430 protein-coding genes, 18 tRNA genes, 2 other RNA genes and 2 pseudogenes (2 of these 452 running past the window's edge) are annotated in these 451,466 nt (G+C 68.9%); 138 read left to right on the forward strand and 314 right to left on the reverse strand.

Annotation, left to right across the window (positions count from 1 at the left end):
* Both QNO11_RS06590 and polA read right to left on the reverse strand, forming a co-directional pair.
* Positions 1 to 433 carry the beginning of a DUF885 domain-containing protein gene (locus QNO11_RS06590; protein WP_257509864.1) on the reverse strand. It extends 1,241 nt beyond the left edge of the window, so only the first 433 of its 1,674 coding nucleotides appear in the window; its start codon is at positions 431 to 433; its stop codon lies beyond the left edge, outside the window.
* Positions 434 to 480: 47 nt separating this feature from the next.
* Positions 481 to 3,120, reverse strand: a complete 2,640-nt coding sequence (gene polA / locus QNO11_RS06595; RefSeq protein WP_257509863.1) for a DNA polymerase I — start codon at positions 3,118 to 3,120, stop codon at positions 481 to 483.
* 48 nt (positions 3,121 to 3,168) lie between these two features.
* On the opposite strand from polA, the gene QNO11_RS06600 reads away from it, so the two are divergent.
* Positions 3,169 to 3,591, forward strand: a complete 423-nt coding sequence (locus QNO11_RS06600) for a hotdog fold thioesterase (protein WP_257509862.1) — start codon at positions 3,169 to 3,171, stop codon at positions 3,589 to 3,591.
* A 95-nt stretch (positions 3,592 to 3,686) separates the two neighbouring features.
* On the opposite strand, the gene QNO11_RS06605 is transcribed toward QNO11_RS06600, so the two are convergent.
* Positions 3,687 to 4,274 carry an ANTAR domain-containing response regulator gene (locus tag QNO11_RS06605; RefSeq protein ID WP_257493765.1) on the reverse strand — a complete coding sequence of 196 codons (588 nt, stop codon included), beginning with the start codon at positions 4,272 to 4,274 and terminating at the stop codon, positions 3,687 to 3,689.
* 87 nt (positions 4,275 to 4,361) lie between these two features.
* On the opposite strand from QNO11_RS06605, the gene QNO11_RS06610 reads away from it, so the two are divergent.
* A tRNA-Leu gene (locus QNO11_RS06610) sits at positions 4,362 to 4,445 on the forward strand.
* Positions 4,446 to 4,499: 54 nt separating this feature from the next.
* Here QNO11_RS06610 and pyk read toward each other — a convergent pair.
* The 42 genes from pyk to rpsD form a co-directional block, all read right to left on the reverse strand.
* Positions 4,500 to 5,948, reverse strand: coding sequence for a pyruvate kinase (gene pyk / locus QNO11_RS06615; RefSeq protein WP_257509861.1), 1,449 nt, complete (start codon positions 5,946 to 5,948; stop codon positions 4,500 to 4,502).
* A 55-nt stretch (positions 5,949 to 6,003) separates the two neighbouring features.
* Complete coding sequence (locus QNO11_RS06620) at positions 6,004 to 7,467, reverse strand: glutamate synthase subunit beta (RefSeq protein ID WP_257509860.1); 1,464 nt, start codon at positions 7,465 to 7,467, stop codon at positions 6,004 to 6,006.
* Positions 7,460 to 12,037 (reverse strand): glutamate synthase large subunit, encoded by a 4,578-nt coding sequence (gene gltB / locus QNO11_RS06625; protein WP_257509859.1) that lies wholly within the window; start codon positions 12,035 to 12,037, stop codon positions 7,460 to 7,462. Before gltB ends, QNO11_RS06620 begins: the two co-directional genes overlap by 8 nt.
* A gap of 52 nt (positions 12,038 to 12,089) precedes the next feature.
* On the reverse strand, positions 12,090 to 13,061 hold the full coding sequence (lgt, locus tag QNO11_RS06630) for a prolipoprotein diacylglyceryl transferase (RefSeq protein WP_257509858.1): 972 nt from the start codon (positions 13,059 to 13,061) through the stop codon (positions 12,090 to 12,092).
* 53 nt (positions 13,062 to 13,114) lie between these two features.
* The gene (gene trpA / locus QNO11_RS06635) at positions 13,115 to 13,903 is read right to left on the reverse strand and encodes a tryptophan synthase subunit alpha (RefSeq protein WP_257509857.1); all 789 of its coding nucleotides are present in this window, start codon (positions 13,901 to 13,903) and stop codon (positions 13,115 to 13,117) included.
* Entirely contained in the window at positions 13,900 to 15,162 is a 1,263-nt protein-coding gene (gene trpB, locus QNO11_RS06640; RefSeq protein ID WP_257509856.1) for a tryptophan synthase subunit beta, read from the reverse strand. The genes trpA and trpB overlap by 4 nt, the downstream gene beginning before the upstream one ends.
* Positions 15,159 to 15,935, reverse strand: coding sequence for an indole-3-glycerol phosphate synthase TrpC (gene trpC, locus QNO11_RS06645; protein WP_257509855.1), 777 nt, complete (start codon positions 15,933 to 15,935; stop codon positions 15,159 to 15,161). The genes trpB and trpC overlap by 4 nt, the downstream gene beginning before the upstream one ends.
* Before the next feature lie 2 nt (positions 15,936 to 15,937).
* Positions 15,938 to 16,168 carry a DUF6704 family protein gene (locus QNO11_RS06650; protein ID WP_257509854.1) on the reverse strand — a complete coding sequence of 77 codons (231 nt, stop codon included), beginning with the start codon at positions 16,166 to 16,168 and terminating at the stop codon, positions 15,938 to 15,940.
* A gap of 56 nt (positions 16,169 to 16,224) precedes the next feature.
* A complete protein-coding gene (locus tag QNO11_RS06655; RefSeq protein WP_257509853.1) occupies positions 16,225 to 16,815 on the reverse strand; it encodes a Trp biosynthesis-associated membrane protein in 591 nt (196 codons plus the stop codon).
* A complete protein-coding gene (gene hisI, locus QNO11_RS06660) occupies positions 16,812 to 17,168 on the reverse strand; it encodes a phosphoribosyl-AMP cyclohydrolase (RefSeq protein WP_257509852.1) in 357 nt (118 codons plus the stop codon). Before hisI ends, QNO11_RS06655 begins: the two co-directional genes overlap by 4 nt.
* Positions 17,165 to 17,944, reverse strand: a complete 780-nt coding sequence (gene hisF / locus QNO11_RS06665) for an imidazole glycerol phosphate synthase subunit HisF (protein ID WP_257509851.1) — start codon at positions 17,942 to 17,944, stop codon at positions 17,165 to 17,167. Before hisF ends, hisI begins: the two co-directional genes overlap by 4 nt.
* On the reverse strand, positions 17,944 to 18,786 hold the full coding sequence (hisG, locus tag QNO11_RS06670) for an ATP phosphoribosyltransferase (protein ID WP_257509850.1): 843 nt from the start codon (positions 18,784 to 18,786) through the stop codon (positions 17,944 to 17,946). Before hisG ends, hisF begins: the two co-directional genes overlap by 1 nt.
* Before the next feature lie 43 nt (positions 18,787 to 18,829).
* Positions 18,830 to 19,093 (reverse strand): phosphoribosyl-ATP diphosphatase, encoded by a 264-nt coding sequence (locus tag QNO11_RS06675; RefSeq protein WP_257509849.1) that lies wholly within the window; start codon positions 19,091 to 19,093, stop codon positions 18,830 to 18,832.
* Positions 19,094 to 19,109: 16 nt separating this feature from the next.
* Positions 19,110 to 19,787 carry a ribulose-phosphate 3-epimerase gene (rpe, locus tag QNO11_RS06680; RefSeq protein ID WP_257509848.1) on the reverse strand — a complete coding sequence of 226 codons (678 nt, stop codon included), beginning with the start codon at positions 19,785 to 19,787 and terminating at the stop codon, positions 19,110 to 19,112.
* A 24-nt stretch (positions 19,788 to 19,811) separates the two neighbouring features.
* Positions 19,812 to 21,182, reverse strand: a complete 1,371-nt coding sequence (locus QNO11_RS06685) for an RsmB/NOP family class I SAM-dependent RNA methyltransferase (protein ID WP_257509847.1) — start codon at positions 21,180 to 21,182, stop codon at positions 19,812 to 19,814.
* Positions 21,179 to 22,099 (reverse strand): methionyl-tRNA formyltransferase, encoded by a 921-nt coding sequence (gene fmt, locus QNO11_RS06690; RefSeq protein ID WP_257509846.1) that lies wholly within the window; start codon positions 22,097 to 22,099, stop codon positions 21,179 to 21,181. The genes QNO11_RS06685 and fmt overlap by 4 nt, the downstream gene beginning before the upstream one ends.
* 9 nt (positions 22,100 to 22,108) lie before the next feature.
* On the reverse strand, positions 22,109 to 24,085 hold the full coding sequence (locus QNO11_RS06695; RefSeq protein ID WP_257509845.1) for a primosomal protein N' family DNA-binding protein: 1,977 nt from the start codon (positions 24,083 to 24,085) through the stop codon (positions 22,109 to 22,111).
* A gap of 20 nt (positions 24,086 to 24,105) precedes the next feature.
* Positions 24,106 to 25,299 carry a methionine adenosyltransferase gene (gene metK / locus QNO11_RS06700; RefSeq protein WP_257509844.1) on the reverse strand — a complete coding sequence of 398 codons (1,194 nt, stop codon included), beginning with the start codon at positions 25,297 to 25,299 and terminating at the stop codon, positions 24,106 to 24,108.
* Between the two features lie 104 nt (positions 25,300 to 25,403).
* On the reverse strand, positions 25,404 to 25,658 hold the full coding sequence (gene rpoZ, locus QNO11_RS06705; RefSeq protein WP_257509843.1) for a DNA-directed RNA polymerase subunit omega: 255 nt from the start codon (positions 25,656 to 25,658) through the stop codon (positions 25,404 to 25,406).
* Between the two features lie 280 nt (positions 25,659 to 25,938).
* Complete coding sequence (gmk, locus tag QNO11_RS06710; protein WP_257509842.1) at positions 25,939 to 26,835, reverse strand: guanylate kinase; 897 nt, start codon at positions 26,833 to 26,835, stop codon at positions 25,939 to 25,941.
* On the reverse strand, positions 26,828 to 27,670 hold the full coding sequence (gene pyrF / locus QNO11_RS06715; RefSeq protein ID WP_257509841.1) for an orotidine-5'-phosphate decarboxylase: 843 nt from the start codon (positions 27,668 to 27,670) through the stop codon (positions 26,828 to 26,830). The genes gmk and pyrF overlap by 8 nt, the downstream gene beginning before the upstream one ends.
* Positions 27,667 to 30,951, reverse strand: a complete 3,285-nt coding sequence (carB, locus tag QNO11_RS06720; RefSeq protein ID WP_257509840.1) for a carbamoyl-phosphate synthase large subunit — start codon at positions 30,949 to 30,951, stop codon at positions 27,667 to 27,669. Before carB ends, pyrF begins: the two co-directional genes overlap by 4 nt.
* Positions 30,944 to 32,095, reverse strand: a complete 1,152-nt coding sequence (gene carA, locus QNO11_RS06725; RefSeq protein ID WP_257509839.1) for a glutamine-hydrolyzing carbamoyl-phosphate synthase small subunit — start codon at positions 32,093 to 32,095, stop codon at positions 30,944 to 30,946. Before carA ends, carB begins: the two co-directional genes overlap by 8 nt.
* Positions 32,092 to 32,616 (reverse strand): PH-like domain-containing protein, encoded by a 525-nt coding sequence (locus QNO11_RS06730; RefSeq protein ID WP_257509838.1) that lies wholly within the window; start codon positions 32,614 to 32,616, stop codon positions 32,092 to 32,094. Before QNO11_RS06730 ends, carA begins: the two co-directional genes overlap by 4 nt.
* Entirely contained in the window at positions 32,613 to 33,935 is a 1,323-nt protein-coding gene (locus QNO11_RS06735) for a dihydroorotase (RefSeq protein WP_257509837.1), read from the reverse strand. The genes QNO11_RS06730 and QNO11_RS06735 overlap by 4 nt, the downstream gene beginning before the upstream one ends.
* Positions 33,932 to 34,897 carry an aspartate carbamoyltransferase catalytic subunit gene (locus QNO11_RS06740; protein ID WP_257509836.1) on the reverse strand — a complete coding sequence of 322 codons (966 nt, stop codon included), beginning with the start codon at positions 34,895 to 34,897 and terminating at the stop codon, positions 33,932 to 33,934. The genes QNO11_RS06735 and QNO11_RS06740 overlap by 4 nt, the downstream gene beginning before the upstream one ends.
* Entirely contained in the window at positions 34,894 to 35,424 is a 531-nt protein-coding gene (gene pyrR, locus QNO11_RS06745) for a bifunctional pyr operon transcriptional regulator/uracil phosphoribosyltransferase PyrR (protein WP_257509835.1), read from the reverse strand. The genes QNO11_RS06740 and pyrR overlap by 4 nt, the downstream gene beginning before the upstream one ends.
* Before the next feature lie 71 nt (positions 35,425 to 35,495).
* On the reverse strand, positions 35,496 to 37,073 hold the full coding sequence (locus QNO11_RS06750) for a Rieske 2Fe-2S domain-containing protein (RefSeq protein ID WP_257509834.1): 1,578 nt from the start codon (positions 37,071 to 37,073) through the stop codon (positions 35,496 to 35,498).
* 79 nt (positions 37,074 to 37,152) lie between these two features.
* Positions 37,153 to 40,101, reverse strand: a complete 2,949-nt coding sequence (locus QNO11_RS06755; protein ID WP_257509833.1) for a DEAD/DEAH box helicase — start codon at positions 40,099 to 40,101, stop codon at positions 37,153 to 37,155.
* 69 nt (positions 40,102 to 40,170) lie between these two features.
* Positions 40,171 to 40,581, reverse strand: coding sequence for a transcription antitermination factor NusB (nusB, locus tag QNO11_RS06760; protein WP_257509832.1), 411 nt, complete (start codon positions 40,579 to 40,581; stop codon positions 40,171 to 40,173).
* Positions 40,582 to 40,594: 13 nt separating this feature from the next.
* Positions 40,595 to 41,155 (reverse strand): elongation factor P, encoded by a 561-nt coding sequence (gene efp / locus QNO11_RS06765; protein ID WP_257509831.1) that lies wholly within the window; start codon positions 41,153 to 41,155, stop codon positions 40,595 to 40,597.
* An 86-nt stretch (positions 41,156 to 41,241) separates the two neighbouring features.
* A complete protein-coding gene (gene aroQ, locus QNO11_RS06770; RefSeq protein ID WP_257509830.1) occupies positions 41,242 to 41,706 on the reverse strand; it encodes a type II 3-dehydroquinate dehydratase in 465 nt (154 codons plus the stop codon).
* A gap of 102 nt (positions 41,707 to 41,808) precedes the next feature.
* Positions 41,809 to 42,375, reverse strand: a complete 567-nt coding sequence (locus QNO11_RS06775) for a GNAT family N-acetyltransferase (RefSeq protein WP_257509829.1) — start codon at positions 42,373 to 42,375, stop codon at positions 41,809 to 41,811.
* Positions 42,372 to 43,460, reverse strand: coding sequence for a 3-dehydroquinate synthase (gene aroB, locus QNO11_RS06780; RefSeq protein WP_257509828.1), 1,089 nt, complete (start codon positions 43,458 to 43,460; stop codon positions 42,372 to 42,374). The genes QNO11_RS06775 and aroB overlap by 4 nt, the downstream gene beginning before the upstream one ends.
* On the reverse strand, positions 43,457 to 43,990 hold the full coding sequence (locus QNO11_RS06785) for a shikimate kinase (protein ID WP_257509827.1): 534 nt from the start codon (positions 43,988 to 43,990) through the stop codon (positions 43,457 to 43,459). Before QNO11_RS06785 ends, aroB begins: the two co-directional genes overlap by 4 nt.
* Positions 43,987 to 45,198, reverse strand: coding sequence for a chorismate synthase (gene aroC / locus QNO11_RS06790; RefSeq protein WP_257509826.1), 1,212 nt, complete (start codon positions 45,196 to 45,198; stop codon positions 43,987 to 43,989). Before aroC ends, QNO11_RS06785 begins: the two co-directional genes overlap by 4 nt.
* A gap of 4 nt (positions 45,199 to 45,202) precedes the next feature.
* Entirely contained in the window at positions 45,203 to 46,039 is an 837-nt protein-coding gene (locus QNO11_RS06795) for a shikimate dehydrogenase (RefSeq protein ID WP_257509825.1), read from the reverse strand.
* A 2-nt stretch (positions 46,040 to 46,041) separates the two neighbouring features.
* The gene (gene mltG, locus QNO11_RS06800; RefSeq protein ID WP_257509824.1) at positions 46,042 to 47,646 is read right to left on the reverse strand and encodes an endolytic transglycosylase MltG; all 1,605 of its coding nucleotides are present in this window, start codon (positions 47,644 to 47,646) and stop codon (positions 46,042 to 46,044) included.
* On the reverse strand, positions 47,646 to 48,119 hold the full coding sequence (gene ruvX / locus QNO11_RS06805) for a Holliday junction resolvase RuvX (RefSeq protein ID WP_257509823.1): 474 nt from the start codon (positions 48,117 to 48,119) through the stop codon (positions 47,646 to 47,648). Before ruvX ends, mltG begins: the two co-directional genes overlap by 1 nt.
* Positions 48,116 to 50,785, reverse strand: a complete 2,670-nt coding sequence (alaS, locus tag QNO11_RS06810) for an alanine--tRNA ligase (RefSeq protein ID WP_257509822.1) — start codon at positions 50,783 to 50,785, stop codon at positions 48,116 to 48,118. The genes ruvX and alaS overlap by 4 nt, the downstream gene beginning before the upstream one ends.
* A gap of 59 nt (positions 50,786 to 50,844) precedes the next feature.
* Positions 50,845 to 51,099, reverse strand: a complete 255-nt coding sequence (locus QNO11_RS06815) for an ATPase (RefSeq protein WP_257509821.1) — start codon at positions 51,097 to 51,099, stop codon at positions 50,845 to 50,847.
* Positions 51,100 to 51,222: 123 nt separating this feature from the next.
* Positions 51,223 to 51,852: a 30S ribosomal protein S4 gene (gene rpsD / locus QNO11_RS06820; protein WP_257509820.1), complete on the reverse strand. Its 630-nt coding sequence runs from the start codon at positions 51,850 to 51,852 to the stop codon at positions 51,223 to 51,225.
* A 279-nt stretch (positions 51,853 to 52,131) separates the two neighbouring features.
* Between rpsD and QNO11_RS06825 the strand changes: the two genes are divergently transcribed.
* Entirely contained in the window at positions 52,132 to 53,118 is a 987-nt protein-coding gene (locus QNO11_RS06825; RefSeq protein WP_257509819.1) for a putative endonuclease domain-containing protein, read from the forward strand.
* Positions 53,119 to 53,300: 182 nt separating this feature from the next.
* Here QNO11_RS06825 and QNO11_RS06830 read toward each other — a convergent pair whose 3' ends face one another.
* The gene (locus QNO11_RS06830) at positions 53,301 to 54,572 is read right to left on the reverse strand and encodes a replication-associated recombination protein A (RefSeq protein ID WP_306817439.1); all 1,272 of its coding nucleotides are present in this window, start codon (positions 54,570 to 54,572) and stop codon (positions 53,301 to 53,303) included.
* Positions 54,573 to 54,738: 166 nt separating this feature from the next.
* Between QNO11_RS06830 and QNO11_RS06835 the strand changes: the two genes are divergently transcribed.
* The 3 genes from QNO11_RS06835 to QNO11_RS06845 all read left to right on the forward strand — a co-directional run bounded on the left by QNO11_RS06835 (position 54,739) and on the right by QNO11_RS06845 (position 57,379).
* Complete coding sequence (locus QNO11_RS06835) at positions 54,739 to 55,029, forward strand: dioxygenase (RefSeq protein WP_257509817.1); 291 nt, start codon at positions 54,739 to 54,741, stop codon at positions 55,027 to 55,029.
* A gap of 408 nt (positions 55,030 to 55,437) precedes the next feature.
* Positions 55,438 to 56,715 (forward strand): DUF349 domain-containing protein, encoded by a 1,278-nt coding sequence (locus QNO11_RS06840; RefSeq protein ID WP_306817438.1) that lies wholly within the window; start codon positions 55,438 to 55,440, stop codon positions 56,713 to 56,715.
* Between the two features lie 91 nt (positions 56,716 to 56,806).
* Positions 56,807 to 57,379, forward strand: coding sequence for a type IV toxin-antitoxin system AbiEi family antitoxin (locus QNO11_RS06845; protein WP_257509815.1), 573 nt, complete (start codon positions 56,807 to 56,809; stop codon positions 57,377 to 57,379).
* Here QNO11_RS06845 and QNO11_RS06850 read toward each other — a convergent pair.
* The 8 genes from QNO11_RS06850 to QNO11_RS06885 form a co-directional block, all read right to left on the reverse strand.
* Positions 57,366 to 59,612: a RelA/SpoT family protein gene (locus tag QNO11_RS06850; RefSeq protein ID WP_257509814.1), complete on the reverse strand. Its 2,247-nt coding sequence runs from the start codon at positions 59,610 to 59,612 to the stop codon at positions 57,366 to 57,368. The two genes, QNO11_RS06845 and QNO11_RS06850, sit on opposite strands and share 14 nt — an antisense overlap.
* 67 nt (positions 59,613 to 59,679) lie before the next feature.
* A complete protein-coding gene (gene secF, locus QNO11_RS06855) occupies positions 59,680 to 60,669 on the reverse strand; it encodes a protein translocase subunit SecF (RefSeq protein ID WP_257509813.1) in 990 nt (329 codons plus the stop codon).
* The gene (gene secD / locus QNO11_RS06860; RefSeq protein WP_257509812.1) at positions 60,669 to 62,396 is read right to left on the reverse strand and encodes a protein translocase subunit SecD; all 1,728 of its coding nucleotides are present in this window, start codon (positions 62,394 to 62,396) and stop codon (positions 60,669 to 60,671) included. The genes secF and secD overlap by 1 nt, the downstream gene beginning before the upstream one ends.
* 43 nt (positions 62,397 to 62,439) lie before the next feature.
* Positions 62,440 to 62,892 carry a preprotein translocase subunit YajC gene (locus QNO11_RS06865; RefSeq protein WP_257509811.1) on the reverse strand — a complete coding sequence of 151 codons (453 nt, stop codon included), beginning with the start codon at positions 62,890 to 62,892 and terminating at the stop codon, positions 62,440 to 62,442.
* Between the two features lie 79 nt (positions 62,893 to 62,971).
* Positions 62,972 to 64,027, reverse strand: coding sequence for a Holliday junction branch migration DNA helicase RuvB (gene ruvB / locus QNO11_RS06870; protein WP_257509810.1), 1,056 nt, complete (start codon positions 64,025 to 64,027; stop codon positions 62,972 to 62,974).
* Positions 64,020 to 64,655, reverse strand: coding sequence for a Holliday junction branch migration protein RuvA (ruvA, locus tag QNO11_RS06875; protein ID WP_257509809.1), 636 nt, complete (start codon positions 64,653 to 64,655; stop codon positions 64,020 to 64,022). The genes ruvB and ruvA overlap by 8 nt, the downstream gene beginning before the upstream one ends.
* Before the next feature lie 64 nt (positions 64,656 to 64,719).
* A complete protein-coding gene (gene ruvC / locus QNO11_RS06880; RefSeq protein WP_257509808.1) occupies positions 64,720 to 65,295 on the reverse strand; it encodes a crossover junction endodeoxyribonuclease RuvC in 576 nt (191 codons plus the stop codon).
* Between the two features lie 64 nt (positions 65,296 to 65,359).
* Entirely contained in the window at positions 65,360 to 66,124 is a 765-nt protein-coding gene (locus tag QNO11_RS06885; protein WP_257509807.1) for a YebC/PmpR family DNA-binding transcriptional regulator, read from the reverse strand.
* A gap of 95 nt (positions 66,125 to 66,219) precedes the next feature.
* Here QNO11_RS06885 and QNO11_RS06890 point away from each other — a divergent pair, with 95 nt between their 5' ends.
* Positions 66,220 to 67,599: a pyridoxal phosphate-dependent decarboxylase family protein gene (locus QNO11_RS06890; RefSeq protein ID WP_257509806.1), complete on the forward strand. Its 1,380-nt coding sequence runs from the start codon at positions 66,220 to 66,222 to the stop codon at positions 67,597 to 67,599.
* 12 nt (positions 67,600 to 67,611) lie between these two features.
* On the opposite strand, the gene pdxT is transcribed toward QNO11_RS06890, so the two are convergent.
* Complete coding sequence (pdxT, locus tag QNO11_RS06895; RefSeq protein WP_257509805.1) at positions 67,612 to 68,202, reverse strand: pyridoxal 5'-phosphate synthase glutaminase subunit PdxT; 591 nt, start codon at positions 68,200 to 68,202, stop codon at positions 67,612 to 67,614.
* A gap of 2 nt (positions 68,203 to 68,204) precedes the next feature.
* Positions 68,205 to 69,095: a pyridoxal 5'-phosphate synthase lyase subunit PdxS gene (pdxS, locus tag QNO11_RS06900; RefSeq protein WP_257509804.1), complete on the reverse strand. Its 891-nt coding sequence runs from the start codon at positions 69,093 to 69,095 to the stop codon at positions 68,205 to 68,207.
* Between the two features lie 88 nt (positions 69,096 to 69,183).
* Between pdxS and QNO11_RS06905 the strand changes: the two genes are divergently transcribed.
* Together QNO11_RS06905 and pdxY are read left to right on the forward strand one after the other, a co-directional pair.
* The gene (locus tag QNO11_RS06905; RefSeq protein ID WP_257509803.1) at positions 69,184 to 70,521 is read left to right on the forward strand and encodes an aminotransferase class I/II-fold pyridoxal phosphate-dependent enzyme; all 1,338 of its coding nucleotides are present in this window, start codon (positions 69,184 to 69,186) and stop codon (positions 70,519 to 70,521) included.
* Between the two features lie 16 nt (positions 70,522 to 70,537).
* Positions 70,538 to 71,389 carry a pyridoxal kinase PdxY gene (gene pdxY / locus QNO11_RS06910; protein WP_257509802.1) on the forward strand — a complete coding sequence of 284 codons (852 nt, stop codon included), beginning with the start codon at positions 70,538 to 70,540 and terminating at the stop codon, positions 71,387 to 71,389.
* 23 nt (positions 71,390 to 71,412) lie between these two features.
* Here pdxY and QNO11_RS06915 read toward each other — a convergent pair whose 3' ends face one another.
* From QNO11_RS06915 to QNO11_RS06930, 4 genes are all read right to left on the reverse strand, one after another.
* Positions 71,413 to 72,000 carry a hypothetical protein gene (locus QNO11_RS06915; protein WP_257509801.1) on the reverse strand — a complete coding sequence of 196 codons (588 nt, stop codon included), beginning with the start codon at positions 71,998 to 72,000 and terminating at the stop codon, positions 71,413 to 71,415.
* A gap of 34 nt (positions 72,001 to 72,034) precedes the next feature.
* Positions 72,035 to 72,592, reverse strand: coding sequence for an HIT family protein (locus tag QNO11_RS06920; RefSeq protein WP_257509800.1), 558 nt, complete (start codon positions 72,590 to 72,592; stop codon positions 72,035 to 72,037).
* The gene (gene thrS, locus QNO11_RS06925) at positions 72,589 to 74,580 is read right to left on the reverse strand and encodes a threonine--tRNA ligase (protein ID WP_257509799.1); all 1,992 of its coding nucleotides are present in this window, start codon (positions 74,578 to 74,580) and stop codon (positions 72,589 to 72,591) included. Before thrS ends, QNO11_RS06920 begins: the two co-directional genes overlap by 4 nt.
* Positions 74,581 to 74,759: 179 nt before the next feature.
* On the reverse strand, positions 74,760 to 75,272 hold the full coding sequence (locus QNO11_RS06930) for a glycine cleavage system transcriptional repressor (protein WP_257509798.1): 513 nt from the start codon (positions 75,270 to 75,272) through the stop codon (positions 74,760 to 74,762).
* Positions 75,273 to 75,428: 156 nt separating this feature from the next.
* Here QNO11_RS06930 and QNO11_RS06935 point away from each other — a divergent pair, with 156 nt between their 5' ends.
* Positions 75,429 to 75,680, forward strand: a complete 252-nt coding sequence (locus tag QNO11_RS06935) for a hypothetical protein (RefSeq protein WP_257509797.1) — start codon at positions 75,429 to 75,431, stop codon at positions 75,678 to 75,680.
* Positions 75,681 to 75,747: 67 nt separating this feature from the next.
* Here QNO11_RS06935 and QNO11_RS06940 read toward each other — a convergent pair.
* From QNO11_RS06940 to QNO11_RS06950, 3 genes are all read right to left on the reverse strand, one after another.
* A tRNA-Val gene (locus QNO11_RS06940) sits at positions 75,748 to 75,822 on the reverse strand.
* A gap of 24 nt (positions 75,823 to 75,846) precedes the next feature.
* Positions 75,847 to 75,920, reverse strand: a tRNA-Cys gene (locus QNO11_RS06945).
* A 53-nt stretch (positions 75,921 to 75,973) separates the two neighbouring features.
* A tRNA-Gly gene (locus QNO11_RS06950) sits at positions 75,974 to 76,046 on the reverse strand.
* A 146-nt stretch (positions 76,047 to 76,192) separates the two neighbouring features.
* Between QNO11_RS06950 and QNO11_RS06955 the strand changes: the two genes are divergently transcribed.
* Positions 76,193 to 76,268, forward strand: a tRNA-Val gene (locus QNO11_RS06955).
* Positions 76,269 to 76,371: 103 nt separating this feature from the next.
* Here the strand turns inward: QNO11_RS06955 and QNO11_RS06960 are convergent.
* The 4 genes from QNO11_RS06960 to QNO11_RS06975 all read right to left on the reverse strand — a co-directional run bounded on the left by QNO11_RS06960 (position 76,372) and on the right by QNO11_RS06975 (position 81,128).
* Positions 76,372 to 76,827: a hypothetical protein gene (locus tag QNO11_RS06960; protein ID WP_257509796.1), complete on the reverse strand. Its 456-nt coding sequence runs from the start codon at positions 76,825 to 76,827 to the stop codon at positions 76,372 to 76,374.
* Positions 76,828 to 77,132: 305 nt separating this feature from the next.
* On the reverse strand, positions 77,133 to 78,530 hold the full coding sequence (locus tag QNO11_RS06965; protein WP_257509795.1) for an MmgE/PrpD family protein: 1,398 nt from the start codon (positions 78,528 to 78,530) through the stop codon (positions 77,133 to 77,135).
* Between the two features lie 22 nt (positions 78,531 to 78,552).
* Complete coding sequence (locus QNO11_RS06970) at positions 78,553 to 79,761, reverse strand: NAD(P)/FAD-dependent oxidoreductase (protein WP_257509794.1); 1,209 nt, start codon at positions 79,759 to 79,761, stop codon at positions 78,553 to 78,555.
* Positions 79,762 to 79,769: 8 nt separating this feature from the next.
* Positions 79,770 to 81,128, reverse strand: coding sequence for a sodium/glutamate symporter (locus tag QNO11_RS06975; protein WP_257509793.1), 1,359 nt, complete (start codon positions 81,126 to 81,128; stop codon positions 79,770 to 79,772).
* A 113-nt stretch (positions 81,129 to 81,241) separates the two neighbouring features.
* On the opposite strand from QNO11_RS06975, the gene QNO11_RS06980 reads away from it, so the two are divergent.
* Both QNO11_RS06980 and QNO11_RS06985 read left to right on the forward strand, forming a co-directional pair.
* Positions 81,242 to 82,129, forward strand: a complete 888-nt coding sequence (locus QNO11_RS06980; protein WP_257509792.1) for a LysR family transcriptional regulator — start codon at positions 81,242 to 81,244, stop codon at positions 82,127 to 82,129.
* A 110-nt stretch (positions 82,130 to 82,239) separates the two neighbouring features.
* Positions 82,240 to 82,620: an integrase core domain-containing protein gene (locus QNO11_RS06985; protein ID WP_285169882.1), complete on the forward strand. Its 381-nt coding sequence runs from the start codon at positions 82,240 to 82,242 to the stop codon at positions 82,618 to 82,620.
* Positions 82,621 to 82,922: 302 nt separating this feature from the next.
* On the opposite strand, the gene QNO11_RS06990 is transcribed toward QNO11_RS06985, so the two are convergent.
* The 3 genes from QNO11_RS06990 to QNO11_RS07000 form a co-directional block, all read right to left on the reverse strand.
* Positions 82,923 to 84,515 (reverse strand): ABC-F family ATP-binding cassette domain-containing protein, encoded by a 1,593-nt coding sequence (locus QNO11_RS06990; RefSeq protein WP_257509790.1) that lies wholly within the window; start codon positions 84,513 to 84,515, stop codon positions 82,923 to 82,925.
* A gap of 131 nt (positions 84,516 to 84,646) precedes the next feature.
* Positions 84,647 to 85,249 (reverse strand): response regulator transcription factor, encoded by a 603-nt coding sequence (locus tag QNO11_RS06995; protein WP_257509789.1) that lies wholly within the window; start codon positions 85,247 to 85,249, stop codon positions 84,647 to 84,649.
* Positions 85,246 to 86,451: a sensor histidine kinase gene (locus QNO11_RS07000; protein ID WP_257509788.1), complete on the reverse strand. Its 1,206-nt coding sequence runs from the start codon at positions 86,449 to 86,451 to the stop codon at positions 85,246 to 85,248. The genes QNO11_RS06995 and QNO11_RS07000 overlap by 4 nt, the downstream gene beginning before the upstream one ends.
* 168 nt (positions 86,452 to 86,619) lie before the next feature.
* Between QNO11_RS07000 and QNO11_RS07005 the strand changes: the two genes are divergently transcribed.
* Positions 86,620 to 87,174, forward strand: coding sequence for a small multidrug efflux protein (locus tag QNO11_RS07005; protein ID WP_257509787.1), 555 nt, complete (start codon positions 86,620 to 86,622; stop codon positions 87,172 to 87,174).
* A gap of 71 nt (positions 87,175 to 87,245) precedes the next feature.
* Here QNO11_RS07005 and QNO11_RS07010 read toward each other — a convergent pair whose 3' ends face one another.
* The 4 genes from QNO11_RS07010 to QNO11_RS07025 all read right to left on the reverse strand — a co-directional run bounded on the left by QNO11_RS07010 (position 87,246) and on the right by QNO11_RS07025 (position 91,760).
* Entirely contained in the window at positions 87,246 to 87,755 is a 510-nt protein-coding gene (locus QNO11_RS07010; RefSeq protein ID WP_257509786.1) for a type II toxin-antitoxin system PemK/MazF family toxin, read from the reverse strand.
* Positions 87,756 to 88,052: 297 nt separating this feature from the next.
* Positions 88,053 to 89,279: an ammonium transporter gene (locus tag QNO11_RS07015; RefSeq protein ID WP_257509785.1), complete on the reverse strand. Its 1,227-nt coding sequence runs from the start codon at positions 89,277 to 89,279 to the stop codon at positions 88,053 to 88,055.
* A 188-nt stretch (positions 89,280 to 89,467) separates the two neighbouring features.
* A complete protein-coding gene (zapE, locus tag QNO11_RS07020) occupies positions 89,468 to 90,496 on the reverse strand; it encodes a cell division protein ZapE (RefSeq protein ID WP_257509784.1) in 1,029 nt (342 codons plus the stop codon).
* A 40-nt stretch (positions 90,497 to 90,536) separates the two neighbouring features.
* Positions 90,537 to 91,760 (reverse strand): alpha/beta hydrolase family protein, encoded by a 1,224-nt coding sequence (locus QNO11_RS07025; RefSeq protein ID WP_257509783.1) that lies wholly within the window; start codon positions 91,758 to 91,760, stop codon positions 90,537 to 90,539.
* Positions 91,761 to 91,785: 25 nt separating this feature from the next.
* On the opposite strand from QNO11_RS07025, the gene QNO11_RS07030 reads away from it, so the two are divergent.
* The 4 genes from QNO11_RS07030 (at position 91,786) to QNO11_RS07045 (ending at position 96,999) form a co-directional block, all read left to right on the forward strand.
* A complete protein-coding gene (locus QNO11_RS07030) occupies positions 91,786 to 92,376 on the forward strand; it encodes a DUF3000 domain-containing protein (RefSeq protein WP_257509782.1) in 591 nt (196 codons plus the stop codon).
* On the forward strand, positions 92,369 to 93,565 hold the full coding sequence (locus QNO11_RS07035; protein WP_257509781.1) for a ribonuclease D: 1,197 nt from the start codon (positions 92,369 to 92,371) through the stop codon (positions 93,563 to 93,565). Before QNO11_RS07030 ends, QNO11_RS07035 begins: the two co-directional genes overlap by 8 nt.
* A 72-nt stretch (positions 93,566 to 93,637) precedes the next feature.
* A complete protein-coding gene (locus QNO11_RS07040; protein ID WP_257509780.1) occupies positions 93,638 to 94,843 on the forward strand; it encodes a thiolase family protein in 1,206 nt (401 codons plus the stop codon).
* Positions 94,844 to 94,851: 8 nt separating this feature from the next.
* Positions 94,852 to 96,999 (forward strand): 3-hydroxyacyl-CoA dehydrogenase NAD-binding domain-containing protein, encoded by a 2,148-nt coding sequence (locus tag QNO11_RS07045; RefSeq protein WP_257509779.1) that lies wholly within the window; start codon positions 94,852 to 94,854, stop codon positions 96,997 to 96,999.
* Between the two features lie 194 nt (positions 97,000 to 97,193).
* On the opposite strand, the gene pepN (QNO11_RS07050) is transcribed toward QNO11_RS07045, so the two are convergent.
* From pepN (QNO11_RS07050) to dut, 6 genes are all read right to left on the reverse strand, one after another.
* Positions 97,194 to 99,683, reverse strand: a complete 2,490-nt coding sequence (gene pepN, locus QNO11_RS07050) for an aminopeptidase N (protein WP_257509778.1) — start codon at positions 99,681 to 99,683, stop codon at positions 97,194 to 97,196.
* 58 nt (positions 99,684 to 99,741) lie between these two features.
* Positions 99,742 to 101,724, reverse strand: coding sequence for a 1-deoxy-D-xylulose-5-phosphate synthase (dxs, locus tag QNO11_RS07055; RefSeq protein WP_257509777.1), 1,983 nt, complete (start codon positions 101,722 to 101,724; stop codon positions 99,742 to 99,744).
* Between the two features lie 110 nt (positions 101,725 to 101,834).
* Positions 101,835 to 104,702, reverse strand: a complete 2,868-nt coding sequence (locus tag QNO11_RS07060) for an aconitate hydratase (protein WP_257509776.1) — start codon at positions 104,700 to 104,702, stop codon at positions 101,835 to 101,837.
* Positions 104,703 to 104,806: 104 nt separating this feature from the next.
* On the reverse strand, positions 104,807 to 105,580 hold the full coding sequence (locus tag QNO11_RS07065; protein ID WP_257509775.1) for a DUF3159 domain-containing protein: 774 nt from the start codon (positions 105,578 to 105,580) through the stop codon (positions 104,807 to 104,809).
* The gene (locus QNO11_RS07070) at positions 105,577 to 106,176 is read right to left on the reverse strand and encodes a DUF3710 domain-containing protein (protein ID WP_257509774.1); all 600 of its coding nucleotides are present in this window, start codon (positions 106,174 to 106,176) and stop codon (positions 105,577 to 105,579) included. Before QNO11_RS07070 ends, QNO11_RS07065 begins: the two co-directional genes overlap by 4 nt.
* Positions 106,173 to 106,625: a dUTP diphosphatase gene (gene dut, locus QNO11_RS07075; protein ID WP_257509773.1), complete on the reverse strand. Its 453-nt coding sequence runs from the start codon at positions 106,623 to 106,625 to the stop codon at positions 106,173 to 106,175. The genes QNO11_RS07070 and dut overlap by 4 nt, the downstream gene beginning before the upstream one ends.
* Before the next feature lie 12 nt (positions 106,626 to 106,637).
* Between dut and QNO11_RS07080 the strand changes: the two genes are divergently transcribed.
* Positions 106,638 to 107,114: a DUF3093 domain-containing protein gene (locus tag QNO11_RS07080; protein ID WP_257509772.1), complete on the forward strand. Its 477-nt coding sequence runs from the start codon at positions 106,638 to 106,640 to the stop codon at positions 107,112 to 107,114.
* A gap of 6 nt (positions 107,115 to 107,120) precedes the next feature.
* On the opposite strand, the gene QNO11_RS07085 is transcribed toward QNO11_RS07080, so the two are convergent.
* Positions 107,121 to 107,414: a DUF4193 domain-containing protein gene (locus QNO11_RS07085; protein ID WP_257509771.1), complete on the reverse strand. Its 294-nt coding sequence runs from the start codon at positions 107,412 to 107,414 to the stop codon at positions 107,121 to 107,123.
* A 219-nt stretch (positions 107,415 to 107,633) separates the two neighbouring features.
* On the opposite strand from QNO11_RS07085, the gene sepH reads away from it, so the two are divergent.
* Positions 107,634 to 108,683 (forward strand): septation protein SepH, encoded by a 1,050-nt coding sequence (sepH, locus tag QNO11_RS07090; RefSeq protein ID WP_257509770.1) that lies wholly within the window; start codon positions 107,634 to 107,636, stop codon positions 108,681 to 108,683.
* On the opposite strand, the gene QNO11_RS07095 is transcribed toward sepH, so the two are convergent.
* A complete protein-coding gene (locus tag QNO11_RS07095; protein ID WP_257509769.1) occupies positions 108,680 to 109,804 on the reverse strand; it encodes an alkaline phosphatase family protein in 1,125 nt (374 codons plus the stop codon). The two genes, sepH and QNO11_RS07095, sit on opposite strands and share 4 nt — an antisense overlap.
* 65 nt (positions 109,805 to 109,869) lie before the next feature.
* Between QNO11_RS07095 and QNO11_RS07100 the strand changes: the two genes are divergently transcribed.
* Entirely contained in the window at positions 109,870 to 112,350 is a 2,481-nt protein-coding gene (locus tag QNO11_RS07100; RefSeq protein WP_257509768.1) for a DNA gyrase/topoisomerase IV subunit A, read from the forward strand.
* A gap of 91 nt (positions 112,351 to 112,441) precedes the next feature.
* Here the strand turns inward: QNO11_RS07100 and QNO11_RS07105 are convergent, their stop codons facing one another.
* On the reverse strand, positions 112,442 to 114,523 hold the full coding sequence (locus QNO11_RS07105) for a DNA gyrase/topoisomerase IV subunit B (protein ID WP_502883233.1): 2,082 nt from the start codon (positions 114,521 to 114,523) through the stop codon (positions 112,442 to 112,444).
* A gap of 196 nt (positions 114,524 to 114,719) precedes the next feature.
* On the opposite strand from QNO11_RS07105, the gene QNO11_RS07110 reads away from it, so the two are divergent.
* Together QNO11_RS07110 and QNO11_RS07115 are read left to right on the forward strand one after the other, a co-directional pair.
* A complete protein-coding gene (locus QNO11_RS07110) occupies positions 114,720 to 114,950 on the forward strand; it encodes a DUF7455 domain-containing protein (RefSeq protein ID WP_257509766.1) in 231 nt (76 codons plus the stop codon).
* A 78-nt stretch (positions 114,951 to 115,028) separates the two neighbouring features.
* Positions 115,029 to 116,054 carry a sugar-transfer associated ATP-grasp domain-containing protein gene (locus QNO11_RS07115; protein WP_257509765.1) on the forward strand — a complete coding sequence of 342 codons (1,026 nt, stop codon included), beginning with the start codon at positions 115,029 to 115,031 and terminating at the stop codon, positions 116,052 to 116,054.
* A 271-nt stretch (positions 116,055 to 116,325) separates the two neighbouring features.
* Here the strand turns inward: QNO11_RS07115 and QNO11_RS07120 are convergent, their stop codons facing one another.
* The 3 genes from QNO11_RS07120 to QNO11_RS07130 form a co-directional block, all read right to left on the reverse strand.
* Complete coding sequence (locus QNO11_RS07120; RefSeq protein WP_257509764.1) at positions 116,326 to 117,039, reverse strand: coenzyme F420-0:L-glutamate ligase; 714 nt, start codon at positions 117,037 to 117,039, stop codon at positions 116,326 to 116,328.
* A complete protein-coding gene (locus tag QNO11_RS07125; RefSeq protein ID WP_257509763.1) occupies positions 117,039 to 118,403 on the reverse strand; it encodes an RNA polymerase sigma factor in 1,365 nt (454 codons plus the stop codon). Before QNO11_RS07125 ends, QNO11_RS07120 begins: the two co-directional genes overlap by 1 nt.
* 203 nt (positions 118,404 to 118,606) lie before the next feature.
* Positions 118,607 to 119,539, reverse strand: a complete 933-nt coding sequence (locus QNO11_RS07130; protein WP_257509762.1) for a proteasome assembly chaperone family protein — start codon at positions 119,537 to 119,539, stop codon at positions 118,607 to 118,609.
* Between the two features lie 82 nt (positions 119,540 to 119,621).
* Between QNO11_RS07130 and QNO11_RS07135 the strand changes: the two genes are divergently transcribed.
* From QNO11_RS07135 to sucB, 3 genes are all read left to right on the forward strand, one after another.
* A complete protein-coding gene (locus QNO11_RS07135) occupies positions 119,622 to 121,091 on the forward strand; it encodes a leucyl aminopeptidase (RefSeq protein WP_257509761.1) in 1,470 nt (489 codons plus the stop codon).
* Entirely contained in the window at positions 121,091 to 122,461 is a 1,371-nt protein-coding gene (lpdA, locus tag QNO11_RS07140) for a dihydrolipoyl dehydrogenase (RefSeq protein WP_257509760.1), read from the forward strand. Before QNO11_RS07135 ends, lpdA begins: the two co-directional genes overlap by 1 nt.
* A 78-nt stretch (positions 122,462 to 122,539) precedes the next feature.
* Entirely contained in the window at positions 122,540 to 124,291 is a 1,752-nt protein-coding gene (gene sucB, locus QNO11_RS07145; RefSeq protein WP_257509759.1) for a 2-oxoglutarate dehydrogenase, E2 component, dihydrolipoamide succinyltransferase, read from the forward strand.
* Between the two features lie 12 nt (positions 124,292 to 124,303).
* On the opposite strand, the gene QNO11_RS07150 is transcribed toward sucB, so the two are convergent.
* Entirely contained in the window at positions 124,304 to 125,668 is a 1,365-nt protein-coding gene (locus tag QNO11_RS07150; RefSeq protein ID WP_257509758.1) for a hypothetical protein, read from the reverse strand.
* 119 nt (positions 125,669 to 125,787) lie between these two features.
* Here QNO11_RS07150 and QNO11_RS07155 point away from each other — a divergent pair, with 119 nt between their 5' ends.
* A complete protein-coding gene (locus QNO11_RS07155; protein WP_257509757.1) occupies positions 125,788 to 126,498 on the forward strand; it encodes a DUF4191 domain-containing protein in 711 nt (236 codons plus the stop codon).
* Between the two features lie 223 nt (positions 126,499 to 126,721).
* Here the strand turns inward: QNO11_RS07155 and QNO11_RS07160 are convergent, their stop codons facing one another.
* Complete coding sequence (locus tag QNO11_RS07160; RefSeq protein ID WP_257509756.1) at positions 126,722 to 127,144, reverse strand: RDD family protein; 423 nt, start codon at positions 127,142 to 127,144, stop codon at positions 126,722 to 126,724.
* 130 nt (positions 127,145 to 127,274) lie between these two features.
* Between QNO11_RS07160 and glnA (QNO11_RS07165) the strand changes: the two genes are divergently transcribed.
* Positions 127,275 to 128,699 (forward strand): type I glutamate--ammonia ligase, encoded by a 1,425-nt coding sequence (gene glnA, locus QNO11_RS07165; RefSeq protein ID WP_257509755.1) that lies wholly within the window; start codon positions 127,275 to 127,277, stop codon positions 128,697 to 128,699.
* 150 nt (positions 128,700 to 128,849) lie between these two features.
* Positions 128,850 to 129,566 carry an NADPH-dependent F420 reductase gene (locus tag QNO11_RS07170; protein ID WP_257509754.1) on the forward strand — a complete coding sequence of 239 codons (717 nt, stop codon included), beginning with the start codon at positions 128,850 to 128,852 and terminating at the stop codon, positions 129,564 to 129,566.
* Between the two features lie 166 nt (positions 129,567 to 129,732).
* On the opposite strand, the gene QNO11_RS07175 is transcribed toward QNO11_RS07170, so the two are convergent.
* The 3 genes from QNO11_RS07175 to QNO11_RS07185 are packed head-to-tail and all read right to left on the reverse strand — an operon-like array spanning position 129,733 to position 134,345.
* The gene (locus tag QNO11_RS07175; RefSeq protein ID WP_257509753.1) at positions 129,733 to 132,732 is read right to left on the reverse strand and encodes a bifunctional [glutamine synthetase] adenylyltransferase/[glutamine synthetase]-adenylyl-L-tyrosine phosphorylase; all 3,000 of its coding nucleotides are present in this window, start codon (positions 132,730 to 132,732) and stop codon (positions 129,733 to 129,735) included.
* 10 nt (positions 132,733 to 132,742) lie between these two features.
* The gene (gene glnA / locus QNO11_RS07180; protein ID WP_257509752.1) at positions 132,743 to 134,080 is read right to left on the reverse strand and encodes a type I glutamate--ammonia ligase; all 1,338 of its coding nucleotides are present in this window, start codon (positions 134,078 to 134,080) and stop codon (positions 132,743 to 132,745) included.
* A 34-nt stretch (positions 134,081 to 134,114) separates the two neighbouring features.
* Positions 134,115 to 134,345 (reverse strand): SPOR domain-containing protein, encoded by a 231-nt coding sequence (locus QNO11_RS07185; RefSeq protein WP_257509751.1) that lies wholly within the window; start codon positions 134,343 to 134,345, stop codon positions 134,115 to 134,117.
* Between the two features lie 71 nt (positions 134,346 to 134,416).
* Here QNO11_RS07185 and ppgK point away from each other — a divergent pair, with 71 nt between their 5' ends.
* Complete coding sequence (ppgK, locus tag QNO11_RS07190; protein ID WP_257509750.1) at positions 134,417 to 135,238, forward strand: polyphosphate--glucose phosphotransferase; 822 nt, start codon at positions 134,417 to 134,419, stop codon at positions 135,236 to 135,238.
* A 6-nt stretch (positions 135,239 to 135,244) separates the two neighbouring features.
* Here the strand turns inward: ppgK and rnpB are convergent.
* Positions 135,245 to 135,606, reverse strand: an RNA gene (gene rnpB / locus QNO11_RS07195) — RNase P RNA component class A.
* A gap of 117 nt (positions 135,607 to 135,723) precedes the next feature.
* On the opposite strand from rnpB, the gene QNO11_RS07200 reads away from it, so the two are divergent.
* Positions 135,724 to 136,416: a cell wall protein gene (locus QNO11_RS07200; protein ID WP_285169910.1), complete on the forward strand. Its 693-nt coding sequence runs from the start codon at positions 135,724 to 135,726 to the stop codon at positions 136,414 to 136,416.
* Between the two features lie 5 nt (positions 136,417 to 136,421).
* Positions 136,422 to 138,197, forward strand: a complete 1,776-nt coding sequence (locus QNO11_RS07205; RefSeq protein WP_257509748.1) for a DUF4012 domain-containing protein — start codon at positions 136,422 to 136,424, stop codon at positions 138,195 to 138,197.
* Position 138,198: 1 nt separating this feature from the next.
* On the opposite strand, the gene QNO11_RS07210 is transcribed toward QNO11_RS07205, so the two are convergent.
* The gene (locus tag QNO11_RS07210; RefSeq protein ID WP_257509747.1) at positions 138,199 to 139,920 is read right to left on the reverse strand and encodes a bifunctional 3'-5' exonuclease/DNA polymerase; all 1,722 of its coding nucleotides are present in this window, start codon (positions 139,918 to 139,920) and stop codon (positions 138,199 to 138,201) included.
* Between the two features lie 12 nt (positions 139,921 to 139,932).
* Positions 139,933 to 140,664 (reverse strand): zinc ribbon domain-containing protein, encoded by a 732-nt coding sequence (locus QNO11_RS07215; protein WP_257509746.1) that lies wholly within the window; start codon positions 140,662 to 140,664, stop codon positions 139,933 to 139,935.
* A 53-nt stretch (positions 140,665 to 140,717) separates the two neighbouring features.
* On the opposite strand from QNO11_RS07215, the gene QNO11_RS07220 reads away from it, so the two are divergent.
* The 7 genes from QNO11_RS07220 (at position 140,718) to QNO11_RS07250 (ending at position 148,547) form a co-directional block, all read left to right on the forward strand.
* Positions 140,718 to 140,789 (forward strand) — tRNA-Val (locus QNO11_RS07220).
* Positions 140,790 to 140,960: 171 nt separating this feature from the next.
* Complete coding sequence (aceE, locus tag QNO11_RS07225; protein ID WP_257509745.1) at positions 140,961 to 143,690, forward strand: pyruvate dehydrogenase (acetyl-transferring), homodimeric type; 2,730 nt, start codon at positions 140,961 to 140,963, stop codon at positions 143,688 to 143,690.
* A gap of 8 nt (positions 143,691 to 143,698) precedes the next feature.
* Positions 143,699 to 144,919 carry a PucR family transcriptional regulator gene (locus tag QNO11_RS07230; RefSeq protein WP_257509744.1) on the forward strand — a complete coding sequence of 407 codons (1,221 nt, stop codon included), beginning with the start codon at positions 143,699 to 143,701 and terminating at the stop codon, positions 144,917 to 144,919.
* Between the two features lie 97 nt (positions 144,920 to 145,016).
* On the forward strand, positions 145,017 to 145,928 hold the full coding sequence (locus QNO11_RS07235; RefSeq protein ID WP_257509743.1) for an ACP S-malonyltransferase: 912 nt from the start codon (positions 145,017 to 145,019) through the stop codon (positions 145,926 to 145,928).
* Between the two features lie 2 nt (positions 145,929 to 145,930).
* A complete protein-coding gene (locus tag QNO11_RS07240; protein WP_257509742.1) occupies positions 145,931 to 146,932 on the forward strand; it encodes a beta-ketoacyl-ACP synthase III in 1,002 nt (333 codons plus the stop codon).
* Positions 146,933 to 147,006: 74 nt separating this feature from the next.
* On the forward strand, positions 147,007 to 147,255 hold the full coding sequence (locus QNO11_RS07245) for an acyl carrier protein (RefSeq protein ID WP_257509741.1): 249 nt from the start codon (positions 147,007 to 147,009) through the stop codon (positions 147,253 to 147,255).
* Positions 147,256 to 147,308: 53 nt separating this feature from the next.
* On the forward strand, positions 147,309 to 148,547 hold the full coding sequence (locus QNO11_RS07250; protein ID WP_257509740.1) for a beta-ketoacyl-[acyl-carrier-protein] synthase family protein: 1,239 nt from the start codon (positions 147,309 to 147,311) through the stop codon (positions 148,545 to 148,547).
* Positions 148,548 to 148,685: 138 nt separating this feature from the next.
* Here the strand turns inward: QNO11_RS07250 and QNO11_RS07255 are convergent, their stop codons facing one another.
* From QNO11_RS07255 to QNO11_RS07265, 3 genes are all read right to left on the reverse strand, one after another.
* Entirely contained in the window at positions 148,686 to 149,189 is a 504-nt protein-coding gene (locus QNO11_RS07255; RefSeq protein WP_257509739.1) for a DUF3145 domain-containing protein, read from the reverse strand.
* Between the two features lie 167 nt (positions 149,190 to 149,356).
* Positions 149,357 to 149,430, reverse strand: a tRNA-Ile gene (locus QNO11_RS07260).
* 33 nt (positions 149,431 to 149,463) lie between these two features.
* The gene (locus tag QNO11_RS07265; RefSeq protein ID WP_257509953.1) at positions 149,464 to 150,501 is read right to left on the reverse strand and encodes a DMT family transporter; all 1,038 of its coding nucleotides are present in this window, start codon (positions 150,499 to 150,501) and stop codon (positions 149,464 to 149,466) included.
* A 46-nt stretch (positions 150,502 to 150,547) separates the two neighbouring features.
* Here QNO11_RS07265 and def point away from each other — a divergent pair, with 46 nt between their 5' ends.
* From def to QNO11_RS07280, 3 genes are all read left to right on the forward strand, one after another.
* Entirely contained in the window at positions 150,548 to 151,114 is a 567-nt protein-coding gene (def, locus tag QNO11_RS07270; RefSeq protein WP_257509738.1) for a peptide deformylase, read from the forward strand.
* A 71-nt stretch (positions 151,115 to 151,185) separates the two neighbouring features.
* The gene (locus QNO11_RS07275) at positions 151,186 to 151,671 is read left to right on the forward strand and encodes a DUF2975 domain-containing protein (protein WP_257509737.1); all 486 of its coding nucleotides are present in this window, start codon (positions 151,186 to 151,188) and stop codon (positions 151,669 to 151,671) included.
* Entirely contained in the window at positions 151,671 to 151,916 is a 246-nt protein-coding gene (locus QNO11_RS07280; protein WP_257509736.1) for a helix-turn-helix domain-containing protein, read from the forward strand. The genes QNO11_RS07275 and QNO11_RS07280 overlap by 1 nt, the downstream gene beginning before the upstream one ends.
* Here the strand turns inward: QNO11_RS07280 and QNO11_RS07285 are convergent.
* The 6 genes from QNO11_RS07285 to dusB form a co-directional block, all read right to left on the reverse strand.
* A complete protein-coding gene (locus QNO11_RS07285; protein WP_257509735.1) occupies positions 151,804 to 153,300 on the reverse strand; it encodes a DUF222 domain-containing protein in 1,497 nt (498 codons plus the stop codon). The two genes, QNO11_RS07280 and QNO11_RS07285, sit on opposite strands and share 113 nt — an antisense overlap.
* Before the next feature lie 252 nt (positions 153,301 to 153,552).
* Positions 153,553 to 153,625: transfer RNA gene (locus tag QNO11_RS07290), tRNA-Asn, on the reverse strand.
* A 62-nt stretch (positions 153,626 to 153,687) separates the two neighbouring features.
* A complete protein-coding gene (locus tag QNO11_RS07295; protein WP_257509734.1) occupies positions 153,688 to 154,467 on the reverse strand; it encodes an ATP-binding cassette domain-containing protein in 780 nt (259 codons plus the stop codon).
* 32 nt (positions 154,468 to 154,499) lie between these two features.
* The gene (gene dnaG, locus QNO11_RS07300; RefSeq protein WP_257509733.1) at positions 154,500 to 156,368 is read right to left on the reverse strand and encodes a DNA primase; all 1,869 of its coding nucleotides are present in this window, start codon (positions 156,366 to 156,368) and stop codon (positions 154,500 to 154,502) included.
* Positions 156,368 to 157,738 (reverse strand): deoxyguanosinetriphosphate triphosphohydrolase, encoded by a 1,371-nt coding sequence (locus QNO11_RS07305; protein WP_257509732.1) that lies wholly within the window; start codon positions 157,736 to 157,738, stop codon positions 156,368 to 156,370. The genes dnaG and QNO11_RS07305 overlap by 1 nt, the downstream gene beginning before the upstream one ends.
* On the reverse strand, positions 157,731 to 158,894 hold the full coding sequence (gene dusB / locus QNO11_RS07310; protein ID WP_257509731.1) for a tRNA dihydrouridine synthase DusB: 1,164 nt from the start codon (positions 158,892 to 158,894) through the stop codon (positions 157,731 to 157,733). Before dusB ends, QNO11_RS07305 begins: the two co-directional genes overlap by 8 nt.
* Before the next feature lie 63 nt (positions 158,895 to 158,957).
* Here dusB and QNO11_RS07315 point away from each other — a divergent pair, with 63 nt between their 5' ends.
* Complete coding sequence (locus tag QNO11_RS07315; protein WP_257509730.1) at positions 158,958 to 159,461, forward strand: glutathione peroxidase; 504 nt, start codon at positions 158,958 to 158,960, stop codon at positions 159,459 to 159,461.
* 6 nt (positions 159,462 to 159,467) lie between these two features.
* On the opposite strand, the gene QNO11_RS07320 is transcribed toward QNO11_RS07315, so the two are convergent.
* The 3 genes from QNO11_RS07320 to recO are packed head-to-tail and all read right to left on the reverse strand — an operon-like array spanning position 159,468 to position 161,742.
* Positions 159,468 to 160,148, reverse strand: a complete 681-nt coding sequence (locus tag QNO11_RS07320) for a DsbA family oxidoreductase (protein WP_257509729.1) — start codon at positions 160,146 to 160,148, stop codon at positions 159,468 to 159,470.
* A gap of 41 nt (positions 160,149 to 160,189) precedes the next feature.
* Entirely contained in the window at positions 160,190 to 160,993 is an 804-nt protein-coding gene (locus tag QNO11_RS07325) for an isoprenyl transferase (RefSeq protein ID WP_257509728.1), read from the reverse strand.
* Positions 160,990 to 161,742, reverse strand: coding sequence for a DNA repair protein RecO (gene recO / locus QNO11_RS07330; RefSeq protein WP_257509727.1), 753 nt, complete (start codon positions 161,740 to 161,742; stop codon positions 160,990 to 160,992). The genes QNO11_RS07325 and recO overlap by 4 nt, the downstream gene beginning before the upstream one ends.
* A 64-nt stretch (positions 161,743 to 161,806) precedes the next feature.
* Here recO and QNO11_RS07335 point away from each other — a divergent pair, with 64 nt between their 5' ends.
* Positions 161,807 to 162,541 carry a trimeric intracellular cation channel family protein gene (locus QNO11_RS07335; RefSeq protein WP_257509726.1) on the forward strand — a complete coding sequence of 245 codons (735 nt, stop codon included), beginning with the start codon at positions 161,807 to 161,809 and terminating at the stop codon, positions 162,539 to 162,541.
* Between the two features lie 94 nt (positions 162,542 to 162,635).
* Here the strand turns inward: QNO11_RS07335 and leuA are convergent, their stop codons facing one another.
* The gene (leuA, locus tag QNO11_RS07340; RefSeq protein WP_257509725.1) at positions 162,636 to 164,396 is read right to left on the reverse strand and encodes a 2-isopropylmalate synthase; all 1,761 of its coding nucleotides are present in this window, start codon (positions 164,394 to 164,396) and stop codon (positions 162,636 to 162,638) included.
* Positions 164,397 to 164,594: 198 nt separating this feature from the next.
* Here leuA and QNO11_RS07345 point away from each other — a divergent pair, with 198 nt between their 5' ends.
* Positions 164,595 to 165,239: a hypothetical protein gene (locus QNO11_RS07345; RefSeq protein WP_285169918.1), complete on the forward strand. Its 645-nt coding sequence runs from the start codon at positions 164,595 to 164,597 to the stop codon at positions 165,237 to 165,239.
* Between the two features lie 97 nt (positions 165,240 to 165,336).
* Complete coding sequence (locus QNO11_RS07350) at positions 165,337 to 165,945, forward strand: hypothetical protein (protein ID WP_257509723.1); 609 nt, start codon at positions 165,337 to 165,339, stop codon at positions 165,943 to 165,945.
* Here the strand turns inward: QNO11_RS07350 and era are convergent.
* The 12 genes from era to lepA form a co-directional block, all read right to left on the reverse strand.
* Positions 165,942 to 166,841 (reverse strand): GTPase Era, encoded by a 900-nt coding sequence (era, locus tag QNO11_RS07355; RefSeq protein WP_257509952.1) that lies wholly within the window; start codon positions 166,839 to 166,841, stop codon positions 165,942 to 165,944. The two genes, QNO11_RS07350 and era, sit on opposite strands and share 4 nt — an antisense overlap.
* A gap of 7 nt (positions 166,842 to 166,848) precedes the next feature.
* Positions 166,849 to 167,823, reverse strand: coding sequence for a choloylglycine hydrolase (bsh, locus tag QNO11_RS07360; protein ID WP_257509722.1), 975 nt, complete (start codon positions 167,821 to 167,823; stop codon positions 166,849 to 166,851).
* Between the two features lie 127 nt (positions 167,824 to 167,950).
* Complete coding sequence (locus QNO11_RS07365; protein ID WP_257509721.1) at positions 167,951 to 169,288, reverse strand: hemolysin family protein; 1,338 nt, start codon at positions 169,286 to 169,288, stop codon at positions 167,951 to 167,953.
* On the reverse strand, positions 169,285 to 169,755 hold the full coding sequence (gene ybeY, locus QNO11_RS07370; protein WP_257509720.1) for an rRNA maturation RNase YbeY: 471 nt from the start codon (positions 169,753 to 169,755) through the stop codon (positions 169,285 to 169,287). The genes QNO11_RS07365 and ybeY overlap by 4 nt, the downstream gene beginning before the upstream one ends.
* Entirely contained in the window at positions 169,752 to 170,846 is a 1,095-nt protein-coding gene (locus tag QNO11_RS07375) for a PhoH family protein (protein WP_257509719.1), read from the reverse strand. Before QNO11_RS07375 ends, ybeY begins: the two co-directional genes overlap by 4 nt.
* Positions 170,833 to 171,180 carry an HIT domain-containing protein gene (locus QNO11_RS07380; RefSeq protein ID WP_257509718.1) on the reverse strand — a complete coding sequence of 116 codons (348 nt, stop codon included), beginning with the start codon at positions 171,178 to 171,180 and terminating at the stop codon, positions 170,833 to 170,835. Before QNO11_RS07380 ends, QNO11_RS07375 begins: the two co-directional genes overlap by 14 nt.
* 54 nt (positions 171,181 to 171,234) lie before the next feature.
* Positions 171,235 to 171,969 carry a 16S rRNA (uracil(1498)-N(3))-methyltransferase gene (locus tag QNO11_RS07385; protein ID WP_257509717.1) on the reverse strand — a complete coding sequence of 245 codons (735 nt, stop codon included), beginning with the start codon at positions 171,967 to 171,969 and terminating at the stop codon, positions 171,235 to 171,237.
* Positions 171,970 to 171,972: 3 nt separating this feature from the next.
* The gene (gene dnaJ / locus QNO11_RS07390; RefSeq protein WP_257509716.1) at positions 171,973 to 173,088 is read right to left on the reverse strand and encodes a molecular chaperone DnaJ; all 1,116 of its coding nucleotides are present in this window, start codon (positions 173,086 to 173,088) and stop codon (positions 171,973 to 171,975) included.
* Positions 173,089 to 173,127: 39 nt separating this feature from the next.
* On the reverse strand, positions 173,128 to 174,165 hold the full coding sequence (hrcA, locus tag QNO11_RS07395; RefSeq protein WP_257509715.1) for a heat-inducible transcriptional repressor HrcA: 1,038 nt from the start codon (positions 174,163 to 174,165) through the stop codon (positions 173,128 to 173,130).
* 64 nt (positions 174,166 to 174,229) lie between these two features.
* Positions 174,230 to 175,447 (reverse strand): radical SAM family heme chaperone HemW, encoded by a 1,218-nt coding sequence (gene hemW, locus QNO11_RS07400; RefSeq protein ID WP_257509714.1) that lies wholly within the window; start codon positions 175,445 to 175,447, stop codon positions 174,230 to 174,232.
* Entirely contained in the window at positions 175,447 to 176,097 is a 651-nt protein-coding gene (locus tag QNO11_RS07405) for a DUF1990 domain-containing protein (RefSeq protein WP_257509713.1), read from the reverse strand. The genes hemW and QNO11_RS07405 overlap by 1 nt, the downstream gene beginning before the upstream one ends.
* A gap of 42 nt (positions 176,098 to 176,139) precedes the next feature.
* Positions 176,140 to 177,990, reverse strand: a complete 1,851-nt coding sequence (gene lepA, locus QNO11_RS07410) for a translation elongation factor 4 (RefSeq protein WP_257509712.1) — start codon at positions 177,988 to 177,990, stop codon at positions 176,140 to 176,142.
* Positions 177,991 to 178,220: 230 nt separating this feature from the next.
* Between lepA and QNO11_RS07415 the strand changes: the two genes are divergently transcribed.
* Together QNO11_RS07415 and QNO11_RS07420 are read left to right on the forward strand one after the other, a co-directional pair.
* Positions 178,221 to 182,936 carry an ExeM/NucH family extracellular endonuclease gene (locus QNO11_RS07415; RefSeq protein ID WP_308211204.1) on the forward strand — a complete coding sequence of 1,572 codons (4,716 nt, stop codon included), beginning with the start codon at positions 178,221 to 178,223 and terminating at the stop codon, positions 182,934 to 182,936.
* Positions 182,937 to 183,007: 71 nt separating this feature from the next.
* Positions 183,008 to 183,742: an alpha/beta fold hydrolase gene (locus QNO11_RS07420; protein WP_257509711.1), complete on the forward strand. Its 735-nt coding sequence runs from the start codon at positions 183,008 to 183,010 to the stop codon at positions 183,740 to 183,742.
* Here QNO11_RS07420 and QNO11_RS07425 read toward each other — a convergent pair.
* Positions 183,711 to 184,940: an MFS transporter gene (locus QNO11_RS07425; RefSeq protein ID WP_257509710.1), complete on the reverse strand. Its 1,230-nt coding sequence runs from the start codon at positions 184,938 to 184,940 to the stop codon at positions 183,711 to 183,713. The two genes, QNO11_RS07420 and QNO11_RS07425, sit on opposite strands and share 32 nt — an antisense overlap.
* A 250-nt stretch (positions 184,941 to 185,190) precedes the next feature.
* On the opposite strand from QNO11_RS07425, the gene rpsT reads away from it, so the two are divergent.
* Both rpsT and QNO11_RS07435 read left to right on the forward strand, forming a co-directional pair.
* Positions 185,191 to 185,451, forward strand: a complete 261-nt coding sequence (gene rpsT, locus QNO11_RS07430; protein ID WP_257509709.1) for a 30S ribosomal protein S20 — start codon at positions 185,191 to 185,193, stop codon at positions 185,449 to 185,451.
* A 151-nt stretch (positions 185,452 to 185,602) separates the two neighbouring features.
* Positions 185,603 to 186,103, forward strand: a complete 501-nt coding sequence (locus tag QNO11_RS07435) for an NUDIX domain-containing protein (RefSeq protein ID WP_257509708.1) — start codon at positions 185,603 to 185,605, stop codon at positions 186,101 to 186,103.
* 20 nt (positions 186,104 to 186,123) lie between these two features.
* Here QNO11_RS07435 and QNO11_RS16270 read toward each other — a convergent pair.
* Both QNO11_RS16270 and holA read right to left on the reverse strand, forming a co-directional pair.
* A pseudogene (locus tag QNO11_RS16270) lies at positions 186,124 to 186,978 on the reverse strand (GNAT family N-acetyltransferase); the annotation flags it as partial.
* A 22-nt stretch (positions 186,979 to 187,000) separates the two neighbouring features.
* Positions 187,001 to 188,053 (reverse strand): DNA polymerase III subunit delta, encoded by a 1,053-nt coding sequence (gene holA, locus QNO11_RS07440; RefSeq protein WP_257509707.1) that lies wholly within the window; start codon positions 188,051 to 188,053, stop codon positions 187,001 to 187,003.
* A 175-nt stretch (positions 188,054 to 188,228) separates the two neighbouring features.
* On the opposite strand from holA, the gene QNO11_RS07445 reads away from it, so the two are divergent.
* Positions 188,229 to 189,536: an ice-binding family protein gene (locus QNO11_RS07445; RefSeq protein WP_257509706.1), complete on the forward strand. Its 1,308-nt coding sequence runs from the start codon at positions 188,229 to 188,231 to the stop codon at positions 189,534 to 189,536.
* Here QNO11_RS07445 and QNO11_RS07450 read toward each other — a convergent pair.
* Entirely contained in the window at positions 189,419 to 191,914 is a 2,496-nt protein-coding gene (locus QNO11_RS07450) for a ComEC/Rec2 family competence protein (protein ID WP_257509705.1), read from the reverse strand. The two genes, QNO11_RS07445 and QNO11_RS07450, sit on opposite strands and share 118 nt — an antisense overlap.
* Before the next feature lie 503 nt (positions 191,915 to 192,417).
* On the opposite strand from QNO11_RS07450, the gene QNO11_RS07455 reads away from it, so the two are divergent.
* Complete coding sequence (locus QNO11_RS07455; RefSeq protein ID WP_257509704.1) at positions 192,418 to 192,804, forward strand: hypothetical protein; 387 nt, start codon at positions 192,418 to 192,420, stop codon at positions 192,802 to 192,804.
* Positions 192,805 to 192,882: 78 nt separating this feature from the next.
* Complete coding sequence (locus tag QNO11_RS07460; protein WP_257509703.1) at positions 192,883 to 193,662, forward strand: hypothetical protein; 780 nt, start codon at positions 192,883 to 192,885, stop codon at positions 193,660 to 193,662.
* A gap of 358 nt (positions 193,663 to 194,020) precedes the next feature.
* Here the strand turns inward: QNO11_RS07460 and QNO11_RS07465 are convergent, their stop codons facing one another.
* The 3 genes from QNO11_RS07465 to QNO11_RS07475 all read right to left on the reverse strand — a co-directional run bounded on the left by QNO11_RS07465 (position 194,021) and on the right by QNO11_RS07475 (position 199,027).
* Complete coding sequence (locus QNO11_RS07465; RefSeq protein ID WP_257509702.1) at positions 194,021 to 194,632, reverse strand: ComEA family DNA-binding protein; 612 nt, start codon at positions 194,630 to 194,632, stop codon at positions 194,021 to 194,023.
* A 431-nt stretch (positions 194,633 to 195,063) separates the two neighbouring features.
* A complete protein-coding gene (gene leuS / locus QNO11_RS07470; protein ID WP_306817402.1) occupies positions 195,064 to 197,700 on the reverse strand; it encodes a leucine--tRNA ligase in 2,637 nt (878 codons plus the stop codon).
* 16 nt (positions 197,701 to 197,716) lie between these two features.
* Entirely contained in the window at positions 197,717 to 199,027 is a 1,311-nt protein-coding gene (locus QNO11_RS07475; protein ID WP_257509700.1) for an anthranilate synthase component I family protein, read from the reverse strand.
* A gap of 42 nt (positions 199,028 to 199,069) precedes the next feature.
* Here QNO11_RS07475 and QNO11_RS07480 point away from each other — a divergent pair, with 42 nt between their 5' ends.
* From QNO11_RS07480 to QNO11_RS07495, 4 genes are all read left to right on the forward strand, one after another.
* Positions 199,070 to 199,753, forward strand: a complete 684-nt coding sequence (locus QNO11_RS07480; RefSeq protein ID WP_257509699.1) for a DedA family protein — start codon at positions 199,070 to 199,072, stop codon at positions 199,751 to 199,753.
* Between the two features lie 5 nt (positions 199,754 to 199,758).
* The gene (locus tag QNO11_RS07485) at positions 199,759 to 200,808 is read left to right on the forward strand and encodes an App1 family protein phosphatidate phosphatase (RefSeq protein ID WP_257509698.1); all 1,050 of its coding nucleotides are present in this window, start codon (positions 199,759 to 199,761) and stop codon (positions 200,806 to 200,808) included.
* Positions 200,809 to 200,865: 57 nt separating this feature from the next.
* Positions 200,866 to 201,582: an SOS response-associated peptidase gene (locus tag QNO11_RS07490; protein WP_257509697.1), complete on the forward strand. Its 717-nt coding sequence runs from the start codon at positions 200,866 to 200,868 to the stop codon at positions 201,580 to 201,582.
* Between the two features lie 197 nt (positions 201,583 to 201,779).
* Positions 201,780 to 202,667 (forward strand): 3-methyladenine DNA glycosylase, encoded by an 888-nt coding sequence (locus tag QNO11_RS07495; protein WP_257509696.1) that lies wholly within the window; start codon positions 201,780 to 201,782, stop codon positions 202,665 to 202,667.
* Here QNO11_RS07495 and QNO11_RS07500 read toward each other — a convergent pair.
* From QNO11_RS07500 to QNO11_RS07530, 7 genes are all read right to left on the reverse strand, one after another.
* On the reverse strand, positions 202,652 to 203,842 hold the full coding sequence (locus QNO11_RS07500) for a glycoside hydrolase family 3 N-terminal domain-containing protein (protein ID WP_257509695.1): 1,191 nt from the start codon (positions 203,840 to 203,842) through the stop codon (positions 202,652 to 202,654). The two genes, QNO11_RS07495 and QNO11_RS07500, sit on opposite strands and share 16 nt — an antisense overlap.
* 45 nt (positions 203,843 to 203,887) lie before the next feature.
* Complete coding sequence (locus QNO11_RS07505) at positions 203,888 to 204,502, reverse strand: GyrI-like domain-containing protein (RefSeq protein WP_257509694.1); 615 nt, start codon at positions 204,500 to 204,502, stop codon at positions 203,888 to 203,890.
* Between the two features lie 47 nt (positions 204,503 to 204,549).
* Positions 204,550 to 205,170, reverse strand: a complete 621-nt coding sequence (locus QNO11_RS07510) for a hypothetical protein (RefSeq protein ID WP_257509693.1) — start codon at positions 205,168 to 205,170, stop codon at positions 204,550 to 204,552.
* 96 nt (positions 205,171 to 205,266) lie between these two features.
* Complete coding sequence (locus QNO11_RS07515) at positions 205,267 to 205,716, reverse strand: DUF6069 family protein (RefSeq protein WP_257509692.1); 450 nt, start codon at positions 205,714 to 205,716, stop codon at positions 205,267 to 205,269.
* A gap of 118 nt (positions 205,717 to 205,834) precedes the next feature.
* Positions 205,835 to 206,758 carry an RNA polymerase sigma-70 factor gene (locus QNO11_RS07520; RefSeq protein ID WP_257509691.1) on the reverse strand — a complete coding sequence of 308 codons (924 nt, stop codon included), beginning with the start codon at positions 206,756 to 206,758 and terminating at the stop codon, positions 205,835 to 205,837.
* 192 nt (positions 206,759 to 206,950) lie between these two features.
* Positions 206,951 to 207,808 carry a CPBP family intramembrane glutamic endopeptidase gene (locus tag QNO11_RS07525; RefSeq protein ID WP_257509690.1) on the reverse strand — a complete coding sequence of 286 codons (858 nt, stop codon included), beginning with the start codon at positions 207,806 to 207,808 and terminating at the stop codon, positions 206,951 to 206,953.
* Positions 207,809 to 207,847: 39 nt separating this feature from the next.
* Positions 207,848 to 208,360, reverse strand: coding sequence for a hypothetical protein (locus QNO11_RS07530; protein ID WP_257509689.1), 513 nt, complete (start codon positions 208,358 to 208,360; stop codon positions 207,848 to 207,850).
* Positions 208,361 to 208,528: 168 nt separating this feature from the next.
* Between QNO11_RS07530 and QNO11_RS07535 the strand changes: the two genes are divergently transcribed.
* Positions 208,529 to 209,131, forward strand: a complete 603-nt coding sequence (locus tag QNO11_RS07535) for a DUF998 domain-containing protein (protein WP_257509688.1) — start codon at positions 208,529 to 208,531, stop codon at positions 209,129 to 209,131.
* Positions 209,132 to 209,161: 30 nt separating this feature from the next.
* Here QNO11_RS07535 and QNO11_RS07540 read toward each other — a convergent pair.
* The 3 genes from QNO11_RS07540 to QNO11_RS07550 all read right to left on the reverse strand — a co-directional run bounded on the left by QNO11_RS07540 (position 209,162) and on the right by QNO11_RS07550 (position 210,258).
* Positions 209,162 to 209,235: transfer RNA gene (locus QNO11_RS07540), tRNA-Ala, on the reverse strand.
* Positions 209,236 to 209,422: 187 nt separating this feature from the next.
* Positions 209,423 to 209,818: a hypothetical protein gene (locus tag QNO11_RS07545; protein WP_257509687.1), complete on the reverse strand. Its 396-nt coding sequence runs from the start codon at positions 209,816 to 209,818 to the stop codon at positions 209,423 to 209,425.
* A 2-nt stretch (positions 209,819 to 209,820) separates the two neighbouring features.
* A complete protein-coding gene (locus QNO11_RS07550) occupies positions 209,821 to 210,258 on the reverse strand; it encodes a DUF6069 family protein (RefSeq protein ID WP_257509686.1) in 438 nt (145 codons plus the stop codon).
* 119 nt (positions 210,259 to 210,377) lie between these two features.
* Here QNO11_RS07550 and sigJ point away from each other — a divergent pair, with 119 nt between their 5' ends.
* A complete protein-coding gene (sigJ, locus tag QNO11_RS07555; RefSeq protein WP_257509685.1) occupies positions 210,378 to 211,244 on the forward strand; it encodes an RNA polymerase sigma factor SigJ in 867 nt (288 codons plus the stop codon).
* A gap of 214 nt (positions 211,245 to 211,458) precedes the next feature.
* Here sigJ and QNO11_RS07560 read toward each other — a convergent pair.
* Positions 211,459 to 211,534: transfer RNA gene (locus tag QNO11_RS07560), tRNA-Ala, on the reverse strand.
* A gap of 128 nt (positions 211,535 to 211,662) precedes the next feature.
* Between QNO11_RS07560 and QNO11_RS07565 the strand changes: the two genes are divergently transcribed.
* Positions 211,663 to 212,088 carry a VOC family protein gene (locus QNO11_RS07565; protein ID WP_257509684.1) on the forward strand — a complete coding sequence of 142 codons (426 nt, stop codon included), beginning with the start codon at positions 211,663 to 211,665 and terminating at the stop codon, positions 212,086 to 212,088.
* Positions 212,089 to 212,091: 3 nt separating this feature from the next.
* Here the strand turns inward: QNO11_RS07565 and rsfS are convergent, their stop codons facing one another.
* The 9 genes from rsfS to rplU all read right to left on the reverse strand — a co-directional run bounded on the left by rsfS (position 212,092) and on the right by rplU (position 218,599).
* The gene (gene rsfS / locus QNO11_RS07570; RefSeq protein WP_257509683.1) at positions 212,092 to 212,469 is read right to left on the reverse strand and encodes a ribosome silencing factor; all 378 of its coding nucleotides are present in this window, start codon (positions 212,467 to 212,469) and stop codon (positions 212,092 to 212,094) included.
* On the reverse strand, positions 212,466 to 213,443 hold the full coding sequence (locus QNO11_RS07575; protein WP_257509682.1) for a hypothetical protein: 978 nt from the start codon (positions 213,441 to 213,443) through the stop codon (positions 212,466 to 212,468). The genes rsfS and QNO11_RS07575 overlap by 4 nt, the downstream gene beginning before the upstream one ends.
* A complete protein-coding gene (nadD, locus tag QNO11_RS07580) occupies positions 213,440 to 214,036 on the reverse strand; it encodes a nicotinate-nucleotide adenylyltransferase (RefSeq protein ID WP_257509681.1) in 597 nt (198 codons plus the stop codon). The genes QNO11_RS07575 and nadD overlap by 4 nt, the downstream gene beginning before the upstream one ends.
* A gap of 9 nt (positions 214,037 to 214,045) precedes the next feature.
* On the reverse strand, positions 214,046 to 214,270 hold the full coding sequence (locus QNO11_RS07585; RefSeq protein ID WP_257509680.1) for a hypothetical protein: 225 nt from the start codon (positions 214,268 to 214,270) through the stop codon (positions 214,046 to 214,048).
* Between the two features lie 49 nt (positions 214,271 to 214,319).
* A complete protein-coding gene (locus QNO11_RS07590; RefSeq protein WP_257509679.1) occupies positions 214,320 to 215,585 on the reverse strand; it encodes a glutamate-5-semialdehyde dehydrogenase in 1,266 nt (421 codons plus the stop codon).
* 9 nt (positions 215,586 to 215,594) lie between these two features.
* Complete coding sequence (gene proB, locus QNO11_RS07595; RefSeq protein ID WP_257509950.1) at positions 215,595 to 216,422, reverse strand: glutamate 5-kinase; 828 nt, start codon at positions 216,420 to 216,422, stop codon at positions 215,595 to 215,597.
* 5 nt (positions 216,423 to 216,427) lie between these two features.
* Positions 216,428 to 217,930 carry a GTPase ObgE gene (gene obgE / locus QNO11_RS07600; protein WP_257509678.1) on the reverse strand — a complete coding sequence of 501 codons (1,503 nt, stop codon included), beginning with the start codon at positions 217,928 to 217,930 and terminating at the stop codon, positions 216,428 to 216,430.
* An 83-nt stretch (positions 217,931 to 218,013) separates the two neighbouring features.
* Positions 218,014 to 218,271 carry a 50S ribosomal protein L27 gene (rpmA, locus tag QNO11_RS07605; RefSeq protein WP_257509677.1) on the reverse strand — a complete coding sequence of 86 codons (258 nt, stop codon included), beginning with the start codon at positions 218,269 to 218,271 and terminating at the stop codon, positions 218,014 to 218,016.
* A 19-nt stretch (positions 218,272 to 218,290) separates the two neighbouring features.
* Positions 218,291 to 218,599: a 50S ribosomal protein L21 gene (gene rplU / locus QNO11_RS07610; protein ID WP_257509676.1), complete on the reverse strand. Its 309-nt coding sequence runs from the start codon at positions 218,597 to 218,599 to the stop codon at positions 218,291 to 218,293.
* Between the two features lie 226 nt (positions 218,600 to 218,825).
* Here rplU and QNO11_RS07615 point away from each other — a divergent pair, with 226 nt between their 5' ends.
* Positions 218,826 to 219,092 carry a DUF4031 domain-containing protein gene (locus QNO11_RS07615; RefSeq protein WP_257509675.1) on the forward strand — a complete coding sequence of 89 codons (267 nt, stop codon included), beginning with the start codon at positions 218,826 to 218,828 and terminating at the stop codon, positions 219,090 to 219,092.
* Positions 219,093 to 219,095: 3 nt separating this feature from the next.
* On the opposite strand, the gene QNO11_RS07620 is transcribed toward QNO11_RS07615, so the two are convergent.
* Positions 219,096 to 221,471 carry an Rne/Rng family ribonuclease gene (locus QNO11_RS07620; RefSeq protein WP_374113821.1) on the reverse strand — a complete coding sequence of 792 codons (2,376 nt, stop codon included), beginning with the start codon at positions 221,469 to 221,471 and terminating at the stop codon, positions 219,096 to 219,098.
* A 292-nt stretch (positions 221,472 to 221,763) separates the two neighbouring features.
* On the opposite strand from QNO11_RS07620, the gene QNO11_RS07625 reads away from it, so the two are divergent.
* On the forward strand, positions 221,764 to 222,339 hold the full coding sequence (locus tag QNO11_RS07625; protein WP_257509674.1) for a vitamin K epoxide reductase family protein: 576 nt from the start codon (positions 221,764 to 221,766) through the stop codon (positions 222,337 to 222,339).
* Between the two features lie 267 nt (positions 222,340 to 222,606).
* Here QNO11_RS07625 and ndk read toward each other — a convergent pair whose 3' ends face one another.
* The 4 genes from ndk to ileS are packed head-to-tail and all read right to left on the reverse strand — an operon-like array spanning position 222,607 to position 228,215.
* Positions 222,607 to 223,020 carry a nucleoside-diphosphate kinase gene (gene ndk / locus QNO11_RS07630; protein ID WP_257509673.1) on the reverse strand — a complete coding sequence of 138 codons (414 nt, stop codon included), beginning with the start codon at positions 223,018 to 223,020 and terminating at the stop codon, positions 222,607 to 222,609.
* Position 223,021: 1 nt separating this feature from the next.
* Positions 223,022 to 223,435, reverse strand: coding sequence for a DUF4233 domain-containing protein (locus tag QNO11_RS07635; protein WP_257509672.1), 414 nt, complete (start codon positions 223,433 to 223,435; stop codon positions 223,022 to 223,024).
* Positions 223,423 to 224,775, reverse strand: coding sequence for a bifunctional folylpolyglutamate synthase/dihydrofolate synthase (locus QNO11_RS07640; RefSeq protein ID WP_257509671.1), 1,353 nt, complete (start codon positions 224,773 to 224,775; stop codon positions 223,423 to 223,425). Before QNO11_RS07640 ends, QNO11_RS07635 begins: the two co-directional genes overlap by 13 nt.
* Complete coding sequence (gene ileS / locus QNO11_RS07645; protein ID WP_257509670.1) at positions 224,772 to 228,215, reverse strand: isoleucine--tRNA ligase; 3,444 nt, start codon at positions 228,213 to 228,215, stop codon at positions 224,772 to 224,774. The genes QNO11_RS07640 and ileS overlap by 4 nt, the downstream gene beginning before the upstream one ends.
* A 225-nt stretch (positions 228,216 to 228,440) precedes the next feature.
* On the opposite strand from ileS, the gene QNO11_RS07650 reads away from it, so the two are divergent.
* On the forward strand, positions 228,441 to 229,100 hold the full coding sequence (locus QNO11_RS07650; protein WP_257509669.1) for a pentapeptide repeat-containing protein: 660 nt from the start codon (positions 228,441 to 228,443) through the stop codon (positions 229,098 to 229,100).
* Positions 229,101 to 229,106: 6 nt separating this feature from the next.
* Here the strand turns inward: QNO11_RS07650 and QNO11_RS07655 are convergent, their stop codons facing one another.
* The 5 genes from QNO11_RS07655 to QNO11_RS07675 all read right to left on the reverse strand — a co-directional run bounded on the left by QNO11_RS07655 (position 229,107) and on the right by QNO11_RS07675 (position 235,085).
* The gene (locus QNO11_RS07655; RefSeq protein ID WP_257509668.1) at positions 229,107 to 230,648 is read right to left on the reverse strand and encodes a dipeptide ABC transporter ATP-binding protein; all 1,542 of its coding nucleotides are present in this window, start codon (positions 230,646 to 230,648) and stop codon (positions 229,107 to 229,109) included.
* Positions 230,645 to 231,457 (reverse strand): ABC transporter permease, encoded by an 813-nt coding sequence (locus tag QNO11_RS07660; protein WP_257509667.1) that lies wholly within the window; start codon positions 231,455 to 231,457, stop codon positions 230,645 to 230,647. Before QNO11_RS07660 ends, QNO11_RS07655 begins: the two co-directional genes overlap by 4 nt.
* Entirely contained in the window at positions 231,454 to 232,437 is a 984-nt protein-coding gene (locus tag QNO11_RS07665; RefSeq protein WP_257509666.1) for an ABC transporter permease, read from the reverse strand. The genes QNO11_RS07660 and QNO11_RS07665 overlap by 4 nt, the downstream gene beginning before the upstream one ends.
* A gap of 28 nt (positions 232,438 to 232,465) precedes the next feature.
* Positions 232,466 to 234,067 carry an ABC transporter substrate-binding protein gene (locus QNO11_RS07670; RefSeq protein ID WP_257509665.1) on the reverse strand — a complete coding sequence of 534 codons (1,602 nt, stop codon included), beginning with the start codon at positions 234,065 to 234,067 and terminating at the stop codon, positions 232,466 to 232,468.
* 193 nt (positions 234,068 to 234,260) lie between these two features.
* The gene (locus QNO11_RS07675; protein ID WP_257509664.1) at positions 234,261 to 235,085 is read right to left on the reverse strand and encodes an endonuclease domain-containing protein; all 825 of its coding nucleotides are present in this window, start codon (positions 235,083 to 235,085) and stop codon (positions 234,261 to 234,263) included.
* Positions 235,086 to 235,573: 488 nt separating this feature from the next.
* Between QNO11_RS07675 and valS the strand changes: the two genes are divergently transcribed.
* The 3 genes from valS to QNO11_RS07690 are packed head-to-tail and all read left to right on the forward strand — an operon-like array spanning position 235,574 to position 240,513.
* Entirely contained in the window at positions 235,574 to 238,147 is a 2,574-nt protein-coding gene (gene valS / locus QNO11_RS07680; protein WP_257509663.1) for a valine--tRNA ligase, read from the forward strand.
* Between the two features lies 1 nt (position 238,148).
* Positions 238,149 to 238,397 (forward strand): hypothetical protein, encoded by a 249-nt coding sequence (locus QNO11_RS07685; RefSeq protein ID WP_257509662.1) that lies wholly within the window; start codon positions 238,149 to 238,151, stop codon positions 238,395 to 238,397.
* Positions 238,398 to 238,455: 58 nt separating this feature from the next.
* Entirely contained in the window at positions 238,456 to 240,513 is a 2,058-nt protein-coding gene (locus tag QNO11_RS07690) for a M3 family metallopeptidase (protein ID WP_257509661.1), read from the forward strand.
* Positions 240,514 to 240,552: 39 nt separating this feature from the next.
* Here QNO11_RS07690 and QNO11_RS07695 read toward each other — a convergent pair whose 3' ends face one another.
* The 10 genes from QNO11_RS07695 to QNO11_RS07740 form a co-directional block, all read right to left on the reverse strand.
* Complete coding sequence (locus tag QNO11_RS07695; RefSeq protein ID WP_257509660.1) at positions 240,553 to 241,164, reverse strand: hypothetical protein; 612 nt, start codon at positions 241,162 to 241,164, stop codon at positions 240,553 to 240,555.
* 3 nt (positions 241,165 to 241,167) lie between these two features.
* A complete protein-coding gene (locus QNO11_RS07700) occupies positions 241,168 to 241,458 on the reverse strand; it encodes a WXG100 family type VII secretion target (protein WP_257509659.1) in 291 nt (96 codons plus the stop codon).
* Entirely contained in the window at positions 241,451 to 241,960 is a 510-nt protein-coding gene (locus tag QNO11_RS07705; protein ID WP_257509658.1) for a hypothetical protein, read from the reverse strand. The genes QNO11_RS07700 and QNO11_RS07705 overlap by 8 nt, the downstream gene beginning before the upstream one ends.
* Positions 241,960 to 243,156 carry a hypothetical protein gene (locus QNO11_RS07710; RefSeq protein ID WP_257509657.1) on the reverse strand — a complete coding sequence of 399 codons (1,197 nt, stop codon included), beginning with the start codon at positions 243,154 to 243,156 and terminating at the stop codon, positions 241,960 to 241,962. Before QNO11_RS07710 ends, QNO11_RS07705 begins: the two co-directional genes overlap by 1 nt.
* Before the next feature lie 138 nt (positions 243,157 to 243,294).
* Positions 243,295 to 244,413 carry an epoxide hydrolase family protein gene (locus QNO11_RS07715; RefSeq protein WP_257509656.1) on the reverse strand — a complete coding sequence of 373 codons (1,119 nt, stop codon included), beginning with the start codon at positions 244,411 to 244,413 and terminating at the stop codon, positions 243,295 to 243,297.
* A gap of 39 nt (positions 244,414 to 244,452) precedes the next feature.
* Entirely contained in the window at positions 244,453 to 245,721 is a 1,269-nt protein-coding gene (clpX, locus tag QNO11_RS07720) for an ATP-dependent Clp protease ATP-binding subunit ClpX (RefSeq protein ID WP_257509655.1), read from the reverse strand.
* Positions 245,722 to 245,877: 156 nt separating this feature from the next.
* Complete coding sequence (locus tag QNO11_RS07725; protein WP_257509654.1) at positions 245,878 to 246,546, reverse strand: ATP-dependent Clp protease proteolytic subunit; 669 nt, start codon at positions 246,544 to 246,546, stop codon at positions 245,878 to 245,880.
* Positions 246,547 to 246,569: 23 nt separating this feature from the next.
* A complete protein-coding gene (locus tag QNO11_RS07730) occupies positions 246,570 to 247,187 on the reverse strand; it encodes an ATP-dependent Clp protease proteolytic subunit (protein WP_257509653.1) in 618 nt (205 codons plus the stop codon).
* A 164-nt stretch (positions 247,188 to 247,351) separates the two neighbouring features.
* Entirely contained in the window at positions 247,352 to 248,950 is a 1,599-nt protein-coding gene (gene tig, locus QNO11_RS07735; protein WP_257509652.1) for a trigger factor, read from the reverse strand.
* Between the two features lie 76 nt (positions 248,951 to 249,026).
* Positions 249,027 to 249,100: transfer RNA gene (locus tag QNO11_RS07740), tRNA-Pro, on the reverse strand.
* A 117-nt stretch (positions 249,101 to 249,217) separates the two neighbouring features.
* Between QNO11_RS07740 and QNO11_RS07745 the strand changes: the two genes are divergently transcribed.
* A tRNA-Gly gene (locus QNO11_RS07745) sits at positions 249,218 to 249,291 on the forward strand.
* Positions 249,292 to 249,430: 139 nt separating this feature from the next.
* Here QNO11_RS07745 and QNO11_RS07750 read toward each other — a convergent pair.
* Entirely contained in the window at positions 249,431 to 249,970 is a 540-nt protein-coding gene (locus QNO11_RS07750) for a gamma carbonic anhydrase family protein (protein WP_257509651.1), read from the reverse strand.
* 129 nt (positions 249,971 to 250,099) lie between these two features.
* Here QNO11_RS07750 and QNO11_RS07755 point away from each other — a divergent pair, with 129 nt between their 5' ends.
* Positions 250,100 to 250,585 carry a Dps family protein gene (locus QNO11_RS07755; protein WP_257509650.1) on the forward strand — a complete coding sequence of 162 codons (486 nt, stop codon included), beginning with the start codon at positions 250,100 to 250,102 and terminating at the stop codon, positions 250,583 to 250,585.
* A 53-nt stretch (positions 250,586 to 250,638) separates the two neighbouring features.
* Here QNO11_RS07755 and QNO11_RS07760 read toward each other — a convergent pair whose 3' ends face one another.
* Genes QNO11_RS07760 through QNO11_RS07785 form a run of 6 tightly spaced genes read right to left on the reverse strand, consistent with a single transcriptional unit; the run spans position 250,639 to position 256,552 of the window.
* On the reverse strand, positions 250,639 to 252,141 hold the full coding sequence (locus tag QNO11_RS07760; RefSeq protein ID WP_257509649.1) for an amidohydrolase: 1,503 nt from the start codon (positions 252,139 to 252,141) through the stop codon (positions 250,639 to 250,641).
* Complete coding sequence (locus tag QNO11_RS07765; RefSeq protein WP_257509648.1) at positions 252,138 to 252,779, reverse strand: FMN-binding negative transcriptional regulator; 642 nt, start codon at positions 252,777 to 252,779, stop codon at positions 252,138 to 252,140. Before QNO11_RS07765 ends, QNO11_RS07760 begins: the two co-directional genes overlap by 4 nt.
* Before the next feature lie 48 nt (positions 252,780 to 252,827).
* Complete coding sequence (locus QNO11_RS07770) at positions 252,828 to 253,715, reverse strand: hypothetical protein (protein ID WP_257509647.1); 888 nt, start codon at positions 253,713 to 253,715, stop codon at positions 252,828 to 252,830.
* A 46-nt stretch (positions 253,716 to 253,761) separates the two neighbouring features.
* Positions 253,762 to 254,760: an Fpg/Nei family DNA glycosylase gene (locus tag QNO11_RS07775; protein WP_257509646.1), complete on the reverse strand. Its 999-nt coding sequence runs from the start codon at positions 254,758 to 254,760 to the stop codon at positions 253,762 to 253,764.
* Positions 254,760 to 255,305: a ribose-5-phosphate isomerase gene (locus QNO11_RS07780; protein ID WP_257509645.1), complete on the reverse strand. Its 546-nt coding sequence runs from the start codon at positions 255,303 to 255,305 to the stop codon at positions 254,760 to 254,762. The genes QNO11_RS07775 and QNO11_RS07780 overlap by 1 nt, the downstream gene beginning before the upstream one ends.
* A gap of 35 nt (positions 255,306 to 255,340) precedes the next feature.
* Positions 255,341 to 256,552 carry a ferrochelatase gene (locus tag QNO11_RS07785; RefSeq protein ID WP_257509644.1) on the reverse strand — a complete coding sequence of 404 codons (1,212 nt, stop codon included), beginning with the start codon at positions 256,550 to 256,552 and terminating at the stop codon, positions 255,341 to 255,343.
* A gap of 106 nt (positions 256,553 to 256,658) precedes the next feature.
* Between QNO11_RS07785 and pepN (QNO11_RS07790) the strand changes: the two genes are divergently transcribed.
* The 4 genes from pepN (QNO11_RS07790) (at position 256,659) to QNO11_RS07805 (ending at position 262,565) form a co-directional block, all read left to right on the forward strand.
* A complete protein-coding gene (pepN, locus tag QNO11_RS07790) occupies positions 256,659 to 259,214 on the forward strand; it encodes an aminopeptidase N (RefSeq protein WP_257509643.1) in 2,556 nt (851 codons plus the stop codon).
* A gap of 120 nt (positions 259,215 to 259,334) precedes the next feature.
* Positions 259,335 to 260,411, forward strand: a complete 1,077-nt coding sequence (locus QNO11_RS07795) for a mechanosensitive ion channel family protein (RefSeq protein ID WP_257509642.1) — start codon at positions 259,335 to 259,337, stop codon at positions 260,409 to 260,411.
* Positions 260,408 to 260,875, forward strand: a complete 468-nt coding sequence (locus QNO11_RS07800) for a globin (RefSeq protein ID WP_257509641.1) — start codon at positions 260,408 to 260,410, stop codon at positions 260,873 to 260,875. Before QNO11_RS07795 ends, QNO11_RS07800 begins: the two co-directional genes overlap by 4 nt.
* A gap of 28 nt (positions 260,876 to 260,903) precedes the next feature.
* Positions 260,904 to 262,565 (forward strand): FAD-binding dehydrogenase, encoded by a 1,662-nt coding sequence (locus QNO11_RS07805; RefSeq protein ID WP_257509640.1) that lies wholly within the window; start codon positions 260,904 to 260,906, stop codon positions 262,563 to 262,565.
* Between the two features lie 6 nt (positions 262,566 to 262,571).
* On the opposite strand, the gene QNO11_RS07810 is transcribed toward QNO11_RS07805, so the two are convergent.
* Positions 262,572 to 263,243 carry a DUF8185 domain-containing protein gene (locus QNO11_RS07810; protein WP_257509639.1) on the reverse strand — a complete coding sequence of 224 codons (672 nt, stop codon included), beginning with the start codon at positions 263,241 to 263,243 and terminating at the stop codon, positions 262,572 to 262,574.
* A gap of 84 nt (positions 263,244 to 263,327) precedes the next feature.
* Here QNO11_RS07810 and QNO11_RS07815 point away from each other — a divergent pair, with 84 nt between their 5' ends.
* Positions 263,328 to 264,176 (forward strand): acyl-CoA thioesterase, encoded by an 849-nt coding sequence (locus QNO11_RS07815; protein WP_257509948.1) that lies wholly within the window; start codon positions 263,328 to 263,330, stop codon positions 264,174 to 264,176.
* On the opposite strand, the gene QNO11_RS07820 is transcribed toward QNO11_RS07815, so the two are convergent.
* The gene (locus tag QNO11_RS07820; protein WP_285169937.1) at positions 264,148 to 264,456 is read right to left on the reverse strand and encodes a hypothetical protein; all 309 of its coding nucleotides are present in this window, start codon (positions 264,454 to 264,456) and stop codon (positions 264,148 to 264,150) included. The two genes, QNO11_RS07815 and QNO11_RS07820, sit on opposite strands and share 29 nt — an antisense overlap.
* 159 nt (positions 264,457 to 264,615) lie before the next feature.
* Between QNO11_RS07820 and QNO11_RS07825 the strand changes: the two genes are divergently transcribed.
* Positions 264,616 to 265,215, forward strand: a complete 600-nt coding sequence (locus tag QNO11_RS07825; RefSeq protein WP_257509637.1) for a dihydrofolate reductase family protein — start codon at positions 264,616 to 264,618, stop codon at positions 265,213 to 265,215.
* Between the two features lie 286 nt (positions 265,216 to 265,501).
* Here the strand turns inward: QNO11_RS07825 and QNO11_RS07830 are convergent, their stop codons facing one another.
* From QNO11_RS07830 to ssb, 4 genes are read right to left on the reverse strand one after another with little or no spacing between them, the layout of a single operon-like run.
* Entirely contained in the window at positions 265,502 to 265,978 is a 477-nt protein-coding gene (locus tag QNO11_RS07830; protein ID WP_257509947.1) for an acyl-CoA thioesterase, read from the reverse strand.
* A 7-nt stretch (positions 265,979 to 265,985) separates the two neighbouring features.
* Positions 265,986 to 267,665, reverse strand: a complete 1,680-nt coding sequence (gene ettA / locus QNO11_RS07835; protein WP_257509636.1) for an energy-dependent translational throttle protein EttA — start codon at positions 267,663 to 267,665, stop codon at positions 265,986 to 265,988.
* A gap of 50 nt (positions 267,666 to 267,715) precedes the next feature.
* Positions 267,716 to 268,231: a DUF6993 domain-containing protein gene (locus QNO11_RS07840; RefSeq protein ID WP_257509635.1), complete on the reverse strand. Its 516-nt coding sequence runs from the start codon at positions 268,229 to 268,231 to the stop codon at positions 267,716 to 267,718.
* 50 nt (positions 268,232 to 268,281) lie between these two features.
* The gene (gene ssb, locus QNO11_RS07845; protein WP_257509634.1) at positions 268,282 to 268,908 is read right to left on the reverse strand and encodes a single-stranded DNA-binding protein; all 627 of its coding nucleotides are present in this window, start codon (positions 268,906 to 268,908) and stop codon (positions 268,282 to 268,284) included.
* A 256-nt stretch (positions 268,909 to 269,164) separates the two neighbouring features.
* Here ssb and QNO11_RS07850 point away from each other — a divergent pair, with 256 nt between their 5' ends.
* Positions 269,165 to 269,413, forward strand: coding sequence for a hypothetical protein (locus tag QNO11_RS07850; protein ID WP_257509633.1), 249 nt, complete (start codon positions 269,165 to 269,167; stop codon positions 269,411 to 269,413).
* Between the two features lie 3 nt (positions 269,414 to 269,416).
* Here the strand turns inward: QNO11_RS07850 and yczR are convergent, their stop codons facing one another.
* Positions 269,417 to 270,847 carry a MocR-like transcription factor YczR gene (gene yczR / locus QNO11_RS07855; RefSeq protein ID WP_257509632.1) on the reverse strand — a complete coding sequence of 477 codons (1,431 nt, stop codon included), beginning with the start codon at positions 270,845 to 270,847 and terminating at the stop codon, positions 269,417 to 269,419.
* Positions 270,848 to 270,908: 61 nt separating this feature from the next.
* Here yczR and yczE point away from each other — a divergent pair, with 61 nt between their 5' ends.
* The gene (gene yczE / locus QNO11_RS07860; protein WP_257509631.1) at positions 270,909 to 271,526 is read left to right on the forward strand and encodes a membrane protein YczE; all 618 of its coding nucleotides are present in this window, start codon (positions 270,909 to 270,911) and stop codon (positions 271,524 to 271,526) included.
* A 4-nt stretch (positions 271,527 to 271,530) separates the two neighbouring features.
* Here the strand turns inward: yczE and QNO11_RS07865 are convergent, their stop codons facing one another.
* Complete coding sequence (locus QNO11_RS07865; RefSeq protein ID WP_257509630.1) at positions 271,531 to 271,746, reverse strand: methyltransferase; 216 nt, start codon at positions 271,744 to 271,746, stop codon at positions 271,531 to 271,533.
* A gap of 105 nt (positions 271,747 to 271,851) precedes the next feature.
* Here QNO11_RS07865 and QNO11_RS07870 point away from each other — a divergent pair.
* The 6 genes from QNO11_RS07870 to QNO11_RS07895 all read left to right on the forward strand — a co-directional run bounded on the left by QNO11_RS07870 (position 271,852) and on the right by QNO11_RS07895 (position 274,136).
* Positions 271,852 to 271,927: transfer RNA gene (locus QNO11_RS07870), tRNA-Arg, on the forward strand.
* A gap of 297 nt (positions 271,928 to 272,224) precedes the next feature.
* A complete protein-coding gene (gene orn, locus QNO11_RS07875) occupies positions 272,225 to 272,851 on the forward strand; it encodes an oligoribonuclease (RefSeq protein WP_257509629.1) in 627 nt (208 codons plus the stop codon).
* Positions 272,852 to 272,888: 37 nt separating this feature from the next.
* Positions 272,889 to 272,964 (forward strand) — tRNA-His (locus QNO11_RS07880).
* A gap of 28 nt (positions 272,965 to 272,992) precedes the next feature.
* Complete coding sequence (locus QNO11_RS07885; RefSeq protein ID WP_257509628.1) at positions 272,993 to 273,334, forward strand: metallopeptidase family protein; 342 nt, start codon at positions 272,993 to 272,995, stop codon at positions 273,332 to 273,334.
* A complete protein-coding gene (clpS, locus tag QNO11_RS07890; RefSeq protein WP_257509627.1) occupies positions 273,325 to 273,630 on the forward strand; it encodes an ATP-dependent Clp protease adapter ClpS in 306 nt (101 codons plus the stop codon). Before QNO11_RS07885 ends, clpS begins: the two co-directional genes overlap by 10 nt.
* Complete coding sequence (locus QNO11_RS07895; protein WP_257509626.1) at positions 273,627 to 274,136, forward strand: DUF2017 family protein; 510 nt, start codon at positions 273,627 to 273,629, stop codon at positions 274,134 to 274,136. Before clpS ends, QNO11_RS07895 begins: the two co-directional genes overlap by 4 nt.
* A 5-nt stretch (positions 274,137 to 274,141) precedes the next feature.
* On the opposite strand, the gene QNO11_RS07900 is transcribed toward QNO11_RS07895, so the two are convergent.
* From QNO11_RS07900 to gatC, 6 genes are all read right to left on the reverse strand, one after another.
* A complete protein-coding gene (locus QNO11_RS07900; protein ID WP_257509625.1) occupies positions 274,142 to 274,735 on the reverse strand; it encodes a nucleoside/nucleotide kinase family protein in 594 nt (197 codons plus the stop codon).
* The gene (locus QNO11_RS07905; protein ID WP_257509624.1) at positions 274,710 to 275,030 is read right to left on the reverse strand and encodes a hypothetical protein; all 321 of its coding nucleotides are present in this window, start codon (positions 275,028 to 275,030) and stop codon (positions 274,710 to 274,712) included. The genes QNO11_RS07900 and QNO11_RS07905 overlap by 26 nt, the downstream gene beginning before the upstream one ends.
* Positions 275,031 to 275,078: 48 nt before the next feature.
* On the reverse strand, positions 275,079 to 276,344 hold the full coding sequence (locus QNO11_RS07910) for a DNA polymerase IV (protein WP_257509623.1): 1,266 nt from the start codon (positions 276,342 to 276,344) through the stop codon (positions 275,079 to 275,081).
* Between the two features lie 184 nt (positions 276,345 to 276,528).
* Positions 276,529 to 278,058, reverse strand: coding sequence for an Asp-tRNA(Asn)/Glu-tRNA(Gln) amidotransferase subunit GatB (gene gatB, locus QNO11_RS07915; protein ID WP_257509622.1), 1,530 nt, complete (start codon positions 278,056 to 278,058; stop codon positions 276,529 to 276,531).
* Positions 278,058 to 279,569 carry an Asp-tRNA(Asn)/Glu-tRNA(Gln) amidotransferase subunit GatA gene (gene gatA, locus QNO11_RS07920; RefSeq protein WP_257509621.1) on the reverse strand — a complete coding sequence of 504 codons (1,512 nt, stop codon included), beginning with the start codon at positions 279,567 to 279,569 and terminating at the stop codon, positions 278,058 to 278,060. The genes gatB and gatA overlap by 1 nt, the downstream gene beginning before the upstream one ends.
* A complete protein-coding gene (gene gatC, locus QNO11_RS07925; RefSeq protein WP_257509620.1) occupies positions 279,566 to 279,865 on the reverse strand; it encodes an Asp-tRNA(Asn)/Glu-tRNA(Gln) amidotransferase subunit GatC in 300 nt (99 codons plus the stop codon). Before gatC ends, gatA begins: the two co-directional genes overlap by 4 nt.
* A gap of 70 nt (positions 279,866 to 279,935) precedes the next feature.
* Here gatC and QNO11_RS07930 point away from each other — a divergent pair, with 70 nt between their 5' ends.
* The gene (locus QNO11_RS07930) at positions 279,936 to 281,636 is read left to right on the forward strand and encodes a long-chain-fatty-acid--CoA ligase (RefSeq protein ID WP_257509619.1); all 1,701 of its coding nucleotides are present in this window, start codon (positions 279,936 to 279,938) and stop codon (positions 281,634 to 281,636) included.
* 6 nt (positions 281,637 to 281,642) lie between these two features.
* Here the strand turns inward: QNO11_RS07930 and QNO11_RS07935 are convergent, their stop codons facing one another.
* The 4 genes from QNO11_RS07935 to QNO11_RS07950 form a co-directional block, all read right to left on the reverse strand.
* On the reverse strand, positions 281,643 to 282,104 hold the full coding sequence (locus QNO11_RS07935) for a DUF4262 domain-containing protein (protein ID WP_257509618.1): 462 nt from the start codon (positions 282,102 to 282,104) through the stop codon (positions 281,643 to 281,645).
* A 98-nt stretch (positions 282,105 to 282,202) separates the two neighbouring features.
* Positions 282,203 to 284,530, reverse strand: a complete 2,328-nt coding sequence (gene ligA, locus QNO11_RS07940; RefSeq protein ID WP_257509617.1) for an NAD-dependent DNA ligase LigA — start codon at positions 284,528 to 284,530, stop codon at positions 282,203 to 282,205.
* 28 nt (positions 284,531 to 284,558) lie between these two features.
* On the reverse strand, positions 284,559 to 285,656 hold the full coding sequence (gene mnmA / locus QNO11_RS07945) for a tRNA 2-thiouridine(34) synthase MnmA (protein WP_257509616.1): 1,098 nt from the start codon (positions 285,654 to 285,656) through the stop codon (positions 284,559 to 284,561).
* Between the two features lie 9 nt (positions 285,657 to 285,665).
* Positions 285,666 to 286,850: a cysteine desulfurase family protein gene (locus QNO11_RS07950; protein ID WP_257509615.1), complete on the reverse strand. Its 1,185-nt coding sequence runs from the start codon at positions 286,848 to 286,850 to the stop codon at positions 285,666 to 285,668.
* A 75-nt stretch (positions 286,851 to 286,925) separates the two neighbouring features.
* Between QNO11_RS07950 and glgX the strand changes: the two genes are divergently transcribed.
* From glgX to glgB, 3 genes are read left to right on the forward strand one after another with little or no spacing between them, the layout of a single operon-like run.
* On the forward strand, positions 286,926 to 289,016 hold the full coding sequence (gene glgX, locus QNO11_RS07955) for a glycogen debranching protein GlgX (RefSeq protein ID WP_257509614.1): 2,091 nt from the start codon (positions 286,926 to 286,928) through the stop codon (positions 289,014 to 289,016).
* 48 nt (positions 289,017 to 289,064) lie between these two features.
* Positions 289,065 to 291,152 (forward strand): alpha-1,4-glucan--maltose-1-phosphate maltosyltransferase, encoded by a 2,088-nt coding sequence (locus QNO11_RS07960; protein WP_257509613.1) that lies wholly within the window; start codon positions 289,065 to 289,067, stop codon positions 291,150 to 291,152.
* On the forward strand, positions 291,149 to 293,290 hold the full coding sequence (gene glgB / locus QNO11_RS07965) for a 1,4-alpha-glucan branching protein GlgB (protein ID WP_257509612.1): 2,142 nt from the start codon (positions 291,149 to 291,151) through the stop codon (positions 293,288 to 293,290). The genes QNO11_RS07960 and glgB overlap by 4 nt, the downstream gene beginning before the upstream one ends.
* Positions 293,291 to 293,457: 167 nt before the next feature.
* Here the strand turns inward: glgB and QNO11_RS07970 are convergent, their stop codons facing one another.
* Positions 293,458 to 294,402: a tetratricopeptide repeat protein gene (locus QNO11_RS07970; RefSeq protein WP_257509611.1), complete on the reverse strand. Its 945-nt coding sequence runs from the start codon at positions 294,400 to 294,402 to the stop codon at positions 293,458 to 293,460.
* Complete coding sequence (locus tag QNO11_RS07975; RefSeq protein WP_257509610.1) at positions 294,399 to 296,186, reverse strand: DUF8094 domain-containing protein; 1,788 nt, start codon at positions 296,184 to 296,186, stop codon at positions 294,399 to 294,401. Before QNO11_RS07975 ends, QNO11_RS07970 begins: the two co-directional genes overlap by 4 nt.
* Before the next feature lie 159 nt (positions 296,187 to 296,345).
* Here QNO11_RS07975 and QNO11_RS07980 point away from each other — a divergent pair, with 159 nt between their 5' ends.
* Positions 296,346 to 297,419, forward strand: coding sequence for an AI-2E family transporter (locus QNO11_RS07980; protein ID WP_257509609.1), 1,074 nt, complete (start codon positions 296,346 to 296,348; stop codon positions 297,417 to 297,419).
* 193 nt (positions 297,420 to 297,612) lie between these two features.
* Here the strand turns inward: QNO11_RS07980 and QNO11_RS07985 are convergent, their stop codons facing one another.
* The 9 genes from QNO11_RS07985 to rpsB form a co-directional block, all read right to left on the reverse strand.
* Positions 297,613 to 298,332, reverse strand: coding sequence for an alpha/beta hydrolase (locus QNO11_RS07985; RefSeq protein WP_257509608.1), 720 nt, complete (start codon positions 298,330 to 298,332; stop codon positions 297,613 to 297,615).
* Position 298,333: 1 nt separating this feature from the next.
* Positions 298,334 to 298,618, reverse strand: coding sequence for an Rv1322 family protein (locus QNO11_RS07990; protein WP_257509607.1), 285 nt, complete (start codon positions 298,616 to 298,618; stop codon positions 298,334 to 298,336).
* 11 nt (positions 298,619 to 298,629) lie between these two features.
* On the reverse strand, positions 298,630 to 299,337 hold the full coding sequence (locus QNO11_RS07995; RefSeq protein WP_257509606.1) for an aggregation-promoting factor C-terminal-like domain-containing protein: 708 nt from the start codon (positions 299,335 to 299,337) through the stop codon (positions 298,630 to 298,632).
* Between the two features lie 46 nt (positions 299,338 to 299,383).
* On the reverse strand, positions 299,384 to 299,983 hold the full coding sequence (locus tag QNO11_RS08000) for a DivIVA domain-containing protein (protein ID WP_257509605.1): 600 nt from the start codon (positions 299,981 to 299,983) through the stop codon (positions 299,384 to 299,386).
* Entirely contained in the window at positions 299,980 to 301,005 is a 1,026-nt protein-coding gene (locus QNO11_RS08005; RefSeq protein ID WP_257509604.1) for a phosphatidate cytidylyltransferase, read from the reverse strand. The genes QNO11_RS08000 and QNO11_RS08005 overlap by 4 nt, the downstream gene beginning before the upstream one ends.
* 8 nt (positions 301,006 to 301,013) lie before the next feature.
* On the reverse strand, positions 301,014 to 301,568 hold the full coding sequence (gene frr / locus QNO11_RS08010; protein ID WP_257509946.1) for a ribosome recycling factor: 555 nt from the start codon (positions 301,566 to 301,568) through the stop codon (positions 301,014 to 301,016).
* Between the two features lie 66 nt (positions 301,569 to 301,634).
* Positions 301,635 to 302,354: a UMP kinase gene (pyrH, locus tag QNO11_RS08015; RefSeq protein WP_257509603.1), complete on the reverse strand. Its 720-nt coding sequence runs from the start codon at positions 302,352 to 302,354 to the stop codon at positions 301,635 to 301,637.
* 81 nt (positions 302,355 to 302,435) lie between these two features.
* On the reverse strand, positions 302,436 to 303,263 hold the full coding sequence (gene tsf / locus QNO11_RS08020; protein ID WP_257509602.1) for a translation elongation factor Ts: 828 nt from the start codon (positions 303,261 to 303,263) through the stop codon (positions 302,436 to 302,438).
* Positions 303,264 to 303,347: 84 nt separating this feature from the next.
* Positions 303,348 to 304,322: a 30S ribosomal protein S2 gene (gene rpsB, locus QNO11_RS08025; protein WP_257509601.1), complete on the reverse strand. Its 975-nt coding sequence runs from the start codon at positions 304,320 to 304,322 to the stop codon at positions 303,348 to 303,350.
* A 517-nt stretch (positions 304,323 to 304,839) separates the two neighbouring features.
* Between rpsB and QNO11_RS08030 the strand changes: the two are divergent.
* Positions 304,840 to 305,094: pseudogene (locus tag QNO11_RS08030) on the forward strand (peptidoglycan DD-metalloendopeptidase family protein); the annotation flags it as partial.
* 59 nt (positions 305,095 to 305,153) lie between these two features.
* On the opposite strand, the gene QNO11_RS08035 reads toward QNO11_RS08030, so the two are convergent.
* The 27 genes from QNO11_RS08035 to QNO11_RS08165 all read right to left on the reverse strand — a co-directional run bounded on the left by QNO11_RS08035 (position 305,154) and on the right by QNO11_RS08165 (position 328,575).
* Complete coding sequence (locus QNO11_RS08035; RefSeq protein WP_257509600.1) at positions 305,154 to 305,693, reverse strand: hypothetical protein; 540 nt, start codon at positions 305,691 to 305,693, stop codon at positions 305,154 to 305,156.
* 55 nt (positions 305,694 to 305,748) lie between these two features.
* Positions 305,749 to 306,654, reverse strand: coding sequence for a tyrosine recombinase XerC (locus QNO11_RS08040; RefSeq protein ID WP_257509599.1), 906 nt, complete (start codon positions 306,652 to 306,654; stop codon positions 305,749 to 305,751).
* 48 nt (positions 306,655 to 306,702) lie between these two features.
* Positions 306,703 to 307,191 carry a DNA-processing protein DprA gene (locus QNO11_RS08045; RefSeq protein WP_257509598.1) on the reverse strand — a complete coding sequence of 163 codons (489 nt, stop codon included), beginning with the start codon at positions 307,189 to 307,191 and terminating at the stop codon, positions 306,703 to 306,705.
* The gene (locus QNO11_RS08050) at positions 307,173 to 307,898 is read right to left on the reverse strand and encodes a fibronectin type III domain-containing protein (protein WP_257509597.1); all 726 of its coding nucleotides are present in this window, start codon (positions 307,896 to 307,898) and stop codon (positions 307,173 to 307,175) included. Before QNO11_RS08050 ends, QNO11_RS08045 begins: the two co-directional genes overlap by 19 nt.
* The gene (locus QNO11_RS08055; protein ID WP_257509596.1) at positions 307,898 to 308,104 is read right to left on the reverse strand and encodes a hypothetical protein; all 207 of its coding nucleotides are present in this window, start codon (positions 308,102 to 308,104) and stop codon (positions 307,898 to 307,900) included. Before QNO11_RS08055 ends, QNO11_RS08050 begins: the two co-directional genes overlap by 1 nt.
* 12 nt (positions 308,105 to 308,116) lie before the next feature.
* Positions 308,117 to 310,318 carry a hypothetical protein gene (locus tag QNO11_RS08060; protein ID WP_257509595.1) on the reverse strand — a complete coding sequence of 734 codons (2,202 nt, stop codon included), beginning with the start codon at positions 310,316 to 310,318 and terminating at the stop codon, positions 308,117 to 308,119.
* Positions 310,315 to 310,683 carry a hypothetical protein gene (locus QNO11_RS08065; protein WP_257509594.1) on the reverse strand — a complete coding sequence of 123 codons (369 nt, stop codon included), beginning with the start codon at positions 310,681 to 310,683 and terminating at the stop codon, positions 310,315 to 310,317. Before QNO11_RS08065 ends, QNO11_RS08060 begins: the two co-directional genes overlap by 4 nt.
* Before the next feature lie 2 nt (positions 310,684 to 310,685).
* A complete protein-coding gene (locus QNO11_RS08070) occupies positions 310,686 to 311,909 on the reverse strand; it encodes a hypothetical protein (protein WP_257509593.1) in 1,224 nt (407 codons plus the stop codon).
* Positions 311,910 to 311,913: 4 nt separating this feature from the next.
* The gene (locus QNO11_RS08075; RefSeq protein ID WP_257509592.1) at positions 311,914 to 312,420 is read right to left on the reverse strand and encodes a hypothetical protein; all 507 of its coding nucleotides are present in this window, start codon (positions 312,418 to 312,420) and stop codon (positions 311,914 to 311,916) included.
* A 4-nt stretch (positions 312,421 to 312,424) separates the two neighbouring features.
* Entirely contained in the window at positions 312,425 to 312,844 is a 420-nt protein-coding gene (locus QNO11_RS08080; protein WP_257509591.1) for a hypothetical protein, read from the reverse strand.
* A gap of 2 nt (positions 312,845 to 312,846) precedes the next feature.
* Positions 312,847 to 313,239 (reverse strand): hypothetical protein, encoded by a 393-nt coding sequence (locus tag QNO11_RS08085; protein WP_257509590.1) that lies wholly within the window; start codon positions 313,237 to 313,239, stop codon positions 312,847 to 312,849.
* Positions 313,236 to 313,586: a hypothetical protein gene (locus QNO11_RS08090; RefSeq protein WP_257509589.1), complete on the reverse strand. Its 351-nt coding sequence runs from the start codon at positions 313,584 to 313,586 to the stop codon at positions 313,236 to 313,238. Before QNO11_RS08090 ends, QNO11_RS08085 begins: the two co-directional genes overlap by 4 nt.
* 18 nt (positions 313,587 to 313,604) lie before the next feature.
* A complete protein-coding gene (locus tag QNO11_RS08095; RefSeq protein WP_257509588.1) occupies positions 313,605 to 315,221 on the reverse strand; it encodes a phage major capsid protein in 1,617 nt (538 codons plus the stop codon).
* Positions 315,218 to 316,351, reverse strand: a complete 1,134-nt coding sequence (locus QNO11_RS08100) for a phage portal protein (protein ID WP_257509587.1) — start codon at positions 316,349 to 316,351, stop codon at positions 315,218 to 315,220. Before QNO11_RS08100 ends, QNO11_RS08095 begins: the two co-directional genes overlap by 4 nt.
* Positions 316,352 to 316,426: 75 nt before the next feature.
* Positions 316,427 to 317,743: a hypothetical protein gene (locus QNO11_RS08105; protein WP_257509586.1), complete on the reverse strand. Its 1,317-nt coding sequence runs from the start codon at positions 317,741 to 317,743 to the stop codon at positions 316,427 to 316,429.
* Positions 317,744 to 318,078: 335 nt separating this feature from the next.
* Positions 318,079 to 318,354 carry a hypothetical protein gene (locus tag QNO11_RS08110; protein WP_257509585.1) on the reverse strand — a complete coding sequence of 92 codons (276 nt, stop codon included), beginning with the start codon at positions 318,352 to 318,354 and terminating at the stop codon, positions 318,079 to 318,081.
* On the reverse strand, positions 318,347 to 318,544 hold the full coding sequence (locus tag QNO11_RS08115) for a hypothetical protein (RefSeq protein ID WP_257509584.1): 198 nt from the start codon (positions 318,542 to 318,544) through the stop codon (positions 318,347 to 318,349). The genes QNO11_RS08110 and QNO11_RS08115 overlap by 8 nt, the downstream gene beginning before the upstream one ends.
* 1,644 nt (positions 318,545 to 320,188) lie before the next feature.
* A complete protein-coding gene (locus QNO11_RS08120; protein ID WP_257509582.1) occupies positions 320,189 to 320,440 on the reverse strand; it encodes a hypothetical protein in 252 nt (83 codons plus the stop codon).
* Positions 320,437 to 321,108 carry a hypothetical protein gene (locus QNO11_RS08125; RefSeq protein ID WP_257509581.1) on the reverse strand — a complete coding sequence of 224 codons (672 nt, stop codon included), beginning with the start codon at positions 321,106 to 321,108 and terminating at the stop codon, positions 320,437 to 320,439. The genes QNO11_RS08120 and QNO11_RS08125 overlap by 4 nt, the downstream gene beginning before the upstream one ends.
* Before the next feature lie 390 nt (positions 321,109 to 321,498).
* Positions 321,499 to 323,667, reverse strand: coding sequence for a DNA-processing protein DprA (locus QNO11_RS08130; RefSeq protein WP_257509580.1), 2,169 nt, complete (start codon positions 323,665 to 323,667; stop codon positions 321,499 to 321,501).
* Entirely contained in the window at positions 323,664 to 325,196 is a 1,533-nt protein-coding gene (locus QNO11_RS08135; protein ID WP_257509579.1) for a YifB family Mg chelatase-like AAA ATPase, read from the reverse strand. The genes QNO11_RS08130 and QNO11_RS08135 overlap by 4 nt, the downstream gene beginning before the upstream one ends.
* A complete protein-coding gene (locus QNO11_RS08140; RefSeq protein ID WP_257509578.1) occupies positions 325,193 to 325,555 on the reverse strand; it encodes a YraN family protein in 363 nt (120 codons plus the stop codon). The genes QNO11_RS08135 and QNO11_RS08140 overlap by 4 nt, the downstream gene beginning before the upstream one ends.
* Before the next feature lie 108 nt (positions 325,556 to 325,663).
* Positions 325,664 to 325,987, reverse strand: coding sequence for a DUF2469 family protein (locus tag QNO11_RS08145; RefSeq protein WP_257493299.1), 324 nt, complete (start codon positions 325,985 to 325,987; stop codon positions 325,664 to 325,666).
* A gap of 22 nt (positions 325,988 to 326,009) precedes the next feature.
* A complete protein-coding gene (gene rnhB / locus QNO11_RS08150; RefSeq protein WP_257509577.1) occupies positions 326,010 to 326,669 on the reverse strand; it encodes a ribonuclease HII in 660 nt (219 codons plus the stop codon).
* Between the two features lie 4 nt (positions 326,670 to 326,673).
* Positions 326,674 to 327,417 (reverse strand): signal peptidase I, encoded by a 744-nt coding sequence (lepB, locus tag QNO11_RS08155; RefSeq protein WP_257509576.1) that lies wholly within the window; start codon positions 327,415 to 327,417, stop codon positions 326,674 to 326,676.
* Between the two features lie 157 nt (positions 327,418 to 327,574).
* The gene (rplS, locus tag QNO11_RS08160; RefSeq protein ID WP_257509945.1) at positions 327,575 to 327,922 is read right to left on the reverse strand and encodes a 50S ribosomal protein L19; all 348 of its coding nucleotides are present in this window, start codon (positions 327,920 to 327,922) and stop codon (positions 327,575 to 327,577) included.
* 158 nt (positions 327,923 to 328,080) lie between these two features.
* The gene (locus QNO11_RS08165) at positions 328,081 to 328,575 is read right to left on the reverse strand and encodes an MFS transporter permease (RefSeq protein ID WP_257509575.1); all 495 of its coding nucleotides are present in this window, start codon (positions 328,573 to 328,575) and stop codon (positions 328,081 to 328,083) included.
* Positions 328,576 to 328,677: 102 nt separating this feature from the next.
* Between QNO11_RS08165 and map the strand changes: the two genes are divergently transcribed.
* A complete protein-coding gene (gene map / locus QNO11_RS08170) occupies positions 328,678 to 329,460 on the forward strand; it encodes a type I methionyl aminopeptidase (protein ID WP_257509944.1) in 783 nt (260 codons plus the stop codon).
* Between the two features lie 2 nt (positions 329,461 to 329,462).
* Here the strand turns inward: map and trmD are convergent, their stop codons facing one another.
* From trmD to rpsP, 4 genes are read right to left on the reverse strand one after another with little or no spacing between them, the layout of a single operon-like run.
* The gene (gene trmD / locus QNO11_RS08175) at positions 329,463 to 330,152 is read right to left on the reverse strand and encodes a tRNA (guanosine(37)-N1)-methyltransferase TrmD (protein ID WP_257509574.1); all 690 of its coding nucleotides are present in this window, start codon (positions 330,150 to 330,152) and stop codon (positions 329,463 to 329,465) included.
* 1 nt (position 330,153) lies between these two features.
* Positions 330,154 to 330,816 carry a ribosome maturation factor RimM gene (gene rimM / locus QNO11_RS08180; protein WP_257509573.1) on the reverse strand — a complete coding sequence of 221 codons (663 nt, stop codon included), beginning with the start codon at positions 330,814 to 330,816 and terminating at the stop codon, positions 330,154 to 330,156.
* Positions 330,800 to 331,030 carry an RNA-binding protein gene (locus QNO11_RS08185; RefSeq protein ID WP_257509572.1) on the reverse strand — a complete coding sequence of 77 codons (231 nt, stop codon included), beginning with the start codon at positions 331,028 to 331,030 and terminating at the stop codon, positions 330,800 to 330,802. Before QNO11_RS08185 ends, rimM begins: the two co-directional genes overlap by 17 nt.
* 4 nt (positions 331,031 to 331,034) lie before the next feature.
* Entirely contained in the window at positions 331,035 to 331,460 is a 426-nt protein-coding gene (gene rpsP / locus QNO11_RS08190) for a 30S ribosomal protein S16 (protein WP_257509571.1), read from the reverse strand.
* Positions 331,461 to 331,642: 182 nt separating this feature from the next.
* On the opposite strand from rpsP, the gene QNO11_RS08195 reads away from it, so the two are divergent.
* The gene (locus QNO11_RS08195; RefSeq protein ID WP_257509570.1) at positions 331,643 to 332,806 is read left to right on the forward strand and encodes a glutamate--cysteine ligase; all 1,164 of its coding nucleotides are present in this window, start codon (positions 331,643 to 331,645) and stop codon (positions 332,804 to 332,806) included.
* Positions 332,807 to 332,913: 107 nt separating this feature from the next.
* On the opposite strand, the gene QNO11_RS08200 is transcribed toward QNO11_RS08195, so the two are convergent.
* From QNO11_RS08200 to QNO11_RS08210, 3 genes are all read right to left on the reverse strand, one after another.
* Positions 332,914 to 333,768 (reverse strand): endonuclease domain-containing protein, encoded by an 855-nt coding sequence (locus QNO11_RS08200; protein ID WP_257509569.1) that lies wholly within the window; start codon positions 333,766 to 333,768, stop codon positions 332,914 to 332,916.
* Between the two features lie 233 nt (positions 333,769 to 334,001).
* Complete coding sequence (ffh, locus tag QNO11_RS08205; protein WP_257509568.1) at positions 334,002 to 335,549, reverse strand: signal recognition particle protein; 1,548 nt, start codon at positions 335,547 to 335,549, stop codon at positions 334,002 to 334,004.
* Positions 335,550 to 335,604: 55 nt separating this feature from the next.
* On the reverse strand, positions 335,605 to 336,555 hold the full coding sequence (locus QNO11_RS08210; RefSeq protein WP_257509567.1) for a TetR/AcrR family transcriptional regulator: 951 nt from the start codon (positions 336,553 to 336,555) through the stop codon (positions 335,605 to 335,607).
* Positions 336,556 to 336,597: 42 nt separating this feature from the next.
* Between QNO11_RS08210 and lipB the strand changes: the two genes are divergently transcribed.
* Both lipB and lipA read left to right on the forward strand, forming a co-directional pair.
* Positions 336,598 to 337,278 (forward strand): lipoyl(octanoyl) transferase LipB, encoded by a 681-nt coding sequence (lipB, locus tag QNO11_RS08215; protein WP_257509943.1) that lies wholly within the window; start codon positions 336,598 to 336,600, stop codon positions 337,276 to 337,278.
* Positions 337,275 to 338,285: a lipoyl synthase gene (gene lipA, locus QNO11_RS08220; protein ID WP_257509566.1), complete on the forward strand. Its 1,011-nt coding sequence runs from the start codon at positions 337,275 to 337,277 to the stop codon at positions 338,283 to 338,285. Before lipB ends, lipA begins: the two co-directional genes overlap by 4 nt.
* A gap of 14 nt (positions 338,286 to 338,299) precedes the next feature.
* Here lipA and QNO11_RS08225 read toward each other — a convergent pair whose 3' ends face one another.
* From QNO11_RS08225 to smc, 3 genes are read right to left on the reverse strand one after another with little or no spacing between them, the layout of a single operon-like run.
* Entirely contained in the window at positions 338,300 to 338,800 is a 501-nt protein-coding gene (locus QNO11_RS08225) for a DUF2004 domain-containing protein (protein ID WP_257509565.1), read from the reverse strand.
* 54 nt (positions 338,801 to 338,854) lie between these two features.
* The gene (gene ftsY / locus QNO11_RS08230) at positions 338,855 to 339,727 is read right to left on the reverse strand and encodes a signal recognition particle-docking protein FtsY (protein ID WP_257509564.1); all 873 of its coding nucleotides are present in this window, start codon (positions 339,725 to 339,727) and stop codon (positions 338,855 to 338,857) included.
* An 18-nt stretch (positions 339,728 to 339,745) separates the two neighbouring features.
* A complete protein-coding gene (smc, locus tag QNO11_RS08235) occupies positions 339,746 to 343,243 on the reverse strand; it encodes a chromosome segregation protein SMC (RefSeq protein ID WP_257509563.1) in 3,498 nt (1,165 codons plus the stop codon).
* Positions 343,244 to 343,656: 413 nt separating this feature from the next.
* Between smc and QNO11_RS08240 the strand changes: the two genes are divergently transcribed.
* A complete protein-coding gene (locus QNO11_RS08240) occupies positions 343,657 to 343,908 on the forward strand; it encodes a hypothetical protein (RefSeq protein WP_257509562.1) in 252 nt (83 codons plus the stop codon).
* 62 nt (positions 343,909 to 343,970) lie between these two features.
* Entirely contained in the window at positions 343,971 to 345,056 is a 1,086-nt protein-coding gene (locus tag QNO11_RS08245) for a GNAT family N-acetyltransferase (RefSeq protein WP_257509561.1), read from the forward strand.
* Positions 345,057 to 345,075: 19 nt separating this feature from the next.
* On the opposite strand, the gene mutM is transcribed toward QNO11_RS08245, so the two are convergent.
* From mutM to QNO11_RS08275, 6 genes are read right to left on the reverse strand one after another with little or no spacing between them, the layout of a single operon-like run.
* A complete protein-coding gene (gene mutM / locus QNO11_RS08250) occupies positions 345,076 to 345,981 on the reverse strand; it encodes a bifunctional DNA-formamidopyrimidine glycosylase/DNA-(apurinic or apyrimidinic site) lyase (protein ID WP_257509560.1) in 906 nt (301 codons plus the stop codon).
* Positions 345,974 to 346,666: a ribonuclease III gene (gene rnc, locus QNO11_RS08255; protein ID WP_257509559.1), complete on the reverse strand. Its 693-nt coding sequence runs from the start codon at positions 346,664 to 346,666 to the stop codon at positions 345,974 to 345,976. The genes mutM and rnc overlap by 8 nt, the downstream gene beginning before the upstream one ends.
* A 19-nt stretch (positions 346,667 to 346,685) precedes the next feature.
* Positions 346,686 to 346,895 (reverse strand): 50S ribosomal protein L32, encoded by a 210-nt coding sequence (rpmF, locus tag QNO11_RS08260; protein WP_257509558.1) that lies wholly within the window; start codon positions 346,893 to 346,895, stop codon positions 346,686 to 346,688.
* A 2-nt stretch (positions 346,896 to 346,897) separates the two neighbouring features.
* Positions 346,898 to 347,464, reverse strand: coding sequence for a YceD family protein (locus QNO11_RS08265; protein ID WP_257509557.1), 567 nt, complete (start codon positions 347,462 to 347,464; stop codon positions 346,898 to 346,900).
* Between the two features lie 30 nt (positions 347,465 to 347,494).
* Complete coding sequence (coaD, locus tag QNO11_RS08270) at positions 347,495 to 347,992, reverse strand: pantetheine-phosphate adenylyltransferase (protein ID WP_257509556.1); 498 nt, start codon at positions 347,990 to 347,992, stop codon at positions 347,495 to 347,497.
* Between the two features lie 42 nt (positions 347,993 to 348,034).
* Positions 348,035 to 350,197 (reverse strand): ATP-dependent DNA helicase RecG, encoded by a 2,163-nt coding sequence (locus QNO11_RS08275; RefSeq protein WP_257509555.1) that lies wholly within the window; start codon positions 350,195 to 350,197, stop codon positions 348,035 to 348,037.
* Positions 350,198 to 350,274: 77 nt separating this feature from the next.
* Between QNO11_RS08275 and QNO11_RS08280 the strand changes: the two genes are divergently transcribed.
* Both QNO11_RS08280 and rsmD read left to right on the forward strand, forming a co-directional pair.
* Positions 350,275 to 350,856: a 1-acyl-sn-glycerol-3-phosphate acyltransferase gene (locus QNO11_RS08280; protein ID WP_257509554.1), complete on the forward strand. Its 582-nt coding sequence runs from the start codon at positions 350,275 to 350,277 to the stop codon at positions 350,854 to 350,856.
* A gap of 4 nt (positions 350,857 to 350,860) precedes the next feature.
* Positions 350,861 to 351,421 carry a 16S rRNA (guanine(966)-N(2))-methyltransferase RsmD gene (rsmD, locus tag QNO11_RS08285; protein ID WP_257509553.1) on the forward strand — a complete coding sequence of 187 codons (561 nt, stop codon included), beginning with the start codon at positions 350,861 to 350,863 and terminating at the stop codon, positions 351,419 to 351,421.
* A 1-nt stretch (position 351,422) separates the two neighbouring features.
* On the opposite strand, the gene thiL is transcribed toward rsmD, so the two are convergent.
* On the reverse strand, positions 351,423 to 352,418 hold the full coding sequence (thiL, locus tag QNO11_RS08290) for a thiamine-phosphate kinase (protein ID WP_257509552.1): 996 nt from the start codon (positions 352,416 to 352,418) through the stop codon (positions 351,423 to 351,425).
* Between the two features lie 65 nt (positions 352,419 to 352,483).
* Here thiL and QNO11_RS08295 point away from each other — a divergent pair, with 65 nt between their 5' ends.
* A complete protein-coding gene (locus tag QNO11_RS08295) occupies positions 352,484 to 352,960 on the forward strand; it encodes a DUF3515 family protein (RefSeq protein WP_257509551.1) in 477 nt (158 codons plus the stop codon).
* 17 nt (positions 352,961 to 352,977) lie between these two features.
* Here the strand turns inward: QNO11_RS08295 and QNO11_RS08300 are convergent, their stop codons facing one another.
* The 7 genes from QNO11_RS08300 to QNO11_RS08330 all read right to left on the reverse strand — a co-directional run bounded on the left by QNO11_RS08300 (position 352,978) and on the right by QNO11_RS08330 (position 360,581).
* Positions 352,978 to 354,066, reverse strand: a complete 1,089-nt coding sequence (locus tag QNO11_RS08300) for a D-alanine--D-alanine ligase family protein (RefSeq protein ID WP_257509550.1) — start codon at positions 354,064 to 354,066, stop codon at positions 352,978 to 352,980.
* Entirely contained in the window at positions 353,966 to 355,102 is a 1,137-nt protein-coding gene (locus tag QNO11_RS08305; protein WP_257509549.1) for an NAD(P)H-dependent glycerol-3-phosphate dehydrogenase, read from the reverse strand. Before QNO11_RS08305 ends, QNO11_RS08300 begins: the two co-directional genes overlap by 101 nt.
* Positions 355,092 to 355,808 (reverse strand): lysophospholipid acyltransferase family protein, encoded by a 717-nt coding sequence (locus QNO11_RS08310; RefSeq protein ID WP_257509942.1) that lies wholly within the window; start codon positions 355,806 to 355,808, stop codon positions 355,092 to 355,094. The genes QNO11_RS08305 and QNO11_RS08310 overlap by 11 nt, the downstream gene beginning before the upstream one ends.
* Before the next feature lie 53 nt (positions 355,809 to 355,861).
* The gene (gene murA, locus QNO11_RS08315) at positions 355,862 to 357,244 is read right to left on the reverse strand and encodes a UDP-N-acetylglucosamine 1-carboxyvinyltransferase (RefSeq protein WP_257509548.1); all 1,383 of its coding nucleotides are present in this window, start codon (positions 357,242 to 357,244) and stop codon (positions 355,862 to 355,864) included.
* Positions 357,245 to 357,265: 21 nt separating this feature from the next.
* Positions 357,266 to 357,862 carry a 3-isopropylmalate dehydratase small subunit gene (gene leuD, locus QNO11_RS08320; RefSeq protein WP_257509547.1) on the reverse strand — a complete coding sequence of 199 codons (597 nt, stop codon included), beginning with the start codon at positions 357,860 to 357,862 and terminating at the stop codon, positions 357,266 to 357,268.
* Position 357,863: 1 nt separating this feature from the next.
* On the reverse strand, positions 357,864 to 359,318 hold the full coding sequence (leuC, locus tag QNO11_RS08325; RefSeq protein WP_257509546.1) for a 3-isopropylmalate dehydratase large subunit: 1,455 nt from the start codon (positions 359,316 to 359,318) through the stop codon (positions 357,864 to 357,866).
* Between the two features lie 150 nt (positions 359,319 to 359,468).
* A complete protein-coding gene (locus QNO11_RS08330; protein ID WP_257509545.1) occupies positions 359,469 to 360,581 on the reverse strand; it encodes a TerC family protein in 1,113 nt (370 codons plus the stop codon).
* Between the two features lie 222 nt (positions 360,582 to 360,803).
* On the opposite strand from QNO11_RS08330, the gene QNO11_RS08335 reads away from it, so the two are divergent.
* Both QNO11_RS08335 and QNO11_RS08340 read left to right on the forward strand, forming a co-directional pair.
* A complete protein-coding gene (locus QNO11_RS08335) occupies positions 360,804 to 361,358 on the forward strand; it encodes an RNA polymerase sigma factor (protein WP_257509941.1) in 555 nt (184 codons plus the stop codon).
* The gene (locus QNO11_RS08340) at positions 361,355 to 362,518 is read left to right on the forward strand and encodes a DUF4349 domain-containing protein (RefSeq protein ID WP_257526935.1); all 1,164 of its coding nucleotides are present in this window, start codon (positions 361,355 to 361,357) and stop codon (positions 362,516 to 362,518) included. The genes QNO11_RS08335 and QNO11_RS08340 overlap by 4 nt, the downstream gene beginning before the upstream one ends.
* A gap of 61 nt (positions 362,519 to 362,579) precedes the next feature.
* Here the strand turns inward: QNO11_RS08340 and QNO11_RS08345 are convergent, their stop codons facing one another.
* Positions 362,580 to 363,839: a wax ester/triacylglycerol synthase domain-containing protein gene (locus QNO11_RS08345; RefSeq protein ID WP_257508719.1), complete on the reverse strand. Its 1,260-nt coding sequence runs from the start codon at positions 363,837 to 363,839 to the stop codon at positions 362,580 to 362,582.
* A 72-nt stretch (positions 363,840 to 363,911) separates the two neighbouring features.
* Here QNO11_RS08345 and QNO11_RS08350 point away from each other — a divergent pair, with 72 nt between their 5' ends.
* Positions 363,912 to 364,814 (forward strand): alpha/beta fold hydrolase, encoded by a 903-nt coding sequence (locus QNO11_RS08350; RefSeq protein ID WP_257508718.1) that lies wholly within the window; start codon positions 363,912 to 363,914, stop codon positions 364,812 to 364,814.
* Positions 364,815 to 364,861: 47 nt separating this feature from the next.
* Here QNO11_RS08350 and QNO11_RS08355 read toward each other — a convergent pair.
* Positions 364,862 to 364,937: transfer RNA gene (locus QNO11_RS08355), tRNA-Glu, on the reverse strand.
* Between the two features lie 98 nt (positions 364,938 to 365,035).
* Between QNO11_RS08355 and QNO11_RS08360 the strand changes: the two genes are divergently transcribed.
* Positions 365,036 to 365,674, forward strand: coding sequence for an MBL fold metallo-hydrolase (locus tag QNO11_RS08360; RefSeq protein WP_257508717.1), 639 nt, complete (start codon positions 365,036 to 365,038; stop codon positions 365,672 to 365,674).
* 66 nt (positions 365,675 to 365,740) lie between these two features.
* On the opposite strand, the gene QNO11_RS08365 is transcribed toward QNO11_RS08360, so the two are convergent.
* Genes QNO11_RS08365 through QNO11_RS08380 form a run of 4 tightly spaced genes read right to left on the reverse strand, consistent with a single transcriptional unit; the run spans position 365,741 to position 369,899 of the window.
* Positions 365,741 to 366,010: an HPr family phosphocarrier protein gene (locus tag QNO11_RS08365; protein WP_257508716.1), complete on the reverse strand. Its 270-nt coding sequence runs from the start codon at positions 366,008 to 366,010 to the stop codon at positions 365,741 to 365,743.
* A gap of 19 nt (positions 366,011 to 366,029) precedes the next feature.
* Entirely contained in the window at positions 366,030 to 368,138 is a 2,109-nt protein-coding gene (locus QNO11_RS08370) for a PTS fructose transporter subunit IIABC (protein WP_257508715.1), read from the reverse strand.
* A gap of 28 nt (positions 368,139 to 368,166) precedes the next feature.
* Positions 368,167 to 369,117, reverse strand: coding sequence for a 1-phosphofructokinase (locus tag QNO11_RS08375; protein WP_257508714.1), 951 nt, complete (start codon positions 369,115 to 369,117; stop codon positions 368,167 to 368,169).
* A complete protein-coding gene (locus tag QNO11_RS08380) occupies positions 369,114 to 369,899 on the reverse strand; it encodes a DeoR/GlpR family DNA-binding transcription regulator (RefSeq protein WP_257508713.1) in 786 nt (261 codons plus the stop codon). Before QNO11_RS08380 ends, QNO11_RS08375 begins: the two co-directional genes overlap by 4 nt.
* Before the next feature lie 307 nt (positions 369,900 to 370,206).
* On the opposite strand from QNO11_RS08380, the gene QNO11_RS08385 reads away from it, so the two are divergent.
* On the forward strand, positions 370,207 to 371,763 hold the full coding sequence (locus tag QNO11_RS08385) for a hypothetical protein (protein ID WP_257508712.1): 1,557 nt from the start codon (positions 370,207 to 370,209) through the stop codon (positions 371,761 to 371,763).
* A 73-nt stretch (positions 371,764 to 371,836) separates the two neighbouring features.
* On the opposite strand, the gene QNO11_RS08390 is transcribed toward QNO11_RS08385, so the two are convergent.
* Positions 371,837 to 372,631: a hypothetical protein gene (locus QNO11_RS08390; RefSeq protein WP_257508711.1), complete on the reverse strand. Its 795-nt coding sequence runs from the start codon at positions 372,629 to 372,631 to the stop codon at positions 371,837 to 371,839.
* A gap of 89 nt (positions 372,632 to 372,720) precedes the next feature.
* Between QNO11_RS08390 and QNO11_RS08395 the strand changes: the two genes are divergently transcribed.
* Complete coding sequence (locus QNO11_RS08395; RefSeq protein ID WP_257508710.1) at positions 372,721 to 373,629, forward strand: aminoglycoside phosphotransferase family protein; 909 nt, start codon at positions 372,721 to 372,723, stop codon at positions 373,627 to 373,629.
* 343 nt (positions 373,630 to 373,972) lie between these two features.
* On the opposite strand, the gene QNO11_RS08400 is transcribed toward QNO11_RS08395, so the two are convergent.
* Both QNO11_RS08400 and QNO11_RS16300 read right to left on the reverse strand, forming a co-directional pair.
* Entirely contained in the window at positions 373,973 to 374,731 is a 759-nt protein-coding gene (locus tag QNO11_RS08400; protein ID WP_257508709.1) for an SDR family NAD(P)-dependent oxidoreductase, read from the reverse strand.
* 13 nt (positions 374,732 to 374,744) lie between these two features.
* Positions 374,745 to 375,524, reverse strand: a complete 780-nt coding sequence (locus QNO11_RS16300; protein ID WP_374113811.1) for a DDE-type integrase/transposase/recombinase — start codon at positions 375,522 to 375,524, stop codon at positions 374,745 to 374,747.
* 89 nt (positions 375,525 to 375,613) lie between these two features.
* Between QNO11_RS16300 and QNO11_RS16280 the strand changes: the two genes are divergently transcribed.
* Together QNO11_RS16280 and QNO11_RS08410 are read left to right on the forward strand one after the other, a co-directional pair.
* Complete coding sequence (locus tag QNO11_RS16280; RefSeq protein ID WP_350338706.1) at positions 375,614 to 375,793, forward strand: P-loop NTPase family protein; 180 nt, start codon at positions 375,614 to 375,616, stop codon at positions 375,791 to 375,793.
* An 81-nt stretch (positions 375,794 to 375,874) separates the two neighbouring features.
* The gene (locus QNO11_RS08410; RefSeq protein ID WP_257508708.1) at positions 375,875 to 376,342 is read left to right on the forward strand and encodes a hypothetical protein; all 468 of its coding nucleotides are present in this window, start codon (positions 375,875 to 375,877) and stop codon (positions 376,340 to 376,342) included.
* 343 nt (positions 376,343 to 376,685) lie between these two features.
* Here the strand turns inward: QNO11_RS08410 and QNO11_RS08415 are convergent, their stop codons facing one another.
* Both QNO11_RS08415 and QNO11_RS08420 read right to left on the reverse strand, forming a co-directional pair.
* The gene (locus tag QNO11_RS08415; protein ID WP_257508707.1) at positions 376,686 to 377,186 is read right to left on the reverse strand and encodes a hypothetical protein; all 501 of its coding nucleotides are present in this window, start codon (positions 377,184 to 377,186) and stop codon (positions 376,686 to 376,688) included.
* Positions 377,159 to 377,542, reverse strand: a complete 384-nt coding sequence (locus QNO11_RS08420; RefSeq protein WP_257508706.1) for a hypothetical protein — start codon at positions 377,540 to 377,542, stop codon at positions 377,159 to 377,161. Before QNO11_RS08420 ends, QNO11_RS08415 begins: the two co-directional genes overlap by 28 nt.
* Before the next feature lie 480 nt (positions 377,543 to 378,022).
* Here QNO11_RS08420 and QNO11_RS08425 point away from each other — a divergent pair, with 480 nt between their 5' ends.
* On the forward strand, positions 378,023 to 378,412 hold the full coding sequence (locus QNO11_RS08425; RefSeq protein WP_257508705.1) for a hypothetical protein: 390 nt from the start codon (positions 378,023 to 378,025) through the stop codon (positions 378,410 to 378,412).
* 295 nt (positions 378,413 to 378,707) lie between these two features.
* Here QNO11_RS08425 and QNO11_RS08430 read toward each other — a convergent pair whose 3' ends face one another.
* The 10 genes from QNO11_RS08430 to QNO11_RS08475 form a co-directional block, all read right to left on the reverse strand.
* Positions 378,708 to 379,259: a phosphotransferase gene (locus QNO11_RS08430; RefSeq protein WP_308211151.1), complete on the reverse strand. Its 552-nt coding sequence runs from the start codon at positions 379,257 to 379,259 to the stop codon at positions 378,708 to 378,710.
* A 598-nt stretch (positions 379,260 to 379,857) separates the two neighbouring features.
* Positions 379,858 to 380,385: a GNAT family N-acetyltransferase gene (locus QNO11_RS08435; protein WP_257508704.1), complete on the reverse strand. Its 528-nt coding sequence runs from the start codon at positions 380,383 to 380,385 to the stop codon at positions 379,858 to 379,860.
* Positions 380,386 to 380,934: 549 nt separating this feature from the next.
* Positions 380,935 to 381,129 carry a helix-turn-helix domain-containing protein gene (locus QNO11_RS08440; RefSeq protein ID WP_257508703.1) on the reverse strand — a complete coding sequence of 65 codons (195 nt, stop codon included), beginning with the start codon at positions 381,127 to 381,129 and terminating at the stop codon, positions 380,935 to 380,937.
* Between the two features lie 196 nt (positions 381,130 to 381,325).
* Positions 381,326 to 381,397, reverse strand: a tRNA-Gln gene (locus QNO11_RS08445).
* A gap of 72 nt (positions 381,398 to 381,469) precedes the next feature.
* Positions 381,470 to 382,981: a glutamate--tRNA ligase gene (gene gltX / locus QNO11_RS08450; protein WP_257508702.1), complete on the reverse strand. Its 1,512-nt coding sequence runs from the start codon at positions 382,979 to 382,981 to the stop codon at positions 381,470 to 381,472.
* A gap of 11 nt (positions 382,982 to 382,992) precedes the next feature.
* Entirely contained in the window at positions 382,993 to 384,252 is a 1,260-nt protein-coding gene (locus tag QNO11_RS08455) for an MFS transporter (RefSeq protein WP_257508701.1), read from the reverse strand.
* A complete protein-coding gene (locus QNO11_RS08460; protein ID WP_257508700.1) occupies positions 384,245 to 385,012 on the reverse strand; it encodes a fumarylacetoacetate hydrolase family protein in 768 nt (255 codons plus the stop codon). The genes QNO11_RS08455 and QNO11_RS08460 overlap by 8 nt, the downstream gene beginning before the upstream one ends.
* Before the next feature lie 31 nt (positions 385,013 to 385,043).
* Positions 385,044 to 386,144 carry a branched-chain amino acid aminotransferase gene (locus QNO11_RS08465; protein ID WP_257508699.1) on the reverse strand — a complete coding sequence of 367 codons (1,101 nt, stop codon included), beginning with the start codon at positions 386,142 to 386,144 and terminating at the stop codon, positions 385,044 to 385,046.
* A 52-nt stretch (positions 386,145 to 386,196) separates the two neighbouring features.
* On the reverse strand, positions 386,197 to 387,246 hold the full coding sequence (locus QNO11_RS08470; RefSeq protein ID WP_257508698.1) for a 3-isopropylmalate dehydrogenase: 1,050 nt from the start codon (positions 387,244 to 387,246) through the stop codon (positions 386,197 to 386,199).
* Between the two features lie 30 nt (positions 387,247 to 387,276).
* Positions 387,277 to 388,830 carry an MFS transporter gene (locus QNO11_RS08475; RefSeq protein ID WP_374113809.1) on the reverse strand — a complete coding sequence of 518 codons (1,554 nt, stop codon included), beginning with the start codon at positions 388,828 to 388,830 and terminating at the stop codon, positions 387,277 to 387,279.
* Positions 388,831 to 388,889: 59 nt separating this feature from the next.
* Here QNO11_RS08475 and QNO11_RS08480 point away from each other — a divergent pair, with 59 nt between their 5' ends.
* Complete coding sequence (locus tag QNO11_RS08480) at positions 388,890 to 389,435, forward strand: TetR/AcrR family transcriptional regulator (protein WP_257508697.1); 546 nt, start codon at positions 388,890 to 388,892, stop codon at positions 389,433 to 389,435.
* 3 nt (positions 389,436 to 389,438) lie between these two features.
* Here the strand turns inward: QNO11_RS08480 and serA are convergent, their stop codons facing one another.
* The 10 genes from serA to otsA form a co-directional block, all read right to left on the reverse strand.
* The gene (gene serA / locus QNO11_RS08485; RefSeq protein ID WP_257508696.1) at positions 389,439 to 391,043 is read right to left on the reverse strand and encodes a phosphoglycerate dehydrogenase; all 1,605 of its coding nucleotides are present in this window, start codon (positions 391,041 to 391,043) and stop codon (positions 389,439 to 389,441) included.
* Positions 391,044 to 391,179: 136 nt separating this feature from the next.
* Positions 391,180 to 391,542 (reverse strand): bacitracin resistance protein, encoded by a 363-nt coding sequence (locus QNO11_RS08490; protein ID WP_257508695.1) that lies wholly within the window; start codon positions 391,540 to 391,542, stop codon positions 391,180 to 391,182.
* Positions 391,539 to 392,036, reverse strand: coding sequence for a DNA polymerase III subunit gamma/tau (locus QNO11_RS08495; RefSeq protein ID WP_257508694.1), 498 nt, complete (start codon positions 392,034 to 392,036; stop codon positions 391,539 to 391,541). Before QNO11_RS08495 ends, QNO11_RS08490 begins: the two co-directional genes overlap by 4 nt.
* A 127-nt stretch (positions 392,037 to 392,163) precedes the next feature.
* A complete protein-coding gene (adhE, locus tag QNO11_RS08500) occupies positions 392,164 to 394,899 on the reverse strand; it encodes a bifunctional acetaldehyde-CoA/alcohol dehydrogenase (RefSeq protein ID WP_257508693.1) in 2,736 nt (911 codons plus the stop codon).
* Between the two features lie 174 nt (positions 394,900 to 395,073).
* Positions 395,074 to 396,099, reverse strand: coding sequence for a ketol-acid reductoisomerase (gene ilvC, locus QNO11_RS08505; protein ID WP_257508692.1), 1,026 nt, complete (start codon positions 396,097 to 396,099; stop codon positions 395,074 to 395,076).
* 35 nt (positions 396,100 to 396,134) lie between these two features.
* Positions 396,135 to 396,644, reverse strand: a complete 510-nt coding sequence (gene ilvN / locus QNO11_RS08510; protein WP_257508691.1) for an acetolactate synthase small subunit — start codon at positions 396,642 to 396,644, stop codon at positions 396,135 to 396,137.
* 2 nt (positions 396,645 to 396,646) lie between these two features.
* Complete coding sequence (locus QNO11_RS08515; RefSeq protein WP_257508690.1) at positions 396,647 to 398,449, reverse strand: acetolactate synthase large subunit; 1,803 nt, start codon at positions 398,447 to 398,449, stop codon at positions 396,647 to 396,649.
* Between the two features lie 37 nt (positions 398,450 to 398,486).
* Positions 398,487 to 400,193, reverse strand: coding sequence for a dihydroxy-acid dehydratase (gene ilvD / locus QNO11_RS08520; protein ID WP_257508689.1), 1,707 nt, complete (start codon positions 400,191 to 400,193; stop codon positions 398,487 to 398,489).
* A 213-nt stretch (positions 400,194 to 400,406) separates the two neighbouring features.
* Positions 400,407 to 401,180, reverse strand: a complete 774-nt coding sequence (otsB, locus tag QNO11_RS08525; protein WP_257508688.1) for a trehalose-phosphatase — start codon at positions 401,178 to 401,180, stop codon at positions 400,407 to 400,409.
* Positions 401,177 to 402,592 carry an alpha,alpha-trehalose-phosphate synthase (UDP-forming) gene (otsA, locus tag QNO11_RS08530; RefSeq protein ID WP_257508687.1) on the reverse strand — a complete coding sequence of 472 codons (1,416 nt, stop codon included), beginning with the start codon at positions 402,590 to 402,592 and terminating at the stop codon, positions 401,177 to 401,179. The genes otsB and otsA overlap by 4 nt, the downstream gene beginning before the upstream one ends.
* A 132-nt stretch (positions 402,593 to 402,724) precedes the next feature.
* On the opposite strand from otsA, the gene QNO11_RS08535 reads away from it, so the two are divergent.
* The gene (locus QNO11_RS08535) at positions 402,725 to 402,985 is read left to right on the forward strand and encodes a hypothetical protein (RefSeq protein WP_257508686.1); all 261 of its coding nucleotides are present in this window, start codon (positions 402,725 to 402,727) and stop codon (positions 402,983 to 402,985) included.
* A gap of 50 nt (positions 402,986 to 403,035) precedes the next feature.
* Here the strand turns inward: QNO11_RS08535 and QNO11_RS08540 are convergent, their stop codons facing one another.
* Genes QNO11_RS08540 through QNO11_RS08550 form a run of 3 tightly spaced genes read right to left on the reverse strand, consistent with a single transcriptional unit; the run spans position 403,036 to position 405,651 of the window.
* On the reverse strand, positions 403,036 to 404,220 hold the full coding sequence (locus tag QNO11_RS08540; RefSeq protein ID WP_257508685.1) for an acetyl-CoA C-acetyltransferase: 1,185 nt from the start codon (positions 404,218 to 404,220) through the stop codon (positions 403,036 to 403,038).
* On the reverse strand, positions 404,217 to 404,870 hold the full coding sequence (locus QNO11_RS08545; protein WP_257508684.1) for a CoA transferase subunit B: 654 nt from the start codon (positions 404,868 to 404,870) through the stop codon (positions 404,217 to 404,219). Before QNO11_RS08545 ends, QNO11_RS08540 begins: the two co-directional genes overlap by 4 nt.
* Positions 404,871 to 404,874: 4 nt before the next feature.
* Positions 404,875 to 405,651 carry a CoA transferase subunit A gene (locus QNO11_RS08550; protein WP_257508683.1) on the reverse strand — a complete coding sequence of 259 codons (777 nt, stop codon included), beginning with the start codon at positions 405,649 to 405,651 and terminating at the stop codon, positions 404,875 to 404,877.
* A 105-nt stretch (positions 405,652 to 405,756) separates the two neighbouring features.
* Between QNO11_RS08550 and QNO11_RS08555 the strand changes: the two genes are divergently transcribed.
* Positions 405,757 to 406,548, forward strand: a complete 792-nt coding sequence (locus QNO11_RS08555; protein ID WP_257508682.1) for an IclR family transcriptional regulator — start codon at positions 405,757 to 405,759, stop codon at positions 406,546 to 406,548.
* Positions 406,549 to 406,768: 220 nt separating this feature from the next.
* On the opposite strand, the gene QNO11_RS08560 is transcribed toward QNO11_RS08555, so the two are convergent.
* A tRNA-Lys gene (locus QNO11_RS08560) sits at positions 406,769 to 406,841 on the reverse strand.
* Positions 406,842 to 406,934: 93 nt separating this feature from the next.
* On the opposite strand from QNO11_RS08560, the gene QNO11_RS08565 reads away from it, so the two are divergent.
* The 3 genes from QNO11_RS08565 (at position 406,935) to QNO11_RS08575 (ending at position 408,634) form a co-directional block, all read left to right on the forward strand.
* The gene (locus tag QNO11_RS08565; protein WP_257508681.1) at positions 406,935 to 407,762 is read left to right on the forward strand and encodes an inositol monophosphatase family protein; all 828 of its coding nucleotides are present in this window, start codon (positions 406,935 to 406,937) and stop codon (positions 407,760 to 407,762) included.
* Between the two features lie 24 nt (positions 407,763 to 407,786).
* Positions 407,787 to 408,371, forward strand: a complete 585-nt coding sequence (locus tag QNO11_RS08570; RefSeq protein WP_257508680.1) for a hypothetical protein — start codon at positions 407,787 to 407,789, stop codon at positions 408,369 to 408,371.
* A gap of 98 nt (positions 408,372 to 408,469) precedes the next feature.
* The gene (locus QNO11_RS08575) at positions 408,470 to 408,634 is read left to right on the forward strand and encodes a hypothetical protein (protein WP_257508679.1); all 165 of its coding nucleotides are present in this window, start codon (positions 408,470 to 408,472) and stop codon (positions 408,632 to 408,634) included.
* 61 nt (positions 408,635 to 408,695) lie between these two features.
* Here QNO11_RS08575 and QNO11_RS08580 read toward each other — a convergent pair whose 3' ends face one another.
* The gene (locus tag QNO11_RS08580) at positions 408,696 to 409,718 is read right to left on the reverse strand and encodes a DUF4352 domain-containing protein (protein ID WP_257508678.1); all 1,023 of its coding nucleotides are present in this window, start codon (positions 409,716 to 409,718) and stop codon (positions 408,696 to 408,698) included.
* 119 nt (positions 409,719 to 409,837) lie between these two features.
* Between QNO11_RS08580 and QNO11_RS08585 the strand changes: the two genes are divergently transcribed.
* A complete protein-coding gene (locus QNO11_RS08585; RefSeq protein WP_257508774.1) occupies positions 409,838 to 410,959 on the forward strand; it encodes an SDR family oxidoreductase in 1,122 nt (373 codons plus the stop codon).
* Positions 410,960 to 410,980: 21 nt separating this feature from the next.
* Here QNO11_RS08585 and QNO11_RS08590 read toward each other — a convergent pair whose 3' ends face one another.
* A complete protein-coding gene (locus QNO11_RS08590; protein ID WP_257508677.1) occupies positions 410,981 to 411,652 on the reverse strand; it encodes a DUF1345 domain-containing protein in 672 nt (223 codons plus the stop codon).
* A gap of 185 nt (positions 411,653 to 411,837) precedes the next feature.
* Between QNO11_RS08590 and QNO11_RS08595 the strand changes: the two genes are divergently transcribed.
* From QNO11_RS08595 to QNO11_RS08605, 3 genes are all read left to right on the forward strand, one after another.
* Complete coding sequence (locus QNO11_RS08595) at positions 411,838 to 412,500, forward strand: DUF427 domain-containing protein (protein ID WP_257508676.1); 663 nt, start codon at positions 411,838 to 411,840, stop codon at positions 412,498 to 412,500.
* Positions 412,501 to 412,627: 127 nt separating this feature from the next.
* A complete protein-coding gene (locus tag QNO11_RS08600) occupies positions 412,628 to 413,326 on the forward strand; it encodes a hypothetical protein (RefSeq protein WP_257508675.1) in 699 nt (232 codons plus the stop codon).
* A 59-nt stretch (positions 413,327 to 413,385) separates the two neighbouring features.
* The gene (locus QNO11_RS08605) at positions 413,386 to 413,664 is read left to right on the forward strand and encodes a hypothetical protein (RefSeq protein ID WP_257508674.1); all 279 of its coding nucleotides are present in this window, start codon (positions 413,386 to 413,388) and stop codon (positions 413,662 to 413,664) included.
* A 51-nt stretch (positions 413,665 to 413,715) separates the two neighbouring features.
* On the opposite strand, the gene QNO11_RS08610 is transcribed toward QNO11_RS08605, so the two are convergent.
* Positions 413,716 to 414,624, reverse strand: a complete 909-nt coding sequence (locus QNO11_RS08610) for a GmrSD restriction endonuclease domain-containing protein (protein ID WP_257508673.1) — start codon at positions 414,622 to 414,624, stop codon at positions 413,716 to 413,718.
* A 190-nt stretch (positions 414,625 to 414,814) separates the two neighbouring features.
* Here QNO11_RS08610 and QNO11_RS08615 point away from each other — a divergent pair, with 190 nt between their 5' ends.
* Positions 414,815 to 417,436, forward strand: coding sequence for a DUF4062 domain-containing protein (locus tag QNO11_RS08615; protein ID WP_257508672.1), 2,622 nt, complete (start codon positions 414,815 to 414,817; stop codon positions 417,434 to 417,436).
* Positions 417,437 to 417,906: 470 nt separating this feature from the next.
* Complete coding sequence (locus QNO11_RS08620; protein ID WP_257508671.1) at positions 417,907 to 418,524, forward strand: DUF6226 family protein; 618 nt, start codon at positions 417,907 to 417,909, stop codon at positions 418,522 to 418,524.
* A gap of 740 nt (positions 418,525 to 419,264) precedes the next feature.
* Here QNO11_RS08620 and QNO11_RS08625 read toward each other — a convergent pair.
* Complete coding sequence (locus QNO11_RS08625) at positions 419,265 to 420,095, reverse strand: alpha/beta fold hydrolase (RefSeq protein WP_257508670.1); 831 nt, start codon at positions 420,093 to 420,095, stop codon at positions 419,265 to 419,267.
* 23 nt (positions 420,096 to 420,118) lie between these two features.
* On the opposite strand from QNO11_RS08625, the gene QNO11_RS08630 reads away from it, so the two are divergent.
* Entirely contained in the window at positions 420,119 to 420,703 is a 585-nt protein-coding gene (locus QNO11_RS08630) for a TetR/AcrR family transcriptional regulator (protein WP_257508669.1), read from the forward strand.
* A gap of 216 nt (positions 420,704 to 420,919) precedes the next feature.
* On the opposite strand, the gene ssrA is transcribed toward QNO11_RS08630, so the two are convergent.
* Positions 420,920 to 421,289, reverse strand: a transfer-messenger RNA (tmRNA) gene (ssrA, locus tag QNO11_RS08635).
* 118 nt (positions 421,290 to 421,407) lie between these two features.
* The gene (locus QNO11_RS08640; RefSeq protein WP_257508668.1) at positions 421,408 to 421,623 is read right to left on the reverse strand and encodes a tautomerase family protein; all 216 of its coding nucleotides are present in this window, start codon (positions 421,621 to 421,623) and stop codon (positions 421,408 to 421,410) included.
* A 127-nt stretch (positions 421,624 to 421,750) separates the two neighbouring features.
* Between QNO11_RS08640 and QNO11_RS08645 the strand changes: the two genes are divergently transcribed.
* Positions 421,751 to 422,410: an SIMPL domain-containing protein gene (locus QNO11_RS08645; protein WP_257508667.1), complete on the forward strand. Its 660-nt coding sequence runs from the start codon at positions 421,751 to 421,753 to the stop codon at positions 422,408 to 422,410.
* A gap of 6 nt (positions 422,411 to 422,416) precedes the next feature.
* Here the strand turns inward: QNO11_RS08645 and smpB are convergent, their stop codons facing one another.
* From smpB to prfB, 8 genes are all read right to left on the reverse strand, one after another.
* Positions 422,417 to 422,893, reverse strand: coding sequence for an SsrA-binding protein SmpB (gene smpB, locus QNO11_RS08650; protein ID WP_257508666.1), 477 nt, complete (start codon positions 422,891 to 422,893; stop codon positions 422,417 to 422,419).
* A gap of 80 nt (positions 422,894 to 422,973) precedes the next feature.
* Complete coding sequence (gene ftsX, locus QNO11_RS08655; RefSeq protein WP_257508665.1) at positions 422,974 to 423,888, reverse strand: permease-like cell division protein FtsX; 915 nt, start codon at positions 423,886 to 423,888, stop codon at positions 422,974 to 422,976.
* Positions 423,885 to 425,027, reverse strand: a complete 1,143-nt coding sequence (gene ftsE / locus QNO11_RS08660; RefSeq protein ID WP_257508664.1) for a cell division ATP-binding protein FtsE — start codon at positions 425,025 to 425,027, stop codon at positions 423,885 to 423,887. The genes ftsX and ftsE overlap by 4 nt, the downstream gene beginning before the upstream one ends.
* Positions 425,028 to 425,100: 73 nt before the next feature.
* A complete protein-coding gene (locus QNO11_RS08665; protein WP_257508663.1) occupies positions 425,101 to 425,892 on the reverse strand; it encodes an anti-sigma factor in 792 nt (263 codons plus the stop codon).
* Positions 425,879 to 426,469 (reverse strand): RNA polymerase sigma factor, encoded by a 591-nt coding sequence (locus QNO11_RS08670; RefSeq protein ID WP_257508662.1) that lies wholly within the window; start codon positions 426,467 to 426,469, stop codon positions 425,879 to 425,881. Before QNO11_RS08670 ends, QNO11_RS08665 begins: the two co-directional genes overlap by 14 nt.
* A complete protein-coding gene (locus QNO11_RS08675) occupies positions 426,466 to 427,116 on the reverse strand; it encodes a class F sortase (RefSeq protein WP_257508661.1) in 651 nt (216 codons plus the stop codon). The genes QNO11_RS08670 and QNO11_RS08675 overlap by 4 nt, the downstream gene beginning before the upstream one ends.
* The gene (locus tag QNO11_RS08680) at positions 427,116 to 427,940 is read right to left on the reverse strand and encodes a DUF4397 domain-containing protein (RefSeq protein WP_257508660.1); all 825 of its coding nucleotides are present in this window, start codon (positions 427,938 to 427,940) and stop codon (positions 427,116 to 427,118) included. Before QNO11_RS08680 ends, QNO11_RS08675 begins: the two co-directional genes overlap by 1 nt.
* Positions 427,941 to 428,049: 109 nt before the next feature.
* The gene (gene prfB / locus QNO11_RS08685; RefSeq protein ID WP_257508659.1) at positions 428,050 to 429,159 is read right to left on the reverse strand and encodes a peptide chain release factor 2; all 1,110 of its coding nucleotides are present in this window, start codon (positions 429,157 to 429,159) and stop codon (positions 428,050 to 428,052) included.
* A gap of 26 nt (positions 429,160 to 429,185) precedes the next feature.
* Between prfB and QNO11_RS08690 the strand changes: the two genes are divergently transcribed.
* The 7 genes from QNO11_RS08690 (at position 429,186) to QNO11_RS08720 (ending at position 435,076) form a co-directional block, all read left to right on the forward strand.
* A complete protein-coding gene (locus QNO11_RS08690; protein WP_257508773.1) occupies positions 429,186 to 430,457 on the forward strand; it encodes an MFS transporter in 1,272 nt (423 codons plus the stop codon).
* Entirely contained in the window at positions 430,454 to 430,783 is a 330-nt protein-coding gene (locus tag QNO11_RS08695; RefSeq protein WP_257508658.1) for a hypothetical protein, read from the forward strand. The genes QNO11_RS08690 and QNO11_RS08695 overlap by 4 nt, the downstream gene beginning before the upstream one ends.
* Before the next feature lie 104 nt (positions 430,784 to 430,887).
* Positions 430,888 to 431,853 carry a TIGR03885 family FMN-dependent LLM class oxidoreductase gene (locus QNO11_RS08700; RefSeq protein WP_257508657.1) on the forward strand — a complete coding sequence of 322 codons (966 nt, stop codon included), beginning with the start codon at positions 430,888 to 430,890 and terminating at the stop codon, positions 431,851 to 431,853.
* Entirely contained in the window at positions 431,850 to 433,517 is a 1,668-nt protein-coding gene (locus QNO11_RS08705) for an alpha-amylase family protein (RefSeq protein WP_257508656.1), read from the forward strand. Before QNO11_RS08700 ends, QNO11_RS08705 begins: the two co-directional genes overlap by 4 nt.
* Before the next feature lie 39 nt (positions 433,518 to 433,556).
* Positions 433,557 to 434,357, forward strand: coding sequence for a nucleotidyltransferase domain-containing protein (locus QNO11_RS08710; RefSeq protein WP_257508655.1), 801 nt, complete (start codon positions 433,557 to 433,559; stop codon positions 434,355 to 434,357).
* A gap of 33 nt (positions 434,358 to 434,390) precedes the next feature.
* Positions 434,391 to 434,672, forward strand: coding sequence for an ArsR/SmtB family transcription factor (locus QNO11_RS08715; protein ID WP_257508654.1), 282 nt, complete (start codon positions 434,391 to 434,393; stop codon positions 434,670 to 434,672).
* Entirely contained in the window at positions 434,672 to 435,076 is a 405-nt protein-coding gene (locus QNO11_RS08720) for a VOC family protein (RefSeq protein ID WP_257508653.1), read from the forward strand. Before QNO11_RS08715 ends, QNO11_RS08720 begins: the two co-directional genes overlap by 1 nt.
* A gap of 27 nt (positions 435,077 to 435,103) precedes the next feature.
* Here the strand turns inward: QNO11_RS08720 and QNO11_RS08725 are convergent, their stop codons facing one another.
* Entirely contained in the window at positions 435,104 to 435,547 is a 444-nt protein-coding gene (locus QNO11_RS08725; protein ID WP_257508652.1) for a YdeI/OmpD-associated family protein, read from the reverse strand.
* A gap of 217 nt (positions 435,548 to 435,764) precedes the next feature.
* Between QNO11_RS08725 and QNO11_RS08730 the strand changes: the two genes are divergently transcribed.
* Complete coding sequence (locus tag QNO11_RS08730) at positions 435,765 to 437,045, forward strand: ABC transporter substrate-binding protein (protein WP_257508651.1); 1,281 nt, start codon at positions 435,765 to 435,767, stop codon at positions 437,043 to 437,045.
* A 172-nt stretch (positions 437,046 to 437,217) separates the two neighbouring features.
* Positions 437,218 to 437,568 carry a VOC family protein gene (locus QNO11_RS08735; RefSeq protein WP_257508650.1) on the forward strand — a complete coding sequence of 117 codons (351 nt, stop codon included), beginning with the start codon at positions 437,218 to 437,220 and terminating at the stop codon, positions 437,566 to 437,568.
* Here QNO11_RS08735 and QNO11_RS08740 read toward each other — a convergent pair.
* Positions 437,565 to 437,825: a hypothetical protein gene (locus QNO11_RS08740; protein ID WP_257508649.1), complete on the reverse strand. Its 261-nt coding sequence runs from the start codon at positions 437,823 to 437,825 to the stop codon at positions 437,565 to 437,567. The genes QNO11_RS08735 and QNO11_RS08740 overlap by 4 nt on opposite strands.
* 153 nt (positions 437,826 to 437,978) lie before the next feature.
* On the opposite strand from QNO11_RS08740, the gene QNO11_RS08745 reads away from it, so the two are divergent.
* Positions 437,979 to 438,314, forward strand: coding sequence for a helix-turn-helix domain-containing protein (locus QNO11_RS08745; RefSeq protein ID WP_257508648.1), 336 nt, complete (start codon positions 437,979 to 437,981; stop codon positions 438,312 to 438,314).
* 41 nt (positions 438,315 to 438,355) lie between these two features.
* Here the strand turns inward: QNO11_RS08745 and QNO11_RS08750 are convergent, their stop codons facing one another.
* The gene (locus tag QNO11_RS08750; RefSeq protein ID WP_257508647.1) at positions 438,356 to 438,700 is read right to left on the reverse strand and encodes a DUF1294 domain-containing protein; all 345 of its coding nucleotides are present in this window, start codon (positions 438,698 to 438,700) and stop codon (positions 438,356 to 438,358) included.
* Between the two features lie 233 nt (positions 438,701 to 438,933).
* Between QNO11_RS08750 and QNO11_RS08755 the strand changes: the two genes are divergently transcribed.
* Positions 438,934 to 439,152, forward strand: coding sequence for a hypothetical protein (locus tag QNO11_RS08755; protein WP_257508646.1), 219 nt, complete (start codon positions 438,934 to 438,936; stop codon positions 439,150 to 439,152).
* 11 nt (positions 439,153 to 439,163) lie between these two features.
* Here the strand turns inward: QNO11_RS08755 and QNO11_RS08760 are convergent, their stop codons facing one another.
* Positions 439,164 to 439,403 carry a PLD nuclease N-terminal domain-containing protein gene (locus QNO11_RS08760; RefSeq protein ID WP_257508645.1) on the reverse strand — a complete coding sequence of 80 codons (240 nt, stop codon included), beginning with the start codon at positions 439,401 to 439,403 and terminating at the stop codon, positions 439,164 to 439,166.
* A 743-nt stretch (positions 439,404 to 440,146) separates the two neighbouring features.
* Between QNO11_RS08760 and QNO11_RS08765 the strand changes: the two genes are divergently transcribed.
* Positions 440,147 to 440,491: a hypothetical protein gene (locus QNO11_RS08765; protein ID WP_257508644.1), complete on the forward strand. Its 345-nt coding sequence runs from the start codon at positions 440,147 to 440,149 to the stop codon at positions 440,489 to 440,491.
* 108 nt (positions 440,492 to 440,599) lie between these two features.
* On the opposite strand, the gene QNO11_RS08770 is transcribed toward QNO11_RS08765, so the two are convergent.
* From QNO11_RS08770 to QNO11_RS08800, 7 genes are read right to left on the reverse strand one after another with little or no spacing between them, the layout of a single operon-like run.
* Complete coding sequence (locus tag QNO11_RS08770) at positions 440,600 to 441,022, reverse strand: pilus assembly protein TadG-related protein (RefSeq protein ID WP_257508643.1); 423 nt, start codon at positions 441,020 to 441,022, stop codon at positions 440,600 to 440,602.
* Positions 441,019 to 441,486 (reverse strand): TadE family protein, encoded by a 468-nt coding sequence (locus QNO11_RS08775; RefSeq protein ID WP_257508642.1) that lies wholly within the window; start codon positions 441,484 to 441,486, stop codon positions 441,019 to 441,021. The genes QNO11_RS08770 and QNO11_RS08775 overlap by 4 nt, the downstream gene beginning before the upstream one ends.
* Positions 441,461 to 441,796 (reverse strand): TadE/TadG family type IV pilus assembly protein, encoded by a 336-nt coding sequence (locus QNO11_RS08780; RefSeq protein WP_374113808.1) that lies wholly within the window; start codon positions 441,794 to 441,796, stop codon positions 441,461 to 441,463. The genes QNO11_RS08775 and QNO11_RS08780 overlap by 26 nt, the downstream gene beginning before the upstream one ends.
* Positions 441,797 to 441,840: 44 nt before the next feature.
* Positions 441,841 to 442,044 carry a hypothetical protein gene (locus QNO11_RS08785; RefSeq protein ID WP_257508641.1) on the reverse strand — a complete coding sequence of 68 codons (204 nt, stop codon included), beginning with the start codon at positions 442,042 to 442,044 and terminating at the stop codon, positions 441,841 to 441,843.
* Between the two features lie 26 nt (positions 442,045 to 442,070).
* The gene (locus QNO11_RS08790) at positions 442,071 to 442,994 is read right to left on the reverse strand and encodes a type II secretion system F family protein (protein WP_257508640.1); all 924 of its coding nucleotides are present in this window, start codon (positions 442,992 to 442,994) and stop codon (positions 442,071 to 442,073) included.
* Positions 442,991 to 443,848, reverse strand: coding sequence for a type II secretion system F family protein (locus QNO11_RS08795; RefSeq protein ID WP_257508639.1), 858 nt, complete (start codon positions 443,846 to 443,848; stop codon positions 442,991 to 442,993). The genes QNO11_RS08790 and QNO11_RS08795 overlap by 4 nt, the downstream gene beginning before the upstream one ends.
* Positions 443,845 to 445,011 (reverse strand): TadA family conjugal transfer-associated ATPase, encoded by a 1,167-nt coding sequence (locus QNO11_RS08800; protein WP_257508638.1) that lies wholly within the window; start codon positions 445,009 to 445,011, stop codon positions 443,845 to 443,847. The genes QNO11_RS08795 and QNO11_RS08800 overlap by 4 nt, the downstream gene beginning before the upstream one ends.
* Positions 445,012 to 445,183: 172 nt before the next feature.
* Between QNO11_RS08800 and QNO11_RS08805 the strand changes: the two genes are divergently transcribed.
* The 5 genes from QNO11_RS08805 to QNO11_RS08825 all read left to right on the forward strand — a co-directional run bounded on the left by QNO11_RS08805 (position 445,184) and on the right by QNO11_RS08825 (position 448,686).
* The gene (locus tag QNO11_RS08805; RefSeq protein WP_257508637.1) at positions 445,184 to 446,149 is read left to right on the forward strand and encodes an LLM class F420-dependent oxidoreductase; all 966 of its coding nucleotides are present in this window, start codon (positions 445,184 to 445,186) and stop codon (positions 446,147 to 446,149) included.
* Between the two features lie 64 nt (positions 446,150 to 446,213).
* Positions 446,214 to 446,744: a universal stress protein gene (locus tag QNO11_RS08810; RefSeq protein WP_257508636.1), complete on the forward strand. Its 531-nt coding sequence runs from the start codon at positions 446,214 to 446,216 to the stop codon at positions 446,742 to 446,744.
* A 99-nt stretch (positions 446,745 to 446,843) separates the two neighbouring features.
* Positions 446,844 to 447,680, forward strand: coding sequence for a formate/nitrite transporter family protein (locus tag QNO11_RS08815; RefSeq protein ID WP_257508635.1), 837 nt, complete (start codon positions 446,844 to 446,846; stop codon positions 447,678 to 447,680).
* A 58-nt stretch (positions 447,681 to 447,738) separates the two neighbouring features.
* Positions 447,739 to 447,820, forward strand: a tRNA-Leu gene (locus QNO11_RS08820).
* A 62-nt stretch (positions 447,821 to 447,882) separates the two neighbouring features.
* Complete coding sequence (locus QNO11_RS08825) at positions 447,883 to 448,686, forward strand: DedA family protein (RefSeq protein ID WP_257508634.1); 804 nt, start codon at positions 447,883 to 447,885, stop codon at positions 448,684 to 448,686.
* Here the strand turns inward: QNO11_RS08825 and ku are convergent.
* Positions 448,683 to 449,618: a non-homologous end joining protein Ku gene (ku, locus tag QNO11_RS08830; RefSeq protein ID WP_257508633.1), complete on the reverse strand. Its 936-nt coding sequence runs from the start codon at positions 449,616 to 449,618 to the stop codon at positions 448,683 to 448,685. The two genes, QNO11_RS08825 and ku, sit on opposite strands and share 4 nt — an antisense overlap.
* A 60-nt stretch (positions 449,619 to 449,678) precedes the next feature.
* Between ku and QNO11_RS08835 the strand changes: the two genes are divergently transcribed.
* On the forward strand, positions 449,679 to 451,466 hold the 5' portion of the coding sequence (locus QNO11_RS08835) for an ATP-dependent DNA ligase (RefSeq protein WP_257508632.1). The gene runs 633 nt beyond the window's last position; the window shows 1,788 of its 2,421 coding nt (coding positions 1–1,788); its start codon is at positions 449,679 to 449,681; its stop codon lies beyond the right edge, outside the window.

The raw sequence follows: 451,466 nt of genomic DNA on the forward strand, positions 1-451,466 counted from the left end.
CGATGTAGCCGTCGATCGCCGCGGGCAGGGCTTTCAGTCGGGTGGAGACCACGCCCCAGTCCTGGACGGTGTCGGTGGGCATGAGGTCGAACGCCGAGCGCAGATCCTGTGCGGGCGAGGCGATGACGTTGAGGTCGCGCAGATGGGCCTTCGCGTCGTGCAGTTCCAGCTGCAGGCGCAGCTCGCGCGTCAGGTCCTCCTTCGTGACCCGGTCGACGTCGTCGACGGGCTCGGCCGCTTCGAGCGCTGCCAGCGTCGTGCGCGCGGCCTCCGCGGCGCGCGCCACACCGGCGGGCGACAGGTCGTCGAACCTGCCGTTGTGCTCGGTGCGTCCGATGTAGGTCGCCAGGATCGGGGAGAGTTCGGCGGCGGTGTCCACCCAGGCATCCGCGATCTCGTCGATCGGGGTCGTGGGCCGTGAGGTCTCGGTCATCCCTTGAGCCTAGAACCCGCGGCTGGGGACCGGAGGACAAACGCGCATCAGTGACCCGCCTCGTCCCAATCGGCGCCGCGGCCGATCTGCACATCCAGCGGCACCGAAAGCTCGGCGGCATCGCCCATGCGCTCGCGCACGATCCGCTCTGCGGCGTCCCACTCCCCCGGTGCGACCTCCACCACGAGCTCATCGTGGATCTGCAACAGCACGCGCGAGCGCAGCTGCTGCTGGGCGAACTCGGCGTGGATGCGGAACAGCGCGATCTTCATGATGTCGGCGGCGCTGCCCTGGATGGGCGCGTTCAGCGCGGCCCGCTCAGCGTTCTCGCGCAGCACCCGGTTGGGGCTGGACAGGTCGGGGAACGGCCGCCGCCTGCCGAAGATCGTCTCGGTGTACCCGTCGATCTTGGCCTGCTGCACCGAGGAGCGCAGGTAATCGCGCACCGCGCCGAAGCGGGCGAAGTACTCGAGCATGAGTCCCTTGGCCTCGGACTGCTCGATGCGCAGCTGCTTGGACAGGCCGAATGCCGACAGGCCGTAGACGAGCCCATACGACATGGCTTTCACCTTGGTGCGCATCGCGGAGGTGACTTCCTCCGGCTCCACACCGAACACGCGGGCGCCGACGAAGCGGTGCAGGTCCTCGCCGGAGCGGAACGCCTCGATGAGTCCGGGGTCGCCTGACAGGTGCGCCATGATGCGCATCTCGATCTGCGAGTAGTCGGCCGTCAGCAGCGTCTCGTAGCCCTCGCCCACCTGGAACGCGGCACGGATGCGGCGGCTCTCGGTGGTGCGGATGGGGATGTTCTGCAGGTTGGGGTCGGTGCTGGACAGGCGCCCGGTCTGACTTCCGGTCTGCACGTACGTGGTGTGCACACGGCCGTCGGCGGCGATCGCGGTGTCCAGCGACTCGATGATCTGCCGCAGCTTCGTGGCCTCGCGGTGCTGCAGCAGCTGGTCCAGGAACGGATGCGGGTTGGATTCCTGCAGGTCGGCGAGCACCGCGGCATCCGTGGAGTAGCCGGTCTTGGTCTTGCGGGTCTTCGGCAGCTGGAGCTGCTCGAACAGCACGTCCTGCAGCTGCTTGGGTGAACCGAGGTTCACCTCCCGCTCGATCGTGACGTACGCCTGCTGCGCGATGGTCTCGGCGCGTTCGGCGAGCTCGCCGGAGAACGCCGAGAGCTTCTCGTGCGAGACGGCGACACCGGCCAGCTCCATGTCGGCGAGGGTCAGCAGCGTCGGCAGCTCGATGTCGGTGAGGACGGATGCCACGCTCTCGGGCAGTTCTGTGCGCAGCGCCTCGGCCACCCGCAGCGTGAACCACGACACCTGGCCGGGGGTCGCACCCTCGGTCTCGGGCACGAGCTGGGTCGGGTCGGCTTCGGGGAGCTTCTCGCCGAGGTAGCGGTCCACCAGGTCGGAGAGGTTCTTGTCCGGGAAGCTGGGGCGCAGCAGCCAGCCGGCCACGATCGCATCGAACACGAGCGAGTCGACGGTGACGCCGGCGCGGCGCAGCGCCTTGACCTGGGGCTTGGCGTCGGAGAAGACCTTGGGTGCGGCCGAGGCGAACCACGGCGCGAGCACTGCGGCGGTTTCGTCGTTCCAGTCGATTTCCGCCGCGGCATCCGTGGTGGCAAGACCCACGCGCTGCGGCAGTCCGCCGGACATCGTCACCGTGACGGACACTTCGCCCTGCGCCGCCTGCAACCAGTCGGACAGCCCCGCCGCGTCCGGCGCGATCGGGGTGGGTGCCGCGGTGACGGGACGGGTGTCCTCGTGCGTGCCGGTATCGACGGCGCCGGCGGCCTCGAACACGCGCGGCAGCAGGGTGCGGAACTCCAGCCGCGCGAAGATGTCGCGCACGGCCTGGGTGTCGATGGGCTGCACCGCGAGGTCCTGCGGGGTCACCGGCAGCTCGACGTCGCGTAGCAGCCGGTTCAGCATGCGGTTGCGGCGCACGCCGTCGAGGTGCTCGCGCAGGTTGCCGCCGACGACGCCGGGGATCTTGTCGGCGTTCTCCAGCAGGGCATCGAGCGTCCCCCACTGCGTCAGCCACTTCACCGCCGTCTTCTCCCCCACCTTCGGCACGCCCGGCAGGTTGTCGCTGGTCTCGCCCACGAGTGCGGCGATGTCGGGGTAGTTCTCCGGCGGCAGGCCGTACTTCTCCACCACCGCGGCGGGGTCGTAGCGCTTCAGCTGCGACACGCCCTGCACGCTCGGGTACAGGAGCGTGATGTCGTCGTTGACCAGCTGGATCGTGTCGCGGTCGCCGGAGCACACCAGCACGTCGAAGCCGGCGGCGGCGCCCTCCGTCGCGAGGGTCGCCAGGATGTCGTCGGCTTCGAAGTCCTCCTTCTGCAGCACGGTGATGTTCATCGCCGCCAGGCACTCCTGGAGCAGCGGGATCTGCCCCTTGAACTCCGCGGGCGACTCGGAGCGGTTCGCCTTGTATTCGGGGTACTCCCGGGTGCGGAACGACTGCCGTGAGGTGTCGAACGCCACCGCGACGTGCGTGGGCTTCTCGGCCTTCAGCAGGTTCACGAACATCGACAGGAACCCGTAGATGCCGTTGGTGTGCTGGCCGTCCTTGGTGGTGAAGTTGTCCACCGGGAGGGCGAAGAACGCCCGGTATGCCAGCGAGTGGCCGTCGACGATGAGAAGGGTAGGCTTTGCGGCATCCGTCACCATGACAGCCTAACTTCGGGCTGGGACACCTTGAGCCGAGAGCAGGACATGACCGATCAGGATGCCGCGCCCATCGCCGGACTCGAGTGGGTCTCCCGACGTGGACTCGGCGCCCTCGCCGACAAGATGGGGATCGAATTCACCGAGTTCACCGTCGATCGGTGCGTCGCGACCATGCCCGTCGAGGGCAACACCCAGCCGGTGGGGCTGCTGCACGGCGGCGCCTACGTCGTCCTCGGCGAATCGATGGGTTCGATGGCCGCGAACCTGCACGCGGGCCCCGGGCGCCTGGCGGTCGGCACCGATATCAACGCCACCCATACGCGCTCCGCCACGAGCGGTCAGGTCACCGCCGTCTGCACGCCGATCCACCTAGGCCGCTCGATGACGGTGCACGAGATCGTCGTGAGCGACGACGACGGGCGACGCTGCTCGACGGTGCGCATCACGAACCTGATCCGGGAACGCTGAACCGACGGCCGGGGTGCCCGGTGCCCCGCGAGAAACCAAAAATCGGATGAGACCCACCGCATCGCGGTGTTTCTCATCCGAAAAATGGTGTCTGGTTACTTCTTCGGCGCGAGCTGCTCGATGATCGCCTTGGCGACGTCCTGCATGGTGAGACGGCGATCCATGGATGCCTTCTGGATCCAGCGGAACGCCTCGGGCTCGGTCAGGCCCATCTTCTCGTTGAGCAGACCCTTCGCGCGATCCACGAGCTTGCGGGTCTCGAACCGCTCGACCATGTCGGCGACCTCGGCCTCGAGCGTGATGATCTGCTCGTAGCGGGCCAGGGCGATCTCGATCGCCGGCAGCAGGTCGTTCGGGGTGAAGGGCTTGACCACGTAGGCCAGCGCGCCGGCCTCGGTCGCCCGCTCCACGAGCTCCTTCTGGCTGAACGCCGTCAGCAGCACGACCGGCGCGATGTGCGCCTTGCTCAGCTTCTCGGCTGCGGAGATGCCATCGAGCACCGGCATCTTCACGTCCATGATCACGAGGTCCGGGCGCAGCTCCGTGGCCAGCTGGACGGCCGTCTCACCGTCACCGGCCTCGCCCACGACATCGAATCCGTTGTCGCGGAGGATCTCGACGATGTCGAGACGGATCAGCGACTCGTCCTCGGCGACGACGACGCGTCGGGGGGCTGTGGCCATGGGGGTGGCGGTTTCGTCGAGCTCAGTCACGTCTCCATTCTAGGCCAGTCGAGGCTGTGTACCTGCGGTATCGTCATTGAGGTACTTGCCGGTGTGGCGGAATGGCAGACGCGACCGACTCAAAATCGGTTGTCTTCGGACGTGTGGGTTCGACTCCCACCACCGGTACCAACGACAGAAGAGGGATGCCGCATCGCGGCATCCCTCTTCTGGTGGCATCCGGCCTTACTGCTCGGCCTTGTAGATCGGCGCCTTGCCGTGCACGGCGTCGCCCACCTTGTGGATGCGGATGTCGTTGGTCGACCCGATGATTCCGGGAGGGGATCCGGAGATCACCACGACGCGGTCGCCGACCTCGGCCAGGCCGTTGGAGAGCAGGTAGTCGTCGACCTGGATGAACATGAGGTCGGTGTGAGCCACGTGCTCCACGAGGGTCGACTGCACACCCCACGTGATCGCCATCCGCCGGCGGATGGCCGGGTCGGGGGTGAAGCCGATCATCGGGATCTTCGGACGCAGCCGCGACATGCGTCGGGCGGTGTCACCGGACTCGGTGAAGATGCAGACGTACTTGGCGTCGACGAACTCGGCCACCTCCATCGCCGCGAGGGTGATGGCGCCGCCCTGCGTGCGCGGCTTGGTGTTCAGCGGCGCGATGCGCTCGAGCCCGTGGTCTTCGGTGGATTCGATGATGCGTGCCATCGTCTGCACGACCACGACGGGGTAGTCCCCGACGCTGGTCTCACCGGACAGCATGACCGCGTCGGCACCGTCGAGGACGGCGTTGGCGACGTCGCTGGTCTCGGCGCGGGTGGGCACCGGGTTGTTGATCATCGACTCGAGCATCTGCGTCGCGACGATGACGGGCTTGGCCATGCGACGGCACAGCTCCACGGCCCGCTTCTGCACGATCGGGACGGCTTCCAGCGGAAGCTCGACGCCCAGGTCACCGCGGGCGACCATGATGCCGTCGAACGCGTCGATGATCTCCTCGAGGTTTTCCACGGCCTGCGGCTTCTCGATCTTGGCGATGACGGGGACGCGGCGGCCCTCTTCAGCCATGATCTCGTGCACGCGGGTGACGTCCTCGGCGCTGCGCACGAACGACAGGGCGATGAGGTCGGCGCCTGCGCGCAGGCCCCAACGCAGGTCCGCTTCGTCCTTGTCCGACAGTGCGGGGACGTTGACGGCGACGCCGGGCAGGTTGATGCCCTTGTTGTTGGACACCGGCCCGCCGACGATGACCTTGGTCGTGACGACCTGGCCTTCGACGCCGGTGACCTCGACGCGCACCTTGCCGTCGTCGATCAGGAGGAAGTCTCCCGGCTTGACGTCGGCGGGCAGGCCCTTGAAGGTCGTCGAGACGAGCTCCTTGGTGCCTTCGATGTCTTCGGTGGTGATCTTGAAGACATCACCCTCGGAGAGGTGGTGCGGGCCTGCGGCGAACTTGCCGAGACGGATCTTGGGTCCCTGCAGGTCCACCAGTGCGGCAACGGCGCGACCGGCATCCTTGGCCGCCTTGCGCACGTTGGCGAAGTTGTTCTCGTGCACGGAGTAGTCCCCGTGGCTCAGGTTGAATCGGGCTACGTCGACACCGGCGTCGATGATCGCGCGGACCATCTCATAGGTGGACGTGGCTGGGCCGAGAGTGGCGACGATTTTCGCGCGTCTCATCGTGTGGTGCTCCGGTCGTTGGGGGGATTGGCGGACAACTGCCGCAGGTACCAGCCTACGCCTGCAGGCCGATTGCGATATCGGTGGGGCGAACGGGAGAAATCAACTCCGTCGCCCCCATGAGGTAGCGATCGACGGATGCCGCCGCTCCCCGGCCCTCGGCGATCGCCCAGACGATGAGCGACTGACCGCGGCCGGCGTCGCCGGCGACGAACACACCGGGGTGCGTCGCCTGGTAGTCGTCGTCGCGGGTGATGGCGCCGCGCGGGGTGAACTGCGCCTCGAGCTGATCTTCCAGCTGGGCACGCTCGGGGCCGGTGAAGCCCATCGCGATCAGCACCAGGTCGGCGGGGATCTCGCGCTCGGTGCCGCTCTTGGGGACGCGGCGGCCGTCGATGTACTCGGTCTCGGCCACCCGGAGCGCGCGCACTTCGCCGACCTCGTTGCCGAGGAACTCGACGGTGGAGGCCAGATATGCCCGCTCACCGCCCTCCTCGTGCGCGGAGGACACCTCGAAGATAGTCGGCGCCATCGGCCACGGCTGGCTGTCGGTCCGGGCCGCGGGCGGCTGCTTGCCGATCGCCAGGTTGGTCACGCTCAGCGCACCCTGGCGGTGGGCCGTGCCGATGCAGTCGGCGCCGGTGTCGCCGCCGCCGATGACGATGACGTGCTTGCCCTGCGCGCTGATCTGGTTGGGAACCTGGTCGCCGGCGACGGCCTTGTTCGATTCCACCAGGAACTCCATCGCGAAGTGCACGCCGGCAAGATCGCGCCCCGGGATCGCCAGGTCACGCGGCACGGTGGCGCCGGTGGCGACCACGACCGCGTCATAGCGTGCCCGCAGCTGATCCCAGGGGATGTCCTTGCCGATCTCGACGCCGGCGCGGAAGCGGGTGCCCTCGTCCTGCATCTGGCGCAGCCGGGACTCGAGGTGACGCTTCTCCATCTTGAAGTCGGGGATGCCGTAACGCAGCAGCCCGCCGATGCGGTCGTCCCGCTCGAACACGGCGACGGTGTGGCCGGCGCGGGTCAACTGCTGCGCGGCGGCGAGGCCGGCCGGGCCCGATCCGACCACGGCGACGGTCTTGCCGGTGAGGCGTCCCGGCGGCTCCGGTTCGACCCAGCCGCGCGCGAAGGCCTCGTCGATGATCGAGACTTCGACCTGCTTGATCGTCACGGCGGGCTGGTTGATGCCCAGCACGCACGAGCTCTCGCAGGGCGCCGGGCACAGGCGCCCGGTGAACTCCGGGAAGTTGTTCGTCGCGTGCAGCCGCTCGATGGCGCTGCGGGACTGGCCACGCCAGGTCAGGTCGTTCCACTCCGGGATGAGGTTGCCCAGCGGACACCCCTGGTGGCAGAACGGCACACCGCAGTCCATGCAGCGGCCGGCCTGGCGGCGGAGCACGGCCGAATCCCCCGGCTCGTACACCTCTTTCCAGTCCATGATGCGCACCGGCACCGGTCGGCGCGGCGGCAGCTCGCGCTCGGTGACTTTCAAAAAGCCCTTGGGGTCAGCCACCCGTCACCTCCATGATGCGGTTCCAGACGACGTCGCCGTCGGGGTCGAGTCCTTCTGCGGCCGCCTCCTGGCGGGTCTGCAGCACGGCCGCGTAGTCACGCGGCACGACGCGGACGAAGTTGCCCGCCTCGACGTCGAAGTTCTCCAGCAGGGATGCCGCGAGCGACGATTCCGTCTCGGCGACGTGCTGCAGCAGCAGGTCGCGCAGGATCTCGATATCGCCGGAGCCCATCTCCAGCAGCTCCAGCTCGCCGCTGGCGAGCGACTCGCGGTTCACCAGCGCCCGGTCGAGCTTGTAGATGTAGGCGGTGCCGCCGGACATGCCGGCACCGAGGTTGCGCCCGGTGGCGCCGAGGATGACGGCGAGTCCGCCGGTCATGTACTCCAGCGCGTGGTCGCCCACGCCCTCGACGACCGCGGTCGCGCCGGAGTTGCGCACGAAGAACCGCTCCCCCACCACGCCTCGCAGGAACATGGTGCCCTGCGTCGCGCCGTACCCGATCACGTTGCCGGCGATCACGTTGCGGGACGCGTCGAACCCGGCTCCACGCGGCGGACGCACCACGATCTGCCCGCCGGAAAGACCCTTGCCGACGTAGTCGTTGGAGTCGCCCTCCAGCCGCAGCGTGATGCCGGCGGGCAGGAACGCCCCGAAGGACTGCCCCGCCGAGCCGGTGAGGTTCACCACGATCGACCCGGATGGCAGCCCGTTGACGCCGTGCGCCAGCGTGACCCGGTTGCCGAGCATGGTGCCCACCGCCCGCTCCGTGTTGCGGATGGGCAGGTCGATGCTGATCTGACCGCCGTGCGCGATGACGTCCTGAGCGCGTTCGATCAGCTGCACATCGAAGTGCGCCTCGAGCTCATGGTCCTGACCGCGCATGTTGCGGCGAGGTGCCGACTCGGCGAACGCCGGCCCGCGCAGGATGGGCGTCAGGTCCAGGCCGCTGGCCTTCCAGTGCGAGATTGCGCCGTTGACGTCGAGCAGCTCGCTGTGGCCGATGGCTTCTTCCATCGAGCGGAACCCGAGCTCGGCGAGGTACTCGCGCACCTCCTGGGCGAGGAACTCCATGAAGTTCACCACGTGCTCGGCCTTGCCGGTGAAGCGCGAACGCAGCACCGGGTTCTGCGTCGCAACTCCCACCGGACACGTGTCGAGGTGGCAGACCCGCATCATGATGCAGCCCTCCACCACCAGCGCGGTCGTGGCGAAACCGAACTCCTCTGCACCCAGCAGCGCGGCGATGATCACGTCGCGGCCGGTCTTGAGCTGCCCGTCGGCCTGCACGACCACCCGGTCGCGCATGTTGTTGAGCATGAGCGTCTGCTGGGTCTCGGCAAGACCCAGCTCCCACGGGGTTCCGGCGTGCTTGAGCGAGTTCAGCGGGCTCGCGCCGGTGCCGCCGTCGTGGCCGGAGACGAGGATGACGTCGGCGAGGGCCTTGGCGGTGCCTGCGGCGACCGCGCCGATGCCGGACTGGCTGACGAGCTTGACGTGCACGCGGGCGGCCGGGTTGGCGCGCTTGAGATCGAAGATCAGCTGCTTGAGGTCTTCGATCGAGTAGATGTCATGGTGCGGCGGCGGCGAGATGAGTCCCACCCCGGGGGTTCCGCCGCGGGTACGGGCGATCCAGGGATACACCTTCGCCGGCGGCAGCTGCCCGCCCTCACCGGGCTTGGCGCCCTGGGCGAGCTTGATCTGGATGTCCTCGGCGTGGGTGAGGTACATGCTGGTGACGCCGAACCGACCGGATGCCACCTGCTTGATGGCGCTGCGGCGCTGCGGGTCCAGCAGCCGGTCGACGTCTTCGCCGCCTTCGCCGGTGTTCGACTTGCCGCCGATGCGGTTCATCGCGATCGCGAGCGTCTCGTGCGCTTCCTTCGAGATGGAGCCGTAGCTCATCGCGCCGGTGGAGAACCGCTTGATGATCGCCGAGATCGGTTCGACCTCGTCGATCGGCACGGGCGGTCGCAGGCCGCTGCGGAGCGTGAACATGCCGCGCAGCGTCTTGAGCTGCTTGGCCTGGTCGTCGACGAGCTTGGTGTACTCGCGGAAGATGTCGTACCGGCGGGAGCGAGTGGAGTGCTGCAGGCGGAACACCGTGTCCGGGTTGAACAGGTGCGGGGAGCCGTCGCGGCGCCACTGATACTCGCCGCCGGTCCACAGCCGCTCGTGCGCACGCGCCGCGCCGTCCTCGGGGTACGCCCAGTTGTGACGCGCCTGGTTCTCGGCGGCGATCTCGGCCACGCCGATGCCCCCGAGCTTGCTCTCGGTGCCGGTGAAGTAGTCGTCGATGAATTCCTGCGACAGGCCCACCGCTTCGAACGCCTGCGCGCCGGCGTAGGACGACACCGTGGAGATGCCCATCTTCGACATGATCTTCAGTACGCCCTTGCCCAGCGCATACAGCACGTTGGCGACGGCCTTCTCGGGGGTGAGCCCGGTGATGAACCCGGCGCGTACCAGGTACTCCACCGACTCCATCGCGAGGTAGGGGTTCACCGCGGATGCGCCGTAGCCGATGAGCGTCGCCACGTGGTGCACTTCGCGCACGTCGCCGGCTTCGACCACCAGGCCGACCTTCATCCGGTTCTGCTTGCGGATGAGGTGGTGGTGCACCGCGGAGACCATCAGCAGCGACGGGATCGGCACGAGGTCTTTGGTCGAGTCGCGGTCGGAGAGGATGAGGAACTCCGCACCGTCTTCGATCGCCCGCTCCGCCTCGGCGCACAGTTCGTCGATGCGCGCCTTCAGCGTGCCCGGGTCGGCGTCGGAGTGGTACAGCCCCTTGAGCGTGACGGCGCGGCGGCCGGGCATGATGCGCTCGATGTTCTGGATCTTGGCGAGCTCGTCGTTGTCGATCACCGGGAAATCGAGGGTGATCTGACGGGCGTGGTCGGGACCGGAGGACAGCAGGTTGCGCTCCGGGCCCAGGCCCGCGCGCAGGCTGGTGACGACCTCTTCGCGGATGGAGTCCAGCGGCGGGTTGGTGACCTGCGCGAACTGCTGCACGAAGTAGTCGAACAGCAGGCGGGGTCGCTCACTGAGGACGGCGATGGGCGTGTCAGAGCCCATGGCGCCGATCGGCTCGGCGCCGTTCTGCCCCATCGGGGTGAGGAGGATGCGCACCTCCTCCTCGGTGTAGCCGAACGTCCGCTGACGACGGGTGATCGAGGCGATGGGGTGCACGATGTGCTCGCGTTCGGGCAGCTCCGACAGCTGCAGCCGCTGGCGCAGCCACAGCTCCCAGGGCTCGGAGGCGGCCAGGCGCGCCTTGATCTCGGCATCCTCCACGATGCGCCGCTCCGCGGTGTCGACGAGGAACATCCGCCCGGGGCGCAGCCGGCCGCGACGCTTGATGCGCTCCGGCTCGAAATCGAGCACGCCGGTCTCGCTGCCGATGACGATGAGCCCGTCGGTGGTCTCGGTCCAGCGCCCGGGGCGCAGGCCGTTGCGGTCAAGCGTGGCGCCGACCTGCGTGCCGTCGGTGAAGATGAGCGCGGCCGGGCCGTCCCAGGGCTCCATGAGCATGGAGTGGTAGTCGTAGAACGCCCGGAGATCCGGCGCGATGTCGGCCTGCTTCTCGTACGCCTCCGGCACCATCATCATGATCGCGTGCGGCAGGCTCCGGCCGCTGAGGGTCAGCAGTTCCAGCACCTCGTCGAACGACGCGGAGTCGCTCGCCCCGTCGGTGCAGATCGGCAGCAGCGGACGGATGTCGCCCAGCAGCTCGGATTCCAGCTGCGACTGGCGGGCACGCATCCAGTTGCGGTTGCCGCTGACGGTGTTGATCTCGCCGTTGTGGGCGAGCATGCGCAGCGGCTGGGCCAGCGGCCACGACGGGAACGTGTTGGTGGAGTAGCGCGAGTGCACCACAGCCAGCTCCGACGCGAAGCGCTCGTCCTGCAGGTCGGGGTAGAACGGCTCCAGCTGCAGCGTCGTGACCATGCCCTTGTAGCCGAGCGTGCGGCAGGACAGCGAGACGAAGTAGGCGCCCAGTTCGTGCTGCGCGCGCTTGCGCAGCCGGTAGGCGCGGCGGTCCAGTTCGATGCCGGACAGCGCTGCGGCGCCGCCGATGGCGGGCCGTGACACGAACAGCTGCTCGAACGTGGGGCGGGCGTCGTAGGCGAGCCTGCCGAGGTTGTCCTCGACGGTGGGGACCACGCGCCAGCCCAGCACCGTCAGTCCCTCGCGGGCGGCGAGCTGTTCGATGCCCGACTTCAGCTCCTCGCGGGCCTCGTCATCCAGCGGCAGGAACGCCATGCCGGCGGCATACTCCCCCACCGGCGGCAGGTCGAAGTCGACCACCGCGCGCAGGAAGGCATCCGGCATCTGCGTGAGGATGCCTGCTCCGTCGCCGGTGCCCGCGTCGGAGCCGATGGCCCCGCGGTGCTCCAGGTTGCGCAGGGCCGTCAGCGCGAGCTCGACGATGTCATGCCCGGCGTGGCCGCGCAGGGTGGCGACCATCGCCAGCCCGCACGCATCCTTTTCGAAGGCCGGGTTGTACATCCCCTGACGCGGGGGGAACGCCGCTGGTGCGCCGGCGTTGTGACGGGGGCTCGAAGGCATACCTTCCGTCCTCACTCTGATACTCAAGATGGGACGCCGTCGGCCCTGGGCGTTACTTGCTGGGGACTGCGCTTGTGGCTGTCTCCTCGGAACCATCGGACGCGGGGGGTGCGCTCACGTCGACGAAGTCTTCGGTGTTCTGTGATTGTACAACCCCGTCGGGGTACCACTGGCGGCCGGGCACGTACACCGACGGTTCACCGCCCGTGTGGCGGCGCTTCTGGACGACGATGATGACCAGACCCACCACGACGCCGAGGATCGCGACCCACACGTTGGTACGCAGGCCCAGGATCACTTCGCTGGGGTCGATGCGCAGCGACTCCCACACGATCCGACCGGCGCTGTACCAGACCAGGTAGAGCCCGAACAGGCGCCCCCACTGCAGGCGGAGCTTGCGACCGGCCCACAGCAGGACCACGACCCCCAGCAGGTTCCAGAGCACTTCGTACAGGAACGTGGGGTGGAACAGCGTGCCCTCCGGCAGGCCGACGGGCCACGCCGCGTTCGGGTAGTCGATCTCCAGGCCCCACGGCAGGTCGGTCGGCAGGCCGTACAGCTCCTGGTTGAACCAGTTGCCGAACCGGCCGATGGCCTGCGCCAGCAGCAGGCCGGGGGCCAGCGCGTCGGCGAAGCTCCAGAAGCGGATGCCGGTCCAGCGGCAGCCCAGCCATGCGCCGACGGCGCCGCCCAGGAGTGCGCCGAAGATCGCGATGCCGCCTTCCCAGATGAACAAGACCGCCCACGGGTTCTTGTCCGCACCGAAGTAGAACCCCGGGTGGGTGAGCACGTGGAAGATGCGGGCGCCGATGATCGCCAGCGGCACCGCGAGCAGGGCGATGTCGATGACGACCCAGGGCTCGGCACCGCGCTTGGTGAGGCGGTGGTTGGTGAGCACGGCGGCGGCGAGGATGCCGGCGATGATGCACAGCGCGTAGATGTGGATGCGCAGCGGGCCCAGATCCCAGTAGGCCACGTCGGGGCTCGGGATGCTGGCGACGACGCTCAGGGCGGCGTTGATCATGGGCGATCGTGTCCTTGCGTTCGGAGGGCCGGCGGCGGTCCGGCCTGAGAAGTCTAGTTCGCGGCGGTGCCGGCGGTGAGTGCGCGGGTCGTGGCGGCGAGGCCGTCCAGTCCCCCGTCGCGCAGCGCCCGCACCAGCGCGGTGCCGACGATCGCGCCGTCGGCGTAGTCGAGCACCCCGGCGACGTGCTCGGGAGTGGAGATGCCGATGCCCACGCAGGCGCGCTCGCAGCCGTGGTCGCGCAGGCGCTGCACGAGCGTGCGCGCCGCGGCATCCAGATCGGCCCGCTCCCCCGTGATGCCCATCGTGGAGACGGTGTACACGAAGCCCGTCGAGGCCGCCACGATCAGGTCGAGGCGCTCGTCGGTGGAGGTGGGGGCGGCGAGGAACACGCGGTCAAGGCCGGTGCGCTCGGACGCGGCGATCCACTCGGCGGCGGCGTCGGGGGTGATGTCGGGCGTGATGAGCCCCGCTCCCCCCGCGGCGAGCAGGTCGTCTGCGTAGCGGTCGACGCCGTACTGCATGACCGGGTTCCAGTAGGTCATCACCAGGATCGGCACGTCGACGCGGGCGGCGATCTCGCGCACCGCGGTGAACGTGTCGCGCAGCCGGAAGCCGCCGGCCAGTGCGGCCTGAGTGGCCTCCTGGATGACGGTGCCGTCCATCACCGGATCCGAATACGGCGGGCCGAGCTCGAGCACGTCGGCGCCGTTCTCGGCGAGGGTGACGGCGGCGTCGATGCTCGTCTGCAGGTCGGGGAAGCCCAGCGGAAGGTAGCCGACGAACGCACCGCGCCCCTCGGCGGCGGCCCGATCGAGCGCGGCGGCGACGCGGGAGGTCACAGTTCGATCCCTTCGCCGGTGGCGGCGTCGTCTTCCGGCGGGGTGACCACCGGTGCGGGTGCTTCGTCGCCGTACAGGCCGAACCAGCGCGCCGCGGTGTCCATGTCCTTGTCGCCGCGGCCGGACAGGCTCACCGCGAGCACAGCATCGGGGCCCATCTCGCGGCCCAGGCGCAGCGCGCCGGCGAGGGCGTGGGCCGACTCGATCGCGGGGATGATGCCCTCGGTCCGGCTGAGCAGGCGCAGGGCGTCCATCGCCTCGGTGTCGGTGGCGGGGATGTACTCGGCGCGGCCGATGGCCGACAGCCACGCGTGCTCGGGTCCGACGCCGGGGTAGTCCAGGCCGGCGGAGATGGAGTGGGACTCGACGGTCTGACCGTCCTCGTCCTGCAGCACGAACGTCTTCGCGCCGTGCAGCACGCCGGGGCGGCCGCGTTCGATGGAGGCGGCGTGACGGAGCGTGTCGACGCCGTCGCCGGCGGCCTCCACTCCGTACAGCTTCACGTCTTCGTCGTCGAGGAAGGCGTGGAACATGCCGATGGCGTTGGATCCGCCGCCGACGCACGCGATGACCGCGTCGGGCAGGCGCCCGATCTCCGCCAGCAGCTGGGCGCGGGCCTCTTCGCTGATGATCTTCTGGAAGTCGCGCACCATCGCCGGGAACGGGTGGGGGCCTGCGGCGGTGCCGAAGATGTAGTTGGTCGTCTCGACGCTGGCGACCCAGTCGCGGTATGCCTCGTTGATCGCGTCCTTGAGGGTGCGCGATCCGGTGGTGACGGGGATGACCTCGGCGCCCAGCAGCCGCATCCGGGCGACGTTGAGCGCCTGACGCTCGGTGTCGACCTCGCCCATGTAGATGGTGCAGTCGAAGCCGAACAGCGCCGCCGCGGTGGCTGTGGCGACGCCGTGCTGGCCGGCGCCGGTCTCGGCGATGACGCGGGTCTTGCCCAGACGCTGGGTGAGCAGCGCCTGCCCGATGACGTTGTTGATCTTGTGCGAACCGGTGTGGTTGAGGTCTTCGCGCTTCAGGAAGATGCGGGCGCCGCCGGCGTGCGCGGCGAACCGCGGCACCTCGGTCAGCGGCGACGGCCGACCGGCGTAGGAGCGCAGCAGGCCCTCGAACTCCGCCTGGAAGGCGGGGTCGACCTTGGCCGCCTCGTACACGGCGGTCAGCTCGTCGATCGCGGCGATGAGGGATTCCGGCATGTACCGGCCCCCGAACTCGCCGAAGAAGGGTCCAGCGGCATCGCGCAGGCTCATGAGCCGGCCTCCAGGAAAGCAGTGAGTGTCGAGACGGGGTCGCCGGTGACCAGCGCCTCCCCGATGAGCACGACGTCGGCGCCGGCACCGCGGTAGTGGGCGACGTCGGCGGGGGTGAGTACGGCGGATTCCGCGATCTTCACGGCATCCGCGGGGAGGTGCTCAGCCAGACGGCCGAACAGGTCGCGGTCCAGCTGGAACGTCGACAGGTCGCGGGCGTTCACGCCCACCAGGCGCGCTCCCACGTCGGCGGCGCGGTGCACCTCGTCCAGCGAATGGGTCTCCACCAGCGGCGTCATGCCCAATTCCAGCACGAGGGCGTGCAGCTCGGCCAGCAGCGGCTGCTCGAGCGCCGCGACGATCAGCAGCACGAGGTCGGCGCCACAGGCGCGGGCCTCGAGCACCTGGTAGGGCGTGGCGATGAAGTCCTTGCGCAGCACCGGCACCGTCACGGCGGCCTTGACCGCCTCGAGGTCGGCCAGGCTCCCCTTGAAGCGGCGCCCTTCGGTCAACACCGAGATGGCGCTGGCGCCGCCGGTCTCGTACAGCGAGGCCTGGTGGGCGGGGTCGGGGATCGCCGCGAGGTCGCCGCGCGAAGGGCTCGCGCGTTTGACCTCGGCGATGATCTTCACCCGTGCGACCGGTGCCAGCGCTGCCAGCGCGTCACGCGCCGGTGCCTGCGCGGCAGCGAGTCTCTCGACCTCGGCGAGCGGGCGCAGCAGCGCTCGCTGCTCGGCATCCTCGACTGCGCCGGCCGTGAGGCCCGCGAGCATGCTCAATGCTGCTTCGACGCGTACTTGGGGCCGTTGACGCCGTAACCGACCTTGGCCATGATCAGGCCCACGACCGCGCCGACGACGAGGAGACCGGCGGAGGCCCAGACCAGTGCCGGCATGTCGAGCCAGAAGAACACGGTGCCGAGCACCACCGCGAGCAGCATGATCACGACGGCGGTCCACGCTGCCGGGGAGTGTCCGTGACCGGGGTCGCCGATGGGGTTGCTCATGGGTCTCCTTCGCGTGCGCAGCGGCTGGGTGGCCGCTGAATTTCAGTCTAGCGGGGTCAGGATGTCGGATCGGCGCCGCGGGAGAGGTCGTCCCACGAGTCGATCGCGTCGTGCGGACGTGAGGTGGCGGGCCCGGCGGTGTCAGCGTCGGTGCGGTAGCGGCGACCCGATCCGCGCCAGCGGTGAGCGGTGATCAGCGTGAAGACGCCGCCTGCCATGAGCACGATCGCGGCAGCGAGGGTCACCCAGGGCCACGGGGTCGCGGTGGTCTGCGCGACGAGGTCGGAGACCGCCTGGGTTCCGCTCAGCCCGGTCGCGTCGGTGACGGTGGCCGCGACCTGGTCGATCGGGCGTGGCTGCGTCACCGGCCATGTCATGGCCATCAGGGTGGCCCCGATCGCCACCGCCAACGTACCGAAGACGTAGCGCAGCACGCGCCCCACGATCGTCAGCGCCAGCCCCAATGCGAGCGCGGCCAGGCCCAGCGGCGCCAGGACCGGCAGGGCGGCGGTACCCGACACGGCAAGCGCCTGCTCGGCACCGCCGGTGAGGGTCACGTCCAGCCAGGTCTGCGTCGAGGAGATGACGCACACCCCGCCCGCGACCAGCACTGCGAGGACGGCGACCAGGCGTGCCCGTCGGGTCATGACGGCGCCGTCTGCGGGTGCAAGTCGTCGGCGTCGAAACAGGTGTGGTTTCCGGTGTGGCAGGCGGCGCCCACCTGCTCCACCTCGACCAGCACGGCGTCGCCGTCGCAGTCAAGCCGCGCCCCGCGGACGAGCTGGATGTGACCGGAGGTGTCGCCCTTGCGCCAGTACTCGCCCCGCGAGCGGGACCAGAAGGTCACCCGGCCGGTGGTGAGGGTGCGGCGGAGGGCTTCGGCATCCATCCACGCCAGCATGAGCACCTCGCGGGTGTCCCACTGCTGGATGATCGCGGCGACCAGGCCGTCGGCGTTGAAGGCGACCCGGGCGATGCGTTCGTCCACGGTCTCGGTCATGTCGCGTTCTCCCGTCCGCGCACCAGGATGCCGTCGGCAGCCAGGGCGTCCTTGACGTCGGCGATGGTCAGCTGTCCGGAGTGGAACACCGACGCCGCCAGCACGGCGTCGGCCCCGGCGTGCACGGCGGGGGCGAAGTGGGTGACGGTGCCCGCTCCCCCGGAGGCGATGACCGGGACGCTGGAGAGCTCGCGCATGAGGCCCACGAGTTCGAGGTCGAAACCCTCCTTGGTGCCGTCGGCGTCGATGGAGTTCACCAGCAGTTCGCCGGCGCCGCGCGCGATCGCCTCACGTGCCCAATCAAGGGCGTCCAGCGAGGTCTCGGTGCGACCGCCGTGGGTGGTCACGGCGAACCCCGACGCGGTGGCATCCGACCGCTTGACGTCGAGCGAGAGCACCAACACCTGCGCGCCGAAGCGGTCGGCGATCTCGTCGATGAGCGCCGGGCGGGCGATGGCGGCGGAGTTGACGCCGATCTTGTCGGCACCCACCCCCAGCAGCCGGGCCACGTCTTCGGTGGAGCGCACTCCCCCGCCGACGGTCAGCGGGATGAAGACCTCTTCGGCGGTGCGACGCACCACGTCGTAGGTCGTGGCGCGCTGGTCCACCGTGGCGGTGACGTCGAGGAACGTGATCTCGTCGGCGCCCTGCTCGTAGTACAGGCGGGCAAGCTCCACCGGGTCGCCCATGTCGCGCAGGTTGGCGAAGTTGACGCCTTTCACCACGCGCCCGGCGGCGACGTCCAGACACGGGATGACGCGGCAGGCGAGGGTCATCAGAGCCTCGCGTTGTGGATCGCGGTGACGAGGATGGCGCGGGCGCCGATGCCGTACAGGGCGTCCATGATCTGGTTCACCCGCTTGCGTTCGACCATCACGCGCACCGCCACCCACGCGGGGTCGCGCAGCGGCGAGATCGTGGGCGACTCGATGCCGGCGGCGATCTGCACGGCGTCGTCGACGAGCGCGGCGGGCAGGTCGTAGTCGACGAGCACGTAGCGGCGGGCGACCAGGACGCCTCGCAGGCGACGCAGCAGCGTCTCGGTGCCGTCGGCCTCCACGGGGGCGCCGATGAGGACAGCCTCTGATTCGAGCAGCACCGGGCCGAAGATCTCCAGACCCGCCTGGCGCAGCGTCGTGCCGGTGGACACCACGTCGGCCACCGCATCGGCCACGCCCAGCTGCACGGCGGATTCGACCGCGCCGTCCAGGGGCACCAGGTCCACGGCGATGCCGTGCTCGTCGAGGTAGCTGTCCACCAGGCCCGGGTAGGCGGTGGCCACCCGTAGGCCCTCGAGGTCGGCCAGTGTGGTGAAGCGTCCGGGAGGACCGGCGAAGCGGAACGTCGACCCGCCGAAACCGAGGGGCTCGATCTCGCGCGCACCCGGCATCCGGGCATCCAGCAGCAGGTCACGGCCGGTGATGCCGACATCCAGCGCGCCGGAGCCGACATAGGTGGCGATGTCCTTGGGGCGCAGGTAGAAGAACTCGACCTCGTTGATCGGGTCGGTCACGTGCAGGACCTTCGGGTCGCGACGGCCGGTGTAGCCCGCTTCGGCGAGCAGCTCGGCGGCGGTGTCGGCGAGCGAGCCCTTGTTCGGCACGGCGATTCGCAGCATGGGTGGCTTTCGGTGAGGGGGCGGCAGGGGTGAACAGGAGCGCTCAGAGATGTCGGTAGACGTCTGCGAGGCTCAGCCCCTTCGCGATCATCATCACCTGCACGTGGTACAGCAGCTGGGAGATCTCCTCCGCTGCGGCATCCTGCGACTCGTACTCGGCCGCCATCCAGACCTCGGCGGCCTCTTCGACGATCTTCTTGCCGATCGCGTGCACACCGGCATCGAGCTCCGCGACGGTACCCGAGCCTTCGGGGCGCTGCTCCGCCTTGGCGGACAGCTCGGCGTACAGCGCGTCGAACGTCTTCACCATGACAGGTTACCGGTCAGTGCCGGTGGGCGCGGGCCGCGGTGGTGCGCAGCGCTGCGATCGCCGCCTCCGGATCGTGCGCGCCGAACACGGCGGAACCGGCCACGAACGTGTTGGCGCCGGCCTCTGCGGCCTGCGCGATCGTGGATTCGCCGATGCCGCCGTCGACCTGCAGCCACACCGCGCTGCCGCGTTTGCGGGCCTCGTCGGCCAGTAGGCGCAGCTTCGGCATGGTCTCGGGCATGAACGACTGTCCCCCGAAGCCGGGCTCGACGGTCATCACCAGGATCTGGTCGAATTCGTCGAGCGAGTCGAACAGGCCCTCGACGGGTGTGTCGGGCTTGACCGCGATGCCCGCCCTGGCGCCGATCTGGCGCAGGCGCCGGGCGAGGGAGATCGGGTCGGTGGCCGCCTCGAGGTGGAAGGTGACCGATGCCGCGCCCAGCTCGGCGTACTCCGGCGCCCACCGTTCCGGCTCGTCGATCATCAGGTGCACGTCCAGCGGCACGGGGCTCGTCGCCTGGATGCGCTGGACCATCTGCGGGCCGAACGTGAGGTTCGGCACGAAGTGGTTGTCCATGACGTCCACGTGCACGAAGTCGGCCGTGGCGATGCGGGCGAGCTCGGCCTGCATGTTCACGAAGTCGGCGGCGAGGATGCTCGGGTTGATGCGGACGTCAGTGGTGTCGGTCACCGTCCCATTATCGCGGCGGGCGGGTCAGCGGCGCCGCAGCAGCGTGATCGACATCGCGTCGGTGCCGTGCCGGTGCGGCCACAGCTGCGCCCGACCCGACCCGTCGGTCTGCGCCGGCAGATCCAGCGGGGTGCGGGAGACGGCGCTGACGACCGCGCGGGCATCGAGCTCCTCGACGTCGTCACCGAACTCGCGCAGCAGCTCGGCGCCGATCGCCGCCGTCTCGGCCAGGTGTGGCGAGCACGTGACGTAGGCGAGGATGCCGCCGGGGCGCAGCGCCTTGACGGCTGCGGATGCCAGCCCCAGCTGCAGCGTCGTCAGCTCGGGCACGTCGGCCGGGCTCTTGCGCCAGCGGGCCTCGGGGCGACGGCGGAGTGCCCCGAGCCCCGTGCAGGGGGCGTCGACGAGGACCCGGTCGTACTGGCCCGGTGCGTTCGCGGCGCGGTCGCGGCCGTCGACCTGGCTCACCGGAACCTCCACCGGCACACCCGAGACGGAGTCCCGCACGAGGCGGGCGCGGATCGCCGACGGTTCGTTGGCTTCGAGGTGCGCGCCCCGCAGGAGCGCCTCGGCGGCGAGGATCGCGGTCTTGCCCCCCGGTCCGGCGCACAGGTCGAGCCACCGCTCCCCCGGCTGCACGGGCGTGGCGCCGATGAGGGCGAGGGCGGCCAGCTGGGACCCCTCGTCCTGCACGCGGATGCGGCCACCCGCCGCGGTGATCATCGCATCGGGGGCGCCGCCGCCGAGCCGGAAGCCGAACGGTGAATACGGGGTGGGCTGGGCGTCCTCGGGGATCTCGGCCAATCCGGGCAGCGCCGTCATCGTCACCTGGGGTGAGACGTTGTCGGCGGCCAGCAGCTGCTCCAGCTCGTCGACGCGGCCCTCGGCGGCCAGCGCCCGGCGGAACGCGCGGATCACCCACACCGGGTGGGCGTAGGCGAGGCTGAGGCGTTCGTCGTCGGAGCGCGCCGAAGCGGTGATGCGCTGCATCCAGTCCCCCGGCGTCTCGCGGGAGACTCGGCGCAGCACGGCGTTGACGAAGCCGGCCGCCCCCTGCCCCGCGGCATCCCGCGCCAGCGCGACCGACTCGTTCACGGCGGCGTGCGAGGCGACACGGGTGGACAGCAGCTGGTGCACACCGAGCCGCAGCGCGTCGAGCACCGGCGGGTCGATGTCGTCGACCGAGCGGCTCGCGGCATCCGCGATGATCGCGTCGTACGTGCCCTGGCGGCGGAGCGTCCCGTAGGTCAGCTCGGTGGCAAGGCCCGCGTCGGCGGTGGACAGCCCCGCGGCGCGGATCTCCCGAGGCAGCAGCAGGTTGGCGTACTCGTCTGCCTCGTGCACTCCCCGCAGCGTCTCGAAGGCGACCCGTCGCGCCAGCGTCGCACCGCTCATGAGCCGGCCATCGCATCGGTCAGGCGCGCGCCGCGCCACCAGTCGGCGGCGGCCATCGCCGGCTTGCCGGCTGGCTGCACGCGGTGCAGCACCACGCCGCCGTCGCCGGTGCCGACCACGACCTCGCGCTCGATCAGTCCGATGCGACCGGGTGCGAGGCCGGCGGCATCGGCCACCGTGCTCGCTGCGAGAATCTTCAACCGTTGTCCTTCGATCGTGGTGTGTGCGCCGGGTTCGGGGGTGGTCCCGCGTACGCGGTCGACGACGCGCGCCGCGGGCTGGTTCCAATCGAGGGCGCCGTCGGCGAGGGTCAGTTTGCCGGCGAAGCTCGGTTCGCCGTGCTGCGGCACGGCTCGCGCGGTGCCGGCGGCGATGGCGTCGACGATGTCGCTCAGCAGGCCCGCGCCGGATACGGCGAGATCACCCAGCACGTCGCCGGCGGTCGCCGTCTCGGGCACGTCGTACGTGATCTCACCGAACACGTCACCGGCGTCGAGTTCGGCGACGAGGCGGAAGACGCTCGCCCCGGTGGTGCGGTCCCCCGCGATGAGGGCGTGCTGCACCGGGGCAGCACCGCGCCACCGCGGCAGCAGCGAGAAGTGCAGGTTGATCCACCCGTGCGGCGGCAGCGACAGCAGCGGCTCGCGCACCAGGCCGCCGTACGCGACGATCACGCCGAGGTCCGGGCGGAGAGCGGCGATCGCCTCGGTGGCGGCGGCATCCAGCCGGTCGGTCTTGATGGTGGGGATGCTGAGGTCGGCGGCTGCCTGCGCGACCGGCGACGGCGTGAGCACGCGCTTGCGCCCGAGGGGCGCGTCGGTGCGGGTGACGACGCCGACCAGGTCGTGGCCGGATGCCGCGAGGGCACGCAGCGAAGGGACGGCGGGCTCGGGGGTACCCGCGAAAACGAGGCGCATGGTATTTCCTTACAGATCCAGATCGGGGACGTCGACGCGCACTCTCAGGGTCGCACGGGCCGGGCCCGGGCGTCCCTTCGCGGAGCGTCGGGCGTGGAGGGCGTCGGCGATGACCGACGAACGCAGGCTCTCGGCGACGGCGCGGCCGGCGCCGTAGTCGAAGCGCACCACCGCCCGGGAGCCGGCTTCGGTGGTGACGGGGCCCAGCACGGCCTGCTCGCCGAGCGATGGGACGTCTTCGCGCAGGGTGTCCAGGCACGTGCGCACCGCGGCGGCGGCGCCGTCGACCGTGGCCACGCGCACCACCGGTGGCATGTGCAGCGGGGTGCGCTCCGCCAGCTCGCTGCGCGCGTATGCCGGCTGCGTCCACGTCGCCAGCGCCCGCGCGACCGCGCCGGTGACGCCCACCAGATGCACGGGGGCGCCGGGGGCGGCCAGGGCCGCGGCATTGGACCACCAGCGCAGGCACGATTCGCCGATGCGCAGCTCGTCGGCCATCAGCATGCGGTCGGCGTCCAAGAGCACCACGGCGCGGTAGCCGCCCTCGGCGATCGGCTCGGCACCGCGCGTGGCGATGACCAGCGCCGGCTTGGCATCCACCCGCGCGACCTTGTGCTCGCCGTCGGCGACGATGATCCGGGTGCCGGGGAACGCCCGGCCGAGTTCGTCGGCGGTGCGCTCGCTGCCGGAGGACGCCATGCGCAGCTTGGTGCTGTCGCACTTCGGGCACCGCCATGCCGGCGCGCTGCGTCCGCACCAGCCGCACTCCGGCACGGCGCCGGGCCGGCGGGCGCGCAGCGGTCCGGTGCAATGAGGGCACCGCGCCGGGGTGCGGCAGTCGGCGCAGACCAGCACGGGTGCGTAACCGGGGCGGGCGACCTGCACCAGCACGGGTCCGGACACCAGGCCCTCGCGGGCTGCCGCGAACGCCGAGGACGGCACCCGGGCGCCGTGCGACTCACCCTCACGGGTGGCGGAGAGGACGACGCGGGGGCTGGTGCGGCGCCGGGCGGGCACCTCGCGCACCCAGCCGATCGCGACGAGCCGCTCGACGTCGGTGGTGCGGGTGTGACCGGCGAACAGCAGCGCCGCGCCGTCGAGCTCCTGCCGCACCAGCCCGGCATCGCGAGCATGCACGCCGGGGCTCAGCGGCTCCGCCAGCAGCGGGTCGCCGTCGTCCCAGATCGCGATGAGGCCGGGGTTGTGCGCCGGCGCGTAGACGGTGGAGCGGTTGCCGACCACGATGCACGGCTGCGGCGCCAGCACCCGCAGGTACGACGCGTACCGCTCCGGACCCGACCGGCGGGCGTCGTCGCGTACGAGCGCGTCGGCGGGCACGCGGGCGGCCAGGGCCAGTTCGAGCTGCGACTGGTCGCGGTGATCGGGTACCACCAGTACGGCGCTGCGCCCGGCGGTGAGGGTGCGCACAGCGGCGGCGGCCAGCAGTTCCGCCCACGCGCCGACGTCCTCGCCGGATGAGAGCCGGGCGGGGCGCGGTGGGGCGTCCAGCGCGAGCCGCTCCCCCGCCGTGATCGCCTCGGACAGCCCCGGGAAGGCGGCCAGCACGTCGCCCGCCCACGCGGCATCCGTCTCGGCCACCGTCGGTGCCGGCACCGGGTCACTGGCGAACCACGCCTTCTCTGCGCGCACCATGCGCTTGGGCACGGCCAGGCGCAGGATGTCGGATGCCGACCCGGCGGCGCGGTCGGCGGCTCGCCGTGCCAGGGCGTACAAGCCCGGCGGCAGCACTTCGACGGTGGAGATGACCGAGTCCACCAGCGACAGCGGGCGACCCGCGGCATCCGCCCGGTCGGTCTCGATGACGTACGCGTCGACCAGGCGTCCGGCGGTGCGCAGCGGCACCCGCACGCGGATGCCGGGGACGACCGTGTCGGCGAGCTCGTCGGGGACCTCGTAGTCGAACAGCCGGTCCAGCTGCGGCAGGGGCGAGTCGATCAGCACTCGCGCGACCCGACGGGTGGTCATGTCGGCACCCGTTGGTTCCACTAGAGCCCTGCGGCCGCGCGCAGCTCCTCGACGCGGTCGGTGCGCTCCCACGTGAACTCGGGCAGTTCCCGCCCGAAGTGTCCGTAGGCGGCCGTCTTGGCGTAGATGGGTCGCAGCAGGTCGAGCTGGTCGATGATCGCCTTGGGGCGCAGGTCGAACACCTCGCGGATGGCGCGGCGGATCGCCTCGTCGGAGACCCGGCCGGTGCCGAACGTCTCGACGTAGAGGCCGACCGGCTTGGCCTTGCCGATGGCGTAGGCCACCTGCACCTCGAGGCGCTCGGCCAGCCCTGCGGCGACGGCGTTCTTGGCGACCCAGCGCATCGCGTACGCGGCGGAGCGGTCGACCTTCGACGGGTCCTTGCCGCTGAACGCGCCGCCGCCGTGGCGGGCGGCGCCGCCGTAGGTGTCGATGATGATCTTTCGGCCGGTCAGGCCGGCGTCGCCCTTGGGGCCGCCGGTGACGAACGGGCCGGCCGGGTTGATGTAGTAGGACACGTCGGGAAGCTCGAGCCCGGTCTCCTCCAGCACCGGGTCGATGACCTCGGCGCGGACGGCGGCGCGCAGCGCCTTCTGTGAGATGTCGGCCTGGTGCTGCGTGGACAGCACGACCGACTCGACGGTCTTCGGGGTGTGCCCGTCGTAGCCGAGGGTGACCTGGGTCTTGCCGTCGGGGCGCAGGAACGGCAGCGCGCCCGAGCGGCGCACGGCGGCGAGGCGCTCCGCGATGCGGTGGGCCGTCCAGATGGCCATCGGCATGAGTTGCGGCGTCTCGTCGGTCGCGTAGCCGAACATGATGCCCTGGTCGCCGGCACCCTGCAGGTCGTGCGGGTCTTCCGAGCCGTCTTCACGGCGCTCGAACGCCTTGTCGACGCCGGCGGCGATGTCGGAGGACTGCGCGCCGATCGACACGCTCACCCCGCACGAGTTGCCGTCGAAGCCGGCGTCGCTGGAGGTGTAGCCGATGCGATTGACCACTTCCCGCACGATGGCGGGGATCTCGACGTACGCGCTGGTGGAGACCTCGCCGGCCACGTGCACGAGGCCGGTGGTCACCAGCGTCTCGACGGCGACGCGGCCCTGCGGGTCTTCGGTGAGGATCGCGTCGAGGATGCTGTCGGAGATCTGGTCGCAGATCTTGTCGGGGTGACCCTCGGTGACGGACTCGGAAGTGAACAGACGCAGGTCGGTCATCGATGCTCCAGGTCGAATGCGGCGGGAATCGGCACCAGTATGCGTCGTGCGGCGGACACGCTCGAGAGCGGGCCGCCGCACGGCGTCACAGGTGTCTGCAGGTGTTACTCGACGTGGCGCAGGCGCAGCTTGTCTTCGTGGATCTCGTGCAGGGCGATCGTGAGGGGCTTGTCCTCGACGGTCGAGTCCACCAGCGGGCCGACGTTGTCGAAGAGGTTGCCCTCGTGCAGGTCGGAGTAGTAGTCGTTGATCTGACGCGCCCGCTTGGATGCGTAGATCACAAGCTGGTACTTGGAGTCGACCTTCTCCAGCAGTGCGTCGATGGGCGGGTCGATGATGCCCTGGTCGCGAGTGGCCATGCGGGACCTCCTGAGGTCGTCGTCGGGGAAAGTCGTGGTGCCCGGCAGAGCCGAGGCATCAGCCCAGTCTACCTGGTCCGTCGGCCCCCGAGCTGGTGGCATCCTGCCCCCGCCTTCGGTCGTCGCAAAGGGCCCTGCCTGGCCCGGGTGTGGGGGCGTTCGCGACGACCGAGGGATGCCGCGTGGCGCGGCGCGCGCGCTCGGTCGTCACGAAGGGCCCTGCCTGGCCCGGGTGTGGGGGCGTTCGCGACGACCGAGGGATGCCGCGTGGCGCGCGGGGTCAGCCCGCGAGCTGGGCGACCTCGTCGGCGGCGCGGGCCACGTCGTCGTTGACGACGTGGAAGTCGAACTCCCCCTGCGCGGCGAGTTCCTTCTTCGCGGTGCGCAGGCGCCGGGCACGCTCCTCGTCGTCCTCGGTGCCGCGGCCCACCAGGCGCTGCACCAGTTCGTCCCAGCTGGGCGGCAGCAGGAAGACCAGCGTCGCGCTGGGCTCCGCGGCGCGTACCTGACGGGCGCCCTGCAGATCGATCTCCAGCAGCACCGTGCGCCCCTCGGCCAGCGCCGCCTCGATGGGCGCGCGCGGGGTGCCGTAGCGGAACCGGTTGTGCACGGTGGCGTGCTCGAGCAGCTCGCCGTCGGCGATCATGCGGTCGAACTCCGCATCCCCGACGAAGTAATAGTGCTCGCCTTCGACCTCCCCGGGGCGCGGGGCACGGGTCGTCGCCGAGACCGACAGCACGATCTCGGGGTGGTGCTCCTTGATCTCGGCGGCCACCGTGCCCTTGCCCACGGCGGTCGGCCCCGCCAGCACGATCAGCCGGCTGCGTCCGTCCCGCGGGGTCGGCTCCGGCCAGCGGTCGTCGAGGAAGCCCTGCAACGCGGTGCGCTGGCGGCTGCCGAGGCCCCCGAGGCGCTTGACCGGCGAGATGCCCAGATCCGCCAGGATGCGGTCGCGCTTGCCCTCACCGATCGCGGGGATGGCGGTGAGGAACTCCGGCACGCGCATCGCACCGGCGGGCGAGCCGGGCTCGGCAAGGCCGCGGCGCAGCAGTTCCTGCGGCGTGATCACGCGCGTTGCGACATCGCGCTTGAGCGCGGCGCGTTCGCGGCGGGCGGCGACGGCGCGGCGGGATGCCGCGGCACGGTCGACCTCGGGTGGGTGCTGAGCGTCAGCCATGGTCCACTTTCGAATAGAGCGCGGCGCGTTCGGCGATGCGCTGGGCGATCCCCGTCGGCCCCGCCGACAGGATGCTGCGGCTCTCGCTCGCCACGACCGGCGAGCGGAGAACCCGGAACTGGTCTTCGAGATCCCCCGGCTGCGCGCCCTGCGCACCGTAGCCCGGCGCGAGGATCGGCGCGGGCGGCGTCACGGCGCTGCCGAGCCCCGCGAGGTGCAGGTCCACGGTGGCGCCGACGACGAGGCCGACACTCCCCCACTCGCCGTCGGGCGTCGTGCGAGCGTTGAAGGCCGAGACCTCTTCGGTCACCCGAGCGGCGACGGTGCGCTCCTCGACGAGGGCGGACTGCAGGACGCGGGCTTCGGGGTTGCTGGTGGCGGCGAGCACGAACCCACCTTTACCCACCGAGACGGCGTATTCCAGCGTCCCAGTGAGCGCACCCACGCCGAGATAAGGGCTGAGGGTCACCGCGTCGGCCTCCAGGGGCGAACCCGGAGTCAGCCAGGCGCGCGCATAGGCGTCCATCGTGGTGCCGATGTCGCCGCGCTTGGCGTCGGCGATCACCAGCAGCCCGGCCGCTCGCGCCGCCGCAAGCACGTCTTCCAGGGCTGCGAAGCCGGCCGACCCCCACCGCTCGAAGAACGACACCTGGGGCTTGATGACACCGACCCGGCCGGCCGCGGCATCCACCACCCGCAGTCCGAACTCCCGGGTGCCCGCCGCGGAGGCCGGCAGCCCCCACTCGGCCAGCAGCTGCTCGTGCGGGTCGATCCCGACGCAGAGGGGTCCCTGCGCCGTGAGCGCCTCGCGCAGCCGCCGGCCGAACGTGGTCATCGCGCGGCCCGGTCGGCGGCGTACTCCTGCAGGCTCCGCACGCGGAACCCCTCGCGCAGTACCGGCAGTGCGCTGACGGCGGCACCGAGCACGGCCATCGTGGTGAACAGCGCCTTGTCGGCGGCGACCGCCGCCGCACGGATCTCGTACCCGTCGGCACGGGACAGCCCACCCGACGGCGTATTCACGACGATGTCGATCTCGCCGGCGTTGATGAGATCGACGATGTTCGTGTCACCGCTGTCGAGCGTCTCGGAGTACTTGCGGACGACCTTCACGCGGATGCCGTTGCGTGCGAGGATCTCGGCGGTGCCCTCGGTCGCTGCGATCGTGTACCCGAGCTCCTGCAGCCGGTGGGCAGGCAGGATCACGGCGCGCTTGTCGTCGTCGGCGACCGAGATGAACACGGTCCCGGTCAGCGGCATCCCGCCGTACGCGGCGGCCTGGCTCTTGGCGAACGCCGTCGGGAAGTCGCGGTCGATGCCCATGACCTCACCGGTGGAGCGCATCTCCGGGCCGAGCACGGAGTCGACCATGCGGCCGTCCTTGGTGCGGAACCGCTTGAACGGCAGCACCGCCTCCTTCACCGCGATGGGCGCGTCCAGCGGCACGCGAGAGCCGTCCTGCTCGGGCAGCATCCCCTCGGCGATGAGCTCGGCGATCGTGGCTCCGACCATGATGCGGCTGGCGGCCTTGGCCATCGGAATGCCGAGCGCCTTGGAGACGAACGGCACCGTGCGGCTGGCGCGGGGGTTGGCCTCGATGACGTAGAGCACCCCGGCACTGACCGCGAACTGCACGTTCAGCAGCCCGAGCACGCCGACGCCCTCGGCGATCAGCCGGGTGGCCTCGCGGACGCGGTCGATCTCGTTCCGGCCGAGCGACATCGGCGGCAGCGTGCAGCTGGAGTCTCCGGAGTGGATGCCGGCTTCTTCGAGGTGCTCCATGACGCCGCCGATGTACAGCTCGGTGCCGTCGTACAGCGCGTCGACGTCGATCTCCACGGCGTCGTCGAGGAACCGGTCCACCAGCAGCGGCATGCCGGGGCCGATGATGGCCTGGTCGGCGATGCGGACGAAGTAGTCGTGCAGGCTGGGGGTGTCGTAGACGATCTCCATGCCGCGGCCACCGAGCACGAAGCTCGGCCGCACCAGCACCGGGTAGCCGATGCCCTCGGCCACCGCGACGGCGCCGTCCGCGTCGATCGCGGTGCCGCTGCGCGGCGCCACCAGCCCGGCCTGATCGAGCAGCCGCGAGAACAGTTCGCGCTCCTCGGCCAGGTCGATCGCGGCGGGCTGGGTGCCCAGGATCGTGTAGCCGGCGTCTTCGATGCCCTTCGCCAGGCCCAGCGGGGTCTGCCCGCCCAGCTGGCACACGACACCGAGGATGGTGCCCGACTTCGCCTCGGCGTGCAGCACCTCCAGCACGTCCTCCAGCGTCAGCGGCTCGAAGTACAGCCGGTCGCTGGTGTCGTAGTCGGTGGACACCGTCTCGGGGTTGCAGTTGACCATGACCGTCTCGTACCCGGCGTCCGACAGCGCGAACGACGCGTGCACGCAGGAGTAGTCGAACTCCACGCCCTGGCCGATGCGGTTGGGGCCGGAGCCGATGATGACGACCTTGGTGCGCTCCGACGCGGTGACCTCGGTCTCGAAGTCATAGCTGGAGTAGTGGTACGGCGTCTGCGCCGGGAACTCGCCCGCGCAGGTGTCGACGGTCTTGTACACCGGTCGGATCGACAGGGCGTGGCGGATGCCGCGCACTTCGGCTTCCGGGATGCCCCGCAGCTGGCCGATCTGCGCGTCGCTGAACCCGTGGTCCTTCGCGGTGCGGAGGGTGTCGGCATCCAGCTCGCCGGCGGCGTGCACGAAGTCGGCGACCTCGTTGATGAGGACGATCTGGTCGAGGAACCAGGGGTCGATGCCGGTGGCCTCGAACGCCTGCTCGATCGTCGCGCCCTTGCGCAGGGCCTGCTGCAGCACGACGATGCGCCCGTCGGTGGGCGTGCGTGAGACCTCGAGCAGCTCGTCCACGGACCGCGGCTCGTCGCCCCAGTGGAAGCTGGAACCGCGCTTTTCCAGCGACCGCAGCGCCTTCTGCAGCGCGGTGGCGTAGTTGCGGCCGATCGCCATCGCCTCGCCCACGGACTTCATGGTGGTGGTGAGGGTGACATCGGCTGCCGGGAACTTCTCGAAGTTGAACCGCGGCACCTTCACCACGACGTAGTCCAGCGTCGGCTCGAAGCTGGCGGGGGTCACCTTCGTGATGTCGTTGGGGATCTCGTCGAGGCGGTAACCGATCGCCAGCTTCGCGGCGATCTTGGCGATCGGGAAGCCGGTGGCCTTGGATGCCAGCGCGGAGGACCGCGAGACGCGCGGGTTCATCTCGATGACGATGATCCGGCCGGTGGCGGGGTCGACGGCGAACTGGATGTTGCAGCCGCCGGTGTCAACGCCCACGGCGCGGATGATGTCGATGCCGATGTTGCGCAGCTTCTGGTATTCGCGGTCGGTGAGAGTCAACGCCGGCGCGACGGTGATCGAGTCGCCGGTGTGCACGCCGACGGGGTCGACGTTCTCGATCGAGCAGACGACCACCGTGTTGTCGGCGGTGTCGCGCATGAGCTCGAGCTCGTACTCCTTCCACCCGAGGATGGACTCCTCCAGCAGCACCTCGGTCGTGGGCGAGTCGCGCAGGCCCGCGCCGGCGATGCGGCGCAGGTCCCGCTCGTCGTAGGCGAAGCCCGAACCCAGGCCCCCCATCGTGAACGAGGGGCGCACGACCAGCGGGTAGCCCAGCTCGTCGGCGGCCGCGAGAGCCTCGTCCAGCGTGTGGGCGATGCGGGAGGCGGCGACGTCGGCGCCGGCGTCCAGCACCAGCTGCTTGAAGATCTGCCGGTCCTCGCCCTTGTTGATCGCCTCGAAGCTCGCCCCGATCAGCTCCACGTCGTACTTCTCGAGGACGCCGTTGTTGTGCAGGTCGATGGCCGCGTTCAGCGCGGTCTGGCCGCCCAGGGTCGGCAGGATGGCGTCCGGGCGCTCCTTGGCGATGATCGTCTCGATGACCTGCCACGTGATCGGTTCGATGTAGGTGGCATCGGCGAAATCGGGGTCGGTCATGATCGTCGCCGGGTTGGAGTTGACGAGGATGACGCGTACGCCCTCTTCGCGCAGCACGCGGCAGGCCTGGGTGCCGGAGTAGTCGAACTCGCACGCCTGACCGATGACGATCGGGCCGGAGCCGATGACCAGGACGGAGGTGATGTCTTCGCGCTTAGGCATTCTTCGTCTCCAGGGTCGCGACGACGAGGTCGCGGAAGCGGTCGAAAAGGTAGTTGGCGTCGTGCGGTCCGGCGGCCGCCTCGGGGTGGTACTGCACCGAGAACGCCGGGATGTCCAGGGCCCGCAGCCCCTCCACGACGTTGTCGTTGAGGTCGACGTGGCTCACTTCCACCCGGCCGTAGCCGCTCGGGCTGTCGGTGACGCCCTCGATCGGCGCGTCGACGGCGAAGCCGTGGTTGTGCGCGGTGATCTCGACGCGGCCGGTCTGCTTGTCCAGCACGGGCTGGTTGATGCCGCGGTGGCCGAACGGCAGCTTGTAGGTGCCGAAGCCGAGCGCGCGGCCCAGCAGCTGGTTGCCGAAGCAGATGCCGAAGAACGGCAGCTTCTCATCCAGCACCGAACGCAGCAGCACGACGTGATCGTCGGATGCCGCGGGGTCGCCGGGTCCGTTGGAGTAGAACACCCCCACCGGGTCGATCGCGAGGATGTCGTCGATCGTGACGTTCTGCGGCAGCACATGCACGTCGAACCCGCGGGCGGCGAGGTTGACGACGGTGGACTGCTTGACGCCGAGGTCCAGCACCGCCACGGCGCCGATGCGCTCGCCGACGGCGGGGGTGACCTCGGCGGAGGCGACGGAGACCTGCGCGGAGAGGTTCTGACCGGCCATCTCGGGCGCCTCGCGCACGATGCGCAGCTGCTCCTCCGGATCGATCCCCGCGGCGGCGCCGCTGAAGATGCCGCCGCGCATGCTGCCGGCGGCGCGGATGTGGCGCGTGACGGCACGCGTGTCGATGCCGCTGATGCCCACCACGCCGTCGGCGACGAGCGCGTCGTCCAGCGACGAGTCGGCGCGCCAGTTCGATACGACGCGGGAGGGGTCGCGCACGATGTACCCGGCCACCCAGATGCGGCGGGATTCGGGGTCTTCGTCGTTCATGCCGGTGTTGCCGATGTGCGGTGCGGTCTGCAGCACGATCTGGCCGGCGTAGGACGGGTCGGTGAGGGTCTCCTGGTAGCCGGTCATGCCGGTGGCGAACACCACCTCGCCGAGGGTCGTGCCCTGCGCGCCGTAGGCGCGTCCGGTGTGGCGTGTGCCGTCCTCGAGGACGAGCACAGCGGGGTCGCGAGTGAAGGTGGTCACGCGTCGTCTCCTGTCGTGGGAGCGGGATCGGAAAGCTGCAGCAGTGCGTCCACGAGGGCGCGTGCGGAGGTCTCCTGGGGTCGGAAGTAGGAATCGACGAGGGCGTCGCCGCCGTCGTGGGTGGGGATGCGCCAGTCGAGGCGGGCCAGGCCGTCACGCTCGACGACGCGGTCGATCGTCACCGTCGCCTGCGCCGCGCCGGCGATCTGCCCGCGGGGGATGAACAGGCGCGGCTGGCCGACGAGGTCCAGTGCGATGCCGGCATCGGTGACGGTGACATCGGCTTTGGAGCGGAACCCGAGCCGGCGGATCGCGAGACGCTCCAGCGGCTCGCCGTGCCGGGTCGTCGCCACGTACAGCACCGGGAAGACGCCGATGACGGATGCCGCTTCGGGCACCTCGCCCTCGGGCGCGACCAGACCGGCGTCACGCCGGCCGCGTCGTCGCCAGCCCCAGGCCACCAGGCCCAGCAGCCCGACGGCGAATGCCGCGACGATCAGCAGCGCCAGCTCCTGCGTCATGCGATGACCTCGCCGCTGTGGCGCAGTACGCCGTCGGCGACGGTCGGCGCTCCTCGGTGGATCGTCCAGCGCACCTCACCGGGAAGCTCGCGGTCGATGTAGGGAGAGTTGACGCTGCGTCCGCGGAGGTCCTCGCGACCGAACCGGCGCACCGGGGCGGGGTCGTAGAGGGTGAGCGATGCGGCCTGGCCGGCGGCGATCGGGGTGCCGTGGTCGGCGAGCCGCCCGATGCGGGCCGGTGCGGTCGACATGACGCGGGCGACGTCGTCCCAGCCGAGCAGGCCGGTGTCGACCATCGCCTGCTGGACGACCCGCAGCGCGCTCTCGAGCCCCACCATGCCGTTGGCCGCCGCCTGCCATTCGCAGGCCTTCGCCTCGGTGGGATGCGGGGCGTGGTCGGTCGCGACGATGTCGATCGTGCCGTCGGCGAGGCCTTCCCGCATGGCCTGCACGTCCTCTGCGCGGCGCAGCGGCGGGTTCACCTTGTAACGGGCGTCGTAGTCGCGCACGAGCTCTTCGGTCAGCAGCAGGTGGTGCGGGGTGACTTCGGCGGTCACGGCGATGCCGCGCTTCTTCGCCCAGCGGATGATGTCCACCGAGCCGGCCGTGGACAGGTGGCACACGTGCAGCCGGGAGCCGACGTGCTCGGCAAGCAGCACGTCGCGCGCGATGATCGACTCCTCGGCGACGGCGGGCCACCCGGCCAGGCCCAGCTCGGCCGACACGGTGCCCTCGTTCATCTGGGCGCCCTCGGTGAGGCGGGGATCCTGCGCGTGCTGGGCGATGACGCCGTCGAACGCCTTCACGTACTCCAGTGCCCGGCGCATGATGAGCGGATCCCACACGCAGAAGCCGTCGTCGCTGAACACCCGCACCCGGGCGCGTGAGGAAGCCATGGCGCCCAGCTCCGCCAGGCGCTCACCCTTCTGGCCCACGGTGACCGCGCCGATCGGCTGCACCGTGACGTACCCGGCGGCCTCGCCGAGGGCGAGTTCCTGCTCGACGACGCCTGCGGTGTCGGCGACAGGCGACGTGTTGGGCATAGCGAACACCGCCGTGTAGCCGCCGGCGGCGGCGGCGCGGGAGCCGGTGAGGATCGTCTCGGACGCCTCGTAGCCGGGTTCGCGCAGGTGGGTGTGCAGGTCGACCAGACCGGGGAGCGCGACGAGCCCGTCCGCGTCGATCACGGTGGCGCCGGCGCGGCTGAGACCCGTGCCGACCTCGGCGATGCGGTCGCCGTCGATCAGGATGTCGGCGGTGCGCTCGTTGCCGGTGCCGTCGTGGATGCTGGCGCCGCGGATGAGGAAGACCTCGGTCATCGTCCGTCCTCCTCGTGTCGTGCGCGCTCGCCTGCCAGCAGCAGATAGAGGGCGGCCATCCGCACGGACACGCCGTTCGTCACCTGTTCGAGCACAGTCGAACGGGGCGAATCGGCGGCGTCGGCGGAGATCTCCAGGCCCCGGTTCATGGGACCGGGGTGCATGACAATGCTATCGGCCGAAAGGCGACCCACACGCGCGGCATCCAGCCCCCATCGGCGGGAATACTCCCGCTCAGTGGGGAAATACGCCGCATTCATGCGCTCCAGCTGAATTCGCAGCATCATCAGCGCGTCCACGCCCTGGTCGATCGCCTCGTCCAGGTCGTAGCGGATCTCCACCGGCCAGGCCGACACATCCTGCGGCACCAGAGTGGGCGGCGCGACCAGGGTGACGGTGGCCCCCAGGGTCGTCAGCAGCCAGACGTTGGAGCGGGCGACACGCGAGTGCAGCACGTCGCCGACGATCACGACCCGCAGCCCGGTGAGGTCGCGGCCCCGGCTGTCCGCGCCGAAGAAGCGCTTGCGGATCGTGAAGGCATCCAGCAGCGCCTGGGTGGGGTGCTCGTGCGTGCCGTCCCCCGCGTTGACGACACCGGCGGTGATCCACCCGCTCGTGGCGAGGGTGCGCGGCGCTCCGGACGCGCCGTGGCGGATGACGACGGCATCGGCCCCCATCGCCTGCAGCGTCTGGGCGGTGTCCTGGAGCGATTCGCCCTTGGATACCGATGAGCCCTTGGCGGAGAAGTTGATCACGTCGGCGGAGAGGCGCTTTGCGGCGGCCTCGAACGAGATGCGGGTGCGGGTGGAGTCTTCGAAGAACAGGTTCACCACCGTCTTGCCCCGCAGGGTCGGCAGCTTCTTGACCTCACGGCGCTGGGTGTCGGCCATCTCTTCGGCGACGTCGAGGATGCGCAACGCGTCGTCGCGGGTCAGGGTGCGGGTGTCGAGCAGGTGCCTCATGACTCGATCGTCACCTCCTCGACGCCGTCGACTTCGGCCAGGCGCACGTTGACGCGCTCGTCGCGGGCGCTGGGGAGGTTCTTGCCGACGAAGTCCGGCCGGATGGGCAGTTCCCGATGCCCGCGGTCCACCAGGATCGCCAGACGCACCGCTGCGGGACGCCCGATGTCCTGCAGGGCGTCGAGCGCGGCGCGGATGCTGCGCCCCGAGAACAGCACATCGTCCACCAGCACCACGGTCTTGCCGTCCACACCCCCGGCGGGGATCTGGGTCGGCTGCGGCGCGCGGGTGGGGTTGCGGTGCAGGTCGTCGCGGTACATCGTCACGTCCAGCGCGCCGACGGGGACGCTCCGGCCGCCGAATTCGGTGACGAGCGCGCCGACGCGTTCGGCGAGGGTGACGCCACGGGTGGGGATGCCGAGGATGACCAGATCCTCGGGCCCTCGGTTGGACTCCAGGATCTCGTGAGAGATCCGAGTCAGCGCTCGGGCGATGTCGGCTTCGTGCAGCACAGTGCGCGTGCTCATCCGCCGCTCCCTTCTCCGCCTCACAGGACGGGGTTAAAGGTTGCTGGGTGTGTGTGCTGCTCAGCCTATCGTCACGCGGCGGGGGTGACGGCGGCCCGGTGCAGATCGTCCTCTTCCACGTGGCTGGCACGGATCGGGTGACCGAGTGTCGACAGGCACTTGCCGGTCGTCAGATCCCACTTCCAGTCGTGGAGCGAGCAGGTGAGCACATCGCCCTCGATCTTGCCGGTCTTGGACAGATCGGCCCGCAGGTGCGGGCAGCGGCGCTGCACGGTCCAGTCGCCGAGCTGGATATCCTCCGACACGTCGGACTGTTCGGCGTACCAGTTCTCCACATACTCGATGCGGTCACGGGACAGGCACTTGAAGAATGTGTAGATGAACTCGTTGAACTTGCCCACCCGGCCGGCCTGGAACTGCATCGACAGGAAGATCGAGTTCGACCAGTCGATCTCGCGCTCGGCGATGTTGGTCGAGACGAGGTCGGCGGGAATCGTGAACCAGTAGTTGGTCTCCTCCCCCGCGTACTCGCGCACCTTGGCCTTGGGGAAGTCGATGCACACATCCAGGTCGCCGATGGTCATGCGCACCGGCCCGCCCACGCCCTCACGGAAGATGCGGCCGCGGCGCAGCAGCGGCTCCCACCAGGCCTTGAGCTCGGCGAGCATCTCCTGCGGCGGCAGCACCGGGGCGCGGGAGGCCTCTTCGGCGCGGATCTCTTCCTGGCGCGTCGCGCGCTGCTGCTCGAGGTAGCCCCACTTGTCGGCGAAGATCTGCTCGATCTCGGCTTCGGTGTACAGGGTCTGCTCGATCGTCTGTTGCCCGTGCTCGATGGTCACCACGGTGCCGGGGATGAAGATGTGGCCGTCGTACTGCGGGGCCTCTTGCTTCATCCGGGCCAGGAACTGCGCCTGGTCGGTGAAGATCGAGTCGTTCTGCTCGCCCAGCCCGTTGTAGCGGAACAGGTCGTCCCGCAGGAACATCGGCGGGCCGGCCATCGGGTACACGTGCGGGGCGTCGACCTTCTCGATGTAGAACATCGCCCGCTTGTGCTGCGCCTCGCGCTTGAGGGCGGCGAAGTTGACCTTGGCGTCCTGGGGCAGGTCGTAGACCATCGGCCACCAGATGGCGCCGGAGAACTGGGTGAAGTACGCCTCCGGCTTGCCGAAGCTCAGCAGCTTCTCGAGATCCAGCGGGTGCGAGTCGTTCTGGTTCAGGATCGACGCGGTGCCGTCGTCGACCGACAGGCTGGAGTCGCCGATGGGGCCGTCGCTGGGGGCGCGCAGCGGCGTGATCATGAGCCGCAGTGCGCCGCGCTCGATGACCTCACCTGCGCGCGTGTAGGTGATGTTGTCGTAGCCGAGCCGGCGCAGATCCTGCTCGAGGTCGTCGGTGGGGTAATCCGGCAGCAACACCTCGATGTCCTTGCGGACGTACTTCTCCAGCATCCACGGGTCGAAGTGGTCGCGGTGGCGGTGCGAGATGTACAGGAAGTCGGCGTTGCCGTAACGCTCCCAGTCCAGCGCCCGATTGTCGGGGAAGACGAACCACGACCCATAGAACGACGACTTGATCACCGGGTCACAGAGGATCGTGCCGCCTGCCGTCTCGATGAACATGCCAGCGTGGCCCAGACCCGTGATGCGCATGGAATCCTCCCGTGTGGAACAGCTCCCAATTCTACGTGGCGCCCGGCGTGGGAATGATCAGCGCCGCCGTGACTAACGGCTATACGTCGAACAGTCCGCGGATGTCGTCGGCGGTGAGCGCCTGCGAAAACAGGTCGTCGTCGTCCATGACCGCCTGGAACAGCCGCGCCTTGCGCTGTTGCAGTGCCATGACCTTCTCCTCGATCGTGCCCTCCGCGATCATGCGGTAGACGTTCACCGGGCGTGTTTGCCCGATGCGATGGGTGCGGTCCACCGCCTGCGACTCGGCGGCGGGGTTCCACCACGGGTCCAGGAGAAACACGTAGTCGGCCTCGGTGAGGGTGAGCCCGAACCCGCCGGCCTTCAGGCTGATGAGGAACACCGGCGCGTCGCCGTCGCGGAACGCGGAGATGACCTCCTCTCGGCGCCGGGTGGAGCCGTCGAGCCAGGCATACGCGATCCCGGCGGCATCCAACCGGCGTGCCGCCAGCTGCAGGAAAGACGTGAACTGACTGAACACCAGCGCGCGGTGGCCCTCGGCGGCCAGTTCGGTGAGGTGTTCCAGGAGCGCGTCGAGCTTGCTCGAGCCCAGCCGGGTGTGCCGGCCGTCGATGAGGGCCGGCGCGAGACTCAGCATCCGCAGCAGCGTGAGGGAGCGGAACACGATGAACCGCTGCCGGTCGAGGTCGTCCAGCAGCCCCAGCACCTTCTGCCGCTCCCGCTGCAGGACGGTGTCGTACAGCGCGCGGTGCTCGTCGCTGAGCGTCACCCACAGCTGCTGCTCCTGCTTGGGCGGCAGGTCGCCGGCGACGAGGTCCTTGGTGCGGCGCAGCAGGAACGGCCGGATGCGGCGACGCAGCCGCTCCAGGCGCCGGGCGCGATAGGGCGCGCCCTCCGCGTTCTCGGGGGTCTTGCCCTGCTCGATCGGCCCGACGTACTCCTGGCGGAACTGCCGCGCCGAGGGGAACAGCCCGGGTGCGGTCAGCGACAGCAGCGCCCACAGTTCGGTGAGGGTGTTCTCCAGCGGGGTGCCGGTGATGGCGAACGTCACGTCGGCGTGCAGAGCCTTCACCGCGCGGTGGAGCTTGGTGGCCGGGTTCTTGACGAACTGGGCCTCGTCGAGGATGAGCCCCGCCCACTCCACCGCGGCGTACTCCTGGTCGCCCAGGCGCAGCAGCGTGTAGGAGGTGACGACGATGTCCGCCCCGGCGGCGAGATCGGCCACCGTGACATCGCGCCTGACGGCGCTGGCATCGATCGTGCGGACCACGAGGTCCGGGGCGAACCGCTCGGCTTCGGTGCGCCACGTGGCCAGCACCGAGGTGGGCGCGACGACGAGGAAGGGCCGCCGCTCCCCCGCTTCGCGGGTGTGGGCGATGAGCGCGAGGGTCTGCAGGGTCTTCCCGAGCCCCATGTCGTCGGCGAGGATGCCGCCCAGGCGCTGCCGCCACAGGAACGCCAGCCAGTCCAGCCCCTCCTGCTGGTAGGGGCGCAGCTCGGCCCGCAGCTGCGCCGGGACGGGCGTCGGCGGCACGGTGGTGGTCTCCCGCAGCGCCTCGACGGTGGCCCGCCACGCGACGGCGGGTTGGGCCTGGTCGGCGAGGTCCTCGAAGTCGGACCACAGCGCCGTCTGGTACCTGCTGATGCGGGGGCCGGTGTCCCACTCGTCCAGTTCGGCGGCTTCCTCGAGCAGTTCCCGCAGTCGGTCCAGCGCCGGGTGGGCGAGGGAGAAGTACCCGCCGTCGCTGAGCAGCAGTTTGCGTCGGCGCCGGGTGAGGGCCGTCAGCAGCGGGGTGAAGGGGATGCGCCGCCCGTCGATGGTGACCAGGATGCCGAGATCGAACCAGTCGGCATCGGTGCTCTCCACGGTGGTGACGGTGATCTCCGGAATGCCGGTCAGTTCCCGGTAGGTGCGGCGGATGCCGGTGACGTCGCTGTGGACGCCCTCGATCCGCTCCAGCGCCGGCAGCACCGCGGCGGCGAACTCGGCGGCATCCGCCCCGGTGAAGGAGCCGGCGGGCGTGAACGGCAGGTCGCCGGCGCTGCGCCATGCCGCCTCGACGCGGGCCTGCAGCTGCTGCTCGAAGGCGGCGTCGCGATCGGCGCTCGCCGGGGAGTCGTACGGCACCGGGGGTGCCCCCGCGTAGCGCCAGGTCAGCGCCACCTCCACCCGGTCGGCCGGTTGGAACCGCACCGCGACCTCCAGCCGGGGCGGCAGCGCGGGTGGGGGGTGGATGCCACGGCCGAGGCTCACGGGCGTCTGTCGGGTCAGCCGCGGCAGGTGGTCGCGCAGGAACTCGTCGGCCTCTGCCGCCGGAACGATCACGGGAGACCGCGACTGCAGCAGTGCGTGAGCGGCGTCCGGCACCGCAGCCGGTGCGAGCGTCACCGCGATGCGCTCCCCCACCGCATCGAACCGGTACAGGCCGACGTGACCGATCGTGCGGACGGTGCCGGCATCCACCGGGGCGCCGTCGATCATCACCTGTGCGGCCACCGCCAGCCCGTGGCCGTTGCGCTCGGCGTGGAGGGAGACCGCCGCCTCCCGGGCGAGGGCCACCGTCTGGTGCGGCTTGGGTGCGGTCAGCGGGATCCCCCGCGTCTGCGCGGCGGCCAGGTGAGCCCACAGCAGGTGGGATTCGACGTCGTCCAGCGTCAGCCACTCCGACCCGTCCGGCATGGTGCCGAGGGTGCGCGCGTCGCGGGCGATGCTGTACAGCTCCACGAACCAGCGCCCCTGCGCGGGGTCGTATCGGTGCCCAGGGCGGCGCAGCGCATCCCAGGACACCTGGCCCTTGATCCAGCCGCGCACGCTGCGCTCCAGCGGTCGCAGCGCCAGTGACAGGTCGTCGCTGGAGTGGTGCAGTCCGCGTGCTGTCGCCGTCTCGACGCGAGTGGGCGCCCACCGCGACTCGGCACGCCGCACCCGCTGGCGCAGTTCCACGCCGAGCGCGAGCCCGGGCACGGCGCCGGCGGGCGCCGGCGCGGTGAGCACCTCGCGCCAGTCGGGCGTCGCGCGCGAGGTCATGGCCTCATCCTCACCGACCCCGCCGACATGGCCGGCAGGGTCGGCAGGTGAACCGCGGCATCCGCCCGGTCAGGACGCGCGTGCGATGCGGGCGAGCACGCCGTGGACGAACGACCCGGAGTCGTCGGTGGAGAACTCCTTGGCCAGTTCCACGGCCTCGTCGATCGCGACGGCGGCGGGGACCTCGTCGTTGTGCAGGATCTCCCACGCGGCCATCCGCAGGATCGCGCGGTCGACGGCGGGCATGCGGGCGAGAGTCCAGTCCTTCGAGACGGTGGTGATCTGCTCGTCGATCTCGTCGCGGTTGTCGATGACACCGTCGACGATCTCACGGGCGTACAGCCAGGATGCCTCGCGGGCGGGTTCGTTCGCGGCGCGCTTGGCCTCGGCGGCCAGGGTCACCCCGAGGTCGTCACCGCGGATGTCGGACTGGTACAGGATGTCGAGGGCGCGCTTGCGTGCCTTGGTGCGTGCACTCATGAAACGGCGGCGCTCAGCTGACGCGGCCGAGGTAGTCACCCGTGCGGGTGTCGACCTTGACCTTCGTGCCCTGCTCGACGAACAGCGGCACCTGGATCTCGTAGCCGGTCTCCACGGTCGCGGCCTTCGTGCCGGCCGACGAACGGTCGCCCTGCAGGCCCGGCTCGGTGTAGGTGATCTCGAGCACGACGGATGCCGGCAGCTCGACGTACAGCGGGTTGCCGTTGTTCATCGCGATCTGCACCTGCTGGTTCTCCAGCAGGAAGTTCTTCGCGTCGCCGACGACTGTGGCCGGCACGTTGATCTGGTCGTAGTCGGCCACGTCCATGAACACGAAGCTCTCGCCGTCGTTGTACAGGTAGGTGAAGTCGCGACGATCGACGTTCTCGATCTCGATCTTGGCGCCGGCGTTGTACGTGCGGTCGACGGTCTTGCCCGACACGACGTTCTTGAGCTTGGTGCGCACGAAGGCGCCCCCCTTGCCCGGCTTGACATGCTGGAACTCGATGACGTTCCAGAGCTGGCCGTCGATGCTGAGGACGACGCCGTTCCTGATGTCTGCGGTGGATGCCATGGGAAGGGAAGGTCCATTCGTGTGAGGGATTCGGGCACCGCGTGCGGGCCCGGCGTCGATTCTACGGGATACGGCGCGGTGCGCTCTCAGCCTTCGGCGTGACCGGTGATGACATCCAGCAGCAGTGACACCGCGCGGGCGTACCCCGCGACCCCTTCCCCGATCACGTGGACAGCGGCGACGTCGGCGACGTAGGAGTGGTGACGGAACTGTTCGCGGGCGTAGATGTCCGAGACATGCACCTCGGCGACCGGCAGCGCCACACCGCTCAGCGCGTCCCGCAGTGCAATGGACGTGTGGGTGAGCCCACCGGGGTTGATCACGATGCCGGCGCAATCCTCACGCGCGGCGTGGATGGCGTCGATGAGCACCCCTTCGTGGTTGCTCTGCACGGCGCGCAGCTCGAAGCCACGCGCGGCCGCGGCATCCGTTGCGATCCTCTCGACGTCGGCGAGGGTCTCCCGGCCGTACAGGGCGGGTTCGCGGGTTCCCAGCAAATTGAGGTTCGGGCCGTTGACGAGCAGGAGTCTGCGGGGGGTGGGGGTGGTCACCCTGGCACCTTACTGCCCTCCCGGAGACAGGCGATCTCACCGGCACAGGACGATCCACGCCGAAACGTCCTGTTCTGGGGAGTTCTCCTGTGCTGGGAAGTCTCAGTGGGGGTCGCGTGCGACCGGCAGGTCCCGTGCCATGACGATCTCCGGCCCGATCGGGCCGTCCAGGGTCTCCCCGGTGGGGATGAACCCGGCCCGCCGGTAGGCGGCCTGGGCGCGCGCGTTGTCGCGGTGCACGTCCAGGTGCACGCGGCGCAGCCCGACCGAACGCACCCAATCCGCCGCGGTGTCCAGCAGCAGGTCGATCGCGCCGGAGCCGCGACTGTCCGGCCGCACCCACACGCCGACGACATCGGCGCGGCGGTCGTCGACGAACCGGCCCAGGTGATCGGTCTGCCCGGTGGCCCGCACCAGCACGACGACGCTTCCCACCGGTTCGTCACCGAGGGTCGCGATGAACTGGGCAGCGGTCTCGCCGAGCGCGGCATCCGCGGTGCGCGACTGCCAGAACTCGTCGCTGCGTGCCGCGGTCGTGGCGTGGCTATCCAGGAATGCGATCGCCGCGTCGGGGTCCGCGGTGGCCGCCAACCGCAGCGCACGCACCTCACGCCATTCGTCGGCGCGGATGCGCCGCACCGACAGGCGAGGGTCGACAGCCCGGTTCACTCCGCGAGTTCCTGATACGCAGCGAACAGCAGCGAGTCGTCGGGCGCCTGCAGGACGGTGGGGCGGGCGATGTCGTCGAGCACGATGAAGCGCAACATGCCGCCGCGGGTCTTCTTGTCGCGCTGCATCGTCGCCAGCAGCTGTGGGAACGCGCCGGGGCGGTAACTGCGCGGCAGGCCCAGGATGCCGAGGATGTCCCGGTGCCGCTGCACCGCGGCATCCGGCAGGCGCCCTGCCAGCCGCGACAGCTCGGCGGCGAACATCATGCCCACCGAGACCGCCGCACCGTGACGCCACTGGTACCGCTCGGCGTGTTCGATCGCGTGGCCCAGGGTGTGGCCGTAGTTGAGGATCTCGCGCAGCCCCGCCTCGCGGAAGTCCTCACTGACGACGCGGGCCTTCATGTCGATCGCGAGCTCGATGCTGCGGCGGAACGAAGCGCTGGCGGGGTCGACGACGGCAACCGGGTCGGCCTCGATGAGATCGAGGATCTCGGGTGCCCAGATGAAACCGGCCTTCACGACCTCGGCGAACCCTGCCACCCGTTCGTTCGTGGCAAGGGTGTCCAGCAGCTCCAGGTCGCACAGCACCGCGTGCGGCGCCCAGAAGGCGCCGACGAGGTTCTTGCCCTCGGCGGTGTTGACCCCGGTCTTGCCGCCGACGGCGGCATCGACCATCCCGAGCACCGTGGTCGGCACCAGCACGACCTTCACGCCCCGCAGCCACGTCGCCGCGACGAAGCCGGCGACGTCGGTCACCGCTCCCCCGCCGAACCCGATGACGATGTCGGTGCGGGTGAAGTCGGCCTGCCCCATCACCTGCCAGCAGAAGGCGGCCACCTCGATGCGCTTACCCGCCTCCGCGTCGGGGATCTCCGCCAGCAGCACCTGCCGGCCCCCGCCGAGCGCGTCGGCCAGGGACAGGCGCAGGGCCTCGGCGGCATCCCGCAGTGTCGGCGGGTGCACGATCAGCAGCTTCTGCGCCTCGGCTGGTACGAATTCGGGGAGGCGCGAGAGGATGCCACGCCCGACCACGATGTCGTACTCGGCGTTCCCGGTCACCGAGATGGTGGTGGTGTCGGTCATGACTGCTCCTGGTTCGGCTCGGTGTCGCTGGCCCAGCGGACGACGGCGTCGACGACGTCCTGCAGTGGTCCGTGCGAGGTGTCGAAGGTCACGTCGGCGGTCGATTCGTACAGCGTGCGCCGTGCCTGGTAGATCGCCTGCCACTGGGCGATGGCGTCGTCGCCCTGCAGCAGCGGCCGCGAGGTCACGCGTCGGGACGAGCTGCGCAGTCGCGCCGCGATGGTCTCCGGGTCCACCGTCAGCAGCACGACGCGGTGGCCGGCGAGTTCGGTGCGGGTGTCGGGGTGCACCACGGCCCCGCCGCCGAGGGCGACGACCCCGCCCGCGGCGAGGGCGCGGTGCACCGCCTCCCGCTCGAGGGCACGGAAATGCGGCTCGCCGTAGTCGGCGAAGATCTGCTCGATGGCGCCGTGGTCGCGCACCACCGCGGCATCCGTGTCGGCGAACGGCATGCCCAGCCGCTTCGCGACCCGGCGCCCGACGCTCGTCTTGCCGGCACCCATCGGGCCGATGAGGACCAGGGCGCTCATGCCAGCGCGGAGTCGCTGGCTGTCGTCGTGCGCAGGGTCTCGGGGATCGCGGCGAGGTAGGCCTGAAGATTGCGGCGGGTCTCGCCGACGCTGTCGCCGCCGAACTTCTCCAGCACCACTTCGGCCAGCACGATCGCGGTCATCGCCTCAGCCACGACGCCGGCGGCAGGCACCGCGCACACGTCGGAGCGCTGGTGGTGCGCCGATGCGGCGTCGCCGGTGGTCACATCGACGGTCCGCAGCGAATGCGGCACGGTGGCGATCGGCTTCATTCCGGCTCGCACGCGCAGCACGGTGCCGGTGGACATGCCGCCCTCGGTGCCGCCGGCACGGTCGCTGGCGCGGGTGATGCCGGCACCCGTCGCGAACAGCTCATCGTGAGCGGCCGAACCGCGACGGCGCGTGGTCTCGAAGCCGTCGCCGACCTCGACGCCCTTGATCGCCTGAATGCTCATCAGCGCCTGCGCGAGCTTTGCGTCCAGGCGGCGGTCCCAGTGCACGTGGGAGCCCAGCCCGGGCGGCAGTCCGTAGGCGAGCACTTCCACGACGCCGCCGAGCGTGTCGCCGTCCTTGCGGGCGTCGTCGACTTCGGCGACCATCGCGGCGCTGGTGGCCTCGTCGAAGCAGCGCAGCGGGTCGGCGTCGAGCGCGTCGACGTCGCCGGGAGTGGGAAGTCTCGCGTCATCGGGCACGCGGACCGGCCCGATCGAGAGCGTGTGACTGACCAAGCGGATGCCGAGTTCGCCGAGGAACGCCCGGGCGACCGCTCCCAGCGCGACGCGTGCAGCCGTCTCTCGGGCGCTGGCGCGCTCCAGGATGGGACGGGCTTCGTCGAAGTCGTACTTCTGCATGCCGACCAGGTCGGCGTGACCGGGGCGGGGACGGGTGAGCGGGGCGCCGCGGCCGCGGGACATGTCGGTCAGGTCGACCGGGTCCGGGCTCATGACCTCGACCCACTTGGGCCACTCGGTGTTGCCGATGCGGATCGCGATCGGGCTGCCCAGGGTGAAGCCGTGGCGCACCCCCGACGAGATCGTCAGCTCGTCCTGCTCGAACTTCATGCGCGAGCCGCGACCGTAGCCGAGCTTGCGGCGGGCGAGGTCGGCTTGGATCGCGTCGCGTGAGATGGGCACGCCTGCGGGCAGGCCCTCCATGATGGCGACGAGTTCGGGGCCGTGGGATTCGCCGGCCGTGAGCACGCGGAGCATTCGCCTATCCTCCCACGAGCGCACGGCGCATTTCGGCGAGCACGGCCTGTTCGTCGGGCAGCACCGCTCCGGTGTCGCCGCCGGTGAACACCCGGACCTGCAGCAGGGCCTGGTGCAGCAGCATCCCTTCGCCCGACAGGGTCGGGTGCCCTGCCCGCGTCCAGGCATCCGACAATGCCGTCGGCCAGTGGCCGTAGACGACGTCCATCAGCAGACCCCCTGCCGCCGCGAGTGCGTTGGCGGATGCCGCGGCCACCCGCGCGTCCCCGGGGATCGTGGCGACGGTGACGGGCATGGGTGCGTGAGCGGCGGCATCCATCGGCACCGGCACCACCACGATCCCGAGCCGGTCTCCCAGCGCCTGCAGTGGGGCCACGGCGGCAGGGCGCCGCGCGACGATCTCGACGTGGCGGGCGCCGAGCTCGGCCAGCGCGGCCAGCGCCGAGGTGGCCGTCGCGCCGGCGCCGACGATGCGCGCCCCGTCGAGCGAGTCGACGCCCGCTTCGCGCAGGGCACGCACGATGCCGCCGGCATCGGTGTTGAACCCGCGCGGTCCATCGGCGTCCAGTAGCAGCGTGTTCACCGCGCCGGTCACTTCCGCGCAGTCATCCCGCCATTTCGCCGCGGCGAACGCGGCGCCCTTGAGGGGCATGGTCAGTGACAGCCCGCGCAAGCCGGAGCCGCGGGCGGCGAGGGTGTCGGCGAACGCCGCTTCGGGTACCCGCCGGCGCTCGAAGGTCCAATCCAGGCCCAGCGCCCGGTACGCCGCGGTGTGCAGTTGCGGCGACCGGCTGTGCGCGATCGGGTCGCCCCAGACCTCCAGTGCCGTGCGTTCAGTCACCCTCAGCAGCCTGAGTCGGGGTGGTCGGCACACCACTGCTGCCACTGCTTGACAGCCGCTTCGTGCTCGGCGCCGGTGTTCGTGAACACCGTCTCACCGGTATCGAGGTTCACCGTGACGAAGTACATCCAGGGGCCGTCGGCAGGATGCATGGCCGCATCGATAGCCAGATCGCCCGGGTTGGCGATGGGCCCGACCGGCAGACCGGGGTGCACGTACGTGTTCCACGGGTTGTCATCCTCGAGCGCCTCTTGCGAGGAGCTGACGGTGCCGTCGTGCATCTCGTTGAAGCCGTACTGCGCGGTGGAGTCCATCTGCAGCAGGCCCGAGGTCTCGGTGTTGTCGGGCGAGAGCCGGTTCTGGATGACGCGCGACACCTTGTAGAAGTCGTCCTCGAAACGCGCTTCCCGTTCGATGATCGATGCGATCGTGAGGATCTCGTGCCGGCGTTCCACCGGCACGCCCGCGTTGTCCAGCGATTGCACCGTGCGATCGACGAGCGTGCGGATGACGTCGGGCGCGGTGACTCCCGGGTCGAACGTGTAGGTCGCCGGGAACAGCCAGCCCTCGAGGCTGTCGCCGGGCACGCCGTAGTCGGCGGGGTTGGCCACGGCGGCCTGGAAATCTTCGATGGGAAGTTGCAGCCCGTCGGCCAGCGCCTGCAGCGAGTCCTCGACGGTGAGCCCTTCGCGCAGTTGTGCGGTGTCGGAGAGCTTGTTGGCCGGATCCAGCAGCGCCTCGAGGGCGGCGGCCGAGGTCATCCGCTGCTGCAGCTGGAAGACGCCGGGCTGGAACTCGGGGTTCTGGCCCGTCTCGATGAGATGGTCGTAGAACGCGTCGGGGGTCTTGGTGACGCCCGCTTCGAAGAGCTTCTGGGAGATCGGCTCGCCGGTGTCGCCGGAGATGATCGCGACGGTGGCCTCGCCGGTGGCCTCACCGGCGAGGTAGTCCTTCGGCTCCTCCCACCCCATGAGCTCGCGGATGGGTTCTTCGTAGGTGTTCCACACCCACAGCCCGCCGGCGGCGATACCGCCCAGCAGCAGCAGGACGATGCCCAGGGCGACCCAGCCGCCGATGCGGCGGCGGCGCTTGTTCGGTGGCGGTGGTGGGGCGCCCACCTCGTTGGTGGACACCTCGCCGGTGAACAGTGCGTCGAGCGTGGCGGTCGCGGCGGGGCGCGGCGCAGCGCGCAGCGGCGCGGGATCGCCGCTGGCCGTGACGGCAGCCGAAGCGGAAGGTGCGTCCGTTGCCGGCACGGATGCCGCGGCGGGCACGGGTGCCGGCGTCGACTCGGGTGACTCCGCGGGCACCGGTGCGACGGCCGTGGTGTCGCGCGTGGCGGCGCGGGCCGCGCGGCGCGAGATGGCACTGCCGAGCGTCGTGTTCGCGCCGGTGGTGGCGTCCGATCCCGTCGCGGGAGCGCTCCCGCTGGCGCCGTCTGCCACGGGCGGCTCGGCCACCCGGTCATCCGCCGTGGGGCCGGCCGTGGGGCCTCCCGCCGCCGGCGATTCCGTCGCCCGGGCGGCGCCGATACGGTGCCGGGGGTCGGGCAGCTTGCCGAACAGGTCGGCAAACGGATCGTCGAACGGTGTGGAAGGTGAGGGCATCAGGCGGGCTCCTGGGCCGGCGGTATCGGGGTTCCGGGCGGTCGCCCCGTGCTCTTCTCGACGTCGAGTGCATGCTGCAGCAACACGACCGCGGCGACCTGATCGACAATGCTACGAGAATCTCGCTGGGAACGCCCGCTTTGTCGCAAAGCCGCATGGGCCGAAACGGTGCTGAGCCGCTCATCGACGAGCCGCACCGCCGTGGCATCCGCCGCCGCAAGCTCCGCCGCGAACGCCCGCGCATCCGCCGTGGAGAGGGTGTCGTTGCCGCTGAGATTCAGCGGTAACCCCACCAGCAGTTCGACCGCGCCGTACTCGGCGGCGATCTCCCGCACGCGCGTCACCGCTCGCTCATCGCGCGGCACCGTCTCTACCGGGACCGCCAGCATGCCGTCGGGGTCGCTGCGTGCAACGCCCACGCGGGCCTTGCCCACGTCGACGCCGATCCGCACTCCCCGCCGAAAGCCGCTCACGCCGCCTGCGACTCCAGCGCGCTGGATATCGCCGTCAGTGCGGTCGGCAGCGCCGCGGCATCCGTTCCGCCGCCCTGCGCGACGTCATCGCGGCCGCCGCCGCCGCCGCCCAGTGCTGCCGCCGCCGCCTTGGCAAGGGTGCCTGCCTTGGCACCGGCGGTGCGCGCGGTGTCGTTGGTCGCCACGATCACGACGGCGCGGCCGCCGACGTCGGCGCCCAGCGCGACCACGGTGGCAGCGTCGGAGCCCAGGCGGTCGCGCACCTGCAGCGCGAGCGAGCGGACGTCGTCGGCGGAGCCGGCGGTGCCCAGAGACTGCGCGACGACCTGGAACCGGCCGATGCGCTGCGCGGATGCCACCAGCTGCGGGAGTCGCTCGCCCAGGGCGCGTGCCTCGAACTGCGCGATCTTCTTCTCCGCGGCCTTGAGGTTCGCGGCTAGTTCGGCGATGCGGGTCGGCAGCTGATCACGCGGGGTCTTCAGCGTGGTCGTCAGCTGCGACACGATGGCGCGCTCGGCGGCCAGTTCGCGGAACGCGTCCAAGCCCACCAGCGCTTCCACGCGGCGGTTGGAGGCACCCACCGACGACTCGCCGACGAGGTTCACCAGCCCGATCTCCGCGCTGGAGGACACGTGCGTGCCACCGCAGAGCTCGCGTGACCACGGGCCCCCGATGTCGACCATGCGCACCACGTCGCCGTACTTCTCACCGAACAGCGCCTGGGCGCCCAGTGACTTGGCCTCGCTCAGCGGCAGCACGCGCGTGGTGACCTCGAGGTTGTCGCGCACCGCGTTGTTGGCGATCTCTTCGATCTCGCTGCGCGTTTCGGGAGACAGCGACTGACCCCACGTGAAGTCGAAGCGGAGGTACCCGGCACGGTTGAGTGAACCCGCCTGGGTGGCGGAGGTGCCGAGGGTGTCGCGCAGTGCGGCGTGCACGAGGTGCGTCGCGGAGTGGGCCTGACGCGCGGCCCGCCGGTTGGCGGCATCCACGATCGTCGTCGCCGGTTGTCCGACACCGACCTCGCCTGTGGTCACCTCGACGGTGTGGCTGATGAGGCCCGCCACGGGGCGCTGCACGTCGATCACGTCGAGTTCGTAGCCCGGCCCGACGATGACGCCCTTGTCGGCGACCTGACCGCCGGACTCGGCGTACAGGGCCGTCTCGGCCAGGATGACCTCCGCGATCTGACCGGTGGTGGCGCGGTCGACCGAGGTGCCGTCGACGAGGATGCCGAGCACGCTCGACTCCGTCTCGAGGTCCGTGTAGCCGGTGAAGACCGTCTCGCCGTGCGCACGGAAGCTGCGGTAGATGCTGGTGTCCGCCAGGAGCCGCTTGCGGGACCGCGCGTCTGCCTTGGCACGGTCGCGCTGCTCCTTCATGAGGGAGTCGAACGCGGCACGGTCGACGGTCAGCCCCGCCTCTTCGGCGACCTCGAGGGTGAGGTCGATCGGGAAGCCGTAGGTGTCATGCAGCAGGAACGCCTCGGCACCGGCCATCGTCGTGCCGCCGGCCGCGCGGGTCTGCGCGAGCGAGTCGTCGAGAATGCTCTCCCCCGCTGCCAGCGTCCGCAGGAACGTCGCCTCTTCGGCGAGGGCGTACTGCGAGATGCGAGCCCAGTCGGTCTGGACCTCGGGGTAGGCGTCCTTCATCGCGTCGCGGGAGGCGGCGAACAGGTCGGCGAAGGTGGGACCTTCGACGCCCAGCAGGCGCATCGAGCGGATGGCGCGGCGCATGAGCCGGCGCAGGATGTAGCCACGGCCGTCGTTGGCGGGGGTGACCCCGTCGGCGAGCAGCATGAGCGACGAGCGGACGTGGTCGGCGATGACGCGGAAGCGCACATCGTCTTCGTGGTTCGCGCCGTACGTGCGGCCCGACAGGGCGACCGCCTTGTCGAGCACCGGACGGACCTGGTCGGTCTCGTACATGTTGTCGACGCCCTGCTTGATGAACGCGATGCGCTCCAGGCCCATGCCGGTGTCGATGTTCTTGTTGGGCAGGTCGCCGACGATGTCGAAGTCGTACTTCGAGCGGACGTTGGTGATCTCGTACTGCATGAACACGAGGTTCCAGATCTCCACGTACCGGTCGTCATCGGTGGCGGGGCCGCCGTCGATCCCGTAGGCGGGGCCCCGGTCGAAGAAGATCTCCGAGCAGGGTCCGGCCGGACCGGGCAGGCCCGTGCTCCAGTAGTTCGTGTCCTTGCCCAGCCGCTGGATGCGATCCGCGGGCAGGCCGGCGATCTGCTGCCACAGCGCGAACGCCTCGTCGTCTTCTTCGTAGACGGTGACCCAGAGGTCCTTCGCGTCGAACCCCAGGCCGCCGTCGGCCTCAGACGTCGTCAGCAGCTCCCAGGCGTAGCGGATCGCGCCTTCCTTGAAGTAGTCGCCGAACGACCAGTTGCCGAGCATCTGGAAGAACGTGCCGTGACGAGGAGTCTTGCCGACCTCTTCGATGTCGTTCGTGCGCAGGCACTTCTGCACGTCGGCGACGCGCGTGTACGGAGCGGGGACGTCACCGCTGAGGTACGGGATGAACGGCACCATTCCCGCCACGGTGAACAGCAGGGCGGGGTCGTCGGTCACGAGCGAGGCGGACGGCACGATGACGTGGCCGTTCTTCTCGAAGTAGTCGAGGTAGCGCTGGGCGATCTCAGCGGTCTTCATTCGGGTGTCCTCGAAGGCAGGGTCCAGCCCCGCAACGGAGGTCGGACGGGTGGGGGAAGTCAGTCAGCGGCCGGCGTGGCGGCAGCAGGCGTTGCGGCAGAGACGGCGGAGACGGCGGCGGACGTGGCGGCGTCGACGACCTCTGTCAGGCGCGCCTCCTGCTCGCGGTAGGCGTCGCCGATGCGGTCGGTGAACTCAGAGACGCGGGCGTCGAGGTCGGCCATCACCTCGTGCCCGCGCGGGTCCTTGTCGATCAGGTGCGCCAGGACGAAGCCACCGGCGATTCCCAGGACGAACCACACCAGTTTCTTCACGTCACCACATCCTCGTTTTACGCGCCGCGTTCGGTGGCGCGGTTCAATGTTAGGTGCAAACGGCGAAGGGCGCCGGGTTGCCCCGACGCCCTCCACTCGTAACCTTCGCGGTCTGACCGGGGGTCAGCGCGCGGCGTAGTACTCGACGACGAGCTGCACGTCACACGTGACGGGCACCTCAGCGCGCTTCGGGCGACGCACGAGGCGCGCCTGCAGCTTGTCGAGCTCAACCTCGAGGTAGCCCGGAACGGGGGGCAGAACCTCGGCGTGGCCGCCGGCGGCAGCGACCTGGAAAGGCTCGATGCTCTCGCTCTTGGCACGGACGTGGATGAGCTGACCCGGCTTCACGCGGAACGACGGGCGGTCCACGGTCTGGCCGTCGACCAGGATGTGGCGGTGCACGACGAGCTGGCGGGCCTGTGCGGTGGTGCGGGCGAAGCCGGCACGCACGACGAGGGCATCCAGTCGCATTTCGAGCAGCTCGACGAGGTTCTCACCCGTCAGGCCGTCCTTGCGGCGGGCCTCGTTGAACGTGTTGCGCATCTGCTTCTCGCGGATGCCGTACTGCTCGCGCAGACGCTGCTTCTCGCGGAGACGGACGGCGTAGTCGCTGTCCTGCTTGCGCTTGGTGCGGCCGTGCTCACCGGGAGCGTAGGGACGCTTCTCGAGGTAGCGGGCGGCCTTCGGGGTCAGAGCGATGCCGAGGGCGCGTGACAGACGCACCTTACGGCGGTCCTGGGACTTCGTAGCCACGAAGTGATCCTTCCGATGACGTGGCCGCGTCTTTCGCGGCTCACGGACGTATCGCCTCTCCTCGCCCTATCCGGACTGCACGCCGGGGCACGCCGGTAGGTGTTCAAGAGAAGAGGGGATGCCCGAAAACTGGGTTTCGAGCCGGTCAAGCCTAACAGATCAGCCCTCGGAGCGATCTGAGTGCGGGCGTGCTCTGCACAGGGGCAGGATGTGACAGGTTCTCCACGATGCGGGGTGCTCGGGTGACGGGTGGGTCGCCCGGCCGACGAGAGTGGGCGGATGCCACTCCCCGCACCGCTCCCACCCGGCCTCGGGGACGTGTTCGCGCGCGCCGACGCCGTCGCAGCGGGGGTCACCGCGCGCCGCCTGCGGGCGAGGGATCTGCAGGCGCCCTTTCGCGGCATCCGGGAACGGATGCCGCCGGCGCCCGACCGCGAGGCGGCGGCAGCCGAGGTCGAACCAGCGACGCTGGACGTCGTGTTTCGTGAGCAGGTGCTGCGGTGCGCTCGCGCCTACGTGCCGGTCATGGCGCCGCACGCGTTCTTCGCGGCCCGCACCGCGGCGGTGATCCACGGGCTCCCGCTGGAGCCCGGCGAGGACCTCGACGTCGCCGTCGTCGCCCCGCACCGGGCGCCGCGGCGGCGCGGCATCCGCGGCACGAAGGTGGATGCCGCGTTGGTCGCGGTGCGCGAGCACGCCGGGCTGCGGGTGACCAGTCCCGCATCGACCTGGGCCATGCTCGGTGCCGAACTGGGTGTGCGCGAGCTCGTGCGCCTGGGCGACGCGATCGTGCGTGTCCCCCGCGACGCGGGCGGCGCTCCCCTGCCGCCGGAGCGCCTCGGCAGCCTGGCGCAACTGACCGCCGCGGCGGCCGCAGGCCGGCGACGCGGCGCGGCCAGCCTGCGGGAGGCGCTGACGCTCATCCGGGTGGGCAGCAGCTCACCGCTGGAGACCGACTTCCGCCTCGATGCCGCCGCGGCGGGGCTTCCCGACCCTGAGTTGGACGTCGAGATCCGCGACCGGCGTGGGCGCCTGCTCGGCATCAGCGAGTTCGCGTATCCGCAGTTCGGTACCGTCGTGGAGGTCGAGGGCGACCACCACCGCACCAATCGCCGGCAGTGGAACCGCGACATCGAGAAGTACGCGGCCTACGTCGCCGAAGGGTGGGAGGTGGTCAGGCTCACGTCCCTGCACATCCGCGGGCGGCATCCTCGCGCCGTCGACATCGTGGCCGGCGTCCTGCGTCGCCACGGCTGGCGCGGTTAGTGCCCGCGCTTCGAGTGGCAGCTGTTGTCGCTGCGGGCGCGCGGCAGCGGCACGAACTGCCACCTGAACGATGCAGGACCCGGTTCAGGTGGCAGTTGTGGTCGCTTGTCGTGCGCGCAAGCGGCACGAACTGCCACCTGAACGCGAGCGGCGGGCGGATGCCACGGCGCGCGGGCCAGCGGCTACTCGCCGAGGATCTTGCGGATCTTCTCCACGCGCGCGGCGATGTCGCGTTCCTGGCCGCGGGCGGTCGGCTCGTAGTAGCGCCGCCCTCGCAGCTCATCGGGCAGGTACTGCTGGCGGGCCACCCCCACCTCGGTGTCGTGCGGGTACACGTACCCCTTGCCGTGGCCGAGGCGCTTGGCGCCGGGGTAGTGGGCGTCGCGCAGGTGCAGCGGCACCCGGCCGAACCCGCCGGCGCGGACGTCCGCGATGGCCTTGTCGATCGCGAGGTATGCCGCGTTGGACTTCGCCGTGGTCGCAAGGTACGCGGTGGCCTCGGCGAGCGGGATGCGGCCTTCCGGCATCCCGATGAAGGCGACGGCGTCGGCGGCGGCGACCGCTATGCGCAGCGCTTGCGGATCGGCCAGGCCGATGTCCTCGGCGGCGGAGATCACCAGCCGCCGCGCGATGAACCGGGGGTCCTCCCCCGCCTCGATCATGCGGGCGAGGTAGTGCAGCGAGGCATCCACATCGGAGCCGCGGATCGATTTGATGAACGCGCTGATGACGTCGTAGTGCTCGTCGCCCTGTCGGTCGTACCGCAGCAGCGCCCGGTCGACCGCCTGCGCGACGTGCTCGGAAGTGATCTCGGCAGGGCCGTCACCGTCGGGCTCAGCCATGGATGCCGCAGCCTCCAGCGCCGTCAGCGCGCGGCGTGCGTCGCCCGAGGCCAGCCGGATGAGCGCGGCGCGGGCGTCGTCGTTCAGCGTGACGGCCCCGGCGAGCCCGCGCGCGTCGGTCACGGCGCGGTCCACGAGCAGCCCGAGGTCCTCGTCGGTGAGCGGCTGCAGGGTCAGCAGCAGCGACCGCGACAGCAGCGGCGAGATCACCGAGAACGACGGGTTCTCGGTGGTCGCCGCGATGAGCACGACCCAGCCGTTCTCCACGCCGGGCAGCAGCGCGTCCTGCTGCGCCTTGGTGAAGCGGTGGATCTCATCGAGGAACAGGATCGTGGACTGGCCGTAGAGGTCGCGTTGGGTCAGCGCCTCCTGCATCACCTCGCGCACGTCCTTGACGCCGGCGGTCACGGCCGACAGCTCCACGAAGCGGCGGCCGGAGGACCGGGCGACCGCCTGCGCAAGCGTCGTCTTGCCGGTGCCGGGAGGGCCCCAGAGGATGACGGAGGATGCCGCGGCGCCGCGGGTCTCCGTCGATGCGAGCGCGACCAGCGGCGAGCCGGGGCGCAGCAGATGGCGCTGTCCGGCGACCTCGTCGAGCGAGACAGGGCGCATGCGGACGGGCAGCGGCGTCTGGCCCTGGAAGAGCGCCGTGGGGGTTGTCACTCCTCCAGGCTAATCGCGCCCGCCGACGCCGGCGCCGCGCGCCGTTTTGCGGCACGCTTTCAGGGCCGCGTAGGCTCAGGCGCAGCCCGGGCACCCGGGATCGAGGGAGGGTTCCGTGGCAGCTGCGGCGAAGGGGCACGTCGATCGTGCCGCACGGGAGCGAGCGCGGGTCTATCAGGCACGCCAGGAGTACCACCGCGGGCAGGCTCGCCGCCGTGTTCGCGACAACGTGATCGCCGGCGTCGCCGGTGGCGCCCTCGCGCTGGCCATCATCGGCGGACAGGTGCTGTACTACACCGCAGGCCCCGGCGTACCCGAGCCGGAGCCGACCCCCACCCCGACACAGACCCCCATGCCGCCGACGCCCGAGCCAACGCCTACCCCTGAGCCGACAACCACCCCCTGACCCGGGCCCCCTGCCGTACTAGGCTGTGAGCCGACCACCAGCGAAGGCGGCGTAAGCCGCGACGAGGACTATTCCGTGAACGCCGCAGCAGAGCCCACCGACACCCCCGACACCGACGCGCCCACCAGTGACGCACCCGAGACGGGTGAAGCCGTCGCGCCCGAGGCGCCGGCTGTGGCCGAGCCCGAAGCCACCGAGCCTCCTCAGACCGAGGAAGCCGCGGTCGCCGAAACGCCCGCCGAAGAGCCCGCGGCTGAAGAGCCCGCAGCCGACGAGCCCGCGGCTGAAGAGCCCGCAGCAGACGAGCCCGCGGCTGAAGAGCCCGCAGCAGACGAGCCCGCAGCTGAAGAGCCCGCAGCCGACGAGTCGGCAGCGCCCGCCCCGACTCCTGCTCCGGGACCGCGTCCGATGCCCCGCGCACCCCAGACGGCCGTCAAGCCCGTCACCACCCCGTCGGCTCCGGCCGCCGCGTGGGGCCGCGTCGACGATGACGGCACCGTGTCGGTGCGCGAGGGCGAATCCTGGCGCGTCGTCGGCCAGTACCCTGACGGCACGCACGAAGAGGCCCTGGCCTACTTCGAGCGCAAGTTCACCGACCTGGCCAGCGAAGTCACGCTGCTGGAGGTGCGTCACCGCCGCGGCGGCGCATCCGCTGCTGACCTGCGCTCGGCCGTGGCGCTGGTGCGCGGCAAGCTGACCGATGCCATGGCCGTCGGCGACCTCGCCGCGCTGAACGCCCGCGTGGACGCGTTGGATGCCGAGCTGGCCGAGGCATCCGAGTCCGAAGTCGCCGCAGCCCGCGAAGCCGTCGATCAGGCGGTGGTCCACCGCACCCATCTCGTGGAGCAGGCCGAGGCCCTCGCTGCCCGCGACCCCCGGTCGGTGCAGTGGAAGCAGGCCACAAGCGAGATGTCGGAGCTGTTCGACAAGTGGCAGGCGCACCAGCAGACCGGTCCGCGGCTTCCCAAGTCGCAGGCGCAGGCCCTGTGGAAGCGATTCCGCGACGCACGTGCGATCGTCGACAAGCACCGCCGCGAGTTCTACGCCGAGCTCGATGAGACGCACAAGGTCGCCCGCGACCGGAAGACCCGGCTGGTGGAGCGGGCCGAAGCGCTCGCCCCGCGTGGGGAAGACGGCATCGCCGCCTACCGCGACCTGCTCGACGAGTGGAAGAACTCCGGTCGTGCCGGCAAGAAGGTCGACGACGCGCTGTGGGCACGGTTCAAGGCCGCCGGTGACGCGCTGTACGGCGCCCGCGCCGAGCGTGAGCACGCGGATGTCGAGGCATCGCGGGAGAAGATCGACGCCCGTCGCGCCCTGCTGGTCGAGGCTGCAGCGGTGTCCGACGAGAAGAACATCGCCAAGGCCCGCCAGTTGCTCACCGCCATCCAGCGCCGCTGGGACGACATCGGGCGCATCTTCCCGCGCGAAGCGGAACGGGCCCTCGACGACGACCTCCGCAAGATCGAGCAGGCGTTGCAGACCCGCGAGCAGACCGACTGGAAGCGCAACAACCCCGAGACGAAGGCGCGTGCCAACGACATGACGCGTCAGCTCAACGACGCCATCGAGAAGCTCGAGGCCGAGGTCGAGGCTGCCCGCAAGGCCGGCGACGCCCGTGCCGAGGCCGCCGCCACTGAGGCGCTGGCCGCCCGCAAGGCGTGGTTGTCGGCACTCGGCGGCTGACGCTTCCCGCACAGCGCTCACACGGCCCCGACTGTCCACAGTCGGGGCCGTTGCGCGTCCGGGCAGCGGCCCGATGCGCGACGATGGCGACATGGCGTCGCCGTTCCTCTACTTCCCCGGTGGGCCGCTGTCGGCTGCCGAACTGGCGGCGGCGCGCCTGGACGGCGACGTCGTGGAAGTCGGCGAGGGCTACATGCCCGCCGATGCCGTCGAGACCTACGAACTGCGTGCCGGTTCGCTCGCCCCGCTGGTGGGCGACGCTCTCGCCGCGACCCACCTCAGCGCGGCCTGGGTGCACGGTGCACTGGACGAGCCGCCGACCCGCCACGCCGTGCAGCGCATCACGGTGCGTCGCCTGTCGCAGGTGATCGATCTGCGGGTGCGTTACCGTGACCTGCGGCTGCCGCCCGAGGACGTCACGGTCATCTGCGGCGTCGCCGTCACCACTCCCGCGCGCACGCTGGCCGACCTCGTCCGCTCCCGCGACGACGCCGACCGTGCCGGAGCGCTGCGCATGATCTCCCATCGACCCGCCCTCATCGACGCCGCGCTGGCGTGGCTGGCCCTGAGCGGACCGGTGCACGACAAACGACCGGCAGCTCAGTTCCTGCGCGAGCGTCGGGAGGACGCGAACGTCGGGTGCCCGATGGTCAGGACGAGGTGACGCGGTAGACGTCGTAGACGGCGTCGATGCGGCGAACCGCGTTCAGTACGCGGTCCAGATGCACGGTGTCGCCCATCTCGAACACGAAGCGGCTGATCGCCAGCCGGTCGTTGGTCGTCGAGACGCTCGCCGAGAGGATGTTGACGTGATGCTCGCTGAGCACACGGGTCACGTCGCTGAGCAGGCCGGAGCGATCGAGGGCCTCCACCTGGATGTGCACCAGGAACAGGCTCTTGGTCGTGGGGGCCCACTCGACATCGATGAGTCGCTCGCGATCGGCCATGAGCGCCTGCACGTTCGTGCAGTCCGCCCGGTGCACCGAGACCCCGCTGCCGCGCGTGACGAAGCCGATCACCTGATCGCCGGGCACCGGAGTGCAGCACTTCGCCAGCTTGACGAGGATGTCCGGTGCGCCGCGTACGAGGATGCCGGAGTCACTGCTGCGCGGCTGGCGGGACCGACCGACGTGCGGTAGGTCGATGGGACCGGTCGTGGTGTCGTGGCTGACCAGCGAGGTGACCTTCTCGATCACCGACTGGGTGGAGACGTGCCCCTCGCCGACAGCGGCGTACAGTGCCGACACGTCCTCGTAGCGCAGCTGGTGCGCGACATCGGCGAACGAGTCCTGACTCATCAGACGCTGCAGCGGCAGGTTCTGGCGGCGCATCGCCCGTGCGATGGCCTCCTTGCCCTGCTCGATCGCCTCTTCGCGGCGCTCCTTGGTGAACCAGCCGCGGATCTTGCTGCGCGCACGCGTGCTCTTGACGAAGCTCAGCCAGTCCTGGCTGGGGCCGGCATCGGGGTTCTTCGAGGTGAACACCTCGACAACGTCGCCGCTCTTGAGCTCGGACTCCAGCGGCACCAGGCGGCCGTTGACCTTCGCACCCATGGTGCGGTGGCCCACTTCCGTGTGCACGGCGTACGCGAAGTCGACCGGGGTGGCCCCGGCGGTCAGTCCGATCACGCGACCCTTGGGCGTGAAGACGTAGACCTCTTTCGCGCCGATCTCGAAGCGCAGCGAGTCCAGGAACTCCCCCGGGTCGGCCGTCTCGGCCTGCCAGTCGGAGATGTGGGCGAGCCACGCCATGTCGGATTCGACCGACTTGGGGTCGATCTTCCCGCCGGCCATCCGCTCCTTGTACTTCCAATGCGCCGCAACGCCGTACTCGGCCTGCTGGTGCATCTCGTTGGTGCGGATCTGGATCTCCACCGTGCGTCCGCCAGGACCGATGACGGTCGTGTGCAGCGACTGATAGAGATTGAACTTGGGCGTGGCGATGTAGTCCTTGAACCGGCCGGGCAGCGGCGTCCAGCGGGCATGCAGGGCGCCGAGCACGGCATAGCAGTCGCGCACGGTGTTCACCAGAACGCGGATGCCGATGAGGTCGTAGATGTCGTCGAACTCGCGACCTCGGACGACCATCTTCTGGTACACGGAGTACAGCTGCTTGGGGCGGCCCATGATGCGGCCGCGGATGCGCAGTTCCCGCAGATCCGACTCGACGGCTTCGATCACGGACTGCACGTACTGCTCGCGCTGCGGGGTGCGCTGTTTGACGAGACTGTCGATCTCGGCGTAGAGCTTCGGGTGCAGCACCGCGAACGAGAGGTCTTCCAGCTCTGACTTCACAGCCTGGATGCCGAGCCGATGTGCCAGCGGAGCGTAGATCTCGAGAGTCTCGGTCGCCTTCTTCTGCGCCTTCTCGGGCGGGACGAATCCCCACGTGCGCGCGTTGTGCAGGCGGTCGGCCAGCTTGATCAGCAGCACGCGGATGTCGCGCGACATCGCGACGATCATCTTGCGCACGGTCTCGGCCTGTGCCGCATCGCCGTACTTGACCTTGTCGAGCTTGGTGACGCCGTCCACGAGCATCGCGACTTCGTCGCCGAAGTCGGCGGTGAGCTGGTCAAGCGGGTAGTCGGTGTCCTCGACGGTGTCGTGCAGCAGGGCGGCGGCGATCGCGCGAGGTCCCAGACCCAGGTCGGCGAGGATCTGCGCGACGGCGAGGGGGTGGGTGATGTACGGCTCGCCACTCTGCCGCTTCTGACCCTCGTGGGCCTGATCGGCGGTCGCGTAGGCGCGTTCGATGATCGCCAGATCACCCTTGGGGTGATGCGTCCGCACCGTGCGCAGCAGTTGGTTGACGTCATCGCGACGCGCCGCGCGCGAGAAGATGCGGGGTACGAGGCGGCGCAGTGACGACGTTTGGGCGGCAGGCACCGTCTCTGTCATGTGCTCACCTCCGGTTAACTGTCAACCCGCTTATTCTACGTCCGGCCGGTTGGCGAACGCCTGAACGTCACTCTTCGCCGAGAGCGAGGGCACGCGCTGCGCGCGTCCGGGCATCGCGTTCCTTGATCGCCGGCTCGCTCTCGCGCAGCAGCGAGTAAAGCGGTGCAGCGACGAACAGGGTGGAGTATGCCGCGACGATCGTGCCGACGAAGATCGACAGCGAGATGTCGGTGAGGGTCTGCGCACCGAGCCACAGCGCACCGATGAACAGGATCGCGCCGGTGGGGAGGATCGCCACGATCGTGGTGTTGATCGAGCGCACCAGGGTCTGGTTCACCGCGAGGTTGACCGATTCGCCGAAGAGGCGCCCGGACATCTCGCCGTCCTCCAGCGTGTTCTCCCTGATCTTGTCGAACACCACCGTCGTGTCGTACAGCGCGTAGGAGAGGATCGTGAGGAACCCGATCACCGCCGCCGGGGAGATCTCGAACCCGCAGAGGGCGTAGACGCCCACCGTGATGATCAGCACGTCGACCAGGCCGATGATGGCCGCGGCCGACATCTTCCAGGTGCGGAAGTACAGCGCGAGGATCAGGAAGGTCAGCGCGAGGAAGATCGCCAGGCCCCACAGCGACTGACGGGTGACATCGGCGCCCCAGCTGGGACCGATGAACGAGGAAGTCACCTCGGCCGCATCGACGCCGTAGGCCTGCGCGAGGGCGGCGGAGACATCGAACGTCTCGGCATCCGTCATCTGGTCGGTCTGCACGCGGATCGCTTCGCCGCCGATGGTCGTGACCTTCGTCGTGGCGTCGGGGACGACCGACTGCACTGCTTCGGTTGCCAGCGCCTGGTCGGTCTCGGCGACGTTGGAGACGGTGAACTGCGAGCCGCCGGTGAACTCGATCGAGAACTGGATGGGGCGCAGCAGCGGCACCAGGGCCGAACCGATCACCAGGATGGCCGCGAGGATGAACCACACGCGACGCTTGCCAACGAACGGGAACGAGGTCTTGCCGGTGTAGAGGTCGTTGCCGACGCTGCTCATGGTGCGCATCAGTGGTCGCCCTCCTTCGTGCGGATCGAATCGCTTCCGCGCTTGCTGGCGGCCAACTCGGCTTGCTTGCGCTCGGCGATCGTCTGCCGCCGTTCGGCCTCGCCCTTGGCGCGGCTCGCGCGCTTTCCGGCCGCGCCCTTGGCCGCGATCGTGGGATTGCGGAACTGCGCGCGCCCCCGGTAGACCGCGCCGAGCGCTTCGGGATCGAGCCCGGAAAGCGGATGGCCGGACCCGAAGAACCGGGTGCGGGCGAGCAGTTGCAGCACCGGGTGGGTGAACAGGATGAAGATGACGATGTCGATGACGGTGGTCAGCCCCAGCGTGAAGGCGAAGCCCTTGACCGTGGCATCGGCAAGCACGTACAGCACGACGGCGGCGAGGATGTTGATCGACTTGGAGATGTAGATCGTGCGCTTCGCGCGGCCCCAGCCGTCTTCCACCGCGCCGGTGATGCTCTTGCCGTCGCGCAACTCGTCACGGATTCGTTCGAAGTACACGATGAACGAGTCGGCGGTGAAGCCGATCGAGACGATCACACCCGCGACGCCGGCCAGCGACAGGCGGAAGCCCATCCGCCACGCCAGGATGCACAGGGCGAGGTAGGTGAGCACGCCCATGACCAGCAGGGAAGCGATGATGATGAACCCGAGCGCGCGGTAGACCACGACCGAGTACAGCGCCACGAGCGCCAGACCGATCAGGCCGGCGATCAGACCGATCTGCAGTTGCTGCGAGCCGAGCGTGGCCGAGATCGTGCTGGAGCTTTGCACCTCGAAGCTCAGCGGCAGGGCGCCGTACTTGAGCTGGTCGGCGAGGGTCTGGGCCGACTCCTGCGTGAAGCTGCCGGTGATCTGCGGCTTGCCGTCGAGGATCACGGCGTTCATCGACGGAGCAGACAGCACGTCGCCGTCCAGCACGAACGCGAACTGGTTCAGCGGTGCGGTCTGGTTGTACAGCCGCTGGCTGATCTTGCCGAACGTGTCGGTGCCCTCGTTGTCGAAGACGAGGTTCACGGCCCACTGGCCGTTCTGCTGCACGATGCCGTGACTCGCATCGGAGATCGCCGAACCGTCCAGCTCTACCGGGCCCAGGAGGTACTTGACCGTGCCCGACGGGTCACAGGTGATCAGCGGCTCGTTCGCCGGCGCCGACGCGGGGTCGTTCGCCGGATCCGCGCAGTCGTAGGCGAGGAACGCGGCCTCCAGGGCCGGGGTCACCCACGCCATGTCGCTACCGTTTGTGGGCTCGGTGGTGGGCTCGGACGGCAGTGCCGGGTCCGGAGTGGGATAGGGCGTCTCGGCGCCGTCTTCGCCGACGAACGTGTTCGCCGGCGCGCCGGTGTACAGCACGGCGCGCAACTGCAGCTGAGCGGAGCGCTCGATGCGCTCCCGTGTCGCCTCGTCGGCCTCACCGGGGATCTGCACCACGATGTTGCGGCCACCCTCGGTGGTCACATCCGCCTCGCCGACGCCGGAGGCATCCACGCGCTGACGGATGATCGTCACCGCCTGGTCCATCTGCTCGGCAGTGGGATTGGCGCCGTCCTCGGTCTGCGCCTCCAGGACGATCTGGGTGCCGCCCTGCAGGTCGAGGGCGAGTTCGGGGAGCCAGGAGCTCTTGCCGAACACGTGCACGCCGAGCGCGTTGATGCCGAACATGATGGCGGTGATGACCAGGAGTCCGGTCAGTGCGCGCCAGGCATGCCGGACGGGAGTGGGAGTGGCCACGAGTGGTCAGCTTTCTCGGACGCCGCCGAGGCGGCGAGGCGGATCAGGCCTGGGGCTTGGTGCCCGGGTCGGTGTCGGTCGACTCACCCGAAGCGCGCTTGCGGTCGTCGTCGATCGAAGTGATCTCGCCGTCGGCGACATCGGCGATGTACTCGGCCTCGTCAGCCTCGGCTACGGCGAACTCGTCTTCGGTGACGACGCCGTCGGCAGGATCGATGACCCGCAGGATGGCCTGGCTGTGGACCTTGATGTCGACGCCGGGGGCGATCTCGACGATCGCGGGCTGGTCGAGGTTCTCGGGGTCGTACGCGACGATCGTGCCGTACAGGCCGCCCTGCAGCAGCACCTCGGCACCGGGGACGGTCTGCTGGGCCTTGGCCTCCTGCTCCGCCTTCTGCTTCTGCATGCGGCGACGCGAGCTCCAGAACATGAAGACCAGCAGCAGGCCGAGGAGGATGATGAGGCCGTACTCGGCGAAGAAGACAGCGAAGTCCATGGAGGTGGGATCACTTTCGGTTCGGGTCTGCCGGTGGGGGCAGCCCAGCAAGGGAGAATGCGGCGAGAGCCTTCAGTGATTATAGGTCATCGACGCGCAGCACCCCGTCGGCGTGCGGCACACGAAGATGCGCGTATGCCTCGGGCGTCGCGATGCGACCACGCGGGGTGCGTCCCATGAATCCGATACGCACGAGATACGGCTCCACGACCGACTCGATGGTCTCAGCTTCTTCACCGACGGTGACCGCCAGTGTGCTCAGCCCCACCGGTCCACCGCGGAACCGTCGCACGACGGCGTCGAGCACCGCGCGGTCCAGTCGATCCAGACCGATCGGGTCGACGTCGTACAGCTCCAGCGCCGCCTGGACATCGGCGTGGGTGGCAGCCGGTCCCCCGTCGGCGGCGCTGGTGCGACCCGACTCGCCGTGCACGATCACGTAGTCCCGCACGCGGCGCAGCAGCCGGTTGGCGATGCGGGGGGTGCCGCGCGAACGGCGGGCGATCTCGGAACGCGCCTGCTGCGGCAGCCCCAGGCCCAGCACCATCGCGGAGCGCTCGATGACCCGCTCCAGCTCTTCGGGCTCGTAGTACTCCAGATGGGCGGTGAAGCCGAAGCGGTCGCGCAGCGGGTTGGGAAGCATGCCGGAGCGGGTGGTCGCCCCCACGAGGGTGAACGGCGCCAGCTCCAGCGGGATGCTGGTGGCGCCGGCGCCCTTTCCCACCATGATGTCGATGCGGAAGTCCTCCATCGCGAGGTACAGCATCTCTTCGGCGGAGCGGGCCATGCGGTGGATCTCGTCGATGAACAGCACTTCGCCTGGTGTGAGGCTCGACAGCAGCGCCGCCATGTCGCCGGCGTGCTGGATGGCAGGACCCGACGACAGCCGCAGCGGCCGTTCGCTCTCGTGCGCGACGATCATCGCCAGCGTCGTTTTGCCGAGCCCCGGCGGCCCGGAAAGCAGGATGTGGTCGGCGGGGCGCTGCTGGATGCGCGCGGCTTCCAGCAGCAGCTGCAGCTGGCCGCGCACCTTCTGCTGGCCGACGAACTCGGCCAGTGACGCCGGACGCAGCGCGCCCTCGACGGCGAGTTCGATGTCGTCCTGCGGCTCGGCGGGGTCGATCACGTCATCCACCGGCAGGCTCCTTGCGGGCGGGACCCAGGTGGGCGAGAGTCAGCCGCAGCAGGGTGGAGACATTGGTGCGGTCGCCATCGGAGGCCGCATCGGCGACGGGGCCGGCGGCTTCCGCCGCGATCCGCTCGCTCCAGCCGAGACCGACGAGGGCGGCCACCACCTGGGCGAGCACCTTCTCGTGCGGCGTGCCGGCACCCGGGGCGGCTGTGGCTCCCGCCGCGAGGGCGATGTCCTGCAGCTTGCCTGCCAGCTGCACCACGATGAGCTTCGCGGTCTTCGGCCCGATGCCCGACACCCGGCGGAACGGCGCATCGTCCTCGTCGGCGACGGCCTGGGCGATCTGGGACACGGTGAGGGCGGCGAGCACACCCAGCGCCGACTTCGGCCCGACGCCGGAGACGCTGATCAGCTGCAGGAAGACGGCGAGCTCGTCGCGGGACTGGAACCCGAACAGCGCCAGCGCGTCTTCGCGCACCACCAGGTGCGTGTGCAACACGATCTCGTCACCCACATGGAATCCGCGGGACAGCTGCGGGGTCACCGCGATGGAGAAGCCGACGCCGCCGACGTCGACGATGACGGTGTCGGAATCGAGGTGCAGCACGCGGCCGCGGGCGGAGGAGATCATGCCCCGAGCCTACGGCCGGGTTCGGACGTTTGTTCGAGCGACACGCACACCCGCCGCCTGGGGGTCACCGCTTCGCGAGGCGTGCGGCATCCGCCCAGGCACGCTGCGCCGGGGTGAGCGCAGCCGCCGGTGTGCCGCCGCCGGACGATGCCCCACCTCGCCACGCGTGACACAGCGCCAGCGCGAGGGCGTCGGCGGCGTCGGCGGGCTGCGGCAGCGCGTCCAGCCGCAGGACGCGGGCGACCATCGTCTGCACCTGCAGCTTGTCGGCGGAGCCGTAGCCGGTGACGGCTGCCTTCACCTCGGAGGGCGTATGGGTGGCGGCGGGCAGGCCCCGCTCCCCCGCCAGCAGCAGCGCGATGCCGCTGGCCTGCGCAGTGCCCATGACGGTGCTGCGGTTCTGCTGCGCGAAGACGCGCTCCACAGCGACGACATCGGGCAGGTGCTCGTCCATGACGGCGCGCAGCCCCGCCGCGATCGCCGCGAGGCGCTGCTCGATCGGCATCGACGGCTCGGTGCGCACGACGCCCACGTGCACGAGCGTCGCGGAGCGGTTGCGCGCCACGTCGACGACACCGACGCCGCAGCGGGTCAGGCCGGGGTCGACGCCGAGCACGCGGAGGATGCCGGAGGATGCCACCGGATCACGCTAACCCGCCCGTCTCGGCATCCGTCCCAGGCGCACCGCAGGCGCCCAGGTGAGATCACTCCTCGTGCGCGCTCTCCAGCTCCGCCTGCACCTCGGGGGTCAGATCGAAGTTGCTGAACACGTTCTGCACGTCGTCGCTGTCTTCGAGTGCGTCGATGAGGCGGAAGACCTTGCGTGCGGTGTCGGCGTCGATCTCGACTTTGAGGTTCGGGACGAACTCCACATCGGCCGACTCGTAGTCGATGCCGGCGTCCTGCAGCGCCGTGCGCACCTTCACGAGGTCAGAGGCCTCGGTGATGACCTCGAACCCCTGCCCGTGGGGCAGGATCTCCTCGGCGCCGGCGTCGAGGACGGCCAGCATGACGTCGTCCTCGGTCGTGTTCTCCGAGGACACCACGATGACGCCCTTGCGGGTGAAGTTGTAGGCGACGCTGCCGGGGTCGGCGAGATTGCCGCCGTTGCGCGACAGTGCCGTGCGCACTTCGGCCGCGGCGCGGTTCTTGTTGTCGGTCAGACACTCGATCATGAGTGCCACCCCGTTGGGGCCGTAGCCCTCGTACATGATCGAGGTGTACTCGACGGCCTCTCCCCCGATGCCCGCACCGCGCTTGATGGCGCGGTCGATGTTGTCGTTGGGGACGGACGTCTTCTTCGCCTTCTGAATGGCGTCGTAGAGCGTCGGGTTGCCTGCGAGATCCGCACCGCCGAGCTTGGCAGCGACCTCGATGTTCTTGATGAGCTTGGCGAACGACTTGGCGCGGCGACTGTCGATGACGGCCTTCTTGTGCTTCGTCGTCGCCCACTTGGAGTGGCCGGACATGCGCCAAGTCTACGGGGCGCGGCCGTCACCGCATCGCCCATCCGTGCGCAACCGGGAGGGTGGTGGCGCTGCCCCGACCGGAGGACACTTTCGTCATGGACGAGAGGCAGCGGGCCCTTGCCGCCGCGCACGCCGCGGCGGACGCCTTCTTCGACGGACTGGACGAGCGACCGGTGTGGCCGCGGGCGAGCCTGGACGAGATGCTCGAGACGTTCTCCGGCCCGCTTCCGGAGGACGGGACGGATGCCGCCGATGTCGTGGCCGAGCTCGCGGCCAAGGCCGATCCCGGTCTGGTCGCGATCCCCGGCGGGCGGTTCTTCGGATTCGTGATCGGGGCGACGCTTCCGGCTGCATTGGCCGCGGACTGGTTGGTGTCGGTGTGGGACCAGAACTCCGGCTCCTCCACCATGACCACGTCCATCGTGGCGCTGGAGCGCACCGCGGGGTTGTGGGTGTGCGAGTTGCTGGGACTGCCGCCGGCATCGTCGGTGGGATTCGTCACCGGGGCGCAGATGTCGAACTACGTGTGTCTGGCCGCGGCTCACAACGCCGTGCTGCGCGAAGCCGGGTGGGACATGGCCCGGCGGGGGCTGCGCGGGGCACCGCCGGTGCGGTTCGTCGTGGGAGCCGATCGACACGGGGCCATCGATCGCTCGTTGCGCTTCGGCGGAGTCGGCTCGGACGAGATCACCGTCGTGGCATCCGACGAGGAAGGGCGGATGCTCCCCGACGCGCTTGCCGAGGCGCTCGCGACAGGGGACGGACCGGCGGTGGTGTGCCTGCAGGCCGGTGAGGTGCACACCGGCGCGTTCGACCCGTTCGCTGAGCTCATCCCGATCGCGCGCCGGTCGGGTGCCTGGGTGCACGTCGACGGCGCGTTCGGGTTGTGGGCGGCTGCCGCCCCGGCGCTGCGGGACCTGACTGCCGGTGTCGGCGGCGCCGACTCGTGGTCGACCGACGCGCACAAGACCCTCAACGTGCCGTATGACTGCGGCATGGCGATCGTGCGGGACTCGGCCGATTCGATCGCGATGTTCCACGCCGGCGGTGACTACCTCATACACACGAGCCTGGACCCGTGGGACGTCACGCCCGAGCTGTCACGTCGCGGCCGGGGCGTGCCGGCGTGGGCCGCGCTGCGTGCGCTGGGCAGGCGCGGTGTGGCGGAGCTCGTCGAGCGGCTGCATCGTCGCGCCAAGCAGCTTGAGCAGGGGCTGCGCGCCATCCCTGGGATCACCGTCATCAACGACGTGGTCTACACGCAGGTGATGTTCCGCCTCGATGCCGACGAGGCCACCCGCGCACTCGGGGCCGCGATCCTCGCCGATGGCACCGCGGCGCTCACCGGCGCGCAGTGGCGCGGCAGGGCCGTGCTGCGCTGCTCGATGTCGAGCTGGGCCACCACCCCCGAAGACGTCGATCGCACCCTTGCTGCGATCGCGCGCCTCGCGCGGGAGGTCGCCGCGGGCGCCTGAGTCCGGTGCGGGTCAGGCGGCGCGCATCAGCTCCAGCAGCAGTGCGTGGAAGCGGTGCTCCCCCGTCATCTCGGGATGGAACGCGGTGCCCAGCAGCGTGCCCTGGCGCACCGCGACGACGCTGCCGTCCTCGAGCGTCGCCAGCGGCTCCACCCCCGGGCCCGCCTGGATCACCCGCGGCGCGCGGATGAACACCGCGTGCACGGGGCGGTCCCCCAGCGCCGGCACGTCGAGGTCGGTCTCGAAGGAGTCGACCTGACCACCGAACGCGTTGCGCTGCACCGTCACGTCGATGCCGCCGAAGGTCTGCTGCCCCGGGGCGCCGTCGGTGATGCGATCGGCCAGCAGGATCAGCCCGGCGCACGTGCCGTACACCGGCATCCGCTCGGCGATGCGCTCACGCAGCGGCTGAAAGAGGCCGAACGCCCGCGACAGCTTGTCGATGACGCTCGATTCGCCGCCGGGCACCACGAGACCGTCGACGGATGCCAGTTCGGCGGGGGTCCGCACCGGCACCGCCTCCGCCCCCAGGAGCGTCAGCACCCGCAGGTGCTCGCGCACGTCGCCCTGCAGGGCGAGCACGCCGGCGCGGGGTCGGGCCACGACTACCAGCCGCGGTCGGCCAGGCGGTGCGGCGCCGCCAGGTCGGCGACGTTGATGCCCACCATCGCCTCACCCAGGCCCCGCGACACCTCCGCGACGACCTTGGCGTCGTCGTAGAACGTCGTGGCCTTGACGATCGCCGCTGCCCGCTCTGCCGGGTTGCCGCTCTTGAAGATGCCGGATCCCACGAACACGCCGTCGGCGCCCAGTTGCATCATCATCGCGGCGTCGGCAGGGGTGGCCACGCCACCGGCGACGAACAGCACGACGGGCAGCTGCCCCGTCTCGGCGACTTCGGCCACCAGGTCGTACGGTGCCTGCAGCTCCTTCGCCGCGACGTACAGCTCATCCCGGCTCATCGAGCGCAGCGCGGCGATTTCCCCCTTGATCTTGCGGATGTGCTTGGTGGCCTCGGATACGTCGCCGGTGCCTGCCTCGCCCTTGGACCGGATCATCGCCGCACCCTCGGTGATGCGTCGCAGCGCCTCGCCCAGGTTCGTCGCGCCGCAGACGAACGGCACCGTGAAGCCCCACTTGTCGATGTGGTTGGCGTAGTCGGCGGGTGAGAGCACCTCGGACTCGTCGATGTAGTCGACACCGAGGTGCTGCAGGACCTGCGCCTCGACGAAGTGGCCGATGCGGGCCTTGGCCATCACCGGGATGGACACCGACGCGATGATGTCGTCGATGAGGTCGGGGTCGCTCATGCGGGCCACTCCCCCCTGCGCGCGGATGTCGGCGGGGACGCGTTCGAGGGCCATCACGGCGACGGCGCCGGCATCCTCGGCCAGGCGGGCCTGCTCCGCGGTGACGACATCCATGATGACGCCGCCCTTGAGCATTTCGGCGAGACCGCGCTTGACGCGGGCACTCCCGGTGGTGGTGGTGGACATGGCCGGCTCCCCTCCGGCGCGTCGACGCACCGCTTGATCTTTGACCTATGCCAGAAGCTAGCATGTCCTGAGCTGTAGGTTCAGAGGGATGGAGAACACGGGCGTGGACGAGTCGATCACGGGAGCCTCTGCGGCAGAGATCGCAGAGAGCATCCGGGACCTCGTCGACAGCGGCCGGGTGTCCCCCGGCGACGCACTCCCCTCGGTGCGTGCGCTCGCCGACCGCCTGGGTGTCAATCGCAACACCGTCGTCGCGGCGTACCGGCTGCTCGGCCAGGCCGGCCTGGTGGCTTCGCTCGGTCGGGGCGGCACGCGCGTGGCTGCCCCCGGGCCGATGCCGGCAGAGGGATACGCGCAGAACAGCGTGCTGCGCGATGTCGGCGACGGCAACCCCGACCCCGCACTCATCCCCGACCTCTCGCACGCCCTCGCTGCGCTCGGCGGCCGTCCGGTGCTGTACGGGGAGCCGGTCATCGACCCCGACCTGGAGCGATGGGCTCGCGCCTGGATGGCTCCCGACGTCGCCGACCCGGACGCGCTACGCGTGACGGTCACCGGCGGCGCCGTCGATGCGATGGAGCGTCTGCTCGCGCAGGCGCTGGTCCGTGACGATGCGGTGGCCATGGAGGATCCCTGTTTCCTCTCCAGCATCCGTACCGTGCGCCTGGGCGGCTACCGCCCGGTGGCGGTGCCGGTCGATGAGGAAGGGATGACCGTCGAGGGGCTGCGCGCCGCGCTCGCCGAAGGCGTACGCGCCGTCATCTGCACCCCGCGGGCACAGAACCCCACGGGTGTCAGCCTTTCGGCCCGCCGCGCCGCCGACCTGCGGGAGGTGATGGCCGAGCATCCGCATGTCCTGGTGATCATCGACGATCACTCGTCACTGCTCACGCGGCGCCCGTACCACTCGATCATCGGCCCGACGCATCGGCGCTGGGCGCTGGTGCGGTCGGTGTCGAAGTTCCTCGGGCCCGACATGTGCCTGGCGATCCTCGCCTCCGACCCCGACACCGCCGACCGCCTCGCGATGCGGCTGAGCCCCGGCAGCACCTGGGTCAGCCATCTGCTGCAGCGGCTGACCGTGGCGCTCGTGACCGATCCCGACGTGATGGCGGCGATCGATGCCGCCGGCGAGCATTACCTGGCGCGCAACCGGGCGTTCGCCGACCGGCTCACCGCGCACGGGGTCCCCTGCGCGCCCGGCGACGGGCTGAGCCTGTGGGTCGAGGTGGGCTCCCCGGCGCGCGCCGTCACCGAGCAGCTCATGCGCCGCGGCTGGCTCGCCCGTCCCGGGGACGAGTTCGTGCTCGCCGATGAGAGCGCGGCCCATCGGCTGCGCCTGACCGTCCACACCCTGTCCGATGCCGACGCCGAGACGCTCGCCACCGACATCGCCGCCGCCGTCCGTGCGATGGCAACCCGATGAGAGAAGGTTCCCTGCCGTGAAGATCCTGTCGATCCAGTCCGCCGTCGCCTACGGCCATGTGGGCAACTCCGCGGCTGTGTTCCCGCTGCAGCGCATCGGCGTCGAGGTGCTGCCGGTGTACACCGTCAATTTCTCCAACCACACCGGCTACGGCTCGTGGCGCGGACCCCTCATCTCCCCCGACGACGTCCGGGACGTCATCGCCGGCATCGAGGAGCGCGGTGTCTTCGGCGAGATCGACGTCGTGCTGTCGGGTTACCAGGGCGGCGAGGGTATCGGCGAGGTCATCATCGACACCGTGGCGCGCGTGAAGGCAGCCAACCCGGATGCCGTCTACGCCTGCGACCCGGTGATGGGAAACGCCAAGTCGGGTTGCTTCGTGGCCCCGTCGATCCCGGTGCTGCTGCGGGAGAAGGTGGTGCCGGTTGCCGACATCATCACGCCGAACCAGTTCGAACTGGGCTTTCTCACCGGCACGGAGCCGGCGACGATCGAGCAGACACTGGATGCCGCTGACCGCGCACGCGCGATGGGACCGCGGACGGTCCTCGTCACGAGCGTCGAGCGGCCCGACCGGGAGGCGGGCACCATCGAGATGCTTGTCGTCGACGACGCGGGCGCGTGGATCGTGCAGACCCCGCTGCTGCCGATGAAGGCCAACGGGTCGGGCGATGTCACGGCGGCGCTGTTCACTGCGCACTACCGCCGCACCGGCAGCGCCGCCGAGGCACTGGCCCGCACCACGTCGAGTGTGTACGACCTGCTGCAGGCGACGCACGAATCCGGTCAGCGCGAACTGGCACTCGTTCCTGCGCAGGAGTTCTATGCCCACCCGCGCATGCAGTTCGAGGTGCGTCAGCTGCGCTGACCGGAGACGCCGTCAGAGGCGGGTCAGTAGACCCCGCCGGATTCGCTCCAGGCGGCTTCCCACTGCGGTGCGTCGTCGGGGCAGATGAACCCGGTGCCGAAGACCATGATGCTCACGGCGCCTTCGATGGCTCCGGGGTCGCCACCGGAGACGGCGGAGACGAGCGGCGATGACGTGACGTGGGTGCGGAAGACGTCCAGGTCCACCGCGTGGCCGTTGAGGATCGACGTCTCGCAGGCGTCCAGGGCGAGGGCGAGGGTGATCGTCTCGGCCTCCGCATTCCAGGTACCGCCCTGCGACTCGACGTACGCGCGCTGCTGCGCGACGAGTTCCGTCTGCTCGGGGGTCTTGGCCACCAGCGCCGAGCCGTCCAGCGGCTGCTGCTGGTCGACGAAGAACTGATCGCGCTCCCCGAGGGCATCGCCGAGACCGTCGTCGGCGCCCGCTTCGGGGGTGGCCTCGGTCTCGGGCGCCTCGGCCGTCGGCGTGGCGGCATCGCTGCCGGACCCGTCGACGCGCTCGGCACCTTCGGTGGGGAACGAGGCGCACGAGGCGAGCGACAGCGCGAGCATCGTGGCGGCCGCGGTGGCGAGTAGACGGTGGGACTTCATGAAAGCGGTTTCCTCTCGAGGGGGTCCCGCCAGGCTAGCGGCGTTCGCCGCTACCGCTTGACCACGCTGTGGAAACCGCCTCGCGCACCTCGCCGAGCAGCTGTGGCAGGGCCTTGGTCTTGGCGATGATCGGGAAGAAGTTCGCATCCGTCGCCCACCGCGGCACGATGTGCTGATGCAGGTGCTCGTCCACCCCGGCACCGGCGACGGCGCCCTGGTTCATTCCGATGTTGAAGCCGTCGCAGCGCGACACCTCTCGCAGCACCCGCATGCCCGTCTGGGTCAGCTCGGCGATCTCGGCGACCTCCTCCGCCGTCGCCTGGTCGTACGTGGCGACGTGGCGATAGGGGCACACCAGCAGGTGACCGGAGTTGTACGGGAACAGGTTCAGCAGCACGTACGCGGTGCGCCCGCGGTGCACGATGAGGCCATCGGCATCCGACATGTCCGGGGCGGCGCAGAAGGGGCACGCGGCGCGCATCGCGTCGGCACCGGCCCGGATGTACGCCATCCGGTGCGGCGTCCACAGCCGCTGGAACTCGTCGGGCACGCCCGGGAGGGTCGCCGCGTCGACGAGTTCCTCGTCGCTCACGCCAGGTCCTCCGCCGTGTCGACGAGGGTCCGCTCGGCGATGGCGCGCAGCACCAGGGCGATCGCGTCGTCGACGGGGACCCCGTTGGTCTGCGTGCCGTCGCGGAAGCGGAACGACACGGTGCCTGCGGAGCGGTCCTGCTCCCCCGCGATCAGCTGCAGCGGCACCTTCTGCGTGGTGTGGGTGCGGATCTTCTTCTGCATCCGGTCGTCGGAGTGGTCGACCTCGGCCCGCACGCCCTGCAGGCGCAGCTGGTCGACGATTCCGCCGAGATAGTCGCCGTACTCGGCGGCGACGGGGATGCCCACGACCTGCACGGGAGCCAGCCACACCGGGAAGGCTCCGGCGAAGTGCTCCAGCAGGATCGCGAAGAAGCGCTCGATCGACCCGAACAGGGCGCGGTGGATCATGATCGGGCGGTGCTTCTCGCCGTCGGGCCCGGTGTATTCCAGGCCGAAGCGCTCGGGCAGGTTGGGGTCCACCTGCACGGTGGACAGCTGCCAGGTGCGGCCGATCGCATCGCGGGTCTTCAGATCGATCTTGGGGCCGTAGAACGCGGCTTCGCCGGGGACCTCGGTGAGCTTGAGCCCGCTGGCCAGCGCGACGTTGCGGAGGGCGTTGGTGGAGTACTCCCAGAACTCCTCGCTGCCGATCCACTTCTCCTTCTCGTCGTCGCGCATCGACAGCTCGAGCTCGAAATCGGTCAGACCGAAGTCGCGCAGCATCGAGATGACGAACTCCAGCACGCGGGTCGTCTCCGACTCGAGCTGGTCGGGCGTGACGAACAGGTGCGAGTCGTCCTGCGTGAACCCGCGCACCCGGGTGAGGCCGTGCAGCGCCCCGGAGAGCTCGTTGCGGTAGACGGTGCCGTTCTCGGCGAGCCGCATCGGCAGGTCGCGGTAGCTGCGTGCCCGCTCCTTGTAGATGAGGATGTGCATCGGGCAGTTCATCGGCTTCAGGTAGTAGTCCTGGCCGTGCTTGGTGATGTTGCCGTCGGCATCCCGCTCCTCATCCATGTGGATGGGCGGGAACATCCCCTCGCGGTACGTGACGAGGTGATTGGACTGCAGGAAGAGGTCTTCCTTGGAGATGTGCGGGGTGTACACGTAGGTGTAGCCGCCCTCGATGTGCCGGCGGCGGGCGTGCTGTTCCATCTCGCCGCGGATGACACCGCCCTTGGGATGCCACACCGACAGGCCCGACCCGATCTCGTCGGGGAACGAGAACAGGTCCAGCTCCTTGCCGAGCTTGCGGTGGTCGCGCTTGGCGGCCTCTTCGAGGCGCTGCTGATACGCGCGCAGCTCGTCCTTGGTCGGCCACGCGGTGCCGTAGATGCGCTGCAGCTGCGGGTTCTTCTCGCTGCCGCGCCAGTAGGCGCCGGCGATGCGCTGCAGTGCCCAGCCGTTGCCGATCATGCGGGTGCTGGGCAGGTGCGGGCCGCGGCAGAGGTCCTTCCAGACCGTCTCGCCGTCGCGGTTGACGTTGTCGTAGATCGTCAGCTCGCCGGCGCCGACCTCGACGGACGCGCCCTCGGCGGCATCCTTCGATCCGCCCTTGAGGCCGATCAGCTCGAGCTTGAACGGCTCGTCGACGAGTTCGACACGGGCCTCCTCGTCGGTGACGACACGGCGGACGAACCGCTGGCCCTCGCGGACGATGCGCTGCATCTCCTTGTCGATGGCCTTGATGTCTTCCGGGGTGAAGGGCTCGGCGACACCGAAGTCGTAGTAGAAGCCGTTCTCGATCGGCGGGCCGATGCCGAGGTTGGCCTGCGGGTTGATCCGCTGCACCGCCTGGGCGAGCACGTGCGCCGTGGAGTGGCGCAGGATCGCCAGGCCATCGGGACTGTCGATGTGGACCGGTTCCACATCGTCGCTGTCGGATACGACCGTCGCGAGGTCCTTGAGCTCGCCGTTCACGCGCAGCGCGACGACGGAGCGGTCGGGGAACAGGGCGAAACCGTCGACGGGGCTAGACACGTCAGTCACAGGAACTTCTCCAGAAGGTGGCTCGGAACAATGGCTGCTCAGCTTCGGACGACGCGCGCCCTGCCCGCTCAGGCCTGAAGCGTTCGCGTGCCGGTGGCCGCGACGACGGTCGCAACGGTCGTCCGGCTCAGTTCCATGGGCATGATTCTAGCCGGGTGCGCGACGGGGCCGACGCGGGGTCAGACGTCGGTGACGGCGAGATCCACCTGGATCTCCCCGGCGAGCCGCTCGAGGTCCTCGGTGATCGTGGCGGTCTCGACGCCGGGCGGCACCCGTACCGCGAGGATCGCTTCGAACAGCGTGCCCCCTGCCATCGGTGCGTCGAGGGTGCGGCTGGTCAAGCTGTCGATGCTGAGACCCCGCGCGGCAAGGGTCCCGGTGACGTCGCGGACGATGCCCGGGCGGTCGTTGCCCAGCACCGTGAAGGTCACGTGACGGGTCGCGGCATCCGCCCGCGCACTGCTCTCGTGCGTCGTGATGCGCAGCAGTCCGCCGAGTCCGTCCAGCGCCGCTCGCAGTGCGTCGACCCGGTCGTCTGGGACCGAAACGAGCGCGATCCCGGCGAAGGCCCCGGCGAGCTCGGCCATTTCGCTGCGTTCCCAGTTTCCGCCGTGGGTGGCAACGGTGTCGGCGAGGGTCTGTACGAGACCCGCGCGGTCGTCGCCGACGATGGTGAGCACGAGGTGGGCCATGCGCCGAGCCTAGCCCCGCGGGTATCGCGTGCGGGCGGGTGGCATCCGTCCGTCGCATGCGTTCGAGAAACCACTTCTCGGACGAAAAACCACGCGACGCGTGATGTCTCGACCGAGAAATGGTTTCTCGCAGGACGGGACGGTAGCGTCTGTCGCATGATCGAGGGGCTGCCGCGGGATCGCGCATCGGGCCGCTGGGTGTGGCTCGTGTTGCCGGTCGTCCTGGGCGTTGTCGTTCTTTTCGTCACGAGCACCACGGTGGGCACGTGCTACGACTCCGCCGATCCCGCCGCGACCCACTGCGACAGCGGCCCGATGCTCGGCGTCGCCGGCGTGTGGGTGGCCTGGGGTGCGTGGGCGCTCGTCGCAGCCCTCTGTGTCTCCCGTGCGGTGAGGCGCCGGAGCTGACGCGTCCGGCTCGCCAGGCGATGCGGGAGCGGAAACGAAAAACCCCCGGCGAGCCGGGGGTTTTCGGTGGTGCGCGATACTGGGATCGAACCAGTGACCTCTTCCGTGTCAGGGAAGCGCGCTACCGCTGCGCCAATCGCGCCCGTAAGGGCTGTTGAGTTCTGAGTGGAGGTGGCGACGGGATTCGAACCCGTGTAAACGGCTTTGCAGGCCGGTGCCTAGCCGCTCGGCCACGCCACCGTGTGGTTTGACCCCACGTGCCATGGAACCCCCGGAGAGGTTCCGTACACTCGAGCGGATGACGAGACTCGAACTCGCGACCCCAACCTTGGCAAGGTTGTGCGCTACCAACTGCGCTACATCCGCATTCTGCACCGGATCGCTCCGGCACTTGAATGACTTTAGCCGACTAATTGCCGAGTGCAAAACCCGCGCGCCCCGCGCGTGTCTCGCCCGTTGGTTCGTTGCCGGCCGCGGCATCCGGTATGCTCATTCAGGCCCCTCGGGGCGACGGGCGATTGGCGCAGTTGGTAGCGCGCTTCCTTCACACGGAAGAGGTCATCAGTTCGAGTCTGGTATCGCCCACCACGAATCATCCGCGGAAAATCAAGGGTATTGAGGCTCCGGGCTCCCCGACTCCGCACGGCGCACTCGTCGACCGGTTCGCCATGCTCGTGGAGACCGGGGAGAGCTACAGCATCCCCGCCTGACGGCGCAGGCCGCCGGCGAGCTGGGTCGCCTGCTCAGCGTTGCGCTTGGCGGTGGTGACACCCTGAAGGTGCACCGCGCGCACCAGGCGGAGACGCTTGATCTCCGTGCGGGCGTTGGCCTGCTCGAGAAGCAGCGGGTTGCCCGTGGCCAGCGCCTTCACCTCGCCATAGCTGACGGTCGCGCCGGAGACATCTTCCAGCTCCCGCGTGGAGGCACCCGACGCGTACAGCGCGTCGAAGGACCGGCTCTTGCGTTCGAGGGCCTGCCAGACGTAGCAGTCGAAGGACCCCTCCGTGACCAGACGGTGGATGTTGAGGCTCCCGGAGAGATTCCCGTGCCGGTTGCCCCGGCCGTCACGCTGCACCATCTCGCTCGGCAGCCACGGGCCGTCCAGGTGCCACAGGTCGGTGAGGCGGGTCTGGAGGTTCGTACCCATCCCCATCTTCGGTGTGCTGCCGATGAGGAAGGACACTTCCCCGTCGCGGCATGCAGCAACAGAGCGGCACGGGCCTTGTCGGTGGTCGCCTCGTGGACGAACCGGATGGCGCGGGCGGGGACACCCTCGTCCACGAGCGCTCGCCGCAGACGCCCGTACGTGCGGGAGTTACCGGAGTTGGGGGTGCCGAGGTCGCAGAACACCAGCTGGAACCCGCCGGGAGTCGGGGATTCCCCCAAGTGGCGGGTTTTCGGTCGAGGCCGTTCTGCGATCAGCGCCGCCTCGGTGTGATCGATGGGCCGCTGTCAGTCGCCGACGACCGCGGGTTCACGAGCGCTCACACCGAAGGACAGCATGGCACCGGGGTCAGCACTCGCGTGCTGCGCATCAGGACTCACAAGGCGGGCGATGCTGAGATCGTCCATCCTGAATTCGGGGCTGACATACTGCCGATATTTTTCGGTGATGATGCCGCGCCATTCGCTGTCGCCCGCGTCGCCTCGGGCGGTGAAGAGCCCGGATGCGATCCGCGTGCCATCGCCGAACGTGACGATCACCTGCGAGCGCCGCGCGGCCGGGAAGGCGCTGCTCAACCCCGGGTCGACGACGACATGCACCTTCGGGAGCAGCGCAGCGGCGCGCGGGTCGTGGACACCGTCGGTAACGGATTCCACGTCGAACCGCCCGGTGCTGAGCATGCACGCGACTGGCCACGGCAAGTTGAACTGCGCCTCTTCGGAGCAGGTCGGCTGCGATACCGACAGTGCCGCGGCGTGGTCGAAGGTACAGATCTCGACGCTCTCCACTGCGGCGGCGTCGAGAAGGGGAAGGCCGGCCATCTGCAGTATGCTCACCGCGGCATCCAGTGCCGGATGCACCCAGCGGCAACATGGATACGGCTTGACGTACATCCGATCGGTCTCCCACGTCGCGCCGAACTCCTCGTGCGCCATCGCGGCGACGACGGTGCTCCGCGTGGCCGTAAACCCGCGGGCGGAGAGCAGCGCGCTGGAGACGCCGACGTGCGCGCCCCATCCCATTGCATCCTTCGCCATCGCGGGATCGACGACGGCGTTCATCACTAGGTCGAGGGGTGCGTGGTACTCGGCGAGTCCGAGGGCGTTCTCGATCTGGTCCTCATCGAGGCGGAGCAGCCGGCAGGCCGCAGCCGCCGCACCGATCGCGCCCCAGCTGCCTGAGCTGTGGTAGTTGCCCAGCCACTCCTGCTGATGGATGGCGGCGCGGATGCCGACTTCGTAGCCGATCAATACCGACAGGGCGAATTCCTGCGCGTTCGCCCCGGTCAACTCCGCGACCGCCAGGGCGGCGGGGATCACGACGCCGCCCGGATGCCCCTTGGCGAGCGGATGCCCGTCATCGAGATCGAGCGCGTTCATCAGTGTGCCGTTCACCAGGGCGGCTCCGGGAGCGGAGAGTCGCCAGCCGTCGAGGAGGGAGGTCGCCCGGTCGCCGGCGAGGTTCTCCGCGGCGAACTCCGCCATCACCCGGGGCCCCGTCAGCATGCGACCCGCGTGGGCGCATGCTCGTGCGTCCAAGCAGAGCCAGGCGATGCGCTCGATTACCTCGTCGGGGACGTCCGTCCTCTCCAGCCCGCGGATGAAGCCCGCGACTCGCGCGGACGTCGCCTCGGCGGCGGTCCTGCCTACACGCAGCGCCGGAGGAGTCGTGGACTGTGCACTCATCGTATTCTCCTCTTGAGACCACTCACGCCTGCGGGAGGGCGGCGGATCGGCTCTCGACATACATCCGCTGCATCTCCCTCGAGCTTTCATCCACCTCGCCCGAGCTGGGGTCGGTCAGTGTGCTCCTGCCGGGGCGGAACGGGGCGAGCGTGTCGTCGCCCGTACCAGTGATGAGCTCTCCGGTGGCCCGCTTCGCGAGGACAGGTGCCAGGTTGATCGCGGAGTGTGCTGACACTATGACCACCTGCCCACGCTCATCCAAAGGCCCGACGATCGGCAGTCCGTCGGCCGGGACCGGGCGGATGCCGATGGCGGCGTCGGCGATGCCGGTTCCCGCGAATGCGGGGAGGATCTGCTCGGTAAGGGTGGCGATGCGGTCCGTGAGCTGGGCGATGTGCGCGGCATCCGAGTCCTCGCGCACGTGTGCCTCCTCGGAGTAGGACTGCAGAGTAAGCCGGCCGCCGGGTGCTGGCCGCAGGTTCACGCGCGGGTGCAGCAGGATGCCGTTCATGAGGCCCGGTTCGACCGGCTCGGAGGTGAGCACAAGGCCAGGAACCCGATTTACAGGTACGGTGAATCCTGCGAGCTGGGCGATCTCGGCGGCGGCTGCGCCGGCCGCGATGCACACTCGGTCAGCGCGGTAGCGGTCGCCGCCTTCTACGATGACGTCGACGCCGTCGTCTCCGCGTTCGATGCCGACCACGCGCCGGCCGGTCTCGAACCGCGCGCCGGTCGCAGCCGCGCGCTGCGTAAGTGTCCGCGCGAACAGCGGGGCGTCATACCAGTACGAGTCGGGGTACATCGCGACGCGGTCGGCATCGCCATCGACGCGCAATTGCGGTTCCAACTCGCCGAACTCCTCGGTGCTGATCCACCGTGCAGGGTGTCCCCACTCCTGCACCCGCTCGACGCGGGACGAGATCAGCTCGGACTCGTACTCGTCGATCGGCCATTCGTACACTGAGGCGGGATGCACCCACGACTCGGACGAGTCGAGCGGGATGTCCAACGCTTCGAGCAGCCGCAGGTGCTCCTGCCCGCTCTCCATCGCCAGGTCGAAATGCTGACGCGGGGTCTTGCGAGTGGCGATGTGCATCGAGAACGACGCCGACGTTGTTCCCTCGGCGACGCCGCCGCCGTCGATGACCGTGACGTCCTCACCCTCTTTGCTCAGGTAGTAGGCGAGTGCGGAGCCGACGGCGCCCGCGCCGATGATGATGGTGCTGCTCATTTCGTTCCTTACTTGGTGGCGACTGCGACGTTGTCGAGCGGCGCGGGGGTGCTCCTGGTCCATCCGAGCGCGAACGCCAGGACGATGACCGCGACGCCGGTGACCAGGCAGGTGATGATGTAGGGCCAGCCGAACCCGGTGGTGACCAGTACGGGTGCGACGATGGCCATCGCGATCTCGATGGGAGCGAAGCCGACGTACGCGAGGCTGTAGTCCTCTATGGTTCTGCTCTTGCCGCGCGGGTCAACGATCTTGAGCAGCGCGAGGCCGGTGGCGACGGACGCCGTCGACCATCCCCAGCTGAAGAGTCCGCGCTCGAACCACGCCTGCCCGAACATCTTCGGAGTCAGGAACCGGAAGATGAGGATGCAGTATACGAGGCCGAAGGCTAGCAGGATGCCGAGCGGGAGGGCGTAATCGAGGACGATCGCCGGGACGATCGATGCGATGCCGAAGGCGACCAGCAAATCCGTGGCGGAGCCGGACAGCGACCCGACGGTCTGGGAGTCAATGTAGCGCTTGGCGCGCGTGCGCTGAACGATGAGGCGGCCGACGAGACCGACGGCGAACGCCGCCCCGAAGAGCGGGATCGACACCATCGGGAACACGGCGTTGATGCCGGTCACGAGCACATATCCGAGGAAGGTGGTGAGAGCTATCACGGCGAAGTGGAGGGCGAGCGAATCAAGGCTCGAGGGCGACGAGGTCGCGGTGCCGATGGAGGGGCGCTTGCCGATGAGGGAGATGAGCCCGGTCTTCATCTCGCTGGGCAGCTCGTCGGGTCGCAGCGACTCCGTAGTCTTTCCGGTCGTGGCTCCCCAGCGTGCGATGGCGAGGCCGCCGATGATGCACACGAACACGCCCATGGTGGCCGACGTGAACCCCAGGCTCGTCGCACCCTCGAAGCCCGCGTGCTCGAGTGAGCCGCCGATGGCGGCCGCGGTGCCGAAGCCGCCCGCCCAGCCGGCCGGCAGCATGAGTCCGAAGGCGTCGGGAAGGTTGAAGAACAGGGCGAGTACGGTGAAGCTGAACAGCAGCGCGAGCCCCCATTGCAGCACGTACATTGCCGTGGAGTAGGCCCACATCGTGCGCGCGCCCTTGGAGACCTTGCCGAAGCTCTCGCTGTAGGGCATCGCGGCGAAGACGACGGCGATCAGGATGGCGCTGTAGGTGCCAAGCTGATCGGAGAACGGGATCAGATCGAGCCATCCCGGTCCGAAGATGACGCCAAGGATGCCAGCGGTCATGGCCGAGGGCAGCATGAGCCGCTGCGCGAAGGGCACGAAGGCTCGCACGAGCTTACCTACGAGCAGCAGGATGGATATCCATCCCAGATCCGTGAGAAACGTGTAAGGCGTGTAGTCCATGACCTCTCCTTTGAGATGGGGACGAGCGGGCTAAGCCAGTACCTCACATCCACAAAGACGTGTCCAATATCAATCGCTCGTTGATTCATTCGCTTAAGTGACATAATCTCGTCATGGAACTACGGCAGCTGAGGTCCTTCCTGGCCGTCGCGGACGAGTTGCACTTCGGACGCGCGGCCGCGGAGCTGAACATGAGTCAGCCTCCGCTGAGCGCGCAGATCCGCCGCTTGGAGCAGGATCTTCGCGTCCAACTCTTCCAGCGCACGACGCGGCAGGTGAAGCTGACACCGGCTGGTGCGCATCTGCGGGACCGGGCGCGCTCACTGTTGGCCGACATCGACGTGATCGTCGACGAGACGAGGGAGATCCACGAAGGGGTGCGTGGCAGCATCCGTGTCGGATTCATCAGCTCCGCCAGCTACACGGCCATCCCGAGGGCGGTCAGCCTGTTCCGATCCCGCTTCCCGAACGTCCGCTTGGCGCTGGATCCCCTCACCAGCGGCGAGCAGGTCGAGGCACTACGCGCGGGCAGGCTCGACATCGGCCTGATCCGCGGCGACGGAGGCGATACAAGGGGCCTACATACGCTTGAGCTCTTCGCCGAGTCGCTCGTCGCTCTGGTGCCCGCCTTCTTCCCACTCGCCGAGCACGACGTGGTCACGCCAGAGCAGCTGGTCGACGAGCCGATGATCCTCTTCCCCCGTCGGCTGATGCCCGGCTTCGTCGCGCAGGTGCTCAGCATCTTCACCCCCACCGGTCGCACGCCCAGGGTGATCCAGCAGGCGATCCATCAGGAGACGGTGGTTAACCTCGTCGCGGCCGGCGTCGGCGTCTCCATCCTCCCCGAGTCAGTCTCCCGGTTCTGTCCGGAAGAGGTGCGGGTGCTGCCGATATCCAGTTCGCCGACCACATCGCTGCTGGCCGCGATGGCCGACTCCGCGCCTCTTGGCGTGGTGCGCTCGTTCCTCACGTGCCTGACCGAGTCGACTCATCTCGACTAGGCGTGTCTCCCTATGTCGGGTGATTGCGCGGTGGGCGTTGGTCGGGCCGTTGCGGCTGGAACGTCGCCGCCACCCTGAAGGCCGAGATCCTGCCGCTGCAGGCGCTTGACATGGCCGCCTGGGGAGCCGGCGGCGACCTCACCGGGCTGACCCACCACCCGGACCACGGCTCGAACTATATGGCGATGGTCTACACCGACCGCGTCGTCGAGCTCGGCGCCGTGCCCTCAACCGGAACCGTCCGCGACAGCTTCGACAACGCCATGGTCGAGGCGGTCAACAACCTCTACAAGACCGAGCTGATCCGCCAACGCGGACCCTGGCGGACCGTCGAGCAGGTCGAGCTGGCGACCCTCGAGTACGTCTGGTGGTGGAACAACCAGCGCCTCCACGGCGAGCTCGACATGCGCACCCCGTTCGAGGTCGAGGACGCGTACTACGCTGACCTGGAATCAGCCCAACCGGCACCTGCCGGACAAGCGATCCGATAGGAACGAAAGTCAGGCCGATTCACAGTGCCCACAAGCCCAGCCTTGTGGCCGACAGCCCCGCACGCTCGCGCAGGAGCCCGGATCCCATTGCTTGCCCACAATTTGCCCACAACCCGCGTCACATCGCGCCGCTCTGGGCCACCACCAACCACAAGGATTCCCCGGTTTTCCGCGGAGAACAGCGTAATCACGGCGGTGTAGTTGCCTTTCACACGGAAGAGGTCATCAGTTCGAGTCTGGTATCGCCCACAACAGAACACCCCCGGTTCGCCGGGGGTGTTCGTCATTTCAGAGCGGATGCCTCACAGTGCCCCGGTAGCCGGAGTCTCGATGACCTGCGGCGATCCGTCGAACACGAGCAGCCTGTCGGCGAGCTTGTCGACGAAGAACCGGTCGTGGCTGACCACCATCACCGCGCCCGGGAAATGAGTCAGCGCGCGTTCCATCACCTGCGTGGAGGTGATGTCGAGGTGGTTGGTCGGCTCGTCGAGGATGATCACCGCTGCCCCCGACAGCAGGCACTGCGCGATCGCGACACGCGCGCGCTGACCGCCCGACAGGGTGCCGATCTTCTGCTGCAGATCGGCCTCGGAGAACTGCAGCATCGCGAGGAACCGGTTCACGCTCTTCTTCGTCGCCGTCAACGCGAGCGAGTCGGGGTAGGCGTTGACGGCGTGTCCCACGCTGTCCGTCAGATCCAGCTCGGCGAAGACCTGGTTGTACGAGATGAACCGTGCCCCCTTGGCCCAGCGCACCGTGCCGGCATCCGCTTCGGTCTCACCGGTGAGGACATCGAGCAGCGTCGACTTTCCGGATCCGTTCGAGCCCAGCACCGCGACCCGGTCGCCGCGCTGCAGGTCGAACGAGAGCCCTTCGAACAGCGGCGTGCCGTTGAAGCCCTTCGCCAGCCCGGTGACCGTCAGCAGGTCGTTGCTGACCCGCAGCCCGTCGTAGATGCCGGTGATGATCTGGTCGATCGGACGAGGCGCCTGGCGCTTCTTGATGTCGGCGAGGCGCCGGGTTACCGCGTTCGAGGGGTTGCGGGCCGCTTCCCGCCGCGCGGTGGAGGCTGCCTGCTCGTAGGCGAGCAGCTCCTCCTCGTGGGCGAACTGGCGCTCGAGCATCTTCAGCCGCGACTGCTTCGCGTGGACATAGGCGGAGTAGTTGCCCTCGTAGTCCTGCAGTCGCAGGTTTTCGATCTCGACGATGCGGGTGACCACGCCGTCGAGGAACTGCCGGTCGTGCGAGACGACGAGCACCGCGCCGGGGAACCCGCCGAGCCACCCCTCGATCCAGCGCACGCCGTCGAGGTCGAGGAAGTTGGTCGGCTCGTCCAGCAGCAGCACATCCGGGGCCTGCACCAGGATGAGCGCGAGCGCGGCGCGGTTGCGCCACCCGCCGGAAAGCCGGCCGACGGGCAAGTGCCGGCGCTCCTGGTCGAACCCGAGGCTCGTGAGCACCGTGTCGATCGTGTTCTCGTAGGTCCAGCCACCGACGGCATCCATGCGCTCGAACAGCTCGCCCTGCTCGGCGAGGAGGCGGGTCATCGCGGCATCCGTCATCGGCTCCGCCAGCTGCGCGCCGATCTCGTCGAGGCGGGCCTGGGTTTCGTGCACCGCTGCGAAGTGGCCGCTGAGCGTCTGTTGCACGCTTTGCTCGCCGTCGAGCTCGGAGAACTGCGAGAAGTACCCGATCGTGGTGCCGAGCGTCACCGACACGGTGCCACCGGACGGCTCCCGCCGACCGAGCACGATCTCGAGGAACGAGGTCTTGCCGGTGCCGTTCTTGCCGATGAGGCCGATGCGGTCACCCTGGCGCAGCTTGAGGAAGGCTTCCCGCAGCACCGGTTTCCCGTCGAATTCGATGCTCACGTCGTTCAGGCGGATCAGGCTCACGGGTGTCCTCGCGGTCGGGTAAAAAGCTGCGAGACGGATACCTCGGGCCGACCGCCCACTCTAGCGACGGCACCTGCACGCGCGATGGATGCCGGCTGCGGCGCCGGATCTGGACGGATGCCGCGGCACCTTCAGAGCCAGCCGCGCTCCTCTGCCGCCAGGGTGGCCTGCTGGCGGGAGTCGACGGCGAGCTTTGCCAGCACGGCGGACACGTGATTGCGTACCGTGCCGGGAGCGAGCGACAGCGTGCGGGCGATCTGCTCCGACGTCTCCCCGCGGCGGCCCGCACGCAGCACGTCGAGCTCGCGCGCCGTCAGCGGACAGCGCTCATCACTCAGCGCATCCGCGGCGATCTCGGGGTCCACGTATCTCGCCCCTGCCGCGACCCGCCGGATGACGGCAGCGACCTCGTCGGCGTCGCGGGACTTGGGCAGGAACCCTGCGACGCCTGAAGCCAGTGCACGGCGCAGCACACCGGGACGGGCGTGACGGGTCACGATGATGCACCGCGTCGCCGCGGTGCGTTTGAGCCGCTCCGCCACCTGCACGCCGTCCAGGTGCGGCATCTCCAGGTCGAGCAGGCAGACATCGGGTTGCAGCCGCAGCGCTTCGGCCACTGCCTGCCGGCCGTCGGCGCACTCCGCGACGACATCGATGTCATCCTCCAGGCGCAGCAGCGCCGCGAGGGCGGATCGGATCATGACCTCGTCGTCCGCGAGCAGCACCCGGATCATCGGCGACCGCCCGCGGGCACGGTCATCGTCACACTGAACTCGCCGTCCCCGCGTCGCACATCGAGTGTGCCGCCGGCATCGGTGGCGCGACGGCTCAGCCCGGCCAAGCCCGCGCCGTCCTGCGCCGGCGCGGCATCGGTTGCGTCGTTGGAGATCGCGTACCGCCACGACGATGCATCCCGGGTGAGAGAGAGCCGTGCCCATCCCCCGCCGCCGTGGCGGAGCACGTTCGTGGTGGTCTCGCGGATGACGGGGCCGATCACGTCGGCCGGCGCGCGGTCGGCATCCTCGTCCACTGTCACGTCGGCGTCCGTACCGGCCGCACGCAGCAGATCCACGGCGTTGGCGAGTTCGTCTCGCAGTGGCACCGACCGGAAGCGCATGGCGAGGTCCCGGGTACCCTGCCGCGCCTCGTCGACGCTGGCGCGAGCCGTCTGCAGGTGCTGCAACGATGCGGCGGGATCGCGCGACATCAGGCGCTCGGCCAGCTCGAGTTGCAGGGCGATGACCTGCAGGTGGTGGCCCTGGAGGTCATGGACGTCGGTCGCCAGGCGCAGGCGTTCCTGCGTGGCGGCGAGCTTGGCCTCGGAGGCGCGGGCACGGTCGAGGGCGATGAGCACGTCCCACCACCACAGCGACAGGACCGTCATCAGGGGAAGGAACGTGGTGTAGAACCCCACGAGCCACCAGCTGGGCTCCGCGGTGATAACGCCGACCTGCCCGAAGCCCAAGCGCGCGTCGATGACCCACAACCCGGCGAGCAGAAGCGTCGCCGCCAGCACCACGCGCAGGCGCACGCCCGCGGGCCAGTTCAGCAGCACAACCGACTGCACGAGCGGCAGCAGTGCGATGGCCCAGCTTCCGCTGGCGATCCACACCACGACGCCGTAGGCGGCGGCGATCGCCAGTGGCGCAAGCGCTCTGCGCCAGCTTGCGACGGGCGCACCCTCGGTGCGATGCCGGTAGTCCACCATCAGCGCCACAGTCGAGGCGCACCACACCAGGGCGCCGAGCCCGACGGCGAGCACGGCCCAGGCATCCACCCCCGCCTCCCCGAGCGCCGAGAACCAGACCATGACAAGGATCAGTTCGAACAGCAGGATCGCCGAAACCGTGTACCACCACGTGGCGTTGATGCCCCTGGTCAGCGCCGCTCCCCCGGGCGCGGAGGAGCCGGCGGCGGGCGCGGAGGTGCGGGTCACTCGTCCACCCTAGAGCGCATGACAAATGTCATGGATGCCGCGTGCAGACCGCACCTGCAGCGGTGACAGAGCGACACTTCCGGCCGCCCAGCCGAAGCGGTGGACTGTGATCATCACCGCGCCGCCATCGCAGCACGGTTGCCCTCATCGCCTCACCAGGAGCAGAACATGAGCCTCATCGACACTTTCCAGGACCTCGTCGCGCAGGTGCCCGACCTCGTCCAGCCGCTCATCCTCGCTGCCGCCGGTGCCGTGCCGTTCATCGAGGGCGAGGGCGCGGCCGCCATCGGCATCATCGGCGGCATCCACCCCGTCGTCGCCGTCATCGCCGGCGCCCTCGGCAACTTCCTCTGCGTCGCGGTCTTGGTGCTGCTCGGCTCCGGCGCGCGGGCGGCGGTGGTCACCCGCCGTAGCGTTCACGCGCGTGAGGTCGTCCCCGTCGGCGGTGCCGCTTCGCCCGAGCTCGATCCCGCCGCGCCGGCCGAGAATCTCGGCGGGAACCCGACGCGCCGCGCGAAGTTCCTGCGCGCCCTGGACCGCTACGGCGTCCCCGGGGTGAGCCTGCTCGGCCCCCTGCTGTTGCCGACCCAGTTCACGGCGACCATGCTCGCCGCTGTCGGCGTGGCAAAGGTGCGCATCCTGGTGTGGCAGGCCGTAGCGATCATCGGCTGGACCACGATCATCGCGGTCCTGATCACCGGTGTCGTCAACGCGGTCCACTGAGCCGGACCGCTCCCCTCAGCCGGTGAGCTGCGGGTTGGTCGCCCGGAGCGCATCGACGCTCGCGGTGCGCCTCACCCGGCGACCTTCCAGCCGTACCGGCGCTGCAACGCCGCCGCCACGCGGACGAACGTGCCGCGGTCGAGGGCTGCCGCCTCTCGGCGCATCCCCGCGGTGTGCACGCTGTAGAGCTGGCCGACGTCGACCCAGGATGGCCTTCCTCTCGAGTCCCACTCCCCCGCGCCGATCGGCACGAAGCCCGCTTCGCCGTCGTGCGGCGTGCTGGTCAGCCGCAGCGCGTAGACACGGTCGGCGTTCTGCGGGGCGATCACGAGGACCGGGCGGTCCTTGCCGCGGCCGTCTCGCTCGGCATACGGCACCCACGTCCACACGACTTCACCCGCGTCGGGTTCGCCGTCCGGGTCGGGCGAGTACGCGATGCGCAGCGCCGCGGGCGGGGCAAGGCCGATGGTGGCGGTGGCTCCCGACCGGCCGGGCGTCTCGTCCGTGCCCACTCGGGAGATCGGGCGCCTCGACGGCCGCAGCAGCGACGCGAGGCGCTGCAGGAAGCCGCGCGTACTCACGGCGCCACCCTATCCCCCGACCCCGCAGCGTCCCCCGGTGCCACACGGCCGGGGTTTGGGGCGCGTATCGGGCACCGAACTCGGGTTCCGCGGGGTTTGGGGCGCGTATCGGGCACCGAACTCGGGTTCCGCGGGGTTTGGGGCGCGTATCGGGCGCAGAACCCGGGTTCCGGGGGGGGGGGGCGTATCCGGCGACGGATGCCGCGGCCAGCGACCCCGAGCGCGCCGGCGAGCCCCGGACACGCGACAGGGGCGCCGCGGCCAAGCCGCGACGCCCCTGCAGGTGTGGACTGAAGGTCAGTCGGCGAGGGCGTAACCCTCTTCGCCGTGCACGACCGTGTCGACACCGGCGATCTCGTCCTCGTTCTTGATGCGGAAGCCGAGCGTCTTCTGAATCGCGAAGCCGAGGATGCCGGCGACGACGAAGGAGTAGACCATGACACCGAGTGCGGCGATGACCTGCAGCAGCAGCTGCTCCGCGTTGCCACCGACGAACAGGCCGGTGTCGGTGGCGAAGAAGCCGAGGTAGATCGTGCCGATGAGGCCACCGACGAGGTGGATGCCGACGACGTCGAGCGAGTCGTCGAAGCCCAGCTTCCACTTCAGCTCGATCGCGAGGGCGCAGGCCGCACCCGCGATGATGCCCAGGAGCAGCGCCCAGCCCGGCGACAGGTTGGCGCAGGCCGGGGTGATGGCGACCAGACCCGCGACCGCACCCGATGCCGCACCGATCGACGTGGCCTTGCCGTCCTTGAGCTTCTCGACGATGACCCAGCCGAGCACGGCAGCGGCCGTGGCGCCGAGCGTGTTGATCCCGATGAGGCCGACGCCGCCCATGTCCTCGGACAGCCACTCGGCACCGGCGTTGAACCCGAACCAGCCGAACCACAGGATCGCGGCGCCCAGCATGACGAGCGGCACGTTGTGCGGCTTGTGGATGCCCTTCTGGAAACCGATGCGCTTGCCGAGGACCAGCGCCAGGGCGAGGGCTGCGGCGCCGGCGTTGATGTGCACCGCGGTGCCACCGGCGTAGTCGATGACCTCCGTGCCGAAGCCCATGCTGGTGCCGAGGTTGAAGATCCAGCCGCCACCCCACACCCACGCGGCGACGGGGAAGTAGACGATGGTCGCGAACAGACCGGCGAACAGCATCCACGAGCCGAACTTGGCCCGGTCGGCGATCGCACCGGAGATGAGCGCGACCGTGATGATCGCGAAGGTTGCGCCGTACGCGACGCCGATGAGCGACGTGTTCGCGCCCTCACCCGAAGCGAGGCCGCTGAGGGCGAAGTCGCTGAACGGGTTGCCCGAGAACTCCCACGTGCTGCCGACCGCGCTCATGTTGAAGCCGTACAGAATCCACAGCACGCTGATGAGTCCGAGAGCTCCGAAGCTCATCATCATCATGCTGACGACACTCTTGGCCTTGACCAGACCGCCGTAGAAGAAGGCGACACCGGGCGTCATGAATAGCACGAGCGCGGTGGCCATGATCCCCCAGGCGATGTTGCCGGGTGCGTCCATAGGTGTTACCTCACATTGATCAGTGACAGGGACACGTCGCGGATGGGTACGGGTGGCCGCTTCGTGTTCGCCCAGTCTCGCCAGGCGCCGTTACTATCAGCGTGCAGGTCGTGTTTCGCGTTGGTTACGCAGTGGCATCCGCGGTAAACATCACGTTTCGTCCCGCCCGGAACGCGGCCCCGGATGGGTCAGGAGTGCGTGAGGGCCACGAGGCGGGAGATGGCGCGCAGGTACTTCTTGCGGTACCCACCGGCGAGCATCTCGTCACCGAACACCTGATCGAGCGGAGTGCCGGTGGCTCGAAGGGGGATCTGCGCGTCGTAGGCACGGTCCACGAAGGCGACGAAACGCAGCGCCGCGGACTGGTCGTCCAGTTGCGTCACATCCCGCAGCCCGACCGCCGACAGCCCCTCGATGAGCCGGATGTAGCGGGAGGGGTGCACGGTGGCCAGGTGGGCCACGACCGCCGCGAACCGGTCGTCGGATGCGGGGCCGGTGGTGGCGGCATCCGCCAGCACCCGCTCGTACTCGGCGTCGGTGAGCACCACCGCGTGCCCGTCGACGGCGCGCTGGCGGTAGTCGGTGCCGTCGATGCGCAGAGTCTGGAAGCTCGCCGACATCGCGTGGATCTCGCGGAGGAAGTCCTGTGCGGCGAAGCGACCTTCGCCCAGCGCGTTCGGCGGCGTGTTCGATGTCGCCGCCAGCCGGGTGCCGGATGCCACGAGCTCGCCGAGCAGCCGGGTCATGACCATCGTGTCGCCCGGGTCGTCGAGTTCGAACTCGTCGATGCACAGCAGATCAGCGCCACGGAACAGCTCGACGGTCTTCTGATAGCCGATCGCCCCGACCAGCGCGGTGTACTCGATGAAGGAGCCGAAGTATTTCCGGTGCGCGGGCACCGCATGGTAGATCGCGGCGAGCAGGTGGGTCTTGCCGACACCGAAGCCGCCGTCCAGATATACGCCTGGCTTGAGCTCGGGCGTCTTCTTCGCCCGGCGGAACAGGCCGCCGCGCGCTGCGGGTGCACCCCCGCCGGAGAACGCGATGAGCGTTTCCTTCGCGTCCTGCTGCGACGGGTAGGCATGATCTGACCGGTAGGTCTCGAACGTCGCGTCATCGAACTGGGGCGGCGGGACGAGCGAGGCGATCATCTCATCGCCGGTGACCTGGGGCTGGCGTTCGATCAGACGCACGATGCCCGTGCCGGTGGTGGTCATGGGTGTCGATCGTAGTCGCGCGAGGCGCCTCGGGTCGCCGCTAGTCGTACGAGGGGGTCTGCACCGACGTCATGCCGTGCGCGCGCAGCCACGTCAGGATGCGGTTGTTCCAGCGCTGCTGGTCGTAATTCCACAGTTTCGTGTGGCGCGCCACGTCGAACACTTCGAACTCCACCAGGTCCGGGCGGGCGACCACCAGATCGTGGGAGGCGTCGGAGGGCACGAATCCGTCATCGTCGCTGTGGAGGATGAGGATCGGATGCCGCAGCTCCCCCGCCCGGGCGACCACGTCGAGGCGGTCGAACGGGATGGGCGCGCCGGCACCGGTGACGGTGGTCGCCCAGTCGGCGCGCAGCGCGCCGATCGCCAGTTGGGTGACCGGCTCGGGCACCTTCAACTGCTTGGCCTGGTAGCCCAGCACGATGCGCCAGTCGATGACGGGTGACTCCAGGACGACACCGACGATGAGGTCGCGGTGCGCGGAGTTCAGCGCCACCTGCAGCGCGATCGCGCCGCCCATCGACCAGCCCATCAGCACCACGCGCTTCGCGCCGCGTCTGCGGGCGAAGCCCACCGCCGCATCCACGTCGCGCCACTCCGTCGCGCCCAGCGCATAGGTGCCGCTGCGACTGCGCGGCCCTTCGCCGTCGTTACGGTACGACACCAGCAGGGAGGTGATCCCGGCTTCGTGGAACACCGGCACAGCGCGCAGGCACTCCGCGCGGGTGGTGCCGCGGCCGTGAACCTGCACGACCCAGGTGTCGGCGGACTCGGCCGCCGGGAACAGCCACGCCGGGCATGGGCCGAGCGGTCCGCCGATCAGTTCGGAGGTGAACGGCAGCTGCAGCTGGGTGGGGTCGTCGAAGTACCAGCCGCTGAACGCGGCCTCGGAGGAAAGATGCGCCTCGGCGGGTACGTGCGTGAGGAGCTTGCGCTTGACCGTCGAGGCGTCCTCGGAGAGCACCGAGCCGAGCTTGATGTACTGCGCGGTGCCGGTCGTGAAGAGGCCATACCTGCCGGGCAGCGCGGTGTCGGCGGTGCGCGAGAGGGTGATGGTCTGAGCGGCGGTGTCCAGATCGACGATCTTGGTGTCGGGCACCCGGCCGGCGGGGGTGACCACGCGACGTGCCATCCGCACCGCCAGCACGCCCATCGCGCCGATCACCCCGGTCAGGGCGGCGACAAGGGTGACCACGAGTGCACGCACGAGGATCAGGGCAGAGAGGGAGGCGCCGGGCGGGACGGCGCGCCTGGAGGCCATCATGGTGGCCTCACTCTAGTCTGTCGACGTGGATGATCCGCGCCCTCCGGCGGGACCGCCCGCATTCGCTGAAGCAGCGGAGCGGGTGCGTTCGCTCGCCTTCCGTTCCGACTTCGTCGTGCGCGAGATCCCTGCGCCCAGCGGGCTGGCCCCCGACGCCATCGCCCTCGCCGGCGACGTGCGACCCGAGCAGCACGGGGTCGACTCCCCCTACGGCACCGGGCGCTTCATCCTGCTGCACGACGACACCGACGTCGACGCGTGGGGTGGTCCGTGGCGCATCGTCTGCTTCGCGCAAGCGCCCCTGGAGACCGAGATCGGCACCGATCCGATGCTGGCCGATGTGGCCTGGTCATGGCTGGTCGACGCACTTGAGTCCCGCAGTGCGAAGTATGAGGCGGCATCCGGCACCGCCACCAAGACGCTTTCCAAAGGTTTCGGCACGCTGGCCGATCAGGGCGATGGCGCCCAGATCGAGCTGCGCGCGTCCTGGTCGCCGTCCAGCGACATCGTCCAGCACGTCCAGGCGTGGGGTGAACTGGTTTGTATGCTGGCGGGTTTGCCGCCCGGGTCGGAGGAGATTGCAGTGTTTGGACCGCGCCGAGGTGCACGTGGCTGAGTACGTCGTCATCGAGGATGCCGCGGGGCTCGCTGCCGCGTGTGCGGCACTGGCCGACGGCGACGGTCCCGTCGCCGTCGACGTGGAGCGGGCTAGCGGCTTCCGCTACTCCCAGCGCGCGTACCTGGTGCAGGTGTTCCGGCGCGACGCCGGGGTGTACCTGTTCGATCCGCCCGCCATCGGCGACATGACCCCGTTGCAGGATGCCATCGGCGGCGAGGAGTGGATTCTGCACGCCGCGAGCCAGGATCTTCCCTCGCTGCGGGAGATCGGTCTGGAGCCCCCGTCGATCTTCGACACCGAGCTCGCCGCGCGGCTGCTGGGCCACGAGCGGGTGGGGCTGGGCGCCGTGGTCGAGGACACCCTGGGCATCACTCTGGACAAGGCGCACTCCGCCGCGGACTGGTCCACCCGGCCGCTGCCGCAGGCATGGCTGGAGTACGCCGCGCTCGACGTGCTGCTGCTCGTGGACGTGCGCGACGTGCTGGTTGCCGAGCTCGATGAGCAGGGTAAGACCGAGCTCGCCGCGGAGGAATTCCAAGCCGTGCTGGAGCGTGCCCCCAAGCCCCCGCGCGAAGAGCCGTGGCGGCGCCTGAGCGGACTGCACACGGTGCGAGGGCGGCGTGGCCTCGCGGTGGCGCGGGCGCTGTGGACCGCACGCGAGGATTACGCCCGCGAGCAGGACGTCTCCCCCGGCAGACTCGTGCCCGACCGCGCCCTCGTGGCCGCCGTGCTGGCGGACCCGGCGACCAAAGCAGACCTCGCGAAGGTGAAGGACTTCACCGGGCGGGCCAGTCGCTCGCAGCTGGACCGATGGTGGGCGGCGATCGAGGCCGGTCGCGCCGACGAGGCGCTGCCGCCGGAACGCGTCCCGGGCGACAGCATGCCGCCGCCCCGGGCCTGGGCGGACCGCAATCCCGCCGCCGACGCCCGCCTCAAGGCGGCCCGACCGGAGATCGAGCGTGTCGCCGAAGAGCTCGGGATGCCGACGGAGAACCTGCTGACGCCCGACACGCTGCGCCGCGTCGCCTGGACGCCGCCGGAACCGCTCGACGCGGCATCCGTCTCGGCCGCCTTGGCCGCGCAGGGTGCGCGTCGCTGGCAGATTGAACGAACCGCACAGGTGATCACCGACGCGTTTGTGCGTTCCCTGCAAGCGCCATCGGAAGAGCCTGAAACGACTTCGTAGGATCACCCCAACCGATTCTCCTGCGCCGACGCGGGTTTCTAGGCTGACATGATCCCTATTTTTGGAGGCAGAGTGGCCGAGATTTCGGACGTCTTCTTCGTCGACGGCATGCGCACGCCGTTCGGACGCGCAGGCGAAAAAGGCATGTACTGGAACACCCGCGCCGATGACCTCGCTGTGAAGGCGACCATCGCGCTCATGGACCGCAACCCCGAGGTTCCCCCAGATCGCGTCGACGACGTCGCGATCGCCGCAACCAGCCAGACCGGCGACCAGGGCCTGACCCTGGGCCGTTCCGTCGCGATCCTCGCCGGTCTCCCGCAGACCGTGCCGGGTTTCGCAATCGACCGGATGTGCGCGGGCGCGATGACGAGCGTCACCACGATGGCCGGCTCCATCGGCGTCGGCATGTACGACGTCGCCCTCGCCGGCGGCGTGGAGCACATGGGGCACCACCCCATCGGCGCCGACGCCGACCCGAACCCCCGCTTCGTGGCGGAGAAGATGGTCGACCCCGGCGCGCTGAACATGGGCGTGACGGCCGAGCGCATCTTCGACCGGTTCCCTCATCTGACCAAGGAGCGTTCCGACCGCTACGGCATGCTCAGCCAGCAGAAGCTGCAGGCGGCATACGACGCAGGCAAGATCCAGCCCGACCTGGTGCCGGTCGCCGTCAAGGACGCCGAGGGCGCGTGGGGGCTGGCGACGGCGGACGAAGGCCGCCGCCCGCAGACGACGATGGCAGACCTCGCGAGCCTGAAGACGCCGTTCCGTCCGCACGGCCGGGTCACGGCGGGCACCTCGTCGCCGCTGACCGACGGCGCGACCATGTCGCTGCTGGCCGGCGGCGGCGCCGTGAAGCAGCTCGGGCTTGCCCCGAAGATGAAGCTGGTCTCGTTCGCGTTCGCCGGCGTGCAGCCGGAGATCATGGGCATCGGCCCGATCCCGTCGACCGAGAAGGCGCTGCGCAAGGCGGGCCTGGACATCTCCGACATCGGACTGTTCGAGCTCAATGAGGCCTTCGCGATCCAGGTGATCTCGCTGCTGGATCACTTCGGCATCGCCGACGACGACCAGCGCGTCAACCCGTGGGGCGGCGCCATCGCCGTGGGCCACCCGCTCGCGGCATCCGGCGTGCGCCTGATGATCCAGCTGGCTGCGCAGTTCGCCGAACGCCCGGACGTCCGCTACGGTCTGACCGCCATGTGCGTCGGCCTCGGGCAGGGCGGCTCGGTCATCTGGGAGAACCCGCACTTCAACGGCAAGAAGAAGAAGTAGGAACCGCGATGACCGACTACAACTCCATCGACTTCTCGCCGATCCTCGCCGGCACCGAGGGCGAGGTGATCACGCACTCCCCCGTGCGCGACATCACCCTGCCCAGCGGCAAGGTGCTCGCCCTCATCACGCTCGACAACGGGCGCGACCACACCCGCCCGAACACACTCGGCCCGGCGACGCTCGCCGAACTCGAGCAGACCCTCGCGGGCCTGAAGGACCGGGCATCCCGAGCTGAGATCCACGCCGTCGGCATCACCGGCAAGCAGTACATCCTCGCCGCCGGTGCCGACCTGTCCGACATTTCACGCCTCGACTCGAAGGACAATGCCCGGCTGGTCGCCCAGTTCGGGCACAAGGTGCTCGGTTCGCTGGGTGACCTGGGGGTGCCGTCGTTCGCGTTCGTCAACGGCCTGGCTCTCGGCGGGGGCCTGGAGATCGCGCTGAACTCCACCTACCGCACCGTCGACGCGTCGGCTGCCGCGGTGGCGCTGCCCGAGGTGTTCCTCGGCATCATCCCCGGCTGGGGCGGCGCGTACCTGTTGCCGAACCTCATCGGCATCGAGAACGCGCTCGAGGTGGTCATCTCCAACCCGCTCAAGCAGAACCGCACGCTCAAGCCGCAGCAGGCGTTCGACCTCGGCATCATGGACGCCATCTTCCCGGCATCGAACTACCTCGAGGATTCGCTGCGCTGGGCAGACGGCGTGCTGTCGGGCGCCGTGAAGGTCGTCCGCAAGAACGAGCCGGGCAAGATGGAGCGCCTCACCAAGTGGCCCATCGCGATCAAGATGGCCCGCGGCATGCTCGAGTCCAAGATCGGCACGGTGCCGAAGTCGCCGTACGTGGCCCTGGAGCTGCTGGACAAGGCCAAGAGCGGCACCAAGGCGGAGGGTTTCGCCCGTGAGGACGAGGCGCTGGCCGAGTTGGTGACCGGCGACCAGTTCGCGGCATCCATGTACGCGTTCGACCTCGTGCAGAAGCGCGCCAAGCGCCCCGTCGGCGCCCCCGACAAGCAGCTGGCCAAGAAGGTGACCAAGGTCGGCATCATCGGCGCGGGGCTCATGGCCAGCCAGTTCGCGCTGCTGTTCGTGCGCAAGCTGCAGGTGCCGGTGCTGATCACCGACCTCGACCAGGGCCGCGTCGACAAGGGCGTGGCGTACATCCATGAGGAGATCGGCAAGCTCGAGGCGAAGGGCCGCCTGGATGCGGACACCGCCAACCAGCTGCGCGCGCTCGTGACCGGGACGACAGACAAGACCCAGTACGCGGACTGCGACTTCGTGATCGAGGCGGTGTTCGAAGAGGTCGGCGTCAAGCAGCAGGTGTTCGGCGAGATCGAGAAGGTCATCGCCGAGGACGCGATCCTCGCGACGAACACCTCGTCGCTGTCGGTCGAGGAGATCGGCGCGAAGCTGGTGCACCCCGAGCGCCTGGTGGGCTTCCACTTCTTCAACCCGGTGGCGGCCATGCCGCTGATCGAGATCGTGAAGACGCCTCATACGGCGGATGCCGCGCTGGCGACGGCGTTCGTGGTGGCACGCGGGCTCGGCAAGAACGCGGTGCTCACCGCCGACGCGCCCGGCTTCGTGGTGAACCGCCTGCTGGCGAAGGTCATGGGTGAAGCGGCGCGTGCGGTGTACGAAGGCACGCCGCTGCTGACGGTCGAGAAGGCCTTCGGCCCGCTCGGTCTGCCGATGACGCCGTTCCAGCTGATCGACCTGGTCGGCTGGAAGGTGGCCGCGCACGTGCAGGACACCATGACCGCCGCCTTCCCGGACCGGTTCTACGCGAATGAGAACTTCCACGCGCTCGCGCAGCTGGATGCCGTGGTCGAGAAGGACAAGTCGGGTCGCGTTTCCGGCTGGACCAAGCAGGCCGAGAAGGTGCTCAAGGGTGCGGTCGGCTCGTCGCCGGCCTCCGCCGAGGAGATCCTGCGTCGCGTGCAGGACGGCCTCGCGCAGGAGATCCGCATCATGCTTGATGAGGGGGTCGTGCCCGAGGTCGAGGACATCGACCTGTGCCTCATCCTCGGTGCCGGCTGGCCGTTCATCGACGGCGGTGCCTCGCCGTACCTCGACCGCGAGGGGGCATCGGAGCGCGTCTTCGGCGACACGTTCCACCACCCGCCGATCCGCGGCATCGCGGCCGTCTGACACGGCGCGCAGGGGCGGCCCCGGGCTTCGGCTCGGGGCCGCTCGTGCGTTGCGGGGTCATGGTGTCGGAATCCGCTCCGGCCCGCGCCGTAATCTCGGAGATCGCCGGTGATTCGGAGCCGATCGGCGTGTTCGGTCCGAAGTTGTGGCGTTCCCCGAAGTTGTGGCGGGCGACTCGGCGACGCGCCCGCCCGCTACTGCGCCGCGCGCACGCGCAGGTCGCGGGCGAGGTGGTCCCGCTGCTCGATCACGATGCGCCGCAGTGCGGCGGGGGCGTCCGGATGCCCGGCCAGCCATGCGTCGGCCGGCTCGAGGGAATCGGATGCCGGGAACAGTCCCCGCACCAGGCGACGCGCGATCTCGATGCTGCGGTCCGCCCACGTCTCACGGATGCGGGCGAAGTAATCCGCGTCGTACGCCCCGATGAGGTCGCGCCGGCCGCCGGCCCGGAAACCGGCGATCGTCGCGCTCAGGTGGTCATTCGTGAGCGTGGTGTCCTCCCACGCCGCCTGCCATGCGGCGGCCCGCACGTCCTGGTCCGGCCGGGAGGCGCACATGCGGATGTGCGCGGTGCGCCCCGTGGCGGTGGCGTCGCGGTGCAGCTCGGCATCGGCATCCGCCGTGGTGGCATCACCTGTCGTGGCCAGCGCGGTCCACCAGGTCCACCGCAGCTCCGGGTCCAGCGCCAGACCGGGAGGAGGAGCGTCGGTGCCCTCGAGGAAGGACCGCAGCTGCGCCGCGCGTGACCGGTCGTACGCCGCGGCCTCCCCCACCGCCCGCGCCCACGCCAGCTGGGCACCGCTGGCCGGCGCGGCATCCGCCATCGCCTGCCACGCGGTATTCAGCCACGCCGCCCGCTGGGCGTCACGCGCGACCTCAGGCACGTAGTGGCCGATCGCGACCGCGGTATTGGCGAGTACGTCGGTCAGCAGCGCGATGTTCGACTCCGCGGGGGCGTGCCGGTGCACGATGTCGAGGTAGCGCGCGACGGGCAGTTCGCCGTCGCGGGCGGCGTTCCACAGCGCAGACCACACCAGGCCGCGGGCGAGGGGGTCGTCGATCGTTGAGAGCGCGGCCTGCACGGCGTCGACGGATGCCGCATCCAGCCGCACCTTCGCATAGGTGCGGTCGCCGTCGTTGGCGAGGATGAGCGCGGCACCGGCGGCCGGCAGCGGCACGGGCGTGCGCGCGTCGCGGATGTCCACCTCGACGGCCGCACCGCGCACCAGGCGCCCGTCCTGCAGGTCGTACGCGGCCACGCCGAGGCGGTGCGGGCGAGGGTCGGTCTGCACGAGCGTCAGGCCCTCCTCGCCCCGCTCGACAGACACCGTGCTGACGCCGGTGGTCTGCAGCCACGCGCGCGACCAGGCGCGCACATCGCGGCCGGAGACGGCTTCCAGCTGTGCCAGCAGATCCTCCAGCGTGGTGTTGCCGAACGCGTGGGCGGCGAAGTAGCGCCTGGCCCCGTCGAAGAATGCGTCCTCGCCGACGAAGGCGACCAGCTGCTTCAGGACGGCGGCACCCTTGGCGTAGGTGATGCCGTCGAAGTTGAGCTCGGCCGCTTCCAGGTCGGGGATGTCCGCGACGATCGGATGCGTGGTCGGCAGCTGATCCTGCTGGTACGCCCAGGCCTTGCGTCGCACGGCGAACGTGACCCACGCGTCGGTGAAACGGGTGACGGCCGCCGTCGCGTGGGCGCCCATGTAGTCGGCGAACGACTCCTTGAGCCACAGGTCGTCCCACCACCGCATGGTGACGAGGTCCCCGAACCACATGTGCGCCATCTCGTGCAGGATCGTGTTCGCCCGGCCCTCACGCTGAGCGACCGTCGCGGCGCCGCGGAACACGAACCCCTCGCTGAAGGTCACCAGCCCCGGGTTCTCCATCGCGCCGAGGTTGTACTCGGGCACGAAGATCTGGTCGTACTTGCCCCACGGGTACGGATAGTCGAAGGCATCGGTGAAGAAGTCCAGCCCCTGCCGGGTGATCTCGATGATCTCGTCCGCGTCCAGGTGCTGCGCCAGCGACGCGCGGCACAGCACGCCCAGCGCGACGGTCTGGTCGCCGCGCCGCCACTCGGAATCGACGCGGTGGTACGGGCCCGCGGCGACGGCGGTGATGTAGCTGGACAGCGGCGGTGTCTGGCCGAACGCCACCCGCTGCGTGTCGCCGGTGACCTGTACGTCCACGGCGGGCTGGTTGGACAGCACGTGCCAGCCGGCGGGTGCGGCGACGACGAACTCGTAGCGCGCCTTCATGTCGGGCTGCTCGAAGCACGCCAAGACCCGTCGGGAGTCGGACGGTTCGTACTGCGTGTACAGGTACGTCGCGGCATCCACGGGGTCCACGAACCGGTGCAGGCCCTCACCGGTGTGGCTGTACGCGCCACGCGCGGCGATGCGCACCGTGTTCTGCGGTGCCAGCCCGGCGACACGGATGCGCGCGCCGTCCCACTCGACAGGGTGGGCCACGCCGTTGACGTGCACGGACTCCACGGCCTCGCCGATGAAGTCGATCCAGGTCTCCGGCACGTCGGCGTCGAACTGCAGCGTGCTGACGGTGGGAAAGCCAGTAGTGGCGGCATCCGGTGCACCGGTCACATCCAGCTCGACCCGCACGGTGTGGAGGGTGACGTGGGCGGATCGGGCGGCGGTTTCGTCCCGGCCGAGGTTGGCGCTGCTCATCCGTCCATGTTTTCACGCACGCCGCGCCTCGTCGATGACGGCGCGCACGGCGGGTCGGTCAGGACTGGTCGTCGCGGTTCTGAGCGGAGTCGTCGGGGGACGTGACCTGGGTCATCCACAGCGCCCCGGTGTCGGTCGTGGGGCGAGCGACCGGGATGCGGATGCCCAGCACCTGCGACACCACGTCCTGCGCGATCTTCGCGGCGGTCAGGCCGGCGTCGGCGAGGATCTGCTCGCGCGTGGCGTGGTCGATGAACTCGTCGGGTAGCCCCAGCTCGTCCACGGCGGTGTCCACGCCCGCCTCGCGCAGCACCTGTCGCACCCGAGTGCCGATGCCGCCGACGCGGATGCCGTCTTCGAGCGTGATCACCAGGCGGTGCGTCGCGGCGAGCTCGACGATCGACGGCTGCACCGGGATCACCCAGCGAGGGTCGACCACCGTCGCGCCGATCCCCTGCGCGCGGAGGCGTTCGGCGACGTCCATCGCGAGGTGCGCCATCGGGCCGATGCCCACCAGCAGCACGTCCTCCGCGTCACTGCGGGCCAGCACGTCGACGCCGTCGCGCAGCCGCTCGATCGCCGGAAGATCGGTGCCGACGGCGCCCTTGGGGAAGCGGACCACGGTGGGGGCGTCGGAAACGGCGATCGCCTCGCGGAACTCCTCGCGCAGCCGCTCCGCGTCGCGGGGCACGGCGATGCGGATCTGCGGCACGAGCTGCAGCATGGCCAGGTCCCACACGCCGTGGTGGCTGGGGCCGTCGGGACCGGTGACACCCGCGCGGTCCAGCACGAACGTGACGCCGGCCTTGTGCAGGGCCACGTCCATCAGCACCTGGTCGAACGCCCGGTTGATGAAGGTGGCGTAGAGCGCGACCACGGGGTGCAGTCCGCCGTAGGCCAGCCCGGCGGCGGAGGCCACGGCGTGCTGTTCGGCGATGCCGACGTCGTAGACGCGGTCGGGGAAGCGCTGCGCGAACGGGAGCAGGCCGGTGGGGCGCAGCATCGCCGCGGTCATCGCGATGATGTCCTCGCGCTGCTCCCCGGCGGCGACCAGTTCTTCGGAGAATACGTCGGTCCAGGCGGTGGCGCCGGCGCCGGCGCCGCCGATCGCCTCACCGGTGATCGGGTCGATGCGGCCGACGGCGTGGAATTGGTCGGCCTCGTCGCTGAGGGCGGGCCCGAAGCCGCGGCCCTTATCGGTGATCGCGTGCACGATCACCGGGGCGCCGTAGGACTTCGCCAGTTCCAGGGTTTCCAGCAGCGACGCCATGTCGTGCCCGTCGACGGGGCCGAGGTATTTGATGTCGAGGTTCGAGTACAGCGCGGCGTTGTTGACGAAGCGCGTCAGGAACCCGTGCGTGCCGCCGCGCACGCCGCGGTACACCGCGCGGGCTGCAGGCCCGAGCCGGCGGAACAGCGAATCCGAACCGCGGTGGAGGGTGCGGTAGGCCTCGGCGGTGCGCACCCGGTTGAGGTAGCGCGCCATGCCGCCGATCGTGGGCGCGTAGGAGCGGCCGTTGTCGTTGATGACGATCACGAGGTTGCGGTCGTTGTCGTCGGTGATGTTGTTGAGCGCCTCCCAGGTCATCCCGCCGGTCAGCGCGCCGTCACCGACGACTGCGACGACGTGACGGTCGGTGCGACCGGTGCGGTTGAGGGCGCGGGAGATGCCGTCGGCCCAGCTGAGCGAGCTGGACGCGTGTGAGGACTCCACGACGTCGTGTGGGCTTTCGCTGCGCTGCGGGTAGCCGGCAAGCCCGCCCCGGGCGCGCAACTGTGAGAAGTCCTGGCGGCCGGTGAGCAGTTTGTGCACGTACGACTGGTGGCCGGTGTCGAAGATGATCGGGTCCTCCGGCGAGCGGAAGACGCGGTGGATCGCGATGGTCAGCTCGACCACGCCGAGGTTCGGACCGAGATGACCGCCCGTGCGGGCGACGTTCTCCACGAGGAACTCACGGATCTCCGCCGCGAGTGCATCGAGTTCCGCGACCGTCATCCGATCGAGGTCGCGGGGTCCGGAGACCGAAGCGAGCAGCGACATGCGTGTCCTTCCTTGGGGGCCACACGGGCTCCTGAGTCTACTCGCGCGGTCGTGGCGCCGAATGTGAACAGGCCCGGAGTCGTCGACTCCGGGCCTGTTCACAGTGTGACTCAGACGAGGCTGCGCAGCACGTACTGCAGGATGCCGCCGTTGCGGTAGTAGTCCGCTTCACCGGGGGTGTCGATGCGCACGATGGCATCGAATTCCACCGGCTGCTTGCCCTCGGCGGAGAACTCGCTGGGCGTGGCGGTGACCCGGACCGTCTTCGGGGTGACGCCTTCGTTCAGCTGCTCCAGACCCGTGATCGAGACGATCTCGGTGCCGTCCAGGCCGAGGGACTCCCAGCTCTGACCGGTGGGGAACTGCAGAGGGACGACGCCCATGCCGATGAGGTTGGAGCGGTGGATGCGCTCGAAGCTCTCGGTGATGACGGCCTTCACGCCCAGCAGGCTCGTGCCCTTGGCCGCCCAGTCGCGCGACGAGCCGGAGCCGTACTCCTTGCCGCCGAAGATGACCAGCGGGGTGCCCTCGGCCTGATAGTTCATCGACGCGTCGTAGATGAACGCCTGCGGGCCGCCCGGCTGCGTGAAGTCGCGGGTGTAGCCGCCCTCGACGACCTTGCCGTCGTTGACCGCGCTGACCAGCTGGTTCTTCAGCCGGATGTTCGCGAAGGTGCCGCGGATCATGACCTCGTGGTTGCCGCGGCGCGAGCCGAAGGAGTTGAAGTCCTTGCGCTCCACACCGTGCTCGATGAGGTACTGCGCCGCGGGGGTACCGGGCTTGATGTTGCCGGCCGGGCTGATGTGGTCGGTCGTGACCGAGTCGCCCAGCGTGGCCATCACGCGGGCGCCGGTGATGTCGGCGACCGGGGTCAGCTCCATCGACATGCCCTCGAAGTACGGCGCCTTGCGCACGTACGTCGACTGCTCGTCCCACTCGAAGATCGGGCCGGTCGGGGTGGGCAGGTTCTTCCAGCGCTCGTCGCCGTCGAACACGGTGGCGTACTGCTTGATGAACTGCTCACGCGAGATCGAGGTGGCGATGACGTCCTGCACCTCTTGCGGTGCCGGCCAGATGTCCCTGAGGAACACGTCGTTGCCCTCGGTGTCCTTGCCCAGCGCGTCGGTCTCGAAGTCGAAGTGCATCGAGCCGGCCAGTGCGTAGGCGACCACCAGCGGCGGCGAGGCCAGGTAGTTCATCTTCACGTCGGGGCTGATGCGCCCCTCGAAGTTGCGGTTACCCGACAGCACCGCGGTGACGGCGAGGTCGTGATCGTTGACGGCGGCGGAGACCTCTTCGATGAGCGGTCCCGAGTTGCCGATGCAGATGGTGCAGCCGTAGCCGACGGTGTAGAAGCCGACGGCTTCCAGTGCCTTGTCCAGGCCGGACTTCTCGTAGTAGTCGGTGACGACCTTGGAACCGGGGCCGAGCGTGGTCTTGACCCACGGCTTGCGCTTGAGACCCTTCTGGACCGCCTTCTGCGCGAGCAGACCCGCGGCGATCATGACCGACGGGTTCGACGTGTTGGTGCACGAGGTGATCGCGGCCAGTGTCACAGCGCCGTTGTCGAGGATGTACGGGTCACCCTCGGGAGGGGTCACCTTGACCGGCTTGGAGGTTGCAGCCGGTCCGCCGCTGCCGATGTGCACCTCGCGGGTGACCGGCTCCTCGACACCGGGCACCTGGCCCGGGTCGGAGGCGGGGAACGAGTGCTTCGACTCGAGGTCGACGATGTCGTCGGACGTGGATGCCGTGGCGTAGCCGACGATGTCCTTCTCGAACTGCGTCTTGGCCTCCGACAGCAGGATGCGGTCCTGGGGGCGCTTGGGGCCGGCGATCGAGGGGACGACCGTGGACAGGTCCAGCTCCATGTACTCGCTGAAGGCGGGCTCCACCGACGCGTCGTGCCAGAGGGACTGCGCCTTGGCGTACGCCTCGACCAGTGCCACGGCCTGCTCGTCGCGACCGGTCAGGCGCAGGTACTCCAGCGTCACGTCGTCGATCGGGAACATCGCCGCGGTCGAGCCGAACTCGGGGCTCATGTTGCCGATGGTGGCGCGGTTGGCCAGGGGCACCGAGGCGACGCCGGCACCGTAGAACTCGACGAACTTGCCGACGACGCCGTGCTTGCGCAGCATGTCGGTGATCGTCAGCACGACGTCGGTGGCGGTCACTGCGGCCGGGATCTCGCCGGTGAGCTTGAAGCCGACAACGCGCGGGATGAGCATCGACACCGGCTGGCCGAGCATTGCGGCCTCGGCCTCGATGCCGCCGACGCCCCAGCCCAGCACGCCGAGGCCGTTGACCATCGTGGTGTGCGAGTCGGTGCCGACGCAGGTGTCGGGGTAGGCCCGCAGTACACCGTCGACCTGGCGGTCGTAGATGACCTTGGCGAGGTGCTCGATGTTGACCTGGTGCACGATGCCGGTGCCAGGCGGGACGACCTTGAAGTCGTTGAACGCGCTCTGACCCCAGCGCAGGAACTGGTATCGCTCACCGTTGCGCTGGTACTCGATCTCGACGTTGCGCTCCAGCGCGTCGGCGGTGCCGAACAGGTCGGCGATCACGGAGTGGTCGATCACCATCTCCGCAGGAGACAGCGGGTTGATCTTGTTCGGGTCGCCGCCCAGGGTGGTGACCGCCTCGCGCATCGTGGCGAGGTCGACGATGCAGGGCACACCGGTGAAGTCCTGCATCACCACGCGCGCGGGGGTGAACTGGATCTCCGTGTCGGGCTGCGCGTCGGGATCCCACGACCCCAGCGCCTGGATCTGCTGCTTCGTGACGTTCGCGCCGTCCTCGGTGCGCAGCAGGTTCTCCAGCAGCACCTTGAGGCTGAACGGGAGCTTGTCGTACCCCGGCACCGTCTCGATGCGGAAGATCTCGTAGTCGGTGCTGCCGACCGTCAGGGTGCTCTTGGCACCGAAGCTGTCAACACTGGACACGCGTGTCTCCTTCGTCGGCCGCGGGGTGGCCATCACAGGCCCGTTCCCCCATCATCCCCGGCTTGGCGGACGGCGGCTAGTGAGGCCCGCCTAACCCGCCAGGGGAGGAAATTTATCTTGATATCAAGATAAATGTATCACTCCGCCGGGCGTGCGTAGAGCGCGCGCGCGGCGAGCCACGTCACCGCGATGAGGGGCGCGAACAGTGGCAGACCCATGATCAGTTTGAGGGTTCCCAGCGTCGCGACGTCATCGGCGAAATACAGCGGAAGCTGCACCGCGAGCCGGGCGTAGAACAGTGCCGCCCACGCCAGCGTGAGCCAGAAGAAGACCCGACGCTTGCGGGGGTCCCGCCGCCAGGTCGTCCCCTCCCCCATGAGATAACCGGCCGCGAGACCGATCAGTGACCAGCCGATCAGGGCCGAGATGAGCAGTGCGGTGCCGTACGCGGCGTTGGTGATGAAGCCGGGGACGAAGTTGTCGGCGCCGCGGCCCGTGAGCAGTGCCAGCCCCGCGGCCGCCGCGGTGGCGATCAGCCCGCCGAGGGCGGCGGAGGGTGGGGTGCGCTGCGCGAGACGCAGCAGCGTGAAGAGGACCGCGAGGCCGACGGAGAGCCCGAGGCTCAGTGGCAGGTTGGCCTCCCCCGTCTCGCGATCGACGGTCAGCGTGTACGCGACGACGAAGACGAGGCCCGGCAGGACGGATTCCAGCACCCCGCGCCAGCCACCCATCGCATGCCAGACGACATGGCCCGTGGGTCGCTCATCGGTGGGATCCAGGCCGGCGCGACGCGCGGCACCGCTGAGTGCCTGGCCCAGCACATCCGCGGTGGACGGCTCGGGCGGCGTGAGGTCGCGGTCGCGGTCGCGGTCGGGATCGCGGTCGGCGGTGGGGTCGTGCGGTGTGCTCACGCGCTGCCCGGCGTGGCCGGCATCTTCAGGGGGATGAGGTCCCGCGGGGGCATCGGAGTGCCGCCGCGCACCACCACGAGGGAGCGGAACAGGTCTTCCACGCGCTCCGCGGCATCCGCGTCGGAGGTCGCAGCTCCCCCGATGACGCCCCGCAGGAACCAGCGGGGGCCGTCGACGCCGACGAACCGCGCCAGGCGCTTTCCGGTGGCGCCGCCGGTGTCGGCGACGGGAACCTCGGCGAGGAGTTCGGGGCCCAACGGACCCTCGCGCTCCTCGACGCGCCCGCCCTGCTGGCGGATCTGCTGGCGGATCTGCTCACGGGTCTCGTCCCACAGCCCTGCCGAGCGCGGTGCGGCGAACGGCTGCACCTGGAGGGTCGAGTCGGCGTAGTCCAGGCCTACCGCGACGATGCGCTTGGTCTGCTCCTCGACCTCGAGGCGCAGGTTCAACCCCTCGCGGGGCAGCACCTTGATGCCGCCGAGATCGATGTACGGGCGCACCGGGTTGGCTTCGGACTCGTCGAACGGGCCGTGCTCGGCTCGGTCTTCGGGCGCGGCCTTGCGCGGCGGGAGGTCCTGTGACGTCGGGTCGGTCATGCGTGGTTTCCTGTCTTGTCGTACCCGGTGGAGCCGAACCCGCCGTCGCCGCGCACGCTGCCGGGCAGATCAGGCATCGGCAGGAAGCGCGCGCGGGTGACGGGCATGACGATCAGCTGTGCGATGCGGTCGCCCACGGCGATCTCGTACGGCTCGGTCGCATCGGTGTTCAGTAGCGCGACCTTGATCTCGCCGCGGTAGCCGGCATCGACGGTGCCGGGCGAGTTGACGATCGTGATCCCGTGCTTGGCTGCCAGGCCGCTGCGGGGCACCACGAAAGCGGCGTAGCCGTCGGGCAGCGCGATCCGGACACCGGTGCCGACGAGGGCACGCTGGCCTGGTTCGAGTCGCAGCGCTTCGGCCGAGACGAGATCGGCTCCCGCGTCGCCGGGGTGGGCGTAACCGGGAACCTCGGATGCAACAATGGGAACGTCCACGGATTCGGTCACCCCACGAGGCTAATGCAGAAGACAGCGGCCGGCATTCGCCCGGCATACACATACCGAGAGCGGCTCAGTCCCTCGCTCTGGGTGCTCGTGAGCGCCGCTGTGGTCGGCCCGATGGCCGCCCTGGTGCTCACGCCCCTCGACCCGACCCTCGGCCTGGCGGTGGGAGCTGTCGTCGGCATCGGCGCGGTCGCGCTGCTGATGGGCCTGTCCCCCGTGATCGAAGTGCGCGACGGCTGGCTCCACGCCGGACGCGCGAAGATCCAGGTGCGCTACCTCGGTGAGCCGCAGGCGCTGGCAGGCGATGCCGCTCGCGCGGCGCGTGGCACCGAACTGGACTCGCGGTCGTGGCTGGTGGTGCGTGGCGGCGTGGACGGGATCGTTCGCGTGCCGGTCGATGACCCTCGCGACCCCGTGCCGATGTGGGTCATCTCCACCCGAACGCCCGACCGTCTCAGCGCTGCTATCCGCGCTGCACGGCCGGGCGACTGAGGGGTCTTACGCGGAGCACTCCATGCACACGGCGCCAGCGGGGGTGTCGTGGTCGATCTGCGAGCGGTGCTTCACGAGGAAGCAGTTGGAGCAGGTGAACTCGTCCTCCTGCGGGGGAAGCACCACGACATCGAGCTCGAGGTCGGAGAGGTCGGCGCCGGGAAGCTCGAAGCCGGACGGGTTGTCGGCATCCTCCACGTCGACTGCGCCCGAGAGCTTGTCGGGCACTCGCTCCTTGAGCGCTTCAATCGACTCGCTGTCATCCTCGGTCTTGCGCGGTGCGTCGTAATCGGTGGCCATTCTCGAACGTCTCTTCTTCCAGTTCAGCGTGCGTGTTCGCCCGATCGGGCGGCGATAGTTTGCATGACGGGATGCCTTTTCGCAAATGCCGCGCGGCGCGGGCCGCTGCAGCCCCGATCGTCAGGGCGTGAAACTCGCGGCGCGCCCTGGTTATTCCGGGCGTACGGCGTGTGCTGTGACACCATGGGCCCACACGGCAGATTCGGAGGGGTGTTTCGCATGGAACAGCTCAAGGTGATCGGCACCGAAGACGGCACGATCGTCCTCGCAACCGAGACGGGCGAACGCTTCGCCCTTCCCGTCGACGACGTGCTGCGCGCAGAACTGCGCAAGGCACGGCGCGACCGCGACGGGGAACGACGCGTACCCAAGTCCAGTCCGCGCGAGATTCAGGCGCACATCCGCTCCGGCATGTCGGCGGCGGAGGTCGCGGACCTGTTCGGCGCTCGACTGGAGGACATCCAGCGGTATGAGGGACCGGTGCTCGCCGAGCGCGAGCACATCGTGGGGCAAGCCCTCGCCGTGCCCGTTCTCGTTGGCAGCGAACTCGAACCCGACGCGCAGCCGACATTCGGCGCGGCCGTGCGAGCCAAGCTCGCCGAGGCCGGTGCTGTCGGCGAACGCTGGACCAGCTGGCGCGAACAGACCGGCTGGATCGTCAAGCTCGAGTTCACCGCGAACGACGTCGACCACGACGCCCGGTGGACCTTCGACCCGCGCCGCAGCACGCTGGCACCGCAGAACAGCGATGCCACCCAGCTCTCGCGTCAGGGATCGCTGCCGGACGGCCTCATCCCGCGGCTGCGTGCCCTGGACCACCCCGTCGGCAAGGACGAGTCCCGCTTCGACAGCGGTGCGTTCGGCCCCCGTCGCCCGGTGGAGCCCGAAGACTTCGACGCGCCGGAAGTGCGCGCCCACGCCACACCCGCGGTGCAGTCCGCCGCGATCAAGCGCGCCCCCGACGCACCGGTGACCTCCTCGGAGACCGCCGACCTGCTCGAGGCGCTGCGTCGTCGCCGCGGTCAGCGCGAGCCGCTGCCGGGGACGACCGCCGCTGCACCCTCCCCTGTCTCCTCGTCGCCGATCGCGCTGTTCGAGCCGGCGGATCCCGGTTATGACGCCGCCCGGTCCGAACAGCCTGCCGAAGAGACGCGCCCGTCGGCACACGAGACGCAGGCTGCCGATGCCGGTGGCCGGCGCAAGGGCGGGCGCCCCTCGATGCCGTCGTGGGACGAGATCGTCTTCGGCGCCCGCACCGAAGAGTCCTAACCGGCGTAGGCGCCTAGTCGGATGAGCGGCACGATCCGCTCCTCCGAGGTCATCGACCCGTGCTGGCCGACCATCTTCTGTGACGCCTTGTCGGCGCCGCGGTCATCGTAGTAGGCCACACCGGCTCGAGCCGCGACGATCACGTCGCCGATGCGCGGGATCACCTCCGCGTCGGTCGGTCCGAACAGTCCCGCCTGCATGGCTTCGTCACGGGTGAACACCCAGGACCGGTCACCCTCGGACGCAAGCCACGCTGCATGCACCGCCGCGGCGCGGTCCGGGTCGGCATACAGGTGCAGCATCCGCGGCTCCCCGCCGAACACGCGCACGCCGTCGGTGAGTCCGTCTCCTTCGCGCAGCAGCAGGTGGCGATGCCGCGGCACGTCGACCATGCCGTGGTCTGCGGTCACCACGACGCCGGTGCGCGGGGACGCCAGTTGCGCGAGCCGGCGGGCCGCGGCATCCACCCGCTCCAGCCCCGCCGACCAGGCGTCGGACTCCCACCCGTGGCGGTGGCCGAGCGCGTCGAGCTCGTTGGCGTAGAGGTAGATCAGCGCGCCCGGGTGACGGGCGGCCAACTCGGCGGCCTGCTGCACGCGCTCGTCCAGATCGTCCGCGGCGACGAACTCGGCGCCCCGCAGGATCGCCTCGGTGAACCCGGTGCCGGCATACTCCGACTTCGTCACGACGAAGCAGGGCCGGCCGTGCTCGCGCTCGAAGATCGGCTGGGCGCGCTGCCAGGAGTGCGGATCCAGGCCGTGCGACTCCCAGCCCTTCAGCTGGTTCGGGGCCTCATCGGTGCCCGGGATGCGCACGCGATACCCCACGATGCCGTGGCGACCAGGGCCCTGGCCGGTGAGCAGGCTCGTGAGGGCGGCTGCCGTGGTGCTCGGAAAGACCGTGTGGGCGATATCGCGCTTGGCCATCGCGCCCACCAGGAACCGGGCGTGACCGGCGCGGGAGGTGAGATTGAAGCGGCCCAGCCCATCGACGACGAACACGATCGCGCTCTGTGCGGGCGGCAGCCAGTCGTCGTGACCTGAGAGAGAGGCCACCATGTGCGGCATGACATCGGTGAGGCTCCGGGCGGAGGCCGGGTCCGCAGGTACGCTGAGAGACATCGCGGCAAGTCTCCCATACGGGTGGACGGCCACCTTTCCCGCCACCCGAGGACGCACCGAGTTCAATGGCAGCATCGCGCAACGACCCTTCCCCCGCACCGCTCACCGAGCGCATCGAAGACGTCGACGTCTCGACGGAGATGCAGGGATCGTTCCTCGAATACGCGTACTCGGTGATCTACTCGCGGGCGCTGCCCGACGCCCGCGACGGGCTGAAGCCGGTGCAGCGGCGCATCCTGTACCAGATGGCCGAGATGGGCCTGCGGCCCGACCGTGGTCACGTCAAGAGCGCCCGCGTTGTGGGCGAGGTCATGGGAAAGCTGCACCCCCACGGCGACTCCGCGATCTACGACGCCCTGGTGCGGCTGGCGCAGCCGTTCGCGCTGCGGGTGCCGCTGGTGGACGGGCACGGCAACTTCGGCTCGCTCGATGACGGTCCTGCTGCCGCCCGGTACACCGAGGCGCGGCTGGCTCCGTCGGCGCTGGCGCTGACGGAGAACCTCGACGAGGACGTCGTCGATTTCGTCCCCAACTACGACGGGCAGTTCCAGCAGCCCGAAGTTCTGGCCGCCGCCTTCCCGAACCTGCTGGTCAACGGCGCCGCCGGCATCGCGGTCGGCATGGCCACCAACATGGCCCCGCACAACCTCATCGAGGTCGTCGCCGCCGCGGTGCACCTGCTCGACAACCCCGAAGCGACGCTCGAAGAGCTGATGGAGTTCGTCCCCGGTCCCGACCTGCCCGGCGGTGGCGTGATCGTGGGGCTGGACGGCGTCAAGGATGCCTACGCGACCGGCCGCGGCACCTTCCGCACCCGCGCCAAGGTGTCGGTCGAGTCCCTCGGCCCGCGGCGCACCGGCCTCGTCGTGACGGAACTGCCCTACATGGTCGGTCCGGAACGGGTGATCGAGAAGATCAAGGATGCCGTCACCGCGAAGAAGCTCACCGGCATCTCCGATGTTGCCGACTTCACCGACCGCAGCCACGGGCTGCGTCTGGTCATCGGCATCAAGACCGGGTTCGACCCGCAGGCGGTGCTCACCCAGCTGTACCGGCTGACGCCGCTGGAAGACTCCTTCGGCATCAACAACGTCGCCCTCGTCGACGGGCAGCCGCAGACGCTCGGCCTGAAGCAGCTGCTGCAGGTCTACCTGCAGCACCGCATCCAGGTCGTCACGCGCCGCAGCCGCTATCGGTTGGCCCGGCGCCAGGACCGGCTGCACCTGGTCGAGGGTCTGCTCATCGCGATCCTCGACATCGACGAGGTCATCCAGGTCATCCGTGCGTCCGACGACGGCGAGCAGGCGCGCACCCGACTCATGGACGTGTTCGACCTGTCACAAGCGCAGGCCGAGTACATCCTCGAGCTGCGGCTGCGTCGACTGACGAAGTTCTCCCGCGTCGAGCTGGAGACCGAACGCGATCAGCTCAAGGCCGAGATCGCACAGTTGGAGGAACTGCTCGCGAGCGAGGTGCTGCTGCGTGCGCAGGTCGCCCGCGAGCTGGATGCCGCGGCGGAGACCTTCGGCACGCCGCGGCGCACACTGCTGCTCAACGGCGGCCCGCCGGTGTCGGCTCGCTCGCGTGCCGCGGCCCCCGCCGACCTGCAGATCGCCGATGCCCCGTGCCGGGTGTTCCTCTCGGCCACCGGCCGCATGGTGCGCGCCGACCTGCGACCGGCCTCTGAGGACGGCGGCGACGCGGGCACCGGCATCGTCGCGCCGACCCGGCGCAGCAAGCATGACGCCATCCGCTCCGCCGTCGACACGACGACGCGGGGCGACGTCGGGGCGGTCACCAGCACCGGGCGCCTGGTGCGCTTCTCCCCCGTCGACCTGCCGTCGGTGCCGGGCAACTCCGTGCAGCCGGCCGCCGGCACCCGCGCCGACCAGTACCTGGGGCTCGGCAGTGGCGAGCACGTCGTGGCGCTCGTGCCGCTGGCGGAGAACCCGCCGATCGCGATCGGCACGGCTCAGGGCGTCGTCAAGCGGGTCGCGGCCAGCGAGATCGCCACCAAGCACGACGTCGAGATCATCTCGCTCAAGCCCGGCGACCGCGTCGTCGGTGCCGAGGTCGCCCCCGATGACGCGGAGCTGGTGTTCGTCACCTCCGACGCGCAGCTGCTGCGCTTCGACGCGATCGCGGTGCGGCCGCAGGGTCGGTCGGCCGGCGGCATGGCCGGCATCCGTGTCGCGCCGGATCAGCACGCGATCTACTTCGGCGTGATTCCCGCCGGCTCCGCGGACGAGGCCGTCGTCGTGACGATCGCCGACACGTCGCAGACGTTGGCCGGGGCGGATGCCGGCAGCGGCAAGGTGTCGGCCCTGTCGGAGTACCCGACCAAGGGCCGGGCGACCGGCGGGGTGCGGGCGCAGCGGTTCCTGAAGGGCGAGGACACCCTCTCGCTCGCGTGGGTCGGCACCGACCCGCGCGCCGTCGGCCCCGACGGTGCCGTGCGGGTGCTGCCCGCCTCCGGCGCCAAGCGCGACGCGTCCGGGCAGCCGCTGGACGATGTCGTCGGCGCGGTCGGCACCGCCGTCGCCTGACCGCGCGGCCGCCCCTGCCCGCTCCCCTGTCAGGAATGGGGCTCCTGCGCGACGATCTGTGACAGGCGAGCGGTCGCGGGGCGGGGCGGGGTCAGGCGTCGATGCGGTCGCGACCGAGACGGTCGCTGGATTCCACGATGAAGTCGCGGCGCGGGGCGACGTCGCTGCCCATCAGCAGCTCGAACATCGCGTTCGCGGCATCCGCATCCTTCAGGCGCACGCGGCGCAGCGTGCGTCCGGCGCGGTCCATCGTGGTGGTCGCGAGCTGGTCGGCATCCATTTCACCCAGGCCCTTGTACCGCTGCACCGGCTCCTGCCAGCGCTTGCCCGACTTCGTGAGCTTGGCCAGCAGCGTGTGCAGCTCGGCCTCGCTGTAGGTGTAGATCGTCTCGTTGGGCTTGGACCCGGGGTTCATCACGATGACGCGGTGCAGCGGCGGCACGGCGGCGTACACGTGGCCCTCCTCGATGAGCGGGCGCATGTACCGGAAGAACAGGGTCAGCAGCAGTGTGCGGATGTGCGCACCGTCGACGTCGGCGTCGCTCATCAGGATGATCTTGCCGTAGCGCGCGGCGGAGAGGTCGAACGAGCGCCCGGAACCGGCGCCGATCACCTGGATGATCGCGGCGCACTCGGCGTTGGAGAGCATGTCGCTCATCGAGGCCTTCTGCACGTTGAGGATCTTTCCCCGGATCGGCAGCAGCGCCTGGTATTCGCTGTTGCGCGCGTGCTTGGCGGTGCCCAGCGCCGAGTCACCCTCGACGATGAACAGTTCGGATGCCGATACGTCGTTGGTCCTGCAGTCGGCGAGTTTCGCGGGCAGCGACGAGGACTCCAGCGCGTTCTTGCGGCGCTGGGTCTCCTTGTGGGTGCGCGCCGAGATGCGCGCCTTCATCTCGGAAACGACCTTGTCCAGCACGAGCGCGGTCTGGGACTTGTCGTCGCGCTTGGTGGAGGTGAACCGGGCGGTGAGCTCCCGCGTGACCACGTTCGCGACGATCTGGCGGACGGCCGGAGTACCCAGCACCTCCTTGGTCTGCCCCTCGAACTGCGGCTCCGGAAGGCGCACCGTCAGCACGGTGGTGAGCCCGGCGAGGATGTCGTCCTTCTCGATCTTGTCGTTGCCGACCTTCAGCCGGCGGGCGTTCTGGTCGACCTGCGCGCGCAGCACCTTCATGAGGCCCTGCTCGAACCCCTGCTGGTGCGTGCCGCCCTTCGGGGTGGCGATGATGTTGGCGTACGACCGTGTCACGGTTTCGTAGCCGGTCCCCCAGCGCAGCGCGATGTCGACGACGCACTCCCGCTCCACCTCGGTGGGCACCATCGCGCCGCTGGCCTGCAGTACCGGCACCGTCTCAGTGAAGGTGCCCGTGCCGGTGAGTCGCCAGATGTCGGTGATCGCCGCATCGGGGGCGAGGAACTCCGCGTACTCCGAGATGCCGCCGTCGAAACGGTAGCTCGTCTCGATCGGCTCCTCGCCGCGGGCGGTGCCGCGCTCGTCGCGGATGACGATCTCCAGACCCGGCACCAGGAACGCGGTCTGCCGGGCGCGCTGCACCAGCTCGTCCAGGTTGAACGCGGCATCCTTGGTGAACACCTGCCGGTCGGCCCAGTAGCGGATGCGCGTGCCGGTGACGCCCTTGGCCGTCTTGCCGGCGATGCGCAGTTCGCTGGCGCGCTCGAACGGCGTGAACGGGGCGTCGGGGGTGGGACCTGCGAAGTTGCCGGGTTCGCCGCGGTGGAACGACATCGCCCACGTCTTGCCGCCGCGGTCGACCTCGACGTCGAGGCGCTCGGACAGGGCGTTGACGACCGACGCGCCGACACCGTGCAGACCGCCGGATGCCGCGTAGGAGCCGCCGCCGAACTTGCCGCCGGCGTGGAGCTTGGTGAAGACGACCTCGACACCGGAGAGTCCGGTGCGCGGTTCGATGTCGACGGGGATACCGCGGGCGCGGTCGCGCACCTCGACGCTGCCGTCGGCGTGCAGGACGATGTCGATGCGGTTGCCGTGGCCGCCGAGCGCCTCATCGACGGAGTTGTCGATGATCTCCCAGAGGCAGTGCATGAGCCCGCGCGAGTCGGTCGAGCCGATGTACATGCCGGGGCGTTTGCGGACGGCCTCGAGGCCTTCCAGCACCTGGAGATGGTGGGCGGAGTACTCGGAGGTCACAATCCTCAAGCGTATCCGCGGCATCCGACACGACGGTCGTCGACACACGTGAGGAAACCTCACCGACACGCCCGGGGGTGCTGGGGGCGTACGCGTACAGCGAAATGTGATGCGATCGCGGCATACTCGCAACATCCGCGTGGTTGTATGGCATAGACCTGGAACGAGCAGCGACACATCCCGAGGAGGCACCGAGATGAGCATGACATCGACATCGACACCGACCGACCAGACCGCCGTCCTCGACTACCGCCTGACCGCGGCCGACCGGTGTGACTCCTGCGGCGCGCAGGCGTACATCGCCGCCGAGGTCAATGGCAGTGAACTGCTGTTCTGCGCCCACCACGGTCGCAAGTACGAAGAGAAGCTGCGCGCCGTCGCCACCAGCTGGCACGACGAGACCGCACGCCTGATCGAGTCGCTCTGACATCTGGCCGATACGGCCACTTCCGGTGCCCCGCCTAAACTGGCGGGGCACCTTTTTTCCGTCCGGGGAGGACACCACATGGCCTCGCGTGGCCTCGCGCTCCAACACCGTCTTCGCGTGCTGCTGCAGCGCGCCCGCAACATCGACGTCTCGTCGGTGACCGACCGGGCGCGGCGCACGGCGAAGATCCACGGCAAGAGCTATCCGGTGGTGCTCGCCGACATGCTGTGGTCGGCCGCGCGGCACCGCGTCGGCTTCAACGACTACCTGGAGTTCGATTTCGCGATCCTCACCCGCGCCGAGCGTGCCACGTGGGTCACCAGCCCGCTCGCCCTCGAACTGTCCAACCGCTTCGATGACGCGGCCTACGTGCACACCTTCCACCACAAGGTGGAGTTCAACCGCGCGTTCGACCGCTTCCTGGGCCGGGAGTGGCTGGAGCTGACCGAGGGGAACGCCGCAGAACTCGAGGCTTTCGCGTCGCGGCATCCGGTGCTCATCGGCAAGGAGCCGGTGAGCAAGTCCGGTCTCGGGGTGCGCCGCTACTTCGCGTCCGACGTGTCGGACTGGTCCAGCTTCCACGCCGAACTGCTCGCGCGCGGCGAGGTGCTCATCGAGGAGAAGATCGAGCAGCACCCCGATATCGCGGCGACGTGCCCGGGAACGGTCAACACCACGCGGGTGACGACGTTCGTCAAGGATGACGGCACGGTCGAGATCATCAACATGGCTCAGAAGTTCGGTCGCGGCCAGGTCAGTGACCAGGGCACGTTCGGCGGCTTTTACACCGTGCTCGACGAGAACGGCCATGCCCAGGGCAAGGGCTACGACATCCACGGGAACCTTTTCGAGACGCATCCGGAGACCGGATACCGCATCGCCGATTTCCAGCTGCCGATGATGGACCAGGTCCGTGAGCTGATCACCGAGGTCGCGCTCGTCGTGCCGCAGGTGCGCTACGTCGGCTGGGATATCGTGGTCGGCCCGGACGCTCCCCTGCTGGTGGAGGGCAACTGGGGCGCTGGTGTGTTCGAGAACAAGCCCACCGCCACCGGCATCCGTCACGGCCACCTCCCGCGTTACCGCGCCGCGATGGGCTTCTAGCCCGCGAGTGAGTATTCGCGCTGCCGAGTGAGTATTCGTGCTGCCGAGTGAGTATTCGTGCTGCCGAGTGAGTATTCGTGCTGCCGAGTGAGTATTCGTGCTGCCGAGTGAGTACTCGTGCTGCCGAGTGAGTACTCGGATGCCGCGAGATCAGTCCGGACAACGAAATCGCCCCCGCGAGCATGTGCTTACGGGGGCGATTCGGCTTACGGACGAATACTCACTCGACGCAAGCAATACTCACTCGACGCGAGCAATACTCACTCGGCAGTCAGGGTTTGCGGACGATGCCCAGCGGGGTGGACTGGTGGCCCTGACCCAGCGGGTTGTCGCGCAGGATGCGCACGAGCAGCGCCTCGCCGGCCTTGTCGAGGGTGGAACCCAGGACGTTGCCCCCGATGTCGTTGATGTCCACGACAGCGACGTCGGCGGTGCCGCCCAGCATCGTCTTCAGGTGCGCCGCGACCTCGCGCGGACGCTCCGGACCGAGCACGACCGCCTTGTTGAACGGCGGGATCGTACCGCTCGTGGGCCCGTCGATGGCGCGCGCCTTGTCGCCGGCGATGCGGTAGAAGTCGCCCTTGCGCCCGAAGGCCTTCGTGACGGCGGCAACACCGGCGGCGAACAGGATGCGGGGCGTCCCGCACTCGCGCAGCGCCATCTCCATCGTCTCGGGCATGCCCAGGCCAATGCCGTAGGACGTCTTCGTGACGTACTTCGACAGGAACGTCGCGAGCTTGCGCGGCTTGACCGAGTCGATCGGGTACGACCGGCCCTGCGTGATCGCGACGATCTTCTCCGTCACGAACAGCAGGTCGTCGGGGCGCACCACATCGGCGGCGTATTCACGGATGAACGCGTCGAGGTCGTCGCCGGGCAGCACGACGCGGGTACGGATCGGAATCCGCTCGAAGGTGCTGCCGTCCACCGTGACGGTGAGGGCCTTGCCATCGTTCGGAACCGCAGACAGGGGGGCGTCGTTCATCACTCGAGGTAGTCCCGCAGCGACTGCGAACGCGACGGATGCCGCAGCTTCGCCATGGTCTTCGACTCGATCTGACGGATCCGCTCACGGGTCACGCCGAACGTGTCGCCGATCTGGTCGAGCGTCTTGGGCTGACCATCGCCCAGGCCGAAGCGCATGCGGATCACGCCCGCCTCGCGCTCGGAGAGGGAGTCCAGCAGCGACTCGAGCTGACGCTGCAGCATGGTGAAGCCCACGGCGTCGGCCGGGACGACCGCTTCGGTGTCCTCGATCAGGTCGCCGAACTCGCTGTCGCCGTCTTCGCCGAGCGGGGTGTGCAGCGAAATCGGCTCACGGCCGTACTTCTGCACCTCGATGACCTTCTCAGGGGTCATGTCCAGCTCGCGGCTGAGCTCCTCGGGCGTGGGTTCACGGCCCAGGTCCTGCAGCATCTGCCGCTGCACGCGGGCGAGCTTGTTGATGACCTCAACCATGTGCACGGGGATACGGATCGTGCGGGCCTGGTCGGCCATGGCACGGGTGATCGCCTGGCGGATCCACCACGTGGCATACGTGGAGAACTTGAAGCCCTTGGTGTAGTCGAACTTCTCGACGGCGCGGATCAGGCCGAGGTTGCCCTCCTGGATGAGATCCAGGAACTGCATGCCGCGACCGGTGTAGCGCTTGGCGAGCGAGACGACCAGACGCAGGTTCGCGCCCAGAAGGTGGCTCTTGGCACGCTGACCGTCACGGGCAACCCACTGCAGGTCAAGGCCCAGCTGCGACGACTTCTCGGCGGCCGACATGTGCGACAGCTTCTCTTCGGCGAACAGGCCCGCCTCGATGCGCATCGCCAGCTCGACCTCTTCGGCCGCGTTCAGCAGCGGCACCTTGCCGATCTGCTTCAGGTAGTCCTTGACCGGGTCGGCGGTGGCGCCGGTGATCTGCGTCGAGTAGACGGGAACATCGTCCTCGTCGTTGGACGAGATGACGATGGCGCCTGTCGGCAGCGGCTCAGTGAACGCCGGCTTCTTCTCGTCTTCGTCGTCGTCATCATCGGATGCCGCGTCGTCACCGGGCTTGGCCTTGGTGCGTGCCGGCGTGGCGACGGTGTCGTCGTCGGTCGCGTCGACTTCGAGATCGACCTCAACCTCTTCGAGTTCTTCCTCGTCGACCTCGTCGTCCGCGGCCTTGGCCTTGGTGGCCTTCTTCGCGGGTGCCTTGGCGGGCGCCTTCGCAGGTGCCTTCGCGGCGGCCGGCTTCTTGGCGGCGGGCGCGCGCTTGGCGGGCGCCTTCTTGGCCGGAGACGCCGTCGTCTCTTCGATCTCGGCTTCAGCGGCCGCGTTCGCCGGGGAGCGCGGGGTGGTCTTCGTGCCTGACGTCACGGTTCGCCTTTCACCGACGAACGATCGTCGGTTGGTTCTCGGACACTAGTAAGACCCTTGTCAAGTCCGTAGGGTTCCGCGGGCGGAGCCACGACCGGTCGACAACGGGTCAGGTCCTTCATTGTCTCATACGTTGCACGGACACCCGCACCGGGGCCGTACCGCACATACAACGTCGAGCGCAAGGAGCAAATTCCCGCGGTTCAGGCCAGGCCGCCGCCGCGTTTGTCGTCCTCGTTGCGCGGGCGGCTGGCCAGGAACCGCTCCAGCTCGGCGGCCAGCTCGTCGGCGCTGGGCAGATCTCCGGTGTGGATGATCGGCTGGCCGAGGTTGGAACCGGCCATGTAGGCGTCGTACCGCTCTTCCAGGCCCTGCAGCATGCGGGTGAGCTCGTCGCTGCCGGCGACCTGCTCGGTCACCTTCTCCACGAACTCGCGGTTGTCCTCGCGCAGCTCGTCGCCGTCGAAGACCAGACCGGTCGCGACGGTGAGGCTGTCCAGCGCCGCGAGCGCGGCGGCCGGGTACTCGGTGTCGGCCAGGTAGTGCGGCACCAGCAGCACGAACCCGGACACGCGTGCGCCGGACTGCGCGAAGCGGTACTCCAGCAGGTGGCCGACCGTCGCCGGCACCTGGGTGTGCGGCTGCCACACCGAGTGGGCCTCGGTGAGCTCCGCGCGCGTGCCGCTGACGGTGGTGCCCAGCGGCCGGGTGTGCGGCACCGGCATCGGGATCGAATGCACCCAGGTCACCGTCGAGACATCCAGGCCTTCGGCCAGTCCCAGCACGGTCTCCGAGAAGGCATCCCAGGCGAAGTCGGGCTCGTACCCGGCCAGCAGCACGAACGGCTGACCCACCGCGTCGTGCGCGAGCGAGAGTTCGAGGCGCTGCGGCCGGTAGTCGGTGAGGTGGTCGGCCTGGAAAGCCACGATGGGGCGGCGGGCGCGGTAGTCCAGCAGGGCGTCGTTGGAGAACGAGATCACCGGCGCCGGCTCGAGGTCGGTGCGGAAGTGCTCGATCACACGGGCCACGGCGCCACCGGCATCCGTGAACCCGGTCAGGGCGATGACCAGGGGCAACCCGGCGGGCACGGGCGGCGCGGACGCGACGCGCTCGTAGAGGGGTCCGGCAAAGGGCATGCACCAACTTTACGAGTCGGTTCGCACCCCTCGGCCTTCTCGCCTCCCGCTGACAGCGAACACGCAATCCTAGGATGGGGGAATGCCGTATCCCGAGCTTGCGCACAGCACCCGTCCGTTGACCGAGGCGCAGGCAGATGCCCTCGTCCTCGCCATCCCCCCGCTTGATGCGGCCGCCGATGCGTTGGACGCATGGCCTGGCCTGGCATCCGCGCTGACCGCCCTCGCCTTCACCGGCAAGCCGGGCACGCAGCAGCGGGTGTTCCTCCCCGAGATCTCCGACGTTCCGGTGATCGTCGTCGGCACCGGCGCAGACCCGGATGCCGCCGCGGTGCGCGACGCCGTCGGCGCGGTGGTGCGCACGGCGACCGGGTTCGCCACCCTCGCCGTCGCGGTGCCGCTGGCCCCGCAGCTGTGGCGGGCCGCCGCGGAAGGCGCGGTGCTGGGCGGCTACAGCTTCGACAGCTACAAGACCGACTCCGGCAGCGCACGTGCCGGCCGCGTCGTGCTGCACACCTCGGAGGACGTGACCGAGGCGGAGCTTGCCGCCGTCACCGCCATCGGCGATGCCGCAGCCCTCGTCAAGGATCTCGTGAACACCCCGGCGGAGTGGCAGTCCCCCGCCGACTTGGCTGCCAGCGCCGAGGCGGCCGTGACCGAGCTTCCGATCACCGTGACCGTGCTGGACGAGGTGCAGATGGCGGAGCAGGGCTTCGGTGGCATCCTCGGCGTCGGCAAGGGCTCCGACCGGCCGCCGCGCTTCGTGCGCCTGGACTACGCCCCCGCCGGCGCCGACCGTCACATCGCCCTCGTCGGCAAGGGCATCACTTTCGACACCGGCGGGCTCTCGCTCAAGCCCGCCACCAGCATGGTCGGCATGAAGTACGACATGTGCGGCGCCGCGGTCGCGCTGGCCGTCGTGCGTGCCGCTGCCGTGCTGCAGCTGCCGGTGCGGGTGTCGGGGTGGCTGTGCATCGCCGACAACATGCCCTCCGGCCGCGCGACACGCCCGGGCGACGTGCTGCGGATGCTCGACGGGACGACCGTCGAGGTGCTCAACACCGACGCCGAAGGCCGCCTGGTCATGGCCGACGGACTCGTCGCCGCAAGCCGGGAGCGTCCCGACGTACTCGTGGACATCGCCACCCTCACCGGGGCGATCATCGTCGCACTCGGCACCCGGCACACCGGCGTGATGGGTGAGGACGCCGCAGTGCAGGCGTTCCTCGCCGCCGCCGACCGTGCCGGTGAGCCGGCGTGGAGCCTACCCCTGCCGGAGCACATGAAGGAGGAGCTGGACTCCCCCATCGCCGACCTGCAGAACTCGAAGATCGGCGATTCCGCCGGCGGTTCGATGTTCGCGGCGCTGTTCCTGCAGCACTTCATCGGTCCGGTGTCCGACGAGCCCGACGCCGAGCCCATCCCGTGGGTGCACCTGGACATCGCCGGGTCCGGCTGGAACACGGGGTCCGGCTTCGGTGCGACCGACAAGGGACCCACCGGGGCGGCGGTGCGCAGCCTGATCGAGTTCGTCGCGGCAGGAGGTCGCTGATGGCCGAACACACCTCGGATGTCGTCATCCTCGGCGGTGGCAGCGGCGGGTACGCCGCCGCGCTGCGGGCGGCGGAGCTGGGCAAGAGTGTCGTGCTGATCGAGAAGGACAAGCTCGGCGGCACGTGTCTGCACCGGGGCTGCGTCCCCACGAAGGCCCTGCTGCACGCCGGCGAGGTCGCCGACTCCGCCCGGCACGCCGCGTCCGTCGGCGTGGTCGCGACGCTGGAGGGCGTCGACATCGACCGGGTGCGCGAGTACCGCGAGACGATCGTGGCGAAGAAGTTCAAGGGCCTGGAAGGTCTCATCGCGACGCGCGGCATCGCCGTCGTCTCCGGCACGGGGCGACTGACCGCGGACCGCGCCGTGCAGGTGGGCGACGACCTCTACCGCGGCGGCGACGTCGTGCTGGCCACCGGCTCGTACAGTCGCACGCTGCCGGGGCTGGAGATCGGCGGCCGCGTCCTCACCAGTGAGCAGGCGCTCGAGCTCGGCGAGATCCCGGGCCGCGTGGTGATCCTCGGCGGCGGCGTCATCGGCGTCGAGTTCGCGAGCGTGTGGCGTTCGTTCGGTGCCGAGGTGACCATCGTCGAGGCGCTGGACCATCTCGTCCCCACCGAGGACATCGCCCTCAGCAAGACGCTGGAGCGGGCGTTCCGTAAGCGGGGCATCGCCTCTCGACTCGGCGTACGGTTCTCCGGCGCGACCCAGAGTGCGGATGCCGTGACGGTGCGGCTCGAGGACGGCACCGAGATCGAGGCCGACTACCTGCTCGTGGCTGTGGGTCGCGGTCCGGTCACCGAGGGCCTCGGGTTCGAGGATGCCGGCGTCACGCTGGATCGTGGCTTCGTGATGGTCGACGAGCAGCTGCGCACCGGCGTGGCGGGCCTATGGGCCGTCGGCGACATCGTGCCGGGCCTGCAGCTGGCCCACCGCGGCTTCCAGCAGGGCATCGCGGTGGCCGAGCGCATCGCCGGCCTCTCCCCCGCCGTCGTCCCCGACACGCAGGTCCCCCGGGTCACGTACAGCAGCCCCGAGGTGGCATCCGTGGGCCTGAGTGAAGCGGCCGCGCGTGAACTGCACGGCGACGCGGTGGTGGCCTACGAGTACAACCTCGCCGGCAACGCCCGCAGTGAGATCCTGGGCACCGCCGGCATCGTGAAGGTGGTGCGACTCTCCGATGGGCCCATCCTCGGAGTACACCTGGCAGGAGACCGTGTCGGCGAGCTGATCACCGAGGGCCAGCTGGCCGTCGGATGGGAGGCCCACCCCGAGGACATCGCACCCTTCGTGCATGCCCACCCCACCCAGAGTGAAGCGCTCGGCGAGGCATTCCTGGCCCTCGCCGGAAAGCCGCTGCACGCGCGCTGACATACCCGGCCGCCGGGGCAACTAAGCTGGACGAGAATTCGCCATCAATGAATTCGTCATCATAAGGAGACAACGCCCATGAGCACTTCCGTGGTCCTCCCCGCGCTCGGTGAGAGCGTCACCGAGGGAACGGTCACCCGCTGGCTCAAGCAGGTCGGGGACACGGTCGAGGCGGACGAGGGTCTGCTGGAGATCTCGACTGACAAGGTCGACACCGAGATCCCCTCCCCCGTCAGCGGCGTGATCGAGGAAATACTCGTCCAGGAGGACGAGGTCGTCGAGGTCGGCGCGGTACTCGCGAAGATCGGCGACGGCTCTGGTGCCGCCGCCCCCGCTGACCAGGCCCCCGCGGCTGAGACGCCCGCCCAGACCGAGGCGCCCGCCGAGGCACCGGCCCCCGCTGAGGCTCCGGCCCCGGCTCAGGCAGAAGCGCCGGCTCCGGCCGAGCAGCCTGCCGCCGCGCCGGCGATCTCATCGGATGCCAAGGACGTGCTGCTGCCCGAACTCGGTGAGAGCGTCACCGAGGGCACCGTGACCCGCTGGCTCAAGCAGATCGGTGACGACGTCGCCGTGGACGAGCCCCTGCTGGAGATCTCGACCGACAAGGTCGACACCGAGATCCCGGCTCCGTTCGCCGGCACGCTGGTGGAGATCCTGGTCAAGGAGGACGAGACGGTTCAGGTCGGCGCTGCGCTGGCCCGCATCGGCTCGGGTGCTCCTGCCGCTGAGGCTCCTGCTGCTCCTGCCGAGGCTCCTGCTGCTCCTGCCGAGGCATCCGCTGCTCCTGCCCCGTCCGCCGAGGCGCCCGCCGCCCCGGCCCCGGACGCAGCCCCGGCTCCCGCCGCTGCACCGGCTCCGGCCGCTGCTCCGGCTCCCGCTGCCGCTCCGGCTCCGTCGCTGTCGCTTGCCGCGGACGACGACTCGCTCACCTACGTCACGCCCCTCGTGCGGCGCCTCGCTCAGCAGCAGGGCGTCGACCTCGCGAAGGTCAAGGGCACCGGCGTGGGCGGTCGCATCCGCAAGGAAGACGTGCTCGCGGCAGCCGCTCCCGCTCCCGCCGCCGAGGCTCCGGCTCCTGCGGCAGCCCCAGCTGCTCCGGCGCTCGAGGTCTCGCCGTTGCGCGGCACGACCCAGCCGATGTCGCGCCTGCGCAAGGTGCTCGCCGAGCGTGCGGTCGCCTCGATGCAGCAGACCGCTCAGCTGACCACCGTCGTGGAGGTCGACGTCACGAAGCTCGCGACGTTCCGCGACCAGGTCAAGGGCACGTTCCAGGAGAAGACCGGCGACAAGCTGTCGTTCCTGCCGTTCTTCGCCCTGGCCGCCGCTGAGGCGCTCAAGGCGTTCCCGGTGATCAACTCGACCGTGGACGGCGACAAGATCGTCTACCCCGCGACCGAGAACCTCTCGATCGCCGTCGACACCGAGCGTGGCCTGCTCACGCCGGTGCTGCGCGACGCCGCGGACAAGAACCTCGCTCAGATCGCCCACGAGATCGCCGATCTCGCCGCTCGTACGCGCAACAACAAGCTCAAGCCCGACGAGCTGGCCGGCGGTACCTTCACGCTGACCAACACCGGGTCGCGCGGCGCGCTGTTCGACACCCCCGTGGTGTTCCTGCCGCAGACGGCCATCCTCGGTACCGGCACCGTCGTCAAGCGTCCGGGCATCGTCTCGGTCGACGGTAAGGATGCCATCTCGGTGCGCTCCTACGTCTACCTCGCACTGTCGTACGACCACCGTGTCATCGACGGCGCGGACGCGGCTCGCTTCCTCGGTGCGGTGAAGTCGCGCCTGGAGACGGCGGACTTCGAGGGCTCGCTCGGAATCTGAATCTGAATCCACTCATGGCTGATCCGCGACGTCGTAGGCGTCGCGGATCAGCCATTTCTGGTCGGTCTCGACAGTGACCAGCAGCCGGTCCGGCGCACTCCCCGCCGCTGTGGCCGACACGCGCAGCACGGCGACTCCCCCGTAGTCATCCACAAGCACGATCTGGCGCTCGCCTGCCGGGAGGCCCAGCACGCCGTCGATCACCGGCCGGCCGGGCATCTCGCGCAGCGCGTCCCGACATCCCTCGTCTGTGCAGGCGGATGCCGCGCTCAGCAGCCCATCGGCGATCGCCACGGGGTCGGTGGCTGCTGCCGGATCCGGCGCGGGCGCGGCCGCAGGCCCGTCCGGCGCTGGCGTCGCTTCCGCCGTCGCTGCGGTGGACGGCGTGGCGGCAGGCGGCGGCGCCGAGGACCCGGCCGATGACGGTTCGTCCGCAGGCCACAGCAGCCCCGCGCCCAGTACGACCGCCGCCACCGCTGCGCCGGTCAGCAGCGGCGCACGCCGCCGCACGCGCACGGTAGGCGGCTTCGGATCGCTGGCCTCCTTCAGCGTCCGCGGCGAGGCTTTCGTGACCCGCGCCGCTCGACGCTCGGCCCGTCGCGCGCGGCGCGCCGCCCACCGCTCCCGCAGGTCCTCACGCGCGCCCAGCACCCGATCGGCCACCTCGGTGTCGACGTGCCGCTCGATGGTGGCACGCAGCGCCGATCGCGGCGCGGGCGTCTCGGCGCGCAGCGCGGTGGCCACCGACCGGGCGCGGGCGGGCGCCAGCACCGTCGTGATGAGCGGGGTGGGCGCTGCGGCGGCGAACAGCGCGTCCTCCGCCTCCGCGAGGTCGGCACGAGGGTCGGCGACCGCGTCGAGTGCTGCTGCCAGGGCAGTGGCCAGCTCACCGCGTGCGTGTTCTCGCAACAGGGCCAGGATGCCGCGCGCGGCATCCACCGCCGACGCATCGCCGCCCAGCGCCAGCACCGGGCGCCCCTCCTCGGTGAGCCACCAGTGTCCACACGGCGCGTCGCCGGCTTCCGCGGTACCGCGCAGCACGCTCACCGCGACGGTGACGCACTCGCCCGCAGCCAATTCCGCTCCGGCCTCGGCCCGCGATCGCAGCAGGTCGTCCAGGCGCTGTTGGCACAGCGCAAACACCGCCTCCTGCCCGCCGGCGGTGCGCACGATGTCGACCGGAGTCAGCAGGTGGCCGTCGGCTGCGGCGCACCACACGGCGGTCTCCTGTAACAAGGTCACGTCCACGTGCAGGGTGGCGCGCCCGTCGTCTTCGCGCACGATCGCACCCGGCCACGGCGTGCCGTCGCTCACGACGCGCACCACCGTTCCGCTACCGGCCGGCGGCGCGGCGGCGGCGTGTGCGGGGGTGCTCATCCGACGAGTCTGCGCGGCACCGGCCGAACCCGGGAAGGCGGGATGCGGCATCCGGGGATACGCTCCGAGAACTGCACACTGTGCAGGAGTCAGGGCGCGCTCAAAGGTAGGCTGGGGGTATGGCAGCACGCACGCCCGCACCCGAGAAGCGTCCGGGCTTCTTCTCCCAGCTCCGCTCCCTCTTCGTCTTCACGAAGCAGGCCTACCCGTGGCTGGCGTGGGTGCTCATCGGGATCATCATCCTCGGCATCGCGGCGGGTATCGGAATCGGATTCCTCGTCCCGCCGGTCGCCGTGTGGAGCGTCATCCTCTGGGGCATCAGCGGCCTCATGGCCGGCCTCCTCGGCGCGATGATCACCATGACGCGGCTGTCCACGCGCGCCATGTACCGCAAGATCGACGGCATGCCCGGCGCTGCCGGCCACATCCTCTCGTCGGGTCTCGGGCGCAACTGGCAGGCGAACGAGATGCCGGTGGGGGTCAACCCCAAGACGCAGGACGCGGTGTACCGGGTGATCGGGCGCGGCGGTGTCGTCATCATCGGCGAAGGCGCACGCGGTCGGCTCACGCGGCTCGTCGCCGACGAACGCGCCAAAGTGCAGCGTGTCGCCTCGGGCGTGCCCGTCACCGTGCTCTACATCGGCCACGGCGCGGATGAGGTCCACATCTCCAAGCTGGCATCCACCATCAAGAAGCTGCCCAAGAAGATCGATCGCCCCACGATGGCCGCCGTCATCAAGCGCGTCGACTCCGTGTCGAAGTCGGTGACCTCGCTGCCGATCCCCAAGGGCATCGACCCGACCAAGGCACGCGCACCGCGCCCTCGCTGACGAGTCGGGCTGGGCCGCTACGCGGGACCGGGCGCGGCTGGGTCGTCACGAATTGCCCTGTCGCGTGGCCGCAGGGGTGCGGATGCGACGACCGAACGCGACCGGCGGGAGCTGGGTCGTCACAAAAGGACCCTCGGGCGTGCCGAGGGGTGCGGATGCGACGACCGAACGACCGGCGCTAGGGACCAGGCTGGGTCGACACGATGCGGCGCGGCCGTCCGCGCTACGCGCGAACCAGCACGGTGCCGGCGACCTTGTCGTGCAGACCGCGCTGGTCGGCATCCCAGATCGCGGCCGGGATCACGACGATCAGCAGCAGCGTGCGCACGATCGGCCGCCACAGTCCCGGCCAGCCGCCGGTGACCAGGTTGACCCGCATGCCGAGCAGGCGGTGGCCAGGGCTGCCGCCGATGGTCGGGATGAACAGTACCTGCACGATCGCGAAGATCGACAGGATCAGCAGCGAATCCGCCGCGTAGTCGCCCGTGGTCACCACCGTGATGGCGACGGCGATGACGTACGCGCTGATCCAGTCGATGAACAGCGCTCCCACACGGCGCCCGAGGCGGGCGATGCTGCCGGAGCCGGTGGCAGGAAAGCCCAGTCGCTCCCCGGGGTAGGCGTTGTCGATCGGGGTTTCGGGCACATCCCAAGCCTAACGGCCTCGCGTAACACGCCCGAAACGTCGGGGATACTGCGGAGCAACTCCCTCCGACTAAGTTCGTAAGTGCCCGTCCCGACGGGTCCCGACACCAAGCCCCACCTTTGGAGAACGCATGTTCCGTGATTCATCCGAGGTGCTGAAGTTCATCAAGGACGAGGACGTCAAGTTCCTCGACATCCGTTTCACGGACCTCCCGGGTGTGCAGCAGCACTTCAACATCCCTGCCTCCACGGTCGACGAAGAGTTCTTCACCGTCGGTCAGCTCTTCGACGGCTCGTCGATCCGCGGCTTCGCGAACATCCACGAGTCCGACATGCAGCTGATCCCGGACGTGTCGACGGCATACCTCGACCCGTTCCGCGAAGCGAAGACGCTGATCATGATCTTCGACATCTACAACCCGCGTAACGGCGAGATCTACGCCAAGGACCCGCGCCAGGTCGCCAAGAAGGCTGAGAAGTACCTCGCCTCCACCGGCATCGCCGACACCGCGTTCTTCGCCCCCGAGGCCGAGTTCTACATCTTCGACGACGTGCGCTACGAAGTGAAGCAGAACACGAGCTTTTACCACGTCGACTCCGAAGAGGGCGCCTGGAACACCGGCCGTGCCGAGGAGGGTGGCAACCTCGCCAACAAGACCCCCTACAAGGGTGGCTACTTCCCCGTCAGCCCCGTCGACAAGCAGGCCGACCTGCGCGACGACATCAGCCTGCGGCTCATCGACGCCGGGCTGATCCTGGAGCGCGCGCACCACGAGGTGGGCACCGGCGGCCAGGCCGAGATCAACTACCGCTTCGACACCATGGTGCACGCGGCTGACGACATCCTGAAGTTCAAGTACATCGTCAAGAACACCGCGCTGGAGTGGGGCAAGGTCGCGACCTTCATGCCCAAGCCGCTGTTCGGCGACAACGGCTCGGGCATGCACACCCACCAGTCGCTGTGGCTCGAAGGTAAGCCGCTCTTCTACGACGAGAAGGGCTACGCGCAGCTGTCCGACCTCGCGCGCTGGTACATCGGCGGCATCCTGGCCCACGCGCCGGCGCTGCTGGCGTTCACCAACCCGACGCTGAACTCCTACCGTCGTCTGGTGAAGGGCTACGAAGCCCCGGTCAACCTGGTGTACTCGGCCGGTAACCGCTCCGCTGCCATCCGCATCCCGATCACCGGGTCCAACCCCAAGGCCAAGCGTGTGGAGTTCCGCGCGCCGGATGCCTCGGGCAACCCCTACCTCGCCTTCGCGGCGCAGCTGATGGCCGGTCTGGATGGCATCCAGAACCGCATCGAGCCGCACGAGCCGGTGGACAAGGACCTCTACGAGCTGCCGCCCGAGGAGGCCAAGAACATCCCGCAGGTGCCGAACTCGCTGCTGGACTCGCTGGAGGCATTGCGTGCCGACCACGACTTCCTCACGCGCGGCAACGTGTTCACGCCCGAGCTGATCGAGACGTGGATCGAGTACAAGATCGAGAACGAGATCAAGCCGCTCGCCGCGCGCCCGCACCCGTTCGAGTACGAGCTGTACTTCGGGGTCTGACCGGCGCTGACGCCACGACCGAGCCCCGGCTCTCCCGGCTTCTCCGATGAGGAGCCGGTGAGAACCGGGGCTCCGTCGCGTAAACTGGCGGGTTCTGCCGGTCGCGCCCTCCTTCGCGGTGCGACCTCGCCCGACTGAGACGAGACCACCATGAACACCCTCGGAATTATCGGCAGCGGAAGTATCGGCGGAGCGATCGCGCGGCTCGCCGTCGGCGCAGGGATTCCCATCGTGATCGCCAACTCCCGTGGACCGGAGAGCCTCGCTGACCTGGTTCGCGATCTCGGTGACCTGGCCACCGCCGGCACCGTGGAAGAAGCCGCCGCGGCCGGCGACGTCGTCGTGCTCTCCGTCCCGCTCAGTGCCGTCAGCGACGTGCCACCGAGTCTCTTCGACGGAAAAGTGGTGCTCGATACCAGCAACTACTACCCCCACCGCGACAGTCGTATCGTCGAGCTGGACTCCCATGCCGTGACGACCAGCGAACGGGTGCAGCAGCACTTCGCCGGCGCGCACGTGGTGAAGGCGTTCTCCAACATCCTCGCCCACCACATCCCGCTGCTGGCCCGCCCTGCGGGCGCGACGGACCGATCCGCGCTGCCGATCGCCGGAGACGACGACGAGGCGAAGCAGACGGCCGCAGAGTTGATCCATCGGCTGGGCTTCGACACCGTCGACGCGGGTGCCCACCGCGACAGCTGGCGCTTCGAACCCGAAGCGCTCGCATACACCCGCCTCTACCTGGCCGACCCGACCGTCCCCGCGGAGAGCATGCTGTCCGCCCCCGCCGCGCCCGTGGGCACCGACCGCGTCGTACAGGCCCTGCGCGATGCGCAGCGAGTGAGCGTGGCCGACCGCCAGTTCTAGCAGGTGGCGGTCAGCCCGCAGTAGCCCAGGTGGCAGTTCGTGCCGCTCGCACGCGGGTGAAGCGACCACAACTGCCACCTGAAGCGGATGCCTGATGGTTCAGGTGGCAGTGCGTGCCGCTCGGACGCGGGTCAAGCGACCACAACTGCCACGTGAAGCACCGGGCTCACCCGTAGAAGAGCTTCTCGAACACGCGCCGGGCGCGCCGGGTGGCGCCGAGGTAGTCCTCTTCCACCCGGGTTGCCGAGCGCGGCGGGTACTCCAGCAGCCGGCCGATGCCGTCCAGGCGCCGGCGGTCGGCGGGCAGGATGTCGCTGGTCTGCCCCGACAGCAGCGTGTTCGCCGAACGCAGCCGGCTGGACAGCCGCCACGCGTGCGCGAGCAGGTCGGCCGCGGCATCCGGCACGAGCCCCGCGTCGACCGCAGCCTGCAGCGCCGCGATCGTGGAGGTCGTGCGCAGCCCCGCCAGCTCGTGGCCGTGCTGCAGCTGCAGCAGCTGTACGAGCCACTCCACGTCGCTGAGCGAACCGGGTCCCAGCTTGAGGTGACGCGTGCGGTCGGCGCCCTGCGGGAGACGTTCGTTCTCGACCCGCGCCTTGATGCGCTTGATCTCGCGCACCGCCTGCGGATCGACGGATGCCGGATAGCGCACGTCGTCGGCGACCTTGGTGAAGGCCTGGATCAGCTTTGTGCTGCCTGCGACCCCCCGCGCCCGCAGCAGTGCCTGCGCCTCCCACGACACCGACCAGCGGCGGTAGTACTCCGCATAGGCGTCCAGGGAACGCACGAGCGGCCCATTGCGCCCCTCGGGACGCAGGTCGGCGTCGAGGTCCAGCGGCACGCGGTTGTCCTCGGAGTGGTTACGCAGGCCGGCGACGAGCTTCAGTGCCAGCTCGTGCGCGCGCTGCGCGTCCACGCCGTTCGCCCGGTAGACGTAGATCACGTCGGCATCAGAGCCGAACCCCAGCTCCGCTCCCCCGAACCTGCCCATCGCGATGACCGAGAAATCAAGCTCGGCGTCCTCGGGCGGCACGACCTCGCGGCGGACGGCGCGCAGCGTCGCCTGGATCGTGACCTCGGTGACCGTCGTCAGGGCGTGGGCGATCTGCTCGATCGTGAGGTCTTCCAGCATCGACGCCATCGCCAGGCGCAGGAGCTCGCGCCGGCGGAGGGCCCGCACGGCCCGCATCGCGTCCTCGATCGAGGTGTGCCGCGCCTGGATGGCGCGTGCCTCCTCCTCCAGCACGACGCCGGCACGGGGCCGCAGCTGCTCACCGGAGTCCAGCCATGCCACCGACTCGGGGATCCACTCCATCAGGTCGCCGACGTAGCGCGAGCCCGACAGCACACGGGTGAGTCGCTCGGCCGCTCCCGAGGAGTCCCGAAGCATCCGCAGGAACCACGGGGTATCCCCCAGCCGCTCGCTGATGCGCCGGAAGGCCAGCAGCCCGTAGTCAGGGTCCACGCCGTCCGCGAACCAGCGCAGCATCACCGGCATGAGGTGCCGCTGGATGGCCGCCTTGCGGCTCAGCCCGCTGGTGAGAGCGCCGATGTGACGCAGCGCCCCCGCCGGGTCCTGAAATCCGATGGCCGCGAGCCGGTCGTGCGCCTGCGCCATCGACAGCGTCTGCTCTTCGGCGGGCAGCGCCGCCACCGCCGACAGCAGCGGCTTGTAGAACAGCCGCACGTGAATCTCGCGCACCTCGCGCTTGACCGACTCCCACAGCTTCCAGACCCCGTCGCCGGTGCCGGCGAGGTGCGATGCGCGGGCCAGTTCCCGCAGCCCCTCGGGGGTGCGGGGCATGAGGTGCGTGCGGCTGAGCCCTCGGAGCTGCAGGCGATGCTCCAGTACCCGCAGGAGGCGGTAGTCCCGCGAGAACACGGCGGCATCCGCCCGCCCGATATATCCCTCCGCGACGAGCGCCTCGAGCGCGTCGAGCGTGCCCCGCTGGCGGATGGCCTCGTCGGCGAGGCCGTGCACCAGCTGCAGCAGCTGCACGGTGAATTCGATGTCGCGGATGCCGCCGGGGCCGAGCTTCAACTGGTAGGCCACCTCTTCGGCGGGGATGTGCTCGGTGACCCGCTCGCGCATGCGCTGCACGCTGTCGACGAAGTTCTCGCGCGCCGCGCTGGTCCATATCTTCGGTTGCACCGCGTCGACGTAGCGGGCGCCCAGCGTGGCATCGCCGGCGAGCGGCCTGGCCTTCAGCAGCGCCTGGAACTCCCAGCTCTTGGCCCAGCGGTCGTAGTAGGCCAGGTGTGAATCGAGGCTGCGCACCAGGGCGCCCTGTGTGCCCTCCGGGCGAAGGTTGGCATCGACCTCCCACAGCGGTGGCTCGATCTCGACGCTGGAGATGCCGCGCATCGTCAGCACCGCCAGCCGCGTCGCGATGTCGATGGCGCGGCTCTCGCCGAGCTCACTGAGCATGTCGTCGTCGGCGCCGCCCACGAAGATCACATCGACGTCGCTGACGTAGTTCAGCTCCCGTGCGCCGGCCTTGCCCATCCCGATGATCGCCAGCTGCGTCGCCGCGACATGCTCCCGCGAGAACAGTCCCGGGCCGGTGGGTCCGCTCACCCGCGTGCGCGCGACGCACAGTGAGGCCTCCAGGGCGGCCCCGGCGGCATCCGCCAGCGCCGCCGCTACGACGGCGAGCACATCCTCGGGGGCCGGGCTCAGCAGGTCGAACACCGCGATGCGGGCGAGCATGCGGCGGTAGCGCACCCGCAGCGCGACCCACGCATCGTCGTCACCCGTCGCGGCGAAGCCGTCGACCGCGCCGACCGACTGCAGCAGGCTCGCGCTCAGTTCGTCGGCTGTCGGGAGGGTCTCGGCGGTGGCCGGCAGGTGGGTCAGCTCGGGTGGATGCCGCAGGAAGAACTCCCCGAACCCGCTGGAGGCGCCCAGCAGCGCCCACGCGGAGCGGGCGGACGCGCCGGGTGCGAACAACGCCCGCACCGGTTCAGGGTCGCGCCTGGCGATGCGCGCGAACGCCTCGAGCGCACCGCTCGGGTCGGCGGCGACATCCGCGTCGGTGACGATGAGCGTCCGGTCCACGCCGAGCGTCTGCTCCAACTCGGCGAACAACCGGTCCGCGTCGTCGAGGCGGGTGAAGCCCCGGCGTGCCAGGTCGGTGAGAGCCGACGAACGTTCATTCGTGGCCATACGCGGGGGTCTAGAGCATCTCCAGGTTGCTCTTCAGCTCGAACGGCGTGACCTGGGAGCGGTACTCCTGCCATTCGCGACGCTTGTTGAGCAGCACGTAGTTGAAGACCTGCTCGCCGAGAGTCTCGGCGACCAGCTCGGATTCCTCCATGCGCTCCAGCGCGCGGTCGAGGCTCGCCGGCAGCGGCGGGTAGCCCAGGGCGCGACGCTCGGCGTCGCTGAGCGACCACACGTTGTCTTCGGCCTCAGGCGGCAGCTCGTAGCCCTCTTCGATGCCCTTCAGGCCCGCAGCGAGCATGAGTGCGTACGCGAGGTACGGGTTGGCCGCGGAATCCAGGCCGCGGTACTCCACCCGCGACGACTGGCCCTTGTGCGGCTTGTACATCGGCACGCGCACGAGAGCGGAGCGGTTGTTGTGGCCCCAGCAGATGAAGCTGGGGGCCTCGTCGCCACCCCACAGCCGCTTGTAGGAGTTCACGAACTGATTGGTGACCGCGGTGATCTCGGGTGCGTGGTGCAGGAGCCCCGCGATGAACTGGCGGCCGGTGCGGGAGAGCTGGTACTGCGCGCCCTCCTCGTAGAAGGCGTTGCGGTCGCCCTCGAACAGGGACATGTGCGTGTGCATGCCGCTGCCGGGCTTGCCGCTGAGGGGCTTGGGCATGAACGTGGCATACACGCCCTGCTCGATGGCAACTTCCTTGACCACCGTGCGGAACGTCATGATGTTGTCCGCGGTGGCCAGGGCATCGGCGTAGCGCAGGTCGATCTCGTTCTGACCCGGTCCGCCTTCGTGGTGGCTGTACTCGACCGAGATGCCGAGGTCTTCGAGCATGCGGACGGAGCGGCGGCGGAAGTCGTGCGCTGTGCCACCGGGGACGTTGTCGAAGTAGCCGGCGGAGTCGACGGGCTCGGGGCCCTCGGGGCCGTACGAGGACGACTTCAGAAGGTAGAATTCGATCTCCGGATGCGTGTAGAACGTGAATCCCGCATCGGCGGCCTTCGCGAGCGTGCGCTTGAGCACATGCCGCGGGTCGGCGACCGCCGGCTGTCCGTCGGGGGTCGTGATGTCGCAGAACATGCGAGCGGTGGGGTCGATCTCCCCGCGCCACGGCAGCACCTGGAACGTCGTCGGGTCCGGGTGGGCGAGCAGGTCCGACTCGTAGGAGCGGGTCAGCCCCTCGATGGCGGAGCCGTCGAATCCGAGGCCCTCGGTGAAGGCGCCCTCCACCTCGGCGGGTGCGATCGCGACCGACTTGAGGGTCCCGATGACATCGGTGAACCACAGGCGGACGAACTTGACGCCGCGCTCCTCGATCGTGCGCAGTACGAAGTCACGCTGCTTGTCCATCGCCATCCCTCCGGCGGGTGTCGCCTCCGCCAGCCTACTGGTCGTCGGTGCCCGCGCGGCTCCCGGCGGCGCCGCTGCCCCACGTGTCGTCGCGGGCGTCGTCCTCCGCCCACGCGCGGGAGCGTTCCGCCAGCAGCTTGGGGGCCTTCGCGGCCTCCTCCTCGGTGTCGAAGGGACCGGCGCGGTCGATCGCTGGAGACTCGAAGCCTCGCTCGACGTTGCCCGTCGTCAGGTTGTACCAGTACTTCTCGGCGCCGCTGGTCATGATCTGCTCCCTCGTCGGTGTGCAAGGCCGATCCTACTGAGGGGTGCCTCCGGGCTGGATAGGCTGGACACATGGCAACCAAAGCGATCCGTGCAGTCGGAGTAGACATCGGCGGCACCGGCATCAAGGGGGGCCTGGTGGACCTCGAGTCCGGAACCCTCATCAGCGACCGGGTGAAGGTGGCAACGCCCGCCGGTGCGGAACCAGCGGACGTGCTCGCCGCCGTGCGCGTCGTGCTCGACACGCTCGGCGTCGCCGACGCTGACGTGCCGTTGGGTGTGGCGTTCCCCGCGATCGTGAAGCACGGCCGCACGCTGTCGGCCGCCAACGTCGCCGACACCTGGATCGGGTTCGAGGCGGAGAAGTTCTTCGAAGACGGCCTCGGCCGCGACATCCACTTCGCCAACGACGCCGACGTTGCCGGCGTCGCCGAGCTGCGCTTCGGCGCGGCCCGCGGAGTGTCGGGCCTGACGATCCTCACCACACTGGGCACCGGGATCGGCTCCGCGATGATCCACGAGGGCGTGCTGGTGCCCAACTCCGAGCTGGGGCACCTGCAGCGGGCGGGCCACGACACCGACGCCGAAGCGTATGCCGCGTATTCGGCGATGGAGCGGGAACGGCTGGACTGGCAGCAGTGGGCCGAGCGTCTGCAGTGGTACTACAGCCACGTGGAGTTCCTCTTCAGCCCCGACCTGTTCATCGTCGGCGGCGGCGTCTCCAAGCACGCCGATCAGTTCCTGCCGCTGCTGGACCTGAAGACCCCGATCGTCCCGGCCGTGCATCGCAACAACGCCGGCATCATCGGCGCGGCTGCCCTCGCACTGGCCAGCGACGGGACGGATGCCGTGGCCGGCGCGGCCGACACGCTCGTCGAGGCGACGACGGCCTGAGAGGTGCGAATGGGCCGGCCTGTACGCCGGGTTCTGTTCGGGGGCTGAAAGCCCCGTCGATGGCCATCTCTCTCGGCGACACGTTGCCGTGCCGCTCTAGCGGCCTACCCGGGGACTCGGCGGGCAGCGTCAACATCCCCTGTATGGCCTTGCTCCGGACGAGGTTTACCTTGCGGGTCGTGTCACCACGACCCCGGTGGTCTCTTACACCACCCTTTCACCCTTACCGGGACCGAAGTCCTGGCGGTCTGCTCTCTGTGGCACTGTCTCGCGGATCACTCCGGGTGGGTGTTACCCACCATCCTGCCCTGTGGAGCCCGGACGTTCCTCGGCACGGTTTCCCGCGACGCGACCATCCAGCCGACCCATTCGCGCTAAGAGTCTATCCGCGGCGATGATTGCCGAGGAGCGCATCGGTGCGCTAGCCTCGCGACTATTGGGGAATGGGCACGGGGGTGCCCGCCATCAGCCTTTGGGGAGGCATGATGACTATTCGTTTGTCGCTGTCTGCGATCGCGCTCGCGACGCTCGTGGTGATCGGGGTGCCCGCTGCGGCATCCGCGGCCACGGACGCCACATCGACTCGGCCGGGCGGTGGTGCTGCTGTGGCCGAGGCGACGGACGGCTACACGCCGAAGACGCCGGAGGAACCGACGCTGGCCGGGTCGTCCGCGGTCGGTGAGTGCGACCGGGATGTGCCCTGGATCCAGTACTCGGTGACGCTCACCGACCCGGACTCACAGGTCACCGCTCCCACGGCGAGACTGGTGCTCAGCGACGGCGCTCACAGCACGACCATCGCCCTGGGCGAGCTGGTCGGCAACGAGTTGTCGGGCCGGGTGCTGTGGCCGGGGGCATCGGTGGATGCCGCGGGCAACCCGACCGGCTGGCCCGGTTGGGCACTGGTCGACGGTGCCTGGACGCAGACCGACGGCAACTTCGCCTGGGTGCGCGGGCGCATCTCCGCCGTGCTCGAGGTGAACCCGCAGATCGCCGTGGCGCTGGCCTACCCGCCGACCAGTCCGGACTGCGTCACGGGTCCACGCCCCGCCGCGGCGGGTCTCGCGGTCACCGGCGGCACGCTCGGCGGGGTGCTGCCCGCCGCGATCGCCGGTGGGGTGATCGTGCTCGGCGGCACGGGGCTGCTGCTGCTGCGTCGTCGTCGTCGCCAGGGGTGACGGCGGTGACCGCCACCGCGCCTGCGCGGCGCGGCGGGCCGGTACGCGCGATGGTGTGGGCGAGCGTGGGGATGCTCTGCCTGCTCCTGGTGGCGTTCGGCTGGCTCACCACCCGGGTCCTGGTCGCGGGCACCGGGCTGGCGCAGGCCGCCGCCGCAGTGCGGAGCCTGCCGGCAGCGGTCGAGGCGCGCGATCTGTCCGCTCTCGAGTCCGCCCTGGCATCCGTGCAGGGCGACGCACACCGTGCCGCCCAGGCCGCTGCCGACCCGGTGTGGGGCGTGGCCGAGGCGCTGCCGCTGCTCGGCGGTGACGTCGCGGCACTGGCGACGGTCGCCCGGCACACCACAGCCGTCGCCGACGCGGTCGCACCGCTGCCGGGCGTCGCCGCCACCTTCGGCACCGGCGGCCAGGACACGGTGGTCGACCTTGATGCTCTCGCCGCGGCGCACGAACCGCTCCTGCGCGCGGCGAGCGTCCTGAACGCCGCCGCGGTGGAGCTCGCGCTGATCGACGTGGACGCGCTGCTGCCGCCGGTCGCCGCCGGGGTGGCCGCGCTGCGCGACGCCGTCGCGGTCGGTGCGCCGGCTGCGGCGGGAATCGCGGATGCCACGGCGGTGCTTCCCGGCATCCTCGGTGCCGAGGAGCCGCGCACGGTGCTGGTGGTCATCCAGAACAACGCCGAACTGCGCACCGGCGGCGGGATCACCGGTTCGTTCGCCCTGCTGTCGGCGGATGCCGGGCGGGTGACGCTGCTGGAACAGGCCGACTCGGGGGAATTCCCGCACCTGACTGCCCCGCTGCTGCCGGTCCCCGACGCCACGACGCACCTGCACGGCGACGTGGTTGCGCGCTTCGTGCAGAACGCGTCGATGACGGCGGACTTCGAACTGACCGCCGAGCTGGCCTCGGCGTGGTGGCAGGAGCGCGGCGGGGCGGCCCCGGACGCGGTGCTGTCGATCGACCCGCTCGTGGTGCGTGCTCTCCTCGCCGTCACCGGCCCCGCCGTGCTCGGCGACGGCACTGAGCTCACGGCGGACAACCTCGTGCAGCGGCTGCTCGTCGACCCGTATGTCGCGCTGGACTCCGTCGGTCAGACGGCGTTCCTGCAGTCGGCGACCCAGGCGCTGTTCCAGCGTCTCGCGACCGGCGGCATCGATCCGGTGGCGTGGGCGCAGGCGCTGTCCACGCCGCTCGCGCAGGGGCGGGTGTCGCTGTGGAGTGCGCACCCCGACGAACAGGCGGTGCTGGTGGGCACCGCGCTGGCCGGCCCCGGTGCGCGCCACGCTGCCGCCGGGGAGGATGCGTTCGCGGTGTACTTCAACGACGCCACCGGCGGCAAGATGGGCACCTTCCTGCACGTCGACATCGCCACCGGCGCCGCCGTCTGCCGCTCCGACGGGCGCGCCGAGGTCTCTGTGTTGCTGACGATGGGGAGCACCGCACCGGCGGACGCCGACCCGATGCTGCCGATCAGCCTGACCGGGGGCGGCCTGTGGGGTACGGCCTGGGGCGACATCGGAACGAACGTGTCAGTGGCAGCACCGCCTGGTTGGTTCGTCGACGAGGTACGCAAGAACGGTGAACCCGAGCCCGCGGTGGATGCCGTGGACGACGGCTTTCCGACGAGCCTGGCGCGGGTGAACCTGTCCCCGGCAGAGGTGAACACCCTCGAGTTCCGTTTCATCGCCCCCGAGCCCGGCCCCGTCGCCCCGCACCTGCTGCACACGCCGCTGCTCAACGATCCCTCGTTGACCACGGGGGCCGACGTCGCGTGCCGCTGAGTCAGTCCTTCTGTGCGGACTCGGCGATGCGCAGATCCAGCGGGAAATCCAGCGGGAACGAGCCGAACAGCAGCCGTCCCGCGGCGTCCGCGGCGTCGACGGCCGCTTGCGCTGCGGCATCCGCCTGCGCGGCCGGCGCGTGGATGATCACTTCGTCGTGCAGGAAGAACGCCAGGTGCGCGCGGCGCTCGAAGGCCGCACCCGAGCGCGGCGCGGCTTCGGGCTGCGGCACCGGGGGCAGCGCGGCGAGACGGCCGCGCAGATCGGCCAGCCACGCCAGCGCCCACTCCGCGGCGGTCCCCTGCACCACGAAGTTGCGGGTGAACCTGCCGCGGTCGCGTGCCCAGCGACGCGCCCGCGACTCATCGGAATCCGTCGCCTCCGCCTCGCCGGCACGCCCCTGAGCGGCGCGCCAGTCCCCGGAGGCCGGGGGTGAGGTGCGACCGAGCCGGGTGGCGACGATGCCGCCGTCCTCGCCGATGCGCGCGGCGTCGTCGACCAGGGCCATCGCACGGGGAAACGCCCGCCGCAGCGCCGGCACGAGACGGCCGCTGTCGCCCGTCGTCGCGCCGTACATCGCGCCGAGCATCGCGACCTTCGCCTCGGCGCGGGTCTGCAGCGCTCCGCGCGCGACGATGCCGGCGTAGAGATCGCGGCCGCGCGCGGCGTCGGCCAGAGCGGTGTCGCCGGACATCGCCGCGAGCACGCGCGGCTCCAGCTGGGCGACGTCGGCGACCACGAGCACCCAGCCGGGATCGGCGCGCACCGCGCCGCGCAGCTGGCGCGGCAACTGCAGCGCACCCCCACCCGACGAGGCCCAGCGGCCGGTGACCACCCCGCCGGGCACGTACACCGGGTGGAACCGTCCGTCACGCACCCATTCGTCCAGCCACGCCCAGCCGTTGGCGCTCATCAGTCGTGCCAGCTTCTTGTATTCCAGCAGCGGAGCGATCGCGGGGTGGTCGTACTGGGCCAGCTCCCACTTGCTGGTCGACTGCGCCAGCACTCCGACCCGGTGCAGCGCCCGCAGCAGCTTCGGCTGCGAGTCCAGCGACGCGGTGGGGTCCCCCAGCGCTTCGCGCACGCGGCCCGCCGCCCGCTCCAACTCGCGCGGCACGCCGCCGGCGGGAGGGCGGGAACCGAGCAGCCCGCTGAGCAGCGCGTCGTGGGCATCGGCGTCCCACGGCAGGCCCGCTGCGCGCATCTCGGCGGCAAGCAACGCGCCGGCCGACTCCGCGGCGATCAGCAGTCGCAGGCGGCCGGGATCCCGTGCCGAGGCGAGCGCGTCGCGCTGCCGGCGGAACTCCGCCAGCGCATCGTCGAGGCCGTCCGGCAGCGCTCTGCCTGGAACCGCATCCAGTTCGAACAGGGCGGGCGGGGCGTCGCCGATGTCGCCGACCGCCGCATCCCAGTCGCCGGCGGCGTGGAGGGCTGCGGCGTCGGTGACGTACATGCAGTCCCGCAGGATGGCGTGGCTCAGCCGCAGGTCGTGACAGCGCGCGACCCGGATGCCGGTGGCGAGCATGGCGTCGTACCACGACGGGGTGTCGTTCCACACCCAGCGGGGCGCGTGGGTCGCCTCGGTCTCGGCCACCCACGCCGGCAGATCCGCGACGGGGCGCCGCCCGGTCTCGGTGCCGTCAGCGTCCAGCAGTGCGACGGCGACGCCGTCGGCGGTGCGGCCGACGACGATCCACGTCGGCGCGGGGTCAGACTCGGCCACCGGCCGTGCCGGTCACAGGCCGGACTCCTCCGTGCGCACGAGGATGCAGCCGCACTCGGGGCAGGTGAGCACGGCGTCCGCAGTCGACTGGCGGATTGCCTGCACATCGGTCTCGGACAGCACCATGCGGCAGGACTCGCACGTGCCCCGACGCAGCAGCGCAGCGCCGGTCGAACGCGCGGCAATGCGGTCGTACAGGGCGACGAGCGCGTCGGGGAGCGAGGCGACGAGGGCCGCGCGATCGCGCTTGGCCTCCTCGAGCCGGGCGGTCGCGTCGGTGACGACGGCCTTCGCCTCGTCGGAAAGCCGGCTACCCTCCGCGTTGGTTTCGGCGATCAACTTCTCCTGCGCGGTGACGTCGGCGTCGCACCGCTCCAGGCGCTCCATCACCTCGAGCTCGGCATCTTCCAACGCGTTCTTGCGCTTGGCCAGCGACGCGATCTCGCTCTCGAGACCCTGCGCTTCCTTGGCATTGGCGCTGGTGGAAAGCCGCTGCGCGTCACGGTTGCTGCGGGCCTGCACCACCGCGACATCGGATTCGATGCGCGACAGTTCGGTGCGCGCGTCGTCGCGCACACCCAGCATGCGGGTGAGCTCCTGCTGGTAGGTCTGGCGCTGCGCGAGCAGCTCCTTCACGCGGGCAGCCTGCGGCGGGTTGCTGCGGAGGCGCTCGGCCTGTCCGATGCGTGCGTCGAGTTCGGCGATGTCGAGAAGTCGACGCTGGTCGGTTGGGCTGGCATTCACCCTCCCAACCTACCTCCCGCGCACCCCGCCGGCCGAGGCCTAGGATGGCTGATGGCCGGTTGGCGCAGCGGTAGCGCAGCTCCTTTACACGGAGAAGGTCACCAGTTCGATCCTGGTACCGGCCACGACATCACTTCCGCACCCGTTCCGCTCGCTCGGATCGGTGTGCGGTCGACGCCACGAGCAGCCGCCTAGTGGGTAGGCTGAATGATGGCGTGTTGTGTGGTGCTGACAAGAGCCCGCACGGCCCGCATCGTGAGTGCCTGGCACGATCTGCCATACGAGAAAGGTCATCCGTGACTGTCAACGATCAGGATCCGTACTCGCAGGAGGCTCTCGACAGCGATCCCGAGGAGACCGCGGAGTGGCAAGAGTCGCTTTCGCAGCTCGTCGACTCCCGCGGCTCCGGCCGTGGCCGGGAGATCATGCTGAGCCTGCTGCAGAAGTCCCACGAACTGCAGCTGAATGTGCCGCAGGTTCCGACGACGGACTACATCAACACCATCGCGCCCGAGAACGAGCCTGAGTTCCCCGGTGACGAGGAGCTGGAGCGCCGGTACCGCCGGTGGATCCGCTGGAACGCCGCGGTCACCGTGCACCGCGCCCAGCGGCCCGGCATCGGTGTCGGCGGTCACATCTCGACCTACGCTTCGTCCGCGTCGCTGTACGAAGTCGGCTTCAACCACTTCTTCCGCGGCCTCGACGACCCGTCGGGCGGCGATCAGGTCTTCATCCAGGGTCACGCCTCCCCCGGCATCTACGCCCGCTCGTTCCTCGAGGGGCGTCTGACCACCGAGCAGCTCGACGGCTTCCGTCAGGAGGCGTCGAAGGCGCCCCACGGTCTGCCGTCGTACCCGCACCCGCGTCTGATGCCGGAGTACTGGCAGTTCCCGACCGTGTCGATGGGTCTGGGACCGATCAACGCGATCTACCAGGCGATGACCAACAAGTACCTCACCAACCGCGGGATCAAGGATCTCTCCGACTCCCACGTGTGGGCGTTCCTCGGTGACGGCGAGATGGACGAGGTCGAAAGCCGCGGCCAGTTGCAGGTGGCTGCCAACGAGGGTCTGGACAACCTGACCTTCGTCGTCAACTGCAACCTGCAGCGCCTCGACGGCCCGGTCCGCGGTAACGGCAAGATCATCCAGGAGCTGGAGAGCTTCTTCCGCGGCGCCGGCTGGAACGTCATCAAGGTGGTCTGGGGACGCGGCTGGGACGAGCTGCTGCAGCAGGACGACGAGGGCGCGCTGGTTCGCCTGATGAACACCACGCCCGACGGCGACTTCCAGACGTACCGCGCTGAAGACGGCAAGTACATCCGCGACCACTTCTTCGGGCGCGATGAGCGCACCGCGAAGATGGTCGAGGACTGGTCCGACGACGACATCTGGGGCAAGCTCCGCCGCGGCGGACTGGACTACCAGAAGGTCTACGCCGCGTACCAGACCGCCAAGGCTCACAAGGGCCAGCCGACGGTCATCCTCGCCAAGACGATCAAGGGTTATGGGCTCGGTCATCACTTCGAGGGGCGCAACGCGACGCACCAGATGAAGAAGATGACGCTCGAGGACCTCAAGCACTTCCGCGACTCGATGCGCATCCCGATCACGGATGCTCAGCTCGAGGAGAACCCGTACCTGCCGCCGTACTACCACCCCGGCATGGAGGACGAGACGATCCGCTACATGGTGGAGCGTCGTCGCAGCCTCGGCGGGTTCCTGCCGGAGCGGCGCACCAAGCACGTGCCCATCCCGCTCCCCGACGACACCGCCTACGCGCTGCCGAAGAAGGGCTCGGGCACGCAGGAGATCGCCACCACGATGGCGTTCGTCCGCCTGCTGAAGGATCTGCTGCGCTCCAAGGGCTTCGGTCACCGCATCGTGCCGATCATCCCCGACGAGGCGCGCACGTTCGGCATGGACGCGTACTTCCCGACGGCGAAGATCTACAACCCGCACGGTCAGAACTACACCTCCGTCGACCGCGAGCTGCTGCTGGCGTACAAGGAGAGCCCGCAGGGCCAGATCCTGCACGTCGGCATCAACGAGGCCGGCGCGGTGGCAGCGTTCACCAACGTGGGCACGTCGTACTCCACGCACGGTGAGCCGCTGATCCCGGTGTACATCTTCTATTCGATGTTCGGCTTCCAGCGCACGGGCGACGCTCAGTGGGCAGCCGGCGACCAGATGGCCCGCGGGTTCATCATCGGTGCGACCGCAGGCCGCACCACCCTGACAGGCGAGGGTCTGCAGCACGCCGACGGGCACTCGCTGCTGCTGGCATCCACGAACCCGGCGACGATCTCCTACGATCCCGCGTTCGGTTACGAGATCGCCCACATCGTGCGTACCGGTCTGGAGCGCATGTACGGCGGGACCCACCCGGATCCCAACGTCATGTACTACCTCACGGTGTACAACGAGCCGTACGTGCAGCCGGTCGAGCCCGAGGGGGTCGACGTGGACGGCATCGTCCGCGGCATCCACCGCATCTCGGTCGGTGAGGGCGAAGGCCCTCGCGCACAGCTGATGGCGTCGGGCGTGGGTGTGCAGTGGGCACTTGAGGCCCAGCGTCTGCTGAAGGACGACTGGGGCGTGATCGCCGATGTGTGGTCGGTCACCTCGTGGTCGGAGCTTCGCCGCGACGGACTCGCCGCCGACGAGCACAACTTCCTGCGCCCCGCGGATGAGCCGCGCACGGCCTACCTCACCGAGAAGCTGCGCGAGGCGCAGGGTCCCGTGGTGGCCGTCAGTGACTTCATGCACGCTGTGCAGGATCAGATCCGGCCTTGGGTTCCGCAGCGGTTCGTCACGCTCGGCGCCGACGGCTTCGGTTTCTCCGACACCCGCCCCGCTGCGCGTCGCTTCTTCAAGATCGACGGCCCGTCGATCGTGGTGCGCACGCTCCAGGCGCTTGCCGAGGAGGGCGTGGTCGACCGCGGCCTGTCCGCGCAGGCGATCGACAAGTACCGTCTGTACGACGTCACCGCCGGCACCAGCGGCAATGCGGGCGGCGAGAGCTGATAAACCGCATGGCATCCCGCCCGACAGCATCGGAGAAAGCTGAGACGCTCGCCTGGTTGCGGCGCGTCTCGGGCGATCTCGCCTCGGCGACCATCAAGCGACTGGAGGACACGCTCCCCTGGTACGCGGAGATGCCGCCGGCGCGCCGATCGTCGGTGGGCCTGGTCGCCCAGGCCGGGATCACGTCGTTCATCCAGTGGTACGACGACCCGACCTCGACGCCGTGGATTGCGGCTGACATCTTCGCAGCAGCTCCCCGTGAGCTGCTGCGAAGTGTCAGCCTCACCCAGACGCTGCAGCTGATCCGGGTGACCGTCGCGGTCACCGAGGAGCGGGTGACCGGGCGTGCCGAGGATGTGGGCGAGGCGATCCTGCTGTACTCGCGGGAGGTCGCCTTCGCGGCAGCCGACGTCTACGCCCGTGCCGCCGAGGCGCGCGGTCTCTGGGATGCGCGCCTCGAAGCTCTCGTGGTCGACTCGATCCTCACGGGCGAGACCGACGAAGAACTGCCCAGCCGGATCGCGGCGCTCGGTTGGCACGGTCATGGCGAGGTCGCGGTGCTGGTGGGCACGACGCCGCCGCAGTTCGACGTGGACCAGGTGCGCCGTACGGCGCGCAAGCTCGACGTCGACGTGCTCATCGGGGTGCAGGGATTGCGCCTGGTGCTCGTCATCGGCAGGTCCCGCCCGCCGGGGCGCGAGGAGACTCCCGAGAACGAACTGCCGTTCACCGAGATCGCGCAACGGCTGGAGCCCTGCTTCGGCCCCGGCTATCTCGTGCTCGGCCCTGCCGTGCCGGCACTGGTGGAGGCGAGCCAGAGCGCTCGCGCCGCCCTGGCCGGATTCGCCGTCGCGCGTGCCTGGCGCAACGCCCCGCGCCCGGTCGAAGCCGACGACCTGCTGCCCGAGCGCGCGCTGGCGGGCGACCCGGTGGCCAAGCAGACGCTGGTGGAGCGCATCTACCGGCCCCTGCAGGCCCACAGCACCGACCTGGTCGCGACCCTGTGGAGTTACCTGGACAACGGGCGCTCGCTCGAGGCCACGGCGCGAGAACTGTTCGTGCACCCCAACACGGTGCGCTACCGGCTCAAGCGGGTCTCCGACGTGATCGGCTGGGATGCCACCGGGCCCCGCGAAGCTCTCATCCTGCAGACGGCCCTGGTGCTCGGCTCCATCGGGACGGATGCCGCGCGTCGCCGGCCCACCCCGCACCGCCGGCAGCACGTCTGAGCGCCGTGGCGGATTGTGTCGGGTTCACAAGGCTTCGTCCGTTTCTTGTGACGCGTTCGCCAGAACCCGGGCGCCCGATGTTGGCAGGATGGGTTAAGTGATCATTGCCGTCTTCCCGGGCCAGGGCTCGCAGACCCCCGGGTTCCTCTCCTCCTGGCTCGAGCTCGACGGAGCCGCCGACCGTGTCGCGCAGGCTTCTGACGCCGCCGGTGTGGATCTGATCGCCGCGGGTACGGAGTGGGATGCCGATCGCATCCGCGACACCGCGGTCGCCCAGCCGCTCATCGTGGCGGCGGGACTGCTGTCGTGGGCCGCTCTTCAGGACGTCGCACCGGCTCAGCCCCAGGGCGTGGCGGGCCACTCCGTCGGCGAGATCACGGCGCTCGTGGCATCCGGTGTGCTCACGGCCGACGAAGGCATGCGCCTGGTCGGCATCCGCGGTCGCGCCATGGCCGACGCCGCCGCGCGGGAACAGACCGGAATGAGCGCCGTCATCGGCGGCGACCAGGATGCCGTGCTCGCGCGGCTGGCCGGACTCGACCTCACACCGGCGAACTACAACGGCGGCGGGCAGATCGTCGCCGCCGGCGCCCTCGCCGCCCTTGCCGAGCTTGCCGCCGCGCCGCCGCGGGCCACCCGGGTGATCCCGCTGCAGGTGGCCGGAGCCTTCCACACCCGCTACATGGTGCCCGCCGTCGAGACGCTGCGCAGTGCCGCCGCCGACGTGCAGCCCGCCGACCCTGCGATGACGCTGTGGACCAACCACGACGGCTCGACCGTCTCCGCCGGCCGTGAGGCCCTCGACCTGCTGGTGGCCCAGGTGGCCTCGCCGGTGCGCTGGGACCTGTGCATGGCGTCGTTCGCTGAGCGCGGCGTCACGGGCATCATCGAGCTCTCCCCCGCCGGCACGCTCACCGGGCTCGCCAAGCGGGCCCTCCGGGGTGTACCAACGGTTGCAGTGAAGACGCCCGACGATCTCGCCGCAGCTGCGGCGTTGCTGGGAGCATGAACATGAGCGCAACCCTCCGCCAGTCCTCCGGCGCGGCGCATACGCGCATCTACGCCTACGGCGCGGCGCGCGGCGAAGTGTCGGTGCCCAATGACGACCTCGTCGGCGCCATAGACTCCAGTGACGAGTGGATCCGCCAGCGCACCGGCATCGTCACCCGCGCACGCGCCGTCGCCGAGACCACCGCCGTGGACCTCGCTTCCGAGGCCGCCGCCGAGGCGGTGGCCCGCTCGGGCGTGGAGCCCGGTCAGATCGACGCGGTCATCGTTGCGACGGTGTCCAACCCGAAGCAGACTCCCTCCGTGTCGGCGATCGTGGCCGACCGCATCGGGGCGAACCCGGCGGCAGCGTACGACGTCAACGCGGCCTGTGCGGGCTTCGCGTACGCCGTCGCGCAGGCGGATGCGCTCATCCGCGCGGGCGCCGCCCACTACGCCGTCGTCATCGGCGCCGAGAAGCTCAGTGACATCGTGGACCCGACCGACCGGTCGATCTCCTTCCTCCTCGGCGACGGCGCCGGCGCGGTCGTGATCGGTCCCAGCGACTTCGCCGGGATCGGACCCACCGTGTGGGGCTCCGACGGTTCGAAGTCCGACGCGGTGGGCATGAACGCCACCCTCGTCGACTTCCGCGACGGGAAGGCGCCGTGGCCGACGCTCCGCCAGGAAGGCCCCACGGTCTTCCGCTGGGCGGTGTGGGAGATGGCGAAGGTCGCCCGGCAGGCACTGGATGCCGCGGGCGTCACGGCCGCCGACCTCGCCGCGTTCGTCCCCCACCAGGCGAATATGCGCATCATCGACGAGTTCGCCAAGCAGCTGAAGCTGCCCGACTCTGTCGTCATCGCCCGCGACATCGAAACCACGGGCAACACCTCCGCGGCATCCATCCCACTCGCCACCCACCGCCTGCTCGAAGAGCACCCGGAACTGTCCGGCGGTCTGTCCCTGCAGATCGGTTTCGGCGCCGGCTTGGTGTTCGGCGCGCAGGTGGTCGTGCTCCCCTGAGTGGGAGACCGGCAACCCTAGACTGAAATACGGCCCGCCCGGGCCGAAGACCCAGAAGAAACAGGAGAATACCCATGGCATTCAGCACCGAAGAGGTCCTCGCCGGGCTCGCAGAGCTCATCACCGACGAGACCGGCATCTCTGCCGAAGAGGTGTCGCTGGAGAAGTCGTTCACCGACGACCTCGACATCGACTCCATCTCGATGATGACGATCGTCGTCAACGCCGAGGAGAAGTTCGGCGTGACGATCCCGGACGAAGAGGTCAAGAACCTCAAGACCGTCGGCGACGCCGTCACATACATCACGTCCAACCAGGCCTGAGCCGGTAGCGGTGGGGGCTTCGGCCCCCACGGCTCCGTTGGAGGAAGCACCACATGAGCAGTCCCCGCATCGTCGTCACCGGGATCGGTGCGTCGTCGCCGATCGGCGGCACCGCGCCTGAGAGCTGGTCGGCCCTGCTGGCCGGTGTCTCCGGTTCGCGCACGCTGGAGTACGACTGGGTCGAGAAGTACCAGCTGCCGGTCACGTTCGCGGCGCAGGCTGCCGTTCGCCCCGACACGGTGCTGGACCGACCCGTCGCCAAGCGTCTGGACCCGGCGTCGCAGTTCGCGATGGTGGCGGCGATGGAGGCGTGGGCGGATGCCGGCTCACCCGAGGTCGACCCCGAACGCCTCGGCGTGGACTTCGCCACCGGTATCGGCGGCGTGTGGACCCTGCTGGATGCCTGGGACACGCTGCGTGAGAAGGGGCCGCGTCGGGTCATGCCGATGACGGTGCCGATGCTCATGCCCAACGCTGCCGCGGGCAACCTCTCGCTTCACTTCGGTGCCCGCGCGTATGCGCGCACCGTGGCCAGCGCGTGCGCGTCGAGCACGGAGTCGATCGTCAACGCCGTGGAGCACATCCGAGCTGGTCTGGCTGACGTCGTCATCGCCGGTGGCACCGAGTCGGCGATCCACCCGATCACCCTCGCCGCGTTCGCCTCGATGCAGGCGCTGTCGCGTCGCAACGACGATCCCGCCACCGCATCGCGGCCGGCCAGCATCGACCGTGACGGCTTCGTCATGGGCGAGGGCGCCGGTGTGCTGATCCTCGAGACCGAGGAGCACGCCAAGGCGCGCGGCGCCAAGATCTACGCCGTCGTCGCCGGCGGCGGCGTCACCGCGGACTCGTACCACATCACCGCGAACGACCCCGCGGGCACGGGCGCTGCTCGCGCCGTCGAGATGGCGCTCGCGCAGGCCGACGCCTCGGCCGACGACGTGACGCACGTCAACGCCCACGCGACCTCCACGCCCGTCGGCGACCCCAACGAATACCAGGCTCTGAAGGCCGTGTTCGGGTCTCGCGTCGACGAGATCCCGGTCTCCGCCACCAAGGCATCCACCGGGCACCTGCTCGGCGGCACGGGGGCGCTCGAGGCCATCTTCACGGTGCTGGCCCTGCGCGACCGCGTGGCACCGCCCACGATCAACCTGACCGAACAGGACCCGGCCGTGCCGTTCCGCCTGTCGGGTGAGCCGACGCCGCTTGGCGACGGTGACCAGCTCGCGATCACCAACTCGTTCGGCTTCGGCGGGCACAACGCCGTCGCCGCCTTCCGCTCGGCCTGAGCGAAGCGCCACGCCCCCGGACACCCGACTCGTCGGGCATCCGGGAGCGTTTTCGTGATCAGACGGAGCGGACGTTGTCCCGGTCCCCGGGAGTTCTCACCGAGGTCCGATACTGGCGCCGCGCACCGCCTGAAGCTGTCAACCGACCTTGTGCAGCCAGACGACGGGTGCGTCGTCGCTGGCGTGACGGAACGGCTCGAGTTCTTCGTCCCACGCGGCGCCCAGAGCGACCTGCAGCTCACGCTGCAGTTCCATCGGGTCACCGGCGGCGACTTCGATCGCGTAGCGCACCCGGTCTTCGCCGATCACCACATTGCCGGCGCTGTCGGTCTGCGCGTAGTGGATGCCCAGACCTGGTGTGTGCAGCCACCGGCCGCCGTCGCTGCGGGGCGTGGGGTCTTCGGTCACCTCGAACCTCAGGTGCTCCCAGCCGCGGATCGCGGTCGCGAGGGCCGCGCCGGTGCCGGCAGGACCCTCCCAGTAGAACTCGGCGCGGCGGCTGCCGGACAGCACCGGCTGCTCGACCCACTCGAAGTTCACGGCGCGGCCGAGCGCTCGCCCGACAGCCCACTCGAGGTGGGGGCACAACGCCCGCGGCGCTGAGTGAATGAAGATCACTCCGCGCGCTTGTGGTGTCGCCATGGTTTCTCCTTCGTCAGGTGCGTCTTCCCCTACGACCTGATTCGGAGCACGGCGTGCTGTTCGGTTGTGCTGCGGCCATTATCCCCGATGGGTCCGAGAAATCACAAGTGATTTCTCCGCCCGTTGACGCCGATGATCCGTGCGCGCGTGTGCTGCGACGGTTTCTGTAGGGCGGGTGGGACTTGAACCCACGATCGTCGGGTTATGAGCCCGCTGCCTTGACCAGCTTGGCCACCGCCCCTCGCGTTCGAGCCTATCGTGAGGCCGGCGAGGATCAGGCGAGCGGATCCTCGTCGGCGCCGGAGTCGGGAGCGCCGGGAGTCCCGGGACTGCCGGAACTGCCGGAACTGCCCCGCTTGAACGGCAGCTCCCGGCTCTCCGAGACCACCTGCGGATGGTAGCGCGCCAGCGTCGTCACGCCCCAGATGGCGATGGCGCCGGCGATACCGAACATGATCATGCCCCACAGCGGCACCGCGGCGCCCTCGCCGAGTACCAGCAGGCCGATGAGTACGGCGACCATGGGGTCGACGACGGTCAACCCGGCGATGACGAGGTCGGGTGGACCCGAAGAGTATGCCGTCTGCACGAAGTAGGCACCGAGCGCGGTGCTGGCCAGCAGCGCAACGACGCACAGCATCGTGAGCCACTCGAAGTCGCCGGCCTGGATGCGCTTGATGACGATCTTCGCCAGGGTCGCGACGAACCCGTAGACGATGCCGGCGGCGAGGATGTAGAAGAGCGCACGGATGCCGTGGCGTCGCCGCACCAGCAGCCAGAAGCCGACCAGGAGCAGGGCGATAACGCTGAGGATGACCAGCACGATGATGATCTGGCGGCTGGTCACTGTCTGCTCGGTGGCGAACAGGGCGGCCACGATGACGAACCAGAAGATGCCGCCCACGCAGGCGATGATGGCCAGCAGTGACCGCCGGGTGGGCGTGTGCCCGGTGACTCGCGCGTTGAGCAGTGTGGTGATCACGAGCGCGACGGCGCCGAGGGGCTGCACGACGATCAGCGGTGCGACGCTCAGCGCGCCGAGCTGGCAGATGATGGCCAGACCCAGCATGATCGTGCCGACCACCCACGACGGGCGCGCCAGCAGCTGCTTCAGCTGGCCGCCGGTCAGGCCGGTGGAGCCGTCGGTGCCGCTGAGGCGCTCCACCTTCTCGACGCCTCGGTGCTGGTACTGCGCCCCGAAGGACATGAAGACCGCGCCGGCCAGCGCCAGCGGGATCCCCAGCAGCAGGCCGGGGTTCTGGAACGCCCCGACGAACTGATCGCCGACGTCTTCGAGACTCCCCGCCCACATCACCCCTCGACAATATCGTCACAGCGCTCTCGGTAGGCTCAAGGGCGTGTCTGTTCTTCCGATTCGCATCATGGGCGACCCTGTCCTTCACTCCCCCGCCGCACCTGTGGCGGAGATCACCGACGAGGTTCGCGACCTGGTGCGCGACATGTTCGAGACGATGGATGCCGCGCCCGGCGTGGGCCTGGCCGCTCCCCAAGTCGGGGTGGGGCTGCGCATCTTCACGTACTCCTACGAGGACGACGACGGTCAGCCCTGGCGCGGCGTGATCGTCAACCCCGAGCTGTGGGTGCGCCCGCTCGAGCCCGGCTCCCCCGACCCCGACGAGGAGTCGGAGGGGTGCCTGTCGTTCCCGGGTGAGCGGTTCCCGCTGCGTCGTTCCGATAGCGCGCTCGTCACCGGCATCGACCTTAAGGGCGCTCCGGTGCGCATCGAAGTGGACGGCTGGCGGGCCCGCATCCTGCAGCACGAGTTCGACCACCTCGACGGCATCCTTTACGTCGACCGCCTGGATGACGGTGATTGGAAGACCGTGCAGAAGATCGCCCGCAAGCGCGGCTGGGGTCGCCCCGGCGCGAGCTGGATGCCGGGAGTCGACAACCTCGAAGACTGACCCTTCCGTCGCGGGAACGACGGAGCTATCGTTTAACGATAGATGCTGATCGCTTCACGAGAGGTGCCGTCATGGGTGCTGTGGTGATTCTCGTTCTGCGGGCGGTGCTTGCCGTGTCGTTCGCCGGCTCGCTGCTCGTGCAGACCGTGATGGTGCCCCTGCTGTGGGTCGACCTCGAGGGTGTCCCGCAGGGCGCGAGAGTCGCCGTGGTGGCGATCGTGGTGCTCGGCATCCTCATGCTGCAGGTGTGCGCGGTGTGCGTCTGGCAATTGCTGACGATGGTGCGTCGTGGATCGGTCTTCACGTCGGGGGCGTTCCGCTACGTCGACGTCACGATCGGCGCCATCCTGTGCGCTGCGGTGCTCGTGTTCGCGTTGGCGGTGCTGCTGGCTCCGGGGGGCGCTGCGCCGGGGGTCGTGGGGCTCGTGTGCGGCGCGTCGCTCGTGATCGGCGGGGTGGCGCTGGTGGTCTTCGTGCTGCGCATGCTGCTGGCGCAGGCGGTCGAGCGCGAAGCGGAAGCCCGCCGACTGCGCTCCGAGCTCAGCGAGGTGATCTGATGCCCATCGTCGTGGACATCGACGTGATGCTCGCGCGCCGCAAGATGCCGGTGTCGGTGCTCGCGGAGCGTGTCGGCATCACCCCCGCCAACCTGGCGGTCCTGAAGAACGGTCGCGCGAAGGCGGTGCGCTTCACCACGCTTGACGCGCTGTGCGAGGCGCTGGAGTGCCAGCCCGGTGACCTGTTGCGGTGGGAGCCCGCGGGCGCTGACGCCACGCAGCCGGTTCGCGCACGGGCGGACTAGAGCTGCCGGCCTCAGAAGGGCGCGGGTTCTTCGATGGCGGCGAGGGCCATGAATTCCAGCACCCGGCGGGGGATGTCGGTGTAGACCCGGCCGGTGGGGCTGGTCCATTCCAGGATGCCGTCGGCTTTCTGCACCACGCTCCACGCGGTGCCGTGCTTGACCGGGTGATGTCGCCCCGGGCACAGGTTCGCGAGATTGGTGAGGCAGGTCGGCCCACCCAGGGCGGCATCGTGGGTGTGGTCGAGGTCGCACTGACGGGCCGGTCTTCGACACCCCAGGAACCGGCAGTGCTCGTCCCTCGCGTCGAGGTGTCTGCGCATTTCCCGGGTCGGCCGGTAGGTGAGCACCTGCTCCACCGCCCCACTGGTCGGGGAGGTCGCTCCCACACGTCCGCGGTCGCGGCGAGGCGTCGCGCGGTATCGGGGCTGATCGGTCCGTATCCGACCAGCTCGGCCGGCTCGTTCCCGACGCCGATGAGGGTGTTGGCGGGGATCACGACCTGCACTTGCGCGACGATCGGGGCGCCTTCCGGGATCGCCCCGGTTGCACTGGGTGCGGTGGCGTGGCCGGTGAGGAGCAGGTCGGTGAGCACGTCGGCGCGGATCTGGTCCATCGTGCGGGTATCGGTCGCGAGGATCTCGGCGGCGGTCAGTTCAGGGGCGTCCGCAACGCCAAAGCCATCGCCATCGGTGTCTAGCGCGGCCTCGGCGGCAGCGGCCGCGGCGCGGTGGGCGTCGGCGACCTGGCGTGCCTGCTGGTTCAGCCGGTCCCGGATCGCGTACGCCAGCTCCGCCGGCAGCAGGGCCGCGAGTTCGGCCATCCCGTCGTCCAGGTCCCGCACCCACACCCGCCGGCCCGCCGCGGCCTCCTTGCGCCGCTCCTCCAACGGCACCGGGTTGAGCCGCTGCGCCAGCATCAGCACGAGTGGCTTCGCCCGTCCCGGGGTGTCGTTCTCGCACACCACCAGCGCGGCTTGCTCGAACCGTGCCCGCGCGTCGGGGTCGGTGATCCGGGCGCCGGCATCCTGGATGAGCCGCACATGCACCCGGTCGATCCGGTCCTCCCGCAGCGCCACGAACGTCGCGGGCAACTCGTCCACGAGCACGGTGGCGTCGTGCATCCGGTCGCGCATGCCGTGGTCCGAGCGGCGCAGCACCGCGCCGACTTCCGCGGCCATTCCCCGCAACGGCATCTCCCGCTCCCGACCCTCACTGGACGGGATGCGGGCGGTCTCCGCCTGGGCAACAGCCTCCGCCTGCGACAGGAACCACACCTCGTCGGCATCCGCCTCCGCCCGACGCCGCCGCACCTCCTCCAGCCCGGAGATCACCTGCTCATGCGACAGCACGGCCGTCCGTGCGGCGGTGGTCGGGGAGGTGTTCATACCCCCAATTCTGCCGACCCCCTCCGACATTGAAGGGCGCCGAAACAACGCCTGACCAGGGGTTGTGGATAACCGACCACATCCCCGCCTGGGGAGGAAACGCCACCCGATCCTCGGCCCGCCGGCCGGACCAAAACTCAGGAAGAACCAGCCACCGGCAGCGTCAAACCCCCGCCCGGGGCAAAAGGAAAGGCCCGGGGTGGAAGCCCGGGCCTTAGTTGAGAGCCCACGTAGAATGCGTGGGACATCTCGCTCCCCGGCTTGGACTCGAACCAAGAACCTATCGGTTAACAGCCGATTGCTCTGCCAATTGAGCTACCGAGGATCATGACCACCTTGCGGCGGACAACTCGTCAATCCTAGCAAACAGAAAAGGGTGCTCGTGACTCAGGACACGACCATCCGCTGGTTGTCGTCGTCGCCCGGTGTCCACAGCAGATCGCGCGTGCCGTGACCGATCGCGACCATGTGGCCGCCTCTCAGCACCAGCACATCCGCTCCGAGTTCGTCCACGACGGCTGCCTCGTTGGTCACCAGGAGCGCTGCCATGCCGTATTCGTGCCGCCGGCGCAGGATGGCGTCGCGTGCGGCGTGCCGAACTTCCACGTCGAGGTTGGCATACGGCTCGTCGGCCACCAGCAGCCGCGGCCGCAGCACCAGCGCGCGTGCCAGCGCCACGCGCTGTCTCATCCCTGCGCTCAGCTCGTACGGGTACTTCTGCGCCGCCCCGAGCGGCAGGTGCAGCTCGTCCAGCAGCGCCGCCACCCGAACGGCCAGCGCACGGGGGTTGACGCGGCGGTCACGGCTGGTGATCGGCTCCCCCACGACTTCGGCAACGGTCATGCGGGCGGGCAGGTCGGCGCCGGCGCGCTGCGCGAGGTAACCGGTGACGTACGTGTGCACCCGGTGTGCGCGACCCCGGCGGCCGAGCCGCACTCCTTCGACCACGGCGCTGCCCCCTGCCACCGTTAGGGCCGAGCCGCCCCGGCCGGCGAGGACCGCTGCCAGGCTCGATTTTCCCGACCCGGTCGGGCCCATCAGCGCCAGGGTTCCGCCCCGCGGCAGCGTGAAGCTGACGCCCTCCACGGCGCGCTGCGTTGACCCGCTGTGGGCGATGGAGAGGTCGTCGCACCGGATGGACAGCTCGGGCTCGGTGCGAACGCTCATGCCCTCATCCTGCCCGCTCTGCCTCGCGCAGGCTACTCGGCGGTAAGTCGCGCGCGCTCCATGTCGAGTTCGCGCAGGCGCAGGCGCACCGAGCGGCCACCGTCAGAATCGGCGGCGACACGCTGGATGTGCCCGAGCAGTTCGGTCTTCTCCCGCTCGACCACCCGCAGGCGCAGCCGCCGCGCGAGATCCGCGGTCGAGGCGATCGCACCTGCTTCGGTGCGCGCCGGGAAGTCGGCGGTCAGCAGTTCGGCGGCAAGAGTCCGATAGGGCTCGCGCACCGACTCCACGACCGCGCCGGACCAGCCGATGCGCGTGCGGTCGGGGTGTTCCACGACCGCCCGGCGGATGGCTTCCAGCGCGGGGTGATGAAACGGCAGCGCCAGCGCGGGGTCGAGCATGTCGGCATCCACCGCGTGCCCGTACTGCAGCACCCCCATGATCGCGTCGCGTTCCAGCGCCACGTCCGCCGTGCGCGGCAGGGTCGCGAGCGTGACGCGCGGGACCGGCGTCTCACCGGTGTCGGCGGAAGCCGCCGGTGCGGGAGCCGCAGGGGCCGACGACGGATGGCGCGGCCCGCCGCTGCGCGCAGCGCGCTCCACCGCGGCGGAGACCTCACCCAGCTCCAGTCCGAGCTTGCGGGCGAGCACCCGGGTGTAGCCGGGACGCAGCGACGGGTCGCGGATGTCGGCGACGATGGGCGCCGCGGCGCGCAGTGCCCCCACGCGACCCTCCACACTGGCCAGGTCGTAACCGGCGAGGCGCTGCTCGATGACGAACTCGAACATCGGCGTCTTCGCGTCCATCAGGGACCGCACCGCGCCGTCGCCGCGCTGGACGCGCAGGTCGCAGGGGTCCAGGCCCCCGGGCGCCACAGCTACATAGGTCTGTGCCGCGAAGCGCTTCTCCTCCGAGAAGGCGCGCAGGGCCGCCTTCTGCCCGGCGGCATCCGGGTCGAAGGTGAACACCACCTCACCCGACACATCGCTGTCGCCCATCACTCGCCGCAGCACAGTGATGTGATCGGAGCCGAAGGCCGTGCCGCAGGTGGCGATCGCCGTCGTCACCCCGGCGAGGTGGCAGGCCATGACATCGGTGTAGCCCTCGACGACGACGACGCGGTGCTGGCGGGAGATGTCGCGTTTGGCGAGATCGAGCCCGTAGAGCACCTGCGACTTCTTGTAGATGATCGTCTCGGGGGTGTTGAGGTACTTCGGGCCCTGGTCGTCGTCGTAGAGCTTGCGCGCGCCGAACCCGATCACCTGACCGGTGACGTCGCGGATCGGCCAGATCAGGCGCCCGCGGAAGCGGTCGTAGACACCGCGCTGACCCTGCGAGAGCAGACCCGCGGCGACCATCTCGTCGTCGGTGAACCCCTTCGCCTTGAGGGCGTCGCGCAGGCTCGACCAGCCCTTCGGTGCATAGCCGACGCCGAAGTGCGCAGCGGATGCCGCGTCGAAGCCGCGTCCCCCGAGAAAACTGCGGGCGGCCTCGGCCTCGGGGATCGACAGCTGCGCGCGGAACCATTCGGCGGCGGCGGCATTGGCGGCGTACAGCCTGCTGCGCCCCGAGGTCTCGGGGGCGGCGGCGCCACCGTCCTCGTAGTGCAGCGTGAAGCCGATGCGGCCGGCGAGACGCTCGACGGCCTCGGTGAACGAGACGTGGTCCATCTGACGCAGGAACGTGTAGACGTCGCCTGATTCGCCGCAGCCGAAGCAGTGGTAGAAACCAGCCTGCGCGCGCACGTTGAAGCTGGGGCTGCGCTCGTCGTGGAAGGGGCACAGCCCCTTCATCGACCCGACACCGGCGGATTTGAGGGCCACCCGTTCGCCGATGATGTCGGCGATGTTGGTGCGCGCCTTCACCTCGTCGACGTCCGCCTGCCGGATGCGCCCTGCCATCAGAGGCCCTCGATGGGTTCCGGTACCGCGAAGGCGTCCGCGGTCACCGCACGGCCGTCCGGTGCCCAGATACCCAGGCTCGTCAGATCCACCGCCCCGACCAGGCGGGAGTACCACGAGATCGCGAAGCGGTCGGTGAGGCTGGCGACCTGGTCGACCACCACGCGGCGACGAGCGGCATCCGAGTCGGCGCGGGCGAAGTCCCCGGCGTGCAGCACGTCCAGGTGCTCGGGTCGCTCCCACAGCACGCTCGCGAGGCTCTTGAGCAGCCGCCGCTGCTCCTTGTAGAGCCCCTTGCGCCCCTCGATCGACACGACGAACGCCCCGATCGTGCCCTTGAGTACGGCCATCTCGGCCTCGATCACGCGGGGCACGACGACGTGGCCGCGATACCGGGTGAGCACCGGGGTCTCGTAGCTCTCGCGGGTGGCGGAGGTGGCGGCGCGCGCGAATCGCCCGATGAGGTCGGAGGTGAGGTTCTTCAGCCGTCCGAGCGCCGCCCGCGAGCCGTCGAAGGACGTGATCCATTCCGGCATCCGCATGAGTCGGAAGAGGGCATCGGCCAACTCGTCACGGGCGAAGTCGTACCCCACCCAGGTCTGGATCGCGGTGAGGATCGCCTCGTGCTCGTGAGGGTCGGACAGGCGCGCCGGGTCGAGGTAGCCGTTGACGATCGCGTCCTCGAAGTCGTGGACGGAGTAGGCGATGTCGTCGGAGAGGTCCATGACCTCGGCTTCGATGCAGCGCACCCGGCCCGGGGCGCCCTCGCGCATCCAGCGGAACACCGCTTCGTCCTCGGGGTACACGCCGAACTTGAGCCGGCCGCCGGGGTCGGGCACCGGGTTGGCTGCCGTCCACGGGTATTTGCACGTGGCATCCAGGCTCGCGCGGGTGAGGTTGAGGCCGAAGCTCTCCCCCGAGTCGTCGACGACCTTCGGCTCCAGGCGTGACAGGATCCGCAGCGTCTGCGCGTTGCCTTCGAATCCGCCGATGTCTTCGGCCCACTCGTTGAGCGCACGTTCGCCGTTATGGCCGAACGGCGGGTGCCCGATGTCATGGCTGAGGCACGCGGTGTCCACGACATCAGGCGACAGCTGCAGCGCGATCGCCAGTTCACGCCCGACCTGGGCGACCTCGAGCGAGTGCGTGAGGCGGTTGCGCGCGAAGTCGAACGGGCTCGCCGGGCTCAGCACCTGGGTCTTGGATGCCAGGCGTCGCAGCGCTGCAGAGTGCAACACGCGCGCGCGGTCGCGGGCGAAGCTGTCGCGCAGGGACCGGTGCTGCTCGGGATGGAATCGTTCCGCGTCGAAGTCGTCGTAGCCGCCGGGGCGACCTGCAGCGACCCCGACGCCGCTTGCCTGCTCAGCCACCACTGTGATCGAGCTCCGCTTCTGCGAGGGTCGTGGATGCCTCGGCGCCCAGGTCGCGGGACGCGAGCCAGCCGTCGGGCAGCGCAGGACGCTTGGGGGTGCCGGCGCGGCCGCGCTGGCCCTCTGCCGCCGTGCCCGGGTAAGGGGCGTCGAGTTCGAGGGTGGCGAGGATGTCGTCGATCTCGGCCAGACTCGATGCCGTCGCCAGGCGCGCGCGGGTCTCGCCGCCGACGGGGTACCCCTTGAAGTACCAGGCGACGTGCTTGCGGATGTCGCGGCATCCACGGCCTTCGTCTTCGTAGAACTCCACGAGCAGCTCGGCGTGCCGGCGGAACGCCGCCGCGACGAAGCCGAGCGTGGCATCGACAGTGGGCCGGCGGTCGCTGCCCGGGGTGAAAGCGGCGGCGAGATCGCCGAACAGCCACGGGCGGCCGAGGCAGCCGCGGCCGACCACGACGCCGTCGCAGCCGGTCTCGGCCATCATCCGCACGGCGTCGTCAGCCGACCAGATGTCGCCGTTGCCGAGCACCGGAATGCTCGTGACGGTCTCCTTCAGCCGGGCGATGGCTGACCAGTCCGCCTCGCCGGAGTAGAACTCCGCGGCGGTGCGGGCGTGCAGTGCCACGGCGGCGACCCCGGCGTCTTCGGCGATGCGGCCGGCGTCGAGGTAAGTGAGGTGGTCGCCGTCGATGCCCTTGCGCATCTTCACCGTCAGCGGGATGTCACCGGCGGCGCGGGCGGCACGGGTGACGATGTCGCGGAACAGTCCGAGCTTCCAGGGCAGCGCCGCTCCCCCGCCCTTGCGGGTGACCTTGGGGACGGGACAGCCGAAGTTCAGGTCGATGTGGTCGGCGTGATCCTCTTCGACGAGGATCCGCACCGCCGCCTCGACGGTTGCCGGGTCCACGCCGTACAGCTGGATCGAGCGGGGCGTCTCGGACTCGTGGTGGCGGATGAGGCGCATCGTGGTGGCGTTTCGTTCCACGAGCGCGCGAGTGGTGATCATCTCGCTGACGTAGAGGCCGGCACCGTATTCGCGGCACAGTCGCCGGAATGCGGTGTTGGTGATACCAGCCATGGGTGCGAGCACGACGGGCGCATCGAGCGCGATCGGCCCGATGCGCAGCGAGGGCGCGGTGGCAAGGGTGGAGGACATCACATCCATTCTCCCAGACACTACGGTGCCCATCGTCGGCGCTGCGGTCCTATCGTGGACAACATGGCCGACGAACAGACTGTGGACATCCGTCAGATCCCGTTCCGCACCCCCGAGGGTGAGGAGAAGACACTCGCCGAACTCGGCGACGGGCCCGTCCTGGTGGTGAACGTGGCATCCAAATGCGGCCTGACTCCTCAGTACGAGCAGCTCGAGCAGCTCCAGCGCACCTATGGGGAGCGCGGGCTGACTGTCGTCGGCTTTCCCAGCAACCAGTTCATGGGCCAGGAGCCTGGCTCGATGGACGAGATCCTGGAGTACTGCTCGACCACGTGGGGCGTCACCTTCCCCGTCGAGGAGAAGGTTCACGTGAACGGGCGCAACGCCGCCCCGCTGTACAAGGCGCTGAAGAAGGCGCGCAACCCGGAAGGGGCCAAGGGCCCGGTCATGTGGAACTTCGAGAAGTTCCTGGTGACCCCGTCCGGGCAGGTGCACCGCTTCCGGCCGCAGACCAAGCCCGATGCCCCCGAGGTGATCGAGGCCATCGAGGCCGCGCTGCCGCGCTGAGCGTCGTCAGGAAGCGGCGGGGACGGCTTCGCGCCGCTCGCCCCACACCTGGCGGGTGATCTGCGCGAACGCCTCCGGCGGCTGCGCGCCGCTGACGCCGTACTTGCCGTCGATGACGAAGAACGGCACGCCGCTGATGCCGTAGGCCTGAGCCTGCGCCTGATCGGCGCGCACGTCGGGCAGATGCCGCTGGGATTCCAGGGCTTCGCGCGTGGCGTCGGCATCCAGCCCCACCTCGGCGGCCAGGGCGACGAGGTCGTCGATGCGACCGAGGTGACGGCCCTCGGTGAAGTACGCCGCCATCAGGCGCTCGGCCATCTCGAGCTGCCGACCCTGCGCCTTGGCGAAATGCAGCAGCTCGTGCGCCTTGACGGTGTTGGTGTGCTTGAGCAGGTCGAAGCGGTACTGCAGCCCTGCCTCGGCGGCCACGCCCACGACGCGGTCGAGCATCTGCTGCACCTGTTCGCGCGGCATCCCCTTGTGATCGGCGAGGAACTGCAGCTCGTCGCCGTCGAAGTCCACCGGGGTATCGGGCGACAGCTCGAACGAGTGGTACGTCACCTCGACGACGGGGGCGTCGTCGTCGGCGGATGCCGCGGCCAGCCCGTTCTCGAGGTTCCGCTTGCCGATGTAGCACCAGGGGCAAGCGATGTCGCTCCACACGTCGATCTTGATCGCATCCGTCATACCGGGCACAACGCAGGAGGTGGAGGTCTATTCCCTCGCGGTCATGCAGTCGGCGCGTCCACGGCGCCGCCGAAGCGCCGGTCGCGGTCGAGGTAGATCTCGATCGCGCGCCACAATTCGGCGCGGGAGAAGTCGGGCCAGAGGGTGTCGAGGAACACCATCTCGGCGTACGCGGCCTGCCACAGCAGGAAGTTGGAGGTGCGCTGCTCGCCGCTGGAGCGCAGGAACAGATCGACGTCGGGCATGTCGGGGACGTACAGGTGACGGCGGATGAGCTTCTCGCTCACGGCGGACGGCTTCACCCGTCCGGCGGCGACGTCCTCGGCGATCGCGCGCATCGCGTCGACGATCTCCACCCGGCCGCCGTAGTTGACGCACATCGTGAGGGTCAGCACGTCGTTGCCGGCGGTGAGCTGCTCGGCGTACTGCAGTTCCTTGATGACTGAGCCCCACAGCCGCGGCTTGCGCCCCGCCCAACGGATGCGCACGCCCCACTCATTGAGCTGATCGCGACGGCGGTGCAGCACATCGCGGTTGTAGCCCATGAGAAAGCGCACCTCATCGGGTGAGCGCGCCCAGTTCTCGGTGGAGAACGCGTACACCGAGAGGTTCTTCACTCCTGCCTGCACGGCACCTGCCACGACGTCCAGCAGCACCTCTTCGCCTGCTTTGTGGCCCTCGATGCGCGTGAGGCCGCGGCGGTTGGCCCACCGCCCGTTGCCGTCCATGACGATCGCGATGTGCTTGGGCACCCGGCCTTTCGGGAACGCCGGCGGCTGCAGGCCGGTCCAGTCCAGCGGCCGGTAGGGCACGGCATCACGATGCGTGTAGGGCTTGGGGGTCACCGTGGAGCTCCGGTCCTCAGGGTCTGGGCTGTGGAGACGTGCGAGAGCGAACGGATGCCGCGCTCCATGTGCCACTGCGCATACGCGGCGACCAGACCCGAGGCCGCTCCCGAGGCGCCGGGAGTGGCGGCATCCACCACATCCCACTCCCCCGCCAGCAGCGCCCGCAGCTGGTCGCCGGTCTCGGGGTGCACCCGGGCGGAACCGGCCGGGGCGCAGGACGAGCACACCATGCCGCCCAGCTGGGCGACGAACCACTCGTGGGGGCCGGCGGCGGCGCAACGCGCGCACTCGTGCAGGCCCGGCGCCCACCCCGACAGCGACATGACCCGCAGCAGGTACGAATCCAGCACGGCACGCGACGCGTGCTCCCCGAGCGACAGGGCGCGCAGGCCACCGACCAGCAGCAGGTACTGCTGCGGCGTGGTCTCGGACTCGTTGAGGCGGTCGGCGGTTTCGACCATGGCGCTGGCGGCGGTGTAGCGGTCGTAGTCGGCGGCGATGTCGGCGCCGTACGTGCCGAGCGACTCCGCCTGCTGCACGATGTCCAAGGATCTGCCCTGGTACAGCTGCACATCGGCGACCATGAACGGCTCCAGCCGCGCTCCGAACCGGGACGACGTGCGACGCACGCCCTTGGCTACGGCGCGCAGTTTGCCGTGGCGGCGGCTGAGCATCGTGACGATGCGGTCGGCTTCACCCAGCTTGTGGGTGCGCAGGACCACGACTTCGTCGCGATAGGTGGGCACATGACCATTATCGACCGGGCGCGGCGCTGTCGCGTCGCAGCGCGGCGACGACCACAATGATCAAGTGGAGTCTTCGTTCGTCATCCCCCTGTGGGCCGACCTGCTCGCCGTCGGTCTGGGCGGCGTTCAGGGCGCCCTCTTCGCCTCCGGATTCACCGGGCGGCGGCTCGATTTTCTGGGCGTCGCGATCATCGGCATCGTCATGGGGATGGGCGGCGGTCTCATCCGCGACCTGCTGCTGAACGCAACACTGGCGACGCTGGAGAGTAACTGGTACCTGCTCACCGCGGTGGCAGCGTCGCTGGTCGGCATGCTCCTGGCAGGGATCTTCCAGCGATTGAACAAGCTCATCATCGGGTTGGATGCCGTGGCGATCGGCCTGTTCGGGGCGTTCGGCACCAGCAAGGCGCTGGCAGTGGGTCTGCCCTTCGTACCCGCCGTCTTCGTCGGGGTGTGCTCGGCCGTCGGCGGTGGCATCCTGCGCGACGTCATCATGGGACTGCCGGTGGCGATCATGCACGTCGGCTCACTGTATGCGGTGGCGGCGCTGGTCGGCTGTGCCGTGCTCGCGACGCTGGGCGCCTTCGGCACGCCGCTGGCGGCGGCGGCCATCACCGGCGTGGTCGTGACGACGGTGATCCGGCTGCTCGCGGTGATCTTCGACATCTCGCTGCCCGAGCAGCGCCGCCTGCACCGACGCAAGGTGGCCGTGGAGACCTCGGCGATCCCCACGATCAAGCCCGACGCCCCGCGCCCGGGTCTCCGGTTCCGCTCGCGCTTCCGCCCCCGCTCTCGCTGACGCCACTCCCCCGCTGAAACGACAGCTGGTCGCCGAGACCGTGGGAAGTTCCCAGCGTCTCGGCGACCAGCTGTGGTCTCACGGTGTAGGCGGGTCAGACGGCGGTGAGCTCCGCCTCGCGGGTGCGGGTGCGGATCGCGCGGTTGACGCACGACACGACGGCCTTGAGGCTCGCGGTGGAGATGTCGCCGTCGATCCCGACGCCCCACAGTCGCTCCCCGTCGACCTGCAGCTCGACGTAGGCGGCGGCCTGGGCATCGCCGCCGGCGCTGAGCGTGTGCTCGACGTAGTCGTACAGCGAGATGTCGAAGCCACGGTCGGCGAGGATCGCCAGGAACGCCGCGATCGGGCCGTTGCCGACGCCGGCGACATCCTCGCGGCCGTCGCCGTCGCGCAGCGCGACCTCGAGGGTCACGTTGCCCGACAGGTCGCTCTGCGTGCGGGTGCCGAGCAGTTCGAACCGGCCCCACTTCTCGTCGGTGGCCGTCGAGGGCAGGTACTCGTCGGTGAAGATCGCCCAGATCTGCTCGCTGGTGACCTCGCCACCCTCGGCATCCGTCTTGGCCTGCACGACGCCGGAGAACTCGATCTGGAGCTTGCGGGGCAGATCCAGCGCGTGGTCGGAGCGCAGCAGGTATGCCACCCCGCCCTTACCGGACTGCGAGTTGACACGGATAACCGCCTCGTACGAGCGCCCCAGGTCCTTCGGGTCGATCGGCAGGTAGGGAACTGCCCACTCGATGTCGTCGACGGAGACCCCGGATGCCGCGGCGCGGGCTTCCATCGCCTCGAAACCCTTCTTGATCGCGTCCTGGTGCGAGCCGCTGAACGCGGTGAAGACCAGGTCGCCGGCCCACGGGCTGCGCTCGGGCACAGGCAGTTGGTTGCAGTACTCCGCCGTGCGCTTGACCTGGTCGATGTCGCTGAAGTCGATCTGCGGGTCGATGCCCTGCGTGAGCAGGTTGATCCCCAGCGCGACCAGATCGACATTGCCGGTGCGCTCACCGTTGCCGAACAGGCATCCTTCGATGCGGTCGGCGCCGGCCATGTAGCCCAGCTCCGCCGCCGCGATCGCGGTGCCCCGGTCGTTGTGCGGGTGCAGCGACAGGATCACGTTCTCCCGGTGCGCCAGCCGCCGGCTCATCCACTCGATCGAGTCGGCGTAGACGTTGGGGGTGGCCATCTCCACCGTCGCCGGCAGGTTGATGATGACCTTGCGGTCGGGGGTGGGCTCGAAGATCTCGATCACCTGGTTGCAGATGTCCACGGCGAACTCGAGCTCGGTGCCGGTGTAGCTCTCCGGCGAGTACTCGTAGAACACCTGGGTCGCGGGGATGCGCTTCTCGAACTCGCGGCACAGCCGGGCGCCCTCCAGGGCGATGTCGATGATCCCCTGCTTGTCGGTGCGGAACACGACCTCGCGCTGCAGCACGCTGGTGGAGTTGTACAGATGCACGATCGCACGCTTGGCGCCGGCGATCGACTCGTAGGTGCGCTCGATGAGGTGCTCGCGCGCCTGCGTCAGCACCTGGATGGCGACGTCGTCGGGGATCAGATCCTCTTCGATCAGCTGCCGGACGAAGTCGAAGTCGGTCTGGCTCGCCGAGGGGAAACCGACCTCGATCTCCTTGTAGCCCATGCCGACGAGCAGCTCGAACATGATGCGCTTGCGTTCCGGGCTCATCGGATCGATGAGGGCCTGGTTGCCGTCCCGTAGGTCCACGGCGCACCAACGAGGTGCGGTGGTGATGCGGGCGTCCGGCCACGTGCGGTCGGGCAGCTCGACGGGCAGCTGCTGGTGGTACGGCCGGTACTTGTGGATCGGCATGCCGGACGGCTTCTGGGTGTTGTCCATGATGGTGGCTTCTTCTCTCGCCCGGTGGGGCGGCTCAAGGCTGATGCGGGCCGACCAGAAGCTCCGCGACGAGAAGGCCCTAGATCGAGGACTCGTCGCGGCAGCTAAGAAGGAGAAGCGTGCCCGCGCGCATGCGTCGATGGTAGCAGGATGCCGCGTCGAGGGTGACGATCGGGTCGAAGCTGACACTATCGGGGTATGAGACCCCATTCGTCGAGCAGAATGCTCACCGTGATCGGCTTCGCCGGGGCGTCCTTCGGCGTGCTGACGGCCTGCGCCACGGCCGCGTCGCCCGGTGCCGGGCCCGGCACTCCCCCCGCCTCCTTCGGCGCGGTCTGGCCTCAGCCGCCCGCCGGAGATGTGGTCGGCACCGGCACGGTGATCGATGTCGGCGGCGAGGCGGAGCTGTGCCTTGGCCCCGTGATGGAGTCCTTCCCGCCGGCGTGCGCGGGCGTTGCGCTGGCCGGATGGTCGTGGGCGGATCTGGACGGTGTCGAGTCGGCCGGGGACGTCACATGGGGCGTGTACGCCGTGCGCGGCGACTACGACGGCGAGGCGCTCACGGTCACCGACACACCCATCCTGCTCGCCCTCTACGACCCGATCCGGGGGGACGATCCGGCCGACGGCGTGGCGGGGACGACAGATGCCGCGCAGCTGGAGCAGGTGCAGGCGGAGATCGTGGAGCGGCTCGGCGCCGACCTGCTCGGCACGTACCTCGACCGGGGCTACGTGTGGGCGCAGGTGGTCTGGGACGACGGAACGCTGCAGGACGCCGCCGACGCCGAGTTCGGCGACGATGTGGTCATTGTCGAGTCGGCGTTGCGCGACTTCGACGACTGAGCGGCCCGTCTCGTGCGCGGCCCGGCTTCCGCGGCGCACGAGGCGGTGCCAGACTGACCGGCAGCGACCGCACTGACGCGGCCGCGGGGAGCAGCCGATGGGGCGGATGCAGCGGTGGGGTGTCGTGCCGGTCGTCGTCGCGGCCGCCGTCGCGATGCTGCTGACCGGATGCCTCGGCCCGCTGGCCCCGCTCGGGACCGGCCGCGATCCCACCCTGACACCGACCGCGACGATCGTCGACCCGAGCCTGCTGCGTGTCGTCGCGGACGACACCGGAGCGGTGAGCGTGCGGGTGCCCGCGGGCTGGAGCGACATGGCCGACGTCGGGTTCACCGACGAAGCAGGCGTCGCTTGGTACGCCGTGGCCGCGGCGCCCTCGCTGGAGGCGTTCGGCGACAGTTCCGCCGCCGCCGGAGTGCAGGTGATGGCGGCGCGCGGTACCGGTCAGAACGCCGAGACGACGTTTCTCGCGCTGGCCCGCACGTTCGACACGGACTGCGCGCTGAGCGCGGAGCCCGCGCCCTACCGGGACGCCGTGCACAACGGGGTGTTCGCGGTGTGGGACTGCGCCGGCACCGATGCCGTGGTGGTCTCGGCGCTCAACCGTGCCAGCGACAACGTCGTGGCCATCGTGCAGGTGGCAACGGAGGACGAGCGCAACGCGGGGCTGGTCGCGATCCTGGAGAGCTTCCGGGCGGAGCTTTAGAACCCCAGTCGGCCGAGCTGCTTGGGGTCGCGCTGCCACTCCTTGGCCACACGCACGTGCAGCTTCAGGAACACCCGCGTGCCGATCAACGGCTCGATCTGCGCGCGCGCCCGGGCGCCCACATCGCTCAGCCGCGAGCCGCGGTGACCGATGATGATCGACTTCTGGCTGTCGCGCTCGATCACGATGCTCGCGAAGATGTCGGTCATCCCGCCGCCCTCGCGCTCGGAGATGTCATCGACGGTCACGGCGATGGAGTGCGGCAGCTCGTCGCGGACACCTTCCAGCGCCGCTTCGCGGATGATCTCGGCGATGCGGTCCTCGGTCGACTCGTCGGTGACGATGTCGTCGGGGTACAGCGCGGGCCCGATCGGCATGAGCGAGAGCAGCTCGTCGCTCAGCACGTCGAGCTGGTCGTCGGTCAGAGCGGACAGCGGGATCACCGCAGCCCAGTCCTCCCGGAGCTGATCCACTTCCAGCAGGCGCTCGGCGATCTGCTTGCGTGAGGCCGCATCGGTCTTGGTGACGATCGCGACCTTCTTGGCACGGCTGTAGCCGTCCAGAGAGGCGGCGATGCGCCGATCGCCGGGGCCGACCTTCTCGGTCGCCGGCACGCAGAACCCGATGACGTCCACGTCGCCCAGCACATGGTCGACGAGGTCGTTCAGGCGCTCACCGAGGAGCGTCCGCGGCTTGTGGATGCCGGGGGTGTCCACGATCACCAACTGTCCGTCCGGGCGGTTCAGCATGCCGCGGATCGCGCGCCGCGTCGTCTGTGGCTTGTCGCTGGTGATCGCCACCTTCTCGCCGACGAGGGCGTTGGTGAGCGTGGACTTGCCCACGTTGGGGCGTCCCACGAAGGTGACGAAGCCGGAGCGCTTGACGTTCTCGTCGATGCGGTGCTCAATTCTGCATGAGGATCTGTTGCCCCTTGATCAAGGGGTAATCCACCAGTCTACTTCCATCGAGATCCTCCTTGTGCATGTCGACGCCGGTGACCTGGCTGTTCTCGTAGGTCGTGTAGTAGTAGATGCCCTTGTCGGTGTTGCAGCACGAGGAGTAGATCGTGATCTCGTACTTGCCCGGCGAGACCTGCACGGCGCCGCGCTGCTGGGCGACTGAACCGAGGATCTGCAGGAACTGGCTGATCGACTCGGATTCGGAATCTCCCGAGACGGAGTTCATCTTCGTGAAGACCGCCTTGGCGAAACGGGACGACGAGGACAGATCGCCCGGAAGCCCGATCGCGCCCATCCCCCGGCTGTACGTGTCGAACTCCAGCTCGTCCGAGAACTTGTTCTCCGGCGGGTTCTTCGACAGGTGCATGTAGTTGTTCAAGTTGAAGCTCTGGATGTCGAAGGTGGGGTTGTTCGTGAGGATCCCGAACGGGTTGTCATAGACGTTCAGTCCCGCCTTGACGCTTTCGACGGTGATCGACTTCGTCCGGTCCGAGATGATCCAGTGCAGCGGCGACAGCGGGAACGTCTCGCTGAACGAGATGTTCACCAGGCTCAGGCCGGTCAGGGCTTCCTTCACCTCGTCGACCGTCTCGTACTGCCCGAGGATCCAGGGGATGAACTCGAACGGCGTGATGTTGGTCTTGTCCGACGCCTCGGGCTTGTAGTCGGCGTTCCCGGGGAAGTTCAGGCCCGCCATGCTGAGGCCCTTTTCGTTCGTGGCGTCGTAGTACAGCGGGTAGCCGTCGGCGATGGTCGCCATCCCGATGATCGCGTGATGCGTCGCGAGCGTGGGAGCCTTGCGGAACTCGAACGGGAAGTTGCGCGGCGTGACGGTGACGGTCTCGTTGTAGGAGAACTCCAGGTCGAGATTGCGCCCGAAATAGTGATCCTGCGTTGTGTAGTTGGCTCCTGTGCACATGACGACCTCCGGTTGGCGAGGTTGTAGCTCCTCGGTGTGCTCATTGTGTGAGCGGGTCGAGGCATGCGCAACGGGGTTGCGTGACGCGTGGATCAGGGCTGGTCTGCGCGCGCGTCCGCGCGGCGGTTCACGCGGATCTCTCCTGCGCGCGGTGCTCGGGCGTCTCTCCGGTGCGCGGGCCGCGCGAGAACGCGTCCTCCGCGGCGTCGAACGCCTCGCTGCGCTGCACGAACACGGTGGCCAGGCCCCGGCCGCGTCCGCGCGAGGTGCCGCCGGTGATCACGAGCCCGTGGGTCTCCACGGTCACACCCGGCAGCGGAACCCGGCCGAGCGCCTTGCCGAGCAGGCCGCCGATGGAGTCGACCTCGTCGTCCTCGAGCTCGAGGCCGAACAGCTCACCGACTTCGTCCAGGCCGAGTCGCGCGCTGACGCGGTAGCGGCCGTCGCCGAGGTCGACGATCTCGGTCGCGCGGGCGTCGTACTCGTCGGCGATCTCCCCGACCAGTTCCTCGATGAGGTCCTCCAGGGTCACCAGGCCCGACACACCGCCGTACTCGTCGACGACGAGGCACACGTGCACCGCGTCGCGCTTCATCTGCTGCAGCAGCGTCTCGGCCTTCATCGACTCCGGCACGAAGACGGCCTTGCGGGCGATGCGGCTCACCGGCGCATTGCGCCACGCGCTCTCGTCGCGGAAGGCGAACTGCACCAGGTCCTTCAGATACAGCACCCCGACCACGTCGTCGGCGTCGTCGTCGACGACCGGCAGCCGGGAGACGCCGCGGTCGAGGAACAGCGTCATGGCCTCGTGCGTGGTCGCAGCGGCATCCACCGACACCATGTCGGTGCGCGGCACCATGACGGCGCGGACGAACGTGTCGGTGAAGTCGAAGACGGAGTGGATCAGCTCGCGGTCGTCCTCTTCGATCAGGTCGTGCGAGGCCGCCTCGTCGACCATGCTCAGCAGCTGCTCTTCGGAGGCGAACGAGGCGTTGCGGGACACTCCGGGGGTGAACCGGTTGCCGAGGATCACGAGCAGGTGAGCGAGGGGGCCGAGCACGATCCGTGCGCCGCGCACGATGGGTGCCGCGGTGCGCAGCAGTCCCTCGGCATGCTGGCGGCCCGCCGAGCGGGGGCTCGCGCCGACGAGCACGAACGACACCGCCGTCATCAGCACTGCGGCGGCGAGCATGGCCCACCAGATGTTCTCGAAGGCCAGCGTGAACGCCACCGTCACCAGCACGGCCGCCGTCGTCTCGGCGAGGATACGGATGAACACCACGGCGTTGCCGTGTGCTTCGGGGTCGTCGGCGACCTTGCGCAGCGCCTTGGGCGAGCGCGCCGTGAGCGCGAGATCGGCCAGTCCCGCGCGGGAGGTGACCGCGAGGGCGGCGTCGAGCGCGGCCATCAGCCCGCCGGTGGCGACGAGGAGGGCGGCGGCGGCGAGGAGCAGTACCTCGGTCATGTGCGGGGGCGGCGACGCTCGGCGGAGCCGAAGTCGATGATGAGCTGCTTCTGCAGCCCGAACATCTCCCGCTCGTCCTCGGGCTCCGCGTGGTCGAAGCCGAGCAGGTGCAGCAGGCCGTGCGTCGTCAGCAGCACGAGCTCGTCCAGGGTCGAGTGGTGAGCGGCCAGCGCCTGCGCCTCGGCGACCTGCGGGCACAGCACGATGTCGCCGAGCAGTCCGGGCGGGGCGGGCATGTCCTCGGTACCGGGCCGCAGCTCGTCCATCGGGAAGCTCAGCACGTCGGTCGGACCCGGCTCGTCCATCCACTGCACGTGCAGGGCCTCCATGGCCCCTTCATCCACGAGCAGGATCGCGACGTCCGCGTCGGGGCTGACGTGCAGCTCCGCGAGGTTGTGCTCCATCAGCCGCAGCAGCACCGTCTCGTCGACGGGCACTCCTGATTCGTTGCTGATCTCGATGGTCATGAGTGTCCTCGCTTGGGCAGGTGGTCACGCGGGCCGGCCGGGCGATGCCCGCCCCTGCGATCGACGCGGTTGGAGAATTCGGATGCCTCGTCGCGCTCACGACGGTGCGCCAGGCGCTCCTCGTCGTACACGGTGTACGCGTCGACGATGCGGCCCACGAGGGTGTGCCGCACGACGTCGTCGCTGGTGAGCCGGGCGAAGTGGATGTCGTCGATGTCCTTCAGCACGCGCGTGACCAGCCGCAGCCCCGACGCGCCCTGCGGCAGGTCGACCTGGGTGATGTCGCCGGTGACGACCATCCGCGTGCCGAACCCGAGCCGGGTGAGGAACATCTTCATCTGCTCGGGCGTGGTGTTCTGCGCCTCGTCGAGCACGACGAACGAGTCATTCAGGGTGCGGCCGCGCATGTACGCCAGCGGGGCGACCTCGATGGTGCCGCTGGCCATGAGCTTGGGTACGAGTTCGGGGTCGAGCATCTCGTTCAGCGCGTCGTAGAGCGGCCGCAGGTACGGGTCGATCTTGTCGGTGAGCGATCCGGGGAGGAACCCCAGCCGCTCCCCCGCCTCCACGGCGGGCCGCGTGAGGATGATGCGGTTGACTTCCTTGCGCTGCAGCGCCTGTACTGCTTTGGCCATCGCGAGGTACGTCTTGCCGGTACCGGCCGGGCCGATGCCGAACACGATCGTGTTCTCGTCCATCGCGTCGACGTACGCCTTCTGTCCCGCCGTCTTCGGCCGGATGATCTTGCCGCGCGAGGTCAGGATCGCCTCGCCCATCACCTCCGAGGGGCGCAGCCCGTCGGAGAGCATGCGGCTGGAGCTGGTGACGTCCCGCGGGTCCAGGCCCTGGCCGGTGCGGGTCATCGCGATCAGCTCGTCCACGAGCCCGCGAGCGGCCGCGACGGCCGCCTCCTCGCCGGAGAGGGTGATCTCGTTGCCTCGTACGTGCACGTCGACGTCGGGGTGTTCGCGTTCGACCACGCGCAGCAGCCGGTCCTGCGGACCGAGCAGCTGCACCATCGCGACGCCGTCCGCCCAGATGCGGTCGACAGTGACGCCCTCCGGGGCGTCGGGTGTGTCAGCCACCGACATGCGACTCCTTCAGTCCTCCGGCGAGCACGTGGGCGTGCACGTGGAAGACGGTCTGCCCGGCATCGGGGCCGGTGTTGAACACCAACCGGAAGTCCCCGTCGCCGTGTTCGGCGGCCAGGCTCGAGGCCAGACCCACCAGTTCGGCGAGCAGGCTCGGGTCGCCCGCGGCGAGTTCGGCGACGTTGCGGTACTCCTGCGTCTTGGGGATGACGAGCAGATGTACCGGGGCCTGCGGCGCGATGTCGCGGATCGCGAAGGCGTTCTCGGTCTCGGCGATGATCTCCGAGGGGATCTCGCCGTTGAAGATGCGCGTGAACACGCTCGCTTCGGTCATGCCTTCAGTCTACCGAGCCTTCATGCCCGGGCTTCGGGTGGGTGCGGACAGCACTCACCAGCGCCCGAGCGTCGCGTTGACCAGCGCCAGCGCGGCGGGGCCGGCGGTCGAGGTGCGCAGCACGGTGTCGCCCAGGCGCACGAGCACCGCGCCCGCGGCATCCAGCGCCTGCAGTTCGTCGGGGGCGATGCCGCCCTCGGGGCCCACCACCAGCAGCACGTCCCGCGTATCGTCGCCCAGGTCCAGTGCGCTCAGTGCGACGGATGCCGTCGGCTCGAGCACCAGCATCCGCGCGGTGGCGGCGCGCTGCGCGAGTTCACGCGTGGACACGGCAGCGCTCACGGTGGGAAGCCACGCGCGGTGGGCCTGCTTGCCGGCTTCGCGGGCGATGGTCGCCCAGCGGGCGCGGCCCTTCTCGGCCTTGGCGGCATCCCAGCGGGAAACACTGCGCGCGGCCTGCCACGGCACCACTTCGTCGACGCCGAGCTCGGTCGCCGCCTGCACGGCCAGTTCGTCGCGGTCGCCCTTGGCCAGAGCCTGCACCAGCACGACCCGCCGCTGCGGCGCGGGGACGTCCTGGCGGCCGGTCACCTCGACGACCACTTCACGGGGCGCGACTGACGCGCACACGCCGGTCAGCCACGTGCCGCGGCCGTCGCCGAGGGTCACGGCCTCGCCCACGCGCACGCGCCGGACGGCGGCGGCGTGGTGGGCCTCCGCACCGGTGAGGGTCACCCGATCGCCGGTGCGGGCGGTTTCGGCGGCATCGTCGACGAAGTGAAGGGCCATAGGTCAGCCGCGGAAGCGGTCGCGCAGCTTGGTGAACAGCCCCTGGTGGAACTCGGCCAGCCGGGGCGCGGGCGCCTTCGTCTTCTTGGCGAAGTCCTCGATCAGCGCGCGCTGCTTGCTGTCGAGCCGGGTGGGGGTCACCACCTGCACGCCCACGCGCAGGTCACCGCGCTGCGAGCCGCGCAGCGGCGTGATGCCGCGGCCCTTGATTGTCAGCACATCCCCTGATTGCACGCCGGGGCGCACCTCCAGGTCGACCGGACCGTCGAGGGATTCGATGGTTGTCGTGGTGCCGAGGATGGCATCCGGCATCGATACTTCCAGCGTCGCCAGCAGATCGTCGCCGTCGCGGCTGAACACCTCGTGGGCCGCCACGGTGACCTCGATGTACAGGTCGCCGTTGGGGCCGCCGGCCGGTCCGACCTCGCCCGAGCCGGGCAGCTGCAGGCGCAGTCCCGTCTCTACGCCGGCGGGGATGTCCAGCGACACCGTGCGGCGGGCGCGGACGCGCCCCTGGCCCTGGCAGGTGGTGCAGGGGAACGGGATCGTGGTGCCGTAGCCCTGGCAGACGTTGCACGGCTGCGAGGTGACGACGTTGCCGAGGAGGCTGCGGACCGTGCGCTGCACGTGCCCGGTGCCGTGGCAGATGTCGCAGGTGGCCGGCTGCGTGCCGGGCTGACAGCACGAACCCTCACAGGTATCGCAGAGCACGGCCGTGTCCACGTCGATGTCGCGGTGCACGCCGAAGACGACGTCGCCCAGCTGCAGCGTGACCCGCACCAACGCGTCCTGACCGCGTTCGCGCCGGGAGCGCGGACGTCCGCCGCGGCCACCGCCGCCACCACCGGCGCCGAAGAAGGTCTCGAAGATGTCGCCGAAGTTGCTGAAGCCGCCGGCACCGGCGAACCCGCTGCCGTCGCCGCCCATGTCGTAGCGGGCGCGCTGGTCGGGGTCGCTGAGCACGTCGTACGCGTGCGTCACGAGCTTGAACCGCTCGGACGCGTCCTCGCCGGGGTTGACGTCGGGGTGCAGTTCGCGCGCGAGACGTCGGTACGCCTTCTTGATCTCATCAGGAGTCGCATCGCGAGACACGCCGAGTACGTCGTAGTGGTCAGCCACATTCGCCTTTCGTGCCGCGCGAGCGCGGCGTGGGATTGGTCAGCGGGAGTTCTCGTCTTCTTCGAGCAGCCGACTGAGATAGTGGGCGACGGCGCGGACGGCCGCCAAGTTCGTGGGGTAGTCCATGCGGGTGGGGCCGAGCAGGCCGATCCGGGCGCGGGAGCGGGTGGCGTCGTAGTCGCCGGTGATGACGGATGCCTCGGCCAGCCCGAACGGCTCGTTCTCGCGCCCGATGCTCGCGGCTAGACCCTGCTCGTCGGGGACCATCTCGGTCATCAGCTTCAGCAGGGTCACCTGCTCCTCGATGGCCTCGAGCAGTGGCGAGATGCTCCCCCGGAAATCCTGCTCGCGCCGCGCGAGCGTCGCGCTGCCGGCGAGCACCAGGCGGTCCTGGCGGAACTCCTCCAGCTCCTCGGCGACGACAGCGGCGATGGCGCGCATGGCGGCATCGAACGATCCGTGCTGGGCGGGCTTGGCCAGCAGTTCGGCGATCGCCTGGGCCCCGCCCTGCACGCTGTTGCCGGTGAGCATGGCGGCCAGGCGCGTGCGGACCCGCGACATGCCCTCGTCGTCGAGGTCCGGCGGGACCATCGCGATGCGCTGGGAGACACGGCCGATGTCGGTGACCACGATGACGATGACACGGCCGGAGCCGAGGTCGACCAGCTCGACGTGGGAGACGTTCGCGCGGGCGAACGAGGGGTACTGCACGATGGCGACCTGACCGGTGAGCCGGGTCAGCGCGCGCACGGTGCGCGCCAGGAGGTCGTCGAGGTCGCCGGAACCGTCGAGGAACGACTCGATGGCGGCCCGCTGCGCCGCCGTCAGCGGGCGCAGCTGCGCCAGATGGTCGACGAAGACGCGGTAGCCCTTATCGGTGGGGACGCGGCCGGACGAGGTGTGAGGCGCGACGATGAGCTCTTCGTCCTCCAGCAGCGCCATGTCGTTGCGGATCGTCGCGGCGGAGACCCCGAAGGCGTGCCGCTCGACGATGGCCTTGCTGCCGACCGGCTCGTGGGTGTCGACATAGTCCTGCACGATGGCGCGCAGTACCTGCAATCCGCGTTCGCTGACCATGTTGCTCCCCCCTGGCACTCGTCGTCCGTGAGTGCCAATTCTATCGCGCCGACCGCCGAAAGCGTCACGCGGTGAGGGCGCGCACCACCGCGTCGGCCAGCAGCCTGCCGCGGAGGGTGAGCACGATGCGGCCCCGCAGTGCCTGGGGGCCGTCGATCAGGCCGTCGGCGATGAGGGGTGCCACCGCTGCGCGGCCGGAGTCCTCGAGCTCGGCGATCTCGATCCCGTCGCGGATGCGCGAGCGCAGCAGCACGTCCTCGAGCCGCCGCGATGCGGCATCCGGTCGCTCCCGGCCGGCGGCCGGCGACTGCCCCGAGGTCACCCGCTGTGCGTAGGCGGCGGGGTGCTTGACGTTCCACCAGCGCAGGCCAGCGACGTGGCTGTGCGCTCCGGGTCCGTACCCCCACCAGTCGGTGCCGCGCCAGTAGGCGAGGTTGTGCCGCGAGCGGTGAGCCTCGCCGCGCGCCCAGTTCGACACTTCGTACCAGTCGAAGCCGGCGGCCGCGAGCGTAGCGTCGGCCAGCTCGTACATGTCGGCTTGCAGATCGTCGTCGGGGGCGGGCACCTCGCCACGGCGGATCTGGCGGTGCAGCTTGGTGCCCTCTTCGATGATCAGCGCGTATGCGGAGATGTGGTCTGGCTCCAGAGCCACGGCGGTCTCCAGCGAACGACGCCAGTCGTCGAGCGTCTCCCCCGGTGCGCCGTAGATGAGGTCCACGCTGACGTCCAGACCCGCGCGTCGGGCGGATGCGACGGCGGTGGCGACGTTCTCGGGGTTGTGGGTGCGGTCCAGCGCCGCCAGCACGCGCGGCACGGCGGACTGCATGCCGATCGACAGTCGGTTCACGCCGGAGGCGGCGAGGTCTGCCGCGACGGCGTCGGTGACGGTGTCGGGGTTGGCTTCGACGGTCACCTCGGCGCCGGGGGCCAGTCCGAAGCAGTCGCGCACACCGGCGAGCATGCGACCCAGATCCCCCGCCGGCAGCAGCGTGGGCGTGCCGCCGCCGAAGAACACCGTGGTGGCGGGGCGGAGCGCACCGGCATCGGCCAGCACCTGACGTGACTGGGCGATCTCCCGCAGCACCGTGTCGGCGTACTGATCCTGGCGGGCGCCGCGCAGTTCGCTGGAGGTATAGGTGTTGAAGTCGCAGTAGCCGCAGCGCACCCGACAGAACGGCACGTGCAGGTAGGCACCGAAATCGATGGTGGGATCCGGCGCCAGGTCGGCGGGCAGCGCGCCGTCGGGCGGCGCTGGCTCGCCGACGGGAAGGGTGGAGACCATCAGGAGGAGGTGGTGTACAGCGGCGAGATCGCCTGCAGATACCTGCGGAACAGCTCCCGCCGACGGCGGCGGATCAGCGCCGGCAGCACTCGGTACAGCGCGGACGCCGGCGCGTCGAATGCTCGCACCGTGAACCAGACCTCGTCGTTGTCGAGCCAGTCCAGCATGAACGACTCTTCGCCGCTGACGACCGAACCACCGACGGTGCCCAGGGCGAAACCGATGCGGCGGGATTCCTCGGTACAGAAGATCACCCGCAGCTCCGCGTCGGCGCGATGTCCCTTGACACGACCCTGCACGCGCACGGTGGTACCGGGACCCACATAGGGGGTGCCGTCGGCGTCGTAGCGCTGCTCGGTCTCGTGGCGGCTCGGGGCCACCGGGGTGCCCTCGGCGTCGAAGGCGACACCGGAGTACGTCGGACCGGAAGCAGGGCGGACGTCGGACAGTTCCAGACCGGCACCGCGCAGCGGACCCCACGACAGCAGCGCGTCACCGGCGGTGTGGAAGCGGGCCTCGCCGCTGCCGATGCGCCATGACTCGTGAGCGGGGATGCTGCGCTCGGGCGGGTACTGCAGCAGATCGGACGCCTGCGTCGCCCCGACGGCGGCGTAGTCGACCGTCTCGTCCCTGAAAGTCCCGCGGCGCATGGGATCCAGCCTACTTCCTGGGGTTGCGTTGACGGCGTGCAGTTACCTCTTCTCCTTGCCCTCGATATCGCCGGAGAGGGCGGCGATGAACGCTTCCTGGGGGACTTCCACGCGGCCGACCATCTTCATGCGCTTCTTGCCCTCCTTCTGCTTCTCGAGCAGTTTGCGCTTACGGGTGATGTCACCGCCGTAGCACTTGGCCAGCACGTCCTTGCGGATCGCGCTGATGTTCTCGCGGGCGATGATGCGCGCCCCGATGGCGGCCTGGATGGGCACCTCGAACTGCTGGCGCGGGATGAGTTTGCGCAACCGCTCGGTCATCATGACGCCGTAGGCGTACGCCTTGTCGCGGTGCACGATCGAGCTGAATGCGTCGACCGCTTCACCCTGCAACAGGATGTCGACCTTGACCAGGTCGGCTTCCTGCGTGCCGGTGGGCTCGTAGTCCAGGCTCGCGTAGCCCTGCGTGCGGGATTTCAGCTGGTCGAAGAAGTCGAAGACGATCTCGCCGAGGGGCATGGTGTAACGCAGCTCCACGCGGTCCTCGCTGAGGTAGTCCATCCCCAGCAGCGAGCCGCGACGCGACTGGCACAGCTCCATGACCGTGCCGACATAGTCCTTCGGCGTGAGGATCGCGGCCTTCACCATGGGCTCGGCCACCGAAGCGACCCGCCCGTTGGGGTATTCGCTGGGGTTGGTCACGATGACCTGTTCGCCGGTGTCGGTCGTGACGTCGTAGATGACGCTCGGGGCGGTGGTGATGAGGTCGAGTCCGAACTCGCGCGAGAGCCGCTCGGTGATGATCTCCAGGTGCAGCAGCCCCAGGAACCCGCAGCGGAAGCCGAAGCCCAGTGCGACCGAGGTCTCGGGTTCGTACTGCAGCGAGGCATCCGACAGCTTCAGCTTGTCCAGCGCCTCACGCAGGTCGCCGTAGTCGCTGCCGTCGATCGGGTAGACACCCGAGAACACCATCGGCTTGGGATCGGTGTAACCGGCGAGGGCCTCGGTTGCGGGCTTGCGCGCCGTGGTGATCGTGTCGCCCACCTTCGACAGGCGCACGTCCTTCACGCCCGTGATGAGGTAGCCCACTTCGCCCACGCCGAGTCCCTTGGTGGGTACCGGTTCGGGGTTGGAGACGCCGATCTCCAGCAGCTCGTGGGTCGCGCGGGTCGACATCATCTGGATGCGCTCGCGCGGCTCCAGCTTGCCGTCGATCATGCGCACATAGGTCACGACGCCGCGGTAGGAGTCGTACACCGAGTCGAAGATCATCGCCCGGGTCGGCGCATTCGGGTCGCCCTTGGGCGGCGGGATGTCACGCACGATGCGGTCGAGGAGTTCTTCCACGCCGACACCGGTCTTTCCGCTGACGCGCAGCACGTCGTCGGGGCTGCCGCCGATGAGTCCGGCCAGTTCCGCCGCGAACTTCTCGGGGTCTGCCGCCGGCAGGTCGATCTTGTTCAGCACCGGGATGATGTGCAGGTCGTTCTCGAGGGCGAGGTACAGGTTCGCCAGCGTCTGCGCCTCGATGCCCTGAGCGGCATCCACCAGCAGCACGGCGCCCTCGCACGCGGCGAGCGAACGGCTGACCTCGTAGGTGAAGTCGACGTGCCCGGGCGTGTCGATCATGTTCAGCGCGTAGGTCTGGTCGGCGCCCGCCCACGGCATGCGGACAGCCTGCGACTTGATCGTGATGCCACGCTCGCGCTCGATGTCCATGCGGTCCAAGTACTGCGCACGCATGTCGCGGTCGGAGACGACGCCGGTGATTTGCAGCATGCGGTCGGCCAGCGTCGACTTGCCGTGGTCGATGTGGGCGATGATGCAGAAGTTACGGAGCTGCTCGGGCGGCGTAGCGGCGGGAGCGAGAGGCTTCAGGGCACGGGGTGACATGTCCCCTCGAGTCTACCGGCGCCCGGCTGAGCCTGAGTCGGTGCATCGGTACCTGCTTGGCGGAGGGGGAGTTTAGGGGAGCTTGCCGCTGACACGCCAGCAAATGCCCGGTGAGAAAGAGTTAACCAAATTGCCTCTTGCCGAAGGTAACGATTGCACCGAATGCTCAGTACGGCGGACGGTGTCTGCGCGAATCCCCCCAACGCGCCCGAACCGCTCGGGAGATCACCGTGACGCACCGCACCCACCCCCGCCCTGCGCGCCGCCCCATTGCCGTCGTCGCGGCCTTCGCGACCGCCGCTGCCGGGTTGACCTTCGCGCCAGCGGCCGCGCACGCCGCCGTCACGGTCGACGCCCCCGTCGTCATCTCGGAGGTGTACGGCGGTGGCGGCAACGCCGGCGGCGCGTTCAACCGGGACTTCATCGAACTGGCGAACGTGTCGGATGCCGCGGTGGACCTGTCCGGCTACAGCGTGCAGTACGCCTCCGCCACGGGCGGCAACTGGCAGGTGACGGCGCTGAGCGGCGTCACCCTGCCCGCCGGCGCGCAGCTGCTGATCGGGCAGGCGACCGGGGCGGATGCGACGCAGCCCGGATTCACCGCGGACGTGGAAGGCGCCATCGCGCTCAGCGGATCACAGGGCAAGGTCGCCCTGGTGTCGGCGCAGACACCGCTGTCCGGCTCCACCGGGCTGGTGGACCTGCCCGAAGTGGTCGACTTCGTCGGCTGGGGCGCGGCCAACCACTTCGCAGGCACCGCCGCTGCTCCCGCGACCGGAAATTCCCAAAGCGTCAGCAGGAACGCGGAGTTCTCCCACACCGCCGACAACGCCGCCGACTTCGCCCTGGCCACCCCCACCCCCGTCGGACGAGGCGGAACCGACCCCGACCCAGAGCCGGAGCCCGAGCCGGAGGTCGTCGCGATCGCGGAGATCCAGGGAACGGCCGACGTCTCCCCGCTGGCCGGGCGTACCGTCATCACGAGCGGTGTCGTGACGGCCCACTACCCCTCCGGCGGGTACAACGGGTACGTCATCCAGACCCCCGGCACCGGTGGCACGCTGGATCAGGCGACCCACGTGGCATCCCACGCCGTGTTCGTGTACGCGCCGGAGGCATCCGGTGAGGTCGCGCTGGGAGACACCGTGCAGGTCACCGGCGTCGTGTCCGAATTCGACGGTCTCACCGAGATCACCGTCGCGCCCGGCGCGGCGACGAAGCTCGCCCCCGCCGCGGCACCGACCCCGGCCACCGTCGGCTGGCCCGGTGCCGCCGCTCAGCGCGAAGCGCTGGAATCCATGCTCGTGGCCCCGCAGGGCGCGTTCACCGTCACCAACACCTACAACACCGGCCAATACGGCGAGGTCGGGCTCGCGGCAGGGGCCACGCCGCTGCGTCAGCCGACGGATGCCGCTCGCCCCGGTTCCGCCGAGGCGGCCGCGATCGCCGCCGACAACGCCGCCCGCGCCGTGACACTCGACGACGGGGCCAGCCGGAACTTCCTCAGCGCCGCCAACAGTGCGCTCACCCCCGCCTACGTGTCGCTGGTCGAGCCGGTCGTCGTCGGCGGGACCGCGACGCTCACCGCGCCGGTCATCGTGGACTACCGCAACAACACGTGGAAGTTCAACACCCCCACGCCGCTGGCCGGCGACGGCTCCGGCACTGACGGCGTCGTGTTCACCAACCCCCGCACCGCCGCCCCCGAGTCCGTCGGCGGCGACCTGTCGATCGCGTCCTTCAACGTGCTCAACTACTTCACGACCCTCGGCACCGAGAACGCCTCCTGTGTCGCGTACACCGACCGGTTCGGCGACGGCGTCACGGTGCGCGAAGGCTGCGACCAGCGCGGGGCGTGGGATGCCGAGGATCTGGCACGCCAGCAGGCGAAGATCGTCGCCGCCATCGAGCAACTCGACGCCGACGTGGTGGGCCTGATGGAGATCGAGAACTCCGCTGCCCTCGGCGAGCAGGCCGACGAGGCCACCGCGACCCTCGTGACCGCTCTCAACGACGCGGCGGGCCAGGACACGTGGGCGTACGTCCCGTCGTCCACCGAGCTACCCGATCCCGCCGGGCAGGACGTCATCACGAACGCGATCATCTACCAGCCCGCCGCCGTCTCCCCCGTCGGCGCCGCGCGCGCCCTGGGCGACGAGAGCGGCGACGACCAGGCGTTCGGCAACGCCCGCGAACCCATCGCGCAGGTGTTCGAACCCGCCGACGGCGGCGAGCCGTTCCTGTTCGTCGTCAACCACTTCAAGTCGAAGGGTTCCGCAGGCCCGTGGCCCGGCGACGCCGACAGCGGCGACGGACAGGGCGCGTCGAACGAATCCCGCGTGCGCCAGGCCACCGCGCTGCGCGACTGGGTGGCACAGATCCAGGGCGACGTCGAAGCCGTGGCCCTCGTCGGCGACTTCAACTCCTACGGCCAGGAAGACCCGCTGCACGTGCTCTACGAAGCCGGCTACGTCAGCGCCGAGCAGGCGTTCGGCGTGACCACGCAGTCGTACAGCTTCTCCGGACTATCGGGATCGCTCGACCACGTGCTGCTGAACGACGAGGCACGGGGGCGCGCCAGCGGCGCCGACATCTGGAACATCAACTCCGGCGAGGCGCTGTCACTGGAGTACAGCCGCTTCCGCTCCCACGGCACCGAGTTCTACGCCGACGACGTCTACCGCTCCAGCGATCACGACCCGATCAAGGTCGGACTCAGCGCGGATGCCGCGCCGGTCGCGCTGACCCTGCTGGGGATCAACGACTTCCACGGTCGCATCGACGCCAACACCGTGAAGTTCGCCGGCACCGTGGAGCAGTTGCGCGATGCGGCATCCGGACCGGTGCTGTTCCTGTCGTCGGGTGACAACATCGGCGCGTCGCTGTTCGCCTCGTCGATCGCGCAGGACCAGCCGACGATCGATGTGCTCAACGCGCTGGAACTGGACAGCAGCGCCGTCGGAAACCACGAGTTCGACCGCGGTTGGGCAGACCTCGAAGGGCGCGTGCAGGACGCATTCGACGCCCCGCAGCTGGGCGCGAACGTCTACCTCGCCGGCACCGAGACTCCCGCGCTGCCGGAGTACTCGCTGCACGAGGCGGATGGTCTCACCGTCGGCGTGATCGGCGCCGTCACCGAGGAGACCCCGTCGCTGGTCTCGCCCGCCGGCATCACGGCGCTGGAGTTCGGCGACCCCGTCGAGGCGGTCAACCGCGTCGCGGCCGAGCTATCAGACGGCGATGCCGCCAACGGCGAGGCCGACGTGCTCGTGGCGCTCTATCACGAGGGTGCCGGTGCCGGCACGCCCGACGGCTCGACGCTCGAGGAGGAACTCGCCGCCGGTGGACCGTTCGCTGCCCTGGTGAACGACACCACCGCCGACGTGGACGCGATCTTCACGGGACACACCCACAAGGAATACGCGTGGTCGGCGCCGATCCCCGGCACCGACCGCACCCGCCCCGTGGTGCAGACCGGCTCCTACGGCGCCCGCATCGGCGAGATCACACTGACGGTGGATGCCGCCACCGGCGAGGTCGCCGCGCACACCGAGCGCAATGTCCCGCGCACCACGGTCGATGACGCGGTGCTCATTGCGCAGTACCCGCGGGTGGCGGAGGTCGACGGGATCGTGGATGCCGCAATCGCCGCCGCCGCAGAGGTCGGCAACACCGCCGTCGGTGAAGTCGCCGCCGACATCACCACGGCGCACGCCGGCGGATCGTTCGTGAACGGGGTGTGGACCGGTGGCACCCGCGACGACCGGGCGTCGGAGTCGGCGCTGGGCAACACCGTCGCGAACATGCTGCGCGATTCGCTCGCGGACCTCCCCGATGGTGCCGTCATCGGCGTCACCAACCCGGGTGGGCTGCGCGCCGAACTGTGGGACACCCAAGCGGAGTTCCAGGGGACCGCGGTGCCGGGCCTCCCAGACGGCACCGTGTCGTTCTCGCAGGCCAACGCGGTGCTGCCGTTCAACAACACGCTGGGGCTCGTGACGCTGACCGGCGAACAGTTCGTCACGATGCTTGAGCAGCAGTGGCAGACCAACGCCGACGGCACCATCCCGCAGCGGCCGTATCTGCAGGTGGGACTTTCCGACAACGTCACCTACACGTTCGACCCGGCGCTACCCGCAGGCCAGCGCATCACCTCGGTCACCATCGACGGCCAGCCGCTGGACCCGGCGGGCGAGTACCGCATCGGCACGTTCTCGTTCCTCGCCGCCGGGGGTGACAACTTCCGGGTCTTCACCGAAGGCACCGGATACGTCGACACCGGGCTGCAGGACTACGAGGCGTGGGTGGACTACATCGCCGACAACTCAGCGCTGACCCCGTCGTTCGCCAAGCACGCCGTACAGGTCAGCGGGGTGCCCGAGACGGTGGATCCCGGCGCCGCAGTGCAGTTCTCGGTGGCGGGGCTCAACCTCACCAGCCGGGGCGCGCCGGAGAACACCACCCTGTCGGTGTCACTGGGCGACACCGTGCTCGGTGAGGTACCCGTCGGCGAGGGAGCGGCGACCGTCGCGGTGACCCTCCCGGCGGATCTGCCCGCCGGGGCGGCAGCGCTGACCCTCACCGCCCAGCCGTCCGGAACCGTCGCGACCGTGCCGATCGAGGTCACCGACACCGTCGAGCAGGCCCAGACCACGACGCGCCTGGTGCCGCTGCTGCCGGTGCACGTCAACCGGTTCCTGCCCACGACGCTCGTCGCGTACGTGCAGCAGGACGGCGGGCGTCCCGACGGCGTGGTCGAATTCCGCAGGGGCGGCGCCGACGGTGCGATCGTGGGGACCGCCACCGTGCGCAACGGGCTGGCAAGCCTGCGACTGGGCACCCTCAGCCGCGGCATCCACTCCTACACGGCGGTGTTCGTGCCGAAGGACACCGTCGCCGTGGCCGGCTCGACCAGCCGCAGTGCCACCGTCAGGGTCATCGGCTGACGGTTCAGCCGGCCGGCGGTGGGGGGCAGCCCGAAGTCCCTCACCGCACGGTCGACTCGTAGGCTGAACCCATGACGGTGCAGGTCGTTTTCGTACACGGGATCCGCACGTCGGCGAGCATGTGGCGCGCCCAGGTGGACTACCTCACGGCGCGGGGGGTGGCGGCACGCCCGCTGGACCTGCCCGGCCATGGCACCCGCATGGCCGAGACGTTCACGCTGGAGGGCGCCTTCGCCACCATCGACGACGCGGTACGCGATGCCGCGACGCGGGGACCGGTGCTGCTGGTGGGCCACTCCATGGGCGGGCTGTTGGCCACCGAATACGCCGGCAGCGAGGACCGCCCGCCGCTGGATGGTCTCGTGGGGGCCTCGTGCACTGCGATCCCGCGCGGGGTGGGGCTGGCCGCCTACCGGCTGCTCGCCCGCGGGTTCGACGCGCTCCCGGGTCGGGGCATGTGGTTCACCCGGCGGATGCTCGCCCGCACCCTGCCGCCGGAGACCCGGGAGGACTTCGGAGCCGGCGGCTACGCCCTCGACGCGCAGGACGTCGCGATGCGGAGTCTGTCGGTGCTCGATCTGCTCGCGGCGCTGCGGCGCATCGAGGTGCCCACCTGGTTCGTCAACGGACAGTACGACCAGCTGCGGGTCAATGAGCGGCTCTTCACCACCCTGGTGCCGCACGCCGAACTGATCGTCGTGCCGCGCACCACCCACCTGGTGACGGCGATGCGGCCCGGGGTGTTCAACGCAGTGCTCGGACTCGCCGTGGCGACTATCGAACGAGGCGCACCCGGGCCGTCATGACGGCGCCGGCCACCGAGAACGCCCCCGCCGCGGCGAACAGGAGCCAGAACCCGCCGACCGCCGCCACCAGCAGCGCGCCCAGGAGTGGCCCGAGCAGCTGGCCGAGGTTCGCTGAGACGTTGACGATGCCGAGATCGCGGGCGTGGTCGGCGGCGGTCGGCAGCAGATCGGCGGCCAGCGCCAGCCCCACGGACGTGAATGCGCCATACCCGAGACCCAGCAGGGCGCCGGCGACGAGCGTGGTCTCATACGTCGGCGCGACGGCCAGCAGCAGCGCGGCGACGGCCTGCACGAGCGCGGATGCCACCACGATCCCGGTGCGGCGGTGCGTGCGGTCGGACACCCAGCCGCCGGCCACGGAGGCGACCACGACGAACACCGTGTAGACGAGGATCAGCAGCAGCAGGTCGTACTCCGCGTCCGTCGGATGCCGGTGCAGGCCGTAGATCAAGAAGAACAGCAGCAGGGCGGTGCCGAGCCCGTTGCCGATGTTCACGAAGAGGCGGCCGGCGAGCATCCAGGTGAAGTCGCGATCGCGCAGTGCCACCAGGCGCCCGGCCCACGACGTCTTGGCCATGGGCGGGATCTCGACGGCCGGGTCGGGCAGCAGGACCGCCGCCGCGGTGCCGAGCACGGCCATGAGCACCGCGAGCAGCAGGTAACCGGCAACGATGTCCAGCTCGAACAGGGCGATGACCCCCACTCCGACCACCAGGCCCAGCGCCTGGGCCGAGCCCACCGCGGCCGACGCGGTCCCGCGCTGGTCGGTGAGCTGGTCGGCGATGAGAGCGGTGAACGCGGCGGATGCCGTGGCGAACCCGACCGACACTCCGATCCACGAGATCCCGATCAGCCAGGGTCCGTCGGCGAACGCGGTCGCCACCAGCGCCGCCGCGGCGAGCCAGCTGCCGCCCAGTGCCCAGGGCCGACGGCGGCCGATGCGCGAGCGCGTGCGGTCGGACAGCGCACCGGCCAGCGGCCCCACCACGATGGCCGCCACTCCCCCGGCGGCCAGAACGAGCCCCGACCAGATGACCCCCGAGATCCAGCCGTCGGCGTCGTCGGGCGTGTCCAGCTGCAGCGGCAGCAACAGCTGCACTGGGACGAGCTGCACCGCCCATAGCGCCAGCCAGGCCAGGGTGAACAGCGTGAACCAGGGCGCACCGACACGGTGACCGGTCTGGGCGGGGTGCGTCATCGCGATCCTCCCCCGGCGTCTCGGCCGGGCGGCGAGCCGGTCGGGTGCCGGCGGAACCGATCATGCCGTAGGTGCGGGCGATCGTGCCAGGGTGCGGCGGTGGGTGGCCGTGACCAGGCGAGGGGCGGAGACCTGCTAAACTCGGTGCTTGACTTGCGTGTGGGCTTCCTCTCTCACACGACCGTCGTGCGGCACCCCTCTACTGTCGCCCGACATTCCACTATCACTCCGAACGAAAGATACGTCGAACGTGGCGAACATCAAGTCGCAGATCAAGCGCAACAAGACCAACGAGAAGGCACGCGAGCGCAACAAGGCTGTGAAGAGCGAGCTGCGCACCGAGGTGCGTCGCACCCGCGAAGCCATCGCCGCAGGCGACAAGGCCGCTGCCGAGAAGGCTCTCATCAAGGCGGCCAAGAAGCTGGACAAGGCCGTCAGCAAGGGCGTCATCCACGAGAACCAGGCAGCGAACCGCAAGTCGGCCATCGCCAAGCAGGTTGCCGCGCTCTGACGCACCTCGAGCATGAAGGCCCGTCCCCTCGTGGGGCGGGCCTTTTTCGTTGCCCAGGATGCCTGCGTTCTGGTGGCAGCAGTTGTCGCTCGCGCGCGTGCAAGCGACAGGAGCTTCGAGTTCATCTCTCGGCTCCTGCTAGCCTTTCTCGATGAGCGCGCCCATTGCCACTGACCGCCGCGGGAACATGCTCATCGCCATCACTACAGCGACAGCCGAAGAGCTCGACGACGCCGTAGCCCACACTCCTTGCCCGCTCGCGCTCGTCGTACTCATTGACAGTGTGACGGGAGACGTGTTGTTCGGCTTGAACACCTGGCGACGTGAGTATGAGCTTCCCGGCGGAATCGTCGAGTCCGGGGAAGCGTTCGTCGAAGCAGCTCGCCGCGAACTCGAAGAAGAAACCGCAATTCGCGTCGAGACTCTCGACCTCGTCGGTTACGCGCGTTTCGCTCTGACGGATCCGAACCGCGAGGAACTGGGAGCGGTTTACCGAGCGGAGGTCACTGGCCAGCAAGCAGCCGCCAGCGATGAGATGCAGCACTTCGTATGGAGGAAGCCGTTGAGCGAGTCGGAGCTTGCGATCTCTGCGCTCGACGACGCGATCGCAGACCGGGTGTCTCGGTCGCGGCGGAGGTCGGTCACCGCTTGACGTGCGGTGAACCCGGTCTTGATATAGGTGGCGAGGGCGGCCTCATTTGAGTTCTCCGCGACCACGACGGCGGTCGATGCGCCGGCTTGCTGCAGAGCGTACGCACCCGCGAGGGTGATGGCCGACCCGTATCCGTGACCGTGGTGGTCGCGGTGGACGCCCATGGGCTCGATCAGGCCCGGTCGGCCGGGTCCCGCGGTCCAGACACTAGTGACGGCGACGGGGACGTCGTGAGTGTCGTAACCGATCAGGTGATGCCCTGACCTGGCGAAGGGGCCGGTGGCCATCGTGATCCACCGTTGGGTCAGGCGCTGGTGGGTCGCCTCGTCGAGCGGTGTTCCCTTGAAGGCGGACCAGTGCACGCCGATCCAGACATCCGCCTTCTCGGACCCCACACTTTCCACACGGAGGTCGGCCTGGCTCGACCGACGCGGCCCCACTCGTCCGGTGAGGTCCTTGCAAAGCGGAGTCCAGGGCTCGTCGTCAGCCCAACCGCTGCGTCGAAGCTGAGCGAGCAGTGCGCGAGGGCCGCGAGCTTCGATCACAGCTTCGCTCGATGTGATCACCCCCGTTGCGGGGTCTGTCAGGTCGCCCGCGATTCGGGCGGCTAGTACCTCATCGTCGACCGCAGACGGATCCAGAGCCATCCGGAGGGCGTTTCCGTCGAGCATCGCCACAGCAACCAGTGAGGCATCACTGGTCCAGATACGCAGGTGTGTGGCGGTCTGCTCAGCGCCGACCATCGAGTGCCAGCCCACGTCACCGGGGTGGAGGTGGCCGGGCCAGTCATCGTTCTGCCAGCCGCTGAGTTCCGCGATCAAGCGCGGCAGGTCTGCCACGACTGGAGTAGCGAGTTCGATCGTCACGCGCTCCATCTAAGCGGTCCGCGAGCGACGGTCAGGTGCCGAAGGGCTGCCGTGTCGCGATGACCGTGACCAGGCGCTCGACCGCGAACACCGGGTCGCGGGATCCGCCCTTGACCTCAGCGTCGGCGCGCGCGGCGGCCTGGATCGCCATCCCCAGCGACGTCTCGTTCCAGCCCATCAGATCGCGGCGGGCGCGGTCGACCTGCCAGTCCTTCAGTCCGAGGCGGCCGGCCAGCGCGGAGGACGGCTCGCGGTGGCCCGCGACCCGCGCCATCGTGCGCAGCTTCATCGCGATCGCCGCGACCATGGGCACGGGGTCCGAACCGGATGCCAATGCCTGCCGCAGTCCCAGCAGCGCCTCGCCGTACCGCCCGGCGATGGCGGTGTCGGCCACGGCGAACGCCGACGTCTCGACACGACCGCCGTAGTAGCGCGTGACGATGGCCTCGGTGATGTCGTCAGGGACGTCGGAGATGAGCTGCTGGCAGGCAGCGGCGAGCTCCGTGAGATCGTCGGCGAACGCCGAGACGAGCGCGCGCAGCGCGCCGGGGACGATGCGCTTGCGGGCAGCGGAGAACTCCCCCGCCGCGAAGTCATAGCGGTCGCTGTCGCGTTTGACCGCGGGGCACGCGACTTCGACGCCGCCGCCGGTGCCCGCGCGGATCGCGTCGAGCAGTTTCTTGCCGCGCACGCTCGCGCCGGTGTGGCGCAGTACCACCGTCGCGCCGTCCTGCGGGTGTTCGAGGTACGAGATCGCCTCAGCCAGGAATGTGTCGGAGCACTTCTCTACCCCTGACACCCGTACCAGGCGCGGCTCGCCGAACAGCGAAGGCGACGTCACCCCCAGCAGCGTGCCGGCGGCGTAGTCATCGGCGCGGACGTCGGTGACCTCGAGGCTCGGGTCCTCGGCGCGCAGAAAGTCGCGCACACCGGCGATGGCGCGTTCGGCGCAGACCTCTTCGGGGCCGGACACCAGTACGATCGGCGCCGGTTCCGGACTGCGCCACGACAGCTGGCGGATCTTGCTGGCGGGGGCCTTGCCGGCCGGCTTGCGCGCTGCGGGTCTGCGCGCGGGAGATGCCATGACTCCAGCCTATCCCGCGGCACCGACGCCCCACCGGCGGGGGCGCGTGTTGGTGGTTCGCTATGCTGAGAATTTCGGTGCGAACCCCCGCGGAATGGATGACGCGCCCGCAAGCAGCACGGCCGGATCGTCGTCGACGCTCCGAAGACATTACCTCTCTCAGGCAGGGGCCACGTTGGCCAGTACGACCATTTTCCGTTCATTCATCGTCGCCGCGGCGGGCATCGGTCTCGCCGCATCGCTGGCCATCGGCGGAGGATCCGCCGCATCGGCCGCGACCGTCATCGACGGGCCCATCGACCTCGGCACAGCCGCCGAGTTCGCGGTCCTCGGCGCGAGCGCGGTGACGAACACCGGCACTTCCGTCCTCAATGGGGATCTCGGCGTTTCGCCTGGGACCTCGATCACCGGGTTCGGCCCCGGCATCGTCACCGGCACCGTCCACCAGAAGGATGCCGAGGCCGCGCGAGCGCAGACAGCCGCCACCACCGCGTACAACGTCGCTGCCTCCCTTACGCCGACGCAGACCGGGATCGGCGAACTCAGCGGGCTCAGCCTGACACCGGGGGTCTACAACGGCGGCGCACTGCAGCTGTCCGACAACGGCATCCTCACCCTGGCCGGGAACGCCAACTCGGTGTGGGTGTTCCAGGCGTCATCCACGCTGACGATCGGTTCGGACACCCAGATTCTCATCACCGGCGGCGCGAACGCGTGCAACGTGTTCTGGCAGGTCGGCAGCTCGGCGAGCCTGGGCATCGACGCGCAGTTTCACGGCACGATCGTCGCCGATCAGGCGGTGACCGCCACAGCGGGCGCCGACATCACCGGCCGCCTCATCGCGCGGAATGCAGCCGTCACCCTCGCAGGCAACACCATCACCGCCCCGACCGGATGCGCGCCGCCGGCCACACCCTACGAGACCGTCGCCCCGGTGATCACCTCAGGCGCCCCCACGGGCGCGATCGCCGGCACCCCGTACGCGTTCACCGTGACGGCAACCGGGACGCCGCGCCCCACCTTCTCCGTGATCGGCGTTCTGCCTGCAGGCCTCACGCTGGATGCCACGACCGGCGTCATCTCGGGCACGCCGACCACCGCGGGAGAGAACACCTTTACCATCGTCGCCGGCAACGGCACGACGCCCTCAGACGGGGAGACGTACACGGTAGTCGTCGAGCCCGCAGCCGTGGCGGCACCCGGACCCGCACCTGCTCCGGAACCGGGACCCGCACCCGCACCGGAACCGGCGCCCGCACCTGCTCCGGGACCGGGACCTGCGCCCGCTCCGGACCGCGCCCCGGCATTTGTACCCGCACCGGCTTACGAAGCCGGCACGACCACCGGTGACGCTACGGAACTGGCCTACTCGGGCTCGAACGCGGTCAACCCGCTCGCCGGCGGCGCGCTTCTGCTTCTGAGTGGTGCCGCTCTCGTCCTGGTCGCCCGCCGTCGCCGACTTGCCGGCTCGTCTCGCTCCTGACCTGACGAGCCTCGGCCCGTCTTCGCGAGCGGGCCCCGCCACAGCGGCGGCGCCCGCTCGCGCCACACTCCGACTCCGCGCTCGTCCGTAGAGAGCACGACGATGCCGTCACGATCGGTACGCGCGATCGTCGCGCCCATATTCGCCAGCAGGTTGAGGATCTCGGCACGCGGATGCCCGTACTCGTTGTCGGCACCGACGGTCACGACCGCGACAGCGGGACGCAGCGCCCGATACAGCTCATCGGCCTGGTCCGCGCTGCCGTGGTGGGCGACTTTCACCGCGTGGTACCGCGAAAGCAGCTCGCCTGACGCCAGGAGCGCCCGTTGCGGCGCCGCCGACAGATCGCCGAGGAACAGGCTCGACGGCACGTCGCCACCGACCACTTCCAGCACGACCGAGGCGTCGTTGCCGGAGGCGAAGGCCGCCGAGCGGGTGGGCGGCCACAGCACACGCCAGCGTGCGTCACCCAGCTGCCCGGCGGCATCCGTCGTCCCGGCGACCAGCCGTGCACCCGCGTCGAGAAGCCGTCGCAGCGTGGCACGCGCCCCGGCCTCCAACGCCGGGCCATGCAGCACGACATCGACACGACCCGCCAGCGCTTCCGCTCCCCCGATGTGGTCGGCATCGAAATGGGTCAGCACGAGCAGGTCGATACGGTCCACGCCGAACCGGTGCAGGCACCCCTCCAGCGCGTCACGATCGGGACCGGTGTCGATGAGGGCGATCGCGCCGGCGGAGCGCACCAGCACGGCGTCTCCCTGCCCCACGTCGCATGCGGCGACGGTCCACCGTGACGGCACGGTGAGCGGGCCGAGCACGCTCGACAAGGCCGCCCCGCCCGCGCCGACTCCGAGCAGAAGGGCCAGCATCAGCGCGCTGCCCGCACGCACGGTGCGCAGAAGCGGGGTCGCACCGCGCGCGATGCACACCACCGCGATCGCGGCCCCTACCGTAGCTAGCAGCACGACGCCCCAGCCGCCCTCCGGCCAGGGCACAGACGCCGCGGGGAGGCGCGACACGGTGTCGGCGGTGCCCGCGATCCAGGCGGCCGGCACCCAGGCGAGCGCAGTCAGGCCCGACTGCACGAGCGGAAAGGGTGCCGCCATGCACGCCGCAAGCCCGACGATCGTCGCGATGGGCGCCGCGGGCGCGACGAGCAGGTTGGCCGCGATCCCGTAGAGCGAGACCGAGGGTTCCAGCACGATCAGCAGCGGCCCGCAGACCAGCTGAGCCGCCAGCGGCAGCGACAGCGCGAGGGCGAGCGGGCGCGGCATCCATCGGGAGATGCCGTCTGCCAGTGGCCCCGCCAGCAGCAGGAGTGATGCGGTCGCGGCGGCCGACAGTGTGAACCCGATCTCCCCTGCCAGCCACGGATCGCCCACCAGCAGCACCAGGACCGCCAGGCACAGCACCGACAGCCCCGCACCGACGCGGCCGAGCATCACCCCCAGCATCGCGATACCGGCCATGACTGCGGCGCGTACCACGCTCGGTTCGGGAGTGACGAGCACGACGAATCCCGCCAGCGCCACGAGCGCGACGGCGACGCGGATGCCGCGACGGGCACCGCACAGCGCCGCCGCGGCGAACGCGATACCCACCACGAGGGCACAATTCGCACCAGACACCGCGGTCAGGTGTGACAGCGATGACGTCTTCATGGCGGCATCCAGTTGCTCGGAGACCGCGGCCGTGTCGCCGACGGCAAGGCCCGGCACGAGGTTCGCGCCCGGCGGCGGCAGATCCGAGGTGGAGGCCACCAGGCTCTGGCGCAGGTGAGCCGCGGCGGCGAGGGCGCCCTGGGGCGCGGCCAGCACGGTGAGACCGGTGCCGGCCTGCAGGACGAGCACCGCGCGCTCCCCCGGGTCGGCGGGGAACGCCGTGCCGAGCACCTCGATACGCGCGCCCGGAGCGAGGGCGCCGTGCCCCGTGACGTCTCCTGGCGCAACTCGCACCGTGACCGGCAGCGAGACGGGGTACTCGTCGGGACCGACGCCGATCCGCTCGGCGACGGCGTCGAACCCCAGCCCGCCTGCCGAGGGCTCGACTTTGCCTGTCACGGTCGCCTGCACGCGCAGCGCGCGGCCGCCGTCGACGGGGAGGTGCTCGGTCGTGCGTCCCGGCTGGGCGAGGGAGAGGTGCGAGAGCGCGGCAGCGGCACCGGCACACGTGATCACGACCACGGTGGCCACCGTCCGAGCCCTCGGTGTTGCGACAGCCAGGGCCAGCGCGCCGAAGCACAGCACCCACACCACGACCGCGGCACCCGCGGCCGCGTCGGGGTGCGCCGCGCCGAGGAGCGCCGCCGCCCAGGCGCCGGCGGCGGCCGGGACGAGCCGCAGGTCGCGTCTGCGGGCCCGGCGCAGGCTGGTCATCCCGTCACGCTAGGCGCGCCGCCGACGGTCGTGGGTGCGGCTGTGGCCGATCCGTGGATCACCCGGGGGCGCAGCAAACGGTTGAGGAGCCTGCGCAGTCGCCGCAGCTATTCCGTCCAGATACTCACCAGGGCCAGGACGAACCCCGGCAGCGTGACGGGTGTCTTCCACCGACAGGTCTGGGCGTTTAAAGCGTGGGAAAGTGTCCGCGTAATTCGATCCTGCTTCAGCGCACGAATTACTGCTCGTCACCGGCAGCGACTCCCTCGATACCGTCGTCGTCTACCTCGCATGCTCGTGATCGACTCAACATCGATTCCCCCAGCCGAATTGGTTCCCCAACTGCAGAGCGCCGGGGAGGGTGAGTGCGCGTGGTCTGCGACTCCGCGCAAGACGTCGACAGCGCTCCGCCGCATCAGGCGGATGGCCCAACCCGGTGACGAACAGAGATCCCGAATGTCCCGCGTGCGGGTGGCAGGTATCTCCGGCACTACTCACGTCCGGTGAGTCGAAGGCCGATCTGGATGCTCGCCTGCGTACTCGCGGCGGTGTTCGTGCTGTTCGGCGTGAGCGTCGCGGCGTGGGGGTCGTGGTGGCGCTTCGAAGGGATGCCCACCGCTGAGGAGTGGTTCGCACTCTTCGGTGTGAGCGCGCTCGTCGCGCTCGCGTTCGCCTGGTACCAGATACGGCAGGTCGACCACTCCAACCGGCAGCCCATCGCCTCGAACGCGCATAGCCAGCGGGTCAATATGGAGGGCGTACGTCCCCGAGTGCTCTGGCTCGACAAAGACGCGCTGGCTTTCCTACGGACGGCTCCGGGCAGTCGGCCCCCGCGGCCACGGACGAGGGGCGTCAAAACGCTACGCCGGCGAGCTAACGGCACCCCCTGATCGGCGTGTTCGAATATTCGGCAGCAGAGTCGTGTCATGAGAATGCGGGAGAGCCCTGGTCGATGTGATACTCAGGTGGTGACTGCACTCTCCGCCCGAGCCGAAGAGATCGCTGCGCACCTCGTCCGCCACGAGACTGGCGCAGACGTCATCCCCCACGACGTCAATGGCCGCCAAGCAGCCGTTGATTTCCGTCTCGAGTGGCCGGATGGGCGGGTCGGCGCTTTGGAAGTCACGCTAGTGACTGAGCAAGCGTCAATTGCATGGCAAGGCATGGCCATGAAGGAAGGTTGGTGTTGGCCGGCCAAGACCTCATGGGAGTTCCGGCCCAGCGGAGTCAACTTCCGCTACAAGCGCACGCGGCAAGTCGCGATCAAGGCCGTCGCGCTCTGCGATCAATGGTCCGTCGACGACCCCACCGATCTCCCTGACGAGGTGGTAGCGGCTGAGCCGGAGCTCGCGAGGTTCTTGGCGGACGACATCGGGCGCCTCAAACGCACACCATTCGAGCCAGGTATCAAGCTCTACATGAGCACGACCGCCGAGTTCGTGGAAGCTGCCCCGGCTGACTTCTCGCGAGTGGTGGAGTCGTGGCACGAGTACCCGCACCTCGCGCCCCATCTCGCGAAGATCAAGCGCGCGTTGCAGTCCGACCAGCGACACCTATTCGTTGTTGTCGTGAGCGAAGCCTTGCCCGTTCGGTTCTTTACAGACGACTTCGATGCGCCGGAGGCGCCCCCACGGGGCTTCGAGGACGTGGACGCGCTCTGGGTTTGGTCTGACTACTGGCACCGCTACCTCGTCCACAAGGACGCCACATGGTCCTGGATCGACTTCCCACCGGAGCAAACGACGTAGGGTCCGACTTCCACCTCTCCGCCCGACAGTCCAGTCACCTCACGCGGGGCGGACCTACCTCATTGGCTGCCGTCCTGGACGACGCGGATACGATGCGAGGAGCGCCGACGCCCACGCCCCGGCGGCGGCCGGCACGAGCCGCAGGTCGCCTCTGCGGGCCCGGCACAAGGCTGGTCATCCCGTCACGCTGGGCGCGCCGCCGACAGTCGTGGGTGCGGCAGTGGCCGATCCGTGGATCACCCGGCGGCGCAACGGACGGTGGAGGAGCCTGCGCGATCACGATCAGCATCGGGTCTCGTCTCCACAGGACGGATGTCTGACGCGCACAGTACTCCGCGGGCACACGCCCCGCCATGGCTCACAGCGTCACCAGATCCCGCAGCGCTGCGAGCATCTTGTCGCCGATGCCGGGGACGGCCAGCAGATCGTCGACGCTGGTGAACCGGCCGTTCTCGTCGCGCCAGTCGATGATGCGCTGGGCGAGGGCGGGTCCGATGCGCGGGAGTGTGTCCAGCGCCGCGAGATCGGCGGTGTTGAGATTCACCTTGCCGCCGCCGGGAGGAGCTGCTGCGCCCGGTGCCGTCGCAGCCGGAACCGCTTCGCCGACGACCGGCACATGCAGTTGCTCGCCGTCGCCGACGATGCGCGCGAGGTTCACCGCCGCCTCGTCTGCTCCCTCGCCGAATCCGCCCGCCGCGGCGATGGCGTCGACGACGCGCGCTCCGTCGTCGAGCCGGTAGAGCCCGGGAACGGCGACCGCCCCCGAGACGTGGACGTACACCGCCGCCACCGGCGCGGACGGGCCGGGCGTGGCATCCGTCTCGGTGATCGTGACCGTCTCGACCGGGGCGGCAGTGGAGCGCAGGATGCCGATCGCCACCGTCACGGCGAGGGCCGCGATGACCACGACTGTGACCGCGCCGACGCCGAGACGCCGCCGGGCGCGCGGTGCGGTGTGCTCGCCGGTCACTCCGCCACGCTAGGCGCGGCGTCTCCTCCGCATCGCGGCGTGTGGCCGCATCCGTGGAGGGTCGCGGTGTCCCGCGCGCCGTGGAGGAAGCGCCAGCGCGCGGATGCCGCTTGTACGCGGCCGCGCGCGACGCGGGCACCGCGCGTCGCGGCATCCGCAGCCCGCCGCCACTTCTTCGGAGAACGCCGGTTCTTCGGACCGAAACGCCCGGATCGGTCCGAAGAACTGCAATTCTCCGAAGAAATGGCGCGCGGATGCCGCCGCTCACCCGCGTCGCGGCATCCGCAGCCCGCCGCCACTTCTTCGGAGAACGCCGGTTCTTCGGACCGAAACGCCCGGATCGGTCCGAAGAACTGCAATTCTCCGAAGAACTGGCGCGCGGATGCCGCCGCAAGCGACCGCGCGCGAACGCGGCCGCCTCGCGGCAGGCCTCAGGCGGTGGTGAAGCTGACGACCTTCGGGGCGCGCACGACGGCGCGCGTGATCTCACGACCGGCAAGCGAACGCACGACGCGCTCGTCGCCACGGGCGAGGGCCTCGAGGTCGGCCGCGTCGATACGCGCTGCCACGTCGAGCGTCGCCCGCACTTTGCCGTCGATCTGCACGATGGCCTTCACCGAATCCTCGACCAGCAGCGTCGGGTCTGCCTGACGCCACGGCACGAGACCGACGAACGGCTCGTAGCCGAGGATCTCCCACATCTCCTCCGCCGTGTGCGGTGCAAACAGATCCAGGATCATTGCGGTCGCCTCGGCGGCCTCGCGCACGGCAGGGTCGGCAGGGCCGGCCCCGGTGTCGATGGTCTTGCGGGTGGCGTTGACCAGCTCCATCAGGCGAGCGACCACGACGTTGAACTTGGTCTGCTCCACCAGCGCGGGCGCGTCGGCCAGCAGCCGGTGCGTCACGCGGCGCAGCGCGGTGTCACCCTCGGCCCAGACGACATCGGGCTTGCTGGTGACGTCGTTCGCGACGCGCATCGCGCGCGCCAGGAACTTCGCGGCACCGACCGTGGAGACGTCGGCCCAGTCCTTGTCGTCCTCGACGGGCCCGGCGAACGCCAGTCCCACGCGCAACGCGTCGGCGCCGTGGGCGTCGAGCTCCTCCTGGAACAGCACCAGGTTGCCCTTGCTCTTGGACATCTTGGTGCCGTTGAGGATCACCATGCCCTGGTTGATCAGGCTCGAGAACGGCTCCGTGAAGTCGACCTGACCCATGTCGTACAGCGCCTTGGTGATGAAGCGCGCATACAGCAGGTGCAGGATCGCGTGCTCGACGCCGCCGATGTAGAAGTCCACCGGACCCCAGCGGTCGGCCTCGCGCTGCGAGAACGGCTGGGTGCTGTCGCCGGGCGAGAGGAAGCGCAGGAAGTACCACGAACTGTCGACGAACGTGTCCATCGTGTCGGGGTCGCGCAGCGCCGGCTCGCCGGTCTCGGGGTCGACGGTGGTGACCCAGTCGGTGGCGGCGCCCAGCGGCGACGCACCCTTCGGGGTGAGGTCCAGACCCTGCACCGACGGCAGCTCGACGGGCAGCTGGTCGGCCGGCACCGGCACGATGCGGTCATCGGCGGTGTGGACCATCGGGATCGGCGTGCCCCAGAACCGCTGGCGGGAGATCAGCCAGTCGCGGAGGCGATAGGTCTTCGCCGCGCGACCGGTGCCGGATGCCTCCAGCAGCTCGATCGCCTTCGCGATCGCGTTGCGCTTGTTCATGCCGTCCAGAGGGCCCGAGTTGATCAGACGCCCCTCGCCGGTGAGCGCGATGCCGGTCTTGGCGGGGTCGAGTTCATCGGATGCCAGGTCGCCGGCGGCATCCACCGGCTCACCGGCGTCATCCACCTCGATCACCGGGATCGACCCGGTGACAGGGGCGGTCGTGTCGACCACCACCCGTACAGGCAGGTCGAAGGCGCGGGCGAAATCAAGGTCACGCTGGTCGTGGGCTGGGACGGCCATGACGGCGCCGTGCCCGTAGTCGGCCAGCACGTAGTCGGCCGCCCAGATCGGCAGCCGCTCCCCGTTGATCGGGTTGATGGCGTACCGCTCCAGGAAGACACCGGTCTTCGGGCGGTCGGTGGACTGGCGGTCGATGTCGGTTTCCTTCTGGACGCTCGACAGGTAGTCCTGGAAGCGCATACGCACCTCGGCGGAGGCGCCGGCGACCAGCTCCGCGGCCAGATCGGAATCGGGAGCCACGACGAAGAACGTCGCACCGTGCAGCGTGTCCGGCCGCGTCGAGAAGACGGTGACCTTGTCGGCGCGCCCCTCAATCTCGAAGTCGATGTCGGCGCCGACGGAGCGGCCGATCCAGTTGCGCTGCATCTGCAGCACCTTGTGCGGCCAGAACCCCTCGAGCTGGTTCAGGTCGTCCAGCAGCCGGTCGGCGTAGTCGGTGATGCGGAAGTACCACTGCGTGAGCTTCTTCTTCACGACTTCGGTGCCGCACCGCTCGCAGTGCCCGTCCACGACCTGTTCGTTCGCCAGCACGGTCTGGTCCTTGGGGCACCAGTTGACCGGGCTCTTCTTGCGGTACGCCAGCCCGCGCTCGAACAGCTGCTGGAACAGCCACTGGTTCCAGCGGTAGTAGTCGGGGTCGCTGGTGTGCAGCACCCGGCTCCAGTCGAACGAGACGCCGTACTGCTTGAGGCTCTCCTTCTGCTGGTCGATGTTGGCGTACGTCCACGCGCGCGGGTCGGCACCGCGGGTGATGGCGGCATTCTCGGCCGGCAGACCGAACGAGTCCCACCCGATGGGGTTGAGCACGTTGTAGCCGCGGTGGCGCCAGAAGCGCGCCACGATGTCGGAGTAGAGGTAGTTCTCGGCGTGCCCCATGTGCAGGTCGCCGGAGGGGTACGGGAACATCGCCAGCACGTACTTGCGCGGGCGGGTGTCGGTGTCGCCACCGGCGCGGAACGGATCGGCCTGCTCCCAGAGTCGCTGCCACTTCTCCTGAATCGCATGCACGTCGAAGCCGACGCTGTCGCCGGTGGAGTCTGAGAGAGGCGTCTGGGACACGGAAAAGGCCAATCGTGGGAGTGCTCGGGTAGCGCAAAGCGCGTCGTCCCACATTACCGGAATGTGTCTGTCACCACTCTGACGGCAACTGCGCTCCCAGCGCGGCCAGCGGCGCCCGGGCCTTCAGCGCGACCTCGGCCACTTCGGCGGCAGCGTCGGATCCCCACGTGATCCCGCCGCCGGCTCCGACGTAGGCGCCCCCCGCGTGCACCACCACGGAACGGATGACCATCGCCAGGTCGGCGGCGCCGTCGGATCCGACCCAGCCGAAGCAGCCGGCGAACACACCCCGCGGGCCCCGTTCCAGCCGGTGCAGGATCGTCATGGCCGACCGCTTCGGCGCCCCGCTCATGCTGCCGGCAGGAAACGTCGCCGCGAGCAGATCGCCCACCGTGACCTCGGGCAGCAGGCGGCCCTCGACCGTGCTCACCAGCTGGTGCACAGCGGGGTAGGTCTCCACGGCCAGCAGCTGGTCGACGGCGACGGATGCCGGTTCACACACCCGTGACAGGTCGTTGCGCATGAGGTCGACGATCATGACGTTCTCGGCGCGCTCTTTGGCACTGGCCTGCAGTTCGGCCGCCGATGCGGCATCCTGCGCGGCATCCGCCCCGCGCGGCCGGGTGCCCTTGATCGGTCGGGTGTGCACGACCCCGTCCGAGACCTGCAGGAACCGCTCCGGGCTGGCGGAGATCAGGGCCACGCCGTCACTGCGAATGAGCCCGCCGTGGTGGGAGGGTGACGAGGTACGCAGGCGCAGGTGCACGGCATGGGCATCGAACGGCGCGGATGCCGGGACGTCGAAGCGCGTCGTCAGGCACAGCTGATAGGCGTCGCCCTCGCGGATCGCGTCGCGGCACTGCTCGATCTGGTGCGCGTACTCCTGCGCACTCAGGCGCGCGCGGGCCCGGTGCGGCGCTGCCGCCGGCACTGAGGGCGTCGCGGCTGCCGACCAGGACGTGACCTGCGCGGCGAACGCGTCGACCTCGTCGGGGGGCGCGACGGCCCACAGCCGCTTGCGCGCGTGGTCGACGGCGACGAAGCGAGTCGCGCGCAGCCACAGCTCTTCGGGGGCCGCGGAATCCTCTTCGTACGCAGCGCCGGCGCGGCCGGACGCGCGGTCGTAGCCCATCCAGCCGATCCACCCGCCGTGGAACGGGCCCCACGGCTCCGGTGCGCAGCGGTGCGGCGCGCCCAAGACCACGGCCTGTACGACCGAAGGGTCGGTCTCCGGGTCGCCGACTCCCATCCAGCTCCACCCGGTGGTGGCATCCGGTCCGGCATCCAGCCAGTAGGCGTGCTGCTCGTTTGCCGGGCCGGCGGCGAACACCGCCGACGGATCTGCCCAGCGCAACGGGAGGGCGGACAGAGTGGGTAGCACCTTCTCAGGCTAGAGGGCGGGGTGCGGCCCTAGGCTCGGAGCGTGAACGAGTTCCTCACCTGGATTCTTGACGCGGTTCAAAGCGTGGACCCGGTGCTTCGGACGGTGTTGGCGGGACTCGCAATCATGCTGGAGACCAGCGTTCTGATCGGTCTCGTCGTCCCGGGCGACACCGTCGTCATCGTCGCCGGCACCGCGGTGGCCTCACCGCTGGAGGCGGTGCTGCTGGTCGTCGCGGTGATCCTGGGGGCGCTGGCGGGCGAGAGCATCGGATTCTGGCTGGGCCGCGTGCTCGGGCCCCGCATCCGCTTCTCCCGCGTGGGAGCGAAGATCGGCGAGCACAACTGGGTGCGGGCCGAGGTGTATCTGCGCAGGCGCGGCGGGCCGGCCATCTTCATCTCGCGCTTTCTGCCCGTGCTGCATTCGCTGGTGCCGTTGACGGTCGGCATGAGCGGCTTCGCGTACCGCCGATTCCTGGCCTGGACAGCGCCCGCGTGTGTGCTGTGGGCGATCGCGTACGTCGGTGTGGCGGCCGCAGCCGCGGGCACCTATCGGGAGCTATCCGACCAGCTGCACTCCGCCGGCTACATCTTCGTCGGCATCATCGTGGCGTTCCTGCTGCTGGCATACCTGGCCAAGCTCCTGATTTCGCGCCGTGAACGGCGCCATTTGGATGCCGAAGACACCCCGTCGTCACCACATGCTGGAGAGGGCATGGGAGACTGATCGGGATGCCCGGCACAGACCCCGCAACCTCGCGCCCGAAGATCCTCTGGATAGCGCGTCTGGAGTACCGCTTCCATTCCTGGCGTGAGCGCCGGGCGAGGCGGCGCGGCCAGCGCCCGACCGTCGCTGCGTTCCCCGGATATGGGGGCCCTGACTGGGTCCGCGTGCTCGGACGCGTGCTGATCGTTCCCTCGGTACCCGCTGATGCCAGCGGCGAATTCGCCGGCGTGCGGGGGTGGCGCAGCTTCGCGTCGGTTCCGGTGGGCTTCGCCCAGGTCCGCATCGAGATCGATGGCGTCGTGCACGAGGTCGTTGCCGATCGGGGCGGTGTGATCGACCAGACGTTGCCGGGGACGCTGGAGCCTGGGTGGCAGCCGATCACCATGTCCGTCGAAGACGGTGAACCGGTCGAGACCCGCGTGTTCATCGTTGCCCCGGATGTGCGCTTCGGGATCGTCTCGGACGTCGACGACACCGTCATGGTCACCGCTCTCCCTCGTCCGCTCGTCGCGGCGTGGAACTCGTTCGTCCTGGACGAGCATGCACGCCAGCCGGTTCCGGGCATGGCCGTGCTGCTGGAGCGGATCGTCCGTGAGAACCCGGGCTCCCCGATGGTCTACCTCTCCACGGGTGCCTGGAATGTCGCGCCCACCCTCATGCGGTTCTTGCGGCGCCATGTCTTTCCGCCGGGCGCGATGCTGCTTACCGACTGGGGACCGACGCACGACCGGTGGTTCCGCAGCGGGCAGATGCATAAGGCGGAGAACCTCGCGCGCCTGGCGCGAGAGTTCCCGCAGATCAAGTGGCTCCTGCTCGGTGACGACGGCCAGCATGATGATGCGTTGTACACGGCCTTCGCCGTCGAGCATCCGGACCACGTCCGTGCGGTGGCGATTCGGCGCCTGTCCGCGACCGAAGCGGTGCTCGCCGGTGGGCGCACGGTCGTCGACGACCACTCGGCGGCCGGCGTGCCGTGGGTGACGGAGTCCGACGGCGCAGGCTTGCTCGACCGCCTCGCCGGCGTCGGGGTGCTTCAGCCCGATCCCCCTGTCTAACACCGGGTGACGCGGCGCCGGGCTCGGATGTCGGACCCGCCGCGTACGCTTGCAGTCATGTGTGGTCGCTTCGTCGTCGCCAATGTGGCATCCGAACTGGTCGGCGTCTTGCGCGTCGATGTCGAAGGCGATGTGCTGCCTCAGCCGTCGTACAACATCGCGCCCACGGCGCGGGCGGCGATCGTGCTCGATTCCGCCAAGACCGAGCCGGCGACCCGTCGCCTGGAGTCGGCGCGGTGGGGATTGGTGCCCGGCTGGGCGAAGGACCCGAGCGTCGGTGTGCGGGCGTTCAACGCCCGGGCCGAAGAGCTCGAAGACAAGCCGATGTTCCGCAACGCGCTCATCAAGCGGCGCGCCGTGGTGCCGGCATCCGGCTACTACGAGTGGAAACAGGTCGACGGCGGCAAGGTGCCGCACTACATCCATCCCGCCGACGACCAGCCGATGTTCTTCGCCGGACTGTACGAGTGGTGGAAGGACCCGCAGAAGGCCGACGATGACCCCGAGCGGTGGCTGTTGAGCTTCACGATCCTCACGCGGGAATCGATCGGGCGGCTGGGGTCGATCCACGACCGCATGCCGCTGTTCATCGACGGCGACTTCGCCGATGCGTGGCTGGATACCGACACCGACGACCACAACGTGCGCGATCTGCTGGATGCCGCGATCGACGCTGCCCCCGCCCTTGCGGACACGCTCGAGGACCACGTGGTCTCCGCAGCCGTCGGCAACGTGCGCAACGACTCCCCCGACCTCATCGAACCGGTCGGCTGAGTCCCCTCACCCGCGCGGGTGCTCGGCTACTCCCTCGCGTACGGCGGCGAGACCGTGCCGTCCCCGGCGCCGCTGCTTGCCGAAATGAGGGGATCTGCCGAAATGCGGGCCGGATGCCGGTGCGGGTGCGCATCCGGGCAGATCTCCGCATCTCGGGCGACGGGCGCGGGCACCGGGACCCCGCGTAGGCTCGAAGGATGACCCTCGCCACGCACACCGACACGGTGCTGACCCGTGCGCAGTGGCAGGACCGGGAGCATGCGCACCACGAACGTGCGGACGCGCTCACCGCTGGCCGGCGCGACCGGGCCGCCCGCGGGCAGACCCACCCGGTCGATGACTTCCTCTACACGTACTACTCGTACAAGCCCGGGCTGCTGCGGCGCTGGCATCCGGGAGCCGGGGTGGAGTTGGCGGATGCCGCGGACACCGACCGCTCCGCCTGGCGCTGGTACAGGCCCGGCGCAGGTGGCGGCAGCCTGCGCATCGACGCCGCAGGTTTCGCCGCCGCGAAGTCGGACCTGCTCTCCCTCTGTGAGCGGATGCTGCGGCTCACGGCCGCGCGTACGCCGCGGTTCGGCTGCTTCGGACTGCACGAGTGGGCGATGGTCTACCGCGCGCCGGAAGCCCGCCACGCCGTCCCGCTGCGGTTGGGGCAGGCGGGCACCGATGACGTGGTCGACGCGCACGAACTGCGGTGCACCCACATCGACGCGTTCCGGTTCTTCACCGACGACGCCGTCCCCCGCAACCGATTCATCCCCACGCGTGCCGACCAGCCGCTGCGCGAGCAGCCCGGCTGCCTGCACGCCGGGATGGACGTCTACAAGTGGGCGATGAAGCTCGGCCCGCTCGTGCCGGGTGAGCTGATGCTCGACGCGTTCGAGCTCGCCCGCGACATCCGCGCCCTCGACATGGCTGCTTCCCCCTACGACCTCGCGGACTGGGGCGTGACGCCTGTCGCGATCGAGACCGCCGAGGGCAAGGCCGAGTACGTGCGGCAGCAGCGCGGCTTCACCGAACGCGGCAACGCGCTGCGGACGGCGATCCTCGACGCCTGGCGTCCGGTTCAGTCCGCGGGCTGACAGTCCGCGCAGGGCAACAGCGCACCGGGCGTGTGCTGCAGCCGCAGTTCGGTGACGCGGGTGGCCGCTTCCGCCAGTCGCTCGGGCGCCAGCGCACCGGAATCCGCTGCGGCGGCGATCCCATCGACGATGCGTCCGGCCGTGCCGGCATCGGAGAGCATCACGGCCATCACCATGTCGTTGCCCGCCGCGATCGCGGCGACCGCAGTGGCGACCGGGTCGGCGTACCGCGGGTCGCCGGTGTTCTGCAGCATACCCAGATCGTCGGTGATCGACACCCCGTCGAAGCCGAGGTCCTCCCGGGCGACGCGGTGCCACTCCGCGGACAGAGTGGCGGGGGTCGGGTCGACCGCGGTGTAGACGAGGTGACCGAACATCAGCACCTGCGCCCCCGCGTCGATTCCGGCTCGGAAGGGCGCGGCATCCGCCTGCTCCCACTCCTCACGGGAGAGGTCGGTCGTCGGCAGCATGTGGTGAGAGTCCCCCGGCGCCGCGCCGTGTCCGGGGAAGTGCTTGAGCGTGCTCGCCACCGCGCCTGCTTCGCCCGTGACGGCGGCGGTGACCCGTTCGGCCGAGGGCTGCGGCATCGTGCCGAGGGCGCGGCGGAAGATGAAACTGCCCGAATCGGCGGGGACATCGCCGACGATGCCGAAGTTCACGTTCACGCCCGCCCGCTGCAGCAGGGCGCCGCGGCCGGCAAAGGCATCCGTCGTGGCCGCCGCCGGAGCGTCCTTCAGCGTCACCGCGCCGGGATAGTCGTCCCAGGGCAGGCGGGTCACGTCGTCACCCTCCTCGTCGATGCCGATGAGCGGGGGCAGCGCCGGGTCGACGCTGAGGGACTCGGTGACGGCGCGCAGCGCGGCCTCGTCGGCGGGGATGTTCGACCCCATCAGGATGAACCCGCCCAGACCGGTGGCCGCCATGTAGTCGCGCAACACGGCGGGGTCGGTTGTGGGGATGTGTCCCATGACGACGGATGCCGCGCGCTCACGGGCCGACATCTCGGCCACCAGCCTGTCGGCGCGCGCTGAAACAGCGGCGTCGTCGGCCGACGTGACCGTGACCGTGGAGCCGCTCCCCGCCCCGGCGCCCGCGCCGGAGGCGGCCGCCGGCATGACCAGCCCCAGCGTCACGGCGCACGCCGCAACCCCCACAATTCGCACAACACGACGCATCGGGCCAGTGTACGTGCGGCATCCGACGCGCCCTTGGGAGTGCGCTCAGAAGCCCAAGACGGGCTGACGCAGAATCGTCCGCAGCTTGGCGGGCTCGACCCTGCGGAAGTCGCTGAGGTAGATCTCGTGGTGCTTCCCCGTCAGCCGCAGTCCGGCATCCGGGATGAATTCGTGATGCATCCGGTCGAGCACGCCCGCTTCGTCATCGAACGAGCCGATGTGCAGCGTCTGGACACAACGGCCCTCGGTGAGGGTCTCCAGGCGCAGGTCATCGAGCCGGGCCGGCCGATCACGGCTGCCGGCGACCGTGGCCACTGCGGAATCGAACATGTCCGGCGTGATCCAATCTGGCACCATCATCAGCGCGGTCCACTGCCAAGCGGACTTGTCGCGCCGTGCGGTGAAAGCATCCATGTCCTCCGCCCACCACAGCGCCTCCAGCGGCATCACGACGTAGTCGCGGTCCAGTTGCTGCTTGCTGGCGAACTTCAGCTTGTAGCCCACGGGGAACAGTGTCGAGATGGCATCCGCGAACGCGGACGTATTCGGGTCACCCTGGCCGTCGACAGCGAGGTATTGCAGCGGCGGCACGTCGACGACGCGGAAGATCCCGGATGCCGCCTGGTAGGCGTCAAGTGTCTTCTTGAAGTCGGCCTTCATGGTGCCCGATCCTGGCACGGGGCTCAGACGCCGGCGACGTCTGATCGCTACCGCGACCGCTTCGCCGCCCACTGCCGCTCCCGGTGCGCGGCGAGCTTGGCATCGAGTACGGAGATGAACCGCCACTCCCACGACCGGGTGGGGAACTCGCGGATGACGTCCTGCGGGTCGATCACGTTGCCGTCGCGATCGAGGTAGAACTGCCATGCCCGTGGAAGCCACCCGAGAGCGCCGAGGATCGCGCGTAGCAGCAGGGCGGCGACGCCGGCCAGCGAGACGAAACCCAGCCAGTCGAGCCCCCAGAACGAGCCCTCCCGTTCGTACGCCATGGCGCCATTGGCGAACGTGAAGGCCATCAGGATCGTGCTGAACTGGAGCAGGACAAGGCGATTCGCACCTGGACGGTCGCGCATGGGAACGGGGTACGCCGCGATCGTCAGCAGGATCTGGAGGGCGACCAGTGGATACATGGGCAGCCGTGGTGGTGTGAATGCCGGGTACCCCTCGGGAGTCGGGCCGACGTCGCTGGGAACGTTCCCGAACAGCAGGGACAGCACCATCATCGCGATCAAGGGAATCAGACCGAACAGCACCACGCCGACGACGAGGAACAACTGCATGCGGTAGATGAACGCTTCACGACGCATGACCTGCTGCAAAGCGCTCATCCGTCGAACGTACCGGAGTGGGGACCGTCAGCTGCAGCGCCACCGGGAGTCCTTCACGAGCAGGCGGGAGCCGACGGGGATCCCGGTCCTCGACGCTTATGGGTTGCTGCTCCACCGGGCGATGATCCCTATCACGACGTAAGCCAGTCCTCCGATCGTGTGCATTCCGGCGAGGAGGAGACCTGTCGCGAGGTCGTGCGCTCCGGTGAGGACGAACGGAATGCTGATCACTACGGGGACGGCGCCCGCACTGATCGCAAGAATCGTCCATCGAGGAAAGCGCCGCGCGACCAGCGCCAGCACAAGTGCACCGACGGCGAGGGGTACGGCGGTCTTCCATGCGACATCCCAGGGAACGATCACATGGTTGGGTTCACCTAGACCAGGATCTATCCGGAGCGCGGCGGCGGTTGCCCGTCCGATGGCATAGAGGCCAAGGTTCGTCGCAGTGGCTGCCCCGATACAGATCGCGCTCGCCAGCGCAAAGTTCCGCGAGGGCCACGCGCGCTCAGACGGCTTGCGGATGCGGGCAGGTGAACCAGTCATGTCTTCCTCCAGATGAGGTCGGTAGCGACGCTGCTATCTGGGAGACAAGACACGCCGGCCGATTGTGACATCGCTCGCGCTCGCGCTCGCGCTCGCGCTTGCACGGCGCGTTCGCGGCTTACTGAGGCTTGCGTGTTGCCGCGCGATACGCCTCGTGGACCGACCAAGCATCAACCACGGGCCCGAGGTGGGCGAGTTTCTGCGGGTTGGTCACTGTGCGGATCGCCTGGATCCGCCCGGCGACGATGTCGAGCATGGTCACGCTCACGACCATTCCCGCGCTGTCGCGGAACAGCCCGCCCGGCTGGCCGTTGAATGAGCGCGCCTCCTGTGTGAGACCGATCTGCGTGAGCTGGGGCAGGACCGACACCAGCAGCTTCGCGACCTTGTCCGCCCCGACAATGGTCCTGGGCAGACTTGGTGCTTTGCCACCGCTGTCCGAAGCCATCTCGACGTCAGCGGCCAGAAGCTCCCGCAGTCCAGCCACGTCCCCGTCCTTCAGCGCAGCGAAGAAGCGGGTGGCCAGCCGCTCATGTTCGCGGGGATCGGCATCGAATCGCGGGCGGCCTTCGGCCATATGGTGCCGCGCCCGTACCGCCAACTGACGGCATGCGGCCTCAGAACGCTCGACCATGGCCGCGATTTCTGCGAACCCGAAGCCGAACACATCCTGCAGGACGAACACGGCGCGTTCCAGCGGGCTGAGACGCTCCAGCAAGAGCAGAGCCGCGGTCGACACGGATTCTGCGAGTTCAACGGCACGGTCCGGATCCTGGTACGGATCCTCCAGCAACGGCTCCGGAAACCATGCTCCGACGTACTGCTCTCGGCGCGCCCGAGCCGACCGCAACTCATTGATCGACAACCTGGTCACGACGGTCGCCAGGAATGCCTTCGGCGACTCGGGACGGCTGTCGGAAGCATCAGCCCGCAGCCACGCCTCCTGCACCACATCTTCGGCCGCGCCCACACTGCCCAGGATGCGATAGGCGATGGAGAACAACAGCGGCCGCAGTTCCTCGAACCTCTCGGCGCCGATCACCAGGACAGCATATCCGTGGCATCTCGGGTTCGACGTCGACGTCCGCCTGGCCGCCGAGACGGCCGCGAGCAACCCGATCTCGGCCTTCCGCCCGACTGGATCGGCAGTGATGCCGAGGGTTCGAGGTCACGGGGATCGCCAGCTGTGGCTGATCGGCGCTCGATAGTGCCATCGCGTGACAGGCGCGGTAGGTCAGCCACGTCCCGAGGTTGGGCGCTCGTCCGGCTCAGGCGTCAGCCAGTTCGGCCGCCGGCGCGTGAGCGCGAGCGTGAGGGTGCCGCCCAGCACGAATGCAGGGATGATCCCGGCCATCGTTACCGCACCCGGGTTACTCACCTCGATGCCGTGGTGTCCGAGGAGCGTCTGTGCGACGGCCTGGAACGCGAGGTGGAACCCGATGGGGTTCCAGAGGCTGCCGGAGTTGACGCGCAGGATGCCGAGAACGACGCCGATCGCGAGGAAGAGTGCGCCCCGCTCGCCGAGAATCCCCCACCCCGCCGTCAGGACCCACAGGGCGGTACCGAAGATGGCAAATAGCACGGCCTGCACGAGCACGGCCATGATCGGTGCCATCCTGGCGGAGAGATTCCGGTAGATGTACCCGCGGAAGATGAGTTCTTCCGGGATCGATTCGAGCAGCAAGACAGTCAGGACCGTGAAACCGATCGCGAGGATCAGTTCGATCGGGGGCACGACGGATATGATCTGCAACCACCCCACGAGGAGCGCCACGGAAAGCCCGATCGCCGACGGAAGCAAGAAAGAGGTGACGCCGATGAGGAAGTGCCGCCATCCTGAGGCCCGCCCCTGCAGGTCCAGACCTGCCCACGGTCGCTGATCGAGGAACCGTCGGGCGACGACGACCATCGGCACCGCGAGGCAGAAGATGAGTAGCGCGTTGACAATGCGGCTGGCCCGGGTGACCTCGCCGCCGAAGACACTCGCTCCCACCCAGACCATGAGGGTCCAGATCGCGCCGGTGCCCGCCAGCACGAGCGCGATCCGCCATGCTGTGCCCACGCGCGTGCGCGGCTGCGTCGTCGTCGCCATGCTGGAGAAAATAGCGGACCCAGCGGACACGAGGCGCCCCTACGGGGCCGGGACGACTAGCACGCGTTGCAGCTCCTGCCCCTCCGGGTCGAGACGGTATGTCACCCGGATGTTGGCCGGTCCCGATCTCGTGTACCTCGACACCAGCCCGAACTCACGCGCATCGCCCGGTGCGATCGTCCCCTGGCCCGCCGTGACCGGCTGCAGCCGGTCGTTGTCGAGCGCGGTGAGACCGTCGATCCTGACGCTGAACGCGGTGCCGGGGCCTTCGTTGAGGAGCAGCCACCTCTCGCCGCCGGCCGAGCGGACCGTGAAGTCAACGCGGTCGCCGCTACGCCGGTCGGGCAGCACCCCCTGCGATTGTTGCGGGCTTTCGAACGCCGCGATGAGCGTCGCGCGCTCCTGGGTGTCCTTCGACCTGCGGTTGTTGCCGAGGGTGATCACACCGAACACGACTGCCACCACCACCGAGCCCAGCGCGGCGAGAGCGCCGACCCACTGCGCGCCGAGCATCCAAGCCTCGTAGACGGTCGGATCAGCGGTGAGGTTCACGCGCCCACCGTATCCCCCACCGCGGCTCAATCGAGGGCGGAGACCCTCTCAGGCGCTGACGTTCTGCTCCTCCGCTGTCGCTGCGTCCGCCTGGGATCGCGAGCCACCGCCGGATATAGTGCCGCGCAGGAGGATGCCGTTGGTCACTGCAGGTATCGCTGTCGGACATTGAGCGTCGCTGCCATCGCTGCGGTGACGGCGCTCGTCGCCGGCGGGATCACGGCTGGGCTGATTGCGATCCTTCACGTCATCGAGCCCGAGTACGACCCGTCCTGGCGGATGATCAGCGAGTACTCCCTCGGGCGGTTCGGGTGGGTCATGCGCCTCGCCTTCGTCACGATGGCGATCAGTCCTGCCGCGATGTGCGTCGCCTTGTGGTCGTTCGGCCAAGCGTGGACAGTCGGCCTTGCCGCCGTCGCACTAGGCGCGCTGGGCGCCGCGTTCATCGACTCCGATCCGATCATGACTCCGCGCGATCAGGCCACGCCCGTGGGCCGGGTGCACACGGTATTGGGCGGAGTGTGCCTCGCCGGATTTCCCCCTGCCGCACTGGTCGCGGGGGTTGGGGTGGCGACTGCCCTGGGCTGGCTGCTGGCGATCGCATCCGTAGTTCCGTTCGCCGGCCTGGTGTGGTTCCTCAGTGCCGCTCGCCCCGCCCACGGTCGGGGCGGCTCACCTGAGATCCGAATCGGGTGGCCGGACAGGTTCTGCCTCCTCGCCTACCTGGCATGGGTGGTGCTCGCCACCACCGTCGTGCTCAACGCCGTGTGACGAAGCAGCGACGCTCACAGCCATGATTCATGGCGAGCCCGCTGTGCCTGCGACCTGCCCCCCTGCATGCCATGCAGGTGCGCTACCAGCTGCGCCACGGGCCCGGATCGTCTTGCGGATGTCCAAAGCCCCCGGAATCTAGCCTTCGAGTTCGACCCCCAACGCCGGACGGACCTGAAGCTGAGGCCGATCGGGCGGCCGACTTCCGCAGCTTCGTGACGGGCAGCGGACGCTCGCTTAGACACGTGTGTAAGCGACGATGCGAGGAGTCGTCCGTGGGGCGATGGCACGCTACGGCTGGGACGCCTGTGGAGCCGTTCGCGCCGCCGACACGATCGCTATGACCGCGGCTGTTATCGCGATGAGAAGGCCCAGCAACTGCATCCAGGTGCCGGCGAACGGACCCAAGTCTGCAGGTCTGATCAGGCGATCGTCTGTCCCCGCTATCGCCATGCCGGTGAGTACGAAGGCGGCGGCAAGCAGGCCCAGCACGGGGATGTATCGCCACGGCACGACATATACGACCATGGCGACCGCTGTCAGGATGATCGGTCCCGGTGGTACCGCGGGAAAGCCCGGAACGCCAGTGAGGAACTGAATGAGGATGCCGAGAGCTGCCACCAACAAGGCGGCGACGAGCGGGAGTCGCGCACCGCGTGAACGAATGCGAACTGAGTTCGTCGGCACGGTCATTCCTCCCTACTCAAGCGACGGCTCATCGCGTCGACCCTCGTTGCGGGTGCCGGCGATCCTCGTCCCGGAAGAAGGAGGATCAGGGTCAGGCCAACGGCGAGATGCATGAGTCCGAGCGCGATAACAGTCGCAAGGGAGGCGCCGAGCAAGAACAGAGGGACCACGGACACCACGAGCACCGCCACCGCTGTTATCGTCCAGACCCTGGTTCCGTTCTCCAAGCGCCTCTCCAGCACCGCTAGCAGTGCCCATGCGGCGGCCGCGGCGACCATCACCGTTATGAGGACGAGTGGAATGCTGATTGCGATGGAGCCGGCCACCGGGCTTGTGACCTCGAGTCGAACCCCCGCGATGGAGGCCACGAGCCAAACGAGTACGGCGACGCCTGTTGCCATGGCGACTGCCAAGAGGCGTCGCGGAAGGTCGGCGAACATAAGGTCTCCTTCGAGAGAGAAGAGGGGTCACCTGTCCGACGGCCCAGCCGCGCAAAATGTGATCTTCCCGTCTCACATTTCGAAGGGCCGCATCGTCGAGTGGTAAGGAGGGCATGCAAGTGAACGAACCCCCGATGCACCGCCGACAGTTGGTCGGTCTCGCGTACCGCCTGCTTGGGTCGATCGCGGAGGCCGAAGACGTTTCGCAGGAGGCCTATGCCCGGTGGTATGCGATGTCCCCGCAAGAACAGCTCGCGATCGAATCGCCCGGCGCGTGGCTTACGACTGTCGCGACTCGCCTGTGTCTCGATGTGCTCGGATCGGCTCGTGCGCGTCGGGAGCGCTACGTCGGCGAGTGGATTCCCGAGCCACTGCCTGCCTTCTCACTCGACGATCAGACAGATCCAGCCGATCAGGTCATCCTGGACGAGTCGATATCGATGGCGTTCCTCGTCGTCCTCGAGCAGATGACCCCAGCCGAACGCGTCGCGTTCATCCTTCACGATGTCTTCCGATACCCATTCGCAGAGGTGGGTTCGATCGTCGGCCGCACACCGGAGGCGTGCCGCCAACTCGCCACATCGGCGCGCCGTCGCATCCGCGAGTCTCGAAAGGCCCCGACACCCATCGCAGAACAGCGTGAGATCATCGCGGCTTTCAAGAGCGCCTGGGAAACGAAGGACATACCCCGTCTGGTGACCCTGCTCGATCCGAAAGCAACCATGATCGCCGATGGCGGCGGCATCGTCGCGGCCGCAGTTCAGCCCGTCGAGGGTCGGCAACAGATCGCCCAGTCTTTTGCGGCGTTGGCAGGTCGAGCCCCGGATCTTGTGGTGATGGAGCAGACGGTGAACGGTCAACCCGGTCTGGTGGCAGAACAACACGATTCACTCGCGGTCGTGCTTGCTTTTGAGATCGTCGGCGGCCTCATCCAACGCATCTGGGCCATGCGGAATCCGCAGAAGCTTCGGGCGTGGGACCGCTGAACCAGCGCGACTCGTTCGCCACGTCGCACTGACGAATGAGGCTGTCTGGCTTGCACCCCACCGCCCCGACGAGACTCACTGCCGCGTACTTCCCGATAGTCCGAGAAGCCCCGAGATCGTCCCGGGCGGAACCGGCGAAGTGTCCAGTAAACGACTACCAAACATTCAAACTCCCTGATCAGGGAGTGAAGATTTGGGGCTTTACCGGGAGTTTTGGTGGACCTGAGGGGACTCGAACCCCTGACCCCCTGCATGCCATGCAGGTGCGCTACCAGCTGCGCCACAGGCCCAAACACTGCCTCGCTCTCGCGCGGCAACTCGTAAAGACTACAACACGTCCAGGGCGCGGATCGAATCGGCTGCGATGTCCGGGCGTGTCCGTACAGTGGGGGCCACATTCGACCGATGGAGGCGTGACATGGCGACGCTCGGCAACATCACCTTCTACGCGAACGATCCGCGCAGGCTCGCCCATTTCTGGGCAGGGGTGTTCGACTACCCCCTCCTCGAATGGGAGGATCCCTTGCGCCAGCAACTTCTCGACGCCGGGCTGACCGAGGCCGATCTGGCCACTCGCTCACTTGCCGAGGATCCGGCGGGCGTCGGCCCGCGGCTGTTCTTCCACCACGCCGATTCGCCGAAGGCGGGACGCAACCGCCTGCACGTGGACGTGCAGGCGGTCGCTGAAGGAAGGCCCACACGCGAGCAGCTCGACGAGGAGAAGGACCGACTGGTCGCGCTAGGCGCGCAAGTCGTCCGCCTCGTTGAGCAGACCTGGGGCCCGTGGCCCGAGATGTACTACCAACTGCGTGACCCTGAGGGCAACGAGTTCTGCCTGCAGTGAGGCTCAGTCCTTGTTGGCGGGCGTGGCCAGCTCGATGGGGATGACCGGGCAGTCCTTCCACAGCCGCTCGAGGCTGTAGAACATGCGGTCCTCCTCGTGGAACACATGCGCGACGAGATCTCCGAAGTCCAACAGAACCCACCGGGACTGGTCGCGTCCTTCGCGGCGGAGGCGCTTGTGGCCGGCTTCGAGCAGCTTCTCTTCGATGCGGTCGGCGATTGCGGCGACGTTCCGCTCACCGTGCCCGGTGACGATCAGGAACGCGTCCACCAGCGGCAGCGGTTCGGAGACGTCGAGGGCGATGATGTCCTCACCGCCGGTTGCATCGGCCGCTTGTGCGGCGATTTGGGCCATTTCGTGCGATTGCGCGCTGGCGGTCATGAGAAAACTCCTGTGGTAACGGCGAGAATGAGCACACCCACGAGCGTGAGGGCGAGTGCACCGGCTGTGATGGCAAGCGCCATCATGAGACGCCCGCCCTTTTCCGGTGCCGGTGGCTGGATGATTTCGCCAGACGTCTTGGACGTACTGACGGCGGCGCTGGCGGCGATCGGAGTGGGCGAGGACGCCGGCGGCAGTTCGCCGTCCATCAGCGCCGCGTCGATGTCCTTGCCGTCGGCCACACCGGGCGCGTGCCCGTTGGAACCGAGGCCTTCCGGCAGCGCGAACGTACCGGTGATGAGCACCTCGCCGGTCGCCGTGACGGGACCGACCAGCGGGCCCGATGTCGGCGTCTGCGAGAGGATCAGCGCGTTGGACGCTGCGAGCGTGCCGTTGCTGCCGCTGCGGGCGAGGATGTGGTCGAAGGATGCCGGAAGCTCAACTGCCTCCGCGTCGCCGGCAAGGAGCTCGGCGCCCAGTGCGCTGTTGACGACCGGGCGCTCTTCTTCCTCGACCTCGACTTCGGCTACTTCCTCGATCCCGGCATCGTGAGTCTCGGCATCCACCGCCTCGTCGCCGTGCGCGTCGCCAGCGGTGTCCTGTGCCTGCTCGGCGGGCGGCGCGAACGGTGAGACGTCTTCGGCGGGCGCTTGCGCCTGCTCAGCCTGGGCGGATTCGGCCGCGTGAGCGGCGAGCACATCCGCCGTGATGACCGGCACGGATGCCGTGCGGATGCGCTCCTGCTGGCGGGCCTGGCGCCGCGTCAGCGGATGCGCTCCGAGGTCGACGCTCTCGTCGGTCGCGGGTGCGGGCGGCACCTCGACGGGCGCCGCTGGTCGCGGCAACGGCGCGGCCACGACGGGCGGCTCGGCCGGTGGCGCGTCCGGCGGGATGATCTGGTTCGCCGCCGTGTTACGCAGGTCGCGCAGCGTCTTGCGCGTCAGCGGCGGAGTGGGCTGCTCGGGTGTGCTCATGCCATGCTCCGATAGAGGTGGTGCTTCGCAATGTATTGGACGACGCCGTCGGGAACCAGGTACCACACGGGATAACCCCGGTGGACGCGGGAACGGCAGTCGGTGGACGAGATCGCCAGCGCCGGGACCTCCAGCTGACTGACGCCTTCGGGGGGCAGATCTTCGATGTTCAGGACGTGGCCGGGGCGGGAAACGGCGATGAAGTGGGCCATGCGCCACAGTTCCGCGTGGTCACGCCACGTGAAGATCTGCGCGATCGCATCTGCGCCGGTGATGAAGAAGAACTCGGCATCCGGTCGCTGCGCGCGAAGGTCGCGCAGCGTGTCGGTGGTGTAGGTCGGTCCCCCGCGGTCGATGTCGACGCGGCTCACGGTGAACCGGGGGTTGGATGCCGTGGCGATCACGGTCATGAGGTAACGGTGCTCCGCCGCCGAGACATCGTGCTTCTGCCAGGGCTGGCCGGTGGGCACGAACACGACCTCGTCGAGGTCGAGCGACTGGGCGACTTCGCTGGCCGCCACCAAGTGTCCGTGATGGATCGGATCGAACGTTCCGCCCATCACTCCAATGCGCGGTGCGCGCGGAGAATTCATACGGCCGGCCTAATGGTGGCCGTGCCCCGCCTGCGGAAGCTCGTCGGCGTGGGCGCGCGCGTACGCGTCGGCTTTGTGGGAGTGACGGTTGGCGACGTTGCGGTAGGACAGCGTCACCAGCCCCAGCAGCATGAACACGACAAAAGCGACGATGCCGTAGCCGACGTTGTCGAAGAGTCCGACGTGGTGTTCGGTCTCCGCCGCGGCGAGAGCGGTGATCGTAGCGAAAGTCATGCGGGCTCCGTTCGGGTTGCGTTGGTGGCGCGGCTTCCAGCTTATTGCGTCAAGGGCGGATCTGCCCGGCGCCACGGGCAAGCCACTTGGTGCTGGTCAGCTCCGGCAGCCCCATGGGGCCGCGGGCGTGCAGTTTCTGGGTGGAGATGCCGACCTCGGCGCCGAAGCCGAATTCGCCGCCGTCGGTGAACCGGGTGGAGGCGTTGGCCATGACAACGGCCGCATCCACCTCGGCGAGGAAGCGTTCTGCGCGCGCGTCGTCGGCGGTGATGATCGACTCGGTGTGCCGGGTCGAATACCGGCGGATGTGCGCCAGCGCCTCGTCGAGATCGTCGACGACGCGCATCGACAGGTCCAGGCTCATGTGCTCGACGGCGTACTCGTCGTCGGTCACGGGGACGACGTCGGCGGCGAGGCGGCGCGTGGTGTCATCGCCGTGGACGGTGACACCCTCGGCCTGGAGCGCTGCCACGACGGGTGCGACCAGGCGGTCGGCCGCATCCGCGAGCACCAGCACGGTCTCCACCGCGTTGCACACGCTTGGGCGCTGCACCTTGGCATTCACGACGATCTCTCGGGCCCAGTCCAGCGGCGCGGTGGAATCCAGCACGATGTGCACCACTCCGGCACCGGTCTCGATGACCGGAACGGTGGACTCCGTCACGACGGTCTCGATCAGCTGGGCACTGCCGCGAGGGATCAGCACGTCGACCAGGCCACGCGCCTGCATCAGTTCGCGGGCACCGTCCCGGCCGAAGTCGTCGACGCTCTGCACTGCTTCCGGGTCGACGCCGGCGCCCGCGAGGGCGTCGCGCATGACGCGGACGAGGGCGGCGTTGGAGTGCTGCGCCGCGGTTCCGCCGCGCAGCACCACGGCGTTGCCGGAGCGCAGCGCGAGGGCGGCGATGTCGACGGTCACGTTCGGGCGGGCTTCGTAGATGGCGCCGACCACGCCGAACGGCACGGACACCTTCTGCAGGCGAACACCGGTGGGCAGCACCCGTTCGTCCAGTACGCGCCCCACGGGGTCGGGGAGCGCGGCGACATCCCGCACCGCCGCGGCGAGGGCGCCGATGCGTGCGGCATCCAAGCGCAGTCGGTCCTGCAGTCCGGCGGTCATGCCGCCCGCGGCGCCGCGCTGTAGATCCTCGGCGTTGGCGGCGACGATCTCATCCACCGAAGCGTCGATGGCGTCGGCGATCGCGTGCAGAGCGGCAGCCTTCTCGGCGTCGCCGAGGAGAGCGACGCTGCGCGCGGCATCCTTGGCGCGCTGCATCCGTTCGCGCGCCGTCGTCGTCGCTGTGAGGGTGGTCATCCCGCCAGTTTAGCCGTGGCCCCTGGCACCCGTCTCGATCGGGCCCGTCGTCGGTACCGCGCCGGCCGGGTTCGGTGCGAACCACGTGCCGATCTGCGCGCCGGACAACGCCTCACCGACGCGTTGGGCGCTGGTGACCACAACGCCGACTCCGGATGCCGCAGCCAGCCGCGCGGCGGAGACTTTCGTGGCCGCTCCCCCGGTGCCGACGCTGTTGACGACGACCGATCCGAACTCGTAGCCGGCCAAGTCATCGCCGTAGTCCACGTGCGTGATCGGGCGGGCGCCTGGCTCGGAGGGTGGACGCGTGTAGAGGCACTCCACGTCGCTGAGCAGCACCAGCGCGTCGGCGCCGACCAGGCGGGCGACGAGGGCGGCGAGGCGGTCGTTGTCGCCGAAGCGGATCTCATGCGTCGCCACGGTGTCGTTCTCGTTGACAATCGGCAGGATGCGCAGGCCCAGCAGGCGTTCCATCGCGCGGCGCGCGTTGGAGCGAGGAGTGGGGTTCTCCAGATCGCCGGCTGTGAGCAGCACCTGGCCGGCGATGATGCCGAAAGCGCGCAGCGCTTCCTGATACCGATAGATGAGGATGTTCTGTCCCACCGCGGCCGCAGCCTGCTGCGTGGCAAGGTCCGAGGGACGCTCGTCGAGCTGGAGGAACGGCATGCCGGTGGCGATGGCACCGGAGGAGACCAGCACCACCTCCACACCGCGGGCGTGTGCCGCAGCCAGGGCCTCGACGATGCCCTGGATCGCGCCGGCGTTCTCACCGCTGATCGACGACGAGCCGACCTTGACGACCAACCGCCGAGCTGTGCGCACCGCTGCGCGATCCATTGCTGTCACCGAGCGCTCTCCCCGTCGCCTCCGGCGATGCGCTCCGCTTCGAGGTCGGCGCGCGCCTCGGCCTTGGCGTTCATCCGTTCGTAGTAACGCTCACGACGCTGCGACGTGTTGCGCCTCGGGTTGAGGTCCAGTCGCGGGTCGGTGCCACGCGGCGCGGTCTTCAGCTCCGCGGCAGAGGCCATCGTCGGGTGCCAGTCGAACACGACGCCGTCGCCGTCGCCGATCACGACGGTGGAACCGGCCTGCGCGCCTGCCTTGAACAGGCCGTCCTCGACCCCGAGCTTCTCGAGGCGATCGGCAAGGAAGCCCACCGCCTCCTCGTTCTGGAAGTCGGTCTGCTGCACCCAGCGCACGGGCTTTTCGCCCAGCACGCGGTAGAGGTTGCCGTACGTGCCGCCCTCGACGCGGATCTCGAAGTCCTTGTCCGCACCCTTCGGGCGGATGACGATGCGCTCGGGTGCCGGGGTGGCAGCCAGCGTCGCGCGGTGCTGCGACACGATGTCGCCCAGCGCGTAGCTCAGCTGGCGCAGACCTTCGTGGCTGACCGTGGAGATCTCGAACACACGGTAGCCGCGGGCTTCGAGGTCAGGGCGGACCAGCTCGGCGAGATCCTTCGCTTCGGGTACGTCGATCTTGTTGAGCGCGATCAGCTGCGGCCGCTCGAGCAACGGTGTCTGGCCCTCCGGCACCGGGTAGGCGCCGAGCTCGGCCAGGATCACGTCGAGGTCGGTCAGCGGGTCGCGGCCGGGCTCCAGCGTCGCGCAGTCCAGCACGTGCACGAGAGCCGTGCAGCGCTCGACATGGCGCAGGAACTCAAGACCCAGGCCCTTGCCTTCGCTCGCACCTTCAACCAGACCCGGCACATCGGCCACGGTGAACCGCACTTCGCCGGCCTGAACGACACCGAGGTTGGGGTGAAGCGTCGTGAACGGATAGTCGGCGATCTTGGGGCGCGCGGCCGAGACCGCGGCGATGAGGCTCGACTTGCCTGCGGAGGGGAAACCCACCAGCGCGACATCGGCGACGGTCTTCAGCTCGAGGAGGATGTCGCCTTCCCAGCCGGGCGTGCCCAGCAGTGCGAAGCCGGGGGCCTTGCGCTTGGGGTTGGCGAGGGCAGCGTTACCCAGCCCGCCCTGACCGCCGGGGGCGACCACGACGCGCGTGCCCGGCTCGACCATGTCGACGAGCGTCTCGCCGGCGGCGTTCTTCACGACGGTGCCCACCGGAACGGTGAGTTCGATCGACTCCCCCGCCGCGCCGGAGCGGTTGTCGCCCATGCCGAACCCGCCGTTGGCGGCGGTGCGGTGCGGCGAGTGGTGGTACGACAGCAGGGTGGTCTCCTGCGGATCTGCGACCAGCACGATGTCACCGCCGTTGCCACCGTTGCCGCCGTCCGGTCCGGCGAGTGGCTTGAACTTCTCGCGCCGCACCGACACGCAGCCGTTGCCACCCTTGCCCGCGCGCAGATGCAGCGTCACTCGATCCACGAAGGTCACCATGAGCTGCTCCTCAGCTTTCGGAAAAACAGGCGAGGGACGAGCCGAAGCCCGCCCCTCGCCGAGAATTTATTGCGATACCGCGATTACTCCGCGGCTGCGACGATGTTGACGACCTTGCGGCGGCCCTTCGCGCCGAACTCGACCGCGCCTGCGGCGAGAGCGAACAGCGTGTCGTCCTTGCCGCGGCCGACGTTGGCGCCCGGGTGGAAGTGGGTGCCGCGCTGGCGGACGATGATCTCGCCGGCGTTGACTTCCTGGCCACCGAAGCGCTTGACGCCCAGTCGCTGGGCGTTGGAGTCGCGACCGTTACGGGTGGAGCTTGCGCCCTTTTTATGTGCCATCTCTGCGTCTCCCCTGGGCTTACTTGATGCCGGTGACCTTGACGCGCGTGAGGTCCTGACGGTGCCCCTGGCGCTTCTTGTAACCGGTCTTGTTCTTGAACTTCTGGATCACGATCTTCGGGCCACGCAGTTCGCTGAGAACCTCAGCGGTCACGGTGACCTTCGCGAGCTTTTCGGCGTCGGTCGTCACGGCGTCGCCGTCGACGAGCAGCACCGCGGGCAACTCAAGGGTCTCGCCGACCTTGGTCCGCTGACGGTCCAGGACGACGATCGTGCCGACCTCGACCTTTTCCTGGCGGCCGCCGGCGCGCACAACTGCGTAAACCACTTCACACCTGTTTTCGTCTGGGGAGCGCACGGCTCCGGTTGTCTTGCGAGACTCGCTCTGGGAAAGATAAGTCTTGGTGCCTGGTCGGTCGCTGTCAGCTACCGCCATACGCGTTCCGTCCTAAGACGTGGAAACGCCGCGCACCCAAAGGTAGAGTTTAGCCGATGCGGGCCGACATGCCAAAAGGGCGGCGCAGTGTGTCGCGCCGGCGCTCTAGGATCGGCGGATGGCAATCCTGATCGATGACCCGCGCTGGCCCGCGCACGGCCGCCTGTGGGCGCACCTGATCAGCGACAGCGAGCTGAGTGAGTTGCACGCGTTCGCCGCCGCCAACGGCATCCCGCTGCGCAGTTTCGATCTGGATCACTATGACGTTCCTGATGAGGCCCACGCACGCCTCGTGGCCGCCGGCGCGAATCACGTCGACGGCCACGAGCTGGTGCGCAGGCTGATTGCGTCGGGGCTGCGCGTACGAGCGCGCGACCGACGCTGAGGGCTACTCCCCGTCGGCCACGTGGGGCACGGGCGTGCCCGTCAGCGCCGCGGTGGATACACGCCGACGTCCCCGGCCCTGACCGGGTGCCTTCGGCTCCGGCAGCGCCTGCAGGACGGAGTCCAGAAGCAGGTCCTTCTCGGTCTTGGGTGCGGCCGAATCGGTGCGCTTCTTGCGCGGCTTCTTCGCCCGCTCGGCGCGCTCGGTCCGCTCGGTTCGGTCGGCCGACGGCGGCAGCACCACGGGGATCACGGGCACCTCGACCTCAGCCTCGACCACCTCGACCTCGGCTTCCACCGTGGCGTCGTCCTGAGTCGGGTGGATGGTGGATGCCGCGATCTGCGCGAGAGCCGACTTCACGCCTTCGGTGATCACGTGCGTACCGCCGGTGGTCGCCGGGGCGGGCGCGGCCTGGCGGGGGCGACGTGCGGAGGAGCTGCCACCGCCGTTGTTGTTATTGCTGCTGCGGTGCTTGACCACGGGGTCGTGATGCACGATCACGCCGCGGCCGGCGCACACCTCGCACGCCTCGCTGAAGGTCTCCAGCAGGCCCAGGCCCAGCTTCTTGCGGGTCATCTGCACGAGGCCGAGCGAGGTGACCTCGGCGACCTGGTGCTTGGTGCGGTCGCGGCTGAGGCATTCCACGAGCCGTCGCAGCACGAGGTCACGGTTGGTCTCGAGCACCATGTCGATGAAGTCGACCACGATGATGCCGCCGATGTCACGCAGCCGCAGCTGACGCACGATCTCCTCGGCCGCTTCGAGGTTGTTCTTGGTGACCGTCTCCTCCAGGTTTCCCCCGGAGCCGACGAACTTGCCGGTGTTGACGTCGATGACCGTCATCGCCTCGGTGCGGTCGATCACGAGTGAGCCGCCGGAGGGCAGCCAGACCTTGCGGTCCAGCGCCTTCTCGATCTGCTCCGTGATGCGGAACTCGTCGAACGGGTCGTGGTCGCCTTCGAACGGCTGCACGCGGTCGAGCAGGTCCGGGGCGACACCGGCGAGGTAGCTGGTGATCGTCTGGAACGCGTCTTCGCCCTGGATGAGCATCCGCGTGAAGTCCTCGTTGAAGACGTCGCGGACGATCTTCACCAGCAAATCGGGCTCAGAGTGCAGCAGCGACGGGGCCTGGCCCGACTCGACCTGCTTGCTGATGTGCTCCCACTGGTTGGTCAGCCGCTGCACGTCGCGCGTCAGCTGGTCCTCGGTGGCACCCTCGGCCGCAGTGCGCACGATGACGCCACTTGATTCGGGCAGCACCTCCTTGAGGATGCGCTTGAGGCGCGCCCGCTCGGTGTCGGGGAGCTTGCGGGAGATGCCGTTCATGGCGCCGCCCGGGACGTACACGAGGTAGCGGCCGGGAAGGGAGATCTGGCTGGTCAGGCGCGCGCCCTTGTGGCCGATCGGGTCCTTGGTCACCTGCACCAGGACGCGGTCGCCTGATTTGAGTGCGAGCTCGATGCGACGCGGCTGGTTGCCGGTCTCGACGGCATCCCAGTCCACCTCGCCGGAGTACAGCACCGCGTTGCGGCCGCGGCCGATGTCGACGAAGGCTGCCTCCATGCTCGGCAGCACGTTCTGCACGCGACCGAGGTACACGTTGCCGATGAGCGAGGCGTCCTGGCTGCGCGCGACGTAGTGCTCGACGAGCACGTTGTCCTCGAGCACCGCGATCTGCACGCGCCCGTTCTTGGAGCGCACGATCATCATGCGGTCGACGGCTTCGCGGCGGGCGAGGAACTCGGCCTCGGTGACCACGGTGCGCCGGCGTCCGGCTTCACGGCCGTCGCGGCGGCGCTGCTTCTTGGCCTCCAGGCGCGTGGAGCCCTTGATGCGCTGCGGCTCGGTGATGAGCTCGACGGCACGCTGGCGCGGCTGCGCAGGCGCCGCAGCAGGGGCGTCGTCGATGTCGTCGCCGCCACGACGGCGACCGCGGCGCGGGCGCGGGGCGGACGTGGTGGGGCGTTCGTCGACCTCGTCGAAGTCGTCGGGCACGCCGCGGCCGGTGTGAGCCGGCAGCGGTGCGACGGCGGGAGCGTAGAAGTGCAGCTGCGTCGACACGGCCGAGACGAAGTTCTCCGGCAGCAGGCCGAGACTCACGGCCGTGACCGGGCCGGTGGGCTCGGGCTCGGATGCTGCGTCGTCGGATGCTGCGTCGTCGGCTGCCGTCGGCTCGGGCGCGTCGTCTGCAGGTGCCTCCGGCGCCACCGCGGGAGCCGGGTCGGGCTCCGTAGCGGCATCCGTCGTTTCGGCATCCTGCTCGACGGTCGGCTCGTCGGCCGACGTCTCGTCGGTCTGCTCGGCCGCCTCGATGTCGAGTTGCGAAGGCGTCAGCGCGTCGTCATCGTTGGCGGGACTTGTGCGGGTCTCATCGGATATCACCGGCGTACTCCTTGCGGGCGACACCGCGCGTCGCCCGGCTAAATCTCGTGCGGTACCGCTGTCGTCTCGTCTGTGACGGTGCGGCTCGCGAACTCTCACTCGGTCTGCAGCCGGCGCTCGGCGGGCTGCGCTGGGCGTTCATCGCCCGAAGTCTTCGGAGATGCGTTCGCGGCGCGGCCGCGGGTGCATCGACCACCATTATCGCACCTCCGGCGCTTCTTGTGGCGCAGGTGTGGCCCGGCGTCGTCCGCCGGGGTTGTGCAGGGGCTGCGATGGCATAATCCGGGGCATGCCCGATACCCGTTCCGCGCGCCCGACCGTCCTCGCCGTGTGGCTCGTCATCGCCGGTGTCGTCGGGTGGTGGGCGGCGTTTTCGCTCACGATGGAGCGGTTCCACCTGCTGGCCGATCCCGATGCGATCGCGTCGTGCGACTTCAGTCTGCTGGTGCAGTGCACAGCGAATCTGCAGTCCGCTCAGGGCAGCGTCTTCGGGTTTCCCAACCCGATTCTCGGGTTGACCGGTTGGGTCGCACCGGTCGTCGTGGGGGTCGCGGTGCTGGCCGGGGCGCGGTTCGCGCGCTGGTTCTGGTGGTGCTTCTGGGCCGGGACCGCGTTCGCCTTCGGCTTCGTGGTGTGGCTGATCGGCCAGAGTGTGTTCGTGCTGGCGACGCTGTGCCCGTGGTGCATGGTGACCTGGGCGGTGACCATCCCGACGTTCTATGCCGTGACGGTGCACGTGCTGCGGGTATCCGGCATCCGCTGGGCCCGTCGCCTGGGACCGTGGGTGCCGTTGGCGACGTTCCTGAGCTACGTCGTGGTCGCGGTCATCGCGCAGCTGCGTCTCGATTGGCTCTCCCAGCTCTGACGCCGAGTGAGTATTCACGCTGCCGAGTGAGTATTCACGCTGCCGAGTGAGTATTCACGCTGCCGAGTGAGTATTCATGCTGCCCAGTGAGTACTCGCCACGGCGGCGAGTACTCGCTCGAGACGACGAATACTCACTCGCGGGCACGAATACTCACTCGCGGGCACGAATACTCACTCGCGGGCACGAATACTCACTCGCGGGCACGAATACTCACTCGCGGGCACGAATACTCACTCGCGGGCACGAATACTCACTCGGGAGCGGTCAGAACCAGATCGCGAGCTCGCGGGCGGCGGACTCGGGGCTGTCGGAGCCGTGCACCAGGTTCTGCTGCACGGCGACGCCCCAGTCGCGGCCGAGGTCGCCGCGGATCGTGCCGGGCGCTGCCGTGGTCGGGTCGGTGGTGCCGGCCAGGGACCGGAACCCCTCGATCACCCGGTTGCCGGCGAGGCGGATCGCCACCGACGGACCAGACATCATGAACTCCACGAGCGGCTCGTAGAAGGGCTTCCCGGCGTGCTCGGCGTAGTGCTGCTCGAGGCGGTCGCGGTCGGGCTCCACCAGGCGCAGGTCCACGAGGGAGTACCCCTTCGCCTCGATGCGGGCGAGGATCACGCCCGTGAGTCCCCGTGCCACGCCGTCCGGCTTCACCAGGACGAGAGTTTCTTCGGTGGCCATGTCAGTCTCCGTTTCGCTGTTCGGCCTCGGCGACCAGGCGCGCATTGCGCCGGTCGAGCGAGGCCCCTTTGATGGTCGCATACGCCCACATCGCGCCGAACATCAGCGCGATGAGCAGGATTGCCGGCACGAACACGGCGCCGAGGGCCACGGTGACCTGCAGCACCCAGCCGAACGCCACCGCCCACCGGTGACGCAACAGGCCCGCCGTGATCACCATGAGCACAGCCACGACGCTGCCGGCGACAATCCCCCACCACGGCTCGACGCCTTCGGGCAGCACACGCAGCCCGTAGATCGCCAGGCCCGCGAGGAAAGCCACGATCGCCTCGAACACCAGCACGATCGACGCGAGCGACTCCGCAGCGCCCCGCGTACGGCGCGGCTGCGGTGCGGCCGCGCTCACGCGCTCCACCCGCTCTTCCAATCCCCTGCGGATGCCGCCGTCAGCGCTTCCCCGGCCAGTACGACACTGCCGGCGATGATCACGGCGCGGCGGTCGGATGCCGCAGCCCACTCCCGCGCCGCCTCCGCGGCGTCGGCGACATCCGGATGCACGCTCACCTGAGCTCCCCGCTCCTCGGCGAGGTCGGCGATCGCATCGGGGTCGCTGGCGCGGTCGGACTGCGGAGCGGTCGCGAACACGTGCGCCGCGAGGGGCGCGAGTTCCGCGACGACACCGGCGACGTCCTTGTCGGCGAGGGCACCGAGCACCACGCCCCACTCGTCGAAGTCGAACACGTCACGCAGCGCCGTGGCCAGCGCCCGCGCACCGTGCGGGTTGTGCGCGCCGTCGACGATCACCGTCGGGGACACGCCCACCAGTTGCAGGCGGCCGGGCGAGGTGACCTCCGCGAGGCCCTCGGTGAGCACGTCGGCGGCGATCGGCTGGGTCGCCGCGCCGAGCAGCGACTCCACCGCGGCGATCGCGAGGGCCGCGTTGTGACCCTGGTGCGCGCCGTAGATCGGCAGGTACTGGTCGTCGTAGGTGCCGGCGAGCCCGCGCACCGAGATCAGCTGCCCGCCGACGGCCAGGCGGTCCGCGGTGAGGTCGAACCCCTCCCCCTCGAACGCGATCGTGGCGTCGTGGGCGGATGCCGCCGCGCGCAGGACCCGCTCGGCGGCGGCATCCTGTCGGGCGGAGACGACCGCGGCGCCGTCCTTGATGATTCCAGCCTTGACCTGGGCGATCTCCGCGATCGTGCCGCCCAGGCGGTCGGCGTGGTCCATGTCGATCGGGGTGAACACTGCGACGTCGCCGTCGGCGGTATTGGTCGAGTCCCAGGACCCGCCCATCCCCACTTCGATGACCGCCACGTCCACCGGAGCGTCGGAGAATGCGACGAATGCGAGCGCCGTCAGCAGCTCGAAGAACGTCAGCGGCTCCTCGTCCGCCTCGGCCAGCTCGGCATCGACGATCTCGACGAACGGCGCGATCTCATCCCACGCGTCGGCGACGGCGGCGTCGGCGATGGGCTCGCCGTCGATCATGATCCGCTCGGTGAACCGCTCCAGGTGAGGGCTGGTGAACAGCCCCACCCGCAGCCCGTGCGCTCGCACGATGCTGTCGATGATGCGGCTCGTGGACGTCTTGCCGTTGGTGCCGGTCACGTGCACCACGCGGTAGGTGCGCTGCGGGTCGTCGAGGAACTCCAGCAACCGCGCGGTGCGCTCCTTGCGCGGCTCCACCCACCGCTCACCGGCGCGGGCGAGGAGTGTCTCGTGGACGGTGTCGGCCCTGCGGCGATCGTTCATGCGCTCACCCGGCTGACCGCGACGTAGAAGCCGCCCCGGTTGGCGTAGGTGCCGGCAGGCACGTACGCGACGTGGTCGGGCGTGGCGCCGAAGACATCCGGATGCCACTGGTCACCGGCCATGTCCGAGGGCACCCCGATGTCGCGACCGGCGACGCGCGCCGCCAGATCCACCGCGAGGGTCTCCCCCGCGACATCGGCGGCATCCACCCCGGCCTCGAGCGCCGACGCGTCGTCGGCGGACTCGAACAGCAGCTGCAGACGGATGCGGTCGCTCACGTCGAAACCGGCGGCCTTGCGGGTGTCCTGCACGGCGCGCACGACGTCGCGCGCGAAGCCCTCGGCTTCCAGCTCGGGTGTCGTGGTGGTCTCCAGCAGCACGAAACCGGTGCTCGGCAGCAGGGAGAGCGCCTCGCCGTCCGGGCGACCGCTGGTCTCCAGCGCCAGGTCGTACTCGCCCGGCTCCAGTGTCACGCCACCGGCGGTGACGACACCGTCGGTCTCGGACCAGTCGCCGCTCTTGGCGGCTTGGATGACCTGCTGCACCTGCTTGCCCAGGCGCGGGCCGGCGGCACGCGCGTTGACCGACAGGCGGTGGGTGATGCCGTACTCGGCGGCGGTGTCCTCGCGCAGTTCCACGAGCTCCACAGCCTTGACGTTCAGCTCGTCGCGCAGCAGCTCATCGAACTGCGCGAGCGAGCCCGCCCCCGGCACGACCACTGTCAGCCGCGGCAGCGGCAGCCGCACGCGCTTGCCCTCGCGCTTGCGCAGCGCGTTGGCGACGCTGGTCACTTCGCGCACGGCATCCATCGCGGTGCGGATGTCGTCGGCGGTCGGGAAGACCTCGGCATCCGGCCAGTCCTCCAGGTGCACGCTGCGGCCACCCGTGAGGCCCTGCCAGATCTGCTCGGACACCAGCGGGATCAGCGGTGCCGCCACGCGGGTGACGGTCTCGAGCACCGTGTACAGCGTGTCGAACGCCTCGCGGCTCGTCGGGTCTTCGGTGACGCCCGTCCAGAACCGGTCGCGAGACCGGCGGATGTACCAGTTGGTCAGCGCCTCGGCGAACTCCCGCAGCTTGGCCGCGGCGGTGGTGGAATCCAGTGCGTCCAACTCGGTTGCCACGTCGCGGACCAGGTCGCCGGTCAGCGCGAGGATATAGCGGTCCAGCACGTTGGTCGAGTCGGTGCGCCAGGATGCCTCGTAGCCGGCCCCGCCGGCAGGACCGCCGGCGGCGTTGGCGTAGGTGGCGAAGAAGTACCACGCGTTCCACAACGGCAGCAGGAACTCGCGCACGCCGGCGCGGATGCCCTCCTCGGTGACGACGAGGTTGCCGCCGCGCAGCACCGGGCTGGCCATGAGGAACCATCGCATCGCGTCGGAGCCGTCGCGGTCGAACACTTCGGACACGTCGGGGTAGTTGCGCAGCGACTTGGACATCTTCTGCCCGTCGCTGCCCAGCACGGTGCCGTGGCAGGACGCGCCGATGAACGCCGGGCGGTCGAAGAGCGCCGTGGAGAGCACGTGCATGACGTAGAACCACCCGCGAGTCTGCGGGATGTACTCCACGATGAAGTCCGCCGGGGAGTGCTCGTCGAACCATTCGCGGTTCTCGAACGGGTAGTGCACCTGGGCGTAGGGCATCGATCCGGAGTCGAACCAGACGTCGAAGACGTCCTCGATGCGTCGCATCGTGGACTGCCCGGTCGGGTCGTCGGGGTTCGGCCTGGTCAGGTCGTCGATGTAGGGGCGGTGCAGGTCCACTTCGCCCTGCTCGTTGCGGGGCAGGCGCCCGAAGTCGCGCTCCATCTCGTCGAGCGAGCCGTACACGTCCACCCGCGGGTACGCCGGGTCATCGCTGCGCCACACCGGGATCGGTGAACCCCAGTAGCGGTTGCGGCTGACCGACCAGTCGCGCGCGCCCTGCAGCCACTTGCCGAACTGGCCGTGCTTGATGTTCTCCGGCGCCCACGTGATCTGCTCGTTGAGCTCGATCATGCGGTCCTTGATCGCGCTGACGCGCACGAACCAGCTGGAGACGGCCTTGTAGATCAGCGGGTTGCGGCAGCGCCAGCAGTGCGGGTACGAGTGCTCGTAGCTGGCCTCGCGCAGCAGCCGGCCCTCGGCCTTGAGTAGCCGGATCAGCGGCCGGTTGGCATCCATCCACAGCTCGCCGGCGACGTCGGTGACCTGCGGCAGAAAGCGTCCGCCGTCATCCAGGCTCATGATCAGCGGGATGCCGGCGGCTTCGGTGATGCGCTGGTCGTCCTCGCCGTACGCCGGCGCCTGATGCACGATGCCGGTGCCGTCGCTGGTGGTGACGTATTCGTCGACCAGGATGCGCCAGGCGCGGTCGGTCCCCCACACCTCGGCATCGGCGTAGTAGTCGAACAGCCGGTCGTAGTGCACGTCCTCCAGCTCACGGCCCTGCACGCGCTGCTGCACCGCTTCGCGGGCGGCTTCGACGCTGTCGTAGCCGAGGTCCTTGGCGTACCCGGGCAGCAGTTCCTCGGCCAGCAGGTAGCGATGCGATTCGCCTTCCGCGCGGTCCTCGTGCACGTCCGCCGCGCCGTGGGGGCCACCGGGCACGACGACGTAGGTGACGTCGGGGCCGACGGCCAGCGCCAGGTTGGTGGGGAGGGTCCACGGCGTCGTCGTCCACGCGAGGGCGCGCACGGCGGTCAGCCCCATGGCTTCGGCCTTCGTACCAACGAGCGGGAACGTGACGGTGACCGATGGGTCCTGACGCATCTTGTAGACGTCGTCGTCCATGCGCAGCTCGTGGTTGGACAGCGGCGTCTCGTCGCGCCAGCAATAAGGCAGTACGCGGTGGCCCTCGTAGGCGAGGTCCTTGTCGTAGAGCTCCTTGAACGCCCACAGCACCGATTCCATGAACCCGGGGTCGAGCGTCTTGTAGCCACGGTCGAAGTCCACCCAGCGGGCCTGGCGGGTGACGTAGTCCTCCCACTCGTGGGTGTACTCCAGAACCGATTCGCGGGCCTTCGCGTTGAATGCGGCGATGCCCATCTGCTCGATCTGGCTCTTCTCGGTGATGCCGAGCTGCTTCATCGCCTCGAGCTCGGCGGGCAGGCCGTGCGTGTCCCAGCCGAACACGCGGTCGACCTTCTTGCCGCGCATGGTCTGGAACCGCGGGAAGAGATCCTTGGCGTACCCGGTGAGCAGGTGCCCGTAGTGGGGCAGACCGTTCGCGAACGGCGGGCCGTCGTAGAACACCCACTCCGGGGCGCCCTCGCGCTGCGCGATCGACGCGCGGAACGTGTCGTCCTCTGCCCAGAAGGCGAGGACCTCCTGCTCGATGTCGGGGAAGCGCGGGCTCGGCACGACGCCCGCTGGACCGAAGGAGGCGCCTGGCGCGGCGCCGGCGGCATCCGGTGCGGTCGCCTCGGCGGCCGAGCGTGATGAAGGTCGGGGGTAGGTCATGTCACTCCAGCAGGTTGCGATGCGTCCTGCGAGGACGACCCGTCCGGGCCGCGGTACCACCCCGCTTTGATCCCGGTCTGCACCGTGGATCCACTCTCACTGCGGCGGTGACGGGCCTGCCCCGCTCGGTTCTACTGACGGTTTCCCGCGTTCTTCCGAGAGCTCCCCGGTGATAGCCGGATCGATGCTGATCGTCCGATTGTACGCGTCCGTAGGCTCTTGTGCATGCCGCCGCGTCCCACCCGCCCTGCCCCGCCTCGCTCCGCAGCCCCCGATCTGCCCGCACGCCTGTCCGCCACGACGACGATCGCACGCCGTGCGGACATCTCGCAGAGCCGCTTCGAGGCGCTTGCCGGCGAGGTGGATGCCGCACACGCGCGGCTGGTGGAATGCGTCTTCGCCCCGGCGTCGGTGGACCGTCTCGACCTGACCGGCGCGACGCTCATCGACGTCGAGATCGAGGACCTACGGGCCACGACCCTGGCCGCGGTGAGCGGCACCTGGCGCTCGGTGCGCATCACCGGCGGCCGGATCGGCACCCTCGACCTCTCGCGCGCCCAGCTGGACGCCGTGGAGATTCGCGGGGCCCGCATCGACTACCTCTCACTCGGGCAGGCCAGCGCCGCCGACATCCTCATCGCCGACTGCGTGCTGGGCACGATCGACATCCCGGCGGCACAGCTGGACCGGGTGCGGTTCGAGGGATGCCGCGCCGACGACGTCGATACGCGGGAATTGCGCGCGACCGATCTCGACCTCCGCGGGCTTGAGGTGCTGGGGTTCACCGATCTGCGGGCGCTGCGTGGCGTCACCCTCGCCCCGCACCAGGTGGCGGCGCTGGCGGAGTCGTTCGCTGCCGCTCTCGGCATCGACGTACGCGACTGACGGGCCTCACCGTCCTGCCGCGAGCAGCTCCCGCGTGAACGGATGCCGCGGCGTCGCGAAGACCTCCGCCACGGCCCCCGCCTCCACGACGACTCCGTCCTGCATGACCAGCACGTCGTCGGCGACGGCGGCGACGACGTCGAGGTCGTGCGAGACGAAGATCATCGTGAGGTGGCGTTCCTCCTGCAGGCGGCGCAACAGCGCGAGTACGCGCTCGCGCACCGTGGGATCCAGCGCCGACACCGGCTCGTCCAGCACCAGCACGTCGGGGTCGACGGCGAGCGCACGGGCGATCGCGGCGCGCTGACGCTGCCCGCCGGACAGTTCGGCGGGGCGGCGGCGCGCGAGCGCGGCATCCAATCCCACCTCCGCCAGCAGTGCGGTGGCCCCTGCCTGGCGAGCCGCCCGCGGCACCCCGCCCGCGGCGAGCGCCTCACGCAGCGACCGGCCCACGCTCCAGCGCGGATCGAAGGCGCCCAGTGGGTTCTGGTGCACGAGCTGCACGCGGCGGCGGAGGCCAGCCGCCTCGCGGCGCGACCACGGTACGCCGCCGATCTGCACCGTGCCGGCGTCGGGGCGCTCCACGCCGACGATCATGCGGGCCAGCGTCGTCTTTCCCGACCCTGATTCCCCCACCACGCCCAGCGTGCGCCCGCGGGCCAGGGTGAACGAGACGTCCTGCACCGCCGGCCGGTCGAACGCCTTCGATACTCCGTCCACGACGACCACGGGGTCGGCGGCGGCGACGTCGGCATCGTCGGCGGCGCGGGGCGCCCGCGGCACGTGCCGGGAGGCGGCCACGAGCTGCCGGGTGTAGGGATGCTGCGGGGCGTCGAGCACGTCGGCGGTCGCGCCCTCCTCCACGAACTCGCCGTCGCGCATCACCGCGACGCGGTCGGCGACCCGTCGCACCGCGGCGAAGTCGTGGCTGACGAACACGACGGCCGTGCCGCGGTCGGCGATGCTGCGCAGCAGCTCGAGCACGCGCGCCTGCACGGTGGCATCCAGCGCCGTGGTCGGCTCGTCGGCGATGAGCACGGCAGGGTCCCCCGCCAGCGCCGAGGCGATGAGCGCGCGCTGGCGGAGCCCTCCGGACAGCTCGTGCGGATGCTGACGCGCCCGGCGACCGGGTTCGGGTATCGCGACGTCGGTCAGCAGGGACTCGACGCGCGCGTGGCGGGCGGGGCGCGGCATCCGCGGGTCATGGATGAGTAAGGGCTCGGCGACCTCGGCGCCGATGCGCCGCAGCGGGTCGAGTGAGACCAGGGCGTCCTGCGACACCAGGGCGATGCGCGCACCGCGCAGCCGGCGCCAGCCGCCTTCGTCGAGGTCGCGGGCGTCGACGCCGTCGACGGTCAGCTCGTCGGCGGTGACGCGGGCGCCGTCGGGCGCGAGTCCCAGCAGGGCGCGTGCGGTGAGGGACTTGCCGGCGCCGGACTCCCCCACGATCGCGAGGCACTCACCCCGAGCGACCGACAGTGTGATGCCCTTGACGGGGGTCGCCTCTCCGAATGCGATGCGCAGGCCCGCTGCCTGCAGCGCGGTCACGAGCGCCGCCCGTCCGCGCGGGCGCGCAGCGTGCGGCCGACGACGGTCGCCGCGATGACGGTGAGGGTGATCGCGGCTCCGGGGAACACCGACACCCACCATGCCTGCCCGATCACGTTGCGGCCGCCGGAGAGCATGAGGCCCCATTCCGGGGTGGGTTCGGTGGGCCCGAGCCCCAGAAAGCTCAGGCCGGCGGCGGCGAGGATGCTGGAGCCGATGCCGATGGTGGCGAGCACGCTGAGCGATCCGATCACCCCCGGCGCGACGTGGCGGACGAACGCCAGCGGTCCTGGTACCCCCAGGATGCGGGCCGCCTCGACGTGCTCCGCGGCGCCGAGGCTGCGGGTCTGGGCGCGGGCCAGACGCACATACACCGGGACGGCGGCGATCGTGACGGCCAGCGCCACGTTGGCCGGTCCGGGTCCCAGCACCGCGACGACCACGAGTGCGATGAGGAACTCCGGGAAGGCCAGCAGCACGTCGGTCGCGCGCATCGCCACCGCGTCGACGACGCGGGGGGCGAGCCCCGACAGTGATCCGATGATCAGGCCGATGGCGAACGCGAGGGCGGTGGCGAGCAGACCGATGCCCACCGACCGCCCCGCCCCGTAGACGACACGGGCGAACACGTCGCGGCCGCTCTGGTCGGTGCCGAACAGGTGCTCGGCGTCGGGAGCGCGCAGCGCCTCACGCACGTCGGTCTGCAGCGGGTCCAGCGAAGTGAACCACTGCGGCGCGAAAGCGGCGGCGGCGACCACAGCCAGCACGGCGAGGGCCGCGCCGAGCAGCGCGCGCTGCGCGGGCTTCACGCTGGTACCCCGGTGCGCAGCGTGACCGACGGTGGCACGCGGCGCAGCCGCGGGTCGATCAGTGGGTAGGTCAGCTCCACGATGGTGTTGACGATCACGAACACCAGCGCGCTGATGAGGATGATGCCGGTGATCACGGGCAGGTCGCGGTCGGTGATCGCGGCGAGGGTCACCCGCCCCAGTCCCGGGCGGGCGAACACCGTCTCCACCAGCACCGCGCCGCCCAGCAGCGACCCCACCAGGTACGCCGCCAGGGTGACCGCCCCGGTCGCCCCGTGACGGAGCGTGTGGTGCACCGTGAGGCGGGTGGCCCCGGCGCCCCGAGCCCGGACGGTCGTGGCGAACGGCTGCCGCTCGGCCGCCTCGATCCCGTCCCGCAGCACCTGCCCGAGCAGCGCCGCCACCGGCAGCGCCAGCGTGATGGCGGGAAGCACCAGGGTGGCGGGGTTGCGCGACCCCGACACCGGGAACCAGCCCAGCCCGAACGCGAAGACGCTCAACAGCACCAGCCCGATCCAGAACACCGGGGAGCTCAGCACGACCAGTTCCACGCCGGCGGCGACCGTGCGAGCGGCCTTCCCCCGGGCGACGAGTGCCACGGTGAAGGCGATCACCACAGCGATCAGCAGTGCCAGCAGCGACAGCTGCACCGTCGCCCCCAGTTGCCGGCCGATCACCTCGGTCACCGGCATCCGCAGCTGGTAGGACTCGCCCAGATCGCCCTGCAGCAGCTGGCCGAGGTAGGCGAAGTACTGCTCCAGCGGGGGGCGATCCAGGCCCAGTTCGGCACGGATGCCGTCCTTCACCTCGTCGCTCACCTGCGCCTGCGGGCCGAGCATCACATCTACCGGGTCGCCGGGGATCACCCGGAACGCCAGGAAGGCCAGCGTGGCCGCACCCCACAGCACGAAGACGACGGATGCAGCGAGCGCGGCGGCGCGCACGGCGATCCGGCGTGCCGTCTGCGCCGCTGTGCTCATCGTGACCTCCGCGCCCGTGGGCGCTCGTTCACTCGACGGTCACGTCGTAGAACAGGGGGCATCCGTACAGATCGTAGGCCAGGCCGGAGATCGTCTCGCCGACGGCGGTGATGAACGCCGGGCTGTACAGCGGCACGATCGCGACGTGCTCGGCGTTCCACTGCTGCACCTGGCCGTAGGCCGCCGCACGCTCGTCGGCATCCGTCGTCGCCACCGCCGATTCCAGCAGCGCGTCCATCTCGGGGTCGCTCACCTGGGAGGCGTTCTGGAAGCCGTCGGTGTGCAGGTGGCTGCGCAGCAGGTCGGGGTCGATGCCGGAGAAGCCCCAGTCGGTGAGATCGAAGGTCTTCGGCTCGTACTGCTCGTTGTAGGCGCCGGGCTCCAGGACCTCGCGCACGACCTCGAAGCCGACGGCCTTCAGGTCCGACTGGATCGCGTTGGCCAGCGCGGTGCGGTCGTCGGGGACCGGGGTCCACGCGATCCACCGTGCGGAGAGGCGCTTGCCGTCCTTGACTCGGTAGCCCTCGGCGTCGGTCTCGGTCCAGCCGGCTTCGTCGAGCAGCGCGTTCGCGGCATCCGGATCGAACGGCCATGCCTCTTCGAGCGACGCGTCGTAGCCGGGAGTGGTGGAACCGAGGATGCTCCACGCGCGCGGGAACTGGCCGTAGAAGATCTCCTCGACGGCGGTGTCGATGTCGATCGCGCGGCTGAAAGCCTCGCGCACCCGCTCGTCGGCGAACACGCCGTACGCCTCGTTGAGGTAGAGCGAATAGGGCAGGCCCGGGTACTCCTTGGTGTCGACGGTCACGCCCTCGAGCTCCGCGGCGAGGTTCGGCGGCAGCTGGCTGGCGATGTCGGCCTCGCCGCTGTCGATGACGCCGGCGCGCACCGCCGCCTCGGGCAGGATCGACACGCGCAGCGTCTCGAACTGCGCGGCCTCCTGGCCTCCCGGACCCCACGCGTAGTCGTCGTTGCGGGAGTAGACGATCTCCTGATCGGCGACGTACTCCGTCAGCTCGAACGGACCGGTGCCCACCGTGATGCCGGGGCCGCCGGCCTTCAGCTGGTCGGCGGATTCGTCCAGTACGGCCGGTGAGTAAAAGCCGAGGTGCGCCGTGCTCGCCGCCTGCAGGAAGGGCGCGTAGGGCTGAGTGAAGTCGACCCGCACGGTGTGCTCGTCGACCACCTCGGTGCCGGCGTAGAACTCTGCGCCCATCATGCTGGCCGCCTGCGCCGATGCCGTCTCGGGGTCGACGATGCGGTCGAAGTTCGCCTTCACCGCGGCGGCGTCGAAGACCTCGCCATCGTGGAACGTGACGTCCTCACGCAGCTGGAACGTGTAGCTGGTGGCATCCTCTGCCACCTCCCATGACTCGGCCAGCCACGGCGAGAACGTGCCGTCGGCTTCCTGGAAGACCAGCGAATCGAGAACGGCGCGCTGCACGAGCGATGAGACGTCGAGCTGGCTGGTCTGCGGGTCCATGTGGCCCGCGGAGAGGTTCGCCCCTTCGATGGCCCAGACCACCTCGGAGCCCGCGGCCTCGTCGCCCGGAGCGGCGCAGGAGCTCAGGGCGAGGGCGGTCGCGACGGCGACGGCGGAAACGGGCAGCAAGCGGCGGAGAGAAGGCATGTGGGTCCTCGAGGGGTGCGGAGGGGGTGACATTCCACCGTAACCCCTTTTTGGACGGGGTGGATCTATCGGTCGAGGGTTGGTTTCGCGCCTGGCCGGGCCGTCGTCGCGGTTTGCCGGGCTGCGGAGATCTGCCCGGGTGCGGTCGTAGCCGCGGCATCCGCCCGCGTTCCGGCAGATCCCCGCGTTTCGGTCAACGCGCGAGGTGCAGGCCCTGCGCGACGGCGCGCTGGATCAGGTCCTGCACACGCGGCCAGTTTTCCACGACGTCGCGGTAGCCCACCCGGATCACGTGGTAGCCGAGCAGCATCAGCTCGGCATCGTGGGCGATGTCCGCTTCGCGCTGCGCTCCCACGTGGTGGCCACCGTCGATCTGCAGCACGAGCCGCTGTCCGATGAGGAAATCGACGCGATGCCCGGCGATCCACGCCTGCGGCACGATCGGCAGGTCCAGCCACCGCAGACGGGGCAGCACGAAGCTCTCCAGGCCGGAGTCGGCGAACGGGTTCGCCAGGGTCAGCAGCCGGCGCGCCCGACCACCGAGAGGTAGCCGCTCCAGCGCACCGCGCTCGACCGTGCGCCGACGCAGGGCCGATTCCCAGACGGCGAGCGCCTGCTCGAAGGGGACGCACGCGGCGACCAGAGCGAGTACGTTCTCCATCGGGTCGACGAGCGCATTCGGATGCCGCGGCAGCAGCGGCGCAGCCCAATGCACGTGCGCCTTCGTGACCCGGATGCCGCCGGCGTGCGGTTTCGCGGCGACGTGCGGGACCGGGTCGGACAGCACCCACAGGCCGAGCCGGCGTGCCTGGCTCACGCAGGTGAGAACAACGCCGTCGCGCGCGGCGGCGACGAGGAACGGGTCGGCATCCGGGGTGGCGACCCATACTCGCCGCACACGCACCAACTCGCCGGCGGCAACGGCCAGCGCGATGCGGTACTTGCTGAACCCGGCGGCGTTCAGCGACGTACAACGGGCAACTCCGCCGAGGGCGATGACGGTGGTGATGAGCTCCATCGGGACAGTGTGGCCACCCGCGGAACTTCCTCGAGGGGCGGCGGGGCCGAGATCGGGACGGCGCGCCGCGATTGGAGCCTGGGGAGGAGACGCCAGGCAAGGAGATCCGCCCGGGCGCGGTCGCGTTCGCGGCATCCGTCCGCGTTCCGGCAGATCCCCGCATTTCGGCAGATCCCCGCATCGCGGCAACCGCGTTTGCCCAGGCAAGGAGATCTGCCCGGGCGCGGTCGATGTCGCGGCATCCGTCCGCATTCCGGCAGATCCCCGCATTTCGGCAACTCGAGGTGACCACCCGCCCGCGAGTTTGCCGGGCTGCGGAGATCTGCCCGGGCGCGGTCCAAGCCGCGGCATCCGCCCGCGTTCCGGCAGATCCCCTCACCCGGGCTAGTCAACGCATGCGCAACTCCGGCACCACGGCCCCGGTAAACTGGGCGACAGTCCACACTCAGGCACGCTCACACAGTGCCGCACATATCGAGGAGTACCCCGTGCCGCAGATCCCCGAAAAGCCCGCGCTGGAAGGCCTCGAGCAGAAGTGGGATGCCGCGTGGAGCGACCGCGGCACGTACCTCTTCGACCGTGACGCGGCCAAGGCCAAGGGCCGCGCCGGGGTCTACTCGGTCGACACTCCCCCGCCGACGGCATCGGGGAGCCTGCACATCGGGCACGTCTTCTCCTTCACGCACACCGACGTGAAGGTGCGTTACGAGCGCATGCGCGGCAAGACCGTGTTCTACCCGATGGGCTGGGACGACAACGGCCTTCCCACCGAGCGCCGGGTGCAGAACTACTACGGCGTGCGCTGCGACCCGTCGCTCGCGTACGACGCCGACTTCACGCCGCCGTTCGAGGGCGGCGACAACAAGAGCAGCAAGGCCGCCGACCAGGTGCCCATCAGCCGCCGCAACTTCATCGAGCTGTGCGAACGCCTCACCGTCGAGGACGAGAAGCACTTCGAGGCGCTGTTCCGCCAGCTCGGGCTGAGCGTGGACTGGACGCAGACCTACCGCACCATCTCGGACGACACGATCCGCACCAGCCAGCTGGCGTTCCTGCGCAACATCGAGCGCGGCGAGGCGTACCAGGCGCTCGCGCCCACGCTGTGGGACATCGACTTCCGCTCCGCCATCGCGCAGGCCGAGCTCGAAGACCGCGACCAGCCCGCCGCGTACCACCGCGTCGCATTCCACCGCACCGACGGCAACGGCGACATCCACATCGAGACCACGCGCCCCGAGCTCCTCGCCGCCTGCGTCGCCCTCGTCGCGCATCCCGACGACGAGCGCTACCAGCCGCTGTTCGGCACCACGGTGCGCAGCCCGCTGTTCGATGTCGAGGTTCCGGTACTCGCGCACTCCCTCGCGCAGAAGGACAAGGGATCGGGCATCGCCATGATCTGCACCTTCGGCGACGTCACCGACATCATCTGGTGGCGGGAGCTGGACCTGCCCAACCGCACGATCCTCGGCAAGGACGGTCGCATCGTCGCCGACGCTCCCGATGTGATCGTGACGGATGCCGCACGCTCGGCGTACGCCGAGATCGCCGGCAAGACGGTATTCAGCGCCAAGAAGCGCATCGTCGAACTGCTGCAGGAATCCGGCGAGCTCATCGGCGACCCGAAGCCCTTCACCCACCCGGTGAAGTTCTACGAGAAGGGCGACCGACCGCTGGAGATCGTCTCCACGCGCCAGTGGTACATCCGCAACGGCGCGCGCGACGCGGCCCTGCGCGAGAAGCTCATCGAGCTGGGCGCCGGCATGTCGTGGCATCCGGACTTCATGCGCGTGCGCTACGAGAACTGGACCAACGGCCTCACCGGCGACTGGCTCGTCTCGCGCCAGCGGTTCTTCGGCGTGCCGATCCCGGTCTGGTACGCCCTGGACGAGGACGGGGAGCGCGATTACAGCCGCGTGCTCACGCCCGACCTGGCGAGCCTGCCCGTTGACCCCACCAGCGACGTTCCCCCGGGCTACACCGAGGACCAGCGCGGCGTTCCGGGCGGCTTCGACGCCGAGAAGGACATCTTCGACACCTGGGCGACCTCGTCGCTCACCCCGCAACTGGCCGGCGGCTGGGAGCGCGACCCCGAGCTGTGGGATCTCGTCGCCCCGTTCGACATGCGCCCGCAGGGCCAGGACATCATCCGCACCTGGCTGTTCTCCACCATGCTGCGCAGCGCCCTGGAAGACGGCCGCGCGCCGTGGACGGATGCCGCGATCTCCGGCTTCATCGTCGATCCCGACCGCAAGAAGATGTCGAAGTCCAAGGGCAACGTCGTCACGCCCGCCGACATCCTCGCCCAGCACGGGACGGATGCCGTTCGGTACTGGTCGGCGTCGAGCCGGCTGGGCGCGGATGCCGCGTTCGACCCGCAGAACCCCACTCAGGTCAAGATCGGCCGGCGCCTGGCGATCAAGGTTCTCAACGCCGCCAAGTTCGTGCTTTCGTTCCCGGTGCCCGAGGGCGCCGAGGTGACCCACGCGCTGGACGCGTCGATGCTCGCGACCCTGGACGGCGTCGTGCGCGAGGCGACGAAGGCATACGAGGCGTATGACCACGCCCGCGCGCTCGAAGTGACCGAGGCGTTCTTCTGGACGTTCTGCGACGACTACCTCGAGCTGGTCAAGGAACGCGCCTACAACCAGGCCGATGTGGGGCAGCCCTCCGCTGCGCTGGCGCTGCGCCTGGCGCTGTCGACGCTGCTGCGGTTGCTCGCGCCGGTGCTGGCCTTCGCGACCGAAGAGGCCTGGTCGTGGTTCGAGGAAGGGTCGGTGCACACTGCGCCGTGGCCCGAGCCGCTCGGCATCGAGGGCGACCCGGCGGTGCTTCGCATCGTCGGCGAAGCGCTCATCAGCATCCGTCGCGCCAAGACGGAGGCTAAGGCATCGCAGAAGACCCACGTGCAGAGCGCGACGATTGCCGCGACCGCGGCGGCCACCGCTGCCCTGCGCCTGGCGGAAGGCGACCTCAAGGCCGTCGGCCGCATCGCCGAGATCGTGTATCAGGAGGCCGAGTCCACCTCGGTGCTCGACATCGTGCTTGCCCCGCAGGAGGTGTGACGTGCAGTTAGGAACCCGCTGGACCTCAGGAGACGAACCGCCCGCCGCGGTGCCGGACGTGCTGCGTGAGCAGATCCGCGCGGTCGACCGGGCGATGCCCGGCGACGAACTCGGTCAGCCTCGCCCCCGTTGGACGCTTACCTGGCTCGAGCGCCGGCCCATCGCCGAGCTCGACACCGGTGTGACCGTGACGCTCGATGCTCACGGCAACGCCGTGGTCGGGCACGACCCGGACGACGACTTCGCCTGACGCGCGCCAGCGGCGCGGGTGCGCGGGTCATCGCTCGGCGCGCCAATAGGCTGATGCGATGACGGATGCCGCGACGAACCCTCTGCTGATGGCAAGCGAGCTGCCCTACGGGCTGCCCGACTACCGCGAGATCCGGGCGGAGCATTACCTCCCCGCGTTCGACGTGGCCTTCGCGCAGCAGCGCGCCGAGGTGGCCGTCATCACCGGGCAGAGCGATGAGCCGACCTTCGAGAACACCCTGGAGGCGCTGGAACGCTCCGGCGATCTGCTCGGACGAGTCGCGCGGACCTTCTACACGGTGTCATCGGCGGATGCCACGCCCGAGATCCAGGCAGTCGAAGAAACGCTCGCCCCGCTGATGTCTGCCCACCAGGACGCCATCGGACTCGACAGCGAGCTGTATTCCCGCATCGAGAACCTGCATCAGCGTCGTGCCGAACTGGAGTTGACCGCCGAGCAGCGCTATCTCCTGGAGCGCCGCTTCACCGAGATGACCCATGCCGGGGCGGGACTGTCCGACGACGCGAAGGAGCGGTTGACCGCACTCAACCAGCGACTGTCGATCCTCACCACGACGTTCGAGAAGAACCTCCTCGCCGACACCAACGACCTCGCCGTCGTCTTCGACGATGCCGCCGAACTCGACGGACTGACCGAGGGCGAGCTTTCCGCGGCAGCGCAAGCGGCCGCCGATCGCGGCCTCGACGGGCAGTACGTCATCGCACTCACCCTGTTCACGGGGCATCCGTACCTCTCCTCGCTGACGAACCGTCAGTCGCGTCGCCGGCTGCTGGAGGCATCCCGCTCGCGTGGCTCGCGCGGCAACGAGCACGACAACCGCGACGTGCTGCGCGAGATCGTGCGGTTGCGCGCACAGCGCGCCGAGCTGCTGGGCTACGACAGCCACGCCGCCTACATCACCTCCGATGAGACGGCCCGCTCCCCCGAAGCCGTCCGCGACCTACTCTTCCGCCTGGCCGAGCCCGCCGCCCGCAACGCGGCGCGCGAGCGCGCGGCGCTGCAGGAGATCATCGACGGGAGCCCCGACGCGTTCGCGCTCGAGGCGCACGACTGGGCGTTCTACACCGAGCAGGTGCGCCAAGCGCGTTACGACCTGGATCGCGCCGCGCTGCGACCCTGGTTCGAGGCGGAGCGGGTGCTGCGCGACGGCGTCTTCTACGCTGCTACGGCGCTCTATGGCATCACGTTCACCGAGCGCACCGACTTGCCGGCCTATCACCGCGACGCCCGGGTGTTCGAGATCCACAACGCCGACAGTTCGCCGCTCGGGCTCTACGTGCTGGACCTGTATACGCGCGACACCAAGCGCGGCGGGGCGTGGATGAACTCGATCGTGTCCCAGTCCCGCCTGCGTGGCACTGCGCCGGTCGTCGTGAACAACCTCAACGTGCCGCGTCCCGCCCCCGGGCAGCCCACGCTGCTGACCCTCGACCAGGTGACAACGCTCTTCCACGAGTTCGGCCATGCCCTGCATGGCCTGTTCGCCACGGTCACCTACCCGAGTTTCGCCGGCACGAACGTGTACCGGGACTTCGTAGAGTTCCCCAGCCAGGTCAACGAGATGTGGATCTACTGGCCGGAGGTGCTGGCCAACTACGCCCGCCACATCGACACCGGCGAGCCGCTGCCGGCCGAGGTCGTCGACAAGCTGGCGGCATCCGAAGTCTTCAACCAGGGCTTCGCGACGAGCGAGTATCTGGCTGCGGCGTGGCTCGACCAGGCGTGGCATCGCCTGGGCGCGGCCGGGGCGGCTGAGGTGAGCGACGTGGGCGGTTTCGAAGCTGCCGCCCTCGCCGAGATCGGCCTGGACAACGCCGTGGTGCCGCCGCGTTACTCCTCGACCTACTTCGCGCATGTCTTCTCCGGCGGCTATAGCGCCGGCTACTACTCGTACATCTGGAGCGAGGTGCTCGACGCCGACACGGTCGAGTGGTTCGAGCACAACGGCGGCCTCACGCGGGCGAACGGCGACCGGTTCCGCCAGCGCCTGCTGGGCGTGGGCGGCTCGAAGGATCCGTTGGAGGCCTACCGCGATTTCCGCGGCCGGGATGCCGAGATCGAACCACTGCTGGAGCGCCGCGGCTTGAACGACTGACCGGGGACGACACCCGCCGGTGTCGTCACCGGCGGGTGCTCAGCGCCACCCCAGTAGGTCACGCACGACAGCCTGCGACGCCGGGGACCCGTCGTTCTTGATCCCCCGCATGCGCTCGAAGGAGACCAGCGTTCCGGCACCCGAGAAATGGTCATTCAGCACCGCGAGGGTCGTGCGGATCAGCGGCCCGGCGTCGTTCCCGCCGGGGCCACCGCGAGTCGAGGCGTGGGGGAAGATGACCAGTTCCGCGCCGGCCGGCGTCGCCCGCGCAGACGCCACGACGAGCGTCGGGGTCGCGCCGCGCCAGAACCGCCGGAAGAACTCCAGCCCGGTGTCCTCCACGGCCCAGGCGATGAGTCCGCGTCTGCGCGATCGCTTGATGTCACCCAGACGCAGATCCTGGGCCAGCCACTCCGACCCCGATTCGGTCAGCAGCCGCTGGAACGTGTCGTCACCCAGCGCGAACCCGACCGCCTGAAGCTGCGCGACGGCGACCTCCATGACGGTCCCCGGATCGGTCCGCACGACGAACCTCCCGCCGCCGGAGGTGAACCCGTGCCGACCGATCGGAGCGATGCGCATCTCCTCGCCGGCACCGGCCGTGTTGATGTTGCGGCGCGTCACGGGCTCGAAAGCGCGTTCGTCGGGCATCCGCTACAGCCCCCAGGCTTTGCCGACCGCTTCGTCCGCCTCACGGTAAGCGGTCGCAGCAGTGTGCGCCGCCTCCGCAGCTGCGTGTGCGACGCCGGCGAGTGCCTGCACCTTCTGCAACCACTCATCCTGCGCAACGCTGTACGCGTTCGCCGCCTCGCCGACCCATGCGCCGAGCAGCTGTTGCTTCGCGCCGCGCAGCGTTGACAGCTGGCCCTCGATGCCCGATGCGCTCGCGTCCACGGACGCCGACAGCGACTCGACGCTCGCCGGCGTGACCGACAGATCAGACATTCTCCTGCCCCTCCCGGCGCCCCATGGCGTTCAGCGCGTCCTGAATCCGTGCGGCAGCCTGCTCGAAGCGTGCGCGCGAGTCGCGCAACGTCTGCGCGAAGACCACGTCGGGTGCAGGAGGCGCTGAGTCACCCTCGTCGCGCTCCTCGGCGGACCAGGACTCACGCAACTCCTCCAGATTGCGTCTGGCAACAGCGCGCAGACGCTCCGCCTCGGGCGAGGCATCCTCCCCGGAGAACACGGCCTTCAGCGTCGTCCGGCCGAGGTCGATACGCCCCTGGACGACGCGCCAGTCGGGGCCGAGCGCTCCTGAGCGGGCCTGCTCGGCATGTTCCTCGTCCGACTCAGCGCCTGTGGCGTCAGCTTGGGCATCCCGCGCGGCCAGCTCAGCGTCCGCTTCGCGCAGCAGTTGTGCGAACTGGTCAGCCATGTCCTGGAAATCTCCGCGCAGCTCGGGGAGGTCGTCCCGCGTCACATCGGGTTCCTGGCGATCCGTCGTCATCACGCCCTCGCCATCGCGCCGCGGGCCAGGCCCTCATACAGATCGGCCATGCGCATCGCGTTGTCCACGATGGCGCCGATGCTGCTCACCATGCCGGAGGCCAGGTCGTAGATGCGGTTGATCCATTTGTATGCCCACTGCGCGTCCTTGATCAGCTCGTGCACCGTGAGACCCGCGTCTGCGACGGCGGCGATCCACCCTACGACCGGAATGGAGGCTTTTGCGGCGATCCTGAGAAGCTTCTCGCTGAGTTCCTCCAGCTTCGCGAGGATCTTCCCCACTGCCTGCTTGCAGAGCAGGATGAGCACCTTGATCGCCGACGCGACGGTGCCCGCCGGGCCAGCTGCTGCGGTGTGGGCCTGAGAGATGACCGCGGCCGCGGCGGCGAAAGCCTCCGATCCCCTGCCCGTCCAACTCGCCATCGGCGGCAGCAGCCCCATCGCGTTGCGACCGACCGCGGTCATGGCGTCGCCGGTGTGCGTCCACGCGATCTGCGCCTCCCGCATCCGCTCCCAGTCGCCGGAGAAGGGTTTGGTGACCTCTTCGAGGAGGGAATATCCGACGAGCTTCTCGAAGACCCAGTCCACGCTGCCGAAGATCGGACCCGCCTTCCAGCGGATGCTCTCGATCTCGGGATCCTCGCCCCGAGGCGTCGGCAGGAACGAGCGCACGTCGACGGCCTCGGTCACGCTGCGTGACCGCGACCGCGCGTCCTTGGCCCGACCGGCCACGTCGTCCCTTGTCCCCAACGCCCACTCCCCGGCGGAATAGCCGTCCCCGAAGGCCTGGTTGAACACATTGCCGTCGGGCTCGTCGTAACGCGACGGCGCCGCCGTCTGCGGTGCGCCCAGCGTCGGTGCGTTCGGCGGGGCATAGGGGGCACTGTCACCGCCGAGCATCCCGATCACCTGCGCGGTCGCCTCGTGGGCGGTGCGCTCGGCATCGACATACGTCCTGACCGTCTGCTCCATCCGCGCGGTGCCTTCGTTGAACGCCAGCGAGGAGAATGCCGTCGCCTTCTTGCCGGCATCCACCATCGCATCGCTGATGGGCTGGACCAGCTGCAGGATGAGCCCGAGTTCGCCGGCGTTCAAGCGGGCGTAGGTCTCCAGGTGCGTGCCGATCGCATCGGCATGGCCCCGTTGGCGTTCCAGCACCTGGCCGGCCAGTTGAAGTTGTGTGAAGTCGATATCCACGGTCTCCCCATCGAGTCAGTCGTGGCCCGACTGTAGCGGATTGAGCAGACCCTCAGGCGCTTTTGCGCGTGGCGATTTTGTATTGTCGCATTGTGCGAATTTGCATTTCGTGCACGCCTCTACACGCCGGCCGGCCGATCAGAGCATGCCGAGGCTCCGGGAGAAGGCGCGCACCCGGTCTGCCATGATTGCTGGGATCTCGGCAACAGCGAAATGCCCGCCCTCGGTGAGACGCTCGAAGGTGCGCAGGTCCAGGTAGAACCGCAGCGCGAGGGACTCCGGATAATCGCCCTCGTGGCGCTGGATGTGCACCGACGCGGGTACCGTGACCGGCGGCATCGGTTCGGGCTGGTCGGCACCCTCATAGTAGGGACGGAACGACGTGCCGATGCTCTGGGTCGCCCAGTAGATCATCGCCTCGGTGAGGATGCGTTCGCGCGAGATGCGCAGTTCCACCGCGTGCGGATCGCCCGCCGAGGTGTCGCTCCACTCCACGAGCTTCTCGGTGAGCCACGCCAGCAGACCCGCGGGCGAGTCGTTCAGCGCGACCGCGAGGGTATCGGGTCGCGTCGCCTGCACGTGCCCGTAGGCGCCGTCGGTGCCGTGAGCGGCGGCGAGTTCCGCGAAGAACGCGGTCTCGGAGGCATCCGTCAGCTGTTCGCGCTCGTGCTGCGAAGGGAAATGCGCGTGCGTCACGAGCACGCCCGCGACCGCCTTGGGGCGGGTGGCGGCCAGCAGATCGTTGACGTTGGCGGAGACGTCCTCGCCATAGGTCAGGTAACGGGAGTAACCCAGCACCTCGGTCATGAGGGCGTGCATCGTGTCGGCCAGGCGCCGTTCGGTGATCGGACCGTCGCGGTAGGGCGGGGAGAACGCGAACCCGGGGAAGCTCGGCACGACGACGTGGAAATCGGGAAGCAGGTCGGTGAAGTCCAGCTGCAGGGCGAAGGTGTGCGGCCAGCCGTGCATCACCAGCAGCACGGGTGCGTCGTCGCGTGCCGATCGTCGGTGCACGAAGTGCACGGTCGCGTCGCCGATGTCGACCAGGAACTGGGGATGGGAATTGAGCCACTGCTCGCGCGAGCGCCAGTCGAAATCGCGCCATGCGGCGACGAGCTCAGCCAGGTAGTCGGCAGCCATCCCCGAGGCGGGGCGGCGTGGCGAGTCGGGCAGCAAGCGCGCGGTGGCGAGACGGTGGCGCAGATCGTCGAGCAGCTCGTCCGATGCGCGGAACGAGAAGGCTTGCGGTTGCGTCATGGCCGCGACGGTAGCGCGGGCCGCCGACACGGCAGGGGGTCAGGCGCTCTTGCGCTTCTGCCGCAGCACGAGCGTCGGAGTGCTGCCCTCCTCGACCGAGGTGCGCGTGATGATCACCTTGTCGACGTCTTCCGTGGACGGGATCTCGAACATGATCGGCCCGAGCACGTCTTCGAGGATCGCCCGCAGCCCGCGCGCGCCGGTCTTGCGGAGCACCGCGAGGTCGGCGATCGCGCGCAGCGCGTCTTCCTCGAACTCCAGCTGCACGCCGTCGAGCTCGAACATGCGCTGGTACTGCTTGACGAGGGCGTTTCGCGGCTCGGTGAGGATCTCCATGAGCGCGTCCTGGTCAAGCGGGGCGACGGATGCCACGACCGGCAGGCGACCGATGAACTCCGGGATCAGGCCGAACTTGTGCAGGTCCTCCGGGAGCACCTCGCTGAACAGGTTGATGTTCTCGCCCTTGTCGTACAGGCGTGCGCCGAAGCCGACACCGTGTTTGCCGACGCGAGAGGAGATGATCTCTTCCAGCCCGGCGAACGCGCCGGCCACGATGAACAGCACGTTCGTCGTATCGATCTGGATGAACTCCTGGTGCGGGTGTTTGCGACCGCCCTGCGGTGGTACCGAGGCGACCGTGCCTTCGAGGATCTTCAGCAGCGCCTGCTGCACGCCCTCGCCCGACACGTCGCGCGTGATCGACGGGTTCTCGGCCTTGCGGGCGATCTTGTCGACCTCATCGATGTAGATGATGCCGGTCTCGGCACGCTTGGTGTCGAAGTCGGCGGCCTGCAGCAGCTTCAGCAGAATGTTCTCGACGTCTTCACCGACGTAGCCTGCTTCGGTCAGCGCCGTGGCATCCGCTACTGCGAACGGCACGTTCAGTCGCTTCGCGAGCGTCTGAGCCAGGTAGGTCTTGCCGCACCCGGTGGGGCCGAGCAGCAGGATGTTGCTCTTGGCGATGTCGATGTCGTCGGCGCGCTGCTCTGCGGGCTGAAGGGTGGCGTGCGCACGGATGCGCTTGTAGTGGTTGTAGACCGCGACGGACAGGGCGCGCTTGGCGGGCTCCTGGCCGACGACGTACTCCTCGAGGAACGAGAAGATCTCGCGGGGCTTGGGCAGGTCGAAGTCGGCGACTTCGCCGGTGCCGGACTCGGCCATGCGCTCTTCGATGATCTCGTTGCACAGCTCGACGCACTCGTCGCAGATGTACACGCCCGGTCCCGCGATCAGCTGCTGGACCTGCTTCTGGCTCTTGCCACAGAAGGAGCACTTGAACAGGTCGGCGCTTTCACCGATGCGAGCCATCAGGCTCCTCCTCACTGCCCCCAGTCGGGCGCCCTCCGAGCCTAACTGCTGCCCACGACATAGGGCCGCATTTGCGGCGTCTCATCTGGGTCACGAGTGCCCCACGAACGACGAAGCCCCGCCCATCGAGGGGCGGGGCTTCGCGGCATCCGGGTGTCAGCTGGTGATCGCCTGGGGCTGACGCTTACGCGTGGTCAGCACCTGGTCGACGAGACCGTACTCGAGCGCCTCGACGGACGAGAGGATCTTGTCGCGGTCGATGTCCTTGTTGACCTGCTCCTGCGAGCGGTTGGAGTGCTTCGCGAGCGTCTCCTCGAGCCACGTGCGCATACGCAGGATCTCGGCCGCCTGGATTTCGATGTCCGATGCCTGCCCGTGACCGGCCTCGCCGACGGCGGGCTGGTGGATCAGGATGCGGGCGTTGGGCAGCGCCAGACGCTTGCCGGGAGCACCGGCCGCCAGCAGCACGGCGGCAGCCGAAGCGGCCTGGCCGAGCACGACGGTGGAGATCTGCGGCGACACGTACTGCATCGTGTCGTAGATCGCCGTCATCGCGGTGAACGAGCCACCGGGCGAGTTGATGTACATGATGATGTCGCGGTCGGGGTCCTGGGACTCCAGCACGAGCAGCTGCGCCATGACGTCATCGGCCGATGCGTCGTCGACCTGCACGCCCAGGAAGATCACGCGGTCTTCGAAGAGCTTGTTGTACGGGTCCTGGCGCTTGTAGCCGTAGGCCGTGCGTTCCTCGAACTGCGGGAGGATGTAACGGCTGTTCGGCATCTGAAGGCCCTGAGGGGCGCCGCCGAAGGTGGGGGTGTGCATTCTCTGTGTCTCCTCCGGTGGTCTCAGTTGGCGGTTTCGTCGCCGACGGTGACGCCGTCGACGGCTGTTCCGCCGCCGCCGGTCACATCAGCGGCGTGCTCACGGATGTGGTCGACGAAGCCGTACTCGAGGGCCTCGTCCGCGGTGAACCAGCGGTCGCGGTCACCGTCGATGTTGATCTGCTCGACCGTCTTGCCGGTCTGGGCAGCCGTGATCTCGGCGAGGCGCTTCTTCATCGACAGGATCAGCTGAGCCTGCGTCTGGATGTCGCTGGCGGTGCCGCCGAATCCACCGTGCGGCTGGTGCAGCAGCACGCGGGCGTTGGGCGTGATGTACCGCTTGCCCTTCGTTCCGCTGGTCAGCAGCAGCTGGCCCATGGAGGCGGCCATGCCGATGCCGACGGTGACGATGTCGTTCGGGACGAACTGCATCGTGTCGTAGATCGCCATGCCGGCCGTGATGGAGCCGCCGGGCGAGTTGATGTAGAGGTAGATGTCCTTTTCGGAGTCCTCCGCTGCCAGCAGCAGGATCTTGGCGCAGATCTCGTTTGCGTTGTCGTCACGCACCTCCGACCCGAGCCAGATGATGCGGTCCTTCAGCAGCCTGTCGAAGACGCTGGTCGCGACAAGGGGTTCGGCCATGTTCACTCCTGTTTCCGTGGTCCGTCGCAACGAATCTACCGGCGCCCCGAGGGCGACCCGCCCGTGTTCGCCCTGGGCAGAGTGCCGGATGCCGCTGCGGATGAGACGCCGACGGGGCGGATGCCGCAGCACCCGCCCCGTCGGCGTCGTCGATTCGACTCGACTTACTTGTCGTCCGCTGCCTTCTTGGCGGCAGGCTTGCGGGCGGCGGGCTTCTTCGCGGGAGCCGCGTCGGCGGCATCCTTCGCGTCGGCGGCCTTCTTCGCAGCCGGCTTCTTGGCGGCCGGCTTCTTGGCGGGAGCCTTCTCGGCGGGCGCCTCATCGGCGGCGGCCTCGGCGGCCGGGGCCTTCTTGGCGGGAGCCTTCTTGGCGGTGGCCTTCTTCGCCGGCTTCTCCTCGGCCTCGATCACGGCGTCGGCGTCAGCCGCGGCATCCGCGATCTCCTGGGCCTCTTCCACGACGTCTTCCTCAGCGGCGGGCTCGTCCTCGAGGGCGATGAAGCCACTCAGGTCGACCGGCTTGCCGGCGGTGTCGACGACCGTGACCTTGCCCAGCGCGAGGGCCAGAGCCTTGTTGCGGCCGACCTCACCGATCATCGCGGGGAGCTGGTTGCCCTGCTGCAGCGCGTTGACGAACTCCTGCGGAGCCATGTTGTACTGGGCGGCCGACTGGATGAGGTACTGGGTGAGCTCGTCCTGCGAGACCTGAACCTTGAACTCTTCGGCGATCTTGTCCAGCACCATCTGGGTGCGGAACTGCTTCTTGCTCGCCTCGGTGACCTCGGCGCGGTGCTCGTCGTCCTCGAGGCGGCCTTCGCCTTCAAGGTGCGTGTGCACCTCGTCCTCGACCAGCTGCTCGGGAACGGGGATGTCGGTCAGCTCGATGAGCTTCTCGACGAGCTTGTCACGAGCGGCGGATGCCTGCGCGAAGCCGGACTGCTCGGACACGCGCTCGGCCAGGCTGGCACGCAGCTCGGCGATGGTGTCGAACTCGCTGGCGATCTGCGCGAAGTCGTCGTCGGCGTCGGGAAGCTCGCGCTCCTTGACGGCGACGACCGTGACGGCCACCTCGGCCTCGGAACCGGCGTGGTCGCCGCCCACGAGCTTGGAGCGGAACGTCGTGTCCTCACCGGCGGTGAGGGATTCGATGGCCTCGTCGGTGCCCTCGAGCAGCTCGCCCGAACCCACTTCGTAGGACACGCCCTCGGCGCGGTCGATCTCGGCGCCGTCGATCGTGGCGACGAGGTTCAGCTCGACGAAGTCGCCGGTCTTGGCGGGGCGGTCAACCGTCACCAGCGTGCCGAAGCGGCTCCGCAGGCGGTCGAGCTCGGCGTCGACGGCAGCTTCATCGGTCTCGACGGCGTCGACCTCGATGGTCAGGCCCTCGTAGGCGGGAAGCTCGAACTCGGGGCGGACGTCCACCTCGACCTCGACGACGAGGTCACCGGAGAAGTCCTTGTCGCTGGGCCACTCGATGACCTCGGCGGCGGGACGGCCGACGACGCGAACCTCGGTCTCCTTGACGGCGTCGCGGTAGAACCCGTCGAGGCCCTCGCTGACGGCGTGCTCGATGACGGCGCCCTTACCGACACGCTGGTCGATGATCGGCGCGGGCACCTTGCCCTTGCGGAAACCGGGGATCTGGATGTCCTGGGCGATGTGCTCGTACGCGTGAGCGATAGCGGGCTTCAGTTCGTCCGGGGTGACCGTGATGTGGAGCTTGACCCGGGTCGGGGTGAGCTTCTCGACGGTGGCGTTGACCATGCCTGTTGCTTCTCCTTGGGTGATCCGCGCAGACGCGCGGAGGCGGAAAGTCTGGATGTCTGGGAAGTCGTTTTCGTCGGGGCGACAGGATTTGAACCTGCGGCCTCCCGCTCCCAAAGCGGGCGCTCTACCAAGCTGAGCTACGCCCCGGGTTGTGCACACGCACGCGTGCGCCGAAACGACCCCGGGAAGTCTAGCCGACCGCACCGTGTCCGCGCTGTGCGCGCAGTTCGTCTAGACTTGCGGAGGCCGCGGCTCGACCGCTGCGGGGATGTAGCTCAATGGTAGAGCCTCAGTCTTCCAAACTGATGGTGCGGGTTCGATTCCCGTCATCCCCTCCACTGCCCCGACATATCGCCACCCGCGATGTGCCGGGGCATTTGTCTTGGCGGCGGAATTCAGCCTGACGCGAGCGAAACCGCCCGAAATGGGGTGGAATGTGCCCCACAGGCTGAATTCCAACACCTCGGCGACGAAGACTCAGTCGACCCGCGTCACCGCGGAGTGGTTCTGCAGGTGCGCGCGGTAGATGTCGGCGTTGCGGCGTAGCTTCAGCCGCTCGTCGTCCGACAGCTCGCGCCGCACCTTCGCGGGGACCCCCGCCACCAGCGACCCCGGCGGGATGACCGTGCCCTCCAGCACCACCGCCCCGCCGGCGACCAGCGAACCGGCACCGATCACCGCGCCCGACAGGATGACGCTGCCCATCCCGATCAGCGAGCCGTCCTCCACCGTGCAGCCGTGGACGACGGCGTTGTGCCCGATCGACACCTTCTCGCCGATCACCACGGGGTGCCCCGCATCCACGTGCACCGTCACGTTGTCCTGCACGTTGCTGCCGGCGCCGATCGTGATGCTGTCGCTGTCGGCGCGCAGCACCGCGTTGTACCAGACGCTCGCCTCCTCCCCCAGCGTCACCGCGCCCACCAGGCGGGCCCCGGCGGCCACGAAAGCGGACGGCGGTATGCGCGGGGTGGAGCCGGATACGGAAAGGACAGAGGCTTCGTCGGCAACGGTCATGCCTTGAGGGTAGGCCCGCAGGGCCGATGCAACCTTCATTAGCCCAGCCTCAGCTTGCTTGCGGAATAACACGGCCTGAGTACCGTTGTCTCAAAGCGGGGTGACACCCCGCCGAATGGAGACGACGAAATGACGAAGAACCAGACCATCGCCGCAACCGCAGCCGACCCGACGGTGGCCGCCGGAACCGCGCAGTTCCTCACACCCGTCGTCATGGGGCTGCAGGCCCTCGTCGTCAATGGCAAGCAGGCGCACTGGAACGTCCGCGGCGCGAACTTCCAGTCGATCCACGAACTTCTCGACACCGTCGTCGAGCACGCCCAGGCGTGGTCCGACGAGGCCGCCGAGCGCATCGTCGCCCTCGGCCTTCCCATCGACGCGCGCCTGGCGACCGTCGCGCAGAAGGCCAAGCCCACCGCCGTTCCCGCCGGTTTCACGCAGTGGGATGCCGTCGTGCGCAGTGTCCTGTCCGACATCGACGGCGTGCTCATCGACGTCCAGGCAGCCATCGACGGTTTGGACGAGGTCGACCTCACCAGCCAGGACGTCGCGATCAGCATCAAGGCGGGTCTGGAGAAGGACCGCTGGTTCCTCTTCGCCCATCTGGCCGAGTAAGCCCCTAGATCTTCCACGAAGCCCCGCACCCCGTCGTGCGGGGCTTTGTCGTGTCAGCCGGCCACGTGGGTGAGGCGCGAGGCGATCATCGTCGCCGCGACGCCCATTGCCCGCAGGGTGGCCTCTTCCGCGACCAGCGGGTCGTGCGACACGACCGCGAGGTCGGCGACATCGCCGATGCGCAGGGCTGAACCCTCGGCCGAGCCCGTGGCGGTGGATGCCGCGAGAGCGGTGGCCGCCCCCACCGCCTGACCCGGTTGCCAGGGCTCCCGGCCATCGCGGGTGCGGTACACGGCAGCGGCCATCGCCGCCCAGGGATCCAAGGGCGACACCGGCGCGTCGGACCCGAACAGCAGGTTGACGCCGGCATCGGCGAAGGCGCGCAGCGGATAAGCCAGGGCGGTCTGGGTGGCCCAGACGCTGTCGGTGACGTCGCGGTCATCGAGCGCGTGCTCGGGCTGCACGCTCGCGCCGATGCCGAGCGCGGCGAAGCGGCGCACGTCGGAGTGCGCGACCAGCTGGGCATGCTCGATCGTGCCGGTGGCGCCGGAGAGCGCGAAGGCGTCGAGGGCATGCGCATTGGCGACGTCGCCGATCGCGTGGATCGCGCTGGACAATCCCCCGCCGGTGGCCCGCGTCATCAGCGTGATCAGCTCGTCCGGCGGCACCGTGAGCATGCCGTGGTTGAACGGGTCGCCAGGGTACGCGTGTGAGCAGGCGGCGGTGCGCGTGCCGAGCGACCCGTCGGTGATCACCTTCAGCGAGCCCACGCGGAACAGACCCGCCGGATCGACCGCGTCGCCGCTTTCCAGCCCCAGGCCGAGCGCACGGTCGAGGTCGGGCGGATAGATCCCGAACCGCGCGCGAAGCGTGTCGAATCCGGCGGCGGCGCGCCGCGCCCAGGCATCGGCGTTCCAGGCCATGTCGAGATCGACGATTCCGACGACGCCGCGGGATGCCGCAGCGCGCGCCATCCGGTCAACGGCGGCGTCCGACACATCGGTGGGAACGAGGTTCAGACGCCGGGAGATCTCGAACGCCGGCGACTCGCGCAGCAGCCCCGTCCCGCCCACCGGATGTCCCTCACGGCGCAGCGCGGCGGAGTTGAGCCAGACGCTGTGGACGTCAGCGTTGATGAGATATGTCGGCACGCCCCCGGTGGCGGCGTCCAGCGATTCGAGTGTGGGTTCGTCCGGCCACATGGCGTGGCGGAACCCCGTGCCCACCCGACGCCCGTCGTCGAGCACCGGGGCCCCGGCCATGATCCGGGCAGCGTGTGCTGCGCTCGTGGCGTGTCCCAGCGCTTGACGCTGGGACCCCAGCGCCCACTGGACGGTGTGCACGTGGTGGTCCCACAGCCCCGGCACCAGCCAACCGCCGTCGGCGTCGAGGACCACGCCGGTTCGCGGCAGTGCGCGCGCCGGCGCGATGTCGACGATCGCACCGGCGCGCAGGTGCACGTCGACCAGGTCGCCGCCGAACGGGTCGGTGCGGTCGGCGCCGGTCAGATGCGCGTTCGCGACCACCGTGACCTGTTCGCCCACGCCGGGGTTCATGCGCGGCCCGGGCGGGCGTCGAGCGCGCGCTGCATCTCGTCGGCCAGTCGAGGGTCGGCGTAGGGGCTCGACCCGGCATCCAACTCGGCGATGATCGTCTCCACCACCTCGTCGGGGCGGTTCTGACTCAGTTTGCGCTTGGCGACCACGCGCGTCGGCGTGAGCCGGAACCCGACGGTGCCCTTCTCGAGGCGGTGGATGAAGTCTGCGTCGTTCGGCCGCTCCCACATGAGCCGCGGCTGCGACATCCCGCTTTCGAAGCGGGCGACCAGCCGGTCGAGCACGGCGAGGTTCTCCTCCGGCGAGAGCAGTTCGGGCACGCCGCTGAGGTGCACGGAGACGAAGTTCCACGTCGGCACTGCGGCGACATCGCCGTACCAGCCGGGCGAGATGTAGCCGTGCGGCCCCTGCGCCACCACCAGCAGTTCACGCTCCCCCAGCCCGTGGATGAGGTCATCGGGCTTGCCCATGTGCGCCACGACCGTGAGGTCATCCCGGGTATCGTCCAGCAGCACCGCGTAGTGCGAGGCGACGAGCCCGTCCGGGGTGCCGCTGACGAGCGTCATCCACGGGTTCTCGTCGATGAGGCGGCGCAATTCTGCGACGTCCGTCATGGCGAAGCTGGGATTCTGGCGCATGCCCCCAGCCTATTTGCGTGCCACTACCGTCGTGTCGCGCGGGAGCGGTCAGATGTAGGAGCCGACGCGTTCCACGGCCAGCCCCGACCGCCACGAGTTGCGCGCCAACAGCACGGCGACCGTCATGAGGGCGATACCGATCGCGAGGGCACCGAACCCGTAGGCGGGGCTATCGAGATGCACGCCGAGCGGGCTGAGGCCCAGCGCGGCACCGGCGAAGCCGGCGATACCGAGCTCCGCGCGCCAGATGTGGGAGAACTTAGCCCACCACAGCTGGCGAGCAGAACCAGGGACGATGGTCGAGGAGTGACGTGCCAGCAGGTCGTTGTACGTCAGCTTCTTGAAGAGCGACAGCGCGATCATGGCCACGAGGATGCCGGTGAGCACGCCGTAGACCGTGACGGTGAACCAGAACTGGTCGACGGCGGACGAGCCCAAGGGGATGTCAAGGCTGCCCCGCGCATCGAGTACGACCGGCACGACCATCACCAGCGCCCACGCCGCCAGGGTGAGCCCGAGCAGGAGGACGTGCAGGCGGACGCTGATGGGCCGCAGGTGGACGCCGAAGGACCCGCCCGACTTGCCCTCGCTGACGACCACTTCCCACCGGCCGCGGACGGCGTACTGGCCGAAGAAGAAGCCGATCATCGACAGGCCCGCCATGAGGGTGGGGAACGCGATGGTCTCCGTGCCGCCGATGTCATCGGGGAAGACCTCGCTGATTCTGCCCCCGCCTGCCGTGTGGAGGAGCAGCCAGACCACCGCGCAGATCGCGACGAGCAGCGCGACGGTACCGACCAGGTTGCCGACGATGGCGATCACTTTTCGGGTGGTGGCGATCGAGCCCGTCGTCCGTCGGCCCAGCCCGTCCCGCGGAACCGGGCCGCGCGTTTTCGGCCGGGTGCTCGGTTTCTTGCGCTTCTTGGTTTTGGGCATGCGTGACTCCGTCGTCAGGGCCACGAGGGCCGGTGGGGGTGGTGTCTCAGGCCTGGCAGGAAGGGCACCAGTACAGCTTGCGGGTCGCCATCTCCTCGACGACGATCGCCGTGCCACACACGCGGCAGGGCAGCCCGGCGCGGTGGTAGACCCAGTGACGATCATCGCGGGAAGCCATCGCCTTGCGGTAATCCTCGGGCGCGAGGTCGTCCATGGTCATCATCTGGCCGGTCTCCACGCCGATGGTCAGCAGCCGCACCCAGTCACGCCACAGCGCCCGCACGGTGTCTTCGGGCACGTCGCGCCCCGGCGTGTGCGGATTCTGGCGCGCGCGGAAGAGCATCTCGGCACGGTAGACATTGCCGATGCCGCCGACGACGCTCTGGTCCATCAGCAGCTGGCCGATCGCGGTGGGCTTGCGCCGCACGATCGAGGTGAACCGTTCCTCGCCCGCCGCGACGTCGTCCACGAGCGGGTCGGGGCCGAGCTTGGCGACGGTGGCGGCCATCTCCTCCGGCGTCTGCAGCTCGCACGCGGTCGGGCCGCGCAGGTCGGCGCACGTGATGTCGGTCATCAGCCGCAGACGCACCTGTCCGACGATGGCCGGCGGCCACTCCAGGTCGTTGCCCAGGCCGGTGGTCTGCTCCGACATCCGCACGTGCACGCGCGTGCGCCGCGGCGCACCGATCGATGACAGCGAGTTCTCCCCCGCGGCATCCAGAATCGGAGCGTCCTCCAGCACGGTGCCGCGCTGGTTGGTCTGCCCCATCCGCCCGTTGGCGGAGGCGATGGTCGGGTCCATCAGGATCTCGCCGGCGAAGTCCCACGCGCCGTAGAGCCCCAGGTGTACGCGCAGCCACAGATCGCCTTCGAACGCGAGGAACATCTGCTTGCCGACGGCACGCACCTCGGTCGGCGTGCGCCCGTCGAGCACGGCGGCGCCCTCCGCGAAGCGGCCCTGCGGGCTGGATGCCGCAACGGGCCGTCCGACGAAGTTGCGGTCGAACTGCCGCGCGATGCGGTGGACGGAGTGACCCTCGGGCATCAGCCTGCTTCCGGGTCGAAGCTGCTGTCGTCGGCGGCGAGCACGTCGGGCTGCAACGCGTCGGCCCGCGGGTCGGGCTCGAGAGTCCCGTCGGTCTCGAACGCCGCGATCTGGGCGATGCGGCGGGCGTGACGCTCGTCGCCCGAGAACGGCGTGGCGATGAAACGGTCGATGAACGAGGCGGCCTGGTCGAACGTGTGCTGACGCGCGCCGATGGCGATCACGTTGGCGTCGTTGTGCTCGCGGGCGAGCTCCGCGGTGGCGATGCTCCACACCAGCGCGGCACGGACGCCCCGCACCTTGTTCGCCGACATCTGCTCGCCGTTGCCGGAGCCACCGAAAACGACACCGAGCGCTTCGACACCGGCATCCTGATCGCGCACGACCGCTTGGGCGGCGCGGATGCAGAACGCCGGATAGTCATCGAGCGCGTCGTACTCGAGCGGACCATGGTCCACGAGGTCGTGACCTTGCCCCGCGAGGTGGTGCTGCAGGTGCGTCGAGAACTCGAGGCCGGCGTGGTCGGTCGCGATGTGGATGCGCATGGGTCAATCCTAGGGTCGCCCATCCACCGCCGAGGCTAGGGGGCGACGCCGGCGGCGGCGGGCTTGAACCCGGCGCGCACGTTCTCGCAGCACCCCGGCCGGCACACGTCGAACCAGGGTCCCAGTTCCGTGCGGTGGGGGCGTTCAGTCACCGGTGTGCCCTCGAGCCGCTCCACGACCAGGTCGACCAGCCCGGAGACGTATGCGGGGTCCACGCCCGGCGTCGGCGTACGCACCGCGCGCAAACCGGCCTCCTCCGCCGCCTCGAGGGCCTCGGTGTCCAGATCCCACAGCACCTCCATGTGGTCGCTGACGAAGCCCAGCGGCACGATCGCGAGCGCACGCACGCCGGCATCCGGCAGTGTTTCGATCACTTCGACCACGTCGGGCTCGAGCCACGGCTGCGAGGGCGGGCCGGAGCGGGACTGATAGACCAGGTCCCAGGTGACGGATGCCGCGTCGGGTCGCTCCGCGACGACGTCGGACATGATCACTTCGGCCACTGCGCGGTGCTGCGCCGCGTAGGCGCCGCCGTCGCCCCAGTCGACATCACGCGGACCGGAGCGCTTGGCGTCGTCGATCGGCACACTGTGCGTGGAGAACAGCACCCGAATCTGGTCGGGGGCGACGCCGTCGTCGAGGAACCCGACGATCGCATCGCGCACGCCGGCGCTGAAGGGTGCCACGAACCCGGGGTGGTCGAAGAACTGACGCACCTTGTCGATCGTGACGACATCACCCAGGCCGGTCTCTTCCAGCACCCGCGCGAAGTCCTCGCGGTACTGACGGCAGCTGGAGAACGAGCTGTACGCGCTCGTGGCGATGCCGAGCAGAGTGGTGTGCCCCGCTGCTGCGGCATCCTTCACGGCGTCCTCGAGGTAGGGACCCCAGTTGCGGTTGCCCCAGTACACCGGCAGGGCGATGCCGCGGCGAGTGAACTCGTCCTCGATCGCAGCCTTGAGCGCGCGGTTCTGGTCGTTGATCGGGCTGACCCCGCCGAAGTGGCGGTAGTGATGCGCGACCTCTTCGAGGCGCTCGTCCGGGATGCCGCGGCCGCGCGTGACGTTGCGCAGGAACGGGATGACGTCGTCCTGTCCCTCCGGTCCGCCGAAGCCTGCGAGCAGGATCGCGTCGTAGGCGACGGGAACCTCGACATGGGGGGCGCCGGAGGTTGCTGCAGCCGAGGCGAAGGGGACCTTCGCGGGTTCGGCACTCGTGAACGGTGGGACATGTTCGGTGGAGCTCACCCCTCTATCCTCGCACCCACCGTGGGCGGGTCGCACGTGAAGCCTTAGGCTGTGGGGCGTGCCCGCGCAACCGGGACTTCACAGCCAAACCATTGGGAGAACCGCCGTGCCCGGAGAGAACCTCACCCGCATCGAAGCGCAGGAGCGCCGCGCAGTCATCGACCCCGCAGTGGCGGTCTCGTATGAGGTCGCACTGGATCTGACCCGCGGACCGGAGGTTTTCGGCTCGCGGACCACGGTGCGCTTCGCCGCCACCGAAGGCGCCGCTACCTTCATCGACCTCATCGCGCGTGATGTGCGGGAGATCACTCTGAACGGTCACACCGTCGACCCGGCGGCCGCCTTCGCCGACTCCCGCATCGCGCTGTCGGAGCTGGCCGCTGAGAACGAGCTGGTCATCGATGCCGACTGCCTGTACACCAACACCGGCGAGGGCCTGCACCGCTTCGTCGATCCCGTCGACGGCGAGGTCTACCTCTACTCGCAGTTCGAAGTGCCTGACTCCCGCCGCATGTTCGCCGTGTTCGAGCAGCCCGACGTCAAGGCGACCTTCCAGTTCACCGTCACGGCGCCGGAGCCGTGGAAGGTCGTCTCCAACTCCCCCACGCCGGAGCCGAAGCGTCACGGCGACGGCACGGCCACCTGGACCTTCGAACCAACCCCGCCGATCTCGTCCTACATCACCGCGCTGATCGCCGGACCCTACGAGGCGACCTTCTCCGAGCTCACCAGCGCTTCGGGGCGCGTCGTGCCGCTCGGCGTGTATGCCCGCAAGAGCCTGTGGCAGTTCCTCGACGCCGACTACGTCTTCGACAAGACGCGCGAGGGCTTCGCCTACTTCGAGGAGAAGTTCGACTACCCGTACCCGTTCGCCAAGTACGACCAGCTGTTCGTGCCGGAGTTCAACGCCGGTGCGATGGAGAACGCCGGCGCGGTGACGTTCACCGAGACGTACGTGTTCCGCAGCAAGGTGACCGACGCCGCCAAGGAGCGCCGGGTCGTCACGATCCTGCACGAGCTGGCACACATGTGGTTCGGCGATCTGGTGACGATGCGCTGGTGGAACGACCTGTGGCTGAACGAATCGTTCGCCGAGTGGGCCTCGACGATGGCGACCGCGGAGGCCACGGAGTGGACCGAGGCGTGGACCACCTTCAACGCGATGGAGAAGACCTGGGCGTACCGTCAGGACCAGTTGCCGTCGACTCACCCTGTCGTCGCGGAGATCAACGATCTCGAAGACGTGCAGGTCAACTTCGACGGCATCACCTACGCCAAGGGCGGCTCGGTACTCAAGCAGCTGGCCGCGTGGGTCGGCATCGAGCAGTTCTTCGCGGGCGTCGCTGCCTACTTCAAGAAGAACGAATGGTCCAACACCGAGCTTTCCGACCTGCTGGTCGAGCTCGAGAACACCAGCGGCCGGGACCTGTCGACGTGGTCGAAGAAGTGGCTGGAGACCGCCGGGGTCAACACGCTCTCCCCGGAGATCGCCACGACCGACGACGGCACCATCACGCGGTTCGCCATCGTGCAGACCGCCCCCGCCGACTACCCCACGATCCGCCCGCACCGCGTGGGCGTCGGCTTCTACGAGCTGCAGGGCGACGCCCTGGTGCGCGTGCACCACGAGCAGCTCGACGTCGACGGCGACCTCACCGAGGTGCCACAGCTGAAGGGCCTCACGCGTCCCGATCTCGTGCTGCTCAACGACGAGGACCTGGCGTACGCGAAGATCCGCCTCGACGAGCGGTCGCTGCAGACGGCCATCGCGCACCTGCAGGACATCACCGACCCGCTCGCACGTTCGCTGGTCTGGGGTGCCGCGTGGGATCAGACCCGCGACGGTGAGTCCGCCGCGAGTGACTACGTCGACCTGGTGCTGCGCAACATCGGCACCGAGACCGAGTCCACCACGGTGCGCACCACGCTCGGCCAGCTGCTGCTCGCCGCGAACTCGTACGTCACGCCGGAGCGACGGGAGGCGACCCGCGCCCGCGTCGCGGACGGCCTGTGGGAGCTGGCTCAGGCCGCCGAGGCCGGAAGCGACAGCCAGCTGCAGTTCGTCACCGCGTTCGCCGGTGCCGCCAGCACCCCCGCACACGCCGAGACGGTGCGGGCGCTGCGCACCGGCGAGACGGCGCTGGAGGGGCTGGAAATCGACACCGACCTGGCGTGGCAGCTGCTGATCTCGCTGGCAGCGGCCGGCAGCGTCACCGGTGCCGACATCGACGAGGCCCTCGCCGCAGACAACACCGCCAAGGGCGGCGAGTTCGCCGCCCAGGCTCGGGCCGCGCTGCCCGACGTCGACGCCAAGCGGGCCGCGTGGTCGTCGCTCATCGATACCGCGGATGCTCCGAACACGATCGTGCGCGCCGCCGCAGCCGGGTTCGTCCACCCCGCCGGCCGTGACCTGCTGGCCGAGTTCGTGCCCGCATACTTCGACATGCTGCTGCCGATCTGGGAGTCGCGGACGTACCAGATCGCGCAGTACCTGATCGTCGGGCTGTACCCCGCGCCGCTGGCCGATGTGGCGCTGCGCGACGCCACGCGCGGGTGGCTCGCAGCCAAGCAGGACGCACCTCCGGCGCTGCGCCGCCTCGTGGCCGAGAACCTCGCCGGCGTGGAGCGCGCCCTGGCTGTGCAGGCCCGCGACGCCGAGTAGGCATCACGTCACCACCGCGCCCCGGCGCCCACCTGCGTGGGCTGCCGGGGCGCGGTGTGTGTCCGCCGCCACCCCACTCCGCTCAGGCGGCACCGAGGCCCCGTCGCTAGGATCGAACGAATGGACGACGTGACCAACCCCGACTTCTGGCAGCGAATACTCGACTTCCTGGTCGCCGCCGGCTGGAACCTGCTTGCGGTGGCTCTGATCATCGGCGGCGGCTGGGTGGCGGCGTGGGTGCTGCGCCGCGTCATCCACCGCACCGTCGACCGCATCGTCACCGGAGCCAAGTCGAAGGCGCGCGTCGAGGACACGCAGGCGCTGGATCGCTCACCGATCGCTCAGGTGCGCCTCGTGCAGCGCACCCGCACACTCGGCACGATCCTGCAGAACATCGTCAACGTGGCGATCGTCATCGTCGTGGTGCTGCTGGTCGTGCAGGTGATCGCCCCCACGGCTCTCGGCTCGTTCGCGCTGCTTTCGGCGGCCATCGGTGCCGGTCTGGGTTTCGGCGCGCAGAACATCGTCAAGGACGTGCTCAACGGCATCTTCGTGGTCGCGGAAGACCAGATCGGCATCGGCGACGTCGTCGATCTCGGCCTTGCCACCGGCGTCGTGGAGTACGTCTCGGTGCGCGTCACCCACGTCCGCGACGTCAACGGCACGCTCTGGTACGTGCGCAACGGTGAGATCCTCCGTATCGGCAACATGTCGCAGGGCTGGTCGCGGGTCATCATCGACCTCGCGGTGCCCGTCGACGCCGACATCGACGAGGTTGAGCGGGAGATGCTCGAGGCCGCGCGCAGCATGCAGAAGGATCCCCGGTGGCGCACCCGGGTGCTGGAGAACCCCGAGGTGTGGGGCCTGGAATCCATCGACGGCGACGCCCTGGTGATCCGGTTGGTGATGAAGACGCGCCCCAACGCGAAGGACGACGTGGCACGCGAACTGCGGATGCGGCTCAAGCGCTCGATCGACGCCATGGGGCTGTCCCTGCCGCAGCTGAACTCGATCGTGCTCTCCGGTATCGACGGTGCCCAGCGCGTGCGCGGCGCCAATCCGCCCATGACCAAGCCCACCCCCACCCCCGCCGGCGACGCGCGGCCGGTGTGGAAGCCCAAGCGCACCGGCAAGCCCACACCGCCGACGGAGCCCGGCGGCGCGGCATCCACCGGCAAGGAAGAGAAGCCGATATGACCGAGGGCACCCCGATGTCGTTCTATGACGAGGTCGGCGGTCACGAGACGTTCGTCCGCCTCGCCGCCGCGTTTTACCGTGGCATCGCCGACGACGACGTGCTCCGCCCCATGTACCCCGAACTCGACCTGGAGCCGGCGACGAACCGACTGGCGATGTTCCTGGAGCAGTACTGGGGTGGGCCGAACGATTACAGCCAGCAACGAGGTCACCCACGCCTGCGGATGCGGCACGTGGCGTTCCACGTGAACCCGGATGCCCGTGACCGGTGGCTCGCCCACATGCGCGTCGCGGTGGACGAACTGGGCCTTTCTCCCCTCCACGAGGCCACCCTGTGGGATTATCTCGAGAGGGCGGCGCACGCGATGGTGAACACGTTCGAACCGACCGGCATCGGACCAGCATCCGCCGGTCGCGATACGAGCGGGCTCACCCTCGTCACCCGGCCGCCCGAGCCCAGCTGAATCACGCTTCGACGACGAAGGAGTCGCCATGACCGCCCCCGCCGCAACGGATGTCCTGATCATCGGCTGGGGGCTGTCGGGCCTGGTTGCCGCCGCGGAGGCCGCGGCTCTCGGCAAGCGGGTGGTGATCGTCGACCAGGAGCCGCGCACCAACCTCGGCGGGCAGGCGTGGTGGTCCTTCGGTGGCCTGTTCTTCATCGACTCCCCCGAACAGCGCCGTCTCGGCATCCGTGATTCGCCTGATCTCGCGCGGCAGGACTGGTTCGGTACGGCGGGGTTCGATCGTGACGAGGATGCCTGGCCGCGCCGCTGGGCCGAGGCCTACCTGGACTTCGCGCACCACGAGAAGCGGGCCTGGCTGCGCGAGAAGGGCATGGGCTTTTTCCCCATCGTGGGCTGGGCTGAGCGCGGCGGTTACACCGCCACCGGGCCGGGGAACTCCGTCCCGCGCTTCCACATCACGTGGGGCACGGGGCCGGGTGTCATGGCCCCGTTCCAGGCAGCGGTCGAGGAGGCCGAAGCGCGGGGCCGCATCACGATCCTCCCCCGACACCGCGTCACCGCCCTCACGGTCGCAGGCGGCGCCGTCACGGGGGCCAGCGGTGAAGTGCTCGCCCCGTCCGGCGCGGCCCGAGGCGTCCCGACCTCACGAGAAGTGGTCGGCGGCTTCGACATCGCTGCGGGCGCCACGATCGTCACCTCCGGCGGCATCGGCGGTAACCACGACCTGGTGCGGGAACGGTGGCCGGAGCGCCTCGGTACCCCGCCGGCATCCATGGTGGCGGGGGTGCCTGCGTACGTCGACGGGCACATGATCGCCACAGCGGCGGCGGCGGGGGCGCACGAGATCAACGGCGACCGCATGTGGCACTACGTCGAAGGCATCCAGAACTGGAGCCCGGTGTGGCACCGGCACGGTATCCGCATCCTCCCCGGTCCGTCGTCGGTGTGGCTGGATGCCACCGGCGCGCGCCTTCCGGTGCCCCTGTTCCCCGGCTTCGACACGCTCGGCACGCTCGCTCACCTGCGGCGCACCGGTCATGACCACTCCTGGTTCGTGCTGTCGTACAAGATCATCGAGAAGGAGTTCACGCTTTCGGGCTGCGAGCAGAATCCCGATCTGACCGGCAAGCACGTGCCGCTGCTGCTGTCGTCGCGCCTGGGCAAGGGTGCCAGCGCTCCGGTACAGGCCTTCCTCGATCGCGGCGCAGACTTCGTGGTGCGCGACAACCTCGACGACCTGATCGCAGGGATGCGGGCGCTGCCGGGCGGTGACGTGCTGGATGGTGCGACGGTTCGCAGCGAACTGGAGGCGCGCGACCGCGAGATGGCCAACGACTTCACCAAGGACGCCCAGATCGCGATGCTGCGCTCGGCACGGTCGTTCCGGGGCGACAAGATGGTGCGCACGGCTGCCCCGCACCGCATCTTGGATCCCGCTGCCGGACCGCTCATCGCGGTGAAGCTGCACGTGCTCACGCGAAAGTCGCTCGGGGGCATCGAGACCGACCTGCACTCGCGCGCCCTCGGCGCGGACGGCGCGGCGATCCCGGGGCTGTTCGCGGCGGGTGAGGCGAGTGGGTTCGGTGGCGGCGGCATGCACGGCTACCGCGCGCTGGAGGGGACGTTCCTGGGTGGATGCTTGTTCAGCGGCCGAGTCGCCGGGCGAGCGGCGGCCGCGTTGGTCTGAATCCGGTCAGGCCGTCGCGCCGGTCGTGCGCACCGGCGTGAGCCCGGACTTCACCGGTCCCCGCACGAGCACGTGCCCGCGTCGGAAGGTCAGCCGGGTCCACGCGCCGGCGGTGCGCAGCGACACCGTCTCCGCGCCGCCGATGAACCCCAGTCCGAACGCGGCGAACGCGACCCCCAGCGGCAGGTCCGACAGCGCGGCATCCGCTGGCCCCCACACCGACGCCCGCACCGTTCGTACGGCGTCCTCGCCGGCGTCCCGCGGCACCGTCTCGGCCACCGCGGCGATGCCCCACTGGGCGCGGGCCGCGATCGTCGCGGCATCCAGTGTCGTCGCCTCCGCCCAGCCCTCACGCGGCGGCGCGATGCCCGCCCACGGCGCGGATACGGCCACGTCGGGCAGCTCCAGCGCGGTGGGGTCCTCCGACATGACCAGGGCGGTGCCGTCCACGACGATGTCGGTGACCAGCTCGGGGTCCACCGCCGAAACCCGCAGGCCCAGCACCGTGGGGGTGCCGTCGAGCAGCCCGCGCGGCGCGAGCGGGGCGCAGGTCATCAGCAGCGTGCCGCCCGACGCCTGCAGGCGCACCGCGCCGTCGCCTAGTCGGGTTGCGCGTGAGGCGAACGTGGCGGCGTCGGCAGCGGCGCGGGGATCGGGGAAGTGAAGGCGGTGCGGCATCCGGCCTAAACTATCAACCGGTGCTGACCGCGCCGTGCAGACAGGAGAAGCGTGACCGATTCGAAGCCCGATCCTGTCGCGCGAATGCTCTCCGTGATCGACCTGGCGGCATCGGCTGCCCGCACGACCGAGGACATCTTCACCGGCGCGTCCCACGCGATGCCCACTGGCCGCGTCTTCGGCGGCCAGGTGCTGGCGCAGGCGATCGCGGCCGCGGCTCGCACGCTCGGCCCGGAGCGGGTCCCGCATTCGATGCACGGCTACTTCCTGCGTCCCGGTGACGCGTCCAAGGGCATCACCTTCGCCGTGGACCGCATCCACGACGGCCGATCGTTCTCCACGCGCCGCACCCAGGCCTACCAGGAGGGCGTGCCGATCTTCTCGATGATCGCCTCCTTCGAAGATGAGGACCCGGGGCTCGAGCACCACGCGCCCATGCCCACGGATGTGCCGGCACCGGAAGACCTGCCGAGCATCGATGAACTGAGCCCGGTCACGCACCCGGTGTCGCAGCGGGCGCTCGCCGACGGGCCGATCGAATTGCGCTACATCTCGTCGCCGATCTACGACACGGTGGAGGGCGACCACGTCGCGCAGCAGGCGGTGTGGATGCGCACGCGCTCTGCGCTGCCGGACGATCCGGCGCTGCACCGCGCGGTGCTGGCCTACCTGAGTGATCTCACGATTCAGGAGCCGGTGCTGCGCGCACACGGCCTGGCATGGTCGACTCCCGGGCTGAAGGTCGCGAGCCTGGACCACGCCATGTGGTGGCACCGTTTCGGTCGCGTGGACGAGTGGGTGCTGTACGTGCAGGAGTCCCCCAGCGCCCGCGGCGGACGCGGCCTGTCCACAGGTCGCATCTACAGCAGGGACGGCGCACTGCTGGCCAGCGTCGCGCAGGAGATCATGGTTCGGGTGCCCGGCCTGCGCTGAGCCGCGCCGCGGTGTTGCGTGCCGGGTTGCCGCCGCGCGGGGTGAGCCGCACCGGGCGACCGGTGGCGGTGCTGACCATGACGACGACCGCGGTGGAGCGGGCGTACAGCGTCTGCGGCGTCTCGCCCCGCGGGCTGAACACCTCGTAGCAGACGTCGCGCGCGATGCGATCGACTGCCCCTCGATCGCCGGCACTCGTTGATATCTCTTCGTCGAGGTAGCCGAACGTCTTGCGAGACCTGAACATAGAGATAGCTCGGGTGTCGTCGCCGACTCCCATCCGATGCTGAGCTCTTGCATCGGGTTCTCGACTCCCCTGGCTAACGCTGCAGGTGTAAACACTGTGACGGTCTTGAGGAACAATTGTCGATCGGGTGATCGCGTTCGTTGAAGTAGTGAAGCCGCCCCCAGAGGTGACTCGGAACAAGGGAGCAATACCGTGAATCTCACGATCTCGATCCAGGTCAGCGTCGACGGCGTCATGCAGGCAAATGGCGGCAACAATGACGAGCTCGACCCCGGTTTTGCGCGCGGCGGCTGGGCCATCCCGACCGGCGACAAGGAGTCGGCCGCGTACATCGCTTCGACGTGGCAGCGCGCCGACGCGTTCCTGCTCGGCCGCAAGACGTACGGACTGTTCGCGAGCTACTGGGGTGGTCAGGCCGACGACTCGAACCCGTTTTCGGGCGCGATGAATCCTCGGCCGAAGTACGTCGTGTCCAACACCCTGACCGACCCGGCGTGGAAGAACACGACGGTGATCTCGGGGGATATCGCCGCGGGCATCAGGGAACTGAAGGCACAGCCGGGAGGCGAGCTGGTGGTCGTGGGCAGCGGCGTGCTGGCGCGCTGGCTGCTCGAGAACGAACTCGTCGACGAGATCAACCTCATCGTGTGCCCTGTCATCGTGGGAGACGGCCTTCGGCTGTTCCCGCAGCAAGGCAAAGACTTCGGTCTCGAACTGGCCGAGACGCGGGCGTTCCCGACCGGTGTCCTCGCTCACACCTACCGGCTCACCGGCCGCCCCAACTACGCCTGAGAGGACCAAGCCATGCGGACCGTTCGTCGAAGCCACGGAGTGGGCCGCCGGATTCTGGATCATCGACGCGCCTGACCTGGACGTCGCCCTCAAGCTGATGTGCGAGGGCTCGAAAGCCTGCAACCGTCGGCTCGAAGTGCGGCCCCTCCTGTCGGATCCCTGATCGACGCGCAGGACGCCTTGACCCGCGCCCACCGAGACGAGTGGGCACGGGTCGTGGCGACAACCGCCAGGCGCCTGGCTCACCACGACAGCGAGCCGCAAGGCGATCGTGCGTGTGCCGCCGTCAGCGGCGGTGCGCGTAGACGATCGGGTCGCCGACGTACGGCTCCCATGCCTCGCGCATGCGCGGGGTGAGCCGCACCGGGCGACCGGTGGCGGTGCTGACCATGACGACCACCGCGGTGGAGCGGGCGTACAGCGTCTGCGGCGTCTCGCCCCGCGGGCTGAACACGTCGTAGCAGACGTCGATGCTCGAGCCGCCGAGGCGCCCGATCCACAGCTGCACGTCCAGCGGACGCTGCTGATAGGGCACCGGCGCCAGGTACTCGATCTCCTGGCGCGCGATGAGGGTCATCGTCTCGCCATGGACGTTCAACCCCGCCTCCAGCACCGCGGTGGGCGGGCCTTCCATTCCGGCATCCGGCTGCCAGAAGGCGCGCAGACGCGCTTCTTCGAGCAGCTTCAGCAGGGAGGTGTTGTTGACGTGGTTGAGCGCGTCCAGATCCCCCCAGCGCAGGTGGATCGGGACGTGCACCCGCATCGCGGTGTCAGTCACGCGTGAGCTTGCGGTAGGTGGACCGGTGCGGGTTCGCCGCATCCGGGCCGAGCCGCTCGACCTTGTTCGTCTCGTAGGCTTCGAAGTTGCCCTCGAACCAGTACCACTGGCCGGGGTTCTCCTCGGTGCCCTCGTACGAGAGGATGTGCGTCGCGATGCGGTCCAGGAACCACCGGTCGTGTGTGATGACCACGGCGCAGCCGGGGAACTCCAGCAGCGCGTTCTCGAGCGACTGCAGCGTCTCGACGTCCAGGTCGTTCGTCGGCTCATCCAGCAGCAGCAGGTTGCCGCCCTCCTTGAGAGTGAGGGCGAGGTTCAGCCGGTTGCGCTCACCACCGGAGAGCACGCCGGCCTTCTTCTGCTGGTCCGGGCCCTTGAAGCCGAACTTCGATACGTAGGCGCGGGACGGGATCTCGATCTTGCCGACCGTGATGATGTCCAGGCCGTCGGAGACGACCTCCCACAGCGACTTGTTCGGGTCGATGTTGGAGCGGGTCTGGTCGACGTAGCTGATCTTGACCGTTTCGCCGATCTTGAGCTGACCGCTGTCGAGCGGCTCGAGGCCCACGATGGTCTTGAACAGCGTGGTCTTGCCGACGCCGTTGGGGCCGATGACGCCGACGATGCCGTTCGGCGGCAGGCTGAAGCTCAGCCCGTCGATGAGCACCCGCCCGTCGAAGCCCTTCTCGAGCTTCTTCGCCTCGATCACGATGCCACCCAGGCGCGGGCCCGGCGGGATCTGGATCTCTTCGAAGTCGAGCTTGCGCGTGCGATCGGCTTCCGCCGCCATCTCCTCGTAGCGGGCCAGACGCGACTTGGACTTGGCCTGACGGCCCTTCGCGTTCGAGCGGACCCACTCGAGTTCGTCGGCCAGTCGCTTGGCGAGCTTGGCGTCCTTCTTGCCCTGGACGGCGAGGCGCTCGCCCTTCTTCTCCAGGTACGTCGAGTAATTGCCCTCGTAGCCGATCAGGCGACCGCGGTCGACCTCAGCGATCCACTCCGCGACGTTGTCGAGGAAGTACCGGTCGTGGGTGACGGCGATGACGGCGCCTGCGTACTTCTGCAGGTGCTGCTCGAGCCACAGCACGCTCTCAGCGTCCAAGTGGTTGGTCGGCTCATCCAGCAGCAGCAGGTCGGGCTTCTGCAGCAGCAGCTTGGTCAGCGCGACGCGGCGCTTCTCGCCACCGGAGAGGTTCGACACCGAGGCGTCGCCCGGGGGCGTGCGCAGGGCGTCCATCGCCTGCTCCAGCTGGGAGTCGAGGTCCCAGGCGTCGGCGGCGTCGATCTCTTCCTGCAGGGTGCCCATCTCGGCCAGGAGCGCGTCGAAATCGGCATCCGGGTCGGACATGAGAGCGGAGATCTCGTTGAACCGGTCGACCTTCGCCTTGATCGCGATGCCGTCCTGGATGTTCTCCAGCACGGTCTTGCTCTCGTCGAGCACCGGCTCCTGCATCAGGATGCCGACGGTGAAGCCGGGCGTCAGCTTCGCCTCCCCGTTGGAGGGCGTGTCCATCCCGGCCATGATCTTGAGGATCGTCGACTTGCCGGCACCGTTGGGGCCGACCATGCCGATCTTGGCACCGGGGAGGAACGACATCGTGACGTCGTCGAGGATCAGTTTGTCGCCGACCGCTTTGCGGGCACGGACCATCTGGTAGATGTACTCAGCCATATCCGTTCAAGTCTACGGGGCGATCGGCCGGCCGCAGACTCCTGCGCACGTCACCAGTCGATGGGGCGGGTGGCGCCGAGCAGGCACCCGCCGCCGGCGAGAGCGGCCGTGGCCACGGTGACCACCGTGCCGGTGACCGGTCCGACCTGGCCGACGAGGCACTCCTGACCCCACTGCACCGAGAACTGCAGCGTCTCGACGGCGTTGCCGATGGTCGTCACGTCGTCGGTCACCTGCATCGCGGCCTTGTCGAACCCTGCCGCGACGAGGGCGTCGATGTACGCACGGCCCTCGGCCTTCTGCGGGGACGCCCAGACCGACTCGGCCACCGCAGTGAACAGCGGCAGGTTGTCCTCGGCCGTGCCCGCGGGCATCAACTGCGGCGCGGCGGGCTCGGTCGCCGTCGGTGTCGGTGCGGGCGTGGGTTCAGGCGCGGTGGTCGCAGGCGTGGACGGTGCGGGCTGCGGTTCGGCGGTGCATCCGGCCAGCAGAACCAGCGCGAGCGCGATCACCACCGCGGTCGCACCGCGACGAGGGGCGGGGGCGGTGGCGGTGAGTCGGAGCACTCCGGAAGTCTAGGGGGGTATCCCACACGTCCGTTCCGGTGACCAGACGTTCAGAAGGGCGGCTCGTCACCACCGGCGCCGGCCCACGCCAACTGCCGTTCCTCCAGCGACTGCGCGTCGTCGCCAGGCGTGTGGCCCTGGGTCGCGGGTGCGCCCGCCGGTAGAGGCCCCTGGCCGAGGCCGACCGAGGTGGTGTCAGTTCCTGTGGGCAGAGACCAGCCGTTGGCATCCACCGCTGCCGGTGGCGCGTCGGAGGCGGGCCGCTGCTCCCCCGGGTCCCCCGCCTCCCCCGACTCGCCCGGGCCGCCGGACTCGCCGGGCCGCGCGGCGCGTGTGAAGACGGTCGTGCCCCAACGCAGGTCGGGGCCGACCGCGTAGGCGTCGATGTCGGCGGTGACGCCGCTGCGGCTTTCGTTCTCCCACGTGCGCAATCGCAGCGTGCCGGTGACGATGACCCGGTCGCCTTTGCGCAGTGACCGCAGTGCGTGTTCGGCGAGTCCGCGGAAGGCAGAGACGTGGTACCAGTTCGTATAGGCGTCGACCCAGGTGTTGGACTCCTTGTCATAGCGGCGCTGGGTGCTGCCCACACGGAACGCGACGATGGTGTCGCCACCGGCGGTGGCGCGGCGTTCCGGGTCGGCGGCGAGGTTGCCGGTGACGGTGATGGATTCGCTCATGGTGGTGCTGTCCTCTCGGTGTCGGGCGGGCAGAGCACCCGCCACTCCGGCACCCGCGTGCCCGTCGGGTGCCGGAGCACTCCCACCCTGTCGCGGTGTGAAAACCGGTGTGGGGCGGATGGGGGCGAAACGGGGAGGGATCGCCCACTTCGCTGGCTGGGGAGGAAGCGTGCCGTCACATCCCGCGCGTTCGCGCCGGTGATGGCACGCAATGTCGGAGGTCGTACATATGTTCGATATGCGAAAGGAGAATGACATGATCACCACCAGCAGTCCGGCGCTGCGCAGCCGCTTCGGCGCTCTCCGTCTGATTCCGGCAGGACTCGAACTGTGGCGCGTCGTCGACGACGCCGGACGCATCCTGGGCCACCTCCAACGCGCGGCCGAGGGGGCCGACGTGCGCTACCGCGCACTGCGCTATCACCGCGGGCACGCTCGACTTCTGCCCATCGGGGACTTCTGGTCCGCCGACGATGCCGTGGAGTGCCTGCGTCGCGGCGGATGAACCTCACACCACGGCTTCGAGCGGTTCGCCGAACTGGGCGGGGGTCTCGCCCCGCACCCGATCCCACGCGCGAGAGAGAACCTCGACTGCGCGGACGAGCTGGTCCGCCGGCGCGGTGAAGGGCAGCCGCAGATGGCGCTCGTGTCCCCCATCGATGGAGAACCGGGGACCCGCCGAGAGCAGCACACCCTCGTTGCGTGCCCGCAAGACCAGCGACGAGCTGAGCGGTGCGCCCAGGCCCACCCACAGTGCGACACCGCCGGCGGTCGACGGGACCTGCCACTCCGGGATGTGTGCGGATAGCGCAGCCGTGAGCGCGTCGCGGCCTTCGCGAAGCACTGCCGCGCGTTGTTCGCGAATGGCCGGCATGTGCGCGAAGAGCGCCGCCGCGATCGCCTGCTCGAGTTCCGGCGTGCCGAGTTCTCGTGCCGGTCGGGCCGCCACGAGGCGCCGGATCACGTCCGGATCGGCGCGGATCCACCCGATCCGCAGTCCGCCCCAGACGGTCTTGCCCAGGGAACCGACACGCAGCACGGTGCGGGAGGAAGCAGGAGCGATCGCGAATGACGCCTCAGCCGACGTCTGGTCGATGCCGAGGTCGGCGGTCGTCTCGTCCAGCACCAGGAAGGTTCCGGCGCGCTCGGCGGCGGTGAGAATGGTCTGCTGCTCCTCCGGGCGCATTGTGCGACCGGTGGGATTCTGGAAGCGGGGCATGAGGTACGCCAGCACCGGAAGGCTCCGGGAGAACACCTGTGTGGCGCGGTCGAGGTCCCAACCGTCCTGGGTCGTCACCGGCACACCGATCAGCCGCGCGCCGGCGGCAGCGAAGGCGTCGGCGGCATGCGGGTACGTCGGCGTCTCGAGCACCACCGGGTCACCCCTGCCCACCAGCACACCGGCGATGAGGTGGATCGCGCTCTGCGCGCCCGTGGTCACCATGATCTGCGACGGATCGGTGGCGATGCCTCGTGCGCTGTAGTCGTCGGCGATCAGCGCGCGCAGGGCAGGTGTGCCGAGCACGTCGTAGCCCGAGCGCGCGACGATGCTCGGGGCGTCGGAGGCGACGGCAGCTATCACACCGGCAAGCCCGGGCCACGCTGCCGGACTGGCCTGCTGCAGATCGATGGAGTCGGTGTCGGGCGTCACCCGTCCCACGTCGCGCCGGCCCAGCGGCATCGTGATGCTCCCCGAGCCGCGCACGCTTTCGATATGGCCGGAAGCGCGAAGGCTGCCGTAGGCAGCGGCCACCGTGCTGCGGCTGAGGCCGAGTGCGGCGGCGAGTTCCCGCTCTGCGGGCAGCGCGGTGCGCGGTGCGATGCGGTTGTCCAGGCACAGCAGCCGGATGCCGTCTGCGAGTGCTTCGTAGGCGGGTTCACGGGTGCGCCAGCCGCCGAGCGCGGCCGTGAGCGCCCGCGCGGAGATGCGGGAGAGCATGGCGCCACATTATCGCAATTGGACTGGTGTGCACAGTCCAATCCTGCGGTTGACTTGTCCTATGACCAGACGCGTGACGCAGCTGCTGATCGGCCTCATCCTGTATGGGGCAGGCTGTGCGCTGATGGTCGAGGCGGGCATTGGACTGGATCCCTGGACGGTGTTCGCTCAGGGGATCGCGGTGCAGACAGGGATCGGCATCGGCTGGATCACCAACCTCCTCGGCTTCGCGGTCCTCCTGTTGTGGATTCCGTTGCGCCAGCGTCCCGGTGTCGGCACTGTGGCAAACATCGCGCTCGTCGGCACGAGCATGCAGTTCACGCTCAATGTGCTGCCCGCAGTGATCGGCTGGCTCATGCAGGGCGCCGTATTCGTTGCCGGGCTCCTGTCGGTCGCCGTGGCATCCGGTCTCTACATCGGTGCCCGCTTCGGACCCGGTCCGCGCGATGGCCTCATGACGGGATTGAACGCGCGGTTCGGGTGGCCGATCTGGCTGAGTCGCTTGATCGTCGAGGCGTCCGTGCTGCTGGCGGGCTGGCTGTTGGGTGGCACCGTGGGCCTCGGGACCGTACTGTTCGCGGTGCTGATCGGCCCGCTCGCGCACGTCGCGCTGCCGCTTCTCGACACGCGCCGACCGGTCGCGCCGGCGACGGATGCCGCGGCACAACCTGCCGTCTGACGCGTCAGTGTTCCCGGAATTGCGGCCAGTCCGACCCCGGGGTCATCTGAGAATGCAGCGCATTCTTGGCCACTTCCATCGAGGGATACGTGCCGAGCACGTCGTCGGCGCCGGCCATGGTGACCTGGTAGCCGGCGTCCAGCTTGCGAATCGTGCCGGCAACACCGCCGGGGCCGTATGCCACCCACAGGGGGGTGCGGTTCTCGGTCGCACTCATCATCGAACTCCTTCCGACAGGTGCGACGCTACCTGGCCGCGGTGCAGATGGCCACGGGTCCCGCGGACTTGAGCGGCCCCCGAATCCGGATAGCATGAGGAGGTCCTTCCCTCCGTAGCTCAGGGGATAGAGCGAGCGGTTTCTACCCGCAAGGTCGGGGGTTCGATTCCTCCCGGAGGGGCCAATCTGGTTGCTGCACGTACGAGTCGAACCAGTTCCTCGACCGGCGCTCGCCGGTAGCGATCGCGTGGCATTTGCGACACCGAACGTCGCACTTAGCCAGTCCGGCCGCGAACTGCTCCAGTGACGCTCCGCGGCGGAGCATCGTGCTTATGTTGAGCAGCTGCTCGCCGCGCACGTGGTCGAACTCAAGCACACCGTTGCGCATGTGGCGCTCGCGGTCGGTGCGGCTCGGGTGCCACGGACATCGTCTCGGGGGGACTCGGCCGGGGGCGTCCGACCCCATCGATAGGATGGACGCATGGTTGGGGCTTCTGAGAACGACAGACTCGTATGGATCGACTGCGAGATGACGGGACTGGACCTCGCCGTTGACGAGTTGGTCGAGATCGCCATCGTGATCACGGATTTCGAGCTTCGCGCCGTGGATCCCGGGTTCCAGATCGTGATCAAGCCCGACGCGTCTGCGCTGGCGAACATGAACGACTTCGTGACCAAGATGCACGAGTCGTCCGGTCTGCTGTCGGAACTCCCCGGTGGCGTCAGCCTCGCGCAGGCCGAGCACGAGGCGCTGGAGTACATCCAGCGGTTCGTCCCCCTCGATGGCAAGGCTCCGCTGGCGGGCAACACGATCGGCACCGACCGGATGTTCCTGGCGAAGTACATGCCGCGCGTGGACCGCTGGTTGCACTACCGCAACATCGACGTGTCCAGCATCAAGGAACTCTCACGTCGCTGGTACCCGCGGGCCTACATCCACGCTCCGGCGAAGGAGGGCGGGCACCGCGCTCTCGCTGACATCCGCGAGTCGATTCGCGAACTGGCGTACTACCGCGAAGCGGTGTTCGTGCCGCAGCCCGGTCCGACCAGCGACGACGCGCGCGCAGCCGCTGCTGCCGCCGTGTCATCTTTCGCTCCGGAGTTATGAGAGAATTTAGAGGTTGCCCGCTGAAGCGGGAGACATGGTGGGTATAGCTCAGTTGGTAGAGCACCTGGTTGTGGTCCAGGGGGCCGCGGGTTCAAGTCCCGTTACTCACCCCAAGAAGTGCCGGCAGGCAAAATGATCGATATGGATGCCACAGCATTCGAGGCCCTCGTGGTCGACGAACTCGATCGCCTTCCGGACGACATGATCGGCGGACTCGACAATGTCGTGTTCGTTGTGGAAGACCGTCCCGAAGACGGCAGCCTGGATCTGTTCGGGCTGTACGACGGCTGGGCGCTGACCGAACGCGATCGATACGGGATGGGCGAACTGCCCGACCGCATCATCGTGTATCGGGAGCCGCATCTGCACGCGTGCGAGTCGGTGGAAGCGCTGCGCGATGAAGTGCACACCACCCTCGTGCACGAGATCGCGCACTTCTACGGCATCGACGACGAGCGCCTGCATGAACTGGGATGGGCCTGATGAGCATCGCACTGCCCGACGTCGACGAGACGACTCATCTCGACGAGCGTCCCGATGCCCAGCGGCCCTGGCAGACCGTTGTCTGGAACGATCCGGTCAATCTGATGACCTATGTCGTGCACGTGTTCCGGGAGTACTTCGGGCACCCGCCCGAGGTCGCGACCCGTCTGATGCTCGCGGTGCACCATGAGGGACGCGCCGTCGTCGCCGAGGGCGCCAGGGAGCAGATGGAACTGCACGCGCAGGCGATGCACGACTACGGGTTGTGGGCCACCGTGCGGCAGGCTCCGGAATGACCGGCGAACGCGTGGTCGTGCTCGAGCTGACCCTCATCGAGGGTGCCCACCTTGCCGACCTCGTCACGCAGTTCGCGGATCTACTCGCCGATCGACCTGCCGACGGCACGACCGTGCCGGATGACCCCGCCATCGCGCGCCTCGTGCCCGATGCCTACCGCGAGGACGCGGAGGCGGCGCGAGAGTTCCGCGCGCTCACGTCGGCCGACCTTCTCGACCGGCGCCTGGACGACGCCGGTGCCGTCCTGCAGGACCTCTCCCCCGACGGTGTGCCGCTGGACGCCTCGAACCTTGACGACGACACGTTGATGGACACCTTCGTCGTGCGCCTTCCGCCGGAGCGCAGCCGCGCCTGGCTGCGCACACTCAACGCGCTGCGCCTCGTGTTGGCGACCCGGCTCGGCATCGACACCGAGGACGACCACGCCGCCGGTGACCCACGCTTCGCGATCTTCGACTGGCTCGGCTACCGACTCGACGGGCTGGTCGCCGCACTCGACGACTGAGCGGGTCAGGGCACGTCGAACAGGTGTGTCGCGAGCGCGCGCGGGGTGTCGCGGGCGAGATGACGCTCCTCCTGCTCGGCCCAACGCTCCCAATGGGGGCGGTAGGTATCCCCGTCACGCCCCATCGCCCGCGCCTTGCGCGACGGCTCCGGTGATTCCAGCCACACCCGGATGTCGGCCAGCGCGGCCGTCTGCGGGGTGAGGATGCCGGAGCCCTCGATGACCAGCGGCAGTGACGGGTCGACGGCGTGCTCCTCCGCGCGCATGTCGGTCGCCCAGTCCCAGCGGCGCCAGGCGCCGGGGAGGCCGTGGCGGTGCGGCTGGAGGATCTGCTCGCGCGCGTACGTCGCACCGGCTGCCAGCCCGTCCCACCCCGGGTACAGCGAATCCAGCGCTACGAGCTGCACGCGTGCAGACTGCGGCCACCGTGCCACGAGATCCCGCGCGAGCGTGGATTTACCGGCGCCACTGCGGCCGTCGATCAGGACGGTCGCACTGCCGGCATCCAGAGCCCGCACCGCGCCGACCAGGACATCGACGGCAGCGGCGAGGGCGGCTGAGAGCGGTGCGGCGTTACTTCTTGAGTGCGCGGATGACACGGCTGAGAGCGCGCCCGGCAACCCACACGAAGGGAATCGCCACCGCGAGGAACGACACCAGGTTCGGCTCGAACCGCAGGTCGTCGCCCTTGCGGACGTATGCGCCCAGCGGCACGGCGTAACCGCCGCCACCGCCGCCACCGTTGCCGTCGGCATCCGACCCGCCGCCGAAGCCGGACCAAGTCAGCGCGACCGGGACGAGGGTGATGCCGTCGAGCTCCTGCTTCTCGCCGTAGGCGCTGGTGACGCCGAAAGAAGCGGACTGCTTACCGAGATCCAATGCGATGTTGGGCATGCCCCCACCGTACCGGCCGGACCGGGTCTGGCCCAGCGGTTTGCGCTGTCAGCGCTCGTGCGGGCGCGGCGGCTTCGGATTCGACGGCAGCGCGCCCAGGTCGCGCGCGGTGCCGAGGAGCGTCGCGCGGGTCACGGCCGCGCGGCCGAACTTCTCCCGGGCGCCGTCCAACGCCTCTTCGACCCGGCGCCAGTCCCCGTCGTCGTCCCACAGCGCCAGCGGTGCGCCACCGGAGGGGCGGAGGTTCTCGGCGCGGACGCCGATGAGACGCACCGGCATGCGCAGGTCCACGTGGGAGAACAGCTCCCACGCGGCATCCCCGATCCGCTGACTGACCGCGGTGGGCTCGGGCAGCGTCTGCGAGCGGGTGATGGTGGTGAAGTCGGCGAATCGGAGCTTCAGGGCGATCGTCGCCGCCTCCCAGCCGTTGGCGCGGAGCCTCGCGCCGACGCGATCGGCGAGGCGGCGCAGTTCGGTGCGCAGCACGGCGGGGTCGGCGATGTCGTCGTGGAAAGTCTCCTCGTGGCCGACGCTCTTCTCGATGCGTTCGGTCTCGACCTCCCGCGCGTCGATGCCGCGGGAGAGGTGCCAGACGCGCTCCCCCATGGCCGGTCCCAGGGCTCGGTCGAGCACGCCACGTGGCGTGGCGAGCACATCGGCGACGGTGTGGATGCCGCGGCCCTGCAGCGACGCCGCCGCCTTCGGGCCCACGCCCCAGAGGGCGCCGACGGGGCGGGCGGCCAGGAAGGCCTGGGTCTCGGCGGCGGGCACGATCAGCAGGCCGTCGGGTTTGGAGATCGTCGAGGCCATCTTGGCGACGTGCTTGGTGGCGGCGACCCCGATGCTGCAGACCAGGCCGGTCTCCTCCAGCACGCGTGTGCGGAGCATCCGTGCGATGTGGCCGGGGCTCCCCCACAGCCGGCGCGCACCCTGCACGTCGAGGAAGGCCTCGTCGATCGACAGCGGTTCGACCAGCGGGGTGACGTCGTGGAAGATCGCCATGACCTGGCGCGACAGCGCGAGGTAGCGGTCGAAGTGCGGCATGACGACGACCGCGTGGGGGCACAGCCGCAACGCCTGGCTCACCGGCATCGCCGAGCGAACACCGAACCGGCGCGCCTCGTACGACGCGCTCGAGACGACGCTGCGTCCCTCCGGGGCGCCGATGATGATCGGCTTGCCCTTCAGGGTCGGGTCGTCGAGCACCTCGACAGCAGCGTAGAAGGCGTCCATGTCGACGTGCAGGATGCGCGTCCCGGTGTCGTCCGCGCCGTCGGGCGAGACGATACGCCCCGTACCGTCACCACGTCCCATATCCCCATCATCCCCGCTGCCGAGTGAGTATTGCTCGCGCCGAGTGAGTATTGCTCGCGCCGAGTGAGTATTCGGCGCTGGCACTCACGTGCGCCTGCGAGTGCTCGCTCGGCGGCGCGAATACTCACTCAAGCCCACGAATACTCACTCGGCGGCGCGAATACTCACTCGAGGGCGCGAATACTCACTCGGCGGCGCGGGCGAGGATCAGTTCGCGCACACGCGCGGCGTCGGCCTGGCCCTTCATCGCCTTCATCACGGCACCGATCACGGCGCCGGCGGCTTGCACCTTGCCCTCGCGGATCTTCGCCATCACGTCCGGCTGGGATGCCAGCGCCTCGTCGATCGCGGCGATCAGCGCCCCGTCGTCCGAGACGACGGCCAGCCCGCGGGCGTCGACGACCTCCTGCGGCGATCCCTCACCGGCGATGACGCCCTCGAGCACCTGGCGCGCGAGCTTGTCGTTGAGGGTGCCCGCATCCACGAGCTTCTGCAGCGCGGCCACGTCCTCCGGCGACACTAGCTCGCTGGGCTCGCGCCCCGCGGCGTTCGCGGTGCGGGTGATCTCACCGGTCCACCACTTGTGGGCGGTGGCGGGCGAGGCCCCGGCGGCGACGGTGGCCTCCACCTCGACCAGCAGCGCACCGTTGATGAGGTGCTGGAATTCCTGGTCGGTGAAGCCCCAGTCGGCCTTGAGCCGGCGGTGGCGGGCAGCAGGCGGCTCCGGGAGGGCGGCGCGCAGCTCCTCGATCAGCTCGATGGACGGCGCCACCGGCAGCAGATCGGGCTCGGGGAAGTACCGGTAGTCGTCGGCATCCGACTTCGGGCGACCGGGAGAGGTCGTGCCGGTGTCCTCGTGCCAGTGACGGGTCTCCTGCCTGATCGAGCCGCCGTCGGCGAGGATCGCCGCCTGCCGCTGGATCTCGTACCGCACGGCCCGCTCGACCGAGCGCATCGAGTTGACGTTCTTCGTCTCGGTGCGTGTACCCAGCGGCGGCGTCGGCTCGCCCGGGGCCACCCGGGGGCGCAGCGACACGTTCGCGTCGCAGCGCAGGTTGCCGCGTTCCATCCGCGCCTCCGAGATGCCCAGGCCCCGCACGATGTCGCGCATGGTGGCGATGTACGCCTTCGCGATCTCGGGCGCCCGGTGCTCCGCGCCGATGATCGGCTTGGTCACGATCTCCACGAGCGGCACGCCGGCGCGGTTGTAGTCCACGAGGGAGTACTCGGCACCCTGGATGCGGCCGGTCGAGCCACCCATGTGGGTGAGCTTGCCGGCATCCTCCTCCATGTGCGCGCGCTCGATCGGGATCGTGACGATGTCGCCGTCGGACAGCTCGATCTCCACCGACCCCTCGTACGCGATCGGCTCGTCGTACTGCGAGATCTGGTAGTTCTTGCCCAGGTCCGGGTAGAAGTAGTTCTTGCGCGCGAACCGGCTGGACGGCGCGATCGAGCAACCAAGGGCCAGGCCCAGGCTGATCGAGGACCGCACTGCCTGCTCATTGACGGTCGGCATCGAACCCGGCAGGCCCATGTCGACGGGCGACACCAGCGTGTTGGGAGCGGCGCTGTGGTTCTTCTCGTTGGCGGGGTTGCCCGCCGACGAGAACATCTTCGTCTCGGTGTTCAGTTCGACGTGCACTTCGAATCCGAGCACGGGCTCGAACAGTTCGAGGGCCTTGTCGAAGTCCATCAGCTTTGCCTTCGCCATCAGCGGGTCCCTCCCAGGATCGGAGCACGGTCGAGCAGCGGGCCGCCCCAGCGGTCGACGAGCATCGCCTCCACGGCGGCGCCGACGCGGTACAGGCGGGCGTCCTCGCGCACCGGCGCGAGGAACTGGATGCCGACGGGCAGTCCGTCCTCGGCGGCCAGCCCGGAGGGGACCGAGATACCGGGTACCCCGGCGAGGTTCGCCGGGATCGTCGTGACGTCGTTGAGGTACATCTGCAGCGGGTCGTCGATCTTCTCGCCGAGGCGGAACGCGGTCGTCGGCGCGGACGGCGTCGCGATGACGTCGACCTGCGCGAACGCCTGGTCGAAGTCCTGCTGGATGAGCGTGCGCACCTTCTGGGCCGAGCCGTAGTAGGCGTCGTAGTAACCGGCCGACAGCGCGTAGGTGCCGAGGATGACGCGACGCTTGACCTCGGGACCGAAGCCGGCGTCGCGGGTGGCGGCCATGACGTCCTCGACGGTGCCGCCGGGGACGTTCACGCGCATACCGAAGCGGACGGAGTCGAACTTCGCCAGGTTGCTGGATGCCTCGGCGGGCAGGATCAGGTAGTACGCGGCGACGCCGTACTCGAAGTGCGGCGCGCTGATCTCGACGATCTCCGCCCCCTGAGCCTGCATCGCCTCGAGCGCCTCATGGAACGACGCGGAGACCCCGGACTGGAACCCGCTGTCGGGGAGCTCCCGGATGACGCCGACCTTGAGACCCTTGAGCACGTCGCCACGGGCACCCTCACGGGCGGCCTCGGCGAACGACGGCCACCGGTCGGTAAGTGACGTCGCATCGTGCGGGTCGTGCCCGCCGATGACGTCGTGCAGCAGTGCCGAATCCAGCACAGTGCGCGAGACGGGACCGACCTGGTCGAGGCTGGATGCCAGGGCGATGGCGCCGTACCGGCTGACCCCGCCGTACGTCGGCTTCATGCCCACCGTGCCGGTGACGTGCGCCGGCTGGCGGATCGATCCGCCGGTGTCCGAACCCAGCGCGATCGGCGCCTCGAAAGCGGCGACGGCGGCGGCGGAGCCGCCACCGGACCCGCCGGGGATGCGGTCGAGGTCCCACGGGTTGTGCGTCGCGCCGTACGCGGAGTGCTCGGTGGAGGAGCCCATCGCGAACTCGTCCATGTTGGTCTTGCCCAGCGGCACGAGGCCGGCGGCGCGTGAGCGCGCCACGACTGTCGCGTCGTACGGGGACATGAAGCCCTCGAGGATCTTCGACCCGCTCGTGGAGGGCATGTCGGTCGTGACGAGCACGTCCTTGATCGCCAGCGGCACGCCGGCGAGGGTGCCCAGCTGTTCACCGGCGGCGCGGCGGCGATCGATGTCGGCGGCGACGTCCAGCGCGTGGTCGCTGACGTGCAGGAACGCGTGCACGTCGCCGTCGACGGCGGCGATGCGGTCCAGGTGGGCCTGCGTGGCCTCGACGCTGGACACCTCGCCCGCGCTCAGCGCGGCGGCGAGGTCGGCGGCTGTCAGCCGGGTCAGATCGGTCACTGCTCTTCTCCCAGGATGGCGGTCACGCGGAAGCGGTCGTCGGCGGACTCCGGGGCGTTCTGCAGCACCTCGGCGACCGTCAGCATGTCCCCAGGGACATCGGGGCGGAAAACGTTCTGCAGGGGAACCGGGTGGCTCGTCGCGGGGATGTCGGCGGTAGCCACCTGCGACACCTTCGCGATGTTGTCGACGATGACGTCGAGCTGCCCGGTGAGCTGCTCGACCTCCTCATCGCTGAGCTGGATCCGGGCGAGAACGCCGAGATGACGCACGAGATCGGGGGTGATTTCTGACACCCGGTAAGTCTACTTGGGCGCTCCGCCGCCGTTCGCGCGGCTGACGTCCCGGGCGCAATAGAGTGAGCGCGTGACCTCGTACGATCCGCCGCGCCCGTGGACCCGCAGCTATGCCGAGGGCGTTCCCGCGGATCTGGCGCCGGTGACGGGCTCGCTCGTCGACATCGTCGCCGCATCGGCCCGCGACTACCCCGACGCCCCCGCGCTGCAGTTCTTCGGCCGCGAGACCACCTACCGCCGCCTGCAGGAGCAGATCGACCGTGCTGCCGGGGCGCTGCACGCCCGCGGCGTGCGCGCCGGCGACCCGGTGGCCATCGTGCTGCCCAACTGCCCGCAGCACATCGTGGCGTTCTACGCCGTGCTGCGCCTGGGCGCCGTGGTGGTGGAGCACAACCCGCTCTACACGCCGAGGGAGCTGCGCAAGCAGTTCGAGGACCACGGCGCCAAGCACGCGATCGTGTGGAGCAAGGTCATCGCGACGATGAAGGATCTGCCCATCGATCTGCAGGTCACCGACCTCATCGCGGTCGACGTGACGACGGCGATGCCGCTTTCCACGCAGTTCGCCCTGCGGCTCCCGATCGCGAAGGCGCGGGAGTCCCGTGCGGCACTTACCGAGCACGTCAGCGGTGTGACCACGTGGCAGCAGATCGTGTCGCACGATCCGATTCCGCTCTCGCACCCGAAACCGGCCACCGATGACCTCGCGATCATCCAGTACACCAGCGGCACGACCGGCAGCCCCAAGGGCGCAGCGCTGACGCACCGCAACCTGCTCGCGAACGCGGCGCAGGCACAGGCGTGGGTGCCGTCGATCAAGCGGGGCAAGGGATGCGTCGTGTATGCCGTGCTGCCGATGTTCCACGCGTACGGACTGACGCTGTGCCTCACCTTCGCGATGTCGATGGGAGCGCGCCTGGTGCTGTTCCCCAAGTTCGACCCGGACCTGGTGCTCGCGGTGGTCAAGAAGCACCCCGCCACCTTCCTGCCGCTCGTCCCGCCGATCGCCGACCGCCTGCTGGCCGCCGCTCGCGCGCAGGGCGTGTCGCTGGCGGGCACTGAGATCGCGATCTCCGGCGCCATGGCGCTCCCACACGAACTGGTCGTCCCCTTCGAAGCGGCCAGTGACGGCTACCTCGTCGAGGGCTATGGGCTGTCGGAATGCTCCCCGGTGCTCATGGCCAACCCCGTGGCGACGCACCGCGTGCCCGGCACCGTGGGGCTGCCGCTGCCCGGCACCGAGTGCCGCGTCGTCGATCCGGATGCGCCGACCGTCGACGTCGTGCCAGGCGAACGCGGCGAACTGCTGGTGCGTGGTCCGCAGGTGTTCAGCGGCTACTACGGCCGCCCGGAGGAGACCGAGCGCGTGTTCGTCGACGGCTGGTTCCGCACCGGCGACATCGTGACGATCGACGAGGCCGGGTTCGTCCGGATCGTCGACCGGATCAAGGAACTCATCATCACCGGTGGCTTCAACGTCGCCCCGACCGAGGTCGAGATCGCGCTGCGCCAGCACCCGTTGGTCAAGGATGCCGCCGTCGTCGGCCTGCCCGACGGAAAGTCCGGTGAAGAAGTGGTCGCCGCCATCGTCGTGGACGGCAACGCCGCCGTCGATGTCGAAGCGGTCCGGGAATTCACCCGCGGGATCCTGACGCCCTACAAGGTGCCTCGCCGCATCTTCATCGTCGATGAGCTGCCGAAATCACTGATCGGCAAGGTGCTGCGCCGCCAGGTGCGTGAGTCGCTGGAACAGCTCGTCTCGGGTCGGTGACCGGCGCTACAGCGCGGTGAACTCTCCCGGTCTCGGCTGCACCCACGGCTCGTCCGTATAGCCCGGTTCGTTCGGGAAACGTCCACCACTGTCGTCGTGGCTCAGCTGCAGCACCGGAACCGAGGCCTCGTCGGGTCGCTGATAGAACCGGTTCGCGGCGAAGACGATGCTCCCGGGGTTCGGCACGGTCTCCACCAGCACCCGACGCGACCAGTGGTCGAAGCTGAGCAGATCTCCCGGCGCGAGGTCGTCACCGGCACGAATCCGTTCCGACACGTCGTTGAGCACCATCGCGGTGTCGTGGGGGCAGAGCCCGAAGATGAGCAGCTCCGGATGCCCCAGGCCGAACAGACCCACGGTGTAGGCGAACGTGGTCTCCCGCGCGCGGGAGTCGCCGCCGACGTACTGGATGTAGGTGCCGTACCTGCGGATCGTTCCGCCGTGTGCCGGTCCTCCTGGTCGAGCCACGCCTGGATGGCGGGGTCGGGGGTGAGGGTCATGGTGTGTCCTTTCTCGCTTTCCGGCGAGAGTAGAACATACCTACGACACTGCGCGGTGACGTCGGATCATCCCTCGTCGGCCGGCGGCGCACCCAGCGCCGCAGGCCCCTGCTCGACGAGCACCTTGAACTGGGCCGCGTCGATGACGCGAACCCCGAGCTGCTCGGCCTTGCCCAGCTTCGACCCCGCCCCGGGACCCGCCGCGACGAAGTCCGTCTTCTTCGACACGCTCGACGCCGCTTTGCCGCCGGCGGCGAGGATGGCCTCCTGCGCGCCTTCGCGGGTGTAGCCCTCAAGCGATCCGGTCGCCACGACCGTGATGCCCTCGAGCACGCCGCCCGCCGCCGCTGCGGCACCGGGACCGGGGTGGCCCGGGGTCGCCAGCTGGGCGCCCGCGGCCTCCCATCGCTCGACGATCTCCCGATGCCAGTCGACCTCGAACCAGTCGATGAGCGCGTCGGCGATGATGCCGCCGACGCCGTCAACGGCGGCGAGCTCGTCTCGGGATGCCGCGCGGATGGCGGAAACGGAGCCGAACCACTGCGCCAGCGCGCGGGCGGCGACCGGCCCTACATGGCGGATGTTCAGCGCCACGAGGAACCGCCACAGCTCCTTCGTCTTGGCCTTCTCGAGCTCGTCGAGGAGCGTGAGGGCCTGCGCCGACGGCTGCGGTCCGGTACGGCCCTGCTTCTTCTCCGCCGGGCTGGGGTTGCGGCGGAAAGGAGCGCGACGCACGATCTCACCGGTCTTGTCGTCCACGCGCGGCTCCCCCGTCTCGGCGTCGCGCACGACGACTTCGATGGGCACCAGTTGGTCGAGGGTGAGGTCGAACAGACCCGCCTCGCTCTGCAGCGGGGGCTGCTCCGGCACGGTGGGCTGGGTGAGCGCGGCGGCGGTGACCTCGCCCAGGGCCTCGATGTCCAGGGCGCCGCGGGACCCGATGTGCTCGACGCGGCCGCGCACCTGGGCGGGGCAGGCCCGCGTGTTCGGGCAGCGCAGGTCGATGTCGCCCTCTTTGGCGGGGGCGAGCGGGGTGCCGCACTCGGGGCAGTCCGTCGGCATGACGAAGGCCCGTTCGGTGCCGTCCCGCAGCTCCACGACCGGGCCGAGGACCTCGGGGATCACATCCCCCGCCTTGCGCAGCACGACGGTGTCGCCGATCAGCACGCCCTTGGCCTTGACGACGTCCTGGTTGTGCAGGGTCGCCTGACGCACGACGCTGCCGGCCACCCGTGCCGGCGCCATCACGGCGAACGGCGTCGCCCGGCCGGTGCGCCCGACCGACACCACGATGTCGAGCAGCTTGGTGTTCACCTGCTCGGGCGGGTACTTGTAGGCGATGGCCCAGCGGGGCGCGCGGCTGGTGGCGCCGAGTTCGTCGTGCAGGGCGAGCTCGTCGACTTTGACCACGACACCGTCGATCTCGTGCTCGACGGCGTGACGGTGCTCGCCGTAGTTCGCTACGAAGTCCACGACGCCGTCGATGTCGTCGGACGTGCGGAAGTAGGGGCTCGCAGGCAGGCCCCATCCGGCGAGCAGCCCGTAGATTTCGCTCTGCGACGCGACCGGCGGGTTCGGCCAGGCACCGATGCCGTGCACGAACAGCCGCAGCGAGTCCAGCCGCGCCCGACCGGCCTCGAGCTCCAGACCGCTCTTCTTCTCCAGTTGCTGACGCAGGCCACCGCTGGCGGCGTTGCGTGGGTTGGCGAACGCCGGGAACCGGCGCGCCGCGCTGCGGGTCGCCTTCTCCTCGTCGACGCCGCGGGCGCGGGCATCGGCGAAGACGCGATCCCGCATGCGCGCCTGCAGCGCGTTGAGCTCATCGAACGCGGCGACCGGAATGAACACCTCGCCGCGCACTTCGACCAGCGACGGGTGACCGCTGCCGGCCAGGCGCTGCGGGATGCCGGTGACCTGCAGGGCGTTGACGGTGACGTCCTCCCCCACCCGCCCGTCACCGCGCGTGGCCGCCGAGGTGAGCTGGCCGTTCTCGTAGCGCAGGCTGATCGCCAGACCGTCGATCTTCAGCTCGGTCAGCCACCGCACCGCGCGTCCGGCGGAGGCCTGCGCCTTGACGCACCAGTCCCGCAGCTCTTCGACGGTGAACACGTTGTCCAGGCTCAGCATGCGTTCGGCGTGCTCGACCGGTGCGAACATCGAGCTCTGCGCCGCCCCGACCGTCTGCGTGGGCGAGTCCTGCCCCTGCAGCTCGGGATGCATCCGCTCGAGCTGCTCCAGCCGCAGCATCCACCCGTCGTAGGTGGCGTCGTCGACGATCTCGGCGTTCTCCCCGTAATACGCGTCGCGCGCATCCAGGATGCGGTCGGTCAGGCCTGCGGCCTCGGTGCGGGCTTCGTCGAGCGTCGCGGGCGTGGAGTCAGCGGCATCCGTCACCCGGCAAGTGTAGGACGACCCGCGGACATCACACGGTTACCGGAACCGCCGACACCGTCCGGTCGATCGTGAACTGACCGAGCACACGGGTGCCGTCGTACAGCACCGCCGTCTGTCCCGGGGCCACGCCCTCGAACGGCTCGTGCGGGGTGACCGTCAGCGTGCCGTCGGCAAGCTCCGCGCGGGCGGGCACGGGGTCGGCATGCGCGCGGATCTGCGCGTGGCAGTCGAAGGCGTCCGTCGTGGGCGGGTGACCGGCCCACGTGAACCGCTCCCCCGAGATCTGCGCCGTGGCCAGAGCTTCCTTGGGTCCGACGACCACGGTGTTGGACACCGGGCGCACCTCGAGAACGAAGCGGGGCTTGCCGTCGGATGCCGGCATGCCCAGCTTCAGCCCGCGGCGCTGCCCGACGGTGAACGCGTGCGCCCCCTCGTGAGTGCCCACGACCGCGCCGGTGCGGTCGAGGATCTCACCGGTCTCGGCGCCGACCCGCTCGGCGAGCCAGCCGCGCGTGTCGCCGTCGGGGATGAAGCAGATGTCGTGGCTGTCGGGCTTCTGCGCGACGGTGAGGCCGCGCTGCTCAGCCTCGGCGCGCACCAGAGCCTTGGACGGGGTGGACCCGAGCGGGAAGTACGTGTGCGCGAGCTGCTCGGCGGTGAGCACCCCGAGGACGTAGGACTGGTCCTTCGCGGCATCCGACGCCCGATGCAGCTCGCGCCCGTTCGGTCCATCCACGAGGGTGGCGTAGTGCCCGGTGCACACCGCGTCGAAGCCGAGCTCGAGCGCACGCTCCAGGAGAGCTGCGAACTTGATCTTCTCGTTGCAGCGCATGCACGGGTTGGGGGTGCGCCCCGCCTGGTACTCGCTGATGAAGTCGGCCACGACATCGTCGCGGAACCGTTCCGAGAAGTCCCACACGTAGAAAGGGATGCCCAGGCGATCGGCGGCCCGGCGGGCATCGAGGGCGTCCTCGATCGTGCAGCAGCCGCGGCTGCCGGCACGCAGGGTGCCGCCGGCGCGGGAGAGCGCCAGATGAACGCCGACGACCTCGTGTCCGGCGTCCACGGCGCGCGCGGCAGCGACGGCGGAATCCACCCCACCACTCATCGCCGCAAGAACTCGCATGCGTCCAGTCTACGAGCGCTCCCGTGCGCGGGCTCCGGAGGCCGCTGCCCGCGCATGCGCATCCGGCAGCGCCGCGAGCAGGGCGTCGACGTCGGCGTCGGTGCTGGTGCGGCCCAGGGTCAGCCTGATCACGCTGCGGGCTTCGTCCTCGGACCGGCCCAGCGCCAGCACGACATGCGAGGGTTCGGGAACCCCGGCTTGGCAGGCAGATCCGGTCGACACCGCGATCCCGTGCTGATCGAGCAGGAACAGCAGCGTCTCCCCCGACACCCCCGGGAAGAGCAGGTGGGCGTTGCCCGGCAGCCGCTGCCGCTCATCGCCCAGCAGCTGCGCATCGGGGACGATCTGGCGGATGCCGCGCACGAGCCGGTCGCGCAGCGCGCTCAGCCGGGCGGACTCCTCGCTCAGCTCCGCGACGGCGCATTCGGCAGCGACGGCGAACGCGGCGGCGCCGGCGGCATCCTGTGTTCCAGAGCGCAGCGCACGCTGCTGACCGCCGCCGTGCAGCAGCGCCGTCGGGTTGGCGTGACGGGAGACCACCAGCGCCCCCACTCCCACCGGCCCGCCGACTTTATGCGCCGACACGCTCATCGCGCACAGTCCGGTGGCGCCCGTCGCCGCGCCACGCCACCGCGCGAAATCGACGCCGACGTGTCCGAATGCCCCGACGGCGTCCAGATGCAGCGGCACGCCCGCCGCTGCTGCGGCGGCTGCGAGCGCGCCGGCGTCGTTGAGAGTGCCGACCTCGTTGTTGGCCACGAGCGCTGTGGCCACCGCTGCGCCGGGCAGCGCCGCCGCGAAGGCGGCCTGGTCGATGCGCCCGGTGGGCTGCAACGGCACCGAGCGCACCTCAGCTTTCTCGTGAGTGTGCAGCCAGCCCACCGTGTCGCTCGTGGCGTGATGCTCGCCGTCGGGCAGCACCACGGCGGCCGTCCCCGGCGGCCGCGACCACCACAGGCCCTTCAGCGCCAGGTTGATCGCTTCGGTCCCGCCGGAGGTGAACACCACTTCGATCGGCTCGCACCCCAGCGTCGCGGCCAGCCGCTCCCGCGCATCCTCCAGCACCCGACGCGCCGCCTGGCCGCCGCCGTGGATCGATGACGGATTGCCGACCGTCTCGCTCGCCCGCAGCCACGCGGCGCGCGCCTGCGGGCGCAGCGGTGTCGTGGCCGCGTGGTCGAGATAAACGCTCATCCCTCCACTCTCGCCCAGCCGCGGGCGCGGCGCCAGTCGCGCCGGCGGCATGCCGCGACGGTTAGTCTGGTCGCCATGGCCAGCCCGAGCTCGACCCCGGCCGCACCCACCCTCTCGCCCGGGCTGCTCAGCAGCCAGTTGGACGGCCTCGGTGTGACCTTCAGCGACGACGGCGGGACCCTGCGGGTCTGGTCGGCGCATGCCACGTCGATGGAATTGGTGCTCTTCGATACCGACGACCTTGATTGGGCCACCGACACGTTCGCTCTGGAACGAGGGCCGGGCGACGTCTGGCAGGTCACCACCCGGGCGCTGCGCGCCGGGGTGGTTTACGCCGTGCGCGTGGACGGACCCAGCGGCAACGGCAACATGTTCAACATCCAGTCGCTGCTGCTGGAGCCCTATGCGCGCGGACTGATCTCCGGCGGTGCCACCGACTGGCGCTGCGTGGCCGTGGACGACACGTTCGACTGGGGCGGAGTGGTCAAGCCCGCCGTGCCGCTGGATCGCACCGTGATCTACGAAGCGCACGTGAAAGGGCTCAGCAAGCGCCACCCCGACGTGCCACCGGCGCTGCACGGCACCTACGCGGGCCTGGCCCACCCGGCGATGATCGAGCACTTCCGCACCCTGGGCGTCACAAGCGTCGAGCTCCTCCCAGTGCACGCCTTCGCATCCGAACCGCGCCTGCTGCACCTGGGCCTGACCAACTACTGGGGCTACAACAGCGTGGGGTTCTTCGCCCCGCATGCCCCGTACGCCACCGAGGCCGCCCGGCGCGCCGGACCCGACGCGGTGCTGCGCGAGTTCAAGCAGATGGTCAAGGACCTGCACGAGGCGGGCCTCGAAGTGATCCTCGACGTCGTGTACAACCACACCGCGGAGGGCGAGATCGGCAGCCCGCGCACCAGCCTGCGCGGGCTGGACAACCGGGACTACTACCGGCAGCGCGACGACGGCGCCTACATCGACGTCACCGGATGCGGCAACTCGGTGAACACCGCGACGGATGCCGCGGCGCGGCTGGTGCTGGATTCACTGCGGTACTGGGCGAACGACGTGCAGATCGACGGGTTCCGGTTCGACTTGGCCGTCACCCTCGGTCGAGACAGCGACCACGCGTTCACCCCCGACCACCCGCTGCTGCGCGCCATCATCGACGACCCGGCGCTTGCGGGCGTGAAGAAGATCGCCGAGCCGTGGGACATCGGCGCCGGCGGCTGGCAGGTGGGCGGGTTCGGCGACGGCTGGCACGAGTGGAACGACCGCTACCGCGACCGGGTGCGCAACTTCTGGCTCAGCGACGTCGACTACGCCCGCCGCGCCGCGACCGCTCCGGTCGGCATCGGCGGTTTCGCCACCCGCCTGGCGGGATCCTCGAACACCTTCAGCCCCGACCGCGGTCCGCTCGCGAGCGTCAACTTCGTCACCGCGCACGACGGGTTCACCCTGCGCGACCTCGTCTCCTACGACGTCAAGCACAACCTCGGCAACGGCGAGCAGAACCGCGACGGCGCCGACACCAACCGGTCGTTCAACCACGGCGCCGAGGGCCCCACCGACGACCCCGGCATCCTCGCCACCCGGCGCAAGGCGATGCGCAACCTGCTCGGCACGCTGCTGCTGTCCGCGGGGGTGCCCATGCTCACCGCGGGCGACGAGTTCGCCCGCTCGCAGCGGGGCAACAACAACGCCTACTGCCACGACTCGCCGCTGACCTGGATGCCGTGGGACCACGCCCCGTGGCAGGAGGACCAGTTCGCGCACGTGCAGCACCTGATCCGGCTGCGCCGCGAGAACCCGGCGCTGCGGCCCACCCGGTTCGCGCACGAGGAACGCGTCGTCCCCGGCGCGTCGCAGATGGACTGGTACGACGAACAGGGCCGGACGATGTCCGGCGAACGCTGGACCAACCCCGCGCACCGCACGTTGCAGTACGCCGCGGCATCCACCCCGCAGACGGAGCAGCCCAACCGCATCCTGCTGATCGTGCACGGCAACGAGCGCCCCATCGATGTCACCCTGCCCGCGATAGACGGGGTGACCCGCTTCGTATCGCTGTGGTCCAGCGCGGACGAACGTCCGGGACAGGACGAGCCGGTGTTCCACGAGGGGGATGTCGTGACCATGACCGGCACATCGATGCGGCTTTTCCGGGCGGAGTGAACGCGTCGCCTGTGTGTCCTGCCCATGCGGGGACGGTAGGTTCGATAGATGGCCACAACGACACGAACCGCCCCGTCGAAAGGCTGGCGCAGCACCGCAGAGCTGCCGCTTCGGCCCGTCACCCCGTACCAGGCACGACCCGACACCGTCGCCGGCCGCATTCCGTTGACGCTGCCGCGGCCGAGCGTCCCGGACCCCGGTTTCCGCCCCTCCGCATTCGCCGGAGAGGCTGTCCCCTTCCAGGTGACGGCCTTCCGTGAGGGCCACGACCTCATCGGTGTGCACGTGCGGCTGTTCTCCCCCACCGGCGAAGAATCGCTGCACCGGCTCTCGCCGTTGCACGATGGATTCGACCGCTGGTGCGTGCTGGTCTCCCCGACCGCGCAGGGCATCTGGCGGTTCCGCTTCGAGGCCTTCGGCGACGACTTCGCCACGTGGGCGCACGCCGCTGAACTGAAGATCGCCGCCGGGGTGGATGTCGCCCTGATGCGTGAATCCGGAGCATTGCTGTTCCAGCGCGCCGCTGCCGAGAAGACCCGTCCGACCGCCGAGCGGCGCCGGCTCGAGGCGGCCGCCGCGCGGCTGCGCGACGCCACCGTCACCGACGATGCCGCGCTGGAGGTCGTGCGCGACGGCGACCTGGCCGCCGCATTCGCCGCCCGTCCGCTGCAGTCCCTGGTGACCATCGGCGCCACGTACGAGCTGCTCGTGGAGCGGGAGCGCGCCGGGGTGGGCGCCTGGTACGAGTTCTTCCCTCGTTCCGAGGGTGCCACCGTGCAGCAGGACGGCACCGTGCGCAGCGGCACGTTCCGCACCGCAGCCCAGCGTCTGCCCGCCGTCGCGGCGATGGGGTTCGACGTGCTGTACCTGCCGCCGATCCACCCGATCGGGGAGCGTAACCGCAAGGGCCGCAACAACACCCTTGAAACGAACCCGGGCGACCCCGGTTCGCCGTGGGCCATCGGATCCAGCGCCGGCGGACACGACACCGTGCACCCCGACCTCGGCACGCTCGCCGACTTCCGCGACTTCGTCAAGGCGGCAGCCGACAACGGGCTGGAGATCGCTCTGGACCTGGCCCTGCAGGCCGCACCCGACCACCCGTGGGTCACCGAGCACCCGGAGTGGTTCACGACCCTGCCCGACGGCACGATCGCGTACGCCGAGAACCCGCCGAAGAAGTACCAGGACATCTACCCGGTCAACTTCGACAACGACCCCGACGGCATCCGTGCGGAGGTGTTGCGGATCGTGCGGCATTGGATCGCCCAGGGCGTGAAGATCTTCCGCGTCGACAACCCGCACACCAAGCCCCTGCAGTTCTGGGAGTGGCTGATCGCGACGGTCACCGACGAGAACCCCGACGTGATCTTCCTCGCCGAGGCGTTCACGCGTCCCGCGCCGATGCAGCGACTGGCGATCGCCGGATTCCAGCAGAGCTACTCGTACTTCACGTGGCGCAACACCAAGGCAGAGCTGGAGGAGTTCCTCGGGTCGGTGAGCGACGAGACGGCCGACTTCATGCGGCCGAACCTCTTCGTCAACACCCCCGACATCCTCACCGAGTACCTGCAGTACGGCGGCCGCCCGGCCTACCGCGTCCGCGCGGCGATCGCGGCCACCGCCGGTGCCTCCTACGGCGTCTACGCCGGCTACGAGCTGTACGAGAACGTCGCCCGGCCGGGCTCCGAAGAGAACATCGACAACGAGAAGTACGAGTACAAGCTGCGCGATTGGGCCGGCGCGGAGGCCCGCGGCGACTCGCTGGCGCCGTTCCTCACCCGCCTGAACGAGATCCGCCGCGCGCACCCGGCGCTGCGGCAGCTGCGCAACCTCCGGCTGCACTGGAGCGACGATGACGCGGTCCTCGTCTACGCCAAGCACCTGCCGGCCGCGCTGTCGCCCGACGCCGTCGACGACACGATCATCGTCGTGGCCAACGTGGATCCGCATTCCGCGCGCCAGACGACGGTGCACCTGGACACCCGCCAGTGGGCGGTGCGGCCCGGTGACTCGTTCGAGGTCGTCGACCTCATCACGGGCGCCGAGTGGACCTGGGCCGATCACAACTTCGTGCGCCTGGATGCTTTCCATGAGCCCGCACACATCCTGCACGTGAAGAAGGAGCAACGATGACTTTGCCCGATGACCGAGTTCTCGACACCGTCGCGACCGGCTCCTACCACGCGCCTCACGAGGTGCTGGGGCTGCACAGCGCCGGCGAGGGCCGCTGGGTCGTGCGTGCCAGGCGTCCGCTCGCCGAGACGGTGACCGCCCGACTCGCCGACGGGCGCGACGTCACCCTGTCGCACCTGCGCGCCGGCATCTGGGAAGGCGGCTTCACGGCATCCGCCGCTCTCCCCTACCAGCTGGTCACGACGTACGGCGACGGTTCCGGCTACACCGCAGAGGACCCGTACCGCTTCCTGCCCACGATGGGCGAGCTCGACCTGCATCTCATCCGCGAGGGGCGTCACGAGCAGCTGTGGCACGTGCTCGGCGCGCACGTCCGCGTGATCGATGGGGTCGACGGCGTCGCCTTCACGGTGTGGGCGCCCAACGCCCAGGCCGTCCGCGTCGTCGGCGACTTCAACCTGTGGGACGGCCAGGGGCACCCGATGCGGTCGCTGGGCTCCAGCGGCGTCTGGGAGCTGTTCGTGCCCGCGCTCGGCGCCGGCACGGTCTACAAGTTCGAGATCCTCACCCGCGCGGGCCAGTGGATCCTCAAGGCCGACCCGATGGCACGCCTCGCCGAGGTGCCGCCCGGCACGGCATCCGTCGTCACCGCCAGCGCGTACTCCTGGAACGACGACGGCTGGGTGTCCGCGCGCGCCGAGTCCCGCCCGCACGAGCTGCCCATGTCGGTCTACGAGGTGCACCTGGGTTCGTGGCGACCGGGGCTGTCCTACCGGGATGCCGCCGACCAGCTCATCGACTACGTCACGTCGCAGGGCTTCACCCACATCGAGTTCATGCCCCTCGCCGAGCATCCCTTCGGCGGATCCTGGGGGTACCAGGTCAGCGGATACTACGCGCCTACCAGCCGGTTCGGCCAGCCCGACGACCTGCGCTACCTCATCGACCGGCTGCACCAGGCCGGCATCGGCGTGATCATGGACTGGGTGCCGGGACACTTCCCGAAGGACGCGTTCGCGCTGGCCCGCTTCGACGGTGAGCCGCTGTACGAGCACGGCGACCCCCGCCGCGGCGAGCACCGTGACTGGGGCACTTACATCTTCGACTACGGCCGCAGCGAGGTGCGCAACTTCCTCGTCGCCAACGCACTGTACTGGTTCGAGGAGTTCCACATCGACGGGCTGCGGGTGGATGCCGTGGCATCCATGCTCTACCTCGATTACTCCCGCGAGGCGGGCGAATGGCTGCCGAACATCCATGGCGGCCGGGAGAACCTCGAGGCGATCGGGTTCCTGCAGGAGGTCAACGCCACCGCGTACAAGCGCTTCCCCGGGATCGCGATGATCGCCGAGGAATCCACCAGCTTCCCCGGCGTCACCGCACCGACCAGCCGCGGCGGGCTCGGGTTCGGGTTCAAGTGGAACATGGGCTGGATGAACGACTCGCTGCAGTACATCAAGCGTGATCCGATGTTCCGCGCGCACCACGAGGGGGAGCTGTCGTTCTCGTTCGCGTACGCGTTCACCGAGAACTTCGTGCTGCCCATCAGCCACGACGAGGTCGTGCACGGCAAGGGGAGCCTGTTCGGGCGCATGCCCGGCGACCACTGGCAGAAGCTCGCGAACACGCGCGCGTACCTGGCCTACATGTGGGGACACCCCGGCAAGCAGCTGCTGTTCATGGGCCAGGAGTTCGGGCAGCTGTCGGAGTGGTCCGAGAGCCGGAGCCTTGATTGGTGGCTGCTTGAGCAGCCCTCCCACGCGCAGCTGCACTCGTTCGTGGCGAACCTCAACCACGTGTACCGCGACCAGGCGCCGCTGTGGCAGCGTGACCACGACGCCGCCGCCTTCGGGCGCCTGGGCGGCCCGACGTGGAACCCGAACGTCATCGCGTTCGCCCGGCATGACTACGACGGCGAAGCGGTCGCGGTGATCTGCAACTTCTCGGGCGTGCCGATCCACGGCTACGAACTGGACCTGCCCTCCGCGGGGACCTGGCGCGAAGTGCTCAATACCGACGCGCAGGAGTTCGGCGGATCAGGCGTCGGCAATCTCGGTGCCGTGCACGCCGCCGAGGGCGGGCGCGCCACGATGGTGCTTCCCCCGCTCGGGGTGCTCTGGCTGCGCCGCGACGCCTGACCCGCGCCGAGTGAGTATTCGCGCCGCCGAGTGAGTATTCGTGGTCACGAGTACTCACTCGGCGAACGGCGAATGGAGCCCGTCTAGCGCGCGCTCGGCGCGAGCAATAGTCACTCGGCGCGAGCAATACTCACTCGACGCGAGCAATACTCACTCGACGGTGAGGCTCAGAACATCAGGTTGGCAAGCGACCGACGCGCCTGCAGCACCCGGGGATCGGCGTCGCCGACCAGCCCGAACAGTTCCAGCAGTCGCTCGCGCACGGGGGCGCGCTCGTCGTCCGGCAGTGCCGCGAACAGGTCCAGCAGCCGGATGAACGCGTCCTCGACGTGCCCGCCGGCCAGATCCAGGTCGGCCACGGTGAACTGCGCGGCCACATCGCGGGGCGAGGCTGCGGCGGCGGCACGCGCCGCCTGGAGGTCGACACCCTGCACACGCTCAAGCAGGCGCACCTGGCCGAGGCCGGAGCGGGCTTCCTCATCGCGCGGGTTCTCGGCGAGGGCACGCTCGTAGGCGGTGACGGCACGGGCGTAGTCGCCGGCCTCGATGGCTTCGAACGCCTCTGCATGCAGCGGCGGGATCGCCGGCTCCTCGGGCTCGGCGGCCGGCTCGCCGGTCTGCACGGTGCCGGTCACGCCGTTCTGGGCTGCGAGCTGCAGCAGCTGCGCGAAGACCTCCCGCACCTGCGCCTCGGGCACCGCGCCGGTGAACAGCGGCACCGGCTGCCCCGCGACGAGTGCGACGACCATCGGGATCGACTGCGCGCGGAAGCCCTGCGCGAGCTGCGGGTTCGCGTCGACGTCGACCTTAGCCAACACGACGCGGCCGGCAAGCTCCGTGACGACCTTCTCCAGCACCGGGCTCAGCTGCTTGCAGGGGCCGCACCATTCCGCCCACAGGTCGACGACGACCGGGACGGTACGTGAAAGTTCGAGCACATCGCCGAAGGTGGCATCCGTGACGTCGACAATGAGCGAAGGCACCGATGCCACCGCTCCCGCGGCCGCCGCTGCCGGGGGCGCCTCGGCGCCGGCCGGCGGCTGCGGACGGTTGCGCAGCGAGGAGAGGTCGACGGCACCGCGCAGGACGGCACTCGAGGTCGGATCGGTCACGGGATCACCTTCGCGTCGAGGATGTTGGATGTGTACCCGAGCAGCTGGATGCGCTCGGAGGATGCCTTTGCGGGCACGTAGAAGAAGAGCTGGTCGCCGAACGTCGTGGTGAACCCGGTCGCCGACTGGGTCGCTCCCGCGAGCGTCGAGACGGTGGGGTTGCCGTCCAGCTTGATGACAGCATCCGCGTTGGTCGGCTTGACCGTCTCGTTCTCGTTGATGGTCACCGCCACGATCGCGCCGTTCTCGAGGGTGGCCAGGGCCACCGGCTCCTGGGTGCCGGGGACGCTCTCGAACGCGAGGCTGCCCGTCTGGGCGCCCGTCTCGTTGAAGGCGGCCAGTCGCGCTTGGCGGTCGTTGGCCACGCCGATGCGGAACTGGTCGGCGGCCTCGTCGAACAGGTCGGAGTAGGCGCTCTCAGTGCCGCGGTCCAGCACGTCCGCGTATGCGGCGGCGAGATCCTTCGGCGCGACCGCGAGGAACGCGTTGTCCGGCGACACCTGGGTGGCGCCGACGTATGCCGGAGCCAGTGGCAGCTCGGTGGTCGAGTCCAGGCTGCCGATGTAGGACAGCTTGTACTCGGACCACGGGTCGGCCTGGGTGACGAACATGATCGTGTTGCCGGATTCCTCGTCGCCAACGACGGCCATGAACGTGCGCGGCCACTCGTCGTACGCCTGCGGCAGCAGGATGGGCACCGGGCCGGCGGGGACGGCCGGGAGCGGTTCTTCCTCGGCGATCGCGGCGCGCAGCCGGTAGTTGGTCTCGCGCTCGGCCAAGGCCGGGCCCGTCAGCCGCACGGCGGCGGCGGTGGCGTCGCCGGCCGCGTCCGCGGCGGCAACCTGGTCGGCGATGCGCTGCAGAATCCGTTCGGCCTGCGCCTCGGTGACCGCCGGTGCCTGCTGGCTTTCGGGCGTGATGACCGTGGCGGTCGGGGTCGGTGTCGGCGTCCCGCCCAGTTGCGGCCAGGCATCCGAGGAGCAGCCGGCGAACAGGAGCGCGCTGACGGCGACGGCGGGGACGACGAGGAACCCACGACGCTTGCCGGAAAGCGCACGGCGGGTCGGCGACGCGCTGATGACGCCCTTGTCGCTCTGTTCGACCGACATGTCGGCGGGCTGGGGAGCCGGCGGCATCGGCAGCCCCTTGCGGCGTGGCCCGCGCGAGCGGCGCACGTTGCGGATGGCGAGGAAGTACAGCACGACACCTACGGCCATGAGGATCGTGCCGCCGACGAACAGCGGACCGGCCCACGGGGTGGCGTTGACGAGCGGCCAGGTGATGATCAGCCTCGACGGGGCCGGCGCGACACCGTCGGCGGCGACGAGCACGCTCATCCCCTCGGGAAGCTGCAGCGTCTCGATGAGCAGGTCTTCCTGCACGAATTCGTCGAGCCACAGGTCCGAGCCGGCCGGATTCCGCGCGGGGGCAGGTGCCGTCTCGCCCTCGGCGGTCGGCTCGGTCTCGGGGGCGACGACCTCGGATTCAATGGACGCGCCGTCGAGCTTGATGTGCGCGTACTCGGACCCGGCGAGCCAGGCCTCCAGGTCCGTGGTGCGGCCGTAGGCGGCGAAGATCTCGCCCTCGCCCTGTGCTCGCAGCGTCTGCGAACCGGGCTGACTGCGCAGCACATCGCCGTCGACGAGCAGGTAGGGCACCTCCTCGACGACCTCGATCGTCTCGCTCTGCGCGGTCGGGCCCTGGAACACAGTCCGCTGGGCGATGCCGGCGCCGAGCATGAGGGCGGCCAGCACAAAGGCTGCCACGGCCCATACGAATCGCACGAAGAACACCTCTCTGGTCCCGCCGCAGGTACGAACGGGCACACATTCGACATTTCAGCCTAGCGACAAAGACCTGAATGTCGCCCGGGAGGGCGCGCCGACACAGCTGGACGCCCAGCGTGCGTATCCTGACGGGACCGACATTCGCAGGAGGAAACCGTGAAGATCCAGCATCCGTTCCGCACGGCGCTGATAGCGACGCTCGGAGTCGGCGTGGGGCTGCTGATCCTCTCGGGCGTTTCGACGCTCCAGACGATCCTGCTCTACGTCGGCACCGCACTGTTCCTCTCGCTCGGCCTCGATCCGATCATCTCCTGGCTCGAGCGGCGCAAGTTCCCCCGCTGGGCGGCGGTGCTCACGACGATCTTGGCCGTCCTTGCCGCCTTCGCCGGGATCGTGCTGATGGTCGTACCGATCATCGTCGGGCAGATCTCCGAGCTGGTGCGGCAGATCCAGCGGTTGTTCCGCTCCGGCGCGCTGGATGACCCGGTGACGGTGATCAAGGAATGGCTGCACGGCGTCTTCCCTGCGCTCAACGTCGATGAGGTGTTCGGGTACCTGCAGGATTGGTACGAATCCCTGGACCTCGGGGAGATCGGCACCACGTTGGGTGAGAGCATCCTCGCTCTCGGCGGCGCGCTCATCGCCGGGTTCACCGGCGGGTTCATCGTGCTCATCCTGACGATCTACTTCACCGCATCCACCCCGTCGCTGAAGGCGGCGGTGTACCAGCTGGTGCCGGCATCCAAGCGTGAGCGGTTCATCGACCTGGCCGAGCAGATCACCGACTCGGTGGGCTTCTACGTCATCGGTCAGATCAGCCTCGGTGTGATCAACGGTGTGCTGAGCGCGATCTTCCTCACGATCATCGGCGCACCGTTCCCCGCCGTGCTCGCGGTCATCGCGTTCTTCTTCTCGCTGATCCCGCTCGTGGGTACCCTGACCGGTTCGGCGATCATCATCCTGACGTGCCTCATCCCGGGGCTCGCATCGCCCGCGACGGCGCTGGCCGCACTCATCTACTACGCGATCTACATGCAGGTGGAGGCGTACATACTGTCGCCGCGGATCATGAACCGCGCTGTGTCGATCCCGGGGGCCGTCGTGGTCATCGCCGCCCTCGCGGGCGGGTCGCTGCTGGGCCTGCTGGGCGCGGTCATCGCGATCCCGGTGGCCGCCAGCATCCTGATCATCTACCGCCAGGTGATCATCCCCCGGCAGAACGAGCGCTAGCGCGGGTTCGTCGGCGCCCCGGTTACCGCCCTCCGCCGTTGCCGGGATGCGGGGATCTGCCGGAATGAGGATGCTTGCCGGGATTCGGCCCTCGTTCCGGCAGATCTCCGCATCTCGGGCGCCGGATGCCGGAATGCACGAAGCCGTGGGGATGCGCGCCGCGGCATCCACCCGCCGGCATCCGCCCGCGGGGTCAGCCCTCGGGACCGTCCCACACGGTGGGCAGCGGCAGCGCGTCGGGGTTCACGGCCGCGACGATCTCGGTCAGTACGCGGCGGGTCTGGCTCTCCCCCACCCAGAGGTGGCGCCCGCCGGTGACGGGGATCACCACGGCATGCGGGATCGCGGCGAAGCGCTCGGCGGCCTCGGGCGGGCGCAGGTAGTCGTCCAGCTCCGGCACGACCACCACCACAGTGCGCTCATCCCCCGCCCACGCCGCGATGTCCTCGGCGGTGGCACGGTGCAGCGGCGGGGAGAGCAGGATCACGCCTTCGACGTCGTGGTCGCGGCCGTACTTGAGTGCCAGTTCGGTACCGAACGACCACCCCACCAGCCACGGCCGCGGCAGTCCCCGCTCGCGCACGAACGCCATCGCCGCGGCGACGTCGAATTCCTCGGCGTGACCGCCGTCGAATTGGCCCTCGCTCGTCCCGCGCGGCGACGACGTGCCCCGCGTGTTGAACCGCAGCACGGCCAGCTGCGCAAGCGCCGGCAGGCGTGCGGCCGCCTTGCGGAGAATGTGGGAGTCCATGAATCCGCCGGCCGTCGGCAGCGGATGCAGCGTCACCAGCGTTGCGACGGGGTCGCCGTCGGCCGGCGAGGCGAGCTCGCCAACGAGGGTCAGACCGTCGAGAGTGTGCAGCTCGATGTCTTCGCGGTGCGCAGGAAGCAGCACCGGTCCGCGGATCTCCACGTCAGCCGATCCTCCAGCACTGTGGATGCCAATGGCGTCGATCCGCGAGGGCTGCGGCGTCACCGAGCACACCGTCGGCGCGCCAGGCGACCAGGTGCGCGACACCGGGCTCGATCATCCGCGCGCACCCGGGGCAGGTGTAGGCCTTCAGCGCCTGCACCGCCGACACCGGCTGCACGGTCCACTGCGCGCCACGGCGCAGCTCGGTGCGCTTCCAGCCCGCGATGAGCCGGTCGAGGGCGACATCCGGCGACGGGTCGGGACGACGGCGGTGGGATCGAGGCATGTCGGGACCGCTCACCACCAGTGGTTACTGGTCCAGAAGTTGTAGGCGGCCGCCCAGCTTCCGTAACGCCCGACGGCGTATCCGTTACCCCAGCGCAGGTTGTCCACGGGGTCATAGCCGTTGCCCGGCACCTTGCTGCACGGCAGCGCCTGGACCAGCCCGCACGCGCCCGAGGAGCGGTTGGTGGCGTTCGGGTTCCAGCCGCTTTCGCGGCCGACGATGTAGTCGACGTAGCCCCAGTCGCTCTCGGCGATGCCCGCCGCGGCCATCCACTCTGCCGCGCTGCCGCCACCGGTGTAGAACAGCGGCGCGGCAGCCGCCGAGGAGGACGACGACGACGACCTTGCGGCAGGCTTCGGCTCGGGCGTGGGAGTGGGCTTGGGCGTGACGTAGACGGTGTACCCGCTGCGCTCGAATGCCACCGCGGCCGGTGTGTCTGCTGCGGGCACGTCCAGCGCCTGGGCATCGTCGGCCGAGTCGGCGTACAGCGAGATCCGCGAGTCGTCTTCGGCGACCGCACTCGACAGCGCTCCGCCCATCGGACCGATGTAGGCGGCGGCGAAACCGACGACCGCGAGGCCGGCGAAGACACCCAGCACACCGCGACGCCGCGACCAGCGAGGTGCTGCCGAGGCCTTCAAAGAGCGCCGCGTCGCCGCGGGACGGTCGGCGACAGCCTGGCGGGCTGCCGGGGAAGTCAACTCGTTGCCGGAAGTCACAGTGGGCCAGAGTCTACCGGGTGAGCGCGAAGACGGCATCCTCGGATCATCCGATCGCCAACATCACTTCGACGACCGAGTCCAGCACCGCGTCGACCTGGGGCTCGCGGTAGCCGCCGCGCTGCATCCGGAAGGCCACCATGCGCACCTGCTCCACCGTGATCGGCTCTCCGGTCTCGAGGTACGCCACGAGCTTGTCCGCGACGACGTCCACCTCATCGATGCGGTAGCCGTAGCGCAGCGGGCCCACCCGCACGAACCTCTTTCCGCGCGGCCGCGACAGTCGGTCGAGGATCTCCTGCGCAAGGTCCCGCGAACGGCCCACCCACGCCCGGGCACCGGCGCGGGACAGCGCGCGTTCACGCTCCCGCGCGGCGAAGGCGTCCTCGATGCGGCCGAGCGCAGCATCCACCGCAGCCACGGCGTAGCCGTGCCGCACCAGCGGGAAACCGGCGCGGCGCACCTCTGCGCTCGTGACGGATGCCTCGGCGGGATCCGCCTCGAAGGCCTCGCGCGCGTGGGCGAGGAAGTCATCGACGGCCTGCTTGTCGTAGCCCTTCTGACGCCCGTGCGTCTCCGGAAACGGCGATGCCGGCGCCTGCTGCTCTACAGCTTGGGCGTCGGCGTCGGTGTCGGACAGGGTCATGCCACCACCAGGGGGAAGAACACGAAGTACAGCGCCACGGCGGGGACGGTCGAGGGGAGGATCGAGTCGAGGCGGTCGAGCACCCCACCGTGACCGGGCAGCCAGGAACTCATGTCCTTGATGCCGAGGTCGCGCTTGATCATCGACTCGCCGAGATCACCGATCGTGGCCGTCGCGAGGATCGCGACACCGAGGATGAGCCCGGCCCACCACGGCACGTGCAGCATGTACAGGCCCAGCAGCACGCCGGCGGTCAGCGCCGCCAGGACGGCGCCACCGAAGCCCTCCCACGTCTTTTTCGGGCTGATGCGCGGCGCCATCGGGTGCTTGCCGAACATGAGCCCGAACGCATATGCGCCGGTGTCGGCGGCGACGGCTGTCGAGATCATCGCCAGCACCCACCACTCCCCCTGCTCCTGGCGCAGCAGGATGAGCAGAAGGCTGCCGAGGAAACCGACGTACAGCTGGATGAACCCGGCGACGAGCACGTCCGAGAGCACATCACCGTAGGTGCGGCCGTTGCGCGATGCCATCTGCGCCATCAGGCGCCACACGATGACGAAGGCGACCGCCACGAAAGCGACGGTCCAGTGCGTCCAGTAGTCGAGGAAGTAGCCGGCCAGCACGAGCGCCAGCGCCGCAATCAGCTGCGGCACCACGTCCACGCGGCGCCCGGACACCTGCAGCGCCCGGGAGAACTCGAACACACCCAGCAGCGCCACCGGCACGGCGAAGAGCAGGAAGAACTCCTTGAAGAACATCAGCGAGCCGATCACGATGGCCCCGAGCGCCAGCCCGATCAGCGTCGCGACGATGAGGTCGCGACCGGTGCGCTGTTTGATCTTCTCGTTGGCCAGGTCGAAGTCGGCGCGCGCACGCTCCACTTGCTGCTCGAACTCGGAACGGGCCGAGCGCAGGTGCGAGGTGAATTCGTCGCCGGCGTCGCCGGAGGGCCGGCGGGCGTCCGAACGCCGCAAGGGCGTTTCGGGCGAGCGCTCCGGTTCGTCGGAAGCGTCGGTCATGGGCGGGCCTAGACCTCGAGCAACTCGGTCTCTTTGCGCTTGAGCGCGTCGTCGATCGCGTCGACGTGGGCCCGCGTCAGCGCGTCCAGTTCCTTCTCGCCGCGGGCGATCTCGTCCTCGCCGACGTCGCTCTTGAGGGCATCGAGGTCGTCCTTCGCCTTACGGCGGATGCCACGGACGTGGACCTTGTGATCCTCGCCCTTGGTGCGCACGAGCTTGACATACTCCTTGCGGCGCTCCGCCGTCAGCTCCGGCATCGACACGCGCACGATCGTGCCGTCGTTGCTCGGGTTGGCCCCGAGGTTCGGCATGTCCCGGATGGCCTGCTCGATGGCCTTCAGCGCCGATTTGTCGTACGGCGTGATGACGAGGGTGCGGGCCTCGGCGTTGTTCAGGGACGCCAGCTGCGCGAGCGGCGTGGGGGTGCCGTAGTAGTCCACGAGAATCTTCTGAAACAGCTGCGGGTTGGCGCGCCCGGTGCGGACGGTCGCGAAGTCATCCTTCGCAGCCTCCACGGCGCGGTCCATGCGGGTTCCGGCATCGGCCAGCACATCGGCGATCACGGTCACTCCATTCGTCGGGACAAGTCGTTGTCAAGTCTAGTTGAGGCCGGTCACCCGGATCGGGCGCTACGCCGTGACCAGGGTGCCGATCTGCTCGCCCAGCAGGGCGCGGGTGACGTTGCCGGCAGGTTCCATGCCGAACACCCGCATGTCCATGCTGTTGTCCATGCACAGGCTGAACGCCGTGGAATCAACGACCTTCAGGCCCCGCTGCAGGGCATCGTTATAGGTCAGCCTGTCGAGGCGAGTGGCTGACGGGTCGATGCGGGGGTCCGCGGTGTACACCCCGTCGACGCCGTTCTTGGCCACGAGCACCTCGGTGGCACCGATCTCCAGCGCACGCTGGGCGGCGACGGTGTCGGTGGAGAAGTAGGGCAGTCCGGCGCCGGCGCCGAAGATCACGACGCGGCCCTTCTCCATGTGACGCTCTGCACGCCGGGGGATGTACGGCTCGGCGACCTGCGTCATCGAGATCGCGGACTGCACGCGGGTGGCAGCTCCGGCCTGCTCGAGGAAGTCCTGCAGCGCGAGGGCGTTCATGACGGTCCCGAGCATCCCCATGTAGTCCGCGCGCCCGCGGTCCATGCCCCGCTGGCTGAGTTCGGCGCCGCGGAAGAAGTTTCCGCCGCCGACGACGATGGCGATCTCGACGCGGTCCACCGCGGCAGCGATCTCCCGGGCGACTTGGCTGACGACGTCGGGATTGACTCCCAGCTGGCCCCCTCCGAACGCTTCACCGGACAGTTTCAGCAGAACGCGCCGGCGTCCCGTGGCCTCATCGATCACGTGTCATCCTCTCGTCTGGTACAACCTACCGTCGGGCATGGGAAAGGCCCGCACCGAAGCGATGCGGGCCTTTCGCGCGACTTACGCGCCGACCTTGAAGCGGGCGAAGTCGGTGATGCTGATGCCGGCATCCTGGGCGACCTTGGCGACGGACAGCTTGTTGTCCTTCGCGTAGTCCTGGTCCAGGAGCGCGACCTGCTTGAAGAACGCGTTCACGCGGCCCTCGACGATCTTCGGCAGGGCAGCCTCGGGCTTGCCCTCGTTGCGGGAGATCTCGGTGACGATCTCGCGCTCCTTCTCGACGTCGGCGGCGGGAACTTCCTCACGCGTGAGGTAGGTCGGGTTCGCGAACGAGATGTGCTGAGCGATGCTGCGGGCGGTCTCGGCGTCGTCACCCGAGTAGGCCACGACCACGCCGATCTGCGGGGGCAGGTCCTTGCTGGTCTTGTGGAGGTAGATCTCGAAGTGGTCGCCGGAGAGCGTGCGGACGCGACGCAGTTCGACCTTCTCGCCGATGATGGCGGCCTCGTCGTCGATCAGCTGCGCGACGGTCTTGCCACCGGCGTCGGCGGCCAGTGCAGCCTCGACGGAGTCCGCGGCCACAGCTGCGGCGGCGTCGGCGACCTTGTCGGCCAGCGCGATGAAGCGGTCGTTCTTCGCGACGAAGTCGGTCTCGGTGTTCAGCTCGATCAACGTGACCTTGCCGCCCTGCTCACGGGCGACGACGAGGCCTTCGCTGGTGGAGCGGTCGGCCCGCTTCGCGTTGCCCTTCGCGCCCTTGAGGCGGAGGATCTCGACGGCCTTCTCGAGGTCGCCGTCGGCTTCCTCGAGCGCCTTCTTGGTGTCGACCATGCCCGTGCCGAGCTGCTCGCGCAGCGCCTTGATGTCGGCGATGGTGAAGTTTGCCATGGGAAGTGGCTCCTTGGTTCGGTGAGTTCTCAGGGAAGTCGGGGCGAGCGCGCGTGCGCCCGCCCCGACGGAATCCGGTTGGACTTACTCGGCAGCCTTGGCGGCGGCGGGCTCCTCGACGGGAGCCTCCTCCGCGGCGGCTTCCTGGACCTCTGCAGCAGCGGCGTCGTCGGCGGACTCCGTGGCGGCTTCGCCCTCGATGGCCTGCTCGTCGGCGATGAGTTCGCTCGCCTCGGCCTCGGCTACGGCGACGTCGGCGACCTTCTCGGTCTCAGCGGAGGACTGGGCGGGTGCGCTCTGCTCGAGCAGCTCGCGCTCCCACTCGGCGAGGGGCTCAGCGACCTCAGCCTCGGCCTCACCGGCGGGCTGGTGACGCTGGATCAGGCCCTCAGCGGCGGCGTCGGCGATCACGCGGGTCAGCAGGCCAACGGCGCGGATGGCGTCGTCGTTGCCGGGGATCGGGTACTGGAACTCGTCCGGGTCGGCGTTGGTGTCGAGGATGCCGATCACCGGGATGCCGAGCTTGCGTGCCTCGTCAATGGCGAGGTGCTCGCGCTTGGCGTCGACGACCCAGATGGCCGACGGCGTCTTCTGCAGGTTGCGGATACCACCGAGCGACTTGTGCAGCTTGTCCAGCTCACGCTTCTTGAGAAGGAGTTCCTTCTTGGTGAAGCCGCTGTTGGCGGGGGTCTCGTAGTCGAGCTCTTCGAGCTCCTTCATACGCGCAAGACGCTTGGAGATGGTGGTGAAGTTGGTCAGCAGACCACCGAGCCAGCGCTGGTTGACGTAAGGCTGGCCGACGCGGGTCGCCTGCTCGGCGATGACTTCCTGCGCCTGCTTCTTGGTGCCGACGAAGAGGATGGTGCCGCCGTGGGCGACGGTCTCCTTGACGAATTCGTACGCCTTGTCGATGTACCCGAGCGACTGCTGCAGGTCGATGATGTGGATGCCGCTGCGCTCGGTCAGGATGAAGCGCTTGACTTTCGGGTTCCACCGGCGGGTCTGGTGTCCGAAGTGCACACCGCTGTCGAGCAGCTGGCGAATGGTAACGACGGCCATGGCCGTTCTCCTGTTCTCGGCGCAGGATGCGCCGTTGTTTCGGTTGTCCACGCCTGGTCGTTCGACCGGCGAGCCTGGTGCCCGGCGCACACCCACTTCCCGCTGGTGCGGGAAGACCTGGGGTGTGGATGCCGCGATGCGCTTACCTGGGGCGAGCGCTGTGCTGTGGGCACGCGGAGTCACCCCGCCGAGGCGAGGTGCGGGATCATCTTATCAGCCGCCGCATCCTCCCCCGCGCTGCGGTGCGGGAGGTTGTCCCCCATTGCCCGGGTGGGCACCCGCGCGGCGGCACCGAAGCGGCAAGCATGGGGCGATGCCCGGTCATCGCGTGCTCGCTGTGCTGTCCCTCGTACTGCTGCTGGCGGCGAGCACAGTGGCCGCTGCACCGGCGGGTGCCGGCTTCCGAGCAGACCGGCTCCCCGCTGCGGCGGAGCCGTGGCTGTGGCCGCTGGCCGGTGCGCGACTCGAGGAGCCGTTCCGCGCCCCCGCCCACCGGTACGGCCCGGGTCATCGCGGCATGGACCTGGCCGCCGGCGACTCCCGCGTCGTCGTGGCGCCCGCGGACGGCGTGGTGGCGTTCGCGGGCTCCGTCGCGGGCCGGCCGCTGCTGACGATCGACCACGGCCAGGGGCTGGTGACGACCTTCGAACCGGTCACGCCGCGCGTCAGCGCCGGGGAGCCGGTCGCCCGAGGCGATCCGATCGGTGAGATCGCCGTCGGCGGACACACCGGGCGCGGGTCGGTGCACGTGGGCGTGCGGCTTTCCGGCGACTACATCAACCCGATGCTGCTGTTCGGCGAGGTTCCCCGGGCGGTGCTGCTGCCGTGTTGTCAGCGGTCGACGACGATGAAGTTGCGGTCGCCGTTGTCGACGACATCGCCCAGCGCCCCGGCATCCACCTCGTTGTCGTTGCCGTTGACCACGACCTCGCCGATCTCACCGCGTACGTCGATCTCGTTGCGGTCGCCGGTGAGTTCGAGACTCATGACGGAGGTTGCTTCGAGGTTGTTGTCCTGACCCGAGATGGCCACCGTGACGACATCACCCGCGTCGACCTCGTGACGGTCGCCGGATATCTGGAGTTCGTCCACGGTCGCGCGAGTGAGGTCGAGCTCGATGTCGGTGCCGCTGAGGGTCACCTGCGGGCAATCGCCCGACAGATCCAGGTCGCTGCCGGATGAGACGGTGACCGGTTCTCCCCCGCAATCGCCGCCGGTGGCCGCACCGGGCGCGGAGGGTGCAGCCGACGCGGACGGGCGCGCATCGTCGTCGGCGGGACGTGCCCCGTCGGTGCTGATCGGCACGCAAGCGCTCAAGGAGAGCGCGAACGCGGCGACGGTGACGGTCACGAGCAGACGGCGAGGGGACATGGCCTCACGCTAAGTCGCGTCCGGCGGCCCCGCTACCCCTTGCGGAGGGCCCCGATCACGCTCTGGGATGGGCCAGCCGATAGGCGGCGGCCAGGCGCTCACCCGACACATGGGTGTAGATCTGCGTGGTCCCGAGGCTGGCGTGCCCGAGCATCTCCTGCACCGCCCGCAGGTCCGCCCCGCCGTCGAGCAGGTGGGTGGCCGCGGAGTGCCGCAGCGTGTGGGGCCCGACCGTCTCGGCGCCGACCAGGGGGGCGATCTCCCGCGCGACCAGCTCATACACCGCACGCGGGCCGAGACGCGCGCCGCGGAGGCCCAGGAACACCGCGGCGGGATCCGGCTTCTCGGCCCGGGCCGCCAGCGCGGGCCGGCCCCGCACGAGGTACGCGTCCAGGGCGCGGGCCGCCGGCAGCCCAAACGGCACGACGCGTTCCTTCGACCCCTTGCCCAGCACCCGCACGGTCGCCGCGCCGCGGTCGATGTCGCCGAGGTCCACGCCGCACAGTTCCGACACCCGAAGGCCTGCCCCGTAGAGCAGCTCCAGCACGGCGGCGTCGCGAAGGTCCCGCGGGTCGCCCTCATCGGCACGCGTCCGCAGATCGTCCAGGACGCCGCCCACCGCCTCCGCGGTGGCCACGCGCGGCAGGGTGCGGCCCCGCTTGGGCGCGACCAGGCGCAGGCTCGGGTCGGTGGCGAGGTGGCCGTACTCGGTGGCCCACGCGAAGAACCCCCGCGCGGCGGCGGTGCGCCGAGCAAGCGTCGCCCGCGCGTCACCTCGTTTGGTGGCGGCCCAGAGCCACTCCCGCAGGCCCTCGAGATCCACCTCTGCCAGCGCGGTGTCGCCCACGACGGCGATCATGTCGGTCAGGTCGGAGCGGTAGGCGCGCACCGTCGCGGCAGACAGCCGTCGCACGTCGGCGAGGTGCCGCGTGTACTGCTCGATGGCCTCGGTGATCCGCATGCCTCCAGGATGCCGCGTCCCCGCCGCGGTCCCGGTCCGACGCTCCGGTCAGCGGCGGGTGACGATGAGGCGCCAACCCGCCGGGCCGTGCTGCGCGCGGCCGTCGAGCAGCAGGAGTCCCAGGCCCCGTTCGACGTGGGCGATGCTCTGACCGCACCGCCGCGCCACGTCGTCCACGGTGCGCCAGGAGCGGGTACTGAGCGCGTCGCGCAGTGCCGTCGCCTCGTCGACCCAGCCGTCGGCACCGGGGAGCAAGTCGTCGTCGAGCCCCAGCAGTTCCCGTACGTCGGCGCTGCGGGTGATGCAGCGCGCGTCGAAGTCCCGCAGCATGCGGTGGCATCCGGCCGACGCGGGACTCGTCACCGGCCCCGGCACGGCACCCAGCGGCCGACCCAGGGAGGCCGCATGCGCGGCGGTGTTGAGGGACCCGCTGCGCCAGCCGGCCTCGACCACGACCGTCGCGTCGGAGATCGCCGCGATGATGCGGTTGCGCGAGAGTAAAACCCGAATATGTTTGCTCAGCCTGCGGCCTTCCACTGGGATCCGTTGGACACCTGAACATCGGCGTTCTTCCAGACCCCTCCCATGCTCACGAAGACAGGACAGGCCACACCGTTAACGATGACTCCGGAGAGCGTCTTGACTGACCAGACGCCAGACCACTCCCCCCAGCCAACACTGTTGCGGCCTCTTGAACGGACGTAGTAGATGCGTCCTGGGACCAGTCCAGTGAAGGTGGTGGTTCCGGTGGAGCCGGTGGTGACCACGTTCTCCGTGAAGTTGATGTCGGTGGCAATCTGCGCCTGCCACTCAAGGACGGTGGAGCCACCGTCTGTGGTGCCGGAGAACTGGTAGCGGAAGCTCGTAGCGGTGATGGTATCCAGCGCCGCAGGGTTTGGTGCACCTGGAGGAGTTGAGGCCGTCACAGACCCGCTGACGGTGGCTGAGCCGATACCAGAGGCCATGTTGACTGTGACGGAGTAGCCGCGTACGCCACCACCCGTGGCCTTGCTCTGGCTAGTGATGCCGATGGTCTGGGGTGTGCTGGCGGTGAAGTTGTAGGTCCAGTTTCCGGAGTAGCCGGTGCCGTCGATGGTGACCCACCAGCCGACAGGTGATGCGGTCCAGTAGCCGCTTCCAGATGTCTTGGTGACGGCAACGCTGACGAAGACTGTGACTCCCGAAGTCCACACGTCTACGTCGAGGCGGTACGCACCATTACCGCTAAAGGTTGCTGAGGGCATTAAGGCATCACCTTGATCCACACCCTGTAGTCAGCGTGAGCGGGAGCGGCACTCTGGACCCAGAAGTCAAGATTGGGTGAGGTGCGCTTGGTCCGCTGCGCGATGTAGTCGCGGGTCTTGTTCATCTCTGTATCCAGCGTGTCGGCGTCTTCTCCACCGGTCATTGCGGCCATGCCTGCCGCTACTGCGTCGTCTCCGATAGCCATTTCATTACCTACTTAGAGTGAGTTCACTGTGCCCGGGAGGGCGTCTACGGTTCCCGGAAGCAAGTTGATTGCGCCTGCCGGGGTGTCGATGGTGCGCGCGCTCACGCGCATGCGGTCCTGCGAGAGGTCAAAGGTCACGGCCTGGACGTTTCCAAGCTGTGCCGGGGTGTCGGTGAGGACCACCTGTAGGGGCTGCTCCGCGCGTGCCGTCCAGTCACTGACGGTCGCCACAGTCACCTCACGTCCACGTCCCTGAGCGCGTCTGACGGCGTATTCAGAGCGGCCTGGACCTGGGTACGCGGCATTGACTTCTACGGTGCTGACACGGCTGTAGCCAGGCAGGGCGTAGGCGTCTACCCGCTCCTGCTGCTGTCCGTCAGCGTCGGTCCACTTGTAGCGAGTAACGCGAGCATCGAACCAGGAGTCATCGTCACGGGAGATGGACTCTTCCGCTTCTATGAGGTGGATACCCTGCCTGAGGTTGAGGTCTCCAGGAGCCTCGTAGGTCTCATCCCTGAGAGTCCACACGCGGTTCTCGTCGCACACCAGACGGAGGCCCTGTGCCTGAAGGATGGGGTGAAGGAACTTCATTGCCGACACTCCGGCGCGCCATAGAAGCATGTCGGGAGCACGCTCCACCAATGCCGTGCGGGTGGATACAGAGTTGTCCTGTCCTCCCGTCCAGGCGTAGTTGTAGATGCTGGTGTCGGTGGTGTCACCGTCCCAGAACTGAACGTCCGTGGGATCCGTGGGGGTCTCTGAGAGCCTGAATCCATCCCACCGGATCTGTCCTGAAGTACCACCAAGGTAGGACCGTAGGAAGACTGCTGTGGCGTCCTGAGGGACTGGGAAGTCCACCCACACTCGGGTGGCGGCTCCCACCGTGTTGGGAACCTGTGTCGAGTGGTACATGTAGTACCCGCCTGGGTGCTGGATGTGGACCACCAGGGCGCGGGAACGGCTGCGCATGCCACCAGACAAGGACGGCTCAGGTGCCATCTCTCCTCCGATGACACCCTTGACATTGCCGGTAGCCGAAAAGCGGTAGCGGCGTCCCTTGGTCATGCCGAACGCCATTCCACTTTGAGGACCCACCGTTAGGTAGGAATCTGAGCCAGTGGGTGCCCAGAGGTTGAAGGAGTCGCCGTCACCCGAAATGGACCAGGACGTGTCATTGGCGTCCAAGGTGGCGTATACAGCGCCGTAACCACCTCCGGAACTTGCTGCGGTACCGGGGTCAATCAGCATGTTTGTGGAGTCGGTCGCCGCCGTGACATTGCGGTCAATGCTTGGTGAGGCGGCAAGAGTGCCTAGGCCAGCCTCCCCCAGCACGTAGTTGCAGACGGCACGCAAGCTGGCCTGGTGAGCGTACGGTGTGCTGTCGTCTGTCAGCGGGGCGTAGTCCTCAAGGAGTGCTTCATCTGAGGCAAGAGCTAGAGAGACACTGCCCTCACCGTGGTTCACAGCACGGTCACGGACGGCCAGGTTGAAGGTGCGGGTGTTTGTACCGTCACCAGTTGTGACCGCTACGCGTGGCTTGTTGCGAGGGTCGAGAGCGTCCAGCGCACCTGGAAAGGGCTTCCACTGCGGAACGGTGAGTGTAGAGCCGACTGCTAGTGGATCTGGAATCCCCCGTGTGAGCCAGGTGCCTGGGATCGGCACTTCTAGATCACCAGTGACGTGAGGCGCGCGGCCAGCATCCAATGAGATGGAGCCTGACGTGATGGTCAGGTCAATCTCTGTCGCTGTGAGGGCATCTGCGGTCAGCGTGAAAGTGTCGATGTCGGCATACCAGAAGTCACCGCCCGACAGGGACAGGGTTGCATCCACAACCTGGGTGGATGATGTGGCTACGAACGTGGCTGTCAGAGTCTCAAGCCCACCTCCTAGCGGCAATGGTGTTCCGGCCAGGGTCAGCGTGATGTTGGGGAGGGCACTCCGAACGCGAATGCTGGCGGTGTAGGTCCTCCCCGGTGTCAGGTCGTTGAAAGTGCGGCGAACACCGCCCGTCTGATCTGAAGCCCCCTCCAGGTACATGCCCCACGCCCCGTCAATGAGAGCCCAGGTAGCTCGTTCGGTGTAGTACGCATTTCCGAATACCTCCCAGGTGGCGTCCTCCGTCTCCCAGCCGTAGCTGTACGAGTACGAGGGCGCGACAACGATAGGCACCGAAGAGGTGACCTTAGCGCTGTAGATGTGCTTGGAGACGGTCATACGCCCACCTCCTGGTAGTCGATCTTGACCACCCAGGCATCGCGGGAATCTGAATCCAGATCCCTCGTGACGGAGCCGGTGACGACGAAGGAGAACTCCAGAGTCGAGCGCTCATCGGACACGATGGTCCACACGGCAGCACCCGCTAGAAGGCTCTCTGCGGTCGCACTGTCGGCCTCTGAGGTAAGGCCCTCAAAGCCCAGCTCAAGCTGTCCTGTACGCACTCCTGCGGTCCTCAGAGTGATGTCAGGCTGTGCACGTCCGATGATCGGATGCACGAGGTTCTGAGCCTCGCGTGAAGAGGAGATGTTTAGGACGATGGTGGGAGCGATGACGCTGGCACCTGTCGTAAGTACGGTGGCCATGATCAATCCCACGTGGTTCCACCGGAGCCGCCGCGCCCTACTGCGGTGCGTACGTTTCCGATCTTGTCGCCAGGCTTCCAGTTCTTCCAAGCCCGGTCATCTACTTCCACCTTGACCTTTGCGTAGGTGGTCTTCTGGGCGACGCCATCCAGGTCGCCCTTGAATTCGTCTACGCGCTGGTGTGCCTCTCCTGTCTCAGCGGAGATGACAACCTCAGTGCCGTCCGACAGAGTGAGGAGCTTGTTGCCCACGGCGTCTACTTCTTCTTCAAACACGCCAGCATCCCGGACGGCATCCATGAGGAAGTCATGAGTGACCTGTGCGGCAACCTTGGTCTTGGCGGACTGCTCTTCAGTCGCGGTGGTGATGTTCTGCCAGCGCTCTTCCGACTGCTTCAGAAGTTCATGCTGGGTACGGAGTTCACCAGAGCCGTTGATGCCCTTCTCATTGATGTCATCCTGTAGAGCGTTAATGCGCCCCATGACTTCCTTCTGGGCGTCCAGGTCTCCGGCGTTTGCACGGATAACGGTGGACTCATCCACGGCTAGGAGCTTGGCCTCAGCGCGAACCTTCTTGTACTCGTCGGCGCGCTCGGGGTTGAACATGAGGTCATTTGCTTCAGAGATGAGCTGGCTGACAGAGAGGTAATCCCTACCCTCTTCAGCGGCCTCCTGGTACGCACTAGATAGGCGCTCCTTGAGCTTGTCCGCCTCCTCCTGCTGCTTCTGAAGTTCGGCGGTGACCACACCAATACCGGCTGCGGCAACCAGACCAGCGGCAGCACCGGCAGGACCAAAGCCAGCAAACGCGTTGGCAGTGACTTCCTGGAAGGCATCTCCAATGTCCTCAGCCGAACCACTGAAGGAGGCTGCTGCTTCACGGGCTGTCGAGTTCGCCTCTGACTTGAACTCCTGTACGCCGTCACCGGCCTTCTTGAAGCCCTGGTCCAGGCCGTCGCCTACATCGTCACCAGCGCGCTTGGCGTCACGGACCATATCGCGGAAGGAATCTTCCATCTTGTCCGCTGCGGCGTCAGCATCCTTGGCCACATCCTTGAAGGAATCCCCCATCTCCTCAGCGGCGTCTTCCACCTTGGAGCCGGAGCGGGCGGCATCGCTGGCCAGATCATCCAGCGAGTCAGCCACTTCATCGAATGCTGCGGAGAGGTCCTTGACCTGTGCCTGTGCTGCACGCGTGTTTGCTGCGATGTCGATCTGTAGAGCCATGGACTTACTCCTTTCCCTCTAGTGCTTCTGCGATTGTTCGAACCGTTGTCTGGACCCAGAGCCTGGCCATGCGGGGAACCATCTCCCTGGCGCTTAGCCAGAACGGACCCTCACGGCGAGGAGCCTTGAACTGGGTACCTACGGTGCGGGTGACCTTGTGCGTCTTGCCCTTTGGAGAACGCCTGTCATAGGTGGCCTTCTTGGACTTCATGCCGAACTCAACAGGCGGGTAGTGCGTCTTAGGGTTGAGCCCTCCGGAGAGAGGCCTACCCTTCTGAGCGGACTGGATTCTGACGTTCTGATTGCTCACCGAAACAACGGCGGTGTCCACCAGAACGCGCTGCTCAAGGCGGGTGTTGGCCCGCTCAGCCAGAGCCTTCTTCCACTCCGGCTGGGCTACACGCTTGGTCTGGTCACGAACGTTCTTCTGGATGTTCTTGTCCACCGAACGCAGGGCAAGGATTGTCGCCATGAGTTGAGGACTCTTCATCACGTCCAGACGAACGCCCATGGGGTTACTCCGCTGCGACGGCAGGCTTACCCGAAACGCCTAGGGTCACCGTTGCTGTGGCTACACCGTCGATGGATCCACCGATGGAACCAGCCGTGATGAGGACCGTTGCCGTGACCGTAGGAGACGTGCCAGTGGCAGCTTTCTTCGGCTTGAACTTCATGATTACGGACTTGCCCTCGTTGGCCAGGAGGTAGGCAGAGAGGCTGTTGACTGTGGCCCAGTCCTGCGCGTAGCTCAGGGTTACGGTCCACTCGCTGGTGGTGCTGAAGGCATACACGCTTGTAGGCGTCATGCCCTTCCAACGGACGACGGTGGAAGCAGGATCGAACTGGACCTGAGAGACGGATGCCTCGTAGTTGTCGGTGCCCACTGTGAGGGTGACATCGTTAAGAATGATCGGCTGAACGGCGATTGCGGCCATGATTACTCCTCCTCAGGAGCGGTTACCGGTGACCCGGCGATGATGGTTAGGGGGATGTCCACGGCGAGGTTGGCGTTGTAGCCGACTACGGATGCAGTGCCGTGGATGAAGCGGGGACCCAGGTAGTCGAGTGCTGCGAGGGTGACTTCTTCTAGCTGGTCTCCGGCCTCGTCCAGATCGAGAAGTGGCGAGATGAGAGTTAGAACCAGTTCGACGCGGCGGGAGACCTGAGGGGCTGATGGTTCGCGCTGAATGGAAGTCATGCGGATGAGTACGGTTGGCTGCTCGATCACGTCAAGGCCACGCTCTGTGGCAATCACGCGGAAGTCAGCAAGTTCTGGAATCTCGGCCCAGTCCTCTTGAAGTAGGGCCTCTAGCTCCTTGCGTACGGTCATGCGATGGCCCCCAATCCGCGCTCAGGCCGGAGAAGCTGCTTGACCTGCCAGTCGAGAGGGAAAGCTGTGATGCCGTAGCTGGAGCCATCCATCTCCCCACCGCCTGGAGAGGCCTTCACCGAGTTCCAGATGTTCCTGGCCTGCATGACTTCTGCGAGCTTCCAGGTAGCTGGAACTGGTTCCTCATCAAAGGAACCACCGTCGATGACATTGGGGTCCTCCACGAGTGAGGGGGCGTAGGCAAGGCAGGCGGAATGAGCCGACTCCAGATAAAGAGTCAGCACAGGGTCACTGGCAGGAGCATCACGCCAGATGGCGCGTGCTTCCGTGAGAGTGTTCCAAGCCATTACCTACGCCCCGATCACTTAGGCCGTGGTGACGGAAGCGATACCGCTGGCGTCGTTGATGAGGAAGGCCAGGTAGCCGTACAGAGCGGGGTCAATACCACCCTTGGCTACGTCCAGACCCTCCACGCGGATAGGCGAACCAGGAAGCTCGTAGACCGTTGCGGCCTCACGGCTACCGACGATGACGCGCTTGGCAGCTAGAGAGGCGTGAGGAACGATCTTGAAGCCTGCGAGGTCTCCCTCTTCCAGGCCGACACCAGCGGACAGGAACTCAAGAACCTTGTCCTTAGGAGTCAGAAGAAGGCTGCGGTAGATGGCGCTGGATACCAGAGCGAAGGTAGGCGTGAGGCCTGCGTTCACAACGGACAGAGCACCGTCAACCAGGGCTGCGGTTCCGGCGTCTACGCCAGAAGGCACAGTGCCTGGAGCAACAACCGTGGCACCAGCAATCAGCTTGCCGTAGACCTTGTTGTCAGCCTGCTTGGCGTAGGACTCGGCCATCGTGCGGAAGTAGGAAGCCCACCACTCTTCGTTTCCGAAGTCGCGTAGAGCGCGGTCGATGTCGTGTCCACCGGCGATGCGCTCAGCGATGGTCTCAACAGGCGAGACGGTTACGTCGTTGGAAGGGATCTCCGTCTTGTTTCCGGCCCAGTCACCAACAGCAGGAGCGGTGCCCCACTTCCAGCCAGAGACCTTCAGCGAAGTCAGGTTCTCGTGGCGGAGAAGAGGAATTACACGCTGGGTGTACGCCTTCTGCGCGTAGACCTCCCCGATGAACTGAGCGGTACCGATGGTGCCAGCGATACCGGTGGCAGCGGTGATACCCGCACCGGAGTTGGCCGCACGGTCGCCTGCGGTGATGTCCTTCAGGGCGAACAGGCTTCCCTGTGCGGCCTCAAAGCCACGAAGGCTGGAGGCGTCTCCGTTGGTGTGGGCCTTGGCAAGGTCAGCGAACAGAGCCGAAGCACTGTGGTCAACCTTGTTTGCCTCAGGGGTTGCTACCCCGTCTGGCACTAGTGAATCCGTCATGGCGAATTCCTCTCTTGTGTTGTCCTCATCCGGGGTGGAATCGGGGGTTTCGACTGACTCCACGGATGTGGTCTCAGTGGTCGTTGTGCCGTCTTCATCGACGGTTCGTGTGGTGTCCTCTACGCGCTTCCAGGTCACGCCGCTCTCGTCGGTGAACACGTCTTCGTGGTGCTCCTCCGTCTGAGCCACTTCAAAGAGGGCAGCGGAAGCGAAGGCACCTTCAGAGACGAATGCGGCACCAGTGAGGACTGCCGACACGGCAAAGGCCCCATTGCGCACGAGGTCACGCACTTCTGCGGACAGGCGGGTGAGACGGCCTGACTCGATCCCAGCTAGAAGGTCGTCACCCTCTTCTGTGTCGGCTACCGAGAACTCAGCGACTAGGCCCCCATCTGTGTCCTGAATGGACTCAAAGCGGGCGGCAGGCATGAAGCGGTCATGGCCGATGTTGGCGTTCAGCGCCTTTGGATCACGAGGAAGCTTGACCGTTCCCTTGGCGAAGGAGACTGGCTCAGCACCGGAGACAGATAGGCGGGATGCCTCTCCGTAGGGCAGGAGCATTCCCTTGACTGTGCGGTCCTTGACGTTGGCGAATAGGGCACTCATGATGAGGCCTCCTGAATGTCGGGTGTCTCGGTCGCCGGCTCGGGGTTACCCAGGGCTGGACCGTGTGACTGGTTGGGAGTGACCGTGAGGTTGGAGCGGTCAAAGCGCACGAACTGTCCATGCGGTGTTACGTCGTCCATAGACAGACGCGCCTCAATGGGGGCCAGCCAGAACTCCAGCCACTCCACGAGTTCCTGACGTTCGCCCTCTCGCGTGACGTAGGTGAGGGAGGCTGAGTTGGCAGAGCCGTCCAGGAGGGAGGCGGGGAGATTCAAGAAATTGGCGATGTCCAGACGGATCTGGTTACGCCCGTTCTCGAAGAGGTCTGCGTTGACCTCTCCATAGGTCTCCATGTTCAAAGTGGCGGGGAGGAAGCCAACGGCACCGTTCACAGAGGTACGGGCCTGGCTCCAGGCGTCTACGTATTCCTGTGCTTCCTGCGGAGTGATGCGCGTTCCACCAGAACCGGATGCCACCTCGTGGAGGACGGTCATAGGCAGTGGGTTCTGAACGCGGCCAACCCATGCCTTCTCCATGGCGCGTGCTCCACGGATGGTGTCGGCAGCGGTCTGTAGTAGCCCCTCACTGGGACCGGCAAAGAGGATGACGCTGGAGCGGTCAGTGACCGGCTGGTTGTTGACCCGGATCCCAAGAGGGGTGTTGCTGTCGAAAGCCCACTGGTGAGGAGCTACGCGGCGGGCATCCAGGATCGTGCCAGCCTCAGAGCGCTGGACAGCCCAGAGAGACCATCCGTAGAAGAGGAGGTCATCCAGGGTCAACAGCATCCGGTGGTAGGGGCTGACAACCGTCTTGCTGCTGGTCAGCCAGGAGGGCTGGCGGTTGGCTGCTACGAATTCGCCTTCTACCCAGTTGCCCGAAATGAGCGGGAGGTCTGCGAGCTTGCCCGTGATGATGGCGCGGCCACGGAAGACAGGAGCAACTGTCATTGCTACTTCACGTGTGACTACATCCGTGCCGCCCGTGAAGATGTCGCTGTACGCGATGTGAGCCAGTGAGGACTGATCAGACCAAGGAGCGACCAGCGCATTGCCGATGGGTGCACCGGTAGCGACAGCGAGCGGCAGAGCGCCACCTGTCGTCCCAAAGAAGAAATCTGAAATGCGTCCCATAGTCCCTGGTGAGCATGGTTAGAAATGCTCACTATGACTATCGAACAAAGTCCAAAGTGATCGATGGCCTGCTATTTATGCCGCCATGATTGGGCGAATTGCTACATGAGGAGGGTTCTCGTCGTAGAACCTCAGGGCCAGTGCCCAGGCCTCCAGAGCGGAGATATCTGCGTCAGGATCCTTGGGGGGTCTACCCAATGCCCAACTGGCTCCAGCGCTCCGGCGAACAGCGATCTTGGCGGCGTCGCTCATCGCTGGCTGGGAGTAGTGAACGGCGTTCCCGGTGTTCACGCTCTTGGTCACGAGGGCTGCTGCGGTGGTGACGTTGGGGAAGTTCTGAGGTGCCAGCCATGGCGTTGGCTGCATATGTTGCATCGCCTCCACCTCTACCCGCATAGGCGAGGAAGCAGAGTCGTAGACGATGGGGAGGTTGTGAGTGATGCTCAGCTTGGCCCCGGCGTCAGCAAGCCAGGTGGTGCCCTTGCGGTGGTCCAGCACGTAGCCGTGTGCCTTGCCATCCTCGTCGCGCCAGGCAGCTACCAAGGAAGAGAAGCCCTGTGTGAAGGAGCACGCGGCACCAATGGCGAAGTGGTCTGGAATCTCAGGCGTTCCACTGGCGGCGCTCTCCAGCCAGCGCTGCTGGTTCAGGACTCCTGCACCCTCACCAATCTTGCCGAAGACGGACAGGTATTCCCTTGCGAACTTCTCCACGCCCAGAGCGTCGTAGTTGCTCTTGATGGTCTCCAGTGTCGTGAGGTTCCCGATGCCGGGGTGAGCGGCCAGGATCAGCGCCTCTACGGTCTCCCAACTGTCGAAGAGGTCAGGTGCGGTGTCATCGGGAACGCCGTACTCGACAATCCCGGCCTTGCCTTCCCGGCCATCCTCCAGCCAGTCCCAGAGGAGGTTCCCCTTGCGGAACTCACCCGCTGTACCGGCCACCACAATCTGTGCGCCAGGTCTGGTGTCCATGGTCGGCAGAGCGGCGGCTATGACTTCCTGTGCCTTCTCAACGTCGGCAGCTTGCGCCTCATCGAGAATCACCAGGTCGAACGCTTCACCTCGTAGGTCATCGATCGATGAGAGCCAGGAGACCATGCCCCCGGATCCCCGGAACTCCACCCGCTCAGATCCGGCAGACTTCACCAGCTTGAACGGCCACAGCCTCTTGTCCTCACCGAAGGACGCCCCGATCCTCTCCAGTGCTGGGACGACATCCTTCAGGAAGCGGGATCTACCCGCCTTACCTGTGGTGAGGGTGAGGATGGCTACGCGGTAGTCCTCCCGGTGGTACGCACGGCCCAGCGCCTCACAGTTCAAGGTGGTGGTCTTGGAGGACCGGCGAGGGAGGAGGAGGGCATTTCTCGGGTGACCGGCAGCAAGCATCTGTGCCACCACCACTTGCTGCGGCTGAACCTCGTGTCCTGGACGTACCCACTCCCCGCGCAAGCGCATAAGGGTTGCACCCGTAGCGAACTCGACTCGACTCGTTTCAGTCGGTACAAGCTCGCTCACATTGAGTGGAGCTAGGGCCTGCTGAGCAAGCTCTGTCCACTCAATTTCTAGAAATGGGTTTACGTCCATGGGTTACTTCAAATCGGGATAGAAAAATCGCTGGGTAGCCGAAGGCGGGTCATGGTGATGTGCTCAAAAGAACTGGTGGTTGAGAGCTACGCCGATGATCCCAATGAGGTAGAGCCCCACCAGAGCCGCGTACCAACGTGGGATTGTCATGGGGTCTCTTGTTCTTCACCTTCTTCGTACTTGGCTGGTTCGTAGAAGGTCAGCTCCACGTCGCCAGGACGAAGCACACTGATGAAGCGCGGCAGCTCGGTCACGTAGATGAGAAGTTCCCCATCTACGTCGGGCTCCTCCAGAGGGATCTGGTCCTCATTCATCTGTCTTGTCCTCTTGTTCTCTAGGTGCAGTGCAACCAGTGCGCTGAACCAACGTGGAGTCTCTGCCTCTAGCTCTGCCAGGTATGCCTGGCCCTCTGCTTCATTCATCTCCAAGCACCTCCTCGTACTCCGCTATCTCCTGCTGCTTTGCTGCTAGCTCCTGAGTGATGGCATCTACTCGGGACTGTGCAACCTGTAGCTCGCTCTCTGCCCACGGGAGACGTTCGGTTAGTGCCTGTGCATCTAGTACTGCTAGGTCTCTTGCCTGCTCTACTGCTCTAAGTACTGCGTCGTTCATGACTGCTCCTTCGTGGTCATGGTCAAGCTCTCTACTTCTGGACCGGAGAGCATCTTGGTGTAGGTGATATAGCGGGGACCCTTGTCGTCGGCCCATAGACGTACGCTCCCTTGAGTCACTGTCTCTGAGGTGAGGTCCACACCTAGGGCGACAAGCACCTCTCTTGCTAGGTAGTCGGGGAGTTCACTCTCTGTTATCTGGCCGCGCACTTCGTCGTTCATTTCTTGTTTTCACTTCCTTCCGGTGAACCAGTCGCTATCTGGCGCTGGCAGGTTCTGGTCTTGCTTGGTCTGCCTGATCTGCTTGGCCCGTCCTTCTCGGCCTCCTGCTCTGCGGTTGCACTTGCGGTGTGCTGGCCCGACCATCTGGAGCGTGAGGGGCTGGAGTGGGTCTAGGTGATGAGAGCGGATGTGGCTTACGTCGAACTGCTCACCTGGGTAGACGACGCCTGTACATCCCTCCCACGAGAAGGGGTTGACGCATGGGGCTGGTAGGGAGGCTTGGATAGCTGGCCGTGCCATGCGCGTGAAGGAGGCCCACTTGGCGCTGCGGTGGAACTTAGTCATGACTGCCCCCTGTTGCGGCGGTTGGCTAGCTTCACTGCTGCGCGGGCGACATCGAGCATGTAGCCGCTATCGGCTAGGAAGGCTGCTCTGGCTTCCTCAATGAGGGTCACCCTCTTCCGATGGCCTGGCTTGCCACAGGATCTGGTCTTGCCTGCTGTGATGTTGGACGCTCTAGCCGTAAGTGATTGCCCACATTCACAGGCGGCATGCCATCGAGCTAGCCAATAGCGTCTGCCTGTCCTGGCGTCGTCGTACCTGTGGCGGGGTGCTTCACCTGTGATGGTGAGGGATCCGAACCTCTGGCCCACGGGAGCGGGAATTCTTGGTCTGCCTGTCATCGGAGGTCGTCCATTTCATTCCGATGGAATCGGCACATCGGTTCGTAGTGATCGACGTGTCGGCAGAGGGGCCTGTTGGCCTGGTAGACGTTCTTCTTGTCGTAGTACTCATCCCGGCATCCACCCAGGTAGACCCAGTGCTGAGCGGGTCGAGCACACTTGACGCAGATCTGATCCTTGGAACGTCCTCGTGTCTTCAAGAGGCTGAGTTGAACGGCATGGTAGGTCGGATGTGGGACATGCTTGACGCCGCGCCCGTGGTTGTTGCATGAGGTTGTGCGACCAGCTCGGATGTTTGTGGCGAGGGCCACTGTCTCTCGGCCACAGTCGCAAGTGGCGGTCCAGGTGCTATCACGGTGCGGCTTCATAACCCCACGCCGCATACGCGTTGCTACGTGGTCTGGTCCATAACCAGTAATGGTGAGCATTCCGTACCTCTTACCTACTGGTGCGCTAATTCGTCTATAGGGCATCTGGTCCTCCTCACTTGTTACTAACTATCGATCAAAGTGAAGATGCCTCCATGTTTTTGGGCATGACAAAGGCCCCCACCTTTTCAATGAGGGCCTAGGTCTAATTTCTTGTTTTTAGTTAGCTGCTGCTTCTATTCACTCTTGTTTCATCTCAGTTCCCCAAAATCTTGTTCAGTGCTTCTAGCGCTAGCTCAGCCTCGTGAAGGCTTTGTTCGTGGTGTGTGAGGAGAGTATCCAGTACTGCCCCCAGGAGGTCCCCAGGGCTCATCACAGGCCCTCTGAAGGGTAGTCCAGGAGCGAACTAAACTGGGCCATACTCTCTTGTGATTCCCGGTCCCGTACTGCCTGACTGAGAAGCAGAAGCATCTTGTTTCTTCCCTTGGCTTCTTCCCTATTCATGGCATCCCAGGCTGCATGTGGAACCCCTAGTCTTTTCTCCATCCCCTTACCCAGCTTCAACTGACCCGGAGTAATAGGTTCAACATTCTTCTTATTCATCTCTTCAGATCCCTCACTCATAGTCCCTCCAAGATCCACTCAGGAAGAGAAGCCGAAGAAGCGATGACAAGATCAGCTTCACTTCTTTCATCCCTTATCTCTTCATCTCTCTCCTCGTCGCGACCCGAAGGGGAGAGCGACGAAGGAGAGGGCGAAGGAGCGTAAGCGACAGAGCCATTACTGAAGTTACTAACGTTACTTATATTCCTATTGTCTTCTCCAGTGTCATTACCTGGTTCTCCAGTGTCATTACCTGGTTCTCCAGTGTCATTACCTGGTTCTCCAGTGTCATTACCCCAAGCCCCGTTATCTCTCTTGTCCAGGGTCTGGGAGACAGACTTGCTCCTACGGAATCTGAACTCCTCGGAGGGCTTTCCGCCGTTCTTGCTCTGGGATAGGCCTGTTACCTCAAGCGCACCAACCTTCTTGAGGAGGTCGATGACCTTGACGATGGTGTAGTGATGCGCACCGCTCACCTTGCGGAGTCCGTGGAGGGTCACGCTCACACCGGTACCCCTCTCATAGTTCCCGTACATCGAGAGGGCCATTCCTACGGCGACGAATGACGTTCGGGATACCTTGGCATTCCTAAGCGCCACATCTGGGAAGTGGAGTAGGAACCATCTGAAGTCAGCATGCTTCAGTTCCTGAGGGTCAGCAGGGGTGTTCTGGGTAGGCTTCTTGGCCATGATTACCTTCTAGTGTCTTAAGTTTGCTTCTCTGTCGGAGAGAAGGTGTGGGTCAACCGGCGCGGACACTTAGAAGGAATAAACGCTAACCGGTTGACCCACCATAAGGTGCGAGATTCCGACATCCGCACCTGTTACTATCGCTCGAACGCGTCCAGACATTCCCAAAGTGGTCAAATCTGACACAAGTCAAGGGATAGCCCTAGTTGTTTTACACATTTAGAGAGAGCACTTAGGGAAAAGAAAGAACCCCCTAGTCAGGAAAGAATCACCAAAACCTGACTAGGGGGCTGTAGATCGTCCTAGGAGAACCAGTTACCTGGAACGATCTGTGTACAACTTTGAGGAGAGGTACATCTAAGTATAACAAGATACCGGGTATGCAATTCCTCAAACCCCAGCTTTCTTCGGGGTGATCAGAACTCTTTCAGGTCCACGTCCAGGCATCACTGAGACATCCAGCATGCCCTTGATGAGGTCGCGCTTGGCATCGATGGACAGGCCAGCCAGACGGAGCCTCACAGCCCCTCCAGCGGCCTCTGGAGCCATCTGGAGGAGGTGTGTGCCCTCAGGGGTCACCGCTACCTCATGGACGATTCCAGCGAGGATCTGAGCGGATACGGACTGACTCAGGATCTGCTGCTTCTGAGCCTCCAAAGCCTTCACCTGGGTGTTGATCTGCTTCAGTGCTGGAGCAATGTCAGCCTGGGTTACACCAAGGTCAGGGTCCATCGTCATGGCCAGTTGCTCAGCCTTCTGGAGCGCGAGCTTGGAGAGCTTCAGGTTGACCTCTCCAAGGTTGCCTGCCGGGGTGTCAGTGAGGGTGAAGTTGGGATCCGTGAAGGTGTCCACCAGGGCATCCATGATCTTGCCCTCTAGGTAGCTCTTCTTGATCGTGGGGTGTCCCAGGTCAGCCAGGCAGAGGTAGCTGTTGCGGTACACCAGAGCTTTGCCACAGACGCCACACTTGGCGATGCCGGAGGCGAAGTGCTTCACCGGAGGCCCGATGCGGGCACCACGGGCGTTCTCGGCCAGCCTCACCTGAGCCTTCTCAAAGACATCTTCTGAGACCAGCCGCTCAACACTGGCTGCTGCTGGGTATCTCACTCCCCCACGCACCACGTACCCGGCATAGCCAGGGTTGCTCAGGGTCTCCCGTACCCGGCGCGGTGTCCAACCCATTTCCTTGGCCAGGGTCAGCACACCAGCACCGGCTACGTACTGGTCAAAGAGGGCCTGTACCTGGGGTGCCTCCTCCGGGTGCGCCACGGTGTTCACGATGCGTCCAGAGGGCCTGTGAGCCCCTAGGAAGCCGTAGCGGCGCTTGCCTGACACTGGGAGGCCTTGAGCCACGTTGGAGGCATTCTTGGCCGTCACGCGGGTACGGGTGTTCTCGCTCTCGGCGCGTGCCTGCTCACTGACCATCACAATGATCATGCGGTGCCCCGGGATGGAGGTATCCAGGCTGTCCTTCAAGAAGACAATCCGGCCTCCCACCTCCTCCAGCTTGTCGAGCACCAGGCCTACCTGACCCGCTCCACGGCGGGAGAGTCGGTCCAGCTTCCACACGGCCAGCACGGTTGCCTCACCCTTGGCGAGGGCATCTATGGCCTTGTCGAACTCAGGACGGCTCACTTTCTTGAAACCAGAAATGCCCCGGTCAATCCAGACCTTGCGCACGGCCAGCCCCTGAGAGACTGCCCATGCACGCAGGTCTGCTTCTTGACGTTCGATGCTGTCGGATCCATCACGGTCGATGGAGAGCCGGAGGTACAGGTCAACGTTCATGGGGTGATCATAAGCGATATTACGCGACAGGAACCGCCATTTGGTGGGCGCCGCCCCGCAGGGCACCTCGCTGATCACCGCGCCGGTGCGGGTGATCCGCCCCAGCAGGTCCTCATGCCCTGCCGGGTAGGGGCGGTCAACTCCGCCTGCCAGCAGCGCGTCGGTGAGTCCGCCGGCGTTGAGCGCCGCGCGATGGGCGGCACCGTCGATGCCGTATGCCGCCCCCGACACGATGCGGACCCCCGTCGCCGCAAGATCCGCCGACAACTCCATCGCGACGTGCTCGCCGTACGAGGTCGCGGCGCGGGCGCCGACGATCGCCACGGTCGGGACGGGGTGCTCCGGCAGTCGGCCGCGCACCCAGAGACACAGCGGACCGTGCGGTCCGAGATCGTCCACCCGGGTGGGCCACGTCGCGTCGCCCGGGACGATCAGCCGCACCCCGACGCGGCGGGCGGTGTCGAACCCCGCGGCGCTGGGGCCGGGTGCCAGGCGGGGTCGCCAGCGCTCCAGCGCCTCGCGCGCCCGGTCGCGGTCGATCGCCGCGGCCGCCGCGACGGCCGGCGCGTCGTCGGCGGCGACGAGGCGCAGGGCCGCGGCCGCGCCGACGGCGGCCACCAGCAGACCGGCGTCGCCGTCGCCGGGTTCGCAGATCCCCGACCACACCCCGCGGGCATGGCGGTCCGCCACCTGGTCGTTGTCGAGGTCCGCTTCGACCACCCCTCGCAGGGCCGTGCGAGCGGCATCGGGATCGTGCAGTGGTGGGTTCACAGCGGTGTCATCCCCTTCTTCAGGTACAGCGCGCGTCCGATGTCGTCGATGTCCAGCCGCGGACGTCCCGCGAGGTCGGCGTTGCTCCACGCCACCCGCAGCACCCGGTCGTACCCGCGCAGCGTGAGCGAGCCGCGATGCAGTGCCGCGTCCAGCGGGCGTCGCACGGCCGGCGGCGGCGCGAGGGGGCCCTGCCGCAGCCACGCGCCGGAGACCTCGGCGTTAGTGCGCCACGGCGTTCCCGCCAACCGGCGCGCCGCCCGCTCACGTGCCGCGTGCACCCGGGTTCGTGCCTGCGCCGTCGTGATCGGGCTGTCCGCAGGGGCCTGCGCATGTGCCACGGATACGCGCATGACCGCGAGCTCGATGTCGATGCGATCGCGGATGGGACCGGACAGGCGTCCCAGATACCGGCGGATGCCCGAGGGCGGGCACACGCAGTCACCGCCGGGCACCCCGTACGCGCCGCACGGGCACGGGTTGGTCGCCAGCACCAGCTGGAAGCGCGCCGGGAAGGTCGCGCTCGCCCCGGCCCGGTGGATCTGGATCGACCCGTTCTCCAGCGGCTCCCGCAGCGCATCCAGGGCGCCGGAGGCGAACTCCCCTGCCTCGTCGAGGAACAGCACTCCGCCACTGGCCCGGGCGATGGCACCGGGGCGGATCACCCGGCTGCCGCCGCCGACGAGCGCGGCGACACTCGCGGTGTGATGCGGCGCCTCGAACGGCGGGGTGCGCTCCAGGGCGACCACCCGGGCTCCGCCGAGCGACCGAATCGATGCGGCCTGCAGCGCTGCGGAATCGTCGAGCTCCGGCAGGATGCCGGGGAGGCGGCGCGCCAGCATCGTCTTTCCCGACCCGGGTGGTCCGCTCATGAGCACGTGATGTCCGCCGGATGCCGCCAGGACGATCGCCTCGACGGCGTCGCGCTGGCCGATCACCTCCGCCAGCTCCAGTCGCTCGACAGCCGGCTCGGGAGGGGCGTCGTCGGTGACCGGCGACAACTCGCGATGCTCGACGTCCAGACCGTGCCACCGCAGCACGTCGAGCAGACTCACCGCACCGAGCACCTCGACGCCGTCCACCAGTGCCGCCTCTGCCCGATTGGCGAAGGGCACCGCGACGCGGGTGATCCCGGCGCGCACGGCGGCCACCACCGCCGGCAGCACCCCCGGTACCGGACGCAGCCGCCCGTCCAGGCCGAGCTCGCCCAGGTGCACTGCGGAGCGGAGGGACGCCGGGTCGAGACGGTGCTCGGTCGCCAGCGCGGCGACGGCGATCGCGACGTCGAAGCCGGCGCCCTGTTTCGGCAGGCTCGCCGGCGACAGATTGACCGTGAGCCGCCGTCGCGGCAACTGCAGGCCGCTGTTCTCGCAGGCGTTGTGCACGCGTTGGTGCGCTTCGCCCAGCGCTTTGTCAGGCAGGCCGATGATCTTGAAGTCGGGGGTCTGCCGGGACAGGTCCGCCTCGACCTCGACCAGCGCACCCTCCAACCCGGTCAGCGCGACCGCCCACGTGCGTGCAACCGTCATCGCAGGTCCCGCAGGTGCTCCAGTGACGCCGTGGCAGGATCCTCCCCGGTGATCGCTATGACGTCCAGGCGCAGCCGGTGTCCCTGCATCAGGTCGGGGTGCGCGGCAAGCCACGCATAGGCCAATCGCCACAGCCGTCGGCGTTTGCGATCGTCCACCGCCTCCCACGGGTGCCCGAATGCATCGGTGCGCCGCGTCTTGACCTCCACGACGGCGATGACATCGGCGTGGGTGGCGACCAGATCGAGTTCACCCTGCGGGCAGCGCCAGTTGCGCGCGAGCACCCGCCAGCCGGCATCCTCCAGATAGCGTGCCGCGCGCGCTTCGCCGGCTCGTCCTCGTTCGTCCTTGGCTGCCATGCAGCGATCGTCGCGCGTGCGCGAGCGGGACGTCGGCGCGCATACGCCGGATCGGGGACCGGCGGCCGCTATTGCACCCTGGGGAGGAGGCTACGGGGCGGAAAACGCTCAGGAATCGAGCGAGAGCTCCTCGGGCAGGTGGAAGTCGCGTCGAGTGAGCTCCTCGACGTTGACGTCCTTGAACGTCAGCACGCGCACCGACTTGACGAACCGGTCGGCACGGTAGATGTCCCAGACCCACACGTCGGTCATCGAGATCTCGAAGTAGAAGTCGTGCTCGGTGTCACGACGTACGACGTTGACCTCGTTGGCGAGGTAGAACCGACGTTCGGTCTCGATCACGTAGGCGAACTGCGACACGACATCGCGGTACTCGCGATACAGCGCCAGCTCAAGTTCGCGGTCGTAGTCCTCGAAGCCCTCATCGTCCATGGTGAGACCATCCTATGGCCGCTCAGAAGAGCGTCGGTGCGTCGAGGATCGCCCACGACGCCCGGTGGTGCGTGCTGAGCCCGAGCGAGCGGATCGCGGCGCGGTGTTCCTCGCTGGCATAGCCCTTGTTGCGAGCCCACTGATAATCCGGCCAGTCGTCATGCAGATCGGTCATGAGGCCGTCGCGCGCCACCTTCGCGATGACGGATGCCGCCGCCGCGCTGGCGCAGTCGCGGTCGGCCTTCACGACGGGGCGCACCAGCAGCCCCGACCCGCCCGCAGGCGTGATGTAGTCGTGGTTGCCGTCCAGCAGCACGATCGCCTCTTCGGGCACGATGCCGTGACCGCGCAGCTGGTCGACGGCGCGCAGTGCCGCGATCCCGAGCGCCCGGATGATGCCGACCTGGTCGACTTCCGCGGAGCTTGCCCAGCCCACTGCCGACGCGCCGACCCACGCTGCGGCGCGATCGGCCACCTCCGCCCGCCGCGCGGCGGGGACGAGCTTGGAGTCGCGCAGGCCCTCGGGGACGCGACGACGGGCGCGTGCGGCATCCACTGCGACGGCGCCGACGGCCACGGGGCCTGCCAGGGCGCCGCGCCCCACCTCGTCGCACGCGATGACCATCGTGTGCTCGCGCAGCAGTCGACGCTCCAGCGTCAGGCGCGGCTCGACGACGGTCATGGTGTCACTCGGTTTCGGAGTCGGGCACACCGGCGAACACGTCGTGGTGGCCGTCGATGAGGCCCACGCGATCCAGCGGCCACGTGATGAGGAACGCTCGGCCGACGACGTTCTCGATGGGCACGAAACCCTTGTTCGGCTGATCCTGGTTGTAGCGCGAGTCGCGGGAGTGATCGCGGTTGTCGCCGAGCACCCACAGTGAACCTTCCGGCACCACGACGTCGAACTCGTACTCCTGCGGGGCGGCTTCACCGACCGCGAGGTTGAGATAGACGCTCTCGTCGATGGGGATGCCGTTGACGGTCAGCTGTCCGAGCGCGTTGCAGCAGACCACGTGGTCGCCCGGCAGACCGACGACGCGCTTGATGAGATGGTCCTTGCTGTCGGGCGCGGACAGTCCCACCAGCGACAGCGCCCAGTCGAAGGCCACGACCACCGCGGAACGCTCCGGCTCGACGGCGGGGGTGAGCCACCCGCCCGGGTCGCGGAAGACGACGATGTCGCCCCGGTCGAAGCCGCCGAAGCGCGGCGTGAGTTCGTCGACGAGGATGCGGTCCTCGATCTGCAGCGTCTGCTGCATCGACCCGGAGGGGATGTAGAACGAGCGCACCAGGAAGGTCTTGACGAGGAAGGACACCACCACCGCGATGAGCACGATGATGAGCACATCGCGCACGAACGGCCACCAGCCGTGCCGACGACGCGGCAGCCCCGGATCGTGCGGCGGGGCCGTCTGCTCAGCCGTCATCGACCATCCTTCTTCCGGCGCCTCTCGAAGCATGAGGCGACATGTTCAAGCGTCGCACATTCGGCATCCGGCCGCGGCATACGACGCGTGCGCAGCGACCGTGGAACGACGGATGCCCCGGGGGTCGACCCCGGGGCATCCGTCTGCAAAAGACGCGTCAGCGGTCGCGCTTCTCCTTGATCTTGGCCTTCTTGCCGCGAAGGTTACGCAGGTAGTAGAGCTTGGCGCGGCGCACGTCGCCGCGGGTGACGACCTCGATGTGGTCGATCACGGGGCTGTGCACCGGGAAGGTGCGCTCGACGCCGACCTGGAAGCTGATCTTGCGAACGGTGAAGGTCTCACGCACGCCGTCACCCGAGCGACCGAGGACGGTGCCCTGGAAGACCTGGATACGGGAGCGGTTGCCTTCGGTGATGTTGACGTGCACCTTGACGGTGTCGCCGGGACCGAAGACGGGGATGTCGGAGCGCAGGGATGCTGCGTCGACTGAATCGAGGATCTGCATGATCGTCACTTCCTGCAGCCGCCACAGGTCGACCGCGAGATAGAGGAATAAGAGAAGTGGTGCCCCGGAACCGTCTGCGCGGTCCGCTCCCCTGAGGCAGAGTCAATCAGGGCACGAAGCTCTATTCTGCCATGCGCACCGGTGCCCACCAAACCGCCTTACACCGTGGGTGGCAGCCGCTTCTCCTCGATGATGACCACATCGGCCACTTCGTCGGGCTCGCGCCGGGGCTCCGCGGCCGGAATGAAGGCCGTGCCGTTGCCGGCGCGCACCACGGTCAGTCGCGGACGCGCTTCGGTCCACAGCTGCCACAGCGAGAGCCAGAACACCCCGACCGCGAGGCCCGCGGCGCCCAGCGCCTGCGGGATCCACGCGGGTCCGAAGAACCCCAGCGCGATGATCGAGAGGTGCCAGAGGCCGAAGCCGAGCACGTCCCACCACGACACCGCGCCCTGCGCGCGCACCGTGCCTCTTGCTCGCACCAGCAGCATCAGCACCAGTTCGGCGATGAACACCGCCGGCACCGCGAGGAACAGCACCCACAGCAGCGCCCAGCCGCCGCCGTCGAAGATGACCCATCCGACGACCAACCACATCGGCAGCACGAACGCGGCCGGCAGGAGCCAGAGATAGAACGCGCGTCGCAGCCACATGGCTTCGATGCTACGCCTGCCGTGTCCCGGCGCACACCGGCATCCGTTCGCACCCGCACACCCCGGCATCAGGGAGAATGGATGCCGGACGAAAGGAACCCGATGATCGAGTTGCGCACCCCCGCCGAGATCGACGCGATGCGACCGGCGGGCCGCTTTGTTGCGGAGGTACTGGCGACCCTGCGTGACGAGACTAAGGTCGGCACGAATCTGCTGGCGATCGACAAGCGCGCCCACGAGCTGATCCGCCGGGCCGGGGCAGAGTCCTGCTACATCGACTATCACCCCTCATTCGGCGCCAGTCCGTTCGGCAAGGTGATCTGCACGTCCATCAACGACGCCGTGCTGCACGGGCTCCCCCACGACTACGCACTGCGCGACGGCGACCTCGTATCGCTGGACTTCGCGGTGTCGGTCGACGGCTGGGTCGCCGACTCCGCCATCTCGTTCGTCGTCGGCACGCCGCGCGAGGAGGACCTCGCCCTCATCGACACCACCGAGCGGGCGCTGGATGCCGCGATCGGCGCGGCCGTGGTCGGCAACCGGATCGGCGACATCTCACACGCGATCGCCGAGGTCGCCCACGGCGACGGGTACTCGATCAACACCGACTTCGGCGGGCACGGCGTCGGCCGCGTCATGCACGGCGACCCTCACGTGCCCAACGACGGCAAGCCGGCGCGCGGCTATCCGCTGCGTGCGGGGCTGGTGCTGGCGCTGGAGCCGTGGTTCCTGCAGACCACCGACGAGCTGATCACCGACTCCGACGGCTGGACGCTGCGCAGCGTCGACGGTTCGCGGGGTGCTCACGCCGAGCACACGATCGCCATCACCGAAGACGGCCCCATCGTGCTGACCGATCGGTCGTTCCTCGGGGTGGACTGACCTCAGTCGGCGAGCAGATCGGGGCGACGCTCGCGCGTGCGCTCCAGCTGCTGCTGGTGGCGCCAGGTGTCGACGGCGCCGTGGTTGCCGCTGAGCAGCACCGGCGGCACGTCGTAGCCGCGCCAGGATGACGGCTTGGTGTACGACGGGTACTCCAGCAGGCCGTCCTCGTGGGATTCCTCCACGAGGCTTGCGGGGTTGCCGACGACGCCGGGGATGAGACGGCCGATGGCCTCGATCATGGCCATCGCCGCGACCTCGCCGCCGTTGAGCACGTAGTCGCCCAGGCTCACCAGCCGGACCTCGCCGAGGGTCGCGGCGTAGTCGAACACCCGCTCGTCGATGCCCTCGTAACGGCCGCAGCCGAACACCAGGTGCGGCAGCTGCGACATCTCACGCGCGGTGGCCTGAGTGAACCGCTCCCCCGCGGGCGAGGGGAACACGAACACCGGCCGGTCGCCGGCATCCGCTGTGATCTCGTCCAGCACCTCGCCCCAGGGCTCGGGCTTCATCACCATGCCCGCGCCGCCGCCGTAGGGGGTGTCGTCCACGGTGCGGTGACGGTCGTGGGTGTGCGTGCGCAGGTCGTGCACGCGGATGTCCAGGAGCCCTGCGCCGCGGGCTTTGCCCAGCAGCGAGACTTCCAGCACGTCGAAGAACGACGGGAAGATCGAGACGACGTCGATGCGCACGTCAGTCCTTGTCGGCGTCCGCCTCGGGAGCGTCGCCATCAGTCGGCGCTGCGTCATCGGGGGCTGCGTCCGCCGCGGCATCCGGTTCCGGCGCCAGCTCTTCGAAGAGCCCTGCGGGCGGGGTGACGGTGACGCGTCCGGCGGCGATGTCCACGTCGGGCACGATGGCCGTGACGAACGGCACCAGGATCTCGCGGTCGCCGTCGCCGGTGGGGCGGACGATCAGCAGGTCCTGCGCGGGGAGGTGGTCGACCCGCACGACACGTCCGACGACGTCGCCGTCGCGGACGACGTCGAGGCCGACGAGTTGGTGGTCGTACCAGGCATCCGACTCCGGGGAATCCTCGTCCTCGTCCTGGTCGATCCACAGGATGGCGCGCACGAGCGTCTCGGCCGCTTCGCGGTCTTCGACGTCTTCGAAGAACACGACGGGGTGCGAGTTCATCCAGCGGAACTCACGCACCGTGATGGACTTGCCATGCCAGGGTGAAGCCTCCGGCACCTGCAGTGTGAAGACGGCACCGGTGGTGAAACGGCGATCAGGGTCATCGGTGTACAGCTCGAGCTTGAGTGCGCCCTTGAGCCCGTGCGCCTTGACCAGTCGACCGACGCGCAACTGGGCGCGGGGGGTTTTCGCAGTCGACACCTCAGTCGTCCGCAACATCGACGCGCACGCGTCGTCCGTCGGCCAGAGCCGACACGACGGTGCGCAGCGCCTTTGCCGTGCGTCCGCCGCGCCCGATGACGCGACCCCGATCATCGGGGTGCACGCGCACCTCCAGCACGTCGCCGCGAGGCGAGGTGGAAGTGTTCACGGTCACGTCCTCGGGGTGATCGACGATCCCCTTGACGACGTGTTCGAGCGCGGCGGCCAGCAACGGATTACTCGGCGTCGGTGGAGGCGACAGGCGCCTCGTCGGACGCAGCCTCGGTGGAAGCAGCCTGGTCGGCCTTCTTCTCCACCTTCGGCTTGACAACGGACTTCTTCGCGGCGTCGACCTCGAAGGGTGCCTTGGGCTCGGCCGTCTTCACGGTCGAGACGGCGTTCTTGTCACCCTTGTGCTTGCCCCAGTCACCCGTGAGCTTCAGCAGCGCGGCGACCTGCTCGGTCGGCTGCGCGCCGACGGACAGCCAGTACTGCGCCCGCTCGGAGTTGACCTCGATGAACGAGGGCTCCTCGGTCGGGTGGTACTTGCCGATCTCCTCGATGACACGACCGTCGCGCTTGGTGCGCGAGTCGGCGACGACGATGCGGTAGTACGGGGCACGGATCTTGCCGAGCCGCTTGAGACGGATCTTGACAGCCACAATTCTCCTGAATGTGTTGGAAGGATGAACGTCGCCTGGAGCGTGGGGTGCACACCCGGCAAAAGCTCGAGAGTGGATCGCGAGCCCGGTTAGAGGGTCGAGCGCGCGGTCCAGCCTTCTATTTTGCCAGATGCTGGGGCATGCCGCGAACCACCCGCTCGCGCGCGTGCCAGACTGTGCGCATGACGGTGCCCTTCGCGACATCCGCCCGCTCCTCCGTCGGGCTCGAATGGGAGCTCATGCTCGCCGACGGAAGCACCGGGGATCTTGTGCCCCGCGCGCCGGAAGTGATCGCTGCGCTCGGCGAATCAACGGCGCTCGAGCGCTACACCGTGACCGGGGAACTGCTGACCAACACCCTGGAGGTCACCAGCGGCATCGGCCAGACCGTGGCTGCCGCCGTCGACGACATCGCCGACGCCATCGCCGCGGTGCGCACCGTGACCGACCCGCTGGGGCTGGAGCTGCTGTGCGCCGGCAGTCACCCGTTCGCGCAGTGGTTCGACCAGCAGGTGACCGACAAGACCCGCTACCACAAGCTCATCGAGCGCACCCAGTGGTGGGGACGCAACATGATGATCTGGGGCATCCACGTGCACATCGGCGTCGACGACGTCAACAAGGTCATGCCGATCGTCAACGCCCTGGCCGCCTACCTGCCGCATCTTCAGGCTCTGTCGGCATCCAGCCCGTTCTGGGCCGGCGAGAGCACCGGGTACGCGTCCAATCGCGCCCTGGTGTTCCAGCAGCTGCCCACCGCCGGTCTCCCCTGGCCGTTGCAGACGTACGCGGAGTACGAGAGCTACCTCGACGACATGGCCCATACCGGAGTGATGGCGGATGCCACCGAGGTGCGGTGGGACGTCCGCCCGGCGCCCCGCTGGGGCACCATCGAGGTGCGCGCGTGCGACGGCATGTCGACGTTGCCGGAGCTGGCCGCCGTGGCCGCGCTGGTGCAGGTGCTCGTGGAGCATTTCTCCCGCGAGCTCGATGCGGGCCGGGAGCTGCCGTTCCTGCAGCCGTGGTTCGTGCGGGAGAACAAGTGGCGCGCCGCCCGCTACGGCCTGGATGCCCGCATCATCGTCGACCGCGACGGCACGCAGTTGCCCGTCACCGAACACCTGCGCACCACGGTCGAGCAGCTGGCCGACATCGCGGTCGAACTCAAGTGCGCCCGCGAATTCGCCGAGGTGGAGACCATCCTCACCGGCGGGGCGAGCTACGCCCGGCAGCTGACGGTCGCCGCTGCCGCCGACGGCGACCTGCGGGAAGTCGTGCAGCACTTGATCCGCGAGTTCCGCAAGGGACCGACGCTGCGCGAGCATCTCAGCCGCCTGGGCGCCTGAGCCGCGGCATCCGGCTCGGCTTTCGCCGCTTCTGCCGTTACGAGCGTAGGAGATGTGGCGAAGGGAGGAGTTCTGTCGCGGCATCCGTCCTACGCTCGTCCCATCTCCTACGCTCGTGACAGCGCGGGGGCGCGGTGCTTGCCCTGCGCGACCGCCAGCAGCACCGTCTCCTCGACGAATGCCCACTGCCTCAGCACCTGCATCCAGTCAAAGCGCAGCACGGTGTAGCCGCGCAGCACCAGCCGCGCGTCTGCCCGGAGGTCGCGACGTCGGTCGGCGGGGGCGCTGTGGAACTCCCAGCCGTCGAGCTGGATGACCAGCCGGTCGCCGATGAGGAAGTCCACCGCGTGCCCGTCGATGCGCACCTGCTGGCGGATCGGCAGGCCGAACGCCCGCAGCCCCGCCAGGAACAGGGTCTCCAGTCCCGAGTCGCTCAGCAGGGATGCCAGCTCGTTCACGGCCGAGGCGCGAGTGCCTCGCCACTGCACGGCTGCCAGCGTCGCAGGGTCGATCAGCATCTTGCGCACCGCCGATTCCCACACCGTCAGCGCGTCGGCCTCGGCAACGCAGCGCGCGACCTGCTGCAGCGTGTTCACGATGCCGTCGACGACCGCGTACCGCGACACCGGCGTGGGGGCGGATCCCCAGTGGGCGTGCACGCCGTCACCGAGTCGGGAGGCCGTCGGTGCGACCGCGACATGGATGCCGTCGTGCTCGGGCACCCACAGTCCGAGCCGGCGCGCCTGCGTGAGGCACGTCACCCGGCCGCCCGCTTCGACGGCGCGCACGATGACATCCTCCACGTGCGGCATCACCAGCCAGCTGCGCCGCACCCGTCGGACCCCGCTCGCCACGGCATCCGCCATCGTGCGGGCCGAGAACCCCTGTGCGCGGGCCTCGGCGGTGTGGGCGACGCCGCCGCGGCGCGTGAGCCAATCAAGGAGAACCAATGCCGCTGCCATGCCGTCCACACTGGCGCGGGCACGTGGGTGAGCGGGCAGCGCAACCCCCGAACCATGGATGGATCCGAGTGCCGCCGGCCTGTGGAGGAGACGGTGACCGGCGCGCGCGGCGAAGCCAGGGTAGGAGATGGGTCGGAGGTAGGAGATCCGCGGCGGCATCCGTCCTACGCTGGCCCCATCTCCTACGCTCGCGACACGACGCAGGGTGGATGCCGCGACGCGGCGGCGCGGGCTCAGCCCTTGCCGAAGAGCTTCTGGATCTCGGCGAGCTCGGCCTCGCTCGGCGCCTGCTGCGGGCCGCCCAGGCCGAAACCGGAACCGGTCGGCGCGGCAGCGGCCAGGCCGGCGGCCTCCGCGGCCCGCTTGGCGGGGTTACCCGAACGCGACACCGCGCGGCTCTTCTGCTGCTTGCCGCGCTTGGTGGACGCACCGGGCTTGCCGCCCATCGATCCCATGCCGGGGATGCTGGGCACACCGCCGCGGGCGACGGTCTTCATCATCTTGGAGGCCTGCTCGAACCGCTGCACGAGCTGGTTCACGTCGGTGACGGTCATGCCCGAACCGCGCGCGATGCGCAGCCGCCGCGAGCCGTTGAGCACCTTCGGGTTGCGGCGCTCCCCCGGCGTCATCGAGCGGATGATGGCCTCGGTGTGGTCGAGCTCCCGCTCGTCGAAATTGTCCAGCTGCTGCTTCATCTGGCCCATGCCCGGCAGCATGCCGAGCATCTTCTTCATCGAGCCCATCTTCTTGAGCTGCTGCATCTGCTCGAGGAAGTCCTCGAGGGTGAAGCTGTCCGTCGCCAGCTTCTCGGCGACCTTCATCGCCTCTTCCTCATCGAACGCGCCCTGCGCCTGCTCGATGAGGCTGAGGATGTCGCCGAGGTCGAGGATACGGCTGGCCATGCGGTCCGGGTGGAACGCCTCGAGGTCGTCGAGGCCCTCACCGGTGGAGGCGTAGATGATCGGGCGGCCGGTGACGGATGCCACGGACAGCGCGGCACCACCGCGGGCGTCGCCGTCCAGCTTGCTCAGCACGACGCCGGTGAAGTCGACGCCCTCCTGGAAGGCCTTGGCGGTGTTGACGGCGTCCTGACCGATCATCGCGTCGATGACGAACAGCACTTCATCGGGGTCGGTCGCCTTGCGGATGTCGGATGCCTGCTTCATCAGCTCCGCGTCGACGCCGAGGCGGCCGGCGGTGTCGATGATGACGACGTCGTGCTGCTGCCGGCGGGCGGTCTCAACACCGTCGCGGGCGACCTGCACCGGGTCGCCCACGCCGTTGCCGGGCTCCGGGGCGTAGATGGCGGCACCGGCCTGCTGGGCGACGACCTGCAGCTGGTTGACGGCGTTCGGGCGCTGCAGGTCGGCGGCGACCAGCAGCGGGGTGTGGCCGTCCTTCTCGAGCATCTTGGCGAGCTTGCCGGCGAACGTGGTCTTACCCGACCCCTGCAGGCCGGCGAGCATGATCACCGTCGGCGGGGTCTTGGCGAACTGCAGCCGACGCTGCTGGCCGCCGAGGATCGCCACGAGCTCCTCGTTGACGATCTGCACCACCTGCTGTGCCGGGTTCAGCGCACGGTTGACCTCGTCGCCGAGGGCGCGCTCGCGCACCTTGGCGGTGAACTCCTTCACGACCGGCAGCGCGACGTCGGCGTCCAGCAGTGCGCGACGGATCTCGCGCACGGTCCCGTCGACATCAGCAGAGCTGAGCTTGCCCTTGGTGCGGAGGTTGCGGAAGGTCTCGGTGAGACGATCTGAGAGCGTGCCGAAGGTAGCCATGATCCCCCGATTCTACGTGGACTCGGGGCAGCCTCGCGGCGCCCTCACGAAGCCGTCACTCCGGGCCCAGCTCCTGGAACAGCGTCAGCTGCAGGTTTGCCCGGCCGCGCACCCGTGCGTTCACCGATCGCCAGGGTGTCTGGCGGGCGGATGCCTCCAGGGTCGCGTCGGCGGCCAGCAGCGCGTCGACGGCCACGGCGGCGTCGTCGACCTCGAGCGCGACGCGCAGCCGGTCGCTCGGTGCGTCGCCGTCGGTCTCGACCGTGTCGATGAACGCCACCTGCGCCGGGTTGGCGATCTCCAGCGTCGCCCGCCCCGCGTCGAGGATCGCCACGCGCGCCCCGCCGTCGGCCTCGTATGCCTCGGCCTGCGGCATGCCGACCACGTCGCGGTAGAAGGCGAGGGCGTTGTCGAACTGCTCGGCCTGCACCACCAGACGCAGCTGCCGCACCCGACCATGAGCCGTGGGGACGAAATCCAGGGCGTCGGCCAGCAGGGGCGCCAGCGCAGCGCGGCCGGCGCCGCCGGCGGCCCACTCCCAGACGGCGGAGAACACCGCGCCCGCGCCCGCGGCGCCGGAGACCTCGGCCCGCAGTGCCGCGGCTCCGTCGCGGCGCAACCGCTCCGCGACCGCGCGCGCCAGACGCAGCTGGCGGATCGCCCGTTCCCGGTCGAGCTCGACGGCGAGACCCATGGCATCCATGTTCGTGATGGCCAGTGCCAGGTGGTCCGGTGCGAAGTCGGCGCCGATCGCGCACAGCGCGTCGCGCACCGGCGTGCGTGCCAGCAGCGCCGCGGTCGCGGCATCCAGTCGCTCGTCCAGCCCCGCCCACAGCACGTCCGCCTTCGAGGCGAAGTAGTTGAAGAAGCTCGACCGGCTCACCCCGGCGCGTGTGGTGATGTCGGCCACCGAGGTTGCGTCGTAGCCGCGCTCGAGGAACAGTTCGCACGCCGCCTCGGCGAGCGTCTCCTGTGACGATGCCTTGGGCCTACCCACCCGGTTCATGACTTCAGCGTACGGATACCCCGCGCCGCCCGGCGACGGTCTATTGTTGTACGCAATCCAAGAAGCCGTGCTGAGGAGAGCGACATGCTCGAGATCGTCCACGCGGGGTACTCCCCGACGCCGGTGCCCTATCAGGACGGCTGGGACCTGCAGCGCCGGGTGCATGCCGACGTCGTCGCCGGCACCCGCCCCGACACGCTGATCCTGCTGGAGCACGAGAGCGTGTACACCGCCGGTGCCCGCACCACTGCGCACGAGCGCCCCATCGACGGCACGCCCGTCGTCGATGTGGACCGCGGCGGCAAGATCACCTGGCACGGACCGGGGCAGCTCGTGGGCTACCCCATCGTGCGGCTGCCGCACCCGGTCGACGTCGTCGCCCACGTGCGCACCCTCGAGGCGTTGCTGATCGAGGCCCTGCGCGCGCACGGCGTCGACGGATACCGCGTGGACGGCCGCAGCGGCGTGTGGGTGCGCCGCCCGCTGTCCGAAGACAAGGTCGCCGCCATCGGCGTGCGGGTGCAGCGCGGAGTCACGATGCACGGGTTCGCGCTCAACTGCGACAACACCCTCGCCGGGTTCGCGGGGATCGTGCCGTGTGGCATCACGGATGCCGGTGTCACCACGCTCAGCGAGGTCACCGGCTCCCCCGTCGGGGTACCCGAGGTGCTCCCGACGATCGAGCGGCTCTTCGCCGCCGCGTACGGGGCGGTCGCGGCATGAGCGGCTGCGCGAGCGGCCCGGTTGCGACCCCGCCCACCGGCGGGCGCAAGCTGCTGCGGGTGGAGGTGCGCAACGCGCAGACCCCCATCGAACGCAAGCCGGAGTGGATCAAGACGCGGGCCAAGCAGGGCCCGGAGTACCAGGCGCTGCAGGCCCTGGTGAAGACCGAGCAGCTGCATACCGTCTGCCAGGAGGCTGGCTGCCCCAACATCTACGAGTGCTGGGAGGATCGCGAGGCGACCTTTCTGATCGGCGGCTCGCAGTGCACCCGTCGTTGCGACTTCTGCCAGATCGACACCGGCAAGCCCGCCGCCTACGACACCGACGAGCCGCGGCGAGTGGCCGACAGCGTCGCCCGCATGCAGCTGCGGTACGCCACCGTGACCGGTGTCGCCCGCGACGACCTCCCCGACGGTAGCGCGTGGCTGCACGCCGAGACGGTGCGGGCCATCCACGAGCGCACCCCCGGCACCGGGGTGGAGATCCTCGCGACCGACTTCAACGGCGACCCGCAGCTGCTGGATGTCGTGTTCGAGGCGCGTCCGGAGGTGTTCGCGCACAACGTCGAGACCGTGCCGCGCATCTTCAAGCGCATCCGTCCGGCGTTCCGGTACGAGCGTTCCCTGGACGTGCTGACCCGGGCCCGCGCGGCGGGACTCATCACCAAGTCGAACCTGATCCTCGGCATGGGCGAGGAACCCCACGAGGTGGTGCAGGCGCTGCAGGACCTGCACGCCGCCGGCACCGACATCATCACGATCACCCAGTACCTGCGGCCGAGCCCGCGTCACCTGCCGGTAGCCCGCTGGGTCACGCCGCAGGAGTTCATCGGGTTCAAGCAGGAGGCGGAACGGATCGGCTTCCTCGGGGTGCTCGCCGGTCCCCTGGTGCGCTCGTCGTACCGGGCGGGGCGACTGTGGGCGCAGTCGATGCGCGCCAAGGGACGGCAGCTTCCCGCCGGACTGGTGCACCTGGGCGAGAGTGCGGAGTTCGCCCAGGCCGTATGAGCGGGGCGAATGCCCTACTCAGCGCTGGTGACCGACTGCACGGAGCCGTCGGACGCGAGATTGACCAGCAGCACGTCGTCGGTGGCATCCGGGTCGAGGGCGTACTCGAGGACGGCGAACGGGTCGCTGCCACCGTGCTCGTCGGCGAGGATCGTCATGCTCATCAGCTGCAGCGAGCGGATCACGTCGACGTGCACGTCGCCGGAGATGTCGACGAGGTACTCCTCGATGCGGTCCCCCAACCGGTCCTGCTGCTGCAGGATGTACTCGGTCACTTCGCTGGCACGGTCGTCGAGTTCGGTGACCATCGCGTTGCGCGCGGTCATGTCGATCGTCTCGAGCGTGGAGATCATGGCCGCGGCGACATCGAGCGCGGCGGAGGACACGTCGTCCTGGTCGGGCGCCGTGAGATCGACGGTGACGATCTGGTCGGCGAACTCGACGTTCTCCGACCAGAAGATCGATCCGTCCGGACCTGTTTCCAAGAGTCCGAAGTAGTCGTGCTCGATCGCCATGGTCCTATGAAAGCAGTACGACTGCCCAGGCGGTAGTCCGCCGCGCCGCACCGGTCATTCCACCAGCGAAGCGGCGAAGACGTGCGGGGTGAATCCGGTGAGGTCATTGATGCCTTCGCCCTGGCCGAGGAGCTTTACCGGAATCCCGGTGCGCTCCTGCACCGCCAGCACGAATCCGCCCTTGGCGGAGCCATCCAGTTTGGTCAGCACCAGCCCGGTGACACCGGCGTGCTGCAGGAAGGCCTCGGCCTGCATGACGCCGTTCTGGCCGGTCGTGGCATCCAGCACCAGCAGCACCTCGCTGATCGGCGCCTGCTTCTCGATGACCCGGCGGATCTTGCCGAGCTCGTCCATGAGACCGCCCTTGGTGTGCAGGCGACCGGCGGTGTCGACGAGCACGATCTCGGTGCCGGTGCGCTTGGCATACTCGATCGTCTGGAACGCGACGGATGCCGGGTCCTGGCCTTCCTGCTGCGGACGCACGATCGCCGCTCCCCCGCGTTCTGCCCAGGTGGCCAGCTGATCGACGGCGGCGGCGCGGAACGTGTCGGCGGCACCGACGACCACGGTGCGGCCGTAGCGCTGCAGGAACTTCGCGAACTTGCCGATCGTCGTGGTCTTGCCCACGCCGTTCACGCCCACCACCAGCACAACCGCAGGCCGCTCCGTGAGCCGCAGGGTCGTGTCGAACTTGGCGAAGTGCTCTTCGAGGGTCTCCCGCAGCATGCGCTGCAGGTCGCGCGGGTCGGTGGTGCGGAACCGCTCCACCTTCTCGCGAAGCTCCTCGACGATGCGCTCGGTGATGTCGGGACCGAAGTCCGCCGTCAACAGCGCCGTCTCAAGGTCTTCCCACGTGGTCTCATCGATCGTGGGCTTGACGAACATGCCGCGCAGTGCGCGGCCGAGCGACCAGGAATTCTCCGCCATGCTTCCAGCCTAGGCGCGCTACGCGCTCTGCCGATCGCGCACGCGCTGTCCGACGACGGCGGAGACGCCGTCCTGGCGCATCGAGACGCCGTACAGGGCGTCGGCGATCTCCATCGTGCGTTTCTGGTGCGTGATGACGATCAGCTGACTGGACTCGCGGAGTTGCTCGAACACTCCGAGCAGTCGGCCGAGGTTCGCGTCGTCCAGCGCGGCCTCCACCTCGTCGAGGATGTAGAACGGGCTCGGCCGGGCCTTGAAGATGGCCGTCAGCAGCGCCACCGCCGCGAGGGAGCGTTCACCGCCGGAGAGCAGCGAGAGGCGCTCGATCTTCTTTCCGGCCGGACGCACCATCACCTCGATGCCGGTGGTGAGCGGGCTGTCGGGATCGGTCAGCGAGATGCTGCCGGTGCCGCCGGGGAACAGGATCGGGAACACCTCGCCGAAGGCGACGCGGGTGTCCTCGAATGCGGCGAGGAAGATCGTCTGCATGCGCTCGTCGAGTTCGTCGATGATCGTCATCAGGTCGGCGCGCGTGCGGGTGAGGTCGCTCAGCTGCTCCGTGAGGAACGCGTGCCGCTGCTCGAGCGCGGAGAACTCCTCCAGCGCGAGCGGATTCACCCGGCCCAGCTGACCGAGCTTGCGTTCGGCCTCCTGCAGGCGCCGGCGCTGCGCCGCGCGATCGTAGGGCTCGGTACGCGGCTCGGTGTCGCCACCCTTCGAATCGGCGACCGGCACCGGCTGGTCAGGACCGTATTCCGAAACGAGAATACGCTCGTTGAGACCGAGCTCAGATGCCACCCGCTCGAGAAGACTCGTGACGTGCAGGCGCTTCTCGTGGATCTGCAGCTCCAACCCGTGCACGCTCTCGGTGAGCCCCGCGAGCCGCTCCCGCACCGTCGTCTCCTGGGCGCGCAGTTCCCTCAGCTCAGCGGTCACCGCGGTGCGCGCCGATTCGGCGGCGGCCAGTTCCACGCGCGCCTGAGACACGGACCGATCGACCGAGTCAAGCAGCGGCGGCAGCTGCGCGGCGATGTCTGCGGCGACGGCGCGCTGGGCGCGGCGGATCACGGCGCGGCGGGCGGCTTCCTCTGCGGCGGCGCGTTCCCGCTCCCGCTGACGCTCGAGCTGCACGACCTGCTGCTCGCCGGCTCGGATGCGTTCCTTAAGCGTCTCGACATCCAGCCGCGCGCGCATCTCGGCGTCGCGGGTGCGCTCGACAGCGGCGAGCATGCCCTCGCGGGCGGAGGCGTCGAGAATGGGTCGCGGCATCTGCTGCGCCCGCTCCAGCGCCTCGTCGGCGGCGCGCACGCGGGCCTCGGCGTCCGCGACGGCCGCTTGCGCCGGCCTCAGCCCTGCTTCCAGCCGTTCGCACTCGGCCATCGCGCCCTCGTGGCGCACCGTGGCACGGTTGACCTGCTCGGTGTGTGCGGCCAACGCCGCGTCGTGCGCGCGCAGCGTCTCCAGCGACGCCTTGGTCCGCTGGCGGGCACCGTCGAGGTGGGCCTGCGCGTCTGCCAGCGCATCGCGCAGCGAGTCGGCCACGACGACGATCTCCGTCAGCCGGTCGGCGGCGGCATCGCGCTCCGCCGCGAGTTCGAGGCGGGAGCGCCCACCGCCGCTGCCGGCGCGCACCGTGTGTGCCGTGACGATCTCTCCCGCGCGGGTGACGACGGTCAGCCCGGGAGGAACCTGCCGCACGGCATCCAGATCGTCGACGATCATGACCGACGACAGCAGGCCCAGCACGCCCGGCGGCGCGGTGACGACCGCGGTCGCCGCGATCGCGCCAGGCAGCGCGGTCGCGGGCGCCGTGGCATCCCCGGCGGCGATGGCGATGTCGACCGTGCCGAGGTCGGCGTCGCGCGCCACGCGCGCCAGCGCGTACGCCTCGTCCACCGAATCGACCAGCACGCCTTCGGCGAGCGGCCCCAGCACGGCGGCGATCGCCGCTTCGTAGCCGGCGGTCACCTTGACCGCGTCGCCGACCAGGCCCCGAATACCCGCGCCACCGCCGGCGATCAGTTCGGCGGCGGCGTTGCGCACATCGAGGGCCCGGCCCAGCGCCGCGGTCTGTGCCGTGAGCGCCTCGAGTTCCCGCTCGGCGGCGTGCAGCCGCTCCCGGATGCCGGCGACGGTCGATTCCGCCTCGGTCGCGTCGCGCTGCGCCTTCTCGTAGAGTGCGGCGTATTCGGCGGAAGTGCCCTCCGGCACCAGCTCCGGGTCGACACTCGCCAGTGCCTCTTCCGCTTCCGCACGGCGCGCGAGGGCGGCATCCAGTGCCTTCTGCTGGCGTTCCAGCGCGGCGCGCACCGCGGATAGTCCGGAGTGCGCCGCGTCGGCGGCACCGCGCAGCTTGGTCAGGCGCATGTCGTGTTCGGACACCAGCGCGCTTTGTGCCGCGATGTCGGCGTCGAGGGCGTCCAGTTCTGCCCGGGACCGGATGACGTCCCTGGATGCCGCGGCTGCGGCGTCCTGCGCGGCGCCCAGTCCAGCGGCGATCTCGTCGATCTCGGCACGGGCATTGTCGATGGTGGTCTGCGAGACGGTGGTCTGTTCGAACAGCGGGGCGTCGTCGCCGGAGAGCAGCGACAGCCGCTGCCCGGTGAGGGTGTAGAGCCCGCGCAGCCGTTCCTGCACCTGCTCGAGGGCGAAGGTCGTGCGCCGCGTGCGGTCGACCGCCTCGGAGCGCTGCTCGGCTTCCAGCCGCTCGATCCGGGCGCGCACTTGCTCGGCCTGATCCTGGAGCACGAGACGTTCGGAGTGACGCTCCTGCTCGTTGCGCGCGTGGTCGGCCAGCTGCGCGCGCAGGCTCACCAGATCGTCGGCGAAAAGGCGCGCCTTGGCATCGCGGACGACGGCGGCGATCGTGGCGGCTTCGCGGGCGATCTCGGCCTGGCGCCCCAGCGGCTTCAGCTGCCGGCGCAACTCCCCGGCGAGGTCCGACAGCCGGGTGAGGTTCGCCTCCATCGCGGCGAGCTTGCGCAGGGTCTTCTCCTTGCGCCTGCGGTGCTTGAGGATGCCGGCGGCCTCCTCGACGAAACCGCGACGTTCCTCCGGCGACGCCTGCAGCACGCTGTCCAGCCGGCCCTGGCCGACGATCACGTGCATCTCGCGGCCCAGACCGGTATCGCTCAGCAGCTCCTGCACGTCCAGCAGCCGGCAGCTCTCACCGTTGATGGCGTACTCGCTGGCGCCGTTGCGGAACAGGGTGCGACTGATCGTCACTTCGCTGTACTCGATCGGCAGCGCACCGTCGCTGTTGTCGATGGTCAGTTGCACCTCGGCGCGTCCCAGCGGGCCGCGGGTGGCGGTGCCGGCGAAGATGACGTCCTCCATCTTGCCGCCGCGGAGCGTCTTGGCGCCCTGCTCCCCCATCACCCAGGCGAGCGCGTCGACGACATTGGACTTGCCTGATCCGTTGGGCCCGACGATGCAGGTCACCCCCGGTTCCAGGGCGAACGTCGTCGGCTGCGCAAACGACTTGAACCCTTTGAGCGTCACGCTCTTCAGGTGCATGGGCAGTCCTCCGTCAGCGGTTACCGCACCACGCTACCGGCATGTCACTTGACGGGATGTGCGCCACGCGCTAGCGTCGGCTCTCGCATCCGAAGTCGAGAAAGGAGGTCCCCCGATGATTCGTATCAACACCACCGAGGTCGCGTATCCAGTACGCCCGTCTCGTGTTGCGGGGACCGTCTCCTTTGGAATGCTCCAGAGCGTCCTCGCCCACGAAGCCGGCTGAGCCGCACCGCGTAGGAGAACTCTGCCCCTCCCGGGGCATGATCGCTCCCCGCCGCCTCGTCTGAGGCAGCTGCTCGCGCTCCGCCGCCCCTCCGCGCCGTGCCCCATCACGGCTCCCCCGCTCCGTGCTGCGGCACGGCATCCCGCCGCCCTCGGCGGCATCCATCTCTGTCTGAAAGAGAAAGATCATGCGAACCAACACTGCGCCGCAGCGCTCATCGGGCGTGCCCGATACGTTGCAGCTGGCTGGACGGACGCCTCGGACGTCGTTCGTCGACCGCGTCGCCATGCGCGTCGCGCTCGCGCTGCTCCTGTGGAGCACGCGGCCCCAACTCAGTGCCGACGAAGCCGAAGCCGCGCTGGCGCGGCGTGCGGCCGACGACCGCCGCGAACGCGAGGCGGCCTGGCTGTGGCTGGCCCTGGGCACCCGACCGCTGTGAACCCCGGTGGTGTCCGGAGCACTCAACGCTGCGGACACCACCTCCCTAACGAAAGAACCACCATGACCTCCACCGCACTCGACGTCGAGTTCCGCCCCCTCATCGCGCCCGGCACGGGCGACCCGCCCGACGAAGGCGACTTCGCCGAAATGGTCCGCGTGCGCAACACCGTGTACCGCGAAGTCTCCGGTCACGACGACGAATCCATCACCCCGGCCGAGCTGCGCCCCCACTACGACCCCGACCCAGATCAGATCCGCTACGTCTGGCTCGCTGTCGTCGACGGTGAGGTCGTCGGCCGGATCGGCGTGGACATCCCCCTCGCGAAGGGATCGCGAAGCGCGTTCTGGCTCATCGAACTCCTCCGCGAGGTGTGGGGGCGCGGAATCGGTACCGCCGCCTACGCACTCGTCGAGGACACCGCACGCACGCACGGGCGTACGGTCTTGCAGTCTTGGGCCATGAACCCTGCCGCGGATGGGCCGATGCTGGCCCCGCCGACGGGGTTCGGCAGCATTCCGCACGACAACATCACGCGCTTCTACCTGCGCCACGGCTACACGCTGGAGCAGGTGGATCGCAGCAGCATCCTGGATCTGACCGCATCCTTCGACGGGATCGAGCGACTGCTGGCGCAGGCGAAGGATGCCGCGTCGGGGTACCGGGTGGTGCAGTGGCACGCCCCCACTCCCGCGGAGTATCGCGAGGGCTACGCCTGGATGAAGTCGCGCATGTCGACCGACGCGCCGGCCGCGGCACTCGAGTTCGACGAGGAGGCGTGGGATGCCGACCGCGTCGCCCGCCACGACGCGAAGTACACAGCCGCCGGGCGCACGATGCTCGTCACCGCGGCACAGCACATCGCCACCGGCGAGCTGTGCGCGTTCAACGAGCTCGTCATCGGCCCGGACCACAGCCTGGCCACACAGCAGGAGGACACACTGGTGCTGAAGGAGCATCGCGGGCATCGCCTCGGCACGCTCGTCAAGTGCGCCGGCCTGATGACGTGGCGCGAGCTCATGCCGGACTCGCCGCGCGTGCTGACCTACAACGCCGAGGAGAATCGCCCGATGCTGGACATCAACGAGGGGATGGGGTTCGTCCCGGTCGCCTACGAGGGCGGCTGGAAGAAGGTGCTCTCGGCCTGATGGCCCGGGGCCGGCGTGCTCAGCGCGGCGGCCTCGGTGCCTTCTGGCAGCGGGGGCAGAAGTGGCTGGACCGGTTCGTGAACGACACCCGCACGATCGGTGCCCCGCACCTGGGACACGGCTGACCGGTGCGGCCGTACGCGTTCAGCGAGTGGGCGAAATAGCCGGCCTGCCCGTTGACGTTGACGTACTGGGCGTCGAAGCTCGTGCCGCCCTCGGCCAGCGCCTTCTCGAGGACCGCGCGGATCTCGGCGAGCAGCTTTCGCGCGGCACGGCTCGACAGCGCCGCAGCCGGAGTCTCGGGATGGATGCGCGAGGCCCACAGGGCTTCATCGGCGTAGATGTTGCCGACGCCGCTGAGCACGGTCTGATCCAGCAGTACCCGCTTGATCGCGGAGGCCTTGCGGCTCAGCGCAGCGCGGAAGAGATCGTCGCGGAACGCCGGATCCAGCGGATCGCGGGCGATGTGAGACACCTGGGTCGGCGCCGTCGCGGCATCCGTCCCCCACCCGCCGGCGGCGCCGTCGGGTGTCGGCACGAGCGTGTCCAGTGCCAGCGAGCCGAACGTGCGCTGGTCGGCGAAGACGACGGCGAGCTCGCCGTGCTCGGGATGATCGATGTCCAGACGTACGCGCTCGTGGCGTTCGGCCGGAGCAGCCGGGGGTCGCAGCAGCATCTGTCCGCTCATGCCGAGGTGGGCGACGACGGCGTGATCGCCGCCGTCCAGCGGCAGCCAGAGGAACTTGCCGCGGCGTGCGGCGCCGGTGACGCGGCGGCCGGTGAGCGCGGTCTCGAACGAGCGGGCGTCGCCGTCGTGACGGGTCAGCGCTCGCTCATCCCATACCGTGACGCCGGCAACGCGGGAGCCGGTGACCGCGGGCGCCAACCCCGCGCGGACCACTTCGACTTCGGGAAGCTCAGGCACGCGTACTGAGTTCGCGCCACGCGCTGAGCGCGGCCGCCATCTCGGCCTGCTTCTTGCTCGTGCCAGAACCGGCGGCCGTGAAGTCACCGACGGTCACGTATGCCGTGAACACCCGGTCGTGATCGGGCCCGGCCGCTTCGATGGCGTACACCGGGGGGCCGAACGCGTTGCGCGCCGCAAGCTCCTGCAGGCTCGTCTTGGGGTCCATCGCGGCGCCGTACCGGTCGGGGTCCTGCAGCAGCGGCTCGACCAGGCGCAGCACCAGGCCCGTCGCGGCATCCGGACCGGCCGAAATGTACGTCGCTCCGATCACCGCTTCCATGGTGTCGGCGAGGATCGAGTCCTTGTCTCGTCCGCCGGTCTGCTGCTCACCGCGTCCGAGAAGCAGGTGATCACCCAGCCCGATGCCGCGTGCGACCTCGGCAAGAGCCACCGTCGACACGACGCTCGCCCGGCGCTTGGCCAGCTCGCCTTCGTCCAGATCGGGGTGCGCCGTGAACAGTCGCACGGTCACCGCCTGGCCCAGCACCGAGTCGCCGAGGAATTCGAGGCGCTCGTTGTGGGGGATGCCACCGGCCTCATACGCGAAGGATCGATGCGTCAGGGCGAGCGACAGAAGCTCGGGGTCGATGTCGACCCCGAGCTTGTCCACCAGCGCTGCGCGCTGGTGGGAGACGTCTGTCACGCCGTCCGCCGATCGCGGATCAGACGTCAGCGACCTTGCGGCCCTTGTACTCCAGGAACAGTTCAGTACCCTGCGAGTCCGTGACGACCTTGGCCTGGTGCGGACGGCTGTAGACGACCGCGCCGTTTTCGATGGTCTTCACCAGCGCGATGGGCGCCGCCTTCCACTGCGCGCGGCGCGAGCGGGTGTTGGAACGCGAAACCTTGCGCTTCGGGGGGTTGCCTGCCATGGCTAGCTCTCTTCTGTGGTCTCGTCGCGGCGATCAGCCACCGCGTCGTTGGTAAAGGTCTTCAGGGTCGCCCAGCGCGGATCTACGGATTCGCGGGGCTCTTGCGCCGCTTCCTCGGTCAGCCTCTCGCCCGTGATCGGGTCAAGCCCCGGGCAGTCCGGCTGACACACCGGCTGGAACGGAAGCGCAAGGACGATGGTGTCCCTGACAAGTGGCCCCGTGTCGACATAGTCGTTCTGGAGTTCGAAGTCAGTCGCTTCCTCCCCAGGATAACCGAAGAGTTCCTGAAACTCGACTTCGACGGGCTGGGCGATGTCGATGAGGCAGCGCCCGCAGATGCCGCGGTAGACCGCGGATGCCTCGCCGGTGACCAGGATTCCCTCGTGGACCGACTCGAGGCGTACGTCCAGCCGCACCGGCTCACCCTGCGCCACCGAGACCAGTCCTTCACCCCAGCGCTGCGGGGCGGGAGCGTCGACGACGAACTCGCGCATCTCGCCTGGGCGGTTGACGATGTCGCGCGCGGGAAACACGAAGGGACCGCTGACATGCATTCTCACCACGGTCATCAATGCTACCTGGGCGCGAGCGCTCCCGGATCAGATGTGGCGCGCGCCGGTGTCGAGGAAGCGGGCGACCGGGGCCGGAACGAAGGGCGAAACGTCGCCGCCGAGCGAGGCGACCTGGCGCACCAGCGAGCTGGATACCAGCGCATGGGCGGGATCGGGCAGCAGGAACACGGTCTCGACGTGCGCGAGGTGCCGGTTGACGATCGCCATCGGCGTTTCGTAGGCCACGTCGACCTGCGAGCGGATGCCTTTGACGAGCACGCCCGCGCCCACATCGGTGGCGTAGTCAACGAGCAGCCCCATGCTCCAGGAGGCGACGATGACGTCGCCGGCGATCTCGTTCTCCGCGATCGACTGCTCCAGCAGGGTCAACCGCTGGGCGATCGGGAGCATCGCCTCCTTGCCCGGGTTGTGTACGACCAGCACGTGGAGCTGGTCGTACAGCGCCGCGGCGCGCCGGATGACATCGAGGTGTCCGAGCGTCGGCGGGTCGAAGGAACCGGGAACAACGGCGATCCGAGGGTTCATGACCCCAGCGTATAGCCGCCGACACCAGCTCCCTGACACCGGTCAGCTCTTGGCCAGCGCCGCGCGTTCCTCCTGGTCGAGACGCCGATCGATCGAGGCGACCAGGCCGGGATGATGCCGCAGCGTCGGGTCCTCCGCGAGCACCCGCTCCGCCTCCTGCCGGGCGATCGCGATGAGGTCGGCATCCTTGACCACCCGCAGCAGCCGCAGCGAGGACCGGGCGCCGGATTGGGCGTCGCCGAGCACGTCACCCTCGCCGCGCAGCTCGAGGTCCACCTCGGCGAGTTCGAATCCGTCGGTCGTCGCAGCGACCGCTTCCACCCGCTCGCGCGCCGGGCTGTAGGCGGTCGCCTCGGTGACGAGGAGACACAGTCCCGGGACCGAGCCGCGCCCGACGCGACCGCGCAGCTGGTGCAGCTGCGACACCCCGAACCGGTCGGCCTCGAGGATGACCATGGTGGAGGCGTTGGGCACGTCGACACCGACCTCGATCACGGTCGTCGCCACCAGCACGTCGATGTCGCCGCGCGCGAACGCCTGCATTACGGCATCCTTCTCCTCCCCCGGCATCCGCCCGTGCAGGATCGCGACGCGGAGATTGTCGTAAGCGGGATGCTGCGCCAGCAGTTCCTGCACCTGCACGACGCCCCAGCGGGTGCGTTCCGGCGCTCCCTCCCCCGGGCCGGCCGGCTCGTCGGCGGTGTCGTCCTTCACCGCTGCTTCGGCGTCGATGGCCGCGCACACGACGAACGCCTGATGCCCGGCAGCCACCTCTTCGGCGATGCGTTCCCAGACCCGCGCGAACCACCCCGGCTTCTCGGCGAGGGGAGCGACGAACGTGGAGATGCCGGCGCGCCCGGCCGGCATGGTGCGGATCGTCGACACGTCGAGGTCGCCGAAGACCGTCATCGCGACGGTGCGGGGAATGGGGGTCGCCGTCAGCACCAGCACGTGTGGCGCGGTGCCCTTGGCCCGGAGCGTCTCACGCTGCTCCACCCCGAAACGGTGCTGCTCGTCGATGACGACCAAGCCCAGCTCGGCGAACGTCGTCGAGGCGCTCAGCAGCGCGTGGGTGCCCACGACGATGCGCGCCTGACCTGATGCGACGCGCAGCGCGGCTTTGCGCCGCTCCGCTGCGGTCATCTGGCCGGTCAGCAGCGTCGGCATGAGTTCCGGGGCCAGCTTGGGGCCGAGCATGCGGGCGATGGAGCGCACGTGCTGGCCCGCGAGCACCTCGGTCGGTGCGATGAGGGCGGCCTGTCCACCGGTCTCGGCGACCTGCAGCATGGCTCGCAGCGCCACGAGGGTCTTCCCGGAGCCGACCTCGCCCTGCACGAGCCGGTTCATCGGCCACGCGCCTTCCAGATCGGCGGCGATGCGCTCCCCCACGCTGAGCTGATCCGGCGTGAGTGGGAAGGGCAGCCCCGCGTCGAAGCGGGCAAGCAGTCCGTCGGCGCTGGCGGGGCGCGACGTGGCAGCCAGCGCTCGCACCTGCTCCCGCTGCTGCAGCAGCGCCGCCTGCAGCACGAACGCCTCATGCGTGCGCAGCGTCTCCTGCGCCTGCCCGATCTGCTCGAAGGTCTCCGGGCGGTGGATGCGCTCCAGCGCCGTGCGGGCGTCGAGCAGGTGCAGTGCCATGCGGAACGACTCCGGCAGCGGGTCGGGCACCTCGTCGAGCATGTCCAGGACGGTGTCGACGGTCTTCTTGACCTGCCAGCTGGCCACGGTGCTGGTCGCGGGGTAGATGGGAACCGGCTCGGTCGACCGCGTCTGCGCCTGCAGGCGGCCCTCGGCCTCATCCTCGAACAGCTCGTAATCGGGGTGCGCGAACTGCTGCACGCCCTTGTAGAGGCCGACCTTGCCGGAGAAGATGCCGCGCCTGCCTGGTACGAGTTCGTTCGCGCGCCACTTCTGATTGAAGAAGGTGAGCACCAGCGCGCCCTGCCCGTCGCTGATGACCACTTCCAGGATCACTCCCGGCCGGTTGCGCATGCGCCGCTCGGTCGCTGAGCGCACCTCGGCGACGATCGTCACCTGCTCCCCCAGCGGCAACGAGTCGATGGGGGTCAGCTCGCCGCGCTTGGCGTAGCGGCGCGGATAGTGGGCGAGCAGGTCGCCGACCGTCTGCATGCCGAAGGCGCGTTCCAGCAGTTTTGCGGTTTTGTCGCCGACCGCCGCTTGCAGACGCGACTCGAGCGACACCATGCCTGCGATTCTATGGCGCGCGTCCGACACCCTCCGCGCTGAGGGATCCCTCAGGCGCCGCACCGTAATGTGGGCAGGTGATCAGACGCTCCATCGCACGCGCCTATTGGGCACTCAGCCGGTGGCGACTCGTCACCACTCCGGCGCCCGACCGCCCCTCCGTCCTGATCGGCGCACCCCACACCTCCAACTGGGATTTCGTCATCATGCTCGCGATCGCCTGGCGGTTGGGTATCCCGGCGCGGTGGCTCGGCAAAAAGAGTCTCTTCCGAGGCTGGCGCGGGCCGATCATGCGCGCGCTCGGCGGGATCGAGGTCGACCGAGACGACCCCCGACACGTGGTCGACGAAGTCGTGACGCGCGTGCACGCCGGCGAGGTCTTCGGGCTCGTCGTGACGCCCGAGGGCACCCGTGGCGCGGGCGAGTACTGGAAGTCGGGTTTCTACCGCATCGCCCGCGATGCAAGCATGCCCGTCACGCTCGGGTACATCGACCGCACCACCATGACGGCAGGGTTGGGGATCACCGTAGATCTCACCGGCGACGTGCGGGCCGACATGGACCGCATCCGCGCCTTCTACGCCGACAAGTCGGGACTGCGCCCCGAGCTGCGCACCGAACCGCGACTGCGTGACGAGTCGACGGCGCCGGTAGCGTGAAGGTGTGACACGCATCATTTCCGGCGCCGCCGGATCCCTCACGCTCGTCGTCCCCGACGCCGGTACCCGCCCCACGAGCGACCGCGTCCGCGAGGCGCTGTTCAGCGCACTCGAAGCAGCCGACGTGGTGCTGGGCGCGCGCGTGCTGGATCTGTACGCCGGGTCGGGCGCGCTGGGCCTGGAGGCGTTGAGCCGCGGAGCGGCGTCGGTCGATCTCGTGGAGAAGGCCCCGCGCGCCGCGACGACGGCGCAGCGCAACGCCGGGGCGGTCGCGAAAGCCGTCGGAGGGGCAGCGTCGTGGCGGGTGCACCGTGCCAGCGTCGACACGTTCCTGCGCTCGGGAAGCGACACTTTCGACCTGGTGTTCCTGGATCCCCCGTATGACGTGGGCGATGCGGAACTGGCACAGACCCTCGCGCTGCTCGTGCCGCGGCTGGCATCCGACGCCACCGTCGTCATCGAGCGGGCGCGCCGGTCGCCTCAGCCCACGCTGCCCGCAGGGCTCGTGCACGCCCGCGACAAGCGCTACGGCGACACGACGCTGTGGTGGGCCACCGCCGAATGACTCAGCCGCTGCGGCGATCCCAGTCGCGGTAGGGATCCCACCCGCCCGGTCCGTCATAGGGCGCGCCGTCGACGAGGAGCGGATGCCCGCCGGGCTGCTGCACGACCCCGATCGAGCGGAAGCCCTCCGGCAGAGCCGCCTCCGGCGGGAAGGCCGCCAGCAGCGCGTGGTCCTCGCCGCCTTCCAGCGCAGCGATCGGGTCGCCTCCGAGCGCGGCCGCGGACAGCGCGAGCGTGACCCCGGATGCCGCAGCCAGCCGCCGCGCGTCCAGCGCGAGCCCGTCTGATACGTCCATCATCGCCGTCGCGCCGGCGGCCGCGGCCTGCACGCCGAGAGCAATGGGCGGCCGGGGGCGCAGCTGCGCGTCGAGGGCGGCCGTCTCCTGCGGAGTGAGCCTGTCGCGAGGCACAGCGATCGCCTCGCCGTCGGTGCCGCGGAAACGGGCGAACAGCAGCCGCAGGCCGGCGGCGGCCATTCCCGCCTCACCGGCGAGGGCCACGGTATCGCCGGGTCGCGCGCCGGAGCGCCGGACGGGCTCGCCGCCGTCCAGCATGCCCACGGCGGTCACCGCGATGGTCAGGGTGTCCGAGATGGTCAGGTCGCCGCCCTCGACCGCGCAGCCTGGTGCCAGCGCGTCACAGGCCGCCCGCAGCCCGGTGGCCAGGTCGCGGACGAACGTCAGGCGCGTGTCGGCGGGCATCGCGAGGGCGACGAACAGCGCAACCGGGCGCGCCCCCATCCCCGCGATGTCGGCGAGGTTCACCGCGGCGGCCTTCCAGCCGAGGTCCTCGCCGCCGGACCATGCCAGGCGGAAGTCGGGACCGTGCACGAGGGTGTCGGTGGTCACCACGACCCGGCCGTCGGGAACCGCCAGGACCGCGGCGTCGTCGCCGGGACCGATCAGCGCCCGCGAGGAGCCGGCGAGGACGGCGAAGATCTCCCGCAGAATCCGGCTCTCACCGATCTCGCCCACGGTCGGGTCGGGCGCGTCTGTCACCGCTCCACCGTACCCGCGCGCGTCCGGCGGCGCTCGCGCCGGACGCGGGCGATTACCCTGGAAGGGTGTCCCGCCCCCGCGCCATCGCCGCTCTCGCAGCCGCACTCCTCGCGGTCACCGCCCTGGCAGGCTGCACGACCTCGGTGTCGCTGACCGCCGCCGACGAGGCCAACGATCCGCTGTGCGCAGAGGTCATGGTGCGACTGCCCGATTCCATCGACGGCCAGGCGCGCCGCTGGACCGACGCACAGGCCACCGCGGCGTGGGGTGACCCGACGGCGGTCATCCTCAGTTGCGGTGTGACGCCTCCCGGTCCCTCCGTGGCCAAGTGCATCACGATCAACGGCGTCGACTGGATCGTCGACGACACCGACCGGCCCCGCTTGCGCATCACGACCTATGGCCGAGCCCCCGCCGTCGAGGTCTTCGTCGACAATGACCGGCTCGATCCCGGCTATGTGCTGGACCAGTTCGCGCCGTACATCGTCGACACGCTGCCGCGCGATCGCGAGTGCACCGCGACGTCGGAGCTGCTCGGCTGACGCCCCGCACCGGGACGTCACCGGGTCGCGCGGGCCAGCTCGATCAGCTCGGTGATGAGCTCGGGATAGGTCATCCCGGAGGCGATCCAGCACTTGGGGAACATCGAGATCGGCGTGAAGCCGGGCATGGTGTTCACCTCGTTCACGAAAAACTCGGTCCCGGTGTAGAAGAAATCAACGCGCGCGAGGCCTTCGCCGCCGAGCGCCTCGAAGGCACGCGCGGCGATCCGCTGCATCTCGGCGAGTTCGCCGTCGAAGAGCGTCGCGGGGCACACCAGCTCCACGCCGGGGGCATCGAGGTATTTCGCATCGAAGTCGTAGAACGGCCGCCCGGTGACGACGATCTCGCCCGCCACGCTCACCCGCACCGGTCCGCCGTCACGGCCGGGCAGCACGCCGCACTCGATCTCGCGCCCGACCACAGCCTGCTCCACGAGCACGCTCGAGTCCTCGGCGAACGCCACCTCGAGCGCAGCGTCCAGGTCAGCCCAGTTCTCAACCTTCGACACGCCCACGCTGGATCCGGCGCGGTTGGGCTTCACGAATACCGGAAGCCCGAGTGAACGCACCCGCTGGTCCCACAGCGCCCGGTCGTACCGGAGGTCTGCGCGGGTGACCCGTCGCCACGGCACCACCGGCACACCGGCGGACTGCAGGATGCTCTTGGTCACGTGCTTGTCCATGCCGATCGCCGACATGAGCACGCCACCGCCGACGTACGGCAGGTCCAGCAGCTCCAGCATCCCCTGGATCGTGCCGTCCTCGCCGAACTTGCCGTGCAGGATCGGGAAGACCACGTCCACGTCACCGAGGCTGCGCTCTGTGCCGGAGGCATCCACCACCCGAAGTTCACGGGAGAGTGTCGAGTCGGGCCAGCGAACGCGGGTGCCGTTGTCGACGACCTCGGGCAACCTGCCGTGGGCGAGGGAGAACTTCTCGGGGTCGTCGTCTTCCAGCACGAACGCGCCGTCGCGGGTGATCCCGATGGGTATCACCCGGTAGCGGTCACGATCGATTGCCCGAAGGACGCCTCCCGCCGTTGCGGAGCTGATCGAGTGCTCGCTGGAGCGACCTCCAAAGAGCACCGCCACCGCCGGCTTGTTCATTCTGCGTCCTCTCGCCCTGGGGCTGGTCGTCGTCTGTCGTCAAGTGGGGGGCGATGTCGCGGGGATGCATCGTGCCGTCGAGCACCATCTTGACCTGCTCGACGATCGGCATGACGATGCCGGCCTCGCGCGCCAGCTGCAGGATCGGTGCGACCGAGCCCAGACCCTCTGCGGTCTGGTCCATCTGCTTCACGACGTCCTGGTAGCTGTAGCCCTGCCCGAGCAGCCGCCCGGCGGTGTTGTTGCGGCTCAGCGGCGACTGGCAGGTGGCGATCAGGTCGCCGAGCCCTGCCAGTCCCTGCAGCGTCTCGGGATGGGCGCCCTGGGCGACGGCGAAGTCGGTCATCTCCACCAGGCCCCGGGTGATGATGGATGCCTTGGTGTTCTCGCCATACCCGACGCCGTCGACGATACCGATGGCCACCGCGATGAGGTTCTTCAGTACCCCGCCGAACTCCGTCCCGATCACATCGGTGTTCACGAACGTGCGGAAGTAGCGGTTGCGTGCGCGGCGTGCCACCGCATCGGCGGTCTCCTGGCTGGTCGAGGAGATGACGGCGGCGGTGGGCTGCTCGCGGGCGATCTCCAAGGCGAGGTTCGGCCCGGATGCCACGGCGATCCGTGACGGGTCGCAGTGCAGTTCCTGCTCGATGACCTGGCTCATCCGCAGGCCGGTGCGCTTCTCGACGCCCTTCATGAGCGACACGATCGGCACGTCGCTGCCGGCCACCAGCGGGCGCAGCGCCTTGAGGTTCTGCCGGGCGGTCTGGCTGGGGATCGACAGGTACACCTGCGTGGCGCCGTCCAGGGCCTCGGACAGGTGGTGGGTCGCTGACATGCCGCGCGGCAGGTTGATGCCGGGCAGGTACTGGCTGTTGCGCTTGGCCTGGTCGATCTCGTGGGCCAGCTCCGGTCGGCGTGCCCACATCACCACGTGTGCGCCGCCGTCGGCGAGGATCTTGCCGAAGGTGGTTCCCCAGCTGCCGGCGCCGATCACGGCGACGCGCGGAGCTCCGGCATCGGGTCTACGACTCAAGGCGCCCTGTCTCCCTCTGCCCGTGGTCCGACGGGTTCCACCGTTCCAGCGGAGGCGTCTGACCGCGCAACTCCCCCTGCAACTCGGCGATGCGCGCCATGACGACGTCGGTCGCCTCGACCAGCGCCGACTGCTGCGCGGCACGTCCCTGATAGGCCGACAGGTCCACGGGAGGACCGAGCAGCACCTTCACACGCTTGCGCAGCGGCCACAGACTCAGCTTGCCGTAGCGGGGCATGATCTGCTGCACACCCCACGTGGCCATCGGGACCACCGGCAGGCCGCCGGCCAGCGCGACGCGCACGGCGCCGGTCTTGCCGCGCATGGGCCACAGCTCCGGGTCCCGGGTGAGGGTGCCTTCGGGGTAGACGATCACGCCGCGGCCCGAGGCGATGAGCTGCTCGGCGGTCTGGATCGTCTGCTTCGCGCTGGCGGCGGAGGCGGAGCGGGCAACGGGGATCATGCCGGTGGCGCGCAGCGCCCAACCCAGCACCGGGATGCGGAACAGGCTTTCCTTGGCCATGAAGCTCGGCGCCCGTCCCAGCCGCCACGTCGCGACGGCGACGATGACCGGGTCGATCTCGCTGTAGTGGTTGGGCGCGAGGACGTACGCGCCCTCCTCGGGAAGGTGCTCACCCCCGCTGACTTCGATCTTCGCGAAGATGCTCGCCACCGGCACGACGATGCCGGCCAGCGGCCAGAACATGCTGGGCCGGCGCTTCTCGGCGGACGCGCGGCGCTTGCGGGATGCGGCCACGGTCAGCCGATGACGTCGAAGTCGGCGCCCAGCGCCTGCAGCTTGTCGAAGAGGTTCTCGTACCCGCGGCGGATGATTCCGACGTTGTGCACGATCGATTCGCCTTCGGCTGCCAGCGCGGCGATGACGTGGCTGTAGCCGCCTCGGAGGTCGGGCACCACGATCTCGGCGCCGTGCAGCGGCGTGGGTCCGGTGATGACTGCGGCCTGCTCGAGCGCGCGGCGCGGGACCCGGCGGTACTCGCCTTCCAGCCCCTGCGGGTGCACGACGATGTCGGCGCCCATCTTCACGAGTGCCTCGGTGAAGCCGAAGCGATTCTCGTACACCGTCTCGTGCACGACGGAGGTGCCGTTGGCCTGCGTGAGCGCGACGATGAGCGGCTGCTGCCAGTCCGTCATGAAGCCGGGGTGCACGTCGGTTTCCACCACGACGGGCTTGAGGGGGCCGCCGCGGTAGAAGCGGATGCCGTTCTCGGCGATGTCGAACGCGCCGCCGGCCTTGCGGAAGATGTTGAGGAACGTCAGCATGTCCTGCTGGCGTGCTCCGCCGACGAAGATGTCGCCGTCTGTGGCCAGCGCCGCGCTCGCCCAGGAGGCGGCTTCGTTGCGGTCGAAGATGCTGCGGTGGTCGAAGCCCGAGAGCGAGTCGACGCCTTCGATGAAGATGACGCGGTTCGGCTCGTAGGAGATGATGGCGCCCATCTTCTGCAGCACGCCGATGAGATCCATGATCTCGGGTTCGATCGCGGCGTTGCGCAGCTCCGTGGTGCCCTTGGCCCGCACCGCAGTCAGCAGCACCTGCTCGGTGGCGCCGACGCTCGGGTAGGGCAGCTCGATGTCGGCGCCGTGCAGACCGTTCGGAGCGGACAGACGGATGCCGCTGGGCTGCTTCTCCACGATCGCGCCGAACTTCCGGAGCGCATCGAGGTGGAAATTGATGGGGCGGTCGCCGATGCGGCATCCACCGAGGTCGGGGATGAACGCCTGCCCCAGCAGGTGCAGCAGCGGGCCGCAGAACAGGATCGGGATGCGCGAGGATCCGGCGTGTGCGTCGATCTCCTCGAAGTGCGCCGACTTGGCGTCGCTGGGATCGAACACGAGGCTTCCCGGCTCGTCGCCGTCATCGACGCGCACACCGTGCACTTCGAGCAGCGAGCGGACCACGCCGACGTCGCTGATGTCGGGGACGTCGCGCAGCACGCTGACGCTCTCGCCCAGGAGCGAGGCGACCATGGCCTTCGTGGCGAGGTTCTTCGCACCCTTGACATCGACACGGCCGACCAGAGGACGGCCGCCGCGGATTGCGATGGAGTCTCCTGTCAGTCCCTGCGCTAGCCCTTCCGACTCCTTCGTCGCCGACCGGTTCTCGCTGGGGAGTGACTTCATGCGGTGGACCTCACTTGATTGCTACCGGACCGGGAGGGTCCGCGGGCGCCATGCCTCGCGGCGGGCTTCGAACTGCGCGATCGCAGCCTCGTCGCGCAGCGTCAGCCCGATGTCATCCAGACCTTCGAGCAGGCGCCATCTAGTGTAATCATCGATCTCGAAGGGAAGGCTGAGGTCGCCGATTCGCGCCGTTCGTGCTACGAGGTCGACGGTCATCTCGATGCCGGGCTGCGCGGCGATCTGCGCCCACACGGCCTCGAGATCGCTCTCCGAGATGACACCTGTAACCAGGCCCTGCTTGCCCGCGTTGCCACGGAAGATGTCGGCGAACTTGGGGCTCAGCACCACCTGGAACCCGTAGTCGCGCAGCGCCCACACGGCGTGCTCGCGGCTGGACCCGGTACCGAAGTCGGCACCGGCGACGAGGATCGAGGCACCTGCGAACGCGGGCTGGTTGAGCACGAAGTCGGGGTCCTGGCGCCAGTTCGCAAACAGTGCGTCTTCGAAACCGGTCTTCGTGACCCGCTTCAGATACACCGCGGGGATGATCTGGTCGGTGTCGACGGCAGAGCGGGTGAGCGCTGCGGCGACGCCGGTGTGGGTGGTGAATTTCTCCATGTCAGGCCTCCACTCCGGCCGATACCGGCAGATCGCTGGGGCTGGCGAGTCGCCCGAGCACGGCGGTGGCGGCGGCCACCAGCGGCGAGACGAGGTGGGTGCGCCCGCCCTTGCCCTGCCTGCCCTCGAAGTTGCGGTTGCTCGTGGATGCGCAGCGCTCCCCCGGGGAGAGCTGGTCGGGATTCATCCCCAGGCACATGGAGCAGCCTGCGAAGCGCCACTCGGCACCGAAGCCGAGGAACACCTGGTCCAGGCCCTCGGCCTCGGCCTCCAGGCGCACCCGGGCGGAACCGGGCACCACCATGACGCGAACGCCCTCGGCCTTCGTCCTGCCGCGCACGATCGACGCGAAGGCACGCAGGTCCTCGATGCGGCTGTTGGTGCAGGAGCCCATGAAGACGGCATCCACCGGCACGTCCTTCAGCGGCGTACCGGGGACCAGGTCCATGTACTCCAGAGCGCGGCGGGCGGCGGCCTGGTCGTTGGGGTCGGCGAAGTCCTCCGGGGAAGGCACGACGTCGCTGAGCGACACGCCCTGGCCCGGGTTGGTGCCCCACGTCACGAAGGGTTCCAGCGAGTCCGCGTCGAGGAACACCTCGGCATCGTGCACGGCGCCCTCGTCGCCGGGCAGCGTTCGCCAGTACGCCACGGCGTCGTCCCAATCCTGACCCTGCGGCGCGTGCGGGCGGCCCTTGAGGTAGGCGAACGTGGTTTCGTCGGGTGCAACCATGCCGGCGCGAGCGCCGGCTTCGATCGACATGTTGCAGATGGTCATCCGCCCCTCCATCGAGAGGGCGCGGATCGCACTGCCGCGGAACTCGAGGACGTAGCCCTGTCCCCCGTTGGTGCCGATCTTCGCAATGACGGCGAGGATGATGTCCTTCGCCGTGACGCCGGGCTTCAGGTCGCCCTCGACGGTGATCGCCATCGTCTTGAATGGCTTCAGCGGCAGCGTCTGGGTGGCCAACACATGCTCCACCTCGCTCGTGCCGATGCCGAACGCCATGGCGCCGAACGCGCCGTGCGTGGAGGTGTGGGAATCGCCGCACACGACGGTGATTCCCGGCATGGTGAGCCCGAGCTGCGGCCCGACCACGTGGACGATGCCCTGTTCCTTGTCACCGAGCGAATGCAGGCGGACGCCGAATTCCTCCGCATTGCGGCGGAGGGTTTCGATCTGCGTGCGGCTGGTCAGATCGACGATGGGCTTGTCGATCTCCAGCGTCGGGGTGTTGTGGTCCTCGGTGGCGATGGTGAGGTCCAGGCGCCGTACCGGGCGGCCTTCGGCGCGGAGACCCGAGAAGGCCTGCGGGCTGGTCACCTCGTGCACGAGGTGCAGGTCGATGTAGATGAGGTCGGGTGCGCCGTCTTCGCCCTTGACCACCACGTGGTCATCCCACACCTTCTCGGGGAGGGTGCGGGGGCGATCGGGGATCGTCGCTGCGGGTGTGCTCATGACTATCTCGTTCTCCTTGCGAACCGGATCAAGCCCGCCACGAACTCCGCGACGAGGAGGGGCTCAGAACGAGGCCTCGTCGCGGCTGCTAAGGAGAAGCCGAGCGATCCGCACGGGCCCACATTAGCACCGTGCGGATCGCTCTCCGGTTCAGTGACCGGTGGGCTCGTCCGGGCGTTCCGCCGCCGGGTGCGTGGCGTGCGCGTCCGGCTCCTCGACCGTCGCGGGCGTGCGGTGCTCGTGAGCCACCGCCGCTGCCGCCGCCTGCGGAGTCTGCGCCTTGCGGTCGCGGGACGACGCGATGAGGCTGGCGACCGTGGCCACCGTCATGGAGGCGATGATGACACCCAGCGACATCCAGGTGGAGATGTCGGGCACCCACGAGATGTGCTCGCCGCCGTTGATGAAGGGCAGCTCGTTCTCATGCATGGCGTGGAAGATGAGCTTCACGCCGATGAAGGCGAGGATGAACGCGATGCCGTAGTGCAGGTAGCGGAGGCGATCCAGCAGCCCGCCGAGCAGGAAGTACAGCTGACGCAGCCCCATCAGCGCGAAGATGTTCGCGGTGAAGACGATGAACGGGTCCTGCGTGATACCGAAGATCGCGGGGATCGAGTCCAGCGCGAACAGCAGGTCGGTCATGCCGATGGCGACGAACACGATGATCATCGGGGTGAAGATCTTCTTGCCCCCGACGACCGTGCGCACCTTGGCGCCGTCGTACTCCTCGCTGATGTCGACGCGGCGGCGCAGGAGGCGCACGATGGCGCTCTCCTTCTTGATCTCGTCCTCATGCTCCTTGGCGGGGAAGGCCTGCTTCCAGGCGGTGTAGATGAGGAACGCGCCGAACAGGTAGAAGATCGGCAGGAACTGCTCGATGATCACGGCGCCGAGCAGGATGAAGATGCCGCGCAGGATCAGCGCGATGATGATGCCGACCATCAGCACCTTCTGCTGGTACTGCCGGGGCACCGCGAACTGGCCCATGATCAGCACGAAGACGAAGAGGTTGTCGATCGACAGGCTGTACTCGGTGAGCCAGCCGGCGACGAACTGCCCGGTCACGTCCCCGCTGCCGGTGACGGCGAACAGCACGAAGGCGAAGGCGATCGCCAGCCCTACGTAGAACACCACCCACAGCGTCGACTCCTTCGCCGAGGGGATGTGCGGGCGCTTGATGATCAGAAGCAGATCGGCGATGAGGATCGTGAGCAGCACGATGAACGCGCTGATCTCGAACCAGACGGGGATCTCGAAGCCCATGGGAGCCTTTCGGAGGGGTGCGGTAGATGGCCGAAAGTCTCTCCCCCGCAGGCTGCGGCGCGCGCCCGGGGTCACTCGATTGGGACCCGTGATGACGGACGCGCGAGATCGGGATACTCCCTCTCGCTCGGACAAGGATACAGGCGCGGCGCTCGGTGGCAGCCCGCATGAGACGATCGGGCGCGGGCTGACACTTCTCAGGTGAGAGACGAAAGGACGCGCATGGGCGAGCAGCCGGGCGACGCGGCACTGGTGACGCTGGCCGCGGGTGGATCGGAACAGGCGTTCCGCACGCTTTACCGTGCGTACGTGCGCCCGGTGTATTGGGTCGCTCACGGGCTGGTGGGTACCGCCGTCGACGCCGAGGACGTCACGCAGGAGACGTTCCTCGCGGCGTGGCGCAAGCTCCCCGGCCTGCAGTTGGCCGGGCCCTCGCTGCTGCCTTGGCTGGTGACGATCTGCCGTTTCCAGGCAGCGAACCGGGTGCGCAGACTGCGGCGTGACCGCGAGCACACCGCCGATGCGGTGGACCAGCACCTGCCGGACACCGTCGACGTGGAGCAGCAGGTCATCGGTCAGGACCTCGCCGACCGGATCCTCGCCGCCGTGGCAGAGCTGACGCCGCTGGACCAGCAGATCTTCCGGCTGTGCGCGGCAGAGGGATACGCCTATCAGGCGGCAGCCGAGGAACTGGGTGTCGGCCACGGCGTCGTACGCAACCGTCTCTCCCGCATCCGCACCCGGTTGCGGACCGAGGTCGGAACGGAGAGCACATGAACGACACGACTGGGAAGCCGGAGAACCCCACTGGGCTGCCCGAGCTGAGCGACGCGTCGGTGACGCGCATCGAGGATGCCGTCTTCAGCGAGATCGCCGCGGTGCGCCGCGCCGACGACGAAGCCGACCGGCGCCGACGCGCCCGGCGGGGCCGGTGGTGGATCGCCGGAGGCGCCGCCGCGGTCGTGGTGGTCGTGGCGGCGGCTATCGCGCCGTCGATCGGCGGCATCGTGCGCGGGACCAGTGGGAGCGACTCCATGGAAGCCGGCGACTTCACGACGACCGAGACGTGGGAGGGCGCGGAGTCGATGCCCGAATGGATCGCTCCGGAGGCGGCACCGGATGCTGCTGTGGGAGCCTCCGGCGGCGACGTCCAGGCGGTGGAGGGGTCGGCGCGCGAGGTGATCGCGACCGCCACTGCCACCCTCGAGGTGACCGACGCCGACAGTGCGGCCAGGGACGCGGCCGAGGCGATCGCGGCCGCCGCAGAGGCATCCGGGGGTTACGTCGAATCGCTGAGCATCGGAGGGGCCGCGGTGGACACCGGCGCCACCGGCGGTGTGATCCGGGAGATGACCACGACGATCCCGTACCCCCCGTCGGGCACCTGGATCAGCGTGCGCATTCCGGCCGACGAACTGCAGAGCACGATCGCCGGTCTGGCGGAGCACGGCACGGTCACCGCATCCCAGATCTCTCGGCAGGATGTCACCACGCAGACTGTTGATCTGCGTGCGCGTATCGCGTCGGCTCAGGCATCCGTCGATCGCCTCACCGACCTGATGGCGCAGGCGGGGTCGCTCGCCGACCTGATCGCGGCCGAAAGCGCCCTCGCCGAGCGCCAGGCCGAACTGGAGTCGTGGCAGCAGCAGCTGGAGTACCTCGACCAGCAGGTGGCGCTGTCGTCACTGTCGGTGAGCATCGTGACGCCGCCCGAGCGGGTCGAGGCCGATCCCGCCGGGTTCGGCGACGGTCTGGCCGCAGGCTGGAACGGTCTGGTCGCCACAGTCAACGGCATCGTCATCGCGCTGGGGTTCCTCCTCCCCTGGCTCGCCGTCGCCGCCCTGGTGGCCCTGCTGGTGTGGCTCACCCTCCGCATCGCCCGCCGCCGCCGCTCCCCCTCCCCGCCCGCGGACCCCACCCCCACCCCCACCCCGTGAAACCACAGCTGGTCGCCCAGACGATGGGAAGTTCCCAGGGTCTCGGCGACCAGGTGTGGTCTCAGCGGGTCGGGGGCGGTGCAGCGGCCAAGTCAGCGCGCATCGCAGTGGCGAACGTCTCCCCGTGGACGTGGCCGGCGTCGAAGTGGATGCCACACCACAGCGACCCACGGTAGGAGACCGCGGCCACGCCCAGCCGCACGTTCGCCGCGAGCACCGCGACCGGCCACACCGACAGCACGGGTGCTCCGGCAAGGCTCAGGGCTCCCCGCGGCCCGGGGACGTCGGTGACGAACCCGTCGACGAGCGTCTGCCGCGCGGCGACGCGGTCCATGATCCGCGCGCCGATGGGGCCGCGCATCAGTTCGAGGGTTCCCTGCGCGCGTGCCTGCACCTTCTCACGGCGGGTCCGTGCCGCGATGGCGGCCAGTCGCGCCTCGGGTGTCATGTCCGACAGCGGGAGCGCGACCAGCATGACGCCGACCTGGTTGCGGGCGGCGCCGCGCCTGGCCAACGCGACCGGGATCGAGACGGTGACTTCCCGAGGTGCCGGCAGGCCATCCGCGGTGAGCAGCGCCCGATAGCCGGCCGCGACCGCCGAGAGCAGCACATCGTTCACGGTGGCGCCGTGCTCCGCCCCGCGTGCGCGAAGCGTCGCAACGTCCGCCCGGCAGAACGCGACGCCGTGGGTCGCGCTGCGCTCGCCGGTCAGCACCGTCGCCCCGGTGCCACGCCCGGCGACGGTGGCGACGATGCGCCGCAGGGCGACCAGCGCGCGGCGTACATCCCAGGGCGTCGCACTGCGGTCGTCCGCGACGGCAGGCGGCGACTCGGCATCCCGCGCTCCGGGCGCGGCGAACAGCCGGCGGACCAGCTGCACGGCGGCTGCCCCGTCTGCGATGGCGTGGTGGATGCGCAGGATGAACGCGGCACGCCCCGCGCCCGCGCCGGGCAGCAACAGCAGTTCCCAGAGCGGGCGATCGCGCGGCAAAGGTTCGCTCATCAGCTGCGCGCACCGCTGCTGCAGGTCGCCGAGATCGGCCAACGGCGGCAGCAGCCGAACGTGCGCATCCAGGTCGGGGGCGCGGTCGCTCCAGCCGTGCCGACCCCGCCGGTCCGTGGCGAGCACTTGGCGCAGTTCCGGGATCTCGACGACGCGCTCCGCGAGGTCGGCGCGCAGCAGGGCGAGGTCGACGGAGCCGTCCCCGCCGAGAAAACCGCCGGGTTCCGCGACGCCGGCGATGAGGAACACGTTCACCTGCCCCGCGTGGTCGAGCACGAGGTTCGCCGCGTCAACCCGCGCGAGTGTCTGCCACGGCATCCGCTCTCCCCTCCGTCAATTGCACCCACCCACACTCTGGCCGACAGGCGGCGGCGTTGCGATAGTGGATTCATGGCCACCGCGCCCAGACTTCCCACGCCGGCCGAACTTCGCGCCTGCCTGGCGGAGTCGCCGCGGACCGTGACGACAGCGGTGGGACCGGTCGAGTATGCCGAACGCGGGGATGGCGAGCCGGTGCTGTCCATCCACGGCACGCTCGGCGGGTGGGATCAGGGACTCGTCTCCGCGGAGTTCCTTCGTGTGAACGGATTCCGCATCATCGCGCCGAGCAGACCCGGGTACCTGGGGACGCCGCTGGCGAGCGGCCGCACCTTCGCCGAGCAGGGCGACGCGCTCGCGGCACTGCTGGACGCGCTCGACGTCGACAGCATCATCGTGCTCGCGCTCTCCGGCGGCGGCCCCGCCGCCTACGAACTGGCAGCCCGCCACCGCGACCGGGTGGCGCGCCTCGTTCAAGTGGACGCCGTGTGCATTCCCGGCCGGATACCGCGCGCGGCGGTACGCATCGCCGCACGCGACGGTCTCGCCAAGGCGCAGCTCTGGCTGCTGCGCCATGCACCGAAGACGACCCTGGCCGCCCTCCTCCGCATGAGCGGCATAGACAGCGGCAAGATCGTCGCCCGACGCGCCGCGGCACTCGCTGCCGTTCCGGGCCGCATTGCGCCGCTGGAGGTGACGCTTCAGGCGTCGCTCGGCGCGGCGCGGCGCCGCCAGGGGCTGGACAACGACCTCATGCCGTTCACTCCCGCACCGGTGGCGCGCATCAGGTGCCCGACGCTGATCGTGCACGCCCGCTCGGACAGGAACGTCCCGCCGGTCAATGCCGAGTACGCCCACGAGCGCATCGCCGGCTCCGAGCTGTACTGGATGGACGGCTCCCACGTCGCGTTCGCCCTGGAGGCCGCCGACACGGCGCCGGCGTACGTGGTGAACTGGCTGCGCGGGAGCGAATGAGCCCGGAAATGCAGAAAACCCCCGGCATGACCGGGGGTTTTCTTGGGTGGTGACCCCAGCGGGATTCGAACCCGCGTTACCGCCGTGAGAGGGCGGCGTACTAGGCCGCTATACGATGGGGCCGTTGCGACAACCGTTAAAGTATGCCACGGCGTGCATGATGCGACCAAATCGGGGCGGGCCGGGTTGCCCCCGGGCGTGTCGCGGGGTTGACTCGACTCATGCGAGTGACCAAGCACGAACACGCGTGCCTGCGCCTGGAGCGCGACGGCAAGACGCTGATCATCGACCCCGGCAGTTTCACCCTCCCCCTCACAGACGTCAAAGGGCTCGTGGGAATCGTGGTGACGCACGAGCACGCCGACCACTGGACACCCGATCACCTCGATCGGCTGCTGGCTCTCGCCGCGGACACCCCGATCTTCGCCCCGGCGGGGGTGGCCGCGGCCGCCCCGGGGTACGACATCACCGTGGTCTCCCCCGGCGACACCGTGACGCTCGAACCGTTCACCCTCACGTTCTTCGGCGGCCGTCACAACGTCATCCACGAGTCCATCCCCGTCGTCGACAACGTCGGGGTGCTCGTCAACGACGAGTTCTACTACGCCGGCGACTCGTATGCCGTGCCGAAGGGCGCCGATGTACGCCTGCTCGCGGCGCCTGTCGGAGCGCCCTGGCTCAAGATCGGCGAGGCGATGGACTTCGTCCTGGCCGTCGGGCCACGTCGTGCGTTCGCCACCCACGACATGACGCTGTCGCGGGTCGGCCTGCAGATGGGCCGCGCCCGGCTGAAGTGGGCCACCGAACAGGGTGGCGGTGAGTTCTTGGAGCTCGAGCCGGGCGGGACTTTCGACCTCTGACCCTTGAAACGACGGATGCCGCGGGGTCCTGCCCCGCGGCATCCGTCTATCCGGTGTGTACCGATGTCACTGCGCGTCGAGATCGGTCTCCAGCAGCTGCGCCAGCTCGTCCAGCGCCTGCTCGGCGCCGTCACCCTCGGCCTTCAGCGTCACGACGGTGCCGTGCGAAGCACCGAGACCCATGAGCGACAGGATGCTGCCCGCGTTGAGGTCGGGCCCGCCGTCGACCGCGATCGTCACCGGGACGCTCTTTTCCTGCACCGCCTGAACGAACAGCTTCGCGGGGCGAGCGTGCAGCCCGGAGCTGCTGGCGATGGTGGCCTGGCGTTCTGCCATGGTGTCCTCCTAGGGGATCTCAAACGGTCGCCGGAGCCTGCGCGGCAGGCGCCGCTTCGGCTTCGGCGAGTTCTTTCGGGGCAACCCACTTCTTCAGGGCTACGACGATAAGCGCAGTCACGACGGTACCTGCCGCCAGCGCCACCAGGAACCCCCAGATGGGGTCGATGGCGAAGAAGACGAAGATCCCGCCGTGGGGCGCTCGGGACTCGACAGCGAAGATCATACTCAACGCGCCCGTGACCGCCCCGCCGACCATCGACGCCGGGATCACGCGCAGCGGGTCTGCCGCGGCGAACGGGATCGCGCCCTCGGAGATGAACGATGCACCCAGCAGCCACGCAGCCTTGCCGTTCTCGCGTTCGACCGGAGTGAACAGCTGGCGGCCGAGCACGGTGGAGGCCAGGGCCATCGCCAACGGCGGCACCATACCGGCGCACATGACCGCGGCCATGATGAGGTACGGCGTGGTGTTCGTCGCCGAGGCGGTGCCGAGGCCGGCGACGGCGAACGCATAGGCGACCTTGTTGACGGGGCCCCCCAGGTCGAAGCACATCATGAGCCCGAGGATCACACCCACCAGGACGATCAGCCCGGTGGCGGCGAGATCGTTCAGACCGTTGGTCATCTGCTCCATGAGCCAGGCGATGGGCCGGCCGAGGAAGAGCACCATGAGCCCCGATGCCACGATCGACGCGACCAGCGGGATGATCACAACCGGCATGAGCCCGCGCAGCCACCGAGGGGCGTCCAGCTTGCCGATCCACCACGCGACACCACCGGCCAGGAGACCGCCGACGATACCGCCGATGAACCCCGCGTTCATCAGCAGTGCGACAGCACCCGCGACGAAGCCGGGCGCGATACCCGGCCGATCGGCGATCGCATAGGCGATGTACCCGGCGAGGGCAGGTACGAGGAAATTCATCGACGTACTGCCGATCATGAAGGCGACCGAGCCCAGGTATTGCCCGAGCCCGCCCGCGGGCAGCTGCCAGAGCGAGTTCTCGATGATGACGGATGCCGCGTCGTTGCTCACCTCGTAGCCGCCGAGGAGGAAGCCCAGCGCCATCAGCAGTCCGCCGCCGGCGACGAAGGGGATCATGTAGCTGACACCGGTCAGCAGCCAGCGCTGGATGCGGGCACCCACGCCGGGTCGCTCGGATGCCGTGTCGGCGGAGCTGCTCGTCGCAGTCGCGGTCACCCGCTGGGCGCCGGGGTCTTTCGCCGCGGCGACCGCCTCTTCGATCATCTGGGCAGGCTGCTCAATGCCGCGTTTCACGCCGGATCGCACGAGCGGTTTGCCGGCGAACCGCTGGGGCTCCCGCACGTCGACGTCGGTCGCGAAGATCACGGCATCCGCCTGATCGATCACGTCCTTCGGGAGGGCCTTGTAGCCGCTGGAGCCCTGCGGCTCGACGATGAGATCGATACCCGCCTTGTTGCCTGCAGCAGTGAGGGCGTCGGCCGCCATGAAGGTGTGGGCGATGCCGGTCGCGCAGGCCGTCACCGCGACGATGCGCGCCGGGCGCCCGTCGACGGTCAGCTCCGGGGCGACACCCCCGGTGGATGCCGCCACGGCCGCGGGGGCAGCGACGGTCGGCTCGGTGGCCGCGGCGGCGGTCGTCGCGGCGGTCGCCCCAGTCGCCGTTGCTGCGGGGGCCGTGGCGTCCGGCTCTTCCCCGATCGCCCGCCGCACGATGTGCACGACCTCGTCAGGGGTGGCCGCCGCGCGCAGGCCCGAGGTGAACTCCTCCTGCATGAGGGACCGGGCGAGCCGAGAGAGCACGGCCAGATGCGCCTCCGCGGCGCCCTCGGGGGCGGCAATGAGGAACACCAGGTCGGCGGGGCCGTCGGGCGCGCCGAACGGCACCCCGGGAGACAGCCGGGCGAAGGCGAGCGAGGGCTCCGAGACCGCGGCGCTCTTGGCGTGCGGGATCGCGATGCCACCGGGCAGCCCGGTCTCATCCTTCTGCTCTCGCGCCCACGCATCGGTGAACAGTGCGTGGGTGTCGCTTGCGCGCCCCTGAGCGACGACCCGCGCCGCCAGCGCGCGGATCACCGACTGCTTGTCGTTTCCCAGGGACTCGTCGAGGCTGACCAGTTCTGGGGTGATTGTCTGGGTCATGATGACCTCCAGGTGTTGCGTGATTGGGTCAGGTTTCCAGGGCACGAACCGGCACATCTCCGGTGGGGAGATCCAGCGGTGTCGGGGCCTGCGTGCCCGGCAGGGTGGCTGCCGCAGCGCCGTAACGGATGGCGCTGCGCAGCCTTTCGTGTGGTTCAGCGGCGGATACGTCTGCGATCAGGTAGCCGGCCAGCGAACTGTCCCCGGCGCCGACGGTGCTCTGCACCCGGATCGTCGGCGGCGTCCCCGCCCAGACGGCATCCGGTGTGATGAGCACGGCCCCGGCGCCGCCCAGGGTCACCAGCGCAGCTCCGACGCGAGTGGGCACGAGCCCACGCGCGATCGTGGCTACCGAGGAGACCAGGTCGACGGCCGGGTCGAGAGTCACGCCGGCGAGTTCGGCCAGTTCGTGCTCGTTCGGTTTGATCAGGTCGGGCCGGGCGCGTTCGACGACGGCCCGCAGCGCGGGGCCGGACGTGTCGACCGCGATGCGCGGCGCCCCACTTCCCCAGCGTGATCGCACCGCATCGATGACGTCGACATAGAAGTCGTCGGCCACCCCGGGCGGCAGCGACCCGGCCAAAACCAGCCAGCGGGCGTCGGCACAGGCGCTGACGACGGCGGCGGTGACCGCAGCGGCATCCGCTGCGGTCAACTCCGCGCCGGGAAGATTGATCTTCGTGGTCACGCCGGCGGGATCGGTGATGGTCACGTTGGCGCGGGCGTGCCCGGCGACGGGCACCAGGCTGCTGGGGAGTGCCGTGGTCTGCAGTGCAACGGCGAAGGGGTCGTCGTCAGCGAGGGGCAGCACCGCACGAGTGGGGACTGCGGATGCCGCGACAACGCGGGACACGTTGATGCCCTTGCCGCCCGCATCCTCCCGCGCAGCGCGGGCCACCTGCACCTGACCCACCTGCAGCGGGTCGGCGAGCACGACGGTCCGGTCGAGCGAGGGATTCGCAGTGAGGGTGACGATCATGCGGTCCACACCTCCGTTCCGGCTTCATCCAGTGCCACGGCGAGTCCCGCTTCGGGAGCACGGTCGGTGGTGAGGATGTCGATGTCCTCGAGCCCTGCGAATCCCACCAGCAGCTCCGCATCGAATTTCTCGGCATCGGTGACCAACACCACACGGCGCGAACTGCGCACGATGGCCCGCTTCACGCTCGCCTCGTCGGGGTCGGGGGTGCTCAGCCCGAACGCGGCAGACAGCCCGTTCGTGCCGATGAACGCGACGTCGGGGCGCAGTTCCTCGATCGCGCGGACGGTGTGTGCGCCGACCGCGGCGGCGGTGAGACCGCGCACGCGCCCGCCGATGACGGTGAGCGAGATGCGGGGCGACCCGGCGAGGCTGCTGGCGATCGACATGGCATGGGTGACGACCTCGGCGGAGCCGCCGGTTTCGGCGAGCCTGGTGGGAAGGAGCGTCGCGACAGCAGCGGTCGTGGTGCCCGCGTCGAGGAAGATCGACCCGCGGAATCCGTCGCCGAGGACATCGAGTGCCCGACTGGCGATCGCCAGCTTCGCGGCACCGCGCTGGGAGGAGCGTTCCGCGAGCGAGGGTTCGACCACGCTGGTGCGACCGCGCGCGACGGCGCCGCCGTGCACGCGGCGCAATGCGCCCGAGCGCTCGAGCTGGTCCAGGTCGCGGCGCACCGTCTCAGTGGTGACGCCGAAGCGCTCGGCGAGGTTGACCACGGCGACGCGCCCGTCCTGGGAGACCAAATGCTCGATCAGCCGGTGGCGCTCCATTGCATACACGTCCGTTCCTTTCCCTGAATTCCCACACGATACAACACAAACACAGATGATCTCAAGACCCCGCCTGCGATTCTGTGGGGGTTGTGGATCGGGTACAAGAAACTCGGTCTCATGCGCTGTGGCACTTAGTTCCGCCATGCAGATTCTGTCGAATGTCACCGCGCGGCATGTGGTGACTGCTACTTTCGGGCGACCCGACGGCATCCGTCACCGCGTTCACCCGGACGCACCGACGCACTGCGATCCACCCTGTGCCATCGGGCGTGCCCGAACCCGCCTGCCCGCAGGCGCGAACCCTGGAGTCTCAATGTCGAGAACCACGACGCACACCCATGGCCTGGGGATGCGTATCACCGTCGTCGTGCTGGCAGCGTTGCTGGCCGCGATGACGGTCATGTACCTGCTCACCGTGCACCGTCTCAGCGACGGCGCCTCCCAACTCGCGGCCGGCGCGTCGCAAGCAGACGACGGCTCGCAGCGACTGGTCGACGGCGCCGCCACCCTGTCTTCGGGCGCGCAGACGCTCGCTGACGGTGCCGCCGAACTCGACGCCGGCGCCGCCACCGCCGCGACGGGAGCCGAGTCCCTCGCCACCGGCGCGGTCTCGGCCGCCACGGGAGCTGCCACGCTGGCAGACGGTGCTGCTTCGCTTTCCACAGGTGCCGAGTCGGCGGCATCCGGAGCGTCCCGGGTGTCTTCGGGCGCATCGACGGCCGCCGCCGGCGCGGGGCGTCTGGAGAGCGGAGCCCGCGACGCCGCGGTAGGCGCCAACACTCTCGCCACGGGAGCCGCGGATGCCGCTGCGGGGGCGTCCGTACTCGCCGGAAAGACCGCGAGCCTGGCCGCCGGCGTGGTGGCTGCGCACGGTATCGCGACCGAGCGTCTCCTTCCCGGAGCGCAAGGCATGCTCGACACGCTCAACGCCCGAATCACCGCTGACGTCTCCACACTGGCCGGCAACGGCGAAGCGCTCGCCGGGCTGGCTGCAGCCGCGCCTGTCAACAGCGCGGCGCTTAACGCGGGATTGCAGACGCTGAAGACGGAGGTCACGAACCTGCCCGACGCGGCGTTCGCAGACCCCGATGTGAAGCAACTGCTCGCCGAGACCCTCGCCGACCTCACCCGGCTGTCCGAGGGCGTCAACACGCAGACCAACTTGATGGCCCGCCCGACCGCGGCAGCGCCCCAGCTCGCGGCAGGCATCCTCGCAGCCCGCGATGGCGCTCAGCAGCTCGCCGGTGGCCTCGGTGTTCTGGTCAACGGTAACGATGCAGAGTGGCCGGGCACGATCGCACTTGCCGACGAGAAGGCAGGCGCACCCGCCCTCGCCGCGGGAGCATGGGACCTCGCCGCCGGCAGCGCAAAGGTCAGCGTCGGCGCGGAAAGCCTCGCCACCGGTGTGCGGTCGCTGTCCGACGGCGCAACCACGTTGGCATCCGGTACCCGCACGCTCGCCGGCGGGGCTTCGACCCTCGACGCCGGCGCGCAGAACCTCAACGCGGGCGCGGGTCGTCTGCTGACCGGTGCGGGTGACCTCGCCACCGGCACGGGCACCCTGTCCGAGGGCGCCGGATCACTGTCCGAAGGCGTCTCCACCCTGGCCGCCGGCTCCACCGCCGTGGCCGACGGTGCCGCAGACCTCGCCGCCGGCGGTGATGAGCTTGCCACCGGTGCCGCGTCGCTCGCGGATGGCAACATGCAACTGGCTGCGGGCTCGGATGAACTGCACACCGGCGCGTCGACGGCCGTACCCAACCTGATGCCGTGGATGCTCGGCATCGGACTCGCAGGTCTCATCGCCCTGGGGTTCTGGGTCGGTCACCGCATCAATCACCGCAACAGCGCCGTGGCCGCCACGGCCTGAATCGCCTCACCCCCTGGGGCGTCGGCTCTGGTCGACGCCCCAGGAAAGGCGGCGCTGCCGCGATCCGACCCGGTCAAGCCGTCGGCGGGGAGTCCGGCTCCCCGACCCACACCTCGACATGGTCGCCACGATGGATGAACCGCAGTAGCGTGCCGACGGGCGCGTCGAAGTCCGACTCGGGGAACTCTGTCCCCAGGAGCATGTCGATCATGGGATCGAGTCCGCCCCGCCCACAGCTGTAGCCGAGGAATGCCTCATCCCGCGCGACGAAAAGACAGTCCCCGCCGAGGTGCGCGGCGGCGGCGTAGGCATCCATCCCCTCGTAGGAGCCATAGACGGTCACCTCGGCGTCCGATGCAATGCCGAGGTAGTCGAGCATGCCGCTTCTGGTGAGGAACTCGGGGGCCGCGGCCGCATCATCCAACACCGGCAAGACCGCCTCGGGTCGAGCCTGCGCCGCCAGTGTCGCGATGCCTGTGAACGCCGCGGCGAGTACGGTCACTCCCACGACGGTCGACAGCGGGTGACGGTGCCCGAAACGGCGGATGCGAGTGAGAGTCCTCGGCTCCACGGGTGCGGAAACGGATGCCGGCGGTATCGACTTCCATCCCGTAGCAGCCGCGGTCAACGCTGAACCAGGCTCGTCCTGCACGGCGAACTCAGGGATCGCTGTGACGACGGCATCCGGCTCGGCGCCGACTGGCGCAGCTTCGGTGCGATGCCGCGTCGGCACTGCGGCACGCTCGAGTTCGTGCAGTCGCGCCAGCGCGGCGGCATCCGCCCCGATGTCGGCGGCGGGGCCATACGCGCGGCGCCGCAGGGCCGCGAGCTCCGCAGTCTCGGCGGGCGTCATCGTCCGGGTCTCCACGGGCCCATTATGTCGGGAGCGCGACGCCGCTCGCGCGAGACGCCCTGACACCTCAGGACCGCGGCAGAGCCGGGCGCTAGCCTCGGGTCATGGCAGACATGCCCCGCGCCGACATCACCGTCGATACCGCCACCGTGGCCTCCCTCGCCGCCATCGCCCGCGCGTCGGTGCCCGACGCACCCGCAGACGACCCGGTGTGGCTCGTGAACGGCTGGGACTGCAGCATGTGGCGGTGGGGTGAGCATCTGGCCCTGCGCGTGCCGCGCCGGGAGATCGTGGTGCCGGCGGTGCTGAGCGAGCAGCGATGGCTGCCGATTCTCGCACCCGCGATCGACCGGGATGGGGTGCGATTGTCTGCGCCGATCTTCGCGGGTGAACCGACCGCACGCTTCCCGTGGCCGTGGTCGGTGGTGCCGTGGATCGATGGCGCGTCCGCGATGGCCGAGGCCCGGTCGGATCGCACCGCGTGGGCTGCACAACTTGCCGAGACGATTGCCGCTCTGCACGTTCCGGCCGACGCCGCCGCACCGCACAATCCCTACCGCGGCGGCCCACTGTTCGAGCGGGACGCCGGGGTGCGTGCCAACCTCGACGCCCTCGCCGCCGTCACCGATGGCGATGCCCGCATGCTGTGTCGGCTGTGGGAAGAGGGAGTCCGGGCGTCTCCGTGGGCCGGCGCACCGGTATGGGTTCACGGCGATCTGCACCCCGGGAACCTGGTCATCAGAGACGGGAGGCTGGCGGGCGTGATCGATTTCTCCGACCTCACCGCCGGCGACCCCGCCTACGACCTGGCGGTCGCCTGGCTCGCATTCGACGAGGCCGGACGCGAGATCTTCACGCGCGCGCTCGCCTACGACGCCCACACCTGGGTGCGATCGCGCGCGTGGGCGGCGGCCATCGGCGCGATGCTCATCGCGCACAGCGACGATTCCCCGGAGTACCGGGCACTCGGTCGCGAGATCGTGGGCGAATTGCGGAACAGCAACGCCCGTTAACGAGAAAACCCCGGCTCACCGGGGGATTCCCAAATTGCTGCGATACCTGGACTCGAACCAAGAACAACGGTAGGGCGTCGAGGTGACGACTCCCCCATCGTGTTGCCGCATGATTCCGCGGATTTCCGCGGTTTTCATGGGCTCGTTATAACGGCTGGCACCGGCGTGAACGGGCTGATCCTGGGTCGTTTGAGGGTTTCTGGTCTCGTTTCTGGTCACGGTGGCGGGGTGACCTCCGAGGCCCTCGCGAGGTCACGCCGACGATGGACAGGGCGCCTTTTGTCGAGCCATTCGACGCGGATGAGATCCGCCGGGAAGCCAGGAACTATTCACTCACGGAGCATCAGCGCAAATGGGATGCGCCATTCAAGTCCAGAACCGCGCCGGAGGCCCATTGAGCTTGCGGTGACGTTAGGTACATCACTGCGGCAGCGATCTCGTCAGGAGTACCCACCCGCCCGAAGGGACTTTGCGCGCGGATACCGTCGCCCCCCTCCCCCGCCAGGGCCGAGGCCTGCCGCTCGGTGCTGATGAAGCCGGGGGCAACGGTGGTCACGCTGATGCTGTGCGGCGCCAACGCAACTGCCATCGACTGGCCAAACGCATGCAAGCCGGCCTTCGCTGCGCCGTAGGCAGGGAAGTCGGGCTCACCACGGTTCGCGCCGCGAGAGCCGACATTGACGATCGCGCCGGGGCGATCTGCCGCAATGAGGCTCTGCGCCACGAGGTAGGTCACGTTAGTGGCAGCGAGCAGGTCGACGTCGATCATCCGTCGCCAGATGTCCACCCAGGTGCTGTAGTCGGTGTCTGCAACGCGGTGGGAGGTAGCGGCGGTTGGGGCGAGTGCCGCATTGTTCACGAGGACCTCGATGGTTCCGAGGGCCTCGTTTGCTTCCTCGAAAACACTCTGCGCTGTCGCAGGGTCCGAAAGATCCCCAGCGACGAGGACGTGGCCGTTCCCCTCGAGCTCCTGGAGAGTGCGCTCCGCTGCGGTGCGATCGCGACCGTAATGCACGGCGACACGGTCGCCCCGCGCACTTGCGGCCACGGCGATTGCGCGTCCGATCCCTCGGGATGCTCCCGTGACGAGCGTGGATGCCATAGGTCGTGTCTCCTTATTGTTCCGACGCATTGAAGTTCAGGAAGATCGCCGGAGCCTGACCCGATTTCCCGGACGGTTCTTGTGTGTTGATCATGCCGCGATTTCGGTGGCCGGGTTCGGGGCCGCGCCGCCAGCGCGCCATCTCAAGCGCGTCGACGACGAGCTCGGCGGTGATCCGGTCGCTGATCGACCAGCCCACGATTCGGCGGCTGAACGCGTCGATGACGGCGGCGCAGTAAACCCACCCGTCGCGGGCGCGGTGCTGCGTGATATCGCAGAACCAGAGCCGGTTAGGCGCATCCGCGCGGAACCGCCGCTTCACGAGATCCTCGTGCGCCGCGGTGTCCTGCTTCCAGCCACGGCGCTTGCGCCGATGCGAGACACCGACCATCCCGCCGAGCCGCATCAGCCGTGCGACGCGTTTGCGGCCGACGTGAACACCGAGTCCGAGCCGCAGCCGCGCCACCAATGCGGTTGACCCTGCAGCCGTCGTCGACGAGCTCGTGGAGGGCGATCCTGCGTTCGACCAATCGTTTGCCGACGATAGACGGCACGACGTCACCCCGGCCTCCCTGCACGCTGAGCACCGCCGGGTGGGTCGACGGGTACAACGCCAGACGTCTGCATTCGGCCCTCGACAACGTCCGCCCGACGAATTCGAGGCCGCGTACCACGCTGGCCACAAAACGCCAGTCCAACCCGTGCTGGCACCCGCATAGGAGCGCAAAGAACCGGGAACGGTTCGCGCTGAGCAGCATATGTAGCCACCGAATTCCCCATCCGTGGCTATCATCCGTGAATATATGGTGTGGTTAGCACACACTTTCACCGGGTTCGAACGGAACCCGCGAGGCTGGGACGGGAACCGCCTTGGTAACTCTCTTGGGGCGTCGCGCAGAGGGCGACGCGGTCGACCACTTGCTCGTCGGGGCGCAGGCCGGCCGCAGCGGGACGCTGGTGGTGCGAGGTGAAGCCGGCATCGGCAAGACCGCATTACTCGAGCATGCCCGTTCCCTTCCATGGGCGCGTCTCGGAGCCGGTCTTGAGGGCGAGCGCCGATAAGCTGACCCTCCACGGGTCCGTGGTCCTGGGAGGGCGTGCCCGTTGCCTAGTCGGAAACAGTTTCTGGACCTAACTCACGGCGTGGTCAGCCAGTTCGTCAGTCGCTCGAACGATATCGATGGCCTGTGGGGTGTGGGTATCCTGTCGAAATCCCTCTCGGACGCATCCAAGAATGACATCACTTATGACCTCCTGAACTCGGCTGATGCACTCGCGGCTCGGGCGGTCATCTGGCTTCGTCGAAGGATCGTGGATACGCAGGTGCCCCGGCAGTGGATCGATGGCGCGTATCTGCGCGTGAGCTTCACGCGTGGCGTGGAGCCGCCCGCTGACGACGTCACTCGCATTGCCTGGGAAGCCGGTGTCCCGGTCCACAGGGTCGTCGTCACCGCGACGATCACCGACGACCGAGGACGCGACTGGGAGTCAAAAGCCACGACATGGTGCTGGGATGTGGCCGCTTTCCCCGCGCTGCGCTCGGCGCGACGCGAGCGCGGCACGTTTGCGCGTCTCACCCGCCTCTTCCAGCCTGCCCGTCGCGGCAGCTAGCGACGGGGACCAGCGCCCGGCCTCAGGACCGTCTCGGGCGGGTGCAGCTCAGCGATCCTCGTTCGAACACCCGCAATGACCCGATCGCGGGCGGCCCGGCGACGTCGCCGGAACACTTGATCTTGATCTGCGACCGGCTTCTGCAGAAGTGTTGGGTTACTCGTGAGGAGCACGATCGTCTGAATCGTGCCGGTGCCAGTCTTCAATGGGACGCACCAGATGGTGACGGGTGGGCTCGTTACCGACGCGCGGAGGTTGTCGCCCATCGCCTCCCGCCGGGCGATCACGGGATCCGCGATTGACCGCAGTCGTGCCGGATCCGCATCGAACGGCGGCTGAGTATCTACAAGACCAGACCCACCAAGGTGATGACCACGGTCAGAACGACCGCCGCGCCACTGACTCGTCCGCGGAATCGGGCCGGAATCAGCACGGCGGTCAACGTCAGCACGAAGACGCCGACCAACGCGAATGGTGCGGCCACCGCGAGGCTGTAAAGGGCGATGGACCCGGGGTCAAGAAGATCGATCAGCATCCAGGCAATTCCACCCATGAGCACCATGAGGCCGACGGCGAAGAGCGGCGCGACCACGCGCGGTTGGCGGAACGCGTGCTGAATCGCGATCGCGCTACCTCCGAACAGGGCCCCACCGGCAGACCAGGTAGCCAATAGTCCCGCGACGCTGGCGAGTTCCGACCCGGGCACGGTGAGACTGACGATGCTCCCGGCCACGAGGGCCACGGCACCCGTCAAACCGGCGGGAGCCGGCCACCGGCGGAAGAACAATTGCCACGTGAGGGCACCGTTCATTGCCCTCACGGACGGAAACGCGGGTTCAGCCAAGGATCTTCCTTACGCAGCTTCGGCCCCAGCATGCCTCGCATGTGCGAACCGGGCTCCCCTGGGGGCGGAATCATCTCGATGGCACTGAACACGATCACTTCCTGTTGTGCCGTGTCAGTGCGCGGATAGATCGTCTCGCGCCACTGCCATACGGCGAGGGCCTGCGCTTGGCTTGCCTCTGGAGACATCATCCAACGGACGACATCCGGAAACAGCAGATGCGCCAGCACCTCACCATCGTTGTCGTCGAGACTCTCTTGAAGCAGCGGGCGCAAGAACGGAAACTCGAAGAAGAGCGCCCCAGCGAGAGCGACATTGCTGGCATTCACCGCAAAGCTCTCCGCTCGCTCGCTCATGAGACTATTCGCACTTGCCTGTCACCTTATTCGGCGTCCGACAAGATTGGGAGACTACGACGAATACGCCAAGAAGAGACCTCGCGCCACGGCACGGGGAGAGGCTTGCGTCGACCGCGAACTCCGCGGATGCGCTGATCGCGTATCTGGCGTGCCCCAGGCAGGTGCAGGGTGCACGCCCCGCGTGGCTGATGGTTCCGGTGGTCAGTCTCCTGCTCGGCGCGCCGCAGGGCATCGAGCAGATCCCGCCCATCGCGGAGATTATCGCCCGCCACCCCACCAAGGAGGGATCTCATGCGCGCCGGACCACCGCGGCCCCCGTGACAGACCACGCGTGACCACGCACCGCGACGCGGAGGTCCATGCGGCTCAGCCTGGGACCGCGAGCTACCGCCGGATATAGTGCCGCGCAGGAGGATCGGCCTACGGACGGCCGCGCGGGTTCAACCTCGTCCTTGACAGCCATGTACATTTCGACTTATGAGCTCACGACGCTTCGTGGCACCGACCCTGGTCGCGACCGTACTGTTCTTGACATCGTGCTCGGCAGCCGAGTTCGCGCGCGAACAGACTGCAGAGGATCGGCCAGATTCTGTCGTCGACGGGTCCGCCGGCGAAGTCGACGTCGCGACTCTTCGTCACGTCGGAAAGGCAGATGAGTACGACGTCTATTTCGCGCGCGGATCTGACGACAGCGGCAAGCTGTGCCTCTCGCTCGTTCTTGATGAGGTGTGGCAGAGCACGGACTGCGAGCGTGACTATGTATCCGTCGAGATCAGCGACAGCGCAAGCGTCGCGGCCGAGATCAACCACCGTGGCGGGGAAGGTCGGGAAATGCTCTCCGAGAACGTCTGGATCAGCCGGAAATAGCTACAAAGCAGCGGACGCTGGTGTGTACGGGTAGGGATCCCCTTGCGTGCATAGCTCGATCGAGGCAGGGTGCACGAATTGGGCGGACTCGGGCGCAGACTGGGCGGACTTTCGCTCCGGCGTCGCCTCCAGCAAGATCACCGCGTGCGGCACACTCGCTCGTGCGCATTGGATGCCCTTGATCACCCACCGCGATTCTGGGTTGTGACTTGGACGTATCGAGCATCAGAAGCCCTCGCGCCGAAAACGATGGTTGACCGGTTGAGACCACCATCGTTTTCGCGGACATGGAACGTCAAGCGACGCGTAGGGCTGCCAGCCATGTGTCGCGGTGGGAGCGCACGTAGTTGTCTACCGCCGACCAATGATCGCCATGGCCGGCGGTGAACATTGATGCCCAGGGTTCCTCGCCAGCGTCGTGAGATGTGCTCAGCAGATCGTGCATTGCGGTCGTGCGCTCACCCATGGTGTCGGGGAGGAGACGTCGCGTACGGTCGTCTGCGCGGTAGCCGTCGACGAATGCTGCGAGGTCGCTCGCGGCCCGGAGCGGGTCGCGGGTTGGCTCGGAGAGCGTGAATGCCTGTGCGGAGTAGGCCAAGTCCCAGGCGCGGGTGCTGGGAGCGGCCGCGTCCCAATCGATAAACACCCATCGGTCGCCGACCAGCAGGTTCCAGGGAGCGAGGTCGTTGTGGCAGACGAGTTCCGCGGCGGGCGCGGGTATCGCTGTTTCCCAGATGGCGTCAGCCGGCGGTGTATACGTTTCGCTCGCATCGTGGATGGCTCGCACCATCGCTCCGACCCGGTGAAGGTCCGCTCGAGAAAGCGGATCGGCGTCGATAGCGAGCACTCCGGGAACAAACTCTTGTATCTGTCGCCCCGCGTCGTCCCTCCCCATCGGAGCCGGTGCATCCACCCCGGCTGAACGGAGTGCATCTACGAAAGCAACGACGCTCCCCGTCGAAGCCGCCCAAGGCTTGCGAACAGTGTCGCCAACTCGAACAACGGTGTCCCCGCTCGCATTGCCACCCGTCAAGGGTTCCTCTTGAGTCACGCAACCTCCCAACCTCACTGTGACGCACAGTAGCCCGATATCGACCGGGGTTCGAAACCGGTCGGCTTCGTTGGTCGCGCTTTTATCGAGCGAGCTGCCATCCGGGCGGCACGCCAAGGTCGTGGCGTCGCCCACGGATCGAGTGATTGCGTCGCGCTCCGCGGCGACGTCAAGCAGCGATACAGCGCGAGCTCGATGACATTGAGGAGTCTCTCCAATCCCCAGAGTTCGAACGTCACGCTGTCTACGGCGTCCATGCGCAGTAGGTGCGCACGGCGTCGACCCACCACTCGAAGGAAACCGGAGCGAAGTCCAGCCAGTCGAGGCACTCCGCCACGACACATCGTTGGATGGGTCAAAGTGATGGCATTGCGATGACGTGATCAAGGGCTCCTTAGCACGCGCTCACGTCATCACGAAAGTCAAGGGCATACGTCGCGTATATGACGGCGGAACCGTCGGGATGGTAGTCATGGGTCGAAGAGATCTCGGCAAGAAAGCGGAAACCACTTCGTTCGGCCACCCGCACTGAAGCAGTGTTCAGGGGTTGCGCGCGGATAATGGCTCTCTTGCCGATGTTCATACCCGCAAGGTAATCGCAAAGCAGAAGCACGGCAGATGTTGCTACGCCCCGCTGGCGTGCCCAAGGATGAATGGCATAGGAGATATTGACGTCGCCGGCGGCTGGCAGGTCGTCGGCGCCAGGGTCGAAGTCGATATAGCCGGCGAGCTTGCCCTCCAACCAAACTCCGAATCCGCGTTTACCGGTGGCGCGGCTGGCATTGTCCGCCAGCATCGCAAAGTGCCGACGCGTCGAATCATGGGTTGCTGGCTGCCCAGACAGCCACCGAACTACCTCGTCGTCCTCGCCCGCGTTGTGTGCGTCGACGTCTACGCCGGTAAGTGGCCGCAGTTCGATCATGAGCACAGATTACCGTTGGAGACGCCTGCGCCTCCGTCAAGTGTCATCAGCAAACCTGGGCCGGAATATGCACACCGCACTGATGCGATGAGGGTTCCGCCTAAGGGACCCGCAGCGTCGCCGTGCCGCTAAAGACAACTGCGTTGGACCCACACTTTTGCGAGACAGTCAGGAAGGGTCGGGTGTCTCCTAACCTGACTGTCTCAAAACGCATGCGATTCGACACGGAGCGATCGCAGAACACCGCCAAAGAGCGCTGAACTCCGCACGACCTGCCACTACGGCGCCGGCGTACAGCGCGTCGCGCCCAGACGACCCGACCGCAGCAATGCCCGATGATCGCCCCCGAAACGAGCGCCGCGTGAGTCAGCGCTGATCCACAGCCGCACCAACGTCCGCGGGCGCCGCCGGAGATCGTGTCGCGAGCATCCCGTCGCGATATCGTGCAGCTCACCGGCGTCGTCGCGTATCCGCCCGCGGGCGCGATACCGCCCGTGGGCGAGCGTGGTGATCTGCACCGCGCCCACCTCCCCGGCGGGGATCCGCGGCCTAGGCATGCCGGTGCTCCCGGGCCCAGGCAAACACGTCAGCCGGGTCGTAGCGCACGTGCCGGCCGAGCTTCAGGTACGGCGGACCGTGGTGGGTGAGCCGCCAGTCCTCCAGCGTGCGTTCGGGCACTTGCAGGAGCTCGGCGATCTCCGTCTGGGTCTTGAACCCGAGGGGGCCGACTGTCGATGCGTCCATGCTCGCAAGGTGCGCCGGATTGTTCCGGGGCAACCCGTACGGCACCGTGTTCCCGCGTGGCAATCGGGACGCTACTACTCCGCGAGGATGCTCGCGCGAGTATTTGGTCTCGTTTCTGGTCTCCGGGCCGTTTCGGCCGCTCAGATGACTCTGAAACGAGGTGGGATTCTGTGGCGGAATCCTGCGGATTTTCTTGCTGGGGTACCTGGACTCGAACCAAGAACAACGGTACCAGAAACCGCCGTGTTGCCAATTACACCATACCCCATCGGTTTGAAGTCGCCCTCGCACCGAAGATCAAGCTTAGCGGATCGGCGGCCTGGGCACCAATCCGCGCGGGTCAGCCAGCCCGATTGACCAAGGCACCCAGGCGACGCATCGTCTCGGCCTTGCCGAGCAGCTCCATCGACTCGAACAGCGGCGGCGACACGCGGCGGCCGCTGAGTGCGACCCGCAGCGGCCCGTACGCGATGCGCGGCTTCAGCCCCAGTCCCTCGATCAGCGCCGAGGCCAGGGCTTCCTGCACCGCGGCGGTCGTGAACGACTGCTCCGGAACGAGCTCGAGTGCGCTCACCGACGCGATCAGCACTTCGTTCGCGTTCGCCGGCAGACCCTTGAGCGCGTCGTCCTGGTAGGTGATCTCGTTCGTGAAGAGGAAGCCGAGCAACCCGGGCACGTCACCCAGCAGCTGCACCCGCTCTTGGACGAGCGGGGCGGATGCCGTGATCATCTGCTGCTGCTCGGGGGTCGGCGGGTCCGCGACGACACCCGCCGAGACGAGGTACGGCACGATGCGTGCGGCGAAGTCTGCGGCATCCAGCATGCGGATGTGGTCGCCGTTGATCGACTCGGCCTTCTTCTGGTCGAAGCGCGCCGGGTTGGGGTTGACGTCGGCGATGTCGAAGGCTGCAATGAACTCCTCGAGCGAGAACACGTCGCGGTCGTGCGAGAGCGACCAGCCCAGCAGGGCGAGATAGTTCAGCAGCCCCTCGTGGATGAAGCCGCGCTCACGCTGCAGGAACAGGTCGGCCTTGGGATCCCGCTTGGAGAGCTTCTTGTTGCCCTCCTCCCCCAGCACCAGCGGCATGTGACCGAAGCGCGGCACGAAGGTGGTGACCCCCGCGTCGATGAGCGCGCCGTACAGGGCGAGCTGGCGTGCCGTCGAGGGCATGAGGTCCTCACCGCGGATGACGTGGGTGATGCCCATGAGGGCGTCGTCGACCGGGTTGGTGAAGGTATACAGCGGCTGACCGCCGGCGCGCACCACGACGAAGTCGGGGAACGAACCAGCCGGGAAGGTCACTTCGCCGCGGATGAGGTCGACGTAGGTCAGATCCTCGTCGGGCACCCGCAGGCGCCAGGCCGGCTCGCGGCCCTCGGCACGGAACGCGGCCTTCTGCTGGTCGGTGAGGTCGCGGTCGTAGTTGTCGTAGCCGAGCTGCTTGGCGCGACCGTTGGCCTCGTTGCGAGCATCGATCTCTTCGGCCGTCGAGTACGACTCGTACACCGCGCCGGATGCGATCAGCTGCTGCAGCACGCCGGCGTAGATGTCGCCGCGCTGGGACTGGCGGTACGGCGCGTGCGGGCCGCCCTTCTCCACACCCTCGTCCCAGTCGATCTCGAGCCACGTGAGCGCGTCGACGAGCTGGCGGTAGCTCTCCTCGCTGTCACGGGCGGCGTCGGTGTCTTCGACGCGGAAGATCAGCTTGCCGCCGGTGTGGCGCGCGTACCCCCAGTTGTAGAGGGCCGTGCGGATCATGCCGACGTGCGGCAGGCCGGTGGGCGAAGGGCAGAAGCGGACGCGAACGTCGGCGCCGGCAGCGGTCGTGGTGCGGGGGTCTGGTGTAGACATCGCCTTCCAGCTTAGTTCTCGGCCGCCTCGGCCAGCGGCGCTCCTTTCGAGCGCCGCCCCGCCGGGGACAGCACGACCACGACGGCGACGGCGGCAAGGGCGACCAGCGCGAGTCCGCCGTACCCGATGAACCCGAGCACGCCGCCGGCGGCGATCGCGCCGAACGCGCCGACGAGGTTCATCGCCAGGTCACTGCGACCCTGCCGCTGGGTTCGTCGCGACTCGCTGGAGGACTCGGTCAGCAGTGCCGAGCCGGCGACGGTCGAGGCGCTCCAGCCCAGTCCGAGCAGTACGAGGGCGATGGTCACGAGGGTCGTCGAGCTCTGGCCGAGCGCGGCCACGATCAGGGAGAGCGTCAGCAGCCCTTGCCCGAGCAGGATCGTCGGCACTCGACCGGCGCGGTCGGCGAGAAATCCGAACAGCGGTGACAGCGCGTACATCCCGGCGATGTGCAGGCTGATCGTGAGCCCGACGATCGACAGCTCGGCGCCGTGGTGCATCAGATGCACCGGAGTCATCGACATGACCGCCACCATCACGCCGTGGCTCGCCGCGATCGCGGTGATCGCGTAGCGGGCGGCGGTCGGTTGATCGGCGCGGACGATGGCGCGCGCCACCGACGACGCCTCCCCCGCCAACCGGTGCGCCAGCAGCAGTGGGTCGGGCCGCAGCGCGACGAGGTACAGCGCCACCCCCAGCAACTGCGCGGCCACGGTGAACAGGTACGGTCCGGTCAGCTCCGGCATCCCCACCATCGCTCCCAGCGCCTCACCCGGTCCGACGAGGTTCGGGCCGAGCACCGCGCCGATCGTGGTGGCCCACACCACCAGCGACAGGTCGCGGCCGCGCGAAGCATCGGTGGCCAGGTCTGTGGCAGCGAAGCGGGACTGCAGGTTCGCCGCCTGCCCGGCGCCGATGAGCGCGAACGCCAGCAGCAGCAGCGGGAAGACGTCGAGCAGGACCGCCACTATCACCATGCCCACCCCGAGCAGGGCGATCAGCATGCCCGCCGACAGCGACAGGCGCCGGCCGCGGCGTGCCGCGAGCGAGGCGAGCGGCACCGCCAGCGCCGCAGCGCCCAGGGTCACCGCCGCCGCAGCCAGCCCCGACAGCGACTCGTCGCCGGACATCTCGGCGGCCAGCACCGCGCCCAGCGAGATCGTCGCGCCGAAGGCGATGCCGCCGAGCACCTGCCCGATCGCCAGCACCCCGATGGTGCGGCGCCGGATACTGTCGAGGTTCAGCCCGTCGGCACGGGTGGGTTCAGGCATCCCGCACGGGGTTGCGCAGAATCCCGAGCCCGGTGATCTCCACCTCCACGACGTCGCCCGCGACAAACGGGCCGACCCCAGCCGGCGTGCCGGTGAGGATGACATCGCCGGGCAGCAGTGTGAAGGCCGCCGAGGCGTAGGCGATCACGTCGGCCACCGAGTGCACCATGTCGGCGATGGCGCCGTCCTGGCGCACCTCGCCATTGACACGGGTGACGACGCGGGCGTCGCCGGCGGGATCGAAGTCGGTCTCGATCGCGGGGCCGAGGGGGCAGAACGTGTCGAAGCCCTTCGCGCGCGCCCACTGGCCGTCGCTCTTTTGAAGATCCCGCGCGGTGACGTCGTTGGCGATCGTGTAGCCGAATACGTAGTCCAGTGCCTTGTCGGCCGGGACGTTCTTGGCGACGCGTCCGATGACGGCGGCCAGTTCACCTTCGAAGTCGGTGCGCTCGGACTGCACCGGGCGCACGATGGTGTCGCCGGGACCGATGACCGAGGTGTTCGGTTTGAAGAACAGCAGCGGCGCGGCAGGAGCCTCGCCGCCCATCTCGGCGGCGTGGTCTCGGTAGTTCTTGCCGACGCACACGATCTTCGACCGCGGGATCACCGGGGCAAGCAGCGTCACCTCGGACACCGGCACCCGCTGGCCGGTGGTCTCGAATCCGGCGAACAGCGGATCGCCGGCGAGTACGACCAGATCGGTCTCGTCGACGATGCCGTAGGTGATGACGTCCTGGTGGCTGAAGCGCGCAATTCTCACTCGCCCAGCTTAGAGGCGTGTGCTCTCCGCGTCAGGCGTCCAGGCGCATGAGCCAGCCGTGACGGTCTTCGACGCGGCCGTACTGGATGTCGGTGAGCTCCTGGCGCAGGGACAGCGCGAGCTGGCCGGTCGGCTGCTCGTCGATGAAATCCGAGCCCTTGAGCTGCCCGATCGGGGCCACCACGGCGGCGGTGCCGCAGGCGAACACCTCGACGATGTCTCCGGATGCCACCCCCGCCCGCCATTCCTCGATCGGAACGTCGCGGCCGACCACGCGGTGCCCGCGATCGGAGGCCAGCTGCAGCAGGGAGTCGCGGGTGATGCCCTCGAGGATCGAGTCGGACTGCGGCGTGACCAGGGTGCCGTCCTTGTAGACGAAGACGATGTTCATGCCGCCGAGCTCTTCGACGTTGCGGTCCTGGTCGAGGAACACCACCTGGTCGCAGCCCTGCTCGTATGCCTCGGCCTGCGGCAGCAGGCTGGCGGCGTAGTTTCCACCGGTCTTCGCCGACCCGGTGCCGCCCTTGCCGGCGCGGGCGTAGTCCTCGCTGAGCCAGATCGACACCGGCTGCGCGCCGCCCTTGAAGTACGCCGCGACGGGGCTGGCGATGAGGTAGTACGCGACCTTGTTGGCCGGCCGCACACCGAGGAACGCCTCCTTGGCGAACATGAACGGCCGCAAGTACAGACTCTGGTCCTCGCCGGAGGGCACCCAGTCGGCGTCGACGGCGATCAGTTCGCGCAGCGACTGCAGGAAGTACTCCACCGGCAGCTCGGGAAGCGCCAGCCGGCGCGCGCTGCGCTGCAGGCGGCGCGCGTTCTGGTCGGGGCGGAACGTGTGGATCGACCCGTCAGCGTGACGGTAGGCCTTGATGCCCTCGAACACTTCCTGTCCGTAGTGCAGCACCGCCGCGGCCGGGTCCAGCGAGATGGGACCGTACGGCTGCACGCGCGGGCGGTGCCAGCCGCCGCGCACCGACCAGCAGATGTCGACCATGTGATCGGTGAAGACGGTGCCGAACGCCGGATCGCGCAGGATCTCGGCCCGCTGGGCGGGCGTCTTGGCCGCGAGGTTGCGGGTGCGGGCGAACTCGAGGGGCGCAAGCCCGGCGTCGGAGTCGAGGAGAGTCATGTCAAGTCCTGTCGTGGGGCGCCGACGGCGCGGATATCAGGGTACGCCTGCGTCAGGCGAGCCGAGCGGCGATCGCGTCGCCGATCTGCGCCGTGGTGCGGGAGTTGCCGTCACGGGCGGCGATGTCCTCTTCGGCGGCGCGGATCACGCGCTGTGCCTCGCCCTGCAGCCCGAGGTGATCGAGCAGGAGAGCGACCGAGAGGATCGCGGCGGTGGGATCGGCCTTCTGCTGTCCGGCGATGTCCGGAGCCGATCCGTGCACCGGCTCGAACATCGACGGGAACGCACCGTCGGGATTGATGTTTCCCGAGGCGGCCAGACCGATGCCTCCGGTGACGGCGCCGGCCAGATCGGTGAGGATGTCCCCGAACAGGTTGTCGGTGACGATCACGTCGAAGCGATCCGGGTTCGTGACCAGGAAGATCGTCGCCGCGTCGACGTGCAGGTAGTCTACGGCCACCTCGGGGTGTTCTGTGGCGACGGCATCCACAATGCGCTTCCACATGCCGCCGGCGTGCACGAGAACGTTGGTCTTGTGCACCAGGGTCAGCCGCTTGCGGCGTCGCTCGGCGAGGTCGAAGGCGTAGCGGACGACCCGCTCGATGCCGAAGGCGGTGTTGACGCTGGTCTCGTTGGCGACCTCGTGCGCGGTGCCGGTGCGGATGGAGCCGCCGTTGCCGACGTAGGGCCCCTCGGTTCCTTCGCGCACGACGACGAAGTCGATGTGGCCGGGGCTGGCCAGCGGGCCCGGCGCGCCCGGGTAAAGCTTGGACGGACGCAGGTTCACGTAGTGGTCGAGGGCGAAGCGCAGCTTCAGCAGCAGCCCCCGCTCGATGTTGGCATCCTTCAGTCGCGGGTCGCCCGGCACTCCCCCGACGGCGCCGAGCAGGATCGCGTCGTGCGCCGCGATGGCGGCGAGGTCGTCGTCGGTGAGGGTGTCGCCGGTGGCGAGGAACCGCTCGGCGCCGAGCGAGAAGCGCGTCTTGTCGAAGGTCACGTCGGAGCGCGCTGTGACGGCGTCGAGCACCTTCTCCGCTTCGGTGGTCACTTCGGGGCCGATGCCGTCACCGGCGATGACGGCGAGCTTGACGACGCGCGACATGACACTCCTTTGCGGGGGCGCGCTCGCGTGTCAGTGGTCGACGCGCTCGCGCGCAGGGCGGGATGTACCCAGGGTAGTAGCCGCGATGATGGCCGCGATGACGACCAGGCCGGCACCGATCAGTGCGGTCACCCCGACGCCGGCGTCGAACGCGTGCGCCGCGGCGGTCTGCAGCGCCTCGGCGGTGGCCGGGTCCAGGCCTTCCGCGGCGCTCATGGCCCCGGCGAGGGTCTCCCGCGAGGCGGCGGCGACGTCGGCCGGGAGACCGGCCGGCAGCAGGATGCCGGTGCGGTACAGCGCGGTCAGGATGCCGCCGAGCACCGCCGTGCCCAGCACCGCACCCAGCTCGTACGCCGTCTCCGACACCGCGCTGGCGGCCCCAGACTTCGCCGGTGGGACGCTGGCGAGAATGAGGTCGTTCGAGACGGTCTCTGCCGCGCCGATGCCGAGCCCGAGGAGCGCGAACGCGCCGATCAGGAATCCCAGCGCGTTGTCGGCGGCGGTGAGGGCGACCATGACGTACCCGGCGACGGAGAACACCAGTGCCACGCTCACCACGATCCGCGCGTCCACCCGGCGCGCGATGGGCACCACGAGCAGTCCCGACGCGATCATTGCGGCCATGCCCGGGACGAGGGCGAGCCCGGCCTGCATCGGTGAGAGCCCGACGATCAGCTGCAGATGCTGCGAGACGAAGAAGAGGAAGCCGACCAGGGCGACCACACTGAGCAGGTTGACCAGCAGCGCACCGCTGAAGGTGCCGCGACGGAACAGGCGCATGTCGAGCATGGGCGATGAAGTCCGCAGCTGTCGGCGCACGAACAGCGCCCCGCACAGCGCACCCACGACGAGCAGCACGAGGGGCAGCAGTCCGGCTCCGTGGACGGCGAACTCCTTGATCGCGTAGACGAACGGCACCATGGTCGCCAGCGACAGCACGATGCTGAGCGGGTCGATGCGTCCCGGGTGCGGATCGCGGCTCTCGGGCAACAGCAGCGGCGCGAACACCAGCAGCGGCACCAGCACCGGAACCGACAGCAGGAACACCGAGCCCCAGGAGAAGTGCTCGAGCAGGATGCCGCCGACGATCGGGCCGAGCGCGGCACCGGCGGAGAACATCGCCGCCCACACCGCGATGGCGAACCGGCGCTGGTCGCGGTCGGTGAAGATGCTGCGCAGCAGAGAGAGTGTGGACGGCATGAGCATGGCACCGAACACACCCATCGCGGCCCGCGCCGCGATGAGGAGCGTGGCCGTCGGGGCGAAGGCGGCGAGCACTGAGACGGCGGCGAAGCCGGTGGCGCCGATCATCAGCATCCGGCGCCGGCCGAACCGGTCGCCAAGGGTGCCCATCGTCACCAGCAGCCCCGCAAGGACGAGCGGATAGGCGTCGATGATCCACAGTTGCTCGGCGCTGGTGGGCGCGAGGTCGCGCGCGATGTCAGGCAGCGCGAAGCTCAGCACCGTGTTGTCGACGGAGACCAGGAGCACCGGCAGCATCAGCACGACCAGCGCGGCCCAGCCGCGCCAGCCCACACGAGCGCCACGGCTGTCGGCGAGGCGGATCTCTTCAGTAAGTGTCATCATCATTTCTTTACCGTCCAGCCGGTATAGTAACAGGGATCAGCCGAGAGAGGACTGTCATGAGCCGGCCACCCCGCGCCCGAGAGGGCGTGCTCGACGCGTTCGAGTCGCTGCTCATTTCCGACGGCGCCCGCGGCGCGACGATGGACGCCGCCGCGCACGCGGCCGGCGTCTCCAAGGGCGGCCTGCTCTACCACTTCGCCTCGAAGGAGGCGCTGGAATCAGCCCTCCTGCTGCGCATGGAAGCCCTCGCCCGCGACGACGTCGCGGGGATGTTGGAGGCTCCGGAGGGCATCGTCGCGGCGTTCCTGCGGTCGAGTGTCATGGACGACTCCCCGCTGGATCGCGCGCTGATCGCGGCATCCAAGCTCGCGCAGAACGGCAGCGCGGCGGCAATCGATGCGCTGCGCCGGGTGCGGGAACTGTGGGAGCAGGCGCTGCGCCCGCACACCCGCGACGAGACCGCGCTGCAGCTCGTGCTGCTGGTCAGCGATGGGCTTTACTTCAACAACGCGCTCGGCACCGGAGCCGTGCCCGGTCCGGTGCCGCAGGGCGCTGACATGGACGCCCTGATCGCGCTGGTCGAGCGGGCGATCTCGGGCTGAGGGTTAAGACTCGGTGATCTCGATCTGACGGAACAGGTCGGCTTGAATGGCCGAGCGCACCTCGTCGAGCACGTCATCGGCCACCGGCGAGTCGACTGTGAGCACCGAGAGTGCCTGTCCCCCGGCGGCACGACGGGCGATCTGCATGCCGGCGATGTTGATGCCCGCCTCGCCGAACTTCTGTCCGTAGACCGCGACGATGCCGGGCCGGTCGGTGTAGAGCATGACGATGTGGTGCCGTTCGATGGGCAGCTCCACGGCGTAGTCGTTGATGCCCACGAGCTTCTCGATCTGCTTCGTGCCGGTGAGCGTGCCCGACACCGACAGCTGCGAGCCGTCCGAGAGGGCGCCGCGCAGGGTGATGACGTTGCGGTACTCGTCGGAGCGGTCATCGACGATCAGGCGGCATTCGATGCCGCGCTGCTCGGCCAGCAGCGGCGCGTTGACGTACGACACGGTCTCGCTGACGACGTTGGTGAACACGCCTTTGAGCGCGGCGAGCTTGAGCACGCTGACGTCGTACTGGCTGAGATCGCCGTGCACTTCCACGTCGAGGCTGGTCAGCGGCGAGTGGGCCAGGGCGCTGAAGATCTGACCCAGCTTCTCCACCAGCGGGATACCGGGGCGGACATACGGGTCGATCACGCCGCCGGCGACGTTGACGGCATCCGGGACGAGCTCGCCGCCGAGTGCAAGGCGCACCGAGCGCGCGACGGAGACACCGGCCTTCTCCTGCGCTTCGTCGGTCGAGGCCCCCAGGTGCGGGGTGACCACGACGTTGGGAAGGTCCAGCAGCGGCCGGGCGGTGCCGCCTTCGACCGGGGGCTCGCTGGTGAACACGTCCAGGCCTGCTCCGGCGATCTCGCCCGTGGTCAGCGCCGTGTACAGCGCCTCCTCGTCGATGAGCCCGCCGCGGGCGACGTTGACGATGTAGGCGCTGGGCTTCATGAGCCGGAACTGCTCGGTGGAGATCATGCCGGTCGTCTCGGGCGTCTTGGGCATGTGGATCGTGATGAAGTCGGACTGCTGCAGCAGGTCGTCCAGGCTCAGCAGCTGCACGCCGAGGTGCTGCGCGCGAGCGCTGGTGACATACGGGTCGAACGCGACGACGTTCATGCCGAACGCCTGCAGCCGCGAGGCGATGAGCGCGCCGATGCGGCCAAGGCCGATGATGCCGAGGGTCTTCTCATACAGCTCGACGCCGGTGTAGGCACTGCGCTTCCACTGGCCGTCCGCCAGCGAGTCATGCGCGGCGGGGATGCGCCGGGCGAGGCTGAGGATGTGGCCGATGGTCAGTTCGGCGGCCGAGATGATGTTGGATGTCGGGGCGTTGACCACCATGACGCCGGCCGTGGTGGCCGTCTTGATGTCGACGTTGTCCAGACCAACCCCTGCGCGTGCGATGACCTTGAGCGAGGGTGCCGCGGCGATCGCCTCGGCATCCATCTTCGTCGCCGAGCGGATGAGCACGGCGTGTGCGTCCGCGAGGGCGGGCAGCAGCGCGGCCCGGTCGGCGCCATCGACCTGGCGGACATCGAAGTCCGGCCCGAGGGCGTCGATCGTGGCGGGTGAGAGTTCTTCGGCGATGAGCACAACAGGCTGGGGCACGCTGGATCCTTCGATGTGGCAGCGCACGCGATCGCGTGCACCGCGACTGAGGGGAGATCCCCGTCACAGCGCCGGACGGGGGCGAAATCAGCCTATCGCGCGTGCACCGGTGGCTTTGACCGTGTGACGCCGGGGGTCAGGCGCCGAACAGTGCGGTGGTGACCGCGGCGTAGGCGAGTACGTCGAGCCAGAACACCGCGACGAACGCCAGGCCGGTGAGCATGACGGCCAGGTACGGCAGTGCGCGCCGGCGCCACCCGATGGCGAAGGCGGCGGCGAAGACCGCCGGGGCGAAGATCACCGGCAGCAGCAGTACGAACCAGCCGTACCCGGTGAGCCCGGCCACTCCCCCGGCTTGCTGCATCAGGAAGCCCAAGGCCGTCCAGAAGACGAACGCGTACAGCACCAGGAACACCCCGGCGATGACGGTGACGAGCCACATCGGCAGTGCGGTGCGGCGCGCGGGTGCGGGCGTCGCCGTGGGCGTCTCGGCGGTCACAGGGAGGCTCCCGACAGGACGAAGGGCCACGGCACGAGCAGCACGGCGCCGGCGGCGAGGAGGGTCAGTCGCACCCAGACCCGCGCGGAGCGGGTGAGCAAGAACACGGTGGCGAACCACAGCGGCGGGGCGGCGACAGCAAGCCAGAGCGTCACCTGGAAGGCGATCGGGTCGAGGAACAGTTGCGCCACCAGCTGCAGGTTGCGCGCGCCGAGCAGCCAGCCGAGGCAGAACAGCAGGTACACGCCGGCGAACACGCCGATGCCGACGAGCGCGGCGTTGCCCAGCGGAGCGGGCGCGTCGGCCGCGGTTTCGCTCTCGGTGGCGGGGCGGTCCGCTGCGGCATCCGTGTGTGGGGGGTGGTCGAGACGTTCGCTGCCCTTGCCGACGGCACGATACCCGGCGGGGAGCGGCGCGGCCGGGCCGGTGTTCCCTGCGAGCGTGGGATCGTCGTCGCCATCCCACGTGAGCGCATCATCGTCGGGTCGGGCCATGACTCCAGGGTATCCCGGCCGCCGCCCCGCGCTCGCGGGCGGGGGGCGGATGCCGGGATCAGCGGCGCCGGAACACGAAGCCGAAAGCCCGGCCCCGCTCGGGACCGGGCCTTCGTGCCGGGTGCGGCTACCGCGCGGACTTCTTGCGACCGACAGCGGACTGACCGGCGCCCTCAGCAACCTCAGCCGCCACGTCGACCACCGGCGCCGAATCCGCCGCGATGGCGGCGTGTGCGCGCGCGGCGCGGACGGCGTCGTAGGACGTGCCGTAATAGGCCGCTTCCATCAGCGTGCGCGTGTCGGCCAGCAGCGGCATGCGCGGGTTCGCCGGCGCGCACTGGTCGCCGTACGCGGCCATGGCCAGCTCATCGAGGCGACCGATGAACGACTCCTCCGGCACCCCCTGGGCCTGGAAGGAGTTCTCGATGCCGACCGCCTCACGCAGCCGCTCGATGGCGCGCGCGTAGGACTCGACCCCCTCTTCCGGCGTTTCGGCGGGCAGCCCGAGGTGCTTCGCGATCTGCTGGTACCGCTCCGGCGCGACGTAACGCTCGTACTTCGGCCACGCGGTGACCTTCGCAGGACGCTGTCCGTTGTAGCGGATCACGTGCGGCAGGTAGATCGCGTTGGTCCGCCCATGCACGAGGTGGAACTTCGACCCGGTGACGTGGGCCATCGCATGCACGATCCCGAGGAACGCGTTGCCGAAGGCCATGCCGGCGATGGATGCCGCGTTGTGCATCTTCTCCCGCGCCTGGATGTCTGCCGCGTCGGTGCTCCCAGGTCCCGCCTGCACGCTGCGCTGGATGTTCTCGAAGATGAGCTTGATCGCGTGCAGCGCGAGGCCGTCGGTGAAGTCGTTCGCGTACACCGACACGTACGCCTCGGTGGCGTGCGTCAGCGCGTCGAAGCCGGCGTCGGCGACGAGAAACGCAGGCAGCGCCGTGGTCAGCAGCGGGTCGACGATCGCCACCGACGGGGTGAGCGCGTAGTCGGCGAGCGGGTACTTCATCCCCGTCTCGTCGTCGGTGATCACCGCGAAGGGGGTCATCTCGGAGCCCGTGCCCGACGTCGTCGGCACGCACACCAGCTTCGCCTTCTCCCCCAGCTCGGGGAAGCGGAATGCACGCTTGCGCACGTCGAAGAACTTCTCGCGCATGTCGGAGAAGTGCACGTCCGGGTTCTCGTAGAGCAGCCACATGACCTTGGCGGCATCCATCGGCGAGCCGCCGCCGAGCGCGATGATCGTGTCGGGCTGGAAGTCCCTCATCTGTGCAGCGCCGCGCTGCACGCTGGAGACCGTCGGCTCCGGAGTGACATCATCGATGATCTGCAGGTGCACTCGGTTGGGCCGGCGACCGAGCACATCCAGCACTCGGTCGACGAACCCCAGCTTGGTCATCGTCGCGTCGGTGACGATGGTCACCCGTTCGATGCCCTTCATGTCGATGAGGTAGCGCAGCGCGTTGGGCTCGAAGTAGGTCTTGGCCGGCACCTTGAACCACTGCAGGTTGTTGTTGCGGCGCCCGACCCGCTTGATGTTGAGCAGGTTGACGGCGGAGACGTTGTTGGAGACCGAGTTGCGGCCGTACGAGCCGCAGCCGAGGGTCAGCGACGGCATGAACGCGTTGTAGATGTCGCCGATGCCACCGAGTGCCGCCGGGGCGTTCTCGATGATGCGCACCGCCTTGACGCGCGCGGCGAAATCCGCGATCACCGCGGGGTCGTTGCTGTGCACGGCGCCGGAGTGGCCCAGTCCGTCGAAGGCGACCATCTGCTCGGACAGGTCGATGCCTTCCTGCGCGTCGGCCGCGTGCAGCACCGCGAGCACAGGGGCGAGCTTCTCGCGCGTGAGCGGCTCGTGCGGACCGACACCGGTGACCTGCGCCAGCAGCACCGAGGTGTCCTCGGGAACTTCGAACCCGGCCATCTGCGCGATACGCGCGGCGGGCTGACCCACGACCGCGGCGTTGAGCTTTGCCTCCGCGCAGGAGGAGTCCTCGGCGCTGACGCCGAAGATGAGCTCTTCCAGCATCCGCTTCTCGTCGGCGTTCACCAGATACGCGTGCAGTCGCGCGAACTCCGCCATCGCCTCTTCGACGATGGGCGCGTCGAGGATGACGGCCTGCTCGCTCGCGCACACCATGCCGTTGTCGAACGATTTCGACAGCACGACGTCGTTGACGGCCCGAGCCACTTTCGCGGTGCGCTCGATGAACGCGGGCACGTTACCCGCGCCGACACCGAGTGCCGGCTTGCCGCACGAGTACGCCGCCCGAACCATGGCGTTGCCGCCGGTGGCGAGGATGAGCGCGACGCCGGGGTGGTTCATGAGTTCGCCGGATGCCGCCAGCGACGGCTCCCCGATCCACTGGATGCAGTCTGCCGGCGCACCGGCGGCGATCGCCGCGTCGCGCACGATCGTGGCGGCGGCGACGGAGCAGCGCTGGGCGGAGGGGTGGAAGGCGAACACGATGGGGTTGCGGGTCTTCAGCGCGATGAGCGACTTGAAAATGGTCGTGGACGTCGGGTTGGTCACCGGCGTGATGCCGCAGACCACGCCGACGGGCTCGGCGATCTCGGTGATTCCGGTGATCTCGTCGACCGAGATGACTCCGACCGTCCGCTGCTTGATGATCGAGTGCGTGACGTGCTCGCACGCGAACATGTTCTTCACCGCCTTGTCCTCGAACAATCCGCGGCCGGTCTCTTCGACCGCCATGACGGCGAGGTCGGCGTGGTGACTGAGCGCGGCCACCGACGCTTTGCGTACGATGTGGTCGATCTGCTCCTGGGTGAATGTCGCATAGGCGTTCAGCGCGTGTTGCGCCCGTGCCACCAATGCGTCGATCTCGGGGGACATTTTCTCTCCAACCCGGCGCGGACGCGATGACCGCGCCCTTGCTTCCCTCCAAGCATAGCGCTGTGGTCAGACCACAGGAAGAGGAAAAAAGAAATGGCCCGATCGCCACTCTCCCCGGTGAGGAGAAGCGGCGATCGGGCCGGAGCCGAGCCTGGTGGGTCGGCCGGTCCAGGGTCAGCGCGCGGCGTTGCCCTCGACGTAGTCGCTGTCGGTCTGCTTCCACGAGAACAGTGCTCGCAGGTCCTTGCCGACGGCCTCGATCGGGTGGGCGGCGGCCTTCTCGCGCAAAGCGTTGAACTCGACGGCGCCGTTGTCCTGGTCGTTGATGAACCGCTCCGCGAATGCGCCCGAACGGATGTCGGCCAGCACGGCCTGCATGTTCTCCTTGACGCGCGGGTCGATGACGCGGGGGCCCGAGACGTAGTCGCCGTACTCGGCGGTGTCGGAGATCGACCAGCGCTGCTTGGCGATGCCGCCCTCCCACATCAGGTCGACGATGAGCTTGAGTTCGTGCAGGACCTCGAAGTACGCGATCTGCGGCTGGTAACCCGCCTCGGTCAGCGTCTCGAAGCCGTACTGCACCAGCTGGGACACACCACCGCAGAGCACAGCCTGCTCCCCGAACAGGTCGGTCTCGGTCTCTTCGGTGAACGTCGTCTTGATGACGCCGGCACGCGTGCCGCCGATGGCCTTCGCGTACGACAGGGCGAGGTCCCAGGCGTGACCGGAGGCGTCGTTCTCGACGGCGATGATGTCGGGGATGCCGCGGCCGGCGACGAACTCGCGCCGCACGGTGTGACCCGGGGCCTTGGGGGCGACGAGGATGACATCGACTCCCTCGGGTGCCTGGATGTAACCGAAGCGGATGTTGAACCCGTGCGCGAACGCGAGCGTCTTGCCCTCGGTGAGGTGCGGCTTGATCTCGTCGTTGTAGATCGCGCGCTGGTGCTGGTCGGGCGCGAGGATCATGATGACGTCGGCCCACTCGGCGGCGTCGGCGACCGACTTCACCTCGAAGCCGTCCTCCTGGGCCTTCGCGATGGACTTCGAGCCGTCCTTGAGCGCGATGACGACCTGGACGCCGGAGTCCCGCAGGTTCTGCGCGTGGGCGTGGCCCTGCGAGCCGTACCCGACGATCGCGACCTTCTTGCCCTGGATGAGTGACAGGTCGGCGTCGGAGTCGTAGAAGATCTCGGCCATAGTGTGTGTTTCTCCTTGAGTGGGGGTTCTGTGGGTCAGCCGCGCAGGACGCGCTCGGTGATGCTCTTACCGCCGCGGCCCATGGCGACCATGCCCGATTGGGCGAGCTCTTTGACGCCGAAGGGTTCGACGGCGCGCAGGAACGCATCGACCTTGCCGCGGTCGCCGGTCACTTCCACGACCAGGGCGTCGGTGGCGTAGTCGACCACCGAGGCGCGGAAGAGGTTGACGACCTCGATCACGTTCGAACGCGTCTGGTTGTCGGCGCGGACCTTCACGATCATGTGTTCGCGCTGCACGGATGCCGCGGGGTCGAGCTCGACGATCTTGATGACGTTCACGAGCTTGTTCAGCTGCTTGGTCACCTGCTCCAGCGGGAGCTCCTCGACATCGACGACGACGGTGATGCGGGACAGCCCCGGCACCTCCGTGACGCCGACGGCCAGGGAGTCGATGTTGAACCCGCGGCGGGCGAACAGCCCCGCCACGCGGGTGAGTAGACCGGGCTTGTCCTCCACGAGGAGGCTCAGGACATGCTTGCTCATGCTCATGCCTCCTGATCGAAGGTCGGCGCGTGGTCGCGGGCGTACTGGACGTAACTGTTGCTGACGCCCTGCGGGACCATCGGCCACACCATCGCGTCCGCGCTCACCACGAAGTCGATGACCACCGGGCGGTCGTTGGTCTCCAGGGCCGTCTTGATCGCAGCATCCACGTCTTCCTCCTTCTCGACGCGCAGCGCGAGGCAACCGTACGCCTCGGCGAGCTTCACGAAGTCGGGAATGCGCACCGTGCCGTGGCCGGTGTTCAGGTCGGTGTTGGAGTGCCGGCCGTCATAGAACAGCGTCTGCCACTGGCGCACCATGCCCAGCGACGAGTTGTTGATGATCGCCACCTTGATCGGGATCTGGTTGATGACGCAGGTGGCGAGCTCCTGATTGGTCATCTGGAAGCAGCCGTCGCCGTCGATCGCCCACACGGCACGGTCGGGCTCGGCGACCTTCGCGCCCATCGCCGCGGGGACCGCGTAGCCCATCGTGCCGGCGCCGCCGGAGTTGAGCCACGAGTTGGGGCGCTCGTACTTGATGAACTGCGCCGCCCACATCTGGTGCTGCCCGACCCCCGCGGCGTAGACGCCCTCGGGGCCGGTGAGCTCGCCGATCCGTGAGATCACGTACTGCGGGGACATGTGGCCGTCGGTGGGCTGCGTGTAGCCGAGCGGGAACTCGTCACGCAATCCGTCGAGGTAAGACCACCACTCGTCGATGTCGGGGGCACCGGCGGCCGTGGCACCGGCGAATGCGGCATCCAGGTCGACCAGGACGTCCTTCAAGTCGCCCACGATCGGCACGTCGGCGGTGCGGATCTTCGAGATCTCCGCCGGGTCGATATCGACGTGCACGACCTGCGCGTTCGGGGCGAACAGCGACGCCTTGCCGGTGACACGATCGTCGAAGCGCGCGCCGAGCGAGACGAGCAGGTCGGATTCCTGCAGCGCGAGCACCGCCGGCACCGTGCCGTGCATCCCGGGCATGCCCAGGTGCTGCGGGTGCGAGTCGGGGAACGCGCCGCGGGCCATCAGCGTCGTCACGACCGGGGCTCCCGTGGCCTCGGCCAGGCGCAGCAGTTCGGCGGATGCCTGCGAGCGAATGACGCCGCCGCCGACGTACAGCACCGGCTTCTTCGCGTTGGCCAGCAACTGAGCCGCGGCTTGGATCTGCTTGCCGTGCGCCTTCGTGACCGGCCGGTAGCCGGGCAGGTCGACGCGGGGCGGCCAGACGAAGGGCGCCTCCTGCTGCTGCGCGTCCTTGGTGATGTCCACCAGCACCGGGCCGGGCCGGCCAGTGCCGGCGATCTCGAACGCAGCCGCGATCGCGGCGGGGATCTCCTCGGCGCGCTTGACCAGCAGCGAGTGCTTGGTGATCGGCATCGTGATGCCGACGATGTCGGCCTCCTGGAAGGCGTCGGTACCCATGAGGGTCGAGAACACCTGCCCGGTGATGCAGACGATCGGCACCGAGTCCATGTAGGCGTCGGCGATCGCGGTGACGAGGTTGGTGGCGCCGGGGCCGCTCGTCGCGATCGCGACGCCGATCTTGTTGGATGCCGAGGCGTAGCCCTCGGCGGCGTGGCCGGCGCCCTGCTCGTGACGCACCAGGATGTGACGGATCTTGTCCGTGTCCATGAGCGGGTCGTAGACGGGCAGGATCGCGCCGCCGGGCAGGCCGAACACATCGGTGACGCCCAGCAGTTCGAGCGAGCGGACGACGGCCTGCGCGCCGGTGATCACGGGTGCCGTGGCGGCACGGGCGGGTGGCCGGGGAACGGCTGAAACGGTGTCTGAGGACATGGTGAATTACCTCGAGGTCCTGAAGTGGCGGCGGGCCTTAGCCCGTGACCGCGCCTTCGGCGGCGGAACGAACGAGCTTGGAGTACTTGGCCAGAACGCCACGGGTATAGCGCGGGGGAAGGGGTTCCCAGCCTTCTCGGCGGGAACTCAGCTCTGCGTCACCGACGAGTAAGTCGAGAGTGCGAGCCGCGATATCGACCCGTATCAGATCACCATCGCGCACGAAGGCGATGGGACCGGAGTCCACCGCTTCGGGTGCTATGTGGCCGATGCACAGGCCGGTTGTGCCGCCTGAGAATCTGCCGTCCGTCAACAGTAGTACATCCTTGCCGAGCCCGGCGCCCTTGATGGCGGCCGTGATCGCGAGCATCTCGCGCATGCCAGGGCCACCCTTGGGGCCTTCGTAGCGGATGACGATGACGTCGCCGGCGTTGATCTCCCCCGCCTCGAGGGCGTCCATCGCGCCACGCTCGCGCTCGAAGACCCGCGCGGGTCCCTCGAACACCGACGCGTCGAAGCCGGCGGTCTTCACGACAGCGCCTTCCGGGGCGAGCGAGCCGTGCAGGATCGTGATGCCGCCGGTGGCGTGGATCGGGTTGTCGAAGCGGTGAATGACCTCGCCATCGAGCGGGTCGGGGTTCAGATCCCGCAGGTTCTCGGCGAGCGTCTTGCCGGTGACGGTGAGTGCGTCGCCGTGCAGCAGGCCCTCGTCGAGCATGGCCTTCATGATAACCGGGATGCCGCCGTGACGGTCGACGTCGTTCATGACGTACTTGCCGAACGGCTTCATGTCCGCCACGTGCGGCACCTTGTCGCCGATGCGGTTGAAGTCGTGCAGCGTCAGGTCGACCTCGGCCTCGTTGGCGATCGCGAGCAGGTGCAGCACGACGTTGGTCGAGCCGCCGAGGGCCATCGCCAGGGCGATCGCGTTCTCGAACGCCTCCTTGGTGAGGATGTCGCGGGTCGTGATGCCGAGCCTTAGCAGGTTGACCACGGCCTCGCCGGAACGGTGCGCGAAGTTGTCGCGGCGCCGGTCGGCCGACGGCGGCGCGGCGGAGCCGGGCAGGCTCAGCCCGAGCGCCTCGGCGACGGAGGCCATCGTGTTGGCGGTGTACATGCCGCCGCAGGCGCCTTCGCCCGGTGCGATCGCGCACTCGATGCGCTTGAGGTCGGCCTCGCTCATCTTGCCGGCCAGGCACGCCCCGACCGCCTCGAACGAGTCGATGATCGTGACGTCCTTCTCGGTGCCGTCGCTGAGCTTGACCCAGCCCGGCGCGATGGAACCGGCGTAGAGGAAGACGCTCGACAGGTCCAGGCGCGCGGATGCCATGAGCATGCCGGGGATCGACTTGTCACAGCCGGCCAGCAACACGCTGCCGTCGAGGCGTTCGGCCATCATCACCGTCTCGACGGAGTCGGCGATGACCTCACGGCTCACGAGCGAGAAGTGCATGCCTTCGTGGCCCATCGAGATGCCGTCGGAGACCGAGATGGTGCCGAACTGCAGCGGGTAGCCGCCGCCGGCATGCACGCCTTCCTTGGCGCCCTGCGCGAGGCGGTCCAGGCTCAGGTTGCAGGGGGTGATCTCGTTCCAGCTCGAGGCGATGCCGATCTGGGGCTTGTCCCAGTCGTCGTCGCCCATTCCCACTGCGCGGAGCATCCCGCGGGAGGTGGTCGCCTCGATGCCGTCGGTCACGACGCGGCTGCGGGGCTTGATGTCGATGGTTTCGTCGGGATGGCTCACCGCTGCATTCTATTGCGGCAGCGCACGCTCGGTCGGCGGCGCGCAGCGGACCCCTGTGCCAGCCGCCGCGGCCGCATTCGCGCTGCTGCACACCGTCGGCGGGACCGTGGCCGTCCCGGCCGGCGGAGGGTGGATGCCTCCACCCCACGCTCCCCTGTCGCAAATGGGGCGCTAGGGCCCATATCTGACAGGCGAGCGGGAGGGGGGTGGCGGCTACCGGGCGGCGCGGAGCTCGGCGATGCGGTTCAGCAAGCCCGCGAACTCGGTGATGTCGGCGACGGTGACGCTCGCGGCGGTGTCCCCCGCGCCGACGCGTACGCCGAGGTCGCCCTCGCCGAGGCTCCGCAGCGCGTCCTCGTCGGTCACGTCGTCGCCGGCGAACAGCACCGCGGTCGCGCCGGTGCGCTCGCGCAGTACGGCCACCGCCGTGTCCTTGCCCTCGTGACGGAACGCGTATTCGACGATGTCCCGCCCGGTGCGCCGGCGCCAGGCGGATGCCTCGGTGCGCACCAACTCGTCGACGATGCGATTGGCCTCGGCCGCCGCCGCCGGATCGGCCCGACGCGTGTGCACACCGAGTCCGAAGGTCTTCGGCTCGATCCAGACGCCGTCCAGCTCGGCCGTAGCCTGCTCGGCATGCGCGCGCAGCCGGTCGCGCAGAGCGACGTCGGCCGAGTCATCCTCGGGCTCGCGCGCGCCGATTCCCGGCTCCCAGAACTCCGCCCCGTGCGAACCGGCCAGCCACAGCGCGGAGTCATCGTCGTGCTCCGCGATCAGCCGCAGATCCACCAGGCTGCGCCCGGACACCAGCGCGACGATCGTGTCGGGCAGCGCCGCGAGGGCCTCGACCGCGTCACGGGCGACCGGCAGCATGCGCGATTGCATCGGGTCGTCCTGCAGCGGGGAGAGCGTGCCGTCGAAGTCCAGTGCCACGAGCAGCCGTGGCGTCGTCGCGACCGCGGCGATCTTCTCGTCCAGGGCGGTCACGAGCGTGCCCTCCGCACCGCGTCGAGCGCCTCAAGGAACTCCCGCGACCAGTCCTTCACGTCGTGGTCGCGCACCTTCTTGCGCAGCGCCCGCATGCGCCGGCCCTGCTCGGCGGCCGGCATCTCCACGGCGCGCACGATGGCATCCTTCATCCCCTCGATGTCGTGGGGGTTGATGCGCAACGCCATACCCAGCTCGTCCGCGGCGCCGGCGAACTCGCTCAGTACCAGCACGCCGCGATTGTCGATGCGGGATGCCACGTACTCCTTGGCCACGAGGTTCATGCCGTCACGCAGCGCGGTGACGAGCATGACGTCCGCCGCCAAGTACAGCGCGACCATCTCTTCCCGCGGGAACGACTGGTGCAGGTACCGGATGGCGGTGTGGTGCATCGTGTCGTAGTCGCCGTTGATGCGCCCGACGGTCTGCTCGATCTCGTCACGCAGCTGCACATACGCCCCGACCCGCTCGCGGCTGGGACTGGCCACCTGCACCAGGGTCACGTCCTCCACGGCCAGCTTGCCGTCCTCGAGGAGCTCGCCGAACGCCTTCAAACGATGCTGGATGCCTTTGGTGTAGTCAAGACGATCGACCCCCAGGAGCACCTTCTTCGGGTTGCCGAGGCTCTCGCGGATCTCGGCGGCCCGGGCGCGGATGTCGGGGCGCTGGGCGAGCTGAACGTAGTCGTCGACATCGATCGAGATCGGGAACGCCTTGGCCAGCGCCAGGCGCTCGCCCCCCTCCTCGGTCGGCACCCGGATGCCACTGGCCTTGGTGTCATAGCGCAGCTGGCGCCGCACCGCGCGGGCGAAGTTGCTGGCGTCCGCGACGCGCTGGAAGCCGATGACGTCGGCGCCGAGCAGACCCTCCAGCACCTGGCGCCGCCAGGGCAACTGCGAGTACAGGCCGTATGCGGGGAAGGGAATGTGGTGGAAGTATCCGATAACCAGGTCCGGGCGCAGTTCCCGCAGCATCTTCGGGACCAGCTGCAGCTGGTAGTCCTGCACCCACACGGTGGCGCCGTCGGCGGCGGCAGCCGCTGCGGCCTCGGCGAAGCGCCGGTTCACCCGCACGTAGGCCTGCCACCACTCGCGGCGATACCGGGGCGCGGCGATCACGTCGTGGTACAGCGGCCAGATGGTGTCGTTCGAGAAGCCTTCGTAGTACAGCTCCACGTCTTCCGCGCTGAGCGCGACGGGGACCAGCTGCATGCCGTCGAACTCGAAGGGCTCGACCTCCAGGTCCGCCTGACCCGGCCAGCCCACCCAGGCGCCGTCGGCGCGACGCATGACGGGTGCGAGTGCGGTGACCAGGCCACCGGGCGAGGGCCGCCACTGCTCCTCACCGTCCCCGTTTGCCGCTCGGTCGACCGGCAGACGATTGGCGACGACGACGAAATCGGCAGTTCCCATGGGTGTTCCTCCGTACAGCAGGCGGGGGCTCCAGGCTATCGCGCGACCTGCATAGCTCCCCCGGGGTTGCGCGGATGCCCGCCGTCTGTCAAGACCGAGTCAAGAGAAGGTTCGGCGCGCTAACGTGGCCACATGCGCGCCTATCTCTTCGGTTCCGGACTACTCACCGCCATCACCGGCGGCATCACGCTGCTGCGCGGGTTGCGCAGCGAGGAGTCCTTCACGTGGCGTACTGCTCTGGCGTGGCTGAGCTGGGCGATTTCGCTGTCGCTGGCGATCGGCGTCATCGTCGACACGCGTCGGGCCAAGCGTGGGCACATCATCCCCGGCGACTCCCCGGTCAAGGGCAAGGAGCAGAAGCTCATGAAGAAGCGCCTCAAGAAGTCGGCCTGACGCCCGACTCCCGGCCCTCTTCTCAGCCGCCGAGCCTGCGCGGGTGAGGGTCAGCGCGTGAGGATCAGCGCGTCGCCCTGACCACCGCCGCCGCACAGAGCCACCGCGGCGGTCCCGCTGCCGCGGCGGATCAGTTCGTGCACCGCGTGCACGACCAGGCGGTTGCCGCTGGCACCGATCGGATGCCCGATGGCGATGCCGCCGCCGTGGATGTTCACGACGCTCTCGTCCAACCCGAGCTCCGCCTGCGACTGCGCGACGACGGCGCCGAACGCCTCGTTGATCTCGACGACATCGAGATCGGATGCTGCGATGCCCTGCTTGCCCAGCGCCTGCTCGATCGCGCGCGCGGGTTGGGCGTGCAGCGAGTTGTCGGGGCCGGCGACCTGACCCGACGCGCCGACGACCGCCAGCACCTCCCAGCCCTGATCGTCGGCGTGGCTGCGGGTGGTGAGCACGACCGCCGACGCGCCGTCGGAGATCTGCGACGCGTTGCCGGCCGTAATCGTTCCGTCTTTCGTGAACGCCGGTCGGAGGCCCGCAAGCGTCTCGACCGTCGTGTCGGGGCGCACGCCCTCATCGCGCGTCAGCACGATCGGGTCGCCCTTGCGCTGCGGCACCTGCACGGGGACGATCTCGTCGTCGAAGACGCCGGCATCCTGCGCCGCCGCAGCCCGCTGGTGCGACAGCGCCGCGACGTGGTCCTGCGCCTCCCGCGTGATGCCGAGGGGGCCGTTGTGCCGCTCGGTGGACGCTCCCATGCTCTCGCGGTCGTAGGCGTCGGTCAGCCCGTCGTGGGCCATGTGGTCGAGCACCTCGACGCTGCCGTAGGTCCACCCGTCGCGGGAACCGGTGAGCAGGTGCGGGGCACGCGTCATCGATTCCATCCCGGCGGCCACCACGACCCGGGCGTCGCCGGTGAGGATCATCCGCTTCGCGTCGATGACCGCCGACAGCCCCGAGAGGCACACCTTGTTGACCGAGGCTGCCGGAACGTCCCAGCCCAGGCCCGCGCCGATCGCGGCCTGGCGCGCCGGGTTCTGCCCCGCCCCGGCGGGTAGCACCTGTCCCACGAGCACCGCGTCGACGGCATCGGCGGGAATGCCGCCCCGCTCGAGCGCGCCGCGAATGGCGAGGGCACCCAGTTCCGGGGCGCTGAATGAGGCCAGCTGGCCCTTCAGCCGGCCCTGCGGCGTGCGGGCAGCGGCGACGATGACGACATCTTCGTAGTTCATGTTTCCACCATAAGAGTCTCGGGAATGCGCAGCGCCGGTTCGGTCGCCGCGATGATCTGGTCGACGGTGACGCCGGGGGCGGTCTCGACGAGCACGAGACCGTCGTCGGTCACGTCGATCACCCCCAGGTCGGTGATGATGCGGTCCACGACCCCTCGACCGGTAAGAGGCAGAGAGCACTCCTCGACGATCTTCGGGGAGCCGTCACGGGCCACGTGTTCCATCAGCACGATCACGCGGGCTGCGCCGTGCACGAGGTCCATGGCACCACCTGGGCCCTTGACCATCTTTCCCGGGATCATCCAGTTGGCCAGGTCTCCGGTGCGCGACACCTGCATGGCCCCCAGGATCGCCGCGTCGATCTTGCCGCCGCGGATCATGCCGAAACTCGTCGCGGAGTCGAAGTACGCCGCGCCCGGCAGCACGGTGACGGTCTCTTTGCCCGCGTTGATCAGGTCGGGGTCGACGTTGTCCTCGGTCGGATAAGGCCCGACCCCGAGGATGCCGTTCTCGGACTGCAGCACGACGGTGACGCCGTGCGGCACGTGGTTGGGAACGAGGGTGGGGAGGCCAATGCCGAGGTTGACGTAGGCGCCGTCGGTCAGCTCGCGGGCTGCGCGCGCCGCCATCTCATCGCGGGTCAGAGCCACCGGGTCACTTCCCTTCCGTCGAGCGCACGGTGCGACGCTCGATGCGCTTTGCTATGTCGGTGCCGACCTCGATGATGCGGTGCACGTAGATGCCGGGCAGATGCACGGCATCCGGATCGAGCTCCCCCGGTGCCACGAGCCGCTCTACCTGCGCGATGCAGACCCGCCCGGCCATCGCCGCGAGCGGGTTGAAGTTGCGGGCGGCCTTGTTGAAGATCAGGTTGCCGTGCGTATCGCCGTACGCCGCGTGCACAAGCGCGAAGTCGGTGACGATCGCCTCCTCGAGCACGTAGGGAAGCGACTGTCCCGACGTGTCGAAGGTGCGCACGTCCTTTGCCGGCGAGGCGATCGCCACACCGCCGGCGCCGTCGTAACGCCGCGGCAGACCGCCTTCGGCGACCTGCGTGCCGACCCCGGTCTGGGTGTAGAACGCGGCAATGCCCGCACCGCCGGCCCGCAGCTTTTCGGCAAGCGTGCCCTGCGGGGTCAGCTCGAGCTCGAGCTCGCCGCTGAGGAACTGCCGCTCGAACTCCTTGTTCTCCCCCACGTAGGACGAGGTCATCTTGCGGATGCGCTTGGCGCTCAGCAGCACGCCGAGGCCCCAATCGTCCACGCCGCAGTTGTTCGACACGACCGACAGGTCGCGGGTGCCCTGGGCCAGGAGCGCCTCGATGAGGGCGATCGGGTTGCCGGACAGCCCGAACCCGCCGACGGCCAGCGAAGCGCCGTCCGGGATGTCGGCGACGGCCTCGGCCGCCGACGGATAGGTCTTGTCGATCACGCTCACTCCTTCGTGCGCAGCAGTGATGCCAGCCTGGGTCTCCGGCTGCCGGAGGGGCAACCGTGGCCTTGCGATGTGGACGCATCCCGCCGTAGCGTCCACTATGTGGATAATTCGACCCGCGGCCCCGTGGCCGGCGCCCAAACAGTGGCACGTGCGGCGCGGCTGCTGCGCCTGGTGACCTCAGCAGGACCGGGTGGCGCCGGGCTGCAGCAACTCGCGACCGACGCGGGACTTTCCCGCACTACGGCGCACCGGCTGCTGAGCGCGCTGCGCGCCGAGGGACTGGTGGACCAGGACTCGCCGTCGGCCAGATGGATGCCGGGCCCCGAGTTGTTCCTCATGGGCACCGTGGCGGCCGCTCGCTACGACATCACGGAGCTGGCCCGCGACATCGTGCGCTCCCTCGCGGTCAAGACCGAGGAGAGCGCGTTCCTCTCGGTGCGCCGCGGCGACGAGACGGTGTGCCTGCTGCGTGAGGAGGGGGCCTTCCCCATCCGTTCCTTCGTGCTGAGCGAAGGCGTGCGGTTCCCGCTGGGCGTGGCATCCGCGGGGCTGGCCATCCTCGCGTTCCTCCCCGACGACGACGTGGAGTCGTACCTGGCGCGGCATCCGGAGATCGTGAAGCGCTTCGGCTCCCGGCACTCCGCCGACGCGATGCGCACCCGGCTCGCCGACACTCGCGACCGCGGCTACGCGATCAACCCGGGCCTGATCGTCGAGGGCTCCTGGGGCATGGGCGCCGCGGTGTTCGACCGCGCGGGCCGCCCGGAATGGGCGCTGAGCCTCACTGGCGTGGAGTTCCGGTTCTCACCGGACCGACTGCCCGCGCTCGGGCGCACGCTGCTGGCCCACGCCCATCAGCTGTCGTCGCGCATCGCCGCGGCCCGCGCCTGACGCGTTCGCGGACGCGTTTCGAGCGTAGGAAATGGGGCGAGCGTAGGACGGATGCCGCAGGAAAAGTCCTACCTTCGGCACATCTCCTACGCTCGGCGCGGGGCGGCAATTCGCACGGAGGAATTTCATGCGCTCGTGCATCCCGGGCGTGGCGAATGCGGCATCTCGGCCGGAAAAACGAGAGGCCCCGCACACTGGCGAGAGTGTACGAGGCCTTTCGTGCACCCCCTGGGACTTGAACCCAGAACCCACTGATTAAGAGTCAGTTGCTCTGCCGATTGAGCTAGAGGTGCGTGATTTCGGACTTGCCGAACCGAGGGACAACGTTACCATCACGAGACCGCGGATCGCCAATCGACGTGGACCGGCCCCGCTATCGTGGTGTCGTGCCCACCTCTCCCCCGTCGCCCTGGTCAGCACCGTTCGATGGGGATCTGGGTGACGACCTCGCCCTCGCGCTGCGCCTGGCCGATGCCGCCGACGCCGTGTCCATGGGGCGTTTCGACGCCGCCGACCTCGACGTGCAGCTGAAGGCGGATGCCTCGCACGTCACCGAAGCCGATCTCGCGACCGAGCGCGCGATCCGCGCCATCCTCGAGAATGAGCGACCCGGCGATGGCATCTTCGGTGAGGAGTTCGGCTCCAGCGGGGATGCCGCGCGGCAGTGGATCATCGACCCGATCGACGGCACCGCCAACTATCTGAAGGGCATCCCGATGTGGACGACCCTCATCGCCCTCGCTGTGGACGGCGTGCCGCGCATAGGCGTGGCCAGCCAGCCTGCGCTCGGACGCCGATGGTGGGGCGCGACCGGCCTGGGTGCGTGGACGAACACACCGGGCGGCGAACCGCGCCGTCTCGCCGTGTCACGCATCGACTCGATCGCCGAAGCGAGCGCCAGCTTCCAGAGCATCTCGCAGTGGGACGACGCCGGTCACCTCGATGACGTCGTGCGTCTGTCCCGCGCGGTGTGGCGTGACCGCGGCTACGGCGACACCTGGCCGTACATGCTTCTGGCAGAGGGCCGCCTCGAATTCGTCGCCGAATTCGACGTCAAGGAATACGACATCGCCGCACTCGTGCCGATCATCTCCGAAGCCGGCGGGCGCTTCACCTCCTTCGACGGGACCGACTCGATCGGCGAGCGCTCAGCCGTGGCGACCAACGGCATCCTCCACGACGACTTCCTTCGCCTGCTGCACTCCCCCTCCTGACCGACGACCCCGACGGAACGACAGATGCCCTCGCCGCACCACCGCCCTGCCGCCGCCGCGCTGCTCTTCGCCGTCGCCCTCGCGCTCACCGCATGTGCCACACCCGAAGTGACCGAACCCCGCGCCAGCCCCGCGCCGACCGCGGGCTCGGCCGATACCGCACCGGCGACTCCCGCGCCCGAGCCGGCCGAGACGGCCGAGCCCGTCGTCGATCCGACGTGCACGACGATCATCGCCGCCACGACGGTCGCCGACTTCGAAGAGCTCGGCTGGACACACCGCGAGGAGCCGTTCCGCATTGGGGAGATGGACGTGCCCGACGGCATCCAGTGCTCCTGGGCGGATTTCGCGGTGCCGGGTGGACCGGCGCAGATCTTCGGGTGGGCGCCGATCGAGGATGCTCTCGCCAAGGACGCGCAGACCGAGCTGCTGGCCGCAGATTGGCTGCGCGAGAACGGCGACGAGGGCGTTTACGTCACCGAGAACCCCGAGATGGCGCTGACGACCGACGCCGAGGGGTACGGCATGACATACCTGTTCGGCGACGGCTGGGTGACCCTCGCCGACACCAAGCAGAGCCTGCTGCTGATCGAGCGCCCGCAGGGCTAACCGCGCTGTATGACTCCTCACGGCTGGGTTGTCAATCGGGATGCCCGAGCGCCGTTCGCCACGTAAGTTGGACGGTCCGACGGAGGGAGACTCAGATGATGAGCGACGCATCGGGCCAGCAGAGCCCGGAAGAAGAAGACGGCACCACCAAGCCTGACGGCCTCGGCAAGGACGGCACCATTCCCGCCCACCCCGACGGCGTTGCCGCGGGTGTCACCGATGAGGCATCGACGTTCGAGCCGGAAGAAGACGAGCAGGCCTAGGCGCGAGCCACAGAGCGCGAAAACCCCCGGCACTCAAACAGCGCCGGGGGTTTCGTGTCTGTCACTGGGTCGCGACGAACTCTGGGTCGGCCATCAGCCCGGGCGTCACGGCGATGGCACCGTCCGAGGCGGTCTCGGTCGGTGCTACCAGCACGATGTTGCCGGTGGCGGATCCACCCTGCTGCAGGACCGTGACGCGGTCAAGCTCGTCAGGGATGAGAAGCAAGGGGGGCGGGGTGACCTCGCCCGAGGCGGCGACGTAGTCGAAAGACACGAATCCGGGCATCTCCCCATCGGGAGCATCGCCGACGTAGGTCGTGGTGACGTTCACGAGGATGTACTCGTAGCCGGGCTCGGGCTCCCCGTTGAACGCGTTCTCTGCCAGGACGACATCGGTCTGCGCCAGCGAGACGCTGTTGACGGTGACTTCCCAATCCTCCGAGGTCACCGTGCTGCCCAGGGGCAGCAGCTCGACGGGGCCTGTCTCAGATGATGCCGGCGGCTCCTGGGCCTCTTCCTGGGCCTGCTCCTCGATCGAATCGAACAGCTCCCCGGTCTCGTCCACGAATACGTTACCGACGGCGAACGTGATCGCTGTGACGAGCGCGACGAAGCCAACGATGCTGCCGACGATGGAAACGATGAGCCCGGCGATACCGAGACCCTTGCCCTGGCCCTTACGGAACAGCGACACGATCGCGAGCACGAACCCGGTAAGAAGCAACATGCCGGCGGGAATCATCGCACCCCAGCCCTGCATCAGGGAGGAGCAGGCAAGCACGAAACCGAGCCCGCCCGCGATCACGGAGATCAGGCCGAGCACGTTGAGCGCCTTCCCGGTGGGGGCAGGCGGGCCCTGGCGGGGCGGGGCGGGTGGGTACCCCTGCGCCGGCGGGTACCCCTGCGCCGGCGGGTACCCCTGCGCCGGCGGGTACCCCTGCGCGGGCGGATACCCCTGCGCGGGCGGATAGGAAGCGGCGTACGGGTATCCGGCCGGCGGCGCGGCCGGCGGAGAAGGATGCTGGGGGGTCGGTGCCGGCTCGCCGGGCACACAAGCCTCCCCCAGAGGCTCAGGTGTAGTCATTCGCTCATCCTGGCAGTGAGTGCGACGGGCCCCCGCACCCGCCGCCCCCCGTTGCGACCGATACGGGCGACACGCCTGCAAGGCGGAATGAATCCCCACCCATGACGTTGCGGTCCCTGATGACTTCCCCCGGCAAGACCCCGTCCCACCCGCTCGACCTCGATTCGTCCGTCCCGCAGCGCAGCGCGCTCGTGGTGGGTGCCACCGGCATCGGGGGGTCTGCCCTCGTCGATCTGCTCGTCGAGCAGGGCTGGCCTGTCACCGCACTGTCACGGCGCCCCCTCGCTGACCGCCCCGGTGTGCGCGCGCTCTCCGCAGACCTGCGCTCAGCCGCCGCTCTAGCCGATGCCCTCGCCGAGGAGAAGCCGACGCACGTCTTCTTCACCGCGTGGTCGCGGCAGGACACCGAGGAGCAGAACATCGCTGTCAACGGCGGCATGGTGCGTGACCTGTTCGCCGCCCTCTCGCACGCGCCGGTGCAGCACGCCGCGCTCGTCACCGGCCTCAAGCACTATCTCGGACCCTTCGAGGCGTACGGCCAGGGCAACATGCCCGACACTCCGTTCCACGAGGAGGAGGCGCGGCTGGATGCCCCCAACTTCTACTACGCGCAGGAGGACGAACTGTTCGCCGCTGCGGAGCGCGACGCGTTCACCTGGTCGGTGCACCGCTCACACACCGTGATCGGGTACGCCGTCGGCAACGCGATGAACATGGGCCTGACCCTCGCCGTCTACGCGTCGATCTGCCGGCACCTGGGCACACCGTTCGTCTTCCCCGGTTCACTCACGCAGTGGAACGGGCTGACCGATATGACGGATGCCACCGTGCTCGCCGACCAGATGCTCTGGGCGTCAACCTCGGATGCCGGCCGTGACGAGGCCTTCAACGTCGTCAACGGCGACGTGTTCCGGTGGCGCTGGATGTGGACGCGCCTGGCCGAGTACTTCGGTGTCGAGCCGGTCGGTCCCGACGCCGAGCCGCAACCGCTCGAGCGGCAGATGGCCGCCGCGCAGGACGTGTGGACACGGATCGCCCGTGAGCACGACCTCGCAGAGTCCGACCTCGGCCGCATCGCGTCGTGGTGGCACACCGACGCCGACCTCGGGCGCGAGATCGAGGTCGTGACCGACATCAGCAAGTCGCGGCTGGCCGGGTTCGGCGTGCATCACCGCACGGTCGACTCGTTCACCGAGCTGTTCGACCGCTACCGCGCCGCTCGGCTCATCCCGGGCGCGTAGTCGTAGTCGTACCGCCCCGACTCAGCCCAGAAACAGCACGGTGATCAGCAGCGCGATGATGAAGGTGCTGAACGCGAAGGAGATGTAGGTCTGGCCCGTCACCACTGCACGGGAACGCGTGGTGAGGATCGTGACGTCTGACGAGGAGAAGGTCGTCGCGATCTGCGCGGCCAGGTAGTAGTAGTCCGTGAACACCGGACCCACCGCCTTGCCGGGGAACTCGACGGCATCCTCGACCGCGTTCAGCCGCGCGTAGTGCACGGCGTACGTCGAAACCGTCACCAGCCAGGCGCTCAGCACCACGAAGACGCTGAGCGCGTTGGCCAGCGGGCTGCTGATGAGCCCAGGCAGCACGATCACCAGACCCACGGATGCCGTGGCGAGGATAGACCACTGCACATTCACCGTCGGCATCCTGCCCGCCTCCGGCGTGGTCGCGACGAGCCAGCCGCGCAACGTTTTGGCATCCACTCGTCCGAAGACCCAATGGGTCAGGATCAACCACACCAGGGAGTAGGCGATCCAGAACACGAAGACGGTGAGGGCGACCGTGTCGACGGTGAACCGCACCGGAACGGCGAGCGAATAGGCGACGACTGCAAGTACCGCCACCGGAACGGCGGTGGCGAGGGCGCAGAGGTTTCGGCGTGGGTCGACTGCGAGCCACGGAACACCGGTTGCCGGCGGCGTCATGCGGCGATCGTATCCAAGTCCCACCGGCGGCGACCCGCCTTTCGCCGATCGGATGCCGGGAGGACGATGTGCACATGGCTACCGCGATGGACGACTGGTCGTTGTTGCACTTGGGGTCACTGCGCTGGGCGGATCCGCGGCGCCGCGTTCGGGCCCGGGTATCGGGTGAAACGATCGTCGACTCGATGAATGCACGCCTCGTGTGGGAGCCGCACCGGGTGGTGCCCTCGTACGCCGTCCCCGTTGCCGACATCCACGCGCCACTGATCGAGCCGCGCGCGGTCGCACCCATGCCGCCGCCGCGGCCGTGGCTCGATCCCGGCAACGCGTTCGCAATCCACACCACGTCAGGAAGCGCCTGGACGATCCCCACGCGCGGCGACCCCTTGGTCGACGCGGCATTCACTACGGACGACGCCGACCTCACCGGGTTCGCGATCATCGACTGGGCGGCGTTCGACGAGTGGCTCGAAGAGGAAGTGACCGTCTTCGGGCATCCACACGATCCGTTCCAGCGGATCGACTGCCTGATGTCGGATCGCCACGTCGTGGTGTCCGTCGGCGATCGCGTTCTCGCGGACTCGCGACGCCCGACGCTGTTGCTGGAGACGCATCTGCCGACGCGCTACTACCTCCCCCGCGCCGATGTGAACATGGACCTGCTCGAGCCGAGCCCGACGCACACCGTCTGCGCGTACAAGGGGCAGGCGTCGTACTTCTCCGCACGCATCGGCGACGAGTTGATCCGGGATGCCGCGTGGACGTATCCGCACCCGCTGCACGATGGCGCGCCAGTGCGCGACCTGCTCTGTTTCTACGACGACCGCGTGACCGTCACGGTGGGCTGATCGAGGCCACCTCCCCCTCGCCCCGTTGGTTGAGTAGGCGCGAAGCGCCGTATCGAAACCCGGCGCCACTGCAGGGACCCGACCTTTTTTGCTTGCGGCGCAGACCGCGTTCGGCCAGGCTCGGCGCATGCACACAGCCGGCGTCTTACCTCCCGACGCGCCGAACCCGCGGGACGAGATCGAGGCGCGGGTGCGGGCCCTGCACTTTCCGGTGTTCGGGTTGCGCCCGCAGCCATCGATTGAGGATTGGGGCGCGGTGGGAATCGGCGAGATGAGCGACTCGCGGGTGACCTCGCAGGTAGAGGTGAGCATCGGGTACACGCTGTGGCGGCAGCCGGACGACCGAGCAGACCCGCGCAACCTCGCCGACCTGGACGAGCAGACGCTGGCCGCGCTCGATGTGGACCCGCCGTGGCCGCGTCCGGAGTGGCTGGTCGAAGCCGCGCACCGCATGCGCTTCCCCCAGGTCTGGTCAGCCGTGCGGACGACGTGGAACCGCGACCCGTCGGAACTTACGACGCTTCCTTTTCAGCTCGTGCAGCACGCGAACTACATCCTGATGAACGAGTTCCGCGAGGAGCTCGGCTTGGGGCAGGGGCACGAGCGCATCACGAAGACCGGATGGAACGTGTCGGAGTCGGCGGTGAACCCCGCGGCCGCACTCGAGATCGACGGCGTGATGCACGCAGCCATGGAGGTCGACACCGACCCGTTCGTCTACGCGATCGGCGCGGAGATCACTCGCGACGTGGCGGTCACTGTCGCGGTTTCCCGCGAATACCTGCCCCACCTCGAGCTCGCGCTCGCCACCCGCGCTCCCCGTTAGCAGGGAGGCGTCCTGTCAAGCCCCATGCACGCCGTCGTCGCCTCGGAGAAGCTATCGGCATGACCTCAGACGACAACATGCAGGCGCGCCCGGGTGACGACGATGACCGGGTTGGAATGTCGGCCTCCGACGCGGTCGAGAAGGACATGACCTACAGCCCGTCCAGCGAAGAGGAGACCCGCCGCAAGCAGGAGGACCCGCTCCCGGACACTCTCGACGACGACATCGACACCGAGAACATCAACGTCACGCCGGGTACCGGGGGTCCCGACGATGCGGGCGACGTCGAGGTGGATCCCGCCGACCTGAACATGCCTGGGCGTCCTGCGGAGGACTGAGGACGCGCAGACGGCAGCTCAGTAAGGCGTCGCCGTGTAAGCGCCAGATGCTCAGGCGGCGCAGCCGACGCCGTCGTTGTCTCGGTCCAGGTGTTCGGCAAAACCCGGCTCGCCCCGACGGATGGGCGCAGCTCCAGCCGCCCGCACCGCGTCGCAGTTCGCATAGTGGGTCTCGGCCGGTGCCGGTGCGGGCCCCGACTCCACGGCATCCGGCGCATACGCCGGCGCGAGCGCGGGCTCGTCCGGGCAGCTTTCGAGCACCCGCGCGATAGCGTCGTGCTCTGCCGGTGTCACCCACAGTCCGTAGGTGGCCTTCACCGAGACCTGCCGGGCGACGTACGCGCACCGGTAGCCCTTGTTCGACGGCAACCATGTCGCGGCATCGCTATCGCCCTTCTGGGCGTTGGCGGGACCGTCGACCGCCAGCAGGTTCAGCGGGTCGTTCGCGAAGCGCGCTCGCTCCTCCGGGGTGAGCTGCTGCGCGCCCTTCTGCCAGGCATCTGAGAGCGCCACGACGTGGTCGATCTGCACATCATCCGACGTGTTCTGCCCTCGCAGGAAGGAGATCGTCTCCCCCGTGAAGGGGTCCGCCAGCGTGCCCGTGATCACCTTGCACCCGCCCTCGGTGACTGCCTCGGCCAGATCACGGGCGAGGATGTCGTTGCGGGTGTCGCAGCCGTTGCGGTCGACGTCGAGCCAGCGCTGCCCGAACTCCTCGCGCTCGTACCCGGTTTGCGGGGCGCGCCCCTTGACCTCGAGCGTGGACAGCACAGCGACAGCGGTCTGCCCGGTGGTCGCGGTGGGTTCCGCGATCGTCCCGGTGGGGGCCTCGGAGGGCCAGGTCGCGACGACCTCGTCACCACTGGCAAAGAGCGGTGAGACCAGCAGCCCGACGCCCAGCACGACGGCACCGATCAGCGACCAAGCCCAGGCAGGGAGGCGGCGTTTGCGCTCAGCCACGGGCGGCGTCCACCGGCTTTGTGCCTGTGCCGGTCGGGTCGACGGTCACGCGCGCAGTGAGCACCATTGTGTGCTGATTCCTCCCAGATTCGGTCTCTCAAGCCTAAGCGGGCTGGTGTGCCGGGACCGCCGGAGCGCGAGCGCCCCAGGCCCCGTGGACACGCGACTGAGCGAGGAGGATACTTCCGCCATGGTCCGGGGCGCCAGCGTCATCAGAACACCTGATCAGCGCCTCCGTGTATTCGTAAGTTCTACGCTGACCGAAATGGCGGAGGAACGCAGCGTCGTTCGATCTGTGATCGAGCGCTTGGCGTTGACCCCAGTGATGTTCGAGTTGGGTGCGCGACCGCACCCACCACGATCGTTGTATCGGGCGTATCTCGAGCAGTCCGACATCTTCGTGGGGCTTTATTGGGAGTCGTACGGATGGGTCGCTCCGGACGAGCAAGTTTCAGGACTTGAGGACGAGTACAATCTGTCCCCGGACATTCCCAGGCTCATCTACGTCAAGCGGTCTGTGAACCGACAGGATCGTCTTGAGGGATTGCTCGATCGCATCCGCGACGACGACCGGGTGTCGTACGTGGCGTTCGGCACTTCCGACGAACTCGCTGCGCTGGTGACCGCAGATATCGCGATCCTGCTTGCAGAGCGATTCGCCAACGACCGGCGCGAATCGATGGAGCCGCAGCCGGAACTGGGCAGTGCGGCGACGGATGCGCGTCCGCCGACGCCGCTCACGTCGTTGATCGGCCGGGAGAGTGAGATCAAGCTGTGCAGCGACATCTTGAGGTCTGGGGAACGGCGACTCGTCACGCTTACCGGGCCGGGGGGCATTGGCAAGACGCGCCTCGCTCTCGCCGTAGCCCGGGAGGTCGAAGGATCATTCGCCGAAGGAACCTGCTTCGTCGACCTCGCACCGATACGCGATCCCGCTCTCGTCATGTCCGCGATCGCTGAAGCGCTGGGCGTGCGGGACAGTGGGGAGGTGCCGCTCCACCAGAAGATCGTGCACGCCATGGGCCAACGACGCATGCTCATCGTGCTGGACAACTTTGAACAGGTCATCGACGCCGCGGGCGATCTCAGGACGCTACTGGACGGCACGGACGTATCGCTGCTCGTGACGTCCCGCATCTTGCTCCACATTGACGGCGAGCAGGCGGTAACGGTCGCGCCGATCCCGTCTCCGGCGGCGATAGAACTCTTCGTGGAGCGGGCCCGCGCGATCAAACCCGACTTCGCGCTCACCAGCGAAAACGCTGAAGACGTCGCTACGGTGATCACCGCTGTGGACAGCGTTCCGCTCGCGATCGAACTCGCAGCTGCTCGCATTCTTGTCTTGCCCCCAAAGGAACTAATCAGGCGACTTGACAAGACTCTGCTGCTCCTCGCGCGCGGCAATCGGGGACAGGCCGACCGCCACAGCACCCTGCGGGCAACGATTGATTGGAGCACCGACCTACTCACGCAGAGTGAGCGGACCCTGTTCCGACGGCTAGGTGTGTTCCGCGGCAGCTTCGCCCTCGACGCCGTGGAGTGGATGTGCGAAGACTTGCGGGAGGCCGTCGCCCTTGATCTGCTGTCGGCTTTGGTGGACGGCAGCTTGGTCCAGGCCAGGCAGGACACCGGTCGCGCATCGTTCACGATGCTAGCCACGCTCAGAGAGTACGCAAGGGAGGAGCTCGAGCAGGCTGGGGACTTGGAAGCATCGCAGCAGAGGCACGCGGCCTTCTACTCGCAGCTCGCAGTCCAAGCCGAAACGGAACTCGTCGGTGCTGGACAGCACGCCTGGATTGCGCGGCTGCGAGCCGAGTACGAAGACCTCCGCGCGGCGATCGAGTTCTACTTGCGAGCCGAGCAAGCACATGCGGTGGTTGCGATCGTTTGGCCGCTGAACTGGTTCTGGTGGGCTTCGAGCCGGGTCGCCGACCTCACCGCCTGGATGAGCGCTGTCGCCGATGCGAGTTATGTCCTGGACGAACGCACCCGCCGCATCGCCGAGTTCTACCTGGTCTCAGCAGCGATTTGGATTTTGCCGGATCCCGCCCGCATCCCAGACTTCGACCGGCTGCTCGCCTACTTCGTCGAATCGGAAGACATCTTCGGGGAGATCTTCCTACGCTCGTCGCTCGCACTCCTGCACCTGGCGAAAGAGCCGCCCGACGTTGATGCCGCTGATCAACACCTGCAACGAGCGCAGCAGATCGCCGATCAGACGCAAAGCAGCTTTCTCACATCGATGACGCTGCTAATCCGCGGACAAGCAGCCACTGTGCGCAAGGCTCTCTCAGAGGCCGAGGCGCTGTTCAACGCGAGCCTGCAGCTGTCTCGTGACAGCGGAGACGCGCTCAGCCAGGCTGGTGCTCTCCATTCACTTGGATGGCTGAGCGTCCTCGGCGGTCAGCTCTCCCTCGCGAGCGACTACTTCAAGGGGGAGCTGACAATCGCCTCCGGTGCCAGGCACGAGGAGGGAGTCGCACTTGGCCTTGAAGGGTTCTTCGCCGTCGCTGCCCTACAAGACGATCTTGAGCGCGCCGGCACCTACCTGGGCGCCGCCGAGACCGTTCGCGCACGCCGTGGGATCGATGGACCTTCGATCCTCTCATCCCACCAGCATGTCCTGGCGCAGGTCGAATCCTCACCAGGGGCAGAAACCTTCAAGGCCGGTCGAAAAGCGGGCCGGCTCGCTGACATCGACACCATAGTTGAAGATGCGCTGACTGGTGCAGCATCCGCCCCGGATCCAGGTCGCCCCGACAACCAGGACTTATCAGCGCCCGTTCAGCGCAGCGCGGAGCTGGGTCATTAGGGTTCGCTCTGCGGCGCGGTCGCAAACCCACGAGCGAGTGCGGAGCGAAGCCCTGTGACAACGGTTTTGTGGAGATGGGGGAATCGAATTCACGTGTGGGCGATTCCGCTTCCACATCAACCTGCAAACTCCGCGGAATAATGCAGATCTCGGGGGCATGCGGGGACAAGCACCTGCATGGAAAATCGCCCACATGCAGAGCAAACGTGGGCGATTTGTGGGCGATCCGACGGAGGTTGTCCTCGACATCGATCCGGTGGATTTGAGCACATCTGAAGCGCAACAGAATTCGTACGCGTGGCTAGCGACCCACCGCTCAGGCTACGCCGTCCGGCGCGGAACGACTAGATCCGTGGATCACGGCGGACCTCACCGAGCCAGAGCTGACGGCAGACGTCGCCTCGGTTGGGCACGAGGTGCGGCAGGATGACGGGGTGAGATCCTACGTGCGGCCCTCGATCGATGGGCCCGTGTTCCGCGACGCCGACGGTAAGGTCATCGACTACGGGAGCCGGTGGGGCGGGTCACCTCCGGAGGACACCTACTCGGTGGACACGCACCCGGAGAGGTTCGCGCCACTGCACGCCGTCGCGGAAGCACTCATCGCGCACCTCTGCGATACCTACGACGTCGAGGTCGACGACGGCGCGGAGACGGCGGCGGATCTGCTTCGCCCCGCGTATCACGACGTGGTGCGCGCCGTGCGGATCCGACCGAAGGACCCGGCGTGCGCGCCCCTGACGATGGTCTTCACCGCATACCCGGGGATCTTCATGCACGCGGGACTGCTCAACGACTTTCAATACCCGGTCTGCGGTTGCGACGCCTGCGACTCGAACTGGGAAGGGGAAGCCGACGACCTCGAACGACAAGTGCTCGCCGTCGTCACCGGGCACTATCGCGAGAGCATCACCCACGGCATCCGGCCTTGGGTAGAGCACAGCTTCAGCTACCCCGACGGGGGTGGACGTGGTGGGCGGTCTCTCGCGCAAGATATCCCCGCAGCGCGCGTCAAAGCGGCTAAGCCCATCCTCCGAAGCACACCCGACGGGTGGTCCGCATGGCCTCCCTCAACCTCGTGCTCATGAACAACACCGCGTGAGACCATGTGAGCCCGCTCGAACAGTACATAGTCCATGTGCTCCGGGTTGTCGGGGCTGTCCCACGCGGACACTTCCGTCGCGGGCATGTCTGCCTTGGGGGCCGGCACGTCGTCCATGACGATTCCCGCGACCTCATCGGGAAAGCGGCCGGCGTAGTGATACACGTCGAAGCCGCCGCCGGACGAGCCGACCAGCAGGTAGGGTCCAGAACCTCCGCCGCGTCGAGGAGCGTGTGTAGGTCATCGGCAAGGTCATCAACCGTGCGTGCGCGGTCGGGCGGAGGGTCGCTCCTGCCGGTCCCTGCCCGATCGTACGTGCAGACACGCGTAGTCTTCGCGAGCGACTTGACGGCGGGCGCGAGCACAGAGATGCCGCTGGCGCCGGTTCCCGCGTCGTACACGACCGTCGGGGATTTATCGCCCACGCACAGTAGGGCAAGAGACCGGCCCGCCTCCACCTCGAAGCTGCCGTCGATCACGACGGTTGTCCGAGTCGGACTCGGCGATGGTGTCGGGTCGCCGGACGGCCCGCCGGCGGGAGCGCACCCCGCGAGCCCAAGCAAGCCGACAGCGAGCGGCAGAGGTCGCGCTTATAGCGATGAGCAGTCGACGGACTCGGGCGCTCATGGCGGCCCCAGCACGGTGGTTGCGCAGGCGATCCTGAGGAGCAATGCACTCGGCGAGCCACATCGCGCGGAAAGAATACCGCGCGGTGGGCGCCACCGGCTACGCGCCGGTGGCTGCCCAGAATGTGAGGATCGCCTGCGCAAGTGCAACGGGCTGCTCGAGCGGAATGAGCGTGCGCGCTCGGGTGACTGTGACGGATCTGGCGTGCGGCACGGATGCCGCCGCGCGCACAGCATCCTCGGGGCTCCAGTCTCCCCGGTCATCGGATGCGATGAACAGACTGGGGACGCCGATGTCCGAGAGGCGATCGGTCACGTCGGTTCGATCGATGATGAACGCGCGCAGCGCGTAACTCATGCTGGCTCGCGTGGGTCGGTTGAGACTTTCGACGATCACGTCGCGGATACCCGGAATCGCGGCCGAGGCATCCGTCAACATCGCCGAAATCACTGCCGCGCGTACCGGTCGGATCGCTCCGAAACAGCGCAGGACCGGATGAAGAACGGCGATCTGGCGCCGGAGGTGAGCAGGTATCGGCTCAGTAGGCGCGCTGATCGCAACGAAACTACGGATGATGGAGGGGTCGGTCGCGAGCTGATAGCCGATGTGCCCACCGAATGCGTTGCCCACCCAGTCGACAGGGGTGGTCGCACCGAGCCCGGCGAGGGCGTCCCGCGCGGCATCCGCTGCTTCGGCGATGCTGCTGCGCCGTGTAAGCGCATCGCTGAGACCCAGCCCAGGCGGGTCGATGAGGACGAACTCTCGTTCGGGGGCACCGGCCAGTAAGAGGGGTAGCACGACGTCCCAGGTATGGCTGTCGACGAACATCGATGACCACAGCACGGTCATGTCGCCCGCGCCGATGCGACGAACGGCGAGGGAGCCGAGGCGGGTATCGACACGCTCGGAGCGTTCGGAGGAGGTCTTCATCATTTCACGTTACCATGACTAACATGAAAGCGCGCAAGTACCGGATGTCGGCCCGAGCAGACGCCGCAGAGCTCACGGGTCAGCGGATCATCGACTGCATGCTCGAGCGCCTGCGCACCACCCCATACGAGCGGATCAGACTTGACGACGTCGCCGCGGACGCCGGCGTGACCTCGCAGACGGTGATCCGCCGGTTCGGCAGCAAACCGGTGCTGATGACCACCACAGTCGAACGCGAACTCGGACGCATCGCGGCGAAGCGCGAGGCAGCGCTGCGATCCGGCTCAGCTGAGACGATTCGAGCGCTGGTGGAGCACTACGACGAGTACGGGCTGCTGATCCTCAAGACCTACTCCGAGGCCTCACTCGTGCCAGGGCTGCCGGACATCGTCGCGCGCGGCAGGGCGTATCACCTTGATTGGTGCCGACGCGCCTTTTCTGAGCACCTTTCGCCGTGCTCCGACGACGCGTCCCGACAGAGGCGGCTCGCCCAGATCGTGTCCATCTGCGACGCGACCACCTGGCGGATCCTGCGATTCGACGGCAACTTGTCCACGGCCCAGACCGAACTCGCGGTCACCGAACTGCTGACTCCGCTTCTGCGCTGAGCGACCTTCGTTTCGCCTCGCTTCGCTGGCTCAACGACCGGAGAGCCGAAAACCGACAACGAGCGGTTTTCGGACACGGTTTTCGACCGATTTGCCCCAAAGGTTTGTGGGCGATTTGTGGGCGATTTGGCTTCAGGGCACCTCACCAGCGACGAACGAAGGCCTCGAAACCCGCGTAATTACGCGGCTTTCGAGGCCTTGTTCCGTGACAACGGTTTGTGGAGATGGGGGGAATCGAACCCCCGTCCATCGCTGCGATACTGCGTTTTCTCCGGGCGCAGTCTGTAGAGACGTTCTGCTCGGCTCCGACCTTTGTCACAGACACCTAAGTCGACGAGCCCAGCCTGGGAAAAGTCCCGCGTGACGTCCAGACGCCATCACGCAGCAAGTTCCCTAGATGACACCAGGGTCCGTAGCGGGAACGCCTACGGTCTGATGGAGTTCAGGCTCGCTTATGCAGCGAGGGCGAACTCAGTGCGCTTGGTTTCGGCACTTATTGGTTTTGCAGAGATCGTTAACGAGATAACCCTGCATCCTCGGCCCGCTTCTCGCAGACACCCAGGCGATGTCGAAACCGATCATCCCCGCGTGTCCTTCTCTCGAAGGAACCGTTGTCACACTGTGGAGTTGCCAACCCGGGAGCCGTAGCACCCGGAGCATCTCAGACTACAACGGATGCCGCGCGCTCGCTATTCCGGCCATCGTCAGGACTGCGCGGCCGCCTCGCGTGCGGCCTTCTTGTCGGCGAGCGTAGTCCCGCCGTTGGCCCAGTGGGTGCCCTCCACCTGGGTGACAATCACGCTGACCGCCTCGCGCCTGGCGCCGATCGCGCGCACGGTGGCATCCGTCAGCTCGGTCACGAGCGCGCGGACCTGATCATCGGTGCGACCGGCACCGATGGAGACCTGGATGAGTGGCATGCGTGTTCTCCCGTCCGCACCGCGCGCGCGGTGCCGGTTCAGCCTAGGGACGCGCTCCCTCACGCACCGCCCCATCGCCTGCACGCTGAGACTGACGAACCCGCACGCCCCGCGTAGAGTCACAGCCATGAGCGAGGTCATCATCACCGTCCGCGGCGAGCACGACCGCCGGGTTTCCCCCGAGCGTGCCGTCGTGGCGCTGAGCATCACCGTCGAAGGCCCCGACCGCAGCCAGGTCGTCGAGCGCATCGCCGCCCTCGCCGAGCCGGTCACGGCCGACCTGGCCGCCCGCAAGGATGTCGGCGGCGTGGTGGAGTGGTCCAGCAAGCGCGTATCGGTGTGGTCAGAGCGCCCGTGGAATGAGGGCCGGCGACTGGCCCCCGTCTACCACGCGACCGTCGACATGAGCGCGACCTTCGACGATCCCGCTGCCCTGTCCTGGTGGGTGGGCGAGGTCGCCGAACGCGACGGCGTGCAGATCGGCGACGTCATCTGGCAGCTCACCCGCGAGACGCGGGCGTCGGTAGAGCGCGAGGTGGCATCCGAAGCCGTCGGCGTCGCAGTGGAGCGCGCGACCGCCTACGCGTCTGCGCTGGGACTCGTGGCGGTCACGCCGCTCGAAGTCGCCGACGTGGGCCTTCTCGTCGCACGCCCGGAGCCGGCACCGGCATCCGGAATGATGCGGGCGGCGTTCATGACGGATGCCGCGGGGTCGCCGGGCCTGCAGTTTCAGCCCGACGACATCGTCGTGAGCGCGGCGGTCGAAGCGCGGTTCAGCGCCCGCTGAGCCGGGTCACTCGCCGAGGCGGTTGCGGGAGCGCATGGCGCGCTCCGCCTCGCGCTTGTCTTCGCGCTCGCGGATCGTCTGACGCTTCTCGAACTCGCGCTTGCCCTTCGCGACCGCGATCTCGACCTTGGCGCGGCCGTCGGCGAAGTACAGCTTCAGCGGCACCAGGGTGTAGCCGCCCGCCGAGACGGCGTGCGAGATCTTCACGATCTCGTCCTTGTGCAGCAGCAGCTTGCGGGTGCGCTTGGTGGCGTGATTGGTCCAGTGCCCCTGGGAGTACTCCGGGATGTGCACGGAGTCGAGGAAGGCCTCTCCCCCGTCGATGTACGCGTACCCGTCGGTGAGGTTGGCTCGACCCTGCCGCAACGACTTCACTTCGGTACCGGTGAGCACGATGCCCGCCTCGTACGTCTTCTCGATCGCGTAATCGTGGCGCGCGCGACGATTGGTCGCGATGACCTTCTCCCCGCGTTCCCTGGGCATGATCACTCCTCTGGTAGGCCGCGACGGGCGTGCGGCAGCCCACCAGCATAGCGGGTCGTGGCGCGCCCGCCCGGATCCGGCTACGTGCGCAGCCAGCGGCGGATGGCGAAACCGGCGGAAACCGCGGCGAGCACGACTCCGATGATGATCATGACGGGCAGCACGAGTGCGGCATCCCCCATGTCCACCCACGTGGTGATGAATTCGACCCGGCCGCGCAGGTAGTCGTTGACGCCGATCTGCACCCCCGCGATGATCGCCACGCACGCCAGCAGCGATCCGATGAACGCAGCGAACACACCCTCGAGGATGAACGGGGTCTGGATGAACCGGTTGGACGCACCCACGAGGCGCATGATGCCGAGCTCTCGCCGGCGCGCGAACGCCGACAGCCGGATGGTCGTCGCGATCAGCAGCACCGCGGCGATGAGCATGAGCGCCGCGATCCCCACCGCCAGGTAGGTCGCAACCGTCAGGGCGGAGAACAGCGGATCAAGGTACTGCAGCTGATCGGCCACCTCCTCGACGCCCGTCATCCCGCCGAACGCCTCGATGATCACCTCAGACTGCGTCTGGTCGACGAGGTTGATCCAGAAGGTCTGGTTGAGCTGGTCGGGGGTGACGATGCTGGCGTAGTCCTCGCCCAGCAGATCGATGACGTTCTGGTACGCCTCGTCCTGGGTTTCGAAGCGCACATCGCCGATCAGCGGCGTCAGTGCCGCGCTGTCGAGCTTCTCCTGCACCAGCGCCACCTGTTCCTCGGTGGCGACCCCATCGACGCAGGTGGGCGCTTGCGAGTTGCCGGTGCACATGTAGACGGCAACCTGGGCGCGATCGACCCAGTAGTCCTGCATCTTGCCGATCTGCATCTGCATCAGCATGCCGGCGCCCACGAACGTGAGCGAGACGAACGTGACGAGCACGACGGAGATCACCATCGAGACATTGCGGCGCAGGCCCGACAGGGCCTCGCCGAGAATCAGTCCGATTCTCACGAGGTCGGCCCCACTTCGTCGTCGGAGCGACCGCGCAGGCCCAGCCGGTCGGCCAGGCCCAGCTCGTCCAGCTCCACCGGAGGCAGTTCGATCGTCACCGGGTTGGTTCGGGTGGGCGGCTCGGCCGACTCGGCGGCGGGCTGCTCATCGGGAGCGGATGCCGGTTGCGGCACGGGCGCCGCAGGCTGGGCTGATGCCGGCGGCAACGGCGTCACGACCGGTACGGGCGGCAGCGGCGGCGCCGGGACGGCGGGAGTGCCGTTGGTCGATGGGCCGGCGGATACCGCGGTGTCGAGGCGGGTCGTGGCGACGCGGGACACGGTGGCATCCGTCGCCGCCGGGGTCTCGCCATCGGCGGTGCTGATGATCTCGCGCTGCAGTTCGAGCACTGCGGTGAGGGCGGCGACCGCGGCCGCGCCCCTCTCCTCGGCGGGCATGAGGGTCGGGATCGCAGAGATGTCGCCGTAACCGCCGTGGCGCTCATCGCGCACCATCACGCCGCCGCTGAGCTCGATCACCCGCCGCTGCATGGCGTCGACGAAGCCGGCCTCGTGGGTGGCCATCACCACCGTGGTGCCGCCGGCATTGATGCGGGCCAGCAGCTGCATGATGTCGACGGACGTTGCGGGGTCGAGATTTCCGGTGGGCTCGTCGGCCAGCAGCACCTGAGGGCGGTTCACCAGCGCGCGGGCGATCGCGACGCGCTGCTGCTCACCACCGGACAGCTCATGGGGCAGGCGCTTCTGCTTGCCTTCCAGCCCGACCAGTGCGAGCACCTCGGGCACCGCCTGATGGATGAAAGCGCGGGATGAACCGATCACCTGCAGCGTGAACGCGACGTTTTGGAACACCGTCTTGTTCGGCAGTAGCCGGAAGTCCTGGAAGACCGAGCCGATGTGGCGGCGGAAGTAAGGGACCTTGCGGTTGGACAGCGTCCGCAGGTCGCGGCCGAGCACGACCACACGCCCTTCGCTGGGGCTGTCTTCGCGCAGGATCAACCGAAGGCACGAGGACTTACCCGAGCCGGACGCGCCAACGAGGAACACGAACTCGCCGCGCTGCACCTCGAAGTCGACATCGCTGAGTGCGGGTTTGCTCGTGCCGCGATAGCGCTTCGTGACGTTCTCGAACCGGATCATGACCCGTTGAGCCTATGCGGCGCGCCGCGCGGCGCCGCGAGCGACACTCGCGCGTTGCGGCATCCACCGCGGCTCAGGCAGGTTCGAGGGCGCCGCGCACGATCGAGTCGCCGGAGTGCGCAGGGTCGCCGTCGTCGGCCTCTTGCGAGACGTCGACCAGCGTGAAGCGGTCGAGATCCACGCCGGCCGGCACCTCGAAGGTGCCCTCGCTGCCGTCGAGCACCCCGAGGCTCACCAGATCGGAGCCGTCCGCCGCAATCAGCCACACCTCGCGGTGTCCGTCATCCGGGACGGAGGCATCGAGGGTGACCACCACCTGGGTGCGACCGTCGACATCTTCCAGCAACGCCTCGCCCTGCGCGCCCTCATGATCGGGGAACGCGTCGAGCGTCGCCTCGGCGACGATGGTCGGGGACTGGATGCCGGCATCCTGAGCAACCCACACGCCGGCCACCACGGCCGCGACCGCAACCGTGCCGGCCAGCGCGATCGCCAGCGTGAATCGGCGCCGACGACTGCCGCGCGCAACGCGATGTGCACCGGCTCGCGGCCCCGCTGGGGTCGCCGCGAGCGGGGCCAAGGCCGGCGCATCGTCGAGGTGGTCAGCGGGAGAAGCGGACGCGGCCACCGGCGCTGACCCGGTGAAACCCACTTCAGCGCTGATGGCCTGCCACACGCGCGGCGGTGGAGCGAGCAGGGGTTGCGCTGCGAGCGCACCGCGCGCGGCACCGGCCGCTGCGGCGAAGGCCGCCACCTCGTCGGCGCACTCCGGGCACTGCGCGAGGTGATCGAGTTGCTGCGCGTCAGCGGCATCCGTCTCGCCCATCGCGATGAGGGCGGCCAGTTCGGGGTCAAGGTGCGACATCGGCGGCCTCCAATCGTGTGCGCAGTCTGGACAGACTTCTTCGGATGTGACTCTTCACCGTACCCAGCGGCATCGCGAGTCGATCGGCGATCTGCGCGTGGGTGAGGTCGTCATAGAACGCGAGCCTGATGACGCTCTGCGCGTCGGGCTCAAGTTGCTCGATCTCCTGGGCGATCATCAGCGAGTCCTCGACATCGACAGTGACCGCGGCCGGGGCGAGCGCTTCGGACGCCACGGCCTGCTCGAGGCGGGCGGCGCGAGAACGGGCCTCGTGGGCGTCGGCGATGCGGCGACGGGCGATCGAGACGAGCCATCCGCCGAGGTTTCCCCGCTCGGGCGCGAAGGCATCGCGCGAGGTCCAGGCCGAGACGAAGGTGCGCTGGGTGACGTCCTCGGCCTCGGCCAGGTCGCCGAGGGATCGCGCGGCGATCGTGTAGACCAGGCGAGCCCAGCGGTCATACATCGCCTTTAGCGCGTCGGGATCGCCGGCGCGGAACCGGCTGGCAAGCTCGCCCTCGTCGTCGATGAGGCTCTCCTTCCGCGCGTCGCGACCGGCGGCACCCACGAGGCTGGTCATGGTGACGCCCGGGCGACGAGCACCACGTTATCGCTGTAGGTGCGAGTCCGCTCGTCGAATTGACCTCCGCACGTGATGAGAACCAGGCTGCGAGGACCGTTGCGGTCGAACAGCTGGTCGACCGGCAGTTCGGCCCGCGGAATGTATGTGACGCTCTCGACGGTGTAGCCGCTCACCGCTCCCGCGGCGTCCGTGACCTGCACTGTCTGCCCCCGCTGGGCCTCGCGCAGGCGTGCGAGCGGACCGACGCCGTAGACGCGGGAATCCACGTGCGCTGCCAGCACCGTCGAGCCCGCCGCGTCAGCCGGCGCCGGCCCGAACCGGTACCAGCCGGCGACCGCCGGGTCGGCGGGAATCTCCATAGACCCGTCGTCCTGCACCCCGACCGGCACCACGGGCATGTCGATCTGCAGATCCGCAGAGATCAGCTGCTGCGGCTCTGCGCTGCGGGGCTGCACCGGCGGCGGGGTCGCCGGTGAGATCGGAACCTGCACCGCCGGCGCCGGCGTCGGCGGTGGTGTCTCGGGGCGCGCCGCCGCGGAGGACGGGGTGGGGTCCCCGCCCTCCGCGTCGGGGGGTGAGCAGGCCGCGAGGGCCAGCACCGCCGTGACGACCACGGCGATGCCGAGCCCGCGCGACATCGTCATCAGCGCCGCTGGGCGGTCGACCTGCGCACCGCCACAACGGAACCGGCTGCGAGCACGAGCAGCAGGCCGCCGCCCAGCGCTACCGTCCAGATGAGCGGCTGGCTCTCGGCGACCAGGCCCGCGGAGCCGGTGTTCACGCCACCGGGGTTGGAGTGCAGTCCGGTGACCGTCTGCACTGCGAGGGCGAGGTTGCCGTCCTCGGCACTGCCCCACGCGTACGCGATCGTGAGCACGCCCTCCTGCACGTCGACATCGGCCGGGCCGATCACCGGATCGGTGGTTCCCTCCAATGCGACTGCTGCCGACACGACACCGGCGGGAAGGTTGAGGGTCGCCTCTTCGGGGTTGACCAGGCCGGTGACCACCGCAGCGCCGTTCGCGAGGACGTCCACCGCGGGGGCGGCGGCGACATGGCGCACGGTCAGCCGGCCGTCACCGGGAGCGGTCGGCGAGATGTCGTTGGTGAACAGGTTCGCCGTGGGCTCCCCGTCGGCATCCAGGTTCGCCACCGCGGTGTAGCTCTTGCCTGCCTCGAGGGTGAGGGTGATCGGACCGAGCACCGGGGCGGAGGCGTCTGCGGCATCCGTCGCCGTCAGTGCGACCTCGTAGTCGCCTGCCGGGAGGTCGAGCGGGCCGGCAAGACTGCCCGGCTGGAAGTCGTCGAGGGTCAGATCGCCGTTGACGTAGACGTCAACGGGAGTGTCGGGGATGCCGTGCAGCACGGACAGGTCCGCACTGCTGTCCGAGATGGCGTGTGCCGGGGCGAACGCGGCGAAGGCGGCGACGGCGCCGATCACCACGCCCGCTGAGAGTGTCTTACGCACGAGGAACTCCTTCTGTGTGGCGCGACCTTTTCGCGCGTTACAGAGGTATTCCGGGGCAGCGGACCGTTTGGATGCAGGAGGGCGGAGAATTTTCTCAGCCCCGCCCGGCTCAGTCTTCGATCTTGCGCTTGCGCCAGCGGATGCCGGCCGCGATCAGGCCATCGAGGTCGCCGTCGAACACGGCCGCGGGGTTTCCCACCTCGTAGCCGGTGCGCAGGTCCTTGACGAGTTGCTGACCGTAGAGGAAGTACGACCGCATCTGGTCGCCCCAGCTCGCGGTGATCGTGCCGGCGAGCTCCTTCTTCTTGGCATGCTCTTCTTCGCGCTTGAGCAACAGGAGGCGCGTCTGCAGCACCCGCATCGCGACGGCGCGGTTCTGGATCTGGCTCTTCTCGTTCTGCATCGACACGACGATGCCGGTCGGAAGGTGGGTGATGCGCACGGCGGAGTCGGTGGTGTTGACCGACTGGCCGCCGGGGCCCGACGAGCGGAACACGTCGACGCGGATGTCACTCTCGGGGACGTCCACCTCCTTGGCTTCTTCCATCACCGGGATGACCTCGACGGCGGCGAAGCTGGTCTGGCGCTTGTCGGCGGAGCCGAACGGGCTGATGCGCGCCAGGCGGTGGGTGCCGGCCTCGACCGACAGCGTGCCGTAGGCGTAGGGCGCGTCGACCTCGAAGGTCGCCGACTTGATGCCCGCGCCTTCGGCGTAGGAGATGTCGAGCACCTTCACGGGGTACTTGTGGCGCTCGGCCCAGCGCAGGTACATGCGCATGAGCATCTCGGCGAAGTCGGTGGCGTCGTCGCCGCCGGCGCCGGAGCGGATCGTCACGACCGCGCCGCGGTCGTCGTACTCGCCGTCGAGGAGCGTCTGCACCTCCAGCTGGCCGATGACGTCCTGCAGTTCAGCGAGTTCCTTGCGGGCCTCTTCGGCGGAGTCCTCGTCGTCCATCTCGAGGGCGAGCTCGGCGAGCACCTCGAGGTCGTCGAGCTTGCGCTCGATGTCGGTGACGCGTTTGAGCTCCGTCTGACGGTGACTGAGCGCGCTGGTGACCTGCTGCGCCTTGTCGACGTCGTCCCAGAGGTTCGGAGCACCGGCCTCCTCGGAGAGGCGGGCGATCTCGGCGGTCAGCGACTCGACGTCCACCACCGACTCGATATCGGAGAAAGTGGAGCGCAGCGCCTGTATCTCGGCGGAAAGATCGAATTCAAGCATGACAGTTCAGACTAACCTGGATGCCGATGGCTAACGGCGAAGACGAGATCCCCATCGCCCGCGCGCTGTGGCGATTCGCCCCCATGATCTACGGGCCGACCGTGCTGTTCGCGCTCGGTGAGGGCGCGGTGATCCCGTTGCTGCCGATCATCGCTGCCGGGCTCGGCGCCGATCTGCCGACCGCGGCACTGGTGGCATCCGCCCTGGTCGTCGGCCAGTTGTGTGGCAACATCCCCGCCGGATGGGCGGTCGCGCGGCTGGGTGAACGCCTCACCATGACCATCGCCGGCACCGTGGCCATCGGCGGTGTGGCGGGACTGCTCGCCTCCCCCAGCCTGCCGGTGCTGGCGGCATCCGTCTTCCTCATCGGGTTCTGCGCGGCAGCGTTCGGCCTGGCGCGGCACTCGTTCATGACCACGCGGGTGCCGCTGGCGTTCCGGGCGCGGGCGCTGTCGCTGCTGGGGGGAACGTTCCGCCTCGGGATGTTCATCGGCCCGTTCGTGGCCGCAGGTCTGCTCGCGCTGTTCGGCGACCCGCATTCGGCGATCTGGTTCTTCGGCGGGTGCCTCGTGGCCACCGTGCTGCTGGTGCTGCTCGGACCCGACCCTGAGACCGTCGTCATCGTCCCCGGTGCGGACTCACGCGACGCCGAGGACACCGGCGAGGCCGTGACCGGATCCATCCCCGTGCAGCAGCGTGCCGGCGTCTTCCGCACGATGTGGCGAAACCGCGGCGTGCTGTCGCGGCTGGGGCTCGCGGCGGCGTCGCTGTCGGCGATGCGCTCGGCCCGCCAGGTGGTGCTGCCGCTGTGGGGTGTGTCGATCGGGCTGGATGCGCAGACCATCGCGCTCATCGTCGGAATCTCGGGCGCGATCGATTTCGCGCTGTTCTACGCCAGCGGCCAGGTGATGGACCGGTTCGGGCGCCTCTGGGCGGCGCTGCCGGCCATGGTGCTGATGGGCGCGGGGTTCCTCGCCCTGTCCGTCACGCACGATCTGGAGCAGGCGGCGGTGTGGTTCGCGATGTTCGCCGCCGTGCTGGGCGTGGGCAATGGGCTCTCCAGTGGCATCCTGCTGACCCTCGGCGCCGACACCGCGCCGAAGGACGACCCGGCGCCCTATCTCGGATCCTGGCGCACGCTGACGGATGCCGGCGGCGCGGCGGCACCGCTCATCGTCTCGGCCCTCGCGACCTTCTCACTCTCGGTCGCCGCCGGCGCGATGGGAATGCTCGGGCTGCTCGGTGCGTACGCGTTCCTGCGCTGGGTCCCCCGGTTCGTCCCGCGGGAGCGCGCGTGAGCGACGGCGTGGTGCGGTTCTGCCGCAGCCGTAGCAACGACCGCCGGTGCACCCGGCCGCTGGAGCACCCGGGGCTGCACCGGCACCGCACGATCATGTGGTCGGATGCCACTGCCGACCCCGCCCGCTGCGCGGGATCCGGCGAGGTCGGCACCCCCGTCGCCGCCATGCCCGAAGGGTACCCGCACGGCCGCGCGCTGTGCCGTCGGTGCTTCACGTTCGTGCCGCTTGTCGACGAGCGGCTGGCTGAACACGATGCGGCCCCGGCGGACGAGAGCGATGCCGAGATCGCCGCCCGGCGGGCGTGGTTCAACACCCTGGGCTGACGCCTCGCGACCGCGGGCCCTCACGCCTTTGCGCGCCTACCGTACGTCCGCGGTCGAATGCAAACGGTTCCGCCCGCGACGGCCGAGCGGCCAGAATCGCCGGCATGGTCTTCCTCGGATTCCACGCATCGCACGAACAGATCCCGCCCGGCCGGCTCCTGCGCGACGTCGAAGCGGCACAGGCCGCCGGTTTCGACGGCGCGATGTGCTCCGACCACGTCGCGCCCTGGGGCGTGCGGCAGGGCGAGTCGGGCTTCGCGCCAAGTTGGCTCGGCGCTGCCCTTGCTCGCACAGACTTCTCCATCGGCTTCGTCAATGCGCCCGGGCAGCGCTATCACCCCGTGCTCGCCGCCCAGGCGTACGCGACGCTCGAGGAGATGTTCCCCGGGCGCTTCTGGGCCGCGCTCGGCAGCGGCGAGGCGATGAACGAGCACGTCACGGGCGACCCGTGGCCGCCGAAGCCCGAGCGCAACGCGCGGCTCGCCGAGACCGTCTCGGTCATCCGCCGGCTCCTGGCCGGCGAGGAGGTCGATCACGACGGCCTCGTCCGCGTGCACCGCGCGCGGCTGTGGTCGCTGCCCGACGAGCCGCCACCGCTTCTCGCCACCGCGATCAGCCCCGAGACCGCAGGCTGGGCAGCATCATGGGCGGAGGGCCTGGTGACCGCACTGCAGCCCCCCGAGGCGCTCGAGAAGGTGCTCGCCTCATACGACTCCGCCGGCGGCACCGGCCCCCGCGCGCTGCAGGTGCATGTCAGCTGGGCTCCGACGGATGCCGAGGCCCTCTCGATCGCGCGCGATCAGTGGTCCCACGCGATGCTCAGCCCACCCACCATCTGGGACCTCGAGCAGCCCGAGGACTTCGACGCCGCCGCAGGCGACCCGAGCGACCAGCAGATGCGCGACGCGCTGCTGGTCTCGAGCGACCTCGACGAGCTTGCCGGGCGCATCGCCGAGCACGCACGGCTCGGCTTCGACCGCATCTACCTGCACCACGTCGGCCAGGACCAGGCACCGTTCCTGGCTGCGGCGCGCGACCGACTGCTGCCTCGACTGAAGGAACTGCTGTGAGGATCACCGACACGAGCGACCTGTGGTGGAAGTCCGCAGTCGTCTACTGCCTCGACGTCGAGACGTTCCTCGACTCCGACGGTGACGGCGTGGGCGATCTGCAGGGGCTCGCATCCCGCATCGATTACCTCGCCCAACTGGGCGTCACGTGCCTCTGGCTCATGCCGTTCTACCCGACGCCCGACCGCGACGACGGGTACGACGTCACCGATTTCTACGGCGTCGATCCGCGGCTGGGCACGCACGGCGACCTCGTCGAGGTGATCCGCACCGCGCGTGACAGGGGAATGCGCGTGATCGTCGACCTCGTGGTGAACCACACCTCCGACCGGCATCCGTGGTTCCGTTCCGCGAAGCGCAGCACATCGTCGCGCTACCGCGACTTCTATGTCTGGCGATCCGATCCGCCCCCGAAAGGCCAGAAGAACCCGGTCTTCCCCGGCGAGGCCGACGGCATTTGGACGCGCGACGACGCGTCGGGCGAGTGGTACATGCACAGCTTCTATCCGCACCAGCCCGACCTGAACATCGCCAACCCGGCCGTGCGCGACGAGATCGCCAAGACCATCGGGTTCTGGCTGCAACTGGGGATCTCCGGGTTCCGGGTGGATGCGGTGCCGTTCCTGCTGGAAGTGCCCGAGGGTGCCGAGATGGCCAACCCGCACGACATGCTGCGCGACATCCGGCGCTTCCTGCAGCGGCGCTCAAGCGAAGCGGTGCTGCTGGGCGAGGTCAACCTCCCCTATGAGCAGCAGGCGGCGTACTTCGGCGCCGGCAACGACGGCCAGGAATTGACGATGCAGTTCGACTTCGCGGGCATGCAGGCGTTCTACCTGTCGCTCGTCCGGCAGGATCCGACGTCCCTCGCGGCGGCACTCTCGTCGCGCCCGAGCCTGCCGATCGAGGCACAGTGGGCGAACTTCCTGCGCAACCATGACGAGCTCACCCTCGACCAACTGACCGAGGAGGAGCGGCAGGAGGTGTTCGAGGCCTTCGCTCCCGACGAGGGTCAGCGCGTCTACGGGCGCGGCATTACACGGCGCCTGCCTCCGATGCTCGCGGGCGACCCCCGCCGCATCCGGATGGCATACAGCCTGCTGTTCACCCTGCCGGGCACGCCCGTGCTCTTCTACGGCGAGGAGATCGGCATGGGAGAAAACGCCGACCTCGACAAGCGCCACGCCGTGCGCACCCCCATGCAGTGGTCGGCGGAGCGCAACGGGGGGTTCTCGACTGCTCCACCTTCCCGCCTGACCGCGTTGCCGCCCGGCGACGGCTACGCCCCGGTGCACGTCAACGTTGCCGACCAGATCGAAGACCGCGAGTCGCTCCTGCACTTCTTCCGCGACCTGACCTCGCGCTACCGCATCTCCCCCGAGCTCGGGTGGGGCGAGTTCGAGGTCATCGATCACGACGCGCCGGGTGTGCTCGTCCACTCGCTGCGCGCGGATGTCGGCCGCACCGTCGCCGTGCACAACTTCACCGACGTCCCCGCGGCGCTCGCCTTCACCCTCGACGACGAGCCCGACGGCACGACCCTGGTCGACCTTCTCGACTCCGAGCGACTCCCGCTCGACGACCGCAGTGGGATCGAGATGCCCCTCCCCGCCTACGGCTACCGGTGGCTGCGGGTGTCTCGCCCCGGGGACGGCCGGGTGACCTGACACACGTCGGCGACGGATGCCGCGGACTAGGCTCGGCGTGTGTTCGACGATGACCGCCTGAGGGCCATGGCCTATGAGCTGGCCGCCGTGCCCGGGGTCCGCGCCGTCGCGCTCGGAGGAAGTCGCGCACGCGGCACCCACCGCCCCGACTCCGACGTCGACCTGGGCCTGTACGTGACGGCGGACGTCGACCGCGACGGCATCGCTGCGGTCGCCCGCGACTGGATGGGCGCGCCGGTGACGGTCTCGCCGCGCGGCGGGTGGGGTCCCTGGGTCGACAGCGGAGCATGGCTGGTGGTCGACGGCATCCAGGTGGATCTGATCCTGCGCGATGTGGACCGCGTGGCCGAACAGTGCGCGCGTGCGGCACGCGGCGAGTACGCGTTCCATGCGCAGCCGGGGCACCCGCTCGGGTTTCTCGATATCGCGTACGCCGGCGAAGTTGCCACGTGCCAGCCCCTGAGCGATGAGGGCGGGTTGCTGGCGGCGTGGGCTGCGCGCCTCACCCCCTATCCCGCGCCGCTGCGCGACGCGCTGCTGCGCAACCTGTGGCAAGTGGACTTCCTGCTGGATGGTGCGACGAAGGGCGCCAGGCAGGCGGACGCCGGATACGTCGCGCTGTGCGCGTCGACGGCGGCGATGCTCCTCGCTCACGGGTGGCACGCGGCGGCCGGCGTGTGGGTGACCAACGAGAAGGGGCTGATCCCGAATGCCGCCCGCCTCGCGCTGGATTCGCGTGGGTTCAGCGCGCGAGCGGCATCCGTTCTCGGCGCGCTGGGATCAACGTCGGACGAGCTGCAGCGGTCCATTGCGGAACTCCGGGAGCTTCCCCGTCCTTGACAGGCAAGTATTTACTTGCCTACGGTGAGGCCTGTGCCAGACGTTTACAAGGCGATAGCCGACGAGACCAGGCGCGCACTGCTCGACGAGCTGCTGCAGCGCGACGAGCAGACACTGTTCGAACTCTGCTCGAAGCTCGCGATGAACCACGACCTGACGCCCTCGCGCCAAGCCGTCTCGCAGCATCTTGACGTGCTCGAGCAAGCGGGACTCGTGCGCACCGAGCGCCGCGGCCGCTACAAGTTCCACACGATCGACACATCACCGCTGTCGCAGATCTCCCAGCGATGGCCCCCGAGAAAGCAGGCGCAGTGATGAAACTGCAAACCGTGAGCATCTTCGTCGACGACCAACAGCGTGCTCTTGACTTCTACACCTCGCGACTCGGCTTCCACGTCGCCCACGACATCCCACTTGGGGAATATCGCTGGCTGACCGTGGTCGACCCGCACCAGCCCGACGGCACCCAGATCTCGCTCGAGCCGAAGGTGCACCCAGCCGTGGGGCCGTTCACCGATGCCCTCGTGGCCGACGGCATTCCGTTCTGCATCCTCGGCGTCGATGATGTGCAGGCGGAGTACGACCGGCTGACCGCCCTCGGCGAGACGTTCACCCAGCCACCCACCGCTATGGGGCCCGTGACCATCGCGGTGCTCGACGACACCTGTGGCAACCTTCTTCAGCTCGCGCAGCCCACAGGCACCGAGGCGAGGGCGTGACGCGCTAGCTGATCTGCCACCCCGCGGTTAGGACCGCAGCGTCTCCAGGATGCTCGCCACTCGTCGCGATCGGGTTTCGTCGGTCTTGGCGCTTTCCACGGCCTGGGCGTGTGCGCGCTGCTTGCTGTACGAGAGAGTCGACCACGCCTTCGTCGCCGGCTCATCCGACTCGAACGCCGCCGCCAGCGCCGCAGGGACATCGACGGTGCGCGGAGCATCGTCGACCTCAAGGGTCACCTCGACCTCGTCGCCTGCGCCCTTGCCCGTGGCGGCTCGGGTCTCGGAATTGAAGCCGATCAGGAGCTGACCTCCCATGGAGGAGATGGAGTTTCGGTACGAGTAGGCCCCGTCGATCGTGACGACGACGGGCACGCGTTTGCCCTGGCCGAAGCCGAGCACGATCTCCTCTGGGACGACGATGCCCACGTTGTTGCCGCCGGCGGCCCAGAGCGTGGTGTGGAAACTGACCACGGCTACTCCTTTCGTGGATACAAACAGAGACAGCCGACAACGGTGATCGGCTCGTCATTGAACGCCATTGAGCTCATGCTTCACGCCCCACCGCTACGAGGCAAGACTGCAGGACGATGAGCAGCGCGACCGGCCAAGGCGAACGCTTCCACTCGCCGTGCGCCGGTGTCACACTGACGGCGAAAGCGTGTGCGGGAGTGGGATCGCGGAGGTCACCATGAATCGTCGGACCGGTGCGATCATCGTCGCGCTTGTGTGCATCGCGACGCTCACGTCGTGTTCGGACTCGGTCAGCCAACCCCCGGCATCCTCTGCGCCGCCATCGGATTCGGACCTCGAGGCCCAGGGGCTCCGCATCGGGGCGATTCTCGCGCGCACGGGATCGTTCGCCGAGCTCGGAGCCGCGCAGATCGCCGGCGTCCAGGTGGCGATCGACGAGATCAACGCCGGCGGCGGGATTGCGGGTCTCGACGTCGAGGTCGCCGTCAAGGACGCGTCCGACGCCCAGAACCCCGACGTGGCGGCCTCCTCCGCACAGGCACTGATCGAGGACGGAGTTCCGGCAATCATCGGATCGTCCTCTTCCTCCGTGTCTCTGGAGATCATCGACGAGATCAGCGCGGCGGGCATCGTGATGGTGTCGCCGTCGGACACGTTCGCGGGGCTCTCGGGCTCCTCGGGTCTGTTCTTCCGAGTCGTGCCGCCTGACACGGTTCACGGCGATGTACTCGGGAATGTGGTCATCAGCGACGGCGCCAGCAACGTCGCCTTCATCGTCGCCCATGACCCGCACGCGATGGGTTTGCGTGACGCCGCCGCGGCGACCATCTACGACGCCGGCGGGCAGCTGGTGAGCGGCAACTCCGGGCAGGAGTTCGACGCGGGCACGACGACGTTCTCCGCCATCGTCGCCGACGCGCTCTCCAGCGGCCCAGAGGCCGTCGTGGTGCTCGCGTCCCCGGATCGGACGAGAGAGGTTCTCCTGGCCCTCGTGGCGGCGGGCCAGAACATGTCCAAGGTCTACCTCGCGGACAGCAATGTCGTGAATTACGGGGTGGGAGCGGAGGGCCTACCCGCCGGTGCGCTCACGGGCGCTCAGGGAACCCTCCCCGGACAGCCCCCGCCCGACGAATTCGCCGCGCGGATGTCGGCGGTCGACCCCGATCTGACGACAATCTCCTACGGCCCGGAAGCCTACGACGCGACGATGCTCATCTCCCTCGCGGCGCTCGAGGGTGACGGCGTGGATGCCGACACCATCCGGCAGCACCTGAGTTCCGTCTCAGGCGCGGCCGGCGGGACCGAGTGCAGCGGGTGGACGCAGTGCGCGCGCCTGATCGACGAGGGCGAACGCATCGCCTATCGCTCCGTTTCCGGCGCCGGGCCGTTCAACGCGGCGAACGATCCTTCGTCTGCGGTGATCGGGATCTACCAATACAACGCAGAGAACACGCCCGCCGGCCAACGCATCGAGGAAGTGGAGGCACCGCTGCCGTGACCTCGGCGCGCACCCGCCCGCCGATCGCCAGCTCATCGATAGCTGGGCCGAGACCATGACCGGCAGCATCCTGGATGCCGGATGCGGCCCTGGCCACTGGACATCGTCCGCATGGGGCTATCGTCGCCCGGCGCGCGATCGGAGCGCTGGAACCCCCTGCTAGCGTGCGTTCATGCAGGCAAAGGCTGTGACCATCGGTGTCCCCGTTCGTGACCTCGAACGAGCGGTCGACTGGTACCAGAACGCGTTTGAACTCGCGGAACCAGACCTGAGGCCTTTGGACGGGCTCGCGGAGTTCAACCTCGGCTCCTTCTGGCTGCAGTTGGCGTTTGCACCCGAGCTCGCCGGTGTCGACGGCATCTCGGCGAACATCAGCGTCGAGGACGCCAGAGGCGAGCATCGGCGCCTGAACGGGCTGGGCCTGGAGGTCTCACCCATCCAGCGGTTCGAGGGTGTCGTGGAGTTCTTCGAACTCACCGATCTCGACGGCAACAAGATCGGCTTCGTCACCGAACTGAGCTAGGAGTACGCGCGGTGGACGTGCCAGTGGTCCTCGGCTCGATAGACGTCGAACACCCAGCTCTCCCCCGCCGGGTCGGTGGCCTGAAACCGCCAGCCGTACAACCCGCGAATCTCCTCCAGCGGCGCACTCCACACCGACTCTCGCAGCCGGGTCGGGGTGTCGCTCACGCGCCACCGCCGCCCGCCGTAGACCATCCGTGCTGGGACGTCGTTGACCATCCACAGGGTCGTTTCATGTTCGATCGACGTCTCTGCCATAGCGACCAATACTAGAACAGACGTTCGATGCGGACTAGCCTCTGCTCATTGCGAGATCGGCCTGTCTGCTGTGAGCAGAATCGCTTCGCCCGCTGCAGGCCCACGTTCTACGATCGGCCATGGTCGATTTCGCCTTGACCGCAGACGCGGAGAATGAACGCGCCCCGCTGGCCGCCCGCGCGCGACAGCCCGCAGCACCTGGGGCCCCTGTGGCGGCACGTGCTCGGTGATCGCCTGCGCGGTCTGCGACACGAAAGCGGCAAGACGCTCGGCGAGGTCGCCCGTCGCGCCGGAGTCTCGCCCCAGTACCTCTCCGAGATCGAGCGAGGCCTCAAGGAGCCGTCGAGCGAGATGATCGCGGCGGTGATGCGCGCCCTGGGCATCACCCTGGTCGACCTCACACTCGACATCGCGGAGAGTCTCATCGCGGCGCAGCAATCCGTGCAACCGGTGTCGCTGCGGCAGTCCACGGTCGCACTCGCCGCCTGACTCTTCCGAGGAACGGATGCCGCGGCATCCACCCCTCAGCGTCACAGGTCAGGCGACCCCTGCGACAAAAGCGTGCCGAGTGGGAGCTCGAGCGCGACGCCATTGATCGTCGCGAAGGTGACGAGCCCGGCGAGTGCGGCGACGTTGATCACCACAGTGACCCAGAACGCGCGGCGGAACGAGCGTTTGCGGGTCTTGTGCCGGAACAGCTGCTGCGCGATGAGGGCGCCTGGCCAGCCGCAGAAGAGGCCGAGCGCGAGGAGCGTCTGCTCCGAGATCCGATGCCGGTCACCGCGGGCGGCGGCTTTGTCGATCCCGTATGCCGCGAAGGCGACGACGCTCAGGACGCCGTAAAGCGCCGGCATCCACCAGGGAAGGTCGAGCACGGCAAGAGCGACTGCGAATACGAGCACGAACGCGCACAACACAGACCAGCTCAGCGCCGCCGGCAATGGTCGTGAGAGATCGCGGGGGCGATCTGTGGCGGGGCGCGATCGGTCGTATCCGGTGGGCACTCGCCGATCCTAGGCGTCGCCGCGGCATCCACCCCTCAGCGCTGCTTGAGCACGTGATCGATGAGCCCATAGTCGCGTGCCGTGGCGGCGGTGAACACTCGGTCGTGCCCGATCGCGACCGCCGCGCCTACGAGAACTTCGTGCGTGCGGTGTTCACCAGACCGGGCGGGTCGCTCGCCCGGGTGCTGCAGCACGTCACGCGCCTCGACCGCGGGAGCGTGACCCGCGTGATGGTCGAGGCGCGCGTGCCGGTCAGCGCGTTGCCACGGGATCTGACGCCGGAGCAGTGGGCCGCGCTGTGGACGGGGTGTCGAGGATGCTGAGGGCGCGACGCCTATGGAGCGCCGAAGCGATTGTTGCTCTGCCCGCCGACGATGCTGTCGCGAAAGAAGAACCAGACGATTGGTCCGAGCAGCGGGAAGAACAGCGTGATCAGAATCCAGACCGCCTTCGCCGTCTGCGTCATAGCGGAACCCGTAATGCCGACGATGGCGAATACGAATAGAGCGACCGCGCCGGCGAGCAGGAACACCACGATAAGCACCACGACAACGTGCGGGAAGTCCTGACCCATTCCTGCACTATGGCGCAATCGATATTGCAGTGGCAATAAAACTGCTCGGATCCCTCTGCCACGCCATCCCCCGCAATATGCTGACCCGCGTGACAAGCGAGCGCGAGTCGGATGAACGTGAGCACGAGATCGTCGACGAGCTCGTTGAGTACGTCCGCGATCTCGTGGAGACGGCGGCAGCATCGGCCTCGATCGCCGCGATAACGACGCCATCTGGCTCATCACGGTCGAGCCCGGTCATCAGCACGGATGCCCCGCATACGCGCTCGCACTGGATTCCCTTATCGTCGGAACCGGCGAGAACGGTCGCTGGGAGCTTGATTACACGGGCGAAGACCTCGCGCTTGCCAAGCGAATCTTCGCCGCGGCAGCGGCGGGCCGGGTCTCAGAGACATTCGGCTTCGCTCGATCGCAGGTGGTCGTCACGTTCGAAGACGGCGACACCCTGCAATCAACGGTCTACAACGGTTGCCAGGCAGTACTGGTCCCACGACCGGGTTGGCGCAGATGGGGAAAGCGAGTCCAGTATGCGCCGTACGTCTGAGCGTACGGTCGGGACCACTATTTGCGCGCGGACGCACCATGGCAATCTGCGTAGGGGGGGCGGCGAGGCGTTCCGCCCCTGACGTGCTTGCTGCGGTACTTCTGCTCAGCGTGCTCGCTGGCTCCGCGACAACCTCCGGGGCAACGGGCGCGGCATCTCGTGTGAGCGAGAGGACGCGAATACACGCTAAGTTGCCGCCATGACGGCGTGGATTAATGATCACGGACAGCTACTCAGTCGAGTCGCGCTCGTCGCAGTCATCATTGCCGTGTTCGCGCCGCTAGTTGCATTTCTCTGTGGGATTCCGAACCTGGTCGGCGGAGTCCCGCACCCAGCGGTGAACCCGATGCAGGTCGCGCTAGTTGTCAGCGGCATCTTCGCGATCATCGGCTTCGCTGTTGGATTGGCCGTGTGGATTCTGCGCACTCCCGGCTACGAACTCGGTATGGCAGCGGTGCTCGTTCTCGGCGCGTTCATCGTCATGTTCGGAGGCATCGCGCTTACCGGCTTGCTGATGTCCGTGGCGCACAGTCCGCGACTGTAGCGAGTCACTATCACCTGCGCCGGCACGGCGCGGCTCAGCATGCCGAAGAGCACCGCCGCAGCCGCGCGAAGACCGGATCTTCTCGGACGCAGCGCCCGGACCGGACTCTCACAACAGCGCATTTCGGCTGGTCGCCGTCGCCTCCAGCGGCACCCCGTCGGGGACGAACAGTGTCAGGATCGGTGGATGCCACACGGTCGCGACCGTGACGCGCGCGGAGACACCGTCGGGGGTCCCCGCCGACACCAGCGAGGCAGTACCGGCGGCACCAACGATGTCGGCGGCCTGGTCGTAGACACCCGTATCGGTCAGATCCGCGGTCGGCTCCCCCGCCTCGACTGTGAGCGTGAACCCGTCCGCTCCGGCGAGCGCAGCGGCATCCGCCACCGACTCCAGACGCTTCTGCGCCAGGTACAGGCTCGTCGCGTCGACGCACACCAGGATCAGCACGATCGCCAGCAGCGCGTACCCGAGCGACAGCAGCAGGATGCTGCCCTCTTCGTCGTTCGGCCGGCGCGACCGGCGCGTCACTGTGAACCCCAGAATCGCGAGACCTTCTGCACGGACGCCGCCTCGACGGGGATGCTGGCTATGTGATCGAGCCCCAGCAACGGTGGCACGAGCGGCAGAGTCACGCGCGTCGCTACGGTGACATGCAACGTCGCCCCCGACGTCGGACACTCCGATCCCGCTGGCGTGCAGGTGATGGCGACCTCCACGGCATCCGAAGCCAGACCGTACTCGGCCACGACGGAGGCGAGGATGGCCTCGGTTCGCGCGGCGGCGGTCGCGGCATCCGGAGCCGTCGCCACGGCGCGGGCGATATGCCGGGCGCCGGATTCCGCGCCGAGCGTCTGCCCCTGTACGGCGCCGAGGGCGAGGATCAGGTAGACCAGCGGCACGAGCAGGATCACGCCCATGAGGATGAACTCCAGCGCGGCAGCGCCCTCGTCGCCGCGGGACAAGCGGTCACTCCAGGCTTTCAGCCGGGGCATGCGCACTCACCTCCAATGCGCGTGGGGCGCCGAGCAGACCGAGCAGCGGCAGGGTCGCCTTAACCGTCACCTGCACCGCGTCGTGCCCGAGGTGAGTCGTCTCCACCACCTCCACCGTCTCGGCGAACTGGCCGCCGACACTGCGGTTGATGATCGTCCGCGTGCGGTCGACACCGTCGGCGAGCGTCGTGTCGGCGAGCGCGGCATGGAACGCGCCCTCCACCGCGGCATCGTGCACCACGTTGCGCACGTACACCGCGAGACCGAACTGCAGCACCGCCAGAGTGAGGACCGTCAGCAGTGCTCCCACGAGAACGAATTCGACCGGACTCGACCCCTGGTCGTCCTGCGCAGCTAAAGTCCGGAGACGCTCTGAATGGCTTGCTCGAACAAGCCGGCAAGCGCGGGACCGGCCACGGCCCAGATCACCACCACCAGTCCCGCCGTCATGAGCGTCACCAGCACCCAGCCGGGTACGTCTCCTCGTTCGTCGTCGCGCAGCCCACCCCACGCCGTGCGTAGCCGTACCGCCACTCGTTCCCTCTGTTCGCGGAACATCACCGCCCCCTTCCGACCGCACGCGGTCACCCGAATCCGACTCGAAGCATGAACACACCCGGAAAAATCGCGAACAGCACCGACATCGGCAGGATCAGGAACACCAGTGGCAGGAGCATCAGGATTTCCTTGCGCCCGGCCTGTTCGATCAGCACCCGCTTGGCGTCTTCCCGCGTATCGGTCGCCTGAGCCTGCAGCACCTGCGCGAGCGGCGCTCCCCGGTCCAGCGCCGCGACGAGATGATCGATGCTGCGCGTCAGCGCGGGAATGTCGAGGTCGCGGGCCAGGCTCTGGAGGGCGTCGGGCAGCGGCGCTCCCGTGCCCACCGCAACCACCACCCGCCGCAGCTCGCCCGGCAACTCCCCCGAGCCGACATCACCCACCCGGCGCAGCGCGTCGAGCACACCCTCCCCCGCCGCCAGGCACAGGGACAGGAACTCCAGCACCGTGGGCAGTTCCTCCTGCGCCCGCGTCACCCGCGCCCGCGCGGCACTGCTCAGCCGCATGTCGCATAACACTGCCGCGGCCACTGCGGCGATCGGTGGCAGCAGCACGGAACCAACCCAGAACCGACCGGCAACGGCGAGCGCCACCACGGCCAGCGCGCCGATGCCGAGACCACCCAGAACCCAGCCGAGTTGGCGGCCCCGGAACTGCGCGGCATCCATGTCCCACGCGGCCTGCCGCAGGCGCCGGGAGATCACCGCCGAGCCGCCGAGAGCGGCGGCGAGCCGGTCGCGCCAGGCCCGCCATGCACCCGAGACATCGAGCGTCGGCGCGCCCAGCGGCGTGAGGCCGAGGGGGTCCGCGGCGTCACGCAGATAGGGGGCGATGCGGTCGGCTAGGCGGGGCGCGCGCCACCGCGGCATCCGCGTCACCACCAGCGCGAGTCCCAGCGCCAGTCCGCCCCCGAGCACCATCGCCAGGGCGAGCTCCGTGATGCCGCTCATCCGAACCACCGCCGGGGCTCCGGGAGGCGACCGATGCGCACCATGATTCGGTAGGCGATGACCGACACCGCGGCACCCACCAGCACGACCACGACGCCTTCGGCGCTGCCGTACGCCCGCGCACCCTCCGGCCGCAGCGCCAGGAGACCCAGGATCACCCACGGCGCGACGACGCCGAGCACCGCCGCCCCGCGGATCCACGACTGCCGCGCCTCCACCTCCGCGCGCAGCGACGCGTCAGCCCGGACCGAGCTCGACAGCGCACGCAGCACGGTAGGAAGCTCCGTTCCGCCTACCTGCCGGGTCATCCGCAGCGTTTCGATGATCCGATCCGCCACCGGGTCGGCGAGGCTGTGCTTGAGGCGCATCACCGCCGAATCGAAGTGTCCCGACGCGTTGAGGTCGCGCGCGAACACCGCGAATGCGGGGCGCAGTTCGGCCGGTGCCGACTGCGCCAGGCTCGACACGGCGTCGGGGAGCGACATGCCCGCCCGCACCGACGCGATCAGCAGATCGCACACGTCGGGCCACAGCCCCCGGCGACTGCGCAGTCGCCGGGATCCCCGGGATCGCAGCCACGCGTACGGCGCCACCGCACCGGCCACACCGGCGACGAAGGCGAGAGCGGGAAGCGCGGTGAACAGCCAGACCACGGATGCCGCAACCAGGCCCAGCAGAACCGTCGCTGCCGCGAACACCCGCGCACGGGTGCGCGCGAACCCGGCCGCGGCGAGCAAGCGATCGACGCTTCCGGTGGTGACCGGTCGCGCCCGCTCGGCGCCGGAGGGCCACAGCCAGGGCGAGAGGACCAGGAGGATCCCGGCCGCCAGGATTCCGCCCCAGACGAAGGTCACACGTCGCCCGCTCGGTACAGGGGCTGCGCCTCGACGAATCCGTCGACGACGCGACCGGTCGGAGCGGCGATCTCGGCGATGCGGCGGTGGCCGGATGGCTCGCGTTCACAGTGCACGACGAGGTGGACGGATGCCGCGACAGCGGGCAGCACGAACCCCGGGTCGATGTTGCGCCCCGCCAGCAGCGGCAGCGCGGCGAGCTTGGCCAGTGCCTCCTGCGCGGAGTTCGCGTGGATGCTGGCCGCGCCCGGAACGCCGGTGTTGAGCGCGAGCAGCAGGTCGAGCGCTTCTGCATCGCGAACTTCCCCGACCACGAGCCGGTCGGGGCGCATCCGCAGCGCCTCCTTCACGAGGCGGCGGAGGGTCACCTCCCCGGTGCCCTCCAGACTCGGCTGCCGTCCTTGGAGCCCGACGATGTCTTCGGCATCCACTGCCAGCTCGAACGTCTCCTCCACCGTCACGATGCGCTGGTCGGGCGGGCAGGCGGCGATCAGTGCGCCGAGCAGCGTGGTCTTGCCGGTATGGGTCGCTCCCGACACCAGCACACTGCGGCCGGCTGTCATGGCGCCGCGCAGCATGTCGGCGGCGCGCTGGGTGAGCGAACCTGCGGCGACCAGCCGGTCGAGGTCGCGGTACATCGGCAGGAACCGTCGGATGTTGACGGTCCAGTGCTTGCGCGTGATGTCCGGGATGACGACGTGCAATCGCGACCCGTCGGGCAGCGACGCGTCGACGAACGGCTGGCTCAGATCCACGCGGCGACCGGTGGCGTGCAGCATCCGCTCGACCAGATCGCGCACCCCGCTGTCGGTGAGGGCGAGCGGCAGCCGCTCGGCGCGCCCATCACGGGCGATGAAGATGCGGTCGGGCGCGTTGATCCAGACCTCCTCGACCGTCGGATCATCGAAGTACGCCTGCAGCGGCCCGAACCCCGAGACCGCGGCGAGCACATCCCGCACGCAGGCACCCTCGTCATCGACGGTGACGAGCCCCCGGGCGAGCGCGAAGTCATTGTGCCGGCGCACCTCGGCCAGCGCGATGTCGGCGGCCACCTCCGCGACGCGGGCGGGTTCGATCTGCTCGGCGCGCAGCCGGTCCCGCACGCGCTCGGTGACCGCCGCGGTCACATGCGCGGCACCCGTCGGCGCGAAGGCGAGGCTCACCCGCGCATCCTCCCAACGTCGCGGCGGGCGCGTCGGGATTTATCCACAACAGGGCGGATGCCACAGGCGGGGCATCCGCCCTGTTGCACCATCCCGACCACCCCGCAAGCCCCAAGCGCCTGGGGCCGAGCGCTCGTATCGTGCGAGGACAACGCCGTACAGGAGGACAGTCATGACCCGTTTCGGATACACCCTGATGACCGAGCAGAGCGGCCCCCGCCAGCTCGTCGACTACGCCGTCAAGGCGGAAGCAGCCGGCTTCGACTTTCTCGTGTCGAGCGACCACTACTCGCCGTGGCTCACGACCCAGGGGCACTCGTCCTACGCGTGGAGCGTGCTGGGCGCCGTCGCCTATGCGACCTCCCGCGTGGAGATGATGACGTACATCACCTGCCCGACCATGAGGTACCACCCGGCCGTGGTCGCGCAGAAGGCCGCGACGCTCCAGCTGCTCTCCGAGGGGCGCTTCACGCTGGGCCTCGGCTCGGGCGAGAACCTCAACGAGCACGTGGTCGGTGAAGGCTGGCCCGCAGTGACCGTGCGTCAGGACATGCTCGTCGAGGCGATGGAGATCATCCGCGAGCTGCACACCGGAAACCTGGTCACCTACGACGGCCAGTACTTCCGCGTCGACTCCGCCCGCATCTGGGACTGCCCCGACGGCGGGGTGCCGCTGGGCGTCGCCGTCTCCGGCGAGAAGTCGATCGAGCGCTTCGCCGAACTCGGAGACCACCTCATCGCCGTGGACCCCGACCCGGAGCTGATCAAGGGGTGGGATGCCGCCCACCCGGCGGAATCCCGCAAGATCGGACAGATCCCCATCTGCTGGGACCCCGACGGTGACGCCGCCATCGCGCGTGCACACGACCAGTTCCGGTGGTTCGCCGGCGGGTGGGCGGTCAACGCCGACCTGCCAACACCGGCCGGGTTCGCGGGGGCGACCCAGTTCGTGCGGCCCGAAGACGTGGCCGAATCGATCGTCTGCGGTCCCGACCTCAATGCGCTCGCCGAGAGCGTGCAGCCGTACATCGACGCCGGTTTCACCGACGTCGCGCTCATTCAGGTCGGCGACGAGCAGCAGGACCGCTTCGTCTCGGAGATCGCCGAGCCACTGCTGGAGAAGCTGCGCGCGCTCTGACGATCCGCCCCGGGACGGGATTCTCGCTCTGGACCGCATCACACCGGCGCGGGATGATGACGACATGTCCAAACGCCGCTCCGAGCCCAGCCCTTCGCCCGTCTCCCGCCCGACCATCCCCTGGTCGCAGCCCGGCATCCTGGTCGGCGTCGACGGATCCGAGCCGTCGCACGCCGCGCTGAGCTACGCCGCAGACCTCGCACGCAAGCTCGGGCTCCCCCTGCACGTTCTGGCTGCCTGGGACAACCCGTCGCTGCTGTGGGGCGACCCGTACACCTACTTCGGTGAACCCGAGGTGGACTTCGAAGCCAACGCCAAGCAGCTGGTCAACGCTGAAATTGCGCGGGTCTTTCCCGACGAGGTCCCCGACTGGGTCACCGCGGCAGCGTGGCCAGGCAGCGCCGCGCGAACACTCATCGACGCCTCAGCGGATGCCGAGATGCTCGTCGTCGGCAGTCGCGGTCTTGGTGGCTTCACCGGGCTGCTGCTGGGCTCAGTGAGCAGCGCGTGCGCGTCCCATGCGCATTGCCCGGTGGTCGTCGTGCGCGACCGCGATCACGTGGCCGACCCCGGTGCGGCTACAGGACGGTCCTGACACATTTTGCACGGCGACGAGCCGGGCGGGAAAAACCCCACCGGAGCACCATGAGTGCATGGGCACAACCCGCCGCACCCCTTCGTTCGACCTGACGCCGTGCTGAGCATCGAGCAGGCGCTCGTCGTTCAAGGCGACGCAGCGGCCCACAAGGTCGCGGGGCTCCGCACCCCGGCACGCTTCGTCGTTGCGGGCATGCTCGCCGGCGCCTACCTCGGCATCGGCGTGGTGCTCATGATCAGCGCCGCCGGCCCCCTCACCGCTGCCGGGTCGGGCGCGGGCAAACTCGTCAGCGGCGCCGTCTTCGGCGCGGCGCTGACCCTCGTGCTGTTCGCGGGCGGGGAGCTTGCCACCTCCAGCATGATGACGCTCCCGCAGGGCGTGCTGATGCGCGTGGTGCGCCCGGTGCGCGCGCTCGTCGCGCTGCTGGTCACGTTCGCGGCGAACATGGGCGGCGCCGTGGCCTTCTCGGCTCTTATCGCCGGCGCCGGCGTGCTGCACAGCAACCCCGGTGCTGAGGCGATGCTGGGCGACATTCTCGCCGCGAAGGCACACGAGCTTCCGATGGAGCTGTTCCTGCGCGGCATCCTGTGCAACGTGCTGGTGTGCCTGGCGATCTGGATGTGCGCCCGGCTCACTTCGGATGGCCCGAAGATCGCGGTCATCTTGCTGGCGATCCTCGCGTTCGTCGCCTCCGGCTTCGAGCACGTGGTCGCGAACATGACCACCTACTCACTCGGCATGATGACCGGCGTCGAGCACGCCACGTGGGAGCACTTCGGCGCGAACATGCTGTGGGTGGGCCTGGGCAACCTCGTCGGCGGTGCGCTGCTGGTGGGCGTCGCGTACTGGTTCATCGGCGGCTCGCCGCGCCGCGCTGTGGTCGCCGACGTGGCAGCTGGTGCGGAGAGGATCCCCGCCGCCGAGAGCCACTGAGATCGTCGGGCTAACCCCCGGAGGCAGTGTCGCCGGCCCCGCTAGACTGGGGCAACTCGCGGGAGTGGTGGAATTGGCAGACACGCAGGATTTAGGTTCCTGTGCTTTCGGGCGTGTGGGTTCAAGTCCCACCTTCCGCACGAGTGGATGCCGCGGCATCCGCTGCCATTGACCATGGCCACGGCCTGACGACGGGACCTCTGTGCTCGACCTCGCATTGCAAGCGCCGACCGCTCTGATCCCGTGGCTGGACCCGGAGCAGATCATCACGGCGGCCGGGCCGTGGGCTCTGCTGGTGGTGTGCTTCATCGTCTTCGCCGAAACCGGGCTGCTCGTCGGCTTCCTGCTGCCCGGCGACACCCTGCTGGTCATCTCCGGCCTGCTCTCCCACGCTCAGGATTACGCGCCGGAGGGCGTGTTCGGGATCAGCGTCTGGTGGGTTGCGCTGCTGATCGGACTGTCGGCGTTCCTCGGCGGCGAGGTCGGGTTCTACATCGGCCACAAGGGTGGCCCCGCGATCTTCGAGCGCAAGGAATCGGGCCTGTTCAGCCGCAAGAACGTCGAGCGCACGAACGCGTTCTTCGAGCGGTTCGGTGGACTGACGATCATCCTGGCCCGGTTCGTCCCGATCGTGCGTACCTTCGCCCCGGTCGCGGCCGGTGTCGGCCACATGCACAAGGGCAAGTACACGCTCTACAACCTGATCGGCGCCGTGCTCTGGGGCTTCGGCCTGACGATGTTCGGCTACGTCATCGGGTTCATCCCGCCGGTGGCCTGGTTCGTGCAGGAGTACATCGACCTGATCCTGCTCGCCGCCGTCGGCGGTACCGCACTGATCACGCTGTGGCACTACTTCTCCGAGCGCCACAAGGCCAAGAAGGCTGCTGCCGCAGGCGAAGACGTCGTGACGGATGCCGCGGAGGCAGACGAACTCGTGCTCGACACGGAGGTGTTCGATCGCGGCCCCGAGGCCGGCGACGACACCCCGCCCGCACCGCGCGGCTAACTGGCCTTCTGCTTCGCCGCGGGCTTCTTCGCGGGGGCCTTCTTCGCCGGTGCCTTGGCTGCGGTCTTCTTCGCAGGTGCCTTCTTGGCGGGCTTGGCCTCGTCTTCGTCCTCGTCCTTCGCAGCCTTGCTGCCGCCGCCGCGCGCGGCACGGGAGCGCTCGACGCTCGCCCGCAGGGCGGCCATCAGGTCGATGACCTCACCCCCGGCATCCGCTTCCTCGGTCTCGCCGAACGTCTCGGAGGTGTCCAGCGCGTCGCCCTTCTCGAGCTTCGCGTCGATGAGGGTGCGCAGCTCCTGCTGGTACTCGTCGGTGAAGTCGGCGGGGTCGAAGTCGCTGGCGAAGCTCTCCACGAGACTCGCCGACAGTTCCAGCTCCTTCGCCGAGATGCGCACGCTCTCGTCGAGGGCGGGGAACGCGGCCTCGCGCACCTCGTCGGACCACAGCATCGTCTGCAGCACCAGCACGTCCCCGCGCACGCGCAGGGCGGCAAGCCGGGTCTTCTGTCGCAGCGAGAAGCGTACGATCGCGGTGCGGTCGGTCTGCTCCAGCGTCTTGCGCAGCAGCACGTAGGCCTTCGGCGACGCGGAGTCCGGCTCGAGGTAGTACGCCTTGTCGAGCGTGAGCAGGTCGATCTGCTCGCTCGGCACGAACTCGACGACGTCGATCTCGCGGCTGCGCTCTGACGGCAGTGATGCGATGTCTTCCTTGGTCAGTACGACGGTGCGCTCGCCGTCGTCGTAGGCCTTGTCGATGTCGGCGTATGGCACGACTTCGCCGTCGACTTCGCAGATGCGCTGATACCGGATGCGTCCGCCGTCGGCATTGTGCACCTGGTGCAGCGGCACATCGTGGTCCTCCGTCGCTGAGTACACCTTCACCGGCACATTCACCAGACCGAAGGTCAGCGCACCCTTCCAGATCGCTCGCATCCCACTAGTGAACACCTGTCGCATACGTCACGCCTAGAGGTTGCGCATTAGCCTCTTGACATGGCAGGCGAGGGACAACTGGTGCGCATCGACGGTCGTCGGCTGCGTCTGACGAACCTCGACAAGGTGCTCTACCCCGCCACCGGCACCACCAAGGGCGAGGTGATCGACTACGTCACCCGCATCGCGCCGTTCATGATCCCCCACATCTCCGGGCGGCCGGTCACTCGCAAGCGCTGGCCCGAGGGCGTGGACAAGCCGTCGTTCTTCGCGAAGGATCTGGAACGGGGTGCGCCTGACTGGATCAAACGGATGCCGATCGGCCACTCGACCGGAGACAAGGACTACCCGCTGGTCGGTGACCGGCCGACGCTGGTCTACCTCGCGCAGGTGGCGAGCCTGGAGCTGCACGTGCCGCAGTGGCGGTTCGCGCCCGACGGCGGGCGCTCCCCCGCCGACCGGATCGTGCTGGATCTCGACCCGGGACCGGGCACCGGGCTGGCGGAGTGCGCCGAGGTCGCGCGGCTGCTGCGCGACATCCTCACCGGGATGGGACTGGACCCCTACCCGGTCACGAGCGGCAGCAAGGGCATCCACCTGTACGCGGCGCTGCCGGGCACGCAGACCAGTGAGCAGGTGACCGGCGTGGCGCGTGAGCTGGCGCGGGCGATCGAGGCCGACCATCCCGATCTCGTGGTGAGCCAGATGGCCAAGGTGCAGCGCACCGGCAAAGTGTTCATCGACTGGAGCCAGAACAACGGCTCGAAGACCACCATCGCGCCGTATTCGCTGCGTGGGCGCGACGAGCCCACGGTGGCCGCACCGCGCACGTGGGACGAACTCGACGACCCCGAGCTGCGGCATCTGCTGTTCACGGAGGTGCTGGCCCGGGCCGAAAGCGACGGCGACCCGTTGGCGTCGCTGGGTTTCCACGCCGGTGGGCGCGCGTCGGCCGACGGCCCGCTCGCGTCGTACATCGCCAAGCGCACCGCCGGGGTCACCCCCGAGCCGGTGCCGAGCAACGCGCTCGGTGGCCGCGCGGCATCCGGACTCCCCCGGTTCGTCATCCAGGAGCACCACGCCTCGCGGCTGCACTGGGATCTGCGCCTGGAGCGGGACGGCGTGCTGGCAAGCTGGGCAGTGCCCAAGGGAGTGCCCGAGACCGCGTCACGCAACCACCTCGCCGTGATGACCGAGGATCACCCGATGGAGTACGCCACGTTCTCGGGCGAGATCCCGCACGGCGAGTACGGCGCCGGCACCATGACGATCTGGGACGACGGCGTCTACGAGCTGGAGAAGTGGCGCGACGACGAGATCATCTTCACCCTGCACGGCCAGCCGGGCGGACCGCTCGGCGACGTGCGGCTCGCGCTGATCCGCACCGACGGGTCGGGCGAGAAGTCGACGTGGCTGCTGCACCGCATGAAGGCCGCTGCCACCCCGTCCGCCAAGGCACCGCTCGGGGATGCACCGGTCAGTAACGCGCCGCGGGGCGGATCGCCGGTCGGCGACCTGCGGCCCATGCTCGCGACCTCGGCGACGCCGGTCCGTGCGCACGAGGCCGCGAACCGCTGGGGCGACCACGCTTGGGCGGAACTGAAGTGGGACGGCATCCGGGCGCTGGGCTCCTGGGACGGCAAGGCCCTGCAATTGCGCGGGCGCAACGGCACGGACATCACGGCGCGCTACCCCGAACTCACCGCCGAGGCGGCCGCGGTCTTCGGCGACACCCCGATCACCGTTGATGGAGAGATCGTCGCCCTCGACGACAGCGGTCGGCCCAGCTTCACGCTGCTGCAGAACCGCATGCACCTCACCGGCGCGCGGGACATCGCGCGCGAATCC

This window comes from Microbacterium sp. zg-B96 (genome assembly GCF_030246865.1).
Lineage (GTDB): Bacteria > Actinomycetota > Actinomycetes > Actinomycetales > Microbacteriaceae > Microbacterium.

Excerpts from the sequence above, each read along its gene's own strand:
- QNO11_RS06905 (WP_257509803.1), top strand. The coding sequence starts at position 69,184 with ATGGAGAACACGGGCGTGGACGAGTCGATCACGGGAGCCTCTGCGGCA.
- QNO11_RS06975 (WP_257509793.1), bottom strand. The coding sequence starts at position 81,128 with ATGGACTACACGCCTTACACGTTTCTCACGGATCTGGGATGGATATCC.
- QNO11_RS08040 (WP_257509599.1), bottom strand. The coding sequence starts at position 306,654 with ATGCGGATCACCGAGGCCATCGAGCAGTACACGCGGCACCTCGCCGAC.
- QNO11_RS07715 (WP_257509656.1), bottom strand. The coding sequence starts at position 244,413 with ATGACGCAACCGCAAGCCTTCTCGTTCCGCGCATCGGACGAGCTGCTC.
- lepB (WP_257509576.1), bottom strand. The coding sequence starts at position 327,417 with ATGACGGCTGAGCAGACGGCCCCGCCGCACGATCCGGGGCTGCCGCGT.
- QNO11_RS07765 (WP_257509648.1), bottom strand. The coding sequence starts at position 252,779 with ATGCGCCAGAATCCCAGCTTCGCCATGACGGACGTCGCAGAATTGCGC.
- QNO11_RS07675 (WP_257509664.1), bottom strand. The coding sequence starts at position 235,085 with ATGGAGCTCATCACCACCGTCATCGCCCTCGGCGGAGTTGCCCGTTGT.
- QNO11_RS08720 (WP_257508653.1), top strand. The coding sequence starts at position 434,672 with ATGAAACTGCAAACCGTGAGCATCTTCGTCGACGACCAACAGCGTGCT.
- QNO11_RS08210 (WP_257509567.1), bottom strand. The coding sequence starts at position 336,555 with ATGAACCGGGTGGGTAGGCCCAAGGCATCGTCACAGGAGACGCTCGCC.
- QNO11_RS07905 (WP_257509624.1), bottom strand. The coding sequence starts at position 275,030 with ATGCCCAACATCGCATTGGATCTCGGTAAGCAGTCCGCTTCTTTCGGC.
- QNO11_RS08300 (WP_257509550.1), bottom strand. The coding sequence starts at position 354,066 with ATGAACAAGCCGGCGGTGGCGGTGCTCTTTGGAGGTCGCTCCAGCGAG.
- yczR (WP_257509632.1), bottom strand. The coding sequence starts at position 270,847 with ATGCTCTCCCGCATCTCCGCGCGGGCGCTCACGGCCGCGCTCGGCGGC.
- QNO11_RS08590 (WP_257508677.1), bottom strand. The coding sequence starts at position 411,652 with ATGACGCCGCCGGCAACCGGTGTTCCGTGGCTCGCAGTCGACCCACGC.
- QNO11_RS08600 (WP_257508675.1), top strand. The coding sequence starts at position 412,628 with ATGCACACAGCCGGCGTCTTACCTCCCGACGCGCCGAACCCGCGGGAC.
- QNO11_RS08375 (WP_257508714.1), bottom strand. The coding sequence starts at position 369,117 with ATGATCGTCACCCTCACTGCGAATCCCTCGCTCGACCGGACCGTCGTG.
- QNO11_RS07885 (WP_257509628.1), top strand. The coding sequence starts at position 272,993 with ATGGATGCCACAGCATTCGAGGCCCTCGTGGTCGACGAACTCGATCGC.
- clpS (WP_257509627.1), top strand. The coding sequence starts at position 273,325 with ATGGGCCTGATGAGCATCGCACTGCCCGACGTCGACGAGACGACTCAT.
- QNO11_RS06650 (WP_257509854.1), bottom strand. The coding sequence starts at position 16,168 with ATGAGCAACCCCATCGGCGACCCCGGTCACGGACACTCCCCGGCAGCG.
- QNO11_RS07950 (WP_257509615.1), bottom strand. The coding sequence starts at position 286,850 with ATGAGCGTTTATCTCGACCACGCGGCCACGACACCGCTGCGCCCGCAG.
- proB (WP_257509950.1), bottom strand. The coding sequence starts at position 216,422 with ATGGATCGCGCAGCGGTGCGCACAGCTCGGCGGTTGGTCGTCAAGGTC.
- ffh (WP_257509568.1), bottom strand. The coding sequence starts at position 335,549 with ATGGCTACCTTCGGCACGCTCTCAGATCGTCTCACCGAGACCTTCCGC.
- QNO11_RS07665 (WP_257509666.1), bottom strand. The coding sequence starts at position 232,437 with ATGAGCACAGCGGCGCAGACGGCACGCCGGATCGCCGTGCGCGCCGCC.
- QNO11_RS06750 (WP_257509834.1), bottom strand. The coding sequence starts at position 37,073 with ATGCGCATCACGGGTCTGGGCCACGCTGGCATGTTCATCGAGACGGCA.
- secF (WP_257509813.1), bottom strand. The coding sequence starts at position 60,669 with ATGCGCACCATGAGCAGCGTCGGCAACGACCTCTACACCGGCAAGACC.
- QNO11_RS08480 (WP_257508697.1), top strand. The coding sequence starts at position 388,890 with ATGAGCCGGCCACCCCGCGCCCGAGAGGGCGTGCTCGACGCGTTCGAG.
- QNO11_RS08740 (WP_257508649.1), bottom strand. The coding sequence starts at position 437,825 with ATGGCAGAGACGTCGATCGAACATGAAACGACCCTGTGGATGGTCAAC.
- QNO11_RS07525 (WP_257509690.1), bottom strand. The coding sequence starts at position 207,808 with ATGGCGACGACGACGCAGCCGCGCACGCGCGTGGGCACAGCATGGCGG.
- hisI (WP_257509852.1), bottom strand. The coding sequence starts at position 17,168 with ATGACCGAGACCGTGGACGAACGCATCGCCCGGGTCGCCTTCAACGCC.
- QNO11_RS07115 (WP_257509765.1), top strand. The coding sequence starts at position 115,029 with ATGGCCTCGCGTGGCCTCGCGCTCCAACACCGTCTTCGCGTGCTGCTG.
- QNO11_RS08035 (WP_257509600.1), bottom strand. The coding sequence starts at position 305,693 with ATGTCCCCTCGCCGTCTGCTCGTGACCGTCACCGTCGCCGCGTTCGCG.
- QNO11_RS07795 (WP_257509642.1), top strand. The coding sequence starts at position 259,335 with ATGGACGACGTGACCAACCCCGACTTCTGGCAGCGAATACTCGACTTC.
- QNO11_RS07375 (WP_257509719.1), bottom strand. The coding sequence starts at position 170,846 with ATGTCGGTGGCTGACACACCCGACGCCCCGGAGGGCGTCACTGTCGAC.
- nusB (WP_257509832.1), bottom strand. The coding sequence starts at position 40,581 with ATGAGTGCACGCACCAAGGCACGCAAGCGCGCCCTCGACATCCTGTAC.
- QNO11_RS07155 (WP_257509757.1), top strand. The coding sequence starts at position 125,788 with ATGGCAGCACGCACGCCCGCACCCGAGAAGCGTCCGGGCTTCTTCTCC.
- QNO11_RS08090 (WP_257509589.1), bottom strand. The coding sequence starts at position 313,586 with ATGGCTTGGAACACTCTCACGGAAGCACGCGCCATCTGGCGTGATGCT.
- QNO11_RS06965 (WP_257509795.1), bottom strand. The coding sequence starts at position 78,530 with ATGAGTGCACAGTCCACGACTCCTCCGGCGCTGCGTGTAGGCAGGACC.
- QNO11_RS08420 (WP_257508706.1), bottom strand. The coding sequence starts at position 377,542 with ATGAGCGAGCGAGCGGAGAGCTTTGCGGTGAATGCCAGCAATGTCGCT.
- QNO11_RS07780 (WP_257509645.1), bottom strand. The coding sequence starts at position 255,305 with ATGCGCATCCACATCGCGACCGACCACGCCGGCCTCGAGTTCTCGACG.
- rimM (WP_257509573.1), bottom strand. The coding sequence starts at position 330,816 with ATGTTGCGGACGACTGAGGTGTCGACTGCGAAAACCCCCCGCGCCCAG.
- QNO11_RS08605 (WP_257508674.1), top strand. The coding sequence starts at position 413,386 with ATGACCTCAGACGACAACATGCAGGCGCGCCCGGGTGACGACGATGAC.
- QNO11_RS07070 (WP_257509774.1), bottom strand. The coding sequence starts at position 106,176 with ATGACCGACCCGACGTCACAGGACCTCCCGCCGCGCAAGGCCGCGCCC.
- QNO11_RS07315 (WP_257509730.1), top strand. The coding sequence starts at position 158,958 with ATGGCCGACGAACAGACTGTGGACATCCGTCAGATCCCGTTCCGCACC.
- QNO11_RS08585 (WP_257508774.1), top strand. The coding sequence starts at position 409,838 with ATGACTTCCCCCGGCAAGACCCCGTCCCACCCGCTCGACCTCGATTCG.
- gltB (WP_257509859.1), bottom strand. The coding sequence starts at position 12,037 with ATGCCTTCGAGCCCCCGTCACAACGCCGGCGCACCAGCGGCGTTCCCC.
- QNO11_RS08370 (WP_257508715.1), bottom strand. The coding sequence starts at position 368,138 with ATGACCCAGACAATCACCCCAGAACTGGTCAGCCTCGACGAGTCCCTG.
- QNO11_RS06890 (WP_257509806.1), top strand. The coding sequence starts at position 66,220 with ATGGACGAGAGGCAGCGGGCCCTTGCCGCCGCGCACGCCGCGGCGGAC.
- QNO11_RS07770 (WP_257509647.1), bottom strand. The coding sequence starts at position 253,715 with ATGCCCAAAACCAAGAAGCGCAAGAAACCGAGCACCCGGCCGAAAACG.
- mltG (WP_257509824.1), bottom strand. The coding sequence starts at position 47,646 with ATGCCCTCACCTTCCACACCGTTCGACGATCCGTTTGCCGACCTGTTC.
- QNO11_RS08050 (WP_257509597.1), bottom strand. The coding sequence starts at position 307,898 with ATGCCCTCAGCAACCTTTAGCGGTAATGGTGCGTACCGCCTCGACGTA.
- gmk (WP_257509842.1), bottom strand. The coding sequence starts at position 26,835 with ATGGCTGACGCTCAGCACCCACCCGAGGTCGACCGTGCCGCGGCATCC.
- ettA (WP_257509636.1), bottom strand. The coding sequence starts at position 267,665 with ATGGCTGAGTACATCTACCAGATGGTCCGTGCCCGCAAAGCGGTCGGC.
- QNO11_RS08145 (WP_257493299.1), bottom strand. The coding sequence starts at position 325,987 with ATGGACGATGAGGGCTTCGAGGACTACGACCGCGAACTTGAGCTGGCG.
- QNO11_RS08470 (WP_257508698.1), bottom strand. The coding sequence starts at position 387,246 with ATGTCGCGCGTCGTCAAGCTCGCCGTCATCGCCGGTGACGGCATCGGC.
- hisG (WP_257509850.1), bottom strand. The coding sequence starts at position 18,786 with ATGCTGCGAATCGCCGTGCCGAACAAGGGCTCGCTCGCCGACACCGCC.
- QNO11_RS07515 (WP_257509692.1), bottom strand. The coding sequence starts at position 205,716 with ATGACTGGTTCACCTGCCCGCATCCGCAAGCCGTCTGAGCGCGCGTGG.
- QNO11_RS07670 (WP_257509665.1), bottom strand. The coding sequence starts at position 234,067 with ATGCCTTCTCTCCGCCGCTTGCTGCCCGTTTCCGCCGTCGCCGTCGCG.
- gatB (WP_257509622.1), bottom strand. The coding sequence starts at position 278,058 with ATGGCGAAGGCAAAGCTGATGGACTTCGACAAGGCCCTCGAACTGTTC.
- ftsY (WP_257509564.1), bottom strand. The coding sequence starts at position 339,727 with ATGGCGGAGAATTCCTGGTCGCTCGGCCGCGCACTGCGCGGCATGTTC.
- QNO11_RS06735 (WP_257509837.1), bottom strand. The coding sequence starts at position 33,935 with ATGACCGAGGTCTTCCTCATCCGCGGCGCCAGCATCCACGACGGCACC.
- QNO11_RS08810 (WP_257508636.1), top strand. The coding sequence starts at position 446,214 with ATGTCCAAACGCCGCTCCGAGCCCAGCCCTTCGCCCGTCTCCCGCCCG.
- lgt (WP_257509858.1), bottom strand. The coding sequence starts at position 13,061 with ATGATCAACGCCGCCCTGAGCGTCGTCGCCAGCATCCCGAGCCCCGAC.
- QNO11_RS07295 (WP_257509734.1), bottom strand. The coding sequence starts at position 154,467 with ATGAGCGTTCGCACCGAGCCCGAGCTGTCCATCCGGTGCGACGACCTC.
- QNO11_RS07175 (WP_257509753.1), bottom strand. The coding sequence starts at position 132,732 with ATGGCCACGAATGAACGTTCGTCGGCTCTCACCGACCTGGCACGCCGG.
- pyk (WP_257509861.1), bottom strand. The coding sequence starts at position 5,948 with ATGAGACGCGCGAAAATCGTCGCCACTCTCGGCCCAGCCACGTCCACC.
- QNO11_RS07510 (WP_257509693.1), bottom strand. The coding sequence starts at position 205,170 with ATGAGCGCTTTGCAGCAGGTCATGCGTCGTGAAGCGTTCATCTACCGC.
- QNO11_RS08540 (WP_257508685.1), bottom strand. The coding sequence starts at position 404,220 with ATGAACTACGAAGATGTCGTCATCGTCGCCGCTGCCCGCACGCCGCAG.
- QNO11_RS07485 (WP_257509698.1), top strand. The coding sequence starts at position 199,759 with ATGCCCGGCACAGACCCCGCAACCTCGCGCCCGAAGATCCTCTGGATA.
- QNO11_RS08095 (WP_257509588.1), bottom strand. The coding sequence starts at position 315,221 with ATGAGTGCCCTATTCGCCAACGTCAAGGACCGCACAGTCAAGGGAATG.
- dusB (WP_257509731.1), bottom strand. The coding sequence starts at position 158,894 with ATGTCCTCCACCCTTGCCACCGCGCCCTCGCTGCGCATCGGGCCGATC.
- QNO11_RS07425 (WP_257509710.1), bottom strand. The coding sequence starts at position 184,940 with ATGACGCACCCCGCCCAGACCGGTCACCGTGTCGGTGCGCCCTGGTTC.
- QNO11_RS08790 (WP_257508640.1), bottom strand. The coding sequence starts at position 442,994 with ATGAGCGGCATCACGGAGCTCGCCCTGGCGATGGTGCTCGGGGGCGGA.
- QNO11_RS07135 (WP_257509761.1), top strand. The coding sequence starts at position 119,622 with ATGCCGTATCCCGAGCTTGCGCACAGCACCCGTCCGTTGACCGAGGCG.
- coaD (WP_257509556.1), bottom strand. The coding sequence starts at position 347,992 with ATGAACCCTCGGATCGCCGTTGTTCCCGGTTCCTTCGACCCGCCGACG.
- bsh (WP_257509722.1), bottom strand. The coding sequence starts at position 167,823 with ATGTGCACAGGAGCCAACTACACAACGCAGGATCACTATTTCGGGCGC.
- QNO11_RS07760 (WP_257509649.1), bottom strand. The coding sequence starts at position 252,141 with ATGAACCCCGGCGTGGGCGAACAGGTCACGGTGGTCGCGAACGCGCAT.
- QNO11_RS07895 (WP_257509626.1), top strand. The coding sequence starts at position 273,627 with ATGACCGGCGAACGCGTGGTCGTGCTCGAGCTGACCCTCATCGAGGGT.
- QNO11_RS08140 (WP_257509578.1), bottom strand. The coding sequence starts at position 325,555 with ATGGCAGCCAAGGACGAACGAGGACGAGCCGGCGAAGCGCGCGCGGCA.
- pyrF (WP_257509841.1), bottom strand. The coding sequence starts at position 27,670 with ATGACCACGTTCGGCCGGCGGCTGCGCGAGGCGCTCACGGCGCAGGGA.
- QNO11_RS07240 (WP_257509742.1), top strand. The coding sequence starts at position 145,931 with ATGAGCGCAACCCTCCGCCAGTCCTCCGGCGCGGCGCATACGCGCATC.
- sepH (WP_257509770.1), top strand. The coding sequence starts at position 107,634 with ATGGAACAGCTCAAGGTGATCGGCACCGAAGACGGCACGATCGTCCTC.
- QNO11_RS08760 (WP_257508645.1), bottom strand. The coding sequence starts at position 439,403 with ATGGGTCAGGACTTCCCGCACGTTGTCGTGGTGCTTATCGTGGTGTTC.
- QNO11_RS08345 (WP_257508719.1), bottom strand. The coding sequence starts at position 363,839 with ATGCCGTGGCAGACACTCGCGCGGGTTGACGCGGCGAACCTCGTGCTC.
- QNO11_RS06600 (WP_257509862.1), top strand. The coding sequence starts at position 3,169 with ATGACCGATCAGGATGCCGCGCCCATCGCCGGACTCGAGTGGGTCTCC.
- QNO11_RS07100 (WP_257509768.1), top strand. The coding sequence starts at position 109,870 with ATGGCAGCATCGCGCAACGACCCTTCCCCCGCACCGCTCACCGAGCGC.
- QNO11_RS08120 (WP_257509582.1), bottom strand. The coding sequence starts at position 320,440 with ATGAGTGAGGGATCTGAAGAGATGAATAAGAAGAATGTTGAACCTATT.
- QNO11_RS06785 (WP_257509827.1), bottom strand. The coding sequence starts at position 43,990 with ATGAGCGCCCTGGTCCTCATCGGCCCGATGGGTGCCGGCAAGACGAGC.
- QNO11_RS08000 (WP_257509605.1), bottom strand. The coding sequence starts at position 299,983 with ATGACCCTGTCCGACACCGACGCCGACGCCCAAGCTGTAGAGCAGCAG.
- alaS (WP_257509822.1), bottom strand. The coding sequence starts at position 50,785 with ATGAAGACCGCTGAGATCGCCCAGCGCTACCTCGACTACTTCGAGAAG.
- QNO11_RS07850 (WP_257509633.1), top strand. The coding sequence starts at position 269,165 with ATGATCACCACCAGCAGTCCGGCGCTGCGCAGCCGCTTCGGCGCTCTC.
- QNO11_RS06825 (WP_257509819.1), top strand. The coding sequence starts at position 52,132 with ATGCCACTCCCCGCACCGCTCCCACCCGGCCTCGGGGACGTGTTCGCG.
- QNO11_RS08580 (WP_257508678.1), bottom strand. The coding sequence starts at position 409,718 with ATGACTACACCTGAGCCTCTGGGGGAGGCTTGTGTGCCCGGCGAGCCG.
- adhE (WP_257508693.1), bottom strand. The coding sequence starts at position 394,899 with ATGTCCCCCGAGATCGACGCATTGGTGGCACGGGCGCAACACGCGCTG.
- glnA (WP_257509755.1), top strand. The coding sequence starts at position 127,275 with ATGTTCCGTGATTCATCCGAGGTGCTGAAGTTCATCAAGGACGAGGAC.
- leuS (WP_306817402.1), bottom strand. The coding sequence starts at position 197,700 with ATGTGGGACGACGCGCTTTGCGCTACCCGAGCACTCCCACGATTGGCC.
- rplS (WP_257509945.1), bottom strand. The coding sequence starts at position 327,922 with ATGCAGATCCTCGATTCAGTCGACGCAGCATCCCTGCGCTCCGACATC.
- QNO11_RS07015 (WP_257509785.1), bottom strand. The coding sequence starts at position 89,279 with ATGGACGCACCCGGCAACATCGCCTGGGGGATCATGGCCACCGCGCTC.
- map (WP_257509944.1), top strand. The coding sequence starts at position 328,678 with ATGATCGAGTTGCGCACCCCCGCCGAGATCGACGCGATGCGACCGGCG.
- rpmF (WP_257509558.1), bottom strand. The coding sequence starts at position 346,895 with ATGGCAGGCAACCCCCCGAAGCGCAAGGTTTCGCGTTCCAACACCCGC.
- QNO11_RS08340 (WP_257526935.1), top strand. The coding sequence starts at position 361,355 with ATGAACGACACGACTGGGAAGCCGGAGAACCCCACTGGGCTGCCCGAG.
- QNO11_RS08100 (WP_257509587.1), bottom strand. The coding sequence starts at position 316,351 with ATGGGACGCATTTCAGATTTCTTCTTTGGGACGACAGGTGGCGCTCTG.
- QNO11_RS08645 (WP_257508667.1), top strand. The coding sequence starts at position 421,751 with ATGAGCGAGGTCATCATCACCGTCCGCGGCGAGCACGACCGCCGGGTT.
- QNO11_RS08805 (WP_257508637.1), top strand. The coding sequence starts at position 445,184 with ATGACCCGTTTCGGATACACCCTGATGACCGAGCAGAGCGGCCCCCGC.
- QNO11_RS08735 (WP_257508650.1), top strand. The coding sequence starts at position 437,218 with ATGCAGGCAAAGGCTGTGACCATCGGTGTCCCCGTTCGTGACCTCGAA.
- QNO11_RS08700 (WP_257508657.1), top strand. The coding sequence starts at position 430,888 with ATGGTCTTCCTCGGATTCCACGCATCGCACGAACAGATCCCGCCCGGC.
- QNO11_RS07085 (WP_257509771.1), bottom strand. The coding sequence starts at position 107,414 with ATGGCCACCGATTACGACGCACCGCGCAAGACCGAGGATGACAGCGAG.
- QNO11_RS08425 (WP_257508705.1), top strand. The coding sequence starts at position 378,023 with ATGAGCTCACGACGCTTCGTGGCACCGACCCTGGTCGCGACCGTACTG.
- QNO11_RS08495 (WP_257508694.1), bottom strand. The coding sequence starts at position 392,036 with ATGGCCCGACCCGACGATGATGCGCTCACGTGGGATGGCGACGACGAT.
- QNO11_RS07815 (WP_257509948.1), top strand. The coding sequence starts at position 263,328 with ATGCTCTCCGTGATCGACCTGGCGGCATCGGCTGCCCGCACGACCGAG.
- QNO11_RS08110 (WP_257509585.1), bottom strand. The coding sequence starts at position 318,354 with ATGAATGAAGCAGAGGGCCAGGCATACCTGGCAGAGCTAGAGGCAGAG.
- QNO11_RS08670 (WP_257508662.1), bottom strand. The coding sequence starts at position 426,469 with ATGACCAGCCTCGTGGGTGCCGCCGGTCGCGACGCGCGGAAGGAGAGC.
- QNO11_RS07405 (WP_257509713.1), bottom strand. The coding sequence starts at position 176,097 with ATGCGCCGCGGGACTTTCAGGGACGAGACGGTCGACTACGCCGCCGTC.
- glgB (WP_257509612.1), top strand. The coding sequence starts at position 291,149 with ATGACTTTGCCCGATGACCGAGTTCTCGACACCGTCGCGACCGGCTCC.
- QNO11_RS08085 (WP_257509590.1), bottom strand. The coding sequence starts at position 313,239 with ATGACCGTACGCAAGGAGCTAGAGGCCCTACTTCAAGAGGACTGGGCC.
- QNO11_RS07320 (WP_257509729.1), bottom strand. The coding sequence starts at position 160,148 with ATGACGGATGCGATCAAGATCGACGTGTGGAGCGACATCGCTTGCCCC.
- QNO11_RS08775 (WP_257508642.1), bottom strand. The coding sequence starts at position 441,486 with ATGCCCCGGCTGAAAGCCTGGAGTGACCGCTTGTCCCGCGGCGACGAG.
- QNO11_RS07705 (WP_257509658.1), bottom strand. The coding sequence starts at position 241,960 with ATGACGACGGATCGCCAGGAACCCGATGTGACGCGGGACGACCTCCCC.
- ybeY (WP_257509720.1), bottom strand. The coding sequence starts at position 169,755 with ATGACCATCGAGATCAGCAACGAATCAGGAGTGCCCGTCGACGAGACG.
- QNO11_RS07095 (WP_257509769.1), bottom strand. The coding sequence starts at position 109,804 with ATGTCTCTCAGCGTACCTGCGGACCCGGCCTCCGCCCGGAGCCTCACC.
- hemW (WP_257509714.1), bottom strand. The coding sequence starts at position 175,447 with ATGGTCTCCACCCTTCCCGTCGGCGAGCCAGCGCCGCCCGACGGCGCG.
- zapE (WP_257509784.1), bottom strand. The coding sequence starts at position 90,496 with ATGACCACCACCGGCACGGGCATCGTGCGTCTGATCGAACGCCAGCCC.
- QNO11_RS08005 (WP_257509604.1), bottom strand. The coding sequence starts at position 301,005 with ATGACCGACGCTTCCGACGAACCGGAGCGCTCGCCCGAAACGCCCTTG.
- QNO11_RS07170 (WP_257509754.1), top strand. The coding sequence starts at position 128,850 with ATGAACACCCTCGGAATTATCGGCAGCGGAAGTATCGGCGGAGCGATC.
- QNO11_RS07230 (WP_257509744.1), top strand. The coding sequence starts at position 143,699 with ATGGCATCCCGCCCGACAGCATCGGAGAAAGCTGAGACGCTCGCCTGG.
- QNO11_RS08060 (WP_257509595.1), bottom strand. The coding sequence starts at position 310,318 with ATGACCGTCTCCAAGCACATCTACAGCGCTAAGGTCACCTCTTCGGTG.
- QNO11_RS07120 (WP_257509764.1), bottom strand. The coding sequence starts at position 117,039 with ATGAACGACGCCCCCCTGTCTGCGGTTCCGAACGATGGCAAGGCCCTC.
- QNO11_RS07365 (WP_257509721.1), bottom strand. The coding sequence starts at position 169,288 with ATGACCGAGGTACTGCTCCTCGCCGCCGCCGCCCTCCTCGTCGCCACC.
- QNO11_RS07150 (WP_257509758.1), bottom strand. The coding sequence starts at position 125,668 with ATGAGCACCCCCGCACACGCCGCCGCCGCGCCGCCGGCCGGTAGCGGA.
- QNO11_RS06985 (WP_285169882.1), top strand. The coding sequence starts at position 82,240 with ATGGCCGCCTGGGGAGCCGGCGGCGACCTCACCGGGCTGACCCACCAC.
- QNO11_RS07350 (WP_257509723.1), top strand. The coding sequence starts at position 165,337 with ATGGGGCGGATGCAGCGGTGGGGTGTCGTGCCGGTCGTCGTCGCGGCC.
- lepA (WP_257509712.1), bottom strand. The coding sequence starts at position 177,990 with ATGTCACCCCGTGCCCTGAAGCCTCTCGCTCCCGCCGCTACGCCGCCC.
- QNO11_RS07280 (WP_257509736.1), top strand. The coding sequence starts at position 151,671 with ATGCCCATCGTCGTGGACATCGACGTGATGCTCGCGCGCCGCAAGATG.
- QNO11_RS06830 (WP_306817439.1), bottom strand. The coding sequence starts at position 54,572 with ATGCGCCCTGTCTCGCTCGACGAGGTCGCCGGACAGCGCCATCTGCTG.
- QNO11_RS08330 (WP_257509545.1), bottom strand. The coding sequence starts at position 360,581 with ATGGGCTTCGAGATCCCCGTCTGGTTCGAGATCAGCGCGTTCATCGTG.
- QNO11_RS08240 (WP_257509562.1), top strand. The coding sequence starts at position 343,657 with ATGCGAACCAACACTGCGCCGCAGCGCTCATCGGGCGTGCCCGATACG.
- gltX (WP_257508702.1), bottom strand. The coding sequence starts at position 382,981 with ATGTCTACACCAGACCCCCGCACCACGACCGCTGCCGGCGCCGACGTT.
- QNO11_RS07345 (WP_285169918.1), top strand. The coding sequence starts at position 164,595 with ATGAGACCCCATTCGTCGAGCAGAATGCTCACCGTGATCGGCTTCGCC.
- rpmA (WP_257509677.1), bottom strand. The coding sequence starts at position 218,271 with ATGGCACATAAAAAGGGCGCAAGCTCCACCCGTAACGGTCGCGACTCC.
- aroB (WP_257509828.1), bottom strand. The coding sequence starts at position 43,460 with ATGACCGACACCACCACCATCTCGGTGACCGGGAACGCCGAGTACGAC.
- QNO11_RS07500 (WP_257509695.1), bottom strand. The coding sequence starts at position 203,842 with ATGCGTCGTGTTGTGCGAATTGTGGGGGTTGCGGCGTGCGCCGTGACG.
- QNO11_RS08265 (WP_257509557.1), bottom strand. The coding sequence starts at position 347,464 with ATGACCGTGGTGAGAATGCATGTCAGCGGTCCCTTCGTGTTTCCCGCG.
- QNO11_RS16300 (WP_374113811.1), bottom strand. The coding sequence starts at position 375,524 with ATGATAGCCACGGATGGGGAATTCGGTGGCTACATATGCTGCTCAGCG.
- QNO11_RS06970 (WP_257509794.1), bottom strand. The coding sequence starts at position 79,761 with ATGAGCAGCACCATCATCATCGGCGCGGGCGCCGTCGGCTCCGCACTC.
- QNO11_RS07865 (WP_257509630.1), bottom strand. The coding sequence starts at position 271,746 with ATGATGAGTGCGACCGAGAACCGCACCCCCCTGTGGGTGGCATACGGC.
- QNO11_RS06655 (WP_257509853.1), bottom strand. The coding sequence starts at position 16,815 with ATGACCCGACGGGCACGCCTGGTCGCCGTCCTCGCAGTGCTGGTCGCG.
- QNO11_RS07730 (WP_257509653.1), bottom strand. The coding sequence starts at position 247,187 with ATGGCCGAACCCCTTGTCGCGACCAGCGTCTTCGACAGGCTGCTGAAG.
- pdxS (WP_257509804.1), bottom strand. The coding sequence starts at position 69,095 with ATGTCCACCACCACCACCGGGAGTGCCCGCGTCAAGCGCGGTCTCGCC.
- QNO11_RS07130 (WP_257509762.1), bottom strand. The coding sequence starts at position 119,539 with ATGCCCTTTGCCGGACCCCTCTACGAGCGCGTCGCGTCCGCGCCGCCC.
- prfB (WP_257508659.1), bottom strand. The coding sequence starts at position 429,159 with ATGCTTGAATTCGATCTTTCCGCCGAGATACAGGCGCTGCGCTCCACT.
- QNO11_RS07435 (WP_257509708.1), top strand. The coding sequence starts at position 185,603 with ATGAGCGCGCCCATTGCCACTGACCGCCGCGGGAACATGCTCATCGCC.
- QNO11_RS07380 (WP_257509718.1), bottom strand. The coding sequence starts at position 171,180 with ATGACCGAAGCGAGCGTGTTCACGCGCATCTTCAACGGCGAGATCCCC.
- QNO11_RS07650 (WP_257509669.1), top strand. The coding sequence starts at position 228,441 with ATGCCGCCGCGTCCCACCCGCCCTGCCCCGCCTCGCTCCGCAGCCCCC.
- QNO11_RS08575 (WP_257508679.1), top strand. The coding sequence starts at position 408,470 with ATGAGCGACGCATCGGGCCAGCAGAGCCCGGAAGAAGAAGACGGCACC.
- QNO11_RS07625 (WP_257509674.1), top strand. The coding sequence starts at position 221,764 with ATGCCCGATACCCGTTCCGCGCGCCCGACCGTCCTCGCCGTGTGGCTC.
- QNO11_RS07775 (WP_257509646.1), bottom strand. The coding sequence starts at position 254,760 with ATGCCCGAGGGTCACTCCGTCCACCGCATCGCGCGGCAGTTCGACCGC.
- QNO11_RS07805 (WP_257509640.1), top strand. The coding sequence starts at position 260,904 with ATGACCGCCCCCGCCGCAACGGATGTCCTGATCATCGGCTGGGGGCTG.
- ssb (WP_257509634.1), bottom strand. The coding sequence starts at position 268,908 with ATGAGCGAATCCATCACCGTCACCGGCAACCTCGCCGCCGACCCGGAA.
- QNO11_RS08595 (WP_257508676.1), top strand. The coding sequence starts at position 411,838 with ATGAATGCACGCCTCGTGTGGGAGCCGCACCGGGTGGTGCCCTCGTAC.
- QNO11_RS06850 (WP_257509814.1), bottom strand. The coding sequence starts at position 59,612 with ATGACAGAGACGGTGCCTGCCGCCCAAACGTCGTCACTGCGCCGCCTC.
- trpB (WP_257509856.1), bottom strand. The coding sequence starts at position 15,162 with ATGAGCCTGCGCGATGCCGCTGGACCCTTCTTCGGCGAGTTCGGGGGC.
- QNO11_RS07060 (WP_257509776.1), bottom strand. The coding sequence starts at position 104,702 with ATGGCCACCCCGCGGCCGACGAAGGAGACACGCGTGTCCAGTGTTGAC.
- QNO11_RS06685 (WP_257509847.1), bottom strand. The coding sequence starts at position 21,182 with ATGAGCGGTGCGACGCTGGCGCGACGGGTCGCCTTCGAGACGCTGCGG.
- QNO11_RS07005 (WP_257509787.1), top strand. The coding sequence starts at position 86,620 with ATGAGCCTCATCGACACTTTCCAGGACCTCGTCGCGCAGGTGCCCGAC.
- QNO11_RS07045 (WP_257509779.1), top strand. The coding sequence starts at position 94,852 with ATGACCGACTACAACTCCATCGACTTCTCGCCGATCCTCGCCGGCACC.
- QNO11_RS08225 (WP_257509565.1), bottom strand. The coding sequence starts at position 338,800 with ATGGCGATCGAGCACGACTACTTCGGACTCTTGGAAACAGGTCCGGAC.
- lpdA (WP_257509760.1), top strand. The coding sequence starts at position 121,091 with ATGGCCGAACACACCTCGGATGTCGTCATCCTCGGCGGTGGCAGCGGC.
- QNO11_RS07420 (WP_257509711.1), top strand. The coding sequence starts at position 183,008 with ATGACGGTGCAGGTCGTTTTCGTACACGGGATCCGCACGTCGGCGAGC.
- fmt (WP_257509846.1), bottom strand. The coding sequence starts at position 22,099 with ATGCGCCTCGTTTTCGCGGGTACCCCCGAGCCCGCCGTCCCTTCGCTG.
- sucB (WP_257509759.1), top strand. The coding sequence starts at position 122,540 with ATGAGCACTTCCGTGGTCCTCCCCGCGCTCGGTGAGAGCGTCACCGAG.
- QNO11_RS07830 (WP_257509947.1), bottom strand. The coding sequence starts at position 265,978 with ATGCGGGTGCACGTCCCGATCCACCTGCGCTGGGGGGATCTGGACGCG.
- pepN (WP_257509778.1), bottom strand. The coding sequence starts at position 99,683 with ATGAGCAGCGCCAACCTCGGCCGGGACGAAACCGCCGCCCGATCCGCC.
- QNO11_RS08515 (WP_257508690.1), bottom strand. The coding sequence starts at position 398,449 with ATGTCCTCAGACACCGTTTCAGCCGTTCCCCGGCCACCCGCCCGTGCC.
- QNO11_RS07800 (WP_257509641.1), top strand. The coding sequence starts at position 260,408 with ATGACCGAGGGCACCCCGATGTCGTTCTATGACGAGGTCGGCGGTCAC.
- ruvA (WP_257509809.1), bottom strand. The coding sequence starts at position 64,655 with ATGATCTCCTCCGCCCGCGGCCGCGTGCTGCACCTCGATTCCGACACC.
- QNO11_RS08125 (WP_257509581.1), bottom strand. The coding sequence starts at position 321,108 with ATGGCCAAGAAGCCTACCCAGAACACCCCTGCTGACCCTCAGGAACTG.
- leuD (WP_257509547.1), bottom strand. The coding sequence starts at position 357,862 with ATGGAGAAATTCACCACCCACACCGGCGTCGCCGCAGCGCTCACCCGC.
- QNO11_RS08075 (WP_257509592.1), bottom strand. The coding sequence starts at position 312,420 with ATGGGCGTTCGTCTGGACGTGATGAAGAGTCCTCAACTCATGGCGACA.
- QNO11_RS08675 (WP_257508661.1), bottom strand. The coding sequence starts at position 427,116 with ATGACGATGTCGCGCGGGCTCGGCATCGCCGTGGTCGTCACGGCGGTG.
- rpoZ (WP_257509843.1), bottom strand. The coding sequence starts at position 25,658 with ATGGCCACTCGCGACCAGGGCATCATCGACCCGCCCATCGACGCACTG.
- QNO11_RS07750 (WP_257509651.1), bottom strand. The coding sequence starts at position 249,970 with ATGACCGTTGCCGACGAAGCCTCTGTCCTTTCCGTATCCGGCTCCACC.
- QNO11_RS08055 (WP_257509596.1), bottom strand. The coding sequence starts at position 308,104 with ATGGCTATCGGAGACGACGCAGTAGCGGCAGGCATGGCCGCAATGACC.
- orn (WP_257509629.1), top strand. The coding sequence starts at position 272,225 with ATGGTTGGGGCTTCTGAGAACGACAGACTCGTATGGATCGACTGCGAG.
- QNO11_RS08785 (WP_257508641.1), bottom strand. The coding sequence starts at position 442,044 with ATGTTCCGCGAACAGAGGGAACGAGTGGCGGTACGGCTACGCACGGCG.
- QNO11_RS07265 (WP_257509953.1), bottom strand. The coding sequence starts at position 150,501 with ATGTGGGCGGGGAGTCTCGAAGACGTCGGCGATCAGTTCGTCGGGGCG.
- QNO11_RS06755 (WP_257509833.1), bottom strand. The coding sequence starts at position 40,101 with ATGACCTCGCGCGCGACGCCCGACTGGCGCGAGGTGCTCACCGCGCCG.
- obgE (WP_257509678.1), bottom strand. The coding sequence starts at position 217,930 with ATGGTGACCTTCGTGGATCGAGTGACGCTGCATCTGCGCGCGGGCAAG.
- QNO11_RS06995 (WP_257509789.1), bottom strand. The coding sequence starts at position 85,249 with ATGATCCGGGTGCTGCTCGCGGACGACGAGGTCATGATCCGATCCGCC.
- QNO11_RS07575 (WP_257509682.1), bottom strand. The coding sequence starts at position 213,443 with ATGAGCACACCCGAGCAGCCCACTCCGCCGCTGACGCGCAAGACGCTG.
- QNO11_RS08135 (WP_257509579.1), bottom strand. The coding sequence starts at position 325,196 with ATGACGGTTGCACGCACGTGGGCGGTCGCGCTGACCGGGTTGGAGGGT.
- ileS (WP_257509670.1), bottom strand. The coding sequence starts at position 228,215 with ATGACCTACCCCCGACCTTCATCACGCTCGGCCGCCGAGGCGACCGCA.
- QNO11_RS06840 (WP_306817438.1), top strand. The coding sequence starts at position 55,438 with ATGCCCCGCGCACCCCAGACGGCCGTCAAGCCCGTCACCACCCCGTCG.
- QNO11_RS06865 (WP_257509811.1), bottom strand. The coding sequence starts at position 62,892 with ATGGACTTCGCTGTCTTCTTCGCCGAGTACGGCCTCATCATCCTCCTC.
- QNO11_RS07585 (WP_257509680.1), bottom strand. The coding sequence starts at position 214,270 with ATGACTTTCGCTACGATCACCGCTCTCGCCGCGGCGGAGACCGAACAC.
- QNO11_RS07450 (WP_257509705.1), bottom strand. The coding sequence starts at position 191,914 with ATGACCAGCCTGCGCCGGGCCCGCAGACGCGACCTGCGGCTCGTCCCG.
- QNO11_RS08335 (WP_257509941.1), top strand. The coding sequence starts at position 360,804 with ATGGGCGAGCAGCCGGGCGACGCGGCACTGGTGACGCTGGCCGCGGGT.
- QNO11_RS07495 (WP_257509696.1), top strand. The coding sequence starts at position 201,780 with ATGACCCTCGCCACGCACACCGACACGGTGCTGACCCGTGCGCAGTGG.
- QNO11_RS08625 (WP_257508670.1), bottom strand. The coding sequence starts at position 420,095 with ATGAAGACCTCCTCCGAACGCTCCGAGCGTGTCGATACCCGCCTCGGC.
- QNO11_RS08195 (WP_257509570.1), top strand. The coding sequence starts at position 331,643 with ATGACGGTGCCCTTCGCGACATCCGCCCGCTCCTCCGTCGGGCTCGAA.
- QNO11_RS08350 (WP_257508718.1), top strand. The coding sequence starts at position 363,912 with ATGGCCACCGCGCCCAGACTTCCCACGCCGGCCGAACTTCGCGCCTGC.
- QNO11_RS08385 (WP_257508712.1), top strand. The coding sequence starts at position 370,207 with ATGTCGAGAACCACGACGCACACCCATGGCCTGGGGATGCGTATCACC.
- QNO11_RS08275 (WP_257509555.1), bottom strand. The coding sequence starts at position 350,197 with ATGGTGTCGCTCGAGTCGCGTCTGCAAGCGGCGGTCGGCGACAAAACC.
- QNO11_RS08440 (WP_257508703.1), bottom strand. The coding sequence starts at position 381,129 with ATGGACGCATCGACAGTCGGCCCCCTCGGGTTCAAGACCCAGACGGAG.
- QNO11_RS07245 (WP_257509741.1), top strand. The coding sequence starts at position 147,007 with ATGGCATTCAGCACCGAAGAGGTCCTCGCCGGGCTCGCAGAGCTCATC.
- QNO11_RS08065 (WP_257509594.1), bottom strand. The coding sequence starts at position 310,683 with ATGGCCACCGTACTTACGACAGGTGCCAGCGTCATCGCTCCCACCATC.
- QNO11_RS08115 (WP_257509584.1), bottom strand. The coding sequence starts at position 318,544 with ATGAACGACGCAGTACTTAGAGCAGTAGAGCAGGCAAGAGACCTAGCA.
- QNO11_RS07990 (WP_257509607.1), bottom strand. The coding sequence starts at position 298,618 with ATGCCTCGATCCCACCGCCGTCGTCCCGACCCGTCGCCGGATGTCGCC.
- QNO11_RS07695 (WP_257509660.1), bottom strand. The coding sequence starts at position 241,164 with ATGCCCGACGAACGCGCTTTCGAGCCCGTGACGCGCCGCAACATCAAC.
- QNO11_RS07550 (WP_257509686.1), bottom strand. The coding sequence starts at position 210,258 with ATGTTCGCCGACCTTCCGCGACGCCTCTTGGCAGTCGCCATGGCAACA.
- trpC (WP_257509855.1), bottom strand. The coding sequence starts at position 15,935 with ATGCTCGCGGGCCTCACGGCCGGCGCAGTCGAGGATGCCGAGCAGCGA.
- yczE (WP_257509631.1), top strand. The coding sequence starts at position 270,909 with ATGACCAGACGCGTGACGCAGCTGCTGATCGGCCTCATCCTGTATGGG.
- QNO11_RS08360 (WP_257508717.1), top strand. The coding sequence starts at position 365,036 with ATGCGAGTGACCAAGCACGAACACGCGTGCCTGCGCCTGGAGCGCGAC.
- QNO11_RS08365 (WP_257508716.1), bottom strand. The coding sequence starts at position 366,010 with ATGGCAGAACGCCAGGCCACCATCGCCAGCAGCTCCGGGCTGCACGCT.
- glnA (WP_257509752.1), bottom strand. The coding sequence starts at position 134,080 with ATGGACAAGCAGCGTGACTTCGTACTGCGCACGATCGAGGAGCGCGGC.
- smpB (WP_257508666.1), bottom strand. The coding sequence starts at position 422,893 with ATGCCCAGGGAACGCGGGGAGAAGGTCATCGCGACCAATCGTCGCGCG.
- QNO11_RS08310 (WP_257509942.1), bottom strand. The coding sequence starts at position 355,808 with ATGTTCTGGCCGCTGGCCGGCATCGTCGTGCCGGTGGCGAGCATCTTC.
- QNO11_RS07755 (WP_257509650.1), top strand. The coding sequence starts at position 250,100 with ATGACGAAGAACCAGACCATCGCCGCAACCGCAGCCGACCCGACGGTG.
- QNO11_RS07025 (WP_257509783.1), bottom strand. The coding sequence starts at position 91,760 with ATGATGGCCTCCAGGCGCGCCGTCCCGCCCGGCGCCTCCCTCTCTGCC.
- QNO11_RS07615 (WP_257509675.1), top strand. The coding sequence starts at position 218,826 with ATGGCAATCCTGATCGATGACCCGCGCTGGCCCGCGCACGGCCGCCTG.
- aroC (WP_257509826.1), bottom strand. The coding sequence starts at position 45,198 with ATGCTCCGCGTGCTCACGGCCGGCGAATCCCACGGCCCCGAACTCGTC.
- QNO11_RS07590 (WP_257509679.1), bottom strand. The coding sequence starts at position 215,585 with ATGACCACCCTCACAGCGACGACGACGGCGCGCGAACGGATGCAGCGC.
- QNO11_RS06930 (WP_257509798.1), bottom strand. The coding sequence starts at position 75,272 with ATGGCCCACCTCGTGCTCACCATCGTCGGCGACGACCGCGCGGGTCTC.
- QNO11_RS07250 (WP_257509740.1), top strand. The coding sequence starts at position 147,309 with ATGAGCAGTCCCCGCATCGTCGTCACCGGGATCGGTGCGTCGTCGCCG.
- QNO11_RS07820 (WP_285169937.1), bottom strand. The coding sequence starts at position 264,456 with ATGGGAGTCGGCGACGACACCCGAGCTATCTCTATGTTCAGGTCTCGC.
- ppgK (WP_257509750.1), top strand. The coding sequence starts at position 134,417 with ATGGCAACCAAAGCGATCCGTGCAGTCGGAGTAGACATCGGCGGCACC.
- carB (WP_257509840.1), bottom strand. The coding sequence starts at position 30,951 with ATGCCTAAGCGCGAAGACATCACCTCCGTCCTGGTCATCGGCTCCGGC.
- QNO11_RS08745 (WP_257508648.1), top strand. The coding sequence starts at position 437,979 with ATGAACGCGCCCCGCTGGCCGCCCGCGCGCGACAGCCCGCAGCACCTG.
- QNO11_RS07960 (WP_257509613.1), top strand. The coding sequence starts at position 289,065 with ATGGCCACAACGACACGAACCGCCCCGTCGAAAGGCTGGCGCAGCACC.
- ftsE (WP_257508664.1), bottom strand. The coding sequence starts at position 425,027 with ATGATCCGGTTCGAGAACGTCACGAAGCGCTATCGCGGCACGAGCAAA.
- QNO11_RS06845 (WP_257509815.1), top strand. The coding sequence starts at position 56,807 with ATGGCGTCGCCGTTCCTCTACTTCCCCGGTGGGCCGCTGTCGGCTGCC.
- nadD (WP_257509681.1), bottom strand. The coding sequence starts at position 214,036 with ATGAATTCTCCGCGCGCACCGCGCATTGGAGTGATGGGCGGAACGTTC.
- hrcA (WP_257509715.1), bottom strand. The coding sequence starts at position 174,165 with ATGGTCAGCGAACGCGGATTGCAGGTACTGCGCGCCATCGTGCAGGAC.
- QNO11_RS07385 (WP_257509717.1), bottom strand. The coding sequence starts at position 171,969 with ATGGCCCTTCACTTCGTCGACGATGCCGCCGAAACCGCCCGCACCGGC.
- QNO11_RS07080 (WP_257509772.1), top strand. The coding sequence starts at position 106,638 with ATGCAGAAGACAGCGGCCGGCATTCGCCCGGCATACACATACCGAGAG.
- QNO11_RS07810 (WP_257509639.1), bottom strand. The coding sequence starts at position 263,243 with ATGCCGCACCGCCTTCACTTCCCCGATCCCCGCGCCGCTGCCGACGCC.
- QNO11_RS07725 (WP_257509654.1), bottom strand. The coding sequence starts at position 246,546 with ATGCACACCCCCACCTTCGGCGGCGCCCCTCAGGGCCTTCAGATGCCG.
- QNO11_RS08435 (WP_257508704.1), bottom strand. The coding sequence starts at position 380,385 with ATGATCGAACTGCGGCCACTTACCGGCGTAGACGTCGACGCACACAAC.
- QNO11_RS08665 (WP_257508663.1), bottom strand. The coding sequence starts at position 425,892 with ATGTCGCACCTTGACCCCGAACTGGCCGCCCTCATCGCGATGGGCGAG.
- tsf (WP_257509602.1), bottom strand. The coding sequence starts at position 303,263 with ATGGCAAACTTCACCATCGCCGACATCAAGGCGCTGCGCGAGCAGCTC.
- rnhB (WP_257509577.1), bottom strand. The coding sequence starts at position 326,669 with ATGACCGTCGTCGAGCCGCGCCTGACGCTGGAGCGTCGACTGCTGCGC.
- clpX (WP_257509655.1), bottom strand. The coding sequence starts at position 245,721 with ATGGCTCGCATCGGTGAAAGCGCCGACCTGTTCAAGTGCTCCTTCTGT.
- QNO11_RS08475 (WP_374113809.1), bottom strand. The coding sequence starts at position 388,830 with ATGACACTTACTGAAGAGATCCGCCTCGCCGACAGCCGTGGCGCTCGT.
- ku (WP_257508633.1), bottom strand. The coding sequence starts at position 449,618 with ATGCGAGCGATCTGGAAGGGTGCGCTGACCTTCGGTCTGGTGAATGTG.
- dnaG (WP_257509733.1), bottom strand. The coding sequence starts at position 156,368 with ATGGCAGGGCGCATCCGGCAGGCGGACGTCGACGAGGTGAAGGCGCGC.
- tig (WP_257509652.1), bottom strand. The coding sequence starts at position 248,950 with ATGGTCAACGCCACCGTCGAGAAGCTCACCCCGACCCGGGTCAAGCTC.
- QNO11_RS07185 (WP_257509751.1), bottom strand. The coding sequence starts at position 134,345 with ATGACCAGCGGCGCCGAGAAGTACTGGTACAACCTGACGACGGGCAAC.
- QNO11_RS08615 (WP_257508672.1), top strand. The coding sequence starts at position 414,815 with ATGGTCCGGGGCGCCAGCGTCATCAGAACACCTGATCAGCGCCTCCGT.
- ilvN (WP_257508691.1), bottom strand. The coding sequence starts at position 396,644 with ATGAGCAAGCATGTCCTGAGCCTCCTCGTGGAGGACAAGCCCGGTCTA.
- QNO11_RS07200 (WP_285169910.1), top strand. The coding sequence starts at position 135,724 with ATGACTATTCGTTTGTCGCTGTCTGCGATCGCGCTCGCGACGCTCGTG.
- efp (WP_257509831.1), bottom strand. The coding sequence starts at position 41,155 with ATGGCATCCACCGCAGACATCAGGAACGGCGTCGTCCTCAGCATCGAC.
- leuC (WP_257509546.1), bottom strand. The coding sequence starts at position 359,318 with ATGAGCACACCCGCAGCGACGATCCCCGATCGCCCCCGCACCCTCCCC.
- QNO11_RS08640 (WP_257508668.1), bottom strand. The coding sequence starts at position 421,623 with ATGCCACTCATCCAGGTCTCCATCGGTGCCGGTCGCACCGATGATCAG.
- hisF (WP_257509851.1), bottom strand. The coding sequence starts at position 17,944 with ATGACCCTCGCCTGCCGCGTCATCCCGTGTCTGGACGTCGCCGCCGGG.
- QNO11_RS07640 (WP_257509671.1), bottom strand. The coding sequence starts at position 224,775 with ATGAACGATCGCCGCAGGGCCGACACCGTCCACGAGACACTCCTCGCC.
- ndk (WP_257509673.1), bottom strand. The coding sequence starts at position 223,020 with ATGGCCACCGAAGAAACTCTCGTCCTGGTGAAGCCGGACGGCGTGGCA.
- QNO11_RS08455 (WP_257508701.1), bottom strand. The coding sequence starts at position 384,252 with ATGCCTGAACCCACCCGTGCCGACGGGCTGAACCTCGACAGTATCCGG.
- QNO11_RS07285 (WP_257509735.1), bottom strand. The coding sequence starts at position 153,300 with ATGAACACCTCCCCGACCACCGCCGCACGGACGGCCGTGCTGTCGCAT.
- QNO11_RS08730 (WP_257508651.1), top strand. The coding sequence starts at position 435,765 with ATGAATCGTCGGACCGGTGCGATCATCGTCGCGCTTGTGTGCATCGCG.
- QNO11_RS07910 (WP_257509623.1), bottom strand. The coding sequence starts at position 276,344 with ATGGGACGTGGTGACGGTACGGGGCGTATCGTCTCGCCCGACGGCGCG.
- QNO11_RS08200 (WP_257509569.1), bottom strand. The coding sequence starts at position 333,768 with ATGGCAGCGGCATTGGTTCTCCTTGATTGGCTCACGCGCCGCGGCGGC.
- QNO11_RS06740 (WP_257509836.1), bottom strand. The coding sequence starts at position 34,897 with ATGAGGCACCTGCTCGACACCCGCACCCTGACCCGCGACGACGCGTTG.
- QNO11_RS08690 (WP_257508773.1), top strand. The coding sequence starts at position 429,186 with ATGGCTAACGGCGAAGACGAGATCCCCATCGCCCGCGCGCTGTGGCGA.
- QNO11_RS06980 (WP_257509792.1), top strand. The coding sequence starts at position 81,242 with ATGGAACTACGGCAGCTGAGGTCCTTCCTGGCCGTCGCGGACGAGTTG.
- QNO11_RS06605 (WP_257493765.1), bottom strand. The coding sequence starts at position 4,274 with ATGGCCACAGCCCCCCGACGCGTCGTCGTCGCCGAGGACGAGTCGCTG.
- QNO11_RS07700 (WP_257509659.1), bottom strand. The coding sequence starts at position 241,458 with ATGTCTGATCTGTCGGTCACGCCGGCGAGCGTCGAGTCGCTGTCGGCG.
- holA (WP_257509707.1), bottom strand. The coding sequence starts at position 188,053 with ATGGCATCTCCCGCGCGCAGACCCGCAGCGCGCAAGCCGGCCGGCAAG.
- rpsB (WP_257509601.1), bottom strand. The coding sequence starts at position 304,322 with ATGGCCGTCGTTACCATTCGCCAGCTGCTCGACAGCGGTGTGCACTTC.
- QNO11_RS08765 (WP_257508644.1), top strand. The coding sequence starts at position 440,147 with ATGACGGCGTGGATTAATGATCACGGACAGCTACTCAGTCGAGTCGCG.
- mnmA (WP_257509616.1), bottom strand. The coding sequence starts at position 285,656 with ATGCGAGTTCTTGCGGCGATGAGTGGTGGGGTGGATTCCGCCGTCGCT.
- metK (WP_257509844.1), bottom strand. The coding sequence starts at position 25,299 with ATGACCGACCTGCGTCTGTTCACTTCCGAGTCCGTCACCGAGGGTCAC.
- otsA (WP_257508687.1), bottom strand. The coding sequence starts at position 402,592 with ATGGGAACTGCCGATTTCGTCGTCGTCGCCAATCGTCTGCCGGTCGAC.
- QNO11_RS07690 (WP_257509661.1), top strand. The coding sequence starts at position 238,456 with ATGACGGATGCCGCGACGAACCCTCTGCTGATGGCAAGCGAGCTGCCC.
- QNO11_RS06915 (WP_257509801.1), bottom strand. The coding sequence starts at position 72,000 with ATGAAGTCCCACCGTCTACTCGCCACCGCGGCCGCCACGATGCTCGCG.
- QNO11_RS08395 (WP_257508710.1), top strand. The coding sequence starts at position 372,721 with ATGGCAGACATGCCCCGCGCCGACATCACCGTCGATACCGCCACCGTG.
- glgX (WP_257509614.1), top strand. The coding sequence starts at position 286,926 with ATGGCCAGCCCGAGCTCGACCCCGGCCGCACCCACCCTCTCGCCCGGG.
- QNO11_RS08400 (WP_257508709.1), bottom strand. The coding sequence starts at position 374,731 with ATGGCATCCACGCTCGTCACGGGAGCATCCCGAGGGATCGGACGCGCA.
- QNO11_RS08465 (WP_257508699.1), bottom strand. The coding sequence starts at position 386,144 with ATGACTCTCCTCGACTCCGACGCCGGGCTTGCGCCCCTCGAGTTCGCC.
- QNO11_RS07565 (WP_257509684.1), top strand. The coding sequence starts at position 211,663 with ATGGCGACGCTCGGCAACATCACCTTCTACGCGAACGATCCGCGCAGG.
- QNO11_RS07505 (WP_257509694.1), bottom strand. The coding sequence starts at position 204,502 with ATGAAGGCCGACTTCAAGAAGACACTTGACGCCTACCAGGCGGCATCC.
- rsfS (WP_257509683.1), bottom strand. The coding sequence starts at position 212,469 with ATGACCGCCAGCGCGCAATCGCACGAAATGGCCCAAATCGCCGCACAA.
- pyrR (WP_257509835.1), bottom strand. The coding sequence starts at position 35,424 with ATGAGCACGCGCACTGTGCTGCACGAAGCCGACATCGCCCGAGCGCTG.
- QNO11_RS07110 (WP_257509766.1), top strand. The coding sequence starts at position 114,720 with ATGAGCATGACATCGACATCGACACCGACCGACCAGACCGCCGTCCTC.
- murA (WP_257509548.1), bottom strand. The coding sequence starts at position 357,244 with ATGAAGTCACTCCCCAGCGAGAACCGGTCGGCGACGAAGGAGTCGGAA.
- QNO11_RS08070 (WP_257509593.1), bottom strand. The coding sequence starts at position 311,909 with ATGGCTCTACAGATCGACATCGCAGCAAACACGCGTGCAGCACAGGCA.
- QNO11_RS07275 (WP_257509737.1), top strand. The coding sequence starts at position 151,186 with ATGGGTGCTGTGGTGATTCTCGTTCTGCGGGCGGTGCTTGCCGTGTCG.
- QNO11_RS08570 (WP_257508680.1), top strand. The coding sequence starts at position 407,787 with ATGCCCTCGCCGCACCACCGCCCTGCCGCCGCCGCGCTGCTCTTCGCC.
- QNO11_RS06935 (WP_257509797.1), top strand. The coding sequence starts at position 75,429 with ATGATCGAGGGGCTGCCGCGGGATCGCGCATCGGGCCGCTGGGTGTGG.
- smc (WP_257509563.1), bottom strand. The coding sequence starts at position 343,243 with ATGCACCTGAAGAGCGTGACGCTCAAAGGGTTCAAGTCGTTTGCGCAG.
- QNO11_RS06695 (WP_257509845.1), bottom strand. The coding sequence starts at position 24,085 with ATGACCACCCGTCGGGTCGCGCGAGTGCTGATCGACTCGCCCCTGCCG.
- QNO11_RS08165 (WP_257509575.1), bottom strand. The coding sequence starts at position 328,575 with ATGTGGCTGCGACGCGCGTTCTATCTCTGGCTCCTGCCGGCCGCGTTC.
- ilvC (WP_257508692.1), bottom strand. The coding sequence starts at position 396,099 with ATGGCCGAGATCTTCTACGACTCCGACGCCGACCTGTCACTCATCCAG.
- QNO11_RS08080 (WP_257509591.1), bottom strand. The coding sequence starts at position 312,844 with ATGGCCGCAATCGCCGTTCAGCCGATCATTCTTAACGATGTCACCCTC.
- QNO11_RS06730 (WP_257509838.1), bottom strand. The coding sequence starts at position 32,616 with ATGACGCAGGAGCTGGCGCTGCTGATCGTCGCGGCATTCGCCGTCGGG.
- QNO11_RS06960 (WP_257509796.1), bottom strand. The coding sequence starts at position 76,827 with ATGGGTACGAACCTCCAGACCCGCCTCACCGACCTGTGGCACCTGGAC.
- QNO11_RS07255 (WP_257509739.1), bottom strand. The coding sequence starts at position 149,189 with ATGGCGACACCACAAGCGCGCGGAGTGATCTTCATTCACTCAGCGCCG.
- QNO11_RS06885 (WP_257509807.1), bottom strand. The coding sequence starts at position 66,124 with ATGTCCGGCCACTCCAAGTGGGCGACGACGAAGCACAAGAAGGCCGTC.
- QNO11_RS07490 (WP_257509697.1), top strand. The coding sequence starts at position 200,866 with ATGTGTGGTCGCTTCGTCGTCGCCAATGTGGCATCCGAACTGGTCGGC.
- QNO11_RS08630 (WP_257508669.1), top strand. The coding sequence starts at position 420,119 with ATGAAAGCGCGCAAGTACCGGATGTCGGCCCGAGCAGACGCCGCAGAG.
- QNO11_RS08245 (WP_257509561.1), top strand. The coding sequence starts at position 343,971 with ATGACCTCCACCGCACTCGACGTCGAGTTCCGCCCCCTCATCGCGCCC.
- dxs (WP_257509777.1), bottom strand. The coding sequence starts at position 101,724 with ATGTCGCTGCTCGCTTCGGTCTCCGGACCCCGCGACCTCGATCGGATG.
- lipA (WP_257509566.1), top strand. The coding sequence starts at position 337,275 with ATGAGCGGCTGCGCGAGCGGCCCGGTTGCGACCCCGCCCACCGGCGGG.
- QNO11_RS08535 (WP_257508686.1), top strand. The coding sequence starts at position 402,725 with ATGCGCGCCTATCTCTTCGGTTCCGGACTACTCACCGCCATCACCGGC.
- leuA (WP_257509725.1), bottom strand. The coding sequence starts at position 164,396 with ATGGACAACACCCAGAAGCCGTCCGGCATGCCGATCCACAAGTACCGG.